The following is a 461,373-nucleotide window of genomic DNA, read 5'->3' on the forward strand; positions in this document are numbered from 1 at the left end:
GGCGCCAGAGGTGGTACTGAAACTCGGGCCGGTGGATGGCGAATCGGCGATGCGCTTGCTGGACGCCGGTGAGATCGACCTGGTGCTGGGTTCGGGTTCGTTTGCGCAGGTGCCGCAACGCTTTGATTGCCAGTTCGCGCACAAGGAGCGTTTTGTCGGCATCGCCCGCAAAGGACATCCGGCACTGGTCAAGCGCGGCAGGAAACTGCACATGACGCTGGATGACTTCACTCGCCTGCCGCACGTTCTGATTTCACCCCGTGGCGATGCCCGCGGCGCGGTCGATGACGCGCTGGAGCAGCTTGGTCGCAGCCGCAAGGTCAGCGTCACCTGCCCGAGTTTTCTGGCGGTGCCGTTCATGGTGGGCGCATCGGAGTCGATTGCGGTGGTCGCCGAACGCATCGCCTTGCAGATGCAGGAAACCGCACAACTGAGCATTTTCGAATTGCCCCTGGCGCTGCCCAGCTGGGAGATTTTCGTCGTCCGCGCGCGCGGGCGCGCCAACGAGCCGGCGGTTGAGTGGATGACCAGAATGCTGATCGGCGACTGACGATCGATCTGGTGCATCGAGAGGCTGCGCCAATGCCATTGGATCGCAGGCCTCGGTGCTCCTAGAGTGCGGACATCCGTTCAACACTCCAGGAATGCACATGAAAACCGAGCCCACATTGGTCATGGTCCCTTGCTTCGCCGGTGCACCGTGGCAGCTCGACCCACTCACCCACTTGCAGCACCGCGCCATGCGTACTTTGCGTTTGCCGGACGACGTCGCTGATCTGGAAAAACTCGCCAACTTCATCGTTGGTCAGGTGCAGGATCTCGAAAGCTATGTACTGGTGGGCGACTCCTACGGTGCGGTCGCCTCGATCGCCGTTGCAACACGCCAGCCCACAGGCCTCAAGGGCCTGGTGCTGTCCGGCGGTTTCGCCAGAAGCCCGATCACCTCGCCCCTGCTGAAAACGCTGGCCGCACTGGCGCCGTTTTTCCCCGGGCCGTTTTATCGCCAGGCGACCCTGCGCTTCCACGCCGCGCAACTGGCTTCATCGTTCGACAAGGAAGGTGAAATCCCTTGGTCATCTGCCAGGAGCCGTGCCTTCTTCATCAAGCACACCCCGCACAAGGCCTACGTCAACCGCGTGCGCTCGATCGAGAACGTCGACTACACCGACCTGCTGCCAAAGATCGACGTACCGACGCTGATCCTCACGCCCGAGGAAGACAGGCTGATCGGTAAACAGGCTGCGCGGATCCTGCTGAATGGCATAAAAAGCGCGCAGGAAGTCATCATGCCGAGAACCGGGCATATGTTCCGGTTCTCGCATCCGGTGGCGTATTCGTTGGAGGTCAGGCAGTTTCTGGAGCGGGTTGCGTTGTGATTGTCCGGGGGCAGTCAGATGCGGCGGGCCATGATCAATCCGAATTGCCGTTTATTGTTACAGCCGCTAGCCTCAGCAACAGCCAAAAGCACAAATCAGAGACCCGCATGACGCTACGCCCCGCCACCGATGGTGACCAGACAACCCTCTTTGACTTGCATCGAGCAGTCTTCCGCGAGCACATCGAGAAAATATGGGGCTGGGATGAGAAGTGGCAACGGGCAAATTTCACAGCGGAATTCGCCTGCGCAGCCACTTCGGTTATTGAACAAGATGGCCGGATTGTTGGATACGTGCAGATTCTGGATAAAGAGGATCGAATCCAGGTTCAGAACATCGCTATTTCGCAGGCGTACCAAGGCAAGGGCATTGGCTCGCGCATGCTGAGGAACCTCCAGCTGCAAGCCGCTGCCCGCAAGGTGCCGTTGCAGTTGGGCGCTTTTCGCACGAACACATTGGCGCAGAAGCTCTATGAACGACTGGGCTTTCGCCGGACTGGCACAACCGACACGCATATCGAAATGTCATGGACCGGCACCTGACATTCAGCAACCGTGATCCGAATCCATGAGCGTAAAAGACCTTCCCTGACTCAACCTGTAAGGACATTCAATGCCACGCTCGCTGCAGTTCGAACAAGTCGACGTATTCGCCGATCACCCCTACGAAGGTAATGCGCTGGCCGTGGTGGTGGATGCAGATGGGCTGACGACCGAGCAGATGCAGGCGTTCGCCCGCTGGACGCAACTCAGTGAGACCACTTTTCTGCTGAAGCCCGAGGCGCCGGACGCGCACTACCGTGTCCGCATCTTTACACCGTTGCGAGAGTTGCCCTTCGCCGGGCATCCCACGCTGGGCAGCTGCAAAGTGTGGCTCGCGCAGAACGACAAGCCTGAGCAGGTCGAGATTATCCAGGAGTGCTCGGCGGGCTTGATTCGGGTACGCAAACAAGGTCCGCAACTGGCGTTCTCCGCGCCACCATTGGTGCGCAGCGGGCCGCTGGAGGCAACGACGCTCAACCTGATTGAACAAGGACTCGGCCTCGCCACCGGGCAGATCCGCGCGAGCCAATGGGTCGATAACGGCCCGGGGTGGGCGGGCGTGTTGCTGGCGAGTCGCGAAGACGTGTTGGCGATCAAGCCTGATTACGCGGCGCTGCAGGGGCTGAATGTCGGGATTATTGCGCCGTGGGCGGGTCCAGACGCTGAAACGGACGTGGAAGTCAGAGCCTTCATGGGCGAGGAATGCGCCGAGGACGCCGTCACCGGCAGCCTCAATGCGAGCCTGGCTCAGTGGCTGATCGGCTCAGGCATCCTTGGCGACCGCTACACCGTGAGCCAAGGCACCGCCATCGGCCGCCGCGGCCGATTGAGCATCCAGAACGTGGACGGCACCGTCTGGGTGGGCGGTGCCGTTCAGCACTGTATTTCCGGCCGGGTGGTGTTTTGATGAGCCATGGCAGCCTGGGCGATTAACCGCGCCAACCGCTACTCCGAGCCGGAGTCGAACTCGCTCAAATATGCAGCCAGGCCAGCGATCCCAGCATGACGCCGACACCGGCGGCGCCAAACGAGACGCGCCGCAGCCATTCCTTGCGCGTCAGCAAGGTGATGGCTGCCAGTGAAATGGCGATTTGAATCGCGGTCATGGCCTGAGCCCAGCGGTGATGCTGATGCAGCACCTGCTCAGACTTTTCCTCCCACGCTTGTGCCTGTTGCTCAAGCACTTCGGCCTTCTTGCGCGCCTGCTCTTTCTGCTCCGCGTAGCGCCGCGCCTCGGCAGCATAGTGGGCGGAATCCAGCCCCGGCAGATGGCTGGCCAAATCCGACAGATTCTGCCGGCTGGATTTGGCCTAGTAGTAGTTCCATTCGTTGGCGGCTTCGGTCTTCTGGATCGCGGCGTTGTTTTTATCCATCGCCGCCTCACTTTCCGTCGAACCGGCCTGATAACTCATCAGGGCGCCCACGGTCGCCATGATCGCCGTCATCACCGCAATCTTGCTGGCGAAGCGATCGCCTTGTGCATGGGCATGATGGGTGGTGTGCTCGATGTGTTGCTCGTGGGGGCTGGGAACTTCGAACTCTTCAGGCATGGCTGTCGAACTGGGATGGGTGATGAAAGATGGGCGACATTATGAGGACAACCACAGCGAAACGCGCAAGCCACGCTGCGCCACTTCATCGACGAAACTCAAACCCACCCGAATCCCCGTCCGCTCGGCAATCGCCCTGACAATCGACAGCCCCAACCCGGACCCGGCTTCCCCGGTGCCCAGGCTGCGGTAAAACGGATCGAACACCAGCGCCTGTTCTTCGCCGCGGATGCCCGGCCCCGAGTCCTTGATTTCGATGCGCGCGCCCGCCTCCGTCCGTTCGACGCTGAGGTCGACTCGCCCGCCCGCCGGGGTATAGCGGATGGCGTTATCCACCAGGTTCTTGATCAGGATGAACAGGTCCAGTTCGTTGATGAGGACCGGCACGTCCTCGACGCTGTCAACGCCGATATCGATGTCTTTGTTCTCTGCCAGTGGCAGGAGGTCTTCCAGTACACGGCGAAACACTGCATGTACCGACACGGTGGCCTCGGCGCGTTGCGCGATTGATTGTGCGGCAGCCAGGGCGAGCAATTGCTCGATCAGCTTGCGACTGCGCTCGATCCCCTGAGCCAGTGGCAGAAAGTTCTGCCGGGTGTCAGCCGACATGGGCGTAGCGGCCAATCGCTCGGCCTGCAGGGACAGCGCCGTCATCGGCGAACGCAGCTCATGGGCGGCATCGGCGATAAACCGTCGTTGCGCCTCCATGGCCTGTGCAACGCGGCGGAGCAATCGATTGATCGCCACGACGAAGGGCCGGATCTCGCTCGGCAGGTGCTGTTCATCAATCGCATGCAGCGCCTGTTGGTCACGCTGATCGATTTCCGCCGAGAGGGTCGCGATCGGGCGAAACAGCTTGCGCACCAGATCCGCCACCACCAACAGCAGCACCGGAAACAGAATCAGAAACGGCAACAGACTGCGCCACGCGCTTTCCCGTGCTTCCTTGTCGCGCACGTCGGCTTCCTGCGCGACCGCGATGCGCTCGCCTGCCGAGGTGGTTCTGACCAACACACGATAGTTTTCACCGGCTATGTTCAACGTCGACAAACCATCGGCCAGGGTCAGCGGAAAGGGCAACGGAAGGCTGGCGTCGTCAGTGCCGAGCGCTTTGCTGCTGTCGGCCAGGTACTGCACGGTGATCCGCGAGTCTTCATCCTCACCAACGGCCTGGACGGCAGCGGGATACCCCAGGGTCATGTGCTGCCGGTCAAACAGCAGCGCGACCTGGCGCAAGCTTTCGTCCTGCATTTCGTGCGCTTCGTCGAGCGCCGAAACGAATGCGAATGCACCGGCGAGCAAAGCGACGATGAGAATCGCCAGTGACAGCGTGACCGAAAGCCGTGCCTGCACCGAATCGCTCAAACGCCTTTTGAAACCATCCATCCCATCCCCCTGACATTCTTGATGACATGGTTTCCCAGTTTGCGCCGCAGCGAATGGATCAAAAACTCCACCGCGTTGCTTTCCACTTCGTTGCCCCAGCCGTAAATCCGGTCCTCAAGTTCACTGCGCGAAAGAATCGCCCCCGGGCGGATCAACAGCGCCTGCAACAGCGCAAACTCGCGACTGGACAGTTGCACTTCAATGACTTGCGCGGTGGAGGCCTGTTTGGACACCAGGTTCAACGACACCTCGCCATTATCCAGCAGCGATTGCGCGTTACCGCCGCGACGGCGCAATACCGCACGCATCCGCGCCAGCAACTCGGCCATGGCGAAAGGTTTGAGCAGGAAGTCGTCGGCGCCGCCATCGAGGCCGCGCAGCCGGTCATCGAGGCCATCGCGGGCGGTGATAATCAGCAGCGGCACGGGGTTGTTGCGCGCGCGAATGGCGTCCAGCACATCAAGCCCGTCCTTGCCGGGCAGGCCGAGGTCCAGCAACACCAGGTCGTAGTTCTGAGTGTCCAGCGCCGCCAGCGCGGTGAGGCCGTTTTTCACCCAGTCGGTGGCGTAGCTCGCGTCCTTGAGCGCGACTTCGATGGCTTCGCCAATCATCAGGTCATCTTCGACCAACAGAATCCGCATGCAGCGCTCCGACAGAGAAAAGCGCGATGGTCATTGCCATCGCGCCTGTATTGAAGCACTTGAACCGGCGTTTGTCCGCCGCCGCTTCAGCGCTGTGATCACTGTTTGCCATTCAGCGAATCGAAGGCGTTCAGCAGATCATCCATGGCCGCCTTGCAGTCAGCCTGCTGCGGCGAGCTGGCGCGCAGGGCATCCAGCGCGCGGTCAATCGCCTTGTCCAACACATGCCAGTCGGCAGCGGCACGCGGCTTGATGCCGGCTTCGGCGGAGTCCCAAGTCGTTTCCAGATCCTTGATACGGGTCTTGGCGCCGGGCAGGTCATTTTTCTCGACCAGCGCACTGACGTTGGCGGCGATGTTGCGGAACTCGCTCAGGTCACCCAGCTTCGAGCCCGATTGCGGCGGCGCGCTCAAAGAGCTGGTCGGTGCACCGGCAGCGGGTTTGTCAGCGGGTTTCGAGCAGCCGGCGAGGCTGCCGAGCAGCATCAGAGACGAGATGATCGCGACGTGGCGAAAAACGGTTTTGAAGGCGTGCATGTTGATTCCTTGAGGGAGTATCCAAACGTTTATTGAGTGAGGGTTTTGCGATTGCCAAGGCTGATCTGCGCGACCGCCACCAGCAGCACGATGACAGTGAGGAAGATCGCACTGGTCCAGGCGGCGCCCATGCCCAGGCCACCGTAAGTCTTGGCCTGAGTCAGCAAGTCACCGAGAGAGGCGCCGAACGGACGAGTCAGGATGTAGGCGATCCAGAAGGTCAGCACCACGTTGGCCCCCATCCGCCTGGCCAGCAGCGTCGCCGCAAGCAGCGCGCCGAAAATCACTGCACCGACGGTGAAGCCCAGCCCCAGCGCTTCGGTGGCCAGGTCCCCGGCGGCAGTGCCCAAGGCAAAGGTACAGAGCACCGTAGACCAGTAAAAAAGCTCGCGCCGCGGCGTGTTGATTTCACGGATCGACAGGCTGTCTTCCATCGTGAACCAGATCAGGAAATTCACGGCCAGCAACACCGAGAACACCGCGGTGCTGACGTACAGGCTGATGTCGAGCATGTCGGTCATGATGTCGGTGATCTGCGTGCCGACGATGCTCACCAGCACCACGGTCAACCAGTAGATCCAGGGTGTATAGGCAGTTTTGCGCATTTGCAAGAACAGCGCCCCCCCGAGTAACAGCGCCATGCCGATGCTGGTCCAGCCAGCGCCGAAGCCAATATCCACGGCGAGGAAGTCAGCGCCGGTTTCACCCACGGTCGTCGAGAGAATCTTGATTACCCAGAAGGCCAGTGTCACTTCGGGGACTTTGTTAAGCCATCCGGCTTTTGCGGGATTCATGTGCGGGTTGCCTCTCCTGTCCAGCGCTGAATGTGCGCTGAGGGAGACGATAAGGGCCAACACTTAGCTGAGACTGAGGGCGTACACGAAGCGATTGATTCAGTGGCGCGCCCTGCTCTGCCGAAATTTTCCGCCGTGCCCGGTTCGATCACCTAACCTCATAGATTGTGTGATCAACGAGAACCGGCCCCTCCGATGCGCAACACATTGAAGTCATTGTTTTTTGTCGCGCTGACCGTGCTCGCTTCGGGCAGTTCGCTGCTGTGCGCGGCGGATTTGCCGGCGCCCTCGGCGACCACTGCGGCACCGCTGGTGGAGGTCTCGCAAAGTGATCTGCAAGCCTTACAACTGCGTCTCGACGGCCTGAAGCAGCAGATTTCCGCCGCCAACAATTACAACCAGCTCGAAGGCCCGCAGGACCGGGTGCAGACGTTCATTCTGGATGTCGATCGGTTGTCCGCATCGTTGTTGCCGCAGCAGGCGCAACTGGCGGTGCAACTGGGGGTGCTCGGCGCCGCACCGGATACGCAGATTGCCGCCGAACAGGCGGAAATCGCCGCACAACGGGCGTTGCTCAGCGAGCAGAAAAACAAGGTCGATGCCACGCTCAAAAGCCTTGCCGCGCTCAAACAAAGCGCAGCCGAGCTGATTACACAAATCGCCGGCATCCGCCGCACACTGCTCGAAAGCGAACTGACGCTGCGCACCGACAGCATCCTGAGCCCGGACTTCTGGTCGCCATTGGTCGCGCCGGAGCCGGACGACCGCCAGCGCCTGAAGTTTTTCATCGATCAGGTGAACCTCACCTGGGCCACCGTATGGGCCCCGGGGGAACGGTTTTTCACCTGTGTGCTGGTGCTGCTGGCGCTGGCTTTCTGGACGGTCGGCCGCCGACTTGCCGAACGCGGTCTGACCTGGCTGTGCATCCACCGCATGCCGGAAGGTCGCCTGCGTCGCAGCGCGCTGGCATTCGCCTCGGCGCTGGCGACCCTGGGCACCACAGCCATCGCCCTGCATCTGCTGTTCTATGCCTGCACCCGTCACGAGCCGCTGACGCCAGTGCTGCAGACTTTTTCCGAAGAATTCGAAAAAGCCGTTTACGCCTGCGTCCTGATCACCGCGTTGAGCCGCGCACTGCTGTCGACCCAGCATCCTTCATGGCGGCTGCCGGCGATGGCCGATTCGGTGGCGCTGGCGTTGCGCCCGTATCCGAGGATTCTCGCCGCCACCCTGCTGGTGCTGGTGACGCTGGTGCAAGTCAGCAACGCCACCGGCATGAGCAGCCAGATCGTGATCGCCCAGCGCGGGGTGATCGCCATCGTGGTGATCGTGATTCTGGTGCCGTTGCTGTTGCGCGTCGGCAAAGTGCGCAAGGCGTTGATCAGCGCCAATGAACCGGAGGCCGCCAGCACGTTCGCCGGAGCGATCTACAGCATCGCCACGGTGTGCATGTGCATATCGGCGCTAGCCTTGCTCACCGGCTACGTGTCGCTGGCCCGCTTCGTCACCTATGAATTGGTCTGGGCCTATATCGTGCTGGCCGGGTTCTATTTACTGGTGCAAGTGGTCAAGGACGCCTGCGAGTACCTGTTCTCGCCGCGCTACTCGGCGGGCAAGACGCTCAAGCAGACTTTGGGCCTGGGCGACCGGCGGCTGGAACAGATCTCGATTGTGCTGTCCGGTGCCAGCCGCGCCGGGCTGTTGCTGCTGGCGGTCATCACCTTGTTCGTCGGCGGCATCGGCACCACGTTCGGGCAACTGACCAGCAATGTCCTGGGCATTCTGGGTGGTGCCGGCTTGCGCAAGCTGAACATCGTCCCTGCGCACCTGATCAATGCCGTGCTGGCGCTGCTGATCGGTATCTACCTGATCCGCGCCCTGCGCCGCTGGCTCGACAACGAATTCCTGCCCAAGACCGACATGGATCCGGGCATGTGCGCGTCGCTGAGCACGCTGTTTTCCAACATCGGTTATGCCACGGTTATCCTCCTGACGCTGTCGTCACTGGGCGTGCGCTGGACCAATCTGGCGTGGATCGTCAGTGCGTTGTCGGTGGGGATCGGTTTCGGCTTGCAGGAAATCGTCAAGAACTTCGTCTCCGGGCTGATCCTGCTCACCGAGCGCCCGGTGAAGGTCGGCGATCTGATCAGCATCAGCGGTGTCGAAGGCGATATCCGCCGGATCAACGTGCGCGCCACGGAAATCCAGCTCAGCGACCGCTCCATCGTGATCGTGCCCAACTCGCAACTGATCTCGCAGAACCTGCGCAACGTCACCCTCGGCGGCAGCGCTCAGGGGGTGGCGAGCCTGGAGCTGATGTTCCCGCTGGACATCGACCCGGAACAGGTCAAGGAATTGCTGCTGAACACTTACCACGAAAACGAAAACATCCTCGACAAACCGGCGTCGTACGTACGCTTCAGCAAACTCTCGCCCGATGGCATCACCTTGACGGTGACGGGCTATGTCGGCAGCCCACGGATCGTCGGCGGGACCAAGAGTGATCTGCTGTTCGAGATTCTCAAGCGCCTGGGGGATGCGGGGATTGCGCTGGCGAAACCAGCGTCGAGCCCGTGACCCCTAAAAGGTTTTGCGGTGTACACGGACTTGGTTACTGGCCGAGATTACTGTGGGAGCTGGCTTGCCAGCGATGGCGGTGGGTCAGTCTGCAAGGTGGTGGCTGACACGACCCCATCGCTGGCAAGCCAGCTCCCACAGGGCTTTGTGGTGATTGCGGGATTGCGCGCAGGGAACAAGCCTACTCGCGAAGAGCCTCAGGCCGGCGCCCAGCGCCGATGCAGCCAGCGCGCCAACGCATCCAGCGCAAAGCCCAGTACGCCGATCAGCAGCACCATCGCCATCAGTTCCGAATACGCCAGGCGATCACGCGTATCGAGGATGAAGTAGCCCAACCCGGCGCTGACCCCGAGCATCTCGCACGGCACCAGTACGATCCACAAAATGCCGATCGACAGCCGCACCCCGGTCAGCACATGGCCGAGCACGCCGGGCAGGATCACCTTGCGCAGGGTTTCCCAGCGGGTGGCGCTGAGGCTGCGGCTGAGTTGCAGCCAGCGCGGGTCGAGCTGGCGCACGCCGGCCACGGTGTTGAGCAGGATCGGCCACACCGCGGCGAAGGTCAGCAGGAAGTAGATCGGCTGATCACCAACGCCCATCAGCATCACCACCACCGGCATCCACGACAGCGGCGAAATCATCCGCAGAAACTGAAACGCCGGCGTGGTCGCCGCTTCCAGATGCCGGTAGCTGCCAATCATCAAGCCCAGCGGCACACCGATCAGCAGCGCCATCAGCAGCCCGACCAGAATCCGCTTCAGGCTGACCAGCACATGCTCGTACAGCTCCGGGCGCAGCAACAGGTCGCCAAGGCTCGCCAGAGTTGCCTCGGGTGAAAAGCGCAACGCAAGGCTGTCGTTGCCGCCAAACAGATGCACACCCAGCCACCACAGCAGCAACAGGCACAACAGCCCCGCTACACCCAACAAACCCTGCACGGTCAATGAAGATCGCTGGCGCATCAGAGGCCGAACTCCTCGCTGCGTTCGAAGCTTTCCGGCAGGCCGAAGGTCTGCATGCCGCCAACGGCCGCGATGGCGTTGCGCACGAAGCGATCATCCACCAGATCCTTGGCGGTCTGCTGCGGATCGAGGCTGGCGAGGAAACCCTTGTCGCCCTCGATCAGCGTGTCCTTCAGACGTTTGACCAGTTCTTCGGTGTAGCTGGGGAACGGGTACGGCTGAAAATCGATGCGCTGCTCGTCCCAATGCCTGTGCTGAATCGCGCCGCTGGCCAGATACTGCTCGCGGTCGCTGCTGGCCGGCGACAGCACCCGGTCGAGCACCGGTTGCGCGTGCGGCGTATAGCGATTGGCGCCGTCCTTGGACAGCAGTTTTGCGGCCTCGGCGCGGTTGTCGCGGGTCCAGACCTGCGCCTTGACGATCGCATTGACGACTTTCTGCGACCACTCGGGACGGTGGTTCAGATCCTGCTCGTGCATGAACACCACGCAGCAAGCGTGATTACGCCAGACGTCGCCGGTAAAACGCTGTACGCGGCCAACCTTGAGTTCCTCGGCCAGCGCGTTGAACGGCTCGGCGACGATGTAACCAGCGATGCGTTTACTCGCCAGGGCCGGCGGCATATCGGACGGCGGCAGCACCAGCAGATTGACCTCATTCGGCGCCAACGCGGCGCTCGCCGATTTGCTCACCGGCACCAGCCCGTGATCGCGGAACAGCTGCTGCACCACCACGTTATGAATCGAATACCAGAACGGAATCGCCACCGATTGCCCACCGAGTTGCTTGACCTCGGTGATGCCCGGCGCCACGGTCAGGCCCGAGCCGCCGACGTGGTTCCACGCCACGACCTTGGCCGGCACCTTGCTGCCGTAACGCGCCCATACGGTCATCGGTGACAGCAGATGAATCACGTTGACCTGCCCGGAAATGAACGCCTCGATCACCTGCGCCCAACTGCGCAGCAGCACCGGGCGCTCGGCCTGAATGCCTTCGGCCTCGAACAGCCCGTTGTTGTGCGCCACCAGCAACGGCGTGGCGTCGGTGATCGGCAGATAACCGATGCGCACCGGCGCGTTCGGCTCGGCAGCGGCACGGGCATTCAGGCTGTTGAGCAGCGGCAACGCGCCGCCAGCGGTCAGCAACGCGCTGAGTTTTAGGAAGTCACGACGTGTGTGAGTAAAGTCGTCCAGGCACATGGTCAATCTCCGACGTAGCGGGCACAGGTTGAGTGAGGGGGTTGCGGCTTGCCCGCCGAAGGGTTTTGAGGATGTCGATGCGCAGCGCGCCCAGTTCCTCGACCAGCTCGGCACGCGGCTGAGGCAGGTCGATGCGCCACTCGCCGAGGATGTGCGCCGGGCTGTTACCCAGTAGCAGAATCCGCTCGGAAAGCAGCAGGGCTTCGTCGATGTCGTGGGTGATCAACACGGCTGCGGTGTGGTGCTCGGCAATCAGTTGCAGGAGCAACTGCTGCATGTCGGCGCGGGTGATTTCATCCAGCGCGCCGAACGGTTCATCAAGCAACAGCACCTGCGGCTGACGGGCCAGACAACGGGCCAGCGCGGTGCGCTGGGCCATGCCGCCGGACAGCTGCGCAGGGTGCTGCAACCGCGCGTGTTCGAGGCCGACCGCAGCGATGGCGTGGTCGATCCGCGCCTTGCGCTGCTCGGCCGTGAGATGCGGCTGGCGGGCGAAGTCGAGACCGAAGGCGACGTTCTTTTCCAGGGTCAGCCACGGCAACAGGCTCGGGTCCTGAAACGCCACCGCCACTCGAGGGTGCGCCCCGGTCAGCGGTTCGCCAAGCAGGCTCACCCGCCCCTGTTGCGGTGCCTGCAACCCCGCCAGGACACGCAGCAGACTCGATTTGCCGACACCGCTGGGGCCGAGAATCGTCACCACTTCGCCGGGCTGCAATTGCAGGTCGAAGTGCTCCAGCACGGTGTGCCAGCCCTGCTCTCGCGGGTAGCCGAGGCTGATGCCCTGCGCCTCCAGCACCGGCGCGGTCATGCCGTCGCTTCCCGTTTCTGCCGCTGCAATTCGGCGCGCAGTTGCACCAGGCTCGGCGTGACGATCGGCACGAACGCCGACTCACGCCAGCGCCGGGCGAAACCACTGCCGTGCTCGGTCAGATAGGCCTTGCCGCCGCTGGATTGCAATTCCAGTTGCACCGCATTGGCAGCGGATTCGGCCAGCGCGATGCGGATCTGGAACAAGGCGCCCGGCTGGGTCAGGAAACGCCCGTCGTGCAGGCCCTGCTTGAGCGCGTCGACGCTCTGCGCCAATTGCTCGCGTTGTTCCTGCAACGGCTCCAACAGGATCGAACGACCGTCCTGCAAATGTCCTTCGACCTCGGCCAGCGCCCGTCGCGCCAGACCCATCGCCATGCCGCACTGCAAGCCAAGAAACGCCGGGCGCACCGCTGGCAGAAACTTGCGCGCATCTTCATGCAGCAGCCATTCGCGACCGACCGCCACTTGGGCGAAATCGATGGCGGCAGTGTTGCTCGATTGCAGCCCCATCAGCTGCAGGTCGGCGGAACGTGTTACGCCGGCCGCTCCATCCGGGATGGCTAGCACGAAGGGTGAACCGCCCGCCTCATGCTCGATCGCCGCCGCCACCACAAAACCGCTTTTGCGCAGGTTGGTCACCCAATGCAGGCGCCCGTTCAAGGTCCAGCCGTCAGCGGCACTGGCGGCGCGCACTTGCAGTGCCTCGATGCCTGACAGGTACTTCATCGCGTTGGACAAACCGGTGGCGCCGGCCAGTTCTGCGCTGAGCAGTGAAGGCAGCAGCTTTTCCCTCAGTGCAGCGTTGGGACTGTGCAGCAAGTATTCGATAAAGGCCCTTTGGCCCCAGAATACGAACGCCGCTGCCAATGAATGGCTGGCGACGGCGGCCAGGGTTTCCACGGCATCGGTGACGTGACCACCGCTGCCGCCCAGCGCCGGACTGACGCCGACCCGTAACACCCCGGCCTGCGCCAGTTGTGTCAGCACCTGTTGCGGATCGCCGTCGCCCGCATCCAGGGCCTGGGCGTTGTGTTCCAGCCATTGCATCAATGCCGGATTGAGCATGTCGTTTCTCTCCTTGTACGCAGCCGCATCAACCATAGACGATGCGGCCCGAAGCGCTGGCGGATTACGCGCGATACGCCGCCAGCTCAGGGTTGAGCGGCGTGTCGGCGAACACGTTGGCGAAGTTGCACAGGGTCGCCAGGCTGATGCCGAGGATCACTTCCAGCGCATTGCCTTCGGTGTAGCCGGCAGCCTTGAACTGGTTGAAGGTCTGATCGCTGACCTTGCCCCGGGTGGCAATCACTTCGCGGGCAAATGCGGCCAGGGTTTCCAGTTTTTCCACGGGCACGGTGGCTTTCTCACGCAGCGCACTGACCACTTCCGGCGGCAGTTTGGCCTTATTCAGCGCCACGGCGGTATGACCTGCGACACAGAAATCGCAACCATGGTTGGTGGCCGCAATCAGTTGCACCACTTCGCGCTCGGCGAGGCTGAGTTCGGACTTGCCATTGAGCGCCGATACCGTAACGTAGGTTTCCAGCGCGGCCGGGGCATTGGCCAGCACGGCCAGCAGGTTCGGAATGAATCCGGAGTTTTTCTGCGCATTTTCCAGAAACGGTCTGGCGGCTTCGGGAGCGCTTTGTACGGTGTGTAGAGTGACGCGCGACATGGAGTGAACTCCTGCTGTTGAGTGTCCGGCCAGTCTGTTGGTTATAAAAATTTCGATCCATATTCTAAAGTAGCGATTACTTGCTCCTGAGTGTTTCCATTAGATGATTTCGTCCAGCCCTTTGGTTGATTGGTTATTAGAAAGCCTCGAACTCGACGCCAGCCTGTTCCACGTCGGGCGCTATTGCGGTGGCTGGCACGCGAGTACGCATGGGCTGGCGCGCGCCAGTTTTCACTTGATCGTGCAGGGGCGTTGCTGGCTGCACATTGATGGGCAGGCACGGTCGATACCGTTGAACGCCGGGGATGCGGTGTTTCTGCTGCGGGATCTGAATTACCGCCTCTCCAGCGCCGAAGAGACAGCCCTCGCCCAGACGCTGCCGCGCATCGCCATGACCGCGCTCGACAGCCAGGCGCAGGACGGTGTCGGGCTGGTTTGCGGGTTCTTCCATTTCAAGTCGGGATTGTCATCGCTGATCATCGAGGGGTTGCCAGACTGGATCATCCTGCGCGCGGGCGATCCGTCTTCCAGCGCGGCGCGAGCCTTGTTCGAGTTGATCCTGCAAGAGTGCGAACGCCTGCCGGCGCCCTCCTCGGCGCTGCTCGAACGCTTGAGTCATCTGCTGTTTTTGTACGTGCTGCGTCAGCAGATGGCCGACAACCAGAGCCTCGGCGGCCTCGTGGCATTGGCGCGCAATCCGCAGTTCGCGCCGTTGCTGGACCAGTTGATCGCACAACCGCAGTTGCCGTGGTCGCTGGAGAGCATGGCGGCGAGTACCGGCCTGTCGCGCTCGGCATTTTTCAAACGCTTCAACGAACTGGCCGGGCAATCGCCGGGGCAGGTATTGCTGGCGTTGCGCATTCGGCATGCCTGCCAGTTGCTGCGGACTAACCACACGGTGGAACAGGTGTGTGCGGCGGTGGGCTATCAGTCGATCGCCGCGTTTACCCGGGCATTTGCCAAGTCGGTGGGCGTGCAACCGGGGGCTTATCGCAAGCAGCATGAGGGGCGCTGAGCTTGCTCGCGAAAGCGTCAGATCAGCCAACCTCATCACTGAATGTCACACCGCTTTCGCGGGCAAGCCCGCTCCCACAGGGGGTTGTGTCGATCAGTGGCTTTGTGCACGCCACAAAACCTGTGGGAGCTGGCTTGCCAGCGATGGCGTTGGCACATCCAACGTCTTTATCGACTGAGCCGGCGCTTTCGCGGGCAAGCCCGCTCCCACAGGGGATTGTGTCGATCAACGGCTTTGTGCACGCCACAAAACCTGTGGGAGCTGGCTTGCCAGCGATGGCGTTGGCACATCCAACGTCTTTATCGACTGAGCCGGCGCTTTCGCGGGCAAGCCCGCTCCCACAGGGGATTGTGTCGATCAGCGATTGGTGCACGCCACAAAACCCGTGGGAGCTGGCTTGCCAGCGATGGCGTTGGCACATCCAACGTCTTTATCGACTGAGCCGGCGCTTTCGCGGGCAAGCCCGCTCCCACAGGGGGTTGTGTCGATCAGCGGCTTTGTGCACGCCACAAAACCGGTGGGAGCTGGCTTGCCAGCGATGGCGTTGGCACATCCAACGTCTTTATCGACTGAACCGGCGCCTTCGCGGGCAAGCCCGCTCCCACAGGGGGTTGTGTCGATCAGCGGCTTTGTGCACGCCACAAAACCTGTGGGAGCTCGCTTGCCAGCGATGGCGTTGGCGCGTTCGGTACCCACGACTCGATGATTTCTTATTCCATTAATCAACCAAGAAATCATTTTTTAATCTTTTATCGCTATTAATCTCAGCCCCTATCATTGCGCGTCTGCACTTGACTCATAAAAGGAATGTTCCATGCAAAGACGCCTGTTACTGGCTGCACTGTTTGTCGCTGTCGCCGGGTGCGCCAGTCCTCCTGCTGTTTCGGTGCATACCAAAGACCCCGCCAGCTCGACCCTGCAAGGTGACGCCTCGCGCCCGGCGCAGGCGCAGTGGATCCGCACCGAGTTGTACTTCTCGGTGGGCACGGTCGATGGCAAGGACGGTGCGGTCAGCCCGGCGCGCTGGCGCGAGTTTCTCGACAAGGAAGTGACGTCGCGGTTTCCCGACGGTTTCACCGTGTTCGATGCCTATGGGCAGTGGCGTGATCATGGGGCAAAGGAGCCGGAGCGGTTGAGCACCAAGGTCATCGTGATCCTGCACGAAAACAATCCGCAGAACGCCGGCAACATCGAGGCAATTCGACTGGCGTACAAACGCATCACCGGGGACTTGTCGGTACTGCGTCTGTCGCAACCTGCCGAGGTATCGTTCTAATCGCTGATCTGTCCGAGAGCTTGCCGAGGCGTCGACGCCAGGCGGCTCAATCCCGCCAGCAGCAGCGCCCCCATCAGCAACACGCCAATCCCCAGAAATGCGCCCCACCCCACCACTGTCACGCTCGAATAAAGCATGTACAGGCACAGCCCGAAAAACAGCAGCGGTAATAGCGGATACAACGGCACCTTCACCGGCCTCGGCACGTCGGGAAAGCGTCGGCGCAGGATGATCAACGCCAGGCTGCTGAAGCTCAGAAACAGCCAATACACCGGGGTCAGGTACTCGACCATGGTGTTGAAGCCGCTCTGGGTGAAACTGCCGAACAGCACCAGCAACAACGCCACTGAGCCCTCCGCCAGCAACGCTTTGCGCGGCACGCCGTCACGTTCGTGCCACTCGCCGAAACGACGCAACTGCGGCACATCGCGGGCAGCGGCATAGGTGGTGCGGGCGCCGACCAGCAAGGTCGAGTTGATGCTGGCGATGGCCGCAATACCCACCATCAGCAGAATCAGCAGCACACCCGGCGCGCCAAAGGCACGGTTCAACAACTCCACTGCCGGTGCGTTGCTCGCCGCCAGCCCGGCGAATCCAAGGCCTCGCACAAACGCCCAGTTCAGCGCCAGATAAATCGCCATCAGCAGCGTCAACGCGCCGAGCATGGCGATGAATATTCCACGTCGACCGTCGCGCACTTCCGCCGACAAGGTCGCCGCATCGCTCCAGCCACCGAATGCCAGAAACACGAAAATCATGGCCGCCGAAAGCCCCGCCATACCGGTGTTTTCCGGCGCAACCGAGACGCTTGCTGGCGCGGCTTCGATCCCCTGCCACGCCAGCCACACCCCGGCGCTGGCGATGCTCAGAAAGCCCAGCGCCAACAAGCCCACCAGCAAGGTCTGGGTGATGAAACCGATGTGCTTGCCCGTGAGATTGAGCAGCACCAGCGCAGCGATCACCCCGCCAGCAAACAACCCCGAGCCGTATCGACCGAGCGGCACCACGGCGTTGACGTAATCGGCAAACATGAACGCCGACAAGGCGATCCAGCCGGTGTGCATCACCGAGAAGCGTGACCAGGCAAACAGGAACCCCATGCGCTCGCCATAGGCGGTGCGCAGAAAGTGATAGTCGCCGCCAGGATGTGGGAATGCCGTGGCCATTTCGGCAAAGCACAACGCCCCGGCCATCGACGCCAGGCCGCCGAGCACCCACACCCAGTAGAAATATTCCCGCCCGACGTTCAGCGCCACGGTCGGCGCGGTCTTGAGGATGTCGGTGGTGATCACCATGCCCAGCGTGATCAGCAGCGCCTGCAACACTGGCAGATGGCGCTTGGGGCCGTTGGAGTGATTCATGCAGAGTTCCGCAGAAGATCCGCCGTCCATGGCGGTGCGGCTCAGAAGCCGTAAGTGGCGCTGGCGTAGTAGTAAGCGCCGTTGGTGCCGATCGGCGACAGCACGTCATACGGCAGGTTGCCGCCGTAATTGATCGCCGAGCCGGAGCGCTCCGGGTAGTTGTCGGTGAGGTTGTTGCCGCCCAGGGCGACGCTGAATTTCGGGGTGAATTTGTAGGTCACCTCGGCGTCCAGTTGCCACACCGCGCCGTAGGTCTGCTCCGGTTGCGAGTCGCCAAAGTCGAACACGCGAGTGGTTTCGCCCTGCCGGGTCAGACGCCCGAGCAGGCCCCAGTGTTCGCTGGCCCAGTTGGCGGAAAACACGAAGCGATCCTTGGGCGCCGCGTCAGTCAGGGTGTTGGTTTCTTCAACGCCGACCAGTGCATCGTTGCCGATACCCAGCGCCGTCAGTTGCGCGGGCGTGCCTTTGGTGCTGGTGACTTTGGTGTGGTTGTAGGTGTACGCGGTGGTCAGGCCCAGTTGCCCTTCATACAGCGGCTGGTGGTAGTTGAGCACCAGTTCGGCACCGTGGGTGCTGGTGTCGGCGGCGTTGGTGAAGAAGTTGACGTCATGCACCCCGGCCACGCCGAAATTGTCGTTGATGTATTGCTCCATGGCATCGCTGCCGATGCGCTGCGACAGGGTGATGCGATCCTTGACGTCGATACGGAACACATCGAGCGAGGCATCGAAGCGCTCGTTGAGCTGGAAGGTCAGGCCGAGGCTGAAGTTCTTCGAGGTTTCAGGATCGAGCTTCTCGGCCCCCAGCGCGCGGGCGATCGGGTCGTTGACCGAGAGCACACGAATATCGGTGAGCGTGCCGCCTTCGCCAAAGTTGCTGGTGGTGTTCTGAAAGCCGCTCTGCGCCAGCGACGGCGCGCGGAAGTTGTTCGACACCGCACCGCGCAACGCCCACTGCTCGGTCAGTTTGTAGCGACCACTGAGCTTGCCGGTGAGTTTGCTGCCGGCATCATCGTAATGTTCCCAGCGGGTGGCGGCGTCGACGAAAAAGCGGTCAGTCAGATCGCCCGACAACTCGGCGTAGGTAGCAAACACGTTGCGGTCCAGGTCCGACTCTTCGCTGGGGCGCAGGCCGTTGGCGCCGTCAGCGCCGGAACCGATGTACGAGGCCGCGTCACCGGCGTAGGTCAGGTAGTTTTCGTAGCGGTATTCACCGCCCAGCGCCAGCACGAACGAGCGTCCGCCGAGGCGCAGTTCGCGGCTGAAATCGAGGTTGGTGGTGGTCTGGCGCAGCTCGTAATCGCCGGTGTCGAACCGGGTCGGCGAGTCCTCACCGAGGCTGACGTTGAGCGTGCGGCGGGTGGAGCCGTCGAAGCGGTTGCGGCCATGGGTCACGCTGCTGTCGAAGTCCCAGTCTGCGCCGATCATGCCTTTGAAACCGGCGGTGGCAGAGACGTCCTTGTTGTCGCCCAGCGACTGCGGCAGGTAGCCGTTGGGATAGAACTGCGGCTGCTCGTAGGGGTAGCGATAGAATTCGGCGCCGGTGGTGTGGCGCTGGTTGTAGGTGCCGAAGCTGTAAGCCTTGCCACCCGCCAGCGGCAGCTCACTGTTGAACCACAGGTTGACGTCCCGCGCCAGGCCGTCGCCCATCACGTAGTTGCGCTGGTCCGGGGTATTGGCAAAACCGTCGAAACCGGCGCGGTTGGTTGGATTGCGATTTTTGTACTCGGTGCCGCCGCGAATGAACCCGCCCTCTTCACCCAGACGCGTGCCGATCTTGGCCGTGGTCACGCTGTTCTGGCCGTCGGTGGTGGTTCTGCCGATGGCGTCCTGATGGGTGTGAAACGCGCCGTAGCTGGTGGACACTTCACCACCCTCGGGCGCGTCGTCGAGGATGATGTTGATCACCCCGGCAATCGCGTCGGAACCGTACTGCGCCCCGGCGCCGTCGCGCAGCACTTCGATGCGTTTGATCGCGCTGATGGGGATCGAGTTGAAGTCCACCGGCGCCGTGCCGCGACCGATTTTCGACGAGTCGTTGACCACCGCCGAGGTGTGACGGCGCTTGCCGTTGACCAGCACCAGCACCTGATCCGGACTCATGCCGCGCAGCTGTGCGGCGCGCACATGGTCGGCACCACCGGAATTGGACTGACGCGGCATGCTGAACGACGGCAGCAACGTCTGCAGCGCCTGGCCCAGTTCACCGTCAGCCGCGCCCGTGGACTTGAGATCGGCGGCGGTCAACACGTCCACCGGCACTGGAGAATCGAGCACCGTACGTGCCGTGCCCCGAGTGCCGGTGACCAGCACGGTACCCAGCCGTGTGTCATCGTCAACGCGGGTGGAAGTGTCTTCGGCTTGCGCCGGAAGTTGCCAGATCGCACCGACCACCGCGATGGCCAGTAATGAACGCGAACGCTGATACATGGGACAGCTCCTTTATCGCAGCTAATACCCGGCCGTTACCGACAATAAAGGGTCGGCAATCAATGCACGGCAATGTCTGCTGTAGTTATGGAAATCAGGAAGGCGGTGAAGGCTGATTAGTGACTGAAGCGCAGCATCCCCAAAGTCAGTTTCTCCGTTGAACACCGATGCTAGACGGGCTGAAGGCTTGCCGTAAAAGAACCAATAACACTTAGGTTAGATCCGGCTGAATAGTTGTTTTTAGAGCAACACAAGTGTTGTTCCATCAACACTTAAACCAACTAAAGATCAACTAACTAAAATGTAGACCACTTCCCTGTGGGAGCTTGCTTGCCAGCGATGGCGTTGGCACATCCAACATCTTTATCGACTGAACCGGCGCCTTCGCGGGCAAGCCCGCTCCCACAGTGGATTGTGTCGATCAGCGGATTGGTGCACGCCGCAAAACCTGTGGGAGCTGGCTTGCCAGCGAAAGCGATGTATCAGTCAATAAATAAGGTGGCTGAACAGGCCCTATCGCTGGCAAGCCAGCTCCCACAGTGGATTGTGTCGATCAGCGGATTGATGCACGCCGCAAAACCTGTGGGAGCTGGCTTGCCAGCGAAAGCGGTGTATCAGTCAATAAATAAGGTGGCTGAACAGGCCCTATCGCTGGCAAGCCAGCTCCCACAGGGATCGGTGGATGAATACAGATTTTTCAGTTCGCCACAGGAATCCACTCCGCCCGCGCCACGTTGGCGGTATCACCGAACGCCGGGAGTTTCTGCGCCAGGTCGCGAACGTTTTTCACGTCCAGATCGAGCAGTTGCTGACGGGTGATCAGGGTCGGCGGCACCAGCACCTGATGCCCCGGATTTTCGCCGGCAATCAACATTGCCAGACTGCGCACGCTGATCGCCCCCGCGACTTGCGGATTGACCGCTGCGGTCGCCGCCCAGGCGCTGTCCGGTTCTTTCATGATCTGAATGTCGGCGGTGGAAATGTCGGCGCTGTAGATCTTCACCTTGCGCCCCAGCCCGGCCTCGTCGACGGCGATTTTCGCGCCTTTGGCGAACTCGTCGAACGGCGCGAAGATCACGCGGATATCCGGATTGGCGCGCAGCACCGCGCTGGCCTGATCCGCCACCGAGTTGGCAATCGGCGGATTGAGCGTGCCGAACCGCGCCTTCTCGATGATGCCCGGATTGGCCTTTTTCACCTCACTCCAGATCTCGTCGCGGCGCTCCATCGGCGTGAAGCCGCTGATGTACACGTAACCGGCATCGAACCGCGTGCCGTTGTCTTTCACGGCCTGATCCAGCGCCAGCCGCGCCAGTGCATGGTGATCCTGCTCGACCTGAGTCACTTGCGGACTGTTCAGGTCAACGTCGAACGCCACCACCTTGATGCCTTTGGCGATCGCCCGGTCAATCGGTCCCTTGAGGGTTTCCGCCAGGCCCAGTTGCACGATGATCCCGTCGACCCCGAGGTCAATCGCCTGATCGATCATCTCGCCCTGACTCGCCGCCTGCTGCCGCGCATCGAACACCCGCAGATTGGCCCCAAGCGCCTCGGTCTGTTTCTCCACGCCGCGCAGGTACGCCTCGGGAAAGTCCCCGGAAAACAGGTAACCGACCAGCGCGATCTGCACCTGGCCCTTGTCGAACGGCGCCGGAGCACCCGGCAATGCCTTGGCCTGAGCGCTCAACGCCAACGCCGAAAGCACCGCGCCGGCGAGGCAATGGCGTGCGAACTGCTTGATTGAACCGTGCATACATCTTCCTTGCAGCGACAAATGAACCGGCTCAGCGCGCCCGATGCGCGAGGCCGAAGGTGAACATCAGGGCCAGCACCAGCACCAGTCCCTTGACGAAATCCTGCGCGTAATACGGCGCGTTGAGCATGGTCAGACCGTTGAGCAATGAAGCAACCAACAACGCGCCGACCAAAGTGCCGAACGCATTGGGCTTCTTCGCTCCGAGCACGGCAAAACCGATCAGCGCCGCGCCGAGGGCGTCCAGCACCAGGCCGTTGCCGGAGCTGACATCGCCGCGCCCCAACCGCGCCGCCAACAGCAAACCGCCGAGCGCGGCGAGCAACGCCGACAGCACGTAAGCAAGTAACTTGAAGCGCTGTACCGGCGCCCCCGCCAGCCGCGCTGCCTGCTCGTTGCCGCCAATCGCATAAAACAACCGGCCGATGCGCGTGCGCTCGAGAAACAGCCACACCGCCAGCGCCACCAGCGCCGTGATCAACACCGGAACCGGCACCACCTCCCACAAACGTCCGCGGCCGAGGGCGAGAAACGCCGCGCTGAACGTGCCTTCGGTTTCCACACCACTGGGCAAGGTCATGCCCACCGCAATCGAGCGCCCACCCGTGGGAATCAGTTGCACGCCGATCACCAGAAACATGCTGCCCAGCGTCGCGAGAATATCCGGCACCCGCAGCTTGACGATCAGCCAGCCATTGAGCAGCCCGACCAGTGCGCCACCGCCCAGACTGATCAGCACCGCCGGCACCGCGCCCCAGCCGAGCACCACCATCACGTAACTGGCGATCATCAGGCTCATCGCCGCCACCGCACCAATCGACAGATCAAGTCCGCCGACGGCCATGGTCAGGGTCACACCGAGAGCCAACAGCGCAACGATCGACACCGACTGCAAGATGCTGAACAGATTGCCGACGCGCAAAAACGCCGGCTCCGCGACACTGAAAAACACCACGATCAGCGCCAGCAGCCACAACAGGCCGTAGCGGATCAGCGCGTGCAACAGGCGCTCGGCGGGTGCCGTAGCGGACGACAACAATGAACTCGAATCAGGCACTCGCTCTGCTCCTTGGCGTGGCATGAAAGGGATGTTCGCTAGCGTCGCTGCCGGCCAGCGCGGCGACCAGGGTCGCGCGTTCAAGGCCGGCGCGCGGGTATTCGCCGACCACCGCGTGATCGCGCACCAACAGAATCCGGTCGGCGATTTCCAGGGCTTCATCGACATCGGCGCAGATCACCAGGGTCGCGCGGCTGGCGGCAGTGTCGCGCAGCAATTGGCCGATCTCGCGACGGGCGCGCACGTCGACGCCCTGAAACGGCTCATCGAGAATCAACACCCGCCCGTCCCCGAGCAGCCAGCGACCCAGCACAACTTTCTGTTGATTGCCGCCGGACAGCGCACTCATCGGCACCTCGATACCGGCAGTCTTGATCCCCAGCGCCGCGACTTGCGTCTCGACCGCTGCGGCTTCGGCGCGGTTACGAATGAAACCGGCGCGGGTGAAGCGCTGCAGAAACGGCAGCGTCAGGGTCCGGCGCAGGGAGAAATCCGGCACCAGCGACTGACTGGCACGATCCTCCGCCGCGAGAAACACACCGCTGCGAATCGCCGCCCTTGGCGAACCCGGCAGCCAGTCCACGCCGTCCAGTTGCAGACTGCCGGCCACAGCTTTGCGCAAGCCGAACAGCACTTCGGCAATCTCGCTTTTGCCGGCGCCGAGCAGCCCGGTCAGCACCACCACTTCGCCTTGGTGCAGGTCGAAATCGAAGCGCCTGGAGCGCGGTAAAACCTGCAAACCGCGCACGCCCAATACTTTTCGGCCCACGCTGCCGGGCGTGTAGACATGCCCGTCCAGCGCCTGCCCGAGCATGGCGTGCACCGCTTCCGGCAACTGCCGTGCGCTGAATTCCCCGGCCAGTCGACCATCGCGCAGGACAATGGCGCGGTCCGCCACCCGTTGCAGATCGGACAAGCGATGGGAGATGTACAGAATCGCCACGCCACGGCTGCGCAGGGTGTCGATCAGCCCGAACAGCCGCTGCGCCTCGGCATCTGATAACGCTGCGGTCGGCTCATCGAGAATCAGCAGACGCGGCTGCAGGGCAAAGGCCCGCGCCAGCACCACCAACTGCCGTTCGGCCTGGCCCAGGTGTTCAATCGGCTGCTCCAGCGGCAATTTCAGGCCCAGCCCGGCGGCGATACTCGCGGCGCGCTCCAGCAGGCGCTGGCGGTTGAGCCAGAAGTCCGCGTCGGGCCTGCACAACTCATCGAGCAGGAGGTTTTCCGCCACGCTCAAACCGGGCGCAATGCCCTCATTGATCTGCTGATGCACGGCAACGATTCCGACTCGACGGGCCGACAGCGGCGAACTGAATTGCCGGGGCTGGCCGTCGATGTAAATCTCGCCGCCATCGGCGCGCTGGCTGCCGGCGAGAATTTTCACCAGCGTCGATTTGCCGGCACCGTTGGCACCGAGCAACGCCACCACTTCGGCGGCATGAATCTGCAGGCTGACGCGATCCAGTGCGCGGTTCGAGCCGAAGCGCTTGCTCAATTCACGCACTTGAATCAGCGGCGCGCGGGCCACGACGACACTCATAAAATTCCTTAACGTCGATGGGCCAGCGAACGCACCAGCCGGTCGCCCAGGCTCTGCACGCCCTGCACCAGAATGACCAGCACCACCACGGTGGCGACCATCACTTCGTTGTTGAAACGCTGATAGCCGTAACGGATCGCCAGATCACCGAGGCCGCCACCGCCAATCACCCCGGCCATGGAAGAAAAACCGATCAGCATCACCAGCGTCAGGGTGATCCCCGCCAGCAGGGCCGGCAGCGCTTCGGGCAGCAGCACTTTGCAAATCACATGGCGGATATCGCCGCCCATGGCGAGGATCGCTTCGATCCGGCCTTTGTCGACTTCGTCCAGCGCGTTCTCGACGATCCGCGCGAAAAACGGAAACGCGCCGATGGTGATCGGCACCACCGCAGCGGTGCTGCCGAGGGTCGTACCCACCAGCAGACGCGTCAGCGGAATCAGCGCAATCAACATCACCACAAAGGGTAGCGAGCGCCCCAGATTGACCAGCGAACCCAGCGCGGCATTGAGCCGTGGCAGCGGCCGCAGGCCGTCGCGGCGACTGATAAACAGCAACACCCCGAGCGGCAAACCGATCAGCAGCGTGAACAGCCCGGCAAGCAAGACCATGTACAGGGTTTCGCCGGTGGCGTTGAACAGCAGTTGCAGGATTTCATCCCAGTTGATCGCGCGGTTCATGACTGAGCCGCTCGCACGCCGTATTGCTTGAGGAAGCTGAGCCCGGGGATGTCGTGGCCCAGCGGCAGGCCGCAGGTCGGACGCAACGACGTGCCGAGACTCGACTGCGGATCGGCGAGCAAACGCGGCACCGGGCCGGACTCGACCAGGCGCCCGTCGGCCATCAACGCTGCGTGATCGCAGATCGACTTGACCACGTCCAGCTCATGGGTGATCAGCACAATGGTCACACCCAGTTGCCGGTTGATATCGCGCAGCAGCTCAAGAATCGACGCGGTGGTTTCCGGGTCCAGCGCACTGGTGGCTTCGTCCGACAGCAGATACGCAGGCTCCGCTGCCAGGGCGCGGGCAATCCCCACCCGCTGTTTTTGCCCACCGGACAACTGCGAGGGAAAGGCTTGCGCCTTGTCCGTCAAACCGACCAGTTCCAGCAGCTCGCGCACCCGCACATGGCGCCACGGTTTGCCGACGTTGGCGATTTCCAGCGGCACGGCGATGTTGTCGAACACGGTGCGCGAGTGCAGCAGATTGAAGCCCTGGAAGATCATGCCGATGCGCTGACGCTGGCGGCGCAGGTCGCTGGGCGTCAAGGTCAGCAGGTCCACGCCGTCGATGAGAATTTGCCCGCTGTCCGGGCGTTCGAGCAGATTGAGACAACGCAACAGGGTCGACTTGCCTGCGCCGCTGCGCCCGAGGATGCCGTAGATCGCGCCGTCGGGAATACTCAGTGACACCTGATCCAGTGCCGGTGCCGGCGCTGACGGGTAGGTCTTGCTCAAACGCTCGACGACGATCATGGCTTGGCATCCTCCACCGGAATCACCGACCCCTTGAAGTTATCGCTGATGTATTTCGCCACTTGCGGCGAGGTCAGGTCTTTGGCCAGTTGTGCGATGCGCGGATCGTTTTGCAGTGTCGGCGTAGTCACCAGGATGTTGGCGTACGGATTGTGCTCGGCCTTTTCCAGCCCCAGCGCATCCTGGGCCGGCACCAGTCCGGCTTCCAGTGCGTAATTGCCGTTGATCACCGCGAGGTCGACATCGTCCAGCGCCCGAGGGATTTGCGGCGATTCGATTTCGAGGATCTTCAGCTGTTTCGGGTTCTCGGCAATGTCCTTGGGGGTGGCCTGATCGGCCGCCGGATCCTTGAAGCCGGGCTTGAGTTTGATCAACCCGTTGTCCTGCAACAGGTACAGCGCACGGCTCAGGTTGGTGACGTTGTTGGGCACGGCGACGGTGCCTTTTTCCGGCACCTCGGCGAAGCTTTTGTGCCGGCGCGAATAGATGCCCAACGGCTCGATATGCACCGTGGCGGCCACCGCGAGTTTCTGCCCCAGCGCTTGTTCCTGGGATTTCAGGTACGGCAGATGCTGGAAGTAATTGGCATCGACATCGCCATGCACCAACAGCTCGTTGGAGTTCACGCCGTTGGGAATCTCGATGACCTTGAGGTTGAGTTGCGGATCGATTGTCTGGATGTACGCGAGAATCTGCGCGTGGGGCACCGGATCAGCGGCCACCCGCAGCGGCTCCAGCGCCTGAGCACCGAACGAAGTCACCAGCGCGCCGAGCACGGCCAGGGTCAAACCTGTTTTTTTCAACATGGGCGGAGTCCTTGAGCGAATGAATCAGGCGTTGACGGTCTTGCGAGCCGGTGCGGCGGGCATCAGCGCATCGGCATAGAAGCGCCGGGCGACGTCGGGGTGCGAACGCAACCGACCCTTGAGGTAGTTCCAGCCGACATCGCGAAACAACGGATTGAGCGGATCACTCGCCGGGCCACGCGCTTCACGCAGCAGCACGGTGGGCAACGGGTACAGCGGCACCACGGCATCGAGTTGCGCGCCGAGGAAGAAGGCGATGGACAAACGCTCGCTGCCTGCGGGCGGCGACACCACCCGATGCACCGTGGCGCGCAGATAACCGTTGGTGGCCAGCTCCAGCAATTCGCCGATGTTTACCACCAGCGTGTTGTCGCGGGGTAGCGCATCGATCCAGCGCCCCTCTTCGACCTCCACTTGCAGACCGGCCTGTTGGTCCTGCAGCAGAAAGCTCAGAAACCCCGAATCCTTGTGCGCACCGACGCCCTGCTGGCTCGCGCTGGCAGCCTGACCTGGGTAGCGCATCAACTTGATGTGTTCGTTGGGCTTGTCGCCGTACAACTGATCGAACGCGTCCGCCCGCAGCGACAGCGCCTGGGCAAAGGCACGCAGCAGGCGCAACGCCATGCGCGTCATCGCCTGTTGCCATTCCAGCAGCAGCGGTTTGAGCGCTGGCAGCGCCGCCGGCCATTGATTGGGCCCCTGCAACCGAGCCCACAACGGGCTGTCCGCGTCCAGCGGCAACGCTTCACGCTCGGCGCCGAGATCGAATTGCTCACGCCAGTCGGGTTGACCACGGGTGATCTCGGAAGCGGCACGGTTGTACCCGCGAAAGTGCGGCGAATTGATCATGCCGACGGCGGTTTTTTCGTGCTCGGACAAGGCGAAGAACTGCCGGGCGTGATCCTGCACCTGCTTGAGCAGGTGGCTGTCGATGCCATGGCCGGTAAGATAGAAAAAGCCGACGTCACGCGCGGCGTGACGCAGGTTTTCAAGAAATTCATAACGCTGTTGCGCGGTGCCTTCGAACAACGAAAGGTCGAGCGTCGGCAGCGTGGTGATATCGAGGGTATGCGGCATGATTCACTCCCGTGTGAACCAAACCTGAAGAGCCTTTGATCGATTCAGCGTGTGCCGTCATGGCAATCGGGGGTCTATCGGTTTGATGCGTTTGATTCGTCGTGAGACAAAACTAAACGATCTTAAAAACCACGAACAAATACCCTTTTTGCATTAGCTTAGGCCTGACGCTGAGGTTCGCCGTCATCGCACAACCGCTATCCCGTTTCAACCGATCAGCGTGCCGGATCATAAAACGGCTCGACTGCCACCCGGCTGCCGACAAAGAAACTGTCCGCCACCAGCCGCAGTGGTTGCAGATCCACATCGCTGGCCCGATCACCAATCAGCTGCCGGAAGTGTCGATACACCGCCGTGTACTCGCCCTCCTCCGACACCACTTGACGCACGCCGTCGATGCTCAGCAGCGCTCCGCCGTTATCCAGCCGCAGCACCCCTTCGGCGCAGCGAATCTCGATACTCCAGAGTTCGTCGTGACCGTGGTCGAAATCGAACTCGGCCCGCACGTCGAGTCTGCTGGCATCGGACATCTTGATCGACGCGGCAATCGGCGACTGGCAGTTGTCCGGTACCCGCAGTTCGGCGAACTCGACAAACAGTGGCTGCGCGAGCAAACGGGTGACGATCGACAAGGCATTGATGCCCGGATCGAAAACGCCCAGACCACCGGGTTGCCAGATCCACGTCTGACCGGGATGCCATTTGCGCACGTCTTCCTTCCAGTCGATCCGCACGCTTTGCAGCGTGCGACTGGCGAGCCAGTCGCGGGCGGCTTCAATACCGGGGGCGTAGCGCGAATGCCAGGCGAACAACGCACTGACGTCCTGCTGCCGGGCTTGGTTGACCAAAGCCATCGCCTCGCCCAGCGTGGCGCACGGCGGTTTTTCCACCAACACATGTTTGCCGGCGGCCAGCGCCTGCTGCACCAGTGCGAACCGACCTTGCGGCGGCGTACAAAACGCAATCGCATCCACCTCGGGGCCGTTCTCCAGCAACTCGCTCAACGAGTGAAAGTTCTCCACCCCGGCACAGGGTTTACCTTGCGTGGCGACCGCCACCAGACGAAATCCGGGATCGGCGTTGATCGCCGGAACATGTTGATCCTGGGCAATCTTGCCGTAGCCCACCAGACCGAGACGGATCGGTTGCATCAATGACTCCTGTTTTTGTCTTGTTGTCGTCAGCGAGTGCGCAGATTAGCCGTAAACGTCACGGAAAACCCAGCTGAGTCTGATCAAAAAACCGCAGATGTCAGCGCTCGGTTCATCGCGCAGGGTAGCGTGCATCAATGCAGCGGCGCAGACGAATAGAGCCTGCTTTCTTTACGTACCTTCCCAGATAGCCAAACGTTAGCTGGCACGCTCACAGAAACGACGCCGTGCTATGGTCCGACAGAGAAAACGAGGGGGTTCCAAATGACCAGATCAGCGACTCAGAGCGTCGCGACTGAAGTTCGCCTGCTTGCCAAAGCCCACAAGGTTACCGCCGATCGTGACAACCTCAGTTGCATGGCGGTGACCATCACGCGCCTGGCCGGTGATGTCGTGGAACTGGACGGTGTTGAGCAATTGCTCGTCAACCTGAAAAGAAAAGGCGTTTTGAGCAAGACAGAAATCATGGCCCTCCAAGGCCGCTACCTGCAGGAAAAAAGGCGTTGCAAAAAGCAACTCAGTGCATGAGTTTCGACCCCTTTGGCGATTTTGAGACTGAAGGTTATCTTCAGAACTCGCTCAAACTCAAAGATCCCATTGAAGTCAAAGAGTCCGAGCACCTCTCATTTGAAGCCAGTATCGACGACGCTCTCGCCTATCTCATCAAGGAAAAGCCCATTGAGTGAGCATCAGTTGTAAAGCCCTCCCTGCGAATCCTCATCACGTTTGAGTTGGGCCGCACGCCTGCAGGCTGACAACGGAGAAAAAAGCCTGTTTTTCAGGGCTAATGCTGCTCACTTAAGAAACTTTGCGTTCAATTGAAACCCGTGGCGAGGGAGCTTGCTCCCGCTGGACTGCGTAGCAGTCCCTCTTTTGGGGCCGCTTCGCGGCCCAGCGGGAGCAAGCTCCCTCGCCACAGTCACAGTGTCGGGCTTAAGTGAACAGCATTAACTTTTCAGGGCAGGCTTTCACATTCACAACGCTGCAGTCACTTTTGCTGCGCGGTCAACGCCGAGTAACTGTTCATCAGGTTCCGGTAGTTCGGAATCCGCTGCGACAGCAGATTGCCCAGTCCTTCGATGTCGTTGCGCCAGTCGCGGTGCAGCTCACAGGCGACCGAGAACCAGTTCATCATTTGTGCCCCGGCCTGAGTCATGCGGTTCCAGGCGGCTTGCTGGACGGTGGTGTTGAACGTGCCGGAGGCGTCGGTGACGACAAAGACGTCGAAGCCTTCGGCCAGTGCCGACAGGGTCGGGAATGCGACACAGACGTCGGTCACGACACCGGCAATGATGATCTGCTTGCGGCCGGTGGCCTTGATCGCCTTGACGAAGTCTTCGTTGTCCCAGGCGTTGATCTGGCCTGGGCGGGCGATGTACGGCGCGTCCGGGAACATTTCTTTCAGCTCCGGAACCAGCGGGCCGTTGGGGCCTTGTTCGAAACTGGTGGTGAGGATGGTCGGCAGGTTGAAGAATTTCGCCAGGTCGGCCAGCGCCAGCACGTTGTTCTTGAATTCGTTTGGCGAGAAATCCTGAACCAGAGAAATCAGACCGGTCTGGTGGTCGACCAGCAGGACTACGGCGTCGTCTTTGTTCAGGCGGTTGTAGGTTGCAGTGCTCATGTTTGATTCCCTTTTCTTGGTTGTGGTGGTTGGCGTTGCGTTGAACATGGGCACAGATTACTGACACAACCGGAACCGATAAATCGGTTGAAAAGCGTTTCACTGTCAACTCATAACGGACAATCCTGTGACCAGGATCGGCCTCGCATGCTTCCGTCTCAATTCACCTCGGGTAGGGGTTTGGCGATCATCAAACTGCACGGCGCCCGGTTGAGGACACTCTCGACCGTCGCGCCGATGAAGCCGTCGAGGCCCTGCTGGTAGGTCGTACCGAGCACCAGCAGGTCGAACGCGTTCTGGCGAGCGAACTGTTCGATCACTTTGTGCGGGATCCCGCTCATCTGGTGTCGGCGTTGAGTCTCGATTGCGTAACGCTCGGCCAGCGCATCAAACGCCTCTTGCTGGGTGTCGTTGATCGCCTCGCACAGGCTGTGATCCAGACTCAGCGTCGGCACGCTCATCGCCGCATCGCCCAGCACCGACCAGTTGCTGACATTGAGCAGGTGCAACTCGGCGCCGCAAGCGCTTGCCAGCGTGGCGGCCAGATCGAGGATGCGGTCGTTGAGGCCTTGGGTCAGAGCCTCCAGATGCGACAGATCGACGGCGGCGAGCATTTTCAGCGGCAGAGGATGACGGGTTTCGGTGACCAGATGCACCGGGGCCGGACAGTCGCGCAGCAACAGCCAGTCCAGCGGTCGATGGAATGCCCGATTCAGCGCCGGGACATGATGAGTATCCTTGATCACCAGATCGGCTCGATAGTCATTGATGTACTCCAGCAGATGCGCCGGCGTGGCCCTGGCCCAGACCACTTCGCTGCTGACCTGCACGCCGCTGCCGGTGTGGAACCGGGCCTGTTGCTCCAGCCAGTGCCGGTGTACCTGCAAATAACCCTCGCGTGCCTGGGCCATCGCATCGTGGTCAAACAGACCGGCCACCGCCAGCGCCTGCACATAATCGAACGCCACGATGTGCAGCGCCGCGCCGGTTGCCTGCGCCAGAGCCATCGCGCGATCGAAGGCCGGGGTGCGAACCATTTCGGCAGGCGCGATCAACAGCATTCGCTTGAATCTGAGCATACGAACCTCATCCTGGCAGTGCGGTACTGGCCTGAGGGCCAGCCTGACATCCCTGTCGATCGAGTAGTGACCACTTGCCCGGCCAGTATCCGACGGTACCTTGCGAGGGTTCTGATTTTTATCAAGCAATGGCGCAGCTGCGTTCCCCCGCAGTGCGCTTTCGTCCGTTCGTCAGCTGGCGCAGGCGGTTGTTAAATGAAATCGGTGTCCGTATGCGGGGCACCTATGCTTAACCCACCCCCAACCGCGTGAACTCTCCCATGTCCGAAAAACTTGCTCTGCCTGTGCACCACCTCAAAACCGCGTGCTCCAACTGCAGTGTGCTGGAGTTGTGTCTGCCGATCGGCATGAGCGGTGCAGAAGTCGAGCGCCTGGACACGCTGATCGTGCAACGGGTCAAGGTCAAAAAGGGTGCTGCGCTGTACCGCACCGGCGATCCGCTGCGCTCGTTGTATGCCGTGCGAATCGGCTCGTTCAAGACCAGCATGCTGTCGGTGGACGGCCGTGAGCAGGTCACCGGTTTTCACATCCCCGGCGAGATGCTCGGGCTGGACGCCATCAGCGCCGACGAGCATGCCTGCAATGCCTTTGCCCTGGAGGACAGCGAGGTCTGCCCGATCCACTTCGCGCAGCTGGAAAAACTGGCGCAGAACCTGCCGTCGCTGCAGCACAACCTCAATCGGCTGCTGAGCCGTGAAATCGTGCGCGACCACAGCATGTTGATGCTCATGGGCAACATGAACTCGGATGAGCGGCTGGCGGCGTTTCTGCTCAATCTGTCGCAACGCTTGAGCCTGCGCGGTTACTCGGCAAAGGATTTCGTGCTGAAAATGCGCCGCGAGGAAATCGGCTCCTTTCTCGGGCTGCGTCTGGAAACCATCTGCCGGGGCATCGCTCACCTGCGGGATCAGGGACTGGTGGAAATCAGCGGCCGCGACGTGCGAATCCAGAACATGGACGGCCTCAAGCAATTGGTTGCCGGCTGCCACCGCTCGCCACGCTGAGGCCGGCCCCGGCCGGTCAATCGCTGGGGCCCCGTTGCCTGACCGCCAGAATGCTGCCCGGCACCGAGTACAGTGCCCGCTCGGTGTTGCTGCCGATCAACCGGTCAACCCCGACCCGATGCACCGTACCCATCACCACCACGTCAGCCAGGTACTGCTCGACAAACTCGCTGATCACCGGCACCGGCAAGCCCATGGCGAAATGCCGACGTTCCGGGGGTACGCCATGACGATCGGCCAGCGTCACAAAAGCCTGATGCAGCGATTCACGCAGTTCTTCGACAAAATTGCCGTTCCAGCCACCGGTCACCAGCGGTGCGTCACCGTTGAATGCCGCCGACAAGTCATAGGCGTACAACAAGTGCAACGGCGCGTCACATTGCAAGGCCAGGGCGTTGGCCGTCTGGATGATGGTGTCGTTCAAGCCGTTGATCTGCGTGGCCGGATCGAACGGATCCACCGCCGCGACCACTCGATGCGGTAATGCGTAGCGAATCTGATTGACCAGGTGCACCGGCACCGGGCATTCACGCAGCAAGTGACAATCGAGTGGCGTGATGAACACCCGTTTCAGCACTGGCTCCAGCGCCACATCCTTGATCAGCAGATCGGGCTTGAGTGCCTGCACGGTCCTGAGAATCTCCAGCAACGGGTGCGTGGTGAACACCACATCGACGGTGACCTTCAGGCCATGGCCGTTGAGTCGTTCGACCTCATCGGCGATCCAGCGGCGGTAGCGCCGCAAATAGCGCTGAGCGTCGACTTCGTCGATTCTTTCTTCCCACAGATGCGCAACCGGCACCGGTTCGACAAAGGCCCGTACGTCCAGCGCCGCCCCGCTCGCCTTGGCCAGCGCCATGGCGCGCAGCATGGCGGGTGACTGATGCAGGGTCTGGTCGGCGACCAGCAGCAAACGTTGATATTGCCCCATCACACACCTCCGCTCGGCACCGGCGTTGCACGACCGGCAAGGTTCCAGCCTGCGCTCGCGGCCCACTGCCCGACGTTGATTTACATCAACCAACAGCCATTGAGTGACGCGTTTGCGTGTGTCTGATCCAGATCAGATGCGGGCCTCGGCGACGGCGTAAAACCATCAAAAACAACCGTTGCTCAACGCGTGTCAGCCTTTTCAAACCGGATGGAGGATTACCCCATGCTTACAGTCAAAGACCACAACGATCGAGCCGTGGCGGCCTACGCCGCAGTCTCCGGGCAACACTGGATCGAGGCCGTCAAGGATGGGCGTCATGTGTTGATCCGTCCGTTGGCGGAAAAGGATCGCGAGCGTGAATACGCCTTCATCAAGCGCCTGTCGCCCGAGTCCCGGCACATGCGTTTTCTGGCGCAGATCAGCGAGCCCGGCCCGGCAATGCTCGACCAACTGATGGACACCGATAACCGGCAACGCACGGCGTTTATCGCGCTGGTGCATGAAAACGGCCAACTGATCGAAATCGGCATCAGCCGGTATGCCGCCACCGGCGAGCATGAATGCGAATGTGCCGTCACCGTTGCCGATGAATGGCAACACCTGGGCCTGGGAACACTGTTGATGGAGCATCTGATCAAGGCTGCACGCCAGAACGGCTTCCGCCAGATGTATTCGGTCGACGTTGCCAGCAACGAACCGATGCGCGAACTGGCCCGGGCGCTGAAGTTCGAAACCCACCACGATCCTGAAGACAGCCGTCAGGTCATACACCGTCTTCACCTGTAAAAATCGCCCGGTGCCGAGTCTGCAAACGACTCGGCACCGGGCGATTCTTCACGATTGCAAGGTATGTCCCGGTTTGATCGCCAGCACACTGCACGGCGCGCGATGCAGGATCTGTTCGGCGGTGGTGCCCAACAACTTGTTCAAACCGTGGTGCTGCACCGTGCCCAACACGATCACCTCAATGTGATGTTCGGCGGCAAACTCGCAAATGCTCGGCACCGGTGGACCCTCGACAAAATGTCGGCAGGTCGGAGGCACACCGTGGCGTTCGGCCAGGGCGGCAAATGCCTCATGTTGCGCACTGCCCAGTGACTCATAGATGCCGGTGGCCAGCGGCAAGGCGCCGTAGCCCATGTCCGTGGCATACACCGCCGCCCAGTCGTAGACATGCAGCAACTCAAGCCTGGCATCACACTGCTCGGCCAGGCGCACCGCAGCGTCGACAATCTGATCATTGAACAGCAGGTCCTGATCTTCACTGCGCAGTACGTCAATGATCGCCAGCACACTGCGTGGCCTTGGATGCACGTCATCGGTGACCAGATGCACCGGCACCGGGCAATCGCGCAGCAGCTGCCAATCCAGCGGGGTATAAAACACCCGCTTCAACGCCGACTCCTGCTGCGCATCCTTGATGATCAGCGCCAACGGCATTTCGTTGACGAACTGCAGGACTTCTTCGTAAGGATGTTGCACCCAGACCACCTCACTGGTGACCTGGATGCCATGCCGTTCGAGCAATTTGCCCTGCTCGGCCAGCCACTGGCGATGCGTGCGCAAATAACCGTCCCGGGCCAGACGGATTTGCTCAGGAGCGAACAGGCCCGCCACCGCCAGCGCCTGCAGGTAATCGAAGGCGACGATGTGCAACGGCAACTGCATGGCGACGGCCAACGCGGCGGCACGCTCGAACGCCGGGGTGTGGCTCATGGTAGGGGGAGCAATCAACAACAAGCGTTGGGTCTGCGACATGGGGCACCTCGGCACGGCGGCCAACGGGATCAAGTGAACAGATCTCCAGATTGCCCGCTCCTGCTGCCGACGAGTTGATCTTGATCAGCTCTGCCTCAAACCCGCGCCGCCGCGTTTCAGTGCCATAAGGTGCCGGCCCACATCGCCAGTGTCAGCAGCACCTGCCCGGGGATGACAATCGCCGCGAAACGCCTGCCGCCGCTGACCCAGGCCACCACGCATTTGCTCAACGAGTTGCTGCTGATCGCGATCAGCGCTGGAGCGACAATCGCCGCCACCGGTAACAGGCCGGCCTTGGCCAACCCGGCGATCGAGGCGGTTGACGCGTGCGCATCGGCGAACCCGCTGAAGGTGGCGGTGAGCATCACGCCCACCTGGCCGAATTGACTGAGCATGGCCGACGAGACCAGGGTGATCGCGGTCATGGTCAACGCAACGATCAAGGCCAGTTTCAGATTGAATGCACCGCCTGCCGGCAGCGTCTCTTCAGCTCCTCTGGCGGGTCGGGGAAACATCAGACAAGCACTGTAGATCAGCGCCGCCACGCTGCCGCAGACTAACGGCAGCCACATGTTGCGCAACAAGGCTGGATCGACGGTGGCGAGAATCAGCCCGGTCTGAACCATGGTCGCCAGATTGGACAGCAGCGCTGCCGCGCTGAGGATTCGCAGATTCGCCGGCTCCCGGGCGAGCCGATGGCCCATCGTCGCAATGGTCACGGTGCTGGAAGCGAAGCCGGAGGCGATGGCGCTGAGAACGTAGCCGTAACGAATGCCCAGCGTACGAACGGCAATGTGCCCGCCGGCGCCCACCAGCATCAGCAACACCGTCAAGGTGCAAATGGTGCGCAGATTGAGCGCGGCGTACGGCCCGATGTAGCGATCCGGTGTCAACGGCAACACCACCAGCGCGGTTATCAGCAAGATCAGGCCATCACGCATTTCGGTTTCGCTCAACTGCGTGATCGCGAAGTCATGCAGCTTTTCCCGATACGTCAGCAAACCCGCCACCACCACGCCAATCGCCACCGCCAGTTCGGGTGAGCGTGTGCACAACGCGCCCAATATGAGCACGATGAGCAGCGCCACTTCGCTGGTCACGCCGGGGTCGTCATCGCGCCCGCGCCAATAGGCGACGGTGATCAGCAAGGTCAAACCGATCGCGACAATCCCCACCAACAGCGCCGCCCCGACCACCATCGCGGCGTAGCCCAGCAACGCGCTGATCGCGAAGGTGCGCAAACCTGCGCTGCCTCGACGCTCACCCGTGCCCTTGTGCCGTTCGCGCTCAAGACCGATGAGCATGCCGATGCCCAAGGCAGCCGCCGCCCCCGTCATGCCCAGGGATTCATTCATCGTCGATTTGCCCTGCCTTACCCCTGCGCGGATCGAATTCAGCCCACCACAGCCTTCACGGTTCTGACCGGCGCGGGTGGAGTAAATATTTGACGCTCAGTTGCGTGTGGCCAGGGATGCGGCGCGTCGATGCGGGTCTGGAGCCGGCTGACAAAAGCCTGCGCCTCCTGCAACTGATTGAAGTACACGCGACAATCATCCAGCGACACCACCCAGCCATGCGGCGCCGCCGTTGCACTGATATCAATGTTCATCGAAAAGCCTCCGTCAAATCGGAAAAGGCCCTTGTTCAAGGGGTAATCGCCACCTTCATGACCCCGTCGCGCTGATGCGCAAACAGCTCATACGCCGCCTCGATGTCATCGAGTTTGAAGCGATGGGTCACCAGCGGCGACAGATCCACCGCGCCGCTTTGCACCACCGCCATCAAGCGACGCATGCGTTCCTTGCCACCAGGGCACAGGGTCGAGACGATGCTGTAATCGCCCAGCCCGGCGGCAAAGGCATTGAGCGGAATGCGCAGGTCGCTGGAGTACACTCCCAGGCTCGACAAGCGTCCACCGGGACGCAGCACCCGCAAGGCCGATTCGAAAGTTCCTTGGGTGCCCAGCGCTTCGATGGACACGTCGACACCACGGCCATCGGTCAACGCCATGATCTGCTCGACCACGTCGCCGTCCTTGAAGTTGACCACATGGGTCGCGCCCAGTCGGCGGGCGACGCTCATGCGTTCGGGCACGGCATCGACGCCGATGATCGTGGTGGCGCCCTTGAGGCGCGCCCCCGCCACCGCACACAGGCCGATCGGCCCGAGGGCAAAGACCGCGACGCTGTCGCCGATGTTGATCTGCCCGCGTTCCGCCCCGGAAAAACCGGTGGACATGATGTCCGGGCACATCAGCACCTGTTCGTCGCTGAGGCCGTCGGGGATCGGGCACAGATTGGCCAGGGCGTCCGGCACCAGCACGTATTCGGCCTGGCAGCCGTCGATGGTGTTGCCGAACTTCCAGCCGCCAATCGCCTTGAAGCCGTGGCGGGTGTCCGGGCCGTCCTGCGAGCCGCAACCGCACAGGCAGGCGTAACTTTGGCCGCTGGGCGTGATAGCCCCGGCGATCACCCGTTGACCTTCGACGAAACCGCGCACCTGCGAACCCAGCCGCTCGATGACGCCCACCGGCTCATGACCGATGGTCAGCCCCTTGGCCACCGGGTATTCGCCGCGCAGGATATGCACGTCTGTCCCGCAGATTGTCGTGGTGGTGACGCGCACCAGCGCATCCAGTGGCCCAACTTGCGGAATCGGCTTGTCTTCGAGCACGATGCGGTTCTTTTCGACGAAGATCGCTGCTTTCATCATGGTCATGATCAAATCCTCTGAGCGGGTCGCAGCTTGAGATGTCTTCAAGACTGCGCCGTCGTCACAGCGCCAACGTTGATAATGGTCAAACAAACTGCGGATCAGCCCACCGCTGTCGCGAGCACGCCCGCTCCCACCCGGGATCTCGGACAGCCTCCTCATACCGCACGTCCGATGGACTGTGTGGGTGAATCGCCCCGTTGACAAATATCAATCCCGCCCGCCACGCCCGGGCCACGATGGACTCAAGGCTCACGGCCCGAACACAACGCCGCCCTTTCGCGTCGTGTGTGCGATCAACCACGGGAGATTTGTCATGTCTGAGCAATCGCGTTTCATGCTGGTGGTTTCGCCCCTGATGAAAAACAGCCCGGCTTTCGAGCGCGCCGCCGCGCTGGCCAAGGCCTCCGACGCGGCGTTGCACATCGTTGCATTCGATTATCTGGAAGGCCTGGCGACCGCCGGACTGGTCAACGAACAGGCGCTGGAACAGATGCGCCTGGGCTACATCGAACGCCATCATCAATGGCTTGAGGACCAGGCCCGGCCATTGCGCAAACTCGGGGTGCACGTCACCACCGAGGTGGTCTGGGTCGAGAGGCCGCTGCAGGAAATCCTCATTCACCTGCGCGAACAACCGATGGCGGCGCTGATCAAGGCACTGGAACACGAATCACTGCTGTCGCGCCTGATGTTCACCCCGCTGGATGTGCACCTGCTGCGCGAATGCCCGGTGCCGCTGCATTTCGTCAGCCATGTGCAACACGCCCTGCCACGGCGGATTGTCGCGGCGGTCGACCCGTTCCATCGCGATGGTCAGTACCAAGGTCTGAACGACCGGATCCTGTACGAGGCCGATAAACTGGCGACGCTGTGTAACGCGCAGCTCGACGTGATTTACGCCCATGACCTGACCTCGCTCAGCGCCGCCGAATTCGGTTTCGATCACGCCTCCGCGTTCTTTTCCTCCAGTGCCGCCAAGGCGCTGTTCGATGCCCAGGGCGAAGCGTTCCGTGAGCTGGCCGAACGCAACGATATTCCGGCAGAAAACCAGCACATGATCCTGGGCGACCCGGCCAAGGTACTGGCCAGCTACGCCGATGCTTATGACATCGACATGATCGTCATGGGCCGCATCGCCCACCGGGGTGTGGGCCGTCTGATCGGCAGCACCGTCGAACACCTGCTGTACAAGATGCCATGCAGCGTGTGGGTGGTGGCGCCGGAAAAAATCGAGTGAAGTTATAAGCTGATAACGCCTTCATTAAACCGTCTTTCAAACGTTGTACTAGGATAGGATCCACATCCTGACATTGCGTCGACCAGGGAACATGCTCGACGCAGGTCAGGAATGGGACTGTTTCACCTGCAACTCATGGATGATGTTTATGAACTCACACCTGTTTCCCCATATCGGCAAAGTCATTGCGAGCACCGGTAGTCGGCACTTTCCGCGAATGCTGCATGACCTGATCCAGACGCAACTGGCGGTGGACGCCACGCACATTCGGCAAATGCGCGTTGAGCCGGTCGGCCGCCCCGCCCATCGCAATCCGCCGGAAACCGGCAAAGACTCGGCCCAGCAGGCTGAAACGGTATTCTGCGAACACATTGCCGCACGCTCGAGTGCGCCAATAGACGCGCCCGCCTCCGCCAGCGCCGACGCCTCACAATTGCACCTGACCCGACGCAAGGACGGCTACCGCTACGTGATTTCGGTGTATCGCAACGACCAGTCGCAACGGTTCTCGGCCCAGGAGCAGAGTTTGTTGCAGGACATCTCTCCGGTGCTGTTGCCGATGCTGGAAAAACACATTCACGCCCTGCAACCCTTGCAGACCGGCACTGAAGAGCCGTCGCCCGGCACTGACGGCGCGCAACCGGGCCTGGACAACCTGCGACTGCGCTTCAACGAACGTTTACAGCAACTGGGCCTGAGCCTGTCCAATCGCGAAACCGAAGTGTGCATTGGCCTGCTCGCCGGGCGTACCGCGCCGGAGCTCGCCGAGCAATTGCAGTTGAAGGTCAACACGGTGGAAAGCTATCTCAAGCGCGCCGCGATCAAACTGGGGATCAGCGGCCGGCATTCGTTGATGCGCTGGATGTACTCGCCGGAGGACACGTCCACCGCCACCAGCGCGGCCTGAGTCCGCCACTGAAGAAAAAAACCGCCGCCCTCCCCGGGTGGCGGTTTTTTACATGGTTGACCAGGAACATGCTGCTGGGGGTGTACGGTGTGGCCATGATGTGCGCGGGCGCGAGGTAGTGATCGAGGGCGCGTTCGGCGGCTTCGTGGAGTTTTCTGGAGTTGAGGGATTCGTACGGCGATACCGGGTCTGTAATCGGCGGATTGGATGAGGTTTCGGACATCAGCTGGCACTCCGATCGAGGCACTTTGAAAGAATTTCTCAATGTAGGAGCTGCCGAAGGCTGCGATCTTTTGATGTTGCTTTTAAAAACAAGATCAAAAGATCGCAGCCTGCGGCAGCTCCTACAGAGGACCGGACAGTTAGTTCGGCACGCGGCGGCCGTCCAGCACTCGGTTGACCATCAGTTCACTGAGCATGATTACCTGATGCAGCATCAGCATCGCCCGGCGCTGTGGGTGGTCGACGACGTCGCCAATATCGCGGGCCATGTCGCTGGCGGCGGCTAACGATTCGCAGGCTTCGACGAGCAAGGTTTCCTCGTCCACGGTGGGGTCGATGAGGAAGATTCTGCTGGATTTGCGTGACGAGGCTGAAGGGATCGAGATCTTCAGGGCGCCGGGGTTGAGGTAGAAGTTGATGGCGCGGTCGGTGGCCGCTTTTATCTTCTGCGGGTCGAGGGCTGGGGCGTACGGGATTGAGGTGTCTGGGGGGTTGGGTGTGGCTTTGAACATGGATGAAGCTCCTGCTTAGCAAAAGTAAGGAGCCATCACTCTCGCTACCAAACGAGGGTGGCGGCCATACGCGGGTTGGTAGACCGGTCTAAGCAGGAAAACCCGGCGCTCACGAATGAGCCCCACGCATGGCCACCATAAAATCGAGTCCCTGAAAAGGTACTGAATATGGCGTCGCCATCACACTTAGAAACGGGCTACCAAACCCGATCACTGATTTTCAGTGACAGGGAAACGATATAGCCCGCCCCATAGCCGTGTAAGCCAGCGGATTCTGGCGTACGCGTAGGTAACGGCGCAAGGCGTTGTAGCCGGTATGGCGTAACGGCTCGTGTATTTTAAACGTGGTTGCAGGGTGCGTTTATGGTGTGTGTGGAGGATCGGGATTGCTCCTGTAGTTTTGATGTCGTCTGGCAGACCGCTTTCGCGAGCAGGCTCGCTCCCACAGTTGAATTGAGTGCATTCAGTTGGGAGGTTGGTCGGCTTGTGGGCCGTCATCGCTGGCAAGCCAGCTCCCACAGTTGGATTGAGGGCGAAAAACAGGGACGGGGTCATGGCCCGTCCCTTTCGATTTGTGCGCATCAGGCACGAGCCCGGCCAATCAGCTCCGGCAATCAGTCCCGCGCCAGCGCCTCGATCGGATCGAGGCGCGATGCATTACACGCGGGGACGAAGCCGAAGACGATGCCGATCAGCGTCGAGCAGATCACCGCCGTCAACACCGAGGCCATGGAGAACACCATCTCCCATTCCTTGATGAACAGCGAAAACAGGTGGCCGATGGCGTACGACAGGGAAATGCCGATGGCCCCACCGAGCAGGCAGACCATCACCGCCTCCACCAGAAACTGCTGACGAATGTCCGACTGGCGCGCGCCGACCGCCATGCGAATGCCGATCTCCCGCGTGCGCTCGGTCACCGACACCAGCATGATGTTCATCACCCCTATGCCGCCGACCACCAGCGAAATCACCGCGATCAGCGACAGCAGCAAGGCCAGCGAGCGGCTGGTTTTCTGCACGGTCTGCATCACGCTGTCGAGGTTGTTGGTGTAGAAATCCTTGATGCCGTGGCGTTGCAGCATCAATTGGGTGACGTGATTTTCCACGACTTTGCTCGACTGGCCGTCCTTGATCCGTACGCTGATGCTGTCGAGAAAGCGTTGGCCCAGGATACGCCCGGCGGCGGTTTCGTAGGGCACCCAGACGTTGAGGGTTTTGCCTGAGGCAAACAGGTTTTTGTTCTCGGCCGCCACGCCGATCACCGTGCACGGCAGGTTGCCGATCAGGATCACCTGGCCCAGCGGATCGACACCCTCGGCGAACAACCGATGCCGGGTGTTGTAGTCGATCACCACCACCTGCGCCTGGCGCCGCGCATCGCTCTCGTCGAAGGTGATGCCCGCCTCCAGTTTGATCCCGCGCACCTGGAAATACTGGTCGCTGACACCATTGATCTGCGCGTCGAGGTCGATGTTGCGGTAACGCAAAAGCATGCTGCGGCCGACCACCGGGGTGGCGCTGTCGACGTAATACAGCTGATTCAGCGCGGTAACGTCGGCCGGCACCAGCGTCTCGATCGAGGCCGCGCGCTTGTCGCCGAAACTGCTGCCGGAATAGATATCGATGGTATTGCTGCCGATCGCCGAAATGTCCTTGAGCACGTAGTTTTTCGCGCCCTCACCGATCGCCGAAATCGACACCACCGAGGTGATGCCGATGACGATCCCGAGCATGGTCAGCAAGGTGCGCATGCGGTGCGAAATCAGCGCCACCCAGGCCATGTTGAAGGCTTCCTTGAACAGCCCGAGGCTGGCGACCAGGCGGCGGGTCGCCGGTGGTTTGGGCGGCACCTCCTCTTCGTCCGAGAGTTGCCCGGTGTCGCGCTGGTTGCGCCGGTCGCTGAGGATTTCGCCGTCGCTGACTTCGATGATGCGCTCGGCGTTGGCCGCGACTTTCGGGTCGTGGGTCACCAGAATCACCGTGTGCCCGGCTGCGTGCAGCTCCAGCAGAATGCGCATCACCTCCTTGCCGCTGGCGGTGTCGAGGGCGCCGGTGGGTTCGTCGGCAAGGATCACTTCACCGCCATTCATCAAGGCCCGGGCGATACTCACCCGTTGCTGCTGACCGCCGGAGAGCTGACTCGGGCGATGCGTCAGGTGCCCGTCGAGGCCCAGCCGCGCCAGCAACTCACGGGCGCGGGCGTGGCGTTGCGGCGCGGGAATGCCAGCGTAGATGGCCGGCATCTCGACGTTGTGCATCGCGCTCAGGTGCGGCAGCAAGTGATAACGCTGGAAGATGAAGCCGAAGTAATCGCGGCGCAGTTCGGCCAGCGCCTGATCGTCGAGGTCGCGGGTCTCCTGGCCGTTGATCCTGTAGCTGCCGGCGGTGGCGTAATCGAGGCAGCCGAGGATGTTCATCAGGGTTGATTTGCCGGACCCGGAGGCGCCGATGATCGCCACCATTTCTCCGGCATTTATCGTCAGGTTGATGTCCTTCAGCGCGAGAAACTCGCGATCGCCGGCAGTGAAACTGCGGGTGATGCCGGTCAGTTGCAGTAACGGCTGCGTCATGCTCAAGCCCCCGCCACGGCGGGCAGCGGATCACCGATCACCACCCGCTCGCCTTCATTCAGGCCCTGATTGATCTGCACTTTGACGTTGTTATTGATCCCGGTCTGCACGTTGCGCGACTGCGCCTGGCCCTTGGCGTCCAGCACCCGCACCGGAAAGCTGCCATCGGCATTGCGTGGGCCGAGCGCGGCCACCGGCACGGTCAGCACCGATTGCGCGGTATCAAGGACGATACGCACCTGCGCGGTCATCGAGATACGCAAGCGATGGTCGGGATTGGGCACCTCGAACAGCGCGTTGTAGAACACTGCGGTGTTTTGTTTCGGGGTGCCGGCTGGCGGCGTTTCGAGGAAGTTCTGCGGCGCCGGTTCAGTACCGCGCAGCTTGCCGTAATAGCGTTTGTCCTCGCCGAGAATGGTGAAGTACACCTGCTGTCCCGGTGCGATATGGATCACGTCCGCTTCCGAGACCTGCGCCTTGATGGTCATGGTGTCCAGATCCGCCAGTTTCAGCAGGATCGGCGCCAACTGGTTAGCGATCACGGTCTGGCCTTCCTGGGTGACGATGCCGACCACGTCGCCATCGATGGGTGCGACGATCCGCGTATACGCGAGGTTGACCTTGGCGGTGTCGATCTGGATGTGCGCACTCTTGATCTGCGCGTCCAGCGACAACAGATTGGCCTGCTGCACCTCGTAGTTCGATTGCGCGGTTTCAAAATCCTGACGCGAGATCGACGCGTCTTCCTGCAGGTTCTGATAGCGCTGGTAAATCGCTTTGGTCTGCTTGAGCTGCGCCTGCGTCGCGCGCTTCTGCGCCTGCAGGTTTTCCTCATCGACCTGCGCCTGCCGCAGAGTGTTCTGCAGCACCAGCGGATCGATCTCGGCCAGCCACTGGCCCTTCTTCACCTTGTCGCCAACCTTGACCTTGAGCGACTTCAACTGCCCCGACACTTGCGCGCCGACATCCACTTGCTTGACGCCTTCCAGCAAACCGGTGGCGAGCACGGTGTTTTCGATGTCCGTGCGTTCGACCGGCGCTGTCTGGTATTTCGGCGCTTCGGCCGGGGCCTGCACCGTGTACAGCACCAACCCGGCCACCGCCGCCAACGCCAACCCCATACCGACTTTGCGCAACTTCGACTTTTCCATAAATAACCACAAGTCCGTTCAGGGATGGACCCGGCCAGCGGCCGGGTCTTGATAGAAAAACCACACTCAGGACAGCGCTTCGCCGACCGCCAGCGCCAGGCCGTCATGCCACCACGCGGCGAAACTGAAGACGTTGGGCGCCTTGAGAATCGTGAAGTGGTTGCCCGGCCCGTACCACACCGCCAGATCACTGACCTGCCGCTGCCAGCCTTCGAGCATCGCCGCCTGTTCGCGCTGATTGCCCCACTCGTCCAGCGTCGGGTCATCGACCAGCACCAGCCGCACCGGCCCGCTGTAGGCCAGACGCGGCTGATAGACCGTGCGCAAGGCGCTGGCGAATGTGCGGACCGGGCCGTGCATCGCGTCCGGTGCCGCGCGCTCCGACAACACCCCGGCGCGCACCATGCCTTCGTGCAGCAGGCGCAGTTGCGTGGTGTCATCGGCGTTGGCGAAGGTCGCCGGATCGATGCCCAGCGATTTGCCACAGGACAACTGCAGGGTGTCGATCAGCCGTTGCAGCGCGGCAGTCGCGGTATACGGTTTGCCCGCCGTGCCGTCACAGCCCGGCGCCTCGCTGTCGATCAAGGTCAACGACGCCACTTCGCGCCCGGCCGCCTGCAATTGCGCGGCCATGGCATGCGCGACCCAGCCGCCGAACGAATGCCCGATCAGGTGCAGCGGCCCTTGCGGGTGAATCTGCTCGATGGCCCGCAGGTAGAACGCGGCAGCGGCTTCGACCGCGCTGTGGGGCACACTGACGCCGTCCAGCCCGCGCGGTTGCAAGCCGATGATCGGCCATTCCGGGCCGATGGCCTCGGTCAGGTGAATGAACCCGGTGACACTGTCACCCGCCCCCGGCACGCAGAAAATCGGCGCATGCCCCGGCTGCCCGGTCTGAATCGTCAGCAGCGGTTGATACAGTGTCGGCTGCGGCGTCACCAGGGTTTCCAGCGCCCCGGTAATGGCCTGACCGAGTGCCTGAATGTGCGGATGCTTCATCATGGTCCGGTGATCGCCGGGGATGTCGATGCAACGCAGCAAGCCAATGTCGAAGCGCTCTTCCCAGCCGCGTGTCGGGCTCGGCAATGACTGGCCGTCCATCAACTCCTGTGCACGGAACAGATGGATCGTCTGGCTCGCCGGGCTGACCCGGTAATGCGCCAGCGCCAGACGATGCGCCGCTTCGCGATCAAAGTAATGCCAGGCGTCCGCCGCGCTGACCGTGGCCAGTTCCGGGTCGGTCAGTTGTTGCGCCTGACAGCGCTGGAACAGCTCGGGGAAGTCCAGTTGTTCGACGTGCGCTTCCAGCGTTTGCACCGCCGCCAGCGCTGCCTCGCTTTCAGCACCGAGCATCAGCGAACGGCCACGGCAATGGCCGAGTAACTGGCGCTTGTCCAGGCCCTCGCCGCTCCACATGGCCTTGTCCTGAGCCAGCGAATTCGGTGCGTAGCTGTCGAGCATGCCGATAAACTCCACCGGTTCATCGAGGCCAAGCAATTGCTGCGCGACCTCATGCGCCAGCACCCCACCGAACGACCAGCCCGCCAGACGATACGGCCCATGTGGCTGCACCGAACGGATGATTCCGACCATGCGCTGCGCCATGCACTCCAGCGTGCGCAATGGCGCTTGCCCCAGCGGCACGCCGGGCAGGCCGTAAATCGGGAACTCGCCACCGATGTGCTGGGCCAGCGTCGGGAAATACACGTCGCGACCGCTGAATTCATGCAGCAGGAACAGCGGCGTACCGTGCGCCCCGGCACGAACCACGACCAGCCCGTCGGGCTGACTGAGTGCCTCGTCCTGACTGAGCAGCGCAGCGGCAGACTCGATGCTCGGGTGCTGGAACAGCTCGGCCAGCGACAGTGGCAGCCCGGCCCGTTGCAGCAGATTGACCAGTTTCACCGCCAGCAACGAATGCCCGCCCAACTCGAAGAAGTTGTCGTGACGGCCCACCTGTTCGACGCCGAGCACCTCGCCCCAGATCTGCGCCAGCGTGGTTTCGACTTCACCCTCGGGCGCCACGTAAGGCCGGTTGATGACGGCATCGGCCCCCGGTTCCGGCAGGGCCTTGCGGTCGATCTTGTCGTTTGGTGTCAGTGGCAAGGCGTCGAGTCGCACGAACGCGCCCGGCACCATGTACTCGGGCAAACGTTCCAGCACATGCGCGCGCAGGGTTTCCAGTGACGGGGCGTCGATGCCGGCGCGCACGGTGTACCAAGCCACCAGACGCTCATCGCGCACCATCACCACCGCTTGGCGAATCGCTGGATGTTCGATCAACCTTGCCTCGATTTCTCCCGGCTCCAGACGCAAGCCACGCAGCTTGATCTGGAAGTCGTTGCGGCCGAGAAATTCCAGTTCCCCATGATTGTTGTAGCGCGCCAGATCGCCGGTGCGATACAGCCGATCCCCCGGCACAAACGGGCTGTCGATGAAGCGCTCGGCCTGCATCTCCGGCAAACCGTGATAACCCCGCGCCACGCCGACGCCACCGATGTGCAACTCACCGCTGACGCCGTGCGGTAACGGTTGACCGTAGGCATCGAGCACATACAGACGGGTGTTGCTCAATGCCTTACCGATGGGCACCACGTTGTCCGGCACCGGCACGTCCGGCTCCAGCGTCCAGCCGGTGCTGTCCACGGTGGTTTCGGTCGGGCCATAAACGTTGTGCAAACGCACCCACGGCAGGCGATCGCGCACCTGCCGCGCCAACGCCGCACTGAGTTCACCACCACCGTTGAGCACATCGGTCAGGCTGGTGCATTGCTCGACATCGTCCTGTTCGATGAACTGCTGCAACAGCGCAGGAACGAATTTGACTACGGTGACCTGCTGCTCGCGAATGGTCTGCACCACATACGCCGAATCACGGTTGCCATCCGGCCGCGCCAATACCAGGCGGATGCCGGAACACAGCGGCCAGAAGATCTCCCACACCGAACTGTCGAAGCTGAACGGCGCTTTTTGCAGGAGCGCACCGTGCTCGGTTGGCGGGGAAATGACCGAACCCCAATGCACCATGTTGCAGGCGCTGCGATGTTCGATCATCACGCCTTTCGGCAACCCGGTAGAACCCGAGGTGTAGATCATGTAAGCGAGGTTCGAGGCGCTGAGACCAGGCACCTGCAAATCATGTTCCGGCAGGTGCTGCCAAGTGCTGCGGTCAAGGTCGATCACCGTGGCGGCCGCGTCATCGAACAACCCGCGAGTAGCGGTCTGCACCAGCACCGCGGTCGGCGCGCTGTCCTTGAGCATGAAGGCCAGACGCTCCACCGGATACCCCGGGTCCAGCGGCACATAAGCACCACCGGCCTTGAGAATGCCGAGCAGACCGACCACCAGATCCAACCCGCGCTCGACGCAGATCGCCACCCGTGCATCCGGTTGCACACCTTGTGCACGCAGGTGCCGGGCCAGGCGATTGGCGCGCTGATTGAGCTCGCGGTAGGTCAGGTTTCCCTGTGCGGATTGCAGCGCGACAGCGTCCGGTTTGCGCCGCACCTGGGCTTCGAACAAGCCGTGCAACGGTTGCTCCAGCGGACAATCGACTTCGGTGGCGTTGAAATCCACCAGCACGCGCTGACGCTCATCCGTCGCCAGCAACGGCACCTGCGTCAACAGCACCTGATCATCGTTGACCAACGCCGCCAGCAGCCGCTGGAAGTAGCCGACAAAACTCTGCACCGTCGCCTCATCGAACAAGGCCGTGGCGTAGCGCAACGAACCGCGAATCCCGTCGGGCGAATCGCCAAGGCTCAGCGACAGGTCGAATTTCACAAAATGGCTCTCGCCGGCCACGCCTTCCAGGGTCAGGTCGCCGAGGGTCAGGCTCGGATCGTCGTTGTTGTCCCAACTGAGCATGGTCTGGAACAGCGCGCTGTGCGACAGACTGCGGACTGGTTTGCTGATGTCCACCACTTGCTCGAACGGCAGATCCTGATGCGCCTGAGCGTCCAGAGTCTGCGCCTTGACCCGCGCCAGCAGCGTCTCGCCGCTCGGCTCGCCCGAGGTGTCGATGCGCAGCGCCAGGGTGTTGACGAACATGCCGATCAGGCCTTCGATCTCGGCCCGGGTGCGGTTGGCCACTGGCGAGCCAATCACCACGTCGTTCTGCCCGGACAAACGACTGAGCAACATCGCCCAGGCGCTCATGATCACCATGTACGGCGTCACCGCGCGACGCTGACACAAGGCTTTCAAACCGGCGCTCAAGTGTTGATCGAGCAGTATGTCGACGCGGCTGCCGGAATAGTCCTGCTGCGGCGGACGCGGACGGTCAGTGGGCAGGGTCAGCAAGGCCGGCGCGCCGGTCAGCGTCTGCTGCCAGTAATCGCTCTGGCGCTGCAGCACCTCGCCACTGAGCCAGCGCCGTTGCCACACCGCGTAGTCGGTGTATTGCAGGGCCAGCGGCGGCAGCGGATCGTCCTCGCCACGGCTGAACGCCTGATACAACGCCGCCAGCTCGCGGGTCAGCACGCCCATCGACCAGCCATCGGCGATGATGTGGTGCAGCGTCAGCAACAGCACATGATGGTCGTCGGCCAGACGCACCAGACGTCCGCGCAGCAGCGCATCGTGCTGCAGATTGAACGAGGCGCAGGCCTGCTCCTCGATCAGGCCACGCAAGGCGTTGTCAGCCTGTGGGTGCTGGCGCAGGTCTTCTACCGGCAGCAACAGACCGCTCTCGGCCGGCAGGATCAGCACCTGCGGCTGATCGTCGAGCTGGCTGAAGCGGCTGCGCAGGGTTTCATGACGCGCGACGATGCGTGCCAGTGCCCGTTGCAGCGCGTCTTCATCCAGTCGACCGCGCAGGCGCAGACCGACCGGGATGTTGTAGGCGCTGTGGCCACCATCCATCTGCGCCAGGAACCACAGGCGTTGCTGGGCGAAGGACAGCGGCAATCGCTGATCACGCGGTGCCGGCAAAATCTCCGGCAAGGTGCTGCGCCCCGCCCGGCTCAGCACCTCGGCGACAGCGGCCAGTTCGGGATTGGCGAACAGCTCGGCGAGTGTCAGTTCGACGCCCAACTGCTGGCGCACCTGCGACAGCATGCGCATCGCCAGCAACGAATGCCCGCCCAGTTCGAAGAAGCTGTCGTGACGACCGACCTGTTCGAGCTGCAGCAAGCCAGCCCAGATCCGTGCCAAATGGTGTTCCAGCGCCGAGATCGGCGCGACATACACCCGGCTGAGCATCGCTGCCTGCGTCGGTGCCGGCAGCGCCTTGCGGTCGACCTTGCCGTTGTTGTTCAACGGCAGGACCTCCAATTGCACCCACGCGCTCGGCACCATGTATTCCGGCAGTCGCGCCAGCAACTGCGCGTGCAGGTCGGCGCTGTCCAGGCGGCCGGCGTGCGCGGTGTAGTACGCCACCAGACGGGTGATGTCCTGACCATCGCGGCGCGCCAGCACCACGGCCTCCTTGATCCCGTGGCAGTTGAGCAGGCGGTTTTCGATTTCGCCCAACTCGATACGGAAACCGCGAATCTTCACCTGATCGTCATTGCGCCCGATGCAATCAAGCTGCCCCGGGGCCAGCCAGCGTGCGAGGTCGCCGGTGCGATACAGCCGCGCGCCCGGTTGCTCGCTGAACGGATCACGCAGAAACTTTTCGGCGGTCAGATCGGCGCGGTTCAGGTAACCCAGCGCCACGCCCTGCCCGCCGATGTACAACTCGCCGGTCACGCCCATCGGCACCGGTTGCTGATGCGCGTCGAGCACGTACACCTGGGTGTTGGAGATCGGCGCGCCAATCGGCACGCTTTCGGCGTTTTCCGCCACTTCGTGAACTTCGAAGGTGGTGGCGTAGGTGGTGGTTTCGGTCGGACCGTAGCAATGCACGATGCACAGCGCCGGGGCCTCGGCCAGCAGTCGACGGAACGCCGCCGGATCGCCACGCTCACCGCCACACAACAGAATGCGCAGGCGCTTGAGCGCCTGCGGGATCAGCTGCACGTACTGGTTGAACAGTGCGGTGGTGACGAACAGCACCGTTGCCCCGGTTGCGCTCAACGCGCGGCCAAAGGCGTTCGGATCAAGCAAAGTCTGGTGATCAATCACCACCACACGTCCGCCGTTGAGCAATGGCCCCCAGATGTCCATGGTGCTGGCGTCGAAGGCCGGGTTGGAGGCGAACACCACACGATCCTGCGCATTGAAATCGGCGTAACCGTTGTTCAGCACCAGGCGGCCGATAGCGCGGTGCGGCACCATCACGCCTTTCGGGGTGCCGGTGGAGCCGGAGGTGTACATGATGTACGCCAGCGCCTCCGAGGACTGCGCCAGATTCGGGTTGTGCGTCGGTTGGCCGCTGAGGGTCAAGCGGTCGAGGTCGATGCGCGGCGCAGCGTAGTCGATGACTTCACGGCTGAGGGTCAGCAACGCCGCCGCGTGGCAGTCTTCGACCATGAACGCCTGCCGCTCGCTCGGCGCGTTGATGTCCAGCGGCACGTAGGCCGCCGCACACTTGGCAATTGCCAGTTGCGCCACCAGCAGTTCCAGCGAACGCGGCAACAGGATCGCCACGTGGTCGCCCGGCTGCACGCCTTGGGCGATCAAGTGATGCGCCAGACGGTTGGCCTGGGCGTTCAGCTGGAAGTAGCTCAGCGAATGCTCGCCGTGCACCGCCGCCACCGCCTTGGGATGCGCCGCTGCCTGCTGCTGGAAAATCCCGTGCACGGTCAGGGCCTGCGGGTATTCGCGTGCGGTGGCGTTAAAGTCGTAGAGCAAGCGCTGACGCTCAGACTCGGCGAGTAACGGCACCCGCTCCAGCACTGTCTGCTCATCGTTGACCATCGCCGCCAGCAGGCGCTGCAAGTAACCGACATAACGCTCGACGGTCGCTTGATCGAACAACGCCGTGGCGTATTCCAGCGATCCGCGAATCACCCCGTTGACCTCACCCAGGGTCAGGGTCAGGTCGAACTTGGCCACCCGGCCCGGCGCGGCCACACCTTCGAGGCGCAGATCGCCCAGCGCCAGGTTCGGCCCGACGTTGCTGTCCCAACTCAGCGTGGTCTGGAACAACGGGCTGTGCGCCAGACTGCGCGCCGGCCGGGCGATGTCCACCACTTGCTCGAACGGCAGATCCTGATGCGCCTGCGCCTCCAGCGTACGCGCCTTGACCCGCGCCAACAGCGTGGCCACGCTCGGCTCGCCCGAGGTGTCGATGCGCAGCGCCAGGGTGTTGACGAACATGCCGATCAGACCTTCGATCTCGGCCCGGGTGCGGTTGGCCACCGGCGAGCCGATCACCACGTCGGACTGCCCGGACAACCGACTCAGCAACAGCGACCAGGCACTCATCAGGGTCATGAACAGGGTCACGCCGTGCCGTTGACTCAAGGCTTTGAGCCCGGTGCTCAGACGCTCGTCGAGCCGTACTTCGACGCTGCTGCCGGCGAAGTCCTGCTGTGGCGGACGCGGACGGTCGGTGGGCAGGGTCAGCAACGCCGGCGCGCCGTCGAGGGTCTGCTGCCAGTAATCGCTTTGCCGCTGCAGCACCTCGCCGCTGAGCCAGCGCCGTTGCCACACGGCGTAGTCGCCGTATTGCAGCGTCAACGGCGGCAATGGATCCGGTTGACCGTGACTGAAGGCCTGATACAGCGCCATCAGCTCACGGGTCAGCACGCCCATCGACCAGCCATCGGCGACGATGTGATGCACGGTCAGCAACAGCACATGATGATCGTCAGCCAGACGAATCAGGCGATCGCGAATCAGTGGATCGTGCTGCAGATCAAAGGCAGTCGCGGCTTCCTGCGCGAGCAGTGCCTGCACCGTGGCTTCGGCCTGTGAATCCTGGCGCAGGTCTTCCACCTGCAACAGCAGACCGCTATCGACCGGTGCAATCGTCACCTGCGCCTGATCGTCGACGCTGACGAAACGGCTGCGCAGCGTTTCGTGCCGCGCAACGATCTGCGTCAGCGCGCGCTGCAAGGCTTCGACATCGAGCTGCCCGCGCAGGTGCAGGCCAAGCGGAATGTTGTACGCCGAATTGCCGCCATCCATTTGCGCGAGGAACCACAGGCGTTGCTGGGCGAAGGACAGCGTGCCGTCACGCGGCACCGCTACGATCTGCGGTTGGCTACTGACCTGCGCTACGCAAAGGCACTCGGCGACCGCCGCCAGTTCAGGGTTGGCGAACAGATCGGCCAGCACCAGTTCCAGCCCCAGTTGCTGACGCACTTGCGCGACCATACGCATGGCCAGCAGCGAATGGCCGCCGAGTTCGAAGAAATGATCATGGCGGCCAACCCGCTCGACCTGCAGCACCTCGGCCCAGATCTGCGCCAGCGCGGTTTCCAGCGCGTCTTGCGGTTCGACGTATTCGCGGGTGAATAGCGCAGTCAGGTCAGGTTTCGGCAATGCCTTGCGATCAACCTTGCCATTGGCGGTCAGGGGTAACGCGTCGAGCCGGACAAACGCCGCCGGCACCATGTACTCAGGCAATTGCGTGAGCAGGTGCGCGCGCAGATCAGCGACGCTCAACGATGCGCCCTGCTCGGTGTAATACGCCACCAACCGTGGCTGACCGGGTTCGTCCTCACGGGCCAGCAATACCGCCTCCTGGACGCCGGGGAGCTGATTGAGCCGGGTTTCGATCTCGCCCAACTCGATACGCACGCCGCGGATTTTCACCTGATCGTCGTTGCGCCCGAGGTACTCGAGCGTGCCGTCCTCGCGCCAGCGCGCAAGGTCGCCGGTGCGGTACAGGCGCGCATCCGGCACGCGGCTGAACGGATCGCGCAGGAAGCGCTCGACAGTCATGTCCGGGCGATTCAGGTAACCCCGGGCCACGCCGGCACCACCGACATACAACTCACCCATCACCCCCAGCGGCACCGGACGCTTGTGCTCGTCGAGCAAGTACACCGTGGCATTGCTCACCGGCTTACCAATATGCAGCACCTCGCCCGCCTCGATCAGGCCGGAGGTCGCCACCACCGTGGCTTCGGTCGGGCCATAATTGTTGACGACCCGGAACGGCTGGTTACGGTTGAACTGGCGCAGACGATCGCCACCGATCAACAAGGTTTTCAGGGTTGGATGCGCCGGCTCCTGACTGAAGGCGTATTCGGCCACCGGGGTCGGCAGGAAGCTCACGTCCAGCGGCTGCGCGCGCCACCAGGCAAGCAGTGCGTCGATGTCTTCGTTGCCTTCGTGACTCGGCGCCAGATGCAGCGTCGCTCCGCAGCACAATGCAGGCCAGACTTCCCAGGCCATGGCGTCGAAACCGAACCCGGCCAGGCTCGAGGTATGGCTGCCGGCGTGCAGATCGAAGGCCGCGCAGTGCCAGTCCACGAGGTTGCTCAGCGTCTGGTGCTCGACCATCACGCCTTTCGGCAAACCGGTGGAGCCGGAGGTGTAGATCACGTAAGCCAGATGCTGCGGGCTCAGGGCCGGCAGCGATGGGTTGTCGATGCGCTCGTTTGACCATTGGCGCAGATCAAGGTCGATCAGCGGCACCGTCAATGCCGGCAGGCGTTCACGCAGATCGCTTTGGCTCAGCACCGCGACGGGCGCACTGTCTTGCAGCAGATAGCTCAGGCGCTCCGCCGGGTGCGCCGGATCCACCGGCACATAACCGGCGCCGGCCTTGAGAATCGCCATTAGCCCGACCAGCGTATCGAGACCGCGCCGGGCGACGATGGCCACGCGGTCGTCAGGCTGTACACCCGACGCAATCAGGTGATGCGCCAGCATGTTGGCCTGGCGGTTCAACTCGGCATAGCTCAGCGAAGCATCGGCAAACACCGCCGCCAGCGCCTGCGGTCGCTCAAGCGCTTGCTGCTCGAAACGCTGGGCAATCGTCAGTCCCTGTGGGTAATTGGCGCGGGTCGCGTTGAAGCTGTGCAACAACTGCTCGCGCTCCGCGTCCGGCAGGATCGACAGGTGCTCGAAACCTTGATGCGGCGCGTGCTCCAGCGCATCCGCCAAGCTGTGCAAGGCGCATTGCAGATAGTTGCAGATGCGCTGTGCATCGATACCGGCACCGGCCAGTGCGGTCAGGCTGAAGTCTTCGCCGAGATCGTCGACGCTGAGGGTCAGGCGATAGTTGCTGTGTTCCTCGGCCTCAAGCAATTGCATGCCCTGCCAGGCCGTTTGGGCCTCGGCAGAACCGCCACCCGCCGCGGCTCCGTGGCGATAATTGAACAAAGTGCTGAACAATGGCGTGGTCGGCGCCATCGCGCTGCAATGCTGGATGCGCGCCAGTTGCGCGTGTTCGTGTTGCAGCAACTGGCTCAGCCGTTGATGCGTCGCCAGGGCCGCGCCCTTGACGCTGTGCGCACGCAGATCGATGCGCAATGGCAAGGTGTTGATGAACACCCCGAGCGCCCGTTCCGCGCCCTCGCCGCCCTGCAAGCGACCGAGCAATACCGTACCGAACACCACGTCGTCACGACCGGACAATGGCCCCAGCACCTGCGCCCATGCCAGGTGCATCAGACTTGCAGCGCTGACACCCAGGCGCCGCGCCTGACTGCGCAGGTTGCGGCTCAGCGTGGCGTCGAGGCTCAACCGGGCCTGCGTGGCCAGCCCTTCCTGCACCGGGTTCTGCCCGTAAGGCAAGGTGGGTTCGTCGACGTCGCCGAGCATCTCGCGGAAGAACGCTTCGTGCTGCTGGTCGCTCAGCCCCGACAGGGTGTGCGCCACGTAATTGCGATACGGCACGGGTTCGACCAGACGCTGCGGCTGGCCGATCAGGAACGCCTGCATTTCGTGTTGCAGCACCTCCAGCGCCACGTGGTCCATGACCAGGTGATGGAACAGCAACAACGCCACCACCCGCTGATTGTCTGCGTCCCAGGCGTGCACCACGCGCACCAGCGGCGCCTGATTGACGGCCATGCGGTACTGCGCAGCGTCGAAACGCCGGTGCAATTGCTCGAGTACATCGCCGTCCGCGCCATTCAGTTCCAGCGCTTCACACACCAGCGGCGCCTCACGCCAGACCACTTGCACCGGGTCTTGCAGCCCGTCCCAGAACAGCGAGGTGCGCAGGATGTCGTGGCGCTGGATTACGTTCTGCAAGGCTTGAGTGAAGCTGTTCAGGCGTTGCTCATCGGCAAACGCGAACTGCGCCTGCAACACATACGGATCGCCTTGGGCGGCGGACAGGTGATGAAAGAGGATGCCGGTCTGCAACGGCGCCAACGGGTAAATATCCTGCACGTTGGCCACGCCGCCGGGGATGCTGGCGACGATGCGGTCAATGCTCGGCTGGTCGAGCGCCACCAGTGGCAGCAGCTCGGGAGTGATGCGCATGCAGTCCGCCGGGATGAGGTTGGCCGGGACTTCGGCTTCCGGTTCACCGCCCACGGCAGCGGCCAGCGCGGCGAGGGTCGGCTGGTTGAACAGCACGCGAATGTCGGCGCTCAGGCCGGCACGGCGCATCCGCGCCACCAGATTCACCGCCAACAGCGAGTGACCACCGAGTTCGAAGAAATGGTCGTGGCGCCCTACCCGCTCTACCTTGAGCAGTTCAGCCCAGAGCTGCGCGAGCGCGGTTTCCACTTCGCCGATCGGCGCTTCGTATTCACGGGCGGACTGCGCCGCCAGATCGGGGGCCGGCAGCGCCTTGCGGTCGAGTTTGCCGTTGGGGCTCAGCGGTAATGCCTCGAGATGCACGAACAGCGCGGGCACCATGTAGTCCGGCAGGTGCTCCAGCAAATGGCTGCGCAGCGTTTCGACTTCCAGCGGTGCGCCGGTGTAGTACGCCACCAGACGCTTGTCCCCCGGCACGTCCTCGCGGGCCAATACGGCGGCTTCCTGAATGCCGTCAATCTGGGTCAAACGCGCCTGGATTTCACCGAGTTCAATACGCAAACCACGGATCTTCACCTGATCGTCGTTGCGACCGAGGTACTCGATATTGCCGTCCGCCAGATAGCGGGCGACGTCGCCGGTGCGGTACATCCGCCCATTGCCCTGGAACGGATCGTCGAGGAAGCGTTCGGCGTTCAGCTGCGGGCGATTCAGATAACCGCGCGCTACCTGCACGCCACCGATGTACAGCTCGCCGACCACGCCGTGCGGCACCGGTTGCTGCTGGGCATCGAGGATGTACATGCGGGTGTTGGCGATCGGTTTGCCGATCGGTGTGTTGTCCGGGGTTTGCTCCAGCGGCCCGGCGCAGTTCCACGCGGTCACGTCCACTGCGGCTTCGGTCGGGCCGTAGAGGTTGTGCAGTTCGCTGCCCGGCAGTTGCTGTTTGAAACGCCGCACCACGCTGCCCGCCAACGCTTCGCCGCTGCACATGACTTGCCGCAGGCTGCTGCAACGTGCGCTGTCACCGTGAGCGAGAAACACATCGAGCATCGACGGTACGAAGTGCAACGTGGTGATGTGTTCGCGTTCGATGATGTCGCTGAGGTACTGCGGATCCTTGTGCCCCTCGGGCCGGGCCATGACCAGTCGGGCGCCAGTCATCAACGGCCAGAAGAACTCCCAGACCGAGACGTCGAAGCTGAACGGGGTCTTTTGCAGAACCGTGTCGCTGGCGGTGAGTTGATAGGCGTCCTGCATCCACAGCAGACGGTTGACCACCCCGCGATGTTCGTTGATCACGCCTTTCGGTTGGCCGGTGGAGCCGGAGGTGTAGATCACGTAAGCGGTGTGATTCGGGGTCAGCTCATTGACATGCAGGTTTTCCGTTGGCAGCGACTGCCAGTGCGGCTGATCCAGATCGATCACCGGCACCGAAACGTCACCGAGCAACGAACGCGTCGAACCCTGCACCAGCACCGCCAGCGGCGCGCTGTCCTCCAGCATGTAGGCCAGACGCTCCAGCGGATACGCCGGGTCCAGCGGCACATAACCGCCGCCAGCCTTGAGGATCGCCAGCAGCCCGACCACCATGTCCAGACCACGTTCGACGCAGATCGCCACACGTGAGTCCGGCCCTACGCCCAGTTCACGCAGATGCCGCGCCAGTTGATTAGCCCGGGCATTGAGTTCGGCATACGTCAGTGGTTGTTCATCAGCAACCATCGCCGTTGCCTGCGGCGAGCGCGCCACTTGCGCCTCGAACAAGGCGTGAATCGTCTGCTCAAGGTCGTAATCAACCGCCGTGGCATTGAACTCGACCAACAAACGCTGCTGTTCCTCCTCCGCCAGCAACGGCGCCTGTTCCAGCAGCGCCTGATCATTGCCGACCATCGCCTGCAACAGGCGCTGGAAATAACCGACGAAGCGCTCGACCGTGCTCTGGTCGAACAACGCCGTGGCGTATTCCAGCGATCCGCGAATGATGCCGTTGGACTCACTGAGGCTCAGCGACAGGTCGAACTTGGCGAAGTGGCTCGGCTCGGCCACGCCCTCCAGCGTCAGTTCGCCGAGGGCCAGCGCCGGACTTTCGAGGCCATCCCAACTGAGCAAGGTCTGGAACAACGGGCTGTGGGCCAGGCTGCGCACGGGCCGGGTGATTTCCACCACTTGCTCGAACGGCAGATCCTGATGCGCCTGCGCTTGCAGGGTTTGCGCCTTGACCCGTGCCAGCAGCGCTTCGACGCTCAGCTCGCCCGAGGTGTCGATGCGCAGCGCCAGGGTGTTGACGAACATGCCGATCAGGCCTTCGATTTCGGCGCGGGTGCGGTTGGCCACCGGCGATCCGATCACCACTTCCGCCTGCCCGGACAAGCGGCTGAGCAGCATCGCCCAGGCACTCATCAGCGTCATGTACAGGGTCACGCCGTGGCGCTGGCCCAAGGCTTTGAGCCCGGCACTCAGTCGCTCGTCGAGCACGACGGCAACGCTGCTGCCGGCATAGTCCTGCTGCGCCGGGCGCGGCCGATCGGTCGGCAGCATCAACAGCGCCGGAGCGCCAGCGAGAGTCCGTTGCCAATAATCGCTCTGGCGTTGCAGCACCTCGCCGCTGAGCCAGCGCCGCTGCCACACCGCGTAGTCGGTGTATTGCAGCGCCAGCGGCGGCAGTGGATCCGGCTGGCCGTGACTGAATGCCTGATACAGCGCCATCAGTTCACGGGTCAAAACCCCCATCGACCAACCGTCAGAGATGATGTGGTGCAGGGTCAGCAACAGTACATGGTGATCGTCGGCCAACCGCACCAGTCGCCCGCGAATCAACGGATCGTCCTGCAAGTCGAACGGCCCGGAGGCTTCGCCCTGAATCAGTGCCTGCAGGGTTTCCTCGGGTTGCGGGTGCTGGCGCAGGTCTTCGACCCGCAGCAGCAGGCCGGTGTCGACCGGAGCGATCAGCACCTGCGCTTCGTCGTTGAATTGCGCGAAACGGCTGCGCAGGGTTTCGTGGCGGGCGACGATCCGCGCCAGTGCGCGTTGCAGCGCCGCGTCGTCGAGACGGCCACGCAGCCGCAGGGCCACGGGAATGTTGTAGGCGGTGTTGGCGCCTTCCATTTGCGCAAGGAACCACAAGCGTTGCTGGGCGAACGACAGCGGCAACGCGCCGTCACGCGGTACCGGCACGATCTGTGGTTGCGCACAGCGTCCGGCCTCGCTGAGCACTGACGCGACCGCCGCCAGTTCGGCGTTGGCGAACAGATCATTCAGCGCCAGCTCGACACCCAGGCGCTGGCGCACTTGCGAGACCATGCGCATCGCCAGCAACGAATGCCCGCCGAGTTCGAAAAAGTGATCCTGACGCCCGACCCGCTCGACCTGCAGCACGTCGGCCCAGATCTGCGCCAGAGCGGTTTCCACCTCGCCTTCGGGCGCTGCGTATTCACGGGTGAACAACGCCGCCAGATCAGGCGCCGGCAAGGCCTTGCGGTCGACCTTGCCGTTGGCGGTCAGCGGCAGCGCGGCGAGTTTGACGAACGCGGCCGGCACCATGTACTCCGGCAAACGGCTGAGCAGTTGCGCGCGCAACTCGCCCACCGGCAGCGCTTCGACCAGCGCCTGCTCGGTGAAGTAGGCCACCAGCCGCGGCTGACCGGGTTGATCTTCGCGAGCGAGCAGCACCGCTTCCTGAATCCCCGGCAACTGGTTGAGGCAGGTTTCGATCTCGCCCAGCTCGATGCGCACGCCACGGATCTTCACCTGATCGTCGTTGCGCCCTAGGTACTCGAGGTTGCCGTCCTCGCGCCAGCGCGCAAGGTCACCGGTGCGGTACATCCGCGCATTGGGTGCGCCGCTGAACGGGTCACGCAAAAAGCGCTCGGCAGTCATTTGCGGGCGGTTCAGGTAGCCACGGGCGACCCCGGCACCGCCAACGTACAACTCGCCAGCCACGCCAACCGGCACCGGGAGTTGTTGTTCGTCGAGCAGGTACACCGTGGCGTTGCTCAGCGGTTTGCCGATGTGCAGCGCGTCGCCGCTTTGCACCAGACCTGAAGTTGCAACCACCGTGGCCTCGGTCGGGCCGTAGTTGTTGATCACGTCGAAATGCTGGTTGCGATTGAACTGCCGCAAGCGGTCGCCGCCGATCAGCAACGTGCGCAGGGTCGGGTGTACGAGGTGCTGGCTGAAGGCATATTCGGCCACCGGGGTCGGCAGAAAGCTCACGTCCAACGGCTGCGCGCACCACCAGGCCAGCAAGGCATCGATGTCTTCGCCACCCTCGTGAGTCGGCGACAGATGCAGGGTCGCGCCCGCGCACAGCGCCGGCCAGACTTCCCAGGCCATCGCATCGAAACCGAAACCGGCGAGGCTTGAGGTGTGACGCCCGGCACACAGGTCGAACGCCGCGCAGTGCCAGTCAACCAGATTGCTCAAGGTGTGATGCTCGACCATCACGCCTTTGGGCAGACCGGTGGAGCCGGAGGTGTAGATCACGTAGGCCAGGTTTTCGGTACTCAGGCCGGGAACGCGCGGATTATGGGTCACGCCCTGCGGCCAGTTGCAGCGGTCGAGTTCGAGTACCGGCACGGTCAGCGTCGGCAAGCGCTCGCGCAGATTGTTTTGGGTCAGCACCGCCACTGGCGCGCTGTCGTCGAGCAGGTAGTTCAAACGCTCCGCTGGATGCGCCGGGTCAATCGGCACGTAACCGGCGCCGGCCTTGAGGATCGCCACCAGTCCGACCAGGGTGTCCAGCCCACGGCGGGCGACGATGGCGACTCGATCGTCAGGCTTCACGCCCAAGCCGATCAGATGCTGCGCCAAGGCGTTGGCCTGACGATTGAGTTCGGCGTAGGTCAGTTGCGCGTCGGCAAACACTGCCGCCAGCGCGTCCGGCCGTTCGGCCACCTGCGCCTCGAAACGTTGCTGAATGGTCTGGGCAGCAGGGAAATCCACTTGAGTGGCATTGAAGCCGCGCAACACCTGTTCAAGCTCTGCCGCCGGCAGGATCGGCAATTGATTGACCGGTGTCTGCGGCGCCTGCTCCAGGGCGAGCAGCAGGTTCTGCAGTGCGCAGAGCAGGTAGTCGCAGATGCGCTGCGGATCGGTCTCGGTGCTGGCCAGCAGGGTCAGGCTGAAGGCGTCACCGAGGTCATCGACACTCATCGTCAGCGGATAGTTGCTGCGCTCTTCGGAGTGCAACGTGGAGATACCGTCCCACGCCGCGAGGGTTTCGGCGCTGGCGGTGGCGACGTTGTGGCTGTGACGATAATTGAGCAGCGTGCTGAACAGCGGCGTAGGCGCCACCACGTGGCTGCAGCGCTGAGCCAGGGCCAGCGGTGCGTGTTCGTGACGCATCAGCGTGGTCAGACGGGCGTGGGTGGCGTTGACCGCTGCGCGCACGTCCTGCCCGTCGATATTCACCCGCAACGGCAAGGTGTTGATGAAAATCCCCAGCGCCCGGTCAATCGCTTCGGCGCCCTGCATGCGGCCCATCAGCACGGTACCGAACACCACCTGCTGCTTGCCGGTCAGCGCGGCCAGCACCTGCGCCCAGCCGAGGTGGAACAGGCTCGCGACACTCACGCCAAGGGTCCGCGCCTGCGCCCGCAGACGCTGGCCCAATAACGTTGGCACCGGCACGCTGAGTTCGACGATTTCACTGCCGTCACCCTGCACATCCTGAAGGCCGTAAGGCAGCGTCGGTTCGTCGATGTCACCGAGCATCTCGCGGAAAAACGCCTCGTGCTCGGCCTCGCTGACGCCCAGACGCGCCTGCGCCACGTAGTTGCGAAACGGCACCGGGCGCCCGAGCCGTTCACGCTGCCCGGTGAGGCAGGCGCGCATTTCGTGGCGCACCACGTCGAGTGCCGAGTGGTCGAGCGCCATGTGATGGAACAACAACGTGGCGATCACCCGCTGCCCCGCTTCATCCCAGGCGTGGGCCAGACGCATCAGCGGTGCCTGGGTAACGTCGAGGCGGAAATGCCGTGCGTCGAAGCGCTCATGCAGATACGCCAGAACGTCGCAGGCGGGTTCTGGCAGCGTCACGTCTTCCATCGGCAGTTCGGCCCGGCGCCAGACCACCTGCACCGGCGCATCCAGTCCTGCCCAATGCACAGCGGTACGCAGGATGTCATGACGGTCGATCACCGCTTGCAGCACTTGGGCGAACGCCTGAAAACGCTCGCGGCTGGCAAAGGCGAAATGCGATTGCATGACATACGGATCACCGTCACCGCCACTGACGTGGTGATACAGGATGCCTTCCTGCAACGGCGCCAGCGGGTAGATCTCCTGCACATTGGCTGCGCCGCCGGGAACTTGTGCGACGAGGTGGTCGATGGTGGTTTGGTCGAGCTCGACCAGCGTCAGCATCGCCGGGGTGATGCGCGTGGTGCCGGCAACGATGCCGTTGGCCGGCACCTCGACCTGGCCGTGCTTGCTGGCCGAGTACTGCCCGGCCTTGATCAGCTCGATCAGCGCCGGTTTGTGCTCGCGCAACAGCGCCAGCAACGCCGGGTCGTTCAAGGCCTGCTTGTTGCCGTTGACCCGCAATTGGTCGTCCGTGACCGCCAGCTGAATATCCTTGGCCTTCAATGTGGCCAACAGTTCGATCACGTTCACAGGACGATCTCCATTCGTTCGGTAATTGCGGCGTAGCCGGCCAGGGTCGGATGTTCGAACAGCGACCTGACATCGGCTTCCATGCCTTCCTGACGCAGCCGGCCGATCAGACTGACCGCCAGCAGCGAGTGCCCACCCAGTTCGAAGAAATGATCGTGGCGCCCTACCCGCTCGACGTTGAGCAACTCGGCCCAGAGCCGTGCGAGGGTGATTTCGACGTCGCCCACCGGGGCTTCGTATTCGCGCACCGGCAATGCCGCCTGATCCGGAACCGGCAGCGCCTTGCGGTCGAGTTTGCCGTTGGGGCTCAGCGGCAATGCATCGAGATGCACGAACAGCGCAGGCACCATGTAGTCCGGCAGATGCTCCAGCAAGTGGCTGCGCAGCACGTCGATTTCCAGGCGTGCCCCGGTGTAGTACGCCACCAGACGCTTGTCGCCGGATGCATCTTCGCGGGCGAGCACGGCGGCTTCCTGAATGCCGTCGATCTGAGTCAAACGCGCCTGAATCTCGCCGAGTTCGATGCGCAAACCACGAATCTTCACCTGATCGTCGTTGCGGCCCAGGTACTCGATGTTGCCGTCCGCCAGATAGCGGGCGACGTCGCCGGTACGGTACATCCGCCCATTGCTCTGGAACGGATCGTCGAGGAAGCGTTCGGCGTTCAGTTCCGGGCGATTCAGATAACCGCGCGCCACTTGCACGCCGCCGATGTACAGCTCACCCACCACGCCGTGCGGCACCGGTTGCTGCTGGGCATCGAGGATGTACATGCGGGTGTTAGCGATCGGTTTGCCGATCGGCGTGTTGTCTGGCGTTTGTTCCAGCGGCCCGGCGCAGTTCCACGCGGTCACGTCCACCGCTGCCTCGGTCGGGCCGTAGAGGTTGTGTAGTCCGCTGCCCGACAGTTGCTGTTTGAAGCGTCGTACCACGCTGCCCGGCAGGGCTTCGCCGCTGCACATCACCTGACGCAGACTGCTGCAACGTGCGGTTTCGGCGTGGGCGAGAAAGACGTCGAGCATCGACGGTACGAAGTGCAGCGTGGTGATGTGTTCGCGCTCGATGATTTCGCTGAGGTATTGCGGATCCTTGTGCCCTTCAGGTCGGGCCATGACCAGTCGTGCGCCGGTCATCAGCGGCCAGAAGAACTCCCAGACCGAGACGTCGAAGCTGAACGGGGTCTTTTGCAGCACCGTGTCAGTGGAACTCAGTTGGTAAGCGTCCTGCATCCACAGTAGGCGGTTGACCACCCCGCTATGTTCGTTGATCACGCCTTTCGGCTGGCCGGTAGAGCCGGAGGTGTAGATCACGTACGCAGTGTGCTGCGGGGTCAGCTCAGCGAGCGATAGATTGTCCGTCGGCAGCGATTGCCAGTACGGCTGATCCAGGTCGATCAGCGGCACCGCTATATCGCCGAGCAACGAACGCGTCGAACCCTGCACCAGCACCGCCAGCGGCGCGCTGTCCTCCAGCATGTAGGCCAGACGTTCCAGCGGATACGCCGGGTCCAGCGGCACATAACCGCCACCGGCCTTGAGGATCGCCAGCAGCCCGACCACCATGTCCAGACCGCGCTCGACGCAGATAGCCACCCGCGCATCCGGCCCTACACCCAATTCACGCAGGTGCCGCGCCAGTTGATTGGCTCGGGCGTTGAGTTCGGCGTAGCTCAGTTGCGGCTCACCCGCGACCACGGCGGGCGCCTGCGGCGAACGCGCCACTTGCGCTTCAAACAAGCCATGAATGGTCTGCTCAAGGTCGTAATCGACGTCCGTGGCATTGAGGCCGAACAGCAACTGCTGGCGCTCGGCATCCGCCAGCACCGGCAGGCGGTTCAAGGTCTGCTGCGGTGTCTGTTCCAGTGCCTCGACCAGCCCCGCCAGCGCCTGCTGCATAAAGCCACACACCCGTGCCGCGCCTATGCGCGAAGGGGTCATGGCGGTGAGGATAAAACCTTCGCCCAGGTCATCGACATTGAGACTCAGCGAATAGTTGGTGCGCTCTTCGCTGGAAAGATTTTCGATGCCCTGCCAGCTCAGACGCGTGGCCTGCTGCTGTTCCTCGCTGACGCTGTGTCGGTAATTGAGCATCGCGCTGAACAGCGGCGACGGCGCGGCCAACCCGCTGCAACGCTGGGCCAATGCCAGTGACGCATGTTCATGGCCGAGCAATGCGGTCAGTTGCGCATGGGTCGCACGCACGCCGGCACGCACCGAAACATCACCCAGATCCACCCGCAGCGGCAGCGTATTGATGAACATCCCCAGACCGCGATCGGCGCCGGTACCGCCCTGCATCCGCCCCAGCAGCACGGTGCCGAACACCACGCGCGCATGTCCGGAAGTCGCCGCCAATACCTGAGCAAACGCCAGATGGAACAGGCTCGCGACGCTTACGCCCATCTGCCGCGCCTGGCTGCGCAGGCGCCGCGCCAGCGCTTCGGGCACGTTCTCCCGGACTTCTTCGATATCCTGCCCGTCGCCGCGCACCTCCAGCAGACCGAACGGCAGCGTCGGCTCGTCGATGTCACCGAGCATCGCGCGGAAGAACGCTTCGTGTTCCTGCTCACTGACGCCCAGCCGGGTCTGCGCCACGTAGTTGCGATAGGGCACGGCCGGCAGCAGTGCTTCGTCGTGACCAAAGAGGATCGCTTGCATTTCCTCCTGCACCACGGCCAGCGCCGTGTGGTCCATGGCGATGTGATGGAACAGCAGCATGGCGACCACCCGGTCATTGGCCGGATCCTGCGCGTACACCAGGCGAATCAGCGGCGCCTGACTGAGGTCGATGCGGTAATGCCGCGCGTCGAAACGCTCATACAACTGCGCCAGAACATCACCGCCCGCCGGATCGAATGCAACCTCCTGCAGCGGCAGCTCGGCTTCACGCCAGACCACTTGCACCGGCGTCGCCAGCCCTTCCCAGACCACTCCGGTGCGCAGGATGTCATGGCGAGTCATGACCTGGCGCAGCGCAGCGGCAAAGGCCTGCAAGCGTTCGAGGCTGTCGAATGCCAGGCGCGATTGCAGTAGGTACGGATCACCCTGCCCGGCGCTCAAGTGGTGATAAAGAATGCCTTCCTGCAACGGCGCCAGCGGATAAATATCCTGCACATTGGCGGCCCCGCCTGGCACCGTGGCGACGATGCGCTCGATGCTGGCCTGATCCAGTTGCAGCAGGGTCAGCATGTCTGGAGTGATATGCGTGCAACCGAGTGGAATCAGGTTATCCGGCACCGCGACTTCGCGACCGCTGCCGACGGCGGCCGCCAGCGCGGCCAGGGTTGGCTGGCTGAACAGCACGCGCACGTCGGTGCTCAGGCCGAGCTGACGCATGCGCTCGATCAGGGTCACCGCCAGCAGCGAATGCCCGCCCAGTTCGAAGAAGTTGTCGTGACGTCCGACCTGTTCGACTTGCAGCACCTCGGCCCAGACCTGCGCCAGCGCAGTTTCCACCGGCCCTTGCGGCGCTGCGTATTCGCGGCTGAGCCAGGCGTCCTGATCCGGTTCGGGCAAGGCCTTGCGGTCGAGTTTTCCGTTGGCGGTCAGCGGCAGCGCCTCAAGCCGGACGTAGGCTGCCGGCACCAGTGCCTGCGGCAGACGCGCTTGCAGATGCGCACGCAGCTCTTCGATATCGACCGCTGCGCGGGCAGTGAACCAGGCGATCAACCGCGCCTCGCGCACCAGCACCACCGCGTCCTGCACCGCCGCATGGCTGGACAGCGCGGCTTCGATTTCCCCCAGTTCCACCCGCACGCCGCGCAGTTTGACCTGATCGTCGTTACGCCCCAGGTACTCGATATTGCCGTCGGCCAGCCAGCGCGCGAGGTCGCCGGTGCGGTACATGCGCGCCTGCGGTTCGTCACTGAACGGGTCTTCGAGGAAGCGTTCGGCGGTCAGCTCGGGACGGTTCAGATAACCACGGGCGACACCCGCGCCACCGACGTACAGTTCGCCCGCCACGCCAACCGGCACCGGACGTTGCTGTTCATCGAGCAGGTAGATTCTGGCGTTGCTCATCGGCCGGCCGATATGCAGCAGCTGTCCGGCATTGATGTGCCCGGAGGTCGCGACCACCGTGGCTTCGGTCGGGCCGTAGTTGTTGATCACGGCAAAGGTCTGCTCACGCGGGAACTGGCGCAACTTGTCGCCACCGATCAACAGCGTGCGCAAGGTCGGGTGACCCAGCTCACGACTGAAGGCGTATTCGGCAATCGGCGTCGGCAGGAAGCTCACTTGCAACGGTTGCGCGCGCCACCAGTCGAGCAGTTCATCGAGGTGTTCGTTGCTGATCGACGGCGGCGGCAGGTGCAGGGTCGCGCCGACACACAGCGCCGGCCAGACCTCCCAGGCCATCGCGTCGAAACCGCAACCGGCGACGCTGGCGGTGTGGCTGCCGGCATGCAGGTCGAACGCCTCGCAGTGCCAGTGCACAAGGTTTTCCAGGGTTGCGTGTTCGACCATCACGCCTTTCGGCTGGCCGGTCGAACCCGAGGTGTAGATCACGTAGGCCAGATGCGCCGGGGTCAGCGTCGGCAGTTGTGGATTGGTCTCCGCCAGGTGCTGCCAGAGGTTCTGATCCAGATCGATCACCGGCACCCGGCCCAGCAGCTCGCGGGTCGAGCCCTGCGCCAGCACCGCCACCGGATCGCTGTCCTGCAACAGGTAGGCGATGCGCTCCGCCGGGTACGCCGGGTCGACCGGCACATAACCGGCGCCAGCCTTGAGAATCGCCAGCAGCGCCACCAGCATTTGCGGGCTGCGTGGCAGGCACACGGCAATCCGGTCGTCTGGTTGCACGCCGAGGCCGAGCAAGTGATGCGCCAGGCGATTGGCCTCCTGATTGAGTTGCGCATAGGTCAGCTGTTGCGTGCCCTGCACCACCGCCAGTGCCTGCGGCTGCTGCGAGGCCTGCACTTGCACCAGTGTCTGAATCGTTGCACCGCGCGGATAGGCCGTTGCGGTCGGATTGAAACCGACCAGCAAGCGCTCGTATTCATCGACCGAGAGAATCGGCAAACGGTTGAGCGGACGCTGTGGCGCCTGCTCCAGTGCGTGCAGCAGATGCTCCAGCGCGGTGTGCATGTAGCTGCAGATGCGTTGCGCGCCGATCTGCGTCAACGCCAGCACGGACAGGGAAAAGTCTGCGCCGAGATCGTCGACGCTGAGGGTCAGCGGATAGTTGCTGCGCTCTTCGCCGCCGAGCAATTGCACGCCTTCCCAGATGCCCTGACCGTCACGCGGCTGCGCCTCGGCGACGGTATGCCGGTAGTTGAGCAGTGCGCTGAACAGCGGCGCGCCGGACACCGCGCTGCAGCGCTGAGCCAGCGCCAGTGGTGCGTGTTCATGGGCCAGCAGCGCGGTCAGCCGTGCGTGGGTGGTCTTGACAGCCGACTGCACGCCTTCGCTGACATCCACCCGCAGCGGCAAGGTGTTGATGAACACGCCCAGGGTGCGATCCGCGCCCTCGCCGCCCTGCAAACGCCCCAACAGCACCGTACCGAACACCACGTCGCGACGGTTGGCAAGCACCCCCAACACCTGCGCCCAGGCCAGGTGCATCAGGCTCGCCGGGCTGACACCCAACTGCCGCGCCTGTTCACGCAGGCGCAGAGTCAACCCGGCATCCACGGCTTGCTGCGCCTCCTCGATGTCGCCGCCATCGCCTTGCACGTCATGCAGACCGAACGGCAGGGTCGGTTCATCGATATCGCCAAGCATGTCGCGGAAGAACGTTTCGTGCTCCTGCTCGCTGGCGCCCAGACGCGCCTGCGCCACGTAGTTGCGGTACGGCATCGGCGTGCCGAGGCGGTCGGCCTGATCGAACATGAAAGCACGCATTTCCTGGCCGACCACCTCCATGGCGGTGTGGTCGAGAATCAAGTGCTGGAACAGGATGATCGCCACCACACGTTGCTGTGCCGGGTCTTCGGCGTAGACGATGCGCATCAGCGGCGCCTGGCTCAGGTCGAGGCGGTTGTGCCGGGCATCGAAGCGCGCGTGCAACTGTTCAAGAACGTCGCCCTGCGCCGGATCCAGCGGCACCGCCTGCACCACCAGCGGCGCCTGACGCCAGACCACTTGCTGCGGACTCGCCAGCCCTTCCCAGACCACGCTGGTGCGCAGAATGTCGTGACGCGCGATGACCTGCTGCAAGGCTTGGCTGAAGGTGCGCAGGCGCTCGACGCTGTCGAAGATCAGCCGCGATTGCAGCAGGTACGGATCGCCCTGTTCGGCGCTCAAGTGGTGGTAAAGAATGCCTTCCTGCAGCGGTGCCAGCGGATAGATGTCCTGCACGTTGGCAGCCCCGCCCGGCACGGTGGCGACGATGCGCTCGATGCTCGCTTGATCGAGTTCAGTCAGGCTGAGCATGTCCGGGGTGATGTGCGTGCAGCCCGGCGGAATGCGGTTGGCCGGCACCTCAATTTCGCGACCGCTGCCCACAGCGGCCGCCAATGCGGCCAGAGTCGGCTGATTGAACAACACGCGCACGTCGGCCGCGAGGTCGATCTGGCGCATGCGCTCGATCAGGCTCACCGCCAGCAGCGAATGCCCGCCCAGTTCGAAGAAGTTGTCGTGACGACCGACCCGCTCGACGTTCAGCACGTCGATCCAGATCTGCGCCAGCGCAGTTTCCACCGCACCTTGTGGCGCTTCATATTCGCGGCTGAGCCACGCGCCCTGCTCCGGTTCAGGCAAGGCCTTGCGGTCAATCTTGCCGTTGGCGGTCAGCGGCAATGCATCCAGCCGCACGTAAGCCGCCGGCAGCAGCGCATCCGGCAAGCGTGCCTGTAAATGCGCGTGCAACTGTTGAATATCGACCGCCGTGCGCTCGGTGAACCACGCAATCAGCCGCCCATCGCGAACCAGCACCACCGCTTCCTGCAGCGCAACGTGGCTGCCGAGCGCGGCTTCGATTTCACCGAGTTCGATACGCACGCCACGCAGTTTGACCTGATCGTCGTTGCGCCCCAGGTACTCGATGTTGCCGTCGGCCAGCCAGCGCGCCTGATCGCCGGTGCGGTACATGCGTGCCTGCGGCTCGTCGCTGAACGGATCGAAGAGGAACTGCGCAGCGCTAAGCTCCGGGCGATTCAGATAACCCCGCGCCACACCCGCCCCGCCGACATACAACTCGCCCGCTACACCCACCGGCACCGGACGCTGCTCAGCGTCCAGCACATAGATTTTGGCGTTAGCGATCGGGCGGCCGATATGCAGCGGCTGGTCAAGCTCTACCCGCCCCGAGGTGGCGACCACCGTGGCTTCGGTCGGGCCATAGTTGTTGATCACTTCAAAGGTTTGCTGGCGATTGAACTGACGCAGTCGATCGCCGCCGATCAGCAGCGTACGCAAGGTCGGGTGCTGCAATTGCCGGCTGAACGCGTATTCGGCCACCGGCGTCGGCAGGAAGCTGACCTGCAACGGCTGCGCGCACCACCAGTCGAGCAGCTCGTCGAGGTGCTCGTTGCGGATCGACGGCGGCGGCAGGTGCAAGGTCGCGCCAACACACAGCGCCGGCCAGACTTCCCAGGCCATGGCATCGAAACCGAAACCGGCGACACTCGCGGTCTGGCTGCCGGCCTGCAAGTCAAAGGCTTCAGCGTGCCAGTGCACGAGGTTTTCCAGAGTCGCATGCTCGACCATCACGCCTTTCGGTTGGCCGGTGGAGCCGGAGGTGTAGATCACGTAAGCCAGATGGTTCGGCGTCAATGCCGGCACCTGCGGATTGGCATCCGACAGGTGCTGCCAGAGGTCGTTGTCCAGATCGATGACCGGCACGCCACCGAGCAGATCGCGAGTCGATGCCTGCGCCACCACCGCCACCGGGGCGCAGTCCTGCAACAGATAGGCGATGCGTTCCGCCGGATACGCTGGATCAACCGGCACATAACCGGCGCCGGCCTTGAGGATCGCCAGCAACGCGACCAGCATGTCCGGGCTGCGCCGGGCACACAGGGCGACCCGGTCATCGGGCTGCACACCGAGGCCAATCAGGTGATGTGCCAGACGATTGGCCCGTTGATTGAGTTCGCCATAGCGCAACTGCTGCGCACTTTGCACCGCCGCCAAGGCCTCGGGATGCGCTGCCGCCTGAACCTCGAACAAACGCTGCACGGTTTGCGCCGGCGGGTATTGGCGACCGGTGATGTTAAACCCGACCACGACCCGCTGGCGTTCGCTCGGCGACAGCACCGAAATCTGTCGCAGCGGTGTGGCCGGATTGTGCTCCAGCGCCGTCAGCAGATTGTGCAGCGCGGTCTGCAAGTAATCGCAGACCCGCGCACCATCCACCTGCGGCACCGCTTGCACGCTAAGGCGGAAACCGGTGCCGAGGTCGTCGACGCTGACCACCAGCGGATAGTTGCTGCGCTCGCGCGAGCTGAGAATCTCGATCCCGTCCCAGGTCACACCAGCCGGTTCGGCCGCGCTGTGGCGATAGTTGAGCAAGCTGCTGAACAGCGGCAGCGACGCGGCAACACCGCTGCAACGCTGGGCCAGCGACAGCGAGGCCTGCTCATGCGCCAGCAGTTGCGCCAGACGTTCATGGGTAGCGCGCACGCCTTGCTGCACGTCGGTCGCGCCAACACTGACCCGCAACGGCAAGGTGTTGATGAACATGCCGAGTGCGCGGTCGGCGCCCTCGCCGCCCTGCATGCGCCCGAGCAGCACGGTGCCGAATACCACTTCCTCACGGCCCGAGACCTTTGCCAGCACCTGACCCCAGGCCTGGTGCACCAGACTCGCGGCGCTGATGCCGAGGCGCCGCGCCTGTTCGCGCAAGCGCTGGGCCACGCCCGAATCCAGCGCTTGCGCGCTCTCGACGCTGCTGCTGCCATCGCCATGCACGTCCTGCACACCGAAGGCCACAGTCGGCTCGTCGATGTCGCCGAGCATGTCGCGGAAGAACGCTTCATGCGCCTCGGCATTGGCCTGTTGCTGCGCCTGCGCCACGTAGTTGCGGTACTGCACCGGCATCGGCAAATCGGCGCCGCTCGGGTACAGGCTGTCGTTCATTTCCGCCAGCAACACTTCCAGTGCGGTGTGGTCGAGCACGATGTGGTGCAGCAACAGGATGCCGACCCAGCGCTGTTGTTCACGGTCTTCGGTGTAGGCCAGACGCATCAGCGGCGCGCGGCGCAGGTCGAGGCGGTAGTGCCGTGGATCGAACCGCGCCTGCATCTGCGCCAGCACATCGCCTTCCAGCAGGTCGGCGTCGATCCGCTCCAGTGCCAGCGGCGCTTCACGCCAGACCGCTTGCACCGGCTCTTCAAGCCCTTCCCAGACCACGCTGGTGCGCAGAATGTCGTGGCGCGCGATCACCGCATTCAACGCACGGACGAAGGCCTTGATCTGCGCCAGACCGGCGAAGGCGAATTGCGCCTGCAACACGTAGGGGTCACCGGCGCTGGTCGCCAGATGGTGATAGAGGATCCCCGCCTGCAAAGGTGCCAAGCCGTAAATGTCCTGAACATTGGCGACGCCGCTGGGCACGCTGGCGACCACGCGGTCGATGGCGGCCTGATCCAGCGTGGCCAGCGGCAACATGTCCGGGGTGATCCGCGTGCAATCGGCAGGAATCAGATTCTCCGGCACCTGCCGGGCGTGACGGTGACTCAAGGTCGCCGCCAATGCTGCCACGCTCGGCTGGCCGAACAGCACGCGCACGTCGCACTGCAAGTCGTGCTGGCGCATGCGCTCGATCAGTTTCACCGCCAACAACGAATGGCCGCCGAGTTCGAAGAAATTGTCGTGCCGCCCGACCTGCTCGACACCGAGCAGTCTCTGCCAGATGCCGGCGATCAGGGTTTCCACTGGCCCCAGCGGGGCTTCGAAACCGCGACGGGCGAACGCGTCGCTGTCCGGTTGTGGCAAGGCTTTGCGATCAAGCTTGCCGTTGGTGGTCAGCGGTATGGCGTCGAGGCGCACAAAGGCGCTCGGCACCATGTAGTCGGCCAGCGATTGCAGCAACGCGTCGCGCAATTGCGCGGCGCTCGGTTCAGTGCCTGCGGCGGCCAGCCAGTAGGCGACCAGACGCTTGTCACCGGGACTGTCTTCACGAGCGATCACCAGCGCTTCGCGCACACCGGCGCAGGCGGCGAGGCGAGCTTCAATTTCACCGAGTTCAATGCGGAAACCCCGGATCTTCACTTGATCGTCATTACGCCCCAGGTATTCGAGGCTGCCATCCGCTGACCAGCGCGCGAGGTCACCGGTCTTGTACAGGCGCGCTGCAGCACGGCCGCTGAACGGGTCGGCAATAAAGCGCTCAGCAGTCAACGCTTCACGATTGAGGTAGCCGCGGGCAACCCCGGCGCCACCGACGTACAACTCGCCGATCACGCCGGCCGGCACCGGTTCGCGCTGCGCGTCGAGCACGTACAGTTGCAGGTCGGGAATGCCCACGCCAATCGGGCTGCACCCGACCAGTAGCGAGTCCGCTGCCTCCAGTGGCCGATAGGTCACGTGCACCGTGGTTTCGGTGATGCCGTACATGTTCACCAACCGTGTACCGGCATTGCCGACCCGCGCGTACCACGGTTTGAGCAGGCCCGGTTCCAGCGCTTCGCCGCCGAAGATCACTTCGCGCAACGAGTGCTGCAGCGGGCTGCGGCCCTGCGCGGCGATCAACTGGCGGAAGGCGCTCGGCGTTTGATTGAGCACGGTGACGCCACTGTGGCACAGCAGCGCGTAGCAGTCGTCCGGCGAGCGGCTGACGGCCTGCGGCACCAGCAACAACTGGCCGCCAAACGCCAGCGCGCCCCAGATTTCCCACACCGAGAAATCGAAGGCGAAGGAATGGAACAGCGCCCACACGTCCTGCGGGTTGAAGTTGAACCAGTCGTGGGTCGCGGAAAACAGGCGCGTGACGTTGCGGTGTTCGACCATCACGCCTTTGGGCAGCCCAGTGGAGCCCGAGGTGTAGATCACGTAGGCGAGATGACTCGGACTCAGCTCGGGAATCTGCGGATTGCTGCTGAGTTCAGCCTGCAACTGCACACTGTCCAGATCGATGCTCGGCACTTCGAGCGCGCCAATCCGGTCCAGCGTATCGGCCTGAATCAGCAGCGCCACCGGGGCGCTGTCCTGCAGGGTGTAGGCGATGCGCTCCAGCGGATACGCCGGGTCGATTGGCACATAACCGGCGCCCGCCTTGAGGATACCGAGCAGGCCGATGAGCATTTGCGGGCCGCGCTCGACACAGATCGCCACGCGCTGATCCGGGCGAATTCCCTGTGCCAGCAGGTGATGCGCAAGCTGATTGGCGCGGCGGTTGAGCTCGCCGTAGCTCAGTGTCTGCTCCTCGAACAGCAGCGCTGTGGCCTCCGGGCGTGCCGCCGCATGCGCTTCGAACTGCTGATGAATCAACGGCGTTTCCGGGAATTGCGGCAACGGCGAGTTGACCCCGTGCACCAAGAATTCGCGCTCGGCGGCCGGCAGGATATTCAGGCGTTGCAGCGGCGCATCCGGAGTCGATTGCAAGGCCTGCAGCAGGCTGTGCAACGCGGTGTGCAGGTAAGCGGCGATGCGTTCGGCACCCAGCGCCGCATCCGCCAGCGCAGTGATGCGCAAGTCTTCGCCGAGGTCGTCGATGTTGATCGTCAGCGGGTAGTTGGTGCGCTCGCGGGCGCCCAGCACTTGCACGCCAGGGGCCAGTTCGCTGACCTCGGCGATCTCTTCGCTGCTGCTGTGGCGATAGTTGAGGATCGCGCTGAACAACGGCGTCGGCAGCGCCACCGCACTGCAACGTTGGGCCAGTGCCAGCGAGGTCTGTTCATGGCCGAGCAACGCGGTCAGGCGTCGATGGGTGGCCAGCACCCCGTCACGCACGCCGTCCGCCCCGACATCCACCCGCAGCGGCAAGGTGTTGATGAACATCCCCAGCGCCTGTTCGCCGCCCTCACCCGCCTCCATCCGCCCCAGCAACACGGTGCCGAACACCACAGCGGTGCGGCCCGACAACTGGCCGAGCACCCGCGCCAGCGCCAAGTGCATCAGGCTCGCCACACTGACCCCGAGCTGACGCGCCTGCGTGCGCAGTGGCCGGCTCAAGTCGGCGTCGAGCATCAGCACGGCTTCTTCGATGCTTTGGCCGTCGCCCTGCACGTCCTGCAGACCACAGGGCAAGGTCGGCTCGTCGATATCGGCGAGCATCTCGCGGAAAAACGCTTCGTGAACCTGCTCGTCCAGACGCAGACGGGCCTTGGCCAGGTGATCGCGATACGGCACCGGCGGCCCGACCTGCGCGGTCTGGCCGAGCAGGTGTGCGCGGGTTTCGCGGCGCACCACGTCGAGGGCGACGTGGTCCATGATCAGGTGGTGGAACAGCAACAGCGCAACCACGCGCCCGTTGGCCGGGTCCATGGCGTACACCAGACGCAGCAGCGGCGCCTGCTGGATGTCGAGGCGGAAGTATCGTGGATCATAGCGCTCCAGCAGTTGCGCCAATACATCCGCGCCCGGGTCGAGGGCGATTTCCTCGCAGTGCAGACGAGCCTGCCGCTGCACCACTTGCAGCGGTTCGTCCAGGCGTTCCCAGACAAACGAAGTGCGCAGAATGTCGTGGCGTTCGATCATCCACTGCAACGCCTCGGCGAAGGCCTCCAGCCGTTCGCGGCTGTCGAAGGCGAACCGCGCTTGTGACACGTAAGGATCGCCGGCGGGTGCCGACAGGTGCAGGTAAAGCATGCCCTCCTGCAACGGCGCCAGCGGGTAAATGTCCTGCAGGTTGGCGGCGCCACCGGGCACCTTGGCCACCAGCCGGTCGATGGTCGGCTGATCCAGTGTCACCAGCGGCAGCATGTCCGGGGTGATGCGAAACGCCGGGCTCAGCCAGTCGCCACCGTTTTGCGCGACCAGTTCCAGCAGCTGCGCCTTGTGTTCGCTGAGGCTGTCCCACAACGCATCGTCCAGCGCGTCGTCGCTGCCCAGGATGACCAGGTCTTCATCGTCCTGTTGAAGGCGGATCGCATGGGTGGAAAGAACAGCCATCAGTTCGCTGAAATGCATGGGATAACCTGCTGTAAATACGAGAAAAAGGAGCGCGCAGCCGCGAGTCCGTGCCTGCTGTGTGCAGCCTGGAAAAACTAAAACATCGGGGCTTGCGGGGCTGACATGGGAAGCGGGGACAAGCGTCCGGCTCGGTCGCCGCAATCACCCTGTAGGAGCTGCCGCAGGCTGCGATCTTTTGATCTTGCTGTTAAAAGCCAAATCAAAAGATCGCAGCCTGCGGCAGCTCCTACAGGGCTTTGGGTCAGAGCCGGCGCTTGCGGTTGAGGCTCGGGATGGTGGTTGGCGGGATGAACACTTGCTGCGCCTCGGGTGTGGTGCTCAGCGCCAGCGCCGCCAGCGTCGGCTGGCTGAACAGCGCCCGGGCGTCGGTGTGCAGGCCGCTCTGGCGCATGCGCGCCACCAGACTCACCGCCAGCAACGAGTGCCCGCCCAGTTCGAAGAAGTTGTCGTGCCGTCCGACCTGCTCAACACCCAGCATCTCGCCCCAGATCCGCGCCAGCGCGGTTTCGACTTCACCCTCGGGCGCCACGTAAGGCCGGTTGATGACGGCATCGCCCCCCGGCTCCGGCAGGGCCTTGCGGTCGATCTTGTCGTTTGGCGTCAGTGGCAAGGCGTCGAGCAGCACAAACGCGCCAGGCACCATGTACTCGGGCAAACGCTCCAGCACATGGCCGCGCAAGGTTTCCAACGATGGCGCGTCGATGCCGGCGCGCACGGTGTACCAGGCCACCAGACGCTCATCACGCACCATCACCACAGCCTCGCGAATCGCCGGATGCTCGATCAACTGTGCCTCGATTTCTCCCGGCTCCAGACGCAAACCACGCAGCTTGATCTGGAAGTCGTTGCGACCAAGGAATTCCAGCTCGCCGTGATTGTTGTAGCGCGCCAGATCGCCCGTTCGATACAGCCGATCACCCGGCACAAACGGGCTGTCGATAAAACGCTCGGCCTGCATCTCCGGCAGCCCGTGATAACCCCGCGCCACGCCGACGCCGCCGATGTGCAACTCACCGCTGACGCCTTGCGGCACCGGTTGACCGTAGGCATCGAGCACGTACAACCGGGTGTTGCTCAAGGCTGTACCGATTGGCACCACGCTGTCCGGCACCGGCATGTCCGGCTCCAGCGTCCACCCGGTGCTGTCCACCGTGGTTTCGGTCGGGCCATAAACGTTGTGCAAACGCACCCACGGCAGGCGATCGCGCACTTGGCGGGCCAGCGCCGCGCTGAGTTCACCACCGCCGTTGAGCACATCGGTCAGGCTGGTGCATTGCTCGACACCGTCCTGCTCGATGAACTGCTGCAGTAACGCAGGAACGAATTTGACTACGGTGACCTGCTGCTCGCGAATGGTCTGCACCACATACGCCGAATCGCGGTTGCCATCCGGTCGCGCCAGTACCAGGCGCATCCCGGAACACAGCGGCCAGAAGATCTCCCACACCGAACTGTCGAAGCTGAACGGCGCTTTTTGCAGCAGCGCGCCGTGTTCGGTTGGCGGACTGAGCTGCGAGCCCCAATGCACCATGTTGCAGGCGCTGCGATGCTCGATCATCACGCCTTTCGGCAACCCGGTGGAGCCCGAGGTGTAGATCATGTAGGCGAGGTTCGAAGCACTCAGGCCCGGCACCTGCAGATTGTCTGACGGCTGCGGCTCCCAACTGCCGTGATCCAGATTGATCATCGTCACACCCGGCTCACCCAGCAATTGCCGTGTGGGGCCATGCACCAACAGTGCGACAGGCGCGCTGTCCTGCAACATGTAGTTCAGGCGCTCCAGCGGATAGTCCGGATCCAGCGGTACATAAGCGCCGCCAGCCTTGAGAATCCCCAGCAGACCGACCACCAGATCCAGCCCGCGTTCGACGCAGATCGCTACGCGCGAGTCCGGTTGCACGCCGAGTTCACGCAGGTGATAGGCCAGACGGTTGGCGCGATCATTGAGTTGCTCATAGGTCAGGCTTTGCTCGCCGGCCTGTGCGGCGATTGCATACGGTTTGCGCCGCACCTGCGCTTCGAACAACGCGTGCAGTGGCTGGTCCAGCGGACAATCGACCTCAGTGGCATTGAACGTGATCAGCACGCGTTGCAGCTCTTCGGCTTGCAGGATCGGCAAGCGGTTCAACGGCTGCTGCGGTGTCTGTTCCAGGGCCTGCAGCAAACCGTGCAACGCGGTTTGCATATAGCCGCAAATCCGTTGCGCGCCAATCTGCGCCACGGCCCTGCCGGTGAGGCGCAAGCCGTCGCCGTAATCATCCACGCTCATGGTCAGCGGATAGTTGGTGCGCTCTTCGTTGGCCAGGGTGTCGATGCCTTGCCAGGCTTGCCGCGACGGCTCCAGCAGTTCGGTTTCGTCACTGTGCCGGTAGTTGAGCAGCGCGCTGAACAACGGCGATGGCGAAGCGACGCCACTGCAGCGCTGGGCCAGTGCCAGCGACGCGTGCTCATGCCCGAGCAGCGCGGTCAGTCGCGCGTGGGTGGCGCGCACGGCGTCGAGCACCCCGGCATCGACATCGATGCGCAACGGCAAGCTGTTGATGAACACGCCCAAAGCGCGGTCAGCGCCCTCGCCGCCTTGCATACGCCCCATCAGCACCGTGCCGAACACCACCCGCTGCTGGCCGGATGTCGCCGCCAGCACCCGTGCCCACGCCAGATGAATCAGACTCGCCACGCTGACTCCGGCCTGTCGCGCCTGGGTGCGCAAACGCTGATAGACGTCAGCCGGCAGCACCTGCTGCGCTTCGTCGATGCCGCGCCCGTCGCCCTGCACTTCCTGCAAGCCGAATGGCAGGGTCGGCTCGTCGATGTCCGCCAGTTGCTCACGGAAAAACGCCTCGTGTTCCTGCTCGCTGACGCCCAGCCGCGTCTGCGCCACGTAATTGCGATACGGCACCGGCGGCGCCAATTCGACAGCTTGCCCGGACAGGCTGGCCTGCATCTCGCCGCGCATCACTTCGAGGGCGATGTGATCCATGGCCAGATGATGGAACAGCAAAATCCCCACCACCCGATCCAGCGCCGGATCACGGGCATACACCAGGCGCATCAGCGGCGCCTGGCTGACGTCGAGGCGATAACGTCGGGCGTTGAAGCGCTGGTGTAACTGATCGATGATCGGGCCATTGGCGGGGTTCAGTTCGACCTCCTGCAACGGCAGAATTGCCGCGCGCCACACCACTTGCACCGGGCTGGTCAGGCCTTCCCAGAGCACCGAAGTGCGCAGAATGTCGTGGCGCGCCATGACCTCGCGCAGCGCCGCAGCGAAGGTCTCGACGCGCTCAAGACTGTCGAACGCCAGTTGCGACTGCAGCAGGTACGGATCGCCCTGCGCGGCAGTGATGTGGTGGTAGAGAATCCCCTCCTGCAACGGTGCCAGCGGGTAGATGTCCTGCACATTGGCGGCGCCACCCGGAACGCTGGCGACGATCCGCTCGATGTCCATCTGCTGCAGTTGTACCAGCGGCAACATCGTCGGCGTGATGTGCGTGCAATCGGCGGCGATGCGGTTGGCCGGCACTTCGATTTCCCGACCGCTGCCGACCGAAGCGGCCAGTGCAGCGAGCGTCGGCTGGCTGAACAGCACGCGCACGTCGCTGCTCAGATCGAGCTGACGCATGCGTTCGATCAGCATCACCGCCAGCAACGAGTGCCCGCCCAGTTCGAAGAAGTGATCGTGACGCCCGACCCGCTCCACTTGCAGGACTTCGGCCCAGATCTGCGCCAGGGCGATTTCGACCTCGCCTTGCGGTGCCTCGTATTCGCGGCGGATCAAATCTCCTGCCTCGGGCGCGGGCAGCGCCTTGCGATCAACCTTGCCGTTGGCGGTCAGCGGCAGCGCCGGCAGACGCACGTAGGCGTTCGGCAGCATGGCGCTGCTCAGGCGGGTTTTCAGGTGTGCGTGCAGTTCATTGATGTTCAACGGCGCCCGCTCGGTGAACCACGCCAACAATTGTCCGTCGCGCACCAGCACCACCGCTTCGCGCACCGCTGGATGGCTGGTGAGTGCGCTCTCGATTTCCCCCGGTTCGATGCGCACGCCACGGATTTTCACCTGATCGTCATTGCGCCCCAGGTATTCCAGATTGCCATCGGCGCGCCAGCGTGCGAGATCGCCAGTGCGATACATGCGCGCCCCCGGTTCAGCGCTGAACGGATCACGCAGGAAGCGCTCGGCGCTCAGGTCGGCGCGGTTCAAATAACCGCGAGCCACGCCGGCCCCGCCGATGTACAACTCGCCGCTCACGCCCAGCGGCACCGGTTGCTGCTGTTCATCCAGCAGATACACCGTGGCATTGCTCACCGGTTTGCCGATGTGCAGCGACTGCCCGGCGTCGATGCGACCCGAGGTCGCCACCACGGTGGCTTCGGTCGGCCCGTAGTTGTTGATCACTTCGAAGGATTGTTGACGCGGGAACTGGCGCAGGCGATCGCCACCGATCAGCAGCGTGCGCAACGTCGGGTGAGCGAGTTGGCGGCTGAACGCGTATTCGGCGATGGGGGTCGGCAAAAAGCTCACCTCCAGCGGCTGCGCACACCACCAGTCGAGCAGCGCATCGATGTCTTCGCCACCCTCGCTGACCGGCGCCAGGTGCAGGGTCGCGCCCACGCACAGCGCCGGCCAGACTTCCCAGGCCATCGCGTCGAAACCGAAGCCGGCCAGGCTCGAGGTATGGCTGCCGGCGCGCAGGTCGAAAACGTCAGCGTGCCAATCGACCAGATTGCACAGGGTGCGATGCTCGACCATCACCCCCTTGGGCAGGCCGGTTGAACCAGAGGTGTAAATCACATAAGCGAGGTTGGCCGGGGTCAGCCCCGGCACCTTCGGCGCGCCGACATGTTCGGCGGGCCAGGTCGGCTGATCCAGCTCGATCACCGGCACCGACAGCGCCGGCAAATGCCCGCGCAGCGCACGCTGGGTCAGCACCGCGATGGGCGCGCTGTCCTCCAGCAGATAGCTCAGGCGCTCGGCCGGATGCGCCGGATCCAGCGGTACATAAGCGGCGCCAGCCTTGAGAATCGCCAACAGCCCGACCAGTGTGTCGAGCCCGCGCCGGGCGATGATCGCTACCCGGTCATCCGGGCGCACACCGAGGTCGAGCAGATGATGAGCGAGCGCATTGGCGCGTTGATTGAGTTCGATATAGCTCAGGCATTGCCCTTGAGCAGTCGCCGCCAGTGCCTGCGGCCGCAGCATCGCCTGCGCTTCGATACGCTGCGCAAGGGGGGTCGGCGCCGGGTAGTCCACCCGCGTGGCATTCCACTGTTGCAGCAGCGCGGTTTCCTCGGGCGTGCTCAGGTCGAAATCCGCCACCGGCAGGTCAACCGCCTCCAGCCCCTGCTCCAGAATCAACAACCAGCGTTCCGCCAGAGCCTTGACTTGATCGGCGCTGAAATACGCCTCGCTGTAGATCAGGTACAGGCGCGCATCATCATTGGCAAGGTTGCTCAGCAGGTGCACCGCCAGCGGCGTGGCCTCCTCGACGTTCGAGGCCTTGATGATCCGTCCCGATGCCTCGCCGTAGCGATAATCATGAGTGCCCTGTTCGTAGGAAACGGTGACCTCGAACAGCTGCGAGCGCTCTTCGCGCAGCAAACCCAGGGCGCGGTTCATTTCACTCACGGGGAAGCGCTGATGGCGGAAATCCTTGCGCAGCTCATCACGGATCGCGCACACCAGTTCAGCGAAGGTAGATTCGCGACCAAAACCCATGCGCACCGCGCTGACCTGGGCGAACAGCCCGAGGGTAGATTTGAAGCGCGCACCCGAGCGGTTGAGAATCGGCAACCCCACCACCCATTCGTCACGCTGCGTGCTGCGACTGAAGTAAACATGCAGCGCCGCCAGCAACACATGGAACGCCGAGGCACCGTACGCCCGGGCCACCTGCTTCATGCGCTCGTGCAGCAGCGTCGGCAAGGGCTGCGTGTAGACCTGCGTCTGCGCGGCGGGGCCGGTCTGGCGCTGCGGGTGCCGCGGCAGCAACAGCGGTTCGGGCATCTGTCGGTACTTGTCCAGCCAGTAGGCGCGATCCTGCGCATAACGCGGCGACGCTTGGTAGCGCGCATTGTCTTCGATGAAGTCGATGTACGACGGCGCCGCGACTGGTGCCGGTTGGCCGTGCGCCAGCGCGTTATAGATCTCGTCCAGCGACTTGAACATTTCGCCAAAGCTCCAGCCATCGAAGATCAAGTGATGAGCCTGCACGGCTAACCAATGTCGCTGGTCATCGAGGTGGATCAACTGAAAGCGGAACAGGCAGCCGCCGTCCAGCACGAAGGGTTGATCGATGCGCGCCTGAACCAATCGCCGCGCCGCCGATTCAGGCTCGCCGTGCGTCGACACATCGTGGATCGGCATCGGCACCGCGACTGACCGGGCAAACTGCTGCAGCGGCAAGCCTGTTGCACCGGCGCCGGGCAACAGCACCGTGCGCATTGCGTCATGCCGGGCCACCAGCGCTTCCAGTGCGGCCTGCATCCGGGCCGGCTCCAGCGGGCCACTGAGGTCCATGTAGCCGCCGACGTTGTACAGCGGCGAATCACCGCGACTCAGCTGATCCAGCCAGATATCCAGCTGCGCAGCGGTCAGCGGATAAGTCTGGAGCGATGCGGACGGCGTGGCCACCGCAGGGGCGGAAATAGGCGGCATAAGATCCTTCTCAGGTGATTTTGCGCCTATTCAAGCATCGGCCCCGAGGCCGACATGACACCTGAAACCCGGACAACCTCGTCCCCCGCGCCGGCCAGTCCGCGCTTGAACAGCCTTATTGGGTGGGAACACACTAAAAGTTCGGAGAGGAAATACTGAAATTCTTGTAGGAAAAATGCCACACGCTGACGCCGCCATCGACCAGCGCAGTCAGCATATGAAAAGGTAACTGCCCCGGTTTTCAAGCCTTTGCCGTGACCGAACAGTCACGCAAAGCGCGACCGCTGTACCAGGCACCGTCAGAAGGCCGGCGCCAACTTTCAGAAATGATGGCACTTTGTGTCCCTGTTTTCCCCTACAGACGTAGGACAAATCCATAGGCTTAAATCCCGCCCCAGATCAGTTTCAAGGAGAGACGATTGCGTGGGCGGCTTTTGCATCAACAGCGGACGACTCGGTGATGACTCGGAACCAGGGATGACAAGGATATGAATCTGACCGGCAGCATTCGCAACATGGAAAACCCGCACTTCTACTGGCAACTGGGGGAACTGATTGCCAGCACCGGCGATGATCATTTCGCCAATAACCTGTTCCAGTTGGTCGACACCCTGGTGCCGGTCAATCGCGTCGATCTCAGCGAGTGGACGCTGGACGAACGCCAGGCCAGCGTGGTCGAGATCAAGGCGCTGGGCAGCGCTGGCCTGCCGCAGACCTTTCCGCCGCCAGACCCGTTGACGAGTCCGGACGATCATCCGCTATTGCAGAAGATGATCGAGATGAATGATTCCCTGCTGATTCAACTCAAAGCCTCACTCCAGCCCCGCCATCCGCAGCACAGCGTGCACCAGTGCAATCTGGTGTCGCGCACCTCCAACCGCCGTTGTGTCATCTCGTTCTACCGACCGCATACGCAACGGGTGTTTTCCCTGCCGGAGCTGTCGTTTCTCAAAAGCCTGTCCGACACCCTGTTGCCGCTGATTGAACGGCACGCGCAACTCAGTCGACAGATCGTCGCCAAACAACCGCGCCTGCCCCTGGCCGATCTGGAGCAGGCGCCGTTGCAGCAGGTGTTCGACGAGCGCCTGGCGCTGGGCGCCATTGTCCTCTCGGCCCGGGAAAAGGAAGTCTGCCTCGGGCTGCTGACCGGCGGCACTGTGCCGCAACTGGCCGAGCAGCTGCGGGTCAAGAGCAGTTCGGTCGAGACCTACCTCAAGCGTGCCACCGCCAAACTGGGCGTCAGCGGACGGCATGGCCTGGCGCGCTGGATGGCGGGGGCGTAACGGCGAAGTCAGGCTTCAACGGTGTTCGCGAGGGTGTGTGGAGACTGAGTCCCCGGCACGTATTTTTTCTGCATGAGAGCGTTCGATGTTGCGCATGTCCCTGCTGTCCCTCGCCGTCCTGTTGGCCGGTTGTTCGTTGATTCCCGAGTACCAGCGTCCGGCCTCACCGAGCGCGGCGCAGTACCCGCAAGGCGCGATTTACCCGACACAGACAACCGCCGCAGCGCGCACTGAAGACTGGCGCACGCTGTTCAACGACCCGGCGCTGCAACAGCTGATTGAAAGCGCACTGCTGAACAATCGCGACCTGCGCGTGGCGGCGCTGAACGTCGAGGCGTTCCAGGCGCAGTACCGGATCCAGCGCGCCGATCTGCTGCCGGCAGTGTCGGCCAATGCCAGCGAGTCGCGCCAACGCCTGCCGCCCAGCGTGACCCGCAGCAAAGCCATGATCAATTCGACCTATGCGGCGAATCTCGGCGTCAGTGCCTATGAGCTGGATTTTTTCGGCCGGGTGCGCAGCCTCAGCGAGCAGGCGCTGCAAACCTGGCTGGCGACCGAGCAGGCGCGGCGCAGTGCCGAGCTGAGTCTGGTGGCCAACGTCGCCAATGCCTACCTGACCTGGCGCGCCGATCAGGAGTTGCTCGAACTGACGCGCCAGACCCTCGCCGCCGATGAACAGAGCCTGCGCCTGACCACGCGCAACCGTGACGCCGGCAAGTCTTCGGCGCTGGAACAGGCGCAGGCCAAGACCAGCGTCGACAGTTCGCGAGCCAATCTGGCGCGCTACAAACGCCAGGTGGCGCAGGATCTCAACAGCCTGACGCTGTTGGTCGGCGCGCCCGTCCCCGAGCAACTGCCGGCGCAACCACTGGCCAGCGATCTGATCCGGCAACTGCCGGCCGGGTTGCCGTCGGATCTGCTGCAACGGCGCCCGGACATTCTCCAGGCCGAGTACCAACTGAAGGCGGCCAACGCCAATATCGGCGCGGCGCGCGCGGCGTTTTTCCCCAGTGTCAGCCTGACCGCCAGTGCCGGCACCTCCAGCCGCGATCTGTCCGGGCTGTTCAGCGCCGGCTCCGGCGCCTGGACGTTCCAGCCGCAAATCAACCTGCCGATTTTCAACGCCGGCAGCCTGCGCGCGAGCCTGGATTATTCGAAGTTGCAGAAAGACGTCGCAGTCGCCGAGTACGAGAAATCGATTCAGACCGCATTTCAGGAAGTCGCCAATGGCCTGGCGGCGCGCAGCACTTATCAGCAGCAATTGCAGGCGCAACGCGATCTGGTGCAGGCCACTCAGGACTACTACAACCTGGCGCAGCATCGGTATCAGAATGGCGTCGACAGCAGCCTGACGTTTCTCGATGCGCAGCGTTCGCTGTTCAGTTCACAGCAGGGGCTGATCACCGATCGGCTCGCGCAACTGGTCGCCGAGGTCAACCTGTACACCGCGCTGGGCGGCGGCTGGCGGGCCGATGAGGCGAATTTTCATTAGCCCCCCGTCACTTTTTCTTACACCTTTTGTCGCCCGATCCTGCGCCACGCAGCGATCCGTGGCCGGCGTCTGCCGTCAGTTTGGTATCATGCGCCGCTTTTACGGTTAACCCCCCGCCAGTCCTGCCGACTGACGGGCTGCAAAAGGCGGTATTAGATGACGGCTTTGTTGACTCGCCGCAAGGTGCTTGCGGGAATGGGCGTGCTGGGCCTGGGCCTGCTCGCCGGCTGCGACACCCGTGGCCAACTGTCGTACAAGTACGGCAAGGACCTGAGCGACAAGATCCTCGGGCGCACCTTCAAGCTGAAGAACACCGACGGCGAAACCATGACGCTGTCGAGCTTCCGCGGCATGATGCCGATGATCTTCTTCGGCTTCACCCAATGCCCGGCAGTGTGCCCGACCACCCTCGCCCGCGCCGCGCAAATCAAGAAACTGATGGGCAAGGACGGCGACCGTCTGCAGGTGATCTTCATCACCCTCGACCCGGAACGCGACACCCCGCAGATCCTCGACAGCTACGTCAAAGCCTTCGACCCGAGCTTCGTCGCGCTGTACGGCACCGTCGAGGAAACCAAGGCCACGGCCAAGGAATTCGACGTGTTCTACGAGAAGGTCCCGGCGGGCGATACCTACACGATCTCCCACACGTCCACCAGTTACGTCTACGACTCGCGCGGCCAATTGCGTCTGGGTCTGTCTGTATCGCTTTCGGCACAAGAGTGCACGGAAGATTTGCTCACCGTTATGGAGGTCTGCTGATGCACCCCGTTTTGAACAACATCAAACGCGCCGTTCTCGCTGTGTCCCTGCTGGGCCTGGCGTTTCAGGCCAGCGCTCAGACCAAGGTCGACGACGCCTGGGTGCGTGCGACCGTGCCGACCCAATCGGCCAGCGGCGCGTTCATGACCGTCACCGCCGACAGCCACAGCAAACTGCTGAGCGTGGCCTCGCCAGTGGCCAAAGATGTACAGATCCACGAAATGACCATGAAGAACGACGTGATGAGCATGGGCCCGGTCAAATCGGTCGACCTGCCGGCCGGCAAAGCGGTCAGCTTCGACCCGAACGGCTACCACGTGATGCTGATGGGCCTGACCGCTCAGCTCAAGGAAGGCGAAAGCGTGCCGCTGACCCTGACCGTGGAAAACGCCAAGGGCGAGAAACAGACCGTCGAAGTCAAAGCCGAAGTCCGTGCGCTGACGCACATGGAAGGACACGATCACAGCAAGATGCATTGATCTGACTGCGCGGAAATAAAAAGGGGCGGCCTGATTGATGATCAGGTCGCCCCTTTTTATTGCGCAAGTCAGCCGCGTTTGCGAGCCAGTGCGTTGCGCACACTTTCTCTCGACATCCCCGAGCGCGGTGCCGCCGCAGTTTTCTCCACGGGCGCCGCAGCCAACTGCTGCTTGCGCTTCAACACCTGACTCCAGCGATAACCGAGATAACCGGCCGCCGCAAAGAACCCCAGCCAACCAGTGATCAGGTTGACCACTGTCCACAGCCCAAGGGTGATCAGTACGGTTTTCCAGGTGAACAGCTTCAGGCTGGCGCCGACAACATCCTCAGGCATCCACCAGCCGCTCACGCAAAAACTCGATGAAACGCTGGGTCTTGGCCGGCAACAAGCGGGTTTCCGTCAGTGCGTATACCGCAATTGAACTGGACTGCCACTTTGGCAACACCCGGCATAACGCGCCGCTGGCCAGATCTTCGGCGGCAATGCCTTCGGCCAACACGGCGATTCCCTGATCAAGCATGGCCAGGCGCCTGAGCATGCCGACACTGTTGAGCTGAAAGCGTCCGGCGATTTCGACTTCAATCGTCTCTCCGGCCGTAGACAGGATCCAGTTGTCCGGCCTTGGCGTGCGCAAACGCAAGCACTCGTGCTTCACCAGATCACTCGGTTGCCGCGGCGTACCAAAACGCTGCAGATACCCCGGTGATGCATACAACCCGCGTCGCAACGTGGTGAGCTTGCGGGCGATCAGATTGGACGTCGCCGGCTCACCCATGCGGATCACGACATCCACCGGCTCGCTGACCAGATCCACCTGGCGTGGCGTAAGGTCGAAATCGAAGCTGATGCCCGGGTAATTCCCGGCAAATTCGGCGATCAGCGGTGCCAGATAAACGTTAGCGAAATCCACCGGCATCGACACGCGCAACAGTCCACTGGGCTGCGCCAGCATTTCACCCAGTTGCTCGTGCGCCAGGCGCGCCTCCTCGACGATCCGCTTGCAGCGGTCAAAGTACAGCTGCCCGGCTTCAGTCAGTTCAAGCTTGCGCGTGGTGCGATGTAGCAAACGCAGGCCAATGGCCTTTTCAAGGCCGCTGATGCGCCGCGATAAAGTCGAATTGGGCATGCCCAGTGCCTCGGCCGCGCGACGAAAGCTGCGCACCTTCACTACCTCCACAAACAGCGCCATATCGTTCAAAAGCTCCACGGGAATTGCTCCATGAGTGGAATAGTCATTTCATCTTTAGCGGATTTATCCCGAAAACGGATTGATCAATGATAGCCACATCAATTACCGAGGAGCAGCAAAATGAGTTCGCTATTCACGCCCGTCCAGATGGGTCGCGTTGTACTTGAGAACCGTCTGGTGATGGCACCGATGACTCGATCCCGTGCAGATGACGACGGTGTACCCAGTGATCTGGTCGCCACTTATTACACGCAGCGCGCCGGCGCCGGCCTGATCATCAGTGAAGGCGTGTATCCCCAGGGGACGGGTAAAGGCTATGTGCGTACTCCCGGGATCGAGACCGACGAACAGGTCAGCGCCTGGAAACAAGTCACCGACGCGGTGCATGCTCAAGGCGGCCGAATTTTCATGCAATTGATGCACAGCGGACGAATCTCCCATCCGTCGCTGCAACCCCGCGGCGCCCTGCCCCTGGCACCGTCGGCGATCAAACCGGCTGGTCAGACCTGGACCTCGAATGGCCTGCAAGACTTCGTCACGCCGCATGCACTGAGCGTGGTCGAAATTGCCGCAGTGGTTGAAGGCTACCGTCAGGCAGCTCGCCGGGCGATTGAGGCCGGTTTCGATGGTGTTGAAGTGCATGGGGCCTCCGGGTATCTGCCAGAGCAGTTTCTCTCCTCTGGCAGCAACCAGCGCAGCGATGAATATGGCGGCTCGGTGGAAAACCGCGCGCGGTTCCTCCTCGAAGTGCTGGCGGCAGTTGCCACGGAAATTGGCAGTGATCGCGTGGGCTTGAAAATCTCCCCCGAGATGAATTTCAACGACATCATCGATGCCGACCCACAAGCAACGTACACCTATCTGGTCGAGCACCTGCACAGTCTCGACCTTGCTTATCTGCACGTCGCCTTGTTTGGCGCCAAGACCGACTATCACGCGTTGCTGCGGCCACTCTTCGACGGTCGCTACCTGATCGGTGGAGGACTCGATCAAGCCGCCGCCCAGGCGTTGATCGAAAACGCACAAGCGGATGCTGTGGTGTTCGGCAGTGCGTTCCTTGCCAACCCGGATCTGCCCGAGCGTCTGCGTCTCGGTGCCGAACTCAATGCACCGGACAAAGACACGTTCTACACCCCGGGCGCCAAGGGCTATATCGACTATCCGACATTGAGCCAAGTGTAAGGAGTCTGCCATGTCCGCCCGCGCCTCCTTGAAGTCCATGCGTCACGGCAGCCATTTCCGTGCCTTTTCTCTGCACGGCGGGCAGCCGGATGTCAGCATCGACCCGTTTCTTGCCGTAGACCATGCGTGGATCAGCGGGCCGACGTTTGCGCCCCACCCACACGCGGGGTTCAGCGCGGTGTCGTATCTGTTTGCCGACTCGCAAACCGCAATCGACAACCGTGATTCGCTGGGCAACCGCAACTTGATTCGACCGGGCGGCCTGCACTGGACAGCCGCCGGCAAAGGCATCGTTCACGAAGAGGTCCCGAACGAAAGCGGCAAGACCGTACACATGCTGCAAATTTTCATCAATTTGCCGCTCGCATTTCAGGAGGCTGCGCCTTTTGCCCTCAGTCTTGCCCCTGAAGACGTGCCGGTCTTGCGTTTGCCGGGGGCCGAAATCCGGGTGCCACTGGGTGCCTTTCTCGACACCCGCTCGCCGCTGGATCTGCCGACCGACGTAAGCCTGCTCGATATCAGCATCAAGCCGAGGCACGAAGTGCGGATTCCCGTTGCCAGCGGCGAGTCGGCGTTCGTCATGCCAATCGACGGCGACATCTGGATCGACGACCAGCGTTTCACCATCGACAACGCGCAGGTACCCGTGAGCCTGGCCATCGGCGAAGCGCACAGCATCACCCTGCGGGCTACAGATGCGCCCGCCCACGCCGTGGTGTTTCGTGGTGTGCCATTGCATCAACCGGTGTATTGGCAGGGGCCGCTGGCACTTGCCTCGTCAGACGCGCTGAGCCGGGCGGTTGCGGCCTATCAGCGCGGTGAGTTCGGAACTCTGCAACCCCGTTGAACCGTTCCATCGACCGGGGCGCCGTGCCCCGTAACATCTGCCAGGAGAGATACCATGAGTTACGAGAAATTCAGTGCCAATAATGCTGCCCTGCTGTTGATCGACCATCAGGTGGGCACCATGGGCTGGGTGAAATCCATCCCGTTCGAAGAACTCAAACGCAATGCCCTGATGCTCGCCAGAACCGCAAGCATTCTCAAACTGCCGGTGGTGCTGACGTCGAGTATGGAGGAATACGCTCAGGGTCCATTGCTCAGCGAACTTGAGACGATCCTGCCTGCCGAGTTCGCCGCACGAGTCAAACGCTTGGGCATCGTCAACGCCATGGATGATGAAAACTTTGCCGGCGCCGTCAAGGCGACCGGACGCAAGAAGCTGATTATTGCCGGGGTCACCAACGACGTCTGCACGGTATACCCGGCGTTGAGTCTGGTGCGCGACGGTTATGAAGTGCAGGTGGTTGCCGATGGCGGCGGATCGCCGAGCGTCATGGCCGACGATATCGCCTTGCGCCGCATGGACAAAGGGGGGGTGACCCTGACCACGACCAATCAGTTGATCGCCGAACTGGCCGGCAGTTGGGCAACCCCTGAGGGTGGCCAACTGGTGCAGGTGTTGATGGAAGCCTTGCAGTCCTGATCACTCAACTCCGGCAGCCGCCGCTCGGCGGCTGTTTTTATGCATCAGCTCCCCGCGCCGCCATGCGCCTCTTCAAAGAAGTAATCCTTCCAGCTGCCGGCCTTGTTCTTCAGCACGCCCAGTTCCTGCAGTTTTTCGGCATAGATGAACGTACGTTGCGGCACCACCGTGAAGTCGATTTCCGGATCGGTGACGATCTGCTCGATCAGCGCCAGCGGCAGCTTCGACTGTTCGACGCGGATGTACGCCTGGGCGGCGGCGGGTTTGTCGGCCTTGATGATTTTTTCCGCTTCGGCCAGCGCGTCGTAGAACGCCTTGTAGGTCCTGGGGTTTTCGTCGTGGAATTTTTCCGTGGTGTAAAGCACGTTGAAGGTGGCCTGACCACCGAGCACGTCGTAGGAACTCAGCACTTTGTGCACGTTGGGGTTTTGCAGCGCCTGATACTGGAACGGCGGACTGGAGAAATGCGCGTTGATTTCCGACCCGCCGGCAATCAGCGCCGCCGTAGCGTCCGGATGCGGCAGGCTGACCGAGATGTCGTCAAATTTCTTGTACTGGTCATTGCCGAATTCCCTGGCCGTTTCGATCTGCAGGGTCCGCGACTGGAAACCCACGCCCGCCGCCGGCACGGCGATACGATCCTTGTCGCTGAAGTCCTTCAGAGTTTTGATGTCGGGGTTGTTGGTCAGCAAGTAATTGGGCATCGAGCCGAGCGAGGCAATGGCCTTGACGTTCTGTTTGCCACGGGTGCGATCCCACACGGTAAGCATCGGCGGCACCCCGGCGGAGACCACGTCCAGCGCACCGGTGAGCAGTGCTTCGTTCATGGCAGTGGCGCCGGAGATGCTGTTCCAGTCGACCTTGATCTCCAGCCCCTGCGCCCGGCCTTGTTTTTCGATCAGTTGCTGATCACGAACCACGTCGAGGATCAGATAACCGATGCCGAATTGCTGGGCGATGCTGATCTTGCCTTCGGCCTGCGCAACGCTGCTGAACAGCATGCTGCTCGCCAGAGATGCGGCCAACAGGGTCAGCGCAGAACGTTTGAACGGTGTGGCCATGACAACCTCGCAGCAGGGTGGATTTGGCTGAAAGGCCGAACTCTATCGCTATAAAAAACAGAAATTAAATACCGTTATCGAATATCCATAGCACGCTCGCATGGGCCGTCATGCGCTGATTTAAACAGCCTGAAACAATAAATCTGCCATCGGTTACACGTTGTGCGTCAGTCACTAGCGGGCTGACACCAGCGCTGGTCACGGCCTCAAGCCCTGCGCCGTGTCTGTGCGAGCAGATCAGCCACGCGTTTAAAAGGGCGATCACGCAGCCCACCCTTGGTATCATCGCGCACACTTTTATGACGGTTTGATGGCTGGAAGGTCTGTGTTTGTGAGCGTTCTTTTGCGTTGGTTGCGGCAACCGCATGCCCGCCTGTTTTCCTTGATTCTGCTGGTACTGATCGTACCGGTGTGCCTGCGCGCGGCATTGGGCTGGTCGTCGCCGCTGGGCTATTTGTCCGACCTGGCGGTTGGCAGTTTGCTGTTGATGTTGCTGCATCGCCGGGCGTGGTGGCTGGGGTTGCCGTTGCTGCTGTTCTGGGGGTTGCTGGCGGTGGCAACGGCGGAACTGGTCAGTGCTGTCGGCCGACTGCCGAACCCGTCCGACCTGCATTACCTGATTGACCCGCAGTTCGTGGAAAACTCCACCGGTGGCGGCTTTGCCCATCCGGCGCTGGGCGTGGCCCTGTTGCTGGCGCTGCTGCTCTGGTTGCTGACGCGGTTCGCCAATCGCGCGCAACCCGCTGTGGCCCTGCCCCGTGCCGTGTGGGCCGCACCGGCGCTGCTGTTCGCTGCGCACTGGGGCGTGCAAAACCAGTGGCCGAGCGAGGAAGATCCGTGGCGCATGTACAACCTGCCGCATCAGTTGCTCGCCTCGCAAGTCGCCGATCTGCAGTTGCAGGCCGAGGAATGGCTGGACGGTGACGTCGAACCCGCCGCGCCACAGATGGCCGGGCTGACCGATCTGGATCTCAATGGCCACAAACTGCTGGCCGCGCCGGGGCAGGCGCGCAACGTGCTGATCATCGCGCTGGAAGGCATTCCCGGCGCGTACATCCGCGCCAATCGCGAGGCCATCGGCAGCCATTATCAGGAAGACCTGATGCCCAACCTCAGCCGCTGGGCCGAGCGCGGCATGAACACCCCGGATTACGTGCTGCATACGCACCAGACCATTCGCGGCCTGTACGCCATGCTCTGTGGCGATTACGACAAGCTCAACAACGGCACGCCCAAAGGCGTGGAAATGCTCACCCAACAGGAGCGCAATCAGGCCTGCCTGCCGGCGCAGTTGCGCCAGCACGGCTTCAGCACCCATTACTTGCAAGGCGCCGGTCTGCGCTTCATGGCCAAAGACAAGATCATGCCGCACATCGGTTTCGATGCGACCCACGGTCTGGAATGGTTCTCTAACGCCAACCATCTGGAGTTTCCATGGGGCAAGGATGACAAGGCGTTCTTCGAAGGCGCGCTGGATTACGTTGGTCAACTGAAGCAGCAGAAGCAACCGTGGATGCTCACCCTGCTGACCGTTGGCACCCACCAGCCCTACTCCGCACCGGAAGACTATCTGGCGCGCTACGAGACACCGAAGCAGGCCGCTGTCGGTTATCTCGACGATGCGCTGGAGCAGTTCCTCAGCGGCCTCGAACGTCAGGGTGTGCTCAGGGACACGCTGGTGGTGATCACCTCGGACGAATCCCACGGCATCGACGGCGTGCGTCTGGCGTCGTCGTGGGGCTTCAACCTGACGCTGGCACCCGAACATGAGCAACTGCCGCGACTGAATGCCGGGGTGTACGGTCATGTCGATCTGAGCGCATCGATCCTCGACTATTTCGACTTGCCAGTGCCGACGGCGTTGAGCGGCCGCTCGCTGTTTCGCGACTACGACAGTGGGCGTGAAATCATGTCCTACACCAACGGCAAACTGCGCTACCACAATGGTCAGGGGATCTTCTCCGAGTGCGACATGCCGCGCCGTTGCCGCTACTACGAAAGCGCCGGGTTCATTGCCGAGCGGGCCACCTTCAAGGGCAATGAAAGCAGCCAGCAGGCCCGGCAGATTGCCGCGCGGGCGATGGCGCTGGACCTGTCGCTGCTGCGCACCCCGCTCAATCAGCGTTACCAGTTCGGCAGCAACAACGTCATCCCGCTGCAGGCACAGATCAACGATGACTGGGCCGACAACCTGATCGGCGCGCAGTACCTGGAAATGCCCAAGGGCTCGCACACCCGCGTGCGCCTGACCGTGCGCTCGGTGGACCCGCAGCAGGCGGCGTACATTCAGCTCAAGGCCAAGGAGTTCGAACAGGACGTGCAACTGGGCCTGCCGACCGAGATGGTCGCCACGGCGGACCAGCCGCTGGAGATGGATTTCAGCTTCGACAACCCGCAACAGCGCAAGGCGTTTTCGTTCCACTTGCTGGGTTATGGACTGGGTGCTGTCGAGGTGACGGATTTCAGTGTGATCACCGAGTTACCCGGGCAGGAAGAACCGCTGGATGCGCTGCCGGACGATGAAACGATGCAATCGAGTTGAAATCAGGGAGGGGACGGATTGGTTGGACCCGTCCCTTGGCATTTACTAAATACGCTTAATTTCAAATTTACCTGTAACTGTCTTTCCATCAGGCAAAACAAAATCGATGTCACCTGAAACACCGGATCGATTTTCGCCTGTCCGTAAGAACGTGACATTTGCCAGTCCTTGTTTAATAACGTGAGACACGTTTGAGATCCTAACGCTCCAAACCAGCCCACCTTCGTACCATCTCACCTGGTGAGGGCCGTCCTTTATCAAGTCCTGTGGAACGCAGAAGGTAACGACGTTGTGGTTGTAATCATCAGCCCCAACAATGAAATAGTCCTTATCTGCCGTATGAAAAAGCAAGTTTGTCTTCGCGACCATGAACTCTCTTCCATCAACGTGTGCACTGAACGTTCCTTTATATTGATGGTGATTTTCATTAATCAGGTCGAAAATTTGCTTTTCTGATTTATTTGAATTTTGCATGTCGATGCGCTCCGATCCGTTTGAAGGCGGTTGCCTGCGCTTGAAAAGCTATGCCTCAATTATCTTGGGCGCTACTGTCATAACTGTCAGGTTCTTAGCTGAAATCGAAATAAGAAGTTTAAAAAAGACAATTAACTGCGGTATCAAAGCAGTTTGCGACAATGTATGAGCCGGCTATGGACTGGGCGCGATCGAGGTCACGGATTTCAGTGTGATCACCGAGTTACCGGGGCAGGAAAATCCGCCGGATGCACTGCCGGAGGATGACACCGCACAATCAAGCTGATGCCCCTGAAGGAGCTGCCGCAGGCTGCGGAAGCTCCTTCAGGGGGGCGAAGGGCTATCAGAACGTCGTGCGCAACCCGACCTGAATGCTGCGCCCTTGTGCCGGTGCAATATCACGCAGGATCGAACTGGCGTACCGCACGGTCTGGTTGGTCAGGTTCTCGGCGTTGACGAAGGCCAGCCATTTGCTCTGGCCGACATCAAAGTGATAACCCACATTGGCGCCCAGCGTGGTGTAGCCGTCGGTGCTGCTTTCGTTGTCTGGCACACGGTGCTGCGAGCTGGCGTGTTCGATATCGATCCGCGCCTGCCAGCGATCCAGTTCCCACAGCAAACCATTGTTCAAGCGCAGCGGCGCGATGCGCGGCAGGTCCTGGCCGTTGTCGAGATTCTTGGCGCGGGTGTAATCGCCTGACAGCTCCAAAGCAAATTTGCCGTAGGCATTTTCGCCAAGCGTCCAGCGATCCTGCGCCTCGATGCCGCTGAAACGTGCACGCACGCCCGAGTAGGTGTATTCGGGAATCCCGCCAGCATCCTCTTCGCCTTCGTCATTCAGTGTACGGCCCGTGCCGAGCAAGCCGATGTAGTTGGAGAAGTGGCTGTAAAACACACCGACACTGCCCTTGTGCGTGCCGTTGTCGAAGCGCAGTGCGAGGTCGCTGGACACGGCTTTTTCTTTCGACAGCCCGGTATCGCCGACTTCATAGGTGCCGGTCGCGACGTGGGCGCCGTTGGCGTACAACTCATAGAACGTCGGCGCGCGTTCGGTGTAGCCCAAAGTCGCGGCGACCGACCAGATCGGCGTCAGCGTGTACACCGCGCCGGACGACAGGCTGCCGGCGGTGAAACTGCTGGAGCGGTCGGCATTGGCAAAGCGCTCATTGCCTTTGGCGTCCGGGTCGACGCTGGTGTGTTCGAGGCGTCCGCCGAGGGTGAACAGCAAGCGCTCAGTGGCTTGCAACTCTTCCAGAATGAACAGTGCGCCAGCGTCGGTATCGGTGTGCGGCACAAAGGCTTCTTCGCCCAGTGCCGAGAATTCGTTGCGGCTGACCTGGGCGCCGATCACCCCGTTGAACGGGCCCAGCGGCTGATGCCGAGCCTCGACCCGAGCTTCGTAACCCTTGTTCTTGAAGGTGGTGCCGACTTCACCGCCCTCGATTTCGCGGTGCTGGTAATCGGTGTAGCCGGCATCAAGTTTGATCGCGCTGAACGGCCCGTCGAGATTGCGCATTTCCGAGGCGAACGCGTAGTGCTCCTGCTGCATGCGAATGCGCACGTCGTCTTCGGCGGGCGAGCCATAGTTTGAATCGTAATGGCTGTAGGACAGCCCGGCGTAACCGTCATCCCAAGTGTAGGAACTGCCGACGGCGCCGCCATCCTGACGACCGTCGCTGTTGGCGAGCCGATGCCTGCGCGAGTCGCCGTCGTCGTTGGCGCGTGCCGTGCCGGTCTTGGCGTAGCCGGGAATTTTCAGGTCATTGAATTCACGGGCGCTGGCGTCCAGGTGCAAAGCGAACTGACCGTTGCCGGCCTCCAGTTTCCCCGCGCTGCTGCGGGTGGTGTCGGCCCCGCCATAACGCAACTCGCCGGCCCCGTGAATGCCTTCGATGGCTTCGGTGGGGATGCGGTTATCGAAGGTGTTGACCACCCCACCGATCGCGCTGCCGCCGTACAGCAACGCCGCCGGGCCACGGACGATTTCAATGCGCTCGACGTTGACCGGATCCAGCGGCACCGCGTGATCGTAGGACAGCGACGAGGCGTCCAGCGCGCCGACGCCGTTACGCAGGATGCGAATACGGTCACCGTCCTGCCCGCGAATGATCGGCCGACTCGCGCCCGGGCCGAAGTACGACGAGGACACGCCGGGCTGCTTGTTCAGCGTCTCGCCGAGACTGCCCTTCTGCTGCAAAGTGAGGTCGTCGCCGCTGAGGACGGTCGAGGGCGATGCCAGGGTCTGACTGCCCAGCGGTTTGCCGGTGATGACTTGCGGTTGCAGTTCGAGCGGCTCGGCGGCGAACACGGGTGAAGCAACAAGCAGCGCGGCGGCCAGAGGAGTCAGGCGTCGTTGAAGGGGTTGGGAACGGGCAGGCATTTCAGAACTTCCATGAGCAGAAAAATGAGATCGCTGCCGGCGTTTGGCGAGTAACGCTGGCAGAAACAGAATGAAATCTTTTTTATGTTATACAATAACATTTCTTTCTGTCATCACCATTCTCGCACTCCGTTTTGCAGCAAGCCCTCAAGCACGGGGATTTCAGGGTCGAATCAGACATTCATCCAGCCTGCGCAACAGGCAAAAACGCTGAAAGACTGCGCCTATCAACCTCCAATAGTCGGCCTATTAGCTGGTTGCCCGAGTCGGGTCTAGCCTTACTAGTCCGAAGTCGGCATGAGCCGGCCGCACAAGACCTGATAAGGATCCGAACATGGCAAATGAATCGAAATGCCCGTTCAACCACGCTGCCGGTGGTGGTACGACGAACCGTGACTGGTGGCCGAATCAACTGAACCTGAAGATCCTCAGCCAGCACTCGCCCAAGTCCGATCCGCTGGGCAAGGACTTCAACTACGCTGAAGCCTTCAAGAGCCTGGACTTCCAGGCCCTGAAACAAGACCTGCGCGCGCTGATGACCGACTCGCAGGACTGGTGGCCAGCCGACTTCGGCCACTACGGCCCACTGTTCATCCGCATGGCCTGGCACAGTGCCGGCACCTATCGCACTGCCGACGGGCGCGGGGGCGCCGGGTCCGGCCAGCAGCGTTTCGCCCCGCTCAACAGCTGGCCGGACAACGTCAGCCTCGACAAGGCCCGGCGCCTGCTGTGGCCGATCAAGCAGAAATACGGTCGCAATATTTCCTGGGCCGACCTGATCGTGCTCACCGGCAACGTCGCACTGGAATCCATGGGCTTCAAGACCTTCGGTTTCTCCGGCGGCCGTCCCGATGTCTGGGAGCCGGATGAAGACGTGTACTGGGGTTCGGAACGCGAATGGCTCGGTGGCGACAGCCGTTACGGCAAAGACAAGTCAGCCATGCAAGAACCCGGGGACGGCACACTGGTGGCCGAACCCGATCTGCATGGCAAAGAGGAAAGCCGCACCGATCAGGGCGAACGCAACCTGGAAAACCCGCTGGCCGCCGTGCAGATGGGCCTGATCTACGTCAACCCGGAAGGCCCGGAAGGCAATCCCGATCCGGTCGCCTCGGGTCGCGATATCCGCGAAACCTTTGGCCGCATGGCCATGAACGACGAAGAAACCGTGGCGCTGATCGCTGGCGGTCACGCCTTCGGCAAGACCCACGGCGCCGGCCCTGCCGACAATGTCGGGCCTGAGCCGGAAGCGGCCGGGCTGGAAGAACAAGGTCTCGGTTGGCGCAACGCATTCGGCACCGGCAAAGGCGCCGACACCATCACCAGCGGCCTCGAAGTCACCTGGACCACTACCCCGACCCAGTGGAGCAACAATTACCTGGAAAACCTGTTCGGTTTCGAGTGGGAACTGTTCAAAAGCCCGGCCGGTGCGCACCAGTGGAAACCGAAAAACGGCGCGGGGGCTGGCACCGTCCCACACGCACACGATCCAAGCAAAAAACTCTCGCCGACCATGCTCACCTCCGACCTGGCGCTGCGTTTCGACCCGATCTACGAGCCGATCGCCCGACGCTTCCTGGCCAACCCGGACCAACTGGCGGACGCCTTCGCCCGCGCCTGGTACAAGCTGATCCACCGTGACATGGGCCAACTGTCGCGCTACCTCGGGCCGGAACTGCCGAACGAGGAACTGCTGTGGCAAGACCCGATTCCTGAGGCCACTCACCCGCTGATCGACAGCAACGATGCCGCCGCGCTGAAAAGCAAAGTGCTGGCGTCCGGGCTGTCGGTGTCGCAACTGGTGTCCACCGCATGGGCCGCCGCATCAACCTTCCGTGGTTCCGACAAGCGTGGCGGCGCCAATGGTGGCCGTCTGCGTCTGGCCCCACAGAAATTCTGGCATGCCAATCAGCCGGAGCAACTGGACAAGGTGCTGAAAACCCTTGAGGGCATTCAGAACGAGTTCAACGCCGGCTCATCCGGCAAGAAAGTGTCGCTGGCAGATCTGATCGTGCTGGCAGGTAACGCCGGGGTCGAACAAGCGGCGAAAAACGCCGGGCACTCGGTCTCGGTGCCGTTCAATCCAGGTCGAACCGATGCGACTCAGGAGCAAACCGATGTCGAGTCGTTTGGTTTCCTCGAACCGATTGCCGATGGTTTCCGTAACTACAGCAAAGGCAAATACACCGTTTCCGCCGAAGCATTGCTCATCGACAAGGCGCAACTGCTGACCCTCTCCGCTCCGGAAATGACCGTACTGGTCGGTGGTCTGCGGGTATTGGGGGCCAACGTCGGGCAAAGCCGGCATGGCGTGTTCACCTCGCGCACTGAAACGCTGAGCAACGACTTCTTCACCAACCTGCTGGACATGGGCGTGGAGTGGAAGCCGACCTCACCGGCGGCAGACGAGTTCGAAGGACGCGACCGCAAGACCGGCAGCGTGAAGTGGACGGCGACGCGGGTTGATCTGGTGTTTGGTTCCAACGCGATTTTGCGCGCGCTGGCCGAGGTGTATGCGAGTGCTGATGCGAAGGAGCAGTTCGTGAAGGACTTCGTGGCGGCGTGGGCCAAGGTGATGGAGCTGGATCGGTTTGATCTGAAATAACGCAATAAACTGTAGGAGCTGCGGCACGCTGCGATCTTTTGATCTTGATTTAAAAAACCAGAATCAAAAGATCGCAGCCTCGTTTCACTCGACAGCTCCTACAGGGTTTTGTGTTCGCCTGAAATATTGATAAGGCGAGCGTTACGCCAGGCTTTTGCTCACCACTTCGTACACATCACTCGACAACTGACCCGACGCCAGAATCCGCTCCAGCTCAGCCTTCATCAACGCCTGACGGGCGCTGTCGTACTTGCGCCAGCGGGTCAGTGGCGCCAGTTGCCGCGAGGCGATCTGCGGGTTGAAGCCGTTCAATTCGATCACCAGATCCGCGAGGAAGCGGTAGCCCGAACCGTCGGCGGCGTGGAAGTTGATCAGGTTCTGCCCGGCAAACGCACCGACCAGCGCACGCACCTTGTTCGGGTTCTTGATGTTGAACGCCGGGTGCTGCATCAACGTCTTCACCCGTGCCAGACCGCCCGGCAACGTGCTGCCGGCCTGCACGCTGAACCACTGATCCATGACCAGCGGGTTGTCCTTGAAGTGCTCGGCGAAAGTTGTCAGCGCTTTGGCCTTTTGTTCTTCGAACGGCGAGTTGACCAGCACCGCCAGCGCAGTCAGACGCTCGGTCATGTTGTCGCTGTTTTCGAACTGTTCTTGCGTAGCGGCCAACACTTCCGGCTTGCCGCTGAGCATCAGGTACGACAGCGCAATGTTCTGCAGTGCACGACGGGCAAAGTGCTCGGCCTCGGCCACGTACGGCGTCTGCTTCGACAAATCGCGGTTGGCCTGATAACGCAGCCACAGCGCTTCAAACAGGTTGTCCGCCAGTTGCTTGCGGGCAAACTCGCGGGCGCTGTGAATCGCCTCGACATCTGCCACTTCGCTGATTTCGGTCAGATACGCTTCGCTCGGCAGCGAAAGCATTTCAGCGACCATGGCCTGATCCAGCGACTCATCGGACAGCACGGTTTTCAGCGCCGAGATCAGACGCGGATCAAGCACCAGGCTCTCGCCCTTCTGCTGCTGCGCGATCAGTTCCTGCAGGACCTGCACCGACAGTTGCTGACCGGCATCCCAGCGGTTGAAGCCATCGCTGTCGTGCTGCATCAGGAACATCAACTGGTCGCGGTTGTACGGGAAGCTCAGTTTGACCGGCGCCGAGAAACCACGCAGCAACGATGGCAGCGGGTGTTCAGCGATGTCGACGAAGGTGAACGTCTGCTCGGCTTCAGTCACCGAGATCACACGGCTGGTACCTTGCGCTGCCGCTTCACCGGCCAGACGCAGGGCAATCTCGTTGCCCTTGCTGTCGAGCAGGCCCAGTTCGACCGGGATCACGAACGGCAGTTTTTCCACTTTGTCCGGGGTTTCCGGGCAGCTCTGGCGGAAGGTCAGGCTGTAGGTTTTCGCCGCAGCGTCGTAGGACTCGCTGACCGCCAGACGCGGTGTGCCGGCCTGGCTGTACCAGCGCTTGAACTGGGTCAGGTCGACACCGTTGGCGTCTTCCATGGCCTTGACGAAATCGTCGCAGGTCACGGCCTGACCGTCGTGGCGTTCGAAGTACAGGTCACTGCCCTTGCGGAAGCCTTCGGCGCCCAGCAGGGTGTGAATCATGCCGACCACTTCCGAGCCCTTTTCGTACACGGTCAGGGTGTAGAAGTTGGAGATCTCGATGAAGCTGTCCGGGCGCACCGCGTGGGCCATGGGACCGGCATCTTCGGCGAACTGGTGGGTACGCAGGTACGCCACGTCCTGAATGCGCTTGACCGTGGCCGAGTTCATGTCCGAAGAGAAACCGGCGTCGCGGAACACGGTGAAGCCTTCCTTGAGCGACAGCTGGAACCAGTCGCGACAGGTCACGCGGTTGCCCGACCAGTTGTGGAAATATTCGTGGGCGACGATCGCCTCGACCCGCTGGTGCGCGGCGTCGGTGGCGGTTTCGGCGCGGGCCAGCACGGCGCTGGAGTTGAAGATGTTGAGGCCCTTGTTCTCCATCGCGCCCATGTTGAAGTCGTTGACGGCGACGATCATGAAGATGTCCAGGTCGTACTCGCGACCGTAGACCTCTTCATCCCAGCGCATCGACTTCTTCAGGCTGTTCATCGCGTGCTGGCACTTGTCGATGTTTTCCGGCTCGACGTAGATGCGCAGCGCGACATTACGGTTAGTCATGGTGGTAAAGGTGTCTTCGACACACCACAAATCACCGGCCACCAGCGCGAACAGGTACGCCGGCTTCATGAACGGGTCTTCCCAGGTCGCCCAGTGCCGGCCGTCTTCGCCCGGGCCGGAGGCGATCGGATTGCCGTTGGACAGCAGCACCGGATAGCTGTGCTGCTCGGCGACCACCGTGGTGGTGAACTTGCTCATCACGTCCGGGCGGTCGAGGTAATAAGTGATCTTGCGGAAGCCTTCGGCCTCGCACTGGGTGCAGAACATCGTGCCGGACTTGTACAGGCCTTCCAGCGCGGTGTTGGTTTCCGGGTGGATTCTGACGCTGGTGTCGACCGTGAAGCTGGCGCTGGCCGGCTGCAGGGTCAGGGTGTTTTCAGTCAGCTGATATTCGCCGGCGCCCAGTTCCTGGTCGGCCAGGGTCACCGACAGCAGTTCCAGCTGCTGGCCGTCGAGTACCAGTGGCGGCAGGCCCGGGCCACGCTCCGGGTTGCGGCGCATCACCAGTTGCGCGTGGACCAGGCTGTGGTCCTCGAACAGCTCGAAGGTAAGGTGCGTCTCGTCGATCAGGTACTCGGGCGCCTGATAGTCCTTCAGGTAAATCATCTTCGGTTGTTCGGTGCGCATGCTGGAATCCTTATTGATGCACGGCGAGTTGATAGGCCGTGTATTTACGAATGTTGATCACGCCGGTGTCAAAAATCAGGTACTGCCCCTTGATTCCCAGCAGCGTGCCTTCGGCAATCGGGTTCTTGTCCAGGTTGAAGCTGACGATTTTGGCCGGATATTGCTCGACCGGATAGCGGATTTCGAGCGGTTCTACATCGGCAATCGTCTGAATTGCCTGTAGGCCGAATCGCTGTTGCAGACCTTGCAAGCCTTCGGCGCAGCTTTCAAACAACTGGTCGCGCACTTGGGCCAGGTCCACCGCCGCCGCATCGCCCTTGAGCAAGGCGCGCCAGTTGGTCTTGTCGGCCACCTGGCTGCGGAACAGGTCTTCGACGAAGCCCGACTGCTGGCGCGTCGATACGCGCATGATCGGCAGCGCCTGACTCGCGCCCTGATCGAGCCAGCGGGTCGGCAACTGCGTGGCGCGGGTGATACCGACCTTGATCCCCGACGAGTTGGCCAGATACACCACATGATCAGTCATGCAGAACTTCTGACCCCACTCCGGCTCCCGGCAGGTACCGGCCTCGAAGTGACAACGCTCCGGGCTCATGATGCACAGATCGCACTGCGCCAGTTTGGTCATGCACGGGTAGCAGTAACCCTGACTGAAGCTGGTTTTGGTCTTGCGCCCGCAATGGGTGCAATGAATCGCCCCCAGGTACTCCAGACGCACCGTGGTGCCGATCATGGGGTTGACCGGGACCTCGACGTCATCCAGACGAAACGCGTATTGCACATTCGGCCCGTCCAGGCGCGCCGACATTTTACTGATTGCACCGCGGCCAATCTCGATCAATGGATGGCATCCGACTTGAACAGGATGTTCGGTACTTCGATCGACTTCGACGCACACTCCTGCGGGCCCATGTAACCGGTGCGCTGGTCTTCAGGCAGGTTCTGGATTTCCCAGGCGATCATCGCCTGCAGCGACAGCTCGCGCTGTTCGGCGGTGAGTTTGCCGCCGTCGGACCACTTACCGATTTCCACGGCCAGTTTCAGGCTCTCGTAGATGTCCGGGGTGATGTTCTTGATCATGTCGTTAAAAGAGGACATCTGGGTCTCCGTGCTCTTTATTCACTGAAATGTTAGGCGGCCAGTTTACGGCGGTTATACAAACCGCCCAACAAACCGGTGAAGCATCCGATGAGTAACCCGCTGACGTGGGCGGCGTTGGCGATCTGGCCGAACCCGATCATCGAGACCAGCCCGGACATGCAGATCACCAGCCACACCAGCATCATCACCAGCACGCCACGCGGCAGGCGATACGCCGGATTCGGCGCCAGCAACTGGAAAATCCAGCAGTGGCCGAGCAGTCCGTAAAGCACGCCGGACAAGCCGCCGAACAGGCTCGGGCCGCTCCAGGCAAACTGCGCGTAGTTCGACACCAGGCTGAACAACAGGGTCAGACCGAGCAGATTGATGCTGCCCTGACGTGACTCGATGCGCCGACCCAGCTCCCAGTACCACATGCCGTTCATGGCCAGGTGCAGGATGCCGAAATGCAGCAGCATCGGCGTGAACAGGCGCCACCACTGCCCCGCCGCCAGGCTGTCGGCCAGCGGGGTGAACTGGATGTACTCGCCGACCACGCGAAAGTCGAGGAACGTCAGCCAGCGGATCGTGTCGAGGTTGTCGCCCAGATAGGTCAGGCCACCGACCAGCAGGCTCAGCAGCAGGATCAATCCGGTGGCCTTGGCGTGTTTGAGTTGCTCGGCGAAGCTCGGGCGCTTGAAGGTCGGCGCCAGCGGGATGTCCAGTTGCTGATCGGGATCGCCGGCCGGGAAGCGCTCGTACAGCGAACGTACGTCCTCGCTGATTTCCGCCGGGGCCCACAGCACCTGCTCGCCCGCCTCTTCACTGACCCGATGCGGCACCTGCATCCGTTGCAGCAGTTTGACGAAACCACTCAAATCCACCGCCAGTGGCAGACGCAATACCGCTACCGCACTCATTGCAGCACCTCCGGCCGCTCGACATCGACCCAGACAAATTTATGCGGATCCAGGCGTGTTTCCTGATCCAGACGATAGGCCACCAGTTTGCCGTAGAGCACCGCGCTGTAATCGAGACACGCGAGATTCGGGCGGATCGGCGCCGGTTTGCCGCTGCGCCAGTAGTGGCCGACGAACAACAACGGCTCGTCGATGCCGTAGCGCAGCAGGTTGTTTTTTTCGCTGGAGGTCAGCGGCTTCTGCGCCACCGGCTCAGGCAGTGCATCCGGCTGGAAGACAATGTCGCCGTAGGTTTTCGGGTCGTCTTCCCAGAACTTGGTACGGAAGAACGAACGCACCAGACCGTCGCCGCTGGTCATGGTCAGGCCATCCGGCAGGCGCATGTCGGTGCCGCGCAGCAAGCGGTCGAACACGGTGCAGGCGAAGCTGCCGGGCACGGCCGAGGCCTGGAGAAAGTGCTCGTCGATACGCGCATCGGGGAACAGACCGCGCAACGGTTCGATCAGGCTGGCATCCCAGCAGGCGTGCACCACGCGGAATCGTCCGGCATCGACCACCAGCGGCAGTTCGTAGAACCAGTTGAGGAAGTCATGCCAGTCGCCCGGATGATCTTCGAACTGGGTCAGGGTTTCTTGCAGCAGGCGTGCATGGCGCGGCGTGTGTTCGCGCACGAACTGCTTGCCGCTGCCCGGAAGCGCCGGCGTGCTCCAGCCCAGTGCGTTGAATTCGTGATTGCCCATGATGCACAGCGCCTGCCCGGCCTCGACCATGTCGTGGACGATGTGCAGGGCTTCGCGGATCCGCGGGCCACGGTCGATGATGTCGCCGACGAACACGGCCATGCGCGATGGATGCCGCCAGACCCCGCCCTGCTTGTGATAACCGAGGCGGTCAAGCAAGTGTTCGAGGGTCAGGGCGCATCCATGCACGTCACCAATCAAGTCATAACTGCGCGCGGGATCGAGCATCAGTCGCCTCCACCACCCAACTTGCTGCCCCAGCCGAGCTTGGTCCGGCAGACTTCGTAGTAGTTGTGGTCGAGCGGGTGAATCAGCCGCAGCTTCTGGGCTTTCTTGCTGACGGTGATGGTGTCGCCCGGCGCGCAGGTGAAGTGGTTCTGCCCGTCGCAGGAGACCTGCGGGTAGATCTGCATGTTTTTCGACACGACGATTTTCAGCTCACTGTTGCCATCGACCACAATTGGCCGGCTCGACAACATATGGGGGTACATCGGCACGATCACAATGGCGTCGAGCTTGGGATGCATGATCGGGCCACCCGCCGACAGCGCGTAAGCGGTGGAACCGGTCGGGGTGGCGACGATCAGACCGTCGGCCTTCTGGCTGCAGACGAACTGGCCGTCGATGTACAGCTCGAACTCGATCATCCGCGTCGATTTGCCCGGGTGCAGCACCACATCGTTCAGCGCATCGCCCTGGCCGATGGCCTCGGCGTGGCGGCGGACTTCGGCTTGCAGCAGGAAACGGTTTTCTACCAGATAGTGGCCGTCGAGCACCTTGGCCACTTCGACTTCCAGCTCATCGGGGCGAATATCCGTCAGAAAACCGAGGCTGCCACGGTTGATCCCCAGCACTGGAATATTGTGCTTGGCCAACGCGCGAGCGGCACCGAGCAGGCTGCCGTCACCGCCAACGACGATGACCATGTCGCAGACTTCGCCGAGCATCTTGCGCGACGAGGTTTGCAGGCCGTGGCCCGGCAGGACTTCGGCGATGGTGTCTTCGAGAATCACGTGCAGGTGACGATCGAGCAGAAAGCGTTTCAGTCGGCGGACGGTATCCAGCACCTGGGAACTGCCCAGGCGACCGATGATGCCGATATTACGAAATTGCTCCATGGGACCTCTGCGGACAATCGAAAACGCGAAAAGCACGATTATGGGCGAAAGCCCGCCATAGACAAAATCCTTTCAGCCTCAAGGGTGCGCGCGTGTTTCAGGCTATGCTCGCAAGATGATCCTGTTTCCCGACCTGCTCCAGTTGCCACATCAATTACGCCATCCGGAAGTGCGGGATCTGGCGTGGGTGATTCTCGCGCCGCCGATGCTCGCGGCGACGCCGTGGCCACAGCGCCATCCGTTGGCCGGCAGCGATTGGGTCAGCGATCCGGCGCGCCTGGAGCAGTGGCTGCGGCAACTCGATCGTGACAGTTATGGCTTGCTGCACTGGCTGTCGCAGGCGCGCACTCGGCGACTGGGCCTGTATTACGAACGGCTGTGGCAGTTTGCCGTGGAGCATGCGCCGGGCATCGAACTGATTGCTGCCAACCTGCCGATCCGCCGCGAAGGCCACACCCTCGGTGAACTGGACATGCTGCTGCGCGACCGCGACGGCGTGCATCACCTGGAACTGGCGATCAAGCTCTATCTCGGCCCGCAGAATGGCGACGGCCACGACCCGGCGCAGTGGCTGGGGCCGGGTTGCCACGATCGACTGGACCGCAAACTGGCGCATCTGGCCGAACACCAGCTGCCGATCTCGGCGCGCCCGGAAAGTCGCGAGGCACTGGCCACGCTGGATATCGAAGTGTTCAGTGCGCAGTTGTGGCTGGGCGGCTACCTGTTGTACCCGTGGCCCGGCACGTCTGCATCACCGAGCGGCGCGCATCCGCAACATTTGCGCGGGAGCTGGCTGCATCAGAAGGATTGGCCGGCGTTCGTCGCTCAACGTCCGGCCGGGCGCTGGCAACCCCTGCCCCGCCATGCATGGCTGGCGCCGGCACACTACCCGGCGGATCAGACCTGGAGTGCTGAACATCTGCAGATGTGGCTGGACGACCTGGAACCGATGGCCCCGGCGCAACTGCTGGTGCGCCTGACCGAGAATGCGCAGGGCGAATGGGAAGAGGCGGAGCGGTTGTTTCTGGTGGCGGATCTTTGGCCGAATGTGCCGGGCCAGGCCTGAGATTTTGCGGTGTTTGCACCGGCCCCATCGCTGGCAAGCCAGCTCCCACAGGGATCTTCTGTGTGCTCACTATCTGAGCCGCACCACAAAACCTGTGGGAGCTGGCTTGCCAGGGATCTACTGTGTGCTCACTTTCTGAGCCGCATTACAAAACCTGTGGGAGCTGGCTTGCCAGCGATGGGACCAACTCGGTCTAAAGGGATAACCGCAACGCCAAAGCCGCCAAGGTAATCAACAACACCGGCACCGTCAGCACAATCCCGACCTTGAAGTAATACCCCCAGCCAATCCGGATATCCTTGCGCGCCAGCACATGCAACCAGAGCAACGTCGCCAGACTGCCGATCGGGGTAATTTTCGGCCCCAGGTCACTGCCGATCACGTTGGCATAAATCATCGCTTCCTTGACCACACCGCTCGCCTGGCTGGCATCAATAGACAGCAAACCGATGAGCACCGTCGGCAGATTGTTCATGATCGACGACAACAGCGCTGTCAGTACCCCGGTGCCCAGCGCCGCGCCCCACACGCCATAACCGGCGAACACATCCAGCCAGCCGGCCAAGTAGCCGGTCAGCCCGGCATTGCGCAGGCCATAGACCACCAGGTACATGCCCAGCGAGAAAATCACGATCTGCCACGGCGCTTCCTTGAGTACCTTGCGCGTGGAGATCTTGTGACCACGGGCAGCGATCCCCACCAGCAACGCAGCGCAGACTGCGGAGATCGCGCTGATCGGGATGCCCAGCTGTTCGAGGAAGAAGCAGCCGATCAACAGGATCACCAGCACTACCCAACCGGCGTAGAACGTGGCTTTGTCATGGATCGCCGTATGCGGTTGTTCAAGCTGTTCGGGGTCGTAGGCCTTGGGAATGTCGCGGCGGAAGAACCACATCAACACACCCAAAGTGGCGGCCACGCTGACGAAGTTGACCGGTACCATCACCGCCGCATAGCGGTTGAAGCCGATGTGAAAGAAGTCCGCCGAAACAATGTTGACCAGGTTCGACACCACCAGCGGCAGGCTCGCGGTGTCGGCGATGAAACCGGCGCCCATGACGAACGCGAGGGTTGCCGCCGGGGAAAAGCGCAGTGCCAGCAGCATCGAAATCACGATCGGCGTGAGGATCAGTGCCGCGCCATCATTGGCGAACAGCGCCGACACCAGCGCGCCGAGCAGCACCATGTAGGCAAACAGCTTGCGCCCACTGCCCCGCCCCCAGCGCGCCACATGCAGCGCGGCCCAGGCGAAGAATCCCGCTTCGTCGAGCAACAGACTGATGATGATCAGTGCGACGAAGGTGCCGGTGGCGTTCCAGATGATCTGCCACACCAGCGGAATATCGCTCAGGTGCACGACGCCGAAGATCAATGCGAGCACGGCGCCGAGCGTCGCGCTCCAGCCGACGCCGAGGCCTTTGGGTTGCCAGATGACAAGGGTGATGGTCAGCAGGAAGATCAGTGACGCAGCGAGCATTCGCGACAGCCTTAATGAATGAAATAAACCAAACCACACAACTGTGGGAGCGAGCCTGCCCGCGAAAGCGGACTGTCAGTCACCACGAGGTGTGGCTGATGGCCCTTTCGCGAGCAGGCTCGCTCCCACAGGATTTTCTCAAGCCGCAGCTCTGACCCGATTATTTTTTGTGTTGTTCCACAAATTTCCCATACGCATTGATGAAATTTTGCAGGAACGGCTTGACTGACTCGCTCAATTTGCCCGCCTCGTCAAACGCCGAACCCGCGCCGCCCAGGTACGCTTCCGGCTGCTGCATGCACGGCACATCGAGAAACACGAAAGACTGGCGCAGATGCTGGTTGGCGCCAAAACCGCCAATGGCTCCCGGCGACACGCTGATCACCGCCCCCGGCTTGCCGCTCCAGACGCTTTTGCCATAAGGCCGCGAACCCACGTCAATCGCATTCTTCAAAGGCGCCGGCACCGAGCGGTTATATTCCGGGGTGACAAACAGCACCGCGTCGGAAGAGCCCACCTGCTGGCGGAAAGTGCTGTAGGCTGCCGGCGGTGAATCGCCGTCGATGTCTTCGTTGTAAAGCGGCAGATCGCCAATTTCGACAATCTTCAGTTTCAGGTTCGCCGGTGCCAGCTCGGCCAGTGCCAGCGCGACTTTGCGGTTGATCGATGCTTTGCGCAGGCTGCCGACGACTACAGCGACGTTGTAGACATTGCTCATGGAAGACTCTCGACTGTCCGTGGGAAGAGCCAGTAGTTATAGATGATTCGATGACCGTTTCACCAGCGTGCGCAGGAAATTCCTCCGCGCTGATTATTTTTTTCCTGCAGGAAAACTTACAGGGCTTGATGACGGTCTACCAAGCCGCAAATCAAGCGTTTTATCTCCAGAGGTTCTAAGCAGATGGCAGCAGTACTCGTCGGTCAGTTCCATGCAAGAGATGCGGAAGGCCGCGTTTATTCCGTGCATGAGTTCCAGGAATCCACCCCGTCGGCAGACGGTTTCACCGGCATGGAGCCTGTCACCACCTACAAACTGGCGATTGGCGATCGAGTGAAGAAGCTCAGCGACAATGAGTTTTTGCTGGTTCAGTCGGACATCACCCTGATCCGCGAACCCGAGCCAACCGTCGCTCAATAACCGCGCGTTATGAGCAGAAGTCATATGCGCAGACTTGGGGTAGGATTCAGCCACTGACCCCACCTGCTGAACATGGACTTCACGCATGCGTTTACGTCATATCGAAGTGATTCAGGCGCTCTTGCAGACCGGTCACCTGGGCACCGCCGCCGAATGGCTGCAGCTCCCGGTGACTGACGTCGAAGAGCGTTTGCGCGAAGCCGAGAGCGAGTTGGGGTTCATGCTGTTCGCCAGCGTGCGCGGTCGATTGCAATCAACGCCCGAAGCGCGGGCGCTGCAGGTGGAAATCGCTCACGTCTATCAGGCGCTGGAGCCGGTGCAGCGCCTGGCCAGCAGCCTCAAGCAATACCTCGCTCCGCCCCTGCGCATCATCGGCACCCCGCCGCTGGCGCAACTGCTGTTGCCGCAAAGCATCGCGCTGTTGCGCCGACGTTTGCCCGACGCGCCCTGCCGTTTGCTCAGCTCGCCCACGTGCGACATCGTTCGCAGCCTGCTGCTGCGCGAAAGCGATCTGGGCCTGAGCCTGCACGATCCGGAACACCCCGACATCCACTGCCAGCCATTGGCCCACGGCAAACTGCAACTGCTCGCACCGCACGGCTGGCTGCAACCGAAGCAGAAGTACATTTCCCTGCAGGATCTCGCCGGCCAGGCAATGGTCGGCCTTGAAGGCCACGACCCGCTGAGTCCGGCATTGGAGAACAAGCTCCAGGCCCTGCGCCCGGCGCCGAGCATCCAGACCCGGGTGCAAACCCACCAGATGATGCGCAGCATGGTCGAGGCCGGCGAAGGCCTGGCCATCGTCGACCCGTTTACTGCACTCGGTGCACGGGCGGGCGGCCTGGACGTCTGCCCGTTGTCACCGGCGGTGCCGATCAGCCTGTATGCGCTGAGCTACCGACACAACGCCACGCCGGCCGCGATTCAAACGCTGCTGGCGATCGTCACGGAACAAGCCGAGGCGATGCTGGCGAGCTGAGCGGGTTTTCCAGCGGGTTGTCGAACAGTCGGTACCAGAACAGCGCAATTTCGGCGGTATTCGGGTCTATCCCGCGATAACGCAAATGGTCGATACCGCCAATTTCGTAGCCACAACGTTCGTACAAACGACACGCACCGAGGTTATTGTTCTGCGTCTCGAGCATGATCCCCGGCAGCTTCTTCTTGCGACTCCAGAACTGCGCGACATCCAGCAACGCCTTGGCGACGCCATGGCGGCGTGCCGGTGCGTGCACCGCCAATTCATCGATGTGGGCAAAGCCGTTCCAGTTGGTGCTGATCACCAGATGGCCGACCGGCTCGTCATACAGATACGCCATGAAAATCGCGCTGTCGGCGGCATCGCGATAGCTGCTGAACTCTTCAGGATCAATGCCGTAGCACTTGCGGTACGGCACGATCGGCGTCACCGCCCAGCGCTCGACCGGCTGGCCAATGACTGCCGCGCCATACGCAGCCACCTCGAAACTGAAGTCGCTGCCCCAGATGTACGTCGCAAAACCATCGTCGGCGACGCGCACCGACAGCCCTGGGTATTTTGGATTCATGACCGGTTGCATACTCGGAAAAGTCCTCATTCCTTGACGCAATCGACGGTGTACTGCCGTCCATTGCCTTCATCTTCATGTTGCAGTCCATGCACATCAGCGACAAAACCGGGAAAGCTGCTATCGAACGTGCGGGCAAATTTCAGGTAGTCGATGATCGAGCGGGTTGCCTCGGTGAAGCGCTCGCCGGGCATGATCAACGGAATCCCTGGTGGATACGGCACCAGCATCACCGCCGCGACCCGTCCTTCCAGCTCATCGATCGGCACCGCCTCGACCTCGCCGCGCACCAGTTGATCGTAGGCGTGGGCTGGCTTCATGGCGATTTCCGGCAACACCGTGTACATGCGTTTCAGATGCTTGGCCGTGGCGTTGCTGCGGTAACAGGCGTGCAGTTGATCGCACAGGTCACGCAGGCCCATGCCGCGATAGCGCGCGGTGTCTTGCTGCGCCACGCAAGGCAGGCAGCTCGCCAGACTGACGTTGGCGTCATAACTGCGTTTGAATTCGAGCAACTCGGTGAGCAGCGTGCTCCACTTGCCTTTGGTAATGCCCATCGAAAACAACACCAGGAACGAATACAGCCCGGTCTTCTCCACCACCAGCCCGCGCTCCCAGAGGAACTTGCTGACCACCGCCGCCGGGATGCCCTTCTCGCTCAGCGCGCCGCCGGCATTCAATCCGGGCATGACCAGGGTCACTTTGATCGGGTCGAGCAGCACATAGTCGTCACTGACTTCGCCGAAGCCGTGCCAGTCGGCGTCCGGCTGCAGCAGCCAGTCTTCGGTCTGCACCCGGTCGATGCCTTCGACGCCGGGCGGCTGCCAGATCGAGAACCACCAGTCATCCGCCGCAATGTGCTGGCGCAGATTGGCCAGCGCCCGGCGAAAACTCAGCGCCTCATCGAAGGTTTCCTGCAACAGCGAGCGCCCGGCCGGGCCTTCCATCATCGCCGAAGCCACGTCCAGCGAGGCGATGATGCTGTATTGCGGCGAGGTCGAGATGTGCATCATGAACGCTTCGTTGAAACGATCGCGGTCCAGTTGCCGCGCACCACCATCCTGTACGTGAATCATCGAGGCCTGGCTGAACGCGGCGAGCAGCTTGTGCGTGGAATGAGTGGTGAACACCAGCGGGCTGTCTTCTGTGCGCGAGGTGGCCATGCCATAGCGTCCGGCGAAAAACTCGTGAAACGCCGCATAGGCGTACCAGGCTTCATCGAAATGCAGCACTTCGACGCTACTGCCAAGGCTCTGCTTGATCAGCTCGGCGTTGTAACACAGGCCGTCATAGGTCGAGTTGGTGACCACCGCCAGTTTGACTTTCGGTGCCCGGCCCTTGGTCAACGGGCTGGCGTCGATCTTGGCCTGAATCGACTCGCGACTGAATTCGCTCAGCGGAATCGGACCAATGATCCCCAGTTCATTGCGCTCCGGGCACAGGTATAACGGGATCGCGCCGGTCATGATGATCGCGTGCAGCACCGACTTGTGGCAATTGCGATCGACCAGCACCAGATCATCCCGACCAACCATCGAGTGCCAGACGATCTTGTTGGCAGTCGAGGTGCCATTGATCACGAAAAACGTGTGATCGGCGCCAAAGTTGCGCGCCGCGCGCTCTTCGGCTTCAGCCAACGGGCCGGTGTGATCGAGCAGCGAACCGAGTTCCGGCACCGACACCGACAAATCCGAACGCAGGGTGTTTTCGCCAAAGAACTGGTGAAACGCCTGCCCCACCGGACTCTTGTGGTAGGCCACGCCACCGCCATGTCCAGGCGTATGCCAGGAATAGTTGGAGTCGGCAGTGTGCTGCACCAGCGCCTTGAAAAACGGCGGCAGCAGGCCATCCAGGTATTTGCGCGCCGCCCGCGCCACCTGCCGCGCCAGAAATGGCACGGTGTCTTCAAACAGATAGAGAATGCCGCGCAACTGATTGAGTTCGGCCATCGCATCGGCGGGGGCATTTTCCAGGGTGACCTGTTCGCCGAGGGCAAAGATCGGCAGATCCGGCGCTCGCACTCGCGCCAGACCGATCAGTTCGGCCATGTTTTGCAACAGATGGGAATTGGTGCTGGCGTCTTCGGCAGCGATGAGCATGCACGCCAGACCATGATGGGTTGACGCCACCAACCGCCCTTCGGTGTAGTCGATGGCCGAAACGATCTTGAAACCTTCCTGCTCCAACTCCCGGGCGATGCCCCGGATACGCTCGCCGGCGACCGTGTCGGCCTTGATGTCGCGGTGGACGATCAACACCGGAAACTTCAAATCTTTGTACATGAGGCTCAGTGTCCCGAGGCGGCGGATCAATGTCTGCCAATGCACTCAGGGTAGAGGGTTGCAGCGAAAGTGGCGAGGGTGGCCAGTTGGCTTCATTCAGCCAAAAGCAAAAGATCGCAGCCTTCGGCAGCTCCTACAGGGATCGCATTCCAATGTAGGAGCTGCCGAAGGCTGCGATCTTTTGATCTTTTGATCTTTTGATCTTTCAGGCTTGAGCATCAGCCTCGGCAATCTGCGTCCACAGCGCCGGGCCACCGGCCGACTTGGCAATGATCTCCAGCCGCGCCAGGTGCTCCGCCAGCTCGTCTTCTGTCGCCCGGATAATCCGCGCAGGCTGACGATTCGCCGGCAGACGACGGATTTCGGTGGCGGAGTTGTCCGCGCCTTCGCCCGTGCCATTGCCGTCGGAAGCGTTGCCGGCCAGCGACAGGCTGGTCTGGCCACCGGTCATGGTCAGGTAGACGTCGGCGAGAATCTCCGAGTCGAGCAAGGCGCCGTGCAGTTCACGACCGGAGTTATCGACGCCATATCGTTTGCACAAGGCGTCGAGGCTGTTGCGCTGCCCCGGGTGACGCTCCCGCGCCATCATCAGGGTATCGAGAATGGTGCAGTGCTGCGTGATGTCCGCACGATCGTGCTGGCCCATCAAGGCGAATTCGTTGTTGATAAAACCAACGTCGAACGCCGCGTTATGGATGATCAGCTGCGCGCCATTGATGAACTCGAAGAACTCGTCGGCGACTTCGGCGAAACGCGGTTTGCCGACAAGGAATTCGTTGGTGATGCCGTGAACGCCGATCGCTCCCTCATCACTCTCCCGATCCGGTTGCAGGTAGACGTGAAAGTGCCGGCCCGTCAGGCGCCGACCGATCAGTTCGACACAGCCGATTTCAATGATCCGGTGACCATCGGTCACCGGCATGCCGGTGGTTTCGGTATCGAGTACAACGGATCTGGTGGCCATCAGTGTTCAGTTCTCAACGGGGTCAATCGTACAAAAGCGGCGATGTTAACACGCTCACGGTGCGCGTCGCCCGCCACCGCTTGATCGGCGCCGATAACCCTGTAGGAGCTGCCGCAGGCTGCGATCTTTTGATCTTGCTTTCGAAAAAACAAAATCAAAAGATCGCAGCCTGCGGCAGCTCCTACAGGGGAATGCATTCCAGATGGCAGGAGTGAGCCTGCTGCAATCAGCTCTGCTTGTAGCCGCGCACTTCATCCACCCCACGGTTGGCCAATTGGTCAGCCCGTTCGTTACCGTGATGACCAATGTGCCCGCGCACCCACTTCCAGGTGACTTTGTGGCGGTTGACCTGCTCATCCAGCTCTTTCCACAGGTCAGCGTTTTTCACCGGTTCTTTCGCCGCCGTCTTCCAGCCACGTTTCTTCCAGTTGGCCATCCACTCGTTGATGCCCTTCATGACGTACTGCGAGTCGGTCACCAGCAGCACTTCGCAAGGACGCTTCAGGGCTTCAAGGCCACGGATGGCGCCGAGCAGTTCCATGCGGTTGTTGGTGGTGTTGGCTTCACCGCCCCACAATTCCTTTTCCACGCCCTTGCACACCAGCAAGGCGCCCCAACCGCCCGGGCCGGGGTTACCCTTGCAGGCGCCGTCGGTGAACAGTTCTACGCTATCGACGCTTTCGCTCATGCCACTCTATCCAGAAAAATGCCTGGCCCCGTCGATCGCGGATCGACGATGGCCGCGGCCGGAGCACGTCCGGCCACTATAAAAAGAAGGTTTACGGTTCGATACGACGGCGGTTGACCTTGGCCATCGGCAGCGGAATCAGCTTGCCCATCGGCTCGCGACGCTCCTGACGCACCGGACGCAGGCCGACCACGATCTTGCGCGCGACCAGTAAATAGAAGCCACCGCCCGACAGTTGCCAGTCGCCGGCCTTGCGTTCCCAGCCGGCCAGTCGGGCCTGCCACTTGGGCGATGCAAGCGGCGGACGATAGCACCCGAAGCGGCGTTTCTCCAGCGCAAACCCCAGCAGGTTGAGCCAGTCGGCAACCCGCGACGGCGAGATACAGCGCGCCTGACGCAAGGCGTCGTGGGCGAAAACATGGCGCAGGCCCCAGGTGCTCCACGGGTTGATGCCGATGATCAGCAGATGCCCGCCGGGGCGTACGCTGCTCGCCGCTTCACGCAGCAAACCGTGGGGCGACAGGCAGAAATCCAGACCGTGCTGCAACACCACCACGTCAGCAGCATGCTCGCTCAACGGCCAGGCCTGTTCCTCGCAAACGATCTCGACCCCCGGCAACGGCGCGCCGAGCCGCACATTGCGCTGCACCTGCGGCGCCGACGGCGGGGTCTGCGCCGACGGCCCGTAATGCACCAGATAGCCGCCGAAGAACCGCCCCAACTCGTCTTCGAGCATGCGTCGTTCTTCATCCAGCAGAAATTGCCCGAGGGGACCTGCCAGCCACTCACGGGCCGCGCCGATCAACGCCAGCCAGTCGGGATCGGCCTGAGCGAACGCTTTATCGGTCATGTCATTCTCCAACGCCGCTAGAAGCTCTAAGATGCGCCAATGTTTTCCGCTTGGCGAATTCCGACGATGATACAGATCAGTGCCCTGCCCGCGTTCACCGACAACTACATCTGGTTGTTACAGGATCACCGCACCCAGCGCTGCGCCGTGGTCGACCCGGGCGATGCCGCGCCGGTGCAGGCCTGGCTGACCGCACATCCGGGCTGGGTGCTGAGCGACATTCTGATCACCCATCATCACCACGATCACGTCGGCGGCGTCGAACGCCTGAAAGCCGTGAGCGGCGCCACAGTCTACGGCCCGGCCAGCGAAAACATCCCGGGGCGCGATGTGGCGCTCAAGGACAACGACACGGTCAGCGTCCTAGGCTGGGACTTCGATGTCTATGCGGTGCCCGGTCACACCCTCGGCCACATTGCCTATTACCACCACGGCCTGCTGTTTTGCGGTGACACCCTGTTCGCCGCCGGTTGCGGGCGTCTGTTCGAAGGCACGCCGCAACAGATGCACCACTCGCTCAGCCGGCTCGCCGCGTTACCCGAGGATACGCTGGTGTATTGCACCCATGAATACACCTTGAGCAACCTGAAGTTTGCCGCCGCGGTCGAACCGAGCAACCCGGACATTGCCGCCCGTCTGGAAAAAGTCACTCAACAACGGGAAAAAGGCGTGATGACCCTGCCCTCGACCCTGGCCCTGGAAAAGCTCACCAATCCGTTTCTGCGCACCTCTGAAACATTAGTTACACAAAAAGTGGACGAACGGGCAGGCGCTCAAAACCGGGCGCCGAGTGAGGTTTTTGCGGCTCTGCGGGCCTGGAAAGATAAATTCTAAGTGACTCGCCCCCTGGTACAAAAATTCTGAATGGTTGACCGCAGGGGGTGCGCTTTCTAGAATCGCCCGACATTTTTGCCCGGAACTTACTTCCAGCCAATGTCGTCATCCATACGTAAGTCCGTCAATTCAGACACGTTGACCCGCCTGGCGCAAGCCATTGCGGTGGCTGTGTCCGCCACATTGGCGGGCTGTTCCAGCCATGCTCCGCAGACTGAAGCGACCCATACGCCGAACATTGCTGCACGAGCCAAGCAGAAACCGATCTGGCTGAGCGAAAAGCCCAGCCCGCAAGTGCCTCAGGACATCTGGGAGCGCATGCGCGGTGGTTTCCAGCTGCAGGACGGCCTGGGCGTCAACCCGCGCATCGAGCAACAGCGCCTGTGGTTCGCCAGCAACCCCTCTTTTCTCGAGAATGCCGGCGAACGCGGCAGTCTCTACATTCATTACATCGTCGAGCGTCTCGAAGAGCGCAATATGCCGCTGGAACTGGCCCTGCTGCCAGTGATCGAGAGCGCCTACAACCCGATGGCCTACTCTCGCGCCGACGCCTCGGGCCTGTGGCAATTCATCCCGTCCACCGGTCGTTACTACAACCTGCGCCAGACCCGCTTCTATGATGGCCGTCGCGATATCACCGCCTCGACCACCGCCGCGATGGACTACCTGACTCGTCTGCACGACATGTTCAACGGTGACTGGCTGCTGGCCCTGGCGGCCTATAACGCCGGTGAAGGTACGGTGAGCCGCGCCATCGAGCGCAACGAGAAGCTCGGCCTGCCGACCGATTACTGGAACCTGTCGTCGTTGCCGGCGGAAACCCAGGCCTACGTGCCGAAACTGCTGGCCCTGTCGCAAGTGGTGCTGGCCCCGGAAGCCTACGGGGTGAACCTCAACCCGATCGCCAACGAGCCGTATTTCCAGGTCGTCGAAATCAACCAGCGCATGGACCTGTCCAAGGTTGCAGCGGTGGCCAACATCGACGAAGACGAGCTGTTCCAGCTCAACCCGGCCTTCAAGCAGCGCACCACCATCGACGGCCCGCAGCATCTGCTGGTGCCGACGTCCAAGGCGCAACTGCTGACCGCCAGCCTGCAGACCATGCGGCCTGAAGAACTGATCAGCCCGCGTTCGCTGAAACCGGTGTTCGACGGTGCCGACCCGACCGAGGTGGCAACGCTCAAACGCGCCTACCGGGTCAAACGCGGCGACAACCTCGGCTCCATCGCCAAGGCCAACAAGGTCGAAGTCAAGGACCTGCAACGCTGGAACAAGCTGACCGGCAAGAACCTCAAGGTCGGCCAGACCCTGGTGATGCAGGACACCACCAAGCGCGCCCCGGCGCGCAGCAGTGGCCGGGTCAACACGGTGATTGCCGCCAACAGCAAGACCAAAGGCAAGGCCGACAGCCAGCAGCAGACCCAGTACAAGGTCAAGCGTGGCGACACCCTGTACGTGGTGGCCAAGCGTTTCAACGTCGAGATGCAGCATCTCAAGCGCTGGAACCCGGGCGCCGGCAAGGCCCTCAAGCCTGGGCAGATGCTCACGGTTTACCAGCCGCATTGAGTTGAAATCAAAAGATCGCAGCCTTCGGCAGCTCCTGCATTGATCTCTGTAGGAGCTGCCGAAGGCTGCGATCTTTTTTTTGCATTAACACAGCATTAACCCGCATCTTTTTCCTGTCCAGACAAGCTGTTACTGTACGGCCACAAAAGCCCAAGCCGCCTGGATCGGATCTGACTTGAAGCGTCCCCTCCTCCTGCTCCTGATCAGCCTGGCCTTGAGCTCACCCGCAAGCGCGACGATTACCGAGAGTCACGGTTATGCGCAGTTCGGCACGCTCAAGTACCCGGCCAGATTTACCCACTTCGACTGGGTCAACCCGCAAGCGCCCAAGGGCGGTACGTTGCGGGTGATGGCGTTCGGCACCTTCGATACGGTCAACCCGTACACCTTCAAGGGCACCAGCCCGGTTACCACGCCGAATTTCCTGCAGTACGGCATCAATGAGCTGAACGAGCCGCTGATGGTCGGCACCGGCCAGTATTCGCCGTCCGGTGACGAGCCGGCATCAAGCTATGGCCTGATCGCGCAATCGGTGGAATACAGCGAAGATCGCAGCTGGGTGGTGTTCAATCTGCGCCCGGAAGCGCGCTTCCACGATGGCACCCAGATCACCGCCTACGACGTGGCGTTCTCCTACCGAACACTGCTCAAGGACGGCCACCCGCTGTACCGCACCGCCCTGCAGGAAGTCTCGCGGGTCGATATCCTCAACCCGCAGCGCATTCGCTTTGTGATGAAGCGTTCGGGCAATCCGTTATTGATTCTGCGCCTCGGCGAGTTGCCGGTGCTGCCGCAGCATTACTGGAAGGATCGCGACTTCAAGGCCACCACCTTCGAGCCACCGCTGGGCAGCGGCCCGTACCGCATCACCTCGGTAACGCCGGGGCGGCAGCTGATTTTCGAGCGGGTCAAGGATTACTGGGGCAAGGACCTGCCGGTCAATCGCGGCAAGTACAATTTTGATCGCATGGAAGTCGAGTTTTACCGCGACAGCGACGTGGCCTTCGAAGCGTTCAAGGCCGGTGAATTCGATATCTACATCGAGCATCAGGCGAAGAACTGGGCCAATGGCTACAACTTCCCGGCGGTGCGCCGTGGCGACGTGATCAAGGCGCAGATTCCGCACCAGATCCCGACCCAGAGCCAGGGCCTGTTCATGAACACCCGACGCGCGACCTTCAGCGACGTCAAGGTGCGCGAAGCGCTGGGCCTGATGTTCGACTTCGAGTGGACCAACCGCGCGCTGTTCAGCGACGCCTACCAGCGCACCACCAGCTACTACCCCAACAGCGAATTCAGCGCCAGCGGCCTGCCGGTCGGGCACGAATGGCTGATGCTCAAGCCGTATAAAGATCAGTTACCGGCGAAGCTGTTCACCGAGCCGTTCACCTTGCCGCAAACCGATGGCCGTGGCATCCCGCGAGAAACCATGCGCAAGGCCCTGGCGCTGCTCGCCGAGGCCGGCTGGAAGCTCAACGGCCAGCGCCTGCAAAACGCCGCCGGGCAGCCGCTGAGCTTCGAACTGCTGCTGGTCAACCCGAACCTTGAGCGGATCCTGCAGCCGTACATCGAAAACCTCAACAGCATCGGCATCGACGCGCGCCTGCGCACGGTGGATCGCGCCCAGTACAAACAGCGCCTGGACCAGTTCGATTTCGACATGATCCTGATGACCCTCAACCAGACCCTCAGCCCGGGCCTGGAGCAATGGCAGTACTTCCATTCCAGTCAGGTCGGGGTCAAGGGCAGCAAAAACTACGCGGGCATCGCCAACCCGGTGGTCGATCACCTGCTCGAACAATTGCTCGCCGCGCAAACCCGCGACGAACAGGTCGCCGCCGGCAAGGCGCTGGACCGCGTGCTGCTGTGGCAGCACTACAGCATTCCCAACTGGTACCTCAATTATCACCGACTGGCCTACCGCAACCGGTTGGCTTTCGTCACCACGCCGCCCTACACCCTGGGCCTGAGCGCGTGGTGGCTGAAATCTTCGGAGAACAATAAATGACGCCCATCCGCGCCCTGCTCGTGCAGGCCAGCGGTCTGCTGTTCGCCGGGCTGGCGATTGCCGCCCCGCAACACGCTGTGACCCTGTACAACGAGCCGCCGAAATACCCGGCGGACTTCAAGCAGTTCGATTACGTGAACCCCGACGCGCCCAAGGGCGGGATCTTCCGCCAGGCCGGATTCGGCGGCTTCGACAGCCTCAACCCATTCATCAGCAAAGGCGTGCCGGCCGATGACGTCGGGCAGATCTACGACACCCTGACCAAGCACAGCCTCGACGAACCGTTCACCGAGTACGGCCTGATCGCCGCGAAGATCGAGAAAGCCCCGGACAACAGCTGGGTGCGTTTCTACCTGCGCCCGGAAGCGCGTTTTCACGACGGCCATCCGGTGCGCGCCGAAGACGTGGTGTTCAGCTTCCAGACCCTGACCAAGGACGGTTCGCCGCTGTTTCGCGGCTACTACAGCGATGTCGAAGAGGCCATCGCCGAAGACCCGCTCAAGGTGCTGTTCAAGTTCAAGCACACCAACAATCGCGAGTTGCCGCTGATCCTCGGCCAGTTGCCGGTGCTGCCGAAACACTGGTGGGCCAATCGCGACTTCACCAAGGGCAATCTGGAAATTCCGCTGGGCAGCGGCCCGTACAAGGTCGCCGAAGTGAAGGCCGGGCGCTCGGTGCGCTATGAGCGGGTCAAGGACTATTGGGGCAAGGATCTGCCGGTCAATCGCGGCTTCTACAACTTCGACGTGATGACCACCGATTACTACCGCGACAACACCGTCGCCGTCGAAGCGCTGAAGGCCGGGCAGTTCGATTACTGGCTGGAAATGACCGCGAAGAACTGGGCCAACGCCTACAACATTCCGGCGGTCACCGAAGGTCGGCTGATCAAGGAACAGATCGCCAACAGCAACCCGACCGGCATGCAGGGCTTCGTTTTCAACCTGCGCCGTCCGGTGTTTCAGGATGTGCGGGTGCGGCAGGCGCTCGGCCTGTTGTTCGATTTCGAGTGGACCAACAAACAGCTGTTCAACGGTGCCTACTTTCGCACCCGCAGCTATTTCGAGAATTCGGAAATGGCCGCCACCGGCCTGCCGGACGCCGAGCAGCGGGCGATCCTCGAACCGTTTCGCAGCAAACTGCCGGCGCAGGTGTTCAGCGAAGCCTTCGAGAACCCCAAGACCGACGCCAGCGGCATGATCCGCGCCCAGCAGCGCGAGGCCTATCAACTGCTGCAAGAGGCCGGCTGGAAGATTGTCGACGACAAAATGGTCGACGCCAGCGGCAAACCGGTGGTCATCGAGTTCCTCCTTGCGCAGACCGAATTCGAACGCGTACTGCTGCCGTTCAAACGCAATCTGGCCGACCTCGGCATCGATCTGGTGATCCGCCGCGTCGACGTTTCGCAATACATCAACCGCGTGCGCTCACGGGACTTCGACATGATGGTCGGCAGCTTCCCGCAGTCCAATTCGCCGGGCAACGAGCAGCGCGAATTCTGGATGAGCGCGGCCGCCGACAAACCGAGCAGCCGCAACACCATGGGTCTGAAGGATCCGATCGTCGATCAACTGGTGGAAAGCCTGATCAACGCCGATTCACGCAGCAGCCTGGTGGCCCATGCCCGGGCGCTGGATCGGGTGCTGCAATGGGGTTACTACGTGGTCCCCAACTGGCATATCAAGACCTGGCGCGTGGCTTACTGGAACCACATCGGTCACCCGAAAGTCTCGCCCAAATACGACATCGGGATTAACACCTGGTGGGTCAAGCCTGACGCGAAACCCGCCATAGAAGTCGAAACCAAACTGCAAGCCGACCCTGCGGGCACGGAGTAATCAGATGCTGGCGTATATTTTTCGGCGACTGCTGCTGATCATCCCGACCCTGTTCGGCATTCTGCTGATCAATTTCGTGATCATTCAGGCCGCGCCCGGCGGCCCGGTGGAGCAGATGATCGCCAAGCTTGAAGGCTTCGAAGGCGCCACCAGCCGCATCGCCGGTGGCGGCGCCGAAGTCTCGGTGGCCGGCTCCGCCTATCGCGGCGCGCAAGGTCTGGACCCGGCGCTGATCAAGGAAATCGAGCACATGTACGGGTTCGACAAATCGGCCCCGGAACGCCTGTGGATCATGGTCAAGAACTACGCGAAGCTGGACTTCGGCGACAGCTTCTTCCGCGACGCCAAGGTCATCGACCTGATCAAGGAAAAGATGCCGGTCTCCATCTCGCTCGGGCTGTGGAGCACGCTGATCATGTACCTGGTGTCGATCCCGCTGGGGATCGCCAAGGCCACACGACACGGCAGCCACTTCGACGTGTGGACCAGTTCGGCGATCATCATCGGCTACGCGATTCCGGCGTTCCTGTTTGCGATTCTGCTGATCGTGGTGTTTGCCGGCGGCAGTTATCTGGACTGGTTCCCGTTGCGCGGCCTGACTTCGAACAACTTCGATGAGCTGAGCCTGGGCGGCAAGGTTCTCGACTACTTCTGGCATCTGGCGCTGCCGGTGACGGCGCTGGTGATCGGCAACTTCGCGACCATGACCCTGCTGACCAAAAACAGCTTCCTCGACGAGATCAACAAGCAGTACGTGGTCACCGCCAAGGCCAAGGGCCTGACGCGCAATCGCGTGCTCTACGGCCATGTGTTCCGCAACGCCATGCTGCTGGTGATTGCCGGGTTCCCTTCCGCGTTCATCGGCATTTTCTTCACCGGCTCGTTGCTGGTGGAGGTGATCTTCTCCCTCGACGGCCTGGGCCTGATGAGTTTCGAAGCGGCGATCAACCGCGATTACCCGGTGGTGTTCGGCACCCTGTTCATCTTCACCCTGCTGGGGCTGGTGGTGAAACTGATCGGCGACCTCACCTACACCCTGGTCGATCCGCGTATCGACTTCGCCAGCCGGGAGCATTGAGATGAACCTGTCCCCGCTCAACCGCCGCCGCTTCGAACTGTTCAAAGCCAACAAGCGTGGCTGGTGGTCGCTGTGGCTGTTTCTGATTCTGTTCGGCCTGAGCCTCGGCGCCGAGCTGATCGCCAACGACAAGCCGCTGCTGGTGCATTACGACAACCACTGGTACTTCCCGGCGATCAAGCGCTACCCGGAAACCACCTTCGGCGGCGAATTCCCGCTGGAAGCCAACTACAAGAGCCCATACATCCGCGAACTGCTCAAGGCCAAGGATGCGTGGGTGTTGTGGGCGCCGATCCCCTACAGCTACCAGAGCATCAACTACGACCTGAAAGTCCCGGCCCCGGCCCCGCCGTCGGCGGACAACCTGCTCGGCACCGACGATCAGGGCCGCGATGTGCTCGCGCGGGTGATCTACGGCTTCCGCATTTCCGTACTGTTTGCCCTGACCCTGACCGTGCTCAGCTCGATCATCGGCGTGATTGCCGGCGCGCTGCAGGGCTTCTATGGCGGTTGGGTCGATCTGGCCGGGCAGCGCTTTCTGGAAATCTGGTCGGGGCTGCCGGTGCTGTACCTGCTGATCATCCTCGCCAGTTTCGTCCAGCCGAATTTCTGGTGGCTGCTGGGGATCATGCTGCTGTTTTCGTGGATGAGCCTGGTCGACGTGGTGCGCGCCGAGTTCCTGCGTGGGCGCAACCTCGAATACGTGCGCGCGGCGCGGGCGCTGGGCATGCAGAACGGCGCGATCATGTTCCGCCACATCCTGCCCAACGCCATGGTCTCGACCATGACCTTCATGCCGTTCATCCTGACCGGCGCCATCGGCACCCTCACCGCGCTGGATTTCCTTGGTTTCGGCTTGCCGGCCGGCAGCCCGTCGCTGGGTGAGCTGGTGGCCCAGGGCAAATCGAACCTGCAGGCGCCGTGGCTGGGGATGAGCGCGTTTGCGGTGCTGGCACTGATGTTGAGCCTGCTGGTGTTTATCGGCGAGTCCGCTCGCGATGCCTTCGACCCGAGGAAGTGAAATGAATCAGGACAATCTGATCGAAGTGCGCGACCTCGCCGTCGAGTTCGGCATGAATGAGCGAGTCCACCGGGTGGTCGAGGGCGTGAGCTTCGACATCAAGCGCGGCGAAACCCTGGCGCTGGTCGGCGAATCCGGCTCGGGCAAATCGGTGACGGCGCACTCGATCCTGCGCCTGCTGCCCTATCCGCTGGCCCGCCATCCGGCCGGCAGCATCACCTATGCCGGGCAGAATCTGCTGGGGCTGAGCGAAAAGACCATCCGCCACATCCGCGGCAACCGCATCGCGATGATCTTTCAGGAACCAATGACCTCGCTCAACCCGCTGCACTCGATCGAGAAGCAGATCAACGAGGTGTTGGGCATCCACAAGGGCCTGAGCGGCAAAGTCGCGACCAAGCGCACGCTGGAGCTGCTGGAGATGGTCGGCATTCCCGAGCCGCACAAACGCCTCAAGGCCCTGCCCCACGAATTGTCCGGCGGCCAGCGCCAGCGGGTGATGATCGCCATGGCGTTGGCCAACGAGCCGGAACTGCTGATCGCCGACGAGCCGACCACCGCCCTGGACGTGACCGTTCAGCTGAAAATCCTCGATTTGCTCAAGGAACTTCAGGCTCGATTGGGCATGTCGCTGTTACTGATCAGTCATGATTTGAACCTGGTGCGAAGAATTGCGCATCGCGTATGTGTCATGCAGCGCGGTTGCATCGTCGAACAGGCATCGTGCGCAGAGCTGTTCCGTTCGCCGCAGCATCCGTACACTCGGGAATTGCTCGGCGCGGAGCCCAGCGGAGGCCCGGCGAGCAATAAAATCGGGGCGCCGCTGCTCGAAGTCGAGAACCTGAAAGTCTGGTTCCCGATCAAGAAAGGCCTGCTCAAACGCACGGTGGATTACGTCAAGGCAGTGGACGGCATCAATTTCAGCCTGCCTCAGGGACAGACCCTGGGGATCGTGGGGGAAAGCGGTTCCGGCAAATCCACGCTGGGTCTGGCGATTTTGCGGCTGATCGGCAGCAAAGGCGCGATCCGCTTTGAGGGCAAGCAGCTAGACTGCCTGACGCAGAACGAGGTTCGCCCGTTGCGGCGGGAGATGCAGGTGGTGTTTCAGGACCCGTTCGGCAGCCTGAGCCCGCGAATGTGCGTCAGCGACATCGTTGGCGAAGGCCTGCGGATTCACAAGATGGGCACCGCGACCGAGCAGGAAGCGGCGATTATTGCGGCATTGAAGGAGGTAGGTCTGGATCCGGAAACCCGGCACCGCTACCCCCACGAATTTTCCGGTGGGCAACGGCAACGTATCGCCATTGCCCGGGCTTTGGTGCTGAAACCGGCGCTGATCCTGCTGGACGAGCCGACGTCGGCGCTCGACCGCACGGTGCAGCGGCAAGTGGTGGAGCTGTTGCGTTCACTGCAAGCCAAGTACAACCTGACGTATTTGTTCATCAGCCATGACCTGGCTGTCGTCAAAGCGCTGAGCCACCAGCTGATGGTGGTCAAGCATGGCCAAGTGGTCGAACAGGGAGACGCGCAAGCAATCTTTGCCGCTCCCAAACATTCGTATACACAGCAGTTGCTGGAAGCCGCTTTTCTGGCACCAGCCACTGCGCAATAACCTGAAAGAGGAGCAACACATGGGTTTTCTCGCCGGTAAGCGCGTACTGATCGTCGGTGTCGCCAGCAAGCTGTCCATCGCATCCGGCATCGCTGCCGCCATGCATCGCGAGGGCGCTGAGCTTGCCTTCACTTATCAGAACGACAAACTCAAGGGTCGCGTTGAAGAGTTCGCACAGGGCTGGGGTTCGAGCCCTGAGCTGTGCTTCCCGTGCGACGTGGCCAGCGATGAAGAAATCGCCAAGGTCTTCGAAGAACTGAGCAAGAAGTGGGACGGCCTGGACTGCATCGTGCACTCCGTCGGCTTCGCCCCGGGCGACCAACTGGACGGCGACTTCACCGAAGCCACCACCCGTGAAGGTTTCCGCATCGCTCACGACATCAGCGCCTACAGCTTCGTGGCCCTGGCCAAGGCTGGTCGCGAAATGATGAAAGGCCGCAACGGCAGCCTGCTGACCCTGTCGTACCTGGGCGCCGAACGCACCATGCCGAACTACAACGTGATGGGTATGGCCAAGGCTTCGCTGGAAGCCGGCGTACGTTACCTGGCCGGTTCCCTGGGCCCGGACGGCACCCGCGTCAACTGCGTATCGGCTGGCCCGATCCGTACCCTGGCCGCCTCGGGCATCAAGAACTTCCGCAAAATGCTGGCCGCCAACGAAGCGCAAACCCCACTGCGCCGCAACGTCACCATCGAAGAAGTCGGCAACGCCGGCGCCTTCCTGTGCTCCGACCTGGCGTCGGGCATCAGCGGTGAAATCATGTACGTGGACGGCGGCTTCAACACCACCGCCATGGGCAACATCGAAGAGTAATTTTCGCGCTGCCGATAAAAAGCCCGCCAATTGGCGGGCTTTTTCATGCCTGCGATTCCAGGCAACGGGCGAACAACTGCTGAATCGGCTGGCTGCGCTGGCTGTAACGCTGCAACAGCACCATCTCGCGATAGAACGTCAACTCACCCAATTCGATCACCCTCACCCTCAACGGGTGCTCCAGCCACAATCCGGCTCTTGGCAGCAACGAAACCCCAAGCCCGCACTCGACCATTTTCACAATCGCTTCCAGCTCATCCAGCTCCAGCGCTACGTGGACGTCTATCCGCTGCTCACGCAGAAACCGCGACACCAGTCGTCCGCCAAACGAATTGCGGTCGTAGCGCACCTGAGAGTATTCGGCCAGCAGTTGCAGCGGATCATCGCCCTCGACCGTTGTCGGCACGATCAGAACGAAGGGTTCGCGACGAATCACCTGCGCCGACAGCTCCTTGGGCAATTCGAACGGCGGCTTGATCATGATCGCCAGATCGACTTCCCCGGCATCCACCTGACTCAACAGGTTCAGCGACACCCCCGGCACCAGTTTCGGCTCCACGCCCGGTGCCTGCTGACGCAAGCGCAACAACGCCTGAGGCAGCATCCCGGTCTGTGCGGTGGCCACGGCACCGATTCTCAGCTCGCCGCGAAACTCGCTGACCTCCTCGCTCTCGCCCATGCGGTTGAAAATCGCGAGCATTTCCTGCGCCATCGGCACGGCGCGTTGCCCGGCCGGATTGAGCGTCGCCTGACGACCGGTGCGGTCGAACAGGCGAATACCCAAGGCCTGTTCGAGATTGCGGATCTGCGCGCTGACTGCAGACTGCGTCAAGCCGATGTGCAGCCCGGCAGCGGCAAACGTGCCATGGCGCGCCACCGCGAGAAAGGTCTTCAGTTCACGCAGCATGCGCACCTCGACTGATCGAAATAATTTGAGCTCGGCGCAAAAAATATCGTCTTTCAATCACCTTTCACAGCACTAGACTCAAACAACTTCCCCTTGATTGAGAATTCCCCATGCAGCTCAACCCTTTTCATCTGGCCATCCCCGTCTATGACCTGGCCGCCGCACGGCATTTTTACCGCGAAGTCTTCGGGCTGGAGGAAGGTCGTTCCAGCGCACACTGGGTCGACTTCAACTTCTTCGGCCATCAACTGGTGATTCATCTGGCGCCGAAAAACGCTGCACATGAAGCCGCCCACACCAATGCCGTGGACGGGCATGACGTGCCGGTGCCGCATTTCGGGGTGGTGCTGGGGATGGCGCAATGGCAGGCGCTGGCCGAACGCCTGACGTCGTTGGGCACGCGATTTGTGATTGAGCCGGGGATTCGCTTTCAGGGCCTGGTGGGCGAACAGGCGACGATGTTTCTGTTCGACCCGTGTGGCAATGCGCTGGAGTTCAAGGCGTTCAAGGATATCGGACAGTTGTTTGCCAAATAAAAGTGTGGCGCCTTACCGGACGCTATCGCTGGCAAGCCAGCGCCCACAAGGTTCTGCGGTGTGGCTGGATTTTGTGAGCACCCGCGAAATCTGTGGGAGCTGGCTTGCCGGCGATGAGGCCCGAATCAGCGCCGTTTCAACGCCTGCTTGTGCGCATACATCGCCTCGTCAGCATCCGCCAACAGCCGATCCACCGTGTCATGGCGTTGTGGATCGTATTCGATCTGGCCGACGCTGAAGCGGATGTCGTAGCCGCGTTGCAACATCGTATTGCGCTCGTCGAGGATATCCTTGAGCCGCGCCATGATCGCCGTGGTTTCGACGTGACTGGAGCCGGTCAGCAGCGCCACGAACTCGTCACCGCCCAAGCGCCCGACCACGTCGCTCTCGCGAAAAGCGATGCGCAGCACGTCGGCGAAGGTCTTCAGCGCACTGTCGCCTTCGGCATGCCCATAGTGATCATTGATGTGTTTGAAGTCATTGAGATCGAAAAACAGCAGCGTCGCCGGTTTGTCCCGGTGCTTGCAGGCCTCCAGCGCATACTGAGCAAGGGCCTTGAAGCCACGGCGGTTGGACAGCAGCGTCAGCTCGTCCATGTTCGCCATCTGCACCGCCATCAATTCCTGCTCGGCCATGCCAGCCAGATCGCGCAACAGCCCGCGCTCCTCGTCATCGAGCTCGCGCGGCCTGGTGTCGATCAGGCACAGCGTGCCCATCTTGTTGCCGTTGGGCACGGTCAGCGGGTAGCCCGCGTAAAAACGGATGTTCGGCTCGCCGGTCACCAGTGGATTGTCATGAAAGCGTTTGTCTTGCTTGGCATCCGGCACCAGCAGCAATTCATCCTGAAGAATCGCGTGCCCACAGAACGACACATCCCGCGGGGTTTCGTTGACGTCGAGGCCGACGCACGACTTGAACCATTGCCGATCCTTGTCGACCAGCGTGACCAACGCAATCGGCACGTTGAACAGCCGTTTGGCCAGACGCGTCAAACGGTCGAAACGTTCTTCGGGTGCAGAGTCCAGGACGTTCAGTCCGTGCAATGCCTGGATTCGCACAGCTTCATTGGCAGGTTTGATCGGGGCCAGCATCACGCACTCCATCAGGGTCAACGACCGTTAGAGTAGCTTGAATCGCCAGCGACTCACACACTCAGCCGCCCGCCACCGGGCACGGCCCGCCGGCATCGGCCCAAAGCTTGAACTGGGCCACAAAAATGTCATGCGGCACTGGCACCGGCGTGCGCCCGGCTCCGGGATTCCAGCCCCACAGCACCAGTTTGTCGTCGCTGACATGTTTGATCAGCGCGGCAAAATCACGGTCGCCGTTGCTGGAACGATCCTTGATCATCGCGCACAACTTGTCCGGCGGCAGGCCAATCCAGGCCATCTTGTGCGCCGCCGGTGGCAGGCTCCAGTGCGGCGCCCCCGGAGGCGCATGCGGGCCATAACTGTCCGGCGGGTTGCGCTCGGCATGACAGGTGGCGCAAGGCAAACCGGCGGCACCCTTGCCGTCCATGCCGCGCACGACATTCATCGCGTGCGGTTTGCCGGCATCGAATTGCAGCGGCGAGTCGCCGGGAATGTGGCAGTTCTGGCAACGCGGGCTCTGGAACACCTTCTGCACCGTGCCGAACGCCTTGAGCGCCTCCTGATCATCGGCGAACAGGTCCGAAGCATAGCCGCCCAGCCCGAGCAGAATCACCGTGCCCAATAGCAGATGTCGTTTCATCTCACACCCCCGACAGTTGCAGCGGCAGTTCACGCAAACGTTGCCCGGTCAGTGCATACACCGCGTTGGCCACCGCCGGCGCGGTGGGCGGAACCCCCGCCTCACCGATGCCCCCGGGCTTGTCGCTGCTGGGCACGATATGCACTTCGACCAGCGGCATCTCATTGAGGCGCAGCACCTGATAGTCGTGATAATTGGATTGCACCACCGCGCCGTCCTTGACCGTCAGCTTGCTGTGCAGCGCCATGCCCAGGCCAAAGGTGATGCACGATTCCATCTGCGCCGCGATGCTCTGCGGATTGACCGCGATCCCGCAATCCACCGCACACACCACGCGGTGCACGCGGATCGCCAGATTGTCCTGGGAGACCTCGGCCACCTGCGCCACATAACTGCCGAACGACTCGTGCACCGCCACGCCCAGCGCATGCCCGTCCGGCAATGGCGCTGTCCAGTTGGCCTTCTCCACCGCCAGATTCAGCACGCCGAGATGGCGCGCATGATCCTTGAGCAACGTTCGCCGGTATTCCACCGGGTCCTTGCCGGCCGCCGTGGCCATTTCATCGATCAGCGACTCCATGACGAACGCGGTGTGGCTGTGCCCCACCGAACGCAGCCACAACACATTGATCCCGGTCTGCGGCGAATGCAGTTCAACCTGTTGATGGGCCAGGCCCTTGATATACGGGCTGTCGGCCACGCCTTCGACCGAGGTTGCGTCGATACCGTTCTTGACCATGGTCTGTTCGAGCATGGTGCCGGCCATGATCGATTGACCGACCAGCACATGCTGCCAGCTCAACGGCATGCCCTGCCCGTCGAGGCCGATGCGCGCCTGATGCAGGAACATCGAGCGGTAATAACCGCCGCGAATATCATCCTCACGGGACCACACGGTTTTCACCGGCATCCCGGCAGCTTTCGCCACTTGCACGGCTTCAGCGACGAAGTCCGAAGTCGGATTGGCCCGGCGCCCGAAACCGCCGCCCAGAAACTCGGTGTGAATCTCCACCTGCTCCGGTTTGAGCCCGGTGATCTTGCCGGCGACCATCTGGTCGAGGGTCTGGAATTGCGTGCCGGTCCAGATTTCGCACTTGTCGGCGCTGATCTTCACCGTGCAGTTGAGCGGTTCCATCGGTGCATGCGCCAGATACGGCACGCTGTACTCGACGTCGATTTTCTTCGCCGCTTTATTGAAGGTGCCCTGCGGATCCCCGGCCTGACTGGCGGAAGTGCCCGGTGTCGCTGCCAGTTTGCGGAAACTGTCGAGCAGGCCCTGACTGCTCAGGTCAGCGTGCGGCCCAAGTTCCCAATCGACCTTCAACGCATCGCGACCAAGTTTCGCCGCCCAATAATGCTCGGCGATCACCGCCACGCCCGTCGGCACCTGCACCACTTTGTGCACGCCGGGCACCGCCAGCGCCTCGGCGCCCTCGAAGGATTTGACCGTGGCACCGAACACCGGCGCCCGCGCGACCATCGCCGTCATCAAGCCGTCGAACTGCACGTCCATACCGAACTTGGCGCGCCCGGTGATTTTCTCCGGGGTGTCGAGGCGTTTGGTCGGTTTGCCGATGACCTTCCAGTCCTTGGCCTCCTTGAAGGTGATTGACTTCGGATCCGGCACTGGCAGTTGCCCGGCAGCGTCCGCCAGTTCGCCGTACGTCGCGCGTTTATCGCCGGCAATCACTACGCCCGATTCGGTGCGAATCGTCGACGCAGCGACGTTGAAGCGCTTGGCCGCCGCTTCCACCAGCATCTGCCGCGCCGTGGCCCCGGCCAGCCGGTAACGGTCGAACTCCATCCAGGTCGAAGTCGAGCCGCCGGTAATCTGCATTCCGCCAAATGCCGGCATGCCGTAATTGGCCGCCGAGGCCGGCGAGTGTTCGACGCGGATCGTCGACCAATCGGCGTCCAGTTCTTCGGCGATCAACATGGTCAGGCCAGTCCAGATGCCTTGGCCCATTTCCGAATGCCCGAGCAACACCGTCACGCTGTTGTCGGCGGCGATACGCAAAAACGCATTCGGCGCGAAGACCTTGCCTTCATTCTCCGCTGCCCGCGCAAACCGATGGGCACCGGGCACGACAAACGCCACCACCAGACCGCCACCCAGCACGGCACTGCCCTTGAGAAAGCCGCGACGCGATACAGGACTGTTCATCGTCTATCTCCCAATCAGCCAATTTCGGCCGCACGTTTCACTGCTGCGCGGATTCGCGGATAGGTGCCGCAGCGGCAAATGTTGCCGGAGAGCGCCTGATCGATATCGCTGTCGGTAGGTTTGGGGATTTTCGCAAGCAGCGCGGCGGCAGACATGATCTGCCCGGACTGACAGTAACCGCATTGCACCACGTCGAGTTCGGCCCAGGCTTGCTGCACCGGGTGCGAGCCGTCGGTGGACAGGCCTTCGATGGTGAGGATTTTCTGACCGTTGGCCACGGCAGTGGCGGGCGTGATACAGGCACGCAACGGTGCCCCATCAACGTGTACGGTGCAGGCACCGCACTGGGCCATGCCACAGCCGAATTTGGTACCGGTCAGGTGCGCCACATCACGCAGGACCCAGAGCAGCGGCATGTCTGCCGGCACATCGAGTTCCTGATCCTTGCCATTGATATTCAAGGTCAGCATCGGGGATTTTCCTCAGACTCACGGTGTTCTGAAGGGGCGTCGCTACGGCCATCGAAGCCAGTGCGCGCCTCGGCTTATCCCTTTCAGCAAAGCCCAAATTGCGCCGCAAGCCAGACGTTGCGACCACCGGTCATGCCTCAACGTAAAAATGTCGACTTTAATCTTCTGGCTGATAACGGCGCTCACCCGAGCCAGCACCACCGGTTTGCGACGAGCGCGGTCACCCATCACATTGGTCAGGAGTCGCGAACATGGGATTTGTCACCACTCAAGACGGCGTGGATATCTTCTACAAGGACTGGGGCCCGAAGGACGCTCCGGTGATCCACTTCCACCACGGCTGGCCACTCAGCTCGGACGACTGGGATGCGCAGATGCTGTTCTTCCTGGGCCAGGGCTTTCGGGTGATTGCCCATGACCGTCGGGGCCATGGACGTTCGAGCCAGGTCTGGGACGGCCACGACATGGACCATTACGCCGACGATGCGCTGGCGGTGGTTCAGTATCTGGGGGTGAAGAACGTGGTGCATGTCGGCCACTCCACCGGCGGCGGTGAGGTCATCCACTACATCGCCCGACATGGGCAGGACAACGTGGCCAAAGGCGTGTTGATCAGCGCGGTGCCACCGTTGATGGTCCAGACCGAAAGCAATCCCGGTGGGTTGCCGAAATCGGTGTTCGATGATTTTCAGGCACAACTGGCGGCCAATCGCGCGCAGTTCTATCGCGACATTCCCAGCGGTCCTTTCTATGGCTATAACCGCCCGGGAGCAAAACCTTCGGAAGGGATCATCGGCAACTGGTGGCGTCAGGGCATGATCGGCGGCGCCAAAGCGCATTACGACGGGATCGTCGCGTTCTCCCAGACCGACTTCACCGAAGACCTGAAAAAAGTCACCGTGCCGGTGCTGGTAATGCACGGCGAAGACGACCAGATCGTGCCGTATGCGAACTCGGGGCCTTTGTCGGCGAAACTGCTGCCAAATGGCACGCTGAAGTCGTATCCGGGCTTCCCGCACGGAATGCCGACAACCGAGGCGCCGACGATCAATGCGGATTTGTTGGCGTTTATTCGCGGGTGACACACATCATTGTGGGAGCTGGCTTGCCAGCGATGGCGGTGGATCAGGCAACATCAATTGTGGATGCGCCGGCCTCATCGCTGGCAAGCCAGCTCCCACAGGGGACTGGGTGATTGGCTTGACTGCGTACTACGCCTCGGTACGGCCCGTCCCTTCACGATCACGTTCGTAGTGGTGCGCCAGCGGCAGCGCTGGCAACCATGACTCCCGGCGGATGGTCCACAGCTCATACGTCGGCTTGAACCGGTTCGGCTCGTCCAGCGAGCCGACATTCACTTCAATCTCATCCTCCGAACGTGCAAGTACTGGCGAACCACAGCGCGGGCAAAACACCCGCCCTTGATACTCGCCGAGAGTCCCGCTGACGGTCACCGCCTTCTCGGGAAATATTGCCGATGCGTGAAACAATGCGCCGTGATGTTTGCGGCAGTCGAGGCAATGGCAAATGCCGATGCGGTAAGGTTGGCCCGCAGCTTCGAAGCGAACATCGCCGCACAGGCAACCGCCGGTTAATGGGGTCATGGTGTCTATCCTCTGTCAGACTCTGTTCAGCCTTTGAACATAGCAGCCGTACAAGCGAACGCTCACAATTTGCCCTTTGCCGGAGACAGCGCCATGTCCTCCCCTGAATCCACCTTGTTACAGAGCTGGCACGCCAACGCTGATGCCTGGATCGAGGTGATCCGCAGCGGTGCCATCGAAAGCCGCCAGCAGGTCACCGATCAGGCGATCCTGCTGGCGATCATGGGCCGCCAACCGGAACGCGTGCTGGATCTGGGTTGCGGCGAAGGCTGGTTGTTGCGCGCGCTGGCGGATCGCAGCATCGATGCGGTGGGTGTCGACGGTGATGCGAGGCTGATCGAGGCGGCACGCGCGGCCGGTTCAGCCAATGTGCGTGTCGCCAGTTACCAGACGCTGGTCGAGGCCGAAGGCGCTATTGGCCGTGATTACGATTTGATCTGCGCCAACTTCTCGCTGCTGCATCAGGACATCATTCCATTGCTCGCCGCCATGCATGCGTTGCTGGTTTCGGGCGGCACCATGATCATTCAGACCCTGCATCCGTGGGCCGTGGCGGCCGGCAATTATCAGGATGGGTGGCGTGAAGAATCGTTCGCCGCGTTCAAGGGCCAGTGGCAGCCGATGCCGTGGTATTTCCGCACGCTGTCGAGCTGGTGCAACGCGCTGGACATGGCCGGGTTTCACCTGGTCAGCCTGCAAGAGCCGCAGCATCCGCAAAGCCCGGTGCCGCAGTCGTTACTGATGATCGCCGAACGGCGCTGACTTCCTGCACATCCTGACTGAGTCACAGACATTGTGGGAGCTGGCTTGCCAGCGATGGCGGTGGCTCAGGCAACATCACTTCTGAAGGTGCCGGCCTCATCGCTGGCAAGCCAGCTCCCACAGGTTCAGGGTGTTGCTGAATTGCACTGCACTTGTCGATCTACGGCACCGCCAGTCGACCAAGGACTGACTACGCTGTAAATCCTGCGTGTCTAACCTGCCGAGGATGACTGCCATGCAACGTTTCCAGAAAATCACGCCGTGCCTGTGGTTCGACGATCAGGCCGAAGCGGCTGCGAAGTTCTATTGCTCGATCTTCGATCATTCGAATATCACCGGCCTCACCCACTACAGCAAGGTCGGCGAGGAATTTCACGGCAAGCCGGAAGGCGCGGTGATGACCGTCAGCTTCGAACTCGACGGCCAGACCTTCACCGGCCTCAACGGCGGGCCGCTGTTCAAGTTCAGTGAAGCCATTTCGTTTCAGGTCAACTGCCAGAATCAGGAAGAAGTCGACCATTTCTGGGGCAATCTGTCGGCCGGTGGCCCGGTCGAGGCCCAGCAATGCGGCTGGCTCAAGGATCAGTTCGGGGTGTCGTGGCAGATCGTGCCGGTGGCGTTCATGCACATGATGTTGGACCCCGACACCAGCAAGTCGCAACGGGCGATGCAGGCCATGTTCACGATGAAAAAACTCGACATCGCCGAACTGGAGCGGGCCTTTGCCGGCCAGAGCTAATACACTCCGGGTCTGGCCTGCCGGGAACCATAACGATGAAACACGCTGCCGCCAAAAACCCTCAAAAAGCCCCACGCTTCTGGCGGGACGATGCCCTGCCCTTCATCGAAGCGCGGGCCATTGCCGATGGTCGTGAGGTCTGCTACTCACGCCATTCCCATGCGCACTTTTCCATCGGCGCGATCACGGCCGGGCGCAGCATTTATGTGCATGAGCAATCGACATTCGAAGTGGCCGCCGGCACCGTGGTGCTGATGAATCCGGGCGACGTGCACGCCTGCAATCCGATCGATGATCAGCCGTGGTCGTACTTGATGTTGTATGTCGAGACGCCGTGGCTGACGGATCTGCAGCATCAACTGGGGTTCAGTGCGGAGCTTGAGTTTCGGCGGTTTTCCAATACTCATCTGGATGACCCGCGACTGTTTCGTGACCTGCGAGCGCTGTACGCCACACTGGTCGACGAGCAGCAGGACGTACTGCGCAAACACAGCGCAGCGGTGGAGTTTTTCAGCGATCTGCAACTACGCCTGAACCCGGCTGAACCACCGCAGCGTGAACCGAATTTCAAGCTCGAACGCGCTGCCGACTTCATCCGCGAACACTGCACCGACCTGCTCAGCCTGGAGGACATCTGCACGGCGGCACAGTTGTCACCGTCGTATCTGATCCGTGCATTCAAACAGCATTACGGCATGACGCCGCACGCGTTCCTGGTCAACCAGCGCATCCAGTTTGCCCGCGAACGCCTGCGCAGCGGCCAGCTGATTGCCGATGTTGCACTGGAAGCAGGGTTTGCCGATCAGGCGCATTTTCAGCGCGCGTTCAAACAGCATCTGGCCGCGACACCCGGCCAATATCGCGGCTGACCATCGACTTCGGGCTCACGGTAACAGCAGATAAACCGCGCTCGCCGCCAGCAACAGAGCCATCAAGCGATTGAACAGGCGCATCCCCGCCGGATTGCCCAGATACCCCCGCAAAAACGTTCCGGCGTACACCCAGCAACCGACCGACAGATAACAGATCACCAGATACACTGCGGCGAACTGCCAGACCAGCCGCGCCTCGCCATCGGCGACAAACGCGCCCATTCCTGCCACACAGGCCAGCCACGCTTTCGGGTTGAGCCATTGCATCACCGCGCCGTACAGCATCGACGGCGCCCGCCCCGCTTCGCCGGCATGCAACTGGCCGTCATCGGCAGCCAGCTTCCAGGCCATGAACAACAGAAACGCCACCCCGGCCAATTGCACCACCCGGGTCAGGAATGGCCACAGTTTCAGGACTTCATGCAGGCCCAACCCCATCAGCACCAGCAATAGCACAAAGCCCAGCGTCGCCCCCGCCACGTGCCGCTGACTGGCCCGAAAGCCATACTGCGCTCCGGAACTCAGCGCGACGATATTCACCGGCCCCGGGGTTATGGACGCCACCAGCGCAAACGCCGCCATCGACACAATCAGACTCATTACGCACCTGCTGCAATTGGGGAACAAGGCGCCAACAGTAAACAGTGCCGCCGGCTCGCGTATTGAACAAAATCACCCACGACCCGCGCCACAACTCAGGCACTTGAAGCCGGAGAAGAAGTTTCTGTTGCCACTTAATACTTCGCGCAGACATCTCGATACTTTTAATAACAACTAGCAACTCAAAATGAAACACCAACATTGCGCGACGTTTTATATTCCCGACCACTTCACAACCCGCCAATTCAACTTGGCTGACTGCTGCGCTACATAACCCGAACCAGAAGAAGTCAATATGGACATTAATCGCAACCTTTTTGCAACTGCCCCTGCATCGGCCGACGAAGCTGAACGACTGAACATCGCCAAGGCTCTGGAGAACCGAAACTTCCTTCGGCAAGCCTTTCGTGCTGAAGAAAACTTCATGCAACTCGCTACGGAAGTTGTTTCGGGAAGCCGTTTCGACAGTGAACATCTCGCCGGCAAATTATTGCTGCGCTCACTCAGCAAACATCCAGAATTCATTGAATTCATTGCCTCCTTCGACCTGCCTGCCGATCACTTCTTTATGGTCAGAAGCAATGGTGAAGTTTACGCCGCCTATGAAGAGTTCGGCGCTACGGGTTTTTACATCCACTACACTATCATTACCGATGAACTGTATGAGATCGAGTCTTTACGGAACGATATCGAACTCTTGTCGAAAACCGCATGGCGTTCTGGCGGCATTATTTCCTCCAGCGCCACCGTGCCACTGCGCAACTGGCTTGCATTTCAGGAAATCGATCCGCCCAACGACTACGCAGACCTTGCAAACCTGATCGACTACCTGAACTTTAAAATGCCCGCGCCGCCAAAATTCGCTAACTACTGGGGTATTTCCGAAGAGACTCAGGATGTCGCCCTGATAGTCGAGCCGGAGCAGTATCCTGTGATCATGCAGGTCGTGCGAACGTTGATGGCTGACTCGGGGCGGTATTCCGAGCCGTTGATCAACTACCTGACGGATGTGCTGCTCAAGAAGAGAAGCGGCGCCTTGCTGCAGGAAGATCCGCGACTGGCGTGGGAAATTCTGATGCAAACGAGCGAGGCAAAAAGTCTGGCTCAGAGTTGTTTCGATGCACTTCTGATCGAGGGCAAGGCACACACGGTAACGGAGGTCACCCGCAGCCGGTTGCTGCTCGCCGCGGTCGTGCTGGACCTGGACATGGGCTCGGATGAGCGGGTCGAAACTCATCGAAGTCTGCGTTATGAATCGCTGTATGTGCATGAAACCCCGGCGCAGGCGCGGACACGTCTCAAAGGCCATTTTGAGCAGATCAACCGCGTCAGTCCGTTCGCCGCTTACCTGGCAGTGGAACTGGTGCTGGCGGGGCAATCACCGGAGTTTCTGGTCGTTACACCGCCGACACTGCTGATCGGTTAACCAGGCTGGGTCATGTTGCGCAAGGCGGTCATGCTGACAGAAAGGATCGCTCCCGGCTTGTCGCGCAAACTGTCTTATGAGCAACTGATGAAGTTTGCCGCACTTGCGCCGCTCAGCGATGCACAACGCGCCCTGCATCAATTACTCAATCTGCAATGCGTGCTGGATTGGGCAAACATCAACGAGGTAATGCTCCGTGAAGACTCGGCATTATCGGAAGAACAAATCGCAACAGCGGCAGTGAATCGCTACAACACGTATGCCGATGAACTGGAGGCGGCGCTGAAGTCGATAACCGCTGCGCCGGTCAGCCGAAGAAAACTGGCCCAGCAAACGCTGTTCGATGCCGACATCGACCATCATCAGGAGGTATTTCGTTCGCCGCACAATAAAGGGGGACTGATCAGCGACACGGTGATCAATCTTTATCTTGCCAACCAGTTACACCGTAAAAACCTCACCAGCACATCGACCAAGCGCAATTTGCATGACGTGCATCCAGATTTGGCCAGCCTTGCGCCAATCAATCAGTTGTATGCCGATAAGCTCAAGCCGCAGCACGAAACCTTCAAGTCGGGAATCAGCACCATGATCCGGCTGGCATTCTCCCGGCTCGGCATGAGTGATCGAGAAGCACTGACACAGGGCGCTTCAACGCTCTACCTGGTGCGCGGCAACCGCAATATCCCCGGTCACAGCGCCGACCACTTCTCCCCGCACGGGGTGGTCATCCTGTGTCGTCACAAATCGAAAAACCATTGCTTTGAGTTGTTCCCGTTACAGGGAGTGTGCCGCAAAAGCGAGCGCCTGGCCGAGGCTTTCGCCAGCGGCTACGCATTTAATGAAGACACCGCAAGCTTCGACGGGCCGATCAACGGCAAGACCGGGAATTTCCCGCGCCTTACCTATCTGGAAAACATCATTACCGAGCACGCAGCCTACTTCCAGGGTGCAACGCCTAGTCAGAGCGAACAAGCGGACATCAATAAATTACTGCCGCGCCGCCACTGGGAACTGGCCGAGCATGCAGATGTTCATGAGTTTGGCATGCTGCTTGATCGGTTTGGTCAATTTGCGCCGCACTACGAAGAATCGGCCTGGTACACATCGCCAATGGAAAGTTACCAATCGCCGAGGCTGAAAGACATTGCCGACTTCATTGCGCAAAAGAACCCGCCCATCACCTACAACGAATATTACCGGATGGGCTATGACCAGACTGAATACGAGGAAAAGCAGGAAGCGTACGAGCGCGTTGCCAACATCATTCTGAACATCTTCATTCCATTCAGAGGCTGTATCCAGCAACTGACTTCGGATGATCCGGATAAACGCAGTGGGGCCGCCTTCAGTTGCGTCATCGACGCCCTCGCGGTGTCCTTTGTCTTTATCGGGGCGGCCGGAGCGTTGGCAAAGGCAGTGGCAAGCAGCACCAGGCTGCTAAGCCTCGGGCGCGTGGCCGGCAGCGTTCTGGTGTCAATCTTCAACCCCGTCGACGGTGTTCCCCAAGTGATCGTCGGCGCCGGGAAGCTGGCAGGCAAAAGCGCGCTGAAACTCAGCCACGCTGGCAGTTCGATCAGCATGACAGCAGCCCGCCAGTTGCGTCGACTGACGACCACCAGCAGTGGCTCCTACGACTTGGTCAAAGCGTTGAGCAAGTCCGGCGCGGCGGCCGAGATTCGCATGACATTGCCGACGGTGGCTCATGCGCGGGCACTGTTCAAGGATGACACCCTCGAAAGTGCCAGCCAAATCCTCACTCGCCTGACAGACACGAAAATTCCTTTACCGAAAACCGCCAGCCCTGCGGAGCTGGAACACCTCTTCAACAAAGCCGTTATAGACACTACGCGAAGGCTGCAAAAAGCTCAGGAGCTTGAAGCGTTGATCGGCAAAACGGCAATCGATGAACTGCTGGCGACAGTCTTGGCAAAAAACGGTATCGATCTCCAGGCCGCACGCTCGGCGGGCAAGGGATATACCGACTTGCTGGAAACGGTCAGCGAGATCGAGGCCCGCAAGGTCAACTACATGAAGGGCCATCAGCAGAATCTGCTGAGACAGGATCTGGGAAAAGCCCCTTACAACGGTGTGCTGCCAGAGTCGAACTACAACGTTCAAGGCTTCACCGATAACGCCCAACGAGCCGGCGCCTGGATCGTTCATGCCTCGAATTCTCCGGGCAACGATCTCGCCAGCATCGTGGCCGTCTTGCGAGAGTACGCTAACAGCAATAAGGCGTTGACCGACCCCGACGTGATCAGACAGCTACATGTCAGCATCGCACCTGCCACCTCGGACATTGTTCGTGTAGGCGTCAACGACAAGAAATACGCCAGTAGCATCAGTGGCTTTGCCGTGATGCAGGAGCATTTGAAGAAACTGGACACCGCTCACGAGCACTTCAGCAAACAGCTACTCGGCACAGTGGTTGGCTTCCACGGTTTTGGTGATGGAAATGGCCGCACGGGCCGTGCCTTGTATGCGATCAGCGAGATACGAAAGAACCGGTTCAATCCGCTGTCGAAAGAAGCATTCAGCGCGCTGCATGGTCTGGACTGAAGACCCGCAAAATCGCCACGCTGAGTAGACCCACAGCCCGGCCGGCCAGCGCCTGCCGGGCTGTGTTCTGTCACGATTCACGGCTGTCAGTCGCTCCCGACCATCGCCGGCACGGTAAACCGAAACTCCGTACCCTCACCCGGCTCACTGCTGGCCTCGATGCGCCCGCCATGGGCCTCAACAATCCCCTGCGTGATGTACAAACCCAGTCCGGTTCCGGTCGGGTTGCCCTCCTTCACCGTCCAGTAGCGGTCAAACACCCGCGCCAGGTTTTCCTTGGGAATGCCTTCACCGGTATCGCGCACCGTAAACACGATTTCCCTGCCGTCAGACTTGGCCAGTACGCCCACTGAGCCTTTGCGCGGGGTGAACTTGATCGCGTTGCCGATCAGGTTCGACAGCACCTGAAACAGGCGCTCCGGGTCGGCATGGATTTTCAGGTCGGGGTCGGCCTGGAACGAGATGCTGATGTCCTTGTCCAGCGCCAGCGGCCCAAGCAGGGATTGGGTTTCCTCGAACATCTGCCCGACGTCCAAGGTCTGCGGGGCGATGGTGTAGCGCCCGGCGTCGATTTTCGAGGTGTCGAGCAAATCTTCGAGCAGCGTGTTCATCCGCCCGGCGGCCTGCTGCATGGTGTCGATCGCGGTGGAGATGCGCCGCGAGGTGTGCGGGCCGTCGGAACTGAAAGTCTTCTGCATCATGCCGCAGAGCATCGAAATCACGGTCATCGGGTTGCGCAGGTCATGGGACACCACCGCCACCAGCTCATCACGGGCGCGCACCGCTTCCTGCTCGCGGTGCACCTGCCGGGCCAGGTCGTTTTCCAGTGCGGAGCGGCGCAGGTCATTGGCCGCAAACAGATCGCCGTGGCTCCACTTGGTAGAGATCCCGGCCATCTCGACTTTCCAGATTTCGAACGAAGTGCGCGGGCGCAGACGCAGGCCGGCATCGGAGTTTTCCAGATCCAGCGGCTTGCGCGGATCACCGCTCCAGTTGATGTTCTCCTTGACCTCGGGGCGGAACCACAACACGCCGTTGTCCACCGGTTTGGGCAGGCTCATGGCGAGCACGCCGCTGGCCACTTGCTGAAACTGCGCGGCTGGCGGGTAGACGCTGGCCAGATGATGACTGGCGAACACCGGCTCGCCGGTTTCCTGCAGCCACTTGTGCAGGGCGCGAATGTCTTCTGGCTCCGGGCAATTACCGTAACGGTGCAACTGCTTGTCTTCGATGATCGCAATGCCCCCGGCCCCGGCCAGCGCCATCAGCACTTGCGGTTGCTGCGCCAGACCATCGAAGACATTTTCCGGCGAGTCGATCATGGCCTGTTTGAGCAATGCCAGTGCCTCGACCTTTTCTTCACGCTGACGGCTGAGTTCCAGCGCCTCCATCGCGCTGATCTGCAGCGACAGTACCTGACCGATGGTCTGACAGGCACTGCGCAACTCGTGCGGCACATGCAGCGGCTGGCGATTGCCACAGCTGATCAGGCCCCAGAGTTTGTCACCCTTGAGCAGCGAGATGCTCATCGACGACAGAACGCCCATGTTCTTCATGTACTGACAATGAATCGGCGAGACGCTGCGCAGGGTGGCGAAACTCAGGTCCAGCGGGGTCTGGGTGTCCGGGCGCAGCTTGGGCACCAGCGGCACCGGCTGGTAATCGGCATTGGGGATGATCCGCAGCCAGTTGGTGCGGTACAGCTCGCGCGCTTGCTCGGGGATGTCCGAGGCCGGGAAGAACAGGCCGTTGAACACTTCCATCGACGGATCCGACGCCTCGGCGATCACCTGGCCGTGGCCCTCCTCCTCGAAGCGGTAGATCAGCACCCGGTCGTAACCGGTCATCGCCTGGATTTCCTTGACGCTGATGTCATACAGCGCCTGCAATGTGGTGGCTGCTTGCAAGCGCTGGAGCATGCGTCCCAGATGGGTCTGGTTGCCGGCGACGTTACGCGGCTGGAAGTTTTCGACGTGGATTTCCAGTTCCAGAATCAACACGCCTTGATGACGGTGCAGCAGACCTTCGAACGCGGTGCCGTTGAGGCGGAAATGCAGCGGTCCGGCATCGGCGAACACCGGTTGCTGCAGCGCATCGCGCACAGCGGCGGCAGGCGCTTCACCCAACAGACTGTGCAGCGGCTGGCCGATCAGCTCCTGCGCCGGCCGTGCCAAGAGGGTCTCGACGTTGGCGCTGATCTGAATGATTTCCAGCGCCGGCTCGCTCAGGGTCAGCAACAGGCCATGGGGCTGGATGGCACCCGGAAAGCGGATCGGTTCGTCGGCACAGTTGGCCAGCAGTTCTTCAAAGGCTTCTTGGTCTTGCGGGTTCATGCCAGTACCTCCCGGCTTTCGAGCCAGCGCTCGAAACAACTGAATGTGGATTGGGCCGCCGCAACCACGGCTTCACGTTCATCCGCACTCAGCCGTCGACTGCCCAGGTAATCAATGAAATCGCGCCAACGGCGGCCGGTGGCAGCGCCGTAAACGTCGAGGAATGCCGCGCCATTGTCGGCGTCCAGGCTCAGCCGCGAAGCGATTTCGCGACGCAGGATCTGCCCGCCGAGGGTTGCCCCTTCCAGCACGTACAACACACCCAGGCAAGTCGGCCCGGAGTCGATCACGGGCAACGTCTGACACTGTGGCAAACGGGCGATGGTCTCGGTCGTGAGACCCAGAGCCTGCAAGTCATCGAGCAAAATCTGCGATTTGAGGCGTGGCGCAAGATCGAAATCCACCGGGATCGCGCCGCTGTCGAGCAATGCGCTTTCCAGTGGCCGATAAAAACCGTAATAAGCCTGCATCAACCGTACGAAAGCGTTGGAATCGAGGGTATTGGAGAAAAAAGGAAGACGTTTTTCCAGTGCGATGTGCAGTTCGGCAGTGCCGGCTCGCAGATCTTGCAGCACCGGCGGCACATAAACTTCACGGGCCTTTGCTTGCATGTAAATCGCTCTTGGTGGGGCCGCTTCGGGGCCGGCAGGGTGTTTGCAGCTTTGGACGAATATTACACGGCAAACGCCTTTTTCTGACTTGGCGCATAGATTTTTCTGACGAAACCAGCGCCTTCAGACTTTTGAGAGTTCCGGCCAATCGGAAAAGTTCGACTGGATTGAAGGGACTGCCAAGGCTGTACCGCGACAGCGCCGCGAGACTGTATGGGTCAACGCGGCCGCCGCCTGTGATAAAAATGCGGCATCGCTTCTGGAGCCCACATCCATGGATCTCGCCACGCTTACGCTGTTTCTTCCGGCCTGCTTTGCCTTGAACATGGCCCCCGGCCCGAACAATTTGCTGTCGGTCAGCAATGCCACCCGCTATGGCTATCGCCGGGCCTGCGCCGCCGGTATCGGGCGGATTATCGCGTTCGCCGGGATGATCGCCCTCGCCGGCGCCGGACTGTCAGTGGTGCTGCAGACCTCGGAATGGCTGTTCCATGCGATCAAGATCATCGGCGCGGCGTATCTGCTGTACCTGGCCTGGCAACTGTGGCGCGCCAATCCCGAGGCCGAGCAGCAAATGGCGGGAGCGTCGGTGGGATTCTGGCGCCTGGCGCGTCAGGAGTTTCTGGTGGCGGCGGGCAATCCGAAAGCGATTTTGCTGTTCACCGCGTTCCTGCCGCAATTTGTCGACCCGAGCCGCCCGGTGCCGGCGCAATTCGCCGTGCTCGGTGCACTGTTTCTGCTGCTGGAATGGATCGCGATCGGCGCCTATGCGTGGATGGGCCTGCACATGCGCCGCTGGTTCGCCGAGCCGCGCGGCAAACGGGTCTTCAACCGTTGCTGTGCAGGGCTGCTGTCGGCGGCCGCTTCAGTGCTGTTGTTCGCCAAACGCGCTTAAGCCTCGGACGGGCCTTTGAGTTCGACCTGATTGCCGTCCGGGTCGAAGCAATACAACGACAGGCCGTAGCCCTCGGCGCCGAAGCGTCGGGCGGCTTTTTCCACGGTCAGACCGTGTGCCCGCAAGTGCTCGGTCAGCGCAAATTCATCGAACGGCTCGATGCGCAGGCAGAAGTGATCGACATTGCGCCGCTCGGTACCGGCCGCCCCGCCACCCTTTTTGCCCAGTTCGCCTTGCAAGTCGACGAGGTCGATCATCGAGGTGCCGGCGCGCAGGTGCACCAGACCCAATGGTTCGTTGTGCCTGACCACCTCGGCGCCGAAGACCTGGCGGTAGAAATCGATACTGCGTTGCAGATCGGCGACACGCAGAACGATGTGATCAATATGTTGAATCGAAAACGGATGCATAAACTCGACACCTCACCCACTCTGTAGGAGCTGCCGAAGGCTGCGATCTTTTGCTTTTGATTTCAAGAAACAAGATCAAAAGATCGCAGCCTGCGGCAGCTCCTACACGGTAGTTCAGAGGTTCTGGAAATTCACTGTCGATTTTTCGGTGGAGCCATCAAAATCCTGGATTTAAGCTCTGGCCATGAACATACAAACCGCACTGCTGCCGCCCCACGCCGAGATGGTTCGCGCCATGCTCGAACGCGACACCGCCTACGAAGGGGTGTTCTTCACGGCCGTGAAAACCACCGGGATCTTCTGCCGCCCCAGTTGCACGGCGCGCAAGCCGAAGCCGGAAAACGTCGAATTTTTCGCCCATGCCGATGAGTGCCTGAGCGCCGGTTATCGCGCCTGCCTGCGCTGCAAACCGCTGGACGCTGCAGCCATCGCACCCGATTGGGTGCAGCGCCTGCTCAAAGCCGTCGATGCCGACCCCGAGGTGCGCTGGAGCGACGCCCAGTTGCTGGCCGAAGGCATCGAACCGCTGAAGCTGCGACGCTGGTTCAAGCAGCATTTCGGCATGACCTTCCATGCATGGCTGCGCACCCGCCGGCTCGGCATGGCGCTGGGCGGCATTCGCCAGGGCGCCTCGATTGATCACGCCGCGTTTGACTCCGGCTATGAATCACTCAGCGGTTTTCGTGACGCATTCCAGAAATCCTTCCACATCACCCCGGGCCGCGCGGCCAACAGTGAACCGCTGCTGTTCACCCGCCTGACCACACCACTGGGGCCGATGATCGCCATGGCCGAACGTCGGGGACTGGTGTTGCTGGAGTTTCTCGACCGCCCGGCGCTGACCCGCGAAGTCGAGGAATTGCAGGCCCGTCACGGCTACGTGGTCGCACCGGGGCACAATGCGCATCTGCAGCAGATCGAACAGCAACTGAAGGAATATTTCGCCGGTACCCGCAGCGCCTTCAGCGTGCCACTGCACCTGCCCGGCAGCGCGTTCGACCGGCAAGTCTGGGACGAACTGCTGAACATCCCCTACGGCCACACCAGCACCTACGGTGCCATCGCGGCACGTTTGGGCAAACCCGGCGCCAGTCGCGCGGTGGGGCTGGCCAACGGGCACAATCGGTTGTCGATCGTGGTGCCGTGCCATCGGGTGATCGGTGCGGATGGCTCACTGACCGGCTATGGTGGTGGGCAGCCGCGCAAGGCGTTTCTGCTGAGGCTGGAAAACGCTGCGGTGCAGCTCACGCGCCCCCTGGCGTTTTGAACACTCTCTCCAAAGGATGGCGATGTTTGCTGAAAGATCATGACTGAGTGCTATCAAGCGGCAAGCGAACATCTGGCCGCACTTGACCCAGACTGGCAGCGCCATATTGCCGCCGTCGGCCCCTGCCTGCATCAACCGCACCCGACGCGTGATCCGTATCAGTCGCTGGTGCGGGCGATTGCCTATCAGCAACTGCACGTCAAGGCCGGGGACGCGATTGTCGGGCGTCTGGTGGCGCTGTTTCCCGGGCAGACGTTTCCCCGGCCGGAACAGATTCTCGCGACCGACTTTGATCGACTGCGCGGCTGCGGCTTTTCGGCGGGCAAGATTGCAACGATTCAGGGCATCGCCCAGGCAACGCTGGACGGCGTGGTACCGGACTACCCCACCGCGCTGGCGATGGACGACGAGACGTTGATCGAGCGTCTGGTCAGCCTGCGCGGGGTTGGCCGCTGGACGGTGGAGATGCTGCTGATCTACAGCCTGGAACGCATGGATATTTTGCCAGCGGATGACTTTGGCGTGCGCGAGGGCTATCGCCGATTGAAGGGGCTGGAGGTGCAGCCGACGCGCAAGCAGATGATCGAGATCGGCTTGGCGTGGAGCCCGTATCGGACGGTGGCGGCCTGGTATTTGTGGCGCGTACCAAAAACCCTGTAGGAGCTGCCGCAGGCTGCGATCTTTTGATCTTGCTTTTCAAGAGATCGCAGCCTGCGGCAGCTCCTACAGGGGAATGCGTTGCAAAGGCGGGAGCGAGCCTGCTCGCGAAGGCACCATTTGATTCAACCTCAAATCAGAGACCTGACTTCAACTTGCTGAACGCCCGAATCAAAGCCCGATTGAACGCCTTGCCATTGTCGTTCTTGCTGTACAGCGAAGCCCGCACCGCCGCTGACGGGTACGTCCCCGGATCATTACGGATCGACGCGTCAACCAAAGCATCTGCCGCCGTGATCGCATTGGCGTAGTGGATGGTGTCAGTGATCGGCGCGATCACCTCAGGCGTCATCAGATAATCCATCAACGCCAGCCCGGCCTGCGGATGCGGCGCATCCTTGGGAATGACCATGGCGTCAAACCAGATCAACGTGCCCTCTTTGGGGATGCGGTAGCTGAGCTGGAACGGCTTGTTCGCCGCTTGCGCCTGCCCTGCTGCAATCGCCACGTTGCCGTTCCACGACATCGCCACGCAGGTGTTGCCGTTGGCCAGGTCGCTGATGTTCAGGTCGTTGTCGAAGTAGCGAATGTACGGGCGGATCTTCGCCAGTTGCTGCTCGGCGAGTTTCAGGTCATCGAGGTTCTGCCGGTTGATGTCCAGGCCCATGTACTTCATGACCGCCGCGAACACTTCGTTCGGATCGTTGAGCAGACTTACCCCGCAATCGGCAAATTTCGCCACCACGGCCGGGTCAAACAGCATCGCCCAACTGTCGGTCGGCGCCTGCGGCAGACGCTGCTTGATCGCCTGTTCCTGATAGCCCACCCCCGTGGTGCCCCAGGCGTAAATCCCGGCGTAGCGGTTGCCCGGATCGAACACCGCCATGTGCTGGCGAAACTCCTCGCCAACCCCGGCAAAGTGCGGCACTTGCGCCTTGTCCAGCGGCTGGATCGCGCCACTCTCGATGGCCCGCGACAGGTGCTGGCCGGCGGTCAGCACCAGGTCATAACCGCTGCGCCCGGTGAGCAGTTTGGTTTCCACGGTTTCCAGCGAATCGAAGTGATCGGCAACCACCTGAATGCCGGTCTGCGCCTCGAAATTCTTCAGCGTATCCGGGGCCAGATACTCGCCCCAGATGTACAGATTGACCACCGGTCTGGCGGTGTCGGCGGCCTGCACACACAGGGGTGCAAGCACCAGCAATAACGCTTGAGTCAGTTTGTGCAGGCCCATCATCACACCCCCTTGATGTTTGGCGCGCCGGCGTATTGCGGCATGGTGATGCACGCGACGTTGCCGCCACCGAGGAGGATTTCCCGGGAATTTTCGATGCCGACGATCTTGTGCTGCGGGAACAGTTCGGCGAGCGTCGCCATGGCCACCTGATCGTTGCGATCACCGAACAGCGGTACCACGATCGAACTGTTGCCGGCGTAGTAGTTGATGTACGACGCGCAGATTCTGGTGCCGGCCTGACGGGTATGGGTGTTGTCCTGCTGATCGAGGCCTTCGGCTTCCTCGGCGGTCCATTCCAGCACGTCCGGTTGCGGCAGTTTGTGCACGATCAACGCGCGGCCACGGCTGTCGCGGGTGCTGCGCAGGATGTCGTAGGCCTCCTGATAGATTTCCCATTGCGGGTCATCGCGGTTGTCGGTCCACTGCAGCACCACTTCGCCGGGGCGCACGAAGCACGCGAGGTCATCGACATGGCCATCGGTTTCGTCGAACTTGCAGCCGCGTGGCAGCCAGATCACCTGTTCGGCGCCAAGGTAATCGGTCAGGCGCCGAGTGACCTCGGCCTTGCCCAGATGCTGGTTGCGATTGCGGTTGAGCAAGCACTGTTCGGTGGTGAGGATGCTGCCCTGACCGTCACTCTGGATGCCGCCGAGTTCGGCAATCAGCGGTGCGCGGTAACGGTCGAAGCGTTCGATTTCGAGGATCTTGCTGGCGATCTGGTCGTCCTTGTCCCACGGGTAATACAGGCCACCGTCGAGGCCGCCGTAGGCGTTGAATTCGAAGTCGACGCCACGCACTTCGCCGCTTTCATCGTTGACCACAAAGCACGGGCCGCTGTCGCGAAACCAGGTGTCGTTGCAGGTCATCTCGACCACGCGCACTTGCGGCGGCAATTGCCGACGCGCCGTGGCGAATTGCGCGGCGGAGGCGCAGACCGTGACCGGTTCGCTGTGGGAGATGGCGGTGACGATCTGCACCCAGACTTTCTGCGCCGGTTTCGCGCCGTTGCGCCACACGTCGGTGCGCTCCGGCCAGCCGAGCCAGCAGCCGGATTTGGCTTCGAATTCGCCGGGCAGACGGAAGCCGTCGTGTTTGGGGGTGGAGTCGAGCAAACGTGCCATGGTCAAACCTCGTCTTGGGTTGGGGAATGACCACAGGCTAAGGTCGCGGACGGCAGGCCCGCCAACGATGATTATTGCGGAACCGTTGAATTCAACTCATCAATCGCTCAACTGATCGTTGAACCATTCGAGCATCTGCGCCACCGCCGGACGCTCCAGCCGCAGCCGCTCGCAGACCAGCGCGTATTGGCCGAGCGCGGTCATGCTCGCGTTGAACGGCCGCACCAGTCGCCCGCTCAGCAGGTCCTCGTGCGCGGTGAGGTTGTCGCCCATCGCCACGCCCTGCCCCTGCGCCGCCGCTTCCAGCGCCAGACCGGCATGGGCGAAATACAACTGACGCTGCGGGCGCAGATCGCCGGCGTGGCTGGTGAGCCACGTTGTCCAGGTCTTGCCATCCTGATCGTCGTGCAGCAGGCAATGGCGCACCAGGTCCTTCGGCGACTTCAGAGCGCCCTGGTTGAACAGCCCGGGGCTGCACACCGGGAAGAATTGCAGCGCTGGCAACGGCCGCACGAAGTAGGAACTGCTGTCTGCAGGTCCGATGCCGTAGGTGATCGCCAGATCGATGTCCTCGCCGGGCGCGCTGGCGTCGATCGGCTGTTCGTAGAGATGCAGGGTGATGTGCGGATAGCGCGCATAGAAATCAGTGAGGCGGTTCATCAGCCACTTCTGCGCCAGTTCGGCGGTGACCGCCAGACGCACGACCGCCAGCGAGGATGGATCGCGCAGTTCATCGCAGGCCTCGCCGATCAATTCGAAGGCCTGCTGCAGGCTCTGCATCAGGCGCCCGGCGGCGATGGTCGGGCGGATCTGCCGGCCTTCGCGGATGAACAGCGAGACGCCGAGCTGCTCTTCGAGCTGACGGATCTGGTGGCTGACCGCGCTGTCGGTGACGCACAACTCGGCGGCAGCCCGGCCGAAATGCGCGTGGCGGGCGGCGCATTCGAAGGTTCTGAGGGCGGCCAGTGAGGGGAGTCTTCGCATGGGTTGGGGTGCCTTTTTTGGGGACATGCTGACCGGGCCTTGAGCAGGCGTCCAGTGGCTCCGCGTTATCGTTCATCGCTGGCAAGCCAGCTCCCACAGGTTTTGTGTCGAATGGCAAAGCCGCGCACACCAAAAAATCACTGTGGGAGCTGGCTTGCCAGCGATGGCGTCGGCACATTCACACAATTCTTCTAGGCTCATTCAAACCCATCCAGCCAACCGGAGGCCCAGCATGCACCTCGAAGGCTCTTGCCACTGCGGCGCCGTTACCTTCAGCCTGACCAGCGCCCATCCCTATCCCTATCAACGCTGCTACTGCTCGATCTGCCGCAAGACCCAGGGCGGTGGCGGTTACGCGATCAACCTGGGTGGCGACGCGGCCAGCCTCAAGGTTCAGGGGCGCAAGCACATCAGCATCTACCACGCCAGGATGAAGGACGAAGGTGACAAACGTGCCCATCGCAGCACGGCCGAACGGCATTTCTGCTCACAGTGCGGCAGCGGTTTATGGTTGTTCAGCCCTGAGTGGCCGGAGCTGATCCACCCGTTCGCCTCGGCCATCGATACGCCGCTGCCGGTACCGCCGCAACACACGCATTTGATGCTGGGGTCGAAGGCGCCCTGGGTCGAAGTGGATGCGAAGCCCAAGGACAAGCAGTTTGCGGTGTATCCCGAGGAGTCGATTGCGCAGTGGCATGAGCGCTTGGGGCTGGTCAAATGAGCATGGATTTGCGCTGGCTTTGATGGCCCTATCGCTGGCAAGCCAGCTCCCACAGGTTCCGGGGCGTACACAAAGCCTGTGGGAGCTGGCTTGCCAGCGATAGGGCTGGAACCGACAACGCAGATCAGTCCAGATGCGCCCAGGTCATCCGGAACGACGCCCCACCCCACACCGATTCCCCGACCTCGACCTGCCCGCCATGGGACTGCGACACCCGTCGCACCAACGCCAGCCCCAACCCAAAGCCACCGGTACGACGGTCGCGGCTGGCATCCAGCCGCGAGAACGGTTCGAAAATTTTCTCCCGGCCCTCCACCGGCACCCCCGGGCCATCGTCGTTGACCCGCACTTCGTAGTAATCGCCGCTGCGCACCAGCGTCACTTCGACTCGCTGCTCGGCATAACGAATGGCGTTACGCAGCAGATTGATCACCGCCCGCGCCATGAACCGCGGCTCGATGCGCACGGTGTCGAGCCGGCAGTCACCAATCAGTAACTGCACCCCCGCCGCTTCCGCCTCCAGCGCAACGCTGCCGACCACGCTGTCGAGCCAGTTGGCCGCTTGAATGTTTTCGCGTTTGATCACCGTCGCACCGCGTTCGAGGCTAGCGTAGGTCAGCAGTTCGGAGACCATTTCTTCCAACTCGCCGAGGTCGGCGTACATGTCGGCGATCAGTTCGCGGTTCTGGCTGGCGTCCGGCTGTTGCTTGAGCTGGTCGAGTTCAAACGACAGCCGCGCAATTGGCGTACGCAATTCGTGGGAGACCGCGTTGGTCAGCTCGCGCTGATTGGCGATCAGGCTCTCGATACGCGCCGCCATCAGGTTGAAGTGTTCCGCCAGATCGCGGATGTTCGAGCGTTTCGACAGTTGAATGCGCACCGACAGATCGTTATCACCAAAGCGCTCGGCGGCCAGACGCAGTTTTTCCAGATCGCGCCAGTGCGGGCGTACCCAGAAGAACAGGACGATGCCGATGAGCACCGCGAGCATCGCGTAAGCCACCGCGATGTAGAACGGCATCAGGCTCGGTTCGGGCGGCAGCTTGATGCTGAGCAGTTGCGAGCCACCGTCGATGTTGCTGATGAATTGGGTGTAGTTGTCGCGGATCACCAACAGGTTTTGCGCCAGCTCGGCCTTTTCCTCGGTGCTGAGGTCCAGTTGATCGGCTTCGATCAGCTTCAGCGACAAGCCGTAGTGCGGGCGCAACGCTTCCAGCTGCTGTTCACGCGCCGCGCCTTGCTGATCGCGCATGTGCTCGACCAGTGACCACGCCTGCCCGCGCACCGCCTCACGGTTGTAGGCCTGCATCTGGTTGTCGAGCAACGCGTTGAAGGTGTGTTCGACAGTTTGCAGGGCCAGGACCAGGCCCACCGTCATCACCAGAAACAGCCCGAGGAATAACCGCAGCATCTACAGCTCCCACGCGAATGGATTGAACAGGTAACCCTTGCCCCACACGGTCTTGATGCACACTGGCTCACGGGGATTGTCCTTGAGCTTGTTGCGCAACTTGCTGATGTACACGTCGACGCTGCGATTGAGCCCATCGAAGGCGATACCGCGCATGCGGTTGAGGATGTCATCGCGGGACAGGGTTTTGCCGGCGGCGCTGGCCAGCAGCCACAGCAGCTCGAATTCCATGGTGGTCATTTCGATGATCTCGCCAGCCAGCCGCACTTCGCGGCAGCTGCGGTCGATGCTCAAGCGACCGAATTCCAGCGCACTGACCACGCCGGCCTCCGGCATCTGCCGACGCTGCAAGGCGCGTAGTCGAGCGAGCAATACCGGCGGTTTGATCGGCTTGATCACGTAATCGTCGGCGCCGGATTCCAGGCCGAGAATGTGGTCGAGGTCGTCTTCCTTGGCGGTGAGGATGACAATCGGCGTGTCCGACACGCTGCGGATTTCCCGGCACACGTGCAGCCCGCTCTGCCCCGGCAGCATCAGATCAAGCACCACCACTTTGGGCTGGAATTCGAGAAACGCGGCCACCGCCAGATCGCCGCGATGCACCGCGCGCACCTCGTAGCCATGCTGCTCGAGAAAGTGCGCAATCAGCGTGGCCAGACGTTCATCGTCTTCGACCAGCAAGACTTTGCCAAAACCCAGGTTATCCATAACGACCGTCTGCCAACCCATGTGTGAAATGGTCGACAGTATGGCGGCAATCGTCGGCGAGGCGTTGTTTCGGGCAGCAAAAACCGGCCGCAGGGGCCGGTTTTTGGTGATATTTCATACTCTTAAGAGTTTTTAACAAGTAGGAGCTGCCGAAGGCTGCGATCTTTTGATTTTTGAAACAAGATCAACAGATCGCAGCCTTCGGCAGCTCCTACAGGTTATGCGGCAGCCGGCACACCGCTGTGGAAGCGAAACTCTTCATCCGGCGACTCGATCAGTTCCTGCTCGGCAGCACGCACCCTGTCGATCACCTGAGCGATGTCCTTCGCGTCGCCGTACTGGTAAGCCAGTTTCAGATAACCCTGGAAGTGCCGCGCCTCGCTTTTCAGCAGGCCGAAATAGAACTTGCCGAGTTCTTCGTCCAGATGCGGCACCAGCGCTTCGAAACGCTCGCAACTGCGCGCTTCGATGAATGCGCCGACCACCAGCGTATCCACCAGTTTCACCGGTTCGTGGCTGCGCACCACTTTGCGCAATCCCGAGGCGTAGCGCCCGGCGTGCAGCTGGCGCAGCTCGATCTTGCGGCGTTTCATGATGCGCATGACCTGTTCGTGGTGCACCAGTTCTTCCCGGGCCAGACGCGACATCATGTTGATCAGGTCGACGTGGGAATGGTACTTGGCAATCAGGCTCAGCGCGGTGCTGGCGGCCTTGAACTCGCAGTTCTTGTGGTCGATCAGCAGGGTTTCCTGATCGGCCAGTGCGGCCTGGACCCAGGCGTCGGGTGTGCGGCAGCCAAGGAATTCGTGGATTTCGGGAAGGATCATGAGGCTCACGGTAAAAGGTGTACGAGCAAAGGCCGCCGATTATACCGGCCTGCCCGCAGACCACCAGTCGCAGGCGTTGATATGCATCAAGTCGCAGGCGCATGAGCAGCAACTATAGTTGTGCAACGCCGTGCCTTTTCTTTGCTGGAGACTCCGCTCATGCAAGCCATTCGCAGCATTCTGGTGGTCATCGAACCCGAACATTCGGAAAGCCTGGCGCTCAAGCGCGCCAAGTTGATCGCCGGCGTGACCCAGGCCCATCTGCACCTGCTGGTGTGTGACCGCAAGCACGACCATGCCGGCATGCTTGGCGTGCTCAAAGCCGCACTGCTGGCGGATGGCTACAGCGTGACCACCGAACAGGCGTGGAACGAAAGCCTGCACGAGACCATCATCGACGTGCAGCAGGCCGAAGGTTGCGGGCTGGTGATCAAACAGCACTATCCCGACAGCGCGCTGAAAAAGGCTCTGCTGACCCCGGCCGACTGGAAACTGCTGCGCCACTGCCCGACTCCGGTGCTGTTGGTGAAAACATCCACCTCCTGGAAAGATCGAGTGATTCTTGCGGCTGTGGACGTGGGCAATGCCGATGGCGAACACCGGCATTTGCACACCACGATCATTGATCATGGCTACGACATTGCCAGCCTGGCCAAGGCGCATCTGCATGTGATCACGGCGCATCCGTCGCCCATGCTCTCGGCCGCGGATCCGACCTTCCAGCTCAAGGAAACCATCGAAGCGCGGTACCGCGAGCAGTGCAAGGCGTTTCAGGCCGAGTTCGATGTGGACGACGAGCACCTGCATATCGAGGAAGGCCCGGCGGATGTGTTGATTCCGTTCATGGCGCACAAGCTGCAGGCGGCGGTGACCGTGATCGGCACCGTGGCGCGCAGCGGGTTGTCAGGCGCGTTGATCGGCAATACCGCTGAAGTGGTGCTGGATGCACTGGAAAGCGACGTACTGGTGCTCAAGCCGCAGGAGGTTGAGGATCATCTGGTGGAGTTGGCGGTGAAACACTGAGGATTACGGTGCCTGAACCGGCGCCTTCGCGAGCAGGCTCGCTCCCACCGTAGGAATGCAGCTCCCTGTGGGAGCTGGCTTGCCAGCGATAGCGGTGGGTCAGTCAACATTGATATTGGATGCACCGCCCTCATCGCTGGCAAGCCAGCTCCCACAATATTTGCATTTCACTCCGATCATTGTGGGAGCGAGCCTGCTCGCGAAGCTTCTAGGCGCCGAAGGCGTCCTTGAGAAAGCCCGGTGCGATATAGCGCTGATAATGCGCTTCCGACAGCAGGAAAAATTCCCGATCAATGGCATCGCGCAACTCCGGTAGGTTCCAGTCGCGGAACTCCGGCAGCAACACCATCCCATAGGCTTCCAGATTAATGATCACCCGCGCCCCGCGCGCAATCAGCTGATAGGCCCAGCAATATTCCGACTGATGCGGCACGAAGCGGATCTTGCGCTGCTCCAGCTGTTGGCGCAGGCGCGCCGGATCGAAGATCTCGACCTTGCTCGCCATCACTTGTGACAGCAATTGCTCCAGACGCAACCACACCGCACGCTTTTCCTCCTCGCCGTAACCATTCCAGTGGATCACTTCGTGGTGGAAACGCTTGCAGCCACGGCACACCAGATCTCCGTAAACAGTGGAGCAGAGGCCGACGCAGGGGGTTTTGATGGTCTGATTGGGCATAAATTGGCAAAACACTGAAACGCGGAACAGGTCGGCATGTTAGCCCTTTGTCGGCCATTGATCACCCCTCAAACGTCAGGGGCAAGCGCTGGATCGCGGTTTGGCGCGCCCGTGCACAACGCCACCAAAGTCCAATAGAGCGCGACTTACCTTTAAATTTTTTTTGCCGTAGAATCAGCCAGCCTTTTAAGGCGCCAATGTCCGTTAGAAGCTGTTTTCAAAGCGTCACGAGCACAGTCGTTCCTTCAGAGCGGTGTTGGCGAAAGGTTTTTCCAGCGGGGAAAAGCCCAACGCCAACCCTCATCAGCTCCCCGTTCTGCAGGCGTAAAACTTTGAAAGCAGCTTCTGTAAGGAATTGCCGGTAATTCTGGCCAAACGACTCACAACGTCGTGCGGTGCATGAGTACGGCAGTTTCGGGATGAGCGTCCCGGACACCCATTTGGGACCACTGATGAGGGTAATAACTGTGCTTGAAGCCTACCGCAAACATATCGAAGAGCGTGCAGCCCTGGGTATTGTTCCCCAGCCGCTTAACGCCGAACAAACTGCAGGCCTGGTCGAGCTGCTGAAGAATCCTCCGGCTGGCGAAGAAGCTTTCCTCGTTGACCTGATCACCAATCGCGTACCACCAGGAGTGGACGAAGCCGCTTACGTCAAAGCCGGTTTCCTGTCGGCCCTGGCCAAAGGCGAAGTCACCTCCCCTCTGCTGGACAAGAAGCGCGCTGTAGAACTGCTCGGCACCATGCAGGGCGGCTACAACATCGTGACCCTCGTTGAGCTGCTGGACAACGCCGAGCTGGCGCCAGTGGCTGCCGAAGAACTCAAGCACACCCTGCTGATGTTCGATGCCTTCCACGACGTGGCTGAAAAAGCCAAGAACGGCAACGTTCACGCCAAAGCCGTGCTGCAATCCTGGGCTGACGGCGAGTGGTTCAAGAAGCGCCCTGTGCTGGCCGACAAGATCAGCCTGCGCGTATTCAAGGTCACCGGCGAAACCAACACCGACGACCTGTCGCCTGCACCAGACGCCTGGTCGCGTCCTGACATCCCGCTGCACGCCCTGGCCATGCTGAAAATGGCCCGTGACGGCATCGTTCCGGACGAGCAAGGCAAGACCGGCCCGATGAAGCAGATCGAAGAAATGCGCGGTCAAGGCTTCCCGATCGCCTACGTCGGTGACGTGGTCGGTACCGGTTCCTCGCGTAAATCGGCGACCAACTCGGTGCTGTGGTTCTTCGGCGACGACATCCCTTACGTGCCGAACAAGCGCGCTGGCGGTTTCTGCTTCGGCAGCAAAATCGCTCCGATCTTCTACAACACCATGGAAGATGCCGGCGCACTGCCGATCGAGTTCGACGTGTCGAACATGAACATGGGCGACGTGATCGACCTGTACCCGCACGCCGGCAAAGTCTGCAAGCACGGTACCGACGAAGTCATCACCACCTTCGAAATGAAGACCCCTGTGCTGCTGGACGAAGTCCGTGCCGGCGGTCGTATCCCGCTGATCATCGGCCGTGGCCTGACCGAGAAGGCTCGCGCCGAACTGGGTCTGCCTGCGTTCGACCTGTTCAAGAAGCCGGAAGCACCGGCTGAAAGCACCAAGGGCTTCACCCTGGCGCAGAAAATGGTCGGCAAGGCGTGCGGTCTGGCAGAAGGCAAAGGCGTTCGTCCTGGCACCTACTGCGAACCGAAAATGACCACCGTAGGTTCTCAGGACACCACCGGTCCAATGACCCGTGACGAACTGAAAGACCTGGCGTGCCTGGGCTTCTCCGCTGACCTGGTGATGCAGTCCTTCTGCCACACCGCGGCGTATCCGAAGCCGATCGACGTGACCACCCACCACACCCTGCCTGACTTCATCATGACCCGCGGCGGCGTTTCCCTGCGTCCGGGCGACGGCATCATCCACTCGTGGCTGAACCGCATGCTGCTGCCGGATACCGTCGGTACCGGTGGTGACTCGCACACCCGTTTCCCGATGGGCATCTCGTTCCCGGCCGGTTCCGGTCTGGTCGCGTTCGCCGCTGCCACCGGTGTCATGCCGCTGGACATGCCGGAATCGATCCTGGTGCGCTTCAAAGGCAAAATGAAACCTGGCATCACCCTGCGTGACCTGGTTCATGCCATTCCTTACTTCGCCATCCAGAACGGTCTGCTGACCGTCGAGAAGAAAGGCAAGAAAAACGCCTTCTCCGGCCGCATCCTGGAAATCGAAGGCCTGGAAGGTCTGACCCTGGAACAGGCATTCGAACTGTCCGACGCCTCGGCCGAACGTTCGGCTGCCGGTTGCACCATCAAGCTGTCGAAAGAGTCGATCACCGAGTACCTGCAATCCAACATCACCCTGCTGCGCTGGATGATCGGCGAAGGCTACGGCGATGCACGTACCCTGGAACGTCGCGCGCAAGCGATGGAAGCCTGGATCGCCAACCCGCAACTGATGGAAGCCGATGCCGACGCCGAATACGCCGAAATCATCGAAATCGATCTGGCCGACATCAACGAGCCGGTACTGTGCGCGCCGAACGATCCGGACGACGCCCGTCTGCTGTCCAGCGTCGCTGGCGAGAAGATCGACGAAGTGTTCATCGGTTCGTGCATGACCAACATCGGTCACTTCCGCGCTGCCGGTAAACTGCTGGATCAGGTCAAGGGTCAGCTGCCAACCCGTCTGTGGCTGTCGCCGCCGACCAAGATGGACGCTCACCAACTGACCGAAGAAGGCTACTACGGCATCTACGGCAAGGCTGGCGCGCGCATGGAAATGCCAGGCTGCTCGCTGTGCATGGGTAACCAGGCACGCGTTGAGCCGAACAGCACCGTGGTCTCGACGTCGACCCGTAACTTCCCGAACCGTCTGGGCGACGGCGCGAACGTCTACCTGGCTTCGGCCGAACTGGCGTCCGTGGCTTCGATCCTGGGTCGCCTGCCGACCGTCGAGGAGTACATGGAATACGCTGGCAAGATCGACAGCATGGCGGCCGATGTTTACCGCTACCTGTCCTTCGACCAGATCGCCGAGTTCCGTGAAGCGGCTGCGAACGCCAAGATTCCGGTCGTTCAAGCCTGACGTTACAAAGCAATAGAAAACGCCGCCCATCGTGAGATGCGCGGCGTTTTTTTATGCGTGCTCTGTTCCACATCATTCCTTGTAGGAGCTGCCGAAGGCTGCGATCTTTGCTCTTGATTTTAAAAAGCAAGATCAAAAGATCGCAGCCTCCGGCAGCTCCTACAGGGAGGCGTCAGGCTTCAAGGCCTGCTGCACCGCACCATCGACGCTCAGCCCGCTGAGTATCACCCCGTTGGCCGTTACCTCCGGCAACGCCTCCAACGCGACCAGCGCTTCCTGTTTGAGCCGCGCCAGAATCAGCCGCTTGCCCTCCTGATGCACCCGCAGGAAAAACTCCTGCATCGCCTCGATACTGGTGCCGTCCAGGTCCGGGGTTTCCTCCAGACTGAGGATCACCGTGTGCAGCGGCACTTGCGAATGACGAATCAAATGCAGCGCCGCACCGAGAATCCGCTCCACATTGGCGAAAAACAATGCCTCACTGGGTCGCACAATCAGCACTCCGGGCTCAACCGTCGCCGTTGGATGTCGCTGCAAATCGACAAAATCGTGCCCGCCGTCGATTCGCCCGAGCACCTGAATGTCCGCCGCCGACATCTGTTTGAGCATCAGCAACACGCTGATTGCCACCGACACCAGCAAGCCGTCGAGAATGCCCAGCACCAGCACCGCCCCCACCGCGCACATCACCAGCAGCCGATCCCGGCGCCAGACGAAGTAGCGCCCCAGCGGCTGCAGACTCAAGCCACGCGCCAGCGCATGAATCACGATGGCCGCCAGAATCGGCTCCGGCGTCAGGGCGATCCATGGCAACACCGTCAGCACGATCACCAGTACCACCAGCGCCGCTACGCCACCGGCCCAGCGTGACGTCGCCCCGGCTGCCTCGTTCGCCGACGTCGCCGAATACCCGGCCCCCGCCGGCATGCCATGGAACAATCCGGACAACAGATTCGAGGCCCCCAGCGCCAGCAGATCACGGTTGGAGGTCACACGATCACCGTGTTTGAGGGCGAACGCACTGATCGAGCCGTACGACTCTGCATACAGAATCATCACCAGCGCGAACCCCACCTCCCCCAGCCGCAGCCAGTCGGCAAACGGCAGCACCGGCAGGTTCGGTACTTCCAGGCTCAGGTCGATCAAGCCGATCAACTTCACACCGTGGGCCGGCAGGTTCAGCCATTGCCCGGCGACGATACCGATCACTACCACCAGCAAACCGCCGGGCACCCGTGGAAAACGGGAGAACAGGCTCAACAACAGCAGAGCCACCGCAGCGACAGCAGCCGCCGGCCAGTTCCATTGCGGCAGTTGTTCGAGCAATTGCGGGGCGAAGCGCACCAGATTGGCGTCGGTCAGGTGCACGCCGACCACGCTGGCGACCTGTTTGAGGATGATCGTCAGCGCCAGGCCGAAGGCGAAACCGCGCAATACCGGTTTGGCGATAAACGAAGTCACGCTGCCGAAGCGAAAGATCCCCGCCAGCAAGAACAGCCCACCGGTGACCAGTACCAAGCCGACCGCCAGCGTCGCGCGTAACTGCGGGTCGCCATTGGCCATGGTCGCGGTGGTCGCCGCCAGCACCGCCGCTGACGAAGACGTGGCCGAGACAATGGCAAAGCGGCTGGTGCCAAACAGCCCGTAGCAGAGCAATCCGGCAAACAGGGCAATCACGCCGGCCTGCGGCGCCAGCGCGGCGATGGTCGAATAGGCGACCGCTTCGGGCAAGAGCAGCCCGGCAATCGACAGGCCGGCGAGGATGTCACGCCAGCGATTGGTGGGTTCTACCGGTTGGGCCGTACTCGACAATCCACTGTCTCCAGACGAAAAAAAGCCGCTGTGCATGAGAGATGCGCAGCGGCCTACTGTAGCTGAAAAGCGAAAGATCGCAGCCTTCGGCAGCTCCTACAGGTATACACAAACCCTGTAGGAGCTGCCGCAGGCTGCGATCTCTTGATCTTCAAGCAGTCAGCGAATAAATCAACGCCGAAATCGCCACCAGACCTACGGCGGTGACAAACACGTTCGACGCCTGACCGCGATAGCGCGCCATCGCCGGTACTTTGCGGATCGCGTACATCGGCATCAGGAACAGAATCGCAGCGATCACCGGGCCACCGATGGTCTCGATCATCCCGAGAATGCTCGGGTTCAGGGTTGCGACGATCCAGCACACCACCAGCATGAACGCCGCCACGATGCGATCCAGCGCCTTGGCGCCCGGACGCTTGCCGCTCTTGACGATCAGGCCCTTGAGGCCTTCGCTGGCGCCGATGTAGTGACCGAGAAACGACTTGGAGATCGCCACAAACGCAATCAACGGCGCCGCGAACGCGATGGTCGGGTTGCTGAAGTGGTTGGCCAGGTAGGACAGGATCGACAGGTTCTGCGCCTTGGCTTCGGCCAGTTGTTCCGGCGACAGGGTCAGCACGCAGCTGAAGACGAAGAACAGCACCATCACCACCATCAACAGGTGGGCACGGCAGAGGATCTGCGAGCTGCGCTGGTCAGCGTTGACACCGTAACGACGCTTCTGATCCACCGCAAACGCCGAGATGATCGGCGAGTGGTTGAACGAAAACACCATGACCGGAATCGCCAGCCACAGTGTGTGCAGCAGCGCCGACGGTGCCGGCACTTGCGAGGCGGTGGTGAGAATGCCGCCGTTCCAGTGCGGAATCAGGTACACCGCGAGGAACAGCAGCGCAACGATGAACGGATACACCATCAGGCTCATCGCCTTGACGATGGCCTGCTCGCCGCAACGTACAACGGCGAGCAGGCCGAGGATCAACACGAACGACAGCAGCGCGCGCGGTGGCGGCGTGATGTGCAGTTGGTGTTCCAGGAAACTGGCGACCGTGTTGGTCAGGCCGACGCTGTAGATCAGCAGGATCGGGAAGATGGCGAAGAAGTACAGCAGGGTGATCAGCGCACCGGCCTTGATGCCGAAATGCTGCTCGACCACGTCAGTGATGTCGGCGCCTTCGCGACCGGAGAGGACGAAGCGGGTCAGGCCTCGGTGGGCAAAGAACGTCATCGGGAAGGCCAGCAGCGCGAGGATCACCAGCGGCCAGAAGCCACCCAGACCGGCGTTGATCGGCAAAAACAGGGTACCGGCGCCAATGGCCGTCCCGAACAGTCCCAACATCCACGTGGTGTCATGGCGATTCCAGCTCGACAGTTCAGCTGGTGCTGCCGCTTCATAGCGTTCGTCGACGCTATTGGCCTGATCATTCATCCGGTCGGATCTCCGCATTCCGGTCACTTGCCACTCGGTCGGGACGCGTCGAAAAAAACCGACAGACATGCTCCGGCCGAAACAGAGGCGCGATTCTCCGTGATAAATGAGCAGAAGCAAAGACTTAGCTGAGGAATGGTTGTACGGAGCAGATCAGTGGGTTGTCGTTTTCGGGAAAATAGCTGTCGGCTTCGGATACGTGAAATGTCGCTTTTCGACAAGCTCCAGCGCCAAATCCACCGGCAAGGCCTGATCAGATTGATCGAGCCAGGAGAAATCCGAGTGACATGCAAAACAGGCCGAACGCCAGCATTCCCCAGATTGGGTACATATCGCCCTTGTTTTTGATGCGCATTCTTTCAACGTCCTCATCGTATTCTCGATCTGCCCGTTCAATCATGGCCTGACGGTCAAATGTACTCATGGTGATTTCCTTCTTAGAGAGTGGGGTTGAATGGTACAAACGCGAACACTTAAAACTTGAGTGAAAGTCCTACTACGGCCGCTGTTGCGGTCAACACCCCAGTGACTACCGCAAACGGATAAAAATACGTATCCCACCTCAACTTCTTTTCTTCCGCGATAAGCTTTTTTCTCTCGGCCGCCAGTTTCCGTATTTCACTCATTATCCTTTCGAGTTCCAGGTGTTCTCGATTGTTTTGAAGCATTTGCCTTCCTTGGCTGTTGGTAGTCACTACCCGAGCTGCTTTGTGCCTCATGATTGCTTGCTCATCACCATTCCGGTAGCAGACGCATCTGCCAAATTCGTAGGCAAAATCCGCGAAAAACGTAGGTAGCCTCGTACAAAAACAGCGGCGAGCTCATCACCCCACACTTTCAATCTGGCCGACATGTTCTAGCGTGAGAGGAGTCCCTTGCCCCACGGAGTCTTTGCCCATGCCCCTCGTCCGCGTCGAAATCAAAAAGCACTCTGATCCCACCTTCGCCAAACGCATCGGCGAGCAGATCTACGCCGCCATGCGCAGCACCATCAACGTGCCGGAGCACGACAACTTCCAGATCCTCAACGAGCACGACGGCGAGCATTTCATCTTCGACCCGCAGTACCTGGGCATTCAGCGCAGCGATGGGTTGGTGATCATCCAGATCACCCTCAATGAAGGCCGGACGCTGGAGCAGAAAAAAGCCCTGTACCAGACCATCGCGCACAGCCTGAACAGTCAACTGGGCATTCGCCTGGAAGACGTGTTCATCAATCTGGTGGAAGTCAAAAAGGAAAACTGGTCGTTCGGCAACGGCATCGCCCAATACGCCAGTTGACTGGACTCGTTGGCGCCTTCGTGCAGCCGATCAACGATACCGGGTCGAGCTTCTGACGAAGCGCCCGCGCGCTCCCCGTTTCAGCTCCTACACTGGCTGAAGCGGGGCTGCGGCCATCATTGCCAAAGCGCTCTGGAATCAGCACTCTGACACGATATTCGCGACCGAACCGCCATTGATCACAGGAGCCGCGCAATGCCCGCCACCGTTCTGGTACTGGTTGAAACCATCAATGACTATCTGCCGATTCTCGAGCATCAGGGCTTTCATCTGATCCTCGCGCCAACCCCTGCCGAACGCGCGCAAGCCATCGCCACCCACGGGGCACGGATCGACGCTGTACTGACTCGTGGCCCGCTGGGCCTGACCGCCGAGGAAATCGCCGCCCTGCCGGCGCTGAAGATCATCACCGTGATCGGTGCCGGTTACGAACACGTCGACCTGCAGGCCGCCAGCGATCGCGGGATTACCGTGACCAACGGCGCCGGGGTCAACGCCTCGTCGGTGGCCGACCATGCCCTGGCCATGCTGCTGGCACTGGTACGCGACATTCCGCGCTGCGACGCGGCGGTGCGCCGGGGTGAATGGCCGAAGATCATGCGCCCGTCGCTGGCCAATAAACGCCTGGGGATTCTCGGCCTGGGGGCGGTGGGCATGGCGATTGCCAAGCGTGCTCACCTTGGTTTCGACATGCAGATCAGTTACCACAACCGGCAGCTGCGCAGTGATGTGCCCTATGCGTTCTGCTCCACGCCGACCGAACTGGCGCGGGCCTCGGATTTTCTGATCGTCGCCACGCCGGGCGGGATTGGCACCCAGCATCTGGTGACGCGCCCGGTACTTGATGCTCTGGGCCCGACCGGTTTCATCGTCAATATCGCCCGGGCCAGCGTGATCGCCACGGCCGAGTTGATCAGCGCACTTGAGCAACGACGGATTGCCGGGGCTGCGCTGGACGTGTTCGATCACGAACCGCAGGTGCCGGATGCGCTGAAAACCCTGAACAATGTGATTCTCACGCCGCATGTCGCCGGTCTGTCGCCGGAAGCCACACAAGGTACGGTGGAACTGGTGGGGAAAAACCTGATGGCATTCTTTTCGGGGCAACCGGTGCTGACGCCGGTTGAGCTACCGCCGAAACTGGGCAATCAACGCGTGCACTAAAGCACGCCGAGCAAGGTCCACAAACGTCGCGACTCGGCGTCGGCGCTGATCAATTCGCCGAGCAATTCACTCAACGGCTTGTTGCCCCACTCTACCCCGCGCCGAATCAGGTAAGGCACCGGGCTGTGGGGCTCGGTGCGGGCCAAGTATTCGGCAATCAGCAGCAATTGGCGGTAAGCCTCTTCACGACTGGCCGGCTCACGGAAAATCTGTGCGACCGACGCTGCTTCGCGCGTGTGAACCTCGGTGACAGGCGCCTCAACTACCGCAGGCGGTGGTGCCGGTTGTTGCGGGTGCATGGCAATGAACTCCTGAACCAGTGTCAGCAACGCTTGAATGGTTTCCTGCAAGGGGCGAAATCCCGGCCCCTGATCGCCAAGATACGCATCGCTCCAGGCGTCCAGTCGCTGCAGATGCTGCAGGCTCAGCAGTAAGTTACCCTGCATGCGCAGCCAGAACGCCATGGGCGTGACGCGTATTTGATCGTCGAGTTTCTTCTGTTCGTTGCGCGCGACGTCAGACGAGGCCTTGGCGTTTTTGCTGTCATTGGCCTTGACTTGCTGCACCTGCAAGCGGCGCCAGACATCGAGGGTGTAAACCTCGAAATCACTGTTATTCGTGCCGAACAGCGGCACTCGCGTCAGCAGAACATCGCTGTAGCGCCGCACTAGCCATTCCAGCGGAATGACCCGCCACGACTGATCACCGTCCTCGGCCTGCGGATGCAGGTGCTCGGGATAGCGTTCGCACAGGCCGGCGATCAGCGCCAGGCTGCCGGGCAAACCATCCAGTGCCTGCAGATGCAGCCACGCCTCGCCCAGCCACGCGGCGAGCATCAGGTCCTTACTGCGCTCCAGCAGCAAGACCGTGGTCAACGCTTCGAGCTCCGGCCAGTTCGCCCGCTTGACTGCCGACTGCCAGACCCCGGTCGGCAGGCTGGTGTCGTCCTCGCGGCGCAAATCGCGCAACTGATCGTACTCACGTTCGTAACGCAAATCCGTCCCACAGGGCTGCTCGGCAGTGATGGGCGCCAGCAACTGATCGATCAGGTCCGGCAGAGTCGTCGATGGCAGGCTCACAAACCCTCCTCGTTGCGGGCATCCAGCGCGGCGGTGGCGCCGGTCTGTTGATACGGCGAGCGCGGTGCGCGGGTCGGCAGCGGCGAGATCGCCAGCGGCAATTTCGAGCCCTGACTCATCAGCGACAAGCGCACGAACATCCGCGTGAACTCACTGGTGACACTGTCGGTCGCCGCCGTCACCGGCAGACGCAACGTCAGTGGAAAGTCGGTGTAATCAAGATTCGGCTGCCGCTGCACCGAGAAATGCGCACGCATCAGCCGCAACAACGACCACGGCCCGCCATACTCCCAGCCCGCCTCCAGGTCGCGCACCACCAGGTTCGGTTGCAACGGATCGTTGACCGGACGCTCTTTGCCGTTACGTGCCCAGCGCAGGGTCAGGCGGATCGGCTGGCCGACCATCCAGCGCAGGTTCGGCTGTTCGGCACCGGGGTAGTTGACCTGTTGATTGCCCGCCAACAGGCCCCAGGCGATCACCTGATCGGCCCCCTTCTCCTCCTCGCGATCAGTGCGCCAGCGCACATCAATTTCAACCCCGAGAATGCCGCTCTTGTCGCGCACGAACAGCGGCGTCAGCCACACACTGGCCTGCTTCAGGCGCTTGAGAAAGTCTTCGGCCGCCAGGCGCTCCGGAGTCTGGCTCAGGATCAGTCCGGCCTGCGCCACCGGCAGGCGCTTGTCGATGATTTCGAGAAAGTGCTGAACCCGCGCCGGGTCGGCATCTTGCGCCTGCACACCGTTGGCAAACGGAAAGCGATCGGCCAGGTATTGATTGAAATAGGTAGCCAGCTCATTCCACGCCGCAGCCGCTTGCTGCTGTTGCAGGAATTGGCAGCGCTGCATCGCCGACTGCTGCAATTCCACCGCGCGCATCGCCAGGGTGCCACGCCCGCCCGTCAGGTTGGCTGTTTGCAGGACCTGCAGGCAGGAAGCAGTGTCCATCTCGACGAAATCACGACTGACCAGTTGCTCGATCTGCGCCGGAGAACTCGCCGGGTTGGCGTCCTTGTACTTGAGCAATTCATCGTTGAGTGCGCTGAACTGCGTCACTCGCTCGTAATCCAGCACCGACAGGTTGCCCTGCTGGGTCATCAGCCATTGCAGGGCTGGCGCGCGACGTTCGGTGATACCGAGCATGGTGTTGAACTGCTGTTTGAGGCTCAGCTTCAAGTCCTGTACATCGCTGGCGCCGTACAGTTGCAGACCAAGGTTTTTCGAACCATCCCACTGACTGATTTCAGTGCGCCCGCCAAACAGCGGTTGCGCGGTGATTTCGTCCAGGCCACTGACGATCTGCGCCAGCGCGCGCCGGTTCAACGCGCTTTGCAGACGCGCAGCCAGATCGCTGCGGTGCACCTCGACAAAAGCCTTCTGCAGGGCCATGGCCTGTTCGGCCTGAACATTGAATACCGCGTACGGATGTGTCTGATCGTCATGATCCTTGAGACTCAGCCACATTGCCTGTGCAGCGGCCGTTTCGGCAGCTTGCAGCAGCGCATCGCGATACACCGGCGGGATGCGCGGCAGCTCTTCGGCGACATAACTTTTATAGCTGGCGAAGTAGCTCAGTGAGGTATTAAGGTCGTCGCCGTCAACGGTCTGGCCCTGCATGTTGACGTTATCTTGCGTGGCACGCATTGCGATCGAAACAAAATCGCGCCGGAACAGCGCCTGCACCGCGTTGTTGAGTTTCACCACCTGATCCTGCAACGCCAGTTGTCCGCTGCCCTGCTGCACCAGCAGGTTGCCGCGTGAACCGACCTGGGCAATCCACTGATCGCGAAAGCTCTGCTGCAACTTGCTCGCCTGGGCGTCCAGTTGTTGTTCGACCGCTGGCCCGAGCAAGCTGCTCTTGCGTACCTTGTCGAGAAAGTCGCGATAACCCGGTACCAGTTCCTGCCCCTTGCCGCGACTCCAGGTCGAGTTGGTCAGAGCGATCGCCGCTTGCAGGTCATCGATCAGGGCGCGCAGGTCTTCCAGCTCGCTCAGGCTATTGCCGCTGCCGGCCTCCAGTTGTTCCAAATGCAGCTTGAGGTAGCCGGCCTTGCTGACGAAGTTGTCGGCGAGAAAATACTGGTCGAGCCAGCGCTCCATCAGCCCGTTGAAATTGCTGACAATCAGCGGCCGTTCCACGCTCAGGTCCAGCGCCTGCAAGTCACCGCCATCCCCCGCCGCGAGCAAGCGGTTGTAATAAGCGGCATGGGGCAATGTGGCGGGGTTAAGGTTGAGTGACAGCGCACTGTTGCTCAGTTGCACCAGATCATCCAGTGGTACCCGCTGGTTATTCTGCACTTCACCGAACAACTGGTTCTGCTGCTCGAGACGCAGCGCGCGATCCACCAGATCCGTGGCCTTCTGATAGTTCTGCCATTGCGCGGGGTCCTCGCTCTCGACGCTGGCACGCCGCTCAGTGCTGCGAATCGCCTTGATCTTCGCCAGCTCCGCGACCAGCAGATCGTGCAGCGGTACCAGCATATGGCGCTGGATCGAGCGGAACAGCTCCTGCTCCAGTTGCAGGTCGAAAGAGGAAAACCACGCGCTCGGAAACACCAGCGACGCATAGTGCCAGTGCGGGGCTTTTTCCAGCACGCGCCAGAAGCTCTGCACGTTACGCCGGGTCGGCTCGATGCGATGCGCTTCGTCGGTGACCGCGACGTAACTCTTCTGCGCGCCCTGCATCAGCCGCGCCAGTTCGTGAGCATCGCGCACCGAATCGCGCCAGATCCAGACCATCGCCACCGCCCATACCACCCCGACCACCAACGCGACGCCGGCAGTGATTCGCTGCCAGCGCTGACGCAAGCGCAACAGGCGCGGCACGCCCTGGGCCAGCCCCCGCTCGCCAACCACTCGCTGACGCCACAACTGACGCACGAACGCACTGCGTTGCAGGCCGCTGTCGTCAGCGCAAAAGCCATCAAGCGCATCGTCAGCTGGCTGATTGGCACTGAAGTAAAGACCGCGAAAACACGCGGCCTCGCCCTGCGCATTACCTTGAAATACCGGCTCCAGTACGTTTTGCAAACCACGGCGCAAGGTTTCGATACGTTCCGGCAACGCGTACAGGTCCGCGCTCGGGTGCCCGGACAGCGTGCCGATCTCAATCACCGCTTCGGCCAGTGCTCGGTGCAATCGATCCATGGCCTGATCGCTCCACTGGCCCTGCCACACTGCATCGCGTGGGTAAGGCGATGACCAGCCCAAAGTGCGATCACGGGCCTCGTCGGGCAGTGCACTGATCAGCTCCTGAAATCCCGGCAGCTCTTCAAGCCCGGTGATGATCACGTACACCGGCACACTCAAGCCGAAACGCTGCAGCAGATCGATAAAGCGGCGGCGTGCCGCCAGCCCGAGTTGGGTGGCCTGCTCCAGGTTGCCCAGGCGACTGGCTGGCACCGTCCAGATAATCCCGTCCAGCGGACGTTTGCTGCGCAGGCGCAAGATCAGCCCGAGCAGACGCCACCAGCCTCCGCGCTGCAAGTGCATGCCGTCTTCGGGCAGGAACAAAGTCTGCGGCACCACCAGCACCGCGCCTTCGGGGTCCGACCACCAGCGGCCGAACCACGCTGGCTTGTCGGTGGGTTGCAGGTGCCATTCGTTGACCAATTGCGTGCCCTGGCGTTCGTCGCCGAGCATCAACAGCCACGGTATCTGGTAGCGGTCCTGAGTGCCCTGCTCTTGCTCCATGTGCCGCACCGACGTATAGAAACTGCGGATCGCCGCGCCGCTCTGGGTCCGCAGCCACCACACCAAAATCGCGATGATCAGCAGCAATAACAACAGCGCCACCACCCACGCGACAATCGTCAAAGTGCTCATGAGTCTTGCTCCGGAGCCACCACTGAAGCGCTGATTTGCAGCACCGGTTCCAGTTCAGAGCGGATGTCGCGCCACAGAAAATGGCCGATGCCAGTCAGCAACAGAACCATTGCGACAATCCCCAGTGCCAGGCGAAATCCGTCCGGCAACGCCGTGCGTACCGGCAGTTGCAACGGCGGGACCTGCGAGGGTTGCACCAGGCGCTGACTGACACCGGCGTAGTCGGCTTCGTCTTGCCAGGCAAAGCGGAACAGCGACAGCCGCCACTTTTCCAGTTGTGCCTGACTGTGTTCGCCGCGCAGTCGTCCGTGAAAGCCAAGGATCAGGCATTGCAGGTAGACATTGGCCAGATCGCGGCTGGTCGGTTGCTGTTCATCGAGCAGCGTTTCAATCGCCGCCGGCAGTTGCTCGCCAGCCTGACGCGTGGAATACAGACGCGACTCCAACGGTTTGCTCTGCCACGCCGATTGTCCCGGCCACGGGCTGAATAACAGGGTCTCATCAACCAGCGCAACGAAGGCATAGACCAGCGCCTTGACCTGCTCAGTGGCCGAATCGCCCACCCGCGAATACGCTGTGCGCCACAAGCGTTGCGAAGCCTGGGTCGAAAGTTCGACCACGCTGTCGACCAGTTCGGTCTCGTCCTCGTTGTCCTTGGGCAACTGGTTCCAGTCCAGCGACCATTGCTGCCACGTTTGCCGGAACGCGCTGCCGAGCGGCGCGTCCTGCAAACTCAGAGTTCTCGTTGCGGCCCCGGCAGTCCCTTCCGACATGCTGCGTTCCTTGTGTGATCAGGCACTTTCACTCGTCTGTGCAACAAACAGCACCACCTGCCACGGACTGCTGGTCAGCTTCGCTGCGGGCGCGGCGATCACCAGCGGTAGTTGTGCGTCGAACCACGCGCCTTCGGCAGTGATCACGAACAGTCGCGTGTCTTCGCCGACGCTGTAGGCCACTTGTTCATTGCGACTCATGGCCTGGTGGCTCAACCCGCTCATGCGCTGGCGGCTGAGCAAGGCAACGTGTGGCGAGGAGGCGATGATTGCACCACGCAGCCACTCGCTGGCCGCCTGCTCGCTGGCGCCGTTGGGCATGCGCAGGCCGATGACCAGCCGCTGGCTCGGTTGCTCATCGGGCAACTGGATGGAAAAACTCTGCTCGCCGCGTTCGAACGGCAGGCTGTGATAACCGGCACGGATCAATTCGAGAGTCGTTTCCAGCCATTGCAGCACCGTATCGTAACCGCGCTGCAACTCCAGAAAGTCCAGCGGCGCGAACGAAGGCACCCCGGCCAGCGGGTCGAGTGCCGACCATGCGCCAGCCAGACCGAGCAGTTGCACATACAGGCTTTGCGGGTGAGCGATGCGACTGTTGAGTGCGCCTTCGACTTCCGGCAATCGCGCCCATAACGCGGTCAATTGCCGGCGGATTTCCAGCGCATCATCCTGATTTCCGGCCTGTTGCGCCTGACGCAAGCGACCGCCGAGAAACAGGCACTTTTCCCGCGCCCGCGCGCACAATCCGGCAACCCGCCGGCCCAGCGGCGAATCGGGCAACAATAATGGAGTGGGAGGCGTGTAAGCCAACGCCAGGAAGCCGCCGCCCTCCTTGCGGATTTTCAACAACGGCAGGCAGATCGAATCGGCCTTGTTCAGTTGTGTACACAGGCGGGGATTGGGCCGCCACACGGTGATCGATTCCGGAAACTCGCCACTGGTCAGATCCGGCAGCGCGTCGCCGACTACCGATTGCAAACGCCCCTTGAGCGGCAGCAGTTGCCCGGCGCGCCACAACGGACTGATCGCCAGGTACACGGTAACGCTGGCGTCGTCGGTTTCGTTGATGGCCGGGCCGACATCCAGCTCCAGGGTCGGGCCGATACCGGCTTGCAGATCCACCGGCAAACCGTCGGGCATGGTGCCCTGCAACGCCAGCACGCGGACCACTCCCGCGCTCAAGGCCGAGGGATCGAATTCCATGCGATTGACGCCCCAGAACCATGGGTTGCACGCCTGCGCCAGATGCGCCCCGAGGGCTTCGGCGCGCAGGCCTTGCAACTGAAAATGCTGCGGCAGCAATTGCATGCCTTCGTGCCAGCAAACCGCGTCAGGTAGCAGACTCATACGACTCCCTTCGGCCATGCCGCAACCCGGCGGCGGGCGGTGTGTTTCAGTTTTCCTTGCTGACCAGGCTCATCTCGCGACTGTCGAACCTGAGCCAGGCCTCGCTCTGATCGTCGAGCCGCAAGCGGTGCGCTCCGGGTGTGTTATAGCTGGCGAAGACCAAAAGTCCAGCGGCCTTCTTGCCCCCCAGCGGGAAGGGTTGACGGTCGATGAATTGACCCGGCACCAGCTCCAGTCCCCAGACACTCATCAGTTGACGATAGTCGCGCTGGTATTGCTCGCGCTCGGCAAACCACTGGCTGGCGTTGATGCCCGACAGTTGCTTGAGCAGATCCGGATCGGCGACGGCGACGAAATCCACGGCAATCGGCGTGTCGTCATTGGCCTTGGGTGCGACATCGAGGGTCAGGCTGTCCAGTTCGACTTTGGGGCCGAAAAGAGAGCAGCCGGCGACCAGCGCAAACCAAACCACCATCAAAAAACGTCTGCACAAAATGAATTTTCCTTTTCCCGTGGCAGTCCAAAATCGTTTTTGCTTGCTTTTTTATAGACCTGTTCTAGCGTCTTGGATAGTTCGGTTCCAGCAGCCGAATGAGGAAGGTTTGTCAAAGGAACGACAGGTCATCTGCCACCCTTTCTAACCTACGGTCCAGTAAGGGAAAGCGATGAACGGGCCTCCCCGATGCATTGCGCCCGCCTTCGCATCGGAGTCAGCCACCATGGCAGAAAGTACTCAACACAAGCTCGACCGGGTCCGTCCGCCCCGAGTGCAAATCACCTACGACGTCGAAATCGGCAACGCCATCGAAAAAAAGGAATTGCCACTGGTGGTCGGGATCCTGGCTGATCTCTCCGGCAAGCCGCTTGAACCATTGGCAAAATTGACTGAACGGCGTTTTACCGAAATCGACCGCGACAACTTCAACGAAGTGCTCGCCTCCATCGGCCCTCGCGCCACCCTGCAAGTCAATAACACCCTCAGCGGCGACGACAGCAAGCTCAACATCGAGCTGAACTTCAAACACATCGACGACTTCGATCCGGTCAAGGTGGTGGAACAAATCACGCCACTGCGACGTTTGTTCGAAGCCCGCCAGCGCCTGCGCGATCTGTTGACCAAGCTCGACGGCAACGATGATCTGGACAAGCTGTTGCGCGACGTCATCGCCAACACCGAAGGTCTGCAAGAGATCAAATCGGCCCGCCCAGACACCGCTACCCCGGCCACTGACGCCGAGGCCCCGGCCGAACCGCAAGCCTGATCGTCCACTTAATCGAGGGAGCATCCGTCATGCCCGCCGCCGCCCAGAATCAAGCCAGCGACAATGCTGCAGCCGAAACCTTATCCCTGCTCGACCGGATCATCGCCGAGGGCCGTATGGCCCACGATGACAGTCAGCAGGATTACGCCCGCGACATGCTCGCGGAGTTCGCCACCCAAGTGCTTGACGAAGGCATGGCCATCGACAAGGACACCGTGGCGATGATCAACGACCGCATCAGCAAGATCGACGAACTGATCAGCGCCCAGCTCAACGAAGTCCTGCACCACCCTGACCTGCAAAAGCTCGAAGCCTCGTGGCGCGGTCTGCACATGCTGGTACAGAACACCGAAACCAGCGCCCGATTGAAATTGCGTCTGCTGAACGTCACGCAGAAAGAACTGCAGAACGACCTGGAAAAAGCCGTCGAATTCGACCAGAGCGCGCTGTTCAAGAAAATCTACGAAGAGGAGTACGGCACCTTCGGTGGCCATCCGTTCAGCCTGCTGGTCGGCGACTACACCTTCGGCCGGCATCCGCAGGACGTTGGCCTGCTGGAGAAACTGTCGAACGTCGCGGCCGCCGCTCACGCCCCCTTCATTGCCGCTGCCAGCCCACGGCTATTTGACATGAACAGCTTCACCGAACTGGCGGTGCCGCGTGATCTGTCGAAAGTTTTCGAGAGCCAGGAACTGATCAAGTGGCGCTCGTTCCGTGAGAGCGAAGACTCGCGTTACGTGTCGCTGGTACTGCCGCACTTCCTTCTGCGTCTGCCTTACGGCCCCGACACCGCGCCGGTGGAAGGCATCAACTACGTCGAGGACGTCAATGGCACCGACCACAGCAAATACCTGTGGGGCAACGCCGCGTGGGCGCTGTCGCAACGCATCACCGAGGCGTTCGCCAAGTACGGCTGGTGCGCGGCGATCCGTGGTGCAGAAGGCGGCGGCGCAGTCGAGGGCCTGCCGGCGCACACCTTCCGCACCAGTTCCGGCGACTTGTCACTGAAGTGCCCGACCGAAGTGGCAATCACCGACCGCCGCGAAAAAGAGCTCAACGATCTCGGCTTCATTGCGCTGTGCCACAAGAAGAACAGCGACGTCGCCGTATTCTTCGGCGGCCAGACCACCAACAAGTCCAAGGTCTACAACACCAACGAGGCCAACGCCAATGCACGCATCTCGGCGATGTTGCCTTACGTGCTCGCAGCCTCGCGTTTCGCCCATTACCTGAAGGTGATCATGCGCGACAAGGTCGGCAGTTTCATGACCCGCGACAACGTGCAGACCTACCTCAACAACTGGATCGCCGACTACGTGCTGATCAACGACAACGCGCCGCAGGAAATCAAGGCGCAATACCCGTTGCGTGAAGCGCGGGTGGACGTGACCGAGGTGGCCGGCAAACCGGGCGCCTATCGGGCGACCGTGTTCCTGCGCCCGCACTTCCAGCTTGAGGAACTGACGGCATCGATCCGCCTGGTGGCGACGTTGCCACCACCGGTTGCGGCCTGACCTTTACCCCCGCCGCAGCGGCGGGGGTTGTTCTTTTATCTAGCGCGACACCTTTCAGGAGTTTCAAGCGATGGATGCAATCATTCTCGACCTCGGCGGCGACATCAAAGGCGACAGCCTGCTTGAGGGCTACAAGGACAAGATCGAAGTCATGTCCTACAGCCACAACGTGGCGATGCAAGTGACCAATGACGTCAGCAACTCGGAACGGACGTCCGGCCGGCCGCACATCGGTGAGTTTACCCTGACCAAATTCATCGACAGCTCGACGCCAACGCTCAACGAATATTGCTGTGCGGGCAAACCCATTCCCGAAGCCAAAATCACCATCGGTCGTAACGCCGCTGAAGGCAGCGGGCAACTGATGCCGTTCATCATCTACACGCTGAACAACGTGGTGCTGTCCAACGTCAGCGTCAGCGGTGGTACCGGCGGCAAACCGGTGGAAACCCTGTCGCTGAACTTCACCAAGATCAAATGGGAACTCACTGCGCAGAAAGACGACGGCACCAAGGAAGGCACCGCTGGCACGGTGTGGGACCTGGCGGCCAACAAGGCTGGCAAGTAAGCGGACGCCCTGGCCATGGCAGGCACCGGCATTCGCGCACCGTTGTTCGAACGCCTCGCCTCCAGCGAGGCCGACGGTGCGCGGGAGTTTGATAAGCAGGACTTGCTCGACTCGGTGCAGGCCGAGCTCGGGCGCCTGTTCAACACGCGGCGAGGACCGCGCACCCTCACCCAACCGCCCAGCGTCATCGATTACGGCATCGCCGACTGGAGCGCCCTGCAACAACAACGCAGCGATGACCGTCGCCGGCTGACGCGCGATGTCCGCGAAGCCATCAGCCATTTCGAGCCGCGCCTGAAACTGGACGAGGTGCAGGTCAAGCCCGTGCCCGACCATCCGCAACGGTTGAGCATTCGATTGACCGGCGAGCTGCGCAGCGGCCAGCAACACTGGCCGGTGGCGTTTGTCATCGAACCCGGCGGCGAAGGGCTGGAGGTGCGCCATGAGCGACTCGATTGATCCGCAACTGCTCGACTACTACCAGCGCGAACTGACCTGGCTGCGCCACGCTGGCAGCCAGTTTGCCGAGCGTTACCCGAAGGTCGCGCGACGACTGGAACTGTCGCCCGGCGAGTGTCCCGACCCACACGTCGAACGTTTGCTCGAAGGTTTTGCCCTGCTGGCTGCACGACTGCAGCGCCGACTCGACGACGACTACGCCGAGTTCAGCGACGCTTTGCTCGAGCAGCTCTATCCGTTGGCCGTCAGGCCATTGCCATCCTGCGCCATTGTCCAGTTCGAGCCCGACCCGAGCAAAGGCAACCTCGACGACGGCTATCCCCTGCCCCGCGACACGCCATTGTTTGTCACCACCGGCAAAGGCGAGAGCATCCACTTTCGCACCTCGGCCGCCGTGCGCCTATGGCCCATCGACGTCAGCGAAGCGTTATTGCTCGGCAGCGATGAAGCCCAGGCGCTGACCGGTGTGGCGCAATCGCGCTCGGCGTTGCGCCTGAGCCTGCGTTGCCTCGGTGAAAGCCAATGGTCGGCGCTTGGCATTGAGCATCTACGCATCCATCTGGCCGCGTCACCGGTGATCAACGCCTGCCTGTATGACCTGCTCGGTGCCCATGCGGTACAGGTGCTGGCCGGCACGCCCGGGAGCATTCCGACGCACGTGAAGGGTTTACCGAAGATCGTCGGTTTCAGCGATGACGAAGTCCTGCTGCCGGACGAGGACGGCGTACACCCCGGCATGCGCCTGCTGGCGGAATATTTTGCTTTCCCGGACAAGTTTCATTTCTTCGATCTGCCGTTGAACGGCGTCAGCAGCGACAGCCAGACGTTGTACCTGTACATCGTTTTCGACCGTGCTCCAGCCAGCCGCCTGCATTTACAAGCCAGTGACATCGCATTGGGTTGCGCGCCAGCAATCAATCTGTTCCCGCGTACCTCCGAGCCACTGCGCCCGGACGGCACCCGCAGCGAGTACCGTTTGATTGCCGACAGCCACCGCGAGAACAGCGTCGAAATCCACAGCATCCGCAGCATGCGCGCCAGTTGCCCCAGCGGTGTGCAACAGCTGCCGGCGTATTACGGCAGTCAGCACAGTGGCGGCGATCAACAGCGTTACTGGCATGCACGGCGGGTCAGCGGCAAGACGCCGAACCGGCTCGGCAGCGACCTGCTGGTGAGTGTCGTCGACACCCGTTTCGACCCGTTGAGCGAGCTGCCGGATTACAGCCTCACCGCCGAGCTGCTGTGCACCAATCGGCATTTGGCGCAGAGCCTGCCCGCCGGCACACCGCTGGGTTTCGAACGTCCCGGGCCGATTGCCTGGGCGCGACTGCGCAACCCGCCGAGCCCGCAAAGTCTGCCGCGACTGGACGGTGATTCGCGCTGGCGACTGGTGTCGCAACTGACCCTCAATCATTTGTCGCTGGTCGAAGGCCCGCAAGCACTCGACGCACTGAAAGAGATTCTGCACTTGCACAACCTGCGCGACGAAGCCAGTGCACTGCGGCAGATCGAGGGGCTGCTGAACCTGCGTAGCGAGCGCGTGATCAGCCATGTCGGCGCCGACGCCTGGCGCGGTTGGCGCAATGGCCTGGAGGTGCAATTGCAACTCGATGCGCAACACTTTGTCGGCAGCAGCGCGGTGTTGTTTTCTGCCGTACTGGCGCAGTTCTTTTCGGTGTACGCCACAGCCAATCGCTTTGTGCGCACGGTATTGATGCACGGTGACAAGGAGATCAAGGCATGGCAACCCCAAGCCGGCATGCCCCTGTCGCTCTGACCCTGAGCCAACGACTGCGCCGCGATCCGCAGGCGTTTGAGTGGCTGCAGGCCCTGCTGCTGCTCGAGCGCGAACAACCGCAAGCCGAATCGTTGGGCAGCGGCACTTCGCCCCAGGCCGAAGCGCTGAAATTGCGCGGACCTTTGACACCGCTGTTCCCCACCAGCCAGATCGAAAACCTGCACGAAGAACCGGGCCAGCCATTAACCCTCGGCACACCGATGTTCGGTCTCGGCGGCCCCGACGGCCCGTTGCCCTACGCCTATCAGGAATGGTTGCAACAACGGGCCCGAGCCAAGGATCACGCGCCGGCCGAGTTCCTTGATCTGTTCCAGCATCGCCTGCTCAGCCTGCTTTACAAGGTGATGCGCAAACACCGGGTGGCATTGGGCTTTGTCACACCCGGGGCGTCGCCGGTGCAGGCGCAATTGCGGGCCCTCACCGGGCTGTTGCCCAAGGCTTTGCAGGAGCGTCAAGCAGTTCCTGATTGCGCAGTGCTGGCCTGTACGGCGCTGTTCGCCGACGGCCGGCGCTCGCTGGCGGGGTTCGCAGCGACAGTTCGGGAACAGTTCGGCGTACCGGTGGCACTCAGTGCCTGCCAAGGCGCCTGGCGCGAAATCCCGCCGGCCAGTCGCAGTGTCATCAAATCCGGGGGGCGAAATTTGCAACTCGGGCGCACCGCAGTGGCCGGAAGCCGGGTGTGGGATGAACACGCCGGCATACGTCTGACCATCGGCCCACTGCCCTCGACGCAAGCGATCCGTTTTTTGCCGGACGGCGAAGCGCACCCGGCATTGGCCAGCCTCGCGGCGTTGTACTTCGGTCCCGATCTCGACGTGACGCTGGTGCTGCTGGTACGCGGTGCCGGGCCGATGAAACTCGGGCGCCAGGCACCGGTTTTGCTCAGCTGGAACGGTGGCTTGCAGCGTCAGGCCAGCTTGGCCGTGCAGCGTATCGAAACCCGTCTTCGTCAGTTGGAGATCACCTGACATGGAACTCGCCAGCCTGATCGGACGGCTCAACCCGGACAACCGCCGCGCCCTCGAGCGCGCCGCCCAGCGCTGTCTGCAGCGCGGGCATCACTTTGTCGAGATCGAACACCTGTTGCTGGAACTGCTCGATATCGAAGCGGGAGACTTTGCCTTGCTCCTGCCACGCTTCGGCCTCGAACGCGATGCGCTGACCGCGGAAATCAACAAGGCGCTGGATCTCTTCAAGGGTGGCAGCACGCGCACGCCGGCGCTGTCCTCGCACACGCTTGGCTTGTTGGAGGATGCCGTCGTTCAAGCCAGTGTACTGGGGATCGACAGCATTCGTTCCGGCTTGCTGTTACTGGCACTGATCGACCGCGACGAGCGCCGCAGTTTGCTGCTCAACAGTGCTTCGTCATTGTTGCGGATTCCCAGGGAAGCGCTGCGCACCAACCTGCTGGAGTGGACGGAAAACTCCCGCGAGCATGTCGGCCCGCGTTCAGCGTCAGCTGGAAATTCCGCGCCCCGGCAGGACTCAGTACTGGACCAATACACTCAGGACCTGACTGCCGATGCCCACGCCGGACGTATCGATCCGATCGTGGGGCGCGATGGCGAAATCCGCCAGTGCATCGACATTCTTCTTCGGCGTCGGCAGAACAACCCGATTCTGGTCGGCGCGCCCGGCGTCGGTAAAACGGCGGTGGTCGAAGGCCTGGCCCTGCGCATCGCCGCCGGTGATGTACCGCCGTCGTTGCAGGAAGTCAGCCTGCGCGTGCTTGACCTCGGCTTGCTCCAGGCCGGAGCCGGGGTCAAAGGCGAATTCGAACAGCGGCTCAAAGGCGTGATTGATGCTGTGCGCAGCGCCGACAAACCGATCATCCTGTTCATCGACGAAGCCCACACGCTGATCGGCGCTGGCGGGGCCGAGGGCGGCAGCGATGCGGCCAACCTGCTCAAACCGGCATTGGCCCGGGGTGAGTTGCGCACCCTCGCCGCGACTACGTGGATGGAGTACAAAAAATATTTCGAGAAAGACCCGGCCCTCGCCCGCCGCTTTCAGTTGGTACAGGTTGAAGAGCCCGACGAAATCACCGCCGTGGAAATGCTCCGGGGCGTGGCCGCCAAACTGGAACAGCATCACGGCGTGCAAGTGCTCGACGCGGCGATCCACGAAGCGGTGAAACTCTCGCACCGCTACATCTCCGGTCGTCAACTACCGGACAAAGCCATCAGCGTCCTCGACACCGCCTGCGCCCGCGTCGCGCTCGGTCAACACGACGTACCGCCACCGCTGGAGAGCCTGCGCCATCGGCAAAACAGCCTCAAAGATGAAGTCGAACGCCTGCGCCGAGAGCAGGCCACCGGGCTGGATCATCGCGAACGCATCACCCTGCTGGAGGCTGAATCGAAGACCAATGTGCAAGCGATCCGCGAACTGGAAACACGTTGGAGTGAAGAGCGCGTGGCCGTGCGTGAACTACTCGAAACACGCCGCGAATTGCTGGCGTTGAGCGAAAGCGCCGATAGCGACAAACCCGACGAAGCCACCGACAGCCGCATCGATCATCTGGCCGCCGAACTGCTGCGCCTGGAAGCGGGACTGGATGCGATTCGCCAGGACGACCCGCTGGTGCCGGAACAGGTCGACGCGAAAACCGTCGCTGCCGTCATAGCCGGCTGGACCGGCATTCCCGTCGGCAAAATGCTCGCCGACGAAGCCCATGCCGTGCGCACCCTCGGCACCCGCATGGGCCAGCGCGTCATGGGCCAGAGCACCGCGCTCAACACCATCGCCCAGCGTTTGCAGGCTTATCGGGCGGGGCTCACCGATCCGCAAAAACCGGTCGGTGTGTTTCTGCTTGTCGGGCCTACGGGCGTCGGCAAAACCGAAACCGCGTATGCACTGGCCGATGCGTTGTACGGCGGCGAGCGCAACCTGATCAGCATCAATCTTTCCGAGTATCAGGAAGCCCATACCGTCAGCCAACTCAAGGGCGCGCCACCCGGCTACGTCGGTTATGGCAGCGGCGGCGTGCTGACCGAAGCCGTGCGGCGCAAACCGTACTCGGTGGTGTTGCTGGATGAAATCGAGAAGGCGCATCCGGATGTGCTGGAAGCGTTTTACAACGTGTTCGACAAGGGCTTGATGGAGGACGGCACCGGGTTGGTGGTCGATTTCAAGAACACCGTGATGCTCGCCACCAGCAATGTCGGTGCTGAGTTGCTGCTCGATACGCCGGTGTCGCAAATCGGCAGCGAAGCCTTCAACGAAGCGCTGCACAAAGTCCTGCTGCAAGCCTTCCGCCCGGCGTTTCTGGCGCGCATGACCGTGGTTGCGTATCGGCCGCTGGATGAGGCGACGCTGGAAGGGATTGTGTTGGCGAAGCTGGAAAAACTGCGTGGCCGCTACAAGGCGGCGACCGGCAAGCAGTTCGAGTTTGATTCGGGAATTGTGAAAGCGGTGCTCGCCAAATGCAGCGCGGCGGGTGCTCGGGATGTCGAGAATGTGTTGATGACGCAGGTGACGGGGAAGTTGGCGGAGTGGGTGTTGGAATGACCGCCGCCAACGAGAATTGACGAAACACAGAAATGGCACCCGCGCAGGAGACGGAGTAATGACAGAAGCGGATTTTTTGAATGCGGTGCTGCAGGCAGCAGGTGTACACCCAAAGCTGCAAGATACCGATGAACCAAGTCAATTTACGAAGAGCTGGGTTTCTGAAGGTCCTTGGGAGAGCGCTGCGCAAGTTGAGATAGCTCACCATCTACGACGTGGTTACGGCATCACAACGAAAATTCGCGAAATCAGTTACCCAGAGCCTTACTCCAGCGAAAAGGTCGATTTCTATTTCGAACTGCAAGATGAGTCCTACGCCATTGAAATAAAAGTAGAAAGCACGAACGGCTTATTCGGCGGCGCAAACTTACAGGAATCGATCACCCGTGACGTTTACAAATTAGGCGGTTTTGTTGCTGATCACAGATGGGTCGTGGTCATAGCCACCAGCCAAAAAAATTGCGAACTGCTTGATCTCACCTTGAATCGCGGGGACTCATGGTCTCGAGATGTGGAGGGTCAATTCAAGGCTTACCTGTGCAACATTGACACGTACCCACACGGACTGCCCATCGATCGCTCAAAACAACTTTCTGCACCTTTCAACTTTATAACCAACTACCACAAATAATCTCACCCGCATTTTCCAACAGAGGGCACATCAATGAATCAAAGGGAACGAAATCAAAGGGGGCAGATTTATTTATGAAAAAAATAGATTCGTGCCCTTTTTCGCCCCCCTTTTCGAGGATTGAAGACCATGGAACAGTTTAATTCCGTTCAAGAAGGTATTGCAGAGCTGCACAAACGCAACACTGGAAATAAAAAAGTCCACGCGCTCCTGACGTTCCAGCACAACAACCACAAAATGTGCAAAACGTGTTTTCTGTTTGAGTCAAAGGAGGACGCTGGCGCGCAACTGATAAAGGCTTATGTCCAACTTCAAATCAGCAATGTGCCCCGAAACGAAATGCAGGCAGCCATTGATGCCCGGCAAGTTGCTATCAACGCGGAACTCGCAGAGGGAGACCCCGCAGAACTTGGCGTTGTGCCCGAAGGACACGCGGAAGAGTTTCTTATCGATTATTTTGATACAGCCGTCGCCATCGCCGAAGACGTCAAGTATGTAACCGTTTACCTCACACACAGCCCATGTACGCCGACTGACAGAAAGCCAAGTCATTCGCTACCTGGCTGGCCTTTGAGTTGCACTGCCAAATTCGCAACGCTGGCAGCCAACCATCCGGAGTACTTTTTCTCTATCGTTTTTCTTAAAAAATTCGGAACACTGGATGGCAATGACACCCCACAGAGAACATTGAAAACACTCTCGGGTGACCGAGCCAATCTGGCTTTTATCGAACTAAAAAAAGAACCACCGTATGAGCGACCATAAAAACGCCATCTATTAAAACAGCATGGCAGCCCGCTATTAAATTCAATGAGCCAGCAAACATGAAAGACACACTACTGACTTACATCGATGAGGACGGAAAGAAAGCAGCAAAAAAGCTGTGGGCAAAATACTCTGGCATTTGCGATCTGATTGCCCCGACGAGTCTCGGCTGGAGAGATGCCTTTGGAGGAATGCTAATTATTATTGGCCACGGCAGCACCATGGTAAAAATGGACAGACATACCGGCTTGCACAACATGATCGGCAATTGCGGTAGTTGCTTTATTGTGCTCGCTGCCTGCGAAGTTGGAGAAACACATATTAGTATTGGTGAACTTCAACCTATTGCTCAAGGCTTGGCGAACCTAAGGCCCAACGCCATTGTATGGGGCACGACTCGGGATCTGCCGCAACAAGCCGTCAGTGACGGTACCTGCTTTTATAAAAGCCCTCTGTTTAATTGGCTACAGCCTGCCAACGACCATTTCCCTGGGTTATGGAAGCAGTTCCGAAAACAAAGTGACATTGAGGCAGTGATGTCGATGATGCCCAATTTGAACTTTAATTCTCTTTAGAACCGAATCCGCTTCATGAACGCTGCAACCACCTCATCAAGGCCGCCCAATGCCTCGTGCCACCGACAGTAACGCAACGCTTTCGTTGACCGCCGCCGCACTGTCGGCGCTTTACCCTGAGTGGTTGTCCGGTGAAGAAGCCCTCAACTCGCTCTGTTCGCAAACCCTCAACGGCCTCAACGACGGCATCTCCCTCACCCTGACCACCGCCATCGCCAGCCACGTCACCACAACCCTGCACAACGACGCTCAGCTTCGCCCGTTCGACGCTTTGGTCGCCGAGATCCGCCAACTGCCGGCCGACGCAACTGCCGAACGCTATCAACTGGTTTTACGTCCGTGGCTCTGGTGGCTGACCCTCGCCAGCAACAACCGCGTATTCCAGAACCTCACCACCTCGGACATCGTCACCACAATTTTCAAAGCCCACGGCTTCACCGATTTCAAACTCTCGCTGACTGGCAGCTACACGCCCCGCGAATACTGCGTGCAATACAGCGAAACCGACTTCGCCTTCGTCTCTCGCCTGCTGGAAGAGGAAGGCATCTTCTGGTTTTTCACCCACGACGAGGGCAAGCACACGCTGGTGCTGGGCGACAGCAATGACGCCTTCGTGCAGATCCCCAACGGCCCGAAGGTCAAGTATCTGGGCCAGCAAATGGGTGAGCGCGAGTTGCATGGCATTCGCTCGGGCCAAGTGTGTCTGCAAGCCGTGGCCGGCGTGTACAAGGCGACGGATTATGAGTTCACCACGCCGACCACTTCACTCTTCGGCCAGGCCGAAGCGGTCGCAGGGCCGCGTTCCATCTATGAACATCCGGGTGGTTACAACGCCAAGGCCCGGGGTGATGCATTGACCAAACAGCGGGTCGACGGCCTGCGCAGTGAAGAGAAACGTTTTGTTGGCGAGAGCGACTGCCGCTGGCTGATCCCCGGCCATTGGTTCACCCTCGACGGCCACGAAGACGAAAGCCTGAACATCGATTGGGTCGTCACGCGGGTCACCCACGACGCCAGCCACGAAAGCTATCGCAATCGCTTCGAAGCCATCCCCAAAGCCACGCCGTTCCGCCCGGAACGCGTCACACCGAAACCGCGCATGCATCCACAGACGGCCATCGTGGTCGGCAAGTCCGGCGAGGAAATCTGGACCGACGAATACGGTCGGATCAAATTGCAGTTTCCCTGGGATCGCGACGGCAAGAACGACGAAACCAGCTCCTGCTGGGTGCGCGTGGTGTTGCCATGGAGCGGCAAGGGGTTCGGCATGCAGTTTGTGCCGCGCATCGGCCAGGAAGTCATCGTGACCTTTATCGACGGCGATCCGGACCGGCCGCTGGTGACCGGCTGCGTGTACAACGGCGACAACGCCCTGCCCTACGCGCTGCCGGCCAACCAGACCCAGTCCGGCATCAAGACACAATCGTCCAAGGGTGGCGGCGGTTTCAACGAGCTGCGTTTCGAGGACAAGAAGGACGCTGAGGAGGTGTTTCTGCAGGCGCAGAAAGACCTGAAGATCAACGTGCTCAACGACACCACCGCCACCGTCGGCCACGACGAAACCCTCACGGTGCAGAACGCCCGCACCCGCACGGTCAAGGACGGCGACGAGACCGTGACCCTGGAAAAAGGTAAACGCAGCGTGACGATTCAGACCGGCAGCGACAGCCTCGATGTGAAGGACAGTCGCACGGTAAAAGTCGGTGCCGACCAGAACCACAGCACCGGCGGCAACTACACCGACAAGGTCACCGGCGATTACAGCCTGACGGTGGACGGCAACCTGACCATCAAGGTCAGCGGCACCCTCACCCTGCAAAGCGGCGGCAGTTTCACGATCAAGAGCGGCGCGGATCTGGCCACTTCGGCCAGCACCTCGATCACCCAGAAGGCCGGCACCGCCATGACCAACCAGGCCGGCACTTCGCTGGACAACAAGGCCGGAACGACGCTGACCAACGATGCCGGCATCAGCCTGACCAACAAGGGCGCGGCCTCACAGACCGTGGACGGTGGCGGCATGCTGACCATCAAGGGCGGGCTGGTGCAGGTCAACTGACAAGGAGTCGCCATGGCGATCACACCGCTGGATTTGCAGCAGGATGACAAACACCTCAAGGGACGATTGAAGGATGGCCAGCTCGACGGTCCGTTGAATATCAAGGATGACGGTCGCCAACAGGCAGACCTGAATTACAGCCAGGGCCAATTGCAGGGCACGTCTCTGCTCTACCACCCCAACGGCAAGGTTTCGGCGCAGATGCCGTTCGTGCGCGACAAGCTGCAAGGCGTCGCCAGTTTTTATGCGCCTGAGGGCTGGTTGCAGCGCAAGGCATCCTATCGGCGCGGCCTGTTGCATGGCGAGGCGTTCAATTACTTTCCCGACGGGCAAGTGGCGGAGGCCGAGTTCTATCGCGACGGGGTGCGCGAGGGGCGTTATCAGCGCTTTCATCCCAACGGCAAACCGGCGGTGGATGCGCGTTATCTGAATGGGCAACTGATGGAGCCGGAACAGGGATTTGCCGAGGACGGGCGGCCACTGGATGCCGATGGCAAACCGATTTCCCGGGTGCGCTGGTGGTTTCGCAAGTGGACGGATCCGCAGCAGGCCTGACTCAGGGAATCAACATCTGCATCTGCCCCGGCATTACGATCTTGATCACCCCCGCCCAGTTGCACATCAACGTGCTGTTGGCATCGATCGCCGGCATCCCGCCCAGCAGCAGGGTCGGTGCACCGCCGGGGATCCACGGCGTGGCGGTGTCGGGAATGCACGGCATCGGCGTCAATACGCCCAGCGCAGCAGCAGTGGCAGCGGCGACCATCGGATTGGCCATGCTCATGCACATGCCGAACGTGGTGACGTTGACCAGCGGAATATGATCCATGATGTTCGCCGCCGGCATTCCTCCGGTCAGCGTGCGATTGACCGGCAGCACGTTGAGCACTGCCGGGGCGGCGCCGAAACTGCATTGCAGGGTGGCGCTGGCACAGACTTGCGGGCAGCCCATTTCAAAGCTCCTTGCCGAACATGGCATACCCGCTAAACCTTAGCCTGCTGTGGCCCGCCGCGCACATTCCCAAAGGTGATTATCCTGCAACACGCTAACCTATAAGACCGCTGCGCGCTTGTGGCCGCCCTGGTGCGCCATTAGATTAGCCAATGATGTCTGGCCTCCAAAATAAGCAGAAGGGATAAGCATGGCGCTTACTGACCAGTCCACCCGTATCCGCTCTGGCGAAGAACTCGATGCCAGCCTGATCGACCCGTACCTCAAGGCGCACATTCCGGGCCTGACCGGCACGCCGCAGATCAGCCAGTTTCCCGGCGGCGCGTCGAACCTGACGTACCTGCTGGAATACCCGGACCAGGAATTTGTCCTGCGCCGTCCGCCGTTCGGCCACAAGGCCAAATCCGCCCATGACATGGGCCGCGAATTCCGCATCCTCAATCAACTGCGCGACGGTTTCCCCTACTGCCCGAAAGCCTACGTGCACTGCACCGACGAGTCGGTGATCGGTGCCGAGTTCTATGTGATGGAGCGGGTCAAGGGCATCATCCTGCGCTCAGATCTGCCGCCAGAACTGGGCCTCGATGCAGCCAGGACCGAAGCACTGTGCAAGAGCTTCATCGACCGTTTCGTCGAACTGCACCGGGTTGACTACAACGCCTGCGGCCTCGGCGATCTGGGCAAGCCGGAAGGTTACGTCGCCCGTCAGATCAAGGGCTGGAGCGAACGTTACGAAAAAGCCCTGACCCCGGATGCGCCGCACTGGGAAAAGGTCAAGGCCTGGCTCAATGACAAGATGCCGGCCGACCATCCGACCTCAAGCATCGTCCACAACGACTACCGTTTCGACAACGTGATCCTCGACCCGGACAACCCGATGCAGATCATCGGCGTGCTCGACTGGGAACTGACCACCCTCGGCGATCCGCTGATGGACCTGGGCAACACCCTCGCCTACTGGATTCAGGCCGATGATCCGGCCCCCGTGCAACTGATGCGCCGCCAGCCGAGCCACGCCCCGGGCATGCTGAGCCGCCGCGAATTCGTCGATTACTACGCCGAACGCTCGGGCATCCGCATCGACAATTTCGACTTCTACTACACCTACGGCCTGTTCCGCCTGGCCGGCATCGTGCAGCAGATCTACTACCGCTTCTACCACGGCCAGACTCAGGACAAACGCTTCGCGCAGTTCATTCACATGAACAAACTGCTGGAGCACATGAGCCTGCAGGTCATTGCGAAATCGAGCCTCTGACGGCCCACACCAAGGAACCCCCATGTCCAAGACTCAGTTGTTCGACCTCGACGGCAAAATCGCCTTCGTCTCCGGCGCCAGCCGCGGCATCGGTGAAGCCATCGCCAAACTGCTGGCCCAGCAAGGCGCCCATGTGATCGTCTCGAGCCGCAAGCTCGAAGGTTGCCAGCATGTCGCCGACGCGATCATCGCCGCTGGCGGCAAAGCCACCGCCGTGGCCTGCCACATCGGTGAAATGGAACAGATCAGCCAGGTATTCGCCGGGATCAAGGAACAGTTCGGCCGCCTCGATATCCTGGTGAACAACGCCGCGACCAACCCGCAGTTCTGCAACGTGCTGGACACCGACCTGAGCGCATTCCAGAAGACCGTCGACGTGAACATCCGCGGCTACTTCTTCATGTCGGTAGAAGCCGGCAAGCTGATGCGCGAAAACGGTGGCGGCAGCATCATCAACGTTGCGTCGATCAACGGTATTTCACCGGGGATCTTCCAGGGCATCTATTCGGTGACCAAAGCGGCAGTGATCAACATGACCAAGGTCTTCGCCAAGGAATGCGCGCAATTCGGCATCCGTTGCAACGCCCTGCTGCCGGGCCTGACCGACACCAAATTCGCCTCGGCACTGGTCAAGAACGACGCGATCCTCAAGCAGGCGCTGACGCAGATCCCGCTCAAGCGCGTAGCCGATCCGAGTGAAATGGCCGGGGCGGTGCTGTACCTGGCCAGTGATGCGTCGAGCTACACCACCGGGGTTGCGCTGAATGTGGACGGTGGGTTCCTGTCCTGAAGCAGACTTGCCTGTGTAGGAGCTGCCAAAGGCTGCGATCTTTGACTTTGAAGATCAAGATCAAAAGATCGCAGCCTTCGGCAGCTCCTACACAGGATTGAGCTCAGGCAATGACCTTATGCACCGCCAGCAAAGCCGCCCCACGCTACTGCGTGACACACCGGGTGGTGGTGATATGGCGCGTGACCTGCTCGTCAACGTACATATCGCCAGACACCTGAGTGTTCTCCAGCGTCTGACAGGTACGCACCGGCGGTGGTGGCGGCGCAGCAGGAGGCGGTGGCGGAGGACTTGCGCAGCCGCTCAATAGCGCGACAGAGAAAGCCAGAGACAACGGCAGATACACGCGTTTCCCAGGATTATTCATAGGACGACCCGCGGTGAATGGAAGAGCCACTTCCGCGATCGCGCACGAATACCGCGGATGACGGAAGACCTGACCACTCATTCTTTATAGCCGACTACCCGGCGAGCGCCAGTGAACTGGAGGGGGATGAGGGAATTGGCTGTCGATTTTGTGGAGAGCAAACTCTGTGAGGGCGGGTTACCTCAGCAAGAAATTTATTGACTGGAAGGCCGCCATCGCTGGCAAGCCAGCTCCCACACTGGGATCGGGTGCCATCAGTTAGACATTGGTCGGCTGTCAGGCCGCCATCGCTGGCAAGCCAGCTCCCACAACTTTATTCGTGCACACCCCATGCGGCGAAGCCGCCCCACTCAACACAATGAGCGTTAGCTCGAGTACCGCTTTTGATCTGAGGGCCCGTCGGCAGGCTGAGTGGAGGGATTTATCCGGGGGTGGGAGCGCAGCGACCGTTTGGCGCAGCCAAACACAGCGAGAGGAGGTGCAGCGAAGCAAACCGTAGGCGCTGCCCCCCGGATGAATCTCGCAGCGAAGGAACCCGAGCCCAAGCGAGGGCCGAACGTCAGGGTAAAGCCCTTTGGTTACTTTGGGGCTTTTGCCAAAGTGACCCGCCGTAAGGGCGGAACCCTGATCAGCAACACCCGCAGTAACGGATCCACACCCAAAACAGCCAAAAACCCTAAGCCATATCCGGATCCCGAGCAGCCCGCAAAGAATTACTCTCCAACTCATACCGCAACTCATCAATCAACGCCGCCACAGCCTCCGGCGTTCGCAACTCATTGAGTTTCAACCCGCTGATCACCAGATCCACCTGTCCCGACTCCCGGTGATACAACTTCACCGTCAGCGAATGATCCCCATCCACTGAACACTCGCACGCCAGTGGCGAGAAACTCTGCTCAAGGCTGGCGCGCAACTGCGCAAGATTCATCATGGAGCTTGTTCCTTTAGCTGTTTCGAAGGGAGACGATCCCAAGCCAACAGGCTTGTATCGCACCCCACCAGACTAAGAACTGCCCCACCGCGCCAGAACCTGCATTTGCACCTCATCGATTAGTGCATTTGCACCTACCGTTGCCCCTTGGCGCCGCGTTCGCCGGAAAACAGACCCCGCTCCCGCGCCCACACAATCGCCTCGCTGCGACTGTGCACATCGAGCTTGGAATACACCGTCGCCACATGATTGCGCACGGTATTGGGTGCCAGCTTCAACCGGGCGGCGATCTCCTTGTCGGCCAACCCCTCGCAGATCAGCCCCAGCACGTCGCGCTCACGCGCCGTCAGATCAGTGAACGACACGCTCGGCAGCTGCGGCGAGTTGACCTTCTTCACATTCGCCAGTTTTTCGATCAGCGTCCGGCTGAACCACGAAGCATCCTTCATCACCTCTTCGATCGCCGCGACCAATTCCAACTCGGTGCGCTTGCGTTCGGTGATGTCCATCAGCACCAGCAGATAGCACGGCGTGTCCTGAATGTTCACGGTGTCAGCCGACACCGCGCACTCCAGCAGCTCTGCATCCTTCCTGCGCACGCGGACGTCGACCCGATCAATCCGACCGCTTTTGGCCAGGGCGTTCAGCAGCCGGGCCCGCGCACCGTCGTCGTCGATGAAATGCAACTGAGTCACGGTTTTGCCCACCACCTCGTCGCTGTCGTAGGCGAGGGTGTCGAGGAACGCCTGATTGACATCAATCACCTGCTGCTCGTCAGCACTGCAGATCAGAATCGGCACCGGGGTCAGGCGAAACGCCTTGGCGAAGCGTTCCTCACTCTGACGCAGCGCTACTTCCGCCTTGTGCCGCAGCTCCATGTCGACGAAGGAAAACAGCATGCAATCCTCATCATTGAGCACCAACGGTTGCCCGGCGACGATCACTTGCTTGCTGCCGCCATCGGGCAGACGCAGTTGAGCCTGCATCTGTGGAATGGTCGCTACATCGCGCAGACGCTGGATCGCCAGATCCTTTTTCTCAGCCTGATCGAAGACATCGATTTCATAGGCCGAAGTACCGATTACCTGATCGCGGGTGTAACCGGTCATCTCCAGAAACCCCGGATTAACCTTGATGTAACGCAAGTCGCTGAGGCGGCAGATCACCGCCGGCGCCGGGTTGGCATTGAAGGTCTTTTCGAAACGCTGCTCGGCATTGGCCCAATCGGTGACATCGCTCATGATCAGCACCAGCGACTCCGGCTGCCCTTCGCGGTCGGTCAGTACCATGCTGCGCACACTGTGCACCCAGACGCGTTCCGGGTCATCCATGGCAGACATTTCGACCAACAGGTCGCTGAATACCTCACAGCGTGCGACGCGGCTGATCGGATAGTTCTCGGGCGGCAACAGGTGGTTGTTGCGATAACGCAGCGTGAAACGCTTGGCATACTCATCGGCATTAGTGCCCAGCTCGCCGATCCGGCTGACACCGTGCATGGCCAGTGCTGCCTCGTTGGCCCAGAGGATGCTCTGATCGAGCTCCAGCAAAATCACCCCGTCGGACAGCCCGGCGATAATCTGCTGCAACTGGCGACGATTGGTTTCAGTGGTCAGGACTTCCTGGCTCATTGGATCTCCACAGGGAATGCGCGTGTGAAGATTACGACCGCAGGCGTTCGTGATCGTGCCGAACATAAATGTGCGCCCCACCACAGTCCCCTGTGGGAGCGAGCTTGCTCGCGAATACGGTAGTTCTTTCAAATAATCTGTCGGCTGACACACCGCCTTCGCGAGCAAGCTCGCTCCCACAAGGGATCAAGGTTGATCTGAGGTTTCCACCAGCTCGCGCAACGTATCGAGAAACAGCTTGAGCACCGGCGAAGCATCATCGGCGCGGTAAGTCGCGTACAGCGGCACTTCCGGCAGCGCCGGCGTCAGCCTGCGAAACACCAGCCCTGCCGGCGCCAGTTGCTCTATAGAAGCCGGCAACAGCGCCACCCCGAACCCGGCGCGCACCAGGCTGAGCAGCGTCTGCACTTCAATCACCTGCTGGCGGATCTGCGGGGTGAACCCGGCCTGAACGCAGCACTGATAAAGGAAGTTGGCAAACCGCGACTGCTTCAGTTCCAGCGCAACGAACGGTTCCTGCGCCAGATCCGCCGGGGCCAGCAGCTCGCGGCTGGCCAGCGGATGATCGGCCGGCATCACCACACGAATCGGTTCGTAGATCAGCAACTCGTTACGCAGCAACGGATCGTCATAACCGACGCGGAACACGCAGGCGTCGATGCGCTTTTCCTTCAACGCCTTGACCTGCGCCGCCGGGGTCATTTCATGCAGGCGCCAGTTCACCTGCGGATAACGCTCACGAAACAGGTGCAGGGCCTTGGGCAGCACGCCGACCATCACCGAACTGATCATGCCGATTTCCAGTTCGCCGAGTTGCCCGCGCCCGGTCTGGCGGGTCAGGTCCAGCGCCCGTTCCAGTTGTTCGAACACCAGCGGCGCCTGCTCCTTGAGCATCTGACCCGCTGCTGTCAGCTCGACCCGGTGATGACTGCGCTCGAACAGCGGCGTGCCCAACTCCTCCTCCAGCAGACGAATCTGCTGGCTCAGCGGCGGCTGGCAAATGTGCAACCGCTCCGCAGCCCGACCGAAATGCAACTCATCGGCCAAGGCCATGAAGTACCGCAGCAGGCGCAGGTCCATGGCGGCTTACCCCAGGCTCAGCGGTGTCGACCGTTGGCGCACGCCGGTCAACGCAAACAAAGCGTTGGCAATCGCGGGGGCCACCGACGGACTGCCCAACTCGCCGACGCCACCGGGTTTGCCCGGCTCGCCATCCAGCACCACGATATCGGTGGCCGGCATGTCCGACATCCGGGTCACGCGGTAGTCGTGGAAATTGCTCTGCACCACCCTGCCCTGTTGGATATCGAGGCGATCAAACAACGCATGGCCCAAGCCCCACATCAGTCCGCCGTAGATCTGCTCCTCGACCCCGCCCGGCGACACGGCCAGACCGCAGTCGACCACACACGTCAGTTTCTCGACTTTCGGTTTGCCATCGACCGTCGCGACCCGCGCCACCACGGCGATAAAACTGCTGTAACCCTGAAAGGTCGCAATGCCCAACGCAGTGCCGGGCGGTAACGGCTGGCCCCATCCGGCGCGTTCGGCAGCCTGTTTCAGCACCGCCACATGCCGTGGCCGCTCCTGCATGTTGGCCAGACGGAACGCCAGCGGATCCGCGCCTGCCGCATGGGCCAACTCGTCCATGAAACTCTCGACGGCAAACACATTGGGAATAAAGCTCACCGAGCGATACCAGCCGCTGGGCACCTGGCTTTCGTGCTTGACCCAGTTCAACTGCAGATGCGGCGGACGATAGGCGAAGTCCCACGCGGTGATCGCTTCGGTGGTGCTGTAATCCATGTGATCCGGGCGTTCGAAATAGCCCGGCTCCCACTGCTCCGGCGAGGCCGGTGACACCGCGTGCAGTTGCAGTGCGTTGAGTTTGCCTTGGGCATCCAGCGCACCTTTGACCCGGTGCAGCGTCGCCGGGTGATTGAACAGTGCGTGCATTTCGTCTTCGCGGCTGTTGAGCAACTTCACCGGCACGCCGGTCTGTTGCGCCAGATACGCCACCTCGAACAACCAGTATTTGGCTTCCCGCGCACCGAAGCTGCCGCCGGACACCAGCTCATTGATAGTGACCTTGTCCTTGGCGATGCCGCAGACTGTTTGCGCGGCTTCCAGCGCCGACGACGGCACCTGCACGCCGCCCCAATAGGTGATCGCGTTGTCCTTGACCTGTGCGGTGATGCAGATCGGTTCCAGCGGGTTCTGCACTTTGTACGGCATGTGGTAATCGGCTTCGATCAGCTGCGCCGCGTGCGACCATTGCGCGTCAACATCGCCATGCGTCATGGCTTTGATGGTCTGGCTTTTCGGGTCGGAAATAGCGGCCGCTTGCGCTTTGCCCAGTTCCGCGCTGTCGAAACCGGCCAGCGGCGAATCGCTCCATTTGATCTCAAGCAGCTTGCGTCCCTGCTGCGCCGCCCAGAACGTGTCGGCCAGCACCGCGACGCCTTCCAGGTTGCCACCGAGCACGTCCGGGCGCCCGGGGATTGCAAGCACCTGGCGCACGCCCGGTACCTGCAATGCCGCCGCCGAATCGACGCCGAGCACTTTCGCCCCGACTACTGGCGCGCGCTGAATCACCGCCACCAGCATCCCCGGCAACTGCACGTCGATGCTGTACTTGAAGCGCCCGCAGACCTTGGCCGTGGCATCGCGCTTGTGCCGCAGTTTGCCGATGTATTTGAACTGCGCCGGATCCTTCAGGGTGACGTGGGCCGGTGCCGGCAAATGCGCCGCCACGCCGACCAGTTCGCCGTAGCCGAGGCTGCGTTTGCTGGGCAAATGAACCACCCGACCTTCTTCGGTGCTGCAGCTGTCCGGGCTGACTTTCCATTGCTTCGCTGCTGCCGCAATCAACAGCGCCCGCGCCGTGGCCCCGGCCATGCGCAAGCGCTCGTATTCCAGCGACACACTGGTGCTGCCGCCGGTGGAAAAGACTTTCCAGACCGGGTGAATGTAGGTCTCGAAGAACGGATCTTCCGGGGTGATGACCTGCACGGTCATCGGGTTCACATCCAGCTCTTCGGCCACGCACGCGGCCAGCGCCGTTTGCGTGCCAGTGCCGGAATCGTGCTTGTGCACCACCAGTTTTACCGTGCCGTCGGGGAAGATCCGCACCCAGGCGTTAGGCTCGAATTCCGTGGCCGGCGCCAGGGTTCTCGAGTCGCTGGCGGCGCTACCGGACGGCAGGTACAGAGCAATCGCCAGGCCCGAAGCGACCGTCGCTGCCTGCTTGAGAAACACCCGGCGTGACGGTTCGAGCAAGGTGTCGTCGCGCAGGCTCATCAGGCCTCCTTCGGCGCATTCGCCGCACGTTTGATCGCTTTGTTGATCCGCCCGTAAGTGCCGCAACGGCAGATATTCCCCGACATCGCATTGCGGATCGAATCGTCAGTCACCGCCGCGCCGGTGTTGAGCAGCGCGGCGGCGGACATGATCTGCCCGGATTGACAGTAGCCGCATTGCGGCACATCTTCGGCGACCCAGGCCAGTTGCAGCGGATGATTCTCGCTCGGCGACAAGCCTTCGATGGTGGTGATGCTGTGGCCCGCGACGGCGGCCAGCGGCAACTGGCAGGAACGCACCGCGACACCGTCCAGATGCACGGTGCAGGCACCGCACAGGCCCATGCCGCAGCCGAATTTGGTGCCGGTGAGTTTCAGTTGATCACGCAGTACCCATAACAAGGGCATGGAGGGGGACGCTTCATCCAGCTCGCGTCGTTCGCCGTTAACCGTGAATGCGATCATTGTCAGGCTCCAAAAGAGCGGCCCGTCTTTGTGCGGGCCTGGTGACCGATTATTGGAACCCCGGGCAAACCGCGGCCAGCGACGATTTCTGCCAACCGCTGTAAGCAGGACTAACAACATGTACAAGCGATACCCGTCGGTGCAGTCCATGAGCGCGTTCATCCACGCGGCGCGCAGCGGCAGTTTTTCCAGTGCGGCGCGCAAGCTCGACCTGACGCACAGCGCGATCAGCCAGCAGATTCGCGCACTGGAAGATTTCATCGGTCAGCCGTTGTTCGTGCGTGAGGGCGGCGGCAGCAACCTCACCGATGCCGGGCAGTTGTTTGCCAGCGTGCTGGCGGACGGGCTGGCGCAGATCGACCGGGCCCTGTCCTCGGTGAAAAACCGCAGCGTGGCGCAACGCCTGACCCTGGACGTCGACAGTGAACTGGCGCAGAGCTGGCTCAATCCGCGCCTGCCGGAATTGCTCGACGGACTGCCGGATTACGAGGTGACGCTGCTGTCGATGCCGCGCAGTGATCGCAGCAGCTTCGAGCGGGTGGATCTGGCGTTGCGTTACGGCTATGGCGATTGGGATGACTGCGAGATGACACAGATCTGTGGCGATCGGGTGCTGGCGGTGGCTTCGCCGGCGTTGCTTGAGCGCTATGGTTTGCAGTTGCCGTTGAGCCCTGCGCAGATCCTTGAATTGCCGCTGTTGGGCTATACGCGACGCTCATGGATTCCGTGGCTGGATGCGGCCGGAATGCCCCCGGTGGAGCCAGCGGCGCGGGTGATTTTCGATAATGCGGCCAACCTGATTGCGGCTGCCGAAGCCGGGGTTGGCGCCGGGCTGGTGCGCGGTTTGCTTGCCGCCGATGCATTGCGCAGTGGGCGGCTGGTGGCGTTGAACGAGGCGCAGATTACTGCGCATTACAACCTCTACGCGGTGTGGCCGCATGGGCAGGCTGAGCGGGTGGCGCCGGTGGTTGAGGTGATCAGGCAGTTGGCTTTGCATACGCAACACTGACGCCTTCGCGAGCAGGCTCGCTCCCACAGTTTGACCGCATTTCTCCAGTTGGAATGCATTCCCCCTGTGGGAGCGAGCCTGCTCGCGAAGGGGTCGGCACAACCACCACAAAAACCCAAACCATATCGCCCAAGTATCACCACCGCGTCCAATTAATATTGTACGAACCCCTCCCCCCTTTCCAATACTCGCCCTCAGCAACCACCCACCCGGGCCGGATGCGAACAGGCGAGGGAATGCGCGAGACCTGCGCATAGAAATGGCCGATTGCCCGGGGCGTGGATGCCGAGAGCCGCAAGGCTCCCTTCCCCGCTATCAGGAGATCGACTTCAATGATCATCGATATCAGCTGCTATCCCACGGATCTCGTGGACCTCGCCTGGAGGCATGACGGTGACCCGTTCACCGGCGAGCGTCTGCTGGAGATGATGGATGGCCCGTACATGGTCAACGGCAAGCCTCGCCGGATCGACAAAGCCTTCATCCAGCCGCCGCAGGGCAACACCATTTACACCTGGACCGACGGCGAACTCTCGGGCCGTGAATCCATCGACGCCTACATGGCCTACACCCTGAAAATGGTGCAGACCTACCCGGATCGTTTCATCGGCTGCTTCGTCTACAACCCGCGCTGCGGTGTGGAAAACGGCGTCGAGGCGATCGAGCGCTACGTCAAGGAGCACGGTTTCAAGATGGTGCAGATGCAGGCCAACATGCACGCCTACCGGCCTGATCGTGCACTGGACTGGGTGCGCCCGTGCTTCGAGAAATGCGCCGAGCTGGGGATTCCGGTCAAGCTGCACACCGGCGACGGGCCGTACAGCATCCCCTCGGAGTGGGTGCCGATGATCAAGGAATTCCCCAACGTGAATTTCATCATGGCCCACTTCGGCGTGCAGACCGGCGGCGTCTACGTGTTCGAACCGATGCAATGGGCGATGGAGCTGCCCAACGTGTACTGCGAATCGGGCTGGTGCCTGCAATCGCGGATCGTCGAGTTCGCCAAGGTGCTGCCGACGCACAAGATCCTGTTCGGCACCGACACCCCGCCGAACGAACCGGGCATGTGGCTGCGCCTGCTCGAAGTGCTGTGCCACGAACCGCCGCAAGGCCTGAACCTCGACGAGGACACCCTCGAAGAGTATCTGGGCAACAACACCGCGCGGATGATCGGCCTCGAACCGACCCCGCCGCCGCGTTCCGTTTCCGAAGCAGAGGCGCAACTCAAGCGCCCCGTCACCACGCAACTGGCCAGGAGCTGAACCGATGATCATCGACACCCATCTGCACCCCACCAACCTGGTCGACGAGGCCTGGCGCCACACCGGCGAACCGTTCACCGGCGAGCGCATGCTCAAGCTGATGGACGGCCCGTACATCATCAACGGCAAGCCACGCCGCATCGATATGGGTTTTATCCAGCCGCCACCGGGCAACACCGGTTATCGCGACGGCAACCGCCGGGGCCGCGAAGGCGTGCGTGACTACATGTCGTACGTCGCCGAACTCTGTGTGAAGTACCCGGACCGCTTCATCGGCAACTTCAACTTCAACCCGCGCTGGGGCCCGGAAAACGGTGCGGCGGAGCTGGAATTCCACATCAAGGAATACGGCTTCAAGATGCTCAAGCTGCACGCCAACATGCACGGCTATCGCCCGGATCGGGCGCTGGACTGGCTGCGTCCGGCGATGAAAGTCTGCGCCAAGTACAACATCGTGGTGCTGATCCATACCGGCGACGGCCCGTACACCATTCCGACGATGTTCTACCCGATCATCCGCGAGTTCCCGATGGTCAATTTCATCATCGGCCACTTCGGCATCCAGACCGGCGGCAACTACTCGTTCGAGGCGTTCTGGATGGCGATGGACACGCCGAACGTGTACTGCGAATCCGGCTGGTGCTTCCAGTCACGGATCGTCGAATTCGCCAAGGAACTGCCGCGCAACAAGATCGTGTTCGGCACCGACTCGCCGCCAAACGAACCGGGCATGTGGCTGCGCGAGCTGGAGGTGTTGTGCTCACCGGCGCCGCAAGGTCTGGGCATCGATGAGGATCATCTGGAGGACTACCTGGGCAACAACATCGCGCGGTTGTGCGGAATCGAACCGACGCCACCGCCGAAGGATCTGGTTGAGGCCGATATTCGCCTGACGACCACGTACCTCTAGGCAACGCTGATTCCTGGGTAACGCTGATTCCTGGGGCACAAGGGAACCCTGTGGTGAGGGGATTTATCCCCGATGGGCTGCGCAGCGGCCCCAAAACCTGCAACCGCGGTGTATCAGGCAGACCGCGTTTATTGGTTTTAGGACTGCTTCGCAGCCCATCGGGGATAAATCCCCTCACCACAAAGGCCCTCGCCACAGGAATCGCCTCAGCACCTAAGTGAACAGTAGAGGCAACACAGCGACTTTACAGGCACGAAGATGAACCGGCGTTCCCTCGACCGGCAGGCCAACGGCTGCTCGATCGAACACCTTCTCACCCCTGCGTGCCTGCTTTTTACGAGGTGAAACCATGACCCGTTCGACGCTCGGCGATTCTCAGGATTTTCACGTGTTCACCGACGCCTATCGCCGAGAGTACCCGGACGATGTGCTGACCATCACCCAACCCGTTTCTGCCGATCAGGACGTCACCGCCCTGGTCGATGCCCTCGCCGCACAGGGCCGCGATCCGTTGCTGATCTGCGAAAACGTCGGCGGCCTCAAGGTGCCGGTGGCGACCAACCTGTTTGCCTCCCGCACCCGCATCGCCCGGTTGTTCGGCGTAACGCCTGCACAACTGCACGAAACCTTCCAGCGCCGCGCCAACCAGCCCATCGCCCCGCGCTACGTGGAAAGCGGCCCGGTGCTTGATGAAGTGTTCGAAGGCGAAGCCGTGGATCTGGCGCTGCTGCCGATGCTCAAGCACTTCGACAGCGATCGCGGGCCGTACATCACCAACGCGATCATCATCGCCGAGGACCCGCTGACCGGCATCGCCAACATGAGCTACCACCGCTCGATGCGCCACGCCCGCCAGTCCCTGGCGACCAGCCTGCACTCGCGCGGACATTTGTGGCGAATGCTGCAGACCGCTCGTGAACGCGGTGAAGAATTGCGCGTGGCGATGGTGGTCGGCGCGCATCCGCTGTTCATGCTCGCGGCGGCAGCGCGCTTGCCCTACGGCAGCGATGAACGTGCCGTCGCTGGCGGCTTGTTCGGTGCGCCGCTGGAACTGGTCAAGACCCCGCGCTACGGCATCGGCGTCCCGGCATACGCCGAGTTCGTTCTCGAGGGCGCCATTGACCCGACGGCCTACGCCGAGGAAGGCCCGTTCGGCGAGTTCAGCGGTTATTCCTCGGATCGTTCGACCAACAATGTGCTGCGCGTCGATACCCTGTTGCGGCGCAAGGATGCCTGGCTGGTAGACGTGATGGGTGGCCGCTACGCCGAACACCTGACCCTCGCCCGACTGCCCCGGGAGGCGGAGATGAGCGAGAAGCTCAAGGCACGTTTCCCTGCCGTCACCGCCGTGCACTACCCGAACTCCGGCACCCACTTTCATTGCTACGTGGCGCTGGATCAGAGCCGCGACGGCGAAGCGCGGCAGATCATGCTGGCCCTGCTCGGCTGGGATCCGTATCTGAAAAGCGTGATCGCGGTGGACAGCGATATCGACATCACTGACGACAGCCAGGTGTTGTGGGCGCTGGCCACGCATTTCCAGCCGCATCTGGACCTGTTCATGATCGACGGTTTGCCCGGCAGCCCGCTGGACCCGTCGTCCTCGGTCAACGGCACCACTTCGCGCATGGGTCTTGACGCCACCCGTGGCTCGGGCTTCGACGGGATCAAGGCGCAGCTTGCTCAGGACGTGCTCGAACGGGCACGGCAACGGCTCAAAGGGCTGGCGTTGTGAACCGCCAGCGGATGGTGGTCGGCATCAGCGGCGCGTCCGGTTTCGTCTACGGCATGCGTCTGCTGGAGTTGCTGGCCGAGCTGAACATCGAAAGCCACCTGATCATCAGCCGCGCCGCGCTGCTGACCATGGCCCACGAGACCGACTACAAACTGGCCGATGTCACTGCACTCGCCAGCCACTACCACCGCGCCGATGACGTCGCCGCCGGGATTGCCAGCGGTTCGTTTCGCTGCCTGGGCATGGTGGTCGCGCCGTGTTCGATGCGCACCCTGGCAGAGATCGCCACCGGCACGTCGTCCGGGCTGATCGGCCGCGCTGCCGACGTCACCCTCAAGGAACGCCGCACCTTGGTGCTGATGGCCCGCGAAACCCCGCTGACCCTCGCCCACCTGCGCAACATGACGGCCGTGACCGAGATGGGCGGGATCATCGCCCCACCGGTGCCGGCGTTCTACGCCCGGCCCGAAAGCCTGGCGCAGATGGTCGATCACAGTCTGGGCAGAGTGCTCGACCTGTTCGGCCTCGATGCCGGCGTTGCCCGCCGATGGAAAGAACACACAAATCCCAATGTGGAAATGAATACCTGTGGTGAGGGGATTCATCCCCGACCGACTGCGCAGCAGTCGCAAAACCTGTGAATGAGGTTTTCCTGACACAGCGCAATTGCAGATTTTGGGGCCGCTTCGCGACCCATCGGGGATAAATCCCCTCGCCACAAACGCCAATCAAAGGAGCTCCAGATGAACACCCCCTTCAACGCCCCAACCCGCAACACCAAAATCCCCGTGACCATCCTCACCGGTTTTCTCGGTGCCGGCAAAACCACCCTGCTCAATTACATCCTCAAGGAAAACCACGGACGCAAGATCGCCGTGATCGAAAACGAGTTCGGCGAGGTCGGCATCGACGGTGATCTGGTGCTCAGCTCGGAGACCGAAGAAATCTACGAAATGGTCAACGGCTGCGTGTGCTGCACCGCCGAAGTTCGTGAGGATCTGGTGCGCATCGTCCGCGAACTGGTGGCGCGCCCGGTACGCCTCGATCACATCCTGATCGAGACCAGCGGGCTGGCCGACCCGTACCCGGTGGCGCAAAGCTTTTTCATCAATGACCCGATTGCCGAGGACGTCGAACTCGATGCGATCGTGACCATGGTCGACGCCAAGCACATCGCCCAGCACCTGGAAGATCTGCAACTGGATGGCGTCGACAATCAGGCGGTGGATCAGATCGTCTGCGCCGATCGCATTGTCATCAACAAGGTCGATCTGGTCAGCCCTGAAGAGGTGGACATTCTGCGCGGCAAGATCCGTGGTTTGAACGCCACGGCGGATCTGGTGACCTCCACTCATGCGCAGATCGACCTGACGAAAATCCTCGGCATCGGCGCCTTCGAATGCACGCAGAAGCTCATGGAAATCGGCGCTGAACCTGAGCATCACGACCATGAACACCACCATGATGAGCCCGACCACGAACACGACCCGAGCGTGTCATCGGTGGGCATCTCCGTGGACGGTGCGGTCAACCTGATGGCGTTCCACCGCTGGATCAGCGAACTGCGCTCGTCCCAGGCCGACAACCTCTATCGCATGAAAGGCGTGCTGGCCGTGGCCAACGAAGACCAGCGCTACGTGCTGCAAGGCGTGCACAGCCTGGTGGAGTTCCGCGCCTCGACCGCCTGGGGCACGGAGCCCCGCTCGAGCAAGATCGTGTTCATCGGCCGTGACCTGGACCGCGCGGCGCTGAACCAGGGCTTTGCCGCCTGCCTCGCAGGCTGAACAAGGCATCGGAGCCGGTGGATGGCGGCTTCGGGCACGAATGACTGGAACGATCAATTGGCGGTGACCCGGTACCTGTGGCGAGGGAGCTTGCTCCCGCTGGGTCGCGAAGCGGCCCCTGAAAGCATGGGCCTGCTGCGCAGTCCAGCGGGAGCAAGCTCCCTCGCCACAAGTGTCTCATTACGGCATCAGGCAATTGATCGGCATCAGACGAATACCCCTCTCTACCGCATAAAAACAGCCAGAGGTGATTCCCCATGTCGTCAGCCACTCCTTCCTCCACCGTGCACCCCGTCGACCGCGTTTTGCCGGTGCGACAGATGCTCACCCTCGGCCTGCAGCACATGGCCGTCTCGTACATCGGCGCCATCGCCGTGCCGTTGATCGTTGCCAGCGCCCTGAAAATGTCCCACGCCGATACCGTGGTGCTGATCAGCACCACGCTGTTCTGCTCGGGCATCGCCACCCTGTTGCAGACCGTCGGTTTCTGGAAATTCGGCGTGCGCCTGCCGATCCTGCAAGGTGTGGCGTTCAGCAGCGTCGGCCCGGTAATCGCCATCGGCAGCAACCCCGAAGTGGGCTTCCCCGGGGTCTGCGGCGCGGTGATCGGTGCCGGGATTTTCACCCTGCTGATGGCGCCGTTCGTGGGCCGATTACGGCGGTTTTTCCCGCCGGTGGTGACCGGTTGCATCGTCACCGTGATCGGTCTGCAGCTGTTCCCGATTGCCTATGAATGGGTCGGTGGCGGACGCAATGCGAGCAACTTCGGCGCGCCGGCCTTTCTCGCGGTGGCGGTGGTGGTGCTGCTGACCATTCTGCTGGTCAATCGCTATGGCAGCCCGCTGCTGCGCAACATGGCGGTGCTGGTGGGTATGTTGGTCGGCGCCGGTCTGGCCTACGGTCTGGGCATGGGCAATTTCCACAGTGTTGAAGAGGTGCCGTGGCTGACCGTGCCCTACCCGTTCTACTTCGGCCTGCCGACGTTCAGCCTGATCCCCATCGCGACCATGGTGGTGGTGATGATCGTGCAGATGGTCGAGTCGATGGGGCTGTTCGTGGCCATCGGCGACATCGTCGACAAACCGGTGGAAGACCAGCAGGTGATCAACGGCCTGCGCGCCAATGGCCTGGCCAGCACCATCGCCGGAATGTTCGCCGCATTCCCGTTTATCGCCTTCATGGAGAACGTCGGTCTGGTGATCCTGACCGGCGTGCGCAGCCGTTGGGTGGTCGCCGTCAGTGGCCTGCTGATGTGTTCGATTGCGCTGGTGCCCAAGGCCGGGGCGATCATCGCCTCGATGCCGACGGCGGCGCTGGGCGGTGCCGGCATTGCCATGTTCGGCGTGGTCGCGGCGGCGGGCATCCAGACCCTGGCCAAGGTCGACTATGAACGCAATCGCTACAACGTGTTGATCGTCGGTTTCACCATCGCCGCCGCGCTGGTACCGGTGCTCGCGCCGACTCTGTTCAAACAACTGCCCGAGTGGTCACAGCCGTTCCTGCACAGCAGCGTGGTCATCGCCTGCCTGGTGTCGGTGCTGCTCAACGCGGCGCTCAACGGCGTCAGCGTGCCAGACACCACACCCGGCAAATCCGCCTCGCACATTCTCTGACTGGAGCCTGCCATGACTCAACTTCAAAACATCCTGATCAAAAACCCGCTCGCGGTGATGACCGGCCTGCGCGGCCCGCGTGCCCGGGCCGGCGCGGTGGACATTCGCGTGATCAACGGACGCATCGCCGAAATGGCCGCCGACCTTGAGCCACACCCCGGCGAACGGGTGATCGATGCGCGCAACAGCGTGGTCTATCCGGGCTGGATCAACACCCACCATCACCTGTTCCAGAACCTGCTCAAAGCCGTGCCCGAAGGTTTGAATCAGGATCTGCAAGGCTGGCTGGCGAGCGTGCCCTACCCACGCTTGAACCGTTTTACCCCGCAACTGGCGCGGATCGCCGCCCGTCTGGGCATGGTCGAGTTGCTGCTGTCCGGGGTGACGACCTGCGCCGATCATCACTATCTCTATCACGCCCACGGCACAACCGAGACCGGGGATCTGCTGTTCGATCTGGCCGACGAATTCGGCCTGCGCTTTGTGCTGTGTCGCGGTGGCGCACTGGAGTCCGCCAGCGCCCACCCGGGCTTCTCGAAAACCGCGCTGCAACCGGAAAGCCTCGAGCAAATGGTCGGCGATATCGAGCGGCTGAAATCGCGGTATCACCAGGACACCCCGGATGCCCTGCGCCGAGTGGTCGTCGCGCCCACCACGCCGACCTTTTCGCTGCCGCCGACCCTGCTGCGCGAACTGGCACACACCGCACGCGGCCTCGGTTTGCGCCTGCACACACACCTGTCGGAAACCCAGAACTATGTGAATTTCTGCCGCGACAAGTACAACTGCCTGCCGGTGGAATTCGTCGCCGAACACGAATGGCTCGGCCCCGACGTCTGGTTCGCCCACGCCGTGCACCTGCAACCGGGGGAAATCCGCATGCTCGCCCAGACCGGCAGCGGCGTCTCGCACTGCCCGGTAAGCAATGCGCGCCTGGGCAGTGGCGTCGCGCCGGTGCCGCAAATGGTTGAGGCCGGCGTACCAATCTCCCTCGGCGTCGACGGCGTCGCGTCCAACGAATCCGGAAGCATGGTCGGCGAAGCCAACACCGCATGGCTGATCCACCGCGCCGAACAAGGCGCCTCGGCGACCACCGCCGAAGACGTGATCCATTGGGGCACAGCGGGCGGCGCCCAGGTATTGGGACTGGGCGCGGTCGGTACACTGCAAGTCGGGCAAGCGGCAGATCTGGTGATCTACAGCCTCGACCATCCCCGCTTCTTCGGCTTCCACGATTGCGCGGTTGCACCCGTCGTCGCGGGGGAACCGATCACGGTGAAATACAGTTTGGTGGGCGGCCGGATCGTGGTCGATAACGGCGTGATTCCGGGGCTGGATATCGAACGGATGCGCGCCGAGGCATGGGAAGGTGTGCAGGCGATGATGAATATCGAGGACTGATCCCGGATCCCACACGCAACGCAAAACCCTGTGGGAGCTGGCTTGCCAGCGATGGCGGGCTGTCAGTCAATGCAGCAGAGACTGACCCACTGCTATCGCTGGCAAGCCAGCTCCCACAAAACATTGAGTCATTCGCGGATTCGGGGTTTGTCGACTAACGTTATTCCCTCATCGGATTGAGCCCCTGCCAGCTACACCGGGCTCTTGATCAAGGAGAGACTGATGACGTCGCGTCGCAACATCGAACAGACTTATCGCACCTGGTCCAGCCCGATTCTGCTGGAGCTGAAAAAGCGTGAACACCAAATGGCGCCGGTCGAGCGTCAGGCACTGGAGAATGTTTTGGTCGAACGAAGGTTGCTGGATGTCGGCAACCCCAACGGCCCTGACCGACGTCAGGGCACTGCAAGTAAAAATGACCGGCCCGGTTGATCAAACCAAGTCGTTCCTGCAGGTGACCACTAAAAGATCGCAGCCTTCGGCAGCTCCTACAGGTTGAATGCGATCCAACTGTAGGAGCTGCCGCAGGCTCGGGCCGCGATCGGACGATCTTTTGATCTTCAGGCCGCGCGCTGCCCCTCCGCCACCATCGCCGAAGCCGCGAGCATCGCCCGCAACAACACCGCACACCCGGCCGCCAGATCATCCGGCGCGGCATTCTCGATTTCGTTGTGGCTGATGCCGCCTTCGCACGGCACGAAGATCATTCCGGCCGGGCCGAGTTCGGCGAGGAAGATCGCGTCGTGGCCGGCGCCGCTGACGATGTCCATGTGTGACAAACCCAGGCCTTTCGCCGCGCCGCGCACGGCTTCGACGCAGCCCTTTTCGAAGTACAGCGGCGGGAAGTCGGCGGTCGGGGTCAGTTCATAGGTCAGGCCGTGTTCTTCGCAGGTCGCGTCGATGACCTGCTTCACTTCGGCAATCATGGAATCGAGGCGCTCGGGCTGCAGATGGCGGAAGTCGAGGGTCATGCGCACTTCGCCAGGGATGACGTTACGCGAGCCGGGATAGGCTTGCAGGCAACCGACGGTGCCGCAAGCGTGGGGTTGGTGGCCGAGGGCGGCGCGGTTGACCGCACCAACGATGACCGAGGCGCCGACCAGGGCGTCCTTGCGCAGGTGCATCGGCGTTGGCCCGGCGTGCGCTTCGACGCCGCGCAGTTTCAGGTCGAACCACTTCTGCCCGAGGGCGCCGAGTACCACGCCGATGGTTTTCTGCTCGTCTTCGAGGATCGGGCCTTGCTCGATGTGTGCTTCAAAATAGGCGCCAACCTTGTGCCCGCTGACTTTGCGTGACCCCGCGTAACCAATGGCGTTGAGCGCTTCGCCAACCGTGACGCCGTCGGCATCGACCTTGGCCAGGGTTTCTTCGAGGGTGAATTTCTCGGCGAACACGCCGGAACCCATCATGCACGGAGCAAAGCGCGAGCCTTCTTCGTTGGTCCAGACCACCACTTCCAGCGGTGCTTCGGTTTCCACGCCGAGGTCATTGAGGGTACGCAGCACCTCGACGCCGGCGAGCACGCCGAAGCAGCCGTCGAATTTGCCGCCGGTAGGTTGGGTGTCGATGTGGCTACCGGTCATCACCGGCGGCAGGTTCGGATTACGCCCCGGGCGGCGGGCGAAGATGTTGCCGACTGCATCCACTGTGACGCTGCATCCGGCGTCCTTGCACCACTGCACGAACAGGTCACGGGCCTGGCGATCGAGGTCGGTCAGGGCCAGACGACAGACCCCGCCCTTGACCGTGGCACCGAGCTTGGCCAGTTCCATGAGCGAGGCCCAGAGGCGGTCGCGGTTGATGTGCTGATGGGTGGATTGCAGAACGTCTACGGCTGCGTTCATGTTGATCTCCTCAGGCAGTTTCTTAGGATATTTCTTTGGTGTTTTCCAGGCCGCCATCGCTGGCAAGCCAGCTCCCACAGGTTTTGAGTGAACTCATGGTTTGTGTACGACTTGATCCTTGTGGGAGCTGGCTTGCCAGCGATGAGGCCCTCCCTCACACCGGTGATTTCACGACCGAAGGCTGCGCCCGCATCACGCACAACCCGTAATAAATCACCCCGCCCAGCGCCGAGCCGGTAAACCAGCCGTAGCTGTAAAACCAGCTGAACGCATCGCTACCCAGCGACAGCAGGGTCAGCACCACGGGCACGCCAAACGCGGCAAACCCGGCCCAGTTCCACGCCGGATACACGTCATCGCGGTACAGCCCGGCCAGGTCCAGTTGCTGTTTCTTGATCAGGAAATAGTCCACCACCATGATCCCGGCGATTGGTCCGAGCAGGCTCGAATAGCCCAGCAGCCAGTTGGAATACACGGTTTCCAGGCTGACATCGGAGACGATCAACCCGAGCTTTTTCAGCAGCTCGTGGGCCATCAGCGCCAGCCCGACGAAGCCGGTGAGCAACACCGCTTTGGTACGGTTGATCACCTTGGGCGCGATGTTCTGGAAGTCGTTGGTTGGCGAAACAATGTTCGCCGCCGTGTTGGTCGACAGCGTGGCGATGATGATCAGCGCCATGGCCACCGCCACCCACAGCGGGCTCTGGATATGGCCGATCAGGCTGACCGGATCCGATACCGTGACACCCACCAGCTTCACCGACGCAGCAGTCATCACCACCCCCAGCGAGGCGAAGAGGAACATGGTCAGCGGCAGACCGAAAATCTGCCCGAGTATCTGGTCCTTCTGGCTCTTGGCGTAGCGGCTGAAGTCAGGAATGTTCAGCGACAACGTGGCCCAGAAGCCAACCATCGCTGTTAGCCCGGCGGCGAAGTAACTGACCACGCTCGCGCCTTCCGGGCGTTTCGGTGGAATCGCCAGCAGCTCGCTCATCGACACATTGGGCATGGCCCACATCAGCAAGCCAATGCCGACCGCCACCAACAGCGGTGCGGACAGGGTTTCCAGCCACTTGATCGACTCGGCACCACGGATCACCACCCACAGGTTCAGCGACCAGAAGATCATGAAGCCGATCACCTCCCCCGTTCCGCCGAGGGATTTCCAGCCGTCGAAGATCGAGCCAAGAAACAGGTGAATCGCCAGCCCGCCAAACATCGTTTGAATCCCGAACCAGCCACACGCCACCAGCGCACGAATCAGGCAAGGCACGTTGGAGCCGAGCACGCCGAATGACGAACGCAGCAGCACCGGGAATGGAATGCCGTACTTGGTGCCGGGGAAAGCATTGAGGGTCAGCGGGATCAGCACGATGACGTTGGCCAGCAGAATCGCCATCAGCGCTTCGCCGACAGTCAGGCCGAAGTAAGCGGTGAGCACGCCGCCGAGGGTGTAAGTCGGCACGCACACCGACATGCCGACCCACAGCGCGGTGATGTGCCATTTGTTCCAGGTGCGTTCGCGCACCTTGGTCGGTGCCATATCGTGGTTGTAACGGGGACTGTCGAGGACGTCGCTGCCGGCTTCGAGTTCGAACAAGCCGTCGCGCTCGGTCACTTGCGATCTGTTCTGTTGCATGGCCGCTCCACTGTTCTTCTGATTATTTTTTTGCTCATCAGGCGGCTGCACACCAGGGTGCGAGCCGGACGATGGCCGGAGGAACTGACAACTTTCTTGCACCGGCCATGGTGTCAGCGGCGGCATCAATAAACGTGCCGGGTACTCCGTCTGACGCTCAGGCGGTGCTACAAACGCATTGCAACTTTCTGATAATTCACGCTTTTAATTATTCACCGGAGGAGTCCGCGAAAACCTGTCTGCACGCTCAGGCTAAACGTTTGCCAAGTTGTCCGAACTGTCAGGACTCAATCTGGTGCACTGCACTTTTTTTCATTACAGGCGATTAACCGCAGCTCAACTTCAAGCAGCTGATTTCACATAGGAAATCTTGCTCATATTTCCATCCTGTCAAGTGCGTCAAAATGGTGAACAGCCTCACCATTTTGGTGATTCATATTTTTTATCGTTATTTTTCAACAACTTAAAACAGATATAAGCTTATAAAAAATAATCTTGATCAATTGCATAACTGCGACTAGCTTCTATTCCTGACAGCACTGACAGGAATATACCGATCATCGTTGAACACCAATAAAACATTGAGAACCGGCACAAGTCGGTCATGCCTGCGAGGAACTCGGAATGTCTCTGTTGATCCGTGGCGCCACCGTTGTTACCCATGATGAAAGTTATCGCGCCGACGTCTATTGCGCCGACGGCGTGATCAAAGCCATTGGTCAAAACCTGGATACTCCCGCCGGTGCCGAAGTGCTCGACGGCAGCGGCCAATTCCTGATGCCCGGCGGCATCGATCCACACACCCACATGCAATTGCCCTTCATGGGCACCGTGGCCAGTGAAGACTTCTACAGCGGCACTGCCGCAGGTCTGGCTGGCGGGACCACCTCGATCATCGACTTCGTGATTCCCAATCCGCAGCAGTCGTTGATGGAAGCGTTTCATCAGTGGCGTGGCTGGGCCGAAAAGTCCGCCTCGGACTACGGCTTTCACGTCGCGATCACCTGGTGGAGCGAGCAGGTGCGCGAGGAAATGGCCGAGCTGGTCAGCCATCACGGGATCAACAGCTTCAAGCATTTCATGGCCTACAAGAACGCGATCATGGCCGCCGACGACACGCTGGTGGCGAGTTTCGAGCGCTGCCTGGAACTCGGCGCGGTGCCGACCGTGCATGCGGAAAACGGCGAGCTGGTCTATCACCTGCAACGCAAGTTGATGGCCCAGGGCATCACCGGGCCAGAGGCGCATCCATTGTCACGGCCATCGCAGGTGGAAGGCGAAGCGGCGAGCCGGGCGATCCGTATTGCCGAGACCATCGGCACGCCGCTGTACCTGGTACACGTGTCGACCAAGGAAGCGCTGGACGAAATCACTTATGCCCGCAGCAAGGGCCAACCGGTGTACGGCGAAGTGCTGGCCGGGCATCTGCTGCTCGACGACAGCGTCTACCAGCACCCGGACTGGCAGACCGCCGCCGGTTATGTGATGAGCCCGCCGTTCCGCCCGCGCGGGCATCAGGAGGCCCTTTGGCATGGCCTGCAGAGCGGTAATCTGCACACCACCGCCACTGACCACTGCTGCTTCTGCGCCGAGCAAAAAGCCGCCGGGCGCGACGACTTCAGCAAGATCCCCAACGGCACCGCCGGCATCGAAGACCGCATGGCGGTGTTGTGGGATGAAGGGGTCAACAGCGGCCGTTTGTCGATGCAGGACTTCGTCGCCCTCACCTCCACCAATACCGCAAAAATCTTCAACCTCTATCCGCGCAAAGGCGCGATTCGCGTCGGCGCCGACGCCGACCTGGTGCTGTGGGACCCGCAAGGCACTCGCACCATTTCCGCCAAGACCCACCACCAGCAGGTGGACTTCAACATCTTCGAAGGCAAGACCGTGCGCGGCGTGCCGAGTCATACCGTCAGCCAGGGCAAAGTGGTCTGGGCCGACGGCGATCTGCGCGCCGAGCGCGGCGCCGGGCGGTACATCGAACGGCCGGCGTATCCGGCGGTGTTTGATTTGCTGAGCAAGCGGGCTGAGATGCATAAGCCGACGGCTGTGAAACGCTGAAATCCAGGCCTTCGGCCTTCGCGAGCAAGCTCGCTCCCACATTTGAAATGCATTCCCCCTGTAGGAGCTGCCGAAGGCTGCGATCTTTTGATCTTGATCTTTAACACCAAAATCAAAAGATCGCAGCCTTCGGCAGCTCCTACAGGGAATTGGCCAATGCCCGATAGAGGCAGTTACCGTGAGGCAAAAAACCGTGATCGAGACCCTGAACCATCTCCCGCACCCGCACGAAAGTGCGGCCGCCCTCGCCGGCCATTTCACTGATCTGGCGCCACCGCTCAACGCCCGGCAGGCGCATCTGGAAGCCTCGCGCTGCCTGTATTGCTACGACGCGCCGTGCGTCAACGCTTGCCCCAGCGAGATCGATATTCCGTCGTTCATCCGTAACATCCATCAGGACAACGTGCCCGGCGCGGCACAGAAAATCCTTTCGGCGAACATTCTCGGCGGCAGTTGTGCGCGGGTCTGCCCGACGGAAATCCTCTGCCAGCAAGCCTGCGTGCGCAACAACGCCCAGGAATGTGCGCCGGTGCTGATCGGCCTGCTGCAACGCTACGCCGTGGACAACGCGAATTTCACCGAGCACCCGTTCCAGCGTGCGGCGAGCACCGGCAAGCGCATCGCCGTGGTTGGCGCCGGGCCAGCGGGTTTGTCCTGTGCCCACCGCAGTGCTATGCATGGCCACGACGTGGTGATTTTCGAAGCACGGGAAAAGGCTGGCGGCCTCAATGAATACGGGATCGCCAAATACAAACTGGTCGACGACTACGCGCAAAAGGAACTGGATTTCCTTCTGCAGATCGGCGGTATCGAAATCCGTCACGGACAGAAACTCGGCGAGAATCTGACCCTCAGCGAGCTGCATCAGCAGTTCGACGCGGTGTTCCTCGGCCTCGGCCTGAATGCCAGCAAACAGCTCGGCCTGCCCCACGAAGACGCGCCCGGCCTGCTCGCCGCCACTGACTACATCCGCGAACTGCGCCAGGCCGATGACCTGACGCAACTGCCACTGGCCGAACGCTGCATCGTCCTCGGCGCCGGCAACACGGCGATTGACATGGCCGTGCAAATGGCCCGTCTCGGAGCGCGTGACGTGAATCTGGTGTATCGCCGGGGCGCGGCGGACATGGGTGCCACCGGTCACGAACAAGACATCGCCAAGGCCAATCAGGTACGCCTGCTGACCTGGGCGCAACCGGAGGAAGTGCTGCTCGATGCGCAAGGCAAGGTGCGCGGCATGCGTTTTGCCCGAACCGATCTGGTCGACGGTCGCCTGCAAACCACGGGCGAAACTTTCGAACTGGCCGCCGACGCGATCTTCAAAGCCATCGGCCAGGCCTTCGACAGCAGCGCCCTCGCCGACCCGCTGGCGCGCGAACTCAAGCGTCAGGGCGAACGGATTCAGGTCGACGACAACCTGCGCACCAGCATTCCCGGCGTGTATGCCGGCGGCGACTGCACCAGTCTCGATCAAGACCTCACCGTGCAAGCCGTACAGCACGGCAAACGCGCCGCCGAGGCGATCAACGCGCAACTGATGCTCAACGTGGAGGCTGCATAAATGGCCGATCTCTCGATAGTCTTCGCCGGCATCAAAGCGCCCAATCCGTTCTGGCTGGCCTCCGCGCCGCCGACCGACAAGGCCTACAATGTGGTCCGCGCCTTCGAGGCCGGCTGGGGTGGCGTGGTCTGGAAAACCCTCGGCGAGGACCCGGCAGCGGTCAACGTCTCGTCGCGCTACTCGGCACACTACGGCAACAACCGTGAAGTGCTGGGCATCAACAACATCGAACTGATCACCGACCGCTCGCTGGAGATCAACCTGCGCGAGATCACCCAGGTGAAAAAGGACTGGCCGGATCGTGCGCTGATCGTCTCGCTGATGGTGCCGTGCGTGGAGGAGTCGTGGAAACACATCCTGCCACTGGTGGAGGCCACCGGCGCTGACGGCATCGAGCTGAATTTCGGTTGCCCGCACGGCATGCCCGAACGCGGCATGGGCGCGGCGGTGGGTCAGGTGCCGGAATACGTCGAGCAGGTGACGCGCTGGTGCAAGACCTATTGCTCGTTGCCGGTGATCGTCAAGCTGACGCCGAACATCACTGACATCCGCGTTGCCGCTCGCGCGGCCCATCGCGGTGGCGCCGATGCGGTGTCGCTGATCAACACCATCAACTCGATTACCAGCGTCGATCTGGAGCATATGGTCGCCCTGCCCACCGTCGGCAGCAAAAGCACCCACGGCGGTTATTGCGGCTCAGCGGTCAAACCGATTGCGCTGAACATGGTCGCCGAGATCGCCCGTGATCCGCAGACTCAAGGCCTGCCGATCTGCGGCATTGGTGGTATCGGCAGTTGGCGTGACGCGGCGGAGTTCATGGCGCTGGGCAGCGGCGCGGTGCAGGTGTGCACGGCGGCGATGCTGCATGGCTTCCGGATTGTCGAGGAGATGAAGGACGGGCTGTCGCGCTGGATGGACAGTCAGGGTTACGCCAACATCGCCGAGTTTTCCGGGCGTGCGGTGGGCAACACCACTGACTGGAAATACCTCGACATCAACTATCAGGTCATTGCCAGGATTGATCAGGACGCGTGCATCGGTTGCGGGCGTTGCCACATTGCTTGCGAGGACACGTCACACCAGGCGATCAGCAGCCTCAAGCAGGCCGACGGCACGCATAAATATGAAGTGATCGATGAGGAGTGTGTCGGCTGCAACCTGTGCCAGATCACCTGCCCGGTAGCGGACTGCATCGAGATGGTGCCGATGGAAACGGGCAAGCCGTTTCTGGACTGGAATCATGATCCGCGCAATCCCTATCATGTCGCGGTCTGATTCTTAAGATCAAAAGATCGCAGCCTGCGGCAGCTCCTACACCGATCTCTGTAGGAGCTGCCGCAGGCTGCGATCTTTTGATTTATGGCTCCAATCCGATCCCCCGCAAAATCACACTGGTCACCGTCTGCACCGCCCGCTCGAACTGCATGTCCGACAGCGGCTGGTGCTCGTTCAGAATATTCACCTGATGATCGAAGTCGGCGTAGTGCTGGGTCGAGGCCCAGATCATGTACAGCAGGCTCGACGGCTCCACCGGCAGAATCCGCTGGTCCTCCACCCACTGGCGGATCTTCGCCTCCTTCATCTTTGCCCAGTCGTACAGGCTGACGTCCAGCGCCTCGCCCAGAGTCGGCGCCCCGTGGATGATCTCGTTGGCCCAGACTTTCGAACCATAAGGCCGGCTGCGCGAGTGGTTCATCTTGGCGCGGATGTAGCTGCTGAGCACCACCCGTGGATCGTCGAACATCTCAAAGCACAGCGCGTCCTGCTTCCACACCTCCAGCAGATCGAACAGTACCGCGCTGTACAGTTCGCTCTTGGTGGAAAAGTAGTAATGCAGGTTGGAGCGCGGCAGTTGCACTTCGGCGGCGATGTCGGCCATGGCGGTGCCGCCGAAGCCTTTTTCGGCGAAGACTTTTTCCGCCGCCAACAGGATTTTCTCGACGTTACTGCGACGAATCTCGATCTTGTGATTGCCCATGAGGGCTCCCTGACAACGACGTTGTTGAAGACTAGCATCCGCTCCGGCCTCGGGGCGACCGCTGCAAACAAAACTTCGTATGAAGGTCGGCGCATGGCTAAACTGGCGTTTCTTTGTCCTGCCCCAGAGGTACCCGCGATGCTGTTCAAGAACGTCCTGACCACCACTGCCCTGCTCGCTTCGCTGTTCGCCGCATCTTCGGTTTTCGCCCACGCCCACCTGAAAAGTGCCACCCCGGCCGCCGACAGTACCGTCGCCGCTCCAGCCCATCTGCGCCTGACCTTTTCCGAAGGCGTCGAGGCCAACTTCACCAAAGTCAGCCTGACCCACGACGGCGCCCCGGTCGCGATCAAACCGCTGACCACCGAAGGCGACAAGAAAACCCTGATCGTCACCCCCGCCGCACCACTCAGTGCCGGTGAATACAAAGTCGAATGGCACGCGGTGTCGGTCGACACACACAAGAGCGAAGGCGCCTACCAGTTCAAGGTCGGCCAGTAATTCATGAGTGAAGCGCTGGTGCTGTGCCGTTTTGTGCATTTCAGCGCGGTGTTGATGCTGTTCGGCGCCTGGCTGTTTCGGCCACTGCTGCTCAAGGCGCCAGTGCCGACACTGGATCGGCATCTGGCGCGACTGGCGCGCTGGCTGACGGCAATTGCGCTGGTCAGCGGTGTCACCTGGGCGCTGCTGATCACCGCGAGCATGGCCGGTTCGGCGGCGGCCGCGTTTGACCCGGACACGATTGGCCTGGTGCTGGGCAATACGTTTTTCGGTCAGGTCTGGCGTTGGCATCTGCTGATCAACGCGCTGTTGCTGGCGTTGCTGTTTACGCCGTGGCGATCGAGCCTGCCGCTGCGTCTGGGCTTGAGCGCGCTGCTCCTGGCGACCCTGGCGCCGGTCGGGCACGGCGCGATGCTCGACGGCCTCAGCGGGCAACTGCTGATCCTCAACCAGATCGTTCACCTGACCTGCGTCGCCGCATGGCTCGGCGGTCTGTTGCTGCTGGTATTGATCCTGCGCCAACCCGGCGAAACGATGAGCCGGATCCTGCAACGCTTCAGCGGTGTCGGTTATGCCATCGTCGGCGGGCTGCTGATCACCGGCCTGATCAACGTGCGCGTGCTGACCGGGCAATGGTGGCCGACGCCGCTGTTCAGTGGCTTTGCCCTGATCCTGCTGATCAAGGCGTTGCTGGTGCTGGGCATGCTCGCGCTGGCGCTGTTCAATCGCTTGCGGATTGATGATTGCGAACAGCGGATGGGCGTGCTCAAGCGCAGTGTGCTGCTGGAGTGGTTATTGGGGATGGGTGCCGTTGCTGCGGTCTCCCTTCTCGGCACCCTGCCGCCGATGATTGCAGCCTGAAAAGCAAAAGATCGCAGCCTTCGGCAGCTCCTTGTATCTCGACTATCGCTCCGTCAGGAGCGATAGTTCTCGACTGATCATCGAGGGAGGGACTTGGAAGCCGTGCAGCTCCTTAGGCTTTTTGCCTGTGATGTAGATCGTGCTCCAGCCCTCCACACTCACTCATATAGTTCGAACGGTATCTTGGGCCCGTCTCTGGCGAGAGCTCGCATTCGCAAGGTTGGACAGAGTGCAGTGATGATCGAAAACAGATCAATGGAGAGACACTCATGTCCAGTTTCGTCGGTGTCGATATCGCTAAAAACACCTTTGATATCGCCACGCACTTGCCAAACGGTAAGCACAAAACCAAGGCCAAGCTGCCTAATGACGCGAAGGGTTTCAAAGAGTTTGAAGCTTGGTTGAACAAGCAGGTCGAGCCCACAGCCTTGATCGTGATGGAAGCCACCAGCGTCTATCACCTGGAACTTGCCGAGTTCGTCTACAACAAGGGTTACCGGGTCTGTGTCGTCAATCCGGCCACGACCCATGCTTACGCCGACAGCGAATTGCGCCGGATCAAGACCGATAAAAGCGACGCCAAACTGCTCGCTGATTTTGCTCGGGAAAAGGCTGAAAAGCTTCAGCTTTGGGCTCCGGAGCCACTGAAATACCGCCAACTGAAGGCGATGGTGCGTCGATTGGATGATCTTCAGGAAATGGAGCAGATGGAGCTCAATCGTCTGGATGTGTCCGACGAAACGGTCAAAGACTCGATCAACTCCGTTCTGCGCCACATCGAAAAAGAGATCGCTGAAACGCACAAAGCGATCAAGAAACACATCGATGATGATCCGGACATGCGCCAGATGCGCGACTTGATCGTGACCATCGACGGTATCGGGCAGAAAACCCTTGAGCGGCTGCTGGCCGAGTTGGGCGACCTGCGCAAATACGACGACCCTCGCAAACTGGTCGCTGCTGCAGGGTTGAACCCTAAGCTGCAGGAGTCAGGAAAACTCAAAGGCAGAACAATTATTTCGAGGGTCGGCTCGGCTCGCGTTCGGGCGGGTCTGTACATGCCAGGCCTGGTAGCGCTGAGGCACAACGAGGCGATCATCGCCATGAAGGAACGCTTGAAGGCCAATGGCAAAGCCCCCAAACAGATCATCTGTGCAGCCATGCGCAAGTTGTTGCACTTCGTCTACGGAGTGCTCAAATCGGGCCAACCATTTGACCCGAAATTGGCACTTGCCCGGTGAGGGGCAAGACGGTATCTACATTGGAATGCGATTCCCTGTAGGAGCTGCCGAAGGCTGCGATCTTTTTGCTCTTAATGCGGTTGTGTGTCGCCCGCTGCGGTGTCGATGCTGACCACCACCGACATCCCCGGGCGCAAGCGTTCCTCCTCCTGCTGATCCGGATCGATGGTGATCCGCACCGGCACGCGCTGGGCGATTTTCACGAAGTTGCCCGTGGCGTTATCCGCCTGCAGCAGGGCGAACTCCGAACCGGTGCCGGGCGAAATGTGCTGCACATGCCCGGTGAACTGGCGGTGGTTCAGCGCATCAACGGTGAAGCGCACCGGCTGCCCGACACGCACGTTGTCCATCTGGGTTTCCTTCATGTTGGCGATCACCCATTTCTGATTTGGCACCAACGCCATCAGCTGCGCGCCGGAGTTGACGTAGGCGCCCAGGCGCACGCCGATCTGCCCGAGCTGGCCGTCTCGCGGGGCGACGATGCGCGTATTCGACAAGTCGATTCGCGCCAGTTGCACCGCCGCTTCAGCGCTGGCCACCGCCGCCTCCAGCGAACCGCGATTGACGATCACCGTCTGCAGATCCTGACGAGCGATTTCGAGGTTGGCCTTGGCCTGCGCCACCCCCGCAATGCTCTGCGCATTGGCCGCGAGCGCCACGTCCATTTCGCGTTTCGACACCGAGCCGTCACTCACCAGCTCCTTGTTACGGCGCAGATCCGCCTCGCTTTTACGCAACTGCGCCTCGCTGTCGGCCACCACCGCCTGACGCAGTTTGATCGTCGCTTCGGCGCTGTTGCGTTGCTGCACCACGTTGGCCAGCGCGGCTTTCTGCACCGCCAGTTGCGCCAGCGACTGGTCGAGGCGTTGCTGATAAATCCGGTCATCCAGGCGCACCAGCAAATCACCGGCCTTCACGTACTGGAAATCCTGCACCGGCACCTCGAACACGTAGCCACTGAGCTGCGGGCCGATGATCGTCACCTGCCCGCGCACCAGGGCGTTTTCCGTAGTTTCGACGGCGCTGCTGAACGGCGGCAGTTGCCAGGCGTAGAGCACGATCAACACGCCGACGATGGCAATCGCGGCAAAGCCCAGTGACGAGATGATCCGCACCCGCAACGAGCGCGGCTCAGTGTTCGGCGAGGACGGCGGCGCCACGCCTTCCGGGGTGGCGGCGATGGCATTGGTGGTTGTGGTGGTCGGTTCGGTCATGAATGGGAGGCACCGTCAGGAGGTACGGAAGGCGCTGGGTCGACGGCTTTGGTGGTGCTCATCAGCCACAGCGCACGAATGGACAGCCAGATCATGGTCAGCACCGCAATCACGGCGATCAGCATGAACACATCGTTATAGGCCAGCACGTTGGCTTCGCGAGTGGCCGCGTTGGCCAGGCTGCGAATCCCGGCGAGGTTGCGCAGACTCGGGTCGGCCAGCAAGCTGCCGTAGGTCGAACCGCCGCTTTGTACGCGCGCAGCCACCAGCGGATCGGACAGCGTCAGGTGCTCGACCAGGTGGCTGGAGTGGAATTTCTCGCGCACGATCTGGAACGTGCCCAACAACGCCGCGCCGAGCAGGCCGCCGAGGTTGTTGCAGATCCCGAACAACACCGAAAAACTCACCAGATTGCGCGGGTTGGTCAACACGTTGCGGGTGCCGAACACCATGGTCGGGCCCAGAAAGAACGTGCTGCCGAAGGCCAGCAGGAACTGGCTGAAATACAGGTTTTGCGGACGGGTCAGGTTGTTGGAAAAACTGTCCATCACCGAGCCGGTGGCCATCAGCGCCAGCGAGATGATCAGCGGCATCAGCAGGTGCTTGGGGTCGATGGTCAGCGCACTGGTCGCCAGCCCGGCGATGCTGCCGATCAGCATCACCACGTAGAGGCTGTGCAGTTGCTCATAACCCATATTGAGGTTCTGCATGAAACCGACGGCGCCGGTGGACTGCTCCGAGGTGACCATGCGAATCAGGGTCACCGCCAGCGCCAGACGGATCATCGTGCCGCTGCCGAGCCAACGGGTCATCAGCATCGGGTTGCTGCGGTTGTGCTCGATGGCCAGGCCCGCGAGGATCAGGGCAATCGAGGCCGCCAGCGCATAGCCGATCCAGTCGGCCTCCAGCCACCAGTCGATCCGCCCCAGCGACAACACCGCGCAGAGCAGTGCCACGCCGCTGGCGAGGATGGCGAAGGTCAGAAAGTCCAGCGGTTCGAAGGTTTTGAAGCGGTCACCGGGCGGCAACTTGAGCAGCAGCACGCAGCCCAGCGACAGCAGCGCCATGCCCAGCTCGAACAGGTACAAGCCACGCCATTCGGCAATCTGCAGCAAGTCTTCGGAGAACAATCGCGCCAGCGGCAAAGCCAGTTGCGAGGCGCCGAGGCCCAGCACCAGCGCCTTCAGCCGCCACTTGGCCGGAAACGCCTGAACCATGTAATACAGACCCAGCGAACTCAGCGCCGCACCGACCATGCCGTGCGCCGCGCGCACGGCGATGGCCGAGCTCAGGTCATTGACGAACAGGTGGCCGAAGGTCACCAGCGCATACAACACCAGAAACACTTCGGTGAATGCACGCAGGCCGAACTGCTGACGAAACTTCACCAGCAACAGGTTCATCGACACGTTGGTCATCACGTACGCGGCCGGCAGCCAGGCCATCTCCGCCGTGGTCGCGCCCAGCGCACCTTGCAGGTAAGGCAGGTTGGCGACCACCAGCGAGTTGCCCAGACCACCGGTCACCGCCACCAACAGCCCGACCAGCGCATAGGCCAGGCGCTTGGGGTTGGAGTGCAGCGGCGTCGAGGGGGAACCGGGCAGACTGGGCTTCTCGTGCGGCTGCCAGTTGCGCGGGGCGTATCGATCCATTGAAAGACCTTGTGCTTGTGTTGCCGGGAGTTTGCCGCAAATGTTGCGGCAAACCCACAATCCTGTGGGAGCTGGCTTGCCAGCGATGGCGGCAGTCGGCTCGGCAAGAGGGTGACCGGCAGCCCGCTCCCACTGGTTCGCGGTGGATTCGTAAATTCTGTTTAAAGGTCTTCTTGCCCGCAACGGATTTTTCCCGCGCCGGGCAACTGCCACCCTTGCAGCCCTTCTCAACCTGCAAGGTGCCCGTTATGACCACGCCCCACCGGCAACGCTCCCCACGCTTTTTAAAAAACCTTGTGGCGGCCGCCCTGCTGCTGCCGGCCCTCGCCTTCGCTCAGGAACGCCCGTGGCCGGACGGTTCGCAACTGGTGATCTCGGTGTCGATGCAATTCGAAACCGGCGGTCAGCCCGAAGGCGCGGAAAGCCCGTTCTCCGGCACGCCGCTGCCCAAGGGTTATCCGGATCTGCCGGCGCAGACCTGGTTTGATTATGGCTACAAGGAAGGCTTGTGGCGGATGCTCGACCTGTGGGATCGCACCGGCATCAAGGTCACCTCGCATGTGGTCGGCGAAGCGGCGCACAAACACCCGGAACTGGCGAAAGCGATTGCTGCGCGCGGCCATGAACTGGCGGCCCATGGCATGCGTTGGGCCGATTCGTACAACATGAGCTACGACCAGGAAAAACAGTTCATCGGCGACGGTGTCAACGCGGTGGAAAAACTTACCGGCCAGCGCTCGGTGGGTTACAACGCCAACTGGCTGCGGCGCAGCCCCAATACGCTGAAGGTTCTGCAAGACCTGAATTTCACCTACCACATCGATGACGTCAGCCGCGACGAACCGTTCGTGACCATGGTCCGTGGCCGCAAATTTGCCGTGGTGCCGTACACCCTGCGCAATAACGACATCGTGCTGATCGAGGGCCGGCATTTCTCCGCCGAGCAGTTCTATCAGCAACTGGTGCTGGAATTTGATCGCCTGTACACCGAAGGCGCGAGCCAGCGGCGGATGATGTCGGTGAGTCTGCACGACCGCATCGGCGGCACGCCGGCGATGGTCGAAGCGATGGAGCGGTTCATTCGTTATGCGCAGGCGCATCCGAAGGTGAGTTTCATGCGCAAGGATCAGATCGCGCAGGTTGTGCTGACCGAGAAAAATCCTTTGATTGATTGAGGAGCAAAATCAAAAGATCGCAGCCTGCGGCAGCTCCTGCAAGGTGTACACCATTGCCATGGAGCTTCCGCAGGCTGCGATCTTTTCAGGCGCGCAATAACATATACCCCGCCACCACCAGACACACACTGGCAAACCCCACCTGCAACGTCCGCGCCGGCACCCGCGCACAAAGCTTGCGCCCGATGATCATGCCGACGATGCTGGCGACGATAAACGCCGCGCCCTGTGCATCAATCCGCACGCCTGCGTGAAACGATCCGATCACGCCAATCGCGGAAATCAGGCTGATCACCATCAGCGACGTCGCCACGATCCCACGCATCTGCACATCGGTCAGTTGCTTGAATGCCGGCACGATCAGGAAACCACCGCCGACGCCGAGCAAACCCGAAACCACACCCGTCACTGCGCCCAATACCGCAAGGGTCGCGGTGCATTTGGCGGTCCAGTCGAAGCGCCCGGTCTGTTCATTGAGCATGCAGTTCTTCTGCCCCCAGCTCGCATGACCGTGGTCGCTCGGCCCCTCTTGCGCACGCTCGCGGCGCAACATCCGCCAGGCGACCATGACCATCAGCAGGCTGAAGAGGATCATCAGAATCTGCTCCGGCAACTGATGCGCGAAATAGATCCCCAGCGGCGAAAACACCGCGCCGAGCGCGGCAATCAGCAGTGCCGCGCGATAGCGCACCAGGCCATGACGCAAACCGTCAATGGCACCGACGGCTGCCGCACTGCCCACGGCGAACAACGCCACGGGCGCAGCCTGGGTCATGCTCCAGCCGAGGCCGAGCACCAGCGCCGGCACCGCGAGAATCCCGCCGCCCGCCCCGGTCAGCCCGAGAATCAGCCCCATCAACACGCCAAACAGACTTGCCAGCAACATACGGAGTTCTCAGTCGACTTTGGACAAACCGGTCAGCCACTCGCGGCCTTTGAGCATGCCGTTCCAGTAGAACCACGGCAGCAGCGTCGCCTTGAGAAACCACGCCGAGCGGCGCGGCACGGTCGCATCAAGGGCGAAGGTCGGCAGCAACTTCCCGCCGTAACCGAACTCGGCGAGGATCACCTTGCCCTTCTCCACTGTCAGCGGACAGGAACCATAGCCGTCGTACTTCAGTGGCAACGGCTGCCGCTTGCGCAGCGCCAGAAGGTTTTCGGCGACGACCACGATCTGCTTGCGCACGGCGGCAGCGGTTTTTGCGTTAGTGGTGCCGCAGATGTCACCGAGGCCAAACACTTCGGGGTATCGCGGATGTTGCAGGCTGTGCGGATTGACTTCGCACCAGCCGGTGGTGTCGGCCAGCGGGCTCTGGGCGATGAACTCCGGCGCGACTTGCGGCGGCACAACATGCAGCAGGTCAAAGGTTTTCGCCTGTGTGGTGACGTTGCCGTCAGCGTCCTTGATCTCGAACCAGGCGGTTTTCGCCGGGCCGTCGACCCTGACCAGATTGCTGTTGAAGGCCAGTTGCGCGTTGTACTTTTCGATGTACTTCATCAGTGGCGGGACGAAAGTCGCGACACCGAACAGCGCGGCGCCGGCGAGATTGAACTCGACGTTGATGTTGTTCAGCACAGCGGTTTTGCGCCAGTGATCGCACGACAGGTACAACGCCTTCTGCGGTGCGCCGGCGCATTTGATCGGCATCGCCGGCTGAGTAAACAGCGCCTTGCCGCCGCGCAGTTTCTGCACCTGATCCCAGGTGTACTGCGCATGCTGATAGCTGTAGTTGGACGTCACGCCATGCTGACCGAGGCTTTCCTGCAGGCCTTCGATCTTCTCCCAGGCCAGACGCAGGCCGGGGCAGACGATCAGGTTCTGGTAGCTGACGCGGCGTTGATCGTTGAGCGTGAGTTGACGTGTGTCGGGATCCACCGCTGTCACCGCCGCCTGAATCCAGGTGGCCTGACGCGGCATCACTTTGCTCATCGGCCGCGCAGTGTCCTTGACGTCATAGGCGCCACCGCCGACCAGCGTCCACGCCGGTTGGTAGTAATGCTGGGCGCTCGGCTCGATCACGGTGATGTTCAGAGTGGGATCACGCTTGAGCAGACTGGCGACAAAACCGATGCCGGCGGTGCCACCGCCGATGACCACGATGTCTGCACTGATGGATGGGCCCCAGTGTTGATCGTTCATTGCTTGTTCCTTATTGCTGCACGCAAGGATTTTTTCGAATCAAACCACTAAACCTGTGGGAGCTGGCTTGCCAGCGATAGGGACTTGTCAGCCGCTATTGATGGCGACTGACACTCCGCCATCGCTGGCGAGCCAGCTCCCACAGGTTTTGTATTGTGTTGGCTGACATTTATGGGTGGCCCCAGCTCTTGAGCACCGCCCCGCAATACAGTCCGGACAGGGTCTTCATCACCTGAATCACTTCAGGGCTGGCCAGGCCGTAAAAGATGTATTTGCCTTCGCGGCGGGTCGCCACCAGGCCTTCATCGCGCAGGATGCCCAGTTGCTGGGACAGCGTCGGCTGGCGCACGCCGGTGATTTTTTCCAGCTCGCCGACGTTGCGTTCGCCCTGAGTCAGCTGGCACAGGATCAACAGGCGATCCTCATTGGCCAACGCCTTGAGCAGCGCGCAGGCCTTGGAGGCGGACGCCCGCAGTTGGGCGACTTCACATTCGGTCAGACTGGATTGCATTTGCACGATGCCTTCAACGTCACTTAAGCTGCGAACATTATGTTTTTAGATAAAGTGTTGCAACCCATTTCCCTGATTCAGGTTGGTGTCCATGCCCGCGCAGATTGAAGCTTTCCTCGACCCCGCCTCTTCGACCTACAGCTATGTGGTCTATGAAGCCGATGGCGGGCAATGTGCAATCGTCGATCCGGTGCTTGATTACGACGGCGCTGCCGGTCGTACCTGCACCGTACAGGCCGACAAAATCATCGCCTTCGTCCGTGACCACCGCCTGCAGGTGCAATGGCTGCTGGAAACCCACGCCCACGCCGACCACCTGTCCGCCGCGCCGTACCTGCGCCGCGAACTGGGCGGCAAGATCGCCATCGGTGAGTCGATCAGCAAAGTGCAGAATGTGTTCAAGGCGCTGTTCAATCTGGAGCCGGAGTTCTGCGTCGACGGCTCGCAGTTCGATCACCTGTTCGCGCCGAACGAGTCGTTCAGGATCGGCAACCTCAAAGCCACCGCCCTGCACGTCCCCGGCCACACCCCGGCAGACATGGCTTATCTGATCGACGGCGAACAGATTCTGGTCGGCGACACGCTGTTCATGCCCGACGTCGGCACCGCCCGCTGCGACTTCCCCGGCGGCGACGCGCATCAGTTGTTCAACTCGATCCACAAACTGCTGGCCTTCCCGGCCAGCGTCAAACTCTACGTTTGCCACGATTACCCGCCAGAAGGCCGCGCCGCGCAGTGCCAGACCACCGTTGGCGAACAGCGCAAGAGCAATATTCATGTGCATGACGGGATCGACGAGGCGGCGTTTGTCGAGATGCGCACCAAACGCGATGCCGGGTTGGGCATGCCGACGCTGTTGCTGCCGGCGATTCAGGTGAATGTGCGGGCGGGGAATTTTCCGGCGGCCGAGGACAATGGTGTGGTTTACCTGAAGGTGCCGATCAACAAGCTCTAAAAGCAAAAGATCGCAGCCTTCGGCAGCTCCTACAGGGACATGGTTTGTGCGTGCCCTGCGTAGGAGCTGCCGCAGGCTGCGATCTTTTGATCTTCAAGAACCCAGCGTCAACCCATTCGCCGGCAACGGCAGCGCCGTCTTGTAGCGCACCTGTTTCAAGGCAAAACTCGAGCGGATATTCGCCACCCCCGGCACCTTGGTCAGAAAGTCCATCATGAAGCGCTCCAGCGCCTGAATCGTCGGCACCAGCACCCGGATCAGATAGTCCGGGTCACCGGCCATCAGGTAGCACTCCATCACCTCGGGGCGGTCGGAAATCGCCTCTTCGAAATGCTGCAACGCCTCCTCGACCTGCTTCTCCAGACTGACGTGAATGAACACGTTCACATGCAGGCCCAGCAGATCGGCATCGAGCAGCGTCACCTGCTCGCGAATCAGGCCTAATTCTTCCATCGCCTTGACCCGGTTGAAACACGGCGTCGGCGACAGGTTCACCGAGCGTGCGAGGTCGGCGTTGGTGATGCGCGCATTCTCCTGAAGGCTGTTGAGAATGCCGATGTCGGTACGGTCCAGTTTGCGCATGAGACAAAACCACCTGTTTTTTATGTTTATGCAGAATTTCTATCTGCAAATCATCTCCAGCGCAACGAAACAGAGAGAAATATTCTTCTCCGCCGGGCCTATGATTGTTGTAGGACAAGATTTCTTTCACCCAAGAATGATTGCCAGCTCACTACAAGAAATTCACAAGATCGAGCGTAGAAGCCATGACCCAAGCGTATGAACCGCTGCGTCTGCACGTCCCTGAACCCTCGGGCCGCCCAGGCTGCAAAACCGACTTCTCCTACCTGCATCTGACCGATGCCGGCACGGTGCGCAAACCTTCCATTGACGTCGAACCTGCCGACACCGCCGACCTGGCGCGTGGGCTGATTCGGGTGCTCGACGATCAGGGCAACGCCCTCGGTCCCTGGGCTGAAAATGTGCCAGTCGACATCCTGCGCAAGGGCATGCGCGCCATGCTCAAGACGCGGATTTACGACAACCGCATGGTGGTCGCCCAGCGCCAGAAAAAAATGTCGTTCTACATGCAAAGCCTTGGCGAAGAAGCCATCGGCAGCGCCCAGGCCCTGGCCTTGAACATCGACGACATGTGCTTCCCGACGTACCGCCAGCAAAGCATCCTGATGGCCCGCGAAGTGCCGCTGGTCGACCTGATCTGCCAGCTGCTGTCCAACGAGCGCGATCCGCTCAAGGGCCGGCAGTTGCCAATCATGTACTCGGTCAAGGACGCCGGCTTCTTCACCATCTCCGGCAACCTCGCCACTCAGTTCATTCAAGCCGTCGGCTGGGGCATGGCCTCGGCGATCAAGGGCGACACCAAAATCGCCTCGGCGTGGATCGGTGACGGTGCCACCGCCGAATCGGACTTCCACACCGCCCTCACCTTCGCCCACGTTTACCGCGCGCCAGTGATTCTCAACGTGGTCAACAACCAATGGGCAATCTCGACCTTCCAGGCCATCGCCGGAGGTGAAGCCACCACCTTCGCCGGACGCGGCGTCGGTTGCGGCATCGCCTCGTTGCGGGTCGATGGCAACGACTTCTACGCGGTCTACGCCGCTTCCGCCTGGGCTGCCGAACGCGCCCGGCGCAACCTCGGCCCGACCATGATCGAGTGGGTCACCTACCGCGCCGGCCCGCACTCGACCTCCGACGATCCGTCGAAATACCGGCCTGCCGACGACTGGAGCCACTTCCCGCTGGGCGACCCGATTGCCCGCCTGAAGCAGCACCTGATCAAGGTCGGCCACTGGTCGGAAGAAGAGCACGCCGCCGTCAGCGCCGAGCTTGAAGCCGAAGTGATTGCCGCGCAGAAACAGGCCGAACAGTACGGCACCCTCGCTGGCGGGCAGATTCCTAGCGCCGCGACCATGTTCGAAGACGTCTACAAAGAGATGCCGGAGCACTTGAAGCGCCAGCGTCAGCAGTTGGGGATCTGACATGAACGATCACAACAACAATATTCAGTTGGAAACCGCCATGACCACGACCACCATGACCATGATCCAGGCCCTGCGCTCGGCCATGGATGTGATGCTTGAGCGTGACGACAATGTGGTGGTATTCGGTCAGGACGTCGGCTACTTCGGCGGCGTGTTCCGTTGCACCGAAGGCCTGCAGACCAAGTACGGCACCTCGCGGGTATTCGACGCACCGATCTCCGAAAGCGGCATCGTCGGTGTGGCGGTAGGCATGGGCGCCTACGGCTTGCGTCCGGTGGCCGAGATTCAGTTCGCCGACTACGTCTACCCCGCTTCCGACCAGATCATTTCCGAAGCCGCACGCCTGCGTTATCGCTCGGCCGGCGAGTTCACTGCGCCGATGACCCTGCGCATGCCCTGCGGCGGCGGGATCTACGGCGGCCAGACCCACAGCCAGAGCATCGAGGCGATGTTCACTCAGGTGTGCGGCCTGCGCACCGTAATGCCGTCCAATCCATATGACGCCAAAGGCCTGCTGATCGCCTCCATCGAAAACGATGACCCGGTGATCTTCCTCGAGCCAAAACGCCTGTACAACGGCCCGTTCGACGGCCACCACGACCGCCCGGTGACCCCGTGGTCGAAACACCCGCAAGCTCAGGTGCCAGACGGTTACTACACCGTACCGCTGGACGTCGCCGCGATCACCCGTCCGGGCAAGGACGTGACCGTGCTGACCTACGGCACTACCGTTTACGTGTCGCAAGTGGCTGCTGAAGAATCCGGCGTGGATGCCGAAGTCATCGACCTGCGCAGCCTGTGGCCGCTGGACCTGGACACCATCGTCAAATCGGTGAAAAAAACCGGTCGTTGCGTGGTGGTGCACGAAGCCACCCGCACCTGCGGTTTCGGCGCCGAGTTGGTAGCGCTGGTGCAAGAGCATTGCTTCCATCACCTGGAAGCGCCGATCGAACGCGTCACCGGTTGGGACACCCCCTACCCGCACGCGCAAGAGTGGGCGTATTTCCCAGGGCCGTCCCGAGTGGGCGCGGCGTTGAAACGGGTCATGGAGGTCTGAATGGGCACGCACGTTATCAAGATGCCGGACATCGGCGAAGGCATCGCAGAAGTAGAGCTGTCGCAGTGGCACGTCAAGGTTGGCGATCTGGTCGTTGAAGACCAGGTGCTGGCGGACGTGATGACCGACAAGGCGATGGTCGATATTCCCTCGCCGGTACACGGCAAGGTGATTGCCCTCGGCGGTCAGCCGGGGGAAGTGATGGCGGTCGGCAGTGTGCTGATCAGCATCGAAGTCGAAGGTGCCGGAAACCTGAAGGAATCCGCCGCGCCAGCACCGGTTGCTGCGAAAGAGGCACCTGCTGCGGCGAAAGTTGAGACAGCTGCCGAGAGCAAACCTGCGGCCGCTGCTGCACCGCGTCCGGCACCGGTTTGCCAAGGCCCGATGGTTGCCCGCGAGGCCAATGAACGTCCGCTGGCCTCGCCGGCGGTGCGCAAACATGCGCTGGATCTGGGCATTCAGTTGCGTCTGGTGCGCGGTTCCGGCCCGGCCGGCCGTGTGCTGCACGAAGACCTCGAAGCCTATCTGGCGCAGGGGCAGTCGAACGCTTCGGCACCGCTCGCCGCCGCTTACGCCCAGCGCAACGACGAAGAACAGATTCAAGTAATCGGCATGCGCCGCAAGATCGCCCAACGCATGCAGGACGCCACCCAGCGTGCCGCGCACTTCAGCTACGTCGAAGAAATCGACGTCACCGCCATCGAAGAACTGCGCGCGCATCTGAATGAGAAACACGGCGCCAGCCGGGGCAAGTTGACCTTGCTGCCGTTCCTGGTGCGCGCGTTGGTCGTCGCTCTGCGCGACTTCCCGCAGATGAACGCCCGTTACGACGACGAAGCCCAGGTCATCACCCGCCTCGGCGCAGTGCATGTCGGCGTCGCCACGCAAAGCGATGTCGGCCTGATGGTGCCAGTAGTGCGTCACGCCGAAGCGCGCAGCCTGTGGGACAGCGCCGCAGAAATCTCGCGTCTGGCCAATGCCGCCCGCAATGGCAAGGCCAGCCGCGACGAATTGTCCGGCTCGACCATCACCCTGACCAGCCTCGGTGCGCTGGGCGGCATCGTCAGCACGCCGGTGCTGAACCTGCCGGAAGTGGCCATCGTCGGCGTGAACAAAATCGTCGAACGCCCGATGGTCGTCAAAGGCGAGGTGGTGATCCGCAAGATGATGAACCTCTCCAGCTCCTTCGATCACCGCGTGGTCGACGGCATGGACGCGGCGCTCTTCATCCAGGCCATTCGTGGTCTGCTCGAACAACCCGCGACTCTGTTTGTGGAGTGATGCCATGCAAACCTTGAACACCACGCTGCTGATCATCGGCGGCGGCCCCGGCGGTTACGTCACGGCGATTCGCGCCGGACAACTGGGCATTTCGACGATTCTGGTCGAAGGCCAATCGCTCGGCGGCACCTGCTTGAACATCGGCTGCATTCCGTCAAAAGCGCTGATTCATGTAGCCGAGCAGTTTCACCAGACTCAACACCACAACCAGCATTCGGCACTGGGCATCAGCGTTTCCGCGCCGACCCTCGACATCGGCAAAAGCGTCGAGTGGAAGGACGGCATCGTCGATCGCCTGACCACCGGTGTCGCCGCACTGCTGAAAAAGAACAAGGTCCAGGTCATCCATGGCTGGGCCAAAGTCATCGACGGCAAAACCGTCGAGGTCGGCGATACACGTATCCAGTGCGAACATCTGGTGCTGGCCACCGGTTCAACCAGCGTCAACCTGCCGATCCTGCCAATCGGCGGGCCGATCATCTCCTCCACCGAAGCGCTGGCACCGAAAGCGGTACCCAAACGTCTGGTGGTGGTCGGCGGCGGTTATATCGGTCTGGAGCTGGGCATTGCTTACCGCAAGCTCGGCGCCGAAGTCAGTGTGGTCGAGGCGCAGGATCGTATCCTGCCAGCCTACGATGCCGAGCTGACCCAACCGGTGCACGAAGCGCTGAAGCAACTGGGCGTGAAGCTCTATCTCAAGCACAGCGTGCTGGGTTTCGATGGCACCTTGCAGGTGCGTGACCCGAACGGCGACACCCTCAATCTGGAAACCGATCAGGTGCTGGTGGCGGTCGGGCGTAAGCCGAATACGGAGGGCTGGAACCTCGAAGCGCTGAACCTGGACATGAACGGCTCGGCGATCAAGATCGACAACCGCTGCCAGACCAGCATGCGCAACGTCTACGCCATCGGCGACCTGAGCGGCGAACCGATGCTCGCGCACCGCGCCATGGCCCAGGGCGAAATGGTTGCCGAACTGATCAGCGGCAAGCACCGCGAATTCAACCCGACCGCCATCGCCGCCGTGTGCTTCACCGACCCGGAACTGGTGGTGGTCGGCCAGACCCCGGACGAGGCCAAGGCTGCCGGGCTGGACTGCATCGTTTCCAGCTTCCCGTTCGCCGCCAATGGCCGGGCGATGACCCTGGAATCGAAAAGCGGCTTCGTGCGCGTAGTCGCGCGTCGCGACAATCATGTCATTGTCGGCTGGCAGGCGGTCGGAGCAGGTGTTTCCGAATTGTCGACCGCGTTTGCGCAAAGCCTGGAAATGGGCGCACGCCTGGAAGACATTGGCGGCACCATCCATGCGCATCCGACCCTGGGTGAAGCGGTGCAGGAAGCGGCGTTGCGTGCGTTGGGGCATGCGTTGCACCTTTAAAGATCAAAAGATCGCAGCCTGCGGCAGCTCCTACAGGGGGGTTGCCGATTCTGTAGGAGCTGCCGCAGGCTGCGATCTTTTCAGCGATGGACAAGGATTTTTCATAAGCAGGCTAATAAATCTGCTTTTCCCCCCATCGTCCGGGCTGCGAAACCGCTCCAGAATGAAGTATTGTTGTGCCCATCCAAAAAAACGTCAGAAGCCTGAACCGTTTCGACGGTTGTTCAGTGATAGAGGGTGTCATGGGTAACGAAAGCATCAATTGGGACAAGCTGGGTTTTGACTACATCAAGACCGACAAACGCTATCTGTCGTACTTTCGCAATGGCGAGTGGGACAAAGGCACCCTGACCGAAGACAACGTGCTGCACATCAGCGAAGGCTCGACGGCCCTTCACTATGGCCAGCAGTGCTTCGAAGGCCTGAAGGCTTATCGTTGCAAGGACGGCTCGATCAACCTGTTCCGTCCCGACCAGAATGCCGCGCGCATGCAGCGCAGCTGTGCCCGCCTGCTGATGCCGCACGTGTCCACCGAGCAGTTCATCGAGGCCTGCAAGCAAGTGGTTCGCGCCAACGAGCGCTTCATCCCGCCATACGGCACCGGCGGCGCGTTGTACCTGCGTCCGTTCGTGATCGGCGTGGGTGACAACATCGGCGTGCGCACCGCGCCAGAGTTCATCTTCTCGGTATTCGCGATCCCGGTCGGCGCCTACTTCAAGGGCGGCCTGACCCCGCACAACTTCCAGATCTCCAGCTTCGACCGCGCTGCCCCACAGGGCACCGGTGCGGCCAAGGTCGGTGGCAACTACGCCGCCAGCCTGATGCCGGGCTCCCAGGCCAAGAAGGCGCACTTCGCTGACGCTATCTATCTGGATCCGCTGACCCACAAGAAAATCGAGGAAGTCGGTTCGGCCAACTTCTTCGGGATCACCCACGACAACAAGTTCGTCACCCCGAACTCGCCCTCCGTACTGCCAGGCATCACCCGTCTGTCGCTGATCGAACTGGCGAAAACCCGTCTGGGCCTGGAAGTGGTGGAAGGCGACGTGCTGATCGACAAGCTGTCGGACTTCAAGGAAGCCGGCGCCTGCGGTACCGCTGCGGTGATCACTCCGATCGGCGGCATCAGCTACAACGACCACCTGCACGTGTTCCACAGCGAAACCGAAGTCGGCCCGGTCACCCAGAAGCTCTACAAAGAACTGACTGGCGTGCAGACCGGCGACATCGAAGCGCCAGCGGGCTGGATCGTCAAGGTTTGATCTGACGGCCAGTTGCACAAAAGCCCCTCATCAAGTGATTGATGGGGGGCTTTTTGGTTGTGAGGATCAAGATCAAAAGATCGCAGCCTGCGGCAACTCCTACACAGATCTCCTGTAGGAGCTGCCGCAGGCTGCGATCTTTTGATCTTTTGATTCTATTTCACCGCAATCCGCTTCCCGCCTCGCGCAGCGATCCCGCTGGCCTGACCATTCTGTTGCTTGCCCGTGCGCGCCTGGGTAATCAATCCGGGAATCAACTCCCCTTCCGGCAGATTCTTCCAGAAACGCACCGGCAAGTGCCCTTGCATGACCTTCTCGTTCAACCGCGCCGGGTTGAAGATGTGGCTGTAGTACGTCAGCCACAACTCGCCATGCGGGTCATCGACGTTCTGCGCCAGTTGCTGCCATTCCAGCGGACATTGACGTTGATGGATCAATTGCTCGCCATCGTAATAGACCCCGTCACGCGGGGTGGCGATCAGCCAGCGATGCCGGCCCATGCGCCCGATGAAATGCTCGCTGGCGCTGTGCAGGATGTCGTGGGCCGGCTCGTGCCATGCGACGTATTGCGGGCCCGGCTGATCCTGCGGGCGTTCGATGAAACGCACGAACGCATGCAAATGGTGGGCTTCACGCTGTACCTGCTTGATCCGCCGCTGCAACTCGCTGCCAAGCTTGTCGCCGGCCATCATCGCCGTGCGGTCGCCATGGCTGACTCGCCACAGCACTTCATACAACAGACTCCAGCGCTGGTCGCCCCGAAAGCGTGCGGCTTGCTCCAGGGTGTCAAGCAGTGCGCGGGGGATGCGCGCCTGAAACGGCCCCTGCCCCTCCGGCACATGTACGTCACTGGCAAACAGATCGCTCACCCCTTCCGACGCCCAACTCACCAGACTCGGGTCGACTTCATGGCTGAGCAGCCAGCGCGCCTGTTGGCGCCAGGTGTCGAACAGGTCGTCGCAATCGAGATTGATCATCCCCACAATCCCATCTGCTGCGGCTGCGGCCGGTCGCGCAGTTGCTGATAGAGCATGTGGCTGGTGACTTCGGCCTGCTGCGGGTGGTAGTCGCTGGTGATGATGAAGGGCTTGGCCTTGGCCAGCACACAGCGCATGCGTGCCACGTCTTCGTAGCGGATGCGCCGTTGCTGGCGCAATTGCACCAGACGTTCGGTGGTACGCAGGCCAATGCCCGGGATGCGCGCGATCAGCGACGGCTCGGCGCGGTTCAGGTCCAGCGGAAACACTTCGCGATTCTGCAGCGCCCAAGCCAGTTTGGGGTCGATGTCCAGCGCCAGATTACCCGGGCCCTTGAGCAACTCATCTGCGTTGTAGCCGTAGCTGCGCAAGAGGAAATCGGCTTGATACAGACGGTGTTCGCGCATCAGCGGTGGCGCGGCCAGCGGCAGGCTTTTCGGGCTGTCGGGAATCGGACTGAAGGCCGAGTAGTAGACGCGGCGCAAGCGGTAGTTGCCATACAGCGACTGAGCGCTGTGCAGGATCGTGCTGTCGTCGGTGTCATCGGCGCCGACGATCATTTGCGTACTTTGCCCGGCGGGGGCGAATTTCGTCGATCGCGGTTCGTTGAGCACCGTTTGCACGCCAGTGTAGATAGTTTTCATCGCTTGCTTGATCGAGCCGATCTGTTTCTCCGGCGCCAGGGTTTGCAGGCTGGCATCGGTGGGCAGTTCGATATTGACGCTGAGGCGATCGGCATAACGCCCGGCCTCCTCGATCAAGGCCGGATCGGCCTCGGGAATGGTCTTGAGGTGAATGTAGCCGCGAAACTCATGCTGTTCGCGCAACAGCTTCGCCACGCGTACCAGTTGTTCCATGGTGTAGTCCGCCGAGCGGATGATCCCCGAACTGAGAAACAGCCCGCTGACGCAGTTGCGCCGGTAGAAATCCAGGGTCAGCGTGACCACTTCCTCGGGGGTGAAGCGTGCGCGCGGCACATCGCTGGAGCGGCGGTTGACGCAATATTGGCAGTCGTAGAGACAGAAGTTGGTCAGGAGAATTTTCAGCAACGACACACAACGACCGTCCGGCGTGTAGCTGTGGCAGATGCCCATGCCATCGGTCGAGCCCAACCCGGTCTTGCCCTCGGAGCTACGTTTGGGCGCACCGCTGCTGGCGCAGGAAGCGTCGTACTTGGCGGCGTCGGCGAGAATGCTGAGCTTGTCGATGATTTGCATGGCGGAGACTCGATACTGGTTATGCGTACAGTATCGAGTCTATTGGATTGGCACAAGGTGCAAAACGGGATCAAAAGATCGCAGCCTTCGGCAGCTCATACAGGGACTGAGCAGGGCCGAGAATTATCGGGTGTACGCGATTACTGTTGGAGCTGCCGCAGGCTGCGATCTTTTGACCTTCGCGTCTAACGGCAACTCAAGACCAAACCGCGTATCTATTGCCTTTCGCCCCGCCACGGTCAATGCCAACGCCCGACTATCAAGATCCTGCGTCACCCACTTGCGTTTCAACGCCATCTGCAACAACGCCGCACCCAACGAACCGCCCAGATGCGGCCGACGCATGCTCCAGTCCAGGCACGGGCAAGCGAGCTTGCGGCGCAAGGTACTCAAGTCCTGTACCTCAATACCCAAATCCACGAACAGCGCCTCGCCACTCTCGCTCAAGCGATAAGCCCGCTCGTCGGTTTCCACCAGCCATCCCGCCGCGAGCAAACGGTCATGCAGCAACACCGCCAGCGTGCCAGCCATATGGTCATAGCAGGTGCGCGCGAATTGCAGACGATCTGGAGTGTGCGGCTTGAAGCTCGGCACGGCGTTCTGGCCGATCACCATCAACGCTTCCAGCGCCTGCGCCACCCGTTGATCAGCGAGGCTGTAATAACGATGGCGGCCCTGCACGTGCAAGCGCACCAGCGACAGATCCTTGAGTTTGGCCAAGTGCGCGCTGGCAGTGGAGGCACTGACCTCGGCAACGGCGGCCAATTCAGTGCTGGTGCGGGCGTGGCCGTCCATCAGCGAGCAGAGGATTTTGGTGCGTGCCGGTTCGGCGATGGCGGCTGCCACCTGCGAAACGCCGATGTCTTGATGTTCTGCGTGCATATTTCGCTCCCCGACGAATCGTCGCCGCTGCGAACTGAAGATACTCGCATCACTTTCCCGACGACAAGGTTATGAACCATGGACCCGATCATCGCTGCGACGCATGCCGATCCCTACCCTTACTACGCCAAACTGCGCGCCGAGGGCGGACTGACCTTTGATCATGGATTGAGACTGTGGGTCGCCAGCAGCGCCCGAGCGGTGCGTGCGGTGCTGACGCATGCCGATTGTCGGGTGCGGCCGCTGCAGGAACCGGTGCCCAAGGCGATTGCTTCGGGGACGGCCGGCCAGGTATTCGGGCAGTTGATGCGGATGAACGACGGCGAACGTCAGCGCTGCCCACGCTCTGCGATGGAACCGGCGCTGCAGTTGATCGATGACGTTCAGGTACGCGCATTGGTGGCAGCACGGCTGATGACCGCGGACGCCGACGGCTTATATAAGGCGATGTTTCGCGGCCCGGTGTGCGTGGTCGCGACGCTGCTCGGCTTCACCCCGGCGCAAGGCCGGGCGATCAGTGAGCTGACGGCGGATTTCGTCGCCTGCCTGTCGCCGTTGAGCAATGACCTGCAACTGGCGGCGGCGCATGCGGCGGCTGAGCAATTGCGCGGTTATTTCATCGAGTTGCTCGCTGAAGCCAACAGTGATTTGCTCCAGGCTATCGAGCAGCGATTCGCAGGGGACAAAGAACCCCTGACCGCCAACCTGATCGGTCTCTGCTCGCAGACATTTGAGGCGACAGCCGGGCTGATCGGCAATGCACTGATAGCGCTGCAACGTCAGCCCGAGTTACGTGGCGCCTCTGTGGACGCACTGTTGGCCGAGGTTCAGCGCTTTGATCCGCCGGTGCAGAACACTCGACGCTTTGTCGCACAGACTTGCGAGATCGATGGCGTGCGGCTCGAGGCTGGCGAGGTGATTCTGGTGCTGCTGGCCTCGGCCAACCGCGATCCCTTGTTAAATGCAGAGCCCGACCGGTTTCTGCTGGATCGTCCTGACCGGCGCAGTTTCAGCTTTGGCAGCGGCCGGCATCAGTGTCCGGGGCAGACACTGGCGCTGAGTATTGCCGCTGCGACTGTCAGAAAAATCCTTGATCAGGGTATGAATCTGCAACAACTGACGTGGCATTACCGCCCTTCCCTCAACGGGCGGATTCCACTGTTCAGCGCAGTGCGACCTTAAGCGCTACGCAACTCGATGGTCAGGTGCGACAGCTCATGCACCGGCGCCAGCCGTTCGCGAATCGCCTCCGCCGTCACGCCCGCCGCCGCGACCACACTGACAATCGCCGCCCGCGCCTGCGGGCCGACCTGCCAGACATGCAGATCGCTGATGCGTACATCGTCGGAGGCTTCCAGCAACTCGCGGATCTCCGCCGCCACCGGCTCGTCGGTGGTGTCGAGCAGCACGGCGGCGCTGTCGCGCATCAGGTTGTAAGCCCATTTCGCGATGACAATCGAACCGACAATCCCCATCGCCGGGTCCAGCCATACCCAACCGAGATAGCGCCCGGCCAGCAACGCGGCAATCGCCAGCACCGAGGTCAGGGCATCGGCCAGCACATGGACGTAGGCCGAGCGCAGATTGTTGTCGTGATGGTGATGATGATCATGACCGTGGTCATGCTGATGGCCGTGGTCATGGCCGTGATGGCCCATCAACAGGAAGGCGCTGAGGACGTTTACGCCCAAGCCGACAATCGCAATAACAGTGGCTTCGCCAAACGCCACGGTGGTCGGTTCGAACAAACGAAAAATCGACTCGCCGGCAATGCCCAGCGACACCAGCCCCAGCACCATCGCCGAAGCAAATCCGGCCAGATCGCCGACTTTGCCGGTGCCGAAACTGTAGCGGCGGTTGTTGGCATTGCGCCGGGCAAAACCATAGGCTGCCGCGGCGATACCCAACGCGCCGGCATGGGTCGCCATGTGGAAACCATCGGCCAGCAGGGCCATGGAGCCGGTGATGTAGCCGGCGGCGATCTCGCCGATCATCATCACGAACGTCAGCGCCACCACCCACAAGGTGCGGCGGGCGTTTTCGTCGTGAGATGCGCCGAGAAACTGGTGATCGTGGCTGAAACGCTCAGCGCTTGGGGTCAGGCTCATGATGCGGATGCTCTATTTGGAATAACGGCGGATGGCTTGCAACAGATCTTCGGCGCCCTGAGCGCGCTGTTCGTCGGTGAGGTCGGGATGCGCCACGTGCTCACGGGTGTGGGCCTCGATGAACTGCTCCATCAACCCGTTGACCGCCCCGCGAATCGCCGCCACCAGGTGCAAGGTCTTGGCGCAATCGGCATCGCCTTCCAGCGCTTTCTCCACCGCCTGCACCTGCCCGGCAATCCGCCGCACGCGGTTGAGCAACTCGTCTTTGTGTTCGTGAATGTGCGACATACCGATACCCCCTACCCCTATATGGCGCGCATAATCGCCGATGGCTTGGGCAATCGCAAGTTCGGTGAGCATTCAAGGGATGAACGGGAGACGGAAAGTGACTTCACTCCCGCTGCGGGAGCTAGCCTGCTCGCGCAGGTGCCCTCTCTACTATCGAATATCCGAAGGTCAAACCCGGGAAAAAAGGCTGATCCATGAAGAGTTACTCACCCGAATCCAAGCGCTTTTTCAAGCGTATGCTTGCCTAACTGAGCGCACACTTACTCAGTCAAGCCTCGACGATTTACTTAACGGTTGGATGGGTTAATTAAGCTGCGATACCACAAACTTGATTTTTTACATTTGTAACAATCACTTGGATTTCAGACCCTTCCTACAGCTATAAAAAGCACCTTCATATAGCGTCCGCATCGCTTTCAAAAACGATGTAACAAGGACGCTGATGGTGCGTAAAAAAGATATACCCCGTGTTCAAAACCCACCGACTCGTGACGGTCACCACATTACCAGCCGCTACATGACAACCAGCGAACTGGCGGAGAGGGAGGCAAGACAATCTGCTTATGACGATATGCTGGCCAGGCAGCAGGCGTATGAAGATCGATTGATCAAACAACCGCTAAAGTATCAGCGCGCTGTTAAAGGCTGTATGTTTACCAAAAGCTGCAAACTTCCTGATGGTGTTATCAATCACACTAGCCCCGCCGGGTTTATACCGGTAGAGAGGCTGGCCGACTTTGGAGAGTTTTCCCTGCTAGGCGGCCGCGAACGAGACGCCGTCGGAAACATACCACTGAAAAAAATCTACGGCAGCCACTTGCCCAACTCAGCAGGAACGCTTGCTCTAGGTCTGACTGCCGTAGCAGGCACAAGTGGTAGCGCAGTGAACGGTGCAGCCTTGGCGACGGGAGGTTTAGGTGCTGGAGCATTACTCGGAATAGTCGCACTGCTTTGGCCATCGAGTTTGGGCGACAGTTCTCTGTACACAGAAGAACAACTCAAATCACTCGACAAAGGCCGAACTCGTGTCCGACTGCACGTAGAACAACAGCCTGACGGCACTCTGAAAGGGTACGGATACAACACCCAAACGCGCAGTGATTGGGAGATGATTCCTGTCGTAAAGTTCGTCGAGCAAGGAACCCAACAAGTTGCGGACTTCGGTAATGGGGCAGCACTGATCTGGACTCCCGTTGTTGACCCTTCCAGTACCACGGGGATCCCGCCACTGGAAAGCGCGCCGCAAGCGCCACAGATATGGATTTATCCGCCGACAGAACAGGCGGACAATATCATCGTCAACCCGATTTATCCGCCGCAATATCAGGACTTCATTCTGGTGTTCCCGGCCAACTCAGGGATCAAACCGCTTTATATTGTCCTGGCGCTTGAATTCGACGCGGCGAGTTACCACGGGAAAAAAGATACACCCGTGAAAAGTAAGGCCTACCAATGGTCAGGAAGCATTGGAAAACTCTGTTCAGGTAAAGCCCACATCACCCCGCCGAATTGGTGTCGATCCGGATACAAATGAGCTAGTTGTCTTTGACCGCACGGGCGGAGATATCTACCACGGCCACGTACGGGCATGGGATAAACTTCATCAAGATATGAAAAATGCACTGATCAAAGCCAAAAAAGTAGACAACAAAGGCAATGTCCTCGGAGCAAAAAAATGAGCCTCATTTATCAAGACCCATCACTCAGCCATGATGAAGCCATAAGACGCCTCGCCAGCGACTTGGACGAAAGTGTCGTTTCCGCTCTGGTGTCTATCGGTCTGAACGAAACCGACAGAGCCTGGGCTCAAGACACCTGCCTGAAATATCTCACCAACAAAACTGAAGCCATTGTGGCATCTGCGATTACCGCTCTCGGCCACATCGCTCGCCGCCATGGCGAAATGAATACCGAAACCGTCTTGCCCGCGCTCGAAACCGTTCAGAGGAAGTTCCCTGCACTGAAGGGCATCATTGAGGACACGCTTGACGATATCGACACATTCACCTGACCCGCCGGACGAACGCTCAAATTACAGAGATTGGGATGAGGGTCCCCACCCCTCATCCGGACAGCTTCGACACTCGCTACCCTCAATCCTCCCGCGTCAAAACCTCCAGCAACTCAATCTCAAACACCAGATTCGAATTCGGCGGAATCTTGCCCATCGTTCGTTCGCCGTACCCCAGATGCGCTGGCACCAGCAGCTTGCGCTTGCCGCCCACTTGCATGCCCATCAGCCCCTGGTCCCAGCCCTTGATCACCCGGCCCGTGCCAATCACGCACTGGAAAGGTTTGCCTCGGCTGTGGGAAGAGTCGAATTCGCTACCGTCTTCCAGCCAGCCAGTGTAGTGGGTGGTGATCAGTGCGCCTTTGACGGCGGCCTTGCCCTCGCCCACCTGGAGATCGATTACCTGCAGTTCATCATTCATGCCATTCACTCTATTGTTCAGCTGGCCGCCGTTTTCCCAGAAATGGCGGCTGTTCGCAACTCATTAACGAAGATTGGCGCTGTATCCGAAGTGACTGACAACCCATTAAGATAGCCAACCGCCATTACTTCACGGATCGATTGTTCATGCTGGCAGTTCCCGAATGACTGACCTCTGGATCAGCCTTGCCCTTGGCGTTGTCATGCTTGGATTGATCGCTGTCCTGATCTGGCGCGAGCGCGGTTTGCGCAAGCAACTGGACGAATACCGCGAGCTGCTGACCCGCGCCACCGAACGCCAGAACATCCACCAGGACGGTGACGCCGAGCGTTTCAAACGCAGCCAGTACTTTGCCCGCATCGGCACTTGGGATTGGGAAGTCGACACCGACCGGCTGTATTGGTCGGACGCGATCTACGGCATGTTCGGGTTCAAGATCGGCGAGATCACCCCGTCTTATGCGCTGTTCTGCGCCTGCGTGCACCCGGACGACCGCGTCAGAGTGCGCGACGGTGAATTGCGCTGTCTGGAGACCGGTGAAAACCACGACGAGGAATACCGCGTGGTCTGGCCCGACGGCACGATTCGCTGGCTGCGGGAAACCGGCAATGTGGTGCGCAACGACCACGATGCGGTGATCAAGATGATGGGTGTGGTGCGCGACATCACTGAGGAAAAAGCCTCGGCGAGCTACCTCCAGCACCTCGCCCACTTCGACCCGTTGACCGGTCTGCCCAATCGCCTGGTGCTTGAAGAGCGTTTATCCGAAGCACTGGAACAGGCGCGCCGCAGCCTCACCCGCGTGGCACTGGTGTTTATCGATCTCAATGGTTTCAAGGCGATCAACGACCATTACGGTCATGCCGCCGGCGACCGCGTGCTGATCACCACTGCGACGCGTCTGAAACGCATCCTGCGCGCCACCGACACCGTCGCGCGGATTGGCGGCGACGAATTCGTGGTGATTCTGCAAGGCCTGGCCCCGAGCCTCAACCTGCAGGACGAAGCCCGCAGCATCTGTCAGAAGATTTTCATCGAACTGTCGCCACCGATCAGCATCGGCAACGACCAGCGCCACATCGGCACCAGCCTTGGCGTCGCGGTATTTCCCGACCATGCGCCGACCATGGACCGGCTGCTGCACATTGCCGATCTGGCGATGTATGAGGCCAAGCGCAGTGGGAACAATCAGTATCGGTTGGGGGGCGAGAGCCCTGCGCGGCTGCACGCCCAGGGCCTCTGAGTCCGAGTATTTAACGCTCGACAGGCTGCATTTCGACAATGGTGCCGTTGGTGATCATGACCATCACGTACTTGTCGTTGATCTGCACCCACTGCGCCTGGTCGACCGGTGCTTTCAAGCCTTTCTGTTTCCAGTTTTTCAATGCCTTGTCGCTGCGCTGATAAATGTCTGGAGCGCGGTCGTTGACCTTCAATTCACGGTCGCTGGTCGGCGACTGGACGGTGGGTTCGCTTGAGGTTTGCGCCGCTTGAACAAGTGGGCTGATCCCGGCAATGCCGGCGACGAGGGCCAGGCTGGCGATTAGGGTTTTGCTGTTCATCGGTGAACCTCCTTCAGATGGGTTTTGCCTGTACTCCGACTGCTGAGTAAGAGAATCATTCCTTGTTTTTTTCTAGGCTGGCTGGGGATTGTCGTTGGCTGGCAGGCCCCATCCTTTAACTCCTCCCCCCTTTTTTGGCGTACGTCTGATGAAGCGAGGGTTGCTTCGACGGCAATGGAGCCAACACACAACGCGCTCATATGAATAAATCCTTGTGCCATGAGCTACTGCATGTTCAGTGCAATCGTTTGCCGATAATCCGTGATTTCAGCCTTAGTGAAGGCGATGACAGTAGAAGAAACCTAGAGTAGCATCTAGCCATCACGCGCACGGATTGCCGAAAAATGTTTACTTTGCTCCCTCTCAATCTGCTTAGTAATAAATAATTAACGGCATATAGCACTTCAAAATCTCAGCGCGCCCTGATTTTTTCAACCATCAGCCTAAGGATAGGATATGCATACAAGCACCGAAAAAAAGTTTCTAGAAAAATTTCAAAATTTAAGAGAAATACCAGACAAAAGATCTGACGCAGAATCTCAAAAGCTAATAGAAGCAGAGTTGAATGACTCGCCAGTATTAATCAAGTTTTGGCCAAAAACAAATCCAGATGCGCAAAGGACTCTTCACGAAATTTGGCTATACGAAGTTCGGCAACTTCAACGACTGAGAGGCTGCCCTGGAGTTGGTGATTTCATTGCCCCAATAATGTCGTCAAGCCAAGATGATCAAGGGTTCTATTTAGTTCTTGGAGCTGGAGAACGAAAACCACTTCAAGTTTACTTCCCTGAAAAATTAGAAGGCACCCTAACAATACGCCACTGGATTAACAACCTGAAAAACAAGAAAAACAGATCGCGATTTTGGCGAAATGTAATACGTATATCACAAGCACTTCAACTGCTCCACTCCCAAGGCATTCTGCACAGAAATTTAGACCTAAATTCAATACTTACAAACGCTGAAAGCGATGAAGATGACTTTCAACTAACTGGCTTTGAATGGTCCATTCGAGTTAACCGCATCAAATCAAACCTAGAATTCTCCACTAACGTTCGGTTTGAGCCCGCGTGTTTTTCATTTCTGAGTGACTGGCAAGATCTGGGAGTTCTTATCGCAAAAATCCTCAGGCTTGATATTGAATCAGTATTCGATTTAAATCATCCAATAAAAGAGCTAGTTGAAAAAACAGAGCTCACCCTAGACGAGATCAATATAATCCGTGGACTTGCAGGACGAATTCGACTAGACACAAACATATCAAACGAAGGAATAAACCACGACATAATAGAACCAAAAATCCAATCTATCATTAAAAAACTAGATGAAATTAACGCATCACAAGAAGAAGCATTAGGAATTGCTTTCCGCCTAACCCCCCCCAACTCACCACCAGCGGCTAGTGCCGTACGAATGTCCGTTTTCTCTGCCGTACAGATGGCATTTTATGGCATCCACGGTATTCCTATATCTGATCAAAACATAGCTGAATTTCTACAATTCATACAAGATGATTTACAGGAATCACCTATACTATGTATTTTTAAAAATGACAGAGGACAAGAAGAAATTGTACTCATGGGATCAAGCCTGACCTATATTCTAGCGAAAAATAAAAAAGATAGAACTGACACCGAAGGCACTTGGGAGTGTGCTTACTGCACACACGCATATATCACTCCTCCTCGGAAAATTGACGGCTCTGTTCCCTCAAAGAAAATCGACTCCTCAATTTCATGTTTCACGCACAATGATCGCAGCAAACTTTCTAAGGTATATGATTCTTGGGCAGACACAATACTTGAATTACGTAACACACTTAAGACCACCCAAGATTCACGCACACTTCTACTAGGATTCTCAGCCTACCATTTGGCAGAAATAGCTTACGCAAAATCCCAAATCTACCCTGTCGAAATTCTATCTTACAACCCTGATAGAGAAGATCCTAGTCAAAATATTATTCGTTTGAAAAGTAGATCAGATAGTAGCATTGATGATATCGCGCAAGGACTTGGCATTGAAAGCCCAGCAAAAAGATTAAAGAAAATCCTATTTGACTCACAATCAATCGAGCCAAATTGGTTCCTCGTAAGCAATATAAACTTCAACGAAGAAGAGCAGGAAGTACTGCTCATCTTTCAACAACACCAAGAGTTATCTGGCGAAGACATTTTCGAGTTCCAGGCAATGACTCCAGACCCCGAGTATCAGAACTATTATTTAATCCCAGGTTCTGCTCAAGGAACAACAAAACAATTAAGCAGAAGAGCTGGATCGATTGATGCTCTCAGCGAACACTCAGAATTGATAGCAATGCTTGAAAACCCTCATCTATCAAGCATGGATTCCCACGACGAAAACATCATAGATGCTGCCTACCAAGATCTTGACTCATCCAAACAAGAAGCCTTGAAAAGGATAAGATCCACAATTCCATTGCATCTCGTTCAAGGTCCTCCAGGAGTTGGCAAGACTCACTTAGTGACAACTTTAGTGAGGCAGACCTTCGATGCAGAACCCGACACTAGGATTTTATTAACTGCACAAAGCCACTCGACTGTTCAGCATCTATATCAAGAAGTTAAAGGTGCTCTTGAAGATCAACATTCAAAACCGTTGATAGTAAGCTGCATAAAAGAGGGAAGCGGAGATGAAGAACGAGATGCAACAACACAGCTTGATGACATTTCGAGACAGAACCTTGAGAATTTAGTCAAAAGCGAAGCTTTTGACAAAGCTCCTGCCGAATCAACAAAAGATAGAATTTTAGAGCTCGCCAAACCATCCAATAGAGCGATGCGTTTCTCATTGATGAGCCAAATTTTAAAAGCGGCAAACCTGGTATTCACTACCACAAACTCCAGACAGGTAGAAGACCTAATAAAATCGCGAGCCCAATTTGATTGGACAGTAATGGAAGAAACAGGAAAAGCTACAGGCATCGAATTATTGAGTCCTCTCTTACTTTCATATCGCCGGCTAATGATTGGGGATCACAAGCAACTCCCTCCGTACGCTTCATCCGAAATGCGCAAGACACTAAGCAACCTGTCTAAATTACGGGGAGCAATTGAAACTTCAACAGAAGTAAATAACAGCCTAATAAAAGGCGAATTCATCAAAGAAACATTTACACCTAACTTTATAAAAAACCTAGACGACCAACAGCTACAAAAGATCAGCCACGAGGCCCTACGACTTCACTTACTATTTGAAACTCTAATTAACGAAGAAGAATCCGTAAAACAAAAGAGCCTCCAAAGATATGGTACTGAACTGTGGCATAGACCAATTGCGAGCCCGCTACTACTTCAACACCGGATGCATCCCGACATAGCCGACCTAATCTCGCATGCGTTTTACGATGATAAGCTAAAAACTTTTCCAGCCAAGATCGATTATTACAAAAAAACACCAAAACCATTCTTCTTTGAAGGTTCTTGCAAGATAGCCAAAAAGCTAAATCGGGCCGCGATAACTTGGATTGAAATCCCAGACGCTCAAGCGAATCTGCGTTCCCACGGACACGAAGAGAGGCCAACATGGAACAATAGCCTCGAAAGAAAGTGCGTATTAAAATTACTAAAAAAATTACGTACAAATGATACAGAAAAAGCACCGAAACTTGCCATCCTCTCTCCTTACTCACAACAAGTTCGATTACTTGAGCGTGACATAGCCAACAACTCTGATCAACTTCCAAACATTAGTGCATTTTCGAGACCTGACGACGCATCAAGCTTCTGCAAAACGGTGGATAGTTTCCAAGGAGCGGAAGCGGATGTAGTAATTGTATCTCTCGTTCGAAACAATGGCGAATCGTATGCCTCTGGGGCGCTGGGTTTTTTACTCGACAGCCGCAGAATGAACGTACTCCTCAGCAGAGCGAAATTCCAACTTGTGATAGTTGGCTCGTATGAATTCTTGAAAATATGGGAACAAAAAATAAGAAAAGAACGCATATATCACGGCAACGAAGATTTTCAATTTCTCCTAAAAATGATGCAAAAGCTTAACCTATTTTCTGCGCAATCAAAATTTGTAACCGTAAAACACACTCAGTTACTCAGCGCTCAATGAGAAGACCAGAATGACCGAACAAAATATAAACAACCGAAAACCTATTATTTTTGTAAAAGTCCCATTTGGTCATGGCTTTCACAAATTCAAGATCATGAAACGCCTCAATTGGGGAGCTGTTGACCACCTAATACTGCAAACCCTAGCAGTAGAATCATTAACATCTAATCAATTATCAGAAAAAACTCTTCTTCCAAAACAGCTTATAACTGAAATAATCATCCCCTTGATGAAGGCAGGCTGGGTGGAAATCCTAAGCACCAAACAAGACTATCAATTTCAAGTAACACAGAGAGGTTTAGCAGCCGCAACGCAAATTGATCTACCAGTAAACAAAGAGCCGCTCATTAGAACAAGAAACTTCATAGTTGACCCCATAACTCAACAATGCTATAGAGTAGATAGAAAAAAAAGGCAAACCTATCAAATTTATCCTAAAGGGAAAGCTGACAGATTGCTTTCTCAATATGGTAACTTTTCAACAACGCTACAAACTGAGAAACCTGTTTTTGAGCCGGACATCTCTGACATACTGTCTTGCGTTGCAAATGATGACGAAGACGTACATGGGTTCGAAAGCGACACTGTTAAGCGCAGTTATGCCGACAATATTCGCTATACAATCGCGCGGGTAGATGAAAATAACTGCATTACTGGCGTACCGGAAATCTCAAATGAACTTCGCGAAGAGATAATTAGCGCAGCTAATACCCAAAGGGAATTCATTAAGCTTATCGGAGGCATTGCAGACTCCAGTATCACCCACACAGTACATAAAATATATTCTTTAGAAAAAGCTTTCACACCAGCGACCATTCAGAACCACAACATAAAAATCATAGCGAAACCCGACGAGCACAAATCACACTTTTTATCTGAAATTAATAACTCACGATCTCGACTCATAATCCATTCCACTTTTATTACTGAATCGTGCCTTCGAGATGTTCTTGAAAATTTAGTTGAAGCCGCACGACGTTCCGTTCGGATTGATATCATGTGGGGACAGACCCCACCGGAATCTGAAGACAAACTGGCAACCTACAAACTCACTTCCGACTCCATATCTAAAATTCAAAATGAAATCGGCATGCTTGGACTAGGAACACAGTTTAGAATCCATCGCCAGCCAACCAACTCTCATGCCAAATTTATAATTAGCGACACAGCCGAAGACAATTGGCGCGTCACTATTGGCTCCTGCAACTGGTTATCTTCTAACTTTAACAGATTTGAGTCCTCCGCCTGCATTACAGACAACATTATAGCATCTCAGTTTTTTGACATCTGCTCATCTTTAGCCATTGGAAGTAAAGGATTAGCTAATCCGTTAAGTCGGGATTTTGCAGTTCAATCTGCCAGATTAAAAAACTCACCGACCGCTCTTGAGAGTGAAAAACATGATAAAAATACTATTGAAGTAAAATTACTTACAGCCTCAGACCACCACACTCTAGCCAAGTCAGCTTGTAAAAACGCGAAGGAAGAAATTTTAGTTTGCAGCCATAGAGTGAGCTATGCCGGTGATCGCCCTATTTTTACTCCACTAAAAGCAGCAAAGCGTAGCACTCCTTCAATTTCGATAAAGGTTTGCTATGGTCGAAGTAGCATGCCAATGACTACCCAAGAATCAAAACGTCTTGAAAATGAGCTTGAAGAGGACGGATTTGAAATGTTTAGAGCAAACAATCCCCAGGTACATGCAAAATTTTTAACGTGGGACTCGCATGATTTAATTGTGACGAGCCTGAACTGGCTATCCGCATCATCTCGAGGAGATCAGCTTTCGGAAATTGGCATTCATTTGCACGGCGGCGATTTCTCCACTCGCATTAGAGAGTCCTTCAATAGCTTCCACAATATAAATTAACTTATTTCTAAGTCTTCTGTTAGAGGGTATAGAGTATTCGCTACACTTTTGGCGCCTTGATCGTCAGCAAGAGCGTCATGAGCGATAGCATTCGTTATTCAGAGAAGGGTTTAATAGGACTCCTTCTCTGAATTTATACCGAAGAGAACATAAGGGTTTCGAGCACCACATCAACTGCACTTACGCAGTTAGCAGTTGCCTAGTAATCGGCCAATTTCAATTAAAACTTCTGCCTGACAAATTGCTTCGGGTTAGCACGTCGAACCGACGCACCACTTTTCGTTTGAGGAAGTGGATTGATCCACTTTGCACATCAATCAATGCCAACAATGCAATTAACAACCTGTTACAGCTGCGCGACCATCCGCCGCAATAACAACCGTGCGCCGCTTCCACGTCGCGCACGTCATAAAAGCGGTGGAGATTTTTCTATGACAGCCTCAATCCCACACGGCGGCTCGCGGGCCGGCGCCATTTTCCGGGTGACCTCGGGCAACTTCCTCGAACAGTTCGACTTCTTTCTGTTCGGCTTCTACGCCACGCAGATCGCGGCGGTGTTCTTCCCGGCGAGCAGTGAGTTCGCTTCCCTGATGATGACGTTCGCGGTGTTCGGCGCAGGCTTTCTGATGCGTCCGCTGGGCGCCATCGTGCTGGGTGCGTACATCGATGACGTTGGTCGGCGCAAAGGGTTGATCGTCACCCTGTCGATCATGGCCAGCGGCACGATCCTGATTGTGCTGGTGCCCGGGTACGAGAGCATTGGTCTGTTTGCGCCAGCGCTGGTGTTGGTCGGACGGCTGTTGCAAGGCTTCTCCGCCGGTGCGGAACTGGGCGGTGTTTCGGTGTACTTGTCGGAAATCGCCACACCGGGCCGCAAAGGCTTTTTCACCGCTTGGCAGTCAGCCAGTCAGCAGGTCGCGATCATCGTCGCGGCAGCATTGGGCTATGCGCTGAACGCGTGGATGGCGCCGAGCGTGGTGGCCGATTGGGGCTGGCGGATTCCGTTTTTCGTCGGCTGCCTGATCGTGCCGTTCATCTTCCTGCTGCGCCGTAACCTGGCGGAAACCGAAGAATTCGCCGCACGCAAACACCGCCCGAGCATGAAAGAAGTGTTCCGCACCCTCGGCCAGAACTGGGGCGTGGTGCTCGGCGGCATGTTGATGGTCGCGTTGACCACCACCGCGTTCTACCTGATCACCGTGTACGCGCCGACCTTCGGCAAAACCGTGCTGCACCTGAGCACCTCCGATGCGCTGCTGGTGACCTTGCTGGTGGGCGTCTCTAACTTCTTCTGGCTGCCGATTGGCGGCATGTTGTCCGACCGCATCGGCCGGCGCCCGGTGTTGATTGCGATGTCGCTGCTGGCGCTGGCCAGCACCTACCCGGCGCTGTCGTACCTGGTGCAGGCGCCAAGCTTCAGTCACATGTTGCTGTCGCTGTTGTGGCTGTCGTTCATCTACGGCATGTACAACGGCGCAATGATTCCGGCGCTGACCGAGATCATGCCGGTCGAAGTGCGGGTGGCCGGCTTCTCCCTCGCCTACAGTCTGGCGACCGCGATTTTCGGTGGTTTCACCCCGGCGATGTCGACCTTCCTGATCCAGTACACCGGCGACAAGGCCGCGCCGGGTTACTGGATGAGCGTCGGCGCACTGTGTGCGTTGGGCGCCACGCTGTACCTCTATCGCCGCGCAGGCGGCCGTCTGCAACCGGTTGCCGCATAAGGAGCAACACCTTGAAAAAACTGATCAATCTCAGCGCCATCGCCCTCTTCGCGTTCAGCGCCCTGGCCCATGCTGAACAGCTGAACGTGATGACGTCGGGCGGCTTCACCGCGGCCTACAAAATCCTCGGCCCGAAATTCGCGGCGGCCACCGGCAACACCCTCGACACCCAGCTCGGCCCGTCGATGGGCAAGGCGCTGGAGGCGATCCCCAATCGCCTCGCCCGTGGCGAACACGCCGACGTGGTGATCATGGTCGGCTATGCCCTCGATGACTTGATCAAACAAGGCAAGGTCGACCCGGCCTCGCGGGTCGAACTGGCGGATTCGCGGATCGGTCTGGTGGTGCGTGAAGGCGCGCCGAAGCCAGACATCAGCAGCGTCGAAAGCCTGAAGAAAACCCTGCTCGACGCAACATCGGTGGCCTACTCCGACAGTGCCAGCGGCGTGTACATCGAGAAGGAGTTGTTCAACAAACTCGGCGTAGAAGATCAGCTGAAACCTAAGGCGAAAATGATCCCGAAAGTCCCGGTCGGTTCGGTGGTTGCCACCGGCGATTATCAACTGGGCTTCCAGCAGGTCAGCGAATTGCTGCCGGTGCCGGGGGTGAGTTTTGTCGGCAAGATTCCGGAATCGGTGCAGTCGGTGACGCGTTTTGCCGCCGGCATCCCGGTCGGTGCGCAGCATCCGAAAGAGGCCAAGGCCCTGCTCGACTACCTCGCCGCGCCTGCCGCCCAGGCTGACGTGCAAGCCACCGGGCTGGATTCGGTCAAGCGCTGATCGTCGGCGGCTGGACTTTCATTTCCACCACCAGCCGTTCGAGCTCCAGTGCTGCCGGGGTCAACGTGCGACCCCGGCGTTTGATGATGCCGACACTGCGCATCACTTGCGGATCGGTCAGCGGCACCCGGGTCAGGATCGGATGATCCGGCCCGGGCATCGCCATCAGCGGCACCGCCGCTACGCCAAGCCCCGCTTCCACCAGACCAATCATCGTCGTCACATGCCGCGTCTCGCAGATGCTCTGGCGTTGCGGCACCACTCGGCTCAAGGCCTGATCGAGCAGAAACCGGTTGCCGGACGTCTTGTCCAGCGAGATGTAATCCTGCTGATAGAACTCGTCCCAGCTCACGCTGCTGCGCCCGGCCAACGGATGATCACGGCGACAGGCGACAACATAGCACTCCTGCACAAGCGGTTCGAAATCGACTTTGGCATCCTGGGTGCCGATGAAGCTCAAACCGAAATCCGCTTCGCCATTGACCACCGCACTGAGCACGTCGTGGGCGCTGGAATCGAGGACTTTGACCTTGATCCGCGGAAACTGCTGGTGATAGCGGGCGACCACGCGCGGCATGAAGTAGTAGGCTGCCGACGGCACGCAGGCGACGGTGACGTGGCCCATTCGCGTCGAAGCGACTTCGCTGATGCCCAGCAACGCCACGTCCAGATCATCCAGCAAACGCTCGACGCTGGGCATGAAGCCGCGCCCGGCCTGAGTCAGGCTGACTTTGCGCGTGGTGCGTTCGAACAGTTTTACGCCGAGGGCGTCCTCGAGCTTTTCGATGCGTCGGCTCAAGGCCGGTTGTGACAGGCGCACGGTGTCGGCGGCCTTGCGGAAGCTGCCCTGCTCGACCACCGCGCGAAAAGCCTGCAGGTCGTTGAGATCGAAGTTGATGGCCATGGCGGACTCGGAAAGACTGATTCGCGAAGGCTATCAATGTAACCATTTGATGCAAATTATTACAGATTTACACTGGCTCACTGTAGGAGCTGCCGAAGGCTGCGATCTTTTGATCTTCAAAAACAAGATCAAAAGATCGCAGCCTTCGACAGCTCCTGCAGGGGATCTTCGGTGGATCTTGAATCGTTTCAGCCTTTATCCTTGTCACCCCCCGCCGTACCGCTGTCAGGAGTCAACCCATGCCCCATGAAGGCAACCTGTTACAAGCCGCTGTCGTGTTTCTGTTCGCCGCAGTGCTCACCGTGCCCTTGGCCAAACGTCTGCAACTGGGCGCGGTGCTCGGTTATCTGTTGGCGGGGGTGATCATTGGCCCGTCGGTACTCGGTCTGATCGGTAATCCGCAAAGCGTCGCGCATATTTCCGAACTGGGCGTGGTGCTGCTGTTGTTCATCATCGGCCTGGAACTGTCGCCACGGCGCTTGTGGGTGATGCGCAAGTCGGTGTTCGGCGTGGGTCTGGCGCAGGTGCTGCTGACCGCAGCGGTGATCGGCGTGCTGGCGTTGTATGTGTTCGGTCAGCCGCTGAACAGTGCAATTGTGCTCGGCCTTGGCCTGGCGCTGTCGTCCACCGCATTCGGCCTGCAGAGCCTGGCCGAGCGCAAGGAACTCACCAGCCCGCATGGGCGGCTGGCGTTTGCGATTCTGCTGTTTCAGGACATCGCCGCGATCCCGTTGATCGCGCTGGTGCCGATGCTCGCCGGTAGCGCGCATGCCACCAGCAACGCAGAAAGCCTGAATCACGGTTTGCAAGTACTCGGCGGGATCGCCGTGGTGGTGGTCGGCGGGCGTTATCTGTTGCGTCCGGTGTTCCGCGTGGTGGCGAAAACCGGTCTGCCGGAGGTGTCTACCGCCACCGCATTGCTGGTGGTGATCGGTACGGCGTGGCTGATGGATCTGGTCGGCGTGTCGATGGCCCTCGGGGCTTTCCTCGCCGGTCTGCTGCTGGCGGACTCCGAATATCGGCATGAACTGGAAGCGCAGATCGAGCCGTTCAAGGGCTTGCTGCTCGGGCTGTTTTTCATCAGCGTCGGCATGGGCGCCAACCTGAGTCTGCTGCTGAGTGCGCCGATCACCGTGCTGGGCCTGACGCTGTTGCTGATCGGCTTGAAGTTGCCGCTGCTGTTTGTGGTCGGGCGCCTGGCTGGTGGGCTGACCAAGGTCAGTGCGATTCGCCTGGGTATCGTGCTCGCGGCCGGCGGTGAATTTGCCTTTGTGGTGTTCAAGATCGGGCGCGATCAGGGTCTGTTCGAACCGCGCCTGTATGACCTGCTGGTGCTCACTATCACTCTGTCGATGGCGTTGACGCCGTTGCTGCTGTTGATCTGTGCGCGGCTGGTCAGCCCGAAAGTGCAGCCGGTGGAAGTACCGGAGAAATTCCGCGAAATCGATACCGAGGCACCGCGCGTGGTGATCGCCGGCATGGGTCGGATGGGCCAGATCGTGGCGCGGATTCTGCGGGCGCAGAACATCAAGTTCGTGGCTCTGGACACCTCTGTGGAAACCATCGAACTGTCGCGCAGTTTTGGCGGCGTACCGGTGTTCTATGGCGACCCGATGCGCCCGGAAATCCTCAATGCGGCAAAGGTTGGCGAGGCGGAATACTTCGTGATTGCCACGGACGATCCGGAAACCAACATCAAGACCGCCGAGATCGTGCGCAAGCTGTATCCGCACATGAAGATCATCGCCCGCGCACGTAACCGTCAGCACGTGCACCGCCTGGTGGATGTCGGCGCCGAGCCGATTCGTGAGACCTATTACTCCAGTCTGGAAATGAGCCGCCGCACCCTGGTCGGCCTGGGTTTGACCCAGGCTCAGGCCGATGCGCGGATCAAGCGCTTCAAGCACCACGATGAGCAGGTGCTGGAGGCGCAGCACGCCGTTTACGACGACGCGGCGAAAGTCCTGCAGACCGCTCAGGAAGCCCGTGCGGAACTGGCGCGGCTGTTCGAATCGGATCAGTTGGAAGAGGAAGCGCGCAAGGCCTGACCTCCTTGCACAGATCCAAACGTCAGGCCGACAGCACTGACGCCTTCGCGGGCAAGCCCGCTCCCACAGATTTTGTGAACGACCGAAAACCCTGTAGGAGCTGCCGCAGGCTACGATTTTTTGATCTTGATCTTAAAAATCAAAATCAAAAGATCGCAGCCTGCGGCAGCTCCTACAGGGGATTGGATCAGGCCAGCTCTAACTCCAGCGCTTGCTTGACCGGTGCCACCTCAAACCGATCCGCGAGGAACGGTGTGATATCCAGCGGCAGCGCTTCCTGGTTGACCAGTTTGTCGAGCAGCACCCCGGTAATCGCCGAGGTCAGGATGCCGGTGCGGAAGTGTCCGCAGGCATTCAGATACCCCTCCACTCCACGCATCGGCCCGAGGATCGGCAGTTCATCCGGCGAGCCCGGACGCAATCCGGCCCAGGTGCGCTTGAGGTTGACGTCCTTGAGTTCCGGCAGGCAGCGCACCGCGCCCTGCACCAGTCCGGCGATTTCCGGGTAGGTGGTGGTGACGTCGAAGCCTTTGTCTTCGGTGGTGCTGCCGATCAGGATCTCGCCGTTGTCCTTCTGCGCCACATAGCAGTCACTGGTAGTCAGGCAACCGTTGAGGATTTTCGGCATGCGTTCGGTCAGCAGGATCTGGCCCTTGACCGGCTTCACCGGAATCCGCACACCGGTGGCCCATTCGCTCAAATCCGCCGCCCAGGCGCCGCCGGCGTTGATCAGGGTTTTGCAGTGGAACACACCCTCTTCGGCCGTCTGCACGCCGGTCACGCGGCTGCCGTGGTGCAACACGCCAGTGACGTTGGTATTGACGAAGATGTCGACGCCGTTCTGCCGCGCACCTTCCATGTAGGCATCGGCGAGACGGAACGGGCTGACCTGGTGGTCGCAGAGAAATTCCAGTGCCCCACGAGCCTCATGGCTGACGCTCGGCTCGGCTTCGCGCAGCGCAGCCTGATCGAGCCAGCGCACCTGATCGGCCAGATGCGGAATGCAGCTGACAATGTGCTCGGCGTAGAGCCGGTCCTCGTCGTCATAAATGACGAACTTCAGTCCGGTCTTTTCGAATTTGAAATCCATCCCGTGCTTGTCCTTCAGCTCGCGATGCAACGCCGGGTACAGCGCGTTGGACTGCAAGGCGAAATCGAAGAACGACTCCGGCAGGATATGCGGCGTGCTGGCGTCCACCGCGACGGCCGCGCCCTGGGTTTCGCGTTTGCGGTTGGCCGACATCATCCGGAAGAAAATCACCCCGCAGCCCAGCCCCACCGACTCGCCGATGGCCCACAAGCCGCCGGCCGAAGCGCGGGTTGCGTTGCCCGGTCGTTTGGCGTCGATCAACGCCACCTTGAGGTTCTCGCGCTTGGACAATTGATAGGCGCAGGACGCCCCGATCACGCCGCCGCCGGCAATGATCACGTCATAGAACTTACTCATGGGAAACGGCCTCCGTGCCGCCGGACTGGAACGCGGAAAAAGGAATCGGATCGATCGGGAAACGCGGGCGCAACCAGCCAACGTCCTTGCGCCCGGTCGCCTGGCGCAGGCGATCGCTGCAGTAGCCGACGCACATCCGGCCCTGACAATCGCCCATGCTGACGCGGGTGCGCATCTTCAGGCTGGCGATGTCCTGCACACCTTGCTCCAGCGCCAGATCAATGTCCGCGCGGGTCGCATGTTCACAGCGGCAGATCACCGTATCGGCAGCCGGCAAAGCGGTCTGGCCGACACCGCGTTCGGTGTAGCGGTCGACAGCCGCACGAAAGCGCACGATGGATTTGAGTTTGCCCAAATAACGGTCGCGGCGTACCCGTGCCAGATCCTCTTCGATAATCCCGCGTTGCAGCAGGATCGAGGTGGCAGCGATTCTGCCGGCGAGCATCGCCGCTTCACCGCCGCGAATGCCGCCCATGTCACCGGCCAGGTGCACATGCGGCTCGTTGCTTTGTTGCCAGCTGTTGGCATTGGCGCGCAGGTAACCGTCGTCGCTGAAACCGTGGTCGAGGCCCATCTGCTGACTGAGCTGGGTGCGCGGGATAAAACCGTAACCGACCGCCAGGGTCTGCGCTTCGAAGCGCTCGATGCGTGTCAGGTCCGGCTCCCAGGTGGCCGAGTACGGTGCCACGCTGACGCTTGTCAGCTCGCCGTCGCCATGAGCTTCGACCACGCCCCAGCCGTAGTTCATCGGGATGCCGTGCAGTTTCAGGTAAGCGAGCATGCTCAAACCATCGAGGAACAACTGCGGCTTGTTCAGCAACGCCAGGCTTTCGCGGGCGATCTTGCCGAAGGCGCAGGCTTCGTACACGCCCGCGACTTTGACGCCGGACGCGTGCAGCTGCGTTGCCACCAGCGGCAGCAACGGCCCGGTACCGGCGATGACCACCGGTCCCTGCGGCTTGACCACGCCACTTTTGATTTGCAGTTGCAGGCCGCCGAGCATGATCACGCCCGGCAGGGTCCAGCCGGGAAACGGCACGCTGCGTTCGTGACAACCGGCGGCCAGCAGCAATTGCGGATAATCGATCTCATGCAGTTGCTCATCGCCATCCAGCACCACTAGGGCACGGGTGCCTTCGGCGCCGACCACGCGGTGATTCAGGCGCACGTCAATCAGCCCGGCCTGTTGCTGAAAGTCACCATGCAGTTTGCTCAGGGCTTCGGAATAACGTGGCCCGAGGTAATCCAGTTGCACGCCGTCACGCAACGGCCCGCGATAGACCACCCCACCGAGGCGCGAAGCCTCTTCGAGCAAGGTACAGCGCACGCCATGGCGCGCCAGTTCGATGGCCGCCGCCATCCCCGCCGGACCACCGCCGACGATCACCGGTTGCAGGCTCATACAACCTCCTGCTCGTTGATGCGGTTGACCTGGGTTTCAATCCGCATACCGTCGCGCACCACCGTCTGGCAGGCTCGGCGCTTGTGCCGACCGTTGATTTTCACCAGGCAGCACTGGCACACGCCCATGCCGCAATAGGCGCCGCTGATCTGGTCATGATCGTTACGTGCGACCTGGCGCACACCGAGGGACTGGATAACGCTGAGGACCGTTTCACCGATGGCCGCGCTAACCGGTTGGCCGTTGATGTGGACAGTCATATCCGCCTGGGTCAGGGGCTGGATATCAAAGGTGCGTTCGAGGCAGTGCATTACGATGTTCATCCGTGAAAAGTTTCAGGGGGAGTTCTACGTCAGCTCCTTGCTGCACTCTGCCTGGCGACCCGTTGTGATTGTTGGTGGGGGCTGCCGGGCTACTCCATCAGCGCAGCAAATCGCGCACCGGAGCACTGTAGTCGATACCGCAACAAGGGCCTGGATCTTTTAAGTTAGGTGATATTTCAAGGGGAAATATTGATCCAGATCGGTGAAATCTCGAGCCGGGTGAAAAACCCTTGAGGTGTCAGTGTTTACCGCTGAGCAGCCCCTGCTCCGCCTCGCACAGCCCCACCACATAATCCCAGACCACCCGCAGCCGCACCGATTTGTGCAGCTCGCGCCGGGTGCTGATCCAGTAACTGCGCTCAATACGCTCCTCCGGCAGCAACAGCCGCAGATCCGGATCCGACGCCGCCATATAGCAGGGCAACACAGCAATTCCCAGGCCCGAGCGCGCCGCCTCCTGCTGGGCGATCACGCTGGTGCTGTGGAATACAACGCGCGGGCTGCGACAGAAACTGTTGAGGAACATCAGTTCCTGGCTGAACAGCAGATCATCCACATAGCCGATCCACGCATGCCGGGCGAGGTCTTCGCGACTCTGTAGCGGCGGTGCCTTGTCGAGGTAGGCCTGACTGGCGTAGAGCGCTAACCGATAGTCCGTGAGCTTGCGCGTGACCAGCATGTCGGCGGCCGGGCGTTCAAGGTGGATGCTGATTTCCGCCTCGCGGTTGAGGATGCTGACGAACCGCGGCACGGCCACCAGCTCCACCTCCAGGCCGGGATAGCGTTCGAACAGGCCGATCATGCGGCTGGCGAGAAATTTGATACCCAGCCCTTCCGTGACGCCGACGCGGATCTTGCCCAGCGGCGCGGTGGATTGGGTGATCTCTTCCTGCGCCAATAGCGCGACGTTTTCCATGGCTTCGGCGTGCTTGAGCAGCGCCTCCCCCGCCGGGGTCATTTCGTAGCCTTGGGCATGCTGGACGAACAGTGCGGTGCCGAGGCTCCTTTCGATGGCCTCGATGTGCCTGGCGACGGTGGCGTGAGTGGTGTTCAGGCGTCGGGCGGCCGTGAGCAGGCGGCCGCTGCGTTGCAACTCCAGAAAAAACCGCAGGTCGTTCCAGTCGAACATGGGGTGTCCTTGTCAGCCAGGGTCAAGCCAGGCTGTTCGAAAACGCACAGCGGCTGGGTAAAAACTAACATTCTTTTAACGAAAGCTAACAACTAGAGTGTCGGACAATAAAAACAAAAAGCGAGGTCAGGGAATGCAGACTTCCCTTGAAGAATACGACTACATCGTGGTCGGTGCCGGACCTGCCGGCTGCCTGCTGGCCAATCGATTGTCGGCAGACAAGCAGCAGCGGGTGTTGCTGCTCGAAGCCGGCGGACGCGACAACTACGCGTGGATTCACATCCCGGTCGGCTATCTGTTCTGCATTGGCAACCCACGCACCGACTGGTGCTTCAAGACCGAAGCCCAACCCGGCCTGCAGGGACGCAGCCTGAGTTACCCGCGCGGCAAAGTGCTCGGTGGCTGCTCCTCCATCAACGGCATGATCTACATGCGCGGCCAGGCCGGCGACTATGACGGCTGGGCGGCCGAGGGTAATCCGGGCTGGGCCTGGAACGACGTGCTGCCACTGTTCAAACAGAGCGAAAACCACTTTGCCGGCGCCGCTGAATTTCACGGCGCCATGGGTGAATGGCGGGTTGAGCAACAGCGGTTGTCATGGCCGATTCTCGACGCGTTTCGCAGCGCCGCCGAACAGAGCGGCATCGCCAGCATCGACGACTTCAACCAGGGCGACAACGAGGGTTGCGGCTACTTCCAGGTCAACCAGAAGGCCGGGGTGCGCTGGAACGCGGCGAAGGCATTTCTCAAACCGATTCGCGAGCGGGCCAATCTGACGGTGCTGACCGGGGTTGAAGTGGATCGGGTGCTGCTGGAAAACGGCCGTGCTTGCAAAGTCAGCGCGCGTCACGAAGGCCAGGTGAAAAGCTTCAAGGCGCGCAAGGAAATCATCCTCTGCGCCGGTGCCGTCGGTTCCCCGAGCATTCTGCAGCGCTCCGGAATCGGCCCGCGGCCGTTGCTGGAACACCTCGGCATCGGGGTGATTCATGAGCTGCCGGGGGTTGGCGGCAACCTGCAGGATCACCTGCAATTGCGCCTGATCTACAAACTGCAAAACGCCCGCACGTTGAATCAGATCGCCGGCAGCCTGTGGGGCAAGATGGGCATGGGCCTGCGTTATCTGTATGACCGCAGCGGGCCGCTGTCGATGGCGCCGAGTCAGTTGGGCGCGTTTGCCCGATCAGGGCCGGAGCAGACTTCAGCAAACCTTGAATACCACGTGCAACCGCTGTCGCTGGAGCGCTTTGGCGAGCCGCTGCACAGTTTCCCGGCGTTCACCGCGTCGGTCTGTGATCTGCGTCCGCAGAGCCGTGGGCGGATCGATATCCGTTCGGCGGATCCGCAGGAAGCGCCGCTGATTCAACCGAACTACCTCAGCCATCCGGAAGATTTGCGCGTGGCCGCCGATGCGATCCGCCTCACCCGCCGCATCGTCAGCGCCCCGGCCCTGCAAGCGTTCAAACCGGTGGAATATTTGCCCGGCGACAACCTGCAAAGCGAGGAGCAGTTGCACGAAGCGGCCGCGCGAATCGGCACGACGATTTTCCACCCGGTCGGCACCTGCCGCATGGGCAATGACGCTGATGCGGTGGTCGATGCACAACTGCGCGTGCATGGCGTGCCCGGCCTGCGCATCGCCGACGCCTCGATCATGCCGCGCATCACCTCGGGCAATACCTGTTCGCCTACGCTGATGATTGCCGAGAAGGCGGCGCAGATGATCCTCAACCCACCGATCAGGACCTGCACACCCACCCCCGAACTGGCCCAAATCCTGTAGGAGCTGCCGCAGGCTGCGATCTTTTGCCTTTGGCTTTTACAAGATCAAAAGATCGCAGCCTGCGGCAGCTCCTACAGGGGGCCGTGTAATTCGTTCAAGGCAGCGCGCAACACCAGTGGAACAACAAAAACAATCACTGTGAGGGATACCGATATGTCAGAACACGCTCAGCCGCTGGATGCCGCGAGCGGCGCCAGCACCAGCAATGCCACACAGAAAGTCATCTTCGCCTCGTCGCTGGGGACGGTGTTCGAGTGGTATGACTTCTTCCTCTACGGCGCCCTGGCGGCGGTGATCAGCAAACAGTTCTTCGCCGGCGTCAACGACACCACGGCGTTCATCTTCGCGCTGATGGCCTTCGCCGCCGGGTTTATCGTGCGGCCGTTCGGGGCGCTAGTGTTCGGTCGGTTGGGGGACATGATCGGGCGCAAATACACCTTCCTCGCGACCATCGTCCTGATGGGCATCGCCACGTTCTGCGTCGGCCTGCTGCCGAACTACGCCAGCATCGGCATCGCCGCGCCGATCATTCTGGTGGTGCTGCGCATGCTCCAGGGCCTGGCGCTGGGCGGTGAATACGGCGGCGCCGCGACTTACGTGGCGGAACACGCGCCCATCGGCAAGCGCGGTTTCCACACCAGCTGGATTCAGTCCACCGCGACCCTCGGCCTGCTGCTGTCGCTGCTGGTGGTGCTTGGTTGCCGGTACTTCACCGGTGACCAGTTTGAAGTCTGGGGCTGGCGCATTCCGTTTCTGCTGTCGATCGTGCTGCTGGGCATTTCCACCTGGATCCGCCTGAGCCTGCACGAGTCGCCGGCCTACCTGAAAATGAAAGAGCAAGGCAAAGCGTCGAAGGCGCCGATCCGCGAATCCTTCGGCAAATGGGAGAACCTCAAGGTCGTGCTGATCGCGCTGTTCAGCATCAACGCCGGGCAAGCGGTGACCTTTTACGCCGCGCAGTTCTACGTGCTGTTTTTCCTCACCCAGTTTCTGAAAATGGATCCGGCCGTTGCCAACAGCCTGCTGATCATCAGCGTGGTGATCGGTGCGCCGTTCTTCATCATTTTCGGCTGGCTGTCGGACAAGGTCGGACGCAAACCGGTGTTGATGCTCGGTTTGCTGCTGGCGACGGCGCTGTACTTTCCGATTTTCAAATCCCTCGCCCACTACGCCAATCCGGCAATCGATCAGGCCAGCCGTCAGGCGCCGATCACTGTACTGGCGGACCCAGCAACCTGCACCTTTCAGTTCGACCCGGTGGGCAAGGCCAAATTCGACAGCCCGTGCGACAAGGTCAAGACCTTCCTGGTCAAGCAAGGCCTGCCCTATACCAGCGCCGCAGCGCCGGCCGGCAGCGGCGTGCAGGTGAGCATCGGCGACGTGAGGATCGACGGCTATGACGAATCGGCCCTGCGCGGCGCCGTCACCCTCGCCGGTTACCCGCAACAGGCCGACCTGCAGCAGATCAACAAACCGATGATCGTGGCACTGATTGTCGCGCTGATCATCATCTCGGCCATGTGCTACGGCCCGCTGGCCGCGCTGATGGTCGAGCTGTTCCCGACGCGCATCCGCTACACCTCGATGTCCCTGCCGTATCACATCGGCAACGGCTGGTTCGGCGGTTTCCTGCCGACCGTGTCGTTCGCGCTGGTGGTGTACACCGGGGATATTTTCTATGGGCTGTGGTACCCGGTGCTGATTACCGGGGTGAGCCTGGTGGTGGGGATGATTTGTCTGCGTGAGACGAAGAATATCGATCTCGATAAGAACTGAATCTGAAACATGATCCTTTGGTAAAAAACCTGTGGCGAGGGGATTTATCCCCGATGGGGTGCGTAGCGCCCCCCGTGAAAAATGGGACTACTGCGTAGTCCATCGGGGATAAATCCCCTCGCCACAATTGAATCTCTTCTTCCAGGAACTAAGCATCCGCCGTGATCACCTCGAACTTCACCTGATCCGGATAAAACGCCACATAGTCCTTGATCTGCTCGACCGAGATTTTCGGTTTCTCATACGTCCACACCGCATTCGCCGCCTCATGCCCCGGTATTTGCAAGCTGAAGTAATTGGCGTCGCCCTTGTACGGGCAATAACTGGTGTGGTCGGTGCGGGCGAAGTATTTTTCGTCGATGTCCTCGCGGGGCACGTAGTACACCGGCGGGTAATTGGCCTCATGAAGAACCAGCACATGCGAGGACGCTGCGACCTGGATGCCGTGGAATTTCACCAGCAGGCAACCGGGAAGTTCTTCGAGGGTGATGACGGGGTTGAGGCCGGTGGTGCTCATGGGGGTTTCTCCAGGGACAAATGAACTGTGGCGAGGGAGCTTGTCGAATCGTCGCACCGTCCCGCTGGGCTGCGTAGCAGCCCTGAATCCAGGAATCGCGTGTGTCAGGTATAACGCGATTTCCGAGTTTGCGACGGCTTCGCCGCCGAGCGGGACGGTGCGACGATTCGACAAGCTCCCTTGCCACAGGACGATAGTTGCCCTGAATCGGTGTCAGTCAGGATCAGCTCAAACCACGATATCAGTCGCCAGCGCCTGCCCCACCACACCGACGGCAAAGTCCACCTCACCCTGCCCCGTCAGATCGATCAGCAGCCCGGTCTGACCACTCTGTGCGTAATAAGTCAGGATTGCATCGCCCGCATGGCCGGTGAAACCGCTGACGAAGTTCAGCGTGGCCGCGCCCGTGGCGAAACCGGCGATGCCCGAGAGGTCGATCTTGTCCACGCCGCTTTTGAAATCCATGATCCAGTCCGGCTGGTTGTTGGTCGAGTCACTGGCCGCACCGAACACGAAGGTGTCCGCACCCTCGCCGCCCCACAGCACATCCGCGCCGCCACCGCCGTAAAGGATGTCGTTGCCGGCTCCGCCGAACAGATGGTTGACGGCCGAGTTACCGATCAGCAGGTCATTGCCGGAACCGCCAACGGCGTTTTCCACGGTCACGCCATAGGCGATCGACACGTTACCGACCAGCCCGCCGACATCGGAGAACGAGCCTTCTTTGAGATTGATTTTCTGGTTCTGGGTGAAGCCGGAGAAGTTCAGCGTGTCATCGCCGCCACCGTCCCACACCGAGAACACCAGCTTCGACGACGCCGAGGTGGCGCTGTAGTAATCGCGCCCGGTATTGGAGCCGAAACCGTAGGTGGTGTTATCGGCGCGAGTCTCATAGTTGGCGCCGTAGAGTTTTTGCACGGCGACGATATCGTCCAGCAGCGGTGCCGAAGCGTAGGCGCCGCTGCCGTCCTTGCTGAAGTTCTGGTCGGTGTTGGCTTCGCTCCAGTAGCTCATCAGGCTGTAGCCACGGGTGTCTTCGGCGTATTTGGCGTCGTTGTAGGTCGGGTTTCCGTTGCCGGCGTTATAGGCGCCCGGGTGCGACAGGCCGAGGGTATGGCCGATTTCGTGGGTCAGGGTCTGACGCCCGTAGTTGTTGGTGTCCGGGGTCTTGTTGACCTGATACTGGTTGTTGATCAGGTACCACGACTGGCCATCGTAGCTGCCACCGCTCGGCAGGTAAGCAAACGCCGCGCCGCCAGTGCTGACGTCGTAGTTGCCGAAGGTCATGTGGCCGTCGCCGCCTTTACCCTCGGTGAAGGTCACCTTGGCCACGTCGGCCCAGGATTGCATCGACAGCACGGCCTGAGCCTTTTGTTGAGCGCTGAACTGGCTGAAATTGCCGAGGTTGGGGTTGTAGTTCGCCGGTTTCTCGGTCAGGAAGGTGTAGGTCAGGGAGATTTTGCCGTCGCCGTTCTTGTCGTGCCACGACAGGTTTTTGCGCAGGATTTCGTCGGCCGCCTGGTCGGCAGTGAACGACGGTTTGCCGTTCACCAGGTCGACGCCACGGTCGTACAGGTGGCTGAAGGCGTTCACTTCGTCATAGGCGCTGCTGGTTTTCGCTTTGGCTTGAGCCATGGTGGGACTTCCTTGTTTCAGAGTAGTCAGTGCGTTCGGACGTTGGCGATCATCTGGCGGGATCGTCCGGTCTCTCGCGTTTCTTGAAGGCCCGACGAACCTGACATGCCCGGCAAGCGCGGCACCATTCGATTTCTCGATAGTGGTGCGCGACGTCCCGGTAATACCGGTCATTCCCGGCAACGTTTTGATCTGTATATCCATACAGATAAAAGTTGCCCCCGACGCCAACTGCGGCCATCCTGTGCACCTCCAGTGAACTGATCGACGACGGTGGTTATGCGGCTGTACCTCTGTGAAAAACCTTCCCAGGCCAAAGACATTGCGGCCGTGCTCGGCGCCAGGCGTCGGGGCGACGGCTGCTGGCTGGGAACGGACGTCACAGTGACCTGGTGCATCGGCCATTTGCTGGAAACCGCACCGCCGGATGCCTACGACGCGCGCTACAAACGCTGGGTACTGGCGGATCTGCCGATCATCCCGGACAAGTGGAAAATGACCGTCAAGCCGCGCACTGCCAGCCAGTACAAGGCGGTCAAGCGCCTGCTCAGCGAGGCCAGCGAACTGATCATCGCCACCGACGCCGACCGTGAGGGCGAGATGATTGCCCGGGAACTGGTCGAGCACTGCCGCTATCGCGGGCCGATCCGGCGCTTGTGGCTGTCGGCGCTGGATGAAGCGTCGATTCGCAAGGCCCTGGCCGCGCTGAAGCCGGGAGCGGAAACCTTCAGCCTGTATCACTCGGCGCTGGGGCGCTCGCGGGCGGACTGGCTGATCGGCATGAACATGAGCCGCCTGTTCACCTTATTGGGCCGGCAGTCCGGCTATCAGGGCGTGCTGCCCGTCGGCCGGGTGCAGACGCCGACACTGCGGCTGGTGGTGGATCGCGACCGCAGCATCGCCGATTTCGTCCCGGTGCCGTATTGGGCGATCGATGTGCAACTGCTGCACGACGGCACGCGGTTCACTGCGCAATGGCGTGCGCCCAGCGACGTTTGCGACGATCAGGATCGCTGTCTGAATCAGGCACTGGCGCAACAAGCGGCGGCGGCAATCAGCAATGCCGCCACTGCGCGGGTGATGAAGCTGCGCACCGAACGCATGCGTGAAGTGGCACCGCTGCCCTTCGATCTGGGCACCCTGCAGGAAGTCTGCTCGAAGAAACTCGGTCTCGGCGCCCAGGAAACCCTCGACATCGCCCAGGCCCTCTACGAAACCTACAAGGTCATCACCTACCCGCGCAGCGATTGCGGCTTTCTGCCGCTGAGCCAGCACAGCGAAGCACCGGGGATACTTGCGGCACTGCGTCAGGCCGACCCGAGCCTTGACGCGCTGAACGGTCACCTCGACCCGCAGCGCCGCTCCCGAGCGTGGAACGACGCCAAGGTCAGCGCCCACCACGGCATCATCCCCACGGCTGCGGCGAAAAATCTCGAACGCCTGAGCGGCAAACACCGGGCGGTCTATACCCTGATTCGCGCGCGTTATCTGGCGCAATTCCTGCCCAACCATGAATACGATCGCACTCAGGCCGATTTCGATTGCGCCAGTGAAGCATTGCGCGCGGTCGGCAAGCAGATCATCGAACCGGGCTGGAAACGTGCCCTGCCTGAAGCCCTCGCCCCGGCCAAGGGCCGTGAAGCGCCAGCGCCGCAAACGCTTCCGGCGCTAAGCCAGGGTATCGATTGCGCCGTGGCCGGCGTGAACCTCAAGGATCTGTGGACCCAGCCGCCCAAGCCCTACACCGAGGGCGATCTGATCAAGGCGATGAAGAACGTCGCCAGACTGGTGGAAGATCCGCTGCTCAAACAGAAACTCAAGGACACCACCGGCATCGGTACCGAAGCGACCCGCGCTTCGATCATTCAGGGTCTGCTGGATCGAGGTTATCTGGTGAAGAACGGCAAGGCGCTGGCCGCGACCCCGGCGGCCTTCAGCCTTATCGACGCCGTGCCCCGGGCGATTGCCGATCCCGGCACCACCGCCATCTGGGAACAGGCGCTGGACATGGTGCAGAGCGGCGAGATGAGTCTGGAAGAGTTCGTCACCAAACAGGCGGCGTGGATGAGCAAGCAGGTCACCCGCTGTTCTGCGCTGAGCCTGACCATCAGCGGCCCGCCACCGGCCGGCAAGGCTGCCGCGCCGTGGAAGAAAAAGCGTAAATCGACGCGCAGTAAAACTTCTGGCACCACACAACGCAAAACAAAATAGGCTTTTGTGGCGAGGGAGCTTGCTCCCGCTCGGCTGCGCAGCAGTCGCAATCCTGCAACTATGGTCTATCTGAAACATCGCGATTGCAGGTTTTAGGGCCGCTTCGCGCCCCAGCGGGAGCAAGCTCCCTCGCCACAGGGTTCTTAAGTCTCCCTTTTGGAGTTTATTGAACATGCCCACCATCGAACTGCACCCCGCCCACCGCGACGAACTGCAAACCATCGAAAACCTCATGCAGTTCTACATGTACGACTTCAGCCAATGGCTACCACTGAAACTCGGCGGACATGGCTTCTTCAGTATTCAGCAGAAAGACGACTATTGGCGCAATCCCGCTACCCAACCGTTCCTGATCCGCGTCGGCGGTGAACTGGCCGGCTTCGTGACCGTGGATAACGACACCCACATCGACGGCGCCGAATACAACATCAGCTACCTCTTCCTCACTCGACGCTTCCGTGGCCGAGGCGTCGCGCAGTTTGTCGTCTCTGCCCTCTTGAGCCGTTTGCCCGGTCAGTGGCAGATTTTCCATATCGACGCCAACCTGCCTGCACGGCACTTCTGGGCCAGGTTGATCCCCAAATTGAGCGGTGGTGAGTTCGTCCGCCAGCAGCGTTCGGTCGACGGTTATCCCTGTACCTTCTATGTCTTTCACAGCCCCGCGTCCGTTGCCTGAACGGAACTTTTCTCATTCCAAAACAGCTTTGTCCGACAATATGTAGTGATCAAAAATAATCACTACAAAACCGTTGACGGCGTCGTTTTGCTTTTGCATGATGAAGACGTTCCCCGATCGGGAACATCGGTAACACGCTTGAGCAAACTCGTCTGACCGCCGAGTTGTTTTTTCCGGATACACGCTGCCCACAAGGCAGATTGAAGAAGCTGACCTGGCCTGAACGTCCAGTACAAGGACGAGAAGCGCTGGCGAAAATTCTCAAGACGCTTGTGGTCGACCCTGAAAACGTCGTCAAGGAGCCTCCCGGTTTTCGCTGCTTCTCCTCGTTGTGACGCTATTGCGTAGCAGTTATTCAACACGACTACATGCAACAGACGCATGACCCCGTACTTCTCACGGGCGACCGCTGACGTCCTGGTTTCGGTGCCAGGGATCAACTAACCGATGGGCTACCTGTATTAGCGAATCAACTTTGAAAGATCACCAGACTGGTCAAGGGGCAAACATCATGAATCTGAACAATCAACCTACTATCGAAGAACTGGCTCGTATGTTCGCGGCGCAAAAAGACAGCCACGACAGCCACATTCTCTGGATCAGCAAGTCGGGTCAGGTGCATATCGACTGCCTGTCGCCCCACGCTGGTGAAGAAGAATTCGACCGCAACAACCAGAACCTGCTGGCCCGCCTGAAGATGTACCGCCGTGGCCATGGTTATGTCGGCAAGAAAGCTGCGGCCGATAAAGACTTCATCGGCAATGTGCTGCAGACGCTGAAACAGGCGTGGGATTCGATGCAGAACAAGAATGAAGTTCGGGTGATTGACCGGTTTTGCTGAGTTATAACTTCAATAAATAAAAAGGGCCTGCTTCCAAAAGAAGCAGGCCCTTTTTATTGCTCCCTGAAACTGCCCTGTAGGAGCTGCCGAAGGCTGCGATCTTTTGATCTTGTTTTTTAAGATCAAGATCAAAAGATCGCAGCCTTCGGCAGCTCCTACAGGGGGATATTGAGTTCCAGTACCAGGTTCATGAACGCCAGCGCTGCCGCGCTGTGATAATTATTGCGCCGGCGCAACAACGCCGCCCCACGCTGCGGCGCTTCGTTCTCGATTGGCAGCCTGCGCAACGCCCGATCCTCGGTAGCAATCGCCTCGGGCAACATCGTCGCCATCGGCGCATGTCGCACCACCTCCAGCAACGTGCTCACCGAGTTCACCTCGATCCGCACCTGCGGCGTGATCCCCAACTGACGAAAATATTCATCGATTGATAACCGGGTAATGAAGTCCGGTGCCAGCAAGGCGAAATCCAGCTGTGCAAGGTCACTCGACGTCAGTATCCCGCTGCTGTCGTACAGCGGATGTTCACGCCCGACCATGACTCCCAGGGTTTCGGTAAACGCCGGAATGCACTCGAGATCGGGGTGGCGCACCGGGGTAAAGGCAATCGCGATGTCCAGCGAATCGTCCGCCAGTCCCGCTTCGATATCGTCCATCGACAGCTCGAAAATCTGCAGGTGGATACCCGGGTAGCGCGCCGCGAAATCACGCACCAACGGCCCGACCAGATACGCCATGAAGGTCGGGGTCATGGCCAGGCGCAGGTTGCCACGGGACAGATCCTTCACGTCATGCAACGCCCGCTTGCCCGCCTCCAGCTCCACCAGCACCCGCCGCGCGCATTCGATGTAAGCCTCGCCGGCATCGGTGGCCTTGACCGTGCGCGAAGTGCGATCGAACAGGGCCACCCCCAGAGTTTCCTCAAGTTGGCGGATCTGTTGCGACAGGGTCGGCTGCGACACGTGCAACGCCTCCGCCGCCCGGGTGAATCCGCCGTGGTCGGCCACGGCCAGCAGATAACGCAAATGTCGCAACAGCATCGGGCTCACCATCTATAGGCAGGACTTATGCAAAGCATTGTATATCGGTCTTGGACGCTATGGATCAACCGGCAGAAGATGGCTCCCACACAGCAAGCCAACCTTGAAAGGAGCGACACCATGCAACAGTCCCACGCTTACAACGATGCCAGCCTGGCCCTGACCACCCGCATTCTCGACATCAAGGCCCGCAAAAATCTGTCGTGGCAGGATCTGGCTGACGACACCGGCCTGAGCCTGGCCTACGTCACTGCGGCCCTGCTCGGCCAGCACCCTTTGCCGCAAGACGCCGCGCGAGTGGTCGGCGCCAAGCTTGAACTGGACGCCGACGCCGTTGCCGCCCTGCAGATCATCCCGTTGCGTGGCAGCCTCAGCGGCGTGCCGACCGACCCGACCATCTACCGCTTCCACGAGATGATCCAGATCTACGGCACCACCCTCAAAGCCCTGGTCCACGAGCAGTTCGGCGACGGCATCATCAGCGCCATCAACTTCAAGCTCGACATCAAGAAAGTCGAAGACCCGGAAGGCGGCTCCCGCGCCGTGGTCACCCTCGACGGCAAGTTCCTGCCGCTGCGTCCGTTCTGATCCACCCGGCCCGCACCTGAGGTGCGGGCCCATCCAAATCTCAATTGCCAAGTCGTCACCCCATCTGCCTGGAGGCTGCCCCATGCACAAAATTCTGTTGACCCTGGCCCTGCTCGCCGGCCTCGCCGCCCAGGCCCAGGCTGATGAAGAGGCCATTGCCTACCGCTACGGCATGGCGCTGGATATTGCTGAAGTCGTGAGCATCACCCCGGTCGCCGACGTCTGCGGCGTTGTACCGGTCGAGATGACCTACCTCGACAGCCACGGCGCAAAACACATTCTTCAATACAGCGAATTCGGCACCGGCTGTTCGAACTGAGAGGACAACACCATGAAAAACCTGATCGAAGGCTTCCTGAAGTTCCAGAACGAGGCGTTTCCGCAACGCACCGAACTGTTCAAACACTTGGCGACCACTCAACAACCCGGGACCTTGTTCATCACCTGTTCCGACAGCCGCGTGGTGCCGGAACTGCTGACCCAGCAAGAACCCGGCGAGCTGTTCGTGATCCGTAACGCAGGCAATATCGTGCCGTCCTACAGCCCGCATCCGGGCGGGGTGTCGGCGACGGTGGAATATGCGGTGGCGGTGCTTGGGGTGACTGACATCGTGATCTGCGGCCACTCCGATTGCGGCGCGATGACCGCGATTGCCCAATGCAAATGTATGGATCACCTGCCCGCCGTCAGCGGCTGGCTGCAACATGCCGAGTCGGCGAAAGTGGTGAACGAGGCACGACCGCATGCCAATGACGCGGCGAAATTGAGTGCGATGGTGCGGGAAAATGTGATCGCGCAACTGGCGAACATTCAGACCCACCCGAGCGTGCGCCTGGCCCAGGAGAAAGGCCTGCTGAACCTGCATGGCTTGGTCTATGACATCGAGACCGGGTCAATCGACGCGCTGGCGGCGGATCGCCGTACGTTTGTGCCGCTGGCTGAGCAACCGGCGACGTGTGCCATTCAGGCAAACGCCAGCGCAGCCGCCTGATACAAATCCGCTGAGGTGAAGAGGAACTTGTGGCGAGGGGATTTATCCCCGATGGACTGCGCAGCAGGCCCGATCTCTTGGGGCCGCTTCGCGCCCCATCGGGGATAAATCCCCTCACCACAGGGCCGGTGTGCATCAATCGGGATAAGGCGTTTTCAGCGTTTTACGCTGAGATCAACCTGCGTCATGCGACTACGAACCGTAAACACCCCATCCCCCGAAAGAATCGCACTGCGCGCAAACAGGCGCCCGCTCTCCCAGTTCGAAAGCCCCAGCTCCGGTTTGTTCAACGCGTACTGCCCATCGACCCAACGGGTAATCCCGTTGCCCACAAACGGCGCGTTCACCGCGTTGTAGAAACGTTCCTGGGCCGCCGCATCCTCGCTGATCAGCGACACCGTGAACTGCGGGCTGTAGCGGTTGAACAGCGCGATCGCCTGATCCAGATCATCGACGATCATCAGACTGACTTCCGGGGTTTCTTCCCATTCCCACTCGCGACCCAAATCGGACTCCGCCAGCGCTTCGGCCAAGGCCTCGGTCTGATAACCCTCGGCGCGATAGACCTCGACCGTTGTGTTCTGCCACTCGGCCGGCAGGTAGCTTTCACTGCCGGCGACGATGTGCAGTTTGCAGCCCTGCCCGCGTGCTGTTCCCGCTTGTTTGAGCGCATCGAGGAACAACGGCAGCAGTTCGGCGACACGGTCGCGTTGAATCAGGCAAACGTTCAGCGTGTTGCAGACCTTGCGATCCAGCGAGTTGCGCACCACGGCGGCGAAGCGTGTGGCATCGGCATCACGATCGGCAATCAGCCATGCGCCGCCAGTGCCATGCAGGCTGACCGCCGTGCCCGCTTGCTGGGCGATGCTGCCCAACTGGCTGACCGCACGCCCCGAACCCCGGGCCACCGCCAGCGACAGACGCCGGTCGGCGAACATCGCCCAACCGGCGGCGTGATTGACGCTCTCCACCAGCGACACCGCCCCCGCCGGCAGACCGGCATCGGCCAGCGCCGGGTTCAGCGCGTGAGTGACGATCGCTTGCGCGGTGCCCAACGCGTCGCTGCCGATGCGCAGCACCGCGGTGTTGCCAGTGCGCAGTACGCCGGCGGCATCGGCGAACACGTTCGGCCGCCCTTCAAACACGAACGCCACAATGCCCAGCGGCGACACCACTTGTTCGACTTTCCAGCCGTCGTGTTCGACGCTGCTGATGACCTTGCCGCGCGTGGCCGGCGCATCACGCCAGGCGCGCAGACCGGCGATCATGTCACGGCGCATGCGCTCGTCGGCGAGCAGCCGGGTGGTGGAGCGACCACGGGCCTTGGCGCGTTCGATGTCGGCCAGGTTCGCCGCTTCGATCAGGCTCCAGCATTCCGGGGTTTCCAGACGTTGGGCGAACAGATCGAAGAAACGACTGATGGCTTGGTCGGTCACCGCCGACAAGGCAGTGAAAGCCGCTTCAGCGCGTTCGATGGCCACCGCAGCGGCCTGTTGATCGACCACCGCAATCAGCAACAGCTCGCCACTCACCTGCTCGACCAAAAGGTGGTCACCGGGCTGAAACCGCGCCGCCAGTTCGGGGCTGACCACGGTCACGCGGTTACCAGCGAAAGGGATCGGCGTACCGGCGACTAGACGTTCGAGCGCAAGAGACATGAAGCGGATTCACCATATGAGGGGCGGCCGGAAAATGTAGCGGATTCTGCGCTGTAATACACCTTCTACAAACAGCATCAAACCTGTGGGAGCTGGCTTGCCAGCGATGAGGCCGGCAAGCCCGGCATCGATGTTGCTGAACCACCGCTATCGCTGGCAAGCCAGCTCCCACAGGGTTTTGCAGTGTTTGAAAGATCGGGTCAGAAGACTGACCAGCCAATCCGCGAGCTGAGCATCTCCAGCGCTGCCATCCCCGCCAGCGAGTTGCCAGCAGCATTGAGTTCCGGCGACCATACGCACACGCTGAATTGCCCCGGCACCACCGCGACAATCCCGCCGCCGACCCCGCTCTTGCCCGGCAGGCCGACGCGATAGGCGAAATTGCCGGCCTCGTCGTACAAACCGCTGGTGGCCATGATCGAGTTGACCTGCTGAGTCTGGCGACGGGTGAGGATCTGTTCGCCGCTGTGTTTGCAGAACCCGTCGTTGGCGAGGAAGCAGAACGCCCGCGCCAGGTCGATACAGTTCATGCGCAACGCGCAGTGGCTGAAGTAGCTGCGCAATACCGCTTCGACGTCGTTGTGGAAGTTGCCGAACGATTGCATCAGGTACGCCATGGCCGCGTTGCGGGCGCGGTGCTGGTATTCGGATTCGGCGACCTTGCCGTCGACGATCACCTGTGGATTGCCCGACAGGCGCCGCACGAAGTCACGCATCGACAGGGCCGGCGCGGCGAATCGCGACTGGTTGATGTCGCAGATCACCAGCGCCCCGGCGTTGATGAACGGATTGCGCGGACGCCCGCGCTCGAACTCCAGCTGCACCAGCGAGTTGAACGGCTGGCCGGACGGCTCGTGTCCCAGACGCTCCCAAATCGCCTCGCCGGAATGCTCGATGGCCTGCACCAGGCTGAACACCTTGGAAATACTCTGCACCGAGAACGGCGTCTCGGCATCGCCGGCGCAATACATTTCGCCGTCGTTGCCGTACACGGCGATGCCCAGTTGATTGGCCGGCACAATGCCGAGGGCGGGAATGTAGTCAGCCACTTTGCCCTGCCCGATCAGGGGCCGGACAGCGTCAAGAATCTCGTTCAACAGCGCTTGCATGCCGGGTTCCGAAGTCTCGCCCCATGGGATTGCGGGGACACTGGGGCTAGACGCTGCGCAAGCTTGCGGAATCACACAAACCCTGTAGGAGCTGCCGAAGGCTGCGATCTTTTGACCTTGCCTTTCAAAATCAAGATCAAAAGATCGCAGCCTGCGGCAGCTCCTACGGAGATCGGTCAGTGTGCGCCGTCGAGGCCGGCGAGCAGCGCACTGTCGCGGCTGTAGATATCCGGCGCATAACGCACTTGCCCATCCTTGCCGACCTGCGCCGTCCAGTAGGTCATCAGGATCGGCACCGGGGCCGACAGGCGGAATTCGTGGGTGCTGCCGGTGGCGAGCAACGTGTCGGTACGCGTACGTTCCGCCGGGGTCAACAGCAGGTCACGCAGTTGCATCGGGTGCTCGACCCGCACACAGCCCGAGCTGAAGGCGCGCGGGCCTTTGTCGAACAGGGCCTTGCTCGGCGTATCGTGCAGGTACACCGCGAACGGGTTGGGGAAGCGGATCACCAGTTGCCCCAGCGGATTACGCGGCCCGGCCTCCTGGCGCAGCATGATGTTGCCGGGGTTGTCCCAGTCGATATCCGCTGCGGCCAACGGCTGGCCATGGGCGTCTAGGACTTGCAGGTTCTGCCGGCTGAGGAAGGTCTGATCCTTGCGGATCGCCGGCAGTTTGTCTTCTTTCCAGATGGTCGGCGGCACGGTCCAGGTCGGGTTCAGGGTCAGGCGCGTGACCCGGGATTTGAGCAGCGGGGTCTGCCGTTCGGCGCGACCGACCTGGGTACGGGTCTGCCAGACCGGCACACCGCCCTGATACAGGGTCAGTTCGGCGGCGGCGACGTTAACGAGCAAGCCATTGGGCTCCATGTCTTGGGCCAGCCAGCGGAAGCGTTCGAGGTTGACTCGCAACTGCTCGCGGCGCGTCAGCGGACTGATGTTCAGTTCGGCAATCGTTCCCGGCCCGACCACCCCGTCGGCCTGCAGCGAATGGTTGGCCTGAAAGCTCTTCACCGCTTCCACCAGCACGCCTTCATAGGCATTGCCGGGCGTGCCGGTGACGTGAGTCAGATAGCCTTCGTTGAACAGGCGCTGGGCCAGTTCCGGCACGCGCTTGTCCTCCATCGCCGGGCGCAGCAGCGGGCCGTTGCCCACCGACTGCCAGTGCGGCAAGGCCTGCAGCCGTTGGCTGGCGTAGAGATGACGCAGGCTTTGGTACTGCGCCAGACGCGGACGCGCCAGATCGAACGCGGCTTTGATGTCGTGCAGGCCGGGGACGGCGATCAACAGCAATTCAGCCTGACGATCACGCGGGGTGTCATCGGCATGCCACAGCGGCTCGAAATGCGACTGCAACAGACGCCCGAAATGCAGGTCTTGCAGCGCTTGCAGATAAAAGCGGCTGATGTCGATATCGGCACACAACTCGCCGTCCTGCGGTGGATTGACGGCCACCGGATAGCGCTTGGGATTGAGGCCATCGTCGGCCAACAACTGCAACTGCGCACGCAAGACCGGCAAACGCCCGGACTCGCTGGCCCACACCGGCAGCCAGTCCTGCTGCTGGTAGAACGCTTGCAGTTGCGCCAGCGCCGGACCACTCAGCTGTGCGGCAATCGCCGGGCATGCCTGAGGCAAACCGATCAGCACCGCTTGCAGCGGACTTTGTGGTTCGACCGGCATTTGCGCCGGCGGCGTCGGCAGGGTCTGCAACGGCGGCAAGGGTTCATCGGCACAAGCGACAAACGGCGCAGCGAGCAAACAAATGCTCAAGTAGCATGCGTACTTTTTGAACAACTGCTTTACTCCAATCCGTGGCCGTCTCATTGACGGTCAACCTTACATCAGGTGCGCTGAACAGTCAGGCTCGAAACAGGGGTCTGTCGGGTATGACTGGGAGTCAGGAGCCAAAGTGCCAAATAAGTAGCCAGTGAGGACACTGTATAAATGTTGACGTTTTTGCGCCGACTTCTGCTGACCAGCGCGACCCTCGTCGCCGTGAGCAGCCCAGCTTTCGCCGCCGGCAAGCCATCGCCGGTTCTCTTCACCAGCCTCGCGCACGCCGCGCCGGAACTCAATCCCCAAGCGCTCAAAGGCGCCTTGAACGCCATGCAATGCGCGGTCAACAACGGCGCGCGCCCCTCACGCCATCTGGCGATCATCGATTACTCGCAACCCTCCACCGCGCGCCGGCTGTGGATCTTCGACCTGAGCAGACAGAAACTGGTGCTGCGCGACCTGGTCGCCCATGGTTCGAATTCCGGGGAAAACTTCGCCACTCAGTTCTCCAATCGCGAAGGCAGTTACCAGTCCAGCCTCGGGCTGTTCCGCACCCAGGAAAGTTACGAGGGAACCCATGGTTATTCGCTGCGCATGGACGGTCTGGAGCCGGGCTTCAATGATCTGGCCCGCGACCGCGCCATCGTGATCCACGCCGCCGACTACGTGAATCCGCTGTGGAGCAAGCGTCAAGGCCGAATCGGACGCAGCCAGGGTTGCCCGGCGGTGCGTCCGCAAGTGGCAAGGCAGGTGATCGACAAACTCAAGGACGGCCAGTTCATGTTTTCCTGGTACCCGGATCAGCGCTGGCTGAAGTCCTCGCCGTACCTCAACTGCCAGCCACAACAGGTGGCGAGTATCTTGAGTACCCACGCCAGCTGACGATCAGGGCCATGACCATCAACACCGCCGCAACCCCGAACGTACTGTGTAAGCCGCTGCCGATGACGTCGGCCGGGGCTTGCGTCGGGTTGCCAGTAGCGAAGGCAAACACCGCGCCCATGACCGCCGCGCCGGTGATCAGTCCGAGATTGCGCGACAGCCCGAGCAGAGCCGACACTACGCCGCGCTGATCCTGACTGACCGTCGCCATCAACCCGGTATTGTTCGCCGCCTGAAACAATGCGTAACTGCTGGCAATCACCGCCATCGGCAACAGATACCCCGGCAGGCCGAGACGCATCGGCAACAACGCCAACAAGCTGCAACCCCCGACCATCCCGAGCAACGCCCCCGGCACCACACGCCGCGCACCGAAGCGATCCACCAGACGCCCGGCCGGCACCCCGCCGCACGCGGCCAGCAGCGGCCCGACTGACAACGCCAGGCCGACCACGGTGCTGCCCAGTCCCAGGCCTCGGCTCAGGTAAAACGGCCCGACCACCAGCGTGGTCATCATCACCGTCGTCACCAGCAATGTCAGCGCAAGGCTGCTGCTCAGACGCGCATCGGCGAACAATGACAAACGAATCAGTGGCGCCTTGGCTTTCATCTCGACCGCAACAAACACCCCTGCTCCGCACAGGCTGACCAGCAGCAACATCAATGTATGGCCGTCGAGCGTCATCGCCAGCGCGTAGGCGGCCAGCGTCAATACCAGCACCACGGTGCCGAGGTAATCAAACGCGACTGCCGATTTGGCCGGGCGATCGGCCGGCAGAAAGCGATAAACCAGCCACGCATTGAGCAAGCCCAAGGGCACGTTGAGGACAAAGATCGACGGCCAACCGACATGCGCGATCAACAGACCACCCAGTGACGGCCCGAGGCTGGTGCCGGTGGCCGACATCGTCGCGAGCAGGCCCATCGCACTGCCCGCCCGCGCTTTGGGCACCGCATCCGCCACCAGCGCCACGGTCAAGGCGAACATGATTGCCGCGCCAAGGCCCTGCACGGCCCGGGCGCCGATCAACCAGCCCAACCCCGGAGCCAGTGCGCAACACAACGACCCACTGGTAAAAATGCCAATGCCGATCAGCAGCAATCGCCGCCGCCCGAACACATCGCCCAGACGCCCGACGCTAACAATCAACGTGGTGACCGCCAGCAGATACGCCAGCACGATCCATTGCACCTGTTGAAACGTCGCATCGAACGCTGCGGCCAGGGTGGGTAATCCGGCGTTGGCGATGCTGGTGTCCAGTGACGGCATCAACATCGACAGCGCCAGGCTGGTCAGCGCCCAGCGGGCTTGAGGTGGCAAGGGGGATCCGGGCATCGGGCGCTCCTGGTGCAAAGGTCAGACGGCATAGCCTGAGTCTCGACAAGGCAAGGCGCAAGACGCATGCTTTGCACTTGATACCTGCATGGAACGCCATGTCATGAGCGCACCGGACCTTAACCTGTTGATCACCCTTGACGTACTGCTGCGCGAAGGCAGCGTCGCCCGCGCCGCGCAAATTCTGCAGCTGAGCCCCTCGGCCATGAGCCGTGCGCTGGCCCGACTGCGCGAGACCACCGGCGATCCGTTGCTGGTGCGCGCCGGCCGAGGTCTGGTGCCGACCCCGCGTGCGCTGGAGTTGCGTGAGCGAGTCAGCACGCTGGTGCAGGAAGCAGAGGCCGCTTTGCGCCCCGCCGAGATTCTCGACCCCGGCCAGCTGCAGCGCACCTTCACCCTGCGCAACACCGACGGTTTTGTTGAAACCTTCGCCGCCGCCCTGCTCGCGCGCATCGCCGAAGAAGCACCCGGCGTGCGCCTGCGCTTTGTGCAGAAGGCCGACAAGGACAGCACCCTTCTACGCGAAGGCCGGGTGGATCTGGAGACCGGTGTGGTCGATGACAGCACCGACCCGACGTTGCACAGCCGTATCCTGTTTCAGGATCACTGGATTGGTGTAGTCCGTGAGGGCCATCCGTTGAGTGCGGGCAAGATCAGCAGCAAACGCTTCGCCGGCGGCCAGCACATTCTCATCTCACGTCGCGGGCGCAGCAGCGGCCCGGTGGACGAAGCGTTGCTGGCTGCGGATCTGACGCGGGATATCGTCACTTCATTCGGCGGATTTTCGGCGGCGCTGACGCTGGTCCGCGAATCAGACCTGATCGCCACGGTTCCAGAGCGTCACACCAGTAAGCTGCGCATGGGCCTGCACAGCTTCGCCCTGCCTTTCAGGATGCCGCCGATCAGCGTGTCGATGCTCTGGCACCCGCGCATGGACGCCGACCCGGCGCACCGCTGGTTGCGCAATTGCGTACGGGAAGTCTGCGTCTAACGCGCATCGCCGCCGGCCGGTTTATAGAACAGGAATTTGCCGACCGCGGCGGTCTTTTTGTACTCCTTGGCCCAGCTCGGGTGCACGTTGCGATCATGAAAGTACAACGCGCCATGGGTGCGATCCGGCAACTGGCGGTTGAGCGCCTTGCCGGCGATGTCCTTGGCCAAGGTGTATTCGGCGTCTTCCTTGACCTGATCGGCCTTGCCATCGCACCACCAGGAAAACTGGCAGCTCTTGGTTTCCGACCCTTGTTTGACCACAGCACACACGGTGTCGGGGAAGCCGTCATGGCCGAGGCGGTTCATCACCACGTTGGCCACGGCCTGCATTTCCGCAGTGTCACGACCCTTGGCTTCCCAGTAGATACTGCGTGCCAGGCAGGTGATCGGATCGTCCAGCGGCGCGGTGCCGGCGGGGTCCACGGCTTGTACTTCAGTCGGTGTGATCGCTTCGGATTTGGGTGCCGGCGCCGCGCTGACTTTGTCGGCGGCTTTCTCTTCCAGCACCTGGGCTTTTTCTTCGGCCTTGGCCTTGATCGGGGCCTGATCGGTGGCCATCACCACACCAGCCATCAGGGTTACTGCGAAACAGCCAGCCAACCATTTCAATCCCATGTCAGTTATTCCGGCAGCGCCCGTTCCGGGCAAGGTGTTTCGTGGGGGAGACGCCCGGTTCCCGGGGCCTTCGGAGAGTGTAGACGGCAAAGGCCGGCGTAACGTTCCGCAGAAAAACCGGCTCGATGAAGAAAAAAGACATTGCACGGACCGGGGGCCTTTCGCGCATCATGAGCGCATTCCGCTCAAGGAGATTTCCATGCGTTTCATGCCATCCGTTTTGCGCTTTGCCGCGCTGTCCTTTGGGCTGGCCGTGGCCGCCTCGGCCATGGCTGCCGACGAGTCGCAACTGATCGAGTCGATCAATGCCTACCGCAGCCAACCGCAGCGTTGCGGCAGCCAGGCGTCCAATGAACTGCCACCGCTGTCGGCCGACCCACGACTGAGACTGCCGGCCACCGGCGCTGTAGATCTGCAACAGGCCATGGCCAGCGCCAGTTACCCGATGGTCAATGTGCAGGCGATCACCCTCAACGGCCCACGCGATGCGGCGTCGGCGATGAAGGCGATTGAGGAGAGCTTCTGTCAGGTGGTGCTGGATCCGCAGTTCGTCGATGTCGGCGTGAGCCGCGCCGATCGCGACTGGCGCATTGTGCTGGCACGTCCACTGCTGTCGGCAAAACTCGGGGATGCGCAGAGTGAAGGCCAGAAGTTGCTTGAACAACTCAACGCCGCCCGCGCCCAGCCACGTCAATGCGGCGGCCTGGCCTTTTCCGCCGCTGCGCCATTGGCCTGGAATGCGAGCCTGGGCACGATCGCCCAGGATCACAGCCGCGACATGGCCAACAACAATTACTTCGACCACAAGGACCGTGACGGCCGCACCCCGGGCGACCGCGCCGAACTGGCCGGCTACAGTGGCCAGCAGGTCGCCGAAAACATCGCCGCCGGGCAAGACACCGTGCGCAAAGTCGTCGACGGCTGGCTCGCCAGCCCCGGCCACTGCGCCAACCTGATGAACCCACAATACAAGGAGCTCGGCGCCGCCTACGCGACCGACCCGAAAAGCAGCGCCGGCATTTACTGGACTGCGATGTTTGGCGCGCCGTAATCCTGATTGATGGAACATCAGCGATCACAGCTGACAGTGGGTGTGCTCTGACACCGGTGGCGACTGCACGGACGCCGTCACGAGCACGCCCACTGTGGGCGTTCAAACCCGATCGTCGTCCCGCTGAACAATCCACTCATCATCGAGCGCATCAATCAGCCATTCACTAATAGTGATTGGACGCTTGCCAACGTTGCCCCTAACCTGCGTGCACTCCATTCCTTCCGCTGAATGCGGCTTCTCTACTCCTGCAAGGCTGTCATGTCAGAGCGTGTCTTGATCGATGGTTACAACCGCCGTGTCGACTATCTGCGCATGTCGGTTACCGACCGCTGCGACTTCCGCTGCGTGTATTGCATGGCCGAGGACATGCAGTTTCTGCCGCGCCAGCAAGTGCTGACGCTGGAGGAGATCTATCAACTGGCGCAGCGCTTCGTGGCGCTGGGCACGCGCAAGATTCGCCTGACGGGTGGCGAGCCGCTGATCCGTCCGGGCGTCGTCAAACTGTGCGAACAGATCGCCGCCCTGCCCGGCCTGCGTGAGCTGTGCATGACCACCAACGGCTCGCAACTGGACAAACTCGCCGCGCCGCTGTTCGACGCCGGGGTCAGCCGTCTGAACATCAGCCTCGACAGCCTCGACCCGGATCGCTTCAAGCAAATGACCCGCACCGGTGATCTGGCGCAGGTGATCAAGGGCATCGATGCGGCGCGCAAGGCCGGTTTCACCCGAACCAAACTCAACGTGGTGGTGATGCAGGGGCGCAACGATCAGGAGATCAATGATCTGGTGAGCTTCGCCATCGACCGCCAGCTCGATGTCTCCTTCATCGAGGAAATGCCGCTGGGGATCATCAGCGAACACAGCCGCGCCGAGTCGTTTTTCTCCAGCGCCCAGGTGCGCGAGAAAATCGCTGAGCGCTACACCCTGATCGATTCCGCCGAGTCGACCCAAGGCCCGTCGCGCTACTGGCGCGTGGCCGAAGCACCGGACATTCGCCTGGGCTTTATCTCGCCGCACAGCCACAATTTCTGTGGCACCTGCAACCGGGTACGGCTGACCGTCGAAGGGCGTTTGCTACTGTGTCTGGGTAACGAGCATTCGGTGGACCTCAAAGCCGTGTTGCGTGCTCATCCGGGGCAACCGCAACGGCTGGAGAAGGCCATTATCGAGGCGATGAAACTCAAGCCGTACCGGCACAATTTCGAAGTGAACGACGACGTTCAAGTCGTGCGCTTCATGAACATGACCGGCGGTTGAGCCGCCCTCACCCTGCGTAACCGGGATCGCCCAGCATGATCGTCAGACCCAAGGTCAACCAGTTCGCCATTCTCTTCACGCTGAAAGGTTCGATCGCCAAACGCATCGCCCTGCGCACGTTGATGGTCACGCTTCTGGCCTCGGCCATCGTCCTGATGGAAATGCTCCACCCGAGCAACTTCACCAAGGTCAACGCCACGCCGTTCACCTTGCTCGGCTTGTCGCTGTCGATTTTCATGAGTTTTCGCAACAACGCCTGCTACGACCGCTGGTATGAAGCGCGCAAGGCCTGGGGCGATGTGCTGGTGCACATTCGTTCGGTGATCCGCGAAACCCAGGTCATCCGCGAATCGGCGCAGCGCAAACCGTTGCTGCTCAACCTCTGCGGTTTCGCCCACTCGCTGAATGCGCGGTTGCGCCGGGAAAGCGAAGCGGCGGCCAGCCGTGCGTGGATCACCCCGCAGCACGATGCACAGGTGCCGGATTACAGCGGGCGCATTCTGCAGCAGGTCGGCCAACAGTGCTCCGACCTGCACCAGAGCGGCGAACTGAGCGAGTGGCGCTACATGCTGCTGGCCAATCACCTGACCAGCCTGACCCAGGCGCAAGCGGTGTGCGAACGGATCAAGAACACCCCGCTGCCCTTCCCCTACACCCTGCTGCTGCACCGCACCATCTATCTGTTCTGCATCCTGTTGCCGTTCGCCATGGCCGAACCGCTGGGCTGGCTGACGCCGCTGTTTACCGCGATTGTCAGCTACACATTTTTTGGTCTGGACGCGATTGCCGATGAGCTGGAAGACCCGTTCGGTCGCGACGAAAACGACCTGGCGACCGACTCGCTGGTGCGCACCATCGAGCGCGATATTCTCAGCGAACTGGGTGAGACCGACCTGCCACCGATGTTGTTGCCGGTGGACTATGTGCTGAGCTGATCTCGCTCCCCCCGCAAGTACGGTCTGATCACTCTGACCCACCCCATAATCGATCTGCTCTATCGGCGCCGTTGACCTCGGCCAACGCCTTTGAAACCATGGGCGCCAGAGCGGATCGACAGGCTATTCAATTCTTCCGATCCAGCGCACATACCGTCAGGTGAGATCGTCGCACCTCGCGTTTTTCGTGCGCTGCGCGCCGCTGTGTCGATACTCAATCCGATTTCTCAACGAGCAGGTGCTTTCGTGGACATCAAACAACTCAAGTTCCTGATCGCGCTGGACGAAACCCGACACTTCGGCCAGGCCGCCGCCCGCTGCCACATTACCCAGCCGACCCTGTCGATGCGTCTGCGCAACCTGGAAGATGAGCTGGATCTGGTGCTGGTCAATCGCGGCCAGCGCTTTGAAGGGTTTACCGAGGCCGGCGAACGAGTGCTGGCCTGGGCCCGCACGCTGCTGGCCGCGCATGACGGCCTGTTTGCCGAGGCCGCAGCGTGCCGCGGGCAACTGGTCGGCAGCCTGCGCCTGGGCCTGGTGCCGTTGAGCAACTTCAACCCGATCAATTACATCCAGAGCTTGTCCGGCACGTATCCCGAGCTGAAATTCAGTCTGTCGTCGGGGAGTTCAGACGAGATCATCGCCGAGCTTGGCAACAATCAACTGGACCTGGGCGTGTGCTACCTCGACCACGTCAACCACAACTATTTCGATTTTTTCGAGATTGGCGAAACCCGCGTCGGGCTGCTTTACGACAACCGTCACTTCCATTTCGAAGGCTCGGACATCAGCTGGGAAGACGCCGCCGAACTGCCGCTGGGGATGATCACCACCGGCATGCATTACCGCAAATCCATCGACCTGAGTTTCCGCAGTCGCGGCCTCAATCCGCAGCCGATCCTGGAAAGCGATTCGACCTATCAGCTGTTGCAGGCCATTCATCAGGGCTTCTGTTGCTCGATCATGCCGCTGGACAGCGGGCTGGAAGAGCCGATCGAACATCTGTCGTTCATGCAATTGCCGGATGCCAGTGTGCTGGCACCGCTGGGGCTGGTGATGCGCAAGACCGAACCGCGTTCGGCGATCGCAGAGAAGTGCTTTGCCGAGGCGCGCAAGTTGTTTGGAAACGGCCAAGCCTGACACCACACTTGAACAAAAAACTGCTTAGATAGCGGCTCCGACAACATCCACCGCAGGCGCCGCGTTTGAACACCTCATCCGAAGATTTGCCCAGACCCGCTCCCGTAACGCTGCGCCAGGCCTGGCGCTTCTGGCTCAAGCTCGGCTGCATCGGTTTCGGCGGCCCGGCCGGGCAGATCGCGATCATGCATCAGGAACTGGTCGAGCGCCGGCGCTGGATCTCCGAGCGACGGTTTCTGCATGCGCTCAACTACTGCATGTTGCTGCCCGGCCCCGAGGCCCAGCAACTGGCGACCTACATTGGCTGGCTGTTGCATCGCACCTGGGGCGGGGTGATCGCCGGGGCACTGTTCGTGCTGCCATCGCTGTTCATCCTGATTGCGCTGTCGTGGCTGTACATCGCCTTCGGCGACGTGCCGGTGGTCGCCGGAATCTTCTACGGGATCAAACCGGCGGTGACCGCGATTGTCTTGCACGCGGCGCACCGCATCGGCTCGCGGGCGCTGGAAAACAGTTGGTTGTGGGCGATCGCCGGGGCGTCATTCGTGGCGATTTTTGCCTTCAATCTGCCGTTCCCACTGATCGTGCTCGGCGCGGCACTGATCGGTTATCTCGGCGGGCGACTGGCGCCACAGCGCTTCAACAACGGCGGTCAGCGCAGCAGCGCCAAATCCTTCGGCCCGGCGTTGATCGATGATGACACGCCAACGCCTGAGCATGCGCGCTTCAGCCTGCCAAAGCTGTGGCGCCTGCTGTTGATCGGCGCGGCGTTATGGTGTTTGCCGATGGGCCTGCTGACCGCGCTGTTCGGCTGGGACGGCACCTTCACGCAAATGGGCTGGTTCTTCACCAAAGCCGCACTGCTGACCTTCGGTGGTGCTTACGCGGTGTTGCCGTATGTGTATCAAGGCGCGGTCGGGCATTACGGCTGGCTGACGCCGACGCAGATGATCGACGGCCTCGCCCTCGGCGAAACCACACCCGGCCCGCTGATCATGGTGGTGGCGCTTGTCGGTTTCATCGGCGGCTACGTGCAACCGGCATTCGGCGCGGAACATGCGTTCGCCGCCGGTGCACTGGCGGCGACGCTGGTGACCTGGTTCACCTTCCTGCCTTCGTTTCTGTTCATCCTCGCCGGCGGGCCGCTGGTGGAGTCGACCCACAACGAACTGAAGTTCACTGCACCGTTGACCGCGATCACCGCGGCGGTGGTCGGGGTGATCCTCAACCTGGCGTGTTTCTTCGCTTATCACGTGTTCTGGCCGAGCGGTTTCGCCGGGCATCCGGATCTGTTTTCGATCGGGCTGGCGCTGCTGGCGGCGTTGGCGCTGTTCATTTTCAAACGCGGGGTGATCGAAGTGTTGATCGTTTGCGCCCTTGCCGGGCTGGGCTTTCACCTGCTGCGCTGAACGTCGTCCAACGGTGCCGGGGCGCAATCAGCGGTTTACAGGCCCGCAGATTGCCCCTTACTATCCGGGCACACCGGTCGGCGGGTCTGCCCCGCCACCGACGCTTTCCGCCAACGGAAACACGCGTTATGAGTACGTCACCACAACAACCAGAAAGGTTGAACGTCTCCGCTGTGTGCGCCCCCTGTCACAGGGGCCGCGCATGAATCGCATCGTCAATCTCCCCATGGCCCTGCGCCGTTCCAAGCTGCGTCACTCCGCACGCCCGCCGGATATCGCCTGCTGATTCCGACAGTCAGAAAAGATCCATTGTGGTGAGGGGATTCATCCCCGATGGACTGCGCAGCAGTCCCTATCTTTTTGGCCCGCTACGCGCGCCGTCGGGGATAAATCCCCTCACCACAGGTTCAGTGTCACTTCCGACTGCCGGGCATTAGCGAAATACTTTTTTCTTTTTGATATCCCTGCCAGGACACCCACGCCTGTTTACCGCGTCGTGTCCGGCCCGACTCTGCGCGCCTGCGCGGCGCCATCGTGAGTGATTGACCATGAAATTCGCAGCCATCGAAGACGCACACCTGTTCCTCGAACAAAACCCCGATATCGACATGATCGAGCTGTTCATCCTCGACGCCAACGGCGTGCCACGCGGCAAGCTGTTGCACCGAGAAGAACTGCTTGCCGTGTACCAGAGCGGTCGCCCGCTACCCAGCACCATCCTCGGCCTGACCGTGCAGGGCGAAGACGTGGAAAACTCCGGGCTGGTGTGGGACGTCGGCGACATCGACTGCCGCGCCTACCCGCTCGAAGGCAGTCTGGTGCGCCTGCCGTGGCGACAGATTCCCACCGCGGCGGTGCAGGTCAGCATGCACCCGACCGAGGGAATGCCAGCGAGCATCGCCGACCCGCGTCATCTGCTGATCAAGGTCATCGACGGCCTCAAGGCCGAGGGTTATCACCCGGTGATGGCGTGCGAACTGGAGTTCTATCTGCTCGACGCCAAACGCGATCACAACGGCCGTCCGCAACCGGCGCTGGATGCCGATGGCGGCCGACCGCGACACACTCAGGTCTACGGTTTGCGCGAACTGGAGCAGATCGAACCGTTCCTCGCCGACCTCTACAGCGCCTGCAAACTGCACGGCATTCCGGCGCGCACGGCGATCTCGGAATATGCGCCAGGCCAGGTGGAAATCACCCTCGAACATGGCGACGCACTGGTCGCGATGGATCAGGCGGTGCGCTACAAACGTTTGGTCAAAGCGGTGGCGCACAAGCACGGCATGCAGGCGACGTTCATGGCCAAGCCGTTCGATGATCTGGCCGGCACCGGCATGCACATGCACGTCAGCCTCGCCGATGGCGAAGGACGCAACCTGTTCGCCGCCGAGGATCCGGCCGGCACCCCGCTGCTGCGCACGGCGATTGGCGGCATGCTCGCCTCGCTGCTCGATACGCTGCTGCTGTTCTGCCCCAACGCCAACTCCTACCGCCGGTTCCAGGCCAACAGCTACGCGCCATTGGCGCCGACCTGGGGCGTCGACAACCGCACTGTCAGCCTGCGCGTACCGGGCGGCCCGGCCAACACCCGGCATATCGAACATCGCATCTGCGGCGCCGATGCCAACCCGTATCTGGCGGCGGCAGCGATCCTTGCCGGGATCCATCGCGGGATTCGTGAAAACCTCGATCCGGGTGCGCCGGTCGAGGGCAACGGCTACGCGCAGGCCAAGGAATTGCTGCCGACCGATTGGCTGACGTCGCTCCAGGCGCTGGAAAATTCTGCGTGGGCGCGGGATGCCCTGGGCCAGGAATTTCTTGGCGTGTACCTGGCGGTGAAGCGTGCCGAGTACCGGCAGTTCATGGCCGAGGTGGGTGAGCAGGACTGGCGTTGGTACCTGACCGAAGCCTGACATACACCCTGAATCCTGTGGGAGCTGGCTTGCCAGCGATGGGGCCGGCACCTTCAGCATCTCTGGTGACTGATACGCCGCTATCGCTGGCAAGCCAGCTCCCACAGGGTCCTCGAATTGACTCCCGATTTTTGTGTGGACACCAACATGACCCAACGCTGCAATTCCTACTACACCGCCACCCTTCAACAGGACACCGACTACCCGACCCTGCAAGGCCGACATCAAGTCGATGTGGTGATCATCGGCGGCGGTTTCACCGGCGTCGCCACCGCCGTCGAACTCGCCGAAAAAGGCCTGAAAGTCGCCATCGTCGAAAGCCACAAGATCGGCTGGGGCGCCACCGGACGCAATGGCGGACAAGTCACCGGCAGCCTCTCCGGCGACGGCGCGATGCGCAAACAGATGCGCCCGAAACTCGGTGATGAAGTCGACGATTTCATCTGGCACCTGCGCTGGCGCGGGCATCAAATCATCCGGCAGCGGGTCGAGAAGTACGGCATTCAGTGCGACCTCAAACACGGTCATCTGCACGCGGCTTACAAGCCGAGCCACATGGACGGTTTGCGCAATGATTACGAGGAAGCCGTGCGTCGTGGCCTCGGTGACGAAGTCAGCCTGCTCGACCGCAGTCAGGTGCGCGACCTGCTGCAGAGCGACCTCTACCACGGCGCGATCAAGAACACGCGCAACATGCATCTGCACCCACTCAACCTGTGCATCGGCGAAGCGCGGGCGGCGGAAAGTCTCGGCGCCTTGATCTTCGAAAACAGTGAAGTGCTGGAGATCATTCACGGCAAGAGCCCGGGCGTACGCACCGCCCACGGCCAGATCGACGCCAATCAGGTGATGCTCGCCGGCGACGTTTATCACAAGCTCGAACCGGGCCAGCTCAAGGGCAAGATTTTCCCGGCCATGGGCGGCATCGTCACTACCGCGCCGCTGGGTGATCTGGCGCGGCAGATCAACCCCGAAGACCTCGCGGTGTACGACTGCCGTTTCGTCCTCGACTACTACCGCCTCACGGCTGATGGTCGTCTGCTGTTTGGTGGCGGCGCGAACTACAGCGGCAAGGATTCACGGGACATCGCCGCCGAGCTGCGCCCGTGCATCGAGCAGACCTTCCCGGCGCTCAAAGGGGTGCAGATCGACTATCAGTGGAGCTGCGCGATGGGCATCGTGATCAACCGCATCCCGCAACTGGGCAAGCTCTCGGACAACGTCTGGTATTGCCAGGGCTACTCGGGACACGGCATCGCGACGACACACATCATGGGCGAAATCATGAGTCGCGCGATCACCGGGCAGATGGAACAGTTCGACACGTTTGCGCAGTGCCAGCACATTCGCGTGCCGATGGGGGATTTGCTGGGCAATCCGTTGCTGGCGGCGGGGATGTGGTATTACCAGATGCTTGAACGCCTTCGCTGACACCCCCGATCCCTGTAGGAGCTGCCGAAGGCTGCGATCTTTTGACTTTGTTTTTAAGATCAAGATCAAAAGATCGCAGCCTTCGGCAGCTCCTACAGTGTCCGTGTCGTACTCAACCTGATGTACACCACCAAAACCTGTGGGAGCTGGCTTGCCAGCGATGAGGCCATCAGCCTCAGCACAAAACCTCAGTCCGGCAACTGCTCCACCACAATCCCCAACCGCCGATAATCCTCGACACTGCCCGACGCCACATGCCGCTCGGTAATCAGCGTATGCAGTCGCGTGCACGGCGCCACCACAAACGGCTCCACCGCCCCCAGCTTGTCCGCCGTGGTTACCGCAATCACCCGCGTCGCGCTGTCGAGCAGCGCCTGTTTCACCGGCACTTCATCGAAGTGCAGCGAGGTGATGCCCACTTCCGGGTGAATCGCACAAACGCCGGTAAAGGCCAGATCCGCCTTGATCCCGGTCAGCATGCGTACCGCCTCGTGCCCACCGGCCGACATCGTGCGTGGGTTCAGTTGCCCTCCGGCGAGAATCACTTTCACGCCCTTGTACTCAGACAACGCAATGGCCGTCATTGGCGCTGCGGTTACCGCGGTGATCTGGATATCCGCCCGCAGCGACCGCGCCACCTGCAACACGGTCGAGCCGGAATCGAACAGCACAATCTGCCCGTCCTCGACCTCTCGCGCCGCCCGTTGCGCCAACTGCACTTTGACCTCATCGGTCTCATCCAGCCGGGTGAAGTAATCCTTGCCGCTGTCCTTGGGCCTTGGCAGCGCCCCGCCGTGCACGCGCTGCACCAGTCCGGCGTTGTCCAGTTCGGCGAGGTCGCGGCGGATGGTGTCTTCGGACACGGCGAAATGCTGGCTCAACTCGGAGGCCATGACCTTGCCGTCGCGCTCGAGGATCAGGAGGATTTTCTGCCGGCGCAGGGAGGGCAGTTCGGTGACCGAATGATCGTGCATGGTTTTGCCTGTTTGTGCTTGTAGTTGCAGGTTTTGCCGAGACTAGCGAAAGCCTCGGGCAAACACAAACCGGCGGGTATCAATTGTTTCGATCATTGGAATCAACAGGCCGAATTTTTTCTTTGCATGGCGCCTGTTCAGAATGGCCTCACTTTAAAAAGGCTCAGGATGAACAGCTGATGAATCTCAATTTTGCGTTTGCGTGCATGATCGTGGTGTCTTTTGCGATTGCCCTGGGCCACGCCTGATACGTCACACCGACGCCGCCAGATGCTCGCGAAGCCATTTGTGTGCCGGATCGCGATGCGCGCGCTCGCCCCAGAACATCGCCATTTCGTAGCCCGGCACCTTCAGCGGTGCGTCCACCACCTGCAACGCCGGGTTGCCGCGCACCAGCCGTGACGGCAGCATCGCCACCAGATCAGTACTGGCCAGCACCGACATCACCATCAGAAAATGCGGCACCGACAGCACCACTTTGCGCGCCAGACCGACCTCGGCCAGCGCCTTGTCGGTGACCCCGAAAAAGCCCCCGCCCTCGCGCGACACCATCACGTGTTCCAGCGCGCAGAACTGTTCGCGAGTCGGCTTACGCTTCAACCCCGGATGCCCGACGCGACCGGCCAACACGTAATGCTCGGTGAACAGCACCCGCTGATGCAGATCCAGCGGCGCGTCTTCGGTGATGTGCAGCGCCAGGTCAAACACGCCCTGCTCCGCCTGCCTGGCCAACTGCGCCGGCATCAGATCGAGCACCGCCAGCCGCGTGCCCGGCGCCTGAAGGCGCAAACCGCTGAGGGCTGGCAGCACCACCGTCGACTCGCCGTAATCGGTCGCCGCGACTTTCCAGATGTGGCGGGCCTGCGCCGGATCGAACGCGCTGGCCGGCGCCACCGCGCGTTCCAGTGCTTCCAGCGCCTCGCGCAACGGCTCGCGCAGTTCATCGGCCCGCGCCGTCGGGCGCATGCCCCGTGGTCCGGGCAGCAACAGCGGGTCGCCGAAAATCTCACGCAGCTTGGCCAGGTGCACACTGACCGACGGCTGCGACAGGCTCAACCGCTCTGCGGCGCGGGTTACGTTGTGTTCTGCCAACAACACGTCTAGGGTCAACAGCAAGTTGATATCCAGACGTCGTAAATTATTCATGGCTATACCTGACATATCAGACATTCATTTCCAATATACCGATCAAGGATTGATCCTGCCTGCATTCAACCAAGGAGTTGCCACATGAATGTGCTACTGGTCTACGCCCACCCCGAACCCACTTCGCTCAACGGCTCGCTCAGGGACTTCACCGTCCAGCGCCTGCAAGCCGCCGGCCACACCGTGCAGGTCTCCGACCTGTATGCGATGAACTGGAAGACCACGATCGACGCCGATGACGCTCCCGGTCGCGATGAAAGCCGGCCATTCCACGCCTCGATCGATTCGAAACTGGCTTACCAACAGGGCCGGCAGTCCGCCGACATCGCCCGCGAGCAGGAAAAACTGCTGTGGGCCGACGCATTGATCCTGCAGTTTCCGCTGTGGTGGTTCACCATGCCGGCCATCCTCAAAGGCTGGGTCGAGCGCGTGTATGCCTACGGGTTTGCCTACGGTGTCGGCGAACACTCCGATGCGCGCTGGGGCGAGCGCTACGGCGAAGGCAAGATGAAAGGCAAACGCGCGATGCTGCTGGTCACCACCGGAGGCTGGGATTCGCATTACAGCCCACGCGGGATCAACGGGCCGATTGATGATTTACTGTTTCCGATCCAGCACGGCGTGCTGTTCTACCCCGGTTTCGACGTGGTGCCGCCCTTCCTGGTGTACCGCGCCAGCCGCATGGATCAAGCGCGGTTTGCCGAGACCTGCGAGGCACTGGGCACGCGTCTGGATGAATTGTGGAGCACGCGGCCGATAGCGTATCGGCAGCAGAATGCAGGGGATTATGAGATTCCGGCGTTGACGCTCAAGGACGATGTCGCCCCCGGTGAGGAAGGCTTCGCCGCGCATCTGCGTTGACCCGAAAAAAAAGATCGCAGCCTTCGGCAGCTCCTACAGGGAAAACGTAATTCCTGTGTAGGAGCTGCCGAAGGCTGCGATCTTTTGCTTCTAATGTGCTGTAGGCGCACCGGCCCGACGTCCAGGCCGGATCAGCTTTGTTCCCGCACTCGCCGCACCTGCACCAACAACGCCGGCGCAAAGTGCAGCAACACCATCCGCGCCAGATGATGCGTGAGGATAAACACCACATTCAGCCCACCGGCAAACGCGACAATCGCAATCGTCTCGATCGCCCCCGGCATATACGCCAGCCACAACGACAACGGATCACTGTTCAGCCAGCGCGCGGCGACTTCGGCAAACGCCGCCGCCACCACAATCATCAAGCCGACCGACACCAGCGCCGTCCGCCCATGCCGACCCAATTCTGCAAGACCGAGCCCCTGAAAACGCGAGCCGATCCGCACGCCCAGAATCAGCGCCGCCAGATTCAGGCTCCAGTCCGGCATGTGAAAGCCATGCAGCCATCCCGATTTCACAAACACCGCCGTCAGCAGAATCGCCGTCAGCATGAACGGCGCCGGCACGCCGATTGCCAGCAGCATGCGCCCAAGCACCACGCTCAAACCGATCAGAACGAATACGGTCAACGCCATACCCGTGCTCAACGGAGCGCTTTCAACCACCGCCACCGATGCCTGCCCGGGAATCAAAAAGCTCACCAGCACCGTGATCAGCAACAAGCGCATCAGGTGCACGATGATGACCTTGCTCGAAGCCTTTTCCGACTCCAGTAAATCGAACACCGCCGCCAGTGCGCCGGGGTATACCGCCAACAGCGCATCGGTGCGATTCCATCCTGCGCCGCGGGTCAGCCACCATCCGGCGAGGGCGATCTGTACGGTCAGGCATAGCAACAGGACGCCGAGGCTTGGCAACATCGCCGACGCCGTTGCACTGTCCCACGCCTCGAACATCAGCCCGGTGGCGATACCCAGCGTGACCTGGATGTAGCCCAGGCCATACGGGGTTGCGGGGGCAAAACCGCTGCGCGTGGTGACCCATGCGGTGACGAGGATCGCCCCCAGCAACAGGCCATGAGGAACACCGCTGACCTGCAACGCAGCGCCAACGGCGGCCGCGATCAACAAACACAGAATCGATTTCATTTTTTCGCCTTCCTGGCTATTTCCCTGATGTATCCCACTCCCCTGTAGGAGCTGCCGAAGGCTGCGATCTTTTGACTTTGTTTTTTAAAAGCAAGATCAAAAGATCGCAGCCTTCGGCAGCTCCTACAGGGTGGGATTCGTTCTTACGTGCGCAACCGCCCAATCGCCCGCCGATACTTCTCGACCCGCTCCAGATCCTCCCAACTCGGCGAGGCGATCCGCGACAGGTCGCTGTTCTCTTCCAGATCCGCCAGTTTCACCACCCGGCCAATCGGGTTCTGCGCCGCGCGCTCGACGAAATCCTCGTAAGACTCGCCGGGCACTTTGGTCACTGATTCAATCGCACTCAGCACTGCTTCGCTGAAGCCTTCCTTGCGCAGGTCATCGAGGCTGATGTCGCAATCCTCGACCACGTCGTGCAGCACGGCGACGATGCGTTCTTCCAGCGAATCCATGCGCAACATGACTTTCAGCGGATGCAGAATGTACGGTGCACCGCCCTTATCGACCTGCCCGGCATGGGCGGTGGCGGCGATGGCGATAGCGCGTTCGAGGGTCTGGGTCATGGAAATTCCTCGGGTTAGAGGCCGTAACGGCCACCGACGTGGATATTGCGTTTAAGCCAGTTGCCGATTGTTTTCAAACGCCCCACTGGCTGGGCATGTTGCTCAAGCAGCATGGACACCAGTGTCACTTGATCCGCCGCCGGATGCGCATCGATCACCTGCGCCACCCACGCACAATCGGCCTTCTTCAAATGCTCACGCCATTCGCCGGGCCAGCCATCCAGCTCATCCAGCGCCAACCACCGCGCCCCGCCCTGATTGGCATGCCCACCGCCAATCGATTGCTCGAAGCAGAATGGCGTCGCCGGTCGGGACTGGTCGATGCTGAAAATGTAGATGTCTTGAGTGGGGTGCTGCGGGGTGGGGGCGTTGTTGCGGCTGCCGATTTCAATCATGCGCGGTTCCGTCCGTGGGTGAGGCGTTACAACGTGTTTCGCAGTCTACGACGTGGTGTCGATGGGGGGAACCATTGGCGATGAGATGTAGACGGACAACTGAAATGGTTCAACCCACCCTCTTTTGTGTAACATTTCCAAACCAACGTATTTACAAGGATGTTCACCGTGTCAGGAAAACCTGCTGCTCGAGTTACTGATCTAACCTCCTCCTAATGCTTGGTGCGCCTTAGCTAACTGAATGTATGCAAGAGTGACAGCCGCATGAGATTCATCAAAAAAATAATGGCACTGATAAAGCCAGAACCTAGGCAAGAGCAACTAGCCGGATACAGCAAACAGGAGCTTAAAAGCGTGTTTGCTCGGCCTTTAGCTCAGACCAACCTACCGGTTCAGCCTCCCACTACTTCATTGGAAAGCGCTGATATCTGCGCATTTTTTTCGCAGTTCCTAATCGACCCTAAAGATTTGGTTGAATTTGAATCACTCGTCGAATCTCACTTCAGAAAAAATACTGAAAGAACCTTCAATGACCTTCCGGTATTTGAATACGAAAGCGCATTGAGCGGAGACCGACTGATATTCTTCGCATCTACTAGAGAATTCAACTCCGTCACGATTCGTTTGATAACTAATAGCCTTGAATTTTTAACGATGCTTAACCGCAAAAAATTTGCGGCTCCTCCACCTTGGTTTGCTTTTGAAGGCTACGAGCCTGCTTGGTGGGGAGGCAGCATGCAAGGTGCTCAAGAGTATTACGACAACAATTACTTTTTCAGTTTTTTCACTCAATTAAGTGACATTGAAAAGCAATCTTATTATTCGAGGTTTGGCGCAACTGATGAGTGGATCGAAAGGTTAGAATTAATGTACGACACCGAGTGATTTGAACAGGAGCACCTTCGCGTACTCTCACCGGAATGGTTGATGGAACCTTCCGAGACGAACCTATCTCGAAACCATAAGCGCCCCGCTCACGATCAAACACGGGGCCATGGGAGAGTTCCGCGATGAACATCCGAATGTTGCTCCTGATCACCACCTTCACCGTCATTCCCACCTGCGTCATGGCCGAAGGCTGCGACGTCCAGACCCAATCCTCCAGCGCCTCGGTGTCAGCCGTGGAAACCCACAGCTGCTACGAATATGAAGGCATGCCCGTCAACTCCATCGACTGGTCGTGCAGCAATGAGAGCAAAGACATGCTCAGCAGCACTAAAACCAAAGTCGACCACTGCGCTGATCACTATCAGGCCACGTGTATCGCCACGATCACCCAGGAATCCCTGGCCAACCCGCACTCCACCAGCAAAGACAAAAACGCCAAGGCGCTGAACATCCCCGACAACGCCCAAGTGACCACGTATTACTACGACGCGGAGCATTTGGCCCAGGCGCGAATTGATTGTGAGAACGGGGGTGGGCATTGGAAGGCGAAGTAAACGTTTGATATCTGTGTTTGCAACAGGCAAAGAAAAGCCCGGCTCTAAAGACCGGGCTTTTTAGTACGCAATATCCGTTAACCACCGCCGTTACCCCCACTGCTGCTACCGGACGGTTGACCTGCAGGGCTGGGCTTGGAGGCAGAAGGCACCGGCCCATTGTCGGTCTTGCCACCATCCCCACCCTTGGGCAGCGAATCGACATCCGGATCGGCATTGGTGGCAGGGGACGCCGGGTCGCGAGTCTGGCTGTTGCCGTCGTTGGCCGTTGGGGTGGGCGTATCGCTGGCCGCGATCGCATACAGCGAGCTGCCGGACAGCAACGCCGCGAGGGTTAACACCGCAATTTTATGGTTCAGCATAGTGGCTCTTCCTTTGCTGGGTGAGTTACAGCATTGGAAGAAGGTCTGTGGCGAAGGTGCGGTGGGTCGGACGAATGGTTATCCCCGGAAAAACTCGCGCAAATTCGATATCTGAAAACTTCGTAGGAAAACACTTCATGTGGCGAGGGAGCGTGCTCCCGCTGGGCTGCGAAGCGGCCCCAAAACCGAATAGTCCGTTTCTCCCGGATGTGCCGCAGGCCGCGAATTACGCCGACTGCGTCGCCGAGCGGGAGCAAGCTCCCTCGCCACGGGTTCGCTTATCACGTCCTACAGGTCGGTTGTCGCGGTTGGAATTGCTGCCTAGAGTGGGGTTGTCGCTGAGCAAATTCAGCACCAGGGTTTCGCAGCCCTGACGATACGTGTAGTAACCTGACGCCCCAAAAACGGTGGCGGTCGCAGTAGCGCCCGACAACCGCACAATGGTGGCTGTGTGTGGGAGATCTTCGGGTCTGCCGGGTTCCTCGTATCCTCGGTCTGCGAACCCGCACATGGCTACCACCCTTCGACTCGCAGCGAGCGGCAGTAGCTCTTCTCACAGATACGAGGAAGCTTTACTTATGCCGATGGATAAGCCGCTCCGCAATTACGCGAATATGTCCCACCCCGCCACTGAGCAGCCCGTCCTGTTCGTAGATGCCGACGCGCCACTGAGTGACCTCCACGCCTGCGTCAGCGAGCGCCTGAATGCAGTCCTCAAATATCTGGACCTCATGGCCTGCGTCCACTTCCCCGATCACGCCGAACAAGACATCAATACCGTCACCACGATCGCCAGGATCTTGGTTCAGGATGTGTGTGATGTGTTTAGGGTGATTGAGAAGCGGGACACTTGAGGTCATCAGTTAGGACTCGTTACGTTTCAGCAACAGTATTCACGTTTCTTTTGTGAATTTGCTAAGGCGAATTCTCGATACGACTCGGAAACCACACTCTCTTTCTAAGAGATGGCTATGGAATTCGCGATATCAATTTGATAGCTTCAAGGCCAGCCATTGGCCATCAGCAGTTCGGCAAGCAGCAAAATGCCGAGTATTTAGTGACTCAAGGCTGTGATTTTTCTAACGAACCCTTCAAAAAGTAAGGCAGAAAAAATGACAGACAGACGACCTATTAACCCCAACGTGAATGTTCCAAAGCCAGGCGGTGGTGAACAATCTCGTTCCAGGAACAATGATGGTCAAATCCGCGACAAACGCAGTGATGCGGGTAAGTCAAAGAAAAAATAAGTTTGAAAGCGACAGGCTCACCAACCAAGTCTGTCGCCTTTTTTACAGCAAAAAAAGAGCCAGAACATCAGTAAAAATACAATACCCACCGAGAAGCAAATGCCTGAAACTTACCACAGCAACAGCTTAGACGACTTCAACAAAATATCCGTCGACGACAACCTAAACGGATTACAAGTTAGCTCAATAATACTTCAAAGCACCGACTACATTGTATTTCGTTCCAACGGACTATTAAGATATAACGCAAAAAACCTTGCCCAAAGCACAATTGCTAAAATCAGCGAGCTAACTGCACTCGAAGCCAACTCATTCGAAAAATTCAAACACACTAAATCTCGCGTAACAGACAGCCATACCGTTTCGATACTAAGCGAGATATTCGGATGCGACTGCACTGATGACGAAACCATTAAAAAAATAGACAACAAACTAGAAGCATTTCGCGATTTCATAAACAAAGAGCCCGCTCCAAGCCTAATAATCGATTCAAACAAAGACTTCACAGTTTATCTTGACAATAAAAACATCGCCCAATACGAACTCAAAGATAAGTCACTTGAAAAATCAAGCGCACTGGACGATTTTTATAAAACCCGAGCATGGGGAATGGCAGTACTTCCAGACTCAAAATTTCGAATCCTAAACATAAAGCTGGGAACATGCCTTACCATAGGCTTCAAAGCCACGCTAACAAACGAAAAAAACATCAACTCAACTGTATTCACCACAGCAATATCATTCATTGAGAAAAGCATTACCGACAGAGCAAAATTTTATCTAATCCTACACTCCCTCATTCTCTCACTTATCTTTATCGCCGCATCCGCAATCACCTACTCTAAATTTCAAAGCACTACAGCACCAATGCTAAATCTACTCTTAATCGGAGTCCTTGGCGGTGTCTGCGGCGCACAAATTTCTGTATTACAGAGATCAAAGGACTTACAAGTAGGTCTTTACGAATCTACGAGAATGATTGTCCTACAAGGCTTAGTGCGAGTAGGACTCGGATGTGCATTTGGTGTAATTTCTTTAATTGCATGCAAAGCAGGGCTATTTCTTGATTTAATGAAAGAAAGCAATAGTAGACTTTTCATACTAGCTATCGTTGCGGGATTTAGCGAAAGGCTCATCCCTGACTTCATAGAAAAGACCGGTAAAGAAAAAGGGTAAATCTCCAATAAAAAGTGAAGCAATCAACCATTGCCTGCTTCACTTTTTTATTTTTAAGGGCGCATCAAGCATCACCCTAAAATCGATACCGCAAGCTTTATATAATTCAAAAATTCGCCGGCGTATTCGCACTAATAATCTCAGCCTCATCCGCCCCGATATTCCGGAACTTATGCGGCAGCGTCGTCGGAAAGTAATACCCGTCCCCCGCACTCAACACGCTCACCTGCCCGTCCACCGTCAACTCGACCGTGCCGCGCGTCACCAACCCACACTCCTCGCCTTCCGCATGCACGATAGGCTCTTCGCCGGAACTCGCACCCGGGGCGTATTGCTCGCGCAACAAACGCATCTGGCGGCTTGGGACGGAGGCGCCGATCAGCAGCAGGCGCAGGCCGTGGCGGCCGAGGTCGGGTTGCTCGTTGGCGCGGAACACGTATTGGTGTTCGCGCGGGGGCTGGTCGAAGGTGAAGAAGTCGGCCAGGGACATCGGGATGCCTTCGAGCAGCTTTTTCAGCGAGCTGACGGAAGGACTGACGCGATTCTGTTCGATCAGGGAGATGGTGGCATTGGTCACGCCGCTACGCCGGGCCAGCTCGCGCTGGGAGAGTTTGTAGCTTTCGCGTACTAGTTTGAGTCGAGAACCCGTATCCATGACAGCCTTATGTGAGTAGTACTTAAGGGTAATGGGGGTGGGTGGCGGGTGCCGCGCAAGGCGCGCGGATCACGTTGCTCCCGTGTCCCGGAACCGTGAAAGGCGGCTATTAAATCACGTTTGCCGGTGTTGCTCAGCAGGTTCGATGGACGGTGCGGTAAAAGTCCTTCTGGCCTAGGTAATACAGGCACTGTGAGAGCGAGCCTGCTCGCGAAAGCGGTGTGTCAGACGACATGGAGGTTGGCTGATATGGCCTCTTCGCGAGCAGGCTCGCTCCCACAGTTGGATCTCTTTTGTGTCAGTTAACTTGATAGCGGTTGTCAGGCCGCTATCGCTGGCAAGCCAGCTCCCACAGGTTTTGTGGTGTTTGTGGGACTGAGGGTGCTAGTGCTGGCCTCATCGCTGGCAGGCCAGCGCCCACATTTTGAGCTTTGGTGTTTCAGGTAAAAAACCGGCGGGGTCTTGGGGGCCGCCGCCGGGGAGGTAACTTAGATGCCGAAGCGGTCGCGCAGCGAGTAATACACGGCGCCGAGGGCGGTCAACGGGGCGGAGAAGGTGCGGCCGCCGATCATTGGCATGTGCGGGAGCGAGGCGAAGGCGTCGAAGCGTTCGGCGTCGCCACGGATCATTTCCGAAATCAGTTTGCCGGCCAGGTGCGAGCAAGTGACGCCGTGGCCGCTGTAGCCCTGCATGTAGTAGGCGTTTTTCTCGATGCGGCCGAATTGCGGCATGCGTGACATGGTCAGCAGGAAGTTGCCGGTCCAGCGGTAGTCGATTTTCACGTCCTTGAGCTGCGGGAAGGTCTTGAGGATCTTCGGCCGGATCAGGGTTTCGATGTCGTCCGGTTCACGGGCGCCGTAGACCACGCCGCCGCCGTAGAGCAGACGGTTGTCAGCGGTGAGACGGTAGTAATCCAGCAGGTAGTTGCAGTCTTCGACGCAGTAGTTGTTGGTGATCAGGCTGCGCGCCTGCTTTTCGGTCAACGGTTCGGTAACGCAGATCTGCGAGCCGCACGGCATGCTCTTGGCGGTCACGCGGTTGTCCAGACCTTGCGGCAGGTAGGCGTTGCCGGCGATCAGCAGGTACTTGGCGCGGACCTGGCCTTTGGCAGTGCGCACGACGTTGGGCTCGCCGTATTTGATTTCCACGGCAGCCGATTGCTCGTAGATCTTGCCGCCCAGGCGCACGATGGCCGCGGCTTCACCGAGGGCCAGGTTCAGCGGATGCACGTGGCCGCCCTGCATGTCCAGCAGGCCGCCAACGTAGGCGTCAGAGCCGACTTCGCGACGAATGTCGGCAGCGTCGAGCATCTTCAGATTTTTGTTGCCGTAACGTTCCCAGCTGCGCTTCTGCTCGGCCAGGCCGTTGAGTTGTTTCTTGTTCATCGCTGCGAAAATGCCGCCCGGGCGGTAGTCGCACTTGATGTCGTAGTCCTTGATCCGCGAACGGATGATATCGGCGCCTTCGAAGATCATGCTGCCGAGGATTTCCGCAGTTTTGTCGCCGTAGCGCTCTTCGATCACATCGACGTCGCGGCTGTAGGAGTTGACCAGTTGCCCGCCGTTGCGGCCACTGGCACCGTAGCCGACTTTCGCCGCTTCGAGCACCGTCACTTTGTAGCCGGCCTCGGTGAGGAACAGCGCCGAGGACAGGCCGGTGTAACCGGCGCCGATGATGCAGACGTCGCACTCGACCGACGCTTCAAGGGTCGGGAAGTCGATGACTTCGTTGCGGGTGGCGGCGTAGTAGCTGTTGACGTGTTGTTGCTTCATTTTATTGTTCTCCGAGGGTCGCTCATCAGGAGCGACCGCCGCTGTAGAAAATCAGAGCTTGATCCAGGTCGCTTTCAGCTCGGTGTACTTGTCAAACGCGTGCAGCGATTTGTCGCGACCGTTGCCCGACTGTTTGAAACCACCGAACGGCGCGGTCATGTCGCCGCCGTCATACTGGTTGACCCAGACGCTGCCGGCGCGAAGGCCACGGGCGAAGGTGTGCGCTTTGCTCAGGTTGCTGGTCCACACGCCGGCGGCGAGACCGAAGATGCTGTCGTTGGCGATCTGCAGCGCTTCTTCAACGGTGTCGAAGGTGATCAGCGACAGCACCGGGCCAAAGATTTCTTCCTTGGCGATGGTCATGGCGTTGGTCACGCCGTCGAAAATCGTCGGCTCGATGTAAGTGCCGCCGGTTTCTTCGAGGGTGCGCTGGCCGCCGGCGATCAGTTCGGCGCCCTGCTCGCGGCCGAGGCTGATATAGCGCAGCACGTTGTCCAGTTGACGCTGATCGACCACGGCGCCGACGGTGGTGGCCGGGTCAAGCGAATGCCCCGGCTTCCACGCTTGCAGCGCTTCCACCAGCAGCGGAATGAATTGCTCGCGGATCGAACGTTCGACTAGCAGACGCGAACCGGCGGTGCACACTTCGCCCTGGTTGAAAGCAATGGCACCGGCCGCAGCCTGGGCTGCCGCGCGCAAGTCCGGGGCGTCGGCAAACACCACGTTCGGGCTCTTGCCACCGGCTTCGAGCCAGACGCGTTTCATGTTGCTCTGGCCGGCATAAATCATCAGTTGTTTGGCAATCGCCGTGGAGCCGGTGAAGGCCAGCACGTCGACGTCCATGTGCAGCGCCAGTGCCTTGCCGACGGTGTGGCCGAAGCCTGGCAGCACGTTGAACACGCCTTTCGGAATGCCCGCGTCCAGCGCCAGTTGGGCGATGCGGATCGCGGTCAGTGGCGACTTTTCCGAAGGCTTGAGAATGAACGAGTTGCCCGCGGCCAGGGCCGGGGCGAATTTCCAGCTGGCCATGATCAGCGGGAAGTTCCACGGCACGATCGCGGCGACTACGCCGGATGGCTCGCGGGTCACCAGACCGAGTTGGTCGTGCGGCGTGGCGGCAACTTCATCGTAGATCTTGTCGATGGCCTCGGCGCTCCAGCGGATCGCATTGGCGGTCGCCGGGATGTCGATGCTCATCGAGTCGCTGATCGGTTTGCCCATGTCGAGGGTTTCCAGCAGCGCCAGTTCTTCCTGGTGTTGCAGGATCAGATCGGCGAAGCGGATCAGGATGCGTTTGCGCTCGGCCGGGGCCTTGTTGGCCCACACGCCGGAGTTGAACGACTGGCGTGCGACTTCGACGGCGAGGTTGGCGTCGGCTTCATCGGTGCTGGCCACGGAGGCGAGGAAACGGCCGTCGACGGGGCTCATGCATTCGAAGGTGGCACCGCTGATTGCCGGGCGATATTCACCGTTGATGAAGGCGCGGGATTCGAGGGTCAGGGACTGGAAGCGTTGTTCCCAGTCGTTGCGGGTGGTGGTCATGGTTGTGGCTCGACAAGGGGGATTGATGACTGGCGGGAGGACTCAGCCAATCAGAATTTGGTAATCCGATCCCCTGTAGGAGCTGCCGAAGGCTGCGATCTTTTGATCTTGATCTTGCAAAAACAAAGTCAAAAGATCGCAGCCTTCGGCAGCTCCTACAGGGAAGGGTGGTGAGTCAGTTACCACCCATTACGTCACACCGTATGCAGATACCAGTTGTACTCAAGGTCGGAGATCGAGTTTTCGAACTCGGCCAGCTCGCTTTCCTTGCACGCGACGAATACGTCGATGTACATCGGGTCGATGTAGCGGGCCATGACTTCGCTGTCGTCCAGCTCGCGCAATGCATCGCGCAGGTTGTTCGGCAGGCTCTGTTCGTTCTGCTCGTAGCTGTTGCCTTCAACCGGCGCGCCTGGCTCGATCTGATGGGTCAGGCCGTGGTGAATGCCTGCCAGTACCGAAGCCATCAGCAGGTACGGGTTGGCGTCGGCACCGGCCACGCGGTGCTCGATACGCACGGCGTCGGCCGAACCGGTCGGCACACGTACTGCTACGGTGCGGTTGTCGATGCCCCAGCTCGGCGAGTTCGGCACGTAGAACTGCGCGCCGAAGCGGCGGTACGAGTTGACGTTCGGGCAGAGGAACGCCATTTGCGCAGGCAGGGTCTCCAGCACACCGCCGATCGCGTGTCGCAGCGCGGCGTTCTGCTCGGGATCCTCGCTGGCGAAGATGTTGTTGCCTTCTTTGTCCAGGATCGAAATGTGTACGTGCAGACCATTGCCCGCTTGGCCCGGATACGGCTTGGCCATGAAGGTGGTGTCCATCTCGTGGTCGTAGGCGATGTTCTTCACCAGACGCTTGAGCAGCACCGCGTAGTCGCAGGCCTTGATCGGGTCGGAGACGTGATGCAGGTTGACTTCGAACTGCGCCGGGGCGCTTTCCTTGACGATGGCGTCAGCCGGGATGCCCTGCTCTTTCGCGCCTTCGAGGATGTCTTGCAGGCAGTCGACGTACTCGTCGAGATCGTCGATCAGGTAGACCTGAGTCGATACCGGACGCTTGCCGGACACCGGCGAACGTGGCGACTGCGGACGGCCGTTCACGTTGTCCTGGTCGATCAGGTAGAACTCCAGTTCGAAGGCGGCGCAAATGGTCAGACCCAGTTCGTCGAACTTGCGCACCACGTTGGCCAGCACTTCACGCGGGTCGGCGAAGAACGGCTCGCCTTCCAGTTCGTGCATGGTCATCAACAGTTGTGCGGTTGGGCGCTTCTGCCACGGCTCGATGCTCAGGGTGCCGGGGATCGGGTAGCAGATGCGGTCGGCGTCACCGATGTCCAGGCCCAGACCGGTGCTTTCCACCGTGGAGCCATTGATGTCGAGGGCGAAGAGCGAGGCCGGCAGGTTGATGCCTTTCTCGTAAACCTTGTGAAGACTGGTGCGCTCGATGCGCTTGCCGCGCACCACACCGTTCATGTCTGCAATCAGAAGGTCGACGTACAAAACCTCAGGATGTTTCTTAAGGAATGCGTTTGCTTCGTTGAGTTGAACGGCACGCAGAGGGACCGACATGATGCACCTATTTAGCTGTTAATTATTATGTTCACTGCTGTTTCGCCGAGCCAGTCAATCCGAAAGGCAAAGTGAAGTCAATAGCGAACACCCAGCCGTTCAGCGTTTATTTTTAGGGCTTTTTTTAACACTCGCGTGCCAATGCAGGCACCGCAAGGCTTGGAATCATGAAGATTGGATGAACGGCGTTTAGAATTTTTTACATGGCAGTTGTTAATTAAAATCAACGAGGCTAAGCTCCGGAAAAGCTCGTTCAAGTGTCAAACTTCGAGGTGAATAAAAATGGCATTCAAGCCATTGATCGGCGTTACTGCGTGCGTCAAACAGATTGGCCTGCACCCCTATCACATCAGCGGCGACAAGTACGTACGTGCTGTCAGCGTTGGCGCTCAGGGTCTTCCAGTGGTCATTCCTTCCCTTGGCAAACTGACTGAAATCGAAGACCTGCTCGGTCAGCTCGACGGTCTGTTGCTGACCGGCTCACCCTCGAACGTGGAGCCCTTCCACTATCAAGGCCCGGCCAGCGCCCCCGGCACGGATCACGATCCGGCGCGGGACGCCACCACCCTTCCTTTATTGCGTGCAGCCATTGCGGCGGGCGTTCCGGTACTCGGCATCTGCCGTGGCTTCCAGGAAATGAACGTGGCGTTCGGCGGCAGCCTGCACCAGAAAGTGCACGAGCTGCCGGGCATGCTTGATCACCGCGAAGCCGACAGCCCGGACGTGGCCGTGCAATACGCACCGGCGCATGCCGTGAGCGTGTTGGCGGGCGGCGTGTTCGAAGCGCTGGCGTTGCCGGGCGAATTCCAGGTCAACTCGATCCACAGTCAGGGCATCGACCGCCTCGCGCCCGGCCTGCGTGCCGAAGCGGTGGCGCCGGATGGGCTGATCGAGGCGATCTCGGTCGAGCACAGCCCGACTTTTGCCCTTGGCGTGCAATGGCACCCGGAATGGCAAGTGCTGGACAACCCGAACTACCTGAAGATTTTCCAGGCGTTCGGTGAGGCTTGCCGGCAACGGGCGGCGCGACGCAACCAGCGCTGACACCACCCAGGATTTCAAAACTGTTTACTGCCCCCACGGGGTCGGCGGTTGCGCGCGTGCGCATCCGTCATCCGTGAAAACAACAAACCGTAATAACAACAAGTACGACCCAGGCAGCCAGGACGGCGGCGCCGACCAGGTCAGGGTAACCCGCAGCCAATGCGACCTCCTGTAGGAGCTGCCGAAGGCTGCGATCTTTTGATTTTGTTTTTCAGAATCAGGATCAAAAGATCGCAGCCTTCGGCAGCTCCTACAGAGGCCATGTGTGGCGAGGACAGTTTTCCCTGGCTTGCAATCCACTTAAGCCCGGCCACGTTGGCCGAGCGAACGAAACCTGTTGGGAGTTTCACATGGCAAACGCCTCCAGCACTTACCGGAAGGCACTTGAAGGCCACCAGCAACCGAAAAAGGTTTTGGTGAAAGTCGATCGTGTCACCAAGAAGTTCGACGAAACCACGGCCGTGGACGATGTGTCCCTGGAGATCCATCAGGGCGAAATCTTCGCCCTGCTCGGTGGCTCCGGTTCGGGCAAATCGACCCTGCTGCGCATGCTCGCCGGTTTCGAGCGGCCGACTGAAGGGCGGATTCTGCTCGACGGTGTGGACATCACCGACATGCCGCCCTACGAGCGGCCGATCAACATGATGTTCCAGTCCTACGCGCTGTTCCCGCACATGACCGTGGCACAGAACATTGCCTTCGGCCTCAAGCAGGACCGTTTGCCCGCCAGCGAAATCGACGCCCGCGTCGAAGAGATGCTGCGCCTGGTGCACATGACCCAATACGCCAAACGCAAACCCCATCAGTTGTCCGGCGGTCAACGCCAGCGCGTCGCCCTCGCCCGCTCACTGGCGAAACGTCCGAAGCTGTTGCTGCTCGACGAGCCGATGGGCGCGTTGGATAAAAAACTGCGTTCGCAAATGCAGCTGGAACTGGTGGAGATCATCGAGCGCGTCGGCGTGACCTGCGTGATGGTGACCCACGACCAGGAAGAGGCCATGACCATGGCCGAGCGCATCGCGATCATGCACCTGGGCTGGATTGCCCAGATCGGCAGCCCGGTCGATATCTATGAAGCGCCGGTCAGCCGCATGGTCTGCGAATTCATCGGCAACGTGAACGCCTTCGACGGCACCGTGGTGGAAGACCTTGAAGGTCACGCGATCATCCACAGCCCGGACTTGCAGCAGAAGATCTACGTCGGTCACGGCGTCAGCACCTCGGTGCAGGACAAGTCGATCACCTACGCGATCCGTCCGGAAAAAATGCTCGTCAGCACCCTCAAGCCAGAGACCCGCTACAACTGGTCCGAAGGCAAGGTGCATGACATCGCCTACCTCGGCGGCCACTCGGTGTTCTACGTCGAGCTGCCCGGCGGCAAGATCGTCCAGTCGTTCATGGCCAACGCCGAACGCCGTGGCGCGCGGCCGACCTGGGACGACAAGGTCTACGTCTGGTGGGAAGACGACAGCGGCGTGGTACTGCGCTCATGAGAACCTTCAATCAGCAATGCCTGCGCCTGGTGCCCAGCGGGCGAAAATTCGTCATCGGCATCCCGTTCATCTGGCTGTTCCTGTTCTTCATGTTGCCGTTCTTCCTGGTGATGAAGATCAGCTTCTCGGAAGCCGCGTTGTCGATCCCGCCGTACTCGGAGATCTACACCTACGCCGAACAGAAATTCCAGCTGATGCTCAACATCGGCAACTACACCATGCTCGGCGAAGACGAGCTGTACCTGTCGGCTTACCTCGGTTCGCTGAAGGTCGCGGCGCTGAGCACGATGATGTGCCTGGTGATCGGTTTTCCGATGGCCTACGCGATCACCAAGGCGAGCAAGGAAGCGCAAAACGTCCTGCTGCTATTGATCATGATGCCGACCTGGACCGCGATCCTGATCCGCGTTTACGCGTGGATGGGCATCCTCAGCAACAACGGTCTGCTCAACGCGTTTCTGATGTGGACGGGGCTGACCGATCACCCGATCGAGATCCTCAACACCAACACCGCGGTGTATATCGGCGTGGTCTATGCCTACCTTCCGTTCATGGTGTTGCCGCTGTACGCCAACCTGGTCAAGCACGATGGCAGCCTGCTGGAAGCCGCGTCGGACCTGGGTTCGAGCAACTTCAACAACTTCTGGAAAATCACCGTGCCGCTGGCCAAGAACGGCATCATCGCCGGCTGCATGCTGGTGTTCATTCCGGTGGTCGGCGAGTTCGTGATTCCGGAACTGCTGGGTGGCCCGGAGACGCTGATGATCGGTCGCGTGTTGTGGCAAGAGTTCTTCAATAACCGCGACTGGCCGGTGGCGTCCGCGCTGGCGGTGGTGATGCTGTTGATCCTGATTGTGCCGATTCTGCTGTTCAACCGCAGCCAGGCCAAAGAGATGGAGGCACGGGGATGAAACGCTTCGGTTTTTCCAAGTTCATGTTGATCTTCGGCCTGATGTTCATTTATCTGCCGATGCTGATTCTGGTGATCTACTCGTTCAACGCCTCGAAACTGGTGACGGTGTGGGGCGGCTGGTCGGTGAAGTGGTACGTCGGCCTGCTCGATAACACCCAACTGATGGGCTCGGTGGTGCGCTCGCTGGAAATCGCCTGCTACACCGCGATTGCCGCCGTGGCGTTGGGCACCCTCGCCGCCTTCGTCCTGACGCGGGTCACGCGCTTCAAGGGTCGTACGCTGTTCGGCGGTCTGGTGACGGCGCCGCTGGTCATGCCGGAAGTGATCACCGGTCTGTCGCTGTTGCTGCTGTTCGTAGCGATGGCGCAGTTGATCGGCTGGCCACAGGAGCGTGGCATCGTCACCATCTGGATCGCCCACACCACGTTTTGTGCAGCCTACGTGGCGGTGGTAGTCTCCGCCCGCCTGCGGGAGCTGGATCTGTCGATCGAAGAAGCCGCGATGGATCTGGGGGCCAAGCCGTTCAAGGTGTTTTTCCTGATCACCATCCCCATGATCGCGCCGTCGCTGGCAGCGGGCGGGATGATGTCGTTCGCCCTGTCGCTGGACGATCTGGTGCTGGCGAGCTTCGTCTCCGGGCCGGGTTCGACCACGCTGCCGATGGAAGTGTTCTCGGCGGTGCGTCTGGGCGTGAAGCCTGAGATCAACGCCGTGGCCAGCCTGATTCTGCTGGCGGTGTCGCTGGTGACCTTCCTCGTCTGGTACTTCGGTCGCAAGGCAGAAGCCAGCCGCAAGAAAGCGATTCAGGAAGCGATGGATCAGACGGCGAATGAGGCGTGGCAGCAGCCGCAACGCGCCGCCACCACGGCTTGACCTGTAGGAGCTGCGGCACGCTGCGATCTTTTGACTTTGTTTTTTAAGATCAAAAGATCGCAGCCTCGTTTCACTCGACAGCTCCTACAGAAAGGCGCTTGTCGATCAAGTTTCAGATGTGTGTTTTTGAATAAGAAGAATGGAGTTTCACCGATGAAAATGTTTGGCAGGACTCTGCTGACACTGTCCTTAATGGGCGCAATCGCCACGGGCGTCCAGGCCAACGACAAGGTGCTGCGTGTTTACAACTGGTCCGATTACATCGCACCGGACACCGTCAAGAAGTTCGAAGACGAGACCGGCATCCAGGTGACCTACGACGTGTTCGACAGCAACGAAACCCTTGAGGCGCGTTTGCTGGCGGGCAAATCCGGTTACGACATTGTCGTGCCGTCCAACAGTTTCCTGGCCAAGCAAATCAAGGCCGGGGTCTATCAGCCGCTCGACAAATCCAAGCTGTCGAACTGGAAGAATCTCAACCCGGTGCTGTTGAAAAACGCTTCCGCCAGTGATCCGGACAACGCTCACGCGTTCCCGTACATGTGGGGCTCGATCGGCATCGGCTATAACCCCGACAAGGTCAAGGAAGTGCTCGGCGCCAACGCCCCGACCAACTCCTGGGACCTGCTGTTCAAGCCGGAAAACGCCGAGAAGCTGAAAGCCTGCGGTATCAGCTTTCTCGACTCGCCGACCGAAATGATCCCGGCGGCCCTGCACTACCTGGGCTACCCGGTGAACGACAAGGACAAGGCGCACATTCTCGAAGCCGAAGCGCTGTTCATGAAGATCCGCCCGTACGTGGCGTACTTCCATTCCTCGAAGTACATCTCGGACCTGGCCAACGGCAACATCTGCGTGGCGGTCGGTTACTCCGGAGACGTGCTGCAGGCCAAGGCCCGCGCGGTGGAAGCCGGCAACAAGGTGCAGATCGACTACAGCATTCCCAAGGAAGGCGCCGGCAGTTTCTACGACATGGTCGCCATCCCGCGCGATGCCGCCAACGTCGATAACGCCTACCTGTTCATGAACTTCCTGATGCGCCCGGACATCATTGCCGAGATCACCAACAGCAACGGTTACAGCAACGCCAACTCGGCGGCGACGCCGCTGGTGGACGAAGCGATCCGCAACGACCCGGGTTCGTACCCGTCGCAGGCGGTGATGGCGACGTTGTACGCGGTGCCGGATCAGCCGATTGCCACCCAGCGGATCATGACCCGCGGCTGGACGCGGGTGAAGCTCGGTAAGTAATCCGGCTGATTGAAGATTGTGACAAGACTGGAAAACCTGTGGGAGCTGGCTTGCCAGCGATGGCGATGAGTCCAGCGACGACGATGTTGGATGTGCCGCCCCAATCGCTGGCAAGCCAGCTCCCACAGGGAGGGTGTTGACTCGCAGAATCATTGATTTCCCGTTCACGCAGCGCCTTACCACCGCTGCATCCTGCAATGAACGGCCTCACCTGGCTCCCTCGGCTCAGGTGAACTTCAAGCGCCCTCGGGCGCCTTTTTTTGTGGGTTCAATTCAGTGGCCAATCCTGCAGGATCCGGTAGCGGCCCTTGTGCGATTCGAACAAGGCAAAGCGCTCGGCACGCAGGAGGAACTCCGGCGGCGTGGCGGCTTCCGGCTCCGTTGCACGGTAGTCTCGGGCCAGGGTCAGGTGCGGGCGGAACTCGCGCGGTGATTCTTCGAAACCGAACGGCAGCATCGCCTGTTCCAACGCATACACCAGACGCAACAACGCCGGCGGCGCCTGCTCCGGTGCCAGAGACAAAATCCCCGCGCGATGCCAGACCTGCAGACGATCCAGCGCAAGCTTCAATGGCTCACCCGGCGTGCGTACTTTGCCGGCGGCCTCGCAGACTTCATGGATCTGCGCCAGCGGCACCGCGCCGAGGAACAAGAGCGTCAGATGAAAGTTATCCGCCGGCACCGGTTTGCCGGCTCTCAAGCGCAGATCGGCGCGCCACTGAGCGATGGCCTTGCGTTGTGGTGGTGGGCAGTCGAGGGCGAAAAACAATCGCTTGAACGGTTCATCCCTGCGCGCATCATCGGTCATAGGCCAACTCCTTCGCTGGTCGATCGGCCGATTCTACACGGCCTTCTCTGACGACTCGAGACAGCCGGCTATAGTTCAAGGATGGCCATCGAACCGGAGGTCGCCATGCGCGAGATCCTCAGCAAAGAGCCCTGGTGGGCCCGACCACCCAGCCCAGGGCAGGATGAAACCGAGCTGGAATGGGGCTGGCTGGTGCATTACAGCGAAGGTGAACCGCGTTTCGAATTCGTCCGCGAACGACCGACGGAGGAAGAAATCCGCCACCGCAAAAGCTGCCGGATTACCCCCTCTCCAGAGTGACCACCCCATGTGGGAGCGAGCCTGCTCGCGAAAGCGGTGGGTCAGCCATGAAGATATGGGCTGTGCCGGCCTCTTCGCGGGCAAGCCCGCTCCCACAATGGATTTGCGCTGGTCCTCAGGATTCAAGAAGGTTCTTGAAGCCACCAAAGATCATCCGTTGCCCATCAAACCCCATCGGGTTGACGTCCGGTTGCATGCGCGGGTCTTCCATCATCTTTGCCATGCCGGCATCGCGGGTGGCCTTGTCGGGCCAGATCAGCCAGCCGGCGGAAACGGTCTCGCCGTCCTTGAGTTTTACCGCCATCGGGAATGACGTGACTTTGCCTTCCGGCACGTCATCGCCCCAGCACTGAACCACCTCCTTCGCTCCGTATTCCTTGAACAGTTTCGCGGCGATCGCACAGTGTTTTTTGTACTGCTCGCGGTTGGCATTCGGCACGGGTGCTACAAAAATATCGATGTAAGCCATGATCACTCTCCTTGCACGTTGGGTTCGATCTGCTGATTGGTCGATTCGGGAGGCTGCCATTCGACACGATTCAGCCCCTGCCCGACCGACGGTTGTTCGCCCCCGCCAAGGCTGCCCTCGACCTGCCCGGCGATATGCAGCGTTCCAGCCATGACCCCGGTGGTCGGGTTCTGCAGCAATTTCGCCCAGGCCTTGTCGAAGGTGCTGCCCAGGCTGCTGCGAATCAGCGCTTCACTGTCGGGTCGGTCGTTGGCCTGGATGATCGCGCGGATGCCCGCCACCCCAATCGAGATCACCCCGCCGACCAACTTGCCCGCCGCAGCCGCCACCGCACTGGCCGCTCCGCGCGGGGCCATTTCCGCTTCCATCCGTTGACTGGCGCGTTTGGCCACAGGAGCCATGCCGGCATCGGTCGAGGCAATCCCCTTGCTGCCGCCCTCGGTGTGGATCTTGTCGATCAGTGCGGCATACGCCGGCAAGGTGTTCAGCGGCTCGGTGCTGATGACCTGATACAGCGAAGCATCCCGCGCCAGCGGCGGGCCGAGGGCGATGGCCGGAACCTTCAGCAGCCGCCCGTTGAGCTGTGCAACCGGCACGCCATAACGCTGGGCGATGAGCGGCATCTGCCGGGCCATCAGTTGTGCATAGAACGCCGTGGCCTGCCCGAGGATCGCGTCCGGATCGATCTCCACCGCCACCGGCGCCAGCACTCTTTCCTGATATTGCTCAAGCAGATAGCTCGCCAGGCGCTTGGCCGAAGCGTCCTGTTCGCCACCGGCACTGATCGTGTACCAGCTGACCTTCATCGACAGCCATTCCTGGGTCCAGTAGCTGCTTAACCACGGAATGAAATTTTCTTCAGTTTGCTGATAGACGCGAGTGCGCCAATGTTCCATCGAACCCCGGGCAAATACTTTGACTTGCTCGGTGGATTGCTGCGAGGCGCTGACGATGTCGCGATCGATCTGCTGCCAGGTGGCGGGTGACACCACCACGGCCGACGGCGCCACCGGAGCGCGGGCCGAGGTGGCGCAGCCAGCCAGCAGACACAGTGCGGCGAGGCTCAGCGCACGCAGGTTCACGGTGGTGAGGTCCTTGAATGGAGGGAGACAGCATTAAGTATAGGTGTGTCAGTTTCCGAGGATGTTGGCTGTACCGACGCCATCGCTGGCAAGCCAGCGATGAGGCCAGTAACCCCACCCCCACCTCTCAACCATCAACGCCGTCGATATTCACCATCGCCACGATTGCCTTCCGCCCGCCGCCCGGCAAAGGCAGGATTCACCCATCCGAGACGCAACGAGGAGTACCCATCATGATTCGTACCATCACCCTCTCCGTGAGCTTCCCGGAGTTCGGCAGCAACTATTACGACCAGCAGGTCGTCTCGCGCAAGACACAAGCGTTGCTGTTCAACGAAGATTTCGACGATGTGCTGATGCCCGCTGCGAGCAATCACTTCAGCAATGAAGTGGTCGGCATCAACGATCAGTTCCGCTTTCTGAGCGACATACTCGCCACCCATTTGCTGGATCTCGAGGCCACCGCGCCTGCGCATTCCAGCGTCCGGGCGAGCGCTCATTTTTAATTGGCGAGGGCGTTCCCGTTGCGGGAACGCCCTTTTGATGTCTACTCAGTCATCGTCGCGATCACGATAGTAACGACGCCCGTCGCGACGACCATCGTCGCGGTCATCCCAGCGTCGGTCATGATCGTAGTAACGGCCATGATCGCGGTCGTAATGCCGCCCGTGGCGGTGATCATCATCAAAGTCCGCCACACAGCCAGCCAGCAATACGGCGGCGGTCACGGTCAGTAGCATCGTTGTAGCGCGCTTCATTCAACACTTCCCTAAAACCAAGGTCTTGACGACGGAACGGCTGTCACTGCCCACGCCTTCACAGGACGCAGTGCGCGCAGCCGCTGATACGACCGGACAAAAGGACTTTGATTCACTGCCCGGGCACGACCGTTGATCGGCCCATTTGCTGCATCCAGGCGGCGGCGAAATGCCACCTATACTGCTGCTTACCGACTCCCACGCAATGGATCTGCGCCTCGATAACAACAAGCAGAGGTGGATCATGGTCTGGCAGCAAATCTACGACCCGTTCGGCAACCCGCTGATCTCCACGCTCATGGCCGCGGTGCCGGTGGTGGTGATGCTCGCGGCGCTGGCGTTTTTTCACGTCAAGGCGCACCTGGCCGCACTAATGGCTTTGGCTTCGGCCCTGCTCATTTCGATCTTCGCCTTCGGCATGCCGGCGAGCATGGCCGGTTCGGCGGCGTTGTTCGGCGCGGCCAATGGTTTGCTGCCGATCGGCTGGATCGTGCTCAACATCATTTTTCTGCACCGCCTGACCACCGAGAACGGCTCGTTCAAAGTGCTGCAGGATTCCCTCGCACGCATCACCGATGACCGGCGTTTGCAGCTGCTGCTGATCGCGTTTTGCTTCGGTGCATTTTTCGAAGGCGCCGCCGGGTTCGGTACGCCGGTGGCGGTGACCGGGGCGATTCTGATCGGCCTCGGTTTTTCGCCGCTGGCGGCGTCGGGTCTGGCGTTGATTGCCAACACCGCACCAGTGGCGTTCGGCGCACTCGGCACGCCGATCATCACCTTGGCCAAGGTCACCGGGCTGGATGAGATGGAGCTGTCGATGATGGTCGGTCGGCAGCTGCCGTTTTTCTCGGTGCTGGTGCCGTTCTGGCTGATCTGGGCGTTTGCCGGGTGGCGCAAGATGCTGGAGATCTGGCCGGCGATTCTGGTGGCTGGAGTCAGCTTCGCCGTGCCGCAATTCCTCGTGTCGAACTTCCACGGGCCGATGCTGGTGGACGTGATCGCCGCACTGATTTCCATGGCCTGCCTGACCCTGTTTCTGCGAGTCTGGAAACCGGCGACGGTGTACACCTCGGCCGCCCTCTCGGGTCGCATCGACAACTCCCGGGTCGAGGAAGAAAAAGTCACCGCCAGCGCCGCCTTCAGTGATCAGGCACGCCCGGCGGTGATGCGTGCGTGGATGCCGTGGATCATCCTCACGGTGTTCGTGTTTGCCTGGGGCACCCAGGGCTTCAAGAACATCTTCGATGTGCGCCCGGCACTGGACCCGGTCACGCACGCAGTGAAACTTGATCCACAAGGCAAACCGATGAACGAGGCCAACCCTATTTTCTCCCCGGCGCTGACCTTCACCACCCTGCACCTGCAAGTGCAGAAAGTCCCGCCGGTGGTGCCGGCGCCGAAAGCCGAGGAAGCGATCTACAAGTTCACCTGGTTCACTGCCACCGGCAGCGGCATTCTGCTGGCAGCGATTGTCGGCGGCCTGCTGATGGGCTATTCGATCCCGCAACTGATCAAGCAATACCTGCGCACGTTGTGGGTAGTACGGTTTTCGCTGATCACCATTGCCGCGATGCTGGCGCTGGGGTTCCTCACGCGTTATTCCGGACTGGACGCCACCATGGGTCTGGCGTTTGCCGCCACCGGAGTGTTTTATCCGATGTTCGGCACCTTGCTCGGCTGGCTCGGCGTCGCGTTGACTGGTTCGGACACAGCCTCGAACGTGCTGTTCGGCGGACTGCAACGAGTGACCTCGGAACAGCTGGGCATCAGCCCGGTGCTGATGGCGGCGGCCAACAGTTCCGGCGGGGTGATGGGCAAGATGGTCGATGCGCAGTCGATCGTGGTCGCCTCCACCGCGACCCGCTGGTATGGGCATGAGGGCGAGATTCTGCGCTACGTGTTCTTCCACTCGATTGTGCTGGCGGTGCTGGTGGGCGGGCTGGTGACGTTGCAGGCGTACGTCTCGCCGTTTACGCACATGGTGGTCGGCGGGCATTGAACACAATACCTGTGGGAGCGGGCTTGCCCGCGATGGCGGTGTGTCATTTGAGCAACAGGCTGCCTGACACGACTCCATCGCTGGCAAGCCAGCTCCCACAAGGTCAAGGCGTCGCCCAGGTCATTAATGAATTCTGCGCATAACTCTATAGCGCAAATCCGCAAAAACCTTTTCCCCTCCGTACAGGTCATTCCAAGAACGAGACCGGCAAACATGCCGGCGTGCCCGAGTGGGCCCTTCAATCCCTGCCGTCCTGATTAAGCCAGAGAGGAATCGAAGCATGACGATTTCCCGACGAAGATTCCTGATCCTCGGCGCGGTGACCGCCACCGCGTTTGCAATGCCCCCTTTCATCAGCCTCAAGGCCTACGCGGCCAGTCTGGAGCAACCCGCCATGGCCAAACTGACGATCAACGTCAACGGTACACCCCAAGCTCTCGAGGTCGACAACCGCACCACCCTGCTCGACGCCCTGCGCGAACACCTGCACCTGACCGGCAGCAAGAAAGGCTGCGACCACGGCCAGTGCGGCGCCTGCACCGTCATCGCCGACGGCCGTCGAATCAATGCCTGCCTGACCCTGGCGGTGATGCACGAAGGCAGCGAGATCACCACCATCGAAGGCCTGGGCATGCCTGACCATCTGCACCCGATGCAGGCCGCGTTCATCAAGCACGACGGCTACCAGTGCGGCTATTGCACGCCGGGGCAGATCTGTTCGGCGGTGGCGGTGCTCAAGGAAATTCGCGAGGGCATCCCCAGCCACGTCAGCCCCAGCCTGACCGAGGCGCCACAACTGATTGCCAGCGAATTCCAGGAACGCATGAGCGGCAACATCTGCCGCTGCGGCGCCTACTCGAACATCATCGAAGCCATCACTGAAGTCGCGCAGGTGCCAGCATGAGAGCGTTCAATTACAGCCGCGCCGACTCCCCCGCCGCAGCCGCAACGCTGGCGGCGCAGATTGAAGGCGCGAAGTTCATCGCCGGTGGCACCAACCTGCTGGACCTGATGAAACTCGACATCGAAACCCCGCTGCACCTGATTGACGTCAACCACCTGGGCCTCGATCAGATCGAAGCCACACCTGAAGGCGGATTGCGCATCGGCGCTCTGGTGCGCAACACCGATCTGGCCGCCGACAGCCGCGTGCGCAAGGATTACGCGCTGCTCTCCCGCGCCTTGCTCGCCGGCGCTTCCGGTCAGTTGCGCAACATGGCGAGCACCGCCGGCAACCTGCTGCAACGCACTCGCTGCCCGTATTTCTATGACGTCAATCAGGCCTGCAACAAACGCCAGCCCGGCAGCGGCTGCGCGGCGATTGGCGGGGTCAGTCGGCAACTGGGGCTGATCGGCGTCAGTGACGCCTGCATCGCCACCCACCCCAGCGACATGGCAATTGCCATGCGCGCCCTCGATGCACAGGTTGAAACGGTCAAACCCGACGGCAGCACCCGCAGCATCGCCATCGCCGATTTCCATCAACTGCCGGGCAACACGCCGAACATCGAAACCCGCCTCACGCCCGGCGAGTTCATCACGTCGGTAACCCTGCCGGCCCCGGTTGGCGGCACGCACATTTATCACAAGGTGCGCGATCGCTCGTCCTACGCCTTTGCGCTGGTATCGGTCGGTCTGATCCTGCACAAGGACGGCAGCGGCCGTGTGGCGGTCGGCGGTATCGCGCCGAAACCGTGGCGGGTCGACGCCGCTGACGCGTTGCTGCCCCAAGGCGCGAAAGCCGTCAGCGAACGCCTGCTTGACGGCGCCACGCCGACCCACGACAACCAATTCAAACTGACGCTGGTCGAGCGCACGCTTGGTTCGGTGTTGGCGCAAGCGAGGGATCAGGCATGAAATTCGACACGCCCGCCACCACCAACCCGATCGACCAACTGAAAGTCGTCGGCAAGCCCACCGACCGCATCGAAGGCCCGCTGAAAACCAGCGGCCAGGCGCCGTACGCTTATGAGCAGCATCAGGCCGTGGCGAATCAGGCTTACGGTTTCATGGTCGGTTCGGCCATCGCCAAGGGCCGCATCAGCCACATTGATCTCGACGCGGCCGAAGCCGCACCGGGCGTGCTGGCCATCGTCACCGCTGCCAATGCCGGCAAGCTCGGCAAAGGCCAATACAATTCGGCGCCGCTGCTCGCCGGGCCCGAGGTGCAGCACTATCACCAGGCCGTGGCGCTGGTCGTCGCCGAGACCTTCGAACAGGCCCGCGCCGCAGCGCAACTGGTCAAGGTCGATTACGTCACGGCCAAAGGCGAGTTTGAACTGGCCAACGTGCGCGACCAGGGTGTCGAAGACGACGAGTTGCCCGACGTCACCCACGGCGATTTCGACAAAGCCTTCGCCGCTGCGCCGGTGCAGTTCGACCAGACCTACACCACTCCCGATCAGTCCCACGCGATGATGGAGCCGCACGCGACGCTGGCCGCGTGGAAAGGTGATCATCTGACCTTGTGGACCTCCAACCAGATGATCGCCTGGAGCGTCGGCGACGTCGCCACCACCCTCGGCCTGCCCAAGGAAAACGTGCGCCTGATCTCGCCGTACATTGGTGGCGGATTCGGCGGCAAACTGTTCATTCGTGCCGACGCGATCCTCGCCGCCCTCGGTGCGCGCCTGGCCAACCGCCCGGTGAAAGTGGCCCTCGCCCGCCCGCAAATGGCCAACAACACCACCCACCGCCCGGCCACGATTCAGCGTATTCGGATGGGCGCGACGGCGGACGGCAAGCTCAGCGCCATCGCCCACGAAGGCTGGTCGGGCAATCTCAAGGACGGCAAGGTCGAAGTCGCCGCGCAGCCGAGCCAGTTGCTTTATGCCGGGGAAAACCGCCGGGTGACCATGCGCCGGGCGCCGCTGGATCTGCCCGAAGGCAATTCCATGCGCGCACCGGGTGAGGCGCCGGGGCTGATGGCGCTGGAAATCGCCATGGACGAAATGGCCGAGCAGCTCAAGCTCGATCCGGTGCAGTTCCGCATCCTCAATGACACGCAGGTCGATCCGGTAAAAACCGAGCGTCCGTTTTCCCAGCGGCGTCTGATCGAATGCCTGCAGACCGGCGCCGAGAAATTCGGCTGGAACCAGCGCAACGCCACACCCGGTAGCCGTCGCGAAGGCCGCTGGCTGATCGGCATGGGCGTCGCTGCGGCGTTTCGCAACAACCTGCTGCTGAAATCCGGCGCCCGGGTGCGGCTGGAGCACAACGGCAAGGTCACGGTGGAAACCGACATGACCGACATCGGTACCGGCAGCTACACCATCATCGCCCAGACCGCCGCCGAGATGATGGGCGTGCCTCTGGCGGATGTGACGGTGCATCTGGGCGATTCGAATTTCCCGGTGTCGTCCGGTTCCGGCGGCCAGTTCGGCGGTAACTGCTCGACGGCCGGGGTGTATGCCGCGTGCATGAAACTGCGTGAAGCGGTTGCGACGAAGCTGGGCATGAGCGGCAGCGATATCGAGTTTGCTGACGGTCAGGTGCGCGCCGGCGGCAAGACCCTGCCGCTGCGCGATGCCGCAAAAGATGGCGTGATCGAGGCCGAGGACAGCATCGAATTCGCCGACCTCGCCAAGCAGTATCAGCAATCGACTTTCGGTGCGCATTTCGTTGAAGTGGCGGTGGATGCAGCGACCGGCGAAGTCCGCGTGCGGCGCATGCTTGCGGTGTGCGCGGCGGGACGGATTCTCAACCCGAAAGCCGCGCGCAGCCAAGTGATCGGGGCGATGACCATGGGCGTCGGCGCGGCACTGATGGAAGAGCTGGCGGTGGACAAACGGCTGGGCTTTTTCGTCAATCACGACCTGGCAGGATACGAGGTGCCGGTGCATGCTGACATCCCGCATCAGGAAGTGATTTTCCTCGACGAAACCGATCCGATTTCATCGCCGATGAAAGCCAAGGGTGTAGGTGAACTGGGGATTTGCGGCGTGAGTGCGGCGGTGGCCAATGCGATCTACAACGCCACCGGGGCGCGGGTGCGTGAGTACCCGATCACCCTCGACAAGATCCTCTCTTCCTTGCCAGAGATGATCTGACCCCTGTAGGAGCTGCCGCAGGCTGCGATCTTTTGATCTTGATCTTCAACAACCAAGTCAAAAGATCGCAGCCTGCGGCAGCTCCTACAGATATCAGTGTGGGTACTGCGCCGCGCTCACCTGCTCCATCCACTCCACCACTTCACCGTCCAGCACCTCGGCAATCGCAATGTGCGTCATCGCCGTGGTCGGCGCGGCGCCATGCCAGTGCTTCACCTGCGGCGCGATCCACACGGTATCACCGGGGCGGATCTCGCGAACCGGTTGCCCCCACTCCTGCACAAAACCTGAACCGGCGGTGACGATCAGCGTCTGACCCAACGGATGGGTATGCCACGCGGTGCGTGCGCCCGGCTCGAAAGTCACCGTGGCGCCGCTGACGCGCGCCGCATCGCTGCCTTTGAACGGTGCGTCAACGCGCACGGTGCCGGTGAACCAGTCCGTCGGGCCTTTGGCCGACGGTTGCGAGCCGTTGGGGGTGACGGTAACGCCTGAGATATGTGCATTCATCACAAGACTCCAAATCTGAAAGAGACCTCCCTGTAGGAGCTGCTGCCGGCTGCGATCTTTTGATCTTTGATTTTCAAAAACAACATCAAAAGTTCGCAGCCTGCGGCAGCTCCTACAGGGAACTTGCGTCACTTTAGCGAGCCGTACTCTTCAGATAATCGACTAGAATTCGAAAAAACTTATGCAGGACACTCATCAATGCTTCGAGAAAACGCCAGTGACCTGCTCGCCTTCCTTGCCGTGGCCCGCGAGCGCAGCTTCACCAAAGCCGCAGCCAAACTGGGCGTTTCACAATCGGCGCTCAGCCATACCATTCGCGCACTCGAAGCGCGCCTTGGCCTGCGCTTGCTGACGCGCACCACCCGCAGCGTCTCACCCACCGAGGCTGGCGAACATCTGCTGCAGACCATCGGCCCGCGCTTCGAAGAGATCGAGCAGGAACTGGCGGCACTGAGCAACCTGCGCGAGACGCCCGCAGGCCGGATCCGCATCAGTGCCACCGACCATTCGCTGAATTGGCTGTTGCGTCCGGTGCTCAAGGAATTCCTGCCCCAATACCCGGACATCGCCGTCGAGGTGATCTGCGACTACGGTTTCGTTGACATCGCCGGGCAAGGCTTCGACGCCGGCGTGCGGCTGGGCGAAGATGTCGCGCAAGGCATGATTGCCACCCGCATCGGCCCGGACATGCGCATGGCGGTGGTCGGCGCCCCTGCTTACTTCGCCAAGCGTGAACAGCCACAAACACCACGAGACCTGACCGCCCACGCCTGTAACAACCTGCGCCTGCCCACCAACGGCGGGCTGTACACCTGGGAGTTCGAGAAGGACGGCGAAAGCCTCAAGGTGCGGGTTTCCGGGCAAGTCACCCTCAATGGCGTGTATCCGCTGCTCGACGCTGCACTCGACGGTTTTGGCCTGAGCTACATTCCGGAAAACATCGTCGCGCCCTATCTGGCCGACGGGCGTCTGCTACAAGTGCTGGCAGACTGGTGCCCGACGTTTGCCGGTTATCACCTGTATTACCCGAGTCGACGGCAGGCGGCGCCGGCGTTTGCGTTGTTGGTCGAGGCGCTGCGGTATCGCGCGCAGGCAGCTATCCCAGCAGCGCAATCAACTGATGCCGCTGCGCATCGGTGAGCATCGGCCCAAACCCGGCGCCGGCGTTGTCGGTCATGTAGCGCGGATTGCCGGTGCCGGGAATCACGCAGGTCACCGCCGGGTGCGACAGCAAAAACTTCAGCGCCAGTTGCGGCCAACTGTTGACCTGCACGTCCGACACCCACGCCGGCAGCGGCCTGCCCTTGAGCCGCTCGAGCAACCCGCCACCGCCAAACGGCCGGTTGCAGATCACCGCGACCCCGCGCTCGCGGCACAACGGCAGAATGCGTTTTTCCACGCCACGGTCATCGAGGGCGTAATTGATTTGCAGAAAATCGAGTGGTTCAGCCTTGAGCACTGCTTCGACTTCGTCGTAAGCCGAGGGCGTGTAATGGGTGATGCCGATGTAGCGGATACGCCCCTCGGTTTTCCACTCGCGCAGAGTCGGCAGATGACTTTGCCAGTCCAGCAGGTTGTGGATCTGCATCAGGTCGATGCGTTCGGTGCGCAGCAGACGGAAGGATTGCTCCATCTGCGCGATACCTTCCTTGCGCCCGCGCGTCCAGACCTTGGTGGCGAGAAAGGCCGGCGAACGCGGTTCATGGATCGCCAGCAGTTCGCCAGTGGTCTGCTCGGCGCGGCCATACATCGGTGAGCTGTCGATCAGCGTGCCACCCTTTCTGAACAGCTCGTCGAGCACTGCCGGCAGTTGTTTATAGGCGGTCTCGCCGGGCGCAACGTCGAAGCTACGATAAGTGCCCAGGCCCACCACGGGCAGTCGTTCGGCGCTGGAAGGGATGGCGCGGGTCTGCATGGTCTGGTCTCCTGCCTGGTTCGGCGAAGTGGCAGTCGGCGTCATGGCAGTGGCCAACGCCCGGTCAAAGGTCAGGACCGCCGAAACCCCGGCAGCCAGCGTGAGCAATCGGCGACGGGAGCAACCCTCAGTGTGGCTCATGCTGGTTCCCCTGCTGCGTGAATCTGTTGCACGTTGTGTGCGACGGCTGTCCCTCCACGGCGCTGAACTACACTGCGACAGCGAACACCCGCGTCCCGTTAAAGTTAGCCGAATGTCCAGAATCCTGATGTCAGTCGTCGCTTTGCTCATTGCCCTCTACGTTTTGCTGTGCGGAGCATTGTTCGTGTTTCAGCGTTCGCTGATCTATTTCCCCCAGCCTGGCAGTGCCGTGACCACGGCAGATTCACGGCTGAAACTGGCGATGCCGGATGCCGATGTCTGGATAACCGTTCGCGAACATGCGGGGCCGAAAGCGCTGATCTACTTCGGCGGGAATGCCGAGGACGTGTCGCACAACCTGCCTTCATTCAGCGCAGCGTTTCCCGATTACGCGGTGTATCTGCTGAACTACCGGGGCTTTGGCGGCAGCGGTGGCTCACCCTCGGAGGAAGCGATTGCCGAAGATGCACTGGCGCTGTTTGACCGGGTCTACGCCAGCCATCCGCAGATTGCCGTGGTCGGGCGCAGCCTGGGTTCCGGAGTGGCGGTGCGGCTGGCGAGTCAGCGCCCGGCGCAGACATTGATTCTGGTGACGCCGTACAACAGCCTCGAAGAAATCGCCGTGCGCCAATACCCGTGGTTTCCGGTGAAATGGCTGCTGAAGGATCGCTTCGAGTCGGGTCGCTATGCCGCGCACATTCAAGTACCGACCCTGCTGCTGGCAGCCAGCGATGACGAGGTGATTCCACGGGACAGCACGCAGCGGCTGCTGGGGCATTTCCCCAAAGGTGTGGCGACGCTGCGAGTAGTGCCGGATTCGGGGCACAACTCGATTTCCGAGCGGGCGCAGTATCTGCAGTGGATGCAGGCAGTGCTTGATCGCTGATAGCCGATTATTGCGTCGGCTGAACTGGCCCCTTCGCGAGCAATACAAAATCCAGGATCACCCTCCCCTTCACACCCACCAAAAAAGCCAGTTTGCCAGCATGAACCAAGTGCAAAAAGCCCAGTCCTAGTGGCGCCGCATTCCGCGGCTGCCCACTTCAGCACTGTCCTTTCCCCTGAGTCTGCCGTCCCATGCGCCATGTCGTTCGCTCATCACGCTTCGTTTCGCTGTGCCTGCTGATCCTTGCCCCACTGTTCACCGAGACCGTCCACGCCAGCGAAGAGCGGCAGCTGGTGGCCGCCATCAACGATTACCGCGCCCATCCGCAACGCTGCGAACGCCGCCCTGCCCAGCGCCTGGCGCCACTGTCGCTGAAGTCGAATCTGGCGTTGCCGATCGGCTATGGCTACGGCGGTGGCTTGCGCGAGAGATTGAAGTCTTCGGGATATTCGGCGGTAGCGGTGCGCAGCATCCGCATCGTCGGTGCCGGGGATGCCGAGGAAGCCTTCGAACAGCTGCAAGACAGCCACTGCACCGCCCTGCTCGACGCCCAGTACGCCGACATCGGCGTCAGCCGCGCCCGCGGTGAATGGCAAGTGGTGCTGGCGCAACCGGTGCTCGACAGTCGCGTCGGCGACAACCGCAGCGTCGGCAAAGCCTTGCTCGCCGAGGTCAACGCCGCCCGTGCACGCCCACGGATGTGCGGACGCCAGCGCTTCGCCGCCGCTCGCCCGCTCAGCTGGAACCCGGCGCTGGGAGCCGCCGCGCAAGGGCATAGCAAGGCCATGGCCTACGGCAACTACTTCGCCCACCGTGATCCAGACGGCGACATGCCGGCCGATCGCGCCCGGGCGGCAGGTTATCGGGGCCGGCAGATCGGCGAAAACATCGCCGCCGGACAGAGTTCACCGGGCAAGGCGATGGCCGGATGGCTGGCCAGTCCCGGGCATTGTGCCAACCTGATGAACCCGATGTTCACCCAGGTCGGCGCGGGTTTTGCCAGTGAGGCGCGCAGTGATGAAGGGGTTTACTGGACGATGGTGTTTGGTGCGCCTTGATTCACCGAGAGATTTTCAGTGAAGCTGCTGGCCCCTTCTCGAGCAGGCTCGCTCTCACATTTTGCCCGGTTGAGGCTGAACCCATGTGGGAGCGAGCCTGCTCGCGAAGGGCCAGAACAGGCACCCTCCATCACTTGGGCCGCCGCACCGCCCGCAGCCGCCCACTCCCCCCGCCACCGCAGTAAAAGCGCTCGCCGTCATCCGCTTCCAGCCCGGAAACGCCTGTCCCCGCAGGCATCTTCAAACGCTCCAGGACCTCGCCATCTTGCGGATCGACCCGGCGCAGTTCACTTTCATCGCCTTCCCAGGTGCCATGCCATAACGCGCCGTCGACCCAGGTGACCCCGGTGACAAAGCGGTCTGACGCCAGCGTGCGCAAGACCGCGCCGGTCTCCGGATCGACCTGATAGATCTTGCGCTCGCGATACTGGCCGATCCACAGCGAGCCTTCGGCCCAGGCCATCCCCGAATCGTTGCCGCCGCCGGGCGCCGGCACGGTGTTCAGCACACGGCCGGTGGTCGGGTCGATTTTCTGGATGCGGCTGTCGGCAATCTGGAACAAGTACTGGCCGTCGAACGCGGTGCCAGCGTCGGCACCGACCTTGAGCGTGCGCACGGTTTTGCCGCTGGCCGGGTCCAGCGCATTGAGCTGGCCGTCACTGGCGAACCACACGTGCTGGCCGTCGAAGGTTACGCCGTGGACACGTTCGACGCCGTCGAACGGGCCGTACTCACGAAGGATTTCTGCGTTTGCCTGTTTCATGCTGCCTTCCTCGTTGGTAGGAGTGTCCAGCCTAGCCATTGCCCAACGACACCGGGAGTAACAAGATCGTCGCGAAACCCGGCAACGGCGGCGTGGTCCAGCGCCGCGCACGACCCACGCCGAACCCTTGCACTTTATCCGCCTGCGCCAGTGCTTCCAGTGAGCGCTGCACTTGCCGCTGACTGCAGCCCAACGCCAACGCCAGCGCCGAACTCGACCAGGATTCGCCATCGGCGAGCAAGGCCAGCAGTGTCGCGTACTTGTCCTCGACCGGCAAAGTGAGCAACGCCACATCGTCGGCGACCAAGGCAAAACCGCGCGCCGTCGCGATGATCCGCGCCAGTGGCTGCAACGCCGAACGCAGGCGACCGATCTCCACCCGCAGGCGTGCGCGATGGGATTCGTCGCTTAGTTTCAAGCGAAACGCCTGAGCGATCAGCGCCTCTCTCGACACATCTGCCGGCCACGCCTGAGCCAGCATCCGCAGCAGACCGAACAGCACCGGACGCGTCGCCAGGGCCACTGTCATCCCCGCGCCGCGCACGCTGTAGCGACACGCATCGACCACCAGCGCCGGCGAGGCGAACAACGCTTCAACCTGCGCGAGCGTCACGGTCTGAGACCGGCCAGACACAATCAGTTGCGCCGCAGGTGCATCGAGCATTTGCAAGGCCTGTTCGGTCTCTGCGGTCAGCGCGGGAATAGCCGCTTGCTGCGCCGCCCGTTGCGCAAGCTCCAGCGCCGCCCGCGCCGTGTGCGCCTGCACCTGACGCAGCGCAATACCGGCCGTCATCAATCCATGAGCGGCCCGCAACGGCGGGGGCAGCGCGGTGGGATCAAGTGCAGCGAGCAACGCCCGCGCCTCATCGAGCTGGCCGATCAGCAACAGCCGGCGGATTTGCAAATAGCGGGCATGCGCAGCGTTCAGTTGATCGCCGTGATCGAGCAAGAGCTGCCGCGCCGCCTCCAGCGCTTTAACCGGCCAGCCCAGATCCCGCGTCGCCAGCGCCACTTCGGCCTCGGCCACGACGCAGCGCGCTCGGGACAACGGCTCGTTGGCGCCGAACGCCTTGACCGCCCGCTGCAGCAGCGCCTTGGCTCGGGACACATCACCGAGCTGAGCCATGGCGATGCCACGCAGCGCCAGCGCAGGCGGGTCTTCACGCAGGGCGACGAGCTTCAACGCGGCCAGCGGATCACCCACCGCGAGCGCACGGCCGGCAGCGTTGATCAACGAGTCCATGACAGATCAGGCACAGTGAACATTTCCGGGACTGGATATCCCGGTTTAGTCCAGTTAGCGGACGGACACCAGTATGGTGTGATGCGAGAAATGACAACGCAGTAGAAACAGTCACGCCCTTCGATAAGAAAGGGCGCTGGAGTCTGGTGGAGTACTGCCGGGGTCAGACCGGAGAAATTGTCGCAAGCATTCCGATCAGAATGGTCAATGTCAGAAACCCACCGAGGAAAATCGCCATCTTGTTCATGCTGCTCTCCTTAATGTTGAGCTTGCGGTGCACCGGGCGCTTCGGGATGAAGGGCTGCCGCGGGTGACCGAATTGCCGGGCTATTCTGAGCGCCTGACTGAGCCGGTTACAGAGGCAGATACAACAGAAAAATACGGATCAGATACCAAACTGATCTGTTCCGGACATGGCGTGGTATTCAGATCGGCACACAAAGATTCGGGGGCACGCCGCTTTGAACTAGAGTGATTGCCGTCGCGCGAAAAACAACAACAACAATTCCAGGAGTGGTCAATGTCCGAACTGAACCTGCACCCCAACGCCGCCGAATCCCTGAAGCGCTGGCACGAGATGATCCGCACCGGCAACCTCAAGGCTCTGCCCGAGCTGCTTGATCAGAATGCGCTGTTCCGCTCGCCCATGGCCCACTCGCCCTACCCCGGCGCGCCAGTGGTGACGATGATCCTCAACACCGTGTTCAACGTGTTTGAAGATTTCAAATACCACCGTGAACTGGCGACTGCCGATGGATTGAATGTGGTGCTGGAGTTCAGTGCCAAGGTGGGGACGAAAGAGTTGAAGGGGATCGACATGATTCGCTTCGATGAGAGCGGGAAAATTATCGAGTTCGAGGTGATGGTGCGGCCGTTGAGTGGGTTGCAGGCCCTCGGCGAGGAAATGGGACGGCGGTTGGGCGCCTACCTGGCGAAAGCGAAACCTGTGTAGGAGCTGCCGCAGGCTGCGGCTGCTCCTACAGCGGTTTTTTGGCACAAAAAAAGCCCACTGACCGTTACCGGTGCAGTGGGCTTTTGTGCATCTGGCGTGTGGTTACAGCGCCATGTCACGTGCAGCATTTTCCTTCGGCGCTTCAGCTTTCTCAGCTGCAGGTGCAGCCGGAGCAGCCTGACCGATCACCGGAGGCGTTGGCAGTTCGAGGATCTTGGCGGTGTACGCCCACTCTTGTGCCACTTTGGCCGGATCGTTGTTCAGCTGGGTGCCGTAGCTTGGAACGATCTGGTGCAGCTTGGCTTGCCACTCAGGGGTAGCGACTTTGTCTTTGAAGACTTTCTGCAGCACGCTCAGCATGATTGGTGCAGCAGTCGACGCGCCTGGCGATGCGCCCAGCAGACCGGCGATGGAGCCGTCTTGTGCAGCAACGATTTCGGTGCCCAGTTTCAGCACGCCGCCAGCGGCTTCATCACGCTTGATGATCTGCACGCGCTGGCCGGCTTGCCACAGGCGCCAGTCTTCGGCTTTGGCGTTCGGGAAGTATTCCTTCAGCGCGTTCAGACGGTCTTCATCCGACAGCATCAGTTGACCGGCCAGGTACTCGACCAGCGGGTATTCCTTGATGCCGACCTTGGTCATTGGCCAGATGTTGTGGGTGGTGGTGCTGGTCAGCAGGTCCAGGTACGAGCCTTCTTTGAGGAACTTGGTGCTGAAGGTCGCGAATGGGCCAAACAGGATGACGCGCTTGCCGTCCAGAACACGGGTGTCCAGGTGCGGAACCGACATCGGCGGTGCGCCAACCGAAGCTTTACCGTAGGCCTTGGCCAGGTGCTGCTCGGCGATGGCCGGGTTATCGGTCACCAGGAACGAGCCGCCTACCGGGAAGCCAGCATATTCCTTGGCTTCAGGAATGCCGGACTTCTGCAGCAGGTGCAGAGCGCCGCCACCGGCGCCGATGAACACGAACTTGGCGTCGGTTTCGGTTTTGGTGCCGTCTTTCAGGTTTTTGTAGCTGACGCGCCAGGTGCCGTCGGCGTTCTTGGTGATGTCTTCGACTTCACTCGACAGCTTCAGGTCGAAGTTAGGCTTGGTCTGCAGGTAACCGGCGAACTGGCGGGTGATTTCGCCGAAGTTCATGTCGGTACCCAGCGGGCTCCAGGTGGCCGCGATTTTCTGGTTCGGGTCACGCCCTTCCATCATCAGCGGGACCCACTTCTTGATCACAGCCGGGTCTTCGGAGTACTGCATGCCGGCGAACAGCGGGCTCGCCTGCAGGGCTTCGTAGCGCTTTTTCAGGAACTTGATGTTGTCGTCACCCCACACGAAGCTCATGTGCGGCGTGGTGTTGATGAACGAGCGAGGGTTCTTCAGAACGCCTTGCTGAACCTGCCAGGCCCAGAACTGACGGGAAACCTGGAACGCTTCGTTGATCTCGACGGCTTTCGGGATCGTCACGTTGCCTTTGTCGTCTTCCGGGGTGTAGTTCAGCTCAGCCAGGGCCGAGTGACCGGTACCGGCGTTGTTCCAGCCGTTGGAGCTTTCCAGGGCGACGCCATCGAGGCGCTCGACCATTTCCATCGACCAGCTTGGCTCCAACTCATTGATCCACACACCCAGGGTGGTGCTCATGATGCCGCCGCCGATCAGCAGAACGTCGACTTTCTTTGCTTCTGCAGCATTGGCGGACGACATCCCCATCGCCAAAGCCAGCCCGAGCAAGGCTGTGTTCACTTTCTTAAACATCCGTTGCACCTATGATAAAACGCCTTCCGCCCGCCGCTGTTGTAGGTATGAGGGCCTTTTGTCGCGACACTCAGGCCAGGGTCGCGGGCACCTTCACACTGCAATGTTGACGGGTGGGCACACAAGGCCGACGTACCGCATCGACCTCAGTTAATGTCCCTTCTGAACTGACTTTTTATCATTATTGGCTTCAGCTACTTGAGCGACAGGGATTCCGTCAGCCCGCCCAAAGGGCAGGCAAACTGAATAAGGTCAAACCAAGTTGGCGCGAAGAATATCACGTCAGGGCAAACCCGCGCGTCTGTTCCCGACTTGAGAGTCTTTTTCCGCTGTTGGCGTTATCGGCCGGTTTGGGCTGAACATGATCCGCAAACCTGCTCGCGATAGCGGCCCTACAACCGAAACCGGTCCACCGACAACGCCAGCGCCCCCGCCAGACTCGACAGTTCATCAGTGGTGTTGGCCGTCTGCCCGATCACCTTGCTGTTGCCCTCGGACATCCCGGCGATCATTTCCACCTGATGGGCAATTTCGTTGCTGGCCTGGCTTTGCTCGCCGATGGTGCGGGTGATGTCATTGACCAGTTGCGTGGTGCTGAGGGTGGCGTCGAGGATCTCGCGGATCGCCCGCTCGACTTCCGCCGTGACCGCCATGCCTTTGTCGACCTGAGCCACGCCGGCCTCCATGCTGCTGACCGCTTCGCGGGTACTGTTCTGGATGCGCGCGACCATCGACGCGATTTCCTGGGTTGAAGCGCTGGTACGCGCGGCCAGACTGCGCACTTCGTCGGCGACCACGGCAAAGCCCCGGCCCTGCTCGCCGGCCCGCGCCGCCTCGATAGCGGCGTTGAGTGCCAGCAGGTTGGTCTGGTCGGCGATGCTCTTGATCACCTGAATGATGTTGAAGATGCCTTCGGATTCCTGATCCAGCGTGCGGATCACCTGTGCCGACTGCTGCGCCGAGCGGGCGATGTCGTCCATGTCGCTGACCACCTGATGGATCACCTGTCCGCCGCTCTTGGCCAGCGACTCGGCCTGATTGGCCATGCCCAGTGCGCGTTCGGCGTGGCGGGTGATTTCCTCGATGCTGGCGGTCATCTGGCTCGCGGCAGCGGCCATGGTGCCGGCGGCGGCGCTTTGCTGCTGACTGCTGTCGGCGACCTGATGGCAGCCGTGGCTCAACTGCTCGCTCATGCCGCTGACGCCATGCGCGTTGCGGCGCACCACGTCGATCATGTCGCGCAGATCGCGCTGCATGGTCGCCAGGCTGCGGATCAGCGTGCTGGCTTCATCCTTGCCGGCCGGTTCACTGATCGGCTCGCTGAGGTTGCCATGCGCAATGCTTTGGGCGATGTGGTTGGCGGACTTCAGCGGCCCCATGATGCTGCGGGTCACCCAACGCCCTTGCGCCAGCAATAGCAACAGGCTGGCGAGCAGCACCACGCCGAGGGCGATGTTGGCATTTCGAATGGCGCTGTCGGTGGCTTTGCTGGTGTCCCGGGTATTGCTTTCAATCAGCTCACTGAGCGCGGCCATCTGCTCTTCAAGCTGAGTGAAGGCGGTGTTGAACGTACCGAGCTCCCGTTGCGCGCTGTCCGGGTTGTCCAGTGCCAGGCCGACAATGCGCTCGGCCGCCTCGATGTAGGTGTCCAGACTGGGCTTGATCTGTTCGAGCGCGGTCTTGATTGTCGGGTTGACCGGCAGTTTGAGGTTTTCATCCAGTACTTCGCGAAAATGGCTCGCGTGCTCGTTGATCGAATCCCGCACTTCGGCGGCCGTGCCGGTACTTTTGCCCAAGCCCACCAGCATCGCCGAGTACACGTCAGCCCGCAGTGCATCGTGCATCATGTCGGCTTCCATGTGATTGCGCAGCGCAGTCATGCTCACCGCGTTGTCGCCAACCGCCGCGGACATCCGCGTATTCCCCACATAGCTGACCAGACTCACGATCAGCGCTGTCAGCAGGCTGGTTGCTATCAGCAACAGCAAACGCAATTTGATCGACACGGTGGGTTCCTCCTGAGGCGCGCCGAATGCACCTGTCAGGAGTTCAGTTAAGCTTATTTGTGCAGATGTGCCGCTTCAGAGCGTTTCAGGAAGTATCCGCGTGTTTGAACGGAACTCCGGCAGAGGTCGCACCTCTGAGATTATGTAGTCTTCCTTTTTGCTTCGCGCTTGTGGAGGAACACCGTCATGCGCAAGTTAGTGCTCGTTTCTTCTCTCCTGCTGTGCCTCCCTGTCGGCTCGGCTCTGGCCCGTGTCGATGCCGGCGATGTCGCCACCTCGGCGGGTGTTTCCGCATCGCTTTACTCGACCTTCAAGGATCACAAAATGGTGATCCCGGCGCGCGATGACCTGTCAGCGTTCGTGGCCAGCGGCGGGGCCATACGAGGGGTTTATCTGGAGTCGGTGCTGCAACAGGTCCGGCACGACAACCCCGGTCTCAACGCCAGCGATGAAGACCTTGCCAACGCGATTCTGGTGCATTACGAAGGCCTGAATCAGTAGTTGTCACGGAGGCAGCGGCCGATGGATGGCAGCTGAAGGCACATAGGCAAAACAGTCCGACGGCCTCTATGATGGAGGCCATGACGACTCTTGCGCCGCCTGCGCCTTTGCGCTCACCCTGCCCGCCCGGCGCCTGCGATTGCGGGCGCGAATCGTTGCTGGAAAATTCCGGCAGCGATCTGCGCATCCTGCGCCTGACTCGCGAGCAGGAAAAAATCCTGCTCGCCCGCCTGGAACAACTCAAAGACCTCGCCGACCTGCGCCATCTGCAAGATCGCATGCACGCACAGTTGGGCCTGCGAGTTGAAGTTGCTCCGGGCTTTCATGAAGTGCGCACCATGCTCGGCATCGAGATTCAGATCGAAGCGCTCCCGGGGCTGTGCCGCAAGACGCGCAAAGCGATTCCGGCGGCCATTCGTCGAGGCCTGAGCAACCACCCTGAAATCGCTTTCGAACTCCTCAACGCCCACGACTTGCTGCGCGATACCTGATCATTTTTTCATGCCAACCCGCTTGCGCATCTCTGCAGTGATGCTCTGGCGGGTTTTCTTCATGTCGGCCCACGGCGCGTCGCCGACCTCGTTCAGGCGCTCATGGACATTGCTGATGTTCCACTGATTGCCACCCTTGATCTGCGCCACCTCTTCGCGAAACAGCGGCACCGACACCGGCAGCCCCTCGCGGGTGCGCGCCGCGTAGGCACAAATGGTGGTGGCACCCAAACCGTTGCGCAGGTAATCGATGAAGATTCGCCCCACCCGATTTTTCGGCCCGGACATCGCGGAAAACCGTTCCGGCAACAAATTCGCCATATGACTGACGATCGCATGGCTGAAATCCTTGACCTCATCCCAGCCGTGCTTGCGGGTCAATGGCACCACCAGGTGAATGCCTTTGCCACCGCTGGTCTTGAGAAACGCCTTGAGCCCCAGTTCATCGAGCACGGTCAGGGTCAGCGCAGTGGCTTCGACCATGCTTTTCCATGGGAGCGCGGGATCCGGGTCAAGATCGAGGACAAAGCGGTCAGGCTTGTCCAGATCAATGGTAGTGGCGTTCCAGGTGTGCAACTCGACCGTGCTCATCTGCACGGCGCCGATCAAGGCTTCGGCATTGTTGATCAGCATCACCGGTTGACCGGTGACCTCCTTGTCCAGCGTGGTGATGCCGGGAATCGCCAGACGCTCGGCGTTTTTCTGGAAGAACAGTTCGCCGGCGATACCGTCCGGCGCACGCACCAATGCCACCGGACGATCCTTGAGCTGCGGCAGGATCCATTCGGCGACGCTGGCGTAATACTCGGCCAGTTGCATCTTGGTGGTGCCACTGACCGCATCGATTACCCGGTCGGGGTGGGTGATGCGCACCTTGCCGCTGGCGAGGCCCAGCTGTGACGGTGCTGCTTCAGCCTTTTTCTTTGCCGGTGCAGCCTTTTTCGATGGGGTGGCTTTCGCTGAAGTCTTCACGGGTTTCGCGCGCTCCTCGGTAATTGCCTTCGCCGGTTTGTCATTGCGCAGACCATGGAACACGGCATGGCGCACCGAGCCGTCCTTGGTCATTTCGGCGAATGCCACTTCCGCCAACAGATTCGGTTTGAGCCAGTGCACACCCTTGGCGTCGAAGCCGCTTGGCGGGTTGACCACGGCAGCCTTCTTCACCTGCAACGGCTTGAGTTGGGCAAGGATGCTTTTCAGGGTAGTGTCGTTGAACCCGGTGCCGACCTTGCCGGCGTAACGCAATTCGCCACTGTCGCGGTCATGCAAGCCCAGCAGCAAGGCGCCGAAGGCACTGCGCGCGCCCTTCGGATCGGTATAGCCGACAACCACGAATTCCTGACGATGCTTGCACTTGAGCTTGATCCAGTCGCTGCTGCGCCGCGATACGTAAGGCGAACCCAGGCGCTTGCCGATCAGTCCTTCCATCTGCATCTGGCAGGCGCTGTTGAGCAGCGCATCCGGGGTTTCGTCGAAGGCTTCGGAGAAGCGCAGCAAGGGCTGCTCGTGCCCTCCGAGTACCGTGGACAACGCCGCGCGGCGCTCCTCGACCGGCACCTCGCGCAGGTCGACCCCGTTGAGATACGGCATGTCGAACAGGTAGTACATGATGCTGCCGCTGCTTCCAGCTTCGAACGCATTCTGCAGTGCCTGAAAGTCCGGCACACCGTGTTCGTTGGCGACCACCATTTCGCCGTCCAGCCACGCCGATTCCAGGCCCAGCTCGGCCAGAGCCTGCGCCTGTTGCGGCAGTTTGTGCGTCCAGTCATGGCCATTGCGGGTAAACAGCTGAACCTGATCGTGATCGATGCGCGCCATGATCCGGTAACCGTCGAACTTGATCTCGTAGCTCCACTGCCCTTCCGGTGCGCTGTCGACCAGCGTCGCCAGTTCCGGCTTGAGTTGTGCAGGGAGCTTGGCCTTGCGCGCACCGGTGAGCGTAGCGGACGCCGTTTTGCGCGGTTTGGCCGGGGCCTTTTGCACCGGTTTGGCTTGCTCGGCGGCGAGCTTGGGCTTACTGATCAAGGTGCGCTCGCTGAGCACGCTGTGCGGCTCGGCGCTGAGTACGTCGTAATCGTCTTGCGGGCGCGCAGCGCTGTCCTGATGTTTGATCAGAAACCAGTTCTCCTTTTTGCCCGGCATGTGGGTGCGCACCAGATTCCAGAGGCCGGACAGCTTCTCGCCTTGCAGTTCGAATTTGAGTTTGCCCTTGGCGTAAGCCTTGGCCGGGTCTTCCTGCGGAATCCACACGCCACGATCCCAGACGATCACCTCGCCGGCGCCGTAATGCCCTTCGGGAATGCTGCCCTCGAACGTCGCGTAATCCAGCGGGTGATCTTCGACGTGCACGGCCAGGCGTTTGACCCTGGGGTCGAGCGACGGCCCCTTGGGCACCGCCCAGCTCTTCAGCGCGCCATCGAGTTCGAGGCGAAAGTCATAATGCAGGTGCGAAGCGTCGTGCTTCTGGATGCAGAACTGCAGCGCATGTTCAGTCCCCTTGCTGCGGCCACGGCGCTTGATGGCAGCGGGCTCCGAGGTCGCCGAAAAATCGCGCATGCGGTTGTAGTCGTCGAGGTTCCTGGTCATGACGCACCTGCCTTGTGTCAGCCAATGCGGGTCACGGTCAGCGCGACCACGGCGATCCGGTCTACACGCTGGTAACCGGGATTCAGCAATTCTTCACCGAACACGTCGGGATCCAGTTCGCGATAGGTCCAAGCGAATCGCGCCGAATCCAGGCGTGGCACCACGGTGTCGAAAAACGGATCACGGCCATCGACCATGGCGACGCCGGTGTACAGCAGTAACGAGCCACCGGGTGCCAGCCGATTGAGTGCCTGCTCGACGATACGCAGCGACAACCCGGCCCCGAGTGAACCTCCGCCATTTCGGTAGGCGCGTCCGGCTGGATCGGCCATGTACGGCGGGTTGGCGACGATCAGGTCGAAGTGGCCGTCGGTACCCTGCAACACATCGCTGGCCTGCACCTCGACGTTGGCGACCTCGGCCAATGCCGCGTTGATCGCGGTCAGGCGCAGCGCGGCGGGGTTGATATCCACCGCCAGCACTTCGGCTTCCCGCCGAGCGCGGGCAATCAGAATCGCACCAACGCCCGCACCGCAACCGATGTCCACCGCACGCTGGATCGGTGCAAAGCTCTGCTGCAGATGTGAGTGAATCAACTGCGCGAAACGGTAGGTGTCCGGACCGAAAAACACCGAATCGGCGGCATCGGTGGGAAAGCCCGAATGCACGAACAACAGGTCATCCAGACTCGACCAGCGCACCCGGCTTTTCAAACGGCCGCCGTAGGCGTCAATCACTTGCGCCTCCTGCAACTGCCGCTGCTCGTCGGCGGACAACAACCCCGGTTCGAACGGGCGCGACCAGCCGAAGACATCACGCAAGGTATCGGCCACCTGCCCCTCGTCCCGCTGGTTGACCCGCTGATGGGTCAAAGGCGTCGGCGTGATGAAACGATAACCGTCGGCCTGTAAGCGTCGGCCGAGTTGCAGCAGCGTGAGGTCGTCGGCAGACAAATGTTCTTCCTGATTCATGGAGAGTTCCTTAGCGCAGACTGGATTTGAGTTCGATAAAACGGCGCGTCGCCAGCAAACCCGCCGGGTGGGCATGGCGGGCGGGTGACAGCCATGGGATCAGTGTTGCCATCTGGCCATGACCGTCCTGGCCTTGTAGCGAGGAGGTCAGACGCTGCACATCGGGATCGTGTTCTGGCACCGCGGCGTCCGGGGTGGCGACCTGACGGCTGCGTCTTGGCGTCGGATTCTTCTCCGAGGACGTCCAGTCGCCGGCAATCCAGTCGTGCAGCAGTTGCTTTTCATAAGGACTGAACACGCCGAACATCGCCGCACCGTCGCCATCGATCAACTGCCAGAAACGGCTGGCCTGCGGATCTTGATTGCGCTTGATCCAGCCCTTGTCCTGCATCACCTGCAGAAACCCGGGCAGTTGCTCGGGCGTGGCCAGCCACTGATTGACGGTTTTTCCATCGAAGCGGCAGTAGTCGGAATGCATGTGCTGACCGAACGGACGCTTGCGCTCGAGCATCGCCAGCACTTCCTGTTCCAGGTCGAAACCCTCGATGATGGCGCGGCTGCCCTGCCCCAGGTCGTTGAGTCGATAACCCAGCAATACCCGGCGCAGAAACTCGCTGCGATCCGCTTCCAGCGGCAGCAGGTCGAGCACCGCCTGCACGGCTTTTTGCGCATGACGGGTGCTGGCGTTATCGATGGTCACATGCAGGGTGAAATAGTACGGATCGATGCCCAACTCGCTGAGCTCATAGGCACTGATCAGCAGGTGCAGCGGCAATTGTTCGTAACCGAGGTTGTAACCGATCACCTCCGGCAAACAAGCTTCACCGCAGGCACCGAGTGCCAGTTGCAATGCACCTTGCAGGTAACGCTCATCGGCGATGGCGCTGGCATCCTGCAAACCGTGTTCAGCGAGCAGTTTGCGATAGATCACCACATGGTTTTGCGCAGGATTGCCGTCGCCGAGTTCTTCCAGATAGGTACACAGCAAGCCATCAAAACGCGGGTCGCGCCATTGCGCCAACAAGCCGTACAGCCACGCGCCATCGACCAGTTTGGTCGGTGCCACGGCTTGCAGAAAGTACAGCGCATGAGCCTTGTTACTGAAGAACTGGCGCGGTCCGCCGGCCTGACGCTGTTGCAGGTAATCGGCATACTGCCGGGCAACCTCGGTGCAGTGCCCGGCGACCCACTCCTGCCACGCCGACGGATCCTGCGGCAGTTCTTCAGGCAGCAGCGCGGCGCGCTGCAACTGCTCGGCGAGAAAATCCTGCGCGAGGGTGTCAGGCGCATCCTCAAGCAGCAATGCCTCATAAATACGCCGCAGGTCACCGTCGGCAGTGATGGGCTGTTGCTGCGCGCTCGGCGCCTGCAGAGGGGTCAGGGCAGTCATGTCAGTGTTCTCGTTCGGTTGGCCGGTCAGGGCGTTGTTTCACGCCTCTACAGCAGCAGAGCAACCGCTACGGAGAAAAATTCAATCGACATGAAAATTGCCCTGACGGACGGCGATCAGCGCCAATTCTCTTTCACTTGATCACTTGGTCTGGTCACTGTAGGAGCTGCCGAAGGCTGCGATCTTTTGATTTTGTCTTTTACGATCAAGATCAAAAGATCGCAGCCTTCGGCAGCTCCTACATTTACATCGTGTAAAGGCTTGGCCGAGCGGAGTGTTTCGGGAGCGCTAGTGTTCAAGGACGATGGTTACGGAGGGCAAAGGAATGCCTGAAGCTGCAAAAGCCTGCGGTTTACGCAAGGGACGCTATTCGGAGGTTGGGCGGGTTTATTTGCTGACAGCGGTGGTTGAGCAACGCCGACCGGTTTTTTCGGATTGGAGAGCAGGACGACTATTGGTAGGGCAGATGCGGGCCGCCGATCAAGCGGGAATGGTTCATTCGCTTGCATGGGTTGTGATGCCGGACCACCTCCATTGGCTGGTCGAATTAAAACAAGGCTCTTTGGCGCAATTAATGTGCCGTGTCAAATCGCGCAGTAGTCGCTCGGTCAACCTGCTGCGAGGCAATTCGGAGCCGGTGTGGCAACGCGGCTATTACGACCGAGCTCTGCGTCGCGATGAAGATCTTAAAGCCGCTGCCCGCTACATTGTCATGAATCCATTGCGGGCCGGTCTGGTAAAGCGTTTGGGTGATTACCCGCTATGGGACGCAATCTGGCTCTGAAGATCAACAGATCGCAGCCTTCGGCAGCTCCTACATTTGGAGCGCTTTTCCCCTGTAGGAGCTGCCGAAGGCTGCGATCTGTTGACTTTTGCTTCAGCCCTGCCCCTTGGCCTGCTGTTCCAGGTGCACCTGCAATTGCGGGTCGATCTGCAGGGTGGCGGCCAGTTCATCCAGATAGTTGCGTTCGGCGTCCTGCTGATCGTCCACCAGAATCACGCTGACCAGGTACATTTCGGCGGCCATGGCCGGGTCGCCGTTGGCGGCCTCGGCGACTTCGTTCGCATCCAGTGGTTTGGCGACTTCGCTTTCGAACCACTGCTGCAATTGCGGATCGTCGGTGTGCTTGCTGATTTCACTGTTGATCATCTGTTGTTCCCGGGTATCGATCTCACCATCCGCCTTGGCCGCCGCGATCAGCGCCCGCAGCACCGCGTGGCTGTGTTCCTCGATCTCGGGCCCGGCCAGCAGATTGGCCGTTTGCGGGATCTGTTGTGGCGCCGCCGACGCCTGACTGCGCTGCCAGGCCTGATATGCCTGGAACGCCATCATTCCCAATGAGGCCAGCGCCGCATAATTGGTGCCGCCGGAACGACTTTGTGTTCCGCCGCCACCGAGTGCCCCACCCAGCGCGCCGCCCAAGCCACCACCGCTACCGCCGCCGAGCAGACCTCCGAGCAGACCGCCCAGACCGCCCAGCCCACCGGACTGCGCCGCACTGCCGCCGGGGCCTGCACCGCCACCCAACAGACCACCGAGCAAGCCGCCCAGTCCGCCGAGTCCGTCCGGGTTACCGGCCGAGTCAGCACGTTGTTGTCCCGCCGAGGCCTGGCCTCGCAGCAGTTGTTCGAGCAAATCGCTGGTGTTCATGATGTCGTCCTCAGGCATTGGCATTCACTGCGTCAGGCAACGATAGACCGGCGCAGCCATCGCGCCAGCACCGTCTGGCTGACACCGGCGGTTTTCGCCGAGGTATTTTTCGAGCGGCCAGCTAAGATTCAACGGTGGTGAACCTTATCCCGGCCAAACCGGTCGATAGCTGCAACCCCGACCCGGTTTGCCGGCGCCCTTTGCTCAAGGGTGATACCCGGCTTGCTTCATTTTTCTGGAGAACGCCCCTGTGATATCGACCGTACACATCGCCAGGCTCAAAGCATGGGGCGCCCATGGTTTTACCGCGACCGGCGTGGTCACTGCCTTTCTGGCGACCCTCGCCCTGCTGGAGAACCAGCCGACCCATTGCCTGATGTGGCTGGGCGTGGCATTGATCGTCGACGGTCTCGACGGGGCGCTGGCGCGCAAGGTCAATGTGCAATCGGTGCTGCCGAGTTTTGACGGTTCGATCCTCGATCTGGTGATCGACTACCTGACCTACGTGTTCATCCCGGCGCTGTTCATCTACCGCTACATCCCCCTGCCCGACTACACCCTGCTGCTGAGTGTGTCGCTGATTCTGGTGTCGTCGCTGTTCTGCTTCTGCAACGTAAACATGAAAAGCAAGGACAACTATTTCGTCGGTTTCCCCGCCGCGTGGAACGTGGTTGCCCTGTGCCTGTACATCATTGGCCCGGGACCGTGGATCACTTTCCTGACCATCATTGGCCTGGCGCTGCTGACCGTCACCCGCATGAAGTTCCTGCACCCGTTCCGTGTGCGCCGGTTCATGCCGATCAACATCGCGGTCACGGCAATCTGGCTGTTGTGCAGCCTGTCACTGGTGCTCAATCACCCGGTGATCAATCCGCTGGTGATGGGGTTGTGGCTGCTGATGTCGGCGTACTTTCTGGGGATCTGCATCTGGCGCACGGCGCTGGAGTGGGTTGATGGGGCACATTTGAAATAAACCTGCCCTGTAGGAGCTGCCGAAGGCTGCGATCTTTTGGCTTTGGTTTTAAAAACAAGATCAAAAGATCGTCCGAACGCGGCCCGAGCCTTCGGCAGCTCCTACAGGGGTTTCATTGATGTCTCAGCGTTTGGTGATCACCACCTCCAGGTACTCGCTCGGCACCACCAGCGAACCGGCTCCCGCCCGATTCGAGCGGTTGAGCAAGTCCGCCAGATCACTCTCCAGCGCCTGACCGCTTTCCGGCGGCAATGCCGCGAAAGCCTTGTGCACCGGCCCGTACCAGTGACGGAAGATGTCGATGAAATGCGCTGCCGAGCGATAACGGAAGTTGAACGTGCGGCGGGTGACCTGCAGCAGAAATGCACGTTCATCGAAATGGCTGTGCAACCACGCTTCGGTGCCCCAGTTTGACGGTGGCTGCGCCACGGCGGGCGGCGGCACGTGACGGCCGAGAACCTTGAACATCTGGCCGACGAAACCTTCCGGCGTCCAGTTCGCCAGACCGATGCGCCCGCCACGCCGGCAGACCCGCGCCAGTTCCGCCGCCGCAGTCGCCTGATCCGGGGCAAACATCACGCCGAAGGTCGACAACACCGCGTCGTAACTCTCGTCAGCGAACGGCAACGCTTCGGCATCGGCGACCTGAAAAATCACCTCCAGATGCTCGGCTCGTGCCCGATCCTGCCCACGTTCGAGCAGCGCCGCGACATAGTCGGTCGAGGTCACCTGGCAGCCACGCCGCGCTGCCGCCAGGGTCGCATTGCCGTTGCCGGCGGCGACATCCAGCACCTCTTCATCGCAGCGCAGGTCGCAAGCCTCGGCGAGGTTTTCGCCGACGATCTGCAAGGTGGTGCCGATCACCGCGTAATCGCCGCTGGCCCAGGCGACTTTCTGGCGCTCCTTCAGACCCGTCAGATCAATGGGCGTACTCATCAATCGTGCTCCGCAGCAGGTTGGAGAACTTCATTCAGCCGTGGTCGGGTCAATGACCGTCATGACCCGTGCCACGCTGTTGGCCGGGAAGCCGCCCAGCCTGGCGTGCTCGCGTACCTGCTCCTCGTCAGGGGCGATGTAAACGCAGTAGATTTTGTCGGCCGTGACATAACTCTGCAGCCACTGCACTTGCGGCCCGAGTTCACGCAACACTTGGCAGGAGGTTTGCGACACGGCTTTGAGTGCTTGCTCCGACAGCTTTCCGGCCCCTGGAATCTCGCGTTCAATCACGAATTTCGGCATGGCAACCTCGCGTTCTTTTTATCAAGGACAGGGTCGGCAGTGGCCCTGCCTGTTCACTATCGCGCCGAGGGTCGATGGCGTCCGTGCCAATCGTCCGAAGAGCACGTAAAACAAGGGCTGGGCCGATGAATGGCGGTTTTTTGTAAAGCCTTCGAAACACTGTCGGGATTACTCGGGATGGCGAGGAGCACTCAATTTTCGTTGTTGCAGCCATCGGCGAATTTACGGTAATCCAGCACTTGGGTTTTGCCTGCCGAATCGAGGTAGGTCATGCGCGCATCGACAATGCCGCAGGTCACAGAGGTGTCCTGGGTCATCGACAGCACTTTCTGCACGTCCAGGTGCGTGCCGTAGGTGTAGGTGTGCGGGGTGATATCGGCTTCGGCACGGGCCGACAGGGTGCAGATGTTCAGGGCGGCGAACAGGCAGGCGGCGATCACGGATGTGCGGGTCATGGCGGTTACCTCAAGGCGTGGGTGGGTTGAGCCGAGGCAAGCTGGATGCGCCTCGATGGAGCCTATTTGAGGCGCTTGAGGTATCACGTCTGTGTCTGGAAATGCCCGTTATGACGCGTTGTGTATCTGCGCCACCCGGAGATACACAGCGATACAAAACCCTGAAAAAATCGCGTTTTTGCGTGTATCTGTATCCGTCATGGCGCCAGATACACTGCAATACAAACCCCGGCAGGCAAGCCGGCGCAGGCTCGATAGACTGCATGGCATTGCCCTTTGATTAGAGGTTCTGCACCGATGGAACATGTCGATCACATTCTCATCGTCGACGACGACCGCGAAATCCGCGAGCTGGTTGGCAATTACCTGAAAAAGAACGGCCTGCGCACCACCGTGGTTGCCGATGGCCGACAGATGCGCAGTTTTCTCGAAGCCAACACCGTCGACCTGATCGTGCTCGACATCATGATGCCCGGCGACGATGGTCTGCAGGTGTGCCGCGAGTTGCGCGTGGGCAAGCACAAGGCCACGCCGGTGCTGATGCTCACCGCGCGCAACGATGAAACCGACCGCATCATCGGCCTGGAAATGGGCGCTGATGATTACCTGACCAAACCGTTCGCTGCCCGCGAACTGCTGGCGCGGATCAACGCCGTGCTGCGGCGCACGCGGATGCTGCCGCCGAACCTGGTGGTCACCGAAAGCGGTCGTCTGTTGGGTTTCGGCCGTTGGCAGCTGGATACCTCGGCCCGACATCTACTGGACCAGGACGGCACGCTGGTCGCGCTCAGCGGCGCCGAATACCGCTTGCTGCGGGTGTTCCTCGATCACCCGCAACGGGTGCTCAGCCGCGATCAGTTGCTCAACCTGACCCAGGGGCGCGAGGCCGATCTGTTTGATCGTTCCATCGATCTGCTGGTCAGCCGCCTGCGCCAGCGTCTGCTCGACGATGCGCGCGAACCGGCTTACATCAAGACCGTGCGCAGCGAGGGTTATGTGTTCTCGCTGCCGGTGGAAGTTTCCGGGGCTTCGGCATGAGTTTCAGGCTGCAGTGGCCGCGTACGCTGGCGTCACGCTTGTCGCTGATCTTTCTGGTCGGGCTGATCCTCGCTCAGGCATTGTCGTTTGGCGCGCAGTACTACGAGCGTTTCCAGAGTGCCCGAAGCACCATGCTGGGCAATATGCGAAACGACGTCTCGACGTCGATCGCCATCCTCGACCGTTTGCCCGCGCAGGAACGGCCCGCCTGGCTCAAGCAACTGTCCCGCAGCAACTACGACTATCTGTTGAGTGTCGGCGAATCCGGTGCGCCGCTCGACCCCGACGCCGACGAGGTGCCGGTGGCCGTGACCTCGATCAGCGCCGCGCTCGGCGGTACACGCCCGCTGAGCTTCACCCGGTTTGCCGGGGAGCAAAAACACTTTCAGGCCCATGTCAGACTCAGCGACGGCAGCCCGGTGACGATTGATGTGCGTCCAGCCATGCCGCCCTTGTCGCCGTGGCTGCCGGGGGTCTTGCTCGGACAACTGGCGTTGCTGATCGCCTGCACCTGGCTGGCGGTGCGCATCGCCATCCGCCCCCTCGCCCGCCTCGCCAACGCCGTGGAAACCCTCGACCCCAACGCCCATCCCGTGATGCTCGACGAGCAAGGCCCGATCGAAGTGGCCCACGCCGCGCGGGCCTTCAACGCGATGCAGAAGCGCATCGCCGCGTATCTGAAGGAGCGCATGCAACTGCTGGCGGCGATTTCACATGACCTGCAAACCCCGATCACCCGCATGAAGCTGCGTGCCGAGTTCATGGACGACTCAGTGGAAAAAGACAAACTGTGGAACGACCTCGGCGAAATGGAGCACTTGGTCCGCGAAGGCGTGGCCTACGCCCGCAGCATCCATGGTTCGACCGAAGAAAGCCGGCGCACCGACCTCGATGCCTTCCTCGACAGCCTGGTGTTCGATTACCAGGACATGGGCAAGGATGTACGCCTGATCGGCAAGAGCGCGGCGGTGATCGATACCCGCCCCCAGGCCCTGCGGCGGGTGCTGGTGAACCTGACCGACAACGCGTTGAAATTCGCCGGTGCCGCCGAAGTCTGGGTCGAAGCCCACAAGGATAGCCTCGCAATCACCGTCATGGATCGCGGCCCGGGCATCGCCGACGCCGAACTGGCGCACGTGCTGCAACCGTTCTATCGCGTGGAAAACTCGCGTAATCGTGATACCGGCGGTACTGGTCTGGGACTGGCGATCGCCCAGCAACTGGCCATGGCCCTCGGGGGTTCGCTGACCCTGAGCAATCGCGAGGGCGGTGGGCTGTGTGCCGTGCTGAAGCTGCCGCTGCAGGCCTGAGCCGTTCAACGGCCACTGTTCAATCGCTGCCGACAGGTAACTGACGGTAAGGTGCACATTGTTGCACCATGCCTGCACCTTTATCGCAATCCACTGACTGCGCCGCCGGGTTGTCGCACTTATCGTTATGTTGTCCGTATCGCGTTAGCGACCACTGGTCACCACTGTCAGATCTGACAGTGGTGAATCAGCGTCGGGATGCGGTTCCATGGCGATTGGTCCAACCTGTCGGGGCGCCACATGACTCTGCTCGAATCCGTCAGCCACGTGTGTACGCGCCTTGCCCCCGGCGGCTGGCATTCGCTGATGCTCGCCCACGGCCTGGATCTGCTCGGTGAACCGTTCGCTGCCGAACTGCAAAAGCCGCTGAACATCGACCGCTCGATACCGGGGTTTGCCGATTTCACAGTGGCCGGCAGCCGCGCGATCGAAGCCGGCGTGCCGGCGCACAGCCTGCTGTATCACGCGCTGGCCTCGCCCGATGTGCTCTGCGATGAGAACGGGCAAACATTGCAACTGTTTCCCACCGCCGCCGAGATCGAGACAGTGCTCGACTATGTCTACAGCGTCATCCCGCCCACGCTCGACAGCCTGCGCCACAAAGCCCGGGGCGCGCCGTTGGCGGTGGTCGCGTTCGCCAGTGAATATCGTTGCGCCGCCGACACCGTGCATGGCCGGCATGCCGACCTGTGCTTCTCGCGTACCGGTATCGCCCGCGTCGGCACCGCCCCCGCGCGCTATGACGCGATGCGGCGCAGTTTCCTGCCCTTTGTCGACGATGACCCGCACGGCATCCGGGTGATGCCGGTACGCTACAGCGCCTACATTGCCGTGCAACTCAAGGGCGATGCCGAACGCTTCGGGCCGATGGATTTCCAGGTGGATCTCGACCCCGGGCTGGATTTCTGGGTGCCCCTGCACAAGTTGTTCAATGGTTCGCAGTGCCTGGAGGGGCTGAACCTGACGCTGACGCTGGACAACCACCAGATCAACGAAAAACTGCGACATATTCATTTGCGCCACAGTGGCACCGGTTGGCAGGAACCGCTGATCAGCCAGCCGCCCTTCGTCGTGACGGACAATCTTGCGCATTGGGCGTCGGCTGTGGATCTCGGGCCGGGTCTGCTGGTGCCGGAAACCAGAGCCCGGCTGGTCGCGCCTGTCGAGTACCAGGGCAAACCGTTGTCCTTTGTGCTGCCGGCCAACACCGGCGGCATGGTGCACGGACGTCACCGGGTCGAGGCGGATGGCAGCATCGAAGATCTGAACGACCACGAAGGTGTCGACGAGTTGGTTCGTCAGGGCGGTTATCGCGCCTTGCATTATCAGGACGGCACCGCCGATGGCTGGGTGTTGCCACGCTGCCGGATGCTGGAAAACTGCTTGCCGACGGTAGCCGCCTATTCACTGATTGGCCCTCCGGATTTCTACCCGTTATGCACTCAACGCCGGCTGTTGCACTGGCTCCGCAATGAACCGACGCTACCAGGTGCCGGCGTCTGGCACGCCCGACTGGAAGCACTCTCTAACGTACGCTACTGCGCCAACCTGGACTTGCAGGGTCAATTGTTCTCCCCGGCTGACCGCGGGGTGAGCGCGATAGTCGGCCTCGTCGATTAGCTCGGCCCGCCGCAATCCACCGGCGCACAAACGTCACCCTCGCGGCCCACCTCGTTGCCCGACGGCGCCGCCGGTGTGTTCGGGCCTGGCTGGGAGGTCGGCTGGGTTCGCCAGCGCACGGCGGACGACGAATGGATCAACGTCCTCGCCGGTTATCAGATGGCCAGCCCGTTTCCCGAGGATGCCAAGATCTGCGCCGCGCTAGGTTCTTTCTGGCCCGGGGTCGCGCCGGATTCGGCACGGGTCTTCGAACCGCGCTCGACGCTGCACAGCATCATTCCCCTGACCGATGAGGAAATCGGCATGGGCGGCGTGGCCTGGGATAATCAGCGCGCCCCGCAACTCATCACTGAAGACGAGCGCCTGATTGTCCAATACCACGCGTACGCCCATGCCGATTACACACAGGTGGCCCTCGATGGCCGGTTTTCCCTGAGCCTGACCGGCCACACCGCGCAAGCCGCGTATCAGCAACGCGTGCGCTCGATGTATCGCGTGTACCGCGTGCTCGGCGCCGCCAGCGACAAGCCTCTGCGCAATGCCTGGCCGCTGCTGTCGTTCGTAGAGTTGCAGCGACCGAATGCCGAACTTGAAACCGCGCAGGAAGAGTCAGGGCGGGTTCTCGACGGCTGGGTGCAGCGCTTTTTGCTGTACAGGCGCGGTGCCGTGAAAGTTGCTGAAAGTGATTTCAGGTTACGCCACGTTGAAGTCGAAGAGCGGGTGATTCTGCTGCTCAGCGCGGATGCAATCCTGATCAAACGCGACACCCTGCCATGGCAGGTAGCCGATGAAGCCATTTGACGTCGTGATCATCGGCGCCGGGCCTGCGGGCAGTGCAACCGCGATCAGTTGCGCCCGACACGGGCTGCGTGTGGCCTTGCTTGAACGGCAGGCGTTCCCGCGCTTTCGCCCCGGGGAAAGCCTGCATCCGGGCATCGAACCGCTGCTGCAGCAACTGGGGGTTGCCGAGCAACTGTGTGGCCGCACGGCCCGGCGCTTCGACGGCCACTGGGTACACTGGGACGGCGCACCGCGCTTCAATGGTTTTGGTGCCGATGATCGCGGCGCCTGGCAGGGTTTTCATCTGGAACGAGCACAACTGGATGCGGCGTTGCTATCGAGTGCCGCCGCGTTGGGTGTAGAGGTCAATCAACCCTGCCGGGCACGACGGGTACTGACCCAAAGCAACCGAGTAATCGGCGTGGAAACCGACAGCGGCTGCTTCTACGCGACCTGCCTGATCGACGCCAGCGGCGCTGGCTGCTGGCTCGGTCGCCAACTCGGTTTGCCGGTGCGCCACTGTTCACCGCCGCTGGTGGCGCGTTACGGCTACCTGCAGGGCCACAGCGCGACCTATGCAACGGCCGCGCATTTGCTGGCCGATCCTGACGGGTGGACCTGGATCGCCCAGGTTGAGCCCCAGTTGCTGCACTGGACGCGCCTGACATTCGAAAACAACGGTCGATCGGCGAGCCTTCCCTTGGCGCTGCATGCATTCCCGGCCGTGGGGCCGATACGAGGCGCCGATGTGACCTGGCGCATCACCACGACCGCCGCCGGTGCCGGCTATTTTCTGGTCGGCGATGCGGCCAACCGGCTCGACCCGGCGTCCTCCCACGGCGTGCTGAAGGCGTTGATGAGCGGTATGCAGGCCGCGCAAGCCGTGGTGGATTGCCTGCGCAAACCGGCCTTGCAAATACCGGCGCAGGCGCAATATCGCCATTGGCTGAACGCTGGATTCGCGCGCGATATGACGCACTTGCGCAATTTCTATCGTCAGCATCCCTGCCCACCGTCCTGGCTGCCTGTCGCATGACTCACAGGAAGCTGGCGAGCACGGAGTCCTCATGAAACCGCCGCAACAACGCCGAGCCGCCGACTGTATTCTTCCCACAGTGATAAAACCGCACTGTCTTTGCAGGTTCACAAAGCCTGCAGGTTGCCGCAGCCCGGCTAGACTGATTTATTACCCAGTCGAGGGGGCTGCAGGACGCATCGTCTCGCCCTGCCCGCATCCACGACCACCGCCCGGTGGTGTATGCCTCGACCTTCAACACCGCCGGACTGTGATCCTGTTTCAGGAGCACATGTGATGGACGAGGCCCGACTCAACGCATTCATGGGCAAACTGGTCAACGACATGGGCGGCGCCGCAATGTTGGCGAACGTCATCGTTGGCGAAGAACTCGGGCTGTACCGGGCAATGGCCGACAGTCAGCCGATCACCCCGCAAGCCCTCGCCGAAAAAACCACCTGCAATCCCCGACTGGTGCGCGAATGGCTCAGCGCGCACGCCGCGTCTGGCTACATGGAACATCACGATGGTCAGTTCCGTCTGCCGGAAGAACAGGCACTGGCACTCGCCGTCGAAGACTCACCGGTGTACGTCGCCGGCGGACTCGGCGTGGTGGCCTCGTTTTTCCACGACAAGGACAAACTGGTCAAAGCCATGCGTGGCAACGGCGCCCTGCCCTGGGGCGATCACCATCCGTGCATGTTCAGCGGTACCGAGCGCTTCTTCCGCCCCGGCTATAAGGGGCACCTGATCGCGGAATGGCTGCCGGCGCTGGACGGCGTGGTGGCCAAGCTCGAAGACGGCGCCAAGGTCGCCGACATCGGCTGCGGCCACGGTGCCTCGACGGTGATCATGGCCCAGGCGTTTCCCAACTCGCGCTTCGTCGGTTTCGACTATCACGCACCGTCGATCACCGTCGCCACTCAGCGCGCGGAAGAAGGCGGCGTCAGCAGTCGGGCGAAGTTCTTCCAGAACACCGCCAAGAGCTACCCCGGTGACGAATATGACCTGATCTGCTATTTCGACTGCTTGCACGACATGGGCGACCCGGTCGGCGCTGCGCGGCATGCGTTCGAATCATTGAAGGACGACGGCACGGTGCTGTTGGTCGAGCCATTTGCCAACGATACGCTGGACGACAATATCAACCCGGTCGGACGCCTGTTTTACGCGGCCTCGACCTTTATCTGCACACCGAATTCGCTGTCCCAGGAAGTCGGCCTGGGGCTCGGTGCGCAGGCGGGTGAAATGCGCTTGCGCAAGGTGTTTGCCGAGGCTGGGTTCAAGCATTTTCGCCGGGCGACGCAGACGCCGTTCAACCTGATTCTGGAGGCGCGCAAATAAACCACCGCTGTCACCTGTGGCGAGGGAGCTTGCTCCCGTCGGATTGCAAAGCAAGCACTAAACAGGCCTGCTGCGCAGTCCAGCGGGAGCAAGCTCCCTCGCCACACGGTTAATGCTAACCTGCGAGCACCGTCCTCCCCGGAGTGCTGAGCATGCTCGACAGCCCGATCCGCGAACACTTCAACACCCTGTGCCAGGCCATGGCCGATGGCGATTTTCTGGTGCTGACCGGCGCCGGCATCAGCACGCCATCGGGCATTCCGGATTACCGCGATAGCAAAGGTGTGCGCCGGGGCCGGCAGCCGATGATGTATCAGGAATTTCTTGCTGCCCCCGAATCCCGTCGCCGCTATTGGGCGCGGGCCATGCTCGGCTGGCCCCGGGTGCGCCAGGCGCAACCCAACGCCGCGCATACAGCACTGGCGGATTTGCAGCGCCAGGGACGGATCAGCGCCTTGATCACGCAGAACGTCGACACCCTGCATGATCAGGCCGGCAGTCCGGATGTGATCGAACTGCACGGCAGCCTGCACCGGGTGCTGTGCCTGGATTGCGGCCAACGCAGCGCGCGCGATGAGATTCAGCAACGCATGGTCGAGCAGAATCCATATCTGGCCGGGGTCGATGCGGTGCAGGCGCCGGACGGCGATACCCTGCTCGATCCGGCCTTCGAGGCGCGCTTTCAGACGCCGCAATGCCCGTATTGCGACGGGGAGCGGATGAAGCCGGACGTGGTGTTCTTTGGCGAGAACGTGGCGCAGCCGACGGCGGCGCGGGCCATGGCCGCAGCGGAAAAAGCCGAGGGTTTGCTGGTGGTGGGTTCGTCGCTGATGGCGTATTCGGCGTTCCGTCTGTGCCGGGTGATCGCCGATCGCGGCAAGCCGTTGCTGGCGATCAATCTGGGCAAGACTCGCGCCGATGATCTGTTGGATCTGAAGATCGAGGCGTCATGCGAACAACTGCTGCCGTTGCTGGCGCAACACTTATCTACCTGAATCCGCACTTTTTTTGTAGGAGCTGCCGAAGGCTGCGATCTTTTGATCTTGCTTCTAAAAAACAACGTCAAAAGATCGCAGCCTTCGGCAGCTCCACAGAGATGGGATCTCAGTTCAGGGTTCAGTGTTCGGCTTTGAGGATGTCGAACAGTGCCTGCGCCGCCGCCGACAGTTCATTGCCTGGCTCGGTCAGCACGCCAATCGCTCGCTCCACCGAATCATTCAAGGTCAGGCAATGCGCGCCCAGTTCGAGCATCTGCTCGGCACACAACGCCGGCACTGCACTCACTCCCAGCCCACTGGCGACCATGCGCCCGACGGTTGCCAGTTGATGGCTTTCGAACTCCACCGGCAGCTTCATGCCCCGCGCCAGCAAGTGTTCTTCGAGCATCACCCGCACTGTCGACGGCCGTTGCAGGGTGATGAACGGTTCCTGCAGCAAGGTCTGCCAGTCGATTTCGCCAAGCCTGGCCAGCGCTGAATCTTGCGGCACCACCGCGACAAAGCGGTCCATGTACAACGGGGTGAACGTCAGCGAGGTGTTCTGCATCGGCTCGAACGCGACACCCAGTTCCACGTGGCGGTCGCGCACCATTTCCAGCACTTGTTCGTTGATCACGTCGTTGACCGTGACATTGACGTTCGGATAGCGCGCGCGAAACGTCTTGAGGATCGGCGGCAACAGGTTGCCGGCAAACGACGGCATCGCCGCCAGCGTCACCCGCCCGCGTTGCAGGCTGAAACGCTGGCGCATTTCGTCTTCGGCGTTGTCCCAATCGGCGATCAGGCGCCGAGCCAGCGGCAGCAGCGATTCGCCCTCGGCGGTCAGCGCCACATTGCGCGTGTTGCGGCTGAACAGCCGCCCGCCCAGCCCCTCCTCCAGCGCCTTGATGGTCAGGCTCAGCGCCGATTGCGACAGGTGCAGACGCTCGCAGGCCACGGCGAAACTCAGGCTCTGGGCCACGGCGAGGAAGGCGCGGATCTGTTTGATGGTCATACTGGATAACGCCCTGTTAGCGATATTGCCGGATAAACACCGTACCCACTGTAGGAGCTGCCGCAGGCTGCGATCTTTTGATCTTGATCCTAAAAAACAACATCAAAAGATCGCAGCCTGCGGCAGTTCCTACAGGTAACAGTCAAGATTATTGAGTTTTATCTATTAATCAACCTTAAAAATCAACTTAACAAATATATCCTCCAGCGCGACACTCCAGTCATTCGGCTAGCCAGCCGCCCGACAAACAATAAAAGAGGTGCATATGGCAGGTTTCGACAAGCGCGTGAGTTCCTACGAGGAAGCTCTGGCCGGTCTTGAAGATGGCATGACCGTGATCGCCGGCGGCTTCGGCCTGTGCGGCATTCCGGAAAACCTGATCGCCGAGATCAAGCGCAAGGGCACCCGCGACCTCACCGTGGTTTCCAACAACTGCGGCGTCGACGGTTTCGGCCTCGGTGTGCTGCTGACCGACCGCCAGATCAGCAAAGTGATTGCCTCCTACGTCGGCGAAAACAAACTGTTCGAAGAGCAACTGCTCAAGGGCGACATTGAAGTCATCCTGACCCCGCAAGGCACCCTCGCCGAGAAAATGCGCGCAGGCGGCGCCGGTATCCCGGCCTTCTTCACCGCCACCGGCGTCGGCACCCCGGTCGCCGAAGGCAAGGAAGTGCGTGAATTCAACGGGCGCAAGTACCTGATGGAAGAGTCCATCACCGGCGACTTCGCCATCGTCAAAGGCTGGAAAGCCGACCATTTCGGTAACGTCATCTACCGTCACACCGCGCAGAACTTCAACCCGCTGGCGGCCACCGCCGGCAAGATCACCGTGGTCGAAGTCGAAGAAATCGTCGAGCCCGGCGAACTGGATCCGTCGCAGATCCACACCCCCGGCATCTACGTCGACCGGGTCATTTGCGGCACGTTCGAAAAGCGCATCGAACAGCGCACCATCCGCAAATAATTCAGGCTGACGGAGAATAAAAACATGGCACTTACCCGCGAACAAATGGCTCAGCGCGTCGCCCGCGAAATGCAGGACGGCTACTACGTGAACCTCGGTATCGGCATTCCGACCCTGGTCGCCAACTACATTCCCGAAGGCATGGAAGTCATGCTGCAATCGGAAAACGGCCTGCTCGGCATGGGCCCGTTTCCGACTGAAGACACCATCGATGCCGACATGATCAACGCCGGCAAACAGACCGTCACCGCGCGCATCGGCGCATCGATCTTCAACTCCGCCGAATCCTTCGCGATGATTCGCGGCGGGCATGTCGACCTGACCGTGCTGGGCGCGTTCGAAGTCGACGTTGAAGGCAACATCGCCTCGTGGATGATTCCCGGCAAACTGGTCAAGGGCATGGGCGGCGCGATGGATCTGGTGGCTGGCGCCGACAACATCATCGTGATCATGACCCACGCCTCCAAGGACGGTGAATCCAAACTGCTGAGCAAATGCAGCCTGCCGCTGACCGGCGCCGGCTGCATCAAGCGCGTACTGACCGACCTCGCCTACCTGGAAATCGAAAATGGCGCTTTTGTCCTCAAGGAACGCGCACCTGGCGTCAGCGTCGAAGAAATCGTCGCCAAAACCGCTGGTAAACTGATCGTCCCGGATCACGTACCGGAAATGCAGTTCGCTGCCCAGTGAGGAATTCGAAAATGCAAGACGTCGTAATTGTTGCCGCCACCCGCACCGCGATCGGCAGTTTCCAAGGGTCTCTGGCCAGCGTGTCCGCAGTGGATCTGGGCGCTGCGGTGATCCGCCAACTGCTCGAACAGACCGGTCTGGACGGTGCGCAGGTCGATGAAGTGATCATGGGCCAGGTGCTGACCGCCGGCGCTGGGCAGAACCCGGCGCGTCAGGCGGCGATCAAGGCTGGCCTGCCCCATGCCGTGCCGGCCATGACCCTGAACAAGGTTTGCGGCTCGGGCCTGAAAGCCCTGCACCTGGGCGCGCAGGCGATCCGTTGCGGCGATGCCGAGGTGATCATCGCTGGCGGTCAGGAGAACATGAGCCTGTCCAACTACGTGATGCCGGGTGCTCGCACCGGTCTGCGCATGGGTCACGCGCAAATCGTCGACACCATGATCAGCGACGGCCTGTGGGATGCGTTCAACGATTACCACATGGGCATTACCGCCGAGAATCTGGTCGATAAATATGAGATCAGCCGCGAGCAGCAGGACGCCTTCGCCGCCGCTTCGCAGCGCAAGGCCGCCGCAGCCATCGAAGCCGGGCGTTTCGTCGATGAAATCACCCCGATTCTGATCCCGCAGCGCAAAGGTGATCCGGTCGCGTTCAAGGTCGACGAACAACCACGCGGCGACACCACCGCCGAATCCCTGGCGAAACTGCGTCCGGCGTTCAAGAAGGACGGCAGCGTCACCGCCGGCAACGCCTCTTCGCTGAACGACGGCGCCGCCGCCGTCATCATGATGAGCGCCGAGAAAGCCAAGGCTCTGGGCCTTCCGGTACTGGCAAAAATTGCTGCTTACGCCAATGCGGGCGTGGACCCGGCGATCATGGGCATCGGTCCGGTCTCGGCCACCCGTCGCTGCCTGGACAAGGCAGGCTGGAACATCGGCCAACTGGACCTGATCGAAGCCAACGAAGCCTTCGCCGCACAATCGCTGGCGGTGGCCAAGGATCTGCAATGGGATCTGGACAAGGTCAACGTCAATGGCGGCGCCATCGCCCTCGGTCACCCGATCGGTGCGTCGGGCTGCCGGGTGCTGGTGACTTTGCTGCACGAGATGCTCAAGCGTGATGCGAAAAAAGGTCTGGCGACCTTGTGCATCGGCGGCGGCCAGGGTGTGGCGCTGGCGCTGGAACGCGGTTAACCCAGAGGAGCAATACAGGCGGCGGACGGATCCACGACATCCACTGCTCGCTGGCTACAAAAAAACCGGTGCGACTTGCGTTGCACCGGTTTTTTTTGCCTGAATTTTGTGTCGATCTTCAGGGCCCCATCGCTGGCAAGCCAGCTCCCACAGGGTCTTGGGGTGTACAAAGAATTTGAATCCACCCTCAATCACTGTGGGAGCTGGCTTGCCAGCGATGAGGCCGGTTCAGGCAGCACAAAACATGGCTCACACCACCATCTGCAGAATCAACCAGGCATTCGCCCCACTGATCACCACAAACAATCCCCACGCCAGCACCCGGGTCGGCAGCCGATTCACAAACGGCCCCATCAGTTGTTTGTCGCTGGTCATACGGATCAACGGATACAGCGCGAATGGCAGTTGCAGGCTCAACACCACCTGGCTCAACACCAGCAATTTGCCCACCGCGTTATCGCCCATCAGCCACACGCCAATGAATGCCGGGATCAACGCCAGCCCGCGCGTGATCAAACGCCGCTGCCAGCAGGGAATCCGCAGGTTCAGATAACCCTCCATGATTACCTGCCCGGCGATGGTTCCGGTGAACGTCGAGCTTTGCCCCGACGCCAGTAACGCGACGCCGAACAGTACACTGGCCAGCGCGCCGCCGACCAGCGGGTCGAGCAGGTGGTAGGCGTCCTGAATGTCGACCACGTCGGTATGCCCGGACTGGTGAAAAGCGGCCGCCGCCAGAATCAGGATCGCCGCGTTGACCAGCAGCGCCAATGCCAGCGAACCGATGGTATCGATCCGCGCCAGGTTCACCGCGTCCTGTTTGCTGGCCAGATCCTTGCCGATCATCCGCGTCTGCACAATCGAGGTGTGCAGGTAAAGGTTGTGCGGCATCACCGTGGCGCCAAGGATGCCGATCGCCAGGTACAGCGGCGCAGCATCGCTGATCGCCGAGAGCGACGGTTTGAATCCGGCGAACACCTGCGGCCAGTAAGGTTTGATCAGCACCAGCTCAACGAAGAAACACACGCCGATGGTCGCCACCAGCACCAGCATGATCGCCTCCAGCCGACGGAAGCCACGGTTCTGCAAGGCCAGCACCAGCAGCGTGTCGAAGGCGGTCAGGGCAATGCCGAAGGTCAGCGAACAGCCAAGCAACAAGTGAAACGCCAGGGCGCAGCCGAGCACTTCGGCCAGATCAGTGGCGATGATCGAGATTTCCGCCAGCACCCATTGCAGGCGTGCGGTCGGGGTGCTGTAGCGCTCGCGGGACAATTGCGCCAGATCGCGACCGGTGGCGATGCCCAGACGCGAGCACAGGCACTGCACGACCATTCCCGCCAGACTTGCGAGCAACACCACGAACAGCAGGCTGTAACCAAAACGCGAACCGGCCTCGATGGCGGTCGCCCAGTTGCCCGGGTCCATGTAGCCGATCGACACCAGCAAGCCAGGCCCGGCAAAACGCAGCACGCGTTTGAAGAACGAAGCGTTCGGATCGACCGCGACGCTGCCGGCTACTTCTGGCGGGCAGAACGGCGCAGTGGCGATTTTGGGTAAGCTGAATTTCACGCACACATCCAGAAACAAGTTCGAAAGACGCAGCTTAGACGTTTCAGTTGAACCCTTGAAGAGCAAAAGATCGCAGCCTTCGGCAGCTCCTACACTGGAATGCGTTCCCCTGTAGGAGCTGCCGAAGGCTGCGATCTTTTGACTTTAATGGCTCATGCCCAGTAACTGCTGACGCAACTCGGGGTTACGGGTGCGCGGATCCAGCCAGATATCGAAAAACGCCCGGGCAAATTGCGGATCATCGATTTCATGCTGCAACTGCTGCCCGACAAAAAACCGCGCGCCCTGCCCCGGCAGGTACACGCCGGTAATCCGCGTACCCGCCTGCACATCGACGAACGATTGCTGCATTTGTCCTTGCCACTTGGCCAACTGCGCGGGGCTGACGCCGGAGCCTGCCAGCCGTTTGATTTCATCGACACTGGCCTGCACCAGATCATCGCGCGAGATCTTGCGCCGGTAGATCAGCTCCAGGGCAAAGGGCTGTTCGGTCGACAACGGGCGTGCCGCGCTCCACAACCGGGCGTTGTAGACGTCGAAGCCGAACACACTGAAATCGCCGGTGCCGATGATTTGCGCGCCGGGCACCGCGTCCTGCCAATTGGCCCAGGTCGGCGTGAGTAACAACGCCCACAAGCCGATGCCACAGCACCCACGCAGCAACTTCGATGGTTTGCTCATCGCCGCCATAACTCCCGCTTGAACCCTGATAGCCAGAGCATAGCGGATGTCCACCCAGCGCTTTGTATACAATGTTTGTCGATCAACGCACCAATCGGTTACCTTGGCCGTTCCATCCCCGGAGGCCTCCCGCGTGCTGATCCTCAAATTACTGCTGATCCCCGGTTTCCTGCTGCTGATTTCCCTCGCTGGCAAGCGCTGGGGGCCGAGCGTCGCCGGTTGGCTATCGGGGCTGCCAGTGGTGGTCGGGCCGATTCTGTTTTTCCTCGCCATCGAACAGGGGCCATCGTTTGCTGCGCAATCGGCGGTCGCGGCGCTGTCGGCGATGTTCGCCATGATCGCCTTCTGCGTCACCTACGCGCAGGTGGCGCAGCGGGCGAACTGGCCGTTGGCGCTGACGATTTCCCTGACGGTTTGGGCGGTGCTGGCGCTAATGTTGTCGCTGATTCCGTCGTCACTGACGTTCTCGGTCGCGGCGGCGGCCACTGCCCTGCTCGCCGCGCCGTATCTGTTCCCCAACGTGCAACCGGTGCTGAACGGTCCGGCACCGAAGTCGGACAAACTGCTCTGGCGAATGATTGCCGGCGCGGCGCTGACGCTGTTGGTGACGATGCTCGCCAGCACCGTGGGCGAGCGCTGGAGCGGTCTGCTCGCGGTGTTCCCGGTGCTCGGGAGTGTGATGGCGGTGTTTTCTCAGCAGACCCGTGGCCCGGCGTTTACTGCGGCATTGCTACGGGCGACGGCGACGGGCATGTACTCGTTTTCGGCGTTTTGTCTGGTGTCGGCGCTGACCCTGCCAAGCCTCGGCCTCAGCGGTTTCATCGTCGGTGTCGCGGTGTCGGTGGCCATGCTCGGGGTCACCCGCAAACTGCTGGCCCGACCTGTTCCGGCAAAAAACCGTATTCCCGAGGCGGATGTCAACACCTGACAAACCGCGCTGGAATGCCGGGCATGCTCCGTGGGATCATCGCCGCCCTGGCGCGACCATCCCTCGGAGATTCACATGTCATTGCTCAGCAAGAAAGCCGTCGTCCTGTTGCTGGCGGCGGTCGCCGGTCTCGGCGCCCTCAACGCCCAGGCAGCCAAGCCCAAGGAAAAGGCCTCGACCAACAACGTGTCGATGCTCGACGGCAAGTTCACCTTCGTCCTGCCCAAAGGCTTCACCGCCGACCCGCTGCCAGCCGGGCCGACCGGTGCCAAGGGCACGATGTACACCAATCAGGCGACCAAGACCGTAGTCATCGCTGCGGAAAACCAGATCGCCGGTGGCGCCAGCGTCAAGGACAACGACAACGAATTTCTCGACGGCAGCCTGGCAAGTTTCATCGATGACCAGCGCAAGGCGCTGCCGGACTTCAACAAGCTCACAGAAAAAAGTCTGACCCAGAAAAGCAGCGGCCTCGGCGTGCGTCAGGTCGACAGCACTGCCACCCAAGGCGGCGGCCAGACACTCAATACCACCCTCCTCGCCGCCTCCGGCAAGCGCATGGCGCTGGTCCAGGTGATTTCCCGAGCCAGCGACAAAAGCGGTCACGATGCGCTGGTGAAAACCATCCTCAAGGACAAGTGATCGTCACGGGTTGAGCTGCTGCAGCCAGGCGTTCAAGTCACGCAGCTCGGCCGTGCTGATGCTGTGGCCGACGCCGGGATAGGCGTGAAACTCGGGCTTATAGGCGAGTTTCTGCAGCAGCGTATTGGCCTCGGTACCGTCGCGGTACGGCACTCGATCATCGGCGGTGCCATGGCCGATGAAGATGTGCAGCGGCAGCGGTTGCTGCTCGGCTTTTAGCTCGGTTTTCAACACCGGCAACAGCCGTCCGCTCAACGCTGCGATGCCGCCGACCGCCACGGGCGGACGCAGGCCCACTTCGTAGGTCATCATCGCGCCCTGGCTGAAACCGATCAGGTACACCTTGTCCGGGCTGGCGTGATATTTCTGCGCCGCCTGCGCGACAAACTCCCGCAACTTCCGGCCGCTGGCCTGCAGATCATCGGTCTCGCCGTTGTAAGCCCCTTCGCCTTTCTTGCGAAACCACTGGAAACGTCCTTCGCCCAACGCCAGCGGCGCCTGCACCGAGAGTTAGTTGTACTGCGCCGGCAGCTGAAATTTCATACCGATCAGATCGGCTTCGTTACTGCCGTAGCCGTGCAGGAAAATCACCAGTGGTCGAGTGTTCGCGTCCGGGTGAACCTGTTCAATGTATTTCAGTGGCAAGTCGCTTTGCAGCGTGGTTTGCGCATGCACGGCGCTGGACGCCAGCAGGGTTAACAGGGCAAACGCCTTCAACATAGAGCCTTCCTTCACGGAGTGTCGGGTTCCGGGAGAGCCTAACAGCCTTGATCCACCACACCCACCCCTGTAGGAGCTGCCGAAGGCTGCGATCTTTTGACTTTGACTTTTAAAAGCAAGATCAAAAGATCGCAGCCTTCGGCAGCTCCTACAGGGGTGGGTGAAATCTGGACTTAGTCGTTGATCAACTTGCCCACCCGAATCGGTTCACGCCCCGCCACTTTGGCCTGCCAGATCCCCGGCTGGGTATAACGCCCACGATCAATCGCAAACAGCACGCCACTGGTACCGGCGCGGACAGTGGTGAGGCGGTCATTCAACGGGTCCACCACCTCGAACAACGCATCGCCCTGCTCGACCCACTCCCCGGCATTACGCAGGAAACTGACCACGCCGTGGTGCGGCGCGAACAGGTATTCGGTGCCTTCGAACGGCATGCCTTCGCAGCATTCGCTCGGTGCCGCCGGCCATTCACCGCTGATAAACCCCTGCTCGGCGAGAAAGCCGAGTATCGCTTCGCAATTGGCCTGCGCCTGATCGACCCGGGTGTCGCCCATACTGCCCAGTTCCAGGGTGGTGGCAAGGTTCGCCGGGGGAATCGCCGCGTTCGGAAACGCCCGCGCCAGACGCAACCAAGGCGATGAGCACGACTCGTCGAACGAACTGCCGCCGGAGTCTTCACACAACAGCGCAACGCCGGCCTGCAGTCGCGCCGCCAGCGATTGCCAGCGCGGCCAGTGTTGCGGCAATGCGTAAATGTGAATCGCCGCGTCGAAATCGCAATGCAGATCGAGGGTGATGTCGGCGTCGCAGGCATGGCGCAGCAGCAAGCGGTGCAGAGCTTCCAGCTGCGAGGCCGGGGCCGGCAACTCATCGAGCACCTGGCCCATGGTTTGCCGGATCAGCGCTATGTTGGCCTCGGCATCGCTGCCCAGCCGCTCGCCGATGCGCGCCGCCACTGGCGCGCTGAGTTCGACAAACGCGCGGTTGAAATTTTTCCCGCTGCCCAGCTCGAAGCGGCCCATGTGGCTGCCTTGCAAATGCTGATCGAGCCCGATCGGGTTGGCCACCGGCACCAACTCGATCACCCCTTGCAGACGGCCCTGCTGCTCCAGCGCGTTGAGGCGTTGCTTGAGTTCCCATGCGGTGCGCATGCCCGGCAGTTCGTCGGCGTGCAGACTGGCCTGGATGTAGACCTTGCGGCTGCCCGCGCCGTAACGGAAGACGCTGAGGGAACGTTCGCTGCCCAAGTGGCTCCAGGGCAGGACATGGTCGATGCGTTGCATGGGAAAACTCCGATAAACCTGTAGGAGCTGCCGCAGGCTCGGGCCGCGATCGGACGATCTTTTGATCTTGCTTTTCAGCGTCAAGATCAAAAGATCGCAGCCTGCGGCAGCTCCTACATTGGATAGGTGTTGGCAGAATAAATCATGGGCACAAAAAAAGTGGCCACCGCGCATACGGGACCACTTTTTTCTACAGCGTATTAATGGCCGTACACGTCAAAGTCGAAGTACTTGTCCTGCACTTTCTTGTACTCGCCATTGGCGCGGATTTCGGTGATGGCCTTGTTGAATTTCTCGGCCAGCTCGGTATCGCCCTTGCGCACCGCAATGCCGGCGCCGCCACCGAAGTACTTGGCGTCTTCGTAGGTCGGGCCGACGAATTCGAAGCCTTTGCCGGCGTCGGTCTTCAGGAAACCGTCGCTGAGGTTGACCGAGTCGGCCAGCATCGCATCCAGACGACCGGATTTCATATCCAGGTTGGCTTCCTGTTGCGAGCCGTAGCGCACCACTTCAAACCCGGCGTCCTTGGCCATGTCGGTGGCGTAGCGGTCGTGGGTACTGGCGCGCAGTACGCCGACTTTCTTGCCCTTGAGCTCGGTCAGCGGGTCTTTGACACCGGAGCCTTCCTTCATCACGAAGCGCGCCGGGGTGTGATAGTACTTGATGGTGAAATCGACGTTCTTCTTGCGATCGTCGGTGATGGTCATCGAGGACAGGATCGCGTCGATCTTCTTCACTTTGAGTGCCGGGATCAGTCCATCGAACTCCTGCTCGACCCACACGCATTTAACGTCCATCTGTTTGCACAGCGCATCGCCGATGTCGACATCGAACCCGGTGAGCTTGCCGTCAGCGGTTTTCATCGAGAATGGCGGGTAAGCGGCTTCGATCCCCAGACGAATCGGTTTGGCGTCTTCGGCCACAGCGGTCAGGGACAACATCGACAGTGCCAGGGCACCGAACATCACTAGCTTCTTCATTTATTACTCCTGTGTGCGGAGGCTTTTATTGGCAGCTTTCGATTGGCGTTCGGTCATGGCCATCAAGTAGCAAAAACCGAAGTGGACGGCAGTCTATGGCGGCGCGCACAGGGTAAATTGTGTTTAGGCGACAAATACTTACAGAACATCGGCGCACGCGTTGACCGGGATCAACGGTGCGCCGACATGGTGCAAAGGCTGTAGGACAAATCTTTGAAAATGACAAAAATTGCCTTTGTAGGAGCTGCCGAAGGCTGCGATCTTTTGCTCTTGAAAGTCAAAAGATCGCAGCCTTCGGCAGCTCCTACAAAAGCATTCAGCATTCACATCCAATAGGCGCCTTGGCGGCTTGAGTAGTACTCAAGCTGAAGCCCTCATCCAGCCAGCCGCACACGCCACCGATCATCTCCTTGACCGAGTAACCCAACGCCGCCAGTTTCACCGCAGCCTTGTTGGCGCCGTTGCAGTGCGGTCCGGCGCAATAGACCACGAACAACGTGCTCGTCGAATACTCCGCCAGGCCTTCGGCGGTCAGCAAGCGGGTCGGAATGTTGATCGCGCCCGGCACATGACCACGCTCGAACGCCAAAGGCCCGCGCACATCGACCAAGACAAAATCGACCTCACCGGCCTCCTGGCTGCTGTACACGTCAGAACAATCGGTTTCAAACGTCAGACGGTTGCTGAAATGCATCAGGGCAATGGCCGACGGTGCGGCAGGAATGTCGCGAACCAGGCTGGTCATGTTGTGTGGCTCCTTCATATGTTGGGGTGTGAACAGACTTTATCGGGCCGTCACTTGGCGCTACAGTGGCGCGCAAGACACTCACCGGGAACTTTCCGCCAAATGCCTGATTCACCTGGATTGGTCGCGATTCTGGCCTACGACGGCCTCTGTACCTTCGAGTTCGGGATTGCCGTGGAAATCTTCGGCCTCGCCCGGCCGGAGTTCGATTTCCCGTGGTACGAGCAACGCATCGCCGCCGTCGACGCAGGGCCGATGCGCGCCATGGGCGGCATTCACGTCCTGGCCGACGGCGGCCTGGAGCTGCTGGCGCAGGCACGCACCATCATCATTCCCGGTTGGCGGGATCGCGAAGCCCCGGTGCCACTGGACCTGCTTGGCGCATTGCGTCAGGCCCACGCCCACGGTGCGCGGCTGTTATCGATCTGTTCAGGGGTGTTCGTGCTGGCCGCCAGCGGCTTGCTCGACGGCCACGGCGCGACCACCCACTGGCGCTACAGCGATGAACTGGCGCGGCGCTTCCCGGCGATTGCGGTGGATCCGGATGTGCTGTACGTCGACTCGGGTCAATTGATCACCTCGGCCGGCAGTGCCGCCGGGATCGATGCGTGTCTGCATCTGGTGGCCCGCGACTTTGGCACTCAGGTCGCCAATTCGGTGGCGCGGCGGCTGGTGATGTCGCCGCAACGCACCGGCGGCCAGGCGCAATTCATTCCCACGCCTGTCAGCCCAACGCCGCGCAACGATTTGTCACGGGTGATGCAATGGGCTCGCGAGCGTCTGCACCAACCGCTGGAAGTACGCGATCTGGCGAGCGAAGCGGCGATGAGCGAACGCACGTTTCTGCGGCGATTCAGCGAGGCCAGCGGCCAATCGCCCAAGGCGTGGCTGCAACACGAACGCCTGGCGCGGGCGCGGGAACTGCTGGAAAGCACAGCACACAACAGCGAACAGATTGCCGAGCGCTGTGGTTACCGATCGGTGGAAAGCTTTCGCGTGGCATTTCGCAGCGTGGTCGGGGTGCCGCCGTCGGTGTATCGGGAGCGGTTTGGGCGTGGGGTCAAAGCCATTTCCTGAGTTGGCTGTGATGACTCCTTCGCGAGCAGGCTCGCTCCCACATTTGAAATGCGTTCCCTGTGGGAGCGAGCCTGCTCGCGAAGGGGCCAGCCCTGACAAACACAATCTAGGGCTTGCGCAACAGATAGGTATCCATGATCCACCCATGCTCGGCCCGCGCCGCTTTGCGCGTGCGCTCGATCTGATCCGCAACATCCTCAAGCTTGCCACTGATCAGAATTTCATCCGGTGTGCCGAGGTAAGCGCCCCAGTAAATCTCGGTCTGCTGATCCGCCACATGGCGGTAGGAATCTTCAGCGTCGAGCATCACCACCAGGCTATCCGTGTCACTCACCTGCCCCGCCGCCAGACGCCGGCCCGTGGTGATTTCGATTGACCGGCCAATGCTGTTCAACGGCACTTTATGCTGCGCGGCCAGTGCCTGAACGCTGGTAATCCCGGGGATCACTTCAAACTCGAACGCACAGCGGCCTGACGCCAGAATCGCCTGCAGGATACGAATCGTGCTGTCGTACAGCGCCGGATCGCCCCACACGAGGAAACCGCCGCATTCGTTGTCAGCCAATTCTTGATTGATCAGCCGCTCGAAGGTTTCCTGCTTTGCACGGTTCAGATCTTCGACCGCGCGGGTGTAGTCCACGTCGCCACGCTCACGCTCCGGGCTGTGAGCCTCGACGAAGCGAAAGGCAGGATCGGTGATGTAGCGCTCACAGATGTCGCGACGCAGATCGATCAGTTTGTCCTTGTGCGGGCCTTTGTCCATCAGAAAAAACACGTCTACCCGGTTGAGCGCTTTCACCGCCTGCAGGGTGATGTAGTCGGGGTTGCCGGCGCCGATGCCGATGACCAGCAGTCGTTTCATCACTGTGCTCCCACACGAACGCTACTCGGCAAGCGTAGCCGCCAGATCCCGTTGAACCGCAGTTCAACGACTGACAGCGGTTCAACATCAATCGCGTTGAACGCTACGCCCTGCACCACCTGCATCAATGCAGCCCGCACCACGAAAGGATGGGTGATCGCGACGATAGGCCCCGGCGTGCCTTGCAGGCTGGCCAGCCACGCCGCCACGCGTTCGCCCAATTGCGTCACCGACTCGCCGCCATGGGGTGCCGCCTGCGGATCACTGATCCATGCCTGCAAAGCCTCGGCCTCGCGCAGTTGCAGATCCTTGATCGCTTGTCCGTGCCAGCGCCCCATATCGCAATCGCGCAGCGCTTCGTCTACCTGCGGCGCCGCACCGAACCACTCGGCGGTCTGGCGCGTACGCAATTCCGGCCCGCACAGCAGACGGCCGGCGCTGGCGAGTTGTGTGGCCAATGCACCGAGCCCTGATGGCGGATTTTCAACAGGCTCGTTCGTAGGAAAACGCGACAATTTCTGTGCGACGGTTCGAGCGTGGCAGATCAATGTCAAACAGGTGGATTGCACAGGGTTGCACTCGCTGAACATCGGTTGAATCGGCGGCAAACCGCCGGTTTTGCGGCAATTGTGCCGCAAAACCGGGCGGCCCGGGGGACCTCGCGAGCTAGGACGTTACTCCGGCGAGCGTACAAAAACGGCAATGTCTCACACGCCAATAGGCAATGGACTACAAGGGTCGAGGACATCGGTGTAGCCCTTATGACACAGCTCTTTGAGGTTATTTAAACAGTGAATTCCTACCGCAAAAAATTCACTAGACATGTAACCTGAGTTACATAAATACTGTTTTAACGGATTATGAAACAAATTCAACACCCCCCTCATCCAGCAGGAGCCCGGATGCCCCCTCTTAGAGACTTGATCACCGATCCCGGCCTGGAGCTGACGCCGTCAGAGCGCAAAGTGATTCGCGCCCTGCTCGACCAGTATCCACGCAATGGCCTGGGTCCGATGGCGCGTCTGGCCGAACACGCCGGCGTCAGCGATCCGACCATCGTGCGGCTGGTGAAGAAGCTCGGATTCGGCGGTTATGCCGAATTTCAGGACGCCCTGCTCAGCGACATGGACCACCGCCTGCGCTCGCCGCGCACCCTGTTGCAACCGCGTTCGCACCTGAACAAGGACGACGCCTGGGGCCATTATCTGGCCGATAGCCAACGCCTGCTGGTGGAAACCCAGGTTCTGACTCAGCCCGAAGACGTACGCATTCTGCTCGACTGGCTGCTCGATACGCGGCACCAGATCTACTGCTTCGGCGGACGTTTCAGCAGCCTGATGGCCAACTACCTGCTCAATCACCTGCGCCTGCTGCGCCCCGGCTGCTTTGCCCTGGAAGACAACGCGCAACTGCCCGACCGCCTGTTCGATCTGCAACGCCAGGACGTGGTGCTGCTGTTCGACTATCGCCGCTATCAGACCCAGGCCTTGCGCGTGGCCAGTGCTGCAAAAAGCCGCAATGCCCGGGTGGTGCTGTTCACCGACATCTATGCCTCACCGCTGCGGGAACTGGCCGACCTGATCATCAGTGCCCCGGTGGAATCGGCTTCGCCGTTCGACACCATGGTGCCAGCGCTGGCCCAGGTGGAAGCACTGATTGCCTGCCTGACCCTGCGCAGCCCCGATCTGGCCGATCGCCTGGAAGGCATCGACGCCCTGCGCAACGAGTTCAACACCCACTTGCTGGAGGATAAATAAGGATGTTCAGTCTTCCCCACCGCTCGCCGCGAGACTTGCCGTTTGTCACCGATCACACCGCGTTGCTGCTGGTGGACATGCAGCGTGCCTGGCTCGAACCGCAGTTCGATCCGCACCTGAACGGCCCGGACGCCGAGTATTTCCTGACCCGCACCCATATGCAGGTGGTGCCCAACCAGCGCCGCTTGCTCAGCGCCTTTCGCGAAGCGCGGCAGAACGTGCTGCACACCATTATCGAAAGCCTGACCGCCGACGGCCGCGACCGCTCGCTGGATCACAAACTGTCGGACATGCACCTGCCCAAAGGCAGTCAACAGGCGCGGATCATCGACGACCTGACGCCGGTGGAAAACGAGATCGTGCTGCCGAAAACCTCGTCCGGGGTGTTCAACTCGACCAACATCGATTACGTGCTGCGCAACCTCGAAACCCGCCACCTGATCATCGCCGGCATTGTCACCGACCAGTGCGTCGACATGGCGGTGCGTGATGCCGCCGACCGCGGTTATCTGGTGACGCTGGTCGAAGACGCCTGCGCCACCTACACCCCGGCGCGACATGACGCCTGCCTGAATGCGATCAAGGGCTACTGCTGGATCACCGACACCCAGACGGTGCTCGGCAGGTTGCAGGAGATGCGCCCATGAGCGAGCGCCTGACGCCGTTGCCGATGACCACCATCGTCACCACTGACCTGATCGGCATCACCCGTGGCCGCTCGTTTCCCACCGATCAGCTGGAACATTATCAAGCGGCCGGGTGCGGCTGGGTGCCGGCCAACAGTGCCTTGACGCCGCAGGACATCATCGCCTCGACCAACCCGTGGGGCGCGTATGGCGATTTGCGGCTGGTCCCTGACTTGAGCAGCCGCGTCACCGTCGGCAACGGCCCGGATGCCGCAGCGCCGGCGCTGGACTTCATCCACGGCGACATTCGCGAAACCGATGGCCGCCCGTGGAGTGCCTGTCCGCGCACGCTGCTGCGCGATGAAATCGAACGTTATCGCAACGACCTCGGCCTGCAGGTCAACGCGGCGTTCGAACACGAATTCAACCTGCATGCCGGCTTCGCCGAACACTTGGCGTTTTCCCTCGAAGCCCAGCGTCAGGGCGCCGAGTTCGGCGGCTGGCTGCTCAGCGCCTTGCGTGCCGGTGGCGTCGAGCCGGAGATGTTTCTGCCGGAATACGGCAAGCATCAATACGAAATCACCTGCCGGCCGACGCTCGGTGTGGCGGCGGCGGATCGTGCGGTAAACGTGCGCGAGATCACTCGCGAGATCGCCCGGCAAATGGGCCTCGACGTCAGCTTCGCACCGAAAACCAAGGCCGATGCGGTGTGCAACGGCGTGCATTTGCACGTCAGCCTGCTCGACCTGCAAGGTCTGCCGCTGCTCTACGACGCCGGCACCAGCAACGGTCTGTCGACCCTCGGCCAGCATTGGGCGGCGGGGATCCTGCATTATCTGCCAGCGCTGTGTGCATTCACCGCGCCGACGCCGGTGTCGTACGAACGCCTGCAGCCGCATCACTGGAGCGCGTCCTACGCGTGTCTGGGGCAGCAGAACCGTGAAGCGGCGTTGCGCATTTGTCCGACCGTGAGCCTGGGCGGCAAATCCGTGGCGGCGCAGTACAACCTCGAATTCCGCGCCATGGACGCTACCGCTTCGCCGCACCTGGCAATGGCCGCGCTGCTGATCGCCGGACGGCTGGGTATCGAACAGCGTCTGGCGCTGAACGCGATCACCGATGAAGTACCCGATTCACTCAACGACGAGCAACGCAAGGCCCGGGGCATCGTTGCCCTGCCCGCCTCGCTGGCCCAGGCGCTGGATTGCCTGCGTGACAGTGCAGCCTTCAACCAATGGCTGCCCAAGCCGTTGCTCGACACTTACCACGCCCTTAAAACCGAGGAACTGGCGCTGACGGAACAGCTCTCGCCCGCTGACCTGTGTGAGCACTATGCACGCCTGTACTGAATCCGCCGAGCTGGGGTTGTATACCCGCCCGGTCTACAACCTGAGTCGTGAAAATTCATCGCATCCGTTGATCCTGGTGTGTGAGCACGCCAGCCGCTACATCCCCGAAGCCCTGAACAATCTGGGCCTGGACGATGCAGCCGCGCGCGAGCACATCGCCTGGGACATCGGCGCCTTGCAACTGGCTGAAAAGCTCTCGCAAGTGCTCGGGGCGACACTGTTGAGCGCCAACTATTCACGGTTGCTGATCGACCTCAACCGGCCCCGGCATGCCCCCGACAGCATTCCGGCACAGAGCGAGATTTATCAGGTGCCCGGCAATCGCGAGCTGGACGAAGCCACTCGCGAGTACCGGCGCCAGACGCTGTTCAAACCGTTTCACGCCCGGCTGCAAACCCTGATCGACCAACGCGTCGCGCAGGGTCAAGCGATACGGGTGGTGGGAATTCACAGCTTTACCCCGGTGTATTACGGCCAGCCGCGCCCGCTGGAAGTCGGCGTGTTGTTCGGCCAGGCCAGCGCCTATGCACAACGGCTGATCGACGGCCTCGGCCAGCACCCGTTGAAGGTCGCGGGCAACCAGCCGTACCGGATCGATCCGCTGGGTGACATGACCGTGCCAGTGCACGGCGATGCCCGTGGACTGGAGTCGGTGCTGATCGAGGTGCGCAACGATCTGCTGCGCAGCCCGGAAGCGGTTTCGCTGTGGGCCGAGCGCCTGGCACCGCTGCTGTAACGAATGCAAAGATTGATAACGCGGTAAACGATGGACCGACATAACAACTAAAAACGCCGGATAGGCTGACAAGGAGTTGCGCTTCATGGAAATAGAAGAGTTCGGCTACAAACAGGAGTTGAAACGTAGCCTGACACTGACCGATCTGGTGGTGTACGGAATGATCTTCATGATCCCCATCGCCCCGTTTGGCGTGTATGGCTACGTCAATGCCGAGGCGCCCGGGATGGTGCCGCTGGCCTACATCATCGGCATGGTGGCGATGCTGTTCACCGCGTTGAGCTATGGCAGCATGGCGCGGGCATTTCCGATTGCAGGTTCGGTGTACTCCTACGCGCAACGCGGCCTCAACCAACACGTCGGCTTTCTCGCCGGCTGGCTGATGCTGCTCGACTACCTGCTGATTCCGCCGCTGCTGTATGTCTACGCGGCGATGGCCCTCAACCATCTTTATCCGGACATTCCGAAAGTCGGCTTCATTCTGGCGTTCCTGGTCAGCGCGACGTTCGTCAACCTGCGCGGCATCACCTTCACCGCACGGATGAACATCATCTTCCTGCTGGCGCAATTGGTGGTGCTGGGGATTTTCCTGTTCTACGCCTGGAATGCCCTGCACAACGGCGGCGGCAACGGCGGGCTGACCCTGGCGCCGCTGTATCACCCGGAAACATTCAACTTCGCCCTGCTGATGCAGGCGGTGTCGATTGCGGTGCTGTCGTTCCTCGGCTTCGATGCGATCTCGACGCTCGCTGAAGAAATCAAGGGCGACCCGGGCAAAAGCGTCGGTCGGGCAGCGCTGATCACGCTGCTGGTGATGGGCGCAATTTTCGTCGTACAGACCTGGATCGCCACCGACCTCGCTGCCGGCATGGGCTTCAAGTCCGCCGACACCGCGTTCTATGAAATCGCCGAAATCGCGGCGGGCAGCTGGCTGGCAACGCTGACCGGTGTGGCGACTGCTCTGGCCTGGGGCGTTGCCGTGGCAATCACCTCGCAAGCCGCGGTGTCGCGCCTGCTGTTCGGCATGGCCCGTGACGGCAAGTTGCCGAAAGTGCTGGCCAAGGTGCACCCGAAGCACAACACCCCGTACCTGAGCATTTATCTGGTGGCGCTGCTGTCGCTGGTGATCTGCTACCTGTTCATCAATTCGGTCGACACCCTGACCTCGCTGGTCAACTTCGGCGCCCTCAGCGGTTTCATGCTGCTGCACCTGACAGTGATCAACTACTACTGGCGTCGGCAGAAGTCCGGCCAGGTCGTGCGCCATCTGATCTGTCCGGTGATCGGCTTCATCATCGTCGCCGCCATCATGTACAACATGGGCGTCGATGCGCAGAAACTCGGCCTGATCTGGATCGCGCTGGGTCTGGTGTACCTGTTCTTCCTGAACAAGCTCGGCGCCAGCAGTGCGTTGCCTGACCCGAGTAATGGCTGACAAGAAAAAGAGCGGCGTCTGACAACAAGTCAGGCGACCGCCGCTTTAAAGCGTGGCAACCGACAGTGATAGTCAGGTTCGGTGCGGATCACCGGACCCTTTGATACAGGAGTACATCCATGCTGGTCTTACGCCCAGTCGAGCCAACCGACCTGCCGCAATTGCAGCAACTGGCCCGCGACAGTCTGGTCGGCGTCACGTCGCTGCCGGACGACAGCGAACGCCTGCGTGAAAAAATCGCCGGTTCCTGCGCCTCGTTCGACAAAGACATTCAGGCGCAAGGCCCGGAGAATTACTTCTTCGTGCTGGAAGACCTCGACACTCGACGGCTGGTCGGCTGCTCGGAGATCCTCGCCACGGCCGGTTTCAACGAACCGTTCTACAGCCTGCGCAACCGCCACTTCACCAGTGCCTCGCGGGAATTGAACATCGAACACGGCGTGCCGGCGCTGTCGCTGTGTCACGACCTCAACGACCACACCCTGCTGCGCGGTTTTCACATCGACAATGCGCTGGTGCGCAGCGCTTTTTCCGAACTGCTGTCGCGGGCGCGGCTGCTGTTCATCGCCGCTCACGCATCCCGTTTCGCCGAGGCGGTGATCACCGAAATCGTCGGCTACAGCGACGAGAACGGTCATTCGCCGTTCTGGGATGCACTGGGCAAGCATTTCTTCGACCTGCCCTACGTCGAGGCCGAGCGCCTGTGCGGTCTGCAAAGCCGCACGTTTCTCGCCGAACTGATGCCGCAATACCCGATCTACGTGCCGATGCTGTCCCCGGAAGCACAGGCATGCATCGGCCGGATTCACCCGGACGGCCAGGAAGCGTTCGACATCCTTGAACGCGAAGGCTTTGAAACCAACAGCTACATCGACCTGTTCGACGCCGGCCCGACCCTGTATGCGCGCACCGCGAACATCCGTTCGATCGCCCGCAGCCAGACCGCCACCGTGCGTCAGCAAGCACAAATCGATGCACGGGGACGCTATCTGGTGAGCAACGACGCCTTGCACGGTTTCCGGGCCATCGTCGCCGAACTGGATTACCAGCCCGATCAACCGCTGTCCCTTACGCCAGCCCTGTGCACGGCGCTGAAGGTCACCGATGGCAGCACGATCAGGCTGACAGCCCTGTGAACGGCGCCCGGTTGCACACCCAACGACAGTGCCCGAACAGGCGCGTACAAGGAGTTACCGCATGATCGTCCGTCCGGTCAAAGTCAGCGACCTGCCAGCGCTGATGACTCTGGTGCAGCAGGCCGGCCCCGGGTTCACCACCCTGCCGGCCAATGAAGACCGCCTCGCTCACCGGGTGCGCTGGGCGCAACGTGCGTTCGCCGAGCAGGTGGAACGGGCCGACGCCGACTACCTGTTCGTGCTCGAAGACGACGATCTGCGCGTGGTGGGTGTCAGCGCCCTGACCGGCGCGGTTGGCCTGCGCGAGCCGTGGTACAACTACCGCGTCGGGTTGACCGTGAGTTCATCAGCGGATCTGGGCATTTCCCGGCAGATACCCACGCTGTTTCTCAATAATGAGCTGACCGGCCAGTCGGAACTGTGCTCGCTGTTTCTCAGCCACGATCATCGTCATGGCAGCAACGGCCGGCTGCTGTCGTTGGGGCGCCTGCTGTTCGTGGCTGAATTTCCGCAATTATTTGGCGAGAAGATGATCGCCGAACTGCGTGGCAGTGCCGATGAACGCGGTTGCTCACCGTTCTGGGACAGTCTGGGCCGGCACTTTTTCCAGATGGACTTCAGCCACGCCGACCACTTGTCGGGCCTGGGCAACAAGTCGTTCATCGCCGAACTGATGCCACGCCAGCCGTTGTACACCTGCATGCTGACCGAACAGGCACAAGCGGCCATCGGCCAGCCACATCCCAATACCGAGCCGGCGCTGAAGATCCTGCGCGAGGAAGGCTTTGTGCATAAGGGCTACATCGACATCTTCGACGGCGGCCCGGTGATCGAAGCGCCGATCGGCAGCATTCGTACCGTGCGCGACAGCCAGGCGCTGACCCTGAGCCTCGGCACGCCGGACGATCAGGCCCCCTTGTGGCTGATCCACAACCGTCGCCTGGAGAACTGCCGCATCACCGTGGCCCCCGGTCGTCTGGTCGGCAATACCCTGGTGGTCGATCGCCTGACCGCCAAGCGCCTGCAACTGCAGCCGGGCAATTCGGTCCGCGCCGTGCTGCTGCCCAGGCAACAGCAACATGCAGTCGCGGCCTGAACGCCGGCCCTGACACTGGAAATCCGCTGATTGCAGATGAAACCTTTCAGCCTTTGCATCCGTGATCAACGCCTCACTTGCAAATTCGTCATGAACCTTGACCCATTCGCGTGATAGCCTTTTCATTCTTCGGCGTTGACACCTTTGCTCAAGCCGTTCCATTCCTTTGTATTGGTGGAACTCGTATGACCAGGCTTTCCCATCAAGATTTGCGCCGTAACTTCCGTCAATTGCTGGCTTCCGACACCTGCTACCACACGGCCTCGGTGTTCGACCCGATGTCCGCGCGCATCGCCGCAGACCTGGGTTTTGAAGTGGGGATCCTTGGCGGCTCCGTCGCCTCGTTGCAGGTGCTGGGCGCTCCCGACTTCGCCTTGATCACCCTCAGCGAGTTCGCTGAGCAAGCCACCCGCATTGGCCGCGTCGCTCAGCTGCCCGTGATCGCCGACGCCGACCACGGCTACGGCAACGCTCTCAACGTGATGCGCACCATCGTCGAACTGGAACGCGCCGGCGTCGCCGCCCTGACCATCGAAGACACGCTGCTGCCGGCACAATTCGGCCGTAAATCCACCGACTTGATCTCGGTTGCCGAAGGCGTCGGCAAGATCCGTGCAGCGCTGGAAGCCCGGGTCGATTCGGAAATGGCGATCATCGCCCGCACCAACGCCGGCATTCTGCCGAACCAAGAAATCATCAGCCGCACCAAGCAATACCAGGCCGCCGGTGCCGACGGCATCTGCATGGTCGGCGTGCAGGACTTCGATCAGCTTGAGCAAATTGCCGAACACCTGACGGTACCGCTGATGCTGGTCACCTACGGCAACCCGGCGTTGCGTGATGACAAGCGTCTGGCCGAACTCGGTGTGCGCGTAACCATCGACGGTCACGGCGCGTACTTCGCGGCGATCAAGGCCACCTACGACAGCCTGCGCGAACAACGCCAGATCTTCACCCAGGCTTCGGACCTGAGTGCCACCGAACTGACGCACACCTACACCCAGCCAGAGGATTACATTCTGTGGGCGAAGGAATACATGAGCGTCAAGGAGTGATTGCTCACTGATACGAAGGTTTCGGGCAACTCTAAAGATGGCCGGTAGACGCAATGTCACCGGCCAAGTTGCGAGAAAAGGCGAATTGATAATAGCCCGCTTCTACCAGCGATACACACCTACAAACAAACACCAATATTTAACAACAACTACAGCGTTGATATTAAATATCGCCTCTCTATAATCGCAAACCGTTAAACAGCAAAAACATTCAAACCCTCAAGCGCGGAGATCTGTTTAACAAAACGAAATAACAAACCTGATAATTACGCCTGATCAAATAGTCTAAAAAATACATTTGACAGAAAATGACAAAGCGACTTCCCATGATAAAAAACCTGCTCAAGCCAGACTTGAAGCCTGACCAGCTTATTACCTGCATCAAAACAACAAACATGGGGAACGAAGTAAAGAGTCTGGCCGACCAGTTATCCGAACCTGAAGCAGATACCGAGAATTTATCCCGTCACGCCGCGATCATGAAAGCGACCAACATCCACACCGGAACGTTGACGTTATATTGCAACAAAGATGGAAACATCAGCCTCAAGGCACCTGATAACGCATCCGCGCCTGAGCAACTATATTCCGTACCCGGAAACAGCGTTTTGTTCGCCATCAACGGGCAATCGTATTCCATCCAGCTTTATCGGCTCGACGGTGAATATCTGACTCGCGCAGAGCAGGTGATCGTGGATGCCGAAAATCCGTTGTTCATCGACGGCAGCAAAATGCTGTATGACAGCAATCCGAATGGAAACGGGCACCCGGCGTTTATTGGCAGCATCAATCTGCCCGACAGAACTGCCGACATCAGTGTGTTCGACCCCCACTCGTTGCGCAAAATCGGCTGGTTTCCTCATGACGACAGCGCCGCGCGCTTTCTGGTGAGTCTTGAACTGCTCGAAGCAGCACAGGATCCCGGAGCCTGCAAAGTGGCGCAGGAATTGATTTATCACTATCACCCCGCTGTCGCTTGGCGGGCCTTTCAGATGATCAACAGAACGGATCATCAGGCCGCACTAAGTTGCGCCCCGCTGTTGAGAAACCTGCAAGACAGTCGCCTGAACTACTTGCTTGACCAGTGTGAAGCGGCATGAAGTTACAGTCATTTATCGAGCGCATGGCGACTTACGATCTGCAACTGGACAGTTCAAAGATCGTGGAAGATCTGCGTCAACTGGCGACTAACCGCACGTTGTTGAGCGAGTACCTCTACACCACAATTCAACAGGACGGCTTCAGTACCAAAAACAGGCTTTACGGGGCTTATGCATTTGTCCTGCACTCCAACGATCTGTTTACAGTTCGCCTGGGGTTCTGGTCGCCAGTCACGTCACGGGATGAAAGGGAAACCTTTATCTATGACCTTAACCACAGTCATGACTTCGAACTCTATTGCGTGGGTTACAGCGGTGACGGTTACACCACCGTTTCACGGGAAATTCTGGATCAAGCGCCGCTCCAGGCCGGCAGAAGGCCCGAGTTCGGCGAAGAACGAGTCCTTAAACTTATTCCGGGTGAGGTGCTGCACATGCTTCCACTAAAGGAAGTACACAAACAGCTACCACCTGAAACAATGTCTGCCTCGCTGAGTTTGCTTATTCATCCTCCGCAGGCAGCCAAAACCGAAGAAGCCTGGTGCTTCGACGACAATCTGGTGCCGACTTATCCCGGCATCGCCCGCCAGGAGACAGCACTCTATGACAGCCTGCTGTCACGGCTACAACGTGAGCAGACATCACTGCTCACTTAATCAAAAAGGAAATCTGCATGAACAAGCAACTCGATAACTGGAACCAGACTCCAATGCTGCACGCCGGCGCCAACGTCATCAATACGCCGGTTGCAACCGCTGCGGCATCGCCATGTACAGGCATCATTCCACGTTACAACGTGGGCAACATTCACGAAATCAAACAATTCTGGAACACCCCGCAACAAGCCTGATTGCTTCAGGATTCACCGTAATGAAGGTGGTAGGCCTTAACGGCTGCCGCCTTCACGCGTGGCAACTATTTGCCCGCCAACTCCATGATCATCCGCGACAACAGATAAATCCGCGGCGTCACGCTCGCCACTTCGGCGTACTCCTCCGGCGTATGAATATTGCCGCCGACAATCCCGAAACCGTCCAGCGTCGGCGTGCCCACGCCGGCTGACAGGCTGGCATCCGCCGCACCACCACTGCCCTCTTCGGTCAGCTTGCGGCCGATCTCGCCGTAAATCCCTTGGGCCATCGCCATCAAGCGATCCGACTCCGCCGTTTGCGGCATCGGCGGCAAGCCGCGTTTGAGGCTGGTGGTGACTTCGGTTTCCGCGATCAGCTTGTCCTGCGAGACCCGCGCCAGGTCTTTCTCGATCCGGTCGAATTCTTCCGGCACGGCCGCGCGCACGTCAGCCTTGGCGGTGGCGTGATCGGGAATCACGTTGGTGCGGTCGCCGGCCTGGAGCACGGTGAAGTTGATCGTGGTTTTCTTCGCTTCGTCGCCGAGTTTGCCCAGTTGCAGAATCTGGTGCGCCGCTTCCATTGCTGCGTTGCGGCCCAGCTCCGGCGCAACGCCCGCATGCGCAGCCTTGCCCTTGACCTCGACCAGCGCCGTTGCGCTGCCTTTGCGCCACACCACCAGACCATCGGCCGGACGCCCCGCCGAGGTTGAGCGTCACGTCGTGGGCTTTGGCGGTTTTCTTGATCAGGTCGGTGGCGACGTCCGAGCCGGTTTCTTCGCTGGCATCGAGCAGGAAGGTGATTTGCGCGTAATCCTTGAAGTCGAGGTTCTTCAGGATCTTCAGCGCGTAGATCCCGGCGACGATGCCGCCCTTGTCGTCCATCACCCCCGGCCCGTAGGCGCGGCCGTCCTTGATGTGGAACGGGCGCTCGGCCGCGGAGCCTTCCTTGAACACCGTGTCCATGTGCGCCATCAAGAGGATTTTTGCCTTGCCGGTGCCTTTGAAGGTGGCCAGCACGTGGTTGGATTTTTCCGGGGTGTTGGGCACCAGTTCGATGGTGGCGCCAAGCTTTTTCAGCTCATCGATGGCGATCTCGCTGACTTGCTTCAGGCCCGGCTCATAGCCGGAACCGGAGTCGATGTTGACCAGCCGTTCCAGTAGTTTGAGGGCTTCGGGTTGATATTGCTCGGCATCCGTCAGCACTTGCTTGTGCGGTTCGGCAAAGGCACCGGCAGCGCTGAAGGCGAGGGAAAGGCCGAGGCTGGCGGCCAGCAGCGAGCGGGAAAATGAGAACGTCATGAATCGATCCTTGTTTCGCGTCGGGGGATTCAAACCGTACCTGACATCAACGCAAGGCTCTATAGCGGATGCGACACCTGAGCCGCCGACACCGAACACTTCCAGGAGCGAGCCGGCTCGCACAGGTGAATGGGGTGAGCAGTCAGACCGAATCGAGCAGTTCCTGCTTCGGCAGATCGTCATTGTTGCAGATCACCCGATTGCGCCCGGTTGCCTTGGCCTCGTACAGCGCCTGGTCCGCATCATTGAGCCAGCGGGTCGCGTCGCCATGCGCCGGATCATAAGCCGCCAGGCCAATGCTCAGGCTGACCTTGAGCGCCGGGTTCTGCTCGTAACCCAGGGTGGCGAAACGCTCGCGCAAGGCTTCCATGGCCTGCGCGGCATTGAACAGCGGCAGGTCGGGCAGAATCACGCAGAACTCATCGCCGCCGTAGCGCCCGGCAATATCCGCAGCGCGCAGGTTCTGCTTGAGCATTTTGCTCAATTGGCGCAGGGCGATGTCACCCGCCACATGCCCATACGTGTCATTGATCGACTTGAAGTGGTCGATATCGATCAACGCAATCGCCGCGCCCTGTTGCTGTCGACGGCAACGTTGAAACGCGATGTCCAGTTGATCCTTCCAGGCGCCGTGGTTGAGCAGACCGGTCAGGCTGTCGGTGCGACTCAGGGCCAGCAGTTCACGTTTGTGCAGGCCCAGCGTGTAGGCCTGGCGAAAGCAGATCCAGCCCAGCGCCAACGGGTACAACATCAACAACGGCAGGCAGGCATACAGCTGTAAAGGTGAGGTGGGCGGGATGAACGCCGGGGCGAACACCACCAGGCCGACGCCGATTCCAAGGACCTGCGCCGCCAGGCCCGCCGCGAGAAAACGTAATCCGCCGATGGCGACGTTATTCATCGCCATCATCGAAATGGTCGTGGCGCTGGGCAACGGATTGAACTGCATGGCGGCGACCCAGAAGCCGCCCATAAACGCGTCGATCAACAGATTGCGGTGTTCAGCATGGTAGGGAACGCTGGAGCGACGGGCCCATTGAAACGCCAGATGCGGCCAGACCAGGCCATTGAACAGCATCAGTGCCCAGACCCACGGCGGCGGGTCAAGCGGGTACATCGCCACGCCCACGCACAACAGCCCCAGCACCAGGCCGAGGGTTCGCGATGTATAAAGCCTCCTGGCCAGTGAAAGTCCCTTTCCCCCCTTGTTTCGCATAAGGGCCTCGACCACTCAACGGAACCTGCGCACACCGTCAGACCGATGTGCTGGGAGTCTATCAGCCAGCCGTTAAATAGCCATCACCGCCCAGCCGCCCGCTCCCAGTCAGCGAATTTTTAGCTATACCTGAAAGGATGAAAACGGGGAAACGACTATAAGAAGGAGCCCCATGCGGACCTACCAGGTGTTGATCATCGGCAGCGGATTTGGCGGCCAATGTACGGCGGTCAATTTGCTCAAGGCCGGCATTGACGATTTTCGCCTGCTGGAACGAAGGGCGTTCTTCGGTGGCACCTGGTGCCAGAACACCTATCCCGGCGCAGCGGTGGATGTGCCCTCACCGCTGTACTCGCTGTCCTTCGCGCCGTACCGCTGGACGCAGATGTTTGCCGCCCAGCCTGAACTGCACCGATACACCGAACACGTCATCGAACGCTTCGGCCTGCGCGAACGCGTGGAACTGCAAACCAACGTCGAACGCATTGAATGGGATGACGCCGCCAGGCAGTGGGCGGTGCACACTGACAAAGGGATGTTCTGCGCGCAGTTCGTGATCAACGCCTCCGGGCCATTGAGCCAACCGGTGATCCCGCCCTTCCCCGGTCTGGATCGCTTTCAGGGCAAGACTTTTCATACCAACAATTGGGATCACAGCTACGACTACCGCGGTAAACGCGTGGCCATCGTCGGCAGCGGCGCCAGTGCCGCACAGGTGATTCCGGCGATTGCCGCCGAAGTCGAGCAATTGCACGTGTTCCAGCGTACGCCACACTGGGTGCTGCCACGCGCCGATCGCACCTTCGGGCCTTTCCAGCGTTGGCTGCTGGGGGTGAAACCAGCTTACAAGCTGCTGCGCTGGCTGCTCTACTGGCAATTCGAAACGCGGGTCATCGCCTTCAAATATTCGAAACCGGCGATTCACCTGGTCCAGCGCCAGGCCCTGCGTTTTCTCAAGCAACAGGTGCCGGACCCGGTATTGCGCGCAAAACTCACCCCGGACTTCACCATTGGCTGCAAGCGCATTCTGCTGTCCAGCACCTATTACCCGGCGCTGACCCGGCCCAATGTCACGTTGCACAGCCGCGAACAAGGCATCGCCGCGCTCGATGAAACCGGCATCGTCACCCAGGATGGCCAGCACATCGATGTCGACCTGATTGTCTGGTCAACCGGCTACGACGCCACCGACGGCGTGGTCTCCTACCCGGTGACCGGCAGGCACGGCGTGCAACTCAAGGATGTCTGGGCGCAATACCCGCGCGCCTATCTGGGCACCAGCCTGCCGGACTTTCCCAACCTGTTTATCGTCACCGGGCCCAACACTGGCATCGGGCATACCTCGGCGCTGTTCATCATCGAGGCGCAGATGAACTACATCCTCGACTGCATCCACACCCTGCAGGCAAAAGGACTGCGCAGCATCGAAGTGCGCCCCGACGCGGAACGTACCTACACTGCAATGATCCACCGTGAGATGGAGCGCACGGTATGGAAGTCCGGCGGCTGTCACAGTTGGTATCAGAGCAAGAGCGGTCATGTGATCGCGATATTTCCGGGCTTCAGTTTCAGCTACTACCGGTTGACCCGGATGCTGAAACCGGCTGACCACATTCTGTCCTGAACACGTAAAAGGAAGACGTCGATGCTTGTGCTGTTTGTCGCTCTCGCGGTTTTCGTGGCCTGGAGCTGGTTGAGTTATCCGGCGATCGGCCATTGGCTGTATGACCTGAGCACGTCGCTCGAGGCCAGGATGTACAAGTTGCACAAGATCGAAGTGCCGATTGCCGAAATGACGGTCTCGACCTGGCAAGGTGGGCCCTATGAAGCCGCCAGCGCGATCCTGATGCTGCACGGCTACAGCGCCGAGAAAAACCTCTGGCTGCGCTTCGCCAGGCACTTTGTCCGCCAGTACCGAGTGATCATTCCGGACATCGCCGGCCACGGTGAAACCGGCTTCAAGGCCGGCGGCGGCTATGACATTGCGCTGCAGGCCAAGCGCATGATCCAGCTGCTCGACGTGTGCGGTGTGGAGAAAGTCCACGTGATCGGCAACTCGATGGGCGGCTACATCGCAGCGTGGCTGGCGGCAACCTACCCGGACCGGATTGCCTCAGTGGCACTGATCGACCCGGCCGGCGTCACCGCACCGCAGGCCAGCGACATGGAGCGCCATCTGGCCCGTGGACATAACCCGTTCCTGATCAACTCCCGGGAAGAATTCCGCCAGTTTTATGCGATGACCATGGCCTCGCCACCGTGGGTACCCGGGCTGGTGCTAGACGCCATCGCCCAGCGTTACCAACGCCAGCGTGATGAGTTGGAAGAGATCTTCCGCGACTTTCGCGCCAGCCCGCCGATGGAACCGAAACTGGCCGAAATCAAATGCCCGGCGCTGCTGTTGTGGGGGCGCAAGGACCGTTTGATCGACGTCAGCAGCGTGCCGGTGTGGAGCAAGGGCATCGTCAATCTGCGGGTCGAAGTGTGGGACGGTGTCGGACACATGCCGATGGTCGAACAACCGGGAAATACTGCGCGGTTGTATCGGGAGTTTCTGGGAAACCAGCGATGAGTCCCAACACTATCCTTGTAGTGAGGGGATTCATCCCCGATGGGCTGCGTAGCAGCCCCTGCCCAGAAAATGCGGTGTGTCTGATTCAGCTTAGTGCTGGAACTGGGGCTGCTCCGCAGCCCATCGGGGATGAATCCCCTCCCCACAATGAATTTCCTCACCACCTTAAGTCTTATTCATCCAAAGAATTAAGGTTGGCAGAAGGTTGTGTGAAATGAACATTCTCTACGACGAACGCCTCGACGGCCCGCTACCGGAAGTGAACAAGGCCGAGCTGCTAAAGACCCTGCAGCACGCCCTCCCGGACCTCGACCTTCTGTGGCGCGAAGACGAACTCAAGCCGTACGAATGCGATGGCCTGTCGGCCTATCGCACCACGCCGATGCTGGTGGCGCTGCCCCGGCGACTCGATCAGGTACAAACCCTGCTCAGACTTTGCCATCAACACCACGTGCCGGTGGTGGCCCGTGGCGCCGGCACCGGGTTGTCGGGCGGCGCGCTGCCGCTGAAAAGCGGCCTGTTGCTGGTGATGGCGCGGTTCAACAACATCCTGCACATCGACCCGGCGGCTCGCACCGCACGGGTTCAACCCGGGGTGCGCAACCTGGCGATATCCCAGGCGGCGGCGCCGTACGGCCTGTATTACGCGCCGGATCCGTCGTCGCAGATTGCCTGTTCGATCGGCGGCAACGTCGCGGAAAATGCCGGTGGCGTGCATTGCCTCAAGTACGGTCTGACCGTACACAACCTGCTGAAAATCGAGGCGCTGACCATCGAAGGCGAACGCCTGACGCTGGGCAGCGAGGCCCTCGATGCGCCGGGCTTCGATTTGCTGGCGCTGTTCACCGGCTCCGAAGGTTTGCTCGGGATCATCACCGAAGTCACGGTCAAACTGCTGCCCAGACCGCAGGTCGCCAAGGTGCTGCTGGGCAGCTTCGATTCGGTGGAAAAGGCAGGCCGCGCGGTGGCCGACATCATCGCTGCGGGGATTATTCCCGGCGGCCTGGAGATGATGGACAACCTGGCGATCCGCGCCGCCGAAGACTTCATCCACGCCGGTTACCCGGTCGCTGCCGAAGCGATTCTGTTGTGCGAACTCGATGGTGTCGAAGCCGATGTCCACGACGATTGCCTGCGGGTCCGCGAGGTCATGCTTCAGGCCGGCGCCAGCGAGGTGCGTCAGGCCCGCGATGAAGCCGAGCGCGTGCGCTTCTGGGCCGGACGCAAAAACGCCTTTCCGGCGATCGGCCGCTTGTCCCCGGACTACTACTGCATGGACGGCACCATCCCGCGCCGCGAGTTGCCCGGCGTGCTGCAAGGCATCGCCCGCCTCGGCGCCGAATACGGCTTGCGCGTGGCCAATGTGTTCCATGCCGGCGACGGCAACATGCACCCACTGATCCTGTTCGACGCCAACCAGCCCGGCGAACTGCAGCGCGCGGAGGCGTTGGGCGGGAAAATTCTCGAATTGTGCGTGCAGGTCGGCGGCAGCATCACCGGCGAACACGGCGTTGGACGCGAGAAAATCAATCAGATGTGTGCGCAATTCAACAGCGCAGAGCTGACCCTGTTCCACGCCGTCAAAGCCGCGTTCGACCCGCAAGGCCTGCTCAACCCCGGCAAGAACATCCCGACCCTGCACCGCTGCGCAGAATTCGGTGCGATGCACATTCATGCCGGACAACTGCCATTCCCCGAACTGGAGCGCTTTTGATGGCTGACGTCGACGCCAGCGGCGCCCTGCTGGATCAGGTCAATCAGGCCCGGGCCAACGCCACGCCGCTGAAAATCCAGGGTGGCAACAGCAAGGCGTTTCTGGGGCGCGAGGTGGCCGGTGAAGTGCTCGACACCCGCGCGCACTGCGGCATCGTCCGTTATGAACCGACCGAGCTGGTGGTCAGCGTGCGCGCCGGCACGCCGTTGCGCGAGTTGCTCGCGGCGCTCGACGCGGCCGGGCAGATGCTGCCGTGCGAGCCGCCGGCCTTCGGTGAAGGCGCCACGGTCGGCGGGATGATTGCCAGCGGACTGTCCGGGCCACGGCGGCCATGGTCAGGTTCGGTGCGCGATTTCGTCCTCGGCACCCGGGTCATCACTGGCCTCGGCGAACATTTGAGGTTCGGTGGCGAGGTGATGAAAAACGTTGCCGGCTACGACCTGTCACGCCTGCTGACCGGCAGTTTCGGCTGTCTCGGCGTGCTCACCGAGGTTTCGCTGAAAGTCCTGCCGAAACCGCGTCAATGCCTGAGCATCCGCCTCGATATCGACTGCACCCGAGCGCTGACCAGGCTGGCCGAATGGGGTCAGCAACCGTTGCCGATCAGCGGCGCCTGCCATGACGGGCAAAGCCTGTACCTGCGCCTGGAGGGCGGCGAAGGCTCGGTGACCGCCGCGCATCAACGACTCGGCGGCGAGCCGCTCGACTCGGTGTTCTGGCGCGATTTGAACGAGCAACGCCTGAGCTTTTTCGACGAAGGCCTGCCGCTGTGGCGCCTGTCGCTGCCGAACAATCTCGAGCCGCAAGACTTGCCCGGCCAGCAGTTGATCGACTGGGCCGGCGCGCAACGCTGGCTGAAATCCGATCACGAGCACATCCAGATTCTCGCCCAGGAACTCGGCGGCCATGCCACCTGCTTCACCCATGGCGCCTGCGACACACCGTTCCAGCCGCTGCCGCGCACGCTGATGCGTTATCACCGGCAACTCAAGACGCAACTCGACCCGCAAGGACTGTTCAACCCCGGCCGGATGTACGCGGAGTTCTAGCCATGCAAACCACCCTCAGCGAAGAGTCCCGACAACTGCCGCGTGCGGCCGAGGCGGAAAAAATCCTCCGTACCTGCGTGCATTGCGGTTTTTGCAACGCCACCTGCCCGACCTATCAGTTGCTCGGTGATGAGCTCGATGGGCCACGCGGACGCATCTATCTGATCAAACAAGTGCTCGAAGGGACGCCGGCCACCGAGCAGACTCAGTTGCATCTGGATCGCTGCCTGTCCTGCCGCAATTGCGAAACCACCTGCCCCTCCGGTGTTGACTATCACAACCTGTTGGATATCGGGCGGGCGGTGGTCGATCAGGCCGTGCCGCGACCTGCCGCCCAGCGCTTGTTGCGCGAGGGCTTGCGTGCACTGGCGCCGAATCCGGGCGTATTCAAGGGACTGCTGCGGGTAGGCACGACGTTCCGGCCGCTGTTACCGCGCATCCTCGAAAGCAAATTGCCGCAACGCGCCCCAGTGTCCGGCTCACGCCCCGCCCCATGCCATGCGCGGCGGGTGTTGCTGCTCGAAGGCTGCGTGCAACCGGGCCTGTCGCCGAACACCAATGATGCGACCGCGCGGGTGCTCGATCGACTAGGGATCAGCGTCACGCCGGTGGCTGAGGCCGGTTGCTGCGGCGCGCTGGACTATCACCTTGACGCCCAGGCCAAGGGCCTCGACCGCGCGCGGCAAAACATCGACGCGTGGTGGCCACAGCTGGAAAACGGCGCGGAAGCCATCGTGCAGACGGCCAGCGGTTGCGGCGCGTTCATCAAGGATTACGGGCATCTGCTGGCGCAGGATCCGCGCTACGCCGACAAGGCACGGCAGATCAGTGAGCGAACGCTGGATCTGGTGCAACTGCTCGCTCAGGAACCGCTGGAGCAAGTGTGCGCCGCCCGCCAGCGGCGGATCGCCGTGCATTGCCCCTGCACCCTGCAACATGCGCTGAAACTCGGCGGCGCAGTCGAGGCGCTGCTGACCCGCCTCGGGTTCAATCTCACACCCGTGCCGGACGGTCACCTGTGTTGCGGTTCGGCCGGCACATATTCGCTGACGCAACCGACCCTCGCCCGGCAATTGCGCGATAACCGCCTCAATGCACTGGAAAGCGGGCGCCCGGAGCTGATCGTCACGTCCAACGTCGGCTGCCAGAATCATCTGGCCGGCGCCGGACGCACGCAGGTTTTGCACTGGATCGAACTGGTGGATCAGTCGTTGGCAGAATGAAGTTCGTAGGATTCTTCGTTTGCCGCCGTCGGTGAAGGCTGCGATCTTTTCCTCCATCCTTTACGTGACCGTGGCAGGAATTTTTTTCATGACCGTGCAGCCTTTCGTCAGCCCCGACCTGATCCGTCAACGCTTCTCCAAAGCGATGTCCGACATGTACCGCGAAGAAGTGCCGTTGTACGGCGCGCTGATGGAGTTGGTGGAACAGACCAACCGTGAAGTGCTGGCCGCCCAGCCAGACCTCGCACGGCAGCTCGACAGCACCGGTGAAATCGAGCGCCTGGACATGGAGCGACACGGCGCGATCCGCGTCGGCACCGGCAAAGAGCTCGCGACCCTCGCGCGCCTGTTCGCGGTGATGGGCATGCAACCGGTGGGCTACTACGACCTGACCCCGGCGGGTGTGCCGGTGCACTCCACGGCGTTTCGCGCGGTGCATGAAGCGGCGCTGCAGGTCAGCCCGTTTCGGGTGTTCACTTCGTTGCTGCGTCTGGAGCTGATCGAAGATCCAGAGTTGCGCGGTTTTGCCGAATCGGTGTTGAACCGGCGTTCGATCTTCACCCCTGCGGCATTGCAGCTGATCGAGCGGGCGGAGTCAGCCGGTGGGCTGAATGAGGAGGACGCGGCGCAATTTGTCCTGCAGGCACTGGAAACCTTTCGCTGGCATCACAGCGCCACCGTCACCGCTGCGCAGTACCAGACCCTCAGCGCCCAGCACCGTCTGATCGCCGATGTGGTGGCGTTCAAAGGCCCGCACATCAATCACCTGACCCCACGCACCCTGGACATCGATATCGTCCAGGCGCAGATGCCGGTGCACGGCATAACCCCGAAAGCAGTGATCGAAGGCCCGCCACGCCGCAAGTGCCCGATCCTGTTGCGCCAGACCAGCTTCAAGGCGCTGGACGAGCCGATCGCTTTCACCGATCAGCACGAGACTCGCGGTAGCCACAGCGCGCGTTTCGGCGAAATCGAACAACGCGGTGCGGCGTTGACGCCCAAAGGCCGAGCGCTGTATGACCGCTTGCTGAATGCCGCGCGCGATGAACTGGGCGACTTTCCCAACGAAGGCAACGCCGCACGCTACAACACGCTGATGACCCGACACTTTGGCGAATTTCCGGACAACGTCGACGGCATGCGTGAACAGGAGCTGGCGTATTTTCGCTATTTCCCTACGGAAAAAGGCTTGGCGGCGGGTAGCCTTAAGTCGGCATCGCTGGAGGATTTGCTCCGTGAGGGTCATGTGAAAGCTGAACCGTTGGTGTACGAAGACTTTCTGCCGGTGAGTGCGGCGGGGATTTTTCAGTCGAACCTTGGGGACGCGGCGCAGACGCACTATGGCGAGCACTCGAACCGTCAGGCGTTCGAACAGGCGCTGGGGCGTGCGACCATTGATGAGCTGGGGTTGTATGCCGAGACGCAGCGGCGTTCGATTGAGGAGTGTCTGGCAGCGCTTTCGCGCTGAAAGATCAAAAGATCGCAGCCTGCAGCAGCTCCTACAGATGGAATGTGTTTCCCCCTGTAGGAGCTGCCGCAGGCTGCGATCTTTTGCTTTTGCTATTAGCGCAACCGCGACAACAGCGCGAACGCTGTCTCTTCCGACGACGCCGGATTCTGCCCGGTCAGCAGCAATCCGTCCTCACGGGTGTAGCTCGACCAGTCCGCGCCCTTGGAGAAAATCCCGCCTTTGGCCTTGAGCTCGTCCTCCACCAGAAACGGCACCACGTTGGTCAACTGCACCGCCTCTTCTTCGCTGTTGCTGAAACCAGTCACCTGCTTACCCTTGACCAATGGCTGACCGTCAGCGCCTTTGACATGGCGCAGCACCCCGGGCGCATGACACACCGCCGCCACGGGTTTGCCACTGTTGTAAAACGCTTCGATCAGCGCAATCGAATGGCGGTCTTCAGCCAGGTCCCACAACGGGCCGTGGCCGCCGGGATAGAACACGGCATCGAAATCCGCAGCCTTCACCGTGTCCAGTTTGACCGTAGAGGACAGTGCCGACTGGGCGGCAGAATCCTTGCGAAAGCGCTCGGTCGCGGCGGTCTGCGCATCGGGCTCGTCACTTTTCGGGTCCAGCGGTGGCTGGCCGCCCTTGGGCGAGGCCAGCGTCAGTTGCGCGCCGGCATCCTTGAACACGTAATACGGCGCGGCGAATTCTTCCAGCCAGAAGCCGGTTTTCTTGCCGGTATCACCCAGTTGATCGTGGGACGTTAAAACCATCAGGATTTTCATGTCGTTCTCACTCGCGGTGGGGAATGTTCAGACGCCTGCGGCGCAGTCGTGAGTGATTGACCGTCGCGCTGGGTGGATCGTTTCAAACGCTCGACGCTGGCACTTGGCCTTACTGCGCAACTTCTTGCGCACTTGTCCGGCAAAAAACGTGACTTATCGCGCTACAGCCCTTGATCGGAGAGGCTTACAGCCGAGTGCGCAACTTCTTGCGCAGTACTGCGCAAGAAGTTGCGCACTTTCCATCTCGATTCAATAAAAAACATCGACAAAACCGCAAACTACAGCCGCTTCACCCCCGGCTGCCGGGACCTTCGACAAACCTGGCACGCTCCTTGATAACAGTCAGGCACCCACCGGGCGATTTCGCCTCCCGGGCACCCTAAATTTATCCGCAAGGAGAGCACCCCATGGCAACACCAGCGTACATGTCGGTTACCGGCGAAAAACAAGGCCTGATCACTGCCGGCGCCTTCACCGCCGACTCCGTTGGCAACACCTACCAGGAAGGCCACGAAGACCAGGTCATGGTTCAGGCTTTCAGCCACGACGTGATCATCCCGCGTGACCCACAATCCGGTCAGCCAACCGGTCAGCGCGTTCACAAGCCAGTGATCATCACCAAGGTCTACGACAAGGCTTCGCCTCTGCTGCAAGCCGCTCTGACCTCCGGCGAGCGCATGAGCGAAATCGTTATCCAGTGGTACCGTACTTCTGCTCAAGGTACTCAAGAGCACTACTACACCACCAAACTGGAAGACGCGATCATCGTCGCCATCAACAACAAAATGCACAACTGCCAGGATCCAGGCAACTCGCACTTCACCCACCTGGAAGAAGTGCAGTTCACCTACCGCAAAATCACCTGGACCCACGAAGTATCCGGTACTTCGGGCTCCGATGACTGGCGTGCTCCAGTCGTTTAATTACGGCTGATCGTTACAAGCATCGACCAGCCCTGCTGGTCGATGTTGTTTACGCCCCTCCAGAATTTCGCGTGCGTTGAACCGCCTGGCGGTAGTCGACGAACGCCGCTGTACAGCACGAGGAACAAGGGATGTTCGCGCCGGCCAATGAAACCCACTTTGCCCTGACCATCGAAGGGCTCTCCGCCGATTTTCAGGTATTCACCCTGACCGGCCGGGAAGCCATCAGCCAGCCTTTTGTGTTCGAGGTGGAGCTGGTCAGTGAGCAGCCGTCGCTGGACCTCGAAACCCTGCTGCACAAACCGGCCTTCCTGCAGCTGTCGCCCGATGGCAGCGGCATTCACGGCCAGATCTATCGCGCCGCGCAAGGCGATTCCGGCAAGCGCCTGACCCGTTATTCGGTGACCCTGCGCCCGCAATTGTCGTACCTGGCCCATCGCGTCAATCAACGCATCTTCCAGAACCTCACAGTGCCGAAAATCATCGGCATGGTTCTCGAAGAGCACGGCATCCAGAGCAACGCCTACGAATTCAAGACCGGTTCGATCTATCCTGAGCGCATCTACTGCGTGCAATACGATGAATCGGACCTGCACTTCATCCAGCGCCTGTGCGAGGAAGAAGGTATTCACTACCACTTCCAGCACAGCGCCACGGCGCACAAGCTGGTGTTCGGCGATGACCAGACGGTGTTCCCGAAACTCCAGCCTGTGGCCTACCAGCAAGACTCCGGCATGGTCGCCAGCAATCCGGTGATCAAACGTTTCGACCTGCGCCTGGAAACCCGCACCAGCCGCACCACGCGCCGCGATTACGACTTCGAAAAACCGCGCCTGACCCTGGAAAGCGAAAACCGCGGCGACGCCCTGCCAGACCTCGAAGACTACGACTACCCGGGCCGGTTCATCGACCGCGAGCGCGGCAAGCACCTGGCCAAACGCGCCCTCGAACGCCACCGCAGCGACTTCCAGCTCGCCGAAGGCAAGAGCGATCAGCCGCTGCTGGTCAGCGGCCATTTCCTCGCCCTGACCGAGCACCCGAAAGCCAAGTGGAACGACCTGTGGCTGCTGACCGAAGTCCTGCACGAAGGCAAACAGCCGCAAGTGCTCGAAGAGTCGGTGACCAGCGACACCACCGCCCTCAAAGATGACTTCCATCAGGGCTATCGCAACCGCTTCCAGGCGACCCCGTGGGACGTGCCGAACCGCCCGCCCCTACGCCACCCGAAACCGCGCATCCTCGGCAGCCAGAGCGCCGTGGTCACCGGCCCCAAAGGTGAAGAGATTCACTGCGACGAGTACGGCCGGGTCAAAGTCCAGTTCCACTGGGACCGCGAAGGTCAGGCCGACGACAAGACCAGTTGCTGGCTGCGCGTCTCCAGCGCATGGGCCGGCGCCCAGTACGGCGGCATCGCCATCCCGCGCATCGGCATGGAAGTACTGGTCACCTTCCTTGAAGGCGATCCCGATCAACCGCTGATCAGCGGCTGCCTGTACCACAAGGAAAACACCGTCCCGTATGAGCTGCCGGCAAACAAGACCCGCAGCACCTTCAAGACCCTGAGTTCCATGGGCGGTGGCGGTTACAACGAACTGCGCATCGAAGACAAGAAAGGTCAGGAGCAGATCTTCCTCCACGCCCAGCGCGACTGGGACGAAAACATCGAGCACGACCAGAAAATCCGCGTCGGCAACGAACGCCACGACACCGTCGAGCAGAACAGCTACACGGAATTCAAAGCCGAGGAACACCACACCGTCTACGCCGACCGCAAAGTCGAAGCCCGCGCCAACGACCACCTGACCGTGGGCGTGAACCAGCACATCAAGATCGGCACCGGCCAGTTCATCGACGCTGGCCAGGAAATTCACCTCAGCAGCGGCATGAAAGTCGTGCTCGAAGCCGGCGCCGAACTGACCCTGGTCGGCGGCGGCAGCTTCATCAAGATCGACGCCGGCGGCGTGACCATGAGCGGCCCGGTGATCAACATGAACTCCGGCGGCAGCCCCGGCAGCGGCACCGGCGCCGCCCCGCTGATGCCCGGTGTGCTGAAACAGGCGGACGCCGACAAGGCCGGCCAGGTCCTGACCCCGGCCCAGATCAACACCCTCAAACGCAACGCGCCGTTCTGCGAAGAATGCGAAAAATGCAAGGCAGGTGCCTGTGCCATCTGATCGACTGACACCCAAAGACTGGCTGGCACAACAGCCGCTGCAGACTGGCGAGCGTTTGTACTTGATCATCAGCGCAGCGAGCGATGCCGAGCCGCTCAAGCCCTTCTATCAGCAAGATGCCGCACCACAACTGCAGCCTATTTGGAGTGGAACGCCTTACGCCGATTGGCTTCCCGTAATGCCGTATCTCGCCGAGATCAGCCCCAATGCCAGTTTTCTGCAATGGATTACTGAAACCGATGCCTTGGATTGGGGTTGGCTAGCGGTATCTACCTGCGCGCCGGAAACGGTGCTGGAGCATTTGCGCAGCCTGACTCAGGTAAAAATGCCGGACGCTACTGAAGTGTTTTTCAGGTTCTGGGATGGTCGACATTTTCATCCGATCATCGAAGGGTTAGGTGCTACGGCAGGTGAATTGCTGCCCGTGTTCCAACGCTACCTGATTAACGGACAGACTCTCGAAGTCGGCCGAAGAGCGGTACCTCCCGCAAAAGAGTGGCCCTGGTGGGAGATTCCCCAAACGCTATTGGATGCCCTCGCTAAAAAGGATCACACCACCGTCGTCGAGAACCTGATGCAGTGGCTATCGGAGGATTGTCCGGAGCTGTACTTCGAATTTCCCGAAGCCAACCTGCGTAGAAAGGTCGAGCGCTTCGTACGCCAAAACCCAAATACAGAAGAGATGGCAGAGCGTCTTGCCGCTGAGCTGACAAAGGAAGTCACGTCATGAATACCCCGATTGGTACATTGGTCCTGCGCGTGCTGGATGCCAAAACACCTGACGTGAGTCTGATTCTCAAAGACTTCAAAAACTGCCTGAGCGATTACAAGGACTGGGCTGACGGTTTCTGGACAGGCTGGGCGCTGGATGTCGACCAGACTTTCAAAGTCGGCAATGAAGTCAGCGTGACTAAACGCAAGACTAAAACCGGCGCCGTGGAAACCTATGCGACCTGCCCACTGGTGGGTGATTTCACACTGATCCATATGTTTGAGTCTGCGCGATTTGTCCCTATCGGCAATACTCCGGTGAAACTCGAGCCAGTGACCAAAGGCACCTTCTACGACGACGTTACCGGACCGGTTATCGAAACCATGATCGGTCCAAGCGGTATCAAGGTGGTTGAAGGCTGCAAGAAGGGTCAGACCTATCGCATCACATTCTTTCCCAATGTCTCGCAGAACGACGTCAAAGCGCTCTATGACTCCTATCAAGGCGTTATCGGCAAACTTGACAGCTGGCTGCAAAGCGAATGGTCGAGCAAGTTTCAGCCGCAATGGGCCAGCTACTCGGCGGCAGACCGTGCCGGGCGTTCGGTCATTTTGCTCAAACGGGCACTGGATGGTTTTGAGAAAGCTCTGCTTCGTCTGTGGGACGACATCAAAAGCCTGTTCGAGCTGCTCGCCAATCCGAGGAAAAATTACGAAAAACTGAAAAAGTACTTGTCGGACGTCGAGATCGACAAACTCTATGCAGCCTCCAAGGAGTCGATTGCTTCAGGGCTGTTGATCCTCAGCGACGAGCCGCTGATGTTCATCTACGTCTCCGCCATTGTTGCTTGGGTCGGCATGCTACCGCCGCAGGTGGTTGTCGACGTGATGACTGCCATCGCCTCGGAATTCCTGATCAACGTACTGGTGGGCATCTGCCTGACCGGTGGCGCCGGACTGGCCGTGAGAGCGGGCACCAAAGTCCTGTCCACCGTCAAATCGGGAGAAGCGGTCAAGTACCTTGAAGACCTTGCGTCTACTTTGATGACACTCAGCAACAAACACGCCCTGCCCGCCCACGCGGAAGTGTCGAAGCCCATCATCGCCAGCGCTAAGAATGTGCCGATGAAGCCCGCCAAAACCGCAGCGCTGAAAATCGATGAAGCCACCACCGAAGCGCCGAAAGCTGGCTCGCGGAAAGCTGAACCCAAAAGCCATGTAGAGGGGCTGCCGCCCAAAAAGCAACTGCCTAAAACTGCAGATACTCCGAAGCAGGAAGTCAAAGACGCCTCTTCGTTCCCGAGGGACAAGAAAAAGAACCAGTCCACTCTGCAACCTAAAGAAAAAGTCGACGACGTTCCTGATCAGTCCAAGACACCCGATGACAAAAGCGCGACCTGCGCGAAGAAGACCTGCACCAACGGCTGCCCGGTCTCGATGGTCACCGGTGAAGAGCTGCTAACCATTACCGACGGTGAACTCGGTGGCCTGCTGCCATTCAGTTGGACTCGACTCTACCGAACCAGCGCGGCTGAAATCGACTGCGGTCTAGGCTATGGCTGGAGTCACGCTCTCGCTCAAAGGGTGGACATCAATGGCGACGAGGTGGTGTGGACCGATCACGAAAACCGGGTCACCACATTTCCCCTGCCCAGCGTACAGCGTCCGGCAATCACCAATAGCCTTTCAGAAGCAGCCATCTTCCTTGGCGACGATCCGTCCGAGCTGGTACTGACTCAGGCCGGCGAAAAGCCGCTCTTCTATCACTTCCGCTTCAACAGTAAAGGCGCAACGCTGATCGCTATCAGCGACAACTACGACAACCGCCTGCATATCACCCGTGACATCCATGGTCGAATCAAGCGCGTGGATAACGGTGCTGGTCGTGCATTGCTTGTCCGGTACGACCGAAAGCACATTGTCGCCATCGACTATCAGCAATTCCTACCGGCGGACAATCTCGAAGACGCTTGGAACACCGTTCAGACGCTGACCACCTATGAATACGATATTCATCATCGGTTGGTGAAAGCCACAAACTCTCTCGGAGAGTCCGAGCGTTATGCCTACAACGAGCAAAACGTCATCCTTGAGCGACAACTCGCCGGGGGCGCAAGCTTCTATTGGGAGTGGGAAAAGGAAGGCAAGTCCGCACGTTGCATCCATCACTGGGCCAGCTTCTCTCAGATGGATGCGCGCTATGCGTGGGATGACAAAGGCAGCGTCACCGTTACCAACGCCGATGGCAGCGAAGAGGTATATAGCCACGATGACAAGGCGCGACTCGTCGCCAAAGTTGATCCGGATGGTGCCGAGCACTTAAAAGTCTATGACGACAAAGGCCGACTGATCGCCGATAAAGACCCAATGGGGGCAGTCACGGAGTATCAGTACAACGAAGCCGGCCGTTTGATCGCGGTGATCCCGCCAGAAGACGCGCCGACCACCTACGAGTACTACAAGGGCTTTGTCCGTGTGGTGAATCGTGGTACCGCCAAATGGATCTACTGGCGTAACGACCAGGGCGATATCACTGAACAAATCGACCCGGACGGCAACTCAACGCACTACACCTATGATCGCCAAGGACGCCTGTTGGAGATCCGCCATCCCGACGGCAGCCGCCACCAACTGGTCTGGAACAACCTCGGCCAATTGCTGGAGGAGTGCCTGCCGGACGGCGGCCAGCGCAAGTACCGCTACGATGCGCTCGGCAGACAAATCACCCGCCAGGCAGAAACCGGAGCAGTCACCCATTACCAATGGGATGCCGCCAATCGACTGGCACAGATCACGCTGCCGGGCGGCGCTACCCGTGCGTTCACTTACAACCCATACGGCCGCGTCACTGCAGAACGCGACGAACTGGGGCGCATCACTCGCTATGAATACGCCGACGACCTTCATCTGGTCAGCCGTCGTATCAATCCGGACGGCAGCCAACTGCGCTACCGCTACGACAACGCACGCCTGCTGCTCACCGACATCGAAAACGAACGCGGCGAACACTATCAACTCGATTACTACTCAAATGGGCTGATCCAGCAGGAAACCGGTTTCGACGGGCGCCGTACCGCCTATGAGTACGACCTCAACGGCAAACTGTTGAAGAAAACCGAGTTTGGTGACGACGGTAGTGAGCTGGTGACCGGGTATCAGCGCGATACCTCTGGCCGCTTGCTGGTCAAAACCCTCGCTGATGGCGAAGAAATCCATTACAGCTACGATGCTTTGGGTCGCCTGGTAAACGTCGACGACGGCCACTGGCCCCTCGCCTATGAGTACGACGTACAAGATCGTCTGATCACTGAGCACCAAGGTTGGGGCACCACGCGTTACGAGTACGACAACATTGGCCAACTGAGCCAATGCCGACTCCCTGATGGCAGTACACTCGATTATCGCCACCTCTCCGGTGGTCGGCTGAGCAGCATCGACCTCAACGGTTCGCGCCTGACTACGCACCAGTTCGACGCTGGCCGCGAGCAGCAGCGCCAACAAGGCGTACTGCTTAGCCAATATCAATACGATGAACAGGGAAGGCTTCAAGCACACACAGTAGGTCAGCAAGAGCGCAATCTGTTCCAGCGCCGCTACGCCTACGACGCCAACGGTAATCTGGCCGGCATCGATGACAGCCGCAAAGGAAACCGCAGCTACCACTACGACCCACTGGATCGTCTGGTCAGCGTTCGCGGCGCTATACCCGAAACATTCGCTCATGACCCGGCTGGCAACTTGCTCGGTCAAAACGATCTGCCGGCTGCGAACCTCGCCAACGTCAAAGGTAATCGCCTGCTTATGCAAGGCGATCGACATTACGACTATGACGCCTACGGTAATCTAAGCCGCGAACGTCGTGGGGCCGGACAGCAACTGGTCACCGAATACCGCTATGACTGCCAGCATCGTCTGATTGACGTCACCCTTCCCGGTGGCAGCACCGCAAGCTACAAGTACGACGCTTTTGGCCGCCGCATTGAGAAGACCGTTGATGGCCAAACCACAGAGTTTCTCTGGCAAGGTGAACGCCTGATCGCCGAAAGCGCTGAGAATCGCTATCGCACCTACATCTACGAACCAGGCAGCTTCCGCCCACTGGCGATGCTCGATGGTGAAGGTCCCCTGAAGGCGACGCCGTTCTATTACCAACTCGACCACCTCGGCACCCCTCAAGAGCTCACCGACTACAGCGGCGAAATCATGTGGTCGGCGAAATACCGTGCATATGGCAATCTGGCAACCCTGGACGTCGCAGAAATCGACAACCCACTGCGCTTCCAGGGTCAGTATTTCGATGCCGAGACAGGGTTACATTACAACCGGCACCGCTACTACAATCCGGGCACTGGACGGTTTTTGACGCCGGATCCGATCAAGCTTGCGGGTGGATTGAATAACTACCAGTACGTGCCAAATCCTACGGGGTGGGTGGATCCGCTGGGGTTGAACTGCGTCCCTGGAGAATGTCCCGATGAGGTGCCAGCTCCCGAAAAAGATGTTCGCAAATTTTCCAGCACCAAGTACAAACCAGAGGAGGTATTGGGTCGTAAGGTCTATAAAAATACTATGGACGTAGAGCCTGGGGTTCCTACTACAATTGACAAGAGCGTTGACCCTAGAATACGCAAAAAAATCGAAGAAGACGGATGGAGTAACCTGGACCTGATGAAAAACGGAAACGCTCCCATTGGTCCAGATGGGAAATACATCAACCTTCACCACGTTACAGGCGATGAGCCAGGGCCGATGGTGGAGTTAACCGGAACCGTACACAAGAAATACCATAAAGAACTTCATGGCACTATTGAAGACGGTGATAGCTTCAGGAATGACCCAAAGCTAGAATTACAGTATTCAAAATTTAGAAAAGCATATTGGAAAGAACGAGCCAAAGACTTTGAGTGAGGAAACCCATGCATAACTATCAAGATTTGATAACAAAGCTCGACAACTCCGACGAAGAAACTTTTTGGCTCGGCTCCGCCACTACTGAGCAAATTAAAAAGCTCGAAATCATTTTAGACTTAAAACTACCTGAAGATTTCGTTGATTTCTTGAGTGTATGCGGTGGCGGTGGAGCAGCAGGCTCAGAAATATGTGGAATTGAGAACAATGATGCGACCTTAGATAATGGCGGAACTGTAAATTACAGCACCGTGTACTGTCGATCAGAATTTGAACTACCTAGCAACTTCGCAGTGATTTACTTAAAGGATGACGAAGTTTGCTGGGTAATAGATTGTGGACCCACAGGAAACGGCCAGATCATTAGCTACGATCTGTTTAAGAAAAAACCGTCAAAAAAAATAGCAGATAACTTTTATTCATTCTTTAAAGAATACGTCGAACTTAGAACCTGACTTATTCAACCCTGAACTATCTGATAAGCGGCAAGGGGCATTCTACATTCGATTTTCTAGACGTGGTCTAGCCCCGAACAGATATCTGTATCTCGGTCTCCGAAGGTGGCATGTACATCAATCACCTTGCCGAGGCGTAGATTTTCTTATAATCCAGGCATTTGCATCAATCTAGCTCGTGAGCTCCTTGGTTCTAGACAGAAACTAATCAACATACATAGTCAGCCGCTATCAAATGGGCTAGAACAATCTCGGCCATTTGCTTGAGGAGCGCCTGCCGGACGGCGACCAACGCAAGTATCGCTACGACGCACTGGGTCGGCAGATTACCCGCCAGGAAGAATCCGGCGCCATCACCCACTACCAATGGGATGCGGCCAACCGCCTGGCACAAGTCACGCTGCCGGGCGGTGCAACACGTGCCTTCACCTACAACGCCTATGGCAACGTCACCGCCGAACGTGACGAACTCGGCCGCATCACTCGCTACGAATACGCCGACAACCTGCACCTGGTCAGCCGCCGCATCAATCCGGACGGCAGCCAACTGCGCTACCGCTACGACAACTCGCGTCTGCTGCTCACCGACATCGAAAACGAGCGCGGCGAGCATTACCAGCTCGATTACTACGCGAACGGCCTGATCCAGCAGGAAACCGGCTTCGACGGTCGCCGCACGGCCTACGAATACGACCTCAACGGCCAGTTGCTGAAGAAAACCGAATTCGGCGATGACGGCAGCGAACTCGTTACCGAGTATCAACGCGACGCCGCTGGCCGTCTGCTGGTAAAAACCCTCGCCGATGGCGAGGAGATTCACTACAGCTACGACGCCCTCGGTCGCCTCGTAAACGTCGACGACGGCCACTGGCCGCTCGCCTACAAGTACGACCTGCAAGACCGCCTCATCGAGGAACACCAAGGCTGGGGCACCCTGCGCTACGAGTACGACAGCGTTGGCCAGCTTAGCCACTGCCGCCTCCCGGATGGCAGCAAACTCGACTATCGCCACCTGTCCGGCGGACGCCTGAGCAGCATCGACCTCAACGGCTCACGTCTCACCGCTCACCAGTTCAGCGCCGGTCGTGAACAACAGCGCCAGCAAGGCCTGCTGCTCAGCCAATACCAGTACGACGAACAGGGTCGCCTGCAAGCGCACACAGTCGGCCAGCGAGACAAGAACCTGTTCCAGCGTCGCTACAACTACGACGCCAACGGCAACCTAGCCGGTATCGATGACAGCCGCAAAGGCAATCGCAGCTACCATTACGACCCACTCGACCGACTTATCAGCGTGCGCGGCGCCACACCGGAAAGCTTCGCCCACGACCCGGCTGGTAACCTGCTTGGACAGAACAACGAAGGCACCGCCAACCTCGCCAATGTCAAAGGCAACCGCCTGCTGATGCAGGGTGACCGCCATTACGACTACGATGCCTACGGCAACCTGATCCGCGAACGCCGTGGTACCGGCCAGAAACTCGTCACCGAATACCGCTACGACTGCCAGCACCGCCTAATCGGCGTAAGCCTGCCGGGTGGGAGCACCGCGTCCTACAAATACGACGCCTTCGGCCGACGCATCGAAAAAACCGTCGACGGCCAGATCACGGAGTTCCTGTGGCAAGGCGAACGACTGATCGCGGAAAGCGCCGAAAACCGCTACCGCAGCTACATCTACGAACCCGGTAGCTTCCGCCCACTGGCGATGCTCGATGGCGAAGGCCCACGTAAGGCCACGCCGTTTTACTACCAACTCGATCACCTCGGCACACCGCAGGAACTCACCGACTACAGTGGCGAGATCATGTGGTCGGCGAAATACCGCGCCTACGGTAACCTCGCTACGCTGGACGTCAGCGAGATTGATAACCCGCTGCGCTTCCAGGGTCAGTATTTCGATTCCGAGACGGGCCTACACTACAACCGGCATCGCTACTACAATCCGGGGACTGGACGGTTTTTGACGCCGGATCCGATCAAGCTTGCTGGGGGGTTGAATAATTACCTGTATGTCTCAAACCCCACAGGCTGGGTGGATCCTCTTGGGCTTAATCAGTGTCCGGGTAGCGGCAGATATTTAGACAAACCCGCAGAAGCTGATGGTTCTTTAAACATTGGTGCCGGTACAAATCCGATAGAGGGTTATTACAATATCGATATTGATCCTAAAGCTCCGGGAGTACACGCTGGGAATGCAACGGATTTGTCGGGTATAAAATCAGGATCACAAAGTCATATCAACATGGATAACCCTTACGGCTACGACCCTTTAAACCCAGAAATATTAAGGGTATTATCCGAAAATGGAAAAATCACTATTACAGGCAGCGCATTCGCAAACAAATACATAAAGAAATCACTAAAAAGAATAGATGAATTAGGGCTAAGAATAGTTTCACAAACCAAAGTCGATCCAAAAGGCTTTAAAACAATTGACGGCAACCAAATCGAATCAAAACAACTTGATCAGTTTGTAATCGAGAGAGCAAAATGAATTTCTCAGTTGACATTACAGAATCCTTTGGCGCTATCGATTTCGATAATGCCGGCGGAGTTATTTCACATATAAATATACCCCCGAACGAAAATATTCAAGATAAATTTCGACTCGAATTATTTAATTTTGTACTTAACTTAATAGACAAACCGGTAATTTCTTCAATAGAAAACCAGAATCCAAATTTTCTAGAAAAGATGGACGAGGACGGATTCCTGGTCATTAAGAAAGCTATTATCACATTTGAAAAAATAAAAGGTCACGAAAAATTAATACGCCTATTGAACCAGGAAAATGGCTACTTGACGCACGAGTCTTACGGCCCAAAACTAGAGAACAAAGATAAAATATACGACATCGGCGGAAGATCGTTTTCAACTCCTGAATTATTAATTAACCTCGCAATAATTTCACCAAAAAAAGTAACCCTCGACTTCAGCGCTTCAAACCACACCTATATACCCACATACGAAGAACTTCAGAAATCAGTAGAAATATTGAACTCACAAGCAAATCGCTCCCAACCTGAAATCCAGGGAGTATTCGATACTAACTTTAGCAATTCTCATATGATAAGCGACTTCGACGCAGGCTATCGAGTATACAAATTATAGAAAAGTAACGGACCGAGGCCATATGGAAGAGATTATCCAGGAGCTTTTGCACAAAGTTTCAACCAGAGGTATCCTCACGAAAACCTGAATGTATAAATAGTTGCAGCACACACAACAAGAACCGTAACTGATGGATAGCATTTTTATAGACAAATCAAAGGACAAAAACAGGCAAAAAAAAGTTTACCGATTTATTTCGCTTGCAAAAAAGGGACAGATTTATTTTCCGGCTTGCCCCCCTTTTTTTGATTCAAAAGTCTTTTTGAAGACAGCCTTTCTTAGCCCCCTTTTCAGAAAGTAAATCCGTCCCCTTTTTTCTCAGCTATCACTACGACCCACTTGATCGGCTGATCAGCGTGCGCGGCGCTACGCCGGAAAGCTTCGCCCACGATCCGGCGAGTAACCTCCTGGGTCAGAACAACGAAGGCACGGCCAACCTCGCCAACGTCAAAGGCAACCGTCTGCTGATGCAAGGCGACCGCCATTACGACTATGACGCCTATGGCAATCTGATCCGCGAACGCCGTGGCACCGGCCAGAAACTCGTCACCGAGTACCGCTACGACTGCCAGCACCGCCTCGTCGGCGTCAGCCTGCCGGGCGGCAGTACCGCGAGTTACAAGTACGACGCCTTCGGCCGCCGCATCGAAAAAACCGTCGACGGTCACACCACCGAATTCCTGTGGCAAGGCGAGCGGCTGATCGCCGAAAACGCAGAAAACCGCTACCGCAGTTACATCTATGAGCCTGGCAGCTTCCGCCCACTGGCGATGCTCGATGGTGAAGGCCCGCGCAAGGCCACGCCGTTTTACTACCAACTCGACCACCTTGGTACACCGCAAGAACTCACCGACTACAGCGGTGAGATCATGTGGTCGGCGAAATACCGTGCGTACGGCAATCTGGTAGCGCTGGATGTCAGTGAAATCGATAACCCTCTGCGGTTCCAAGGTCAGTATTTCGACGCTGAGACAGGGTTACATTACAACCGGCACCGCTACTACAATCCGGGCACTGGACGTTTTTGACGCCTGATCCGATTAAGCTTGCAGGTGGGCTGAACAGTTACCAGTACGTGCCTAACCCTACGGGGTGGGTGGATCCGTTGGGGTTGAGTGTCTGTCCCGATAATAATTCCTCATCCACAGGTGGTGCGAAAACCCCATCGACCGCAGCCACTATTGATGAAGGCACTCCGAATTCACCTAAACCTCAGGATCAATCGGGTTACAACGCGGCACGCTTTGAGCGCCTTCGCGCGGGATATGCCGCCGACGAAATTAAAAGTGCTAAACCCATCGGCAGCGCTTTAAAAGACGATCCTATGCACCGAGCGCCTAGTTACGTAGTTGACCAAATACCTGATAAAGGGAGAGTATTTCCTCTCCGCGGAGGTGACGGTACAAATAACACCCTCACACAAATGCCGGGATCGATGAATAACAAACCCGGAATCTTTGAGTGGATTGTTAATTCAAAGATGGAATTAACACATCAAAGATTCATACCTGACGGAAGAATAACCGGCACCCCGAATCAAATACCATCGAGGCTTCCAAAGTAAACAAATGAATCTACTACCCCTAAACGGCAACTACACATTTTCCAAAACCCCTTGGTTAAATTGGTCTCAACTAAACGTTGGCCTGAAAAAAGGCTTCATCAATGAGCAAGGTATTTCTGACTATATCTGCAACGGACTGACAAAAACCTCTCCTCCGGAGGCCTATGAAATCGCCACTTTGAACGCGACAGAGCATCAATTACTGCGAGAATTATTGCAAACCCTCATCAACAAAGACTCGCATCAAGTAGAAACTGAAGAAGAAGCAATCAAACCTTGGATTTATTTGACTCTTTCTTATTTATACGAAAATAAAGACCTATCAAAAGACCCCTTTGAAAGCATAGAAGAATTATATGCAGATCTTGACTACCCGGAAGAAATTGCACCAATAGTTAGATATATGCCATTACCTGAAGGTGCAGTCGGCTCTGAGGAACTACTATACGAAAACTGGAAAACAATATTATCCAATTACGAAGATTACTTTCAGAACAAGCTCAAACAACACTGATGCTCAGCATCTATGATCGAGATGTAGAACGCGGCCGGCGAAGCCGAGCGCTATCGCTACAACGATCAGCACGTGATTCTGGAGCGCCAACTGGCAGGCGGCGCGGCCTTCTACTGGGAGTGGGAGAACGAAGGCAAACTGTCTCGCTGCATCCGTCACTGGGCCAACTTCTCGCAGATGGAAGCGCACTACGCCTGGGACGATAAAGGCAGCGTAACGGTAACCAACGCCGATGGCAGCGAAGAGGTCTACACCCATGACGACCAGGCGCGACTGATCAGCAAGATCGACCCGGACGGCGCCGAACATCTGAAGGCCTACAACGACAAAGGTCAGTTGATCGCGGAAAAGGATCCTTTGGGTGCTGTCACCGAATACCGGTACGACGACAACGGACTGATGACTGCTGTCATCCCGCCGGAAGACGAAGCCACCACGTATGAATACATCAATGGTTTCGTCAGCGATGTTCATCGCGGCAAAGCCAGTTGGAAGTACCAACGCAACCGTCAGGGCGACATCACCCAGCAAATCGACCCGGATGGCAATGCCACGCTATACAGCTACGACGCCCAGGGTCGCCTGCTGGAGATCCGCCACCCCGACGGCAGCCGCCATCAACTCGGCTGGAACAATCTCGGACACTTACTGGAAGAACGCCTGCCGGACGGCGGTCAACGCAAATATCGCTACGACGCACTGGGTCGGCAGATTACCCGCCAGGAAGAATCCGGCGCCATCACCCACTACCAATGGGATGCGGCCAACCGCCTGGCACAAGTCACGCTGCCGGGCGGTGCAACACGTGCCTTCACCTACAACGCCTATGGCAACGTCACCACCGAACGCGACGAGCTCGGCCGTATCACCCGCTACGAATACGCCGACAACCTGCACCTGGTCAGCCGCCGCATCAATCCGGACGGCAGCCAACTGGGCTACCGCTACGACAACTCGCGTCTGTTGCTCACCGACATCGAAAACGAGCGCGGCGAGCATTACCAGCTCGATTACTACGCGAACGGCCTGATCCAGCAGGAAACCGGCTTCGACGGTCGCCGCACGGCCTACGAATACGACCTCAACGGCCAGTTGCTGAAGAAAACCGAATTCGGCGATGACGGCAGCGAACTCGTTACCGAGTATCAACGCGACGCCGCTGGCCGTCTGCTGGTAAAAACCCTCGCCGATGGCGAGGAGATTCATTACAGCTACGACGCCCTCGGTCGCCTCGTAAACGTCGACGACGGCCACTGGCCGCTCGCCTACAAGTACGACCTGCAAGACCGCCTCATCGAGGAACACCAAGGCTGGGGCACCCTGCGCTACGAGTACGACAGCGTCGGCCAGCTGAGCCATTGTCGCCTACCGGATGGCAGCACACTCGACTACCGCCACCTGTCCGGCGGACGCCTGAGCAGCATCGACCTCAACGGCTCACGTCTCACCGCTCACCAGTTCAGCGCCGGTCGCGAACAACAGCGTCAACAAGGCCTGCTGCTCAGCCAATATCAATACGACGAACAAGGCCGCCTGCAAGCTCACACCGTCGGCCAGCGTGATAAAAACCTGTTCCAGCGACGCTACAACTACGATGCCAACGGCAACCTCGCCGGTATCGATGACAGCCGCAAAGGCAAGCGCAGCTACCACTACGACCCGCTCGACCGACTCATCAGCGTGCGCGGCGCCACACCGGAAAGCTTCGCCCACGACCCGGCTGGTAACCTGCTTGGACAGAACAACGAAGGCACCGCCAACCTCGCCAATGTCAAAGGCAACCGCCTGCTGATGCAAGGCGACCGTCATTACGACTACGATGCCTACGGCAACCTGATCCGCGAACGTCGTGGCGCCGGCCAGAAACTCGTTACCGAATACAGATACGACTGCCAGCACCGTCTCATCGGCGTAAGCCTGCCGGGCGGTAGCACCGCGTCCTACAAATACGACGCCTTTGGTCGCCGCGTCGAAAAAACCGTCGACGGCCACACCACGGAATTCCTGTGGCAAGGCGAACGTCTGATCGCTGAAAGCGCCGAAAACTGCTACCGCAGCTACATCTATGAGCCCGGCAGCTTCCGCCCACTGGCGATGCTAGATGGCGAAGGCCCGCGCAAAGCCACGCCGTTTTACTACCAACTCGATCATCTGGGCACACCGCAGGAACTCACCGACTACAGTGGCGAGATCATGTGGTCGGCCAAGTACCGCGCCTACGGTAACCTCGCGGCGCTGGACGTCAGCGAGATCGATAATCCGCTGCGCTTCCAAGGTCAGTATTTCGACGCCGAGACGGGGTTACATTACAATCGGCACCGCTACTACAATCCTGGCACTGGGCGGTTTTTGACGCCGGATCCGATCAAGCTTGCAGGCGGTTTGAATAGCTACCAGTACGTGCCTAACCCTACGGGGTGGGTGGATCCGTTGGGGTTGAATAATTGCCCTGGTGCGGAAGACGGATCTCAAGGTAAGAAGCCTGATGATTCAGAAAAAGCCGAGCATGACGAAGGACGAAAACCACCTGATCCATACAATCGACCCTATTCCGGGGCGCTGCCTGCCCAGATGCAAAATAAAATTTTGTTCGGCACACGCAGTCCAAATAGCAACAAACCAATTGGTGGACACTCGTCTGAAGTATTGAAGTCTAAAAATCACCAAATGACCGTTCTGCAGAAAAATCCTGACGGCACGATAAAAGTCGAAGATTTCAAAATGATTCTTGAGCGAAAAGACGGAACTGTCGGCATGTCAGCCAAGAAAGGTGGGAAGCACACATTAGCCCCAGAAACATGGAGCAACGATAAAATACTCTGGGTTACTGACGAAGTATCCGCAACACCAGGCGTGTTTATGCGAGAAGTGGATGGAGTTAAAACCACTTTACACACCAAAACAGTCGACGGTGTTCAGTGGCAGGTACTGAAAGACAACGGAGTCGTGACATCTTCATTTCCGGCTGGCGATTCGCCTATGTCCCCACCAATTTAAAAAGAGGTAACTTATGGATAGCAAAGCTTACGAAGAGCTCAACTACTGGCTTGGGCCAAATGAAGATTCAAATTGGAATGAGTACGTTACTGAACAGGTAGCTCATGGAGTTTTAGGAAAATTCAGCGCTATGGACTGGCAGCAGCTTAATGAAACAATACTTTCGAAAGAAGAGTACTGGCAAGAAAGAAGTGCTGCTGCTCTCGGAGAGCTACGATCGCCCGAAGCAATTGAAATTCTAAAAAAACTTCTTGAGTCCAAGTTTTCAGAGGTAGCAATCGCCGCAGCTTCCGAACTTGACTGGACGGAAGCAGTCATTGAGGAAAAATACTCTAATAAAATACAGAAAATCATAAACAACCTGTCCGACGAAGAAATTGACTCTTACCCAGAACTCATAAACTTACTAAAAAAATCTCAAGGCCAGCCTTCTTCCAAATAAACAATATAAAGTATTACTTTTCAGATAAACGAAATTACTTTACCATCTCCGAAAAAATGAGAATAAAGACCACTAACTCATTACCCAAGCATACTCCAAAAAACTTGAAAAATAATTCTTCCTTTTGACGCAAATTTTCAAGTGTATAAATTTCAAATGAGACCCAAACTACAATATAATCTTCAACCAATTCGAGTCCCAAGCGGTTGGACAGTAACAATCAACAACCTTTTTGAAGTTGAATTAACGCCAGAAACCAGCGACTAGTTCACTTGCTCAGTACTATTGGGCGGAGTGCGTCGAAGTAGCGGGCACTGCTTCGATTCTAGAGTAGAACCAGAGGGCGACCCCAACGGAGAGTTTGTAATTGATTTCCTGAAAATCGATTATGACCAAAAAGGAAAACCGGTTAAAAACTCCGAAGTTTTTCTTGGTGAATTCAGAACCAAAAGCAAAATTGAATTCATTAAAAAAATTGAATCATTCATGATCGAATCGTGAGATACAGACATTTAAAACCCAGCACTCACCAATACAGCCAAAGCAAATAAAGCAAGAGGGAAATTTATTTTTCACACTTTACAAAAGACACTGAAAATAAATTCACTCCCTTTTTTTTAAAATGCCCTTCTGCTATCCAACCTGAATGGGTAAAGACCTGTAGATACGGCACAACAGATCTTACGACCAAAGGAAATGTGGCGCTTAAACCCCACATTTAATCGGCGGAAAGAATGTTAGAAACCAACAAAGAAATAGCACTTAATGGAGAAGATGCTCTCGAAGTCCTTGTAGATATCGAGTTCATATTAATTTCACTGCACAATATGGGCAGCTATTACTCCGGCAAACCGATCGAAGACTACCAAAAAGCCACCACTGATTTCATTGATAACGAAGGGGTCACCCAACGCCTTGCCAAAATAAGAAAAATCATAAGCAAGAATTTTGATTCGACACTACGGGACGACAATATGGATGACATTGAGCGCCACATGGAAAGGATTAAATTTTGGAAGCCCTAACTAAATTTTCAAACATATAATTCTCAACAGATTTTCTTATATAGATATAATCCGCAGCGGAGTTCACCAGACGCTCACAGCAATCCGGACAGCGATCAAAGGAGATAGATTATTTCCACAGCCCCAAAGATATTGAAAATAGATCTGTCACCTTTTTGCTACATTTCAACCTGCGGCCAACTAAAAACTCTAAAACATTACAAAAATACGACAGATTTATTTTCTCAACCAATTCAGATCGGCGTAGGAATACGCTGGCCATACCGGTTCCAGGGTCAAAAATGACAAAACAGAAATGTATCCCACGAAGTGTATGGTTTGGGCTCGACGGAACAGGTTACAACAACATTGCGCAAGAGCTAGAATCCGAAGACCCTTCACTAAGAAAATGGATTTCAGCACACGCCATTTACAAATACACATTTACCAGTGATCCATATCAGTATTACGACTTTATCCATCAATCGAAAAATTTCCGATATGCAACAGTAATATTTACAATCCCAACCGAAACACTTGAAATAAGTGACGGCGTGGACAACCGAGACATCAATCTCTTAAAAATAGAGACCATGAACTCTGAGGCGGAAATCAACGCACTTCTTGAGAAGCTTGACATCGACCCAGAACTTCTCACCACTCCATGGCGGTGTGAATACCCGCTCTAGTTGCCAAACTGCAATCAGAGGGGAGTTAATTTGTTTTCGTTGAAGGAAATAAATCCGCCCCCTTTTCAATTGATGGTAGCCAAATCGAATCAAAACAACGTGATCAGTTTGTAATCGAGATAGCAAAATGAATTTTTCAATTGACATTACAGAATCCTTTGGCGCTATCGATTTCGATAATGCAGGCGGAGTTATTTCACATATAAATATACCGCCAAACGAAAACATCCAAGACAAATACTATATCGAACTATTTAATTTTGTGCTTAACTTAATAGAAAAACCAGTAATTTACTCAATAAAAAATCAGAACCCAAACTTTCTAGAAAAGATGGACGAAGACGGCTTCCTGATCATTAAGCAAGCTATTATTACATTTGAAAAAATAAAAGGTCACGAAAAATTAATACGCCTATTGAACCAGGAAAGTGGCTACTTGACGCACGAGTCTTACGGCTCAAAACTAGAGAACAAAGATAAAATATACGACATCGGCGGAAGATCGTTTTCGACTCCTGAATTATTAATTAACCTCGCCATCATTTCACCAAAAAAAGCAACCCTCAACTTCAGCGCTTCAAACCACACCTATATACCCACATACGAAAAACTTCAGAAATCAGTAGAAATATTGAACTCACAAGCAAATCGCTCCCAACCTGAAATCCAGGGAATATTCGATACCAACTTTAGCAATTCTCATATGATAAGCGACTTTGACGCAGGCTATCGAGTTATACATAGTATAGAAAGGTAACGAACCGGTGCCATATGGAAGAGATTATTCAGGAGCTTTTGCGGAAAGTTTCAACCAAAGGTATCCTCACGAAAACCTAAATGTATGAATAGTTGCAGAACACACAACAAGAACCTTAACTGATTGATAGCATTTTATATACAATTCAAAAAACAAAAAAAACAAAAGTTTACAAATTTATTTCGCCTAAGCATAAAAAGTTACTGAAATTAAATCACTCCCTTTTTACTAAATAGATTATGACTATAGAACAGGTTTCAAAAAATCAAAAGGACATAGTCAACAGTTGCCTACTAGACTTACTGGAGTCATCATCCTTACACAATTCTAGTTTTTTGCCAAATGCATTAGAAAACCTAATCAAATCGCAAGGCTTTGGCATAGAGATGTCTGGTATATATAAGTACAGACGAGGATCCAGAAAACGTCCCTGAGTATCTGGAAGATGGAATTGCTTTTGAGTTTATGGATAGCCACGTCACATTGCCATTTAAACATGCTGTCGCCTTTATCATTTCTTGGTGCTCTGCACAAAAACAAGCGAAAGAGCTTAATCTAGATATAACACTAGAAAAACTTAAGAAGAAATTCAGTTAAAGACTAAAATAAAGAATATTGCAAAATAAGTCCCGGCAAAAGGGGACAGATTTATTTTTCCCGTCCATTTTAAAAATTAAATAAAAATATATTCACCCTCCCTTTACTGGATATTTGGAAGAGATTAGACTTTGAAAACCGTGAAGCCACTCTTCTTACGTTTATGAGATAGGCTGTAAAAATCTCTATTTTATGTTTCATCTACAGATTTTAAAATGAAACCAGGAAATGTAGCAATGAATACTGACGAAATAACAAGTCTTGGCGGAAGAATAATTTTTGACGAAATTTCCAACTTGAGCAGTTTGGAAATTTCATTGATCACTGATGATTTGAAGGAAGATCTATTCCAGGCTTCTTTTCCCTCGGGGCAGATCCTGGATATCGGATGGTATCCAGAGTTTTCTAAAAACGGCTTCTTTAAGGTATTGCTAATATCTAATAGAGACTGGGCTTCGCCTACCTATAGTAAAACCGCAAAAACCTGGAAGAGTCTTGAAAAGGCTTTGAAAAATGCTCTTAAAAGAATGCAAACACCATAAACGAAAACCCGAAGCACACTCCTCCCTAAAAATCCTGCAACCTCACCAAACCTTCTTACAAGCAATACCAGTCGCATACGGAGTGTCCCGCCATCTACTAAATGATTTCTTCATCATCTGCGGAATAGCAATCATCTCTCCACCATTTCTTCCGCCACCTCATACTTAACCACCACCCGATTCCGATACAACCTCACCCGCTCCATCAATTCCCCCACCTGCCCCTTCTCCCTCACCTCCCGCCAGATCTCATTCTCCCGATACACCCGCTCCCCTTCCCGCACAAACCGGTGCCCTTCCTGAAACACGTGATACCGATACGCCCGCACCTGATCGCACAACAACTCGCCCTCCAGCTGCGTGTCCCCCACATTCAACTTCAACTGAAAACTCCGATCCGTCGGGTTGTGCAGTACCAGGTCAACGTAGTTGTAGAAAATTGCCGCACCGGAACCGAATGGCAGCACTCGCCCCTCATCCGGGAATGGATCGAAGCTGTGGTTGGAGCGTTCAACAACGACCAGCGGTGAGTGAATCGCCATCCAGTGAATCAGGTTGCTCAGTTGGCAGATTCCGCCGCCGATACCGCTGCGTGCTTCGCCGAAGGACAGTTCCATGCCTTCGACGTAGCCGCGTTTGCGGGTTGGGCGGCCGACGAGGCGGCAGAAGGAGAAGTATTCGCCAGGGGCGATGATGAGGCCGTCGATGGCGGCGACGGCGAGTTTCAGGTTGATGACTTTGTTGTGTTGCAGGGCGAGGTCGGAGTCGCCGAGGTTGCGGATGAGTTTTGAGGTGTGTTTCAGGTAGCGGAATGGCAGGCGGTCAGCGCCGGCAACCAGGCGTGCGTAACGATTGCTGGAGCAGTGCCAGGCGATCTGGCGGAACAGTCTTTTTTGCCACACGCGCAGCCAGTACAGGGCCGGGTGGTAGAGGGAAAGTGGTTTCATCCGTGGGGCGACGGCAGGTGCCGTTTCTTCCTTGAAGCATCTGAGGGGCGCGCAGTTTAGCCTGTGGGCCGGCTTGCGTCGTGCGCGAGATGTCGTGTCTCGAAACACCTCGCCTCACCTCCTGAACGTCAAATTAAGCTTCAACTAAGCTTGCGTCGCTAGCATCCCGGCCCGAGAGACACCTGTCGCCGATCAACCGCGGATGAGCTTCCTGAATGAACCAGTTTGATTTACCAGCCGTTACGCAGCCGAATTTCAGTCTTGTATTGGTAAATTACAAAACCCCGGACATCACCCGGATGTGCCTGGAGTTGTTGCGCGAGCATGTTCAGGCGCAGCGCATCCCGGTTTGGGTGGTGGACAATGACTCTGCCGACGCCAGTCTGGATTATTTGCGCTCGCTGGACTGGATCAATCTGCTCGAACGCTCCTCCCCCGGCAAAGAAGCGGGACATATTGCGCATGGCAAGGCGCTGGATCTGGCGCTGGGAAAAGTTGAAACCGACTATCTGTTTTTGCTGCACACCGACACTTTTGTCTACGACAAGGAAGTCTTCGCGATGATGCTGCGTGAGTGCGCAAAGTCTGCAGACATCGCTGCAGTCGGGTGTGTCGAGCAAATCAATCGCGGGATTGTCAGAGACACCTGGCGACTAACTTCGCGGTTTTGCAAACACTATATTCGCCGGGCGAAAACGGCATTGGGTTTGCGCAGTAAAGAGCCGAAACCTTATCGGGAAACTCACCTCAAAAGTTTTTGCACGTTGTGGAACGCCAGGTTGATGAAGTCTCAGGGACTGCACTTTTGCATGGATGACCGAGTTCCCGGTTATACCCTGCAGGATCGAATGGTCGCTTTGGGCTACGGCATCAAGCTGCTGTCACCGCGCAAGATTTTCCGCTATCTGGATCACATCCAGGCAGGCACCGTCGCTGCCGCCGGCACCTACGGCAAAAACCACCGTCGTACCAGAATGTACGAGGCCACTCTCAAACGTTTTGAAAAGCAAGCATCGGTTTGATCACGAACACAAAAAAGGGCGACTGCAAAGTCGCCCTTTTTTAATCTGAAATTGTATACATCCGCTCCGAGGAGGTGTTCGCCCAGTGTAATGGCCTGGCAATCCATGCACCGGTAAAGAGCCCTGACACTGGGCGAACGGGAAGGATTTTAATAGAAGTTGGCGGATATGTCGTCATATACAAAGGTAAATTTTATGTACGAAAAAGTTAATAGATATTTATCGACGAAATCCTTTCGTGAAACTTTCACTACACAGTCCAACTCATTTCAGATGATTGTTCTCATACAATAATCTGTACAAGAACAACCATCTTGTAGAGTCAATACTCAACTTTCATGCTGACTGGTCACTTTTAATACATCGGTATAAGTGACAACTACGCTCTGCCCGACTTTCAGATCTTTCAGCTTGGCTTGGATTTCAGGCTTTTTCACGTCGAGTGTTTTCGACTGACCCTGCGGGTTTTGCAGGGTCACCTGATTATTCTTCAAATCAATTTTGGTGATTTTCAGTTGCACCTGAATCTGGCGATAGGCCTCACCGCCCGGGTTTTCGCTGCCCGGCGCCTTGCGCAACTCACCGCTGCGTTCGACGGTGCCAGGCAGACCTTTATCCACATCGGTATCGAGGTAAGCCGCCACCGAGCGTTGTACTTCGAGTTTTACCAGGTCGCCGACCTTGAGGTTGGCGAGGTTTTTCGCCTTGTCGCTGAGCTGGACGTGAACCTGACGGCCTTCTGCGCCTTCGAGCACGACCTGATGGTTGGCCGCATCGACGGCCAGCACTTTGGTGGTGACCTGATCGGCCTCGATGGTGGCGGACAGCGGAATGTCCGCCGCCATGGCAACGAAGCTGGTGGCGGACAGAACGGTTGCGAGGGTGATGGCCTTGGCCAGAGCGTGGAGCTTCATAAGCGGTACTTTCCCTGTAGTGAATGGCAGCAACCGGCGCCAACGCGTGTTTGGCACCGAATGTGCCACTGAGCATAGACGCTGTTCAAGGCTTGGCTGTTGTTTATGCCGGGTCCTCAGGCTTCGGGGTCATCCAGTTCGTTGGCGACATTCGCGGCGGGCGAATTCTTGTGCAGATCATCGGCCTTGGCACGCAGGATCTGCCACTGCTCCAGATCGATCGCGCCTTGACCGAGCAGGTCGTCGGCGATGCGTTGCAGGTCGAAATAGTGAGCATCGGGGGACTGCTGCCAGTAGGTCTGATCGTCGAACAGGCGCTGCCAGGTGTTGAGGTCTGGGGGTTGCAGGTCGTCGCTCATGGCTAATCCTCCACGGGTAATAGTTTGTAGAGGCTGCGCAATGAAACGGAGTTCAACCCAATCCCTGTAGGAGCTGCCGCAGGCTGCGATCTTTTGATCCTGTTTTAAAAATCAAAGTCAAAAGATCGCAGCCTTCGGCAGCTCCTACATGAATGGCAATGCAGCAGTCAGTACCCGGTCATTTCCAGATAGCCGCGCCCGCCATGGCTGCCGCTGATCTGTACCGGGCCCTCCCAATAAGGAATGCGCAGGTTCATCCAGGCCTTGGGGTTGAGCGCGTCGAGACTGATGTCGAGGTGTTTGTCGGGAATGCTGATCGACCAGCGCACTGGCATCGTGTGCCCGGCAATTTTTGCGCTGTCCTTGGGTGTGAGTCTGATCTGCTCGCCGTGCAGGGTTTCGGTACGGCCGTCGGCGCTGATCCAGGTGCCGGTCAGATACGGTGCGCCATCGGTTTGTCGGGTGCGAAACAGCATCAGCGATTCACCGCTGTCCAGATGCAGGGAAAACCAGTCCCAACCGGTCTGATTGGCCGCCAGCGGCTGGCTGCTCCACTCACGGTCCAGCCACGCCGGGCCACTGACGGTGTAGGTCTGGCCGTCGATTTGCAGGGTGCCGCGGGCCTGAAAGAACGGCTGACTGTAGTAGTAGGAGGCCTGGCCCTGTTCGGATTTGCGGCTGAAACCGTTGTCGCCCTGCAACACCAGCGGTCGGCTGGAGGTGAGGTGCAATTGATAGCTGAAGGCTTTGTCGCGGGCACTGAGTTGCACATCCGTCAGCGGATCCTGCGCCTGGCTGGCGAAGCGCCAATCATCGATCCACGCCTCGAACGGCGCGACGTTGACACCGGCCTGCCCCACTCCGCCCCGGGCATAGCGCTCGGCAGCATGGTGCGCGGTGGCCGACGTCACCGCGGCATGCCCGAGCCAGATTGTCTGGTTGGCCCAGCCCGGTTGCTCTGGCGCAGGTTTCAAGGCGCTGCGAAACAGCGTCCATTGCACACCGAAATCGTGGCCCTGCTGATCCTTGAGATTGGCGGTGACGTACCACCACTCGATACGAAATCCGTCGTGGGCGCCGTGATCCGCCGGGAAGCTGAACACCCGCCCCGGCACCACGGGAGTGAACTGAGCGGCCTGATCGCCGAGCCCGGCAAAGCCCTTCTCTTCAGAAACAGGCTGATCGCAGCCGCCCAAAAGCAGCAGCGTGAAAAGCAACACAACCCGCTTAATCCTCATGAGCAAACGTCCTCAGCAGATCCGCCGGTTGCGTGCGGTACAACGAATACAGCGGCCACGCTGATGCCAACAAGGTCGCCAGTAACGCCAATCCCATCAATTGCAGCAGTTGCAGCGGGAAGATCCGCAACGGTAAGCGCCAGCCGAATGCCTGCACATTGATTACCGCATCCAGACACCACGCCAGGGCGATCCCCAGCGGCAACGCCAGCACCAGCGTCAGCAGCGCGAGCAACCAGGTTTGGCCGAGGTTGAGCAGCATCAACTGCCGGCGCGTCACGCCCAAGGCCCACAGCAGCGCCAGTTGCCCGAGGCGGCTCTGGCTTTGGGTCAGCAAACTGATGAACAGCGCCACACCGGCCACCGCCAAAGTGAGGCTGTTGAGCGCGGCGGTGGCGGCGAAAGTGCGTTCGAAAACCTGCACCGACCAACCTTTGAGCCGCGCCTGATCGACGATGCGGCTGTCATCGAGCTGAAAGCGCGTTTGCAGCGCAGTCAAAAACGACGGGATGTCAGGCGACGCGATGCGCAGGTTGAAACGGTTCGGCGTCAGCGTCGGCCACAGGCGCAGCAGGTGGTTGCTGTTGACCAACAAATGGCCCTTGGGATTGCCGTAATCGGCGTAGATGCCGACGATGCGCGGTGACCACGGTCCGCCCGGCGTCGGCACGCTCAGATGATCCCCCGCGCGAACCTTCAGCCGTCGCGCCAGTTGTTCGCTGAGCATCACCGCATCGTCCGTCGCCAGGTGCGCCCACGGATCGCCGGCAATCGCCTCGAGCAACGGCCAGTGTTGGCGATAGTAAGGATGGTCGTTCACCCCGAACACATCCGCCGGCCAGCCCTGCAGGGTCACGGCTACTTGCCAGTTGGGCAGCACCGCGCTGACGTTCGGCTGTTGTTTGAGCCAGACGTACATCTCGCGCGATTGCGCCGGATTCACCGGGTTGAGGTACAGCTCGGCACTCAGGCGTTGTTCGAGCCAGTCGTTGAAGGTCTGGCGAAAACCGGCGGTCATGCTGCCCGCGCCGATGTTTGCCGCCAGCGCCAGCAACAGCGCCATCAGCGCCAGACTCAGTGCCGGTAACTGTTGGCGGCAATCAGCAAGAAACCACTGACCCAGCACCGAACGACTGCGCCCAAGCAATTGATTGAGCACCGCGCTGAGCACCACCGGCAATGCCAGCGCAGCACCCAGCAGCAACCCGGCCATCAACACGAAACCGCTGCTCAGGCTGTCGCCCCAGACCAACGCCAGCAGTGCAATCAGCGCCAACATCGCCGCCAGCCAACCCTGACGGCGCAACCAGCGTGCATGCTGCTGATGCCAGGCCTGTGGATCCGCCACCGCCAACAGCGGCAAACGTGCCGCACGCAACAGACTGTTGGCGCCGGCCAGCAACGCGCCGAACAGACTCAAACCAATACCGCTGAACCACCACCACGGACTCAGACGCAACTGCCCCGCCACTTCCGCGCCGTACAAACCACGCAGACTAGCGGCGACATCCGGCAGCAACACGCTCGCCAGCCAGTAACCGCTGACGACGCCGAACACCCCGCCAATCAGCGCCAGCACACCGAGTTCGACGATCAGGCTGCCGATCAGCATCCGCGCACTGACCCCGCAGGCACGCAACGTGCGCAGCAGGCCACGACGCTGCTCCAGTGCCAAACCGATAGCCGCGTGCACGATGAACAGCCCGACCACGAACGAGAGAAATCCCAATGCATCAAGATTCAGGTGGAAGCTCTCGGTCAGGCGCGCCAGATTGTTTTCCTCGGCGCTGCTTTTGAGCTGCAACCGGCCATTGAACGCGGCCGGCAACTCGGCGTGAAAATCCTTGGGCAGTAACAAGCGCGACAGTTGCCGGGGTTGCTCAAGCACGGTTTGCGCGACACCGATATCCACCAGCAACACGCCCGGCGCCATGTCTTGTTGCGCGTGCAGCGGTGGCAGGCTTTGTCCGTTGACGGCCTGCGGTGTTGCGCCTTCGGTCAGGCCCAACGCGTGCAGGGTTTCCGGGGAAATCCACGTGCTGCCCGGCGGCGAGAAGAACGCGACGATGCGCTCGATCGGCATCGCCTGCCCGGCCACGGCGGAATCCACCGGCAGCGACACCGGTTCGATGCCCATCAGTTGCAGGCGCTGATCCGGGTGATCCTTGAGTACCAGCCGCCCCTGCAGCAGCGGCGAAACCGGCCAGCCCTGGCGGCGCAGGTCAACGAACCATTGCTGGGTAAACGTCGCTCCATTGGGCGTAGCAAGGCTGGCCTGTGGTTCGCCGCCAATCATCTGGCTCGCCCGGGCGTAACTGTCGCGGGCCTGGCTGTTCAGTGCTTCGACGCCGGTCAACAGACTGGTGGCCAGCCACAAACCCGTCAGCACACTGAAGAACTGCACCGGATGCCGCCGCCAATGGCTGAGCAGCGCACGCAGGGTTTGCCAGAACACGTTCACGTCAGGCGGCCCTTGGACAACACCACCCGCTGCGCCAGTCGCGCCGCCACGCGCGGGCTGTGCGTGACCATCAGCAGCGTGGTCGGCGTGTCGTCGAGCAACTCCAGCAACAGACGCAGCACTTCATCGCTGGTGGCTTCGTCGAGGCTGCCGGTGGGTTCGTCGGCCAGCAGCAGTTTCGGTCGCGACGCCAACGCCCGGGCCAATGCAACCCGTTGCTGCTGGCCGCCCGACAGTTGTTCGGGATAACGCTTGAGCAAATCACCCAAACCCAGACGCTGCACCAGATGCGCCTGCCAGCGCGGGTCATGGCGCCCGGCCAGACGCGCCTGAAACGCCAGATTGTCCTCGATCCGCAGGCTGCCGATCAGGTTGAACTGCTGGAACACCAGACCGATTTCGGTACGGCGCCAGTCGGCCAGTTGCGCTTCGTTCATCTGCTCCAGCCGATGCTCGCCGCTGTGGATGCTGCCGCGATCCACCTTGTCGAGGCCGGCAATCAGGTGCAGTAAAGTGCTTTTGCCACTGCCGGATTCGCCCATCAGCGCCAGGCTGCCGCCGGGTTCGAGCGTCAGGTCGACGCCTTGCAGCACGGGCAATGAGCCTTGGGGAGTGAGGTAACTTTTGAAAACGCCTTGAACCTGAAGCATGCCGCCATCCGTTGGATCAGTGTGGGGCAAGGATAGCGGATAGCGGCCTCTTCAGATCAGTGGTGTTTGAACTGGCCCCATCGCTGGCAAGCCAGCTCCCACAGGGCTTGGGTTGTTCAAAAATACTGAGTACACCCTAGAACACTGTGGGAGCTGGCTTGCCAGCGATGAGGCCAGTGAACCCATCACAACGCTCAATCCCCGGTCGCCACACTAGTGGCCGCCTCCCCCGGCGTGACAATGGTTTTCAGATCAATGTGCTTCCACTCAGGCCTGGCCCCCAGCCGCGCATTGAAGCGGTAGTTGAAGGTGAAATCGTCCGCTGTCGGCAGCGTCAGCGGTTTGCCATATACCGCCTCGATGCCCGCCAGGTCGTAACCCATCAGCTGCAACAGCGTCGGGAAAATGTTGTAGTGACTGGAACGGTCCTTGTTCACCGACAATGACTGCGCCCAATCCGGGCCGTGCAGTTGATCGCCCTGAATCACCACCAGCGGCACCAGCCCTTCTTCCTCCACCGGATCGCCACCACAGTGAGTATTGAGCCCGGGGTTGCCGCGCTCATGCAGGTCCTGGCCGTGATCGGAGGTGTAGATCAGCAGCGCATTGTTCAGCCTGGCCTGAGCAAATACCCGGGCGAAGAACTCGCCCACGTTCCATAACAGCGTGTTCTTGTAGGCGTTGCGGTATAACAGCCAATCGTCCGGCTGGCCGTTGAAACCGTCACGTTTGCCGGTGTCGGCCACTTCGGTGAACTGCCCGCGCGGCAAGGTCGGACGGTAGGCCATGAAGGCGTCGGGGTACTTGTCGTGCACCGGGAAATGCGCGCCGACTTTATTGATCACCACCAGCTCCGGCTGATCGTCGTTGAGCAACTCGATCAGCTTCGCGGCGGCAGCCATGTCGCGGTCTCGCACGCTGGTCTGGTCAAACTGCACGAACTCGTCAATGTCCTTTTTCTCGGTGTCGGTCATCAGGTTCTGCAGATTGCCGGCGGTGCGCTGGGCGTCGATGTACACCGTGCGCAACCCGGCCTTTTTCGCGTACTGCCAGATCGACGGCAGCGTGCTGTTGATCCGTATGTAGTCGGCACGCGTACCGCCGTAGCGCAACGTAACGTTGGTATCGGCGCTGCAGTTGGCAATGGACGCGGCGTAGCCGTAGTTGAAAATCTCGACCCCCGGATATGCCTGCTTGAGGTTGCTGTGCACCCCGAACGGCGCATTGATGTCCAGGTAATTGCCGGAGATGCTTTCGTCGATAATCAACACGATGTCGTGATTGACCGTCGCAGCGCTGCGCGCCAGCGTCACGGGCTCACGCGGGCCGACCGTGTTGTGCAGCGCTTCATAGGTGAACAGGTTCAGATAGGCCAGCGGCGTGTACATGATCGGCAAGCCCCGCGCGCCCTCGCCCGCCCGCAGGAACAACACCGCGCTCAACAGCAGCACACCACACACCGGCGCCGCCACCCGCAATGCATTGGGCACCACCAGCGCATGCCGCGGTTTGAGCCCGATGCCGAACAGCAACAGCAGGCCGCTGAGCGCACCATGAATGATCGCGTCGCGATACTGGTAAGCGGCTTCCTGAATGAAGCCGCCGGAGTACACCAGCGAGACAAAGCTGCTGTAGCTCAGGTAATCCGCGGTGACCCGGGTATAGACATCAAAGAATACCGCCGAAGCAAATAGCGTTATTGCGAATAAGTGTCGAATCAATGCCTGACGAATATAAGCCGTTAGATATAACGCTAAAGTGAGCGCCAAAAACATCGCGCCAAAAAGAAGCACAGCAAAACCGACCCCGATAGCATTTAACCGCTCAATGTAATATTCGGAATAAAGCAGCAGATAAATAACTAAAAGCAGTTCTTTTAAATATCGAAACATGGCGATTCCGGTCGTACGAAACGGCATTGGGTCAATAGTTTGTCGGTCAAAATCTGACACTAGCACCCGGCCATCAAAGCGCAAGAAAAGCCTGACTTTTCTGTCAAGCGTCAAAAAACTGTTGACTCATTCCTGACACACTCCAGCGGCTACAAGTCTTTAATTTAAAGGCTTTCGACCGTTTATCGCTTTCTTCAGGATGTGAAAAAAGGGTCAAGGACGCGACAAATCCAGCAATAGCAAGCACTTGATGGCCAATAGCCTGAAAAAAGCCCGGTGTTATACACGTGCAACATGTCATTTTGCTGACACGCTTTTCCACACCTGCGCTATACCCCTTTTGACAGTTCCATTTTGATCTTCTTCCACCGTCTTACGAGGCACGCCAATATGGACGTGAGCGTATTTGGTACGGGCTATGTTGGCCTTATTCAAGCAGCCGCACTTGCCGATGTCGGACATCGGGTTTTATGTGTGGATATTGACCCGAACAAGATTAAACAACTGCAACAGGCCGTACCGCCTATTAGGGAAACTCTGAAAAAGACTTTCTGATTTGGCAAAATACCGCGACCCCACCCACCGAGTTTCCCGATGAAGCAGATGACCTTCGCCGACGCCGAGTACGCTGGCAAGCGCAAGCAAACCCGCAAGGAGTTGTTCCTGATCGAGATGGATCGGGTGGTGCCGTGGAAGGGCTTGATTGCTTTGATCGAGCCACATTATCCGAAAGGTGAAGGTGGCCGTCCGGCCTACCCGTTGATGGCGATGCTGCGTGTGCATCTGCTGCAGAACTGGTTCGGCTACAGCGATCCAGCGATGGAGGAAGCGCTGTACGAAACCACGATCCTGCGCCAGTTTGCCGGGCTGAACCTGGAGCGCATCCCCGACGAAACCACCATTCTCAACTTCCGCCGCTTGCTGGAGAAACACGAGCTGGCGGCCGGCATCCTCGCTGTCATCAATGGCTATCTGGGCGACCGCGGCCTGTCGCTGCGCCAGGGCACCATCGTCGATGCAACGCTGATCAATGCGCCCAGTTCGACCAAGAACAAGGACGGCAAGCGCGACCCGGAAATGCACCAGACCAAGAAGGGAAACCAGTATTATTTTGGCATGAAGGCCCACATCGGCGCCGATGACGAATCGGGTCTGGTGCACAGCGTAGTGGGCACGGCGGCCAATGTGGCGGATGTCACCCAGGTGGACAAATTGCTGCATGGCGACGAAAACGTGGTCTGCGCCGATGCAGGCTACACCGGTGTCGAAAAGCGGCCCGAGCATGAAGGACGTGAAGTTATCTGGCAGGTGGCGGCACGCCGCAGCACCTACAAAAAACTCGATAAGCGCAGCGTGCTGTACAAAGCCAAGCGCAAGATTGAAAAGGCCAAGGCTCAGGTGCGCGCCAAGGTCGAGCATCCGTTCCGGGTAATCAAGCGCCAGTTCGGTTACACCAAGGTGCGCTTTCGCGGCTTGGCCAAAAACACGGCGCAACTGGTGACACTGTTCGCTCTGTCGAACCTGTGGATGGCGCGCCGACATTTACTGACGAATGCAGGAGAGGTGCGCCTGTAATGCGGGAAATGGCCACCGGAGTGGGGTCCGGGTGGCGAAAACGTAAGAAATACTCGTCGAATTGATTGTTTTTTGATCATTTGGCGAGTTTAAAAGTTGCGCTAGGTGGTATGCCGGGGAAATACATGGCTACTTCAGACCATCCTTAGCGAACCGGGTTTATCCGCCGCGCTGGAAGAAAATATCAAGGCCGGTCGTCTGCTGTTCAGCACCCAGGCCAGCGACGCGGTGGAGCATGCCGAGTTGATCTTCATCGCCGTGGGCACCCCGGCCGATGAGGACGGTTCCGCCGACCTGACCCACGTGCTCAACGTCGCCCGGCAGATCGCCTCGCACATGGAGGCCGATCGCACCCTGATCATCAAGTCCACGGTGCCGGTCGGCACGGCGGATCAGGTCGCCGCCAAGGCCAGCGAAGAATTGCAGCGCCGCGGCCGCAGCAGCCTCAAGGTGCGGGTGGTGTCCAACCCCGAATTCCTCAAGGAAGGCAGCGCCCTCGCCGATTGCATGCGCCCGGACCGGATCATCGTCGGCACCCGTGATGACGCGGCGCGCGAACAGATGAGCGAGCTGTACGCGCCGTTCTGCCGCAACCACGAAAAACTGATGTTCATGGACAACCGCAGCGCCGAGCTGACCAAGTACGCGGCCAACGCGATGCTCGCCACGCGTATCAGCTTCATGAACGAGCTGGCCAATCTCACTGAGTTGCTGGGCGCCGACATCGAAGCGGTGCGCAAAGGCATCGGTTCCGATCCGCGCATTGGTTACCACTTCATCTACCCCGGTTGCGGCTTCGGCGGTTCGTGTTTTCCCAAGGATCTGCGCGCCCTGCTGCACACCGCCGAACACAACGGCATGCCGCTGAAACTGCTGCGCAGCGTCACTGATGTCAACGACAGCCAGCGGCACATTCTTTTCAGCAAACTCAAGGCGCAGTTTCCGCAGGGCCTGGGCGGCAAGTCGATCGCGATCTGGGGCCTGGCGTTCAAACCCAATACCGATGACATGCGCGAAGCCCCCAGCCGCTACCTGATGGACGCGCTGTGGGCCGAAGGCGCGAGCGTGCAGGCCTACGATCCGGAGGCCATGTCCGAGTGCCGGCGCCTGTACGGCTATCGCGACGATCTGCACTTGTGCGCCACCCGCGACGACACCCTGGAAGATGCCGATGCGCTGGTGATCTGCACCGAATGGAAGAACTTTCGCGTAGTGGATTTCGAGCTGCTGGCGAGCAAGTTGCGCTCCAAAGTGATTGTCGACGGTCGCAACCTCTACAACCCGGAACACGTGGCCGCCGCCGGTTTGCACTACAGCGGCATCGGCCTGCGCCACATCGCACCGGAAGGATTGCGCCCATGAAAATCCTGGTCACCGGCGCTGCCGGCTTCATTGGTGCCCATTGCGTGTTGCGGCTGATGCGCGACGGGCATGCGGTGGTCGGCCTGGATAATTTCAACGGCTACTACGACCCGCAGCTCAAACACGATCGCGTGCAATGGGTGCGTGATCAGGTCGGGCATTTCCCGCTGGCACGCATTGATCTGGCCGACGCCGCCGCGATCGAAGCGCTGTTTGTCCGCGAGCAACCGCAAGTGGTGATCCACCTCGCGGCGCAGGCCGGGGTGCGCTACTCGCTGGAAAATCCGAAAGCCTATCTGGACAGCAACCTCTGCGGCTTCCTGAACATTCTCGAAGGCTGCCGGCACCATCCGGTGGAGCACTTGATCTACGCCTCATCGAGTTCGGTCTACGGCGCCAACCAGCACACCCCGTATTCGGTGCACGACGGCGTCAATCACCCGCTGTCGCTGTACGCCGCGACCAAAAAAGCCAATGAGCTGATGGCCCACAGTTACAGCCACCTGTTCGGCATTCCCAGCACCGGCCTGCGCTTTTTCACTGTGTACGGGCCATGGGGGCGGCCCGACATGTCGCCCATCCAGTTTGCCCGGGCGATCACCGAAGGCACGCCGCTGAAACTGTTCAATTACGGCGAGCATCAGCGCGATTTCACCTACATCGATGACATCGTCGAAAGCATCGCGCGCCTCACCGACCATCCGCCGCACAACCACCCGGAGTGGGACCGCGAACACCCCGACGCCGGCAGCAGCATGGCCCCGTGGTGCCTGTTCAACATTGGCGGCCACCACCCGGTGGAGCTGAAAACCTACCTGGCGCTGATGGAAAAACACCTCGGCCAGAAAGCCATTGTCGAGCTCTTGCCCCTGCAACCGGGCGATGTGCTCAACACCTGTGCCGAGACCGATGATCTGGCCCAGGCCACCGGGTTCCAGCCCCGGATCGAGCTGGATGAAGGACTGGGGCGTTTCATCGCCTGGTATCGCGACTACTACCCCACTGCCTATCGCCCACGCGCCGCTCGCGGCTGAACATCAGCGGAGGTCCCCATGACTGGACATGAACAAGGTGTACCGATCAACCAGATGCGCCGTGACAAGCGCATGGATCCCGAGCACCGAATGCGCCTCGATTCCGCCATCCACAGGCAGGGCCGTGGCTGGTTGACCGGCCGTGACGGTGGCCGGCCATGGACGCTGTCACGCACCAACCGGGTATTGGCCTGCTTCGGTGCACTGCTGCTGCTGGTGGTGTTCTCGCCGCTGCTGCTGGGCCTGGCACTGGCCATCAAATTCACCAGCCCGGGACCGGTGATGTTCGTGCAGAAACGCACCGGTTATCGCGGCCGCACCTTCGGCATGTACAAGTTCCGCACCATGGTCTGCAACGCCGAAGAGCTGAAGGAATCGCTGCGTCACCTCAACAAGCACGGGGTCGACGCCATCGATTTCAAGATCGACAAGGACCCACGCATCACCGGTATCGGCGGTTTCCTGCGGCGCACCAGCCTCGATGAACTGCCCAACCTGTTCAACGTGGTGAGCGGTGACATGCGCCTGGTCGGCCCGCGGCCGACCTCGTTCAACGCCTACCGCTACAAGGACAATCACCTCGCGCGCCTGAGCATCTACCCCGGCATGACCGGCCTGTGGCAGATCTCCGGGCGCAGCAACATCGACTTCGACCAGCGCGTTGAGTTGGACCTCAGCTACATCGCCGAGCAAAGCCTTTTGCTTGATCTGAAGATCTTGTTGAAAACCCCCTTCAAAGTATTCAGCGGCCACGGAGCAAGCTAATGGACGGTTCAACCAACAAAAGCCTGAGCATTGCCAACCCCAGCGAATCGAACCTGATCTCGACCGTGCTGGATCTGGATCTGCGGATCCTGTTCCTGACCGCCGCCAACCCGGGCGCCGGTACCACCACCAGCGCATTGGCGCTGGCCAGCCAACTGGCGCAGATGAGCAGCGGCCAGGTGCTGCTGGTCGATGCCAGCCAGTCGGCGGGCAACCTCACGCAGCAATTGAACCTGGGCAAGGAGCGCGGTCTGCGCGACCTGCTGTTCAACCCGGACAACCCGCCGCTGTTGCAGGATTGCGTGGTGCAGGTTTCCAGCCTGCCGTTCCACGTGCTGCCCAACGGCCGGCCGATCCGCACCCTCGAACACCTGACCGCCGAGCGCCTGAGCCCGCTGCTCGACCGCTTGGGCACGCAGTATCGCTTCGTGGTGATCGACGGCGACGCGGTGTATTCCGCCGCCGACACGCTGGTGCTCGCCACTCAAGTCGATGGCGTGGTGTTTGTGGTGCGCGCCGAAGACACCCGCTGGGAAGTCGCCCAGGCCGCCGTGCAACGCCTGACCCAGGCCGGGGCAAAAGTGGTCGGCAGCGTATTCAACCGGCGCAAGTACTACATGCCCAAGTGGCTCTACAAAAACCTGTAAGCAAACGCGAGGGATGACGCCATGAACGCCAAGATACTGGTTCTGCTGATGCTGCCGCTTGCAGGCTGCTCCAGCAATTCCGAAACCCAGAACATGCCGGTGAACATTCTCACCGCCACCCCGGCCAACGCCCAGGCCACCGACATGCCGAAGATCGAGCAGACCTTGCGTCCGCAAGACGTGCTGGATGTGATCTTCCACATCAGCACCAGCGGCTCGGACGCCTACCGCGTGCAGTCGGGTGACCAGATCGGCCTGAACTTCACCGCCGCCAGCCAGCTCAATGGCAACCAGTTGGTGCTGCCCGACGGCACCATCAACCTGCCCGGCGCCAACACCTCGGTGAAAATCGCCGGCCTGACCGCCGATGAAGCGCGCGATGAAATCCAGCGTGCCTACCAGCGTAAACAGCTGTTCCAGCCCAACCGCAATCAGTTGACGGTGCAGGTCATCAGTCCGCTGACCAATGAGCAGAACCTGAAAAGCGCGCTGAATCACCCCGCTACCGGCATGAGCCGCGAGATCACCGTGGGCAACGACGGTTATGCGAGCTTTCCGGAAATCGGCGCGGTGCCGCTGCAAGGCATGACCATCAATCAACTGGAAACCTTCCTCAACCAGAAGTACGCGCAATTGCCGGGGCGGATGAGCGTCGATGTGATGCTCAAGTCCACCGCCGGCAACGAGATCTACGTGCTGGGCGAGGTCGGCCAACCGGGCTCCTACCCGATCCGCCGTCCAGTGTCGGTGCTTGAAGCGCTGACCCTGGCGCGCGGCACCAACGTCAAGGCGCGTCTGGACTCGGTGGTGATCATGCGCCGCAACGGCAATCAGGTGCAGGCCGTGCACTACGACGTGGAAAAAGCCCTGTCGGGCGATGCGTCGCAGATCGCCTACCTGCAACCGGACGACATGCTGTTCGTGCCGAAAACCAAACTGGCGAGTGCCGGCGATCTGGCCCGGCAACTGGCCGATGTGGTGCTGTTTCAGGGCGTGGGTTTCAGCTTCGGCTACCGCGTCGACAACAAAGGCAGTAACAACAACTGACTCTCAGGTGACCGATCATGAATCCAAAGGAAAACTACCTGCATGAGTTCTTCAGGATCTTCTTCGCCAACAAGCAGCTGGTGAAACGGGTCTTCCTGATCTTTGCAGTCATCGCGTTGGTACTGCCGCTGGTGCTCAAACAGAGCTTCGATATCACCGCCCAAGTGATCGTGCAGTCGAAAAAACTCTCCCAGGGTGACGCCACCACGTCACTGACGGTCGATAACGCCACCTTCATTCCGCCGTCGCTGGCGGACATGGAAACCGAAAGCAACATCCTGCGGTCCCCGGCGCTGATCCGCCAGACCATCAGCGAGTTGCGCGACAAGGGCGAGTACAACCCGCCGGTCGGTATGTTCGCCAAACTGGTGAGCGATCCGATCCGGCGTTACGTCTCTTCGCCGCTGCGTGAGTACGTGATCAATCCGCTGCGCAACATGCTCGGGCTGCAAACCGATCCGGTGCGTGACACGGTGCTCGATGGCTTGACGCAAGATGCGATCAACAGCCTGAAGATCGAGACCCTGCCCGGCTCCAACGTGATCTCGATCATCTACAGCTTCCCGGATCCGCATCAGGGCACCACGTTCGTTGCGACCCTGCTGCAGAACTACCTGGTCAGCCGTCAGGCGCTGCAATCGATCGACTTGCCGCAATCCTTCTACGAAACCAAGAAGCACCTGTATCAGGTGCGCCTCGATGGGCTGGAAGGTAATCGGCAAGCGCTGCTGGAAAGTGTTGCATCGTCCGATCCGAAGGAAGAAATCACCTTCCGCCTGAACGCGATCAATACCGAAGAGCAGGCCCTGAACCTGTATCAGGATCGCCTGTTGCAGAGCCAGCGCTGGCTCGAATACCTGAAAACCGCGCTGACCGCTGCCAGCAGCAATAAGCTCAACGACTACACCTTCCCCTTCACCTTCACCACCACCGTCGATAACGTGGCGTTCGAGGATCGGGAAATCAAACAGTTGGGCGAGCAACTGACCACTCAGGTCAGCCGCTACATGAATGACCTCGCCGTGTTCCAGCCCGGCAGCGAGCCGATGCTGCTGACCCGTGAGCAGATCGCCCGCACCCGCCAGCAGTTCCTCAAAGTGGTGAGCAACCGCATTCAGGAACGCACCAATGACTTGGCCGTGGTGCAACAGGTGATCGATCAGAAAACCGCGCGCATCGCCGAGTTCAAGAACCGCATCCACACCTTGCAACAGACCCAGAGCAAGCTGCGGCAGATGGACACGGAAATCGACGCGCTGCACACGGCGTTCTCGACTTATGCGCAACGCTTCGCCGAAAGCAGCACCGCCGGTTCGCTCAACGATGACCTGTCGAACGCCAAGGTGCTCAGCCCGCCGTTCGAGCCGACCGAGCCGGCGTTCCCCAAACCGCTGCTGATCATTCCGTTCGGGCTGTTCACCGGTCTGCTGCTGGCGATTGCCCTGGTTTATGTACGTGAGTTCTTCGATCACCGTTTCAAACATCCGGCGCAGATCTCCCACGAACTGGGCCTGCCGGTGTTGCTGGTGATCAACGACGAGAACGTGCTGCCGAGCAATCCGCACAAGAACTGGACCGTGCCAAGCTTCGTGCACTGGGTGCGCAATTGAACACGCTGTCCACCCCGAACGCCGCGCTGCCGATCATTCACTTGCTCAGCAGCGGCGGCTTCTATGGGGCCGAGCGCATGTTGCTCGATCACTGCCTGGCGACACCGGGGCAGCACCAGGTGCTGTTTCTCGATGCACCGCCCGCGTTGATCGCGCGCTTTCGCGAAGCCGGGGTGGACTGTCGTGGTTGTGCCGGGCTGGGCGAGTTGTTGCGCCACCTGCGGGCCCGGCGCAGCGAACGGCCGCTGATCAATACGCACAACTTCAAGGGGCTGTTGTTCGGCTGGGTCGGCGCGACGCTGTTGCGTTTGCCGCTGGTCATCACCCAGCACGGCTTCACCCCGCGCAGCCGCAAACAGAAGTTCTACACCTGGCTGAGTCTGCAGTTGTGCCGCACCGCGTCGGTGGATCGGGTGGTGTGCGTGGCCGAGAGCATCGCGGTATTGCATCGTCAGGCCAGCGTGCAAGCTGAAAAGCTGCAGGTGATCCCCAACGGTTTACCCGCTGCCGCCGCGCTGGTCAGCAACGTTGACCGCCAGCGCTGGCTGGCCGGTTATGTCGGGCGCTTGAGCAGCGAGAAAGGTCCGGACCTGTTTCTCGATGCGCTGATTCCGCTGTGTCACCAGCATCCGCAACTGGACGCGGTGATGCTCGGCGACGGCCCGGAACGTGAGGCGCTGCAGGCGCGGATCGACGCCGCAGGTTTGCAGCAACGAATTCGCCTGCCCGGTTACCAGACCGCCATGCAGCCGTGGTGGCAACAACTGGATGCGCTGGTGATCAGCTCGCGCACCGAAGGCACGCCGATGATTCTGCTCGAAGCGATGCAGAGCGGCGTGCCGGTGGTGGCGTTTGCGGTCGGCGGCATTCCCGATGTACTCGAGCACCGGCACAACGGCTTGCTGGCGACACCCGCCGCCAGCGCCGACCTCGCCCGCCAGCTCGATAACCTGCTGAACGAGCCGAACCTGGCTCGGCAATTGTGTGACAACGCAAAGCGTACGCAACAGGATCGCTACGACCTCAAGGCCCTGGCCGAACGCTGGTCGCAGCTGTACATCCGCACGGCACGGGAGGCACGCGCATGATTTTCCCGCTCTCGATCGTCACGCTGCTCGGTCTGGTGTGCATCGGTCTGCTCGCCAGCCCTTATCCATTTCTCGCACCGGGTGCAGTCATTGGTCTGGTGGGGTTCACGGTGTTGTACCGCAAGCCGACCTGGGGCCTGCTGGGCATTGCCGCGCTGGTGCCGTTTGAAGGTTTCTTCAAGGACAGTGCGCTGTCCGGAAGCAAACTGATCGGCGCCTCGCTGGCGGTGATCCTGATGCTGCAACTGGCCCTGCATCAGATTCCCGGCGAGCGCCTGCGCAGCAATATCTGGCGGTTTCTGCTGTGGTTCCTCGTCCTGTATTTCCTCAGTTTGCTCAACACCGATGACCTCGGTATGTCACTGGGGCATCTGCGTGAACTGAGCGTCGGGCTGATCCTGTTTGTCATTACCCTGTTGATCGGCCGTGAACTGAATCTTGACCTGTTCGCCCGGCTGGTGACCCTGAGCGTCAGTGCCACCTGCGCCATGGCGATGTTCTCGACCAAATTCCAGGATCAAGGCCGCGCCGCCGGGCTGCTGGAGGACCCCAACGCCTTCGCCCTGCTGATCGCCTTCGCCATTCCGCTGGGCCTGCTGCTGGTGATTCGGGGGCCGAATCTGCTCCACCGGTTGTTCTGGGGCGCTTGCTGCCTGCTGCTGCTCGGTGGCATGACCAAGACCGAATCGCGCTCCGGGCTGGTGGTGGTGGCCTTGAGTCTGCTGATCGGCTGCTGGCACTACCGCGCGCAACTGACGCGGATTCGCCCTCGGCACCTGGGCTTCGCCATGCTCGGTGCAGCCATCGTGATTCCGCTGGCGATCTACGCGATGCCCGCCGGCTACGCCGCGCGCATTCAGTCGCTGAGTATTCTCAGTGCCGGCTCCAAGGCCCAGGATGAATCCCTCGGCCGCCGCGCTTCGTACATCGTGGTCGGCGGGCAGATGATCCGCGAGAACCCGCTGCTCGGTTCAGGCCCCGGCACCTTCCCGTTGCACTACGCGACCACCGGCTACGCCAAGGCGTTTTCCGCCAACCGCAAGATCGGTGACCTGTACCGCCGTGCGCACAACACCTACCTGGAAATCTTCAGTGAACTGGGGATTCCTGCCGGCCTGCTGTTCGTCGGCATGCTCGGCCTCGGCCTGTACAACCTGATTCGCGCACGCGCCGCGTGGATGCGGCGGCGCGATTGGCAACAGGCGGACCTGATGACCCACCTCGGCGTGAGCTTCCTGTCGCTGACCCTGTTCCTGATGTTCCTCAGCGCACCGAACCAGAAATACCTGTGGATCATGCTCGCGCTGACCAGCGTCCTGCGCCTCAAGGCCGAGCAGGCGCCACTGACCGAGGCAAGGACATGAGCCGGATCAGCATCATCATCCCGATGTTCAACGAGGCCCGGCACATTGGCCGCACGCTGCTGGCCGCGCAAAAAGCCGCACATGCAGCCGATGTCGAGTGCGAGTTGATCGTGGTCGACAACGGTTCGAGCGACGACGGCCCGCACATCGCCCGCCAGTTCGGTGCACAGGTGCTGGTGCTGCCGGGCCTGCTGATCGGTGCGCTGCGCAATCGCGGTGCGCTGCTGGCAAGCGGCGAGTGGATCGCGTTCATTGATGCCGACGTCGAGATGCCCGAAGACTGGCTCAAGCCCTTGTTCGAGCTGCAAGCCGAGGGTCAGGCCGATGTGTTCGGTCTGGACCTGCACACCCCCGCTGCCGCGCCGTGGTACGCCGCTGCCTGGCAACGGCGCACGCTGCGCCCGTCCAGCCAGAGCTCGCACCCGGTGGACTGGCTACCCAGCTCCAACCTGCTGATGCGCCGGCGCTGGTTCGACAAGGTCGGCGGTTTCGACGAACACCTGCGCACTGGCGAGGACAAGGAATTCACCCTGCGCCTGCGCGACAACGGCGCCGTATTGCTCTCGATCAACAACAACGTCGCCCTGCACTGGGGCTACGAAATGAACTGGCGCGAGTGGATGGGCAAGGAAATGTGGCGCCAGGGCAGTCATCTGCAACTGCTGCGCACCCACGGGTTCAGCCTGCGCCTGCTGCGTTTTCCGTTGCTGTCGATTGCGGTGTGGATCCTCGATTTCCTGGCGATTTCAGCGTTGCTCGACGGCTTCCCGCATCACGCCGCGACCATGGTCGCGTTGACCCTTCTGCCGGGGCTGGTGCTGAGCGTGCGGCAGAGTATCAAACACCGCGACATCGGCCTGACCCTGCAACTGTGGGGCCTGCACTGGGTGCGTCTGCACCTGGCGGGCGCCGCGTTCATTCTCAGTCTGTGTCATTGGAATGCCAGGAGGCCTGCCCGTGGCTGAATTCATTTTCTGGCTGTGCCTGCTGCTGCCGGTATACGCCTACCTTGGCTACCCGCTGCTGCTGACGGTGCTGGCGCCGCTGTTCCCGGCCTGGCGCCACAGCCCGGCGCCGCCGCTGAACATCAGCATCGTGATCGCCGCGCACAACGAGGCGCGGCACATCGAGCACAAATTGCGCACGCTGCTGGCGCAGGACTATCAGCCGGCCACGCTGCAGATCATTCTCGCCAGCGACGGCTCGACCGACGACACCGTGGCCTGTGCGCACAAGGTGATCGATTCGCGCATCACCGTGCTCGATCTGCCGCGCCAGGGCAAAGCGGCAACGCTGAATGCCGGGGCGGCACTGGCGACCGGCGATATCCTGGTGTTCACCGATGCCGATAACCAATGGTCGCGGGAAACCCTCGGCTACCTGCTCGCACCGCTCAGCGACCCCAACGTCGGTGCCTGCGCCGGGCACATGGTGATTCCGGTGACCGGCGGCGGCCTCAGCGTCGGCGACAGTCTGTACCGGCATTACGAGGGCTGGCTGCGCCGGGTGGAGAATCGCACCGGTTGCATGGTCTCGGCCGACGGCGCCCTGCTCGCCCTGCGCCGCGAGCTGTTCCAGAGCGTACCGGCGGAGGTCAATGACGACTTCTTTCTCAGCACCTGCGCGCCGGTCGCCTTCAAGCGCATTGTCTATGTGCCCGAGGCGCAGGTGATCGACCACGGTGTCGATGAAGCGGACAAACAGTTCCGCCGCCGTCAACGCGTCACCGTCGGTGGCCTGCAAAGCCTCGCCCAGCGCCGTGAACTGCTCAACCCGCTCAAACATGGCTTGTATTCGATTGCGCTGATCAGCCACAAGCTGATCCGGCGCCTGGCACCGATCCTCCTGCTGCCATTGCTGCTGAGCAATTTCTGGCTGTGGGAGGACCACGGATTCTATCGACTGGCCCTGATCGCCCAACTGTTCGGTTACGCCGTGGCGATTGCCGGACTGCTGGATTCACAACACCGGTTACCCAAACCGTTTCGCCTTGCGGCATTTCTGCTGGTCACGCTGGCAGGCATGAGCATCGGCCTGTGGCAGTTCCTGCGCGGCCAGCGTTACGCCCAGTGGAATCCTGAACAAAACCGTTGAAAGGAGCGAAGCCATGGCGATCAAACAATTAATAAAACGCACCAGTGGCTGGCTTTACCTCAATTCCCCGGTGGGACGCAATCAGCTGCACGGCGCCGGGGTGATCCTGATGTTGCACCGGGTGCTGGCCAACGACCGCGCCGCCGACCTGCCGCACCGCAATGAGCTGTGTGTCGGACCGAAAGCCTTCGAGCACCTGCTGGTGTGGCTGCGCCGACACTTCGATTGCGTGCCGCTGATGGACATCCTTGCGCCCACCTCACTGCGCAGCGACCGTCCACGGGTGGCACTGACGTTCGACGACGGCTGGCGCGACAACGCGGTCAATGCGTTCCCGCTGCTGCAAAAACATCAGGTGCCGGCGAGCATCTTTCTCTCCACCGATTTCATCGGCAGCCGCCAGCGCTTCTGGTGGGAAAGCCTTGGCGAGACCCTGTGGGGCAGCCATGGCGAAAAGGCGCGCATGCACTTGATCGAATACCTGCACATGATCCACCACCCACTGCCGGTACTGGTCGATGACATCGATGTCGACCGCCGCAGCCTGTCGCTGCTGCATTACCTGCAAAGCCTCAAAGACCTTGAACCGGCGATGCTTGAACGCTTGACCGACGAATGTCCGCCCGAAGCGCAGCCGCAAGCACTGGACTGGCATCAGGTACGGGCGCTGGAAGCCTCGGGGCTGGTGCGTTTCGGCCCGCACGGCGCCAGCCACGCGATCCTCACGGAACTGGACGATGTGCGCCTGAGCGAAGAAATCCGCCGCAGCCGCGACGCCTTGAACAACGGCTGCAACCGGCCACTGCCGGTGTATTGCTACCCCAACGGCAACAACGACGAGCGAGTAAGAAAACAGATTGCCGCGCACGATTACCCGTTCGCGCTGGGCACCGGCACCGGCATCTATCGCGGCGAAGGCGATCCACTGAACCTGCCACGTTTCGGCGTCAGCCAACGCACCGCGCGTAATCCCGAGCTGCTGTCGTGGCGCATCTTTCGTGGAAACCGGCCATGAGCCGCAGCCATTACCTCAAGCATCTGGCGCTGAGCATGGGCACCAAACTGGCGATGATCGCCTTGCGTTTGCTGCGCAATGTGTTGCTGGCGCGGATCCTCGGCCCCAGTGAGCGAGGGCTGTTTGCGCTGCTCAGCACCTTGCCCGATCTGATCAGCGCTGCCACCAGTGGCGGGTTGAATTCAGCCGTCGGTTATCAGGCCGCCAAGCAACGGCCGATGGGGTTGCTGCTGAGTCAGGTGCTGGTGTTTGGTTGCTTGCTCGCCGGCCTGTTGACCTTGTTGGTGGTAGCCCTGGTGCGTGAGTTCGGCAGTGAACTGGATGTCACCGTGCAGCTCGGTCTGCTGGCCTGGCTGTTACTGCTGGCGGTACCGCTGACCGTGCTGAAGAGCGGTCTGCTGACCCTGCACAACGCCTCCGGTGGCGTGGTCGCGTTCAACGCCTTGCGCCTGACCGAATCACTGGCGCCGCTGCTGCTGTTTCTCGCGCTGTTCTGGATGTGGAAAAGCGCGGCGCTGGAAGCGGCGCTGATCAGTTGGCTGGCCGGGATCAGCCTGGTGGTGCTGGCCGGTTGGGTCTGGCTCAAACGCGCGCAACCGCTGCACCTGCAATGGGATCGCGCCAGCCAGAACGAACTGCTGCGCTACAGCGCGCGCAGCCATCCGGACCTGCTGTTCCAGCAAGTGATTCTGCGCTCGGATTACCTGTTCATCGGCGCCCTGCTCGGCAGCACCGCGCTGGGGCATTATGCGATGGCCAGCGCCGCAGCCGAACTGCTGCTGATCGTCCCGGAAGCAGTGACCACACCGCTGATGAAACGCCTGTTGCAACAAGACGAAGGCATGGACAAGGTCACCCCGCTGGCCCTGCGCCTGACCGCCACGGTGATGCTCGGCGCGTGCCTGAGCATGGCCGTGATCGGCAACTGGCTGATCGTCACCCTGTTCGGCATCGCTTACCAACCGGCGTATCCGGCGCTGCTCGCCTTGCTGCCGGGGCTGCTCGGGCTGTGCTACGCGAGCATCCTGCGTCTGGACCTGCTGGGGAAAAACCGCCCCGGTACGGTGTCGCTGCTGATGGGCCTCGGCGCCCTGCTCAACCTGGCGCTGAACCTGGTGTTGATTCCGGCCTACGGCATCGTCGGTGCAGCGGCGGCATCGTCGATTGCCTACCTGGCCGTGACCGTGGCGATGCTGGTGTTGTACTGCCGTTTAAGCGGCGTGGCGTTTTGGCAAACCCTGATCATCCTGCCCAGCGACGTCGCGCCGATGTGGCAGATGCTGCACCGGAAGGCCGTATGAAAGGCCTGCTTCTGCTGCTCGGTCTCGGCCTGTCGCTGGACGCCTTTGCCGCGTCGATGCGCTGGGGCGAGATCCGCGACGGCAGCCTGTATCTGCAAGCCGATCGCCCGGACACCGTGACCGTGCGCTGGACCCCGGCGTGGCAGGCCGAGGCCAACGAAGAGCATCTGTACCTGCTCGACGGCCAGGGCAAACTGCAGGGCGAACGCTTGATCAAGGCCAGCGAAACCCGTGGCAGCCAGAGCTGGCCGCTGCTGCCGGGCGCTGCCAGTTATCGTCTGGAAATTCCTGGCTACAGCTTCCGCAATTATCGGGTCGAACACGATGAGCACACCGTGGCGCTGTTCGAGCCGGCCAAGGTGCATTTCAGCGCGCAGACACAGAACGGCGACGAGCTGTATTTCAAGGTGGCGCCAGGGGAACACGCGGTGCTGGCCGGCAAGTTTCATGGCGGGGTCAACGCGCTGCAGGCGCAACGGGTGGGCGATGATCAGCCACTGACGCTGGCGCTCAAACCCTATCGCGCCTATTGGCAGTTCGATCAACTGGCGTTGCCGGTCAGCGAACGCGAACAGGTCTGGCGCCTGCGTCTGCAAGGCAGCGGCAAAGCGGCGTTCTGGCTCGACGGCACGGCCAATCGGTTTGCGCAGACTGCGCAGCAACTCAAACCTGTGCGCGAAGAGACCGGCCAGATTCACCTGACCCTGCACGACAAAATCCTCGGACGCACGCCGGATCTGGGCATCGCCCTGCCCTACGTGATGCCGCCCACCAGTAGCCATGCGGTGCTGGATGCGTTGAAAGCGACCGCCGCCAGTTACTACAGTTTTGTCGATGTCACGGCGAAGAATCCGCACTTCGAAGACGCGTTCCGCAAGGTTTATCAGGAGCGCTTCGGCATCCGTCAGGACATCACCCTGCTCGCCGGCAGCCAGCGTCAGGCCGATCTGCGCGCCGACGTGCAAAGCAATGGCGGGCTCGACGCGTGGCTGGCCGGCACCCGCGCCTTGGGCGGCACGGGCACGCACTACATCGGTTTTGCCGATGAGCCGAACCTCAACTATTCGAGCTTCGAGCAATACCGGGCGATTTTCGCCAGCATGGCCAGGCAAGTGCGCAGCGATCCGGCAAATGCCAGGGCCGGTGTGCGCATCGCCATGCCGGCCAGTTCGCGGCTGGTCAACGGGCCGTTCGCCGATAACGCGGCAGACAAGCGTGGCATCGACTGGGCGCGGCGCTTGCTCGGTGAGTCCGCCGAGCAGATCGACGCACTGGCCTGGCACGAATGGATGATCCGCGACCTGCTCGCCACCCGGGTCTACCGCGACAGCGTGCGCCGCGCCGCCGAACTGGTTGGCCTCGACGCCCACGGCCAACCGCGCAAGGCCTTGCTGCTGGATCAGACCAACCTCTCCAGCGGCTCCAGCCTCAGCCCCTACGATCAAGAAACCCGGTACGCCGCGCTGTGGTGGACGTCGGTGGTGATCAACGCTTCGCAGGACGGTTTGCTGAGCATGCTCAACTGGTTTCAGGCCGCCGATGAGCCGGAATACCCCAAAGGCATGATCCGGGTCCTGGGCGCTGAGGGTTTCGAGCTGAAACCGGTGGGGCTGGCCCAGCAGTTCATCGCGCAGCACTGGCTGCATCAGGTGCTGTGGCTGGAGAACGACGGCTTCGAAGTCGATGTGCTGGCGATGGCCGGCGACGACCAGCGTGGCCTGCTCGGTGTGAACAAGGGCACGCGTTTGCAGCGGGTCGACCTGAGTGGCGCCAAGTGCCCACTCAACAACGGTGCGTTGCGTTACTTCGGCGCAGACAACCGCAGCCGCGACGCACCATTTGCCTGCCGCGAAGGACGCGTCAGCTTCGACTTGCCAGGGCAAACCCTGTTCGCGTTGAGCTGGAGCGCGTCATGAACCCGAATTTCAGACAATGCATGGCGAAAATAAATGTGTGGCGAGGGAGCTTGCTCCCGCTGGGCTGCGAAGCAGCCCCAATACTTGCGACCCTATTGGCGACTGCTGCGCAGCCGAGCGGGAGCAAGCTCCCTCGCCACAGTCGTTCGCCCTGCGATATCGCCGGAGTACAGAACATGGGTACCGTCAGCAAACTCAGTCAGCACATCAAACAAAAAGGCCTGCGCGCCACCCTCGCCAAGGCGTGGAAGCACTACGTATTTTTCCATCAGGAACTGCTGTGGATGGAGCGCGATCTGGTCAGTCCAGTGCCACCGCACAGCCTCAAACCGTACCCGCCGCTGCGGGTGGTAAAAATCACCGCCGACAACGCCAGCGCCTTTGCCCGCTACTTCGGCGACCGCGTCGGGACCATGGCCGAGCTGGCCAACGAAGGGCACACCGGGCACATGCACCTGGACGATCAGGGCGATGCCGTGGCGTTCATCTGGGGCAGCGCACGGGACTACTTCGACCGGCATTACTACGGCTGCCTGTTCCCGGTAAAACCAGGGGAATTCTTCGAGTTCGGCGGCGAGCTGACCCGCGCCTACTGGGGCAGCGAACTGTCGGTAGACCTGCAGCTGGAACTGTGGAAAGCCATGGCGGCCCAGGGCTGCGACAAGGTGGTGGACGTCTGCGAATTCCACAACATCCCGGCGCTGAAACTGCATTTGCGCATGGGGTACACCGAGCAAGGCCGGATCATGAACGTCTACACCCTGTTCGGTCGCTGGCGCTTCTACCGCGAAACCCGCTACAGCGGCTCGCGGCTGGATGCGCTGCGCAAACCGTCCCGTCCACCTGTCACAGCCACGGCGGCCTGAATCTATGGTGACGCGATTCGAATGGTGCACTTCGTTGTGCGCTGCCGATTTCCCGGCGGTCGCCTATGAGGCGCTGCGCCTGCGGGTGACGGATCACACGCCGTTCAACCAACTGGGCTGGTTGTGCGCGGCGGAGCAGACACTGAGCGCGGGCGAGAGCCTGCACATCCTGCTCGGTTGGGAAGCGGACGAATTGCGCCTGTGCCTGCCACTGGTGGCGGGCCGCGAGCGCTTTGCCGGCATGCCGTTTCGCGTGTTGCATCACTTGGGCCATCCACTGGCGGACCGACTGGCGCTGCTGTCGTTGCTCGAGGGCGATGACATGCGCGAAGCCCTGCGCCTGATCCGCCGACACCTGCCGCACGCGCTGCTGCAACTCAACGAGTTATCCGAGCCTGCGGGTGAAGAAAGCGCTCTCACCCCATGGATGGCCCACAGTTCCACGGGCGAACGCCGTCTCAGTTGCCGGGTGCCGGTGCATCTGATCAGCGAGGCGGATCACCAGGAGGTCTCCGGTGACCCGCGCTACAAGCTGCGCCGGGCGCGCAAACGGATTGCCGCGTGTGGCGCCCTGGTGCGGCGCATTACCCCCGACGCGCTGAGCATGGGTCCACTGTTGCGGGCGATCAGCGAAGTCGAAGCGGTGAGCTGGAAAGGTGACGAAGGCGTGGGGATCTTCGCCAGCGAGCGCAGTCGGCAATGGATCGAACGCGCCTTCACCGCCCTCGCCGGCCAGGGCCTGGTGCGGGTGGTGACGCTGGAACTCAACGGGCGTTGCATCAGCTATCGCCTCGGCTTGCTGGAACAGGGTCGACTCTACGATTACAACCTCGCGTTCCTGCCGCAATACGCCGATCTGGGCAGCGGTCGGGTGTTGCTGGAGGAATGGATTCGCTGGGGGCTGGATGAGCACTGGCGCTGGATCGATGCCTCGCGGGTCAGCCTGGAAAACTCCAGCCACCAGTTACACGAGCGCATGACCGGCCAACTGGAACACTGGCGCTGGAGTTTCTATTCCTGGCGCCCCAGCGGGATATTGCTGGGGCTGGGGTTGCGCCTCTGGCATCGCTTGAAACCGACGGTGCAGCAATGGCGCGCGCGACGTGCAGCCAGACCGGCACCCACACCTGTCGTCATCACCACGGAGGGCGATCATGCCTCGCCAAGTCATAGTCAACGCTGACGATTTCGGTTTGAGCCCGAACGAAAACGCGACGATCTTCGCCGCGTTTCAGGCCGGGGTCATCAGCTCGGCCACGGCCATGGCCAACATGCCGGCATTTGAGGCGGCCTGTGTGATGGCCCGGCATGCGTCGCTGCAAGGTCGGGTCGGGTTGCACTTCAATCTGACTTACGGTCGACCGCTGAGTGCTTCGATTCTGCGCAGCCGAACCTTTTGCGACGGGCATGGCGTGTTCGATCTGAGCCTGCCACGCCATAGCCTGTGGCTGAGTCGCGAAGATCGCGACGCAGTACGAGAAGAGTTGCAGGCGCAGTGGCAGCGTTGTGTCGAGCATGGCGTACGGCCAAGCCACATCGACTCGCACCAACACGTGCACAACATCTGGCCGATTGGTGAAATCGTCGCGCGGTTTGCCGCTCAGCAAGGCGTGCCGATTCGCCTGGCGCGCAATCTGGGGCAGAACCTCAGTCTGCCAAAACGCGTGTTCAAAGGTTTGCTCAATTGGCGCTTGCAGAGTCTGGCCGGAGCCACGGCGGACTATGTGTGCACGCCGGTGGACCTGCGCAACGCCCCCGCACCGAGCGACGGCGTGCTGGAAATCGTCGCCCACCCCAATCAGCTCGACAGCGATTTCGGCGATGCCTATCTCAACCCTGGAGAATCCCTGAGCCGCGTGCTGGAGCAGCGGCTGACGGGGGTACCGCGGGTGTCCTATGCCGATCTGAACAAGGATTTTTTACGGGGTGCCGCGGCACTCGATTGATTCATTCTCACAACAGCAACATCCACCACACCGGGCCTCGGCCACGGAGGGCAACATGAGTGTTATCGAAAAGCTGCGCGAACGCATCCGTCAAAAAGGCCTCGGCCGTCTCTTCGCCACCCTGTGGAAACGCTACGTGTTCTTCCACTGGGAGCTGCTGTGGATGGAGCGCGACCTGGTCTCCCCGGTGCCGCCGCACAAGCTGCGCCCCTACGAAGGCTTGCGCAAAGTCGATATCACCCCGCTGAACACCGGGGCGTTCGCCAAACACTTCGGCGACCGCGTCGACACCATGGCCGAACTCGCCGCCGAGGGTCACACCGGACACATGTACCTCGATGCCGACGGCCACGCGGTGGCCTTCATCTGGGGCAGCATTCGCGACTACCACGACCGCCACTATTACGGCTGCTGGTTTCCGGTGAAACCTGGCGAGTTCTTCGAATTCGGCGGCGAAATGGCCCGGCCGTATTTCGGCACCAGCCTGTCGGTGGACGTACAAGTCGCCCTCTGGGAAGCCATGGCGGCTCAAGGCTGCGACAAAGTCGTCGACGTCTGCGAAACCCACAACATCCCGGCGCTGAAGCTGCACATCCGCATGGGCTACCACGAACAGGGCCGCGTCACCCACGTCTACGGCCTGTTCGGCCGCTGGCGCTTCTACCGCGAAAGCCGCTATGACGGCTCACGCCTGGAACCCCTGCGCAAACCTGGGCGGCCAGTGGTGAGTGCGGCGGCGCAGGCGTGATTCAATCGTAAAAGCGATGGCGGCCATTTGGCCGCCATCGCGAGCAGGCTCGCTCCCACATTGGATTTGTGTACGACACCATCTTCGAGCCATCGCCTATGTGGCACAGGCTTGCTCAAACATTCAGAAGGGTCAAACGGGCGAAGTTGGTTCTGATTCTTTCAGCCAGACTTGAGATCTTGCCGACGCCTTCGCTGGCAAGCCAGCTCCCACAGGTGTTCAGGTGTCCTCGCTATTTTCGTGCGAACCAAAAAACTGTGGGAGTCTGGCTTGCCAGCGATGAGGCCGGTTGGAGCGATGGAAAGCTTCAGGCCTTGCTGGCGACCAGGGTGAAGCACAGCGGCATCTGCGCTGGCCGATTCAGGTACTGGTCATACACCTCTTCGCGGTTCGAATGTGCATATTCCCTGAAATGCGCGATGTTCAGGCCGGCGGCGATGGCACCGCTGAAGATCGCGCCGAGGGTGTGCACGAACCAGTAGGACTTGGCAGCCTGCTGCTCGACCTTGCCGACGTAGACAATCGGTTCTTCCTGCACGAATGGCTCGGCGCGGAAGTAGGAGCTGGCGAGGCGGTGCGGGTCTTCGCCTTCAGGATCAACCATTTCCAGAAACGGATGGGTTTCATAGATCACCAGTTTGCCGCCCGGTTTCAGGGTTAACGCCACGTGGCGAAAGAACTCGCCGATGTCGGGCATCCAGTTCAGCACGCCGATGGTGATCAGCGCCACGTCGAAGCGGCTGTGCAGCGCAGCCGGCAAGTGATGGATATCGCTTTCGATGAATTCAGCGTTGTACGGCGAGCGCTGGTTCAATTCGCGAGCCTGTTCGAGAAACGCCTCCGATTGATCGACGCCGACCACACTGCGCGCACCGAGGGCAAACAGCGACAGGCTTTCGCGACCGTTGTTGCAACCGAGTTGAATCAACTCTTTACCGTCCACGCCGACCTGTTCCAGCAGACCGCGCAAGGTGTCGTCGAGGCAGGAAAAATCTGCCTGCGAAACGTCGTTCAACAGCGCTTGCCATTCCGCCGATTCACGGTGATGGCGAGCGGAATCGTTCCACGCCTGTCGATTGCTGTCGATGGCGGTTTTATTGTTGGGCACTTCCATGGCGCACTCCGGACGATGCTCGTGATTGAGCGGCCCCGAGTCTAGAACAGCCCGATCAATACGGTTGTTGCGACTTTGTAAGCCACACCGCCGATCCACTGTGGGAGCTGGCTTGCCAGCGATTGTGGCGGTTCAGCCAAATCATCATCGACTGAAACACCGCTATTGCGAGCAGGCTCACTCCTACAGTTCGGAACGCTTACATCTGATTCAGGCGCTCGCGCAAAAACTCGACCAACGCCTGCACCGGGCGCGACGCTTGGCGATGCTGCGGGTAGACCGCCGACAGGGTCAGCGGTTCGGGCCTGTAGTCGTCGAGCACCGGTACCAGACGCCCGTCCTTCAGCGCCGCGCCGACGATGAACGTCGGCAGATAGGTAATCCCCATTCCTTGCACGGCCGCATCGCGCAGCAACTCGCCGTTGTTCACCCGCATGCGCCCGGTGACGTTGACCAGCAGCGGCTTGCCCTGCCCCGCGTTGAAGCGCCATTGCACCGAACGACCATGGCCGTACGGCAGGCAGTCGTGGCTGTGCAGGTCTTCGGGGTTGAGCGGTGTGCCACGTTCGGCCAGATACGCCGGGCTGGCGCAGTACACCCGTTCGATGGCGGCGATACGCCGGGCGATCAGCGTCGAGTCTTCCAGCACACCGATACGCAACGCCAGGTCATAACCTTCGCCGAGCAGGTCCACCGGGCGATCACTCAAATCCACTTCCACGGTGACATCGCGATAGCGCTGCAAAAACAGCGGCAACAGACAACCCAGATGCGCCACGGCAAATGACAGCGGCGCACTGACGCGAATCGTCCCGCGCGGCTCGGCGGTTTGCCCAGCAATGCCCTGTTCGACCTGTTCCACTTCGCCCAGCAGGCGCAGCGCCGATTCGTAGTAGCTCTGACCCAGTGGCGTGACGTCGAGGCGTCGGGTGGAACGGTTCAACAACCGCACACCGAGGCGCTCTTCGAGCTGCATCAAACGGCGGCTGACGAACTGCTTGGACAGGCCCAACTGATCGGCCGCAGCAGTGAAACTGCCGGAGTCCATGACCTGGCAAAAAATACGCATGTCTTCGAACGGGTTCATTGTCACTCTCTGGTAGACAGTCAAACGCTTTATAGCCGCTTTTTCACATTTCGACAGCTCATTAATCTGTGTTCACGGTGTTGAAACCAACCCCAAACCTGTAAGAGCTGCCGAAGGCTGCGATCTTTTAAAGATCAAAAGATCGCAGCCTTCGGCAGCTCCTACAGAGAACACGACCAATCAAAAAATGGAATTGAGCATGAACATCAAAAAAACCCTGACCGCCTCCCTCCTCGCCCTCTCCATCGGCAACGCATTCGCCGCCGGCAGCCCGGGTGTCGAACACAACACCCAGGCCTTTCTCGAAGCCCTCGCCGCCGGCGGTGGCAAACCATTGGAACAGTTGAGCCCGAAGGATGCCCGTGCGGTGCTGACCGGTGCCCAGGCGTCGGTGAAGGTTGACCTCTCCGGGGTTGAAGTCAGCGACAAGGCGATCAAGGTCGATGGCCAGACCATCAACCTGAAAGTGGTGCGGCCGGCCAAGGTCAAAGGCGAATTGCCGGTGTTCATGTTCTTCCACGGTGGTGGTTGGGTGTTGGGCGATTACCCGACTCACCAACGCCTGATTCGCGATCTGGTGGTCGGCTCTGGAGCGGTCGCGGTGTACGTCGATTACACGCCGTCGCCGGAAGCTCAGTACCCGACAGCGATCAACCAGGCCTATGCGGCGACAAAATGGGTCGCGGAAAACGGCAAGCAGATCGGGGTCGACGGCAAGCGTCTGGCGGTGGCCGGTAACAGCGTCGGCGGCAACATGGCGGCGGTCGTGGCGTTGATGGCCAAGGAACAGAAAACCCCGGCCCTGCGCTTCCAGTTGCTGATGTGGCCGGTGACCAACGCCGGGTTCGATAACGGCTCGTACCAGCAATTTGCCGAGGGCCACTTCCTGACCAAGGGCATGATGCAGTGGTTCTGGGACAACTACACCACCAACCCGGCCGAACGCGCACAGATCCACGCCTCGCCGCTCAACGCCAGCGCCGAACAGCTCAAGGGCCTGCCCGCCGCGCTGGTACAGACCGCCGAGTTCGACGTATTGCGTGACGAAGGCGAAGGCTACGCACGGCATCTGGATGCGGCCGGCGTGCCGGTGACCTCGGTGCGCTACAACGGGATGATTCATGACTTTGGTTTGCTCAACCCACTGAGCCAGATTCCCGAAGTGAAAGCGGCCGTGCGCCAGGCCGCAGCTGAGCTGAAGACGCATCTGAACTGAGGCCCCCTCCCTCGCCACACCCAACGGTGTGGCGAGTTTTTTGATTGCAAGAACCCTTGTGGTGAGGGGATTCATCCCCGATGGGTTGCGAAGCGACCCCACTGCCAACCAGAAAGGCAGGGGACTGCTGCGCAGTCCATCGGGGATGAATCCCCTCACAACTAAAGCCTCTTCAACACCGACGTTCATGCAGTTCCGGAGATCGCCATGTCCATCCTCCTCACCCACCTGCTGTCCTGGAGCGCCGCGCTGTTGCTGCTCGACGCCCTGCTCTGGCACCTCGCCCCGTTCAAGCACCGCGCGCCGCGGGTCGGTGTGCGGCTGGTGCTGTTTCTGGCATTCAGCGCGCTGGCCATCAATGCCGGCGTCAGCCCGTTGCAGGCTCCACTGTTTGCCGATGACCCGGTGACGCAGCTCGGGGCGACGGCGCTGGGCATTCTCTGGTGGCTGTACGCCGCGCGGGTGCTGACCGAAGTGATCGGCCTGATTCTGATGCGACGCATCGGCCACAGCGGTCGGCTGTTGCAGGACGTGATTGGCGCGCTGGTGTTTCTGGCGGCGATCGTCGCGGCCGCCGGGTATGTGCTGGAGCTGCCGGTCAAAGGCTTGCTGGCGACGTCCGGGGTGGTGGCGATCGTCGTCGGTCTGGCGTTGCAAAGCACCTTGAGCGACGTGTTCTCGGGGATCGTGCTCAACACCACCAAGCCGTATCAGGTCGACGATTTCGTGGTGATCGACGGTGTCGAGGGCAAGGTCATCGACATCGACTGGCGCGCCACGCATTTGTTGACCAGCAGCGGCACCCTGGCGGTCGTACCGAACTCGGTGGCGGCCAAGGCGAAAATCGTCAATCTCAGTCGCCCGACCAACCTGCACGGGGTCTCGATCAGCATCAAGGTGCCGAATCACATTCGCCCGCGGCGGGTGCTCGACGCCCTCGACCGCACCCTGCAAGGCAGCAGCAGTCTGCTGCTCAATCCGCCGCCCAAAGCCGTGTTGAAAGAGGCCGGTGAGGAGATGTCCGAGTATGTCGCCAGCGGTTTCATCAGTGAACTGGGCAAGAAAGGCGAAGTGCGCAATCAACTGTTCGACCTCGCCCACCGGCATCTCGAAGCTGCAGGTATTTCCCGCCATCCCGATGGCGTGATCGAGCCCTCGACCCGCGCCCGGGCGTTGCTCGATGAAGTGAAAGTTTTCCGCTCGTTGAGCCATGAGGAACGTGATCGCCTCGCCGAATCGATGGTCGCACAACAATACGCGGCCGGTCAGGTGGTGCTGGGTCTGGATGAAGTGCCCGACAGTCTGTTTGTCATCGCCACCGGCGTGGTCAGTGCCACCGTGCCCGACGGCGACGGCCAGACCGAGGCCGGACGCATGGGGCCAAGCGAGGTCATGGGCGAACAGAGCATCCTCGCCGATACGCCGTCGCAAGCGACGTTCACCGCACTGACGTCGAGCATCATCTACCGCCTCGACAAAGCCCTGACCCGTCAGTGCATGGAGCAGCGCAGCGAAGTCGGCCAGGCGTTGAACAAATTGCAGGCCGTGCGACAGCAGAACAGCCGTCTGGCGTTGATGGCCAAACCGGTGGCGGTGCGCAAAGGTGGTTTTTTGGGATGGCTGCAGAAACGTTAAAAGCAAAAGATCGCAGCCTGCGGCAGCTCCTACATTGGAACGCGTTCCTCTGTAGGAGCTGCCGCAGGCTGCGATCTTTTGATCTTCTTACTTGGCAGTGAACTTGGTGTAGCTGTTGATCAGGTTGCGGTAGTTCGGCAGGCGTTCGGACAGCAGATGCGCCAGGCCTTCCATGTCGTTGCGCCAGTCACCTTGCAGCTCGCACGCCACCGAGAACCAGTTCAGCAGATGTGCACCGGCAGCCGACATCCGCGCCCACGCCGCTTGTTGCACGGTGGTGTTGAAAGTGCCGGACGAGTCGGTGACCACAAACACTTCAAAACCTTCGGCGATGGCCGACAGGGTCGGGAACGCCACGCAGACGTCGGTCACCACACCGGCGATGATCAGTTGCTTGCGGCCGGTGGCTTTGATTGCCTTGACGAAGTCTTCGTTGTCCCAGGCGTTGATCTGGCCAGGACGTTGAATGAACGGCGCATCCGGGAACTGCTCGCGCAGCTCAGGCACGATCGGGCCGTTCGGGCCGGCGTCGAAACTGGTGGTGAGGATGGTTGGCAGCTTGAAGAACTTGGCGATGTCGCCCAGTGCCAGCACGTTGTTTTTGAATTCGTTTGGCGAGAAATCCTGTACCAGCGAAATCAGACCGGTCTGGTGGTCGACCAGCAGCACGACCGCATCATCTTTGTTCAGACGCTTGTAGGGAACGCTCATGGGAAACTCCTCGGTGGATGGTTGTTGCATGAGGCGCCGACCGGATGGCCGGCGCTTTTTTGTAGTGATCAGAACGCGAAACAGGAACAGCCGAACGCGCCCCAGAAACCGGCGAAGTCACTGACCGGTGCATTCGACAGTCGGGCTTTTTCATGGCTGTGCGCGTGCACCGCGCAGGCACCGACGCACTGATGCACCTGCGCCTGCAAAGGCGAATTCGGGCGCCAGTGGCCCGGCACCTTGACCACCGGCGACCAATCCGGCAGCACGGGGATCGAGCGTGGGCCGAGGTCTTCGAAATCGCCGGCGGCGTAAACGATCTTGCCGCCGACCACGGTCAGCACCGACTCGATCCACTTGATCGCTTCTTCCTCGACGTGGAAGAAGTCCGCGCTCAGTGCCGCCAGATCCGCCAGTTGCCCGACCTTGATCTGGCCCTTCTTGCCCTGCTCGGACGAGAACCAGGCGCTGCCGTGGGTGAACAATTCCAACGCAGTGGTGCGCGGCAACCCTTCTTCGTACAAGGCCAGACCGCCGACGGTGCGGCCGCTGACCATCCAGTACAGCGAGGTCCACGGGTTGTAGCTGGAAACCCGCGTGGCATCGGTGCCGGCGCCGACCGGTAAGCCTTCGGCGAGCATGCGTTTGATCGGCGGCGTGGCTTCGGCGGCTTTCGCGCCGTAACGGTCAACGAAGTATTCGCCCTGGAACGCCATGCGATCCTGAATCGCGATGCCGCCGCCCAGCGCCCTCACCCGCTCAATGTTCTGCGGGGTGATGGTTTCGGCATGGTCGAAGAACCACGGCAGACCGTTGAACGGAATGTCGCGATTGACCTTCTCGAACACGTCGAGCATGCGGCTGATCGATTCGTTGTAGGTGGCGTGCAAGCGGAATGGCCAGCGCTGCTCGACCAAGTGGCGCACCACCGGCTCCAGCTCCTGTTCCATGCTCTGTGGCAGGTCCGGGCGCGGCTCCAGAAAGTCTTCGAAATCCGCCGCTGAGAACACCAGCATCTCGCCAGCGCCGTTGTGGCGCAGGAAGTCATCGCCCTGATGCAACTTGACGCTGCCGGTCCAGTTCTGGAAATCGGTCAGCTCTTCTTTCGGTTTCTGGGTGAACAGGTTGTAGGCGATACGCACGGTCAACTGATCATCTTTGGCCAGTTGCTCGATCACCTGATAGTCGTCGGGGTAGTTCTGGAAACCACCGCCGGCATCGATCGCGCTGGTCAGGCCGAGGCGATTGAGTTCGCGCATGAACTGCCGGGTCGAGTTGACCTGATAGTCCAGCGGCAGCTTCGGCCCCTTGGCCAGCGTCGAGTACAGAATCATCGCATTGGGTTTTGCCACCAGCATGCCGGTCGGATTGCCGTTGGCATCGCGCACGATCTCGCCGCCCGGCGGGTTCGGCGTGTCGCGGGTGTAACCGGCAACCCGCAGTGCGGCACGGTTGAGCAAGGCGCGGTCGTACAGGTGCAGAACGAACACCGGCGTATCCGGCGCGGCCTGGTTGAGTTCTTCGAGGGTCGGCATGCGCTTTTCGGCGAACTGGAATTCGTTCCAGCCACCGACCACGCGCACCCATTGCGGGGTCGGCGTGCGGTCCGCCTGCTCCTTGAGCATGCGCAGTGCATCAGCCAGCGACGGCACGCCTTCCCAGCGCAGTTCGAGGTTGTAGTTGAGGCCGCCACGGATCAGGTGCAAGTGCGAGTCGTTGAGGCCGGGGATCACGCAGCGCCCATGCAGGTCGATCACTTGCGTGGCCGAACCACGCAGGGCCATGGCCTGGGTGTCGTTGCCGACGACGACAAAGCGTCCGTCCTTGATCGCCACAGCACTGGCGAGGGGTTTTTCGCGGTCTACCGTATGAAATTGGCCATTGAACAGAATCAGATCGGCGTTCATCGCAGTTCCTTCGAGATAAGTGAAACGAAGTCCGTATCCGCCCCTTCAGCGCGGCGGATGGGCGTTGGATTCCAGGTGCTCATGGGGCTGAGTGGCCGCCAGCCACGGCGCGAACAAGCGAGTGGCGGCCGGCATGCAGACGTACACCACCGACAGCACGATGGTCAGGGTGATCAGGAACGTGGCGACCACATAGTTGGACAGGAATGCATTGAGTTGCAGCAGCGGTCCCCAGATCAGCGGCACCAGCAAGGTGTGCGGCAGGATCACGAACAGCGTCACGACGGCCTGCTTCCAGCGTGGAGGTGGCGTGGCAGCGTCGACCAGTGGCGTGAACCAGAATTCGTTGGCCGCATTGACCTCGGTCTGGTCGCCGTCGGCGAGCATCGGCGCGGCTTCTTCGATCAGCGCCTGACGCTGTGGGGAGTCGAGCCAGCGCTGCATCGCCTCGGTCGAGCAATAACGCAGCACGCAGGTGAACAGCGCGAGGCCACCCTGTTTACTGCGCATTACGTCCACACCCAGGTGCCCTTCTTCACGCCCCGCCACGCTGACGATATTGCGCAGCCAGGCTTCGTAGGGCTGTTCGAAGCCGGCCTTGACCCGGTGCTTGACGATCAGCGTCACGGTTTCTTCGGTTCCCGGTTTTCTCAGGGACGGGGTATCAGGCATAGCGAAGCACTCCGGGCAAACGAGCATTGAGCGCCAGCCGTCCGGGCCCGGCGATCAGCACAGTGGTGAAGAGGATCAACAGCAACCAGCCGAACTGCCCTTCGGCCACACTCCATTGCGGATGCACGAACAGCAGCGCTACCAGCAGCACAAACAGAATAGGCAAGCACGCCAGTCTCACCAGTAACCCGGCGACGATCAGCAGCGGACAGAGGACTTCGGCGAAGATCGCCAGGATCAGCGTGAGGTGAGCACCGAGATGGAACGGGTCTTCGATGAGTTGCAATTGCGCGGCGAAGTCCAGCAGCTTGGGCAAGCCGTGGACGAACAGTAGAAACAACCCGCCGGTCACCCGCAGAAACAGCAGGCCGAGGTTTTGCGCCCGATCATTGCGTTGTACAGCGTTCATGGGCCCACCCTTGATCAATCATTGCCGGTAATGGTGCAACGATTGATCCAGGGGAAATTGGATGGGTGTGCTCTCTTTGCCTTGGAGCGGTCGGGCTACAGTGGTGCTTCAGCCTTCAACTGCAGATTATCCAGCGCCCGGTTCGCCGCCAACGCACCGAGCATGATCCATTGCGCGATCCACAGAAAAACGAGCCTTCATCGCTGACACTTGTAAATAGAACATTCATGTGTCACTTCAATAGCCCCCAAAGGAAGTGTCCATTCCCGCTGCTGGCTCTCCAGGTGCAATCTGATCATCGGGGTTATAACTGAACACGTTAGTATCTGATGCCTCCATATCGACTTTTACTATCGGCAAAAATCGACCTGTCGTCTGGAAGTAATCGTGTTGACCAAACTGAGCCTGCAACAAGCCCTTGCTGGTGTAGTGGCCCTTGAGGCTGTAGTAAAAAGCTTCAAGCGGAATCTGTAAGGGTATGTCCTGAGGCCATGTTTGAATCATGACCTCATTCCATCCATCGCCATTCGGCACGCTGGGGCGAACATCGATGTTAAGTTGAAACTGTTCAGGATCAATATTGAAAGCACAACTTGTGCGCGGCTGTGCGGCATAGAGAGCAGCCCAACTCTCTACACTAGTGACACCCCGTTCGTCGCACATCTGCCCCCGAACTCGACAGGTGTCTTCTACTGGACGGGCTGTAGCTCCGTCAAAGGGATAGGCACACATTACTCTGAGAGGAGTTGCCGCCGGTGCGAAGCTTTCACGAACAATAAAACCCTGTTGATATACCGGCTTTTTCAAGTTTGCGTCCTTGCGCAAATAGGTAAATGAAACCCCATTATTGATGACAGAACCCGGACTGGGATTCCACATATGGTAGCTTGTGGAGGCTTTGGTTCCCCTTATCAATACACCATTGCAATGAAATGCCGTTTTACCGCCTGAACAAGTTTTACTGGTATTCATGTATCTCGCATTGAGCTGAGCAGCCACTTGATAACCGACATACAACTGATCTTGTTGATTGAAGCCAAATACTTTATCGGGTGCCAAGTCGAGAGCCAAACGTAATATGGGCAACCAATCGCCGGTGGCCTTGAAGTAGTCACGTTGATCTTTTTGAGCTCCCGCTAATGCTCCTTCATGTGTCACGTCATAAAAAAGCCCCAGAATCGGCATTTGCAAGGGTGCGCTGGCCTCCCAGTTGCGAATCTGTACTTGGGTGGGACGGGCTGACCACGCGGCATTGATCCCCTGATGAGCTATCAAACTTGCCTCAAATGTTTGTGGTTCTTGACTGCTGAATGAACATTGAGCTGCCGGCTGCCAGTCATGTTGTCGAAAATGTTCGATCCAACTCGCCGAATCATTGACCCCCAGGCTGGCACAGGAGCTTGGATCGGTCATTGCCGCGGCAGTCGGCACTTTCCATCCGCAACCAAATTCGGGATGCGCCGCTTGCAGAGGTAACTTGAATGGATAAGCACAAAGCAGTTCCAGGTCCTTGCCTTGGCCGATAGCCGTGAATCCATCGCTGAACAAAACTCCATGTGTTGCATCGAGTGTTCGTGTACTGAGATCGGAGCGCAAGTAAACAAAGCTTTCCGCCCCCAGTTGGGACGACACCGCATCATGCTTCCAGAACTCTCCCTCTGACGGGCTTCCACGCGCCAGTACACCGCTACAGAAAAAGGCCGGTTTATCCCCCGGACACACTCGAGTGTTGTATTGAAAACTGCGATTGAGCAACTGTGCAACTTCCGGCCCCGTGACTCCCTGAGCGTTCGCGGTCAGTAGCGTAAGAATCAGGAATGCAAGACATCCGAAGACCTTCGATTGCCTTGCCAATAGAAAGAAGTGAAAAGGTGAGCAGACAGTGTTTCCCGATATTTGAAAACTCATGACGAAAACTCCTGCCAACAAAAGAGGCGACGGAGCATTTAGACTCGAGATGAGCGGGGTTGGCTACTGTCAGAAATTACAGGTTTTGTCCTGTTCCGACAAAAGGCTCGATCGAATAATTACCTTCGATGTATCGCGTGCAAAAAGTTCGCTCGGCGAAAGCCGAAAGGCCTTGTGGCTTATCGCACGCAACCACAATACCTTTGAACACCGCGCTAAACCGCCGGCATATCCAGCGACACCGACATGAACTGGCTGATCCGCGACCGCAGCCAGCGCTCCGCCGGGTCGTTGTCATGCACCCCGCTCCACGCCATCGACAGTTGCGCCGCATCACCGCAGGAGTGCACTGTTGATTCGACGGGGATACCTCACAAGCCGCTGGAATGATTGTCCGGCAACGCACAACATCGTGCCCGATCAGAATCACTGGCCAGGCACGTGCAGCAAACATTCCATCACTCTATTCAGGCTTCAACATGCCGGATATCCGCCCAGGCTGCGGCTTGTAATACTGATTGTTCACATTCCCCCCCCAAAGCACATAGCTACCATCCCTACGCCGTGCTGCAAACGATGGGTCATTGTGAGGGGGGGTTGGAGGAGGCACCTGATAAAACGGGTAACGCTTGATCGAATAAAGTTCAACAACATCTCTGCTCAGGTATCCAGCCAGCTCCGGGGGGATCGGCGGAATCTCGCCCGCGTCCTCCATGGCCAGAGTCGCCCCCCAGACAATGACCGCGCCGTAAACGCCGCCTTGGGTGGCAACCACACCGTATGCACCATTTGTGCTGTACACGCCTGTGATTTTGCTGGCCATCAATGCCTGCCTCACCCCGGAACCAAATGCCCCGCCGTGCGTATTCATGCCCCAGGGTATGACCGCTTGGGTCCGACCATCAGCATATTGGCTCACCAGAAAAAAGCTCAGGTCATTTGCGTAAATTCTGACCTCGCCTGGAATCGTGATTGCACGGCTACCCACATGACTGCAGGCATAGCCGGGATGGGGATTCATCTCCTTGATCACCGCTTCGATCTCCCTGCGAGTGGAATCGGTTATTGAGGCTCCACCGTAGCGTTGCGCCCCCCAGGACTCCGCCTCGCCACGTTCAGTAACCATACAGAAAGCCCAGCGTGATGCCTTGCACAGCATTACTCCGCCCCGCGCTGCGATCAACGATGCCGTCGCAGACATCAACCCTCCCTCCCCATCCACCCCCCAACTGACGGCCTTATGTCTATCGTGAGTAATCGCACAAAATGCTGTCGTAGACGCTATAACCGAACTCACGCCACCGTCGTCAATTATCGCCTCATACTTACTCGATGGAATCGCCCCTCCGTCAGCAGCTTTTCCCCACGTCGCGATGCTGCCGTCGCGGCCGATCGCACAAAAAGAAGCGGCAGCGGCAATAATTCGATCAACAAACATACCATTGAGGAGTACTTGAGCCTGGGCACTTATTGAACCTCCATTAGTTTGATTCCCCCACGCGTAAACCTTTCCGCCTTGGGTTCGCACCGCAAACGCATTTTCCGTAGCATGAATGGCGACAGGTTCATCAAAACGCAGAGCTCCCTGGATTTGCTCGGGAATAACATCACCGGAGTTTCTCAAACCAATAGCACCGATTCTATTGGCATCACCTGTAGCATTTTTATAAATGAAAGCAAAGCAGACACGGTTACTGTATACCGATTTGATATCCGTCAATTTGACTGAGTGATTGGCGGGAATGTTGGCACCCCAGACCAACAACTGATTGCTTTCCCCATTATCAACTAACGCTGCAAAATCTTTTTCAGTCGTGAACATTCGGGCCGCTGGATTGTTTTTCAAAAAGTTAACGATGTCAGGTGGTACCGGCAGGCCCCATCCCGTTTGACCTTCAAAATAAATATCCTGGGTGTCCGGGTCTATCAGGCCAAACGCGCCTCCCGTCGATACAAACACTCGATCCTGGGGTTCCGCACCATAAAAGGAAAAATTACCCCACTGTTTCAAAAAACTGTTCTCATTTTCTTCTGTACTGATCCCTTGAAATCCGGAGGTCACTTCTTTGGCGGCAGAGCTCACTTCTTCGCCCACCTCTCCTGTTGCGGAGACTGGGGTAACGCCAAATATGATGGTCCGATCGGTGTAGGCGTTCTTGATTTTCAAGTCGATAGCTACCCCCTCCGGCGCCTCGATTGGCATGCCATTGAGATACCACTGGTAGCGAGAGCTGCCTTCTGGATTTTCATCAGCATTTTGGTAGCGATAGCTGCCACGCAAGTAACCACCCATTACCGGATCCCCGATGATGATGACGTCACGTGCAATAGGTTCGGCTTTAGTGCTCATCTCGAAATCCTCTAGATTGATCAACCGCTTTCCTGCGGAATATCAGCTGTTTCTTTCGGGTTCGAACTCTTCCTGTTTGACGTGAGCTCCCCACGTCACGAATTTGTTGTTCGACTTGCGGGCGGCAAAAGCAGCCGGGACAGTAGCTGTCGAGGGGGCAGGCATCGCCTGGATGGTATAAATTTCGACTACGCCACTGCTTAATGCACTACGTAGTCCAGTCGGTATCAGTCCACCGTCCTGCGACGACCGCCCCCATGCAATGACAACGCCTTCGGTTGTGCCTTGGTCTACGATCGCCGCGAAAGCGCCATTGGTGTTGTAAATCTTGCGAATCCTGCTGGCCATCAGCGTTTGCTTGGTATCACTTGGCATCGTGCCGCCCACCGCTGCCAGCCCCCATGAAGTCACGTTTTTAGTGCGGCCATCGGCATGTCGACTGATCAGCAGGAAGCTTGCATCGTTGCGCAACAACTCAATCGTCTCTCCATCCTCCAATGCAAGATTGGAAGAGACTCTGCTTTGAGCGTCATTAGCAAACCTGGCGCCACTGAACATTGCCTTGATCTCAGATTCGACTCCATCTTGTTCAAGCGATGCCTGGGCATTCAATGGCAAGTCGAACGATTCGCCATCAGCACTTTGAGCGGGAATTGTGCCGCCCCCGTAACCGACTGATCCCGAGGCAGCGGCTTGCCCGGTTTCATTGATAAAACAGAAGGCCCATGGAGTGGCAGCACACAGCACCAGATTGCCACGAGCAGCAAGAGTGGCAGCCTGCTCTGACAACACTCCACCGTAAGCCGCCAATCCAAACGTCACTGCTTTCCGGCGCCCCTGAGTGATAACAATAAAAGCACTGTCGTTGGCAATGACATTGAGTGCCCCACCATCGTCATAGATTTTTTCCAGAGTTGCAGCGGAAATGACGCCGTTTAATCCCCATGCGATGATGTCTCCGGAGGCTGTCAATGCACAAAAAGCCGTACGTGAAGCAACGATTCGATTAACTTTCATACTATTGAGTAGTGTCTGTACCTCGGCTGGAATTTCACCTCCGTTTATCTTGTTGCCCCAGGTGTAAACGCGCCCGCCCACTGTTCGCACCGCGAAAGCATCTATCGTTGCATATATGGCCATTGGGCGATCAAACATTAGTTTGTTCTGTATCTCAACAGGAACTACTCCACCTTTTGCAGCGGGTCCCACCGCACCAATCGTATTCTCTCCGGGTTGTCGATTCTTGTAGATAAATGCCAATGAGGAACCGTTGTTGTAAACCGACTGGATATCTTGAAGGTCAGGAAGCGATACGGGCATATCGGTTCCCCATACGAGCAATTGATTATGATCCTTATCAACAGGGACCAGCGCCCCAAAGCTTTTCTCGGTAGTAAACATCGTTATGGCGGGATTGTTTTGTAGGTATGTTGCCAACTCCGGCGGAATAACGCCCCCAAAGCTTTGCGTACCCATGACGGATACATTCTGCGTCACTCTATTCTTTAGGGCGAACGCGCCAGCGGTCGAAGTAAAGACCCCATCCTTGGGGCCATTTGCATGGAAAGCGAACTGCCCGCGTTGTTTCAAGAAGCTGCCTTCACTTTCTTCGTCCGATATATTCTGAAATCCATCCCGAATAACTTTTATGGGATCAGAATTGTACTCGACACCCGTCTCCCCGGTTGCGGCGACAGGCTTAACCGAAAAAACAAGATCCTTTTCCGCATGTTCGGCCTTCAATGTCAGATCAATGGAAGTTGCGATAACGCTTCCACTGACACCACCGCTATACCAGCGAAATATCGACTCCCCCTCTGGATTTTCATCAGCGTTCTCATAAATGTAACTTCCGCCGAGTGTTCCACCTACCAAGGGCTCACCCATAATTGAAACTTGTTTTACCGTGGGAATTGCATTCACATTACGTTTCATCGCGATAACTCCTTATAGAGTTCCCGTTTACAGGGAACGTAAGCGCAGGTGTGCTTACTCGGTATACGACACCAACCCGGATAGTTCGGAGAGATCAGGAGCGCCAGGCCCCACTGCAAGTAACTTGCTGTCGGTACTCAGTAGCACCACTTGGGGACCGGTAGCATAGGCACAGGCAATTGGAGCCAGACTGGGGGAGGACGTATTCACTCCCCACATAACTGCGAGACCGGTGCTCAGCACCGCAGTGAAAGAACCGTAAGAAGAAGATACTGAAAGAGTGGGCGGCAAACCCGTGGGCACTGTCCCTCCTTCTGCAGGTTCTCCCCAGGCGGACAATTCCCCACCTCTTCCAAGTGCACAAAACGCCGTTGTCGAACCCACCACATGGCTTACTGTCTGCAGGTTTGTTGGCGCTTTACCACCAAATCGCTCATTGCCCCAGGCAATGACAGAACCGTCAAACTTCTGCGCAGCAAAAGCACCGCTGGTGGAAGTGATATGTTCGACCTCTACGAGAGCATTCGCCTCGGTTTCCGGGATAACTCCACCATGATCAGGCGACCCCCATGCAAATACAGTGTGATCTTCTTTCAGCGCACAAAATGCTTGGTCACTTGCACAGAATTGAATGGCGCCGTTCGCTTGCGTTATCCATTGACCATCAGGCCAGGTGTTCCCCCAGCTATACACACGACCGTCGCGCAGCAACACGGTGAAATCTGCCGTGTTACCCAAGACTTTGACTGCTGGGAAAAGTAGAGGAACGGCAGCAGTTGGTATCACTCCACCAAACTTCGGATTCCCCCATGCGACAAGTTGACCGTCGTCTGTCATAGCAACGAAAGCGCCATCAGTAGCCGCAATCGTTTTTACGTTTCGCAGTTGAGCTTGTATCTCGGGTGTAATTACTCCCCCGTCGGGGGCACTCCCCCAGGCATGAACGGTTTTGTCAACCTTCAATGCCGCAAATGCACGCCCACCCGATATAACGCAACGAACACCCGACAACCCCGAAGGTGGAAGCATCTCATCGTTGTCGCCCCACCCAAAAACACTTCCATCATCCTTCACCACACTGCCACTGTGCCGACCGTCGAGATTGAATATCCCAGCCATATTGACTGGTCGAAGAACAGTTCGAGCAATAACTTCGTTATCACGCTGAATTATTACGGTTAATGGCTTTTCGGGGTTCGTATCGAAAAAGTAATCACCCACGAAGCCATCGGCAGTACTGTCGTATGTCCATATAATTCTGTCTGAAAGACTTGTTTCTGCACCGACTGACAACGACGCAACTAATCGACTCACATTTGAGTGATAGCGAGGAGCAAGTTGTGACCGCTTACCAACTATATTGATCTGAAAGGTGATTGGTTTACCGACCAAAAAAACTTTCACATCGGAATAACTGGTCGTTCGCCCATCTGCCCATTTGATGGAATAGGACGCCTCGACCGTTCCCCCTTCATTGTCCTTGATCAGGCTGGCGCTGATGGGGAACGGCACCGGTTGACCGGCGGTAAACGAGGACAGCTTGACCGAGTCTTCATAACGACCGGCTTTCGAGCCCAGCCACACACAGAACACCTCGTCATCCTTGACGGTGTTCAGGTATTCCACGATCAACATGGTACCGGCTGTTTCCGCTGGCAATACACCGTCCACCACGCCGTCAACCTTCGGCTCTGGCAGCTCTTTCCTCGGTTCGCCGACGTTCAGGATTTCGGCGTGAATCGACTCGCGGATGGCGTGGGTGGCGTTGACGCGGTTCATCGTTCCCAACACCGCGTCGTCGCTCAGCAACTGGTAATACAGTTCCAGCTTGCCGCCTTCGATCTGTTTCAGATGAGGGCCGGGGACGTTGATCAGCAACGGCACGCCGGCCGTGATATCGCCATTGGTAATCGGGCGCAGCGGCAGGTCGGGCAAATAGGTGCTCAGGTCAGGCCGGGTACCCAGCCAGAACAGTTTGATCGCCTGTCTCGCCGTAAAGGACTTGTCGAATGGAATTTGGATCCGGGCCTGTACAAGCTCCGGATCGAGGGCGCCCTGTGCCGCGTCGAGGGCGACCGGGGCCTGCAACCGTTTGACCTCGCCAATGACATTGATGAACTGGGTCCTGGACAGCAGGTCGGTGGAGCCGTCGGCCTTTTTCAGGCGAAAGGACAAGCTGATCTGGGTCTTGGCCAGTTGCCGCAACGCGGCATTGGGAATTCTGATTTCGGGGATGCTGGGCACGCTGCCCAGCGGCTGGCCAGTGATTTCGATGTTGATCGGTGCCCCTTCAACCGGTGTGCCCTTGAGCCGAACGATGGGGATGTCACCGACCATGAATTTATTGTTGTCCACGGCAAGAATCTGCGCCGTGCCATCGGTACCGCCCAGTAGGTCGGCGTCCAGCACGTTGTTCACCGCTTCCTTGCAGATCGGCGCGTCGAGCCGGTCAGCGTCGACCGCCACCACGATGCGCTGCGCGTAACTCCAGTCTTCGGAGCGGTTGTCGGCAACATCGTAGACTTCATAGGCCACCGCGAGGCCGGCAGTGTCAGAGTCACCGACGGCGCGGATGGTTGCTTCTGTGATGTGCAGGACAAGCGGTACTGTGCCGTCGGCCTCATCCTGAGTCAGCGGTCCGAAGAGTACAAACTCTCCCCCCCACGTCACCTGAATCCAGTCGCCGGCCGCTGCGTTGGGATAGGGCTCTGGCCCGCCTTCGGAAGGGCCGATGGTGATTTTCACGCCGGCGGCAACGTTGTTCTTGTCGATGCCGCCCTCGAGAATCTCCCTGGGGATGGTCATTTTCAGGTTCGGGTGGCCCGGGCCTTCATCGGTGTCATGGCCACCGGGGCGAGTGAGCTTGACTAGCGTCTGCATGACTTCGGACGGTTCGGCTGCTCCGCCCAGTCGGGTGACGACGTAGGACAGGGTGGTCGAGCCGTTACTGAAACGGGCGGCGGGCACAAACATCGACAGCGTCGTGTCGACCTCATGCTCGTCGACGGTTTTGTTGAACACCGTCTGGCCGCCCAAAGAAATCACCAAATGGTCGCCCCGGCTCATGACCCCCCACGGCCCGGCACGGCACAGCAGGCCCTGTTTGGGGAAGTTGTCCCGCACCGCTGCGATGTTGAGCCCCCAGACATCCGGCGCTTGCGACACGGGGCCGGTACGACCGGGGACGTCGAGTTCCTTGAGCACCAGCGGTGATGAGTCAGCGGGGTTGTTGACAGTCATGGCGCGAGCTCCGATCGAGTGGCAGGACGACGGAGGCATTGAACGGCGCTGTATGCGGTGTTGGCTACTGTCAGAAATTACAGGTGCGTGCTGGTTTAAGACGAACGGTCAAACAGCCCCCTAGGACGCCGATAAAAAACGGCCCCGCTGGCCACTTTCCTTGTAACCGAGCAATTAGGACGCAGGAATATCCAGCGGCGCCGCCATGAACTGACTGATCCGCGACCGCAGCCAGCGCTCCGCCGGGTCGTTGTCATGCACCCCGCTCCACGCCATCGACAGTTGCGCCGCATCAATCGGAAATGGCGGATCCTCAGCCCGCAACGCACAGCCTTCGACCAGCGCACACGCGGCATAGTCCGGCACGGTGGCAATCATTTCAGTGCCGGCGAGCAAGGCGCGCAAACCGCTGAACTGCGGCACGCCGAGCACCACTCGGCGGCGCCGGCCGACCTTGGCCAGGTCCACGTCAATGTTGCCGCTCAGATCCCCCGAGAACGACACCATTGCGTGCGGGCGCTCGCAGTATTCGTCGAGGGTCAGCGGGCCCGGGCGATCATCACCACGCAGGACCTTGCAGGGAATGTCGCGCAGTTTCTTGCGCTTGGCGTTGGCCGGCAGATCGGTGGTGTAGCTCACGCCGACGGAGATTTCCCCGGAAGCCAGCAACGCCGGCATCAGCAGGTAGTTGGCGCGGCGCACGACCACGACGATACCCGGTGCCTCCTGCTGAAGGTTGCGCAGCAGCGGTGGAAACAGCCCGAATTCGGCGTCGTCCGACAGGCCGATGCGGAACACGTCGCAGCTGCTGGCCGGGTCGAACTCCTTGGCCCGGCTGACCGCGCCGGAGATCACATCCATCGCCGGTTGCAGCTCCTGCAGAATCGCCAGCGCTCGCGCCGTCGGCTCCATGCTGCGGCCGTTGCGCAACAGCAGCGGATCATCGAACAGGTCACGCAAACGCCCCAGCGCGGCACTGACCGCCGGCTGGCCCATGAACAGTTTTTCGGCGACGCGGGTCAGGTTCTTTTCGAACATCAGCGCTTCGAAAATCACCAGCAGGTTCATGTCGACACGGCGCAGATCGTTACGGTTCATGGGCTGCAATTCCTTCTAAGACCGTTCGCAAGTGCTGAGCACTTTACCCGATCAACGGTGGTTTGCATCCGTGTCAGGCCTGCGAATTAACAACGATTAACTCGTCAGCCGGCATGTCCCTTCTTAACAATGAAGGCCTCTGCGCAGCGTTGTTTTTCACCTCCACGACACGGACACCGGCCATGGCTCATCTACAGCAATCCGTCGCCCTCGCCCCTGCCAGCGAAACGCCCCGGCCGCTTATCGGCGGCCTCAGCCCGCAACGGGAGCGGCAGGTCAAACAACTGATCCTCGAACGCCTCGGAGAAAGCCTGGAAGTGGCCGAGCTGGCACGCGCCTGCTCATTGTCGCGCAGCCATTTCTCCCGGGCGTTCAAGGCCAGCACCGGCCTCGCGCCGCAGGACTGGATTCGCGAACAGCGTATTGCCCGCGCCAAGCTGCTGATCCGCCACACCGACCTGAGCCTGACGCAGATCAGCCTGGATTGCGGATTCTGTGATCAGGCACATTTCTGTCACATGTTCACCCGCAGCGAAGGGATCAATCCGTTTGCCTGGCGCTGTCAGGTCATGCGTGAAGACAAAGACACCCGGACACGGCATCTGAGCTTTTGAGCGTTGCGCAGGAGCCCGGCGTTGCACTGATGGCCAAACCTGAGGAATATGCTGCGATACCTTGTAGCCGACGATCTGCGTCTTCACGCAGCGTCCATCTGCCAGGATCGCCGCATCACCGCAGGAGTGCGCTGTTGAGTCTTTCCCCGAATCAGGCCATCGGCTTCGGCCCCTATCGGATTTACACCGGGCAACGATTGGTCATGGAAGGTGACCAGCCGTTGCGGCTGGGACGGCGCGCCATGGATATTCTGCTGATGCTGCTGGCGCATGCCGGGGAAGTGGTGAGCAAGCAGCAACTGCTCGCCGGCGTATGGGCGGACACCGTCGTCGAGGACATCAATCTGCGGGTGCACATGGCCGCCCTGCGCAAGGCACTGGGCGACGGTCAGGCCGGTCAGCGCTACATCGTGACCGTGGCCCAGCGCGGCTACAGTTTCGTAGCCCCACTGACGGTGCACGCCAACGGACAACGGCTACTGGAGGCGGCGCCCGGGCGCCATAACCTGCCGCTGCGCCGTACCCGGATGATCGGGCGCCAGTCACTGGTGGACAGCTTGATGCAGCAACTGCCGCGACAGCGCTGCATCACCCTCATCGGCCCCGGCGGGATCGGCAAGACCACCGTCGCCCTGCGCGTCGCCGAGCAGTTGCTCGGACGCTATCGCGATGGCATCCGCCTGCTGGATCTGGCGCCGCTCAACGACCCGGCGCTGATCGCCTCGCAACTGGCGACCCTGCTCGATCTGGCAGTACACGACGGCGCGCCATTGGCGAGTGTGATCAACGATTTGCGCGAACGGCAGATGCTGCTGGTGATCGATAACTGCGAGCACCTCATCGATGCCGTGGCGCTGCTCGTCGAGAGCCTTTTGCGCGGTGCGCCGCAGGTCCATATTCTGGCCACCAGCCGCGAAAGTCTGCGCGCTGAGGGCGAGTTCGTGCAGCGTCTGGAATCCCTCGATTGCCCGCCTGCGACGAGCCGTCTCGATCGCGAGCAGGCGATGACTTTCGCCGCCCTGCAACTGTTCGTCGAACGAGCGATGGGCGCCCATGAACGCTTTGAACTGAGCGACGCCGATTTACCCCTGGCGATGGAAATCTGCCGGCGTCTGGACGGTATTCCACTGGCTCTGGAACTGGCGGCAGCGCAGGTCGAAACTCTGGGCCTGAGCGGCCTGCTGGAACAATGGCAGGATCATTTGCACCCGCTGGCGGCGGGCAACCACCAGCGCCATGCGCGGCATCAAACGCTGCACGCCACGCTGGACTGGAGTTTCAATCTGCTCACCCCTTGCGAGCAGACTTGCCTGCGCCGCCTCGGGGTGTTTCGCGGCTGCTTCAGCCTGGCCTCGGCTGCGGCGGTGATCGTCGGTCAACACATCGATCCCACGCAGGTGCTCGCATCGGTCACGCAACTGGTGGGTAAATCGCTGCTGAACGTGGAAGTCGGTGATGAAGAAGTGTTTTATCGCCTGCTCGACACCACCCGCCATTACGCCCTGGAAAAACTCGAACTCAGCGGCGAACGCGAAATCCTGCGCGAACGCCACGCCGAACGCTATCTGACGCTGATGGAGCAAGCGCAGACCGAGTGGGAACACACTCCGACCACACAATGGATCGAGCGCTATGCCCGAGGCCTGGAAGACCTGCGCGCTGCACTCGACTGGAGTTTGCACGGCAACGGCTCGCACCCTCTCGGCATCCGTTTGACCGCGACGTCGGCCGCGTTGTGGCAGGAGCTGTCATTGCTCAAGGAATATGGCGCGCATGTCCGTCAGGCGTTGACCCTGCTCGAAAGCGCGGCCCAACCCTGTCCGCGCCTGCACACAGCCTTGCAACTGGCACTCGGCAGCGCTTGTTATCACACTTGCGGCGGTTCGCCGGAAACCATTGAAGCGTTCACTCAGGCTAACGCACTGGCGCAGCAGCACCACGACGTCGCCGCGCAATTGCGCGCCATTTCCGGCCACCTGGCGGTCAATCTCAGCTGCGGGCATTACCAGGCGGCATTGCAGCAAAGCGAACAGTTCGACCGCCTCGGTGGCCACGACGACCCGCTGCTGTCATTGAGCATTCACCGCTTGCGCGTCCTGGCGCTGCACTTTGCCGGCGACCAGCCGCGCGCGCGGATCAACGCCGAGCAAGTGATTCAGCGTATGGCCCACAGTGGTTGTCGCAACCGCTTCACCCACGGCTTTGGCGTGCAGTACGACCAGAGCGTGGCTTCGTTGACCATTCTCGCCCGGGTGTTGTGGCTGCAGGGGTTTCCCGAACAGGCGTGGCGCACCGCCCGGCAGGCGTTGGATATCGCCGTGCAGATCAATCACGGTACGTCGATCTGCTACACCCTGGCATTGGCCAGCTGCCTGATTGCGCATTACAACGGCGACGCCAGGACTGCGCGCGAATTGTTGCAACTGTTGCTGGAGCAGGCGCAAAAGCACTCGGTGCTGCTGTTCTATCGCTGGGGACGGCACTATGCGCAGGTGATCGATGAACGCCTGGCCCCACCCGACGCGCCGGCGGATAACGGGCTGATAAAGGAGCTGATGGTCACGCTCGATGCTCGCCATATCGATGACGCGTTGCTGGAGCGGGCACACAGTGGCGCGGCTGGCTGGAGCACGGCGGAGGTGTTGCGGGCCGAGGCTGAGCGGTTATTGGCGGATGAGGCGGATTGTCCGCAGGGACGCCTTGGCGAACAGGCAGAACACCTCCTGCAAAACGCCCTCGCCATCGCCCGCGCCCAGGGCGCGCTGGCCTGGGAACTGCGCAGCGCCACAACATTGGCCCAACTGTGGCAGCGCCAATCACGCCACCGCGAAGCACTGGCGCTGCTGACCCCGATCCATCAACGCTTCACCGAAGGCTATGCCACGCCGGACCTGCGCAAAGTGCGCTTACTGCTCGACGCGTTGCATGAACAGTTGCACACCCGCAGCTGATCGATTTGGCCTGCGGTACAGCGCACGATGGTACGCGATAGCACTCGGTTCTACGCTGGCTTCGGGCTGTTCACGGACGTAACAGCGAAGAAGATTGAGCATTCGATAACGCACCACGTCTGCACTGCGCTCCACCGTCAGCCATGACTTGGCAGCCAGGCGTTCGATCACCGATTGCAGATGCCCACCGTCGATGACCCGCAGCGCAGCCTCTTCGGTGAAGGCCATCTTGAATACCGACAGGCGCTGCAAGACCCGACGTTCGCAGGGCCGCAGATCCTGATAACTCCAGTCCAGCGCTGCGCTCATGGATTGATGCCGTGGCTTCGCGGTGCGACGACCATGCCTGAGCAGGTGCAGGCCGTTGTCCAGTTGCGCTTGCAGCCCTACCAGCGCCAGCGCATCGATCTGCGCGGCCGCCAGTTCAATGGCCAATGGCAAACCGTCGAGACGACGACAGAGACTGCACACGGTTTGCAGATCCTGCTCGCGCAGGCTGAAATCGTGCTGCCGGGCACGCGCGCGACTGACCAGCAATTGCACCGCCGAATAGCCCATGAGCTCATCGATACTGGCCGGTGTCGAGGCCTTGGGAAAGGTCAATGGCGCAATCGGTTGCAGGGTTTCCAGATTGGCCTGCAACGGTTCGCGACTGGTGACCAGCAACGCCAGCCGCGGCGCCGCCAGTTGCAGTCGCTCCACCAATGCCCGGCATGAGTCACGACACCGCTCGCTGTTATCCAGCAGCAGCAAGGCATGACGCGACGCTAACGTATCGAACGAAAGGTCAAGGCTGCGCAACAGGTGTTCAAGCAGTGACGGCGCATCACCGAGCATGGACAGGTCGATGTACCAGACGCCGTCGCGGTAATGCTGCAACAGCAATTCGGCCACCCGCAGCGCCACCGTGGATTTGCCGATGCCGGCCGGGCCTGTCAGTGTCATCAAGCGGCACAGGGGCATTTGCCGGACCAGACGGCCCACCAGCGAATCGCGGCCGATGACCGGAGTCAGGCGAGCGGGCAGATTCTGTTGCGGCGCGTGCAAGGTGTCGAACACGACCTGCGCGACGCTGTCGCCGTGCACCGGCGCGATAAAGCTGTAACCACATTGCGGCACGTTGACGATGTAGCGCTGGCCCTTCTCGCCATCACCCAGCGCCCGGCGCAACGCGGCGATGTGCACCCGCAGGTTGATCTCTTCGACCACACTGTCCGGCCACACGCGGGCGATCAACTGCTCCTTGCGTACCACGCGACCGGCGTGTTCGACCAGCACCTGCAAAATATCGAGGGCGCGGCCGCCCATGCGCAATGGTCGATCCCCGTCGAGGATCAGCCGTTGGCGCAGATGAAAGGCGTATGGCCCGAAATACAACACCGATGCAGCGGGTAAGTCTTTGTGGCTGTTCATGCCGTTTTCCGGCGCCAGCGCACGCGGGCAGCATGCCCTCGGCGCTCAGCGCGTCTCCCTTCCAAGCGTTACCGTTTATCTTGGCAGGCGCAGGTGACGGTACAACCTCCATACAGGGCGCAACACGGACATCCGGATGCACCGGACGGACACAACCGCTCTAGCTGAACTGTTCGCGGTATTGCGCCGGGGTCAGGCCGAGCTTTTCCGCAAACAGAAAACGCATATGGCGCACACTGCCGAAACCACTTTTGTAGGCCACTGTCTTCAACGGCAGCTCAGTGGTTTCCAGCAGATTACGCGCGCAATCGATCCGGGCGTTTTGCAAAAACTCCATCGGCGTCATGTTCACATCCCGCGCAAACAGCCGCGCAAAATGCCGGGTACTCATGTTCGCCAGCCCCGCCATGCGCTCAACGGTAAAGGCTTCGTCGAGATGCTCCAGCACATGGTTCTGCACCCGGGTGATCGCGGTTTCCTGTGGCGCCACTGCGGCCATCAACGGACTGAACTGTGCTTGCCCGCCCTGACGTTTCATCACCACCAGCAGCACCTTGGCCACGTCCTGAGCGAGCTTTTTCCCGTGATCCCGGGCGACCACGGCCAATGCCAGATCGATGCCGGCGGTCACGCCTCCCGAGGTAATCAGATTGCGGTCTTCGGTGTAAATCTGGTCGGTTTCCACCTGCGCCTTGGGGAACGCCTTGATCAGACGTTCGGTGTAGTTCCAGTGAGTGGTCACGCGATAACCGTCGAGCAGACCGGCATGCCCGAGCACAAACGCCCCGGTACAGATCGAACCGTAGCAACCGGACTGCCCCACCGAGCGTTGCAACCAGGCAAGCAGCGCCGGATGTTTTTCGTTGTAGGCACCCGGTCCACCCGGCACCAGCAGCAAGTCGAAGGCCTGGGCCGGGTCGTCAATATGGCGGTCGGTCTGCACCTGCACACCATTGGACGCCCGCAGCATCCCGTGCTCGGTGCCCAAGGTGATCAGTTGGTAATGATCTTCAGGTTTCAAGTAGCGATTGGCGACCGAAAACACCTCCATGGGGCCGGCCATGTCGAGCAGGAGAAAGTCGGGGAACAGCACCATTGCCACGGTTTTCATGGGTGAACATCACTGAAATCAAGGGAAGGAACAGACCCGCATTATGGCCAAGTGCGTGACATCCAGCGAAAAGAATGCGTGATCGACTCCACAAAACTGTCAACCTGAACAGGACAGTATTTCAATTTCGATCTACTTATTGCCTCATCCGATTAACAGTAACCTTCTCCTCACTCGGACGAATCAACGTCCTGCAAGGAGAATTCATCATGCTGACCCTTCGCAAAGCTTCCGACCGCGGCCTCGCCAATCATGGCTGGTTGAAGTCCTTCCACACCTTTTCCTTCGCCAGCTACCGCGACCCGCGCGAACAGGGTTTTTCCGACCTGCTGGTGATCAACGATGACCGCGTGGCGGCCGGCAAGGGTTTCGGCCAGCACCCGCACCGCGACATGGAGATCTTTTCCTACGTGCTTGAAGGTGCGCTGGAGCATAAGGACACCTTGGGCACCGGCTCGGTGATCCGCCCCGGTGACGTGCAACTGATGAGCGCCGGCAGTGGCGTGGCCCACAGCGAATTCAACCATTCGGCCACCCGGCCAGTGCACTTTCTGCAGATCTGGATCGTGCCGGAAGTGGCCGGTGCAAAGCCGCGCTACCAGCAGGAGCACTTCAGCGCGCAGAAAAAACGCGGTCGCCTGCAACTGATCATCTCGCCGGACGGTAGCGATGGTTCGCTGACAGTGCGCCAGGATGCGCGGGTTTACGCCGGGTTGTTCGATGGCAAGGAAAGCGCGACGCTGGAACTGCCCGCCAACCGTTACGCCTACGTGCATGTCGCTCGCGGCAGTGTTGAACTAAATGGCCATTTGCTGCAGGAGGGTGACGGCGTGCGGGTTCGCGAGGAACAGGCGTTGACCCTGAGCAATGGCGTGGATGCCGAAGTACTGGTGTTTGACTTGCGTCCGCAAGAGCTGCCACAAATGCCATGACGCAGGAGTTTCCAATGGCAATAAAACGGCCTTCGATTGAAGGCCGTTTTTTATTTTGGCAACACCGATGATGGCTGCTCGGCAGGCTTGGCTGCACCGACATCCTTACCCGCCTGAACCGCCGCCAACGTTGTTTGTACCGCTACATACAGGTTGGCCTGGCTGGCGAAATAACCACCCACGACAATGCTGACCACGCCAAACAAATGCACAGCCGTTGCCATCCAGACATTGGCATTCACGGTACCCGCCTTTTTGAGCGCCTCTCTGGATTCGATGGCAATGCCTTGAATCATTGAGTCGTAGCGTTTATCCCGTTCGAACTGGATGCGCTCATTTGCCTTGTCTCGCTCTGCCTGAGAGCTAAGGAACTCTCGAATATCTGCGTGCACTCGCTCTACGCGAGCATCCATTCTTGCCTCGATGGTCTCGATCCTCGCGTTGAATTCTTCACGGCTGATAGCGTTCATGGCTTGTGCGTTACGACCTCTGCTCAACGTGTCAGTGCTTTGATATTGCTCGAATTCCCTGGCTTTCAATCCGATCCCTTCCCTGGGTTACCGATACCTGTTCTGGCGCATCCCTCACACCGATTTCCTGGCGCTGCAAGTTGCATCAACAGTAGGGCTGACGCTCCAAGCCCACAAGCCGGCTGGTTCTGCTTTGAATGTAGGGCGTTTCGTCAGTCTATGTAGCTTGTCCAAAGCGCTTTGAGCCGTTACTCATTCTCCAGTGCAAACGCCTCGACAATCTGCTCAATCACCGCCCTGACACGTGCGGTGTGACGTAAGTCCGCATGGGTCACCAGCCAGACCTCATACGGTTGCGGGCGATTGCGTTCCGGCCAGAGCCTGACCAGGCCATCGCGCTCGCCCATGTAGACCGGAATCTCTCCTACGCCCAGACCAGCCGCAATCGAGCGGCGGACCAACAGACTGGAGCTCAGGCTGGCGACGATACGCCCGCGCTGCAGCGGCTCGCACACCAGTGTCATGTCCTTGTGCGTCTGCAAATACGGTTGGTAGACCACCAGGTCATGGCCTTCGAACGCCGTCCCCTGCGGCGGGATACCATGGGCGTCGATATACGCCTGTGATGCGAACAATCCCACGGGCCAGCGCGCAATCCGCCGCGCGATCAGATCGGGATTGTCGGGCCGGGTATTGCGCACAGCGATGTCCGCCTCGCGCTTGGCCAGGCTGAGAATCTGCGTGGAGGCGTCGAGTTGCACACGCACGTCCGGGTGCTGCGCGTGCAGGCGGCTAATGGCCGGGATCAGGAAGTCGATGGCCAGTGAATCGGTGGTGCTGACGCGTACGGTGCCGGTCAGACGATCATCCAGGCCCTGAATCTGCCGCTCAAGCGCCAGCGCCGACTGCTCCATTTTTTCCACGCTTTTGAGCGCGGCTTCGCCGACTGCGGTCAGTGCGTAGCCGTCGGACGTGCGCAGGAACAAGGTCGCGCTCAGGGATTTTTCCAGCGCCGTGATCCGTCGCCCGACAGTCGCCTGATCCACCCCCAGAACCCGCGCTGCACCGCGTAAGGTCGACTCTCTGCATACCGCGAGAAATACCCGCGCATCATCCCAGTTCATGTTGTCCCGCCCGATGCGAATTTGCATCACTATAAAGCCAAATCGCTGCATTACCGCAGCAAAGATAGCCGATATCCTGAGCGCCATAGACCTCCCTCAGGATTGCTGTCATGCGTACATCGACCTCCGCGTTACCGATTTTCTCGGGGCTATGCGCCAGCCTGGTCGGCATTGGTCTGGCGCGTTTTGCCTATACACCGCTTATTCCCTCGCTGATTCAGGCGCAGTGGTTTTCTGCCAACGACGTGGTGTACCTCGGCGCAGCCAATCTGGTCGGCTATCTGATCGGCGCCCTGCTCGGCCGGCCGCTAACGCGGCAACTGGGCAATAAAAACGCCCTGCGACTGATGATGCTGCTGGTCACCGCGGCGTTTTTTGCCTGTGCATTTCCATTGTCGGTGAGCTGGTTCTTTGGCTGGCGGTTGCTGTCGGGGATTACCGGCGGTGCAATTATGGTGCTGGTGGCGGCGACTGTACTGCCCCATGTGCCGGCATCCCGCAAAGGACTGGCCAGCGGTGCGATTTTTCTCGGTATCGGCCTGGGGATCGCAGCCTCCGGCACCCTCGTCCCGCCCTTGTTGAATATGGGCCTGCACGCCACCTGGTTGGGTCTGGGCGGATTGTCGCTGTTGCTGACCGCAATAAGCTGGTTTGGCTGGCCTGCTGATCTCCCGCACCCGACCGCCACTCACGCAGGCGCGACGGTTGAGCCAACCCCCTCCTCCGTCTATTTGCTGTTCGGCCAATACGCATTCATGGCCGCAGGTCTGGTGCCGGCCATGGTGTTTCTGGTGGATTACGTCGCTCGTGGGCTCGGTGCCGGGGCGCAGATTGGTGCACTGGTTTGGGTGATGTATGGCCTGGGGGCAATTGTCGGCCCGGTAAGTTACGGCTTTCTCGCGGATCGGCTTGGCGCGCGGATGGGCATTCGGCTGGTATTGGCGGTGCAGGCGATTGCGCTGGGACTGCTGGCGGTTTCCCACTCTTTCATGGCGTTGGCCGTGCTGGCAGTGATCGTCGGTTCATTCCCGCCCGGCATCGTGCCGCTGGCCCTGGCTCGCGTGCATGAACTGGTGCCTGATCACCATCGCCAGCAAATCGCCTGGAGCCGCGCCACCGTTTCGTTTGCCACGTTTCAGGCGCTGGCCGGATTCGCCTATTCGGCACTGTTCAATGCCACGGGCGGTCATCACGCAATACTCTTCGTGATCGCCGCGGGGGCGATTGCCGTGGCGATCTTGTTGGAGCATGCCCTGAAATGGCTGCCCTCAGCGACTGAACCACGCGCCTGTGAAAATTGAAGGGAATCATTGCCTGCGGGCTGTGCTCCCATCTTCAGAACCTCAAGCAACAGGAATCGACATGACTTTGCCCAGCGAAATGACCCGTATCGAAATCACTCAACCTGGTGGCCCCGAAGTCTTGCAAGCCAAGCATGTGCCCCTGCCCGTCGCCGCAGCCGGCGAAGTGCTGATTCGCGTGCATGCCGCCGGGATCAACCGCCCCGACGCCCTGCAACGGGCAGGCAAGTACCCGATGAAGCCGGGCATGAATCCGATTCCCGGTCTGGAAGTGGCCGGTGAAGTGGTGGCGCTCGGGGCGGGTGTCCTTCAGTTTGCCGTGGGGGACAAGGTTTGCGCGCTGACCAACGGCGGCGGTTACGC

At 60.4% G+C, this 461,373-nt stretch carries 370 protein-coding genes and 11 pseudogenes (2 of these 381 cut by a window edge); 206 read left to right on the top strand and 175 right to left on the bottom strand.

Translation table 11 applies throughout. The features are described from left to right. From ACYZUM_RS13300 to ACYZUM_RS13315, 4 genes are all read left to right on the top strand, one after another. A protein-coding gene (locus ACYZUM_RS13300; RefSeq protein ID WP_108182899.1) for a LysR family transcriptional regulator crosses the window boundary here: on the top strand, nt 1–550 show its 3' portion. The gene continues 374 nt to the left of window position 1, outside the view; only the last 550 of its 924 coding nucleotides appear in the window; the start codon falls outside the window, past its left edge; the stop codon is at nt 548–550. 100 nt (nt 551–650) lie between these two features. Next, nucleotides 651–1,376 carry an alpha/beta fold hydrolase gene (locus ACYZUM_RS13305; RefSeq protein WP_108182900.1) on the top strand — a complete coding sequence of 242 codons (726 nt, stop codon included), beginning with the start codon at nt 651–653 and terminating at the stop codon, nt 1,374–1,376. Nucleotides 1,377–1,483: 107 nt separating this feature from the next. Then, a complete protein-coding gene (locus ACYZUM_RS13310; protein WP_108184404.1) occupies nt 1,484–1,918 on the top strand; it encodes a GNAT family N-acetyltransferase in 435 nt (144 codons plus the stop codon). Between the two features lie 70 nt (nt 1,919–1,988). After that, nucleotides 1,989–2,825 carry a PhzF family phenazine biosynthesis protein gene (locus ACYZUM_RS13315; RefSeq protein ID WP_108182901.1) on the top strand — a complete coding sequence of 279 codons (837 nt, stop codon included), beginning with the start codon at nt 1,989–1,991 and terminating at the stop codon, nt 2,823–2,825. Nucleotides 2,826–2,889: 64 nt separating this feature from the next. Here ACYZUM_RS13315 and ACYZUM_RS13320 read toward each other — a convergent pair. From ACYZUM_RS13320 to ACYZUM_RS13340, 5 genes and pseudogenes are all read right to left on the bottom strand, one after another. Next, a pseudogene (locus ACYZUM_RS13320) lies at nt 2,890–3,468 on the bottom strand (DUF4337 domain-containing protein). A 39-nt stretch (nt 3,469–3,507) separates the two neighbouring features. Next, the gene (locus ACYZUM_RS13325) at nt 3,508–4,854 is read right to left on the bottom strand and encodes an ATP-binding protein (RefSeq protein WP_108182902.1); all 1,347 of its coding nucleotides are present in this window, start codon (nt 4,852–4,854) and stop codon (nt 3,508–3,510) included. Further along, nucleotides 4,830–5,495 carry a response regulator gene (locus ACYZUM_RS13330; RefSeq protein ID WP_108182903.1) on the bottom strand — a complete coding sequence of 222 codons (666 nt, stop codon included), beginning with the start codon at nt 5,493–5,495 and terminating at the stop codon, nt 4,830–4,832. The genes ACYZUM_RS13325 and ACYZUM_RS13330 overlap by 25 nt, the downstream gene beginning before the upstream one ends. 98 nt (nt 5,496–5,593) lie before the next feature. Next, nucleotides 5,594–6,031, bottom strand: a complete 438-nt coding sequence (locus ACYZUM_RS13335) for a hypothetical protein (RefSeq protein ID WP_108182904.1) — start codon at nt 6,029–6,031, stop codon at nt 5,594–5,596. Nucleotides 6,032–6,060: 29 nt separating this feature from the next. Beyond that, the gene (locus tag ACYZUM_RS13340; protein ID WP_108182905.1) at nt 6,061–6,825 is read right to left on the bottom strand and encodes a COG4705 family protein; all 765 of its coding nucleotides are present in this window, start codon (nt 6,823–6,825) and stop codon (nt 6,061–6,063) included. A 195-nt stretch (nt 6,826–7,020) separates the two neighbouring features. Between ACYZUM_RS13340 and ACYZUM_RS13345 the strand changes: the two genes are divergently transcribed. Beyond that, the gene (locus tag ACYZUM_RS13345) at nt 7,021–9,402 is read left to right on the top strand and encodes a DUF3772 domain-containing protein (RefSeq protein ID WP_108182906.1); all 2,382 of its coding nucleotides are present in this window, start codon (nt 7,021–7,023) and stop codon (nt 9,400–9,402) included. 197 nt (nt 9,403–9,599) lie between these two features. On the opposite strand, the gene ACYZUM_RS13350 is transcribed toward ACYZUM_RS13345, so the two are convergent. The 5 genes from ACYZUM_RS13350 to ACYZUM_RS13370 all read right to left on the bottom strand — a co-directional run bounded on the left by ACYZUM_RS13350 (nt 9,600) and on the right by ACYZUM_RS13370 (nt 14,048). Next, nucleotides 9,600–10,364: an ABC transporter permease gene (locus ACYZUM_RS13350; protein WP_108182907.1), complete on the bottom strand. Its 765-nt coding sequence runs from the start codon at nt 10,362–10,364 to the stop codon at nt 9,600–9,602. Then, nucleotides 10,364–11,563 carry an ABC transporter substrate-binding protein gene (locus ACYZUM_RS13355; RefSeq protein ID WP_108182908.1) on the bottom strand — a complete coding sequence of 400 codons (1,200 nt, stop codon included), beginning with the start codon at nt 11,561–11,563 and terminating at the stop codon, nt 10,364–10,366. Before ACYZUM_RS13355 ends, ACYZUM_RS13350 begins: the two co-directional genes overlap by 1 nt. Then, a complete protein-coding gene (locus tag ACYZUM_RS13360) occupies nt 11,529–12,371 on the bottom strand; it encodes an ABC transporter ATP-binding protein (protein WP_108182909.1) in 843 nt (280 codons plus the stop codon). Before ACYZUM_RS13360 ends, ACYZUM_RS13355 begins: the two co-directional genes overlap by 35 nt. Further along, nucleotides 12,368–13,438, bottom strand: a complete 1,071-nt coding sequence (locus ACYZUM_RS13365; protein WP_108182910.1) for an acyl-CoA dehydrogenase family protein — start codon at nt 13,436–13,438, stop codon at nt 12,368–12,370. The genes ACYZUM_RS13360 and ACYZUM_RS13365 overlap by 4 nt, the downstream gene beginning before the upstream one ends. A 64-nt stretch (nt 13,439–13,502) precedes the next feature. Further along, nucleotides 13,503–14,048 carry a carboxymuconolactone decarboxylase family protein gene (locus ACYZUM_RS13370; protein ID WP_007966370.1) on the bottom strand — a complete coding sequence of 182 codons (546 nt, stop codon included), beginning with the start codon at nt 14,046–14,048 and terminating at the stop codon, nt 13,503–13,505. A gap of 103 nt (nt 14,049–14,151) precedes the next feature. On the opposite strand from ACYZUM_RS13370, the gene ACYZUM_RS13375 reads away from it, so the two are divergent. Next, a complete protein-coding gene (locus tag ACYZUM_RS13375; protein WP_108182911.1) occupies nt 14,152–15,063 on the top strand; it encodes an AraC family transcriptional regulator in 912 nt (303 codons plus the stop codon). A gap of 814 nt (nt 15,064–15,877) precedes the next feature. Next, complete coding sequence (locus ACYZUM_RS13380; RefSeq protein ID WP_108182914.1) at nt 15,878–16,339, top strand: DUF3574 domain-containing protein; 462 nt, start codon at nt 15,878–15,880, stop codon at nt 16,337–16,339. On the opposite strand, the gene ACYZUM_RS13385 is transcribed toward ACYZUM_RS13380, so the two are convergent. The 10 genes from ACYZUM_RS13385 to ACYZUM_RS13430 all read right to left on the bottom strand — a co-directional run bounded on the left by ACYZUM_RS13385 (nt 16,336) and on the right by ACYZUM_RS13430 (nt 28,993). Beyond that, nucleotides 16,336–17,700, bottom strand: a complete 1,365-nt coding sequence (locus ACYZUM_RS13385) for an APC family permease (protein ID WP_108182915.1) — start codon at nt 17,698–17,700, stop codon at nt 16,336–16,338. The genes ACYZUM_RS13380 and ACYZUM_RS13385 overlap by 4 nt on opposite strands. A 41-nt stretch (nt 17,701–17,741) precedes the next feature. Then, nucleotides 17,742–20,129 (bottom strand): TonB-dependent receptor plug domain-containing protein, encoded by a 2,388-nt coding sequence (locus ACYZUM_RS13390; protein WP_108182916.1) that lies wholly within the window; start codon nt 20,127–20,129, stop codon nt 17,742–17,744. Between the two features lie 697 nt (nt 20,130–20,826). Beyond that, nucleotides 20,827–21,882 (bottom strand): substrate-binding domain-containing protein, encoded by a 1,056-nt coding sequence (locus ACYZUM_RS13395; RefSeq protein WP_108182917.1) that lies wholly within the window; start codon nt 21,880–21,882, stop codon nt 20,827–20,829. A 31-nt stretch (nt 21,883–21,913) separates the two neighbouring features. Next, on the bottom strand, nt 21,914–22,939 hold the full coding sequence (locus tag ACYZUM_RS13400) for an ABC transporter permease (RefSeq protein WP_108182918.1): 1,026 nt from the start codon (nt 22,937–22,939) through the stop codon (nt 21,914–21,916). Continuing rightward, complete coding sequence (locus tag ACYZUM_RS13405; protein WP_108182919.1) at nt 22,932–24,482, bottom strand: sugar ABC transporter ATP-binding protein; 1,551 nt, start codon at nt 24,480–24,482, stop codon at nt 22,932–22,934. Before ACYZUM_RS13405 ends, ACYZUM_RS13400 begins: the two co-directional genes overlap by 8 nt. Before the next feature lie 8 nt (nt 24,483–24,490). Beyond that, the gene (locus ACYZUM_RS13410) at nt 24,491–25,162 is read right to left on the bottom strand and encodes a methionine ABC transporter permease (protein WP_108182920.1); all 672 of its coding nucleotides are present in this window, start codon (nt 25,160–25,162) and stop codon (nt 24,491–24,493) included. After that, on the bottom strand, nt 25,159–25,959 hold the full coding sequence (locus ACYZUM_RS13415) for a methionine ABC transporter ATP-binding protein (protein ID WP_086792814.1): 801 nt from the start codon (nt 25,957–25,959) through the stop codon (nt 25,159–25,161). Before ACYZUM_RS13415 ends, ACYZUM_RS13410 begins: the two co-directional genes overlap by 4 nt. Further along, nucleotides 25,956–26,765: a MetQ/NlpA family ABC transporter substrate-binding protein gene (locus ACYZUM_RS13420; protein ID WP_108182921.1), complete on the bottom strand. Its 810-nt coding sequence runs from the start codon at nt 26,763–26,765 to the stop codon at nt 25,956–25,958. The genes ACYZUM_RS13415 and ACYZUM_RS13420 overlap by 4 nt, the downstream gene beginning before the upstream one ends. A gap of 24 nt (nt 26,766–26,789) precedes the next feature. Further along, nucleotides 26,790–27,842 (bottom strand): isopenicillin N synthase family dioxygenase, encoded by a 1,053-nt coding sequence (locus tag ACYZUM_RS13425; RefSeq protein ID WP_108182922.1) that lies wholly within the window; start codon nt 27,840–27,842, stop codon nt 26,790–26,792. Nucleotides 27,843–28,057: 215 nt separating this feature from the next. Further along, entirely contained in the window at nt 28,058–28,993 is a 936-nt protein-coding gene (locus ACYZUM_RS13430) for a Gfo/Idh/MocA family protein (RefSeq protein WP_108182923.1), read from the bottom strand. Between the two features lie 264 nt (nt 28,994–29,257). Between ACYZUM_RS13430 and ACYZUM_RS13435 the strand changes: the two genes are divergently transcribed. Both ACYZUM_RS13435 and ACYZUM_RS13440 read left to right on the top strand, forming a co-directional pair. Further along, nucleotides 29,258–29,521, top strand: coding sequence for a hypothetical protein (locus tag ACYZUM_RS13435; protein WP_041074997.1), 264 nt, complete (start codon nt 29,258–29,260; stop codon nt 29,519–29,521). Then, a pseudogene (locus ACYZUM_RS13440) lies at nt 29,518–29,676 on the top strand (cell filamentation protein Fic); the annotation flags it as partial. The gene ACYZUM_RS13435 and the pseudogene ACYZUM_RS13440, both read left to right, overlap by 4 nt. 305 nt (nt 29,677–29,981) lie before the next feature. On the opposite strand, the gene ycaC (ACYZUM_RS13445) reads toward ACYZUM_RS13440, so the two are convergent. Continuing rightward, entirely contained in the window at nt 29,982–30,614 is a 633-nt protein-coding gene (gene ycaC / locus ACYZUM_RS13445; RefSeq protein WP_041074995.1) for an isochorismate family cysteine hydrolase YcaC, read from the bottom strand. Nucleotides 30,615–30,772: 158 nt separating this feature from the next. After that, nucleotides 30,773–31,693 carry a universal stress protein gene (locus tag ACYZUM_RS13450; RefSeq protein WP_108182924.1) on the bottom strand — a complete coding sequence of 307 codons (921 nt, stop codon included), beginning with the start codon at nt 31,691–31,693 and terminating at the stop codon, nt 30,773–30,775. A 260-nt stretch (nt 31,694–31,953) separates the two neighbouring features. Between ACYZUM_RS13450 and fnr the strand changes: the two genes are divergently transcribed. Further along, nucleotides 31,954–32,697, top strand: a complete 744-nt coding sequence (fnr, locus tag ACYZUM_RS13455; RefSeq protein ID WP_041074991.1) for a fumarate/nitrate reduction transcriptional regulator Fnr — start codon at nt 31,954–31,956, stop codon at nt 32,695–32,697. Nucleotides 32,698–32,713: 16 nt separating this feature from the next. Here fnr and ACYZUM_RS13460 read toward each other — a convergent pair whose 3' ends face one another. Then, nucleotides 32,714–33,628, bottom strand: a complete 915-nt coding sequence (locus ACYZUM_RS13460; RefSeq protein ID WP_086792804.1) for a universal stress protein — start codon at nt 33,626–33,628, stop codon at nt 32,714–32,716. A 225-nt stretch (nt 33,629–33,853) separates the two neighbouring features. Here ACYZUM_RS13460 and ACYZUM_RS13465 point away from each other — a divergent pair, with 225 nt between their 5' ends. Continuing rightward, on the top strand, nt 33,854–34,417 hold the full coding sequence (locus ACYZUM_RS13465; RefSeq protein ID WP_041074987.1) for a GNAT family N-acetyltransferase: 564 nt from the start codon (nt 33,854–33,856) through the stop codon (nt 34,415–34,417). A gap of 48 nt (nt 34,418–34,465) precedes the next feature. Here the strand turns inward: ACYZUM_RS13465 and ACYZUM_RS13470 are convergent, their stop codons facing one another. The 4 genes from ACYZUM_RS13470 to ACYZUM_RS13485 all read right to left on the bottom strand — a co-directional run bounded on the left by ACYZUM_RS13470 (nt 34,466) and on the right by ACYZUM_RS13485 (nt 38,107). Further along, the gene (locus tag ACYZUM_RS13470) at nt 34,466–35,389 is read right to left on the bottom strand and encodes a universal stress protein (RefSeq protein ID WP_041074985.1); all 924 of its coding nucleotides are present in this window, start codon (nt 35,387–35,389) and stop codon (nt 34,466–34,468) included. A gap of 116 nt (nt 35,390–35,505) precedes the next feature. Further along, on the bottom strand, nt 35,506–36,744 hold the full coding sequence (locus ACYZUM_RS13475; protein WP_108182925.1) for an MgtC/SapB family protein: 1,239 nt from the start codon (nt 36,742–36,744) through the stop codon (nt 35,506–35,508). A gap of 38 nt (nt 36,745–36,782) precedes the next feature. Next, entirely contained in the window at nt 36,783–36,998 is a 216-nt protein-coding gene (locus ACYZUM_RS13480; RefSeq protein ID WP_108182926.1) for a hypothetical protein, read from the bottom strand. 35 nt (nt 36,999–37,033) lie between these two features. After that, nucleotides 37,034–38,107, bottom strand: a complete 1,074-nt coding sequence (locus ACYZUM_RS13485; RefSeq protein ID WP_108182927.1) for an NAD(P)-dependent alcohol dehydrogenase — start codon at nt 38,105–38,107, stop codon at nt 37,034–37,036. Between the two features lie 310 nt (nt 38,108–38,417). Here ACYZUM_RS13485 and ACYZUM_RS13490 point away from each other — a divergent pair, with 310 nt between their 5' ends. Together ACYZUM_RS13490 and ACYZUM_RS13495 are read left to right on the top strand one after the other, a co-directional pair. Further along, a complete protein-coding gene (locus ACYZUM_RS13490) occupies nt 38,418–39,341 on the top strand; it encodes a universal stress protein (protein ID WP_108182928.1) in 924 nt (307 codons plus the stop codon). Nucleotides 39,342–39,489: 148 nt separating this feature from the next. Next, complete coding sequence (locus ACYZUM_RS13495; protein WP_108182929.1) at nt 39,490–40,248, top strand: helix-turn-helix transcriptional regulator; 759 nt, start codon at nt 39,490–39,492, stop codon at nt 40,246–40,248. 55 nt (nt 40,249–40,303) lie between these two features. Here the strand turns inward: ACYZUM_RS13495 and ACYZUM_RS13500 are convergent. From ACYZUM_RS13500 to ACYZUM_RS13530, 7 genes and pseudogenes are all read right to left on the bottom strand, one after another. Next, nucleotides 40,304–40,471: pseudogene (locus tag ACYZUM_RS13500) on the bottom strand (DUF6124 family protein); the annotation flags it as partial. A 139-nt stretch (nt 40,472–40,610) separates the two neighbouring features. Continuing rightward, nucleotides 40,611–40,982 (bottom strand): DUF6124 family protein, encoded by a 372-nt coding sequence (locus tag ACYZUM_RS13505; RefSeq protein WP_108182931.1) that lies wholly within the window; start codon nt 40,980–40,982, stop codon nt 40,611–40,613. Nucleotides 40,983–41,596: 614 nt separating this feature from the next. After that, entirely contained in the window at nt 41,597–43,555 is a 1,959-nt protein-coding gene (locus tag ACYZUM_RS13510) for a MacB family efflux pump subunit (protein WP_142579997.1), read from the bottom strand. A gap of 2 nt (nt 43,556–43,557) precedes the next feature. Next, the gene (gene macA, locus ACYZUM_RS13515; protein ID WP_041067195.1) at nt 43,558–44,706 is read right to left on the bottom strand and encodes a macrolide transporter subunit MacA; all 1,149 of its coding nucleotides are present in this window, start codon (nt 44,704–44,706) and stop codon (nt 43,558–43,560) included. Between the two features lie 66 nt (nt 44,707–44,772). After that, complete coding sequence (locus ACYZUM_RS13520; protein WP_142579998.1) at nt 44,773–62,595, bottom strand: non-ribosomal peptide synthase/polyketide synthase; 17,823 nt, start codon at nt 62,593–62,595, stop codon at nt 44,773–44,775. Further along, complete coding sequence (locus tag ACYZUM_RS13525; protein WP_473061339.1) at nt 62,592–75,605, bottom strand: amino acid adenylation domain-containing protein; 13,014 nt, start codon at nt 75,603–75,605, stop codon at nt 62,592–62,594. Before ACYZUM_RS13525 ends, ACYZUM_RS13520 begins: the two co-directional genes overlap by 4 nt. Before the next feature lie 244 nt (nt 75,606–75,849). Further along, nucleotides 75,850–82,263, bottom strand: coding sequence for a non-ribosomal peptide synthetase (locus ACYZUM_RS13530; protein WP_108182935.1), 6,414 nt, complete (start codon nt 82,261–82,263; stop codon nt 75,850–75,852). Between the two features lie 488 nt (nt 82,264–82,751). Here ACYZUM_RS13530 and ACYZUM_RS13535 point away from each other — a divergent pair, with 488 nt between their 5' ends. The 4 genes from ACYZUM_RS13535 to ACYZUM_RS13550 all read left to right on the top strand — a co-directional run bounded on the left by ACYZUM_RS13535 (nt 82,752) and on the right by ACYZUM_RS13550 (nt 86,279). Further along, complete coding sequence (locus ACYZUM_RS13535; RefSeq protein WP_041067206.1) at nt 82,752–83,546, top strand: helix-turn-helix transcriptional regulator; 795 nt, start codon at nt 82,752–82,754, stop codon at nt 83,544–83,546. Between the two features lie 85 nt (nt 83,547–83,631). Next, nucleotides 83,632–85,038 carry an efflux transporter outer membrane subunit gene (locus tag ACYZUM_RS13540; protein ID WP_108182936.1) on the top strand — a complete coding sequence of 469 codons (1,407 nt, stop codon included), beginning with the start codon at nt 83,632–83,634 and terminating at the stop codon, nt 85,036–85,038. Between the two features lie 156 nt (nt 85,039–85,194). Beyond that, nucleotides 85,195–85,800, top strand: a complete 606-nt coding sequence (locus tag ACYZUM_RS13545) for an SCO family protein (RefSeq protein ID WP_041067212.1) — start codon at nt 85,195–85,197, stop codon at nt 85,798–85,800. Continuing rightward, nucleotides 85,800–86,279: a copper chaperone PCu(A)C gene (locus tag ACYZUM_RS13550; RefSeq protein WP_108182937.1), complete on the top strand. Its 480-nt coding sequence runs from the start codon at nt 85,800–85,802 to the stop codon at nt 86,277–86,279. The genes ACYZUM_RS13545 and ACYZUM_RS13550 overlap by 1 nt, the downstream gene beginning before the upstream one ends. Before the next feature lie 68 nt (nt 86,280–86,347). Here ACYZUM_RS13550 and ACYZUM_RS13555 read toward each other — a convergent pair whose 3' ends face one another. Continuing rightward, the gene (locus tag ACYZUM_RS13555) at nt 86,348–86,614 is read right to left on the bottom strand and encodes a hypothetical protein (protein WP_236170297.1); all 267 of its coding nucleotides are present in this window, start codon (nt 86,612–86,614) and stop codon (nt 86,348–86,350) included. Further along, entirely contained in the window at nt 86,607–87,488 is an 882-nt protein-coding gene (locus tag ACYZUM_RS13560; RefSeq protein ID WP_041067218.1) for a LysR family transcriptional regulator, read from the bottom strand. The genes ACYZUM_RS13555 and ACYZUM_RS13560 overlap by 8 nt, the downstream gene beginning before the upstream one ends. Before the next feature lie 102 nt (nt 87,489–87,590). Here ACYZUM_RS13560 and ACYZUM_RS13565 point away from each other — a divergent pair, with 102 nt between their 5' ends. From ACYZUM_RS13565 to ACYZUM_RS13575, 3 genes are read left to right on the top strand one after another with little or no spacing between them, the layout of a single operon-like run. After that, a complete protein-coding gene (locus tag ACYZUM_RS13565) occupies nt 87,591–88,652 on the top strand; it encodes an alkene reductase (protein ID WP_086792781.1) in 1,062 nt (353 codons plus the stop codon). A 10-nt stretch (nt 88,653–88,662) separates the two neighbouring features. Beyond that, entirely contained in the window at nt 88,663–89,499 is an 837-nt protein-coding gene (locus ACYZUM_RS13570; protein WP_047293736.1) for a pirin family protein, read from the top strand. 54 nt (nt 89,500–89,553) lie between these two features. Next, a complete protein-coding gene (locus tag ACYZUM_RS13575) occupies nt 89,554–90,138 on the top strand; it encodes an isochorismatase family protein (RefSeq protein ID WP_041067227.1) in 585 nt (194 codons plus the stop codon). Between the two features lie 44 nt (nt 90,139–90,182). On the opposite strand, the gene ACYZUM_RS13580 is transcribed toward ACYZUM_RS13575, so the two are convergent. Beyond that, entirely contained in the window at nt 90,183–91,199 is a 1,017-nt protein-coding gene (locus tag ACYZUM_RS13580) for an ABC transporter substrate-binding protein (RefSeq protein ID WP_108182938.1), read from the bottom strand. 310 nt (nt 91,200–91,509) lie between these two features. Between ACYZUM_RS13580 and ACYZUM_RS13585 the strand changes: the two genes are divergently transcribed. Then, nucleotides 91,510–93,741 (top strand): LTA synthase family protein, encoded by a 2,232-nt coding sequence (locus ACYZUM_RS13585; RefSeq protein ID WP_108182939.1) that lies wholly within the window; start codon nt 91,510–91,512, stop codon nt 93,739–93,741. A 45-nt stretch (nt 93,742–93,786) separates the two neighbouring features. Here the strand turns inward: ACYZUM_RS13585 and ACYZUM_RS13590 are convergent, their stop codons facing one another. Next, nucleotides 93,787–94,215 (bottom strand): hypothetical protein, encoded by a 429-nt coding sequence (locus tag ACYZUM_RS13590; protein WP_140396012.1) that lies wholly within the window; start codon nt 94,213–94,215, stop codon nt 93,787–93,789. Nucleotides 94,216–94,558: 343 nt separating this feature from the next. After that, entirely contained in the window at nt 94,559–96,595 is a 2,037-nt protein-coding gene (locus ACYZUM_RS13595) for a TonB-dependent receptor (RefSeq protein WP_108182940.1), read from the bottom strand. 334 nt (nt 96,596–96,929) lie between these two features. Here ACYZUM_RS13595 and katG point away from each other — a divergent pair, with 334 nt between their 5' ends. After that, nucleotides 96,930–99,200, top strand: coding sequence for a catalase/peroxidase HPI (gene katG, locus ACYZUM_RS13600; RefSeq protein ID WP_473061340.1), 2,271 nt, complete (start codon nt 96,930–96,932; stop codon nt 99,198–99,200). 141 nt (nt 99,201–99,341) lie between these two features. On the opposite strand, the gene pepN is transcribed toward katG, so the two are convergent. From pepN to ACYZUM_RS13630, 6 genes are read right to left on the bottom strand one after another with little or no spacing between them, the layout of a single operon-like run. Next, complete coding sequence (gene pepN / locus ACYZUM_RS13605; protein WP_108182942.1) at nt 99,342–101,999, bottom strand: aminopeptidase N; 2,658 nt, start codon at nt 101,997–101,999, stop codon at nt 99,342–99,344. A 10-nt stretch (nt 102,000–102,009) separates the two neighbouring features. Further along, nucleotides 102,010–102,840, bottom strand: a complete 831-nt coding sequence (locus tag ACYZUM_RS13610) for a DUF2797 domain-containing protein (RefSeq protein WP_027613137.1) — start codon at nt 102,838–102,840, stop codon at nt 102,010–102,012. Further along, nucleotides 102,837–103,097 (bottom strand): YeaC family protein, encoded by a 261-nt coding sequence (locus ACYZUM_RS13615; RefSeq protein ID WP_003224178.1) that lies wholly within the window; start codon nt 103,095–103,097, stop codon nt 102,837–102,839. The genes ACYZUM_RS13610 and ACYZUM_RS13615 overlap by 4 nt, the downstream gene beginning before the upstream one ends. A gap of 32 nt (nt 103,098–103,129) precedes the next feature. Beyond that, nucleotides 103,130–103,999 carry a rhomboid family intramembrane serine protease gene (locus tag ACYZUM_RS13620; protein WP_108182943.1) on the bottom strand — a complete coding sequence of 290 codons (870 nt, stop codon included), beginning with the start codon at nt 103,997–103,999 and terminating at the stop codon, nt 103,130–103,132. Further along, nucleotides 103,996–104,970 carry a metallophosphoesterase gene (locus ACYZUM_RS13625; RefSeq protein WP_371917819.1) on the bottom strand — a complete coding sequence of 325 codons (975 nt, stop codon included), beginning with the start codon at nt 104,968–104,970 and terminating at the stop codon, nt 103,996–103,998. Before ACYZUM_RS13625 ends, ACYZUM_RS13620 begins: the two co-directional genes overlap by 4 nt. Further along, the gene (locus ACYZUM_RS13630; protein ID WP_003224174.1) at nt 104,967–105,857 is read right to left on the bottom strand and encodes an NAD(+) kinase; all 891 of its coding nucleotides are present in this window, start codon (nt 105,855–105,857) and stop codon (nt 104,967–104,969) included. The genes ACYZUM_RS13625 and ACYZUM_RS13630 overlap by 4 nt, the downstream gene beginning before the upstream one ends. 115 nt (nt 105,858–105,972) lie before the next feature. Between ACYZUM_RS13630 and ACYZUM_RS13635 the strand changes: the two genes are divergently transcribed. After that, nucleotides 105,973–106,923 carry a DUF1853 family protein gene (locus ACYZUM_RS13635; RefSeq protein WP_108182945.1) on the top strand — a complete coding sequence of 317 codons (951 nt, stop codon included), beginning with the start codon at nt 105,973–105,975 and terminating at the stop codon, nt 106,921–106,923. Between the two features lie 193 nt (nt 106,924–107,116). On the opposite strand, the gene ACYZUM_RS13640 is transcribed toward ACYZUM_RS13635, so the two are convergent. Then, nucleotides 107,117–108,400 (bottom strand): arsenic transporter, encoded by a 1,284-nt coding sequence (locus tag ACYZUM_RS13640; RefSeq protein WP_108182946.1) that lies wholly within the window; start codon nt 108,398–108,400, stop codon nt 107,117–107,119. 160 nt (nt 108,401–108,560) lie between these two features. After that, nucleotides 108,561–109,118, bottom strand: coding sequence for an NADPH-dependent FMN reductase (locus ACYZUM_RS13645; protein ID WP_041067261.1), 558 nt, complete (start codon nt 109,116–109,118; stop codon nt 108,561–108,563). Nucleotides 109,119–109,301: 183 nt separating this feature from the next. Between ACYZUM_RS13645 and ACYZUM_RS13650 the strand changes: the two genes are divergently transcribed. Both ACYZUM_RS13650 and ACYZUM_RS13655 read left to right on the top strand, forming a co-directional pair. Then, nucleotides 109,302–109,538 (top strand): hypothetical protein, encoded by a 237-nt coding sequence (locus ACYZUM_RS13650; RefSeq protein ID WP_041067263.1) that lies wholly within the window; start codon nt 109,302–109,304, stop codon nt 109,536–109,538. An 85-nt stretch (nt 109,539–109,623) separates the two neighbouring features. Then, on the top strand, nt 109,624–110,517 hold the full coding sequence (locus tag ACYZUM_RS13655) for a LysR substrate-binding domain-containing protein (protein ID WP_108182947.1): 894 nt from the start codon (nt 109,624–109,626) through the stop codon (nt 110,515–110,517). Here the strand turns inward: ACYZUM_RS13655 and ACYZUM_RS13660 are convergent. The 5 genes from ACYZUM_RS13660 to ACYZUM_RS13680 all read right to left on the bottom strand — a co-directional run bounded on the left by ACYZUM_RS13660 (nt 110,483) and on the right by ACYZUM_RS13680 (nt 115,869). Further along, nucleotides 110,483–111,097: a GNAT family N-acetyltransferase gene (locus ACYZUM_RS13660; RefSeq protein WP_108182948.1), complete on the bottom strand. Its 615-nt coding sequence runs from the start codon at nt 111,095–111,097 to the stop codon at nt 110,483–110,485. The genes ACYZUM_RS13655 and ACYZUM_RS13660 overlap by 35 nt on opposite strands. A 14-nt stretch (nt 111,098–111,111) precedes the next feature. Continuing rightward, the gene (locus ACYZUM_RS13665; RefSeq protein WP_047293707.1) at nt 111,112–113,367 is read right to left on the bottom strand and encodes an Orn/Lys/Arg family decarboxylase; all 2,256 of its coding nucleotides are present in this window, start codon (nt 113,365–113,367) and stop codon (nt 111,112–111,114) included. A gap of 205 nt (nt 113,368–113,572) precedes the next feature. Continuing rightward, complete coding sequence (dnaQ, locus tag ACYZUM_RS13670) at nt 113,573–114,331, bottom strand: DNA polymerase III subunit epsilon (protein WP_047293706.1); 759 nt, start codon at nt 114,329–114,331, stop codon at nt 113,573–113,575. A gap of 226 nt (nt 114,332–114,557) precedes the next feature. Next, nucleotides 114,558–115,019 carry a ribonuclease HI gene (rnhA, locus tag ACYZUM_RS13675; RefSeq protein WP_003224162.1) on the bottom strand — a complete coding sequence of 154 codons (462 nt, stop codon included), beginning with the start codon at nt 115,017–115,019 and terminating at the stop codon, nt 114,558–114,560. A gap of 91 nt (nt 115,020–115,110) precedes the next feature. Beyond that, nucleotides 115,111–115,869: a methyltransferase domain-containing protein gene (locus tag ACYZUM_RS13680; RefSeq protein WP_003224159.1), complete on the bottom strand. Its 759-nt coding sequence runs from the start codon at nt 115,867–115,869 to the stop codon at nt 115,111–115,113. A 66-nt stretch (nt 115,870–115,935) separates the two neighbouring features. Here ACYZUM_RS13680 and gloB point away from each other — a divergent pair, with 66 nt between their 5' ends. The 8 genes from gloB to fabI all read left to right on the top strand — a co-directional run bounded on the left by gloB (nt 115,936) and on the right by fabI (nt 126,640). Next, nucleotides 115,936–116,703 carry a hydroxyacylglutathione hydrolase gene (gene gloB / locus ACYZUM_RS13685; RefSeq protein ID WP_108184405.1) on the top strand — a complete coding sequence of 256 codons (768 nt, stop codon included), beginning with the start codon at nt 115,936–115,938 and terminating at the stop codon, nt 116,701–116,703. A gap of 99 nt (nt 116,704–116,802) precedes the next feature. Then, nucleotides 116,803–118,269 carry a LysM peptidoglycan-binding domain-containing protein gene (locus ACYZUM_RS13690; protein WP_108182949.1) on the top strand — a complete coding sequence of 489 codons (1,467 nt, stop codon included), beginning with the start codon at nt 116,803–116,805 and terminating at the stop codon, nt 118,267–118,269. A 175-nt stretch (nt 118,270–118,444) separates the two neighbouring features. Beyond that, the gene (locus ACYZUM_RS13695; protein WP_108182950.1) at nt 118,445–120,277 is read left to right on the top strand and encodes an extracellular solute-binding protein; all 1,833 of its coding nucleotides are present in this window, start codon (nt 118,445–118,447) and stop codon (nt 120,275–120,277) included. Continuing rightward, entirely contained in the window at nt 120,274–122,115 is a 1,842-nt protein-coding gene (locus tag ACYZUM_RS13700; protein WP_473061341.1) for an extracellular solute-binding protein, read from the top strand. The genes ACYZUM_RS13695 and ACYZUM_RS13700 overlap by 4 nt, the downstream gene beginning before the upstream one ends. A 4-nt stretch (nt 122,116–122,119) precedes the next feature. Then, the gene (locus ACYZUM_RS13705) at nt 122,120–123,193 is read left to right on the top strand and encodes a microcin C ABC transporter permease YejB (RefSeq protein WP_025109088.1); all 1,074 of its coding nucleotides are present in this window, start codon (nt 122,120–122,122) and stop codon (nt 123,191–123,193) included. Between the two features lies 1 nt (nt 123,194). Further along, entirely contained in the window at nt 123,195–124,214 is a 1,020-nt protein-coding gene (locus ACYZUM_RS13710; RefSeq protein ID WP_095668973.1) for an ABC transporter permease, read from the top strand. 1 nt (nt 124,215) lies between these two features. Then, complete coding sequence (locus ACYZUM_RS13715; protein ID WP_108182952.1) at nt 124,216–125,826, top strand: ABC transporter ATP-binding protein; 1,611 nt, start codon at nt 124,216–124,218, stop codon at nt 125,824–125,826. A gap of 19 nt (nt 125,827–125,845) precedes the next feature. Then, the gene (gene fabI, locus ACYZUM_RS13720; RefSeq protein ID WP_003202751.1) at nt 125,846–126,640 is read left to right on the top strand and encodes an enoyl-ACP reductase FabI; all 795 of its coding nucleotides are present in this window, start codon (nt 125,846–125,848) and stop codon (nt 126,638–126,640) included. Between the two features lie 43 nt (nt 126,641–126,683). On the opposite strand, the gene ACYZUM_RS13725 is transcribed toward fabI, so the two are convergent. After that, entirely contained in the window at nt 126,684–127,547 is an 864-nt protein-coding gene (locus ACYZUM_RS13725; protein ID WP_108182953.1) for a LysR family transcriptional regulator, read from the bottom strand. Between the two features lie 110 nt (nt 127,548–127,657). Here ACYZUM_RS13725 and ACYZUM_RS13730 point away from each other — a divergent pair, with 110 nt between their 5' ends. Continuing rightward, nucleotides 127,658–128,083, top strand: a complete 426-nt coding sequence (locus tag ACYZUM_RS13730) for a VOC family protein (RefSeq protein ID WP_108182954.1) — start codon at nt 127,658–127,660, stop codon at nt 128,081–128,083. Nucleotides 128,084–128,208: 125 nt separating this feature from the next. On the opposite strand, the gene ACYZUM_RS13735 is transcribed toward ACYZUM_RS13730, so the two are convergent. The 4 genes from ACYZUM_RS13735 to ACYZUM_RS13750 form a co-directional block, all read right to left on the bottom strand. Beyond that, entirely contained in the window at nt 128,209–129,174 is a 966-nt protein-coding gene (locus ACYZUM_RS13735; protein ID WP_108182955.1) for a sensor domain-containing diguanylate cyclase, read from the bottom strand. Between the two features lie 61 nt (nt 129,175–129,235). Next, nucleotides 129,236–129,814, bottom strand: coding sequence for a hypothetical protein (locus ACYZUM_RS13740; protein WP_108182956.1), 579 nt, complete (start codon nt 129,812–129,814; stop codon nt 129,236–129,238). Between the two features lies 1 nt (nt 129,815). Beyond that, the gene (locus ACYZUM_RS13745; protein ID WP_108182957.1) at nt 129,816–131,978 is read right to left on the bottom strand and encodes a xanthine dehydrogenase family protein molybdopterin-binding subunit; all 2,163 of its coding nucleotides are present in this window, start codon (nt 131,976–131,978) and stop codon (nt 129,816–129,818) included. Between the two features lie 14 nt (nt 131,979–131,992). Next, nucleotides 131,993–132,448: a (2Fe-2S)-binding protein gene (locus ACYZUM_RS13750; protein ID WP_025111491.1), complete on the bottom strand. Its 456-nt coding sequence runs from the start codon at nt 132,446–132,448 to the stop codon at nt 131,993–131,995. A gap of 251 nt (nt 132,449–132,699) precedes the next feature. On the opposite strand from ACYZUM_RS13750, the gene ACYZUM_RS13755 reads away from it, so the two are divergent. Then, the gene (locus tag ACYZUM_RS13755) at nt 132,700–133,530 is read left to right on the top strand and encodes an alpha/beta fold hydrolase (RefSeq protein ID WP_108182958.1); all 831 of its coding nucleotides are present in this window, start codon (nt 132,700–132,702) and stop codon (nt 133,528–133,530) included. A gap of 129 nt (nt 133,531–133,659) precedes the next feature. Here ACYZUM_RS13755 and ACYZUM_RS13760 read toward each other — a convergent pair whose 3' ends face one another. Further along, a complete protein-coding gene (locus ACYZUM_RS13760) occupies nt 133,660–134,052 on the bottom strand; it encodes a GFA family protein (protein WP_108182960.1) in 393 nt (130 codons plus the stop codon). 93 nt (nt 134,053–134,145) lie between these two features. On the opposite strand from ACYZUM_RS13760, the gene ACYZUM_RS13765 reads away from it, so the two are divergent. From ACYZUM_RS13765 to ACYZUM_RS13775, 3 genes are all read left to right on the top strand, one after another. Continuing rightward, nucleotides 134,146–134,814 (top strand): class I SAM-dependent methyltransferase, encoded by a 669-nt coding sequence (locus tag ACYZUM_RS13765; protein ID WP_108182961.1) that lies wholly within the window; start codon nt 134,146–134,148, stop codon nt 134,812–134,814. A gap of 235 nt (nt 134,815–135,049) precedes the next feature. After that, on the top strand, nt 135,050–135,553 hold the full coding sequence (locus ACYZUM_RS13770) for a VOC family protein (RefSeq protein WP_108182962.1): 504 nt from the start codon (nt 135,050–135,052) through the stop codon (nt 135,551–135,553). Between the two features lie 35 nt (nt 135,554–135,588). Then, nucleotides 135,589–136,422: an AraC family transcriptional regulator gene (locus ACYZUM_RS13775; RefSeq protein ID WP_108182963.1), complete on the top strand. Its 834-nt coding sequence runs from the start codon at nt 135,589–135,591 to the stop codon at nt 136,420–136,422. Between the two features lie 15 nt (nt 136,423–136,437). On the opposite strand, the gene ACYZUM_RS13780 is transcribed toward ACYZUM_RS13775, so the two are convergent. Continuing rightward, the gene (locus ACYZUM_RS13780; protein ID WP_108182964.1) at nt 136,438–137,025 is read right to left on the bottom strand and encodes a LysE family translocator; all 588 of its coding nucleotides are present in this window, start codon (nt 137,023–137,025) and stop codon (nt 136,438–136,440) included. 295 nt (nt 137,026–137,320) lie between these two features. Here ACYZUM_RS13780 and ACYZUM_RS13785 point away from each other — a divergent pair, with 295 nt between their 5' ends. After that, on the top strand, nt 137,321–138,451 hold the full coding sequence (locus ACYZUM_RS13785; RefSeq protein WP_473061342.1) for a hypothetical protein: 1,131 nt from the start codon (nt 137,321–137,323) through the stop codon (nt 138,449–138,451). Nucleotides 138,452–138,463: 12 nt separating this feature from the next. Continuing rightward, nucleotides 138,464–141,013, top strand: a complete 2,550-nt coding sequence (locus ACYZUM_RS13790) for a hypothetical protein (RefSeq protein ID WP_142580124.1) — start codon at nt 138,464–138,466, stop codon at nt 141,011–141,013. An 86-nt stretch (nt 141,014–141,099) separates the two neighbouring features. Here ACYZUM_RS13790 and ACYZUM_RS13795 read toward each other — a convergent pair whose 3' ends face one another. Both ACYZUM_RS13795 and ACYZUM_RS13800 read right to left on the bottom strand, forming a co-directional pair. Continuing rightward, the gene (locus ACYZUM_RS13795) at nt 141,100–143,346 is read right to left on the bottom strand and encodes an ATP-binding protein (RefSeq protein WP_108182967.1); all 2,247 of its coding nucleotides are present in this window, start codon (nt 143,344–143,346) and stop codon (nt 141,100–141,102) included. Beyond that, nucleotides 143,343–143,957, bottom strand: coding sequence for a biliverdin-producing heme oxygenase (locus tag ACYZUM_RS13800; protein WP_108182968.1), 615 nt, complete (start codon nt 143,955–143,957; stop codon nt 143,343–143,345). The genes ACYZUM_RS13795 and ACYZUM_RS13800 overlap by 4 nt, the downstream gene beginning before the upstream one ends. A 274-nt stretch (nt 143,958–144,231) precedes the next feature. On the opposite strand from ACYZUM_RS13800, the gene ACYZUM_RS13805 reads away from it, so the two are divergent. Then, nucleotides 144,232–144,852, top strand: a complete 621-nt coding sequence (locus tag ACYZUM_RS13805) for a LysE family translocator (protein WP_108182969.1) — start codon at nt 144,232–144,234, stop codon at nt 144,850–144,852. On the opposite strand, the gene ACYZUM_RS13810 is transcribed toward ACYZUM_RS13805, so the two are convergent. Next, the gene (locus ACYZUM_RS13810) at nt 144,849–145,262 is read right to left on the bottom strand and encodes a VOC family protein (protein WP_108182970.1); all 414 of its coding nucleotides are present in this window, start codon (nt 145,260–145,262) and stop codon (nt 144,849–144,851) included. The two genes, ACYZUM_RS13805 and ACYZUM_RS13810, sit on opposite strands and share 4 nt — an antisense overlap. Nucleotides 145,263–145,446: 184 nt before the next feature. Between ACYZUM_RS13810 and ACYZUM_RS13815 the strand changes: the two genes are divergently transcribed. After that, entirely contained in the window at nt 145,447–146,529 is a 1,083-nt protein-coding gene (locus ACYZUM_RS13815; protein WP_108182971.1) for a bifunctional transcriptional activator/DNA repair enzyme AdaA, read from the top strand. Nucleotides 146,530–146,568: 39 nt separating this feature from the next. Continuing rightward, nucleotides 146,569–147,189 carry a DNA-3-methyladenine glycosylase family protein gene (locus ACYZUM_RS13820; RefSeq protein ID WP_108182972.1) on the top strand — a complete coding sequence of 207 codons (621 nt, stop codon included), beginning with the start codon at nt 146,569–146,571 and terminating at the stop codon, nt 147,187–147,189. 133 nt (nt 147,190–147,322) lie between these two features. On the opposite strand, the gene ACYZUM_RS13825 is transcribed toward ACYZUM_RS13820, so the two are convergent. The 3 genes from ACYZUM_RS13825 to ACYZUM_RS13835 form a co-directional block, all read right to left on the bottom strand. Next, nucleotides 147,323–148,420, bottom strand: a complete 1,098-nt coding sequence (locus tag ACYZUM_RS13825; RefSeq protein ID WP_108182973.1) for an extracellular solute-binding protein — start codon at nt 148,418–148,420, stop codon at nt 147,323–147,325. Nucleotides 148,421–148,422: 2 nt separating this feature from the next. After that, a complete protein-coding gene (gene aguA, locus ACYZUM_RS13830) occupies nt 148,423–149,544 on the bottom strand; it encodes an agmatine deiminase (protein ID WP_108182974.1) in 1,122 nt (373 codons plus the stop codon). A gap of 99 nt (nt 149,545–149,643) precedes the next feature. Next, nucleotides 149,644–150,528, bottom strand: coding sequence for a LysR substrate-binding domain-containing protein (locus ACYZUM_RS13835; RefSeq protein ID WP_108182975.1), 885 nt, complete (start codon nt 150,526–150,528; stop codon nt 149,644–149,646). Between the two features lie 232 nt (nt 150,529–150,760). Between ACYZUM_RS13835 and ACYZUM_RS13840 the strand changes: the two genes are divergently transcribed. Beyond that, complete coding sequence (locus ACYZUM_RS13840) at nt 150,761–151,249, top strand: GFA family protein (protein WP_108182976.1); 489 nt, start codon at nt 150,761–150,763, stop codon at nt 151,247–151,249. A 124-nt stretch (nt 151,250–151,373) separates the two neighbouring features. Here the strand turns inward: ACYZUM_RS13840 and ACYZUM_RS13845 are convergent, their stop codons facing one another. The 3 genes from ACYZUM_RS13845 to ACYZUM_RS13855 all read right to left on the bottom strand — a co-directional run bounded on the left by ACYZUM_RS13845 (nt 151,374) and on the right by ACYZUM_RS13855 (nt 154,195). After that, nucleotides 151,374–152,660, bottom strand: a complete 1,287-nt coding sequence (locus ACYZUM_RS13845; RefSeq protein WP_041067365.1) for an ATP-binding protein — start codon at nt 152,658–152,660, stop codon at nt 151,374–151,376. Beyond that, nucleotides 152,661–153,368: a response regulator gene (locus ACYZUM_RS13850; protein ID WP_027613172.1), complete on the bottom strand. Its 708-nt coding sequence runs from the start codon at nt 153,366–153,368 to the stop codon at nt 152,661–152,663. Between the two features lie 218 nt (nt 153,369–153,586). After that, nucleotides 153,587–154,195 carry a MiaE family protein gene (locus ACYZUM_RS13855; protein ID WP_108182977.1) on the bottom strand — a complete coding sequence of 203 codons (609 nt, stop codon included), beginning with the start codon at nt 154,193–154,195 and terminating at the stop codon, nt 153,587–153,589. Nucleotides 154,196–154,354: 159 nt separating this feature from the next. On the opposite strand from ACYZUM_RS13855, the gene ACYZUM_RS13860 reads away from it, so the two are divergent. Continuing rightward, on the top strand, nt 154,355–155,218 hold the full coding sequence (locus ACYZUM_RS13860) for a universal stress protein (protein ID WP_041067371.1): 864 nt from the start codon (nt 154,355–154,357) through the stop codon (nt 155,216–155,218). A gap of 208 nt (nt 155,219–155,426) precedes the next feature. Here the strand turns inward: ACYZUM_RS13860 and ACYZUM_RS13865 are convergent, their stop codons facing one another. Then, complete coding sequence (locus ACYZUM_RS13865; RefSeq protein ID WP_007965774.1) at nt 155,427–155,897, bottom strand: DUF1289 domain-containing protein; 471 nt, start codon at nt 155,895–155,897, stop codon at nt 155,427–155,429. A gap of 467 nt (nt 155,898–156,364) precedes the next feature. Here ACYZUM_RS13865 and acnB point away from each other — a divergent pair, with 467 nt between their 5' ends. Beyond that, nucleotides 156,365–158,974 carry a bifunctional aconitate hydratase 2/2-methylisocitrate dehydratase gene (gene acnB, locus ACYZUM_RS13870; protein WP_047293641.1) on the top strand — a complete coding sequence of 870 codons (2,610 nt, stop codon included), beginning with the start codon at nt 156,365–156,367 and terminating at the stop codon, nt 158,972–158,974. 159 nt (nt 158,975–159,133) lie between these two features. On the opposite strand, the gene ACYZUM_RS13875 is transcribed toward acnB, so the two are convergent. The 3 genes from ACYZUM_RS13875 to ACYZUM_RS13885 form a co-directional block, all read right to left on the bottom strand. Beyond that, on the bottom strand, nt 159,134–160,786 hold the full coding sequence (locus ACYZUM_RS13875; RefSeq protein WP_108182978.1) for a SulP family inorganic anion transporter: 1,653 nt from the start codon (nt 160,784–160,786) through the stop codon (nt 159,134–159,136). Nucleotides 160,787–160,937: 151 nt separating this feature from the next. After that, a complete protein-coding gene (locus tag ACYZUM_RS13880; protein ID WP_041067380.1) occupies nt 160,938–162,218 on the bottom strand; it encodes an HAAAP family serine/threonine permease in 1,281 nt (426 codons plus the stop codon). A 253-nt stretch (nt 162,219–162,471) separates the two neighbouring features. Continuing rightward, on the bottom strand, nt 162,472–162,642 hold the full coding sequence (locus tag ACYZUM_RS13885; protein WP_174377316.1) for a hypothetical protein: 171 nt from the start codon (nt 162,640–162,642) through the stop codon (nt 162,472–162,474). A 473-nt stretch (nt 162,643–163,115) separates the two neighbouring features. Between ACYZUM_RS13885 and ACYZUM_RS13890 the strand changes: the two genes are divergently transcribed. Next, on the top strand, nt 163,116–163,499 hold the full coding sequence (locus ACYZUM_RS13890; protein ID WP_108182979.1) for a tautomerase family protein: 384 nt from the start codon (nt 163,116–163,118) through the stop codon (nt 163,497–163,499). A 195-nt stretch (nt 163,500–163,694) separates the two neighbouring features. Next, complete coding sequence (locus tag ACYZUM_RS13895) at nt 163,695–164,663, top strand: 2-hydroxyacid dehydrogenase (protein WP_041067386.1); 969 nt, start codon at nt 163,695–163,697, stop codon at nt 164,661–164,663. Here ACYZUM_RS13895 and tssA read toward each other — a convergent pair. Genes tssA through ACYZUM_RS13920 form a run of 5 tightly spaced genes read right to left on the bottom strand, consistent with a single transcriptional unit; the run spans nt 164,660 to nt 172,161 of the window. Further along, nucleotides 164,660–165,742: a type VI secretion system protein TssA gene (gene tssA / locus ACYZUM_RS13900; protein WP_108182980.1), complete on the bottom strand. Its 1,083-nt coding sequence runs from the start codon at nt 165,740–165,742 to the stop codon at nt 164,660–164,662. The genes ACYZUM_RS13895 and tssA overlap by 4 nt on opposite strands. Beyond that, the gene (locus tag ACYZUM_RS13905) at nt 165,739–169,563 is read right to left on the bottom strand and encodes a type VI secretion system protein (protein ID WP_142580022.1); all 3,825 of its coding nucleotides are present in this window, start codon (nt 169,561–169,563) and stop codon (nt 165,739–165,741) included. The genes tssA and ACYZUM_RS13905 overlap by 4 nt, the downstream gene beginning before the upstream one ends. Next, nucleotides 169,560–170,336 (bottom strand): DotU/TssL family secretion system protein, encoded by a 777-nt coding sequence (locus ACYZUM_RS13910; protein ID WP_108182982.1) that lies wholly within the window; start codon nt 170,334–170,336, stop codon nt 169,560–169,562. Before ACYZUM_RS13910 ends, ACYZUM_RS13905 begins: the two co-directional genes overlap by 4 nt. A gap of 18 nt (nt 170,337–170,354) precedes the next feature. Next, complete coding sequence (gene tssK / locus ACYZUM_RS13915) at nt 170,355–171,686, bottom strand: type VI secretion system baseplate subunit TssK (RefSeq protein WP_041067450.1); 1,332 nt, start codon at nt 171,684–171,686, stop codon at nt 170,355–170,357. A 46-nt stretch (nt 171,687–171,732) separates the two neighbouring features. After that, complete coding sequence (locus ACYZUM_RS13920) at nt 171,733–172,161, bottom strand: type VI secretion protein (RefSeq protein WP_108182983.1); 429 nt, start codon at nt 172,159–172,161, stop codon at nt 171,733–171,735. A gap of 244 nt (nt 172,162–172,405) precedes the next feature. Between ACYZUM_RS13920 and tssB the strand changes: the two genes are divergently transcribed. The 12 genes from tssB (at nt 172,406) to ACYZUM_RS13980 (ending at nt 185,382) form a co-directional block, all read left to right on the top strand. Continuing rightward, complete coding sequence (gene tssB, locus ACYZUM_RS13925; protein ID WP_041067400.1) at nt 172,406–172,948, top strand: type VI secretion system contractile sheath small subunit; 543 nt, start codon at nt 172,406–172,408, stop codon at nt 172,946–172,948. Nucleotides 172,949–172,977: 29 nt separating this feature from the next. Then, nucleotides 172,978–174,462: a type VI secretion system contractile sheath large subunit gene (gene tssC / locus ACYZUM_RS13930; protein ID WP_108182984.1), complete on the top strand. Its 1,485-nt coding sequence runs from the start codon at nt 172,978–172,980 to the stop codon at nt 174,460–174,462. A gap of 70 nt (nt 174,463–174,532) precedes the next feature. Beyond that, nucleotides 174,533–175,030 (top strand): Hcp family type VI secretion system effector, encoded by a 498-nt coding sequence (locus ACYZUM_RS13935; protein ID WP_041067406.1) that lies wholly within the window; start codon nt 174,533–174,535, stop codon nt 175,028–175,030. 15 nt (nt 175,031–175,045) lie between these two features. Next, on the top strand, nt 175,046–175,489 hold the full coding sequence (tssE, locus tag ACYZUM_RS13940) for a type VI secretion system baseplate subunit TssE (RefSeq protein ID WP_086792714.1): 444 nt from the start codon (nt 175,046–175,048) through the stop codon (nt 175,487–175,489). After that, nucleotides 175,473–177,266, top strand: a complete 1,794-nt coding sequence (tssF, locus tag ACYZUM_RS13945; RefSeq protein ID WP_108182985.1) for a type VI secretion system baseplate subunit TssF — start codon at nt 175,473–175,475, stop codon at nt 177,264–177,266. Before tssE ends, tssF begins: the two co-directional genes overlap by 17 nt. Then, entirely contained in the window at nt 177,230–178,255 is a 1,026-nt protein-coding gene (tssG, locus tag ACYZUM_RS13950; RefSeq protein WP_108182986.1) for a type VI secretion system baseplate subunit TssG, read from the top strand. Before tssF ends, tssG begins: the two co-directional genes overlap by 37 nt. 1 nt (nt 178,256) lies before the next feature. After that, the gene (tssH, locus tag ACYZUM_RS13955; RefSeq protein ID WP_108182987.1) at nt 178,257–180,797 is read left to right on the top strand and encodes a type VI secretion system ATPase TssH; all 2,541 of its coding nucleotides are present in this window, start codon (nt 178,257–178,259) and stop codon (nt 180,795–180,797) included. 58 nt (nt 180,798–180,855) lie between these two features. Then, a complete protein-coding gene (locus ACYZUM_RS13960) occupies nt 180,856–181,428 on the top strand; it encodes a hypothetical protein (protein WP_108182988.1) in 573 nt (190 codons plus the stop codon). Between the two features lie 129 nt (nt 181,429–181,557). Beyond that, nucleotides 181,558–182,193, top strand: a complete 636-nt coding sequence (locus ACYZUM_RS13965) for a hypothetical protein (protein WP_108182989.1) — start codon at nt 181,558–181,560, stop codon at nt 182,191–182,193. 59 nt (nt 182,194–182,252) lie between these two features. Continuing rightward, nucleotides 182,253–182,768: a hypothetical protein gene (locus ACYZUM_RS13970; protein WP_108182990.1), complete on the top strand. Its 516-nt coding sequence runs from the start codon at nt 182,253–182,255 to the stop codon at nt 182,766–182,768. A 49-nt stretch (nt 182,769–182,817) separates the two neighbouring features. After that, the gene (locus tag ACYZUM_RS13975; protein WP_108182991.1) at nt 182,818–184,827 is read left to right on the top strand and encodes a type VI secretion system Vgr family protein; all 2,010 of its coding nucleotides are present in this window, start codon (nt 182,818–182,820) and stop codon (nt 184,825–184,827) included. A gap of 12 nt (nt 184,828–184,839) precedes the next feature. After that, on the top strand, nt 184,840–185,382 hold the full coding sequence (locus tag ACYZUM_RS13980; protein WP_041067430.1) for a toxin-antitoxin system YwqK family antitoxin: 543 nt from the start codon (nt 184,840–184,842) through the stop codon (nt 185,380–185,382). Between the two features lies 1 nt (nt 185,383). Here ACYZUM_RS13980 and ACYZUM_RS13985 read toward each other — a convergent pair whose 3' ends face one another. Then, a complete protein-coding gene (locus ACYZUM_RS13985; RefSeq protein ID WP_108182992.1) occupies nt 185,384–185,779 on the bottom strand; it encodes a DUF4280 domain-containing protein in 396 nt (131 codons plus the stop codon). 190 nt (nt 185,780–185,969) lie between these two features. Between ACYZUM_RS13985 and ACYZUM_RS13990 the strand changes: the two genes are divergently transcribed. Together ACYZUM_RS13990 and ACYZUM_RS13995 are read left to right on the top strand one after the other, a co-directional pair. Next, on the top strand, nt 185,970–187,037 hold the full coding sequence (locus ACYZUM_RS13990) for a phosphotransferase family protein (RefSeq protein ID WP_108182993.1): 1,068 nt from the start codon (nt 185,970–185,972) through the stop codon (nt 187,035–187,037). A 22-nt stretch (nt 187,038–187,059) separates the two neighbouring features. After that, nucleotides 187,060–187,827, top strand: a complete 768-nt coding sequence (locus tag ACYZUM_RS13995) for an SDR family oxidoreductase (protein ID WP_047293630.1) — start codon at nt 187,060–187,062, stop codon at nt 187,825–187,827. A 1,043-nt stretch (nt 187,828–188,870) separates the two neighbouring features. Here ACYZUM_RS13995 and ACYZUM_RS14000 read toward each other — a convergent pair. The 5 genes from ACYZUM_RS14000 to ACYZUM_RS14020 form a co-directional block, all read right to left on the bottom strand. After that, nucleotides 188,871–189,128 carry a DUF1652 domain-containing protein gene (locus ACYZUM_RS14000; RefSeq protein WP_041073283.1) on the bottom strand — a complete coding sequence of 86 codons (258 nt, stop codon included), beginning with the start codon at nt 189,126–189,128 and terminating at the stop codon, nt 188,871–188,873. A gap of 134 nt (nt 189,129–189,262) precedes the next feature. Beyond that, complete coding sequence (locus ACYZUM_RS14005) at nt 189,263–190,759, bottom strand: helix-turn-helix transcriptional regulator (RefSeq protein WP_041073285.1); 1,497 nt, start codon at nt 190,757–190,759, stop codon at nt 189,263–189,265. Nucleotides 190,760–190,945: 186 nt separating this feature from the next. Further along, on the bottom strand, nt 190,946–191,839 hold the full coding sequence (locus ACYZUM_RS14010; protein WP_142580032.1) for a LysR substrate-binding domain-containing protein: 894 nt from the start codon (nt 191,837–191,839) through the stop codon (nt 190,946–190,948). A gap of 6 nt (nt 191,840–191,845) precedes the next feature. Continuing rightward, complete coding sequence (locus tag ACYZUM_RS14015) at nt 191,846–194,059, bottom strand: xanthine dehydrogenase family protein molybdopterin-binding subunit (protein ID WP_108182995.1); 2,214 nt, start codon at nt 194,057–194,059, stop codon at nt 191,846–191,848. Next, nucleotides 194,059–194,523 carry a (2Fe-2S)-binding protein gene (locus ACYZUM_RS14020; RefSeq protein ID WP_108182996.1) on the bottom strand — a complete coding sequence of 155 codons (465 nt, stop codon included), beginning with the start codon at nt 194,521–194,523 and terminating at the stop codon, nt 194,059–194,061. Before ACYZUM_RS14020 ends, ACYZUM_RS14015 begins: the two co-directional genes overlap by 1 nt. A gap of 118 nt (nt 194,524–194,641) precedes the next feature. Between ACYZUM_RS14020 and ACYZUM_RS14025 the strand changes: the two genes are divergently transcribed. From ACYZUM_RS14025 to ACYZUM_RS14065, 9 genes are all read left to right on the top strand, one after another. Then, a complete protein-coding gene (locus ACYZUM_RS14025; RefSeq protein ID WP_108182997.1) occupies nt 194,642–195,532 on the top strand; it encodes a LysR substrate-binding domain-containing protein in 891 nt (296 codons plus the stop codon). Nucleotides 195,533–195,864: 332 nt separating this feature from the next. Further along, on the top strand, nt 195,865–196,794 hold the full coding sequence (locus ACYZUM_RS14030; RefSeq protein ID WP_007965237.1) for an amidohydrolase family protein: 930 nt from the start codon (nt 195,865–195,867) through the stop codon (nt 196,792–196,794). A gap of 4 nt (nt 196,795–196,798) precedes the next feature. After that, the gene (locus ACYZUM_RS14035) at nt 196,799–197,704 is read left to right on the top strand and encodes an amidohydrolase family protein (RefSeq protein ID WP_108182998.1); all 906 of its coding nucleotides are present in this window, start codon (nt 196,799–196,801) and stop codon (nt 197,702–197,704) included. Nucleotides 197,705–198,053: 349 nt separating this feature from the next. Beyond that, nucleotides 198,054–199,439: a UbiD family decarboxylase gene (locus tag ACYZUM_RS14040; RefSeq protein WP_108182999.1), complete on the top strand. Its 1,386-nt coding sequence runs from the start codon at nt 198,054–198,056 to the stop codon at nt 199,437–199,439. 11 nt (nt 199,440–199,450) lie between these two features. Then, on the top strand, nt 199,451–200,080 hold the full coding sequence (locus ACYZUM_RS14045) for a UbiX family flavin prenyltransferase (RefSeq protein WP_262948599.1): 630 nt from the start codon (nt 199,451–199,453) through the stop codon (nt 200,078–200,080). A gap of 102 nt (nt 200,081–200,182) precedes the next feature. Continuing rightward, nucleotides 200,183–201,223 carry a CobW family GTP-binding protein gene (locus tag ACYZUM_RS14050; RefSeq protein ID WP_108183001.1) on the top strand — a complete coding sequence of 347 codons (1,041 nt, stop codon included), beginning with the start codon at nt 200,183–200,185 and terminating at the stop codon, nt 201,221–201,223. Nucleotides 201,224–201,480: 257 nt separating this feature from the next. Further along, nucleotides 201,481–202,836 carry a nucleobase:cation symporter-2 family protein gene (locus tag ACYZUM_RS14055; protein WP_108183002.1) on the top strand — a complete coding sequence of 452 codons (1,356 nt, stop codon included), beginning with the start codon at nt 201,481–201,483 and terminating at the stop codon, nt 202,834–202,836. 12 nt (nt 202,837–202,848) lie between these two features. Beyond that, nucleotides 202,849–204,237 carry an amidohydrolase family protein gene (locus ACYZUM_RS14060; protein ID WP_108183003.1) on the top strand — a complete coding sequence of 463 codons (1,389 nt, stop codon included), beginning with the start codon at nt 202,849–202,851 and terminating at the stop codon, nt 204,235–204,237. A 222-nt stretch (nt 204,238–204,459) separates the two neighbouring features. Continuing rightward, nucleotides 204,460–204,669 (top strand): hypothetical protein, encoded by a 210-nt coding sequence (locus tag ACYZUM_RS14065; protein WP_041073306.1) that lies wholly within the window; start codon nt 204,460–204,462, stop codon nt 204,667–204,669. Between the two features lie 128 nt (nt 204,670–204,797). On the opposite strand, the gene ACYZUM_RS14070 is transcribed toward ACYZUM_RS14065, so the two are convergent. Together ACYZUM_RS14070 and ACYZUM_RS14075 are read right to left on the bottom strand one after the other, a co-directional pair. After that, nucleotides 204,798–206,081, bottom strand: coding sequence for a Zn-dependent hydrolase (locus ACYZUM_RS14070; protein WP_108183005.1), 1,284 nt, complete (start codon nt 206,079–206,081; stop codon nt 204,798–204,800). A gap of 154 nt (nt 206,082–206,235) precedes the next feature. After that, the gene (locus ACYZUM_RS14075; RefSeq protein ID WP_108183006.1) at nt 206,236–207,720 is read right to left on the bottom strand and encodes an NCS1 family nucleobase:cation symporter-1; all 1,485 of its coding nucleotides are present in this window, start codon (nt 207,718–207,720) and stop codon (nt 206,236–206,238) included. 624 nt (nt 207,721–208,344) lie between these two features. On the opposite strand from ACYZUM_RS14075, the gene hydA reads away from it, so the two are divergent. The 3 genes from hydA to preA all read left to right on the top strand — a co-directional run bounded on the left by hydA (nt 208,345) and on the right by preA (nt 212,620). Continuing rightward, nucleotides 208,345–209,784 (top strand): dihydropyrimidinase, encoded by a 1,440-nt coding sequence (hydA, locus tag ACYZUM_RS14080; protein ID WP_108183007.1) that lies wholly within the window; start codon nt 208,345–208,347, stop codon nt 209,782–209,784. 193 nt (nt 209,785–209,977) lie between these two features. Next, a complete protein-coding gene (locus ACYZUM_RS14085) occupies nt 209,978–211,345 on the top strand; it encodes an NAD(P)-dependent oxidoreductase (RefSeq protein WP_108184406.1) in 1,368 nt (455 codons plus the stop codon). Beyond that, nucleotides 211,346–212,620, top strand: coding sequence for an NAD-dependent dihydropyrimidine dehydrogenase subunit PreA (gene preA, locus ACYZUM_RS14090; protein ID WP_098968232.1), 1,275 nt, complete (start codon nt 211,346–211,348; stop codon nt 212,618–212,620). It begins immediately after the preceding gene. 82 nt (nt 212,621–212,702) lie between these two features. On the opposite strand, the gene ACYZUM_RS14095 is transcribed toward preA, so the two are convergent. Continuing rightward, nucleotides 212,703–213,323, bottom strand: a complete 621-nt coding sequence (locus ACYZUM_RS14095; RefSeq protein ID WP_064587091.1) for a TetR/AcrR family transcriptional regulator — start codon at nt 213,321–213,323, stop codon at nt 212,703–212,705. A gap of 138 nt (nt 213,324–213,461) precedes the next feature. Here ACYZUM_RS14095 and copC point away from each other — a divergent pair, with 138 nt between their 5' ends. The 3 genes from copC to ACYZUM_RS14110 all read left to right on the top strand — a co-directional run bounded on the left by copC (nt 213,462) and on the right by ACYZUM_RS14110 (nt 215,926). Continuing rightward, on the top strand, nt 213,462–213,824 hold the full coding sequence (gene copC / locus ACYZUM_RS14100) for a copper homeostasis periplasmic binding protein CopC (RefSeq protein ID WP_108183008.1): 363 nt from the start codon (nt 213,462–213,464) through the stop codon (nt 213,822–213,824). Nucleotides 213,825–213,827: 3 nt separating this feature from the next. After that, the gene (copD, locus tag ACYZUM_RS14105; protein WP_108183009.1) at nt 213,828–214,685 is read left to right on the top strand and encodes a copper homeostasis membrane protein CopD; all 858 of its coding nucleotides are present in this window, start codon (nt 213,828–213,830) and stop codon (nt 214,683–214,685) included. Nucleotides 214,686–214,954: 269 nt separating this feature from the next. Continuing rightward, nucleotides 214,955–215,926: an IS110 family RNA-guided transposase gene (locus tag ACYZUM_RS14110; protein ID WP_473061343.1), complete on the top strand. Its 972-nt coding sequence runs from the start codon at nt 214,955–214,957 to the stop codon at nt 215,924–215,926. Nucleotides 215,927–215,997: 71 nt separating this feature from the next. Here the strand turns inward: ACYZUM_RS14110 and ACYZUM_RS14115 are convergent, their stop codons facing one another. Both ACYZUM_RS14115 and ACYZUM_RS14120 read right to left on the bottom strand, forming a co-directional pair. Continuing rightward, on the bottom strand, nt 215,998–217,140 hold the full coding sequence (locus ACYZUM_RS14115) for an HlyD family secretion protein (RefSeq protein ID WP_108183010.1): 1,143 nt from the start codon (nt 217,138–217,140) through the stop codon (nt 215,998–216,000). Beyond that, the gene (locus tag ACYZUM_RS14120; RefSeq protein WP_108183011.1) at nt 217,137–218,792 is read right to left on the bottom strand and encodes an MFS transporter; all 1,656 of its coding nucleotides are present in this window, start codon (nt 218,790–218,792) and stop codon (nt 217,137–217,139) included. Before ACYZUM_RS14120 ends, ACYZUM_RS14115 begins: the two co-directional genes overlap by 4 nt. A gap of 248 nt (nt 218,793–219,040) precedes the next feature. Between ACYZUM_RS14120 and ACYZUM_RS14125 the strand changes: the two genes are divergently transcribed. Continuing rightward, a complete protein-coding gene (locus ACYZUM_RS14125) occupies nt 219,041–219,967 on the top strand; it encodes a polysaccharide deacetylase family protein (RefSeq protein WP_108183012.1) in 927 nt (308 codons plus the stop codon). An 85-nt stretch (nt 219,968–220,052) separates the two neighbouring features. On the opposite strand, the gene ACYZUM_RS14130 is transcribed toward ACYZUM_RS14125, so the two are convergent. From ACYZUM_RS14130 to ACYZUM_RS14140, 3 genes are all read right to left on the bottom strand, one after another. Continuing rightward, complete coding sequence (locus ACYZUM_RS14130; RefSeq protein ID WP_108183013.1) at nt 220,053–220,853, bottom strand: sulfite exporter TauE/SafE family protein; 801 nt, start codon at nt 220,851–220,853, stop codon at nt 220,053–220,055. A gap of 9 nt (nt 220,854–220,862) precedes the next feature. After that, nucleotides 220,863–222,107, bottom strand: coding sequence for an NAD(P)/FAD-dependent oxidoreductase (locus ACYZUM_RS14135; RefSeq protein ID WP_108183014.1), 1,245 nt, complete (start codon nt 222,105–222,107; stop codon nt 220,863–220,865). A gap of 169 nt (nt 222,108–222,276) precedes the next feature. Further along, nucleotides 222,277–222,618, bottom strand: a complete 342-nt coding sequence (locus ACYZUM_RS14140) for an ArsR/SmtB family transcription factor (protein WP_041073332.1) — start codon at nt 222,616–222,618, stop codon at nt 222,277–222,279. Between the two features lie 91 nt (nt 222,619–222,709). Between ACYZUM_RS14140 and ACYZUM_RS14145 the strand changes: the two genes are divergently transcribed. Beyond that, a complete protein-coding gene (locus ACYZUM_RS14145; protein WP_108183015.1) occupies nt 222,710–223,573 on the top strand; it encodes an MBL fold metallo-hydrolase in 864 nt (287 codons plus the stop codon). A gap of 93 nt (nt 223,574–223,666) precedes the next feature. Here the strand turns inward: ACYZUM_RS14145 and bkdR are convergent, their stop codons facing one another. Then, a complete protein-coding gene (bkdR, locus tag ACYZUM_RS14150) occupies nt 223,667–224,155 on the bottom strand; it encodes a Bkd operon transcriptional regulator BkdR (RefSeq protein ID WP_027613216.1) in 489 nt (162 codons plus the stop codon). 185 nt (nt 224,156–224,340) lie between these two features. On the opposite strand from bkdR, the gene ACYZUM_RS14155 reads away from it, so the two are divergent. The 5 genes from ACYZUM_RS14155 to ACYZUM_RS14175 all read left to right on the top strand — a co-directional run bounded on the left by ACYZUM_RS14155 (nt 224,341) and on the right by ACYZUM_RS14175 (nt 230,557). Next, entirely contained in the window at nt 224,341–225,576 is a 1,236-nt protein-coding gene (locus ACYZUM_RS14155) for a 3-methyl-2-oxobutanoate dehydrogenase (2-methylpropanoyl-transferring) subunit alpha (RefSeq protein WP_041073337.1), read from the top strand. Nucleotide 225,577: 1 nt separating this feature from the next. Continuing rightward, the gene (locus ACYZUM_RS14160; RefSeq protein WP_041073339.1) at nt 225,578–226,636 is read left to right on the top strand and encodes an alpha-ketoacid dehydrogenase subunit beta; all 1,059 of its coding nucleotides are present in this window, start codon (nt 225,578–225,580) and stop codon (nt 226,634–226,636) included. Beyond that, entirely contained in the window at nt 226,637–227,917 is a 1,281-nt protein-coding gene (locus tag ACYZUM_RS14165; RefSeq protein WP_108183016.1) for a dihydrolipoamide acetyltransferase family protein, read from the top strand. Nucleotides 227,918–227,921: 4 nt separating this feature from the next. Then, on the top strand, nt 227,922–229,295 hold the full coding sequence (gene lpdA, locus ACYZUM_RS14170; RefSeq protein ID WP_108183017.1) for a dihydrolipoyl dehydrogenase: 1,374 nt from the start codon (nt 227,922–227,924) through the stop codon (nt 229,293–229,295). A gap of 242 nt (nt 229,296–229,537) precedes the next feature. Further along, nucleotides 229,538–230,557, top strand: coding sequence for a branched-chain amino acid aminotransferase (locus ACYZUM_RS14175; protein ID WP_108183018.1), 1,020 nt, complete (start codon nt 229,538–229,540; stop codon nt 230,555–230,557). A 155-nt stretch (nt 230,558–230,712) separates the two neighbouring features. Here the strand turns inward: ACYZUM_RS14175 and ACYZUM_RS14180 are convergent, their stop codons facing one another. The 3 genes from ACYZUM_RS14180 to ACYZUM_RS14190 form a co-directional block, all read right to left on the bottom strand. Further along, nucleotides 230,713–231,534 (bottom strand): TIGR03915 family putative DNA repair protein, encoded by an 822-nt coding sequence (locus ACYZUM_RS14180; protein ID WP_108183019.1) that lies wholly within the window; start codon nt 231,532–231,534, stop codon nt 230,713–230,715. Next, a complete protein-coding gene (locus ACYZUM_RS14185; protein WP_108183020.1) occupies nt 231,531–232,751 on the bottom strand; it encodes a putative DNA modification/repair radical SAM protein in 1,221 nt (406 codons plus the stop codon). The genes ACYZUM_RS14180 and ACYZUM_RS14185 overlap by 4 nt, the downstream gene beginning before the upstream one ends. A 123-nt stretch (nt 232,752–232,874) precedes the next feature. Then, nucleotides 232,875–233,633, bottom strand: coding sequence for an ArsR/SmtB family transcription factor (locus ACYZUM_RS14190; protein ID WP_108183021.1), 759 nt, complete (start codon nt 233,631–233,633; stop codon nt 232,875–232,877). A 78-nt stretch (nt 233,634–233,711) separates the two neighbouring features. On the opposite strand from ACYZUM_RS14190, the gene ACYZUM_RS14195 reads away from it, so the two are divergent. Beyond that, a complete protein-coding gene (locus ACYZUM_RS14195; RefSeq protein WP_108183022.1) occupies nt 233,712–234,815 on the top strand; it encodes a cytochrome P450 in 1,104 nt (367 codons plus the stop codon). Here the strand turns inward: ACYZUM_RS14195 and dmeF are convergent. Both dmeF and ACYZUM_RS14205 read right to left on the bottom strand, forming a co-directional pair. Next, nucleotides 234,812–235,741, bottom strand: coding sequence for a CDF family Co(II)/Ni(II) efflux transporter DmeF (dmeF, locus tag ACYZUM_RS14200; protein WP_108183023.1), 930 nt, complete (start codon nt 235,739–235,741; stop codon nt 234,812–234,814). The two genes, ACYZUM_RS14195 and dmeF, sit on opposite strands and share 4 nt — an antisense overlap. A 12-nt stretch (nt 235,742–235,753) precedes the next feature. Continuing rightward, a complete protein-coding gene (locus ACYZUM_RS14205; RefSeq protein WP_003223990.1) occupies nt 235,754–236,029 on the bottom strand; it encodes a metal/formaldehyde-sensitive transcriptional repressor in 276 nt (91 codons plus the stop codon). A gap of 442 nt (nt 236,030–236,471) precedes the next feature. Here ACYZUM_RS14205 and ACYZUM_RS14210 point away from each other — a divergent pair, with 442 nt between their 5' ends. Together ACYZUM_RS14210 and ACYZUM_RS14215 are read left to right on the top strand one after the other, a co-directional pair. Continuing rightward, entirely contained in the window at nt 236,472–237,563 is a 1,092-nt protein-coding gene (locus ACYZUM_RS14210) for an S-type pyocin domain-containing protein (RefSeq protein WP_108183024.1), read from the top strand. A gap of 141 nt (nt 237,564–237,704) precedes the next feature. Further along, on the top strand, nt 237,705–238,040 hold the full coding sequence (locus ACYZUM_RS14215; protein ID WP_108183025.1) for a hypothetical protein: 336 nt from the start codon (nt 237,705–237,707) through the stop codon (nt 238,038–238,040). A gap of 82 nt (nt 238,041–238,122) precedes the next feature. Here ACYZUM_RS14215 and ACYZUM_RS14220 read toward each other — a convergent pair whose 3' ends face one another. After that, on the bottom strand, nt 238,123–238,461 hold the full coding sequence (locus ACYZUM_RS14220; protein ID WP_041073359.1) for an FKBP-type peptidyl-prolyl cis-trans isomerase: 339 nt from the start codon (nt 238,459–238,461) through the stop codon (nt 238,123–238,125). Between the two features lie 163 nt (nt 238,462–238,624). Between ACYZUM_RS14220 and ACYZUM_RS14225 the strand changes: the two genes are divergently transcribed. Next, nucleotides 238,625–239,704, top strand: coding sequence for a sensor domain-containing diguanylate cyclase (locus tag ACYZUM_RS14225; protein WP_108183027.1), 1,080 nt, complete (start codon nt 238,625–238,627; stop codon nt 239,702–239,704). Between the two features lie 10 nt (nt 239,705–239,714). Here the strand turns inward: ACYZUM_RS14225 and ACYZUM_RS14230 are convergent, their stop codons facing one another. Beyond that, nucleotides 239,715–240,023, bottom strand: a complete 309-nt coding sequence (locus tag ACYZUM_RS14230; RefSeq protein ID WP_027613230.1) for an RcnB family protein — start codon at nt 240,021–240,023, stop codon at nt 239,715–239,717. Nucleotides 240,024–240,479: 456 nt separating this feature from the next. Between ACYZUM_RS14230 and ACYZUM_RS14235 the strand changes: the two genes are divergently transcribed. From ACYZUM_RS14235 to ACYZUM_RS14250, 4 genes are all read left to right on the top strand, one after another. After that, nucleotides 240,480–244,106 carry an AAA domain-containing protein gene (locus ACYZUM_RS14235; RefSeq protein ID WP_108183029.1) on the top strand — a complete coding sequence of 1,209 codons (3,627 nt, stop codon included), beginning with the start codon at nt 240,480–240,482 and terminating at the stop codon, nt 244,104–244,106. A 10-nt stretch (nt 244,107–244,116) separates the two neighbouring features. Then, nucleotides 244,117–245,976, top strand: coding sequence for a phospholipase D-like domain-containing protein (locus tag ACYZUM_RS14240; RefSeq protein WP_108183030.1), 1,860 nt, complete (start codon nt 244,117–244,119; stop codon nt 245,974–245,976). A 431-nt stretch (nt 245,977–246,407) separates the two neighbouring features. Next, nucleotides 246,408–247,700: an MFS transporter gene (tcuC, locus tag ACYZUM_RS14245; RefSeq protein WP_108183031.1), complete on the top strand. Its 1,293-nt coding sequence runs from the start codon at nt 246,408–246,410 to the stop codon at nt 247,698–247,700. Between the two features lie 11 nt (nt 247,701–247,711). Further along, nucleotides 247,712–248,479: a substrate-binding domain-containing protein gene (locus tag ACYZUM_RS14250; RefSeq protein ID WP_108183032.1), complete on the top strand. Its 768-nt coding sequence runs from the start codon at nt 247,712–247,714 to the stop codon at nt 248,477–248,479. Here the strand turns inward: ACYZUM_RS14250 and ACYZUM_RS14255 are convergent. After that, a complete protein-coding gene (locus ACYZUM_RS14255; protein WP_108183033.1) occupies nt 248,469–249,383 on the bottom strand; it encodes a LysR family transcriptional regulator in 915 nt (304 codons plus the stop codon). The two genes, ACYZUM_RS14250 and ACYZUM_RS14255, sit on opposite strands and share 11 nt — an antisense overlap. A 239-nt stretch (nt 249,384–249,622) precedes the next feature. On the opposite strand from ACYZUM_RS14255, the gene ACYZUM_RS14260 reads away from it, so the two are divergent. Further along, on the top strand, nt 249,623–251,431 hold the full coding sequence (locus ACYZUM_RS14260; protein ID WP_047293571.1) for a monovalent cation:proton antiporter-2 (CPA2) family protein: 1,809 nt from the start codon (nt 249,623–249,625) through the stop codon (nt 251,429–251,431). Between the two features lie 187 nt (nt 251,432–251,618). Here ACYZUM_RS14260 and hcnC read toward each other — a convergent pair whose 3' ends face one another. The 4 genes from hcnC to ACYZUM_RS14280 form a co-directional block, all read right to left on the bottom strand. Further along, entirely contained in the window at nt 251,619–252,878 is a 1,260-nt protein-coding gene (gene hcnC / locus ACYZUM_RS14265; protein ID WP_086792649.1) for a cyanide-forming glycine dehydrogenase subunit HcnC, read from the bottom strand. Then, a complete protein-coding gene (hcnB, locus tag ACYZUM_RS14270) occupies nt 252,871–254,280 on the bottom strand; it encodes a cyanide-forming glycine dehydrogenase subunit HcnB (protein WP_108183034.1) in 1,410 nt (469 codons plus the stop codon). The genes hcnC and hcnB overlap by 8 nt, the downstream gene beginning before the upstream one ends. Then, complete coding sequence (locus tag ACYZUM_RS14275) at nt 254,277–254,591, bottom strand: (2Fe-2S)-binding protein (protein ID WP_041073555.1); 315 nt, start codon at nt 254,589–254,591, stop codon at nt 254,277–254,279. Before ACYZUM_RS14275 ends, hcnB begins: the two co-directional genes overlap by 4 nt. A 250-nt stretch (nt 254,592–254,841) precedes the next feature. Beyond that, a complete protein-coding gene (locus tag ACYZUM_RS14280; RefSeq protein ID WP_041073375.1) occupies nt 254,842–255,732 on the bottom strand; it encodes a LysR family transcriptional regulator in 891 nt (296 codons plus the stop codon). Between the two features lie 133 nt (nt 255,733–255,865). Here ACYZUM_RS14280 and ACYZUM_RS14285 point away from each other — a divergent pair, with 133 nt between their 5' ends. Both ACYZUM_RS14285 and ACYZUM_RS14290 read left to right on the top strand, forming a co-directional pair. Beyond that, nucleotides 255,866–257,512 carry a GMC family oxidoreductase gene (locus ACYZUM_RS14285; protein ID WP_108183035.1) on the top strand — a complete coding sequence of 549 codons (1,647 nt, stop codon included), beginning with the start codon at nt 255,866–255,868 and terminating at the stop codon, nt 257,510–257,512. A gap of 153 nt (nt 257,513–257,665) precedes the next feature. Beyond that, nucleotides 257,666–259,288, top strand: a complete 1,623-nt coding sequence (locus ACYZUM_RS14290) for an MFS transporter (RefSeq protein WP_108183036.1) — start codon at nt 257,666–257,668, stop codon at nt 259,286–259,288. Between the two features lie 148 nt (nt 259,289–259,436). Here ACYZUM_RS14290 and ACYZUM_RS14295 read toward each other — a convergent pair whose 3' ends face one another. Beyond that, a complete protein-coding gene (locus ACYZUM_RS14295; protein ID WP_108183037.1) occupies nt 259,437–259,805 on the bottom strand; it encodes a DUF427 domain-containing protein in 369 nt (122 codons plus the stop codon). A 228-nt stretch (nt 259,806–260,033) separates the two neighbouring features. After that, a complete protein-coding gene (locus ACYZUM_RS14300; RefSeq protein ID WP_108183038.1) occupies nt 260,034–261,440 on the bottom strand; it encodes a serralysin family metalloprotease in 1,407 nt (468 codons plus the stop codon). 279 nt (nt 261,441–261,719) lie between these two features. On the opposite strand from ACYZUM_RS14300, the gene ACYZUM_RS14305 reads away from it, so the two are divergent. From ACYZUM_RS14305 to ACYZUM_RS14315, 3 genes are all read left to right on the top strand, one after another. After that, entirely contained in the window at nt 261,720–263,651 is a 1,932-nt protein-coding gene (locus ACYZUM_RS14305) for a DNA topoisomerase III (RefSeq protein WP_108183039.1), read from the top strand. A gap of 172 nt (nt 263,652–263,823) precedes the next feature. Then, the gene (locus tag ACYZUM_RS14310; RefSeq protein ID WP_108183040.1) at nt 263,824–264,327 is read left to right on the top strand and encodes a GNAT family N-acetyltransferase; all 504 of its coding nucleotides are present in this window, start codon (nt 263,824–263,826) and stop codon (nt 264,325–264,327) included. 511 nt (nt 264,328–264,838) lie between these two features. Then, nucleotides 264,839–265,168 (top strand): hypothetical protein, encoded by a 330-nt coding sequence (locus ACYZUM_RS14315; RefSeq protein ID WP_047293552.1) that lies wholly within the window; start codon nt 264,839–264,841, stop codon nt 265,166–265,168. A 155-nt stretch (nt 265,169–265,323) separates the two neighbouring features. Here the strand turns inward: ACYZUM_RS14315 and cynR are convergent, their stop codons facing one another. After that, nucleotides 265,324–266,208, bottom strand: a complete 885-nt coding sequence (gene cynR, locus ACYZUM_RS14320) for a transcriptional regulator CynR (protein WP_108183041.1) — start codon at nt 266,206–266,208, stop codon at nt 265,324–265,326. Nucleotides 266,209–266,328: 120 nt separating this feature from the next. Here cynR and cynS point away from each other — a divergent pair, with 120 nt between their 5' ends. The 3 genes from cynS (at nt 266,329) to ACYZUM_RS14335 (ending at nt 267,787) form a co-directional block, all read left to right on the top strand. After that, on the top strand, nt 266,329–266,796 hold the full coding sequence (gene cynS, locus ACYZUM_RS14325) for a cyanase (RefSeq protein WP_108183042.1): 468 nt from the start codon (nt 266,329–266,331) through the stop codon (nt 266,794–266,796). An 82-nt stretch (nt 266,797–266,878) separates the two neighbouring features. Next, nucleotides 266,879–267,115, top strand: a complete 237-nt coding sequence (locus tag ACYZUM_RS14330) for a DUF2790 domain-containing protein (protein ID WP_047293546.1) — start codon at nt 266,879–266,881, stop codon at nt 267,113–267,115. A gap of 12 nt (nt 267,116–267,127) precedes the next feature. Further along, on the top strand, nt 267,128–267,787 hold the full coding sequence (locus tag ACYZUM_RS14335; protein WP_108183043.1) for a carbonic anhydrase: 660 nt from the start codon (nt 267,128–267,130) through the stop codon (nt 267,785–267,787). Between the two features lie 155 nt (nt 267,788–267,942). Here the strand turns inward: ACYZUM_RS14335 and ACYZUM_RS14340 are convergent, their stop codons facing one another. From ACYZUM_RS14340 to ACYZUM_RS14350, 3 genes are all read right to left on the bottom strand, one after another. Continuing rightward, on the bottom strand, nt 267,943–269,445 hold the full coding sequence (locus ACYZUM_RS14340) for an aldehyde dehydrogenase family protein (protein WP_108183044.1): 1,503 nt from the start codon (nt 269,443–269,445) through the stop codon (nt 267,943–267,945). Nucleotides 269,446–269,645: 200 nt separating this feature from the next. Then, complete coding sequence (gene glsB, locus ACYZUM_RS14345) at nt 269,646–270,554, bottom strand: glutaminase B (RefSeq protein WP_108183045.1); 909 nt, start codon at nt 270,552–270,554, stop codon at nt 269,646–269,648. A 176-nt stretch (nt 270,555–270,730) separates the two neighbouring features. Continuing rightward, on the bottom strand, nt 270,731–272,347 hold the full coding sequence (locus ACYZUM_RS14350) for a L,D-transpeptidase family protein (protein WP_142579982.1): 1,617 nt from the start codon (nt 272,345–272,347) through the stop codon (nt 270,731–270,733). 150 nt (nt 272,348–272,497) lie between these two features. On the opposite strand from ACYZUM_RS14350, the gene ACYZUM_RS14355 reads away from it, so the two are divergent. After that, a complete protein-coding gene (locus tag ACYZUM_RS14355) occupies nt 272,498–273,211 on the top strand; it encodes a murein L,D-transpeptidase catalytic domain family protein (RefSeq protein WP_108183047.1) in 714 nt (237 codons plus the stop codon). Here the strand turns inward: ACYZUM_RS14355 and ACYZUM_RS14360 are convergent. Continuing rightward, complete coding sequence (locus ACYZUM_RS14360; RefSeq protein WP_108183048.1) at nt 273,159–274,547, bottom strand: MFS transporter; 1,389 nt, start codon at nt 274,545–274,547, stop codon at nt 273,159–273,161. The genes ACYZUM_RS14355 and ACYZUM_RS14360 overlap by 53 nt on opposite strands. A 103-nt stretch (nt 274,548–274,650) precedes the next feature. Between ACYZUM_RS14360 and ACYZUM_RS14365 the strand changes: the two genes are divergently transcribed. Then, nucleotides 274,651–275,538 (top strand): LysR family transcriptional regulator, encoded by an 888-nt coding sequence (locus tag ACYZUM_RS14365; RefSeq protein ID WP_108183049.1) that lies wholly within the window; start codon nt 274,651–274,653, stop codon nt 275,536–275,538. Here ACYZUM_RS14365 and ACYZUM_RS14370 read toward each other — a convergent pair. Continuing rightward, the gene (locus ACYZUM_RS14370; protein ID WP_108183050.1) at nt 275,535–276,155 is read right to left on the bottom strand and encodes a cell wall hydrolase; all 621 of its coding nucleotides are present in this window, start codon (nt 276,153–276,155) and stop codon (nt 275,535–275,537) included. The two genes, ACYZUM_RS14365 and ACYZUM_RS14370, sit on opposite strands and share 4 nt — an antisense overlap. Nucleotides 276,156–276,354: 199 nt before the next feature. Here ACYZUM_RS14370 and ACYZUM_RS14375 point away from each other — a divergent pair, with 199 nt between their 5' ends. The 7 genes from ACYZUM_RS14375 to ACYZUM_RS14405 all read left to right on the top strand — a co-directional run bounded on the left by ACYZUM_RS14375 (nt 276,355) and on the right by ACYZUM_RS14405 (nt 285,294). Next, complete coding sequence (locus ACYZUM_RS14375) at nt 276,355–277,206, top strand: CAP domain-containing protein (RefSeq protein WP_108183051.1); 852 nt, start codon at nt 276,355–276,357, stop codon at nt 277,204–277,206. A 261-nt stretch (nt 277,207–277,467) separates the two neighbouring features. Next, complete coding sequence (gene moaA, locus ACYZUM_RS14380) at nt 277,468–278,466, top strand: GTP 3',8-cyclase MoaA (protein ID WP_108183052.1); 999 nt, start codon at nt 277,468–277,470, stop codon at nt 278,464–278,466. 35 nt (nt 278,467–278,501) lie between these two features. Further along, nucleotides 278,502–279,401, top strand: coding sequence for a bestrophin family protein (locus ACYZUM_RS14385; RefSeq protein ID WP_108183053.1), 900 nt, complete (start codon nt 278,502–278,504; stop codon nt 279,399–279,401). A gap of 246 nt (nt 279,402–279,647) precedes the next feature. Beyond that, nucleotides 279,648–280,541: a LysR family transcriptional regulator gene (locus ACYZUM_RS14390; protein WP_108183054.1), complete on the top strand. Its 894-nt coding sequence runs from the start codon at nt 279,648–279,650 to the stop codon at nt 280,539–280,541. Nucleotides 280,542–280,606: 65 nt separating this feature from the next. Further along, nucleotides 280,607–281,950, top strand: a complete 1,344-nt coding sequence (gene chrA, locus ACYZUM_RS14395) for a chromate efflux transporter (protein WP_473061344.1) — start codon at nt 280,607–280,609, stop codon at nt 281,948–281,950. A 548-nt stretch (nt 281,951–282,498) separates the two neighbouring features. Continuing rightward, nucleotides 282,499–283,863, top strand: coding sequence for a glutamine synthetase family protein (locus ACYZUM_RS14400; protein ID WP_086792631.1), 1,365 nt, complete (start codon nt 282,499–282,501; stop codon nt 283,861–283,863). Between the two features lie 147 nt (nt 283,864–284,010). Next, complete coding sequence (locus ACYZUM_RS14405; protein ID WP_108183056.1) at nt 284,011–285,294, top strand: NAD(P)/FAD-dependent oxidoreductase; 1,284 nt, start codon at nt 284,011–284,013, stop codon at nt 285,292–285,294. Nucleotides 285,295–285,482: 188 nt separating this feature from the next. Here ACYZUM_RS14405 and ACYZUM_RS14410 read toward each other — a convergent pair whose 3' ends face one another. Further along, nucleotides 285,483–286,268: a DeoR/GlpR family DNA-binding transcription regulator gene (locus tag ACYZUM_RS14410; RefSeq protein WP_108183057.1), complete on the bottom strand. Its 786-nt coding sequence runs from the start codon at nt 286,266–286,268 to the stop codon at nt 285,483–285,485. Between the two features lie 252 nt (nt 286,269–286,520). Beyond that, nucleotides 286,521–287,414: a LysR family transcriptional regulator gene (locus ACYZUM_RS14415; RefSeq protein WP_262949358.1), complete on the bottom strand. Its 894-nt coding sequence runs from the start codon at nt 287,412–287,414 to the stop codon at nt 286,521–286,523. Nucleotides 287,415–287,498: 84 nt separating this feature from the next. Between ACYZUM_RS14415 and ACYZUM_RS14420 the strand changes: the two genes are divergently transcribed. Further along, a complete protein-coding gene (locus ACYZUM_RS14420) occupies nt 287,499–288,275 on the top strand; it encodes an NAD(P)H-dependent oxidoreductase (RefSeq protein WP_108183059.1) in 777 nt (258 codons plus the stop codon). Nucleotides 288,276–288,406: 131 nt separating this feature from the next. On the opposite strand, the gene ACYZUM_RS14425 is transcribed toward ACYZUM_RS14420, so the two are convergent. The 3 genes from ACYZUM_RS14425 to ACYZUM_RS14435 form a co-directional block, all read right to left on the bottom strand. Beyond that, entirely contained in the window at nt 288,407–289,426 is a 1,020-nt protein-coding gene (locus ACYZUM_RS14425; protein ID WP_108183060.1) for an AbrB family transcriptional regulator, read from the bottom strand. 143 nt (nt 289,427–289,569) lie between these two features. Next, nucleotides 289,570–289,992 carry an HD domain-containing protein gene (locus ACYZUM_RS14430; RefSeq protein ID WP_108183061.1) on the bottom strand — a complete coding sequence of 141 codons (423 nt, stop codon included), beginning with the start codon at nt 289,990–289,992 and terminating at the stop codon, nt 289,570–289,572. Between the two features lie 14 nt (nt 289,993–290,006). Continuing rightward, the gene (locus ACYZUM_RS14435; RefSeq protein ID WP_108183062.1) at nt 290,007–290,387 is read right to left on the bottom strand and encodes a hypothetical protein; all 381 of its coding nucleotides are present in this window, start codon (nt 290,385–290,387) and stop codon (nt 290,007–290,009) included. Between the two features lie 264 nt (nt 290,388–290,651). Here ACYZUM_RS14435 and ACYZUM_RS14440 point away from each other — a divergent pair, with 264 nt between their 5' ends. Together ACYZUM_RS14440 and ACYZUM_RS14445 are read left to right on the top strand one after the other, a co-directional pair. Further along, nucleotides 290,652–291,272, top strand: coding sequence for a hypothetical protein (locus ACYZUM_RS14440; RefSeq protein WP_108183063.1), 621 nt, complete (start codon nt 290,652–290,654; stop codon nt 291,270–291,272). 125 nt (nt 291,273–291,397) lie between these two features. Then, nucleotides 291,398–291,829 carry a hypothetical protein gene (locus ACYZUM_RS14445; RefSeq protein ID WP_108183064.1) on the top strand — a complete coding sequence of 144 codons (432 nt, stop codon included), beginning with the start codon at nt 291,398–291,400 and terminating at the stop codon, nt 291,827–291,829. A gap of 77 nt (nt 291,830–291,906) precedes the next feature. On the opposite strand, the gene ACYZUM_RS14450 is transcribed toward ACYZUM_RS14445, so the two are convergent. Next, nucleotides 291,907–292,191, bottom strand: a complete 285-nt coding sequence (locus ACYZUM_RS14450; RefSeq protein ID WP_108183065.1) for a hypothetical protein — start codon at nt 292,189–292,191, stop codon at nt 291,907–291,909. Between the two features lie 578 nt (nt 292,192–292,769). Between ACYZUM_RS14450 and ACYZUM_RS14455 the strand changes: the two genes are divergently transcribed. Beyond that, nucleotides 292,770–293,045, top strand: a complete 276-nt coding sequence (locus ACYZUM_RS14455) for a fructose-bisphosphate aldolase (RefSeq protein WP_108183066.1) — start codon at nt 292,770–292,772, stop codon at nt 293,043–293,045. 492 nt (nt 293,046–293,537) lie between these two features. Next, entirely contained in the window at nt 293,538–294,614 is a 1,077-nt protein-coding gene (locus tag ACYZUM_RS14460; RefSeq protein WP_108183067.1) for a hypothetical protein, read from the top strand. Between the two features lie 106 nt (nt 294,615–294,720). Here ACYZUM_RS14460 and ACYZUM_RS14465 read toward each other — a convergent pair whose 3' ends face one another. The 4 genes from ACYZUM_RS14465 to ACYZUM_RS14480 form a co-directional block, all read right to left on the bottom strand. Continuing rightward, the gene (locus ACYZUM_RS14465) at nt 294,721–295,269 is read right to left on the bottom strand and encodes a cupin domain-containing protein (protein ID WP_011333561.1); all 549 of its coding nucleotides are present in this window, start codon (nt 295,267–295,269) and stop codon (nt 294,721–294,723) included. A gap of 488 nt (nt 295,270–295,757) precedes the next feature. Further along, nucleotides 295,758–297,041: an NAD(P)/FAD-dependent oxidoreductase gene (locus ACYZUM_RS14470; protein ID WP_108183068.1), complete on the bottom strand. Its 1,284-nt coding sequence runs from the start codon at nt 297,039–297,041 to the stop codon at nt 295,758–295,760. Between the two features lie 51 nt (nt 297,042–297,092). Continuing rightward, nucleotides 297,093–298,583, bottom strand: coding sequence for an aldehyde dehydrogenase (locus ACYZUM_RS14475; protein WP_108183069.1), 1,491 nt, complete (start codon nt 298,581–298,583; stop codon nt 297,093–297,095). A 194-nt stretch (nt 298,584–298,777) separates the two neighbouring features. After that, complete coding sequence (locus ACYZUM_RS14480) at nt 298,778–300,154, bottom strand: glutamine synthetase family protein (protein ID WP_041073455.1); 1,377 nt, start codon at nt 300,152–300,154, stop codon at nt 298,778–298,780. Between the two features lie 282 nt (nt 300,155–300,436). Here ACYZUM_RS14480 and ACYZUM_RS14485 point away from each other — a divergent pair, with 282 nt between their 5' ends. The 5 genes from ACYZUM_RS14485 to ACYZUM_RS14505 all read left to right on the top strand — a co-directional run bounded on the left by ACYZUM_RS14485 (nt 300,437) and on the right by ACYZUM_RS14505 (nt 305,728). Next, nucleotides 300,437–301,198, top strand: coding sequence for a gamma-glutamyl-gamma-aminobutyrate hydrolase family protein (locus tag ACYZUM_RS14485; RefSeq protein ID WP_108183070.1), 762 nt, complete (start codon nt 300,437–300,439; stop codon nt 301,196–301,198). A 350-nt stretch (nt 301,199–301,548) separates the two neighbouring features. Further along, complete coding sequence (gene potA, locus ACYZUM_RS14490) at nt 301,549–302,691, top strand: polyamine ABC transporter ATP-binding protein (RefSeq protein WP_041073459.1); 1,143 nt, start codon at nt 301,549–301,551, stop codon at nt 302,689–302,691. Nucleotides 302,692–302,720: 29 nt separating this feature from the next. Continuing rightward, nucleotides 302,721–303,602 (top strand): ABC transporter permease subunit, encoded by an 882-nt coding sequence (locus ACYZUM_RS14495; protein WP_371260449.1) that lies wholly within the window; start codon nt 302,721–302,723, stop codon nt 303,600–303,602. Further along, a complete protein-coding gene (locus ACYZUM_RS14500) occupies nt 303,599–304,477 on the top strand; it encodes an ABC transporter permease subunit (protein WP_047293492.1) in 879 nt (292 codons plus the stop codon). The genes ACYZUM_RS14495 and ACYZUM_RS14500 overlap by 4 nt, the downstream gene beginning before the upstream one ends. Before the next feature lie 153 nt (nt 304,478–304,630). Continuing rightward, entirely contained in the window at nt 304,631–305,728 is a 1,098-nt protein-coding gene (locus tag ACYZUM_RS14505; RefSeq protein WP_041073464.1) for a polyamine ABC transporter substrate-binding protein, read from the top strand. 268 nt (nt 305,729–305,996) lie between these two features. On the opposite strand, the gene thpR is transcribed toward ACYZUM_RS14505, so the two are convergent. Beyond that, entirely contained in the window at nt 305,997–306,536 is a 540-nt protein-coding gene (gene thpR / locus ACYZUM_RS14510; protein WP_108183071.1) for an RNA 2',3'-cyclic phosphodiesterase, read from the bottom strand. A 105-nt stretch (nt 306,537–306,641) separates the two neighbouring features. On the opposite strand from thpR, the gene ACYZUM_RS14515 reads away from it, so the two are divergent. Next, a complete protein-coding gene (locus ACYZUM_RS14515) occupies nt 306,642–306,836 on the top strand; it encodes a PIN domain-containing protein (protein ID WP_041073468.1) in 195 nt (64 codons plus the stop codon). Nucleotides 306,837–306,951: 115 nt separating this feature from the next. Here the strand turns inward: ACYZUM_RS14515 and ACYZUM_RS14520 are convergent, their stop codons facing one another. Together ACYZUM_RS14520 and ACYZUM_RS14525 are read right to left on the bottom strand one after the other, a co-directional pair. Further along, complete coding sequence (locus ACYZUM_RS14520) at nt 306,952–307,305, bottom strand: DUF1428 domain-containing protein (RefSeq protein WP_108183072.1); 354 nt, start codon at nt 307,303–307,305, stop codon at nt 306,952–306,954. A 2-nt stretch (nt 307,306–307,307) separates the two neighbouring features. Continuing rightward, on the bottom strand, nt 307,308–308,387 hold the full coding sequence (locus ACYZUM_RS14525; RefSeq protein WP_142579981.1) for a hypothetical protein: 1,080 nt from the start codon (nt 308,385–308,387) through the stop codon (nt 307,308–307,310). A 233-nt stretch (nt 308,388–308,620) separates the two neighbouring features. Here ACYZUM_RS14525 and ACYZUM_RS14530 point away from each other — a divergent pair, with 233 nt between their 5' ends. Beyond that, nucleotides 308,621–308,893 (top strand): hypothetical protein, encoded by a 273-nt coding sequence (locus tag ACYZUM_RS14530; RefSeq protein ID WP_108183074.1) that lies wholly within the window; start codon nt 308,621–308,623, stop codon nt 308,891–308,893. Nucleotides 308,894–308,938: 45 nt separating this feature from the next. Here the strand turns inward: ACYZUM_RS14530 and ACYZUM_RS14535 are convergent, their stop codons facing one another. Further along, nucleotides 308,939–309,145, bottom strand: coding sequence for a hypothetical protein (locus tag ACYZUM_RS14535; protein WP_041073476.1), 207 nt, complete (start codon nt 309,143–309,145; stop codon nt 308,939–308,941). 244 nt (nt 309,146–309,389) lie between these two features. Here ACYZUM_RS14535 and ACYZUM_RS14540 point away from each other — a divergent pair, with 244 nt between their 5' ends. The 4 genes from ACYZUM_RS14540 to paoC all read left to right on the top strand — a co-directional run bounded on the left by ACYZUM_RS14540 (nt 309,390) and on the right by paoC (nt 315,193). Then, complete coding sequence (locus ACYZUM_RS14540) at nt 309,390–311,144, top strand: L-lactate permease (RefSeq protein ID WP_108184407.1); 1,755 nt, start codon at nt 309,390–309,392, stop codon at nt 311,142–311,144. Between the two features lie 280 nt (nt 311,145–311,424). Then, the gene (gene paoA, locus ACYZUM_RS14545; RefSeq protein ID WP_095668892.1) at nt 311,425–312,048 is read left to right on the top strand and encodes an aldehyde dehydrogenase iron-sulfur subunit PaoA; all 624 of its coding nucleotides are present in this window, start codon (nt 311,425–311,427) and stop codon (nt 312,046–312,048) included. After that, the gene (locus tag ACYZUM_RS14550) at nt 312,045–313,001 is read left to right on the top strand and encodes an FAD binding domain-containing protein (protein WP_108183076.1); all 957 of its coding nucleotides are present in this window, start codon (nt 312,045–312,047) and stop codon (nt 312,999–313,001) included. Before paoA ends, ACYZUM_RS14550 begins: the two co-directional genes overlap by 4 nt. Further along, nucleotides 312,998–315,193 (top strand): aldehyde oxidoreductase molybdenum-binding subunit PaoC, encoded by a 2,196-nt coding sequence (gene paoC, locus ACYZUM_RS14555; protein ID WP_108183077.1) that lies wholly within the window; start codon nt 312,998–313,000, stop codon nt 315,191–315,193. Before ACYZUM_RS14550 ends, paoC begins: the two co-directional genes overlap by 4 nt. A gap of 93 nt (nt 315,194–315,286) precedes the next feature. Here the strand turns inward: paoC and ACYZUM_RS14560 are convergent, their stop codons facing one another. Continuing rightward, complete coding sequence (locus tag ACYZUM_RS14560) at nt 315,287–315,703, bottom strand: (R)-mandelonitrile lyase (RefSeq protein WP_108183078.1); 417 nt, start codon at nt 315,701–315,703, stop codon at nt 315,287–315,289. 198 nt (nt 315,704–315,901) lie between these two features. Here ACYZUM_RS14560 and ACYZUM_RS14565 point away from each other — a divergent pair, with 198 nt between their 5' ends. Next, nucleotides 315,902–316,843 carry a LysR family transcriptional regulator gene (locus ACYZUM_RS14565; protein ID WP_108183079.1) on the top strand — a complete coding sequence of 314 codons (942 nt, stop codon included), beginning with the start codon at nt 315,902–315,904 and terminating at the stop codon, nt 316,841–316,843. Here ACYZUM_RS14565 and ACYZUM_RS14570 read toward each other — a convergent pair. Next, on the bottom strand, nt 316,800–317,759 hold the full coding sequence (locus ACYZUM_RS14570; protein ID WP_262949370.1) for an aldo/keto reductase: 960 nt from the start codon (nt 317,757–317,759) through the stop codon (nt 316,800–316,802). The genes ACYZUM_RS14565 and ACYZUM_RS14570 overlap by 44 nt on opposite strands. 112 nt (nt 317,760–317,871) lie before the next feature. On the opposite strand from ACYZUM_RS14570, the gene ACYZUM_RS14575 reads away from it, so the two are divergent. Together ACYZUM_RS14575 and ACYZUM_RS14580 are read left to right on the top strand one after the other, a co-directional pair. Continuing rightward, on the top strand, nt 317,872–318,645 hold the full coding sequence (locus ACYZUM_RS14575) for an alpha/beta hydrolase (protein WP_108183081.1): 774 nt from the start codon (nt 317,872–317,874) through the stop codon (nt 318,643–318,645). A 191-nt stretch (nt 318,646–318,836) separates the two neighbouring features. Beyond that, nucleotides 318,837–319,703 (top strand): CAP domain-containing protein, encoded by an 867-nt coding sequence (locus ACYZUM_RS14580; RefSeq protein WP_108183082.1) that lies wholly within the window; start codon nt 318,837–318,839, stop codon nt 319,701–319,703. Nucleotides 319,704–319,833: 130 nt separating this feature from the next. Here the strand turns inward: ACYZUM_RS14580 and ACYZUM_RS14585 are convergent, their stop codons facing one another. Then, nucleotides 319,834–320,466 (bottom strand): Vgb family protein, encoded by a 633-nt coding sequence (locus ACYZUM_RS14585; protein ID WP_041073494.1) that lies wholly within the window; start codon nt 320,464–320,466, stop codon nt 319,834–319,836. Nucleotides 320,467–320,497: 31 nt separating this feature from the next. Further along, nucleotides 320,498–321,709: a helix-turn-helix domain-containing protein gene (locus ACYZUM_RS14590; RefSeq protein WP_108183083.1), complete on the bottom strand. Its 1,212-nt coding sequence runs from the start codon at nt 321,707–321,709 to the stop codon at nt 320,498–320,500. A gap of 520 nt (nt 321,710–322,229) precedes the next feature. On the opposite strand from ACYZUM_RS14590, the gene ACYZUM_RS14595 reads away from it, so the two are divergent. After that, nucleotides 322,230–322,661 carry a nuclear transport factor 2 family protein gene (locus ACYZUM_RS14595; protein WP_108183084.1) on the top strand — a complete coding sequence of 144 codons (432 nt, stop codon included), beginning with the start codon at nt 322,230–322,232 and terminating at the stop codon, nt 322,659–322,661. 102 nt (nt 322,662–322,763) lie between these two features. Here the strand turns inward: ACYZUM_RS14595 and mqo are convergent, their stop codons facing one another. The 3 genes and pseudogenes from mqo to ACYZUM_RS14610 form a co-directional block, all read right to left on the bottom strand. After that, nucleotides 322,764–324,407 carry a malate dehydrogenase (quinone) gene (gene mqo, locus ACYZUM_RS14600; RefSeq protein WP_041073501.1) on the bottom strand — a complete coding sequence of 548 codons (1,644 nt, stop codon included), beginning with the start codon at nt 324,405–324,407 and terminating at the stop codon, nt 322,764–322,766. 392 nt (nt 324,408–324,799) lie between these two features. Further along, entirely contained in the window at nt 324,800–325,663 is an 864-nt protein-coding gene (locus ACYZUM_RS14605) for a methyl-accepting chemotaxis protein (RefSeq protein WP_411157871.1), read from the bottom strand. After that, a pseudogene (locus tag ACYZUM_RS14610) lies at nt 325,655–326,413 on the bottom strand (HAMP domain-containing protein); the annotation flags it as partial. The gene ACYZUM_RS14605 and the pseudogene ACYZUM_RS14610, both read right to left, overlap by 9 nt. Before the next feature lie 186 nt (nt 326,414–326,599). Here ACYZUM_RS14610 and ACYZUM_RS14615 point away from each other — a divergent pair. Next, nucleotides 326,600–326,914 carry a DUF2388 domain-containing protein gene (locus ACYZUM_RS14615; protein ID WP_025111286.1) on the top strand — a complete coding sequence of 105 codons (315 nt, stop codon included), beginning with the start codon at nt 326,600–326,602 and terminating at the stop codon, nt 326,912–326,914. Between the two features lie 68 nt (nt 326,915–326,982). Continuing rightward, nucleotides 326,983–327,405 carry a hypothetical protein gene (locus tag ACYZUM_RS14620; protein ID WP_108183086.1) on the top strand — a complete coding sequence of 141 codons (423 nt, stop codon included), beginning with the start codon at nt 326,983–326,985 and terminating at the stop codon, nt 327,403–327,405. Here ACYZUM_RS14620 and ligD read toward each other — a convergent pair whose 3' ends face one another. From ligD to ACYZUM_RS14635, 3 genes are read right to left on the bottom strand one after another with little or no spacing between them, the layout of a single operon-like run. Continuing rightward, nucleotides 327,406–329,991: a DNA ligase D gene (gene ligD / locus ACYZUM_RS14625; protein WP_108183087.1), complete on the bottom strand. Its 2,586-nt coding sequence runs from the start codon at nt 329,989–329,991 to the stop codon at nt 327,406–327,408. Between the two features lie 17 nt (nt 329,992–330,008). Beyond that, complete coding sequence (locus ACYZUM_RS14630) at nt 330,009–330,962, bottom strand: methyltransferase (RefSeq protein WP_108183088.1); 954 nt, start codon at nt 330,960–330,962, stop codon at nt 330,009–330,011. Between the two features lie 10 nt (nt 330,963–330,972). Further along, nucleotides 330,973–332,352, bottom strand: coding sequence for an iron-containing redox enzyme family protein (locus ACYZUM_RS14635; protein WP_142579979.1), 1,380 nt, complete (start codon nt 332,350–332,352; stop codon nt 330,973–330,975). A gap of 325 nt (nt 332,353–332,677) precedes the next feature. Here ACYZUM_RS14635 and ACYZUM_RS14640 point away from each other — a divergent pair, with 325 nt between their 5' ends. Further along, on the top strand, nt 332,678–333,136 hold the full coding sequence (locus ACYZUM_RS14640) for an REP-associated tyrosine transposase (protein ID WP_108183090.1): 459 nt from the start codon (nt 332,678–332,680) through the stop codon (nt 333,134–333,136). Between the two features lie 93 nt (nt 333,137–333,229). Here ACYZUM_RS14640 and ACYZUM_RS14645 read toward each other — a convergent pair whose 3' ends face one another. Continuing rightward, nucleotides 333,230–334,003, bottom strand: a complete 774-nt coding sequence (locus ACYZUM_RS14645) for a tellurite resistance TerB family protein (RefSeq protein WP_108184408.1) — start codon at nt 334,001–334,003, stop codon at nt 333,230–333,232. Nucleotides 334,004–334,253: 250 nt separating this feature from the next. On the opposite strand from ACYZUM_RS14645, the gene pcsA reads away from it, so the two are divergent. Next, complete coding sequence (pcsA, locus tag ACYZUM_RS14650) at nt 334,254–334,976, top strand: phosphatidylcholine synthase (RefSeq protein ID WP_041073513.1); 723 nt, start codon at nt 334,254–334,256, stop codon at nt 334,974–334,976. 123 nt (nt 334,977–335,099) lie between these two features. Here pcsA and ACYZUM_RS14655 read toward each other — a convergent pair whose 3' ends face one another. From ACYZUM_RS14655 to ACYZUM_RS14665, 3 genes are all read right to left on the bottom strand, one after another. Then, the gene (locus ACYZUM_RS14655) at nt 335,100–335,912 is read right to left on the bottom strand and encodes a class I SAM-dependent methyltransferase (protein WP_108183091.1); all 813 of its coding nucleotides are present in this window, start codon (nt 335,910–335,912) and stop codon (nt 335,100–335,102) included. A 30-nt stretch (nt 335,913–335,942) separates the two neighbouring features. After that, nucleotides 335,943–336,215 carry a DUF4242 domain-containing protein gene (locus tag ACYZUM_RS14660; RefSeq protein ID WP_041073516.1) on the bottom strand — a complete coding sequence of 91 codons (273 nt, stop codon included), beginning with the start codon at nt 336,213–336,215 and terminating at the stop codon, nt 335,943–335,945. Nucleotides 336,216–336,406: 191 nt separating this feature from the next. Continuing rightward, on the bottom strand, nt 336,407–336,670 hold the full coding sequence (locus tag ACYZUM_RS14665) for a DUF2790 domain-containing protein (protein ID WP_041073518.1): 264 nt from the start codon (nt 336,668–336,670) through the stop codon (nt 336,407–336,409). A 297-nt stretch (nt 336,671–336,967) separates the two neighbouring features. Between ACYZUM_RS14665 and ACYZUM_RS14670 the strand changes: the two genes are divergently transcribed. From ACYZUM_RS14670 to ACYZUM_RS14700, 7 genes are all read left to right on the top strand, one after another. Further along, nucleotides 336,968–337,708, top strand: a complete 741-nt coding sequence (locus ACYZUM_RS14670; protein ID WP_108183092.1) for a response regulator — start codon at nt 336,968–336,970, stop codon at nt 337,706–337,708. Further along, nucleotides 337,705–339,018 (top strand): ATP-binding protein, encoded by a 1,314-nt coding sequence (locus ACYZUM_RS14675; RefSeq protein WP_108183093.1) that lies wholly within the window; start codon nt 337,705–337,707, stop codon nt 339,016–339,018. The genes ACYZUM_RS14670 and ACYZUM_RS14675 overlap by 4 nt, the downstream gene beginning before the upstream one ends. 240 nt (nt 339,019–339,258) lie before the next feature. Then, nucleotides 339,259–340,638 (top strand): hypothetical protein, encoded by a 1,380-nt coding sequence (locus ACYZUM_RS14680; RefSeq protein WP_473061345.1) that lies wholly within the window; start codon nt 339,259–339,261, stop codon nt 340,636–340,638. A gap of 54 nt (nt 340,639–340,692) precedes the next feature. Then, nucleotides 340,693–341,439 carry a hypothetical protein gene (locus ACYZUM_RS14685; protein WP_473061346.1) on the top strand — a complete coding sequence of 249 codons (747 nt, stop codon included), beginning with the start codon at nt 340,693–340,695 and terminating at the stop codon, nt 341,437–341,439. Continuing rightward, nucleotides 341,426–342,454: an NAD(P)/FAD-dependent oxidoreductase gene (locus ACYZUM_RS14690; RefSeq protein WP_108183094.1), complete on the top strand. Its 1,029-nt coding sequence runs from the start codon at nt 341,426–341,428 to the stop codon at nt 342,452–342,454. Before ACYZUM_RS14685 ends, ACYZUM_RS14690 begins: the two co-directional genes overlap by 14 nt. Before the next feature lie 276 nt (nt 342,455–342,730). Next, the gene (locus tag ACYZUM_RS14695; RefSeq protein WP_108183095.1) at nt 342,731–343,777 is read left to right on the top strand and encodes a class I SAM-dependent methyltransferase; all 1,047 of its coding nucleotides are present in this window, start codon (nt 342,731–342,733) and stop codon (nt 343,775–343,777) included. A 152-nt stretch (nt 343,778–343,929) separates the two neighbouring features. Beyond that, on the top strand, nt 343,930–344,772 hold the full coding sequence (locus ACYZUM_RS14700; protein ID WP_108183096.1) for an NAD-dependent protein deacetylase: 843 nt from the start codon (nt 343,930–343,932) through the stop codon (nt 344,770–344,772). Nucleotides 344,773–344,893: 121 nt separating this feature from the next. Here the strand turns inward: ACYZUM_RS14700 and ACYZUM_RS14705 are convergent, their stop codons facing one another. Further along, nucleotides 344,894–345,769 carry a LysR family transcriptional regulator gene (locus ACYZUM_RS14705; protein ID WP_047293426.1) on the bottom strand — a complete coding sequence of 292 codons (876 nt, stop codon included), beginning with the start codon at nt 345,767–345,769 and terminating at the stop codon, nt 344,894–344,896. 265 nt (nt 345,770–346,034) lie between these two features. On the opposite strand from ACYZUM_RS14705, the gene ACYZUM_RS14710 reads away from it, so the two are divergent. Genes ACYZUM_RS14710 through ACYZUM_RS14720 form a run of 3 tightly spaced genes read left to right on the top strand, consistent with a single transcriptional unit; the run spans nt 346,035 to nt 348,616 of the window. Continuing rightward, nucleotides 346,035–346,733: a CoA transferase subunit A gene (locus ACYZUM_RS14710; RefSeq protein WP_003226174.1), complete on the top strand. Its 699-nt coding sequence runs from the start codon at nt 346,035–346,037 to the stop codon at nt 346,731–346,733. Nucleotides 346,734–346,757: 24 nt separating this feature from the next. Beyond that, nucleotides 346,758–347,423 (top strand): CoA transferase subunit B, encoded by a 666-nt coding sequence (locus tag ACYZUM_RS14715; protein ID WP_041073534.1) that lies wholly within the window; start codon nt 346,758–346,760, stop codon nt 347,421–347,423. A gap of 11 nt (nt 347,424–347,434) precedes the next feature. Next, nucleotides 347,435–348,616: an acetyl-CoA C-acetyltransferase gene (locus ACYZUM_RS14720; RefSeq protein ID WP_108183097.1), complete on the top strand. Its 1,182-nt coding sequence runs from the start codon at nt 347,435–347,437 to the stop codon at nt 348,614–348,616. A 249-nt stretch (nt 348,617–348,865) separates the two neighbouring features. On the opposite strand, the gene ACYZUM_RS14725 is transcribed toward ACYZUM_RS14720, so the two are convergent. Continuing rightward, the gene (locus tag ACYZUM_RS14725; protein ID WP_041073538.1) at nt 348,866–350,185 is read right to left on the bottom strand and encodes an Nramp family divalent metal transporter; all 1,320 of its coding nucleotides are present in this window, start codon (nt 350,183–350,185) and stop codon (nt 348,866–348,868) included. 144 nt (nt 350,186–350,329) lie between these two features. Then, on the bottom strand, nt 350,330–350,866 hold the full coding sequence (locus tag ACYZUM_RS14730) for a chalcone isomerase family protein (RefSeq protein ID WP_086792825.1): 537 nt from the start codon (nt 350,864–350,866) through the stop codon (nt 350,330–350,332). A gap of 133 nt (nt 350,867–350,999) precedes the next feature. On the opposite strand from ACYZUM_RS14730, the gene ACYZUM_RS14735 reads away from it, so the two are divergent. Together ACYZUM_RS14735 and ACYZUM_RS14740 are read left to right on the top strand one after the other, a co-directional pair. Next, nucleotides 351,000–351,794, top strand: a complete 795-nt coding sequence (locus tag ACYZUM_RS14735; protein WP_041073540.1) for a hypothetical protein — start codon at nt 351,000–351,002, stop codon at nt 351,792–351,794. Between the two features lie 75 nt (nt 351,795–351,869). Beyond that, complete coding sequence (locus tag ACYZUM_RS14740) at nt 351,870–352,436, top strand: DcrB/PsbP domain-containing protein (RefSeq protein WP_108183098.1); 567 nt, start codon at nt 351,870–351,872, stop codon at nt 352,434–352,436. A gap of 3 nt (nt 352,437–352,439) precedes the next feature. Here ACYZUM_RS14740 and ACYZUM_RS14745 read toward each other — a convergent pair. The 4 genes and pseudogenes from ACYZUM_RS14745 to ACYZUM_RS14760 form a co-directional block, all read right to left on the bottom strand. Then, nucleotides 352,440–353,156: pseudogene (locus ACYZUM_RS14745) on the bottom strand (alpha/beta hydrolase). A 173-nt stretch (nt 353,157–353,329) separates the two neighbouring features. Further along, nucleotides 353,330–354,442, bottom strand: coding sequence for a M14 family metallopeptidase (locus tag ACYZUM_RS14750; RefSeq protein WP_108183100.1), 1,113 nt, complete (start codon nt 354,440–354,442; stop codon nt 353,330–353,332). Between the two features lie 200 nt (nt 354,443–354,642). Then, on the bottom strand, nt 354,643–355,422 hold the full coding sequence (locus tag ACYZUM_RS14755) for an ABC transporter substrate-binding protein (RefSeq protein ID WP_003226194.1): 780 nt from the start codon (nt 355,420–355,422) through the stop codon (nt 354,643–354,645). Between the two features lie 316 nt (nt 355,423–355,738). Next, nucleotides 355,739–356,167, bottom strand: a complete 429-nt coding sequence (locus ACYZUM_RS14760; RefSeq protein WP_108183101.1) for a rhodanese-like domain-containing protein — start codon at nt 356,165–356,167, stop codon at nt 355,739–355,741. A gap of 102 nt (nt 356,168–356,269) precedes the next feature. Between ACYZUM_RS14760 and ftrA the strand changes: the two genes are divergently transcribed. After that, the gene (gene ftrA, locus ACYZUM_RS14765; RefSeq protein ID WP_108183102.1) at nt 356,270–357,244 is read left to right on the top strand and encodes a transcriptional regulator FtrA; all 975 of its coding nucleotides are present in this window, start codon (nt 356,270–356,272) and stop codon (nt 357,242–357,244) included. A 106-nt stretch (nt 357,245–357,350) separates the two neighbouring features. Here the strand turns inward: ftrA and cobF are convergent, their stop codons facing one another. After that, complete coding sequence (gene cobF / locus ACYZUM_RS14770) at nt 357,351–358,106, bottom strand: precorrin-6A synthase (deacetylating) (RefSeq protein WP_108183103.1); 756 nt, start codon at nt 358,104–358,106, stop codon at nt 357,351–357,353. Next, nucleotides 358,106–358,696: a histidine phosphatase family protein gene (locus ACYZUM_RS14775; protein WP_177327931.1), complete on the bottom strand. Its 591-nt coding sequence runs from the start codon at nt 358,694–358,696 to the stop codon at nt 358,106–358,108. The genes cobF and ACYZUM_RS14775 overlap by 1 nt, the downstream gene beginning before the upstream one ends. Before the next feature lie 312 nt (nt 358,697–359,008). On the opposite strand from ACYZUM_RS14775, the gene ACYZUM_RS14780 reads away from it, so the two are divergent. The 11 genes from ACYZUM_RS14780 to ACYZUM_RS14830 all read left to right on the top strand — a co-directional run bounded on the left by ACYZUM_RS14780 (nt 359,009) and on the right by ACYZUM_RS14830 (nt 369,246). Continuing rightward, entirely contained in the window at nt 359,009–359,863 is an 855-nt protein-coding gene (locus tag ACYZUM_RS14780) for a MurR/RpiR family transcriptional regulator (RefSeq protein ID WP_041074163.1), read from the top strand. A 2-nt stretch (nt 359,864–359,865) separates the two neighbouring features. Continuing rightward, nucleotides 359,866–360,510, top strand: a complete 645-nt coding sequence (locus tag ACYZUM_RS14785; RefSeq protein ID WP_041074161.1) for a cysteine hydrolase family protein — start codon at nt 359,866–359,868, stop codon at nt 360,508–360,510. Next, the gene (locus ACYZUM_RS14790) at nt 360,507–361,838 is read left to right on the top strand and encodes a type I glutamate--ammonia ligase (protein WP_108183104.1); all 1,332 of its coding nucleotides are present in this window, start codon (nt 360,507–360,509) and stop codon (nt 361,836–361,838) included. Before ACYZUM_RS14785 ends, ACYZUM_RS14790 begins: the two co-directional genes overlap by 4 nt. Next, nucleotides 361,822–362,574 carry an N-formylglutamate amidohydrolase gene (locus ACYZUM_RS14795; protein WP_108183105.1) on the top strand — a complete coding sequence of 251 codons (753 nt, stop codon included), beginning with the start codon at nt 361,822–361,824 and terminating at the stop codon, nt 362,572–362,574. Before ACYZUM_RS14790 ends, ACYZUM_RS14795 begins: the two co-directional genes overlap by 17 nt. An 85-nt stretch (nt 362,575–362,659) precedes the next feature. Then, nucleotides 362,660–364,009: an APC family permease gene (locus ACYZUM_RS14800; protein WP_108183106.1), complete on the top strand. Its 1,350-nt coding sequence runs from the start codon at nt 362,660–362,662 to the stop codon at nt 364,007–364,009. A gap of 119 nt (nt 364,010–364,128) precedes the next feature. Continuing rightward, on the top strand, nt 364,129–365,145 hold the full coding sequence (locus ACYZUM_RS14805) for an arginine N-succinyltransferase (RefSeq protein WP_108183107.1): 1,017 nt from the start codon (nt 364,129–364,131) through the stop codon (nt 365,143–365,145). Between the two features lie 61 nt (nt 365,146–365,206). After that, nucleotides 365,207–366,241 (top strand): arginine N-succinyltransferase, encoded by a 1,035-nt coding sequence (gene astA, locus ACYZUM_RS14810; protein WP_041074151.1) that lies wholly within the window; start codon nt 365,207–365,209, stop codon nt 366,239–366,241. 185 nt (nt 366,242–366,426) lie between these two features. After that, nucleotides 366,427–367,296, top strand: coding sequence for an isocitrate lyase/PEP mutase family protein (locus tag ACYZUM_RS14815; RefSeq protein ID WP_007968750.1), 870 nt, complete (start codon nt 366,427–366,429; stop codon nt 367,294–367,296). Nucleotides 367,297–367,622: 326 nt separating this feature from the next. Then, entirely contained in the window at nt 367,623–368,396 is a 774-nt protein-coding gene (locus ACYZUM_RS14820) for a hypothetical protein (RefSeq protein WP_108183108.1), read from the top strand. Continuing rightward, on the top strand, nt 368,393–369,052 hold the full coding sequence (locus tag ACYZUM_RS14825) for a transposase (RefSeq protein WP_108183109.1): 660 nt from the start codon (nt 368,393–368,395) through the stop codon (nt 369,050–369,052). Before ACYZUM_RS14820 ends, ACYZUM_RS14825 begins: the two co-directional genes overlap by 4 nt. Before the next feature lie 17 nt (nt 369,053–369,069). Beyond that, nucleotides 369,070–369,246: a hypothetical protein gene (locus ACYZUM_RS14830; protein ID WP_473061347.1), complete on the top strand. Its 177-nt coding sequence runs from the start codon at nt 369,070–369,072 to the stop codon at nt 369,244–369,246. A gap of 65 nt (nt 369,247–369,311) precedes the next feature. Here the strand turns inward: ACYZUM_RS14830 and ACYZUM_RS14835 are convergent. Continuing rightward, nucleotides 369,312–370,545, bottom strand: a pseudogene (locus tag ACYZUM_RS14835) (M20/M25/M40 family metallo-hydrolase). A 142-nt stretch (nt 370,546–370,687) separates the two neighbouring features. Then, the gene (locus ACYZUM_RS14840; RefSeq protein ID WP_473061348.1) at nt 370,688–371,761 is read right to left on the bottom strand and encodes a diguanylate cyclase; all 1,074 of its coding nucleotides are present in this window, start codon (nt 371,759–371,761) and stop codon (nt 370,688–370,690) included. Nucleotides 371,762–371,933: 172 nt separating this feature from the next. Between ACYZUM_RS14840 and ACYZUM_RS14845 the strand changes: the two genes are divergently transcribed. The 6 genes from ACYZUM_RS14845 to hglS all read left to right on the top strand — a co-directional run bounded on the left by ACYZUM_RS14845 (nt 371,934) and on the right by hglS (nt 379,787). Further along, on the top strand, nt 371,934–373,385 hold the full coding sequence (locus ACYZUM_RS14845) for a flavin-containing monooxygenase (RefSeq protein WP_108183112.1): 1,452 nt from the start codon (nt 371,934–371,936) through the stop codon (nt 373,383–373,385). A 21-nt stretch (nt 373,386–373,406) separates the two neighbouring features. Continuing rightward, nucleotides 373,407–374,333: an alpha/beta fold hydrolase gene (locus tag ACYZUM_RS14850; protein WP_108183113.1), complete on the top strand. Its 927-nt coding sequence runs from the start codon at nt 373,407–373,409 to the stop codon at nt 374,331–374,333. Nucleotides 374,334–374,547: 214 nt separating this feature from the next. After that, complete coding sequence (gene glcD / locus ACYZUM_RS14855; protein ID WP_108183114.1) at nt 374,548–376,047, top strand: glycolate oxidase subunit GlcD; 1,500 nt, start codon at nt 374,548–374,550, stop codon at nt 376,045–376,047. After that, complete coding sequence (gene glcE, locus ACYZUM_RS14860; protein WP_108183115.1) at nt 376,047–377,096, top strand: glycolate oxidase subunit GlcE; 1,050 nt, start codon at nt 376,047–376,049, stop codon at nt 377,094–377,096. The genes glcD and glcE overlap by 1 nt, the downstream gene beginning before the upstream one ends. 2 nt (nt 377,097–377,098) lie before the next feature. Beyond that, the gene (gene glcF / locus ACYZUM_RS14865; RefSeq protein WP_108183116.1) at nt 377,099–378,319 is read left to right on the top strand and encodes a glycolate oxidase subunit GlcF; all 1,221 of its coding nucleotides are present in this window, start codon (nt 377,099–377,101) and stop codon (nt 378,317–378,319) included. An 88-nt stretch (nt 378,320–378,407) separates the two neighbouring features. Beyond that, on the top strand, nt 378,408–379,787 hold the full coding sequence (gene hglS, locus ACYZUM_RS14870) for a 2-oxoadipate dioxygenase/decarboxylase HglS (protein WP_108183117.1): 1,380 nt from the start codon (nt 378,408–378,410) through the stop codon (nt 379,785–379,787). Nucleotides 379,788–379,882: 95 nt separating this feature from the next. Here the strand turns inward: hglS and ACYZUM_RS14875 are convergent, their stop codons facing one another. Beyond that, nucleotides 379,883–380,560, bottom strand: coding sequence for a type 1 glutamine amidotransferase domain-containing protein (locus ACYZUM_RS14875; RefSeq protein ID WP_108183118.1), 678 nt, complete (start codon nt 380,558–380,560; stop codon nt 379,883–379,885). A gap of 407 nt (nt 380,561–380,967) precedes the next feature. On the opposite strand from ACYZUM_RS14875, the gene ACYZUM_RS14880 reads away from it, so the two are divergent. The 15 genes and pseudogenes from ACYZUM_RS14880 to ACYZUM_RS14950 all read left to right on the top strand — a co-directional run bounded on the left by ACYZUM_RS14880 (nt 380,968) and on the right by ACYZUM_RS14950 (nt 401,951). Further along, the gene (locus ACYZUM_RS14880) at nt 380,968–381,483 is read left to right on the top strand and encodes an Hcp family type VI secretion system effector (protein ID WP_003226246.1); all 516 of its coding nucleotides are present in this window, start codon (nt 380,968–380,970) and stop codon (nt 381,481–381,483) included. A 131-nt stretch (nt 381,484–381,614) separates the two neighbouring features. Next, on the top strand, nt 381,615–383,657 hold the full coding sequence (locus ACYZUM_RS14885; RefSeq protein WP_108183119.1) for a type VI secretion system Vgr family protein: 2,043 nt from the start codon (nt 381,615–381,617) through the stop codon (nt 383,655–383,657). Further along, complete coding sequence (locus tag ACYZUM_RS14890) at nt 383,647–384,387, top strand: DUF4123 domain-containing protein (RefSeq protein WP_108183120.1); 741 nt, start codon at nt 383,647–383,649, stop codon at nt 384,385–384,387. Before ACYZUM_RS14885 ends, ACYZUM_RS14890 begins: the two co-directional genes overlap by 11 nt. Next, nucleotides 384,384–389,276: an RHS repeat-associated core domain-containing protein gene (locus ACYZUM_RS14895; protein WP_108183121.1), complete on the top strand. Its 4,893-nt coding sequence runs from the start codon at nt 384,384–384,386 to the stop codon at nt 389,274–389,276. Before ACYZUM_RS14890 ends, ACYZUM_RS14895 begins: the two co-directional genes overlap by 4 nt. 8 nt (nt 389,277–389,284) lie before the next feature. Next, entirely contained in the window at nt 389,285–389,731 is a 447-nt protein-coding gene (locus tag ACYZUM_RS14900; RefSeq protein WP_108183122.1) for an SMI1/KNR4 family protein, read from the top strand. Nucleotides 389,732–389,954: 223 nt separating this feature from the next. Beyond that, nucleotides 389,955–392,228 (top strand): annotated as a pseudogene (locus ACYZUM_RS14905) (RHS repeat-associated core domain-containing protein); the annotation flags it as partial. After that, a complete protein-coding gene (locus ACYZUM_RS14910) occupies nt 392,225–392,845 on the top strand; it encodes a hypothetical protein (protein WP_086793116.1) in 621 nt (206 codons plus the stop codon). The pseudogene ACYZUM_RS14905 and the gene ACYZUM_RS14910, both read left to right, overlap by 4 nt. Before the next feature lie 320 nt (nt 392,846–393,165). Continuing rightward, nucleotides 393,166–394,409, top strand: a pseudogene (locus ACYZUM_RS14915) (RHS repeat domain-containing protein); the annotation flags it as partial. 4 nt (nt 394,410–394,413) lie between these two features. Further along, the gene (locus ACYZUM_RS14920; protein ID WP_086793117.1) at nt 394,414–394,923 is read left to right on the top strand and encodes a DUF2247 family protein; all 510 of its coding nucleotides are present in this window, start codon (nt 394,414–394,416) and stop codon (nt 394,921–394,923) included. A 27-nt stretch (nt 394,924–394,950) separates the two neighbouring features. Further along, nucleotides 394,951–397,377: pseudogene (locus ACYZUM_RS14925) on the top strand (RHS repeat-associated core domain-containing protein); the annotation flags it as partial. Between the two features lie 556 nt (nt 397,378–397,933). After that, entirely contained in the window at nt 397,934–398,362 is a 429-nt protein-coding gene (locus ACYZUM_RS14930) for a HEAT repeat domain-containing protein (RefSeq protein WP_108183123.1), read from the top strand. Between the two features lie 734 nt (nt 398,363–399,096). Then, nucleotides 399,097–399,387 (top strand): hypothetical protein, encoded by a 291-nt coding sequence (locus tag ACYZUM_RS14935; RefSeq protein ID WP_108183125.1) that lies wholly within the window; start codon nt 399,097–399,099, stop codon nt 399,385–399,387. A gap of 281 nt (nt 399,388–399,668) precedes the next feature. Continuing rightward, the gene (locus ACYZUM_RS14940; RefSeq protein WP_108183126.1) at nt 399,669–400,055 is read left to right on the top strand and encodes a hypothetical protein; all 387 of its coding nucleotides are present in this window, start codon (nt 399,669–399,671) and stop codon (nt 400,053–400,055) included. 127 nt (nt 400,056–400,182) lie between these two features. Next, the gene (locus ACYZUM_RS14945; RefSeq protein ID WP_473061349.1) at nt 400,183–400,812 is read left to right on the top strand and encodes a hypothetical protein; all 630 of its coding nucleotides are present in this window, start codon (nt 400,183–400,185) and stop codon (nt 400,810–400,812) included. An 833-nt stretch (nt 400,813–401,645) separates the two neighbouring features. Further along, nucleotides 401,646–401,951, top strand: coding sequence for a hypothetical protein (locus tag ACYZUM_RS14950; protein WP_108183128.1), 306 nt, complete (start codon nt 401,646–401,648; stop codon nt 401,949–401,951). 131 nt (nt 401,952–402,082) lie between these two features. Here the strand turns inward: ACYZUM_RS14950 and ACYZUM_RS14955 are convergent, their stop codons facing one another. Next, complete coding sequence (locus tag ACYZUM_RS14955; protein ID WP_142579898.1) at nt 402,083–402,898, bottom strand: VanW family protein; 816 nt, start codon at nt 402,896–402,898, stop codon at nt 402,083–402,085. Between the two features lie 215 nt (nt 402,899–403,113). Here ACYZUM_RS14955 and ACYZUM_RS14960 point away from each other — a divergent pair, with 215 nt between their 5' ends. Continuing rightward, the gene (locus ACYZUM_RS14960; RefSeq protein ID WP_108183129.1) at nt 403,114–403,920 is read left to right on the top strand and encodes a glycosyltransferase family 2 protein; all 807 of its coding nucleotides are present in this window, start codon (nt 403,114–403,116) and stop codon (nt 403,918–403,920) included. A gap of 329 nt (nt 403,921–404,249) precedes the next feature. Here ACYZUM_RS14960 and ACYZUM_RS14965 read toward each other — a convergent pair whose 3' ends face one another. The 6 genes from ACYZUM_RS14965 to ACYZUM_RS14990 all read right to left on the bottom strand — a co-directional run bounded on the left by ACYZUM_RS14965 (nt 404,250) and on the right by ACYZUM_RS14990 (nt 411,434). Next, the gene (locus ACYZUM_RS14965; RefSeq protein WP_041066300.1) at nt 404,250–404,834 is read right to left on the bottom strand and encodes a hypothetical protein; all 585 of its coding nucleotides are present in this window, start codon (nt 404,832–404,834) and stop codon (nt 404,250–404,252) included. A gap of 116 nt (nt 404,835–404,950) precedes the next feature. After that, the gene (locus ACYZUM_RS14970; protein ID WP_041066297.1) at nt 404,951–405,193 is read right to left on the bottom strand and encodes a hypothetical protein; all 243 of its coding nucleotides are present in this window, start codon (nt 405,191–405,193) and stop codon (nt 404,951–404,953) included. A 167-nt stretch (nt 405,194–405,360) separates the two neighbouring features. Then, entirely contained in the window at nt 405,361–406,431 is a 1,071-nt protein-coding gene (locus ACYZUM_RS14975) for a lipocalin-like domain-containing protein (RefSeq protein ID WP_108183130.1), read from the bottom strand. After that, nucleotides 406,421–408,892 carry an ABC transporter permease gene (locus ACYZUM_RS14980; RefSeq protein WP_473061350.1) on the bottom strand — a complete coding sequence of 824 codons (2,472 nt, stop codon included), beginning with the start codon at nt 408,890–408,892 and terminating at the stop codon, nt 406,421–406,423. Before ACYZUM_RS14980 ends, ACYZUM_RS14975 begins: the two co-directional genes overlap by 11 nt. Continuing rightward, nucleotides 408,889–409,542, bottom strand: coding sequence for an ABC transporter ATP-binding protein (locus ACYZUM_RS14985; protein ID WP_108183132.1), 654 nt, complete (start codon nt 409,540–409,542; stop codon nt 408,889–408,891). The genes ACYZUM_RS14980 and ACYZUM_RS14985 overlap by 4 nt, the downstream gene beginning before the upstream one ends. Before the next feature lie 194 nt (nt 409,543–409,736). Continuing rightward, nucleotides 409,737–411,434, bottom strand: a complete 1,698-nt coding sequence (locus tag ACYZUM_RS14990; protein WP_108183133.1) for a sulfatase-like hydrolase/transferase — start codon at nt 411,432–411,434, stop codon at nt 409,737–409,739. A gap of 390 nt (nt 411,435–411,824) precedes the next feature. Here ACYZUM_RS14990 and ACYZUM_RS14995 point away from each other — a divergent pair. The 19 genes and pseudogenes from ACYZUM_RS14995 to ACYZUM_RS15085 all read left to right on the top strand — a co-directional run. Continuing rightward, nucleotides 411,825–411,968, top strand: a pseudogene (locus tag ACYZUM_RS14995) (UDP-glucose 6-dehydrogenase); the annotation flags it as partial. 60 nt (nt 411,969–412,028) lie between these two features. After that, nucleotides 412,029–413,009 carry an IS5-like element IS1384 family transposase gene (locus ACYZUM_RS15000; RefSeq protein WP_010466230.1) on the top strand — a complete coding sequence of 327 codons (981 nt, stop codon included), beginning with the start codon at nt 412,029–412,031 and terminating at the stop codon, nt 413,007–413,009. A gap of 105 nt (nt 413,010–413,114) precedes the next feature. After that, nucleotides 413,115–414,371 (top strand): UDP-glucose dehydrogenase family protein, encoded by a 1,257-nt coding sequence (locus ACYZUM_RS15005; protein WP_473061351.1) that lies wholly within the window; start codon nt 413,115–413,117, stop codon nt 414,369–414,371. Beyond that, nucleotides 414,368–415,405: an NAD-dependent epimerase gene (locus ACYZUM_RS15010; protein WP_108183134.1), complete on the top strand. Its 1,038-nt coding sequence runs from the start codon at nt 414,368–414,370 to the stop codon at nt 415,403–415,405. The genes ACYZUM_RS15005 and ACYZUM_RS15010 overlap by 4 nt, the downstream gene beginning before the upstream one ends. An 18-nt stretch (nt 415,406–415,423) precedes the next feature. Continuing rightward, on the top strand, nt 415,424–416,170 hold the full coding sequence (locus tag ACYZUM_RS15015; protein WP_108183135.1) for a sugar transferase: 747 nt from the start codon (nt 415,424–415,426) through the stop codon (nt 416,168–416,170). Continuing rightward, complete coding sequence (locus tag ACYZUM_RS15020) at nt 416,170–416,817, top strand: CpsD/CapB family tyrosine-protein kinase (protein ID WP_007961335.1); 648 nt, start codon at nt 416,170–416,172, stop codon at nt 416,815–416,817. The genes ACYZUM_RS15015 and ACYZUM_RS15020 overlap by 1 nt, the downstream gene beginning before the upstream one ends. 21 nt (nt 416,818–416,838) lie before the next feature. Continuing rightward, complete coding sequence (locus tag ACYZUM_RS15025; RefSeq protein WP_041066273.1) at nt 416,839–417,864, top strand: polysaccharide biosynthesis/export family protein; 1,026 nt, start codon at nt 416,839–416,841, stop codon at nt 417,862–417,864. A gap of 17 nt (nt 417,865–417,881) precedes the next feature. Then, nucleotides 417,882–419,474, top strand: coding sequence for a GumC family protein (locus tag ACYZUM_RS15030; protein WP_108183136.1), 1,593 nt, complete (start codon nt 417,882–417,884; stop codon nt 419,472–419,474). After that, a complete protein-coding gene (locus tag ACYZUM_RS15035; protein WP_108183137.1) occupies nt 419,471–420,562 on the top strand; it encodes a glycosyltransferase family 4 protein in 1,092 nt (363 codons plus the stop codon). Before ACYZUM_RS15030 ends, ACYZUM_RS15035 begins: the two co-directional genes overlap by 4 nt. Continuing rightward, complete coding sequence (locus tag ACYZUM_RS15040) at nt 420,559–421,926, top strand: O-antigen ligase family protein (RefSeq protein ID WP_108183138.1); 1,368 nt, start codon at nt 420,559–420,561, stop codon at nt 421,924–421,926. Before ACYZUM_RS15035 ends, ACYZUM_RS15040 begins: the two co-directional genes overlap by 4 nt. Continuing rightward, on the top strand, nt 421,923–422,891 hold the full coding sequence (locus ACYZUM_RS15045; protein ID WP_108183139.1) for a glycosyltransferase: 969 nt from the start codon (nt 421,923–421,925) through the stop codon (nt 422,889–422,891). The genes ACYZUM_RS15040 and ACYZUM_RS15045 overlap by 4 nt, the downstream gene beginning before the upstream one ends. After that, complete coding sequence (locus tag ACYZUM_RS15050) at nt 422,884–424,020, top strand: glycosyltransferase family 2 protein (RefSeq protein WP_108183140.1); 1,137 nt, start codon at nt 422,884–422,886, stop codon at nt 424,018–424,020. The genes ACYZUM_RS15045 and ACYZUM_RS15050 overlap by 8 nt, the downstream gene beginning before the upstream one ends. Nucleotides 424,021–424,033: 13 nt before the next feature. Continuing rightward, on the top strand, nt 424,034–425,035 hold the full coding sequence (locus ACYZUM_RS15055) for a polysaccharide deacetylase family protein (protein ID WP_108183141.1): 1,002 nt from the start codon (nt 424,034–424,036) through the stop codon (nt 425,033–425,035). Beyond that, entirely contained in the window at nt 425,032–426,336 is a 1,305-nt protein-coding gene (locus ACYZUM_RS15060; RefSeq protein ID WP_041066252.1) for a lipopolysaccharide biosynthesis protein, read from the top strand. The genes ACYZUM_RS15055 and ACYZUM_RS15060 overlap by 4 nt, the downstream gene beginning before the upstream one ends. Then, nucleotides 426,333–428,252 carry a hypothetical protein gene (locus tag ACYZUM_RS15065; RefSeq protein WP_108183142.1) on the top strand — a complete coding sequence of 640 codons (1,920 nt, stop codon included), beginning with the start codon at nt 426,333–426,335 and terminating at the stop codon, nt 428,250–428,252. Before ACYZUM_RS15060 ends, ACYZUM_RS15065 begins: the two co-directional genes overlap by 4 nt. A gap of 176 nt (nt 428,253–428,428) precedes the next feature. Then, a complete protein-coding gene (locus ACYZUM_RS15070) occupies nt 428,429–429,118 on the top strand; it encodes a GNAT family N-acetyltransferase (RefSeq protein WP_007961305.1) in 690 nt (229 codons plus the stop codon). 4 nt (nt 429,119–429,122) lie between these two features. Next, a complete protein-coding gene (locus tag ACYZUM_RS15075) occupies nt 429,123–430,301 on the top strand; it encodes a GNAT family N-acetyltransferase (protein WP_108183144.1) in 1,179 nt (392 codons plus the stop codon). Further along, nucleotides 430,273–431,064 carry a ChbG/HpnK family deacetylase gene (locus ACYZUM_RS15080; protein ID WP_108184411.1) on the top strand — a complete coding sequence of 264 codons (792 nt, stop codon included), beginning with the start codon at nt 430,273–430,275 and terminating at the stop codon, nt 431,062–431,064. The genes ACYZUM_RS15075 and ACYZUM_RS15080 overlap by 29 nt, the downstream gene beginning before the upstream one ends. Before the next feature lie 55 nt (nt 431,065–431,119). Beyond that, nucleotides 431,120–431,812 carry a GNAT family N-acetyltransferase gene (locus ACYZUM_RS15085; protein WP_041066238.1) on the top strand — a complete coding sequence of 231 codons (693 nt, stop codon included), beginning with the start codon at nt 431,120–431,122 and terminating at the stop codon, nt 431,810–431,812. Nucleotides 431,813–432,119: 307 nt separating this feature from the next. Here ACYZUM_RS15085 and ACYZUM_RS15090 read toward each other — a convergent pair whose 3' ends face one another. Together ACYZUM_RS15090 and ACYZUM_RS15095 are read right to left on the bottom strand one after the other, a co-directional pair. Further along, nucleotides 432,120–432,926, bottom strand: coding sequence for a class I SAM-dependent methyltransferase (locus tag ACYZUM_RS15090; protein WP_108183145.1), 807 nt, complete (start codon nt 432,924–432,926; stop codon nt 432,120–432,122). 199 nt (nt 432,927–433,125) lie between these two features. Further along, complete coding sequence (locus ACYZUM_RS15095) at nt 433,126–434,013, bottom strand: LysR family transcriptional regulator (RefSeq protein ID WP_007961294.1); 888 nt, start codon at nt 434,011–434,013, stop codon at nt 433,126–433,128. A 199-nt stretch (nt 434,014–434,212) separates the two neighbouring features. On the opposite strand from ACYZUM_RS15095, the gene ACYZUM_RS15100 reads away from it, so the two are divergent. Both ACYZUM_RS15100 and ACYZUM_RS15105 read left to right on the top strand, forming a co-directional pair. Continuing rightward, nucleotides 434,213–435,229, top strand: coding sequence for an alpha/beta hydrolase (locus ACYZUM_RS15100; RefSeq protein ID WP_108183146.1), 1,017 nt, complete (start codon nt 434,213–434,215; stop codon nt 435,227–435,229). A gap of 207 nt (nt 435,230–435,436) precedes the next feature. Further along, nucleotides 435,437–436,864, top strand: coding sequence for a mechanosensitive ion channel family protein (locus tag ACYZUM_RS15105; protein ID WP_108183147.1), 1,428 nt, complete (start codon nt 435,437–435,439; stop codon nt 436,862–436,864). 87 nt (nt 436,865–436,951) lie between these two features. Here ACYZUM_RS15105 and ycaC (ACYZUM_RS15110) read toward each other — a convergent pair whose 3' ends face one another. The 10 genes and pseudogenes from ycaC (ACYZUM_RS15110) to ACYZUM_RS15155 form a co-directional block, all read right to left on the bottom strand. Beyond that, the gene (gene ycaC / locus ACYZUM_RS15110) at nt 436,952–437,575 is read right to left on the bottom strand and encodes an isochorismate family cysteine hydrolase YcaC (protein ID WP_108183148.1); all 624 of its coding nucleotides are present in this window, start codon (nt 437,573–437,575) and stop codon (nt 436,952–436,954) included. A 68-nt stretch (nt 437,576–437,643) separates the two neighbouring features. Further along, entirely contained in the window at nt 437,644–439,482 is a 1,839-nt protein-coding gene (locus tag ACYZUM_RS15115; RefSeq protein ID WP_108183149.1) for an amidohydrolase, read from the bottom strand. 45 nt (nt 439,483–439,527) lie between these two features. Next, entirely contained in the window at nt 439,528–440,154 is a 627-nt protein-coding gene (locus ACYZUM_RS15120) for an antibiotic biosynthesis monooxygenase (RefSeq protein WP_108183150.1), read from the bottom strand. Beyond that, the gene (locus tag ACYZUM_RS15125; RefSeq protein WP_108183151.1) at nt 440,147–440,563 is read right to left on the bottom strand and encodes a DoxX family protein; all 417 of its coding nucleotides are present in this window, start codon (nt 440,561–440,563) and stop codon (nt 440,147–440,149) included. The genes ACYZUM_RS15120 and ACYZUM_RS15125 overlap by 8 nt, the downstream gene beginning before the upstream one ends. Before the next feature lie 237 nt (nt 440,564–440,800). Beyond that, entirely contained in the window at nt 440,801–442,471 is a 1,671-nt protein-coding gene (locus ACYZUM_RS15130; RefSeq protein ID WP_108183152.1) for a hypothetical protein, read from the bottom strand. Between the two features lie 215 nt (nt 442,472–442,686). Further along, a pseudogene (locus ACYZUM_RS15135) lies at nt 442,687–442,806 on the bottom strand (LysR family transcriptional regulator); the annotation flags it as partial. A gap of 128 nt (nt 442,807–442,934) precedes the next feature. After that, nucleotides 442,935–444,845, bottom strand: coding sequence for an RCC1 domain-containing protein (locus ACYZUM_RS15140; RefSeq protein WP_108183153.1), 1,911 nt, complete (start codon nt 444,843–444,845; stop codon nt 442,935–442,937). Nucleotides 444,846–444,863: 18 nt separating this feature from the next. Further along, entirely contained in the window at nt 444,864–446,756 is a 1,893-nt protein-coding gene (locus ACYZUM_RS15145; RefSeq protein WP_108183154.1) for an RCC1 domain-containing protein, read from the bottom strand. A 54-nt stretch (nt 446,757–446,810) separates the two neighbouring features. Continuing rightward, nucleotides 446,811–449,996 (bottom strand): RCC1 domain-containing protein, encoded by a 3,186-nt coding sequence (locus tag ACYZUM_RS15150; RefSeq protein WP_108183155.1) that lies wholly within the window; start codon nt 449,994–449,996, stop codon nt 446,811–446,813. Nucleotides 449,997–450,170: 174 nt separating this feature from the next. Beyond that, nucleotides 450,171–451,094, bottom strand: coding sequence for a LysR family transcriptional regulator (locus ACYZUM_RS15155; RefSeq protein ID WP_108183156.1), 924 nt, complete (start codon nt 451,092–451,094; stop codon nt 450,171–450,173). A 182-nt stretch (nt 451,095–451,276) separates the two neighbouring features. Between ACYZUM_RS15155 and ACYZUM_RS15160 the strand changes: the two genes are divergently transcribed. After that, complete coding sequence (locus tag ACYZUM_RS15160; RefSeq protein WP_041066207.1) at nt 451,277–451,708, top strand: helix-turn-helix domain-containing protein; 432 nt, start codon at nt 451,277–451,279, stop codon at nt 451,706–451,708. Nucleotides 451,709–451,842: 134 nt separating this feature from the next. Further along, nucleotides 451,843–454,659 carry an ATP-binding protein gene (locus ACYZUM_RS15165; protein WP_108183157.1) on the top strand — a complete coding sequence of 939 codons (2,817 nt, stop codon included), beginning with the start codon at nt 451,843–451,845 and terminating at the stop codon, nt 454,657–454,659. Here ACYZUM_RS15165 and ACYZUM_RS15170 read toward each other — a convergent pair. Together ACYZUM_RS15170 and ACYZUM_RS15175 are read right to left on the bottom strand one after the other, a co-directional pair. Further along, complete coding sequence (locus ACYZUM_RS15170; protein WP_108183158.1) at nt 454,615–456,072, bottom strand: ATP-binding protein; 1,458 nt, start codon at nt 456,070–456,072, stop codon at nt 454,615–454,617. The genes ACYZUM_RS15165 and ACYZUM_RS15170 overlap by 45 nt on opposite strands. A gap of 160 nt (nt 456,073–456,232) precedes the next feature. Next, a complete protein-coding gene (locus ACYZUM_RS15175) occupies nt 456,233–457,183 on the bottom strand; it encodes a GlxA family transcriptional regulator (RefSeq protein ID WP_047293323.1) in 951 nt (316 codons plus the stop codon). A gap of 209 nt (nt 457,184–457,392) precedes the next feature. Here ACYZUM_RS15175 and ACYZUM_RS15180 point away from each other — a divergent pair, with 209 nt between their 5' ends. Continuing rightward, on the top strand, nt 457,393–458,115 hold the full coding sequence (locus tag ACYZUM_RS15180; protein WP_108183159.1) for a pirin family protein: 723 nt from the start codon (nt 457,393–457,395) through the stop codon (nt 458,113–458,115). Between the two features lie 50 nt (nt 458,116–458,165). On the opposite strand, the gene ACYZUM_RS15185 is transcribed toward ACYZUM_RS15180, so the two are convergent. Together ACYZUM_RS15185 and ACYZUM_RS15190 are read right to left on the bottom strand one after the other, a co-directional pair. Then, entirely contained in the window at nt 458,166–458,585 is a 420-nt protein-coding gene (locus ACYZUM_RS15185) for a hypothetical protein (protein ID WP_108184412.1), read from the bottom strand. Nucleotides 458,586–458,833: 248 nt separating this feature from the next. Continuing rightward, a complete protein-coding gene (locus ACYZUM_RS15190; protein WP_108184413.1) occupies nt 458,834–459,709 on the bottom strand; it encodes a LysR family transcriptional regulator in 876 nt (291 codons plus the stop codon). Between the two features lie 110 nt (nt 459,710–459,819). On the opposite strand from ACYZUM_RS15190, the gene ACYZUM_RS15195 reads away from it, so the two are divergent. Both ACYZUM_RS15195 and ACYZUM_RS15200 read left to right on the top strand, forming a co-directional pair. Then, nucleotides 459,820–461,010 carry a YbfB/YjiJ family MFS transporter gene (locus ACYZUM_RS15195; protein WP_108183160.1) on the top strand — a complete coding sequence of 397 codons (1,191 nt, stop codon included), beginning with the start codon at nt 459,820–459,822 and terminating at the stop codon, nt 461,008–461,010. Between the two features lie 61 nt (nt 461,011–461,071). Beyond that, nucleotides 461,072–461,373 carry the beginning of an NAD(P)H-quinone oxidoreductase gene (locus ACYZUM_RS15200; RefSeq protein ID WP_108183161.1) on the top strand. It continues 697 nt past the right edge of the window, so 302 of the gene's 999 nt are visible here — the first part of the coding sequence; it begins with the start codon at nt 461,072–461,074; its stop codon lies off the right edge, out of view.

The organism is Pseudomonas sp. m6p, from assembly GCF_055760375.1.

Excerpts from the sequence above, each read along its gene's own strand:
- ACYZUM_RS13305 (WP_108182900.1), top strand. The coding sequence starts at position 651 with ATGAAAACCGAGCCCACATTGGTCATGGTCCCTTGCTTCGCCGGTGCA.
- ACYZUM_RS13310 (WP_108184404.1), top strand. The coding sequence starts at position 1,484 with ATGACGCTACGCCCCGCCACCGATGGTGACCAGACAACCCTCTTTGAC.
- ACYZUM_RS13315 (WP_108182901.1), top strand. The coding sequence starts at position 1,989 with ATGCCACGCTCGCTGCAGTTCGAACAAGTCGACGTATTCGCCGATCAC.
- ACYZUM_RS13325 (WP_108182902.1), bottom strand. The coding sequence starts at position 4,854 with ATGGATGGTTTCAAAAGGCGTTTGAGCGATTCGGTGCAGGCACGGCTT.
- ACYZUM_RS13330 (WP_108182903.1), bottom strand. The coding sequence starts at position 5,495 with ATGCGGATTCTGTTGGTCGAAGATGACCTGATGATTGGCGAAGCCATC.
- ACYZUM_RS13335 (WP_108182904.1), bottom strand. The coding sequence starts at position 6,031 with ATGCACGCCTTCAAAACCGTTTTTCGCCACGTCGCGATCATCTCGTCT.
- ACYZUM_RS13340 (WP_108182905.1), bottom strand. The coding sequence starts at position 6,825 with ATGAATCCCGCAAAAGCCGGATGGCTTAACAAAGTCCCCGAAGTGACA.
- ACYZUM_RS13345 (WP_108182906.1), top strand. The coding sequence starts at position 7,021 with ATGCGCAACACATTGAAGTCATTGTTTTTTGTCGCGCTGACCGTGCTC.
- ACYZUM_RS13350 (WP_108182907.1), bottom strand. The coding sequence starts at position 10,364 with ATGCGCCAGCGATCTTCATTGACCGTGCAGGGTTTGTTGGGTGTAGCG.
- ACYZUM_RS13355 (WP_108182908.1), bottom strand. The coding sequence starts at position 11,563 with ATGTGCCTGGACGACTTTACTCACACACGTCGTGACTTCCTAAAACTC.
- ACYZUM_RS13360 (WP_108182909.1), bottom strand. The coding sequence starts at position 12,371 with ATGACCGCGCCGGTGCTGGAGGCGCAGGGCATCAGCCTCGGCTACCCG.
- ACYZUM_RS13365 (WP_108182910.1), bottom strand. The coding sequence starts at position 13,438 with ATGCTCAATCCGGCATTGATGCAATGGCTGGAACACAACGCCCAGGCC.
- ACYZUM_RS13370 (WP_007966370.1), bottom strand. The coding sequence starts at position 14,048 with ATGTCGCGCGTCACTCTACACACCGTACAAAGCGCTCCCGAAGCCGCC.
- ACYZUM_RS13375 (WP_108182911.1), top strand. The coding sequence starts at position 14,152 with ATGATTTCGTCCAGCCCTTTGGTTGATTGGTTATTAGAAAGCCTCGAA.
- ACYZUM_RS13380 (WP_108182914.1), top strand. The coding sequence starts at position 15,878 with ATGCAAAGACGCCTGTTACTGGCTGCACTGTTTGTCGCTGTCGCCGGG.
- ACYZUM_RS13385 (WP_108182915.1), bottom strand. The coding sequence starts at position 17,700 with ATGAATCACTCCAACGGCCCCAAGCGCCATCTGCCAGTGTTGCAGGCG.
- ACYZUM_RS13390 (WP_108182916.1), bottom strand. The coding sequence starts at position 20,129 with ATGTATCAGCGTTCGCGTTCATTACTGGCCATCGCGGTGGTCGGTGCG.
- ACYZUM_RS13395 (WP_108182917.1), bottom strand. The coding sequence starts at position 21,882 with ATGCACGGTTCAATCAAGCAGTTCGCACGCCATTGCCTCGCCGGCGCG.
- ACYZUM_RS13405 (WP_108182919.1), bottom strand. The coding sequence starts at position 24,482 with ATGAGTGTCGTCGTGGCCCGCGCGCCGCTGATTCAAGTGCGTGAATTG.
- ACYZUM_RS13410 (WP_108182920.1), bottom strand. The coding sequence starts at position 25,162 with ATGAACCGCGCGATCAACTGGGATGAAATCCTGCAACTGCTGTTCAAC.
- ACYZUM_RS13415 (WP_086792814.1), bottom strand. The coding sequence starts at position 25,959 with ATGATCGTCGTCGAGCGTTTGAGCAAGACCTACCCGTCAGCGCCGGCA.
- ACYZUM_RS13420 (WP_108182921.1), bottom strand. The coding sequence starts at position 26,765 with ATGTTGAAAAAAACAGGTTTGACCCTGGCCGTGCTCGGCGCGCTGGTG.
- ACYZUM_RS13425 (WP_108182922.1), bottom strand. The coding sequence starts at position 27,842 with ATGCCGCATACCCTCGATATCACCACGCTGCCGACGCTCGACCTTTCG.
- ACYZUM_RS13430 (WP_108182923.1), bottom strand. The coding sequence starts at position 28,993 with ATGCAACCGATCCGTCTCGGTCTGGTGGGCTACGGCAAGATTGCCCAG.
- ACYZUM_RS13435 (WP_041074997.1), top strand. The coding sequence starts at position 29,258 with ATGACCAGATCAGCGACTCAGAGCGTCGCGACTGAAGTTCGCCTGCTT.
- ycaC (WP_041074995.1), bottom strand. The coding sequence starts at position 30,614 with ATGAGCACTGCAACCTACAACCGCCTGAACAAAGACGACGCCGTAGTC.
- ACYZUM_RS13450 (WP_108182924.1), bottom strand. The coding sequence starts at position 31,693 with ATGCTCAGATTCAAGCGAATGCTGTTGATCGCGCCTGCCGAAATGGTT.
- fnr (WP_041074991.1), top strand. The coding sequence starts at position 31,954 with ATGTCCGAAAAACTTGCTCTGCCTGTGCACCACCTCAAAACCGCGTGC.
- ACYZUM_RS13460 (WP_086792804.1), bottom strand. The coding sequence starts at position 33,628 with ATGGGGCAATATCAACGTTTGCTGCTGGTCGCCGACCAGACCCTGCAT.
- ACYZUM_RS13465 (WP_041074987.1), top strand. The coding sequence starts at position 33,854 with ATGCTTACAGTCAAAGACCACAACGATCGAGCCGTGGCGGCCTACGCC.
- ACYZUM_RS13470 (WP_041074985.1), bottom strand. The coding sequence starts at position 35,389 with ATGTCGCAGACCCAACGCTTGTTGTTGATTGCTCCCCCTACCATGAGC.
- ACYZUM_RS13475 (WP_108182925.1), bottom strand. The coding sequence starts at position 36,744 with ATGAATGAATCCCTGGGCATGACGGGGGCGGCGGCTGCCTTGGGCATC.
- ACYZUM_RS13480 (WP_108182926.1), bottom strand. The coding sequence starts at position 36,998 with ATGAACATTGATATCAGTGCAACGGCGGCGCCGCATGGCTGGGTGGTG.
- ACYZUM_RS13485 (WP_108182927.1), bottom strand. The coding sequence starts at position 38,107 with ATGACCATGATGAAAGCAGCGATCTTCGTCGAAAAGAACCGCATCGTG.
- ACYZUM_RS13490 (WP_108182928.1), top strand. The coding sequence starts at position 38,418 with ATGTCTGAGCAATCGCGTTTCATGCTGGTGGTTTCGCCCCTGATGAAA.
- ACYZUM_RS13495 (WP_108182929.1), top strand. The coding sequence starts at position 39,490 with ATGAACTCACACCTGTTTCCCCATATCGGCAAAGTCATTGCGAGCACC.
- ACYZUM_RS13505 (WP_108182931.1), bottom strand. The coding sequence starts at position 40,982 with ATGTTCAAAGCCACACCCAACCCCCCAGACACCTCAATCCCGTACGCC.
- ACYZUM_RS13510 (WP_142579997.1), bottom strand. The coding sequence starts at position 43,555 with ATGACGCAGCCGTTACTGCAACTGACCGGCATCACCCGCAGTTTCACT.
- macA (WP_041067195.1), bottom strand. The coding sequence starts at position 44,706 with ATGGAAAAGTCGAAGTTGCGCAAAGTCGGTATGGGGTTGGCGTTGGCG.
- ACYZUM_RS13525 (WP_473061339.1), bottom strand. The coding sequence starts at position 75,605 with ATGCATTTCAGCGAACTGATGGCTGTTCTTTCCACCCATGCGATCCGC.
- ACYZUM_RS13530 (WP_108182935.1), bottom strand. The coding sequence starts at position 82,263 with ATGCCGCCTATTTCCGCCCCTGCGGTGGCCACGCCGTCCGCATCGCTC.
- ACYZUM_RS13535 (WP_041067206.1), top strand. The coding sequence starts at position 82,752 with ATGAATCTGACCGGCAGCATTCGCAACATGGAAAACCCGCACTTCTAC.
- ACYZUM_RS13540 (WP_108182936.1), top strand. The coding sequence starts at position 83,632 with ATGTTGCGCATGTCCCTGCTGTCCCTCGCCGTCCTGTTGGCCGGTTGT.
- ACYZUM_RS13545 (WP_041067212.1), top strand. The coding sequence starts at position 85,195 with ATGACGGCTTTGTTGACTCGCCGCAAGGTGCTTGCGGGAATGGGCGTG.
- ACYZUM_RS13550 (WP_108182937.1), top strand. The coding sequence starts at position 85,800 with ATGCACCCCGTTTTGAACAACATCAAACGCGCCGTTCTCGCTGTGTCC.
- ACYZUM_RS13555 (WP_236170297.1), bottom strand. The coding sequence starts at position 86,614 with ATGCCTGAGGATGTTGTCGGCGCCAGCCTGAAGCTGTTCACCTGGAAA.
- ACYZUM_RS13565 (WP_086792781.1), top strand. The coding sequence starts at position 87,591 with ATGAGTTCGCTATTCACGCCCGTCCAGATGGGTCGCGTTGTACTTGAG.
- ACYZUM_RS13570 (WP_047293736.1), top strand. The coding sequence starts at position 88,663 with ATGTCCGCCCGCGCCTCCTTGAAGTCCATGCGTCACGGCAGCCATTTC.
- ACYZUM_RS13575 (WP_041067227.1), top strand. The coding sequence starts at position 89,554 with ATGAGTTACGAGAAATTCAGTGCCAATAATGCTGCCCTGCTGTTGATC.
- ACYZUM_RS13580 (WP_108182938.1), bottom strand. The coding sequence starts at position 91,199 with ATGGCCACACCGTTCAAACGTTCTGCGCTGACCCTGTTGGCCGCATCT.
- ACYZUM_RS13585 (WP_108182939.1), top strand. The coding sequence starts at position 91,510 with ATGGCTGGAAGGTCTGTGTTTGTGAGCGTTCTTTTGCGTTGGTTGCGG.
- ACYZUM_RS13590 (WP_140396012.1), bottom strand. The coding sequence starts at position 94,215 with ATGCAAAATTCAAATAAATCAGAAAAGCAAATTTTCGACCTGATTAAT.
- ACYZUM_RS13595 (WP_108182940.1), bottom strand. The coding sequence starts at position 96,595 with ATGCCTGCCCGTTCCCAACCCCTTCAACGACGCCTGACTCCTCTGGCC.
- katG (WP_473061340.1), top strand. The coding sequence starts at position 96,930 with ATGGCAAATGAATCGAAATGCCCGTTCAACCACGCTGCCGGTGGTGGT.
- pepN (WP_108182942.1), bottom strand. The coding sequence starts at position 101,999 with ATGCGCACCGAACAACCGAAGATGATTTACCTGAAGGACTATCAGGCG.
- ACYZUM_RS13615 (WP_003224178.1), bottom strand. The coding sequence starts at position 103,097 with ATGTCCTCTTTTAACGACATGATCAAGAACATCACCCCGGACATCTAC.
- ACYZUM_RS13620 (WP_108182943.1), bottom strand. The coding sequence starts at position 103,999 with ATGAGTGCGGTAGCGGTATTGCGTCTGCCACTGGCGGTGGATTTGAGT.
- ACYZUM_RS13630 (WP_003224174.1), bottom strand. The coding sequence starts at position 105,857 with ATGGAGCAATTTCGTAATATCGGCATCATCGGTCGCCTGGGCAGTTCC.
- ACYZUM_RS13635 (WP_108182945.1), top strand. The coding sequence starts at position 105,973 with ATGATCCTGTTTCCCGACCTGCTCCAGTTGCCACATCAATTACGCCAT.
- ACYZUM_RS13640 (WP_108182946.1), bottom strand. The coding sequence starts at position 108,400 with ATGCTCGCTGCGTCACTGATCTTCCTGCTGACCATCACCCTTGTCATC.
- ACYZUM_RS13645 (WP_041067261.1), bottom strand. The coding sequence starts at position 109,118 with ATGAGCAATGTCTACAACGTCGCTGTAGTCGTCGGCAGCCTGCGCAAA.
- ACYZUM_RS13650 (WP_041067263.1), top strand. The coding sequence starts at position 109,302 with ATGGCAGCAGTACTCGTCGGTCAGTTCCATGCAAGAGATGCGGAAGGC.
- ACYZUM_RS13655 (WP_108182947.1), top strand. The coding sequence starts at position 109,624 with ATGCGTTTACGTCATATCGAAGTGATTCAGGCGCTCTTGCAGACCGGT.
- ACYZUM_RS13660 (WP_108182948.1), bottom strand. The coding sequence starts at position 111,097 with ATGCAACCGGTCATGAATCCAAAATACCCAGGGCTGTCGGTGCGCGTC.
- ACYZUM_RS13665 (WP_047293707.1), bottom strand. The coding sequence starts at position 113,367 with ATGTACAAAGATTTGAAGTTTCCGGTGTTGATCGTCCACCGCGACATC.
- dnaQ (WP_047293706.1), bottom strand. The coding sequence starts at position 114,331 with ATGGCCACCAGATCCGTTGTACTCGATACCGAAACCACCGGCATGCCG.
- rnhA (WP_003224162.1), bottom strand. The coding sequence starts at position 115,019 with ATGAGCGAAAGCGTCGATAGCGTAGAACTGTTCACCGACGGCGCCTGC.
- ACYZUM_RS13680 (WP_003224159.1), bottom strand. The coding sequence starts at position 115,869 with ATGACCGATAAAGCGTTCGCTCAGGCCGATCCCGACTGGCTGGCGTTG.
- gloB (WP_108184405.1), top strand. The coding sequence starts at position 115,936 with ATGATACAGATCAGTGCCCTGCCCGCGTTCACCGACAACTACATCTGG.
- ACYZUM_RS13690 (WP_108182949.1), top strand. The coding sequence starts at position 116,803 with ATGTCGTCATCCATACGTAAGTCCGTCAATTCAGACACGTTGACCCGC.
- ACYZUM_RS13700 (WP_473061341.1), top strand. The coding sequence starts at position 120,274 with ATGACGCCCATCCGCGCCCTGCTCGTGCAGGCCAGCGGTCTGCTGTTC.
- ACYZUM_RS13705 (WP_025109088.1), top strand. The coding sequence starts at position 122,120 with ATGCTGGCGTATATTTTTCGGCGACTGCTGCTGATCATCCCGACCCTG.
- ACYZUM_RS13710 (WP_095668973.1), top strand. The coding sequence starts at position 123,195 with ATGAACCTGTCCCCGCTCAACCGCCGCCGCTTCGAACTGTTCAAAGCC.
- ACYZUM_RS13715 (WP_108182952.1), top strand. The coding sequence starts at position 124,216 with ATGAATCAGGACAATCTGATCGAAGTGCGCGACCTCGCCGTCGAGTTC.
- fabI (WP_003202751.1), top strand. The coding sequence starts at position 125,846 with ATGGGTTTTCTCGCCGGTAAGCGCGTACTGATCGTCGGTGTCGCCAGC.
- ACYZUM_RS13725 (WP_108182953.1), bottom strand. The coding sequence starts at position 127,547 with ATGCTGCGTGAACTGAAGACCTTTCTCGCGGTGGCGCGCCATGGCACG.
- ACYZUM_RS13730 (WP_108182954.1), top strand. The coding sequence starts at position 127,658 with ATGCAGCTCAACCCTTTTCATCTGGCCATCCCCGTCTATGACCTGGCC.
- ACYZUM_RS13735 (WP_108182955.1), bottom strand. The coding sequence starts at position 129,174 with ATGCTGGCCCCGATCAAACCTGCCAATGAAGCTGTGCGAATCCAGGCA.
- ACYZUM_RS13740 (WP_108182956.1), bottom strand. The coding sequence starts at position 129,814 with ATGAAACGACATCTGCTATTGGGCACGGTGATTCTGCTCGGGCTGGGC.
- ACYZUM_RS13745 (WP_108182957.1), bottom strand. The coding sequence starts at position 131,978 with ATGAACAGTCCTGTATCGCGTCGCGGCTTTCTCAAGGGCAGTGCCGTG.
- ACYZUM_RS13750 (WP_025111491.1), bottom strand. The coding sequence starts at position 132,448 with ATGCTGACCTTGAATATCAATGGCAAGGATCAGGAACTCGATGTGCCG.
- ACYZUM_RS13755 (WP_108182958.1), top strand. The coding sequence starts at position 132,700 with ATGGGATTTGTCACCACTCAAGACGGCGTGGATATCTTCTACAAGGAC.
- ACYZUM_RS13760 (WP_108182960.1), bottom strand. The coding sequence starts at position 134,052 with ATGACCCCATTAACCGGCGGTTGCCTGTGCGGCGATGTTCGCTTCGAA.
- ACYZUM_RS13765 (WP_108182961.1), top strand. The coding sequence starts at position 134,146 with ATGTCCTCCCCTGAATCCACCTTGTTACAGAGCTGGCACGCCAACGCT.
- ACYZUM_RS13770 (WP_108182962.1), top strand. The coding sequence starts at position 135,050 with ATGCAACGTTTCCAGAAAATCACGCCGTGCCTGTGGTTCGACGATCAG.
- ACYZUM_RS13775 (WP_108182963.1), top strand. The coding sequence starts at position 135,589 with ATGAAACACGCTGCCGCCAAAAACCCTCAAAAAGCCCCACGCTTCTGG.
- ACYZUM_RS13780 (WP_108182964.1), bottom strand. The coding sequence starts at position 137,025 with ATGAGTCTGATTGTGTCGATGGCGGCGTTTGCGCTGGTGGCGTCCATA.
- ACYZUM_RS13785 (WP_473061342.1), top strand. The coding sequence starts at position 137,321 with ATGGACATTAATCGCAACCTTTTTGCAACTGCCCCTGCATCGGCCGAC.
- ACYZUM_RS13790 (WP_142580124.1), top strand. The coding sequence starts at position 138,464 with ATGTTGCGCAAGGCGGTCATGCTGACAGAAAGGATCGCTCCCGGCTTG.
- ACYZUM_RS13795 (WP_108182967.1), bottom strand. The coding sequence starts at position 143,346 with ATGAACCCGCAAGACCAAGAAGCCTTTGAAGAACTGCTGGCCAACTGT.
- ACYZUM_RS13800 (WP_108182968.1), bottom strand. The coding sequence starts at position 143,957 with ATGCAAGCAAAGGCCCGTGAAGTTTATGTGCCGCCGGTGCTGCAAGAT.
- ACYZUM_RS13805 (WP_108182969.1), top strand. The coding sequence starts at position 144,232 with ATGGATCTCGCCACGCTTACGCTGTTTCTTCCGGCCTGCTTTGCCTTG.
- ACYZUM_RS13810 (WP_108182970.1), bottom strand. The coding sequence starts at position 145,262 with ATGCATCCGTTTTCGATTCAACATATTGATCACATCGTTCTGCGTGTC.
- ACYZUM_RS13815 (WP_108182971.1), top strand. The coding sequence starts at position 145,447 with ATGAACATACAAACCGCACTGCTGCCGCCCCACGCCGAGATGGTTCGC.
- ACYZUM_RS13820 (WP_108182972.1), top strand. The coding sequence starts at position 146,569 with ATGACTGAGTGCTATCAAGCGGCAAGCGAACATCTGGCCGCACTTGAC.
- ACYZUM_RS13825 (WP_108182973.1), bottom strand. The coding sequence starts at position 148,420 with ATGGGCCTGCACAAACTGACTCAAGCGTTATTGCTGGTGCTTGCACCC.
- aguA (WP_108182974.1), bottom strand. The coding sequence starts at position 149,544 with ATGGCACGTTTGCTCGACTCCACCCCCAAACACGACGGCTTCCGTCTG.
- ACYZUM_RS13835 (WP_108182975.1), bottom strand. The coding sequence starts at position 150,528 with ATGCGAAGACTCCCCTCACTGGCCGCCCTCAGAACCTTCGAATGCGCC.
- ACYZUM_RS13840 (WP_108182976.1), top strand. The coding sequence starts at position 150,761 with ATGCACCTCGAAGGCTCTTGCCACTGCGGCGCCGTTACCTTCAGCCTG.
- ACYZUM_RS13845 (WP_041067365.1), bottom strand. The coding sequence starts at position 152,660 with ATGCTGCGGTTATTCCTCGGGCTGTTTCTGGTGATGACGGTGGGCCTG.
- ACYZUM_RS13850 (WP_027613172.1), bottom strand. The coding sequence starts at position 153,368 with ATGGATAACCTGGGTTTTGGCAAAGTCTTGCTGGTCGAAGACGATGAA.
- ACYZUM_RS13855 (WP_108182977.1), bottom strand. The coding sequence starts at position 154,195 with ATGATCCTTCCCGAAATCCACGAATTCCTTGGCTGCCGCACACCCGAC.
- ACYZUM_RS13860 (WP_041067371.1), top strand. The coding sequence starts at position 154,355 with ATGCAAGCCATTCGCAGCATTCTGGTGGTCATCGAACCCGAACATTCG.
- ACYZUM_RS13865 (WP_007965774.1), bottom strand. The coding sequence starts at position 155,897 with ATGCCCAATCAGACCATCAAAACCCCCTGCGTCGGCCTCTGCTCCACT.
- ACYZUM_RS13880 (WP_041067380.1), bottom strand. The coding sequence starts at position 162,218 with ATGAATGATCAGGCCAATAGCGTCGACGAACGCTATGAAGCGGCAGCA.
- ACYZUM_RS13885 (WP_174377316.1), bottom strand. The coding sequence starts at position 162,642 with ATGAGTACATTTGACCGTCAGGCCATGATTGAACGGGCAGATCGAGAA.
- ACYZUM_RS13890 (WP_108182979.1), top strand. The coding sequence starts at position 163,116 with ATGCCCCTCGTCCGCGTCGAAATCAAAAAGCACTCTGATCCCACCTTC.
- ACYZUM_RS13895 (WP_041067386.1), top strand. The coding sequence starts at position 163,695 with ATGCCCGCCACCGTTCTGGTACTGGTTGAAACCATCAATGACTATCTG.
- ACYZUM_RS13905 (WP_142580022.1), bottom strand. The coding sequence starts at position 169,563 with ATGAGCACTTTGACGATTGTCGCGTGGGTGGTGGCGCTGTTGTTATTG.
- ACYZUM_RS13910 (WP_108182982.1), bottom strand. The coding sequence starts at position 170,336 with ATGTCGGAAGGGACTGCCGGGGCCGCAACGAGAACTCTGAGTTTGCAG.
- tssK (WP_041067450.1), bottom strand. The coding sequence starts at position 171,686 with ATGAGTCTGCTACCTGACGCGGTTTGCTGGCACGAAGGCATGCAATTG.
- ACYZUM_RS13920 (WP_108182983.1), bottom strand. The coding sequence starts at position 172,161 with ATGGTGGTTTGGTTTGCGCTGGTCGCCGGCTGCTCTCTTTTCGGCCCC.
- tssB (WP_041067400.1), top strand. The coding sequence starts at position 172,406 with ATGGCAGAAAGTACTCAACACAAGCTCGACCGGGTCCGTCCGCCCCGA.
- tssC (WP_108182984.1), top strand. The coding sequence starts at position 172,978 with ATGCCCGCCGCCGCCCAGAATCAAGCCAGCGACAATGCTGCAGCCGAA.
- ACYZUM_RS13935 (WP_041067406.1), top strand. The coding sequence starts at position 174,533 with ATGGATGCAATCATTCTCGACCTCGGCGGCGACATCAAAGGCGACAGC.
- tssE (WP_086792714.1), top strand. The coding sequence starts at position 175,046 with ATGGCAGGCACCGGCATTCGCGCACCGTTGTTCGAACGCCTCGCCTCC.
- tssF (WP_108182985.1), top strand. The coding sequence starts at position 175,473 with ATGAGCGACTCGATTGATCCGCAACTGCTCGACTACTACCAGCGCGAA.
- tssG (WP_108182986.1), top strand. The coding sequence starts at position 177,230 with ATGGCAACCCCAAGCCGGCATGCCCCTGTCGCTCTGACCCTGAGCCAA.
- tssH (WP_108182987.1), top strand. The coding sequence starts at position 178,257 with ATGGAACTCGCCAGCCTGATCGGACGGCTCAACCCGGACAACCGCCGC.
- ACYZUM_RS13960 (WP_108182988.1), top strand. The coding sequence starts at position 180,856 with ATGACAGAAGCGGATTTTTTGAATGCGGTGCTGCAGGCAGCAGGTGTA.
- ACYZUM_RS13965 (WP_108182989.1), top strand. The coding sequence starts at position 181,558 with ATGGAACAGTTTAATTCCGTTCAAGAAGGTATTGCAGAGCTGCACAAA.
- ACYZUM_RS13970 (WP_108182990.1), top strand. The coding sequence starts at position 182,253 with ATGAAAGACACACTACTGACTTACATCGATGAGGACGGAAAGAAAGCA.
- ACYZUM_RS13975 (WP_108182991.1), top strand. The coding sequence starts at position 182,818 with ATGCCTCGTGCCACCGACAGTAACGCAACGCTTTCGTTGACCGCCGCC.
- ACYZUM_RS13980 (WP_041067430.1), top strand. The coding sequence starts at position 184,840 with ATGGCGATCACACCGCTGGATTTGCAGCAGGATGACAAACACCTCAAG.
- ACYZUM_RS13985 (WP_108182992.1), bottom strand. The coding sequence starts at position 185,779 with ATGGGCTGCCCGCAAGTCTGTGCCAGCGCCACCCTGCAATGCAGTTTC.
- ACYZUM_RS13990 (WP_108182993.1), top strand. The coding sequence starts at position 185,970 with ATGGCGCTTACTGACCAGTCCACCCGTATCCGCTCTGGCGAAGAACTC.
- ACYZUM_RS13995 (WP_047293630.1), top strand. The coding sequence starts at position 187,060 with ATGTCCAAGACTCAGTTGTTCGACCTCGACGGCAAAATCGCCTTCGTC.
- ACYZUM_RS14000 (WP_041073283.1), bottom strand. The coding sequence starts at position 189,128 with ATGATGAATCTTGCGCAGTTGCGCGCCAGCCTTGAGCAGAGTTTCTCG.
- ACYZUM_RS14005 (WP_041073285.1), bottom strand. The coding sequence starts at position 190,759 with ATGAGCCAGGAAGTCCTGACCACTGAAACCAATCGTCGCCAGTTGCAG.
- ACYZUM_RS14010 (WP_142580032.1), bottom strand. The coding sequence starts at position 191,839 with ATGGACCTGCGCCTGCTGCGGTACTTCATGGCCTTGGCCGATGAGTTG.
- ACYZUM_RS14015 (WP_108182995.1), bottom strand. The coding sequence starts at position 194,059 with ATGAGCCTGCGCGACGACACCTTGCTCGAACCGTCACGCCGGGTGTTT.
- ACYZUM_RS14020 (WP_108182996.1), bottom strand. The coding sequence starts at position 194,523 with ATGATCGCATTCACGGTTAACGGCGAACGACGCGAGCTGGATGAAGCG.
- ACYZUM_RS14025 (WP_108182997.1), top strand. The coding sequence starts at position 194,642 with ATGTACAAGCGATACCCGTCGGTGCAGTCCATGAGCGCGTTCATCCAC.
- ACYZUM_RS14030 (WP_007965237.1), top strand. The coding sequence starts at position 195,865 with ATGATCATCGATATCAGCTGCTATCCCACGGATCTCGTGGACCTCGCC.
- ACYZUM_RS14035 (WP_108182998.1), top strand. The coding sequence starts at position 196,799 with ATGATCATCGACACCCATCTGCACCCCACCAACCTGGTCGACGAGGCC.
- ACYZUM_RS14040 (WP_108182999.1), top strand. The coding sequence starts at position 198,054 with ATGACCCGTTCGACGCTCGGCGATTCTCAGGATTTTCACGTGTTCACC.
- ACYZUM_RS14045 (WP_262948599.1), top strand. The coding sequence starts at position 199,451 with ATGGTGGTCGGCATCAGCGGCGCGTCCGGTTTCGTCTACGGCATGCGT.
- ACYZUM_RS14050 (WP_108183001.1), top strand. The coding sequence starts at position 200,183 with ATGAACACCCCCTTCAACGCCCCAACCCGCAACACCAAAATCCCCGTG.
- ACYZUM_RS14055 (WP_108183002.1), top strand. The coding sequence starts at position 201,481 with ATGTCGTCAGCCACTCCTTCCTCCACCGTGCACCCCGTCGACCGCGTT.
- ACYZUM_RS14060 (WP_108183003.1), top strand. The coding sequence starts at position 202,849 with ATGACTCAACTTCAAAACATCCTGATCAAAAACCCGCTCGCGGTGATG.
- ACYZUM_RS14065 (WP_041073306.1), top strand. The coding sequence starts at position 204,460 with ATGACGTCGCGTCGCAACATCGAACAGACTTATCGCACCTGGTCCAGC.
- ACYZUM_RS14070 (WP_108183005.1), bottom strand. The coding sequence starts at position 206,081 with ATGAACGCAGCCGTAGACGTTCTGCAATCCACCCATCAGCACATCAAC.
- ACYZUM_RS14075 (WP_108183006.1), bottom strand. The coding sequence starts at position 207,720 with ATGCAACAGAACAGATCGCAAGTGACCGAGCGCGACGGCTTGTTCGAA.
- hydA (WP_108183007.1), top strand. The coding sequence starts at position 208,345 with ATGTCTCTGTTGATCCGTGGCGCCACCGTTGTTACCCATGATGAAAGT.
- preA (WP_098968232.1), top strand. The coding sequence starts at position 211,346 with ATGGCCGATCTCTCGATAGTCTTCGCCGGCATCAAAGCGCCCAATCCG.
- ACYZUM_RS14095 (WP_064587091.1), bottom strand. The coding sequence starts at position 213,323 with ATGGGCAATCACAAGATCGAGATTCGTCGCAGTAACGTCGAGAAAATC.
- copC (WP_108183008.1), top strand. The coding sequence starts at position 213,462 with ATGCTGTTCAAGAACGTCCTGACCACCACTGCCCTGCTCGCTTCGCTG.
- copD (WP_108183009.1), top strand. The coding sequence starts at position 213,828 with ATGAGTGAAGCGCTGGTGCTGTGCCGTTTTGTGCATTTCAGCGCGGTG.
- ACYZUM_RS14110 (WP_473061343.1), top strand. The coding sequence starts at position 214,955 with ATGTCCAGTTTCGTCGGTGTCGATATCGCTAAAAACACCTTTGATATC.
- ACYZUM_RS14115 (WP_108183010.1), bottom strand. The coding sequence starts at position 217,140 with ATGACCGAACCGACCACCACAACCACCAATGCCATCGCCGCCACCCCG.
- ACYZUM_RS14120 (WP_108183011.1), bottom strand. The coding sequence starts at position 218,792 with ATGGATCGATACGCCCCGCGCAACTGGCAGCCGCACGAGAAGCCCAGT.
- ACYZUM_RS14125 (WP_108183012.1), top strand. The coding sequence starts at position 219,041 with ATGACCACGCCCCACCGGCAACGCTCCCCACGCTTTTTAAAAAACCTT.
- ACYZUM_RS14130 (WP_108183013.1), bottom strand. The coding sequence starts at position 220,853 with ATGTTGCTGGCAAGTCTGTTTGGCGTGTTGATGGGGCTGATTCTCGGG.
- ACYZUM_RS14135 (WP_108183014.1), bottom strand. The coding sequence starts at position 222,107 with ATGAACGATCAACACTGGGGCCCATCCATCAGTGCAGACATCGTGGTC.
- ACYZUM_RS14140 (WP_041073332.1), bottom strand. The coding sequence starts at position 222,618 with ATGCAATCCAGTCTGACCGAATGTGAAGTCGCCCAACTGCGGGCGTCC.
- ACYZUM_RS14145 (WP_108183015.1), top strand. The coding sequence starts at position 222,710 with ATGCCCGCGCAGATTGAAGCTTTCCTCGACCCCGCCTCTTCGACCTAC.
- bkdR (WP_027613216.1), bottom strand. The coding sequence starts at position 224,155 with ATGCGCAAACTGGACCGTACCGACATCGGCATTCTCAACAGCCTTCAG.
- ACYZUM_RS14155 (WP_041073337.1), top strand. The coding sequence starts at position 224,341 with ATGACCCAAGCGTATGAACCGCTGCGTCTGCACGTCCCTGAACCCTCG.
- ACYZUM_RS14160 (WP_041073339.1), top strand. The coding sequence starts at position 225,578 with ATGAACGATCACAACAACAATATTCAGTTGGAAACCGCCATGACCACG.
- ACYZUM_RS14165 (WP_108183016.1), top strand. The coding sequence starts at position 226,637 with ATGGGCACGCACGTTATCAAGATGCCGGACATCGGCGAAGGCATCGCA.
- lpdA (WP_108183017.1), top strand. The coding sequence starts at position 227,922 with ATGCAAACCTTGAACACCACGCTGCTGATCATCGGCGGCGGCCCCGGC.
- ACYZUM_RS14175 (WP_108183018.1), top strand. The coding sequence starts at position 229,538 with ATGGGTAACGAAAGCATCAATTGGGACAAGCTGGGTTTTGACTACATC.
- ACYZUM_RS14180 (WP_108183019.1), bottom strand. The coding sequence starts at position 231,534 with ATGATCAATCTCGATTGCGACGACCTGTTCGACACCTGGCGCCAACAG.
- ACYZUM_RS14185 (WP_108183020.1), bottom strand. The coding sequence starts at position 232,751 with ATGCAAATCATCGACAAGCTCAGCATTCTCGCCGACGCCGCCAAGTAC.
- ACYZUM_RS14190 (WP_108183021.1), bottom strand. The coding sequence starts at position 233,633 with ATGCACGCAGAACATCAAGACATCGGCGTTTCGCAGGTGGCAGCCGCC.
- ACYZUM_RS14195 (WP_108183022.1), top strand. The coding sequence starts at position 233,712 with ATGGACCCGATCATCGCTGCGACGCATGCCGATCCCTACCCTTACTAC.
- dmeF (WP_108183023.1), bottom strand. The coding sequence starts at position 235,741 with ATGAGCCTGACCCCAAGCGCTGAGCGTTTCAGCCACGATCACCAGTTT.
- ACYZUM_RS14205 (WP_003223990.1), bottom strand. The coding sequence starts at position 236,029 with ATGTCGCACATTCACGAACACAAAGACGAGTTGCTCAACCGCGTGCGG.
- ACYZUM_RS14210 (WP_108183024.1), top strand. The coding sequence starts at position 236,472 with ATGGTGCGTAAAAAAGATATACCCCGTGTTCAAAACCCACCGACTCGT.
- ACYZUM_RS14215 (WP_108183025.1), top strand. The coding sequence starts at position 237,705 with ATGAGCCTCATTTATCAAGACCCATCACTCAGCCATGATGAAGCCATA.
- ACYZUM_RS14220 (WP_041073359.1), bottom strand. The coding sequence starts at position 238,461 with ATGAATGATGAACTGCAGGTAATCGATCTCCAGGTGGGCGAGGGCAAG.
- ACYZUM_RS14225 (WP_108183027.1), top strand. The coding sequence starts at position 238,625 with ATGACTGACCTCTGGATCAGCCTTGCCCTTGGCGTTGTCATGCTTGGA.
- ACYZUM_RS14230 (WP_027613230.1), bottom strand. The coding sequence starts at position 240,023 with ATGAACAGCAAAACCCTAATCGCCAGCCTGGCCCTCGTCGCCGGCATT.
- ACYZUM_RS14235 (WP_108183029.1), top strand. The coding sequence starts at position 240,480 with ATGCATACAAGCACCGAAAAAAAGTTTCTAGAAAAATTTCAAAATTTA.
- ACYZUM_RS14240 (WP_108183030.1), top strand. The coding sequence starts at position 244,117 with ATGACCGAACAAAATATAAACAACCGAAAACCTATTATTTTTGTAAAA.
- tcuC (WP_108183031.1), top strand. The coding sequence starts at position 246,408 with ATGACAGCCTCAATCCCACACGGCGGCTCGCGGGCCGGCGCCATTTTC.
- ACYZUM_RS14255 (WP_108183033.1), bottom strand. The coding sequence starts at position 249,383 with ATGGCCATCAACTTCGATCTCAACGACCTGCAGGCTTTTCGCGCGGTG.
- ACYZUM_RS14260 (WP_047293571.1), top strand. The coding sequence starts at position 249,623 with ATGCCCCATGAAGGCAACCTGTTACAAGCCGCTGTCGTGTTTCTGTTC.
- hcnC (WP_086792649.1), bottom strand. The coding sequence starts at position 252,878 with ATGAGTAAGTTCTATGACGTGATCATTGCCGGCGGCGGCGTGATCGGG.
- hcnB (WP_108183034.1), bottom strand. The coding sequence starts at position 254,280 with ATGAGCCTGCAACCGGTGATCGTCGGCGGTGGTCCGGCGGGGATGGCG.
- ACYZUM_RS14275 (WP_041073555.1), bottom strand. The coding sequence starts at position 254,591 with ATGCACTGCCTCGAACGCACCTTTGATATCCAGCCCCTGACCCAGGCG.
- ACYZUM_RS14280 (WP_041073375.1), bottom strand. The coding sequence starts at position 255,732 with ATGTTCGACTGGAACGACCTGCGGTTTTTTCTGGAGTTGCAACGCAGC.
- ACYZUM_RS14285 (WP_108183035.1), top strand. The coding sequence starts at position 255,866 with ATGCAGACTTCCCTTGAAGAATACGACTACATCGTGGTCGGTGCCGGA.
- ACYZUM_RS14290 (WP_108183036.1), top strand. The coding sequence starts at position 257,666 with ATGTCAGAACACGCTCAGCCGCTGGATGCCGCGAGCGGCGCCAGCACC.
- ACYZUM_RS14295 (WP_108183037.1), bottom strand. The coding sequence starts at position 259,805 with ATGAGCACCACCGGCCTCAACCCCGTCATCACCCTCGAAGAACTTCCC.
- ACYZUM_RS14300 (WP_108183038.1), bottom strand. The coding sequence starts at position 261,440 with ATGGCTCAAGCCAAAGCGAAAACCAGCAGCGCCTATGACGAAGTGAAC.
- ACYZUM_RS14305 (WP_108183039.1), top strand. The coding sequence starts at position 261,720 with ATGCGGCTGTACCTCTGTGAAAAACCTTCCCAGGCCAAAGACATTGCG.
- ACYZUM_RS14310 (WP_108183040.1), top strand. The coding sequence starts at position 263,824 with ATGCCCACCATCGAACTGCACCCCGCCCACCGCGACGAACTGCAAACC.
- ACYZUM_RS14315 (WP_047293552.1), top strand. The coding sequence starts at position 264,839 with ATGAATCTGAACAATCAACCTACTATCGAAGAACTGGCTCGTATGTTC.
- cynR (WP_108183041.1), bottom strand. The coding sequence starts at position 266,208 with ATGCTGTTGCGACATTTGCGTTATCTGCTGGCCGTGGCCGACCACGGC.
- cynS (WP_108183042.1), top strand. The coding sequence starts at position 266,329 with ATGCAACAGTCCCACGCTTACAACGATGCCAGCCTGGCCCTGACCACC.
- ACYZUM_RS14330 (WP_047293546.1), top strand. The coding sequence starts at position 266,879 with ATGCACAAAATTCTGTTGACCCTGGCCCTGCTCGCCGGCCTCGCCGCC.
- ACYZUM_RS14335 (WP_108183043.1), top strand. The coding sequence starts at position 267,128 with ATGAAAAACCTGATCGAAGGCTTCCTGAAGTTCCAGAACGAGGCGTTT.
- ACYZUM_RS14340 (WP_108183044.1), bottom strand. The coding sequence starts at position 269,445 with ATGTCTCTTGCGCTCGAACGTCTAGTCGCCGGTACGCCGATCCCTTTC.
- glsB (WP_108183045.1), bottom strand. The coding sequence starts at position 270,554 with ATGCAAGCGCTGTTGAACGAGATTCTTGACGCTGTCCGGCCCCTGATC.
- ACYZUM_RS14355 (WP_108183047.1), top strand. The coding sequence starts at position 272,498 with ATGTTGACGTTTTTGCGCCGACTTCTGCTGACCAGCGCGACCCTCGTC.
- ACYZUM_RS14360 (WP_108183048.1), bottom strand. The coding sequence starts at position 274,547 with ATGCCCGGATCCCCCTTGCCACCTCAAGCCCGCTGGGCGCTGACCAGC.
- ACYZUM_RS14365 (WP_108183049.1), top strand. The coding sequence starts at position 274,651 with ATGAGCGCACCGGACCTTAACCTGTTGATCACCCTTGACGTACTGCTG.
- ACYZUM_RS14370 (WP_108183050.1), bottom strand. The coding sequence starts at position 276,155 with ATGGGATTGAAATGGTTGGCTGGCTGTTTCGCAGTAACCCTGATGGCT.
- ACYZUM_RS14375 (WP_108183051.1), top strand. The coding sequence starts at position 276,355 with ATGCGTTTCATGCCATCCGTTTTGCGCTTTGCCGCGCTGTCCTTTGGG.
- moaA (WP_108183052.1), top strand. The coding sequence starts at position 277,468 with ATGTCAGAGCGTGTCTTGATCGATGGTTACAACCGCCGTGTCGACTAT.
- ACYZUM_RS14385 (WP_108183053.1), top strand. The coding sequence starts at position 278,502 with ATGATCGTCAGACCCAAGGTCAACCAGTTCGCCATTCTCTTCACGCTG.
- ACYZUM_RS14400 (WP_086792631.1), top strand. The coding sequence starts at position 282,499 with ATGAAATTCGCAGCCATCGAAGACGCACACCTGTTCCTCGAACAAAAC.
- ACYZUM_RS14405 (WP_108183056.1), top strand. The coding sequence starts at position 284,011 with ATGACCCAACGCTGCAATTCCTACTACACCGCCACCCTTCAACAGGAC.
- ACYZUM_RS14410 (WP_108183057.1), bottom strand. The coding sequence starts at position 286,268 with ATGCACGATCATTCGGTCACCGAACTGCCCTCCCTGCGCCGGCAGAAA.
- ACYZUM_RS14415 (WP_262949358.1), bottom strand. The coding sequence starts at position 287,414 with ATGAATAATTTACGACGTCTGGATATCAACTTGCTGTTGACCCTAGAC.
- ACYZUM_RS14420 (WP_108183059.1), top strand. The coding sequence starts at position 287,499 with ATGAATGTGCTACTGGTCTACGCCCACCCCGAACCCACTTCGCTCAAC.
- ACYZUM_RS14425 (WP_108183060.1), bottom strand. The coding sequence starts at position 289,426 with ATGAAATCGATTCTGTGTTTGTTGATCGCGGCCGCCGTTGGCGCTGCG.
- ACYZUM_RS14430 (WP_108183061.1), bottom strand. The coding sequence starts at position 289,992 with ATGACCCAGACCCTCGAACGCGCTATCGCCATCGCCGCCACCGCCCAT.
- ACYZUM_RS14435 (WP_108183062.1), bottom strand. The coding sequence starts at position 290,387 with ATGATTGAAATCGGCAGCCGCAACAACGCCCCCACCCCGCAGCACCCC.
- ACYZUM_RS14440 (WP_108183063.1), top strand. The coding sequence starts at position 290,652 with ATGAGATTCATCAAAAAAATAATGGCACTGATAAAGCCAGAACCTAGG.
- ACYZUM_RS14445 (WP_108183064.1), top strand. The coding sequence starts at position 291,398 with ATGAACATCCGAATGTTGCTCCTGATCACCACCTTCACCGTCATTCCC.
- ACYZUM_RS14450 (WP_108183065.1), bottom strand. The coding sequence starts at position 292,191 with ATGCTGAACCATAAAATTGCGGTGTTAACCCTCGCGGCGTTGCTGTCC.
- ACYZUM_RS14455 (WP_108183066.1), top strand. The coding sequence starts at position 292,770 with ATGCCGATGGATAAGCCGCTCCGCAATTACGCGAATATGTCCCACCCC.
- ACYZUM_RS14460 (WP_108183067.1), top strand. The coding sequence starts at position 293,538 with ATGCCTGAAACTTACCACAGCAACAGCTTAGACGACTTCAACAAAATA.
- ACYZUM_RS14465 (WP_011333561.1), bottom strand. The coding sequence starts at position 295,269 with ATGGATACGGGTTCTCGACTCAAACTAGTACGCGAAAGCTACAAACTC.
- ACYZUM_RS14470 (WP_108183068.1), bottom strand. The coding sequence starts at position 297,041 with ATGAAGCAACAACACGTCAACAGCTACTACGCCGCCACCCGCAACGAA.
- ACYZUM_RS14475 (WP_108183069.1), bottom strand. The coding sequence starts at position 298,583 with ATGACCACCACCCGCAACGACTGGGAACAACGCTTCCAGTCCCTGACC.
- ACYZUM_RS14480 (WP_041073455.1), bottom strand. The coding sequence starts at position 300,154 with ATGTCGGTCCCTCTGCGTGCCGTTCAACTCAACGAAGCAAACGCATTC.
- ACYZUM_RS14485 (WP_108183070.1), top strand. The coding sequence starts at position 300,437 with ATGGCATTCAAGCCATTGATCGGCGTTACTGCGTGCGTCAAACAGATT.
- potA (WP_041073459.1), top strand. The coding sequence starts at position 301,549 with ATGGCAAACGCCTCCAGCACTTACCGGAAGGCACTTGAAGGCCACCAG.
- ACYZUM_RS14500 (WP_047293492.1), top strand. The coding sequence starts at position 303,599 with ATGAAACGCTTCGGTTTTTCCAAGTTCATGTTGATCTTCGGCCTGATG.
- ACYZUM_RS14505 (WP_041073464.1), top strand. The coding sequence starts at position 304,631 with ATGAAAATGTTTGGCAGGACTCTGCTGACACTGTCCTTAATGGGCGCA.
- thpR (WP_108183071.1), bottom strand. The coding sequence starts at position 306,536 with ATGACCGATGATGCGCGCAGGGATGAACCGTTCAAGCGATTGTTTTTC.
- ACYZUM_RS14515 (WP_041073468.1), top strand. The coding sequence starts at position 306,642 with ATGCGCGAGATCCTCAGCAAAGAGCCCTGGTGGGCCCGACCACCCAGC.
- ACYZUM_RS14520 (WP_108183072.1), bottom strand. The coding sequence starts at position 307,305 with ATGGCTTACATCGATATTTTTGTAGCACCCGTGCCGAATGCCAACCGC.
- ACYZUM_RS14530 (WP_108183074.1), top strand. The coding sequence starts at position 308,621 with ATGATTCGTACCATCACCCTCTCCGTGAGCTTCCCGGAGTTCGGCAGC.
- ACYZUM_RS14535 (WP_041073476.1), bottom strand. The coding sequence starts at position 309,145 with ATGAAGCGCGCTACAACGATGCTACTGACCGTGACCGCCGCCGTATTG.
- ACYZUM_RS14540 (WP_108184407.1), top strand. The coding sequence starts at position 309,390 with ATGGTCTGGCAGCAAATCTACGACCCGTTCGGCAACCCGCTGATCTCC.
- paoA (WP_095668892.1), top strand. The coding sequence starts at position 311,425 with ATGACGATTTCCCGACGAAGATTCCTGATCCTCGGCGCGGTGACCGCC.
- ACYZUM_RS14550 (WP_108183076.1), top strand. The coding sequence starts at position 312,045 with ATGAGAGCGTTCAATTACAGCCGCGCCGACTCCCCCGCCGCAGCCGCA.
- paoC (WP_108183077.1), top strand. The coding sequence starts at position 312,998 with ATGAAATTCGACACGCCCGCCACCACCAACCCGATCGACCAACTGAAA.
- ACYZUM_RS14560 (WP_108183078.1), bottom strand. The coding sequence starts at position 315,703 with ATGAATGCACATATCTCAGGCGTTACCGTCACCCCCAACGGCTCGCAA.
- ACYZUM_RS14565 (WP_108183079.1), top strand. The coding sequence starts at position 315,902 with ATGCTTCGAGAAAACGCCAGTGACCTGCTCGCCTTCCTTGCCGTGGCC.
- ACYZUM_RS14570 (WP_262949370.1), bottom strand. The coding sequence starts at position 317,759 with ATGAGCCACACTGAGGGTTGCTCCCGTCGCCGATTGCTCACGCTGGCT.
- ACYZUM_RS14575 (WP_108183081.1), top strand. The coding sequence starts at position 317,872 with ATGTCCAGAATCCTGATGTCAGTCGTCGCTTTGCTCATTGCCCTCTAC.
- ACYZUM_RS14580 (WP_108183082.1), top strand. The coding sequence starts at position 318,837 with ATGCGCCATGTCGTTCGCTCATCACGCTTCGTTTCGCTGTGCCTGCTG.
- ACYZUM_RS14585 (WP_041073494.1), bottom strand. The coding sequence starts at position 320,466 with ATGAAACAGGCAAACGCAGAAATCCTTCGTGAGTACGGCCCGTTCGAC.
- ACYZUM_RS14590 (WP_108183083.1), bottom strand. The coding sequence starts at position 321,709 with ATGGACTCGTTGATCAACGCTGCCGGCCGTGCGCTCGCGGTGGGTGAT.
- ACYZUM_RS14595 (WP_108183084.1), top strand. The coding sequence starts at position 322,230 with ATGTCCGAACTGAACCTGCACCCCAACGCCGCCGAATCCCTGAAGCGC.
- mqo (WP_041073501.1), bottom strand. The coding sequence starts at position 324,407 with ATGTTTAAGAAAGTGAACACAGCCTTGCTCGGGCTGGCTTTGGCGATG.
- ACYZUM_RS14605 (WP_411157871.1), bottom strand. The coding sequence starts at position 325,663 with ATGCAGCGCGATCTGCGCGACATGATCGACGTGGTGCGCCGCAACGCG.
- ACYZUM_RS14615 (WP_025111286.1), top strand. The coding sequence starts at position 326,600 with ATGCGCAAGTTAGTGCTCGTTTCTTCTCTCCTGCTGTGCCTCCCTGTC.
- ACYZUM_RS14620 (WP_108183086.1), top strand. The coding sequence starts at position 326,983 with ATGATGGAGGCCATGACGACTCTTGCGCCGCCTGCGCCTTTGCGCTCA.
- ligD (WP_108183087.1), bottom strand. The coding sequence starts at position 329,991 with ATGACCAGGAACCTCGACGACTACAACCGCATGCGCGATTTTTCGGCG.
- ACYZUM_RS14630 (WP_108183088.1), bottom strand. The coding sequence starts at position 330,962 with ATGAATCAGGAAGAACATTTGTCTGCCGACGACCTCACGCTGCTGCAA.
- ACYZUM_RS14635 (WP_142579979.1), bottom strand. The coding sequence starts at position 332,352 with ATGACTGCCCTGACCCCTCTGCAGGCGCCGAGCGCGCAGCAACAGCCC.
- ACYZUM_RS14640 (WP_108183090.1), top strand. The coding sequence starts at position 332,678 with ATGCCTGAAGCTGCAAAAGCCTGCGGTTTACGCAAGGGACGCTATTCG.
- ACYZUM_RS14645 (WP_108184408.1), bottom strand. The coding sequence starts at position 334,003 with ATGAACACCAGCGATTTGCTCGAACAACTGCTGCGAGGCCAGGCCTCG.
- ACYZUM_RS14655 (WP_108183091.1), bottom strand. The coding sequence starts at position 335,912 with ATGAGTACGCCCATTGATCTGACGGGTCTGAAGGAGCGCCAGAAAGTC.
- ACYZUM_RS14660 (WP_041073516.1), bottom strand. The coding sequence starts at position 336,215 with ATGCCGAAATTCGTGATTGAACGCGAGATTCCAGGGGCCGGAAAGCTG.
- ACYZUM_RS14665 (WP_041073518.1), bottom strand. The coding sequence starts at position 336,670 with ATGACCCGCACATCCGTGATCGCCGCCTGCCTGTTCGCCGCCCTGAAC.
- ACYZUM_RS14670 (WP_108183092.1), top strand. The coding sequence starts at position 336,968 with ATGGAACATGTCGATCACATTCTCATCGTCGACGACGACCGCGAAATC.
- ACYZUM_RS14675 (WP_108183093.1), top strand. The coding sequence starts at position 337,705 with ATGAGTTTCAGGCTGCAGTGGCCGCGTACGCTGGCGTCACGCTTGTCG.
- ACYZUM_RS14680 (WP_473061345.1), top strand. The coding sequence starts at position 339,259 with ATGACTCTGCTCGAATCCGTCAGCCACGTGTGTACGCGCCTTGCCCCC.
- ACYZUM_RS14690 (WP_108183094.1), top strand. The coding sequence starts at position 341,426 with ATGAAGCCATTTGACGTCGTGATCATCGGCGCCGGGCCTGCGGGCAGT.
- ACYZUM_RS14695 (WP_108183095.1), top strand. The coding sequence starts at position 342,731 with ATGGACGAGGCCCGACTCAACGCATTCATGGGCAAACTGGTCAACGAC.
- ACYZUM_RS14700 (WP_108183096.1), top strand. The coding sequence starts at position 343,930 with ATGCTCGACAGCCCGATCCGCGAACACTTCAACACCCTGTGCCAGGCC.
- ACYZUM_RS14705 (WP_047293426.1), bottom strand. The coding sequence starts at position 345,769 with ATGACCATCAAACAGATCCGCGCCTTCCTCGCCGTGGCCCAGAGCCTG.
- ACYZUM_RS14710 (WP_003226174.1), top strand. The coding sequence starts at position 346,035 with ATGGCAGGTTTCGACAAGCGCGTGAGTTCCTACGAGGAAGCTCTGGCC.
- ACYZUM_RS14715 (WP_041073534.1), top strand. The coding sequence starts at position 346,758 with ATGGCACTTACCCGCGAACAAATGGCTCAGCGCGTCGCCCGCGAAATG.
- ACYZUM_RS14720 (WP_108183097.1), top strand. The coding sequence starts at position 347,435 with ATGCAAGACGTCGTAATTGTTGCCGCCACCCGCACCGCGATCGGCAGT.
- ACYZUM_RS14730 (WP_086792825.1), bottom strand. The coding sequence starts at position 350,866 with ATGAGCAAACCATCGAAGTTGCTGCGTGGGTGCTGTGGCATCGGCTTG.
- ACYZUM_RS14740 (WP_108183098.1), top strand. The coding sequence starts at position 351,870 with ATGTCATTGCTCAGCAAGAAAGCCGTCGTCCTGTTGCTGGCGGCGGTC.
- ACYZUM_RS14750 (WP_108183100.1), bottom strand. The coding sequence starts at position 354,442 with ATGCAACGCATCGACCATGTCCTGCCCTGGAGCCACTTGGGCAGCGAA.
- ACYZUM_RS14755 (WP_003226194.1), bottom strand. The coding sequence starts at position 355,422 with ATGAAGAAGCTAGTGATGTTCGGTGCCCTGGCACTGTCGATGTTGTCC.
- ACYZUM_RS14760 (WP_108183101.1), bottom strand. The coding sequence starts at position 356,167 with ATGACCAGCCTGGTTCGCGACATTCCTGCCGCACCGTCGGCCATTGCC.
- ftrA (WP_108183102.1), top strand. The coding sequence starts at position 356,270 with ATGCCTGATTCACCTGGATTGGTCGCGATTCTGGCCTACGACGGCCTC.
- cobF (WP_108183103.1), bottom strand. The coding sequence starts at position 358,106 with ATGAAACGACTGCTGGTCATCGGCATCGGCGCCGGCAACCCCGACTAC.
- ACYZUM_RS14775 (WP_177327931.1), bottom strand. The coding sequence starts at position 358,696 with ATGTTCAGCGAGTGCAACCCTGTGCAATCCACCTGTTTGACATTGATC.
- ACYZUM_RS14780 (WP_041074163.1), top strand. The coding sequence starts at position 359,009 with ATGCCCCCTCTTAGAGACTTGATCACCGATCCCGGCCTGGAGCTGACG.
- ACYZUM_RS14785 (WP_041074161.1), top strand. The coding sequence starts at position 359,866 with ATGTTCAGTCTTCCCCACCGCTCGCCGCGAGACTTGCCGTTTGTCACC.
- ACYZUM_RS14790 (WP_108183104.1), top strand. The coding sequence starts at position 360,507 with ATGAGCGAGCGCCTGACGCCGTTGCCGATGACCACCATCGTCACCACT.
- ACYZUM_RS14795 (WP_108183105.1), top strand. The coding sequence starts at position 361,822 with ATGCACGCCTGTACTGAATCCGCCGAGCTGGGGTTGTATACCCGCCCG.
- ACYZUM_RS14800 (WP_108183106.1), top strand. The coding sequence starts at position 362,660 with ATGGAAATAGAAGAGTTCGGCTACAAACAGGAGTTGAAACGTAGCCTG.
- ACYZUM_RS14805 (WP_108183107.1), top strand. The coding sequence starts at position 364,129 with ATGCTGGTCTTACGCCCAGTCGAGCCAACCGACCTGCCGCAATTGCAG.
- astA (WP_041074151.1), top strand. The coding sequence starts at position 365,207 with ATGATCGTCCGTCCGGTCAAAGTCAGCGACCTGCCAGCGCTGATGACT.
- ACYZUM_RS14815 (WP_007968750.1), top strand. The coding sequence starts at position 366,427 with ATGACCAGGCTTTCCCATCAAGATTTGCGCCGTAACTTCCGTCAATTG.
- ACYZUM_RS14820 (WP_108183108.1), top strand. The coding sequence starts at position 367,623 with ATGATAAAAAACCTGCTCAAGCCAGACTTGAAGCCTGACCAGCTTATT.
- ACYZUM_RS14825 (WP_108183109.1), top strand. The coding sequence starts at position 368,393 with ATGAAGTTACAGTCATTTATCGAGCGCATGGCGACTTACGATCTGCAA.
- ACYZUM_RS14830 (WP_473061347.1), top strand. The coding sequence starts at position 369,070 with ATGAACAAGCAACTCGATAACTGGAACCAGACTCCAATGCTGCACGCC.
- ACYZUM_RS14840 (WP_473061348.1), bottom strand. The coding sequence starts at position 371,761 with ATGCGAAACAAGGGGGGAAAGGGACTTTCACTGGCCAGGAGGCTTTAT.
- ACYZUM_RS14845 (WP_108183112.1), top strand. The coding sequence starts at position 371,934 with ATGCGGACCTACCAGGTGTTGATCATCGGCAGCGGATTTGGCGGCCAA.
- ACYZUM_RS14850 (WP_108183113.1), top strand. The coding sequence starts at position 373,407 with ATGCTTGTGCTGTTTGTCGCTCTCGCGGTTTTCGTGGCCTGGAGCTGG.
- glcD (WP_108183114.1), top strand. The coding sequence starts at position 374,548 with ATGAACATTCTCTACGACGAACGCCTCGACGGCCCGCTACCGGAAGTG.
- glcE (WP_108183115.1), top strand. The coding sequence starts at position 376,047 with ATGGCTGACGTCGACGCCAGCGGCGCCCTGCTGGATCAGGTCAATCAG.
- glcF (WP_108183116.1), top strand. The coding sequence starts at position 377,099 with ATGCAAACCACCCTCAGCGAAGAGTCCCGACAACTGCCGCGTGCGGCC.
- hglS (WP_108183117.1), top strand. The coding sequence starts at position 378,408 with ATGACCGTGCAGCCTTTCGTCAGCCCCGACCTGATCCGTCAACGCTTC.
- ACYZUM_RS14875 (WP_108183118.1), bottom strand. The coding sequence starts at position 380,560 with ATGAAAATCCTGATGGTTTTAACGTCCCACGATCAACTGGGTGATACC.
- ACYZUM_RS14880 (WP_003226246.1), top strand. The coding sequence starts at position 380,968 with ATGGCAACACCAGCGTACATGTCGGTTACCGGCGAAAAACAAGGCCTG.
- ACYZUM_RS14885 (WP_108183119.1), top strand. The coding sequence starts at position 381,615 with ATGTTCGCGCCGGCCAATGAAACCCACTTTGCCCTGACCATCGAAGGG.
- ACYZUM_RS14895 (WP_108183121.1), top strand. The coding sequence starts at position 384,384 with ATGAATACCCCGATTGGTACATTGGTCCTGCGCGTGCTGGATGCCAAA.
- ACYZUM_RS14900 (WP_108183122.1), top strand. The coding sequence starts at position 389,285 with ATGCATAACTATCAAGATTTGATAACAAAGCTCGACAACTCCGACGAA.
- ACYZUM_RS14910 (WP_086793116.1), top strand. The coding sequence starts at position 392,225 with ATGAATTTCTCAGTTGACATTACAGAATCCTTTGGCGCTATCGATTTC.
- ACYZUM_RS14920 (WP_086793117.1), top strand. The coding sequence starts at position 394,414 with ATGAATCTACTACCCCTAAACGGCAACTACACATTTTCCAAAACCCCT.
- ACYZUM_RS14930 (WP_108183123.1), top strand. The coding sequence starts at position 397,934 with ATGGATAGCAAAGCTTACGAAGAGCTCAACTACTGGCTTGGGCCAAAT.
- ACYZUM_RS14935 (WP_108183125.1), top strand. The coding sequence starts at position 399,097 with ATGTTAGAAACCAACAAAGAAATAGCACTTAATGGAGAAGATGCTCTC.
- ACYZUM_RS14940 (WP_108183126.1), top strand. The coding sequence starts at position 399,669 with ATGACAAAACAGAAATGTATCCCACGAAGTGTATGGTTTGGGCTCGAC.
- ACYZUM_RS14945 (WP_473061349.1), top strand. The coding sequence starts at position 400,183 with ATGAATTTTTCAATTGACATTACAGAATCCTTTGGCGCTATCGATTTC.
- ACYZUM_RS14950 (WP_108183128.1), top strand. The coding sequence starts at position 401,646 with ATGAATACTGACGAAATAACAAGTCTTGGCGGAAGAATAATTTTTGAC.
- ACYZUM_RS14955 (WP_142579898.1), bottom strand. The coding sequence starts at position 402,898 with ATGAAACCACTTTCCCTCTACCACCCGGCCCTGTACTGGCTGCGCGTG.
- ACYZUM_RS14960 (WP_108183129.1), top strand. The coding sequence starts at position 403,114 with ATGAACCAGTTTGATTTACCAGCCGTTACGCAGCCGAATTTCAGTCTT.
- ACYZUM_RS14965 (WP_041066300.1), bottom strand. The coding sequence starts at position 404,834 with ATGAAGCTCCACGCTCTGGCCAAGGCCATCACCCTCGCAACCGTTCTG.
- ACYZUM_RS14970 (WP_041066297.1), bottom strand. The coding sequence starts at position 405,193 with ATGAGCGACGACCTGCAACCCCCAGACCTCAACACCTGGCAGCGCCTG.
- ACYZUM_RS14975 (WP_108183130.1), bottom strand. The coding sequence starts at position 406,431 with ATGAGGATTAAGCGGGTTGTGTTGCTTTTCACGCTGCTGCTTTTGGGC.
- ACYZUM_RS14985 (WP_108183132.1), bottom strand. The coding sequence starts at position 409,542 with ATGCTTCAGGTTCAAGGCGTTTTCAAAAGTTACCTCACTCCCCAAGGC.
- ACYZUM_RS14990 (WP_108183133.1), bottom strand. The coding sequence starts at position 411,434 with ATGTTTCGATATTTAAAAGAACTGCTTTTAGTTATTTATCTGCTGCTT.
- ACYZUM_RS15000 (WP_010466230.1), top strand. The coding sequence starts at position 412,029 with ATGAAGCAGATGACCTTCGCCGACGCCGAGTACGCTGGCAAGCGCAAG.
- ACYZUM_RS15010 (WP_108183134.1), top strand. The coding sequence starts at position 414,368 with ATGAAAATCCTGGTCACCGGCGCTGCCGGCTTCATTGGTGCCCATTGC.
- ACYZUM_RS15015 (WP_108183135.1), top strand. The coding sequence starts at position 415,424 with ATGACTGGACATGAACAAGGTGTACCGATCAACCAGATGCGCCGTGAC.
- ACYZUM_RS15020 (WP_007961335.1), top strand. The coding sequence starts at position 416,170 with ATGGACGGTTCAACCAACAAAAGCCTGAGCATTGCCAACCCCAGCGAA.
- ACYZUM_RS15025 (WP_041066273.1), top strand. The coding sequence starts at position 416,839 with ATGAACGCCAAGATACTGGTTCTGCTGATGCTGCCGCTTGCAGGCTGC.
- ACYZUM_RS15030 (WP_108183136.1), top strand. The coding sequence starts at position 417,882 with ATGAATCCAAAGGAAAACTACCTGCATGAGTTCTTCAGGATCTTCTTC.
- ACYZUM_RS15040 (WP_108183138.1), top strand. The coding sequence starts at position 420,559 with ATGATTTTCCCGCTCTCGATCGTCACGCTGCTCGGTCTGGTGTGCATC.
- ACYZUM_RS15045 (WP_108183139.1), top strand. The coding sequence starts at position 421,923 with ATGAGCCGGATCAGCATCATCATCCCGATGTTCAACGAGGCCCGGCAC.
- ACYZUM_RS15055 (WP_108183141.1), top strand. The coding sequence starts at position 424,034 with ATGGCGATCAAACAATTAATAAAACGCACCAGTGGCTGGCTTTACCTC.
- ACYZUM_RS15060 (WP_041066252.1), top strand. The coding sequence starts at position 425,032 with ATGAGCCGCAGCCATTACCTCAAGCATCTGGCGCTGAGCATGGGCACC.
- ACYZUM_RS15065 (WP_108183142.1), top strand. The coding sequence starts at position 426,333 with ATGAAAGGCCTGCTTCTGCTGCTCGGTCTCGGCCTGTCGCTGGACGCC.
- ACYZUM_RS15070 (WP_007961305.1), top strand. The coding sequence starts at position 428,429 with ATGGGTACCGTCAGCAAACTCAGTCAGCACATCAAACAAAAAGGCCTG.
- ACYZUM_RS15075 (WP_108183144.1), top strand. The coding sequence starts at position 429,123 with ATGGTGACGCGATTCGAATGGTGCACTTCGTTGTGCGCTGCCGATTTC.
- ACYZUM_RS15080 (WP_108184411.1), top strand. The coding sequence starts at position 430,273 with ATGCCTCGCCAAGTCATAGTCAACGCTGACGATTTCGGTTTGAGCCCG.
- ACYZUM_RS15085 (WP_041066238.1), top strand. The coding sequence starts at position 431,120 with ATGAGTGTTATCGAAAAGCTGCGCGAACGCATCCGTCAAAAAGGCCTC.
- ACYZUM_RS15090 (WP_108183145.1), bottom strand. The coding sequence starts at position 432,926 with ATGGAAGTGCCCAACAATAAAACCGCCATCGACAGCAATCGACAGGCG.
- ACYZUM_RS15095 (WP_007961294.1), bottom strand. The coding sequence starts at position 434,013 with ATGAACCCGTTCGAAGACATGCGTATTTTTTGCCAGGTCATGGACTCC.
- ACYZUM_RS15100 (WP_108183146.1), top strand. The coding sequence starts at position 434,213 with ATGAACATCAAAAAAACCCTGACCGCCTCCCTCCTCGCCCTCTCCATC.
- ACYZUM_RS15105 (WP_108183147.1), top strand. The coding sequence starts at position 435,437 with ATGTCCATCCTCCTCACCCACCTGCTGTCCTGGAGCGCCGCGCTGTTG.
- ycaC (WP_108183148.1), bottom strand. The coding sequence starts at position 437,575 with ATGAGCGTTCCCTACAAGCGTCTGAACAAAGATGATGCGGTCGTGCTG.
- ACYZUM_RS15115 (WP_108183149.1), bottom strand. The coding sequence starts at position 439,482 with ATGAACGCCGATCTGATTCTGTTCAATGGCCAATTTCATACGGTAGAC.
- ACYZUM_RS15120 (WP_108183150.1), bottom strand. The coding sequence starts at position 440,154 with ATGCCTGATACCCCGTCCCTGAGAAAACCGGGAACCGAAGAAACCGTG.
- ACYZUM_RS15125 (WP_108183151.1), bottom strand. The coding sequence starts at position 440,563 with ATGAACGCTGTACAACGCAATGATCGGGCGCAAAACCTCGGCCTGCTG.
- ACYZUM_RS15130 (WP_108183152.1), bottom strand. The coding sequence starts at position 442,471 with ATGAGTTTTCAAATATCGGGAAACACTGTCTGCTCACCTTTTCACTTC.
- ACYZUM_RS15145 (WP_108183154.1), bottom strand. The coding sequence starts at position 446,756 with ATGAAACGTAATGTGAATGCAATTCCCACGGTAAAACAAGTTTCAATT.
- ACYZUM_RS15150 (WP_108183155.1), bottom strand. The coding sequence starts at position 449,996 with ATGACTGTCAACAACCCCGCTGACTCATCACCGCTGGTGCTCAAGGAA.
- ACYZUM_RS15155 (WP_108183156.1), bottom strand. The coding sequence starts at position 451,094 with ATGAACCGTAACGATCTGCGCCGTGTCGACATGAACCTGCTGGTGATT.
- ACYZUM_RS15160 (WP_041066207.1), top strand. The coding sequence starts at position 451,277 with ATGGCTCATCTACAGCAATCCGTCGCCCTCGCCCCTGCCAGCGAAACG.
- ACYZUM_RS15170 (WP_108183158.1), bottom strand. The coding sequence starts at position 456,072 with ATGAACAGCCACAAAGACTTACCCGCTGCATCGGTGTTGTATTTCGGG.
- ACYZUM_RS15175 (WP_047293323.1), bottom strand. The coding sequence starts at position 457,183 with ATGAAAACCGTGGCAATGGTGCTGTTCCCCGACTTTCTCCTGCTCGAC.
- ACYZUM_RS15180 (WP_108183159.1), top strand. The coding sequence starts at position 457,393 with ATGCTGACCCTTCGCAAAGCTTCCGACCGCGGCCTCGCCAATCATGGC.
- ACYZUM_RS15185 (WP_108184412.1), bottom strand. The coding sequence starts at position 458,585 with ATGAACGCTATCAGCCGTGAAGAATTCAACGCGAGGATCGAGACCATC.
- ACYZUM_RS15190 (WP_108184413.1), bottom strand. The coding sequence starts at position 459,709 with ATGAACTGGGATGATGCGCGGGTATTTCTCGCGGTATGCAGAGAGTCG.
- ACYZUM_RS15195 (WP_108183160.1), top strand. The coding sequence starts at position 459,820 with ATGCGTACATCGACCTCCGCGTTACCGATTTTCTCGGGGCTATGCGCC.